The 461,373-nt window shown below is 60.3% G+C and carries 413 protein-coding genes, 7 tRNA genes, 8 pseudogenes and 1 riboswitch (2 of these 429 cut by a window edge); of the genes and pseudogenes, 270 read left to right on the forward strand and 158 right to left on the reverse strand.

Annotation, left to right across the window (positions count from 1 at the left end; genetic code table 11):
- Positions 1-31, reverse strand: partial view of a uracil phosphoribosyltransferase gene (gene upp, locus ACSQ36_RS05355; RefSeq protein ID WP_089160717.1) — the start only. The gene continues 623 nt to the left of window position 1, outside the view; the window shows 31 of its 654 coding nt (coding positions 1-31); it begins with the start codon at positions 29-31; its stop codon lies beyond the left edge, outside the window.
- Positions 32-360: 329 nt separating this feature from the next.
- Between upp and ACSQ36_RS05360 the strand changes: the two genes are divergently transcribed.
- The 5 genes from ACSQ36_RS05360 to kdpE all read left to right on the forward strand — a co-directional run bounded on the left by ACSQ36_RS05360 (position 361) and on the right by kdpE (position 6,647).
- Positions 361-1,140, forward strand: a complete 780-nt coding sequence (locus ACSQ36_RS05360; RefSeq protein WP_436183098.1) for an SDR family oxidoreductase — start codon at positions 361-363, stop codon at positions 1,138-1,140.
- A 50-nt stretch (positions 1,141-1,190) separates the two neighbouring features.
- Entirely contained in the window at positions 1,191-1,577 is a 387-nt protein-coding gene (locus ACSQ36_RS05365; protein WP_213763445.1) for a methylglyoxal synthase, read from the forward strand.
- Positions 1,578-1,644: 67 nt separating this feature from the next.
- Complete coding sequence (locus tag ACSQ36_RS05370; RefSeq protein WP_436181148.1) at positions 1,645-2,619, forward strand: quinone oxidoreductase family protein; 975 nt, start codon at positions 1,645-1,647, stop codon at positions 2,617-2,619.
- A 457-nt stretch (positions 2,620-3,076) separates the two neighbouring features.
- Positions 3,077-5,932, forward strand: coding sequence for a DUF4118 domain-containing protein (locus tag ACSQ36_RS05375; RefSeq protein ID WP_436181149.1), 2,856 nt, complete (start codon positions 3,077-3,079; stop codon positions 5,930-5,932).
- Between the two features lie 16 nt (positions 5,933-5,948).
- Positions 5,949-6,647, forward strand: coding sequence for a two-component system response regulator KdpE (gene kdpE, locus ACSQ36_RS05380; RefSeq protein ID WP_213763441.1), 699 nt, complete (start codon positions 5,949-5,951; stop codon positions 6,645-6,647).
- On the opposite strand, the gene ACSQ36_RS05385 is transcribed toward kdpE, so the two are convergent.
- From ACSQ36_RS05385 to ACSQ36_RS05410, 6 genes are all read right to left on the reverse strand, one after another.
- A complete protein-coding gene (locus ACSQ36_RS05385; RefSeq protein ID WP_436181150.1) occupies positions 6,623-7,279 on the reverse strand; it encodes an SDR family oxidoreductase in 657 nt (218 codons plus the stop codon). The two genes, kdpE and ACSQ36_RS05385, sit on opposite strands and share 25 nt — an antisense overlap.
- Positions 7,280-8,418: 1,139 nt before the next feature.
- On the reverse strand, positions 8,419-11,724 hold the full coding sequence (locus tag ACSQ36_RS05390) for an efflux RND transporter permease subunit (protein ID WP_436181151.1): 3,306 nt from the start codon (positions 11,722-11,724) through the stop codon (positions 8,419-8,421).
- A 4-nt stretch (positions 11,725-11,728) separates the two neighbouring features.
- Positions 11,729-14,857, reverse strand: a complete 3,129-nt coding sequence (locus ACSQ36_RS05395) for an MdtB/MuxB family multidrug efflux RND transporter permease subunit (protein ID WP_436181152.1) — start codon at positions 14,855-14,857, stop codon at positions 11,729-11,731.
- Positions 14,858-14,890: 33 nt separating this feature from the next.
- Positions 14,891-16,246 (reverse strand): MdtA/MuxA family multidrug efflux RND transporter periplasmic adaptor subunit, encoded by a 1,356-nt coding sequence (locus ACSQ36_RS05400; RefSeq protein ID WP_213763433.1) that lies wholly within the window; start codon positions 16,244-16,246, stop codon positions 14,891-14,893.
- 600 nt (positions 16,247-16,846) lie between these two features.
- Positions 16,847-17,677 carry an IclR family transcriptional regulator gene (locus ACSQ36_RS05405; protein ID WP_213763431.1) on the reverse strand — a complete coding sequence of 277 codons (831 nt, stop codon included), beginning with the start codon at positions 17,675-17,677 and terminating at the stop codon, positions 16,847-16,849.
- Positions 17,678-18,375: 698 nt separating this feature from the next.
- Entirely contained in the window at positions 18,376-18,684 is a 309-nt protein-coding gene (locus ACSQ36_RS05410; RefSeq protein WP_436181153.1) for a hypothetical protein, read from the reverse strand.
- 208 nt (positions 18,685-18,892) lie between these two features.
- On the opposite strand from ACSQ36_RS05410, the gene ACSQ36_RS05415 reads away from it, so the two are divergent.
- From ACSQ36_RS05415 to ACSQ36_RS05425, 3 genes are all read left to right on the forward strand, one after another.
- Entirely contained in the window at positions 18,893-20,014 is a 1,122-nt protein-coding gene (locus ACSQ36_RS05415; protein ID WP_436181154.1) for an ISAs1 family transposase, read from the forward strand.
- Positions 20,015-20,239: 225 nt separating this feature from the next.
- A complete protein-coding gene (locus ACSQ36_RS05420; RefSeq protein ID WP_213763427.1) occupies positions 20,240-20,737 on the forward strand; it encodes a hypothetical protein in 498 nt (165 codons plus the stop codon).
- A 166-nt stretch (positions 20,738-20,903) separates the two neighbouring features.
- Complete coding sequence (locus ACSQ36_RS05425; RefSeq protein WP_436181155.1) at positions 20,904-23,465, forward strand: mechanosensitive ion channel family protein; 2,562 nt, start codon at positions 20,904-20,906, stop codon at positions 23,463-23,465.
- Positions 23,466-23,501: 36 nt separating this feature from the next.
- On the opposite strand, the gene ACSQ36_RS05430 is transcribed toward ACSQ36_RS05425, so the two are convergent.
- On the reverse strand, positions 23,502-24,044 hold the full coding sequence (locus ACSQ36_RS05430; RefSeq protein WP_436181156.1) for a cysteine dioxygenase: 543 nt from the start codon (positions 24,042-24,044) through the stop codon (positions 23,502-23,504).
- Between the two features lie 144 nt (positions 24,045-24,188).
- Here ACSQ36_RS05430 and ACSQ36_RS05435 point away from each other — a divergent pair, with 144 nt between their 5' ends.
- Both ACSQ36_RS05435 and ACSQ36_RS05440 read left to right on the forward strand, forming a co-directional pair.
- Positions 24,189-24,671 carry an Lrp/AsnC family transcriptional regulator gene (locus ACSQ36_RS05435; RefSeq protein ID WP_213763421.1) on the forward strand — a complete coding sequence of 161 codons (483 nt, stop codon included), beginning with the start codon at positions 24,189-24,191 and terminating at the stop codon, positions 24,669-24,671.
- A 122-nt stretch (positions 24,672-24,793) separates the two neighbouring features.
- Positions 24,794-25,000, forward strand: a complete 207-nt coding sequence (locus ACSQ36_RS05440) for a hypothetical protein (protein ID WP_213763418.1) — start codon at positions 24,794-24,796, stop codon at positions 24,998-25,000.
- A gap of 56 nt (positions 25,001-25,056) precedes the next feature.
- Here ACSQ36_RS05440 and ACSQ36_RS05445 read toward each other — a convergent pair whose 3' ends face one another.
- The gene (locus tag ACSQ36_RS05445) at positions 25,057-27,792 is read right to left on the reverse strand and encodes an FUSC family protein (protein ID WP_436181157.1); all 2,736 of its coding nucleotides are present in this window, start codon (positions 27,790-27,792) and stop codon (positions 25,057-25,059) included.
- Positions 27,793-28,046: 254 nt separating this feature from the next.
- Between ACSQ36_RS05445 and recC the strand changes: the two genes are divergently transcribed.
- Genes recC through arfB form a run of 4 tightly spaced genes read left to right on the forward strand, consistent with a single transcriptional unit; the run spans position 28,047 to position 37,565 of the window.
- Positions 28,047-31,427: an exodeoxyribonuclease V subunit gamma gene (gene recC, locus ACSQ36_RS05450; RefSeq protein ID WP_436181158.1), complete on the forward strand. Its 3,381-nt coding sequence runs from the start codon at positions 28,047-28,049 to the stop codon at positions 31,425-31,427.
- Positions 31,424-35,134: an exodeoxyribonuclease V subunit beta gene (recB, locus tag ACSQ36_RS05455; RefSeq protein ID WP_436181159.1), complete on the forward strand. Its 3,711-nt coding sequence runs from the start codon at positions 31,424-31,426 to the stop codon at positions 35,132-35,134. Before recC ends, recB begins: the two co-directional genes overlap by 4 nt.
- Positions 35,131-37,155: an AAA family ATPase gene (locus tag ACSQ36_RS05460; RefSeq protein ID WP_436181160.1), complete on the forward strand. Its 2,025-nt coding sequence runs from the start codon at positions 35,131-35,133 to the stop codon at positions 37,153-37,155. The genes recB and ACSQ36_RS05460 overlap by 4 nt, the downstream gene beginning before the upstream one ends.
- The gene (arfB, locus tag ACSQ36_RS05465; RefSeq protein ID WP_436181161.1) at positions 37,152-37,565 is read left to right on the forward strand and encodes an alternative ribosome rescue aminoacyl-tRNA hydrolase ArfB; all 414 of its coding nucleotides are present in this window, start codon (positions 37,152-37,154) and stop codon (positions 37,563-37,565) included. Before ACSQ36_RS05460 ends, arfB begins: the two co-directional genes overlap by 4 nt.
- A 336-nt stretch (positions 37,566-37,901) precedes the next feature.
- Here the strand turns inward: arfB and ACSQ36_RS05470 are convergent, their stop codons facing one another.
- From ACSQ36_RS05470 to thiC, 5 genes are all read right to left on the reverse strand, one after another.
- Positions 37,902-39,500 (reverse strand): L-lactate permease, encoded by a 1,599-nt coding sequence (locus tag ACSQ36_RS05470; RefSeq protein WP_436181162.1) that lies wholly within the window; start codon positions 39,498-39,500, stop codon positions 37,902-37,904.
- Between the two features lie 219 nt (positions 39,501-39,719).
- Positions 39,720-39,854: a hypothetical protein gene (locus tag ACSQ36_RS05475; protein WP_436181163.1), complete on the reverse strand. Its 135-nt coding sequence runs from the start codon at positions 39,852-39,854 to the stop codon at positions 39,720-39,722.
- Between the two features lie 253 nt (positions 39,855-40,107).
- Entirely contained in the window at positions 40,108-40,545 is a 438-nt protein-coding gene (locus ACSQ36_RS05480; RefSeq protein ID WP_436181164.1) for a hypothetical protein, read from the reverse strand.
- 251 nt (positions 40,546-40,796) lie between these two features.
- The gene (locus ACSQ36_RS05485; protein WP_213763406.1) at positions 40,797-41,009 is read right to left on the reverse strand and encodes a glycine zipper 2TM domain-containing protein; all 213 of its coding nucleotides are present in this window, start codon (positions 41,007-41,009) and stop codon (positions 40,797-40,799) included.
- Between the two features lie 354 nt (positions 41,010-41,363).
- The gene (gene thiC / locus ACSQ36_RS05490) at positions 41,364-43,295 is read right to left on the reverse strand and encodes a phosphomethylpyrimidine synthase ThiC (protein WP_436181165.1); all 1,932 of its coding nucleotides are present in this window, start codon (positions 43,293-43,295) and stop codon (positions 41,364-41,366) included.
- A gap of 332 nt (positions 43,296-43,627) precedes the next feature.
- Positions 43,628-43,756: riboswitch (TPP riboswitch) on the reverse strand.
- 374 nt (positions 43,757-44,130) lie between these two features.
- On the opposite strand from thiC, the gene ACSQ36_RS05495 reads away from it, so the two are divergent.
- Positions 44,131-45,258, forward strand: coding sequence for an EamA family transporter (locus ACSQ36_RS05495; protein WP_436181166.1), 1,128 nt, complete (start codon positions 44,131-44,133; stop codon positions 45,256-45,258).
- Positions 45,259-45,722: 464 nt separating this feature from the next.
- A complete protein-coding gene (locus ACSQ36_RS05500; RefSeq protein ID WP_436181167.1) occupies positions 45,723-47,336 on the forward strand; it encodes a Fic family protein in 1,614 nt (537 codons plus the stop codon).
- A gap of 210 nt (positions 47,337-47,546) precedes the next feature.
- Here ACSQ36_RS05500 and ACSQ36_RS05505 read toward each other — a convergent pair whose 3' ends face one another.
- The gene (locus ACSQ36_RS05505) at positions 47,547-47,687 is read right to left on the reverse strand and encodes an entericidin A/B family lipoprotein (RefSeq protein WP_097265959.1); all 141 of its coding nucleotides are present in this window, start codon (positions 47,685-47,687) and stop codon (positions 47,547-47,549) included.
- A gap of 366 nt (positions 47,688-48,053) precedes the next feature.
- Positions 48,054-49,460 carry a sensor histidine kinase gene (locus ACSQ36_RS05510; RefSeq protein ID WP_436181168.1) on the reverse strand — a complete coding sequence of 469 codons (1,407 nt, stop codon included), beginning with the start codon at positions 49,458-49,460 and terminating at the stop codon, positions 48,054-48,056.
- A gap of 220 nt (positions 49,461-49,680) precedes the next feature.
- Between ACSQ36_RS05510 and ACSQ36_RS05515 the strand changes: the two genes are divergently transcribed.
- The 5 genes and pseudogenes from ACSQ36_RS05515 (at position 49,681) to ACSQ36_RS05535 (ending at position 52,147) form a co-directional block, all read left to right on the forward strand.
- Positions 49,681-49,857, forward strand: a complete 177-nt coding sequence (locus tag ACSQ36_RS05515) for a DUF1328 domain-containing protein (protein ID WP_031363849.1) — start codon at positions 49,681-49,683, stop codon at positions 49,855-49,857.
- A gap of 174 nt (positions 49,858-50,031) precedes the next feature.
- Positions 50,032-50,192, forward strand: a pseudogene (locus ACSQ36_RS05520) (DUF1328 family protein).
- A gap of 163 nt (positions 50,193-50,355) precedes the next feature.
- Entirely contained in the window at positions 50,356-50,949 is a 594-nt protein-coding gene (locus tag ACSQ36_RS05525; protein ID WP_213763397.1) for a ferritin-like domain-containing protein, read from the forward strand.
- 126 nt (positions 50,950-51,075) lie between these two features.
- Positions 51,076-51,708 (forward strand): response regulator, encoded by a 633-nt coding sequence (locus ACSQ36_RS05530; protein WP_213763395.1) that lies wholly within the window; start codon positions 51,076-51,078, stop codon positions 51,706-51,708.
- Positions 51,709-51,712: 4 nt separating this feature from the next.
- Positions 51,713-52,147 (forward strand): response regulator, encoded by a 435-nt coding sequence (locus tag ACSQ36_RS05535; protein WP_436181169.1) that lies wholly within the window; start codon positions 51,713-51,715, stop codon positions 52,145-52,147.
- Positions 52,148-52,205: 58 nt separating this feature from the next.
- Here ACSQ36_RS05535 and ACSQ36_RS05540 read toward each other — a convergent pair whose 3' ends face one another.
- The 3 genes from ACSQ36_RS05540 to ACSQ36_RS05550 form a co-directional block, all read right to left on the reverse strand.
- Entirely contained in the window at positions 52,206-53,420 is a 1,215-nt protein-coding gene (locus tag ACSQ36_RS05540) for an MFS transporter (RefSeq protein WP_436181170.1), read from the reverse strand.
- Between the two features lie 181 nt (positions 53,421-53,601).
- Entirely contained in the window at positions 53,602-53,973 is a 372-nt protein-coding gene (locus ACSQ36_RS05545) for a nuclear transport factor 2 family protein (RefSeq protein ID WP_213763389.1), read from the reverse strand.
- A 276-nt stretch (positions 53,974-54,249) separates the two neighbouring features.
- Positions 54,250-54,334: transfer RNA gene (locus ACSQ36_RS05550), tRNA-Leu, on the reverse strand.
- A gap of 269 nt (positions 54,335-54,603) precedes the next feature.
- On the opposite strand from ACSQ36_RS05550, the gene ACSQ36_RS05555 reads away from it, so the two are divergent.
- From ACSQ36_RS05555 to ACSQ36_RS05565, 3 genes are all read left to right on the forward strand, one after another.
- The gene (locus tag ACSQ36_RS05555) at positions 54,604-54,726 is read left to right on the forward strand and encodes a hypothetical protein (RefSeq protein WP_436181171.1); all 123 of its coding nucleotides are present in this window, start codon (positions 54,604-54,606) and stop codon (positions 54,724-54,726) included.
- 178 nt (positions 54,727-54,904) lie between these two features.
- The gene (locus tag ACSQ36_RS05560; RefSeq protein WP_213763387.1) at positions 54,905-55,486 is read left to right on the forward strand and encodes a TMEM175 family protein; all 582 of its coding nucleotides are present in this window, start codon (positions 54,905-54,907) and stop codon (positions 55,484-55,486) included.
- 74 nt (positions 55,487-55,560) lie between these two features.
- The gene (locus ACSQ36_RS05565) at positions 55,561-56,025 is read left to right on the forward strand and encodes a metallophosphoesterase family protein (protein ID WP_436181172.1); all 465 of its coding nucleotides are present in this window, start codon (positions 55,561-55,563) and stop codon (positions 56,023-56,025) included.
- 138 nt (positions 56,026-56,163) lie between these two features.
- On the opposite strand, the gene proP is transcribed toward ACSQ36_RS05565, so the two are convergent.
- The 3 genes from proP to argA all read right to left on the reverse strand — a co-directional run bounded on the left by proP (position 56,164) and on the right by argA (position 59,985).
- On the reverse strand, positions 56,164-57,630 hold the full coding sequence (proP, locus tag ACSQ36_RS05570) for a glycine betaine/L-proline transporter ProP (protein WP_436181173.1): 1,467 nt from the start codon (positions 57,628-57,630) through the stop codon (positions 56,164-56,166).
- A 607-nt stretch (positions 57,631-58,237) separates the two neighbouring features.
- Positions 58,238-58,513, reverse strand: a complete 276-nt coding sequence (locus tag ACSQ36_RS05575) for an oxidative damage protection protein (RefSeq protein ID WP_165088370.1) — start codon at positions 58,511-58,513, stop codon at positions 58,238-58,240.
- A gap of 101 nt (positions 58,514-58,614) precedes the next feature.
- Positions 58,615-59,985, reverse strand: a complete 1,371-nt coding sequence (gene argA / locus ACSQ36_RS05580) for an amino-acid N-acetyltransferase (RefSeq protein WP_158936637.1) — start codon at positions 59,983-59,985, stop codon at positions 58,615-58,617.
- A 1,078-nt stretch (positions 59,986-61,063) separates the two neighbouring features.
- Between argA and hrpA the strand changes: the two genes are divergently transcribed.
- Entirely contained in the window at positions 61,064-65,371 is a 4,308-nt protein-coding gene (gene hrpA, locus ACSQ36_RS05585; RefSeq protein WP_436183099.1) for an ATP-dependent RNA helicase HrpA, read from the forward strand.
- 102 nt (positions 65,372-65,473) lie between these two features.
- Here hrpA and ACSQ36_RS05590 read toward each other — a convergent pair whose 3' ends face one another.
- Positions 65,474-66,025, reverse strand: coding sequence for an outer membrane protein assembly factor BamE (locus tag ACSQ36_RS05590; RefSeq protein ID WP_436181174.1), 552 nt, complete (start codon positions 66,023-66,025; stop codon positions 65,474-65,476).
- Positions 66,026-66,112: 87 nt separating this feature from the next.
- Entirely contained in the window at positions 66,113-69,187 is a 3,075-nt protein-coding gene (locus tag ACSQ36_RS05595; protein WP_436181175.1) for a YadA-like family protein, read from the reverse strand.
- A 503-nt stretch (positions 69,188-69,690) separates the two neighbouring features.
- On the opposite strand from ACSQ36_RS05595, the gene ACSQ36_RS05600 reads away from it, so the two are divergent.
- The 4 genes from ACSQ36_RS05600 (at position 69,691) to ACSQ36_RS05615 (ending at position 73,715) form a co-directional block, all read left to right on the forward strand.
- Positions 69,691-70,701, forward strand: coding sequence for a beta-propeller fold lactonase family protein (locus ACSQ36_RS05600; RefSeq protein WP_436181176.1), 1,011 nt, complete (start codon positions 69,691-69,693; stop codon positions 70,699-70,701).
- Between the two features lie 83 nt (positions 70,702-70,784).
- Positions 70,785-71,810, forward strand: a complete 1,026-nt coding sequence (locus ACSQ36_RS05605; RefSeq protein WP_436181177.1) for a sterol desaturase family protein — start codon at positions 70,785-70,787, stop codon at positions 71,808-71,810.
- Between the two features lie 212 nt (positions 71,811-72,022).
- Positions 72,023-72,880, forward strand: a complete 858-nt coding sequence (locus ACSQ36_RS05610) for an EI24 domain-containing protein (protein ID WP_436181178.1) — start codon at positions 72,023-72,025, stop codon at positions 72,878-72,880.
- Between the two features lie 22 nt (positions 72,881-72,902).
- Positions 72,903-73,715: a competence/damage-inducible protein A gene (locus tag ACSQ36_RS05615; protein ID WP_436181179.1), complete on the forward strand. Its 813-nt coding sequence runs from the start codon at positions 72,903-72,905 to the stop codon at positions 73,713-73,715.
- A gap of 33 nt (positions 73,716-73,748) precedes the next feature.
- On the opposite strand, the gene ACSQ36_RS05620 is transcribed toward ACSQ36_RS05615, so the two are convergent.
- Complete coding sequence (locus ACSQ36_RS05620; RefSeq protein WP_213763363.1) at positions 73,749-74,213, reverse strand: rhodanese-like domain-containing protein; 465 nt, start codon at positions 74,211-74,213, stop codon at positions 73,749-73,751.
- 366 nt (positions 74,214-74,579) lie between these two features.
- On the opposite strand from ACSQ36_RS05620, the gene glnA reads away from it, so the two are divergent.
- The 3 genes from glnA to ntrC all read left to right on the forward strand — a co-directional run bounded on the left by glnA (position 74,580) and on the right by ntrC (position 78,965).
- On the forward strand, positions 74,580-75,995 hold the full coding sequence (gene glnA / locus ACSQ36_RS05625; protein WP_213763361.1) for a type I glutamate--ammonia ligase: 1,416 nt from the start codon (positions 74,580-74,582) through the stop codon (positions 75,993-75,995).
- 167 nt (positions 75,996-76,162) lie between these two features.
- The gene (gene glnL / locus ACSQ36_RS05630; RefSeq protein ID WP_213763359.1) at positions 76,163-77,308 is read left to right on the forward strand and encodes a nitrogen regulation protein NR(II); all 1,146 of its coding nucleotides are present in this window, start codon (positions 76,163-76,165) and stop codon (positions 77,306-77,308) included.
- 151 nt (positions 77,309-77,459) lie between these two features.
- Complete coding sequence (ntrC, locus tag ACSQ36_RS05635) at positions 77,460-78,965, forward strand: nitrogen regulation protein NR(I) (RefSeq protein WP_436181180.1); 1,506 nt, start codon at positions 77,460-77,462, stop codon at positions 78,963-78,965.
- A gap of 172 nt (positions 78,966-79,137) precedes the next feature.
- Here ntrC and xth read toward each other — a convergent pair whose 3' ends face one another.
- The 3 genes from xth to ACSQ36_RS05650 form a co-directional block, all read right to left on the reverse strand.
- Positions 79,138-79,914 carry an exodeoxyribonuclease III gene (xth, locus tag ACSQ36_RS05640; protein ID WP_436181181.1) on the reverse strand — a complete coding sequence of 259 codons (777 nt, stop codon included), beginning with the start codon at positions 79,912-79,914 and terminating at the stop codon, positions 79,138-79,140.
- Positions 79,915-80,067: 153 nt separating this feature from the next.
- Entirely contained in the window at positions 80,068-80,361 is a 294-nt protein-coding gene (locus ACSQ36_RS05645; protein WP_213763349.1) for an addiction module antidote protein, read from the reverse strand.
- Complete coding sequence (locus ACSQ36_RS05650; protein WP_213763347.1) at positions 80,358-80,666, reverse strand: type II toxin-antitoxin system RelE/ParE family toxin; 309 nt, start codon at positions 80,664-80,666, stop codon at positions 80,358-80,360. Before ACSQ36_RS05650 ends, ACSQ36_RS05645 begins: the two co-directional genes overlap by 4 nt.
- 295 nt (positions 80,667-80,961) lie before the next feature.
- Here ACSQ36_RS05650 and ACSQ36_RS05655 point away from each other — a divergent pair, with 295 nt between their 5' ends.
- Complete coding sequence (locus ACSQ36_RS05655) at positions 80,962-82,236, forward strand: amidohydrolase family protein (protein WP_436181182.1); 1,275 nt, start codon at positions 80,962-80,964, stop codon at positions 82,234-82,236.
- Between the two features lie 99 nt (positions 82,237-82,335).
- Here ACSQ36_RS05655 and ACSQ36_RS05660 read toward each other — a convergent pair whose 3' ends face one another.
- The 4 genes from ACSQ36_RS05660 to fixL form a co-directional block, all read right to left on the reverse strand.
- Positions 82,336-84,468 carry a M3 family metallopeptidase gene (locus tag ACSQ36_RS05660; protein WP_436181183.1) on the reverse strand — a complete coding sequence of 711 codons (2,133 nt, stop codon included), beginning with the start codon at positions 84,466-84,468 and terminating at the stop codon, positions 82,336-82,338.
- A 244-nt stretch (positions 84,469-84,712) separates the two neighbouring features.
- Complete coding sequence (gene folD, locus ACSQ36_RS05665) at positions 84,713-85,576, reverse strand: bifunctional methylenetetrahydrofolate dehydrogenase/methenyltetrahydrofolate cyclohydrolase FolD (RefSeq protein ID WP_213763342.1); 864 nt, start codon at positions 85,574-85,576, stop codon at positions 84,713-84,715.
- 303 nt (positions 85,577-85,879) lie between these two features.
- A complete protein-coding gene (gene fixJ / locus ACSQ36_RS05670; RefSeq protein ID WP_089165612.1) occupies positions 85,880-86,527 on the reverse strand; it encodes an oxygen response regulator transcription factor FixJ in 648 nt (215 codons plus the stop codon).
- Complete coding sequence (gene fixL / locus ACSQ36_RS05675) at positions 86,524-89,052, reverse strand: oxygen sensor histidine kinase FixL (protein WP_436181184.1); 2,529 nt, start codon at positions 89,050-89,052, stop codon at positions 86,524-86,526. The genes fixJ and fixL overlap by 4 nt, the downstream gene beginning before the upstream one ends.
- Before the next feature lie 307 nt (positions 89,053-89,359).
- Between fixL and aceE the strand changes: the two genes are divergently transcribed.
- The 3 genes from aceE to lpdA all read left to right on the forward strand — a co-directional run bounded on the left by aceE (position 89,360) and on the right by lpdA (position 96,146).
- Positions 89,360-92,059: a pyruvate dehydrogenase (acetyl-transferring), homodimeric type gene (gene aceE, locus ACSQ36_RS05680; RefSeq protein ID WP_436181185.1), complete on the forward strand. Its 2,700-nt coding sequence runs from the start codon at positions 89,360-89,362 to the stop codon at positions 92,057-92,059.
- A gap of 101 nt (positions 92,060-92,160) precedes the next feature.
- A complete protein-coding gene (gene aceF / locus ACSQ36_RS05685; protein WP_436181186.1) occupies positions 92,161-93,819 on the forward strand; it encodes a dihydrolipoyllysine-residue acetyltransferase in 1,659 nt (552 codons plus the stop codon).
- A 215-nt stretch (positions 93,820-94,034) separates the two neighbouring features.
- Positions 94,035-96,146: a dihydrolipoyl dehydrogenase gene (gene lpdA / locus ACSQ36_RS05690; protein ID WP_436181187.1), complete on the forward strand. Its 2,112-nt coding sequence runs from the start codon at positions 94,035-94,037 to the stop codon at positions 96,144-96,146.
- Between the two features lie 207 nt (positions 96,147-96,353).
- Here lpdA and ACSQ36_RS05695 read toward each other — a convergent pair whose 3' ends face one another.
- Positions 96,354-96,926: a phasin family protein gene (locus ACSQ36_RS05695; protein ID WP_213763332.1), complete on the reverse strand. Its 573-nt coding sequence runs from the start codon at positions 96,924-96,926 to the stop codon at positions 96,354-96,356.
- 318 nt (positions 96,927-97,244) lie between these two features.
- Between ACSQ36_RS05695 and ACSQ36_RS05700 the strand changes: the two genes are divergently transcribed.
- Together ACSQ36_RS05700 and pbpG are read left to right on the forward strand one after the other, a co-directional pair.
- Positions 97,245-98,204 carry a histone deacetylase family protein gene (locus ACSQ36_RS05700; protein WP_436181188.1) on the forward strand — a complete coding sequence of 320 codons (960 nt, stop codon included), beginning with the start codon at positions 97,245-97,247 and terminating at the stop codon, positions 98,202-98,204.
- Between the two features lie 454 nt (positions 98,205-98,658).
- Positions 98,659-99,858, forward strand: a complete 1,200-nt coding sequence (gene pbpG, locus ACSQ36_RS05705; RefSeq protein WP_436181189.1) for a D-alanyl-D-alanine endopeptidase — start codon at positions 98,659-98,661, stop codon at positions 99,856-99,858.
- 105 nt (positions 99,859-99,963) lie between these two features.
- On the opposite strand, the gene ACSQ36_RS05710 is transcribed toward pbpG, so the two are convergent.
- Both ACSQ36_RS05710 and ACSQ36_RS05715 read right to left on the reverse strand, forming a co-directional pair.
- Positions 99,964-100,761: an IclR family transcriptional regulator gene (locus tag ACSQ36_RS05710; RefSeq protein ID WP_213763326.1), complete on the reverse strand. Its 798-nt coding sequence runs from the start codon at positions 100,759-100,761 to the stop codon at positions 99,964-99,966.
- A gap of 185 nt (positions 100,762-100,946) precedes the next feature.
- The gene (locus tag ACSQ36_RS05715) at positions 100,947-101,501 is read right to left on the reverse strand and encodes a hypothetical protein (protein WP_436181190.1); all 555 of its coding nucleotides are present in this window, start codon (positions 101,499-101,501) and stop codon (positions 100,947-100,949) included.
- A gap of 279 nt (positions 101,502-101,780) precedes the next feature.
- Between ACSQ36_RS05715 and ACSQ36_RS05720 the strand changes: the two genes are divergently transcribed.
- From ACSQ36_RS05720 to iscX, 10 genes are all read left to right on the forward strand, one after another.
- Entirely contained in the window at positions 101,781-102,023 is a 243-nt protein-coding gene (locus tag ACSQ36_RS05720; RefSeq protein ID WP_436181191.1) for a hypothetical protein, read from the forward strand.
- A gap of 151 nt (positions 102,024-102,174) precedes the next feature.
- A complete protein-coding gene (locus tag ACSQ36_RS05725) occupies positions 102,175-102,657 on the forward strand; it encodes a low molecular weight protein-tyrosine-phosphatase (RefSeq protein WP_436181192.1) in 483 nt (160 codons plus the stop codon).
- A 149-nt stretch (positions 102,658-102,806) separates the two neighbouring features.
- Entirely contained in the window at positions 102,807-103,334 is a 528-nt protein-coding gene (gene iscR / locus ACSQ36_RS05730; protein WP_213763320.1) for a Fe-S cluster assembly transcriptional regulator IscR, read from the forward strand.
- 88 nt (positions 103,335-103,422) lie between these two features.
- The gene (locus tag ACSQ36_RS05735; RefSeq protein WP_213763319.1) at positions 103,423-104,646 is read left to right on the forward strand and encodes an IscS subfamily cysteine desulfurase; all 1,224 of its coding nucleotides are present in this window, start codon (positions 103,423-103,425) and stop codon (positions 104,644-104,646) included.
- Between the two features lie 80 nt (positions 104,647-104,726).
- Positions 104,727-105,155, forward strand: coding sequence for a Fe-S cluster assembly scaffold IscU (gene iscU, locus ACSQ36_RS05740; RefSeq protein ID WP_213763317.1), 429 nt, complete (start codon positions 104,727-104,729; stop codon positions 105,153-105,155).
- A 163-nt stretch (positions 105,156-105,318) separates the two neighbouring features.
- Positions 105,319-105,642 (forward strand): iron-sulfur cluster assembly protein IscA, encoded by a 324-nt coding sequence (gene iscA / locus ACSQ36_RS05745; RefSeq protein ID WP_213763315.1) that lies wholly within the window; start codon positions 105,319-105,321, stop codon positions 105,640-105,642.
- A gap of 112 nt (positions 105,643-105,754) precedes the next feature.
- Positions 105,755-106,279: a Fe-S protein assembly co-chaperone HscB gene (hscB, locus tag ACSQ36_RS05750; RefSeq protein WP_436181193.1), complete on the forward strand. Its 525-nt coding sequence runs from the start codon at positions 105,755-105,757 to the stop codon at positions 106,277-106,279.
- A gap of 51 nt (positions 106,280-106,330) precedes the next feature.
- On the forward strand, positions 106,331-108,196 hold the full coding sequence (hscA, locus tag ACSQ36_RS05755) for a Fe-S protein assembly chaperone HscA (protein ID WP_436181194.1): 1,866 nt from the start codon (positions 106,331-106,333) through the stop codon (positions 108,194-108,196).
- A 54-nt stretch (positions 108,197-108,250) separates the two neighbouring features.
- Positions 108,251-108,592 (forward strand): ISC system 2Fe-2S type ferredoxin, encoded by a 342-nt coding sequence (fdx, locus tag ACSQ36_RS05760; RefSeq protein WP_060816902.1) that lies wholly within the window; start codon positions 108,251-108,253, stop codon positions 108,590-108,592.
- 36 nt (positions 108,593-108,628) lie between these two features.
- Positions 108,629-108,826, forward strand: a complete 198-nt coding sequence (gene iscX, locus ACSQ36_RS05765; RefSeq protein WP_213763309.1) for a Fe-S cluster assembly protein IscX — start codon at positions 108,629-108,631, stop codon at positions 108,824-108,826.
- A 112-nt stretch (positions 108,827-108,938) separates the two neighbouring features.
- Here iscX and ACSQ36_RS05770 read toward each other — a convergent pair whose 3' ends face one another.
- From ACSQ36_RS05770 to ACSQ36_RS05800, 7 genes are all read right to left on the reverse strand, one after another.
- Positions 108,939-109,712 (reverse strand): glycine zipper 2TM domain-containing protein, encoded by a 774-nt coding sequence (locus tag ACSQ36_RS05770; RefSeq protein WP_436181195.1) that lies wholly within the window; start codon positions 109,710-109,712, stop codon positions 108,939-108,941.
- 317 nt (positions 109,713-110,029) lie between these two features.
- Positions 110,030-111,556 (reverse strand): lysine--tRNA ligase, encoded by a 1,527-nt coding sequence (lysS, locus tag ACSQ36_RS05775; RefSeq protein WP_436181196.1) that lies wholly within the window; start codon positions 111,554-111,556, stop codon positions 110,030-110,032.
- Positions 111,557-111,823: 267 nt separating this feature from the next.
- Positions 111,824-112,928, reverse strand: a protein-coding gene (prfB, locus tag ACSQ36_RS05780) for a peptide chain release factor 2 (RefSeq protein ID WP_436181197.1) whose coding sequence is annotated in 2 segments (ribosomal slippage) — positions 111,824-112,846 and positions 112,848-112,928 — 1,104 coding nt in all. Because the reading frame shifts where the segments join, the coding sequence is not laid out codon by codon here.
- A 153-nt stretch (positions 112,929-113,081) separates the two neighbouring features.
- Positions 113,082-114,788: a single-stranded-DNA-specific exonuclease RecJ gene (recJ, locus tag ACSQ36_RS05785; RefSeq protein ID WP_436181198.1), complete on the reverse strand. Its 1,707-nt coding sequence runs from the start codon at positions 114,786-114,788 to the stop codon at positions 113,082-113,084.
- A gap of 64 nt (positions 114,789-114,852) precedes the next feature.
- The gene (locus ACSQ36_RS05790; RefSeq protein ID WP_436181199.1) at positions 114,853-115,962 is read right to left on the reverse strand and encodes a regulator; all 1,110 of its coding nucleotides are present in this window, start codon (positions 115,960-115,962) and stop codon (positions 114,853-114,855) included.
- Between the two features lie 290 nt (positions 115,963-116,252).
- Positions 116,253-116,555, reverse strand: a complete 303-nt coding sequence (locus ACSQ36_RS05795; RefSeq protein ID WP_213763298.1) for a HigA family addiction module antitoxin — start codon at positions 116,553-116,555, stop codon at positions 116,253-116,255.
- An 18-nt stretch (positions 116,556-116,573) separates the two neighbouring features.
- Complete coding sequence (locus ACSQ36_RS05800; protein ID WP_276572808.1) at positions 116,574-116,861, reverse strand: type II toxin-antitoxin system RelE/ParE family toxin; 288 nt, start codon at positions 116,859-116,861, stop codon at positions 116,574-116,576.
- A 433-nt stretch (positions 116,862-117,294) separates the two neighbouring features.
- Between ACSQ36_RS05800 and ACSQ36_RS05805 the strand changes: the two genes are divergently transcribed.
- From ACSQ36_RS05805 to ftsB, 11 genes are all read left to right on the forward strand, one after another.
- Complete coding sequence (locus ACSQ36_RS05805) at positions 117,295-118,548, forward strand: lipoprotein-releasing ABC transporter permease subunit (protein WP_213763295.1); 1,254 nt, start codon at positions 117,295-117,297, stop codon at positions 118,546-118,548.
- Positions 118,541-119,248, forward strand: coding sequence for a lipoprotein-releasing ABC transporter ATP-binding protein LolD (lolD, locus tag ACSQ36_RS05810; RefSeq protein ID WP_436181200.1), 708 nt, complete (start codon positions 118,541-118,543; stop codon positions 119,246-119,248). Before ACSQ36_RS05805 ends, lolD begins: the two co-directional genes overlap by 8 nt.
- A 35-nt stretch (positions 119,249-119,283) precedes the next feature.
- Entirely contained in the window at positions 119,284-120,072 is a 789-nt protein-coding gene (locus tag ACSQ36_RS05815) for a TatD family hydrolase (RefSeq protein WP_436181201.1), read from the forward strand.
- 92 nt (positions 120,073-120,164) lie between these two features.
- Positions 120,165-122,765 carry a DNA internalization-related competence protein ComEC/Rec2 gene (locus ACSQ36_RS05820; protein WP_436181202.1) on the forward strand — a complete coding sequence of 867 codons (2,601 nt, stop codon included), beginning with the start codon at positions 120,165-120,167 and terminating at the stop codon, positions 122,763-122,765.
- A 60-nt stretch (positions 122,766-122,825) separates the two neighbouring features.
- Complete coding sequence (locus tag ACSQ36_RS05825; protein ID WP_436181203.1) at positions 122,826-123,674, forward strand: alpha/beta fold hydrolase; 849 nt, start codon at positions 122,826-122,828, stop codon at positions 123,672-123,674.
- Between the two features lie 198 nt (positions 123,675-123,872).
- Complete coding sequence (locus ACSQ36_RS05830; RefSeq protein WP_436181204.1) at positions 123,873-125,597, forward strand: CTP synthase; 1,725 nt, start codon at positions 123,873-123,875, stop codon at positions 125,595-125,597.
- Entirely contained in the window at positions 125,594-126,448 is an 855-nt protein-coding gene (kdsA, locus tag ACSQ36_RS05835) for a 3-deoxy-8-phosphooctulonate synthase (protein WP_031363912.1), read from the forward strand. Before ACSQ36_RS05830 ends, kdsA begins: the two co-directional genes overlap by 4 nt.
- A 102-nt stretch (positions 126,449-126,550) precedes the next feature.
- Positions 126,551-126,724, forward strand: coding sequence for a DUF1330 domain-containing protein (locus tag ACSQ36_RS05840; RefSeq protein ID WP_436181205.1), 174 nt, complete (start codon positions 126,551-126,553; stop codon positions 126,722-126,724).
- Positions 126,666-126,830: a DUF1330 domain-containing protein gene (locus tag ACSQ36_RS05845; protein ID WP_436181206.1), complete on the forward strand. Its 165-nt coding sequence runs from the start codon at positions 126,666-126,668 to the stop codon at positions 126,828-126,830. Before ACSQ36_RS05840 ends, ACSQ36_RS05845 begins: the two co-directional genes overlap by 59 nt.
- Before the next feature lie 80 nt (positions 126,831-126,910).
- Positions 126,911-128,194: a phosphopyruvate hydratase gene (gene eno / locus ACSQ36_RS05850; RefSeq protein ID WP_213763281.1), complete on the forward strand. Its 1,284-nt coding sequence runs from the start codon at positions 126,911-126,913 to the stop codon at positions 128,192-128,194.
- 131 nt (positions 128,195-128,325) lie between these two features.
- Complete coding sequence (gene ftsB, locus ACSQ36_RS05855; protein ID WP_213763279.1) at positions 128,326-128,781, forward strand: cell division protein FtsB; 456 nt, start codon at positions 128,326-128,328, stop codon at positions 128,779-128,781.
- Positions 128,782-128,906: 125 nt separating this feature from the next.
- On the opposite strand, the gene ACSQ36_RS05860 is transcribed toward ftsB, so the two are convergent.
- The 3 genes from ACSQ36_RS05860 to ACSQ36_RS05870 form a co-directional block, all read right to left on the reverse strand.
- Entirely contained in the window at positions 128,907-129,266 is a 360-nt protein-coding gene (locus ACSQ36_RS05860) for a hypothetical protein (protein ID WP_436181207.1), read from the reverse strand.
- 113 nt (positions 129,267-129,379) lie between these two features.
- Positions 129,380-130,351 carry an Hsp33 family molecular chaperone HslO gene (locus ACSQ36_RS05865; RefSeq protein WP_256983812.1) on the reverse strand — a complete coding sequence of 324 codons (972 nt, stop codon included), beginning with the start codon at positions 130,349-130,351 and terminating at the stop codon, positions 129,380-129,382.
- A gap of 44 nt (positions 130,352-130,395) precedes the next feature.
- On the reverse strand, positions 130,396-130,920 hold the full coding sequence (locus tag ACSQ36_RS05870) for a gamma carbonic anhydrase family protein (RefSeq protein ID WP_436181208.1): 525 nt from the start codon (positions 130,918-130,920) through the stop codon (positions 130,396-130,398).
- Between the two features lie 333 nt (positions 130,921-131,253).
- On the opposite strand from ACSQ36_RS05870, the gene ACSQ36_RS05875 reads away from it, so the two are divergent.
- The 10 genes from ACSQ36_RS05875 (at position 131,254) to ACSQ36_RS05920 (ending at position 140,611) form a co-directional block, all read left to right on the forward strand.
- Positions 131,254-132,117, forward strand: a complete 864-nt coding sequence (locus tag ACSQ36_RS05875) for a ferritin-like domain-containing protein (protein WP_436181209.1) — start codon at positions 131,254-131,256, stop codon at positions 132,115-132,117.
- Positions 132,114-133,028 (forward strand): alpha/beta fold hydrolase, encoded by a 915-nt coding sequence (locus ACSQ36_RS05880; RefSeq protein ID WP_436181210.1) that lies wholly within the window; start codon positions 132,114-132,116, stop codon positions 133,026-133,028. Before ACSQ36_RS05875 ends, ACSQ36_RS05880 begins: the two co-directional genes overlap by 4 nt.
- 99 nt (positions 133,029-133,127) lie before the next feature.
- A complete protein-coding gene (locus ACSQ36_RS05885; protein ID WP_213763529.1) occupies positions 133,128-133,958 on the forward strand; it encodes a 3',5'-nucleoside bisphosphate phosphatase in 831 nt (276 codons plus the stop codon).
- 317 nt (positions 133,959-134,275) lie between these two features.
- Positions 134,276-134,914: an L-threonylcarbamoyladenylate synthase gene (locus ACSQ36_RS05890; protein WP_213763271.1), complete on the forward strand. Its 639-nt coding sequence runs from the start codon at positions 134,276-134,278 to the stop codon at positions 134,912-134,914.
- A gap of 160 nt (positions 134,915-135,074) precedes the next feature.
- The gene (locus ACSQ36_RS05895) at positions 135,075-135,740 is read left to right on the forward strand and encodes a site-2 protease family protein (RefSeq protein WP_213763269.1); all 666 of its coding nucleotides are present in this window, start codon (positions 135,075-135,077) and stop codon (positions 135,738-135,740) included.
- Positions 135,741-135,744: 4 nt separating this feature from the next.
- On the forward strand, positions 135,745-136,947 hold the full coding sequence (locus tag ACSQ36_RS05900; protein WP_213763267.1) for a tryptophan--tRNA ligase: 1,203 nt from the start codon (positions 135,745-135,747) through the stop codon (positions 136,945-136,947).
- On the forward strand, positions 136,947-137,573 hold the full coding sequence (locus ACSQ36_RS05905) for a class I SAM-dependent methyltransferase (RefSeq protein ID WP_436181211.1): 627 nt from the start codon (positions 136,947-136,949) through the stop codon (positions 137,571-137,573). The genes ACSQ36_RS05900 and ACSQ36_RS05905 overlap by 1 nt, the downstream gene beginning before the upstream one ends.
- 42 nt (positions 137,574-137,615) lie before the next feature.
- The gene (gene dapA, locus ACSQ36_RS05910; protein WP_213763263.1) at positions 137,616-138,521 is read left to right on the forward strand and encodes a 4-hydroxy-tetrahydrodipicolinate synthase; all 906 of its coding nucleotides are present in this window, start codon (positions 137,616-137,618) and stop codon (positions 138,519-138,521) included.
- Positions 138,522-138,684: 163 nt separating this feature from the next.
- Positions 138,685-139,827 (forward strand): outer membrane protein assembly factor BamC, encoded by a 1,143-nt coding sequence (gene bamC / locus ACSQ36_RS05915; RefSeq protein ID WP_213763261.1) that lies wholly within the window; start codon positions 138,685-138,687, stop codon positions 139,825-139,827.
- Positions 139,828-139,837: 10 nt separating this feature from the next.
- Positions 139,838-140,611, forward strand: coding sequence for an MBL fold metallo-hydrolase (locus ACSQ36_RS05920; protein WP_213763259.1), 774 nt, complete (start codon positions 139,838-139,840; stop codon positions 140,609-140,611).
- 239 nt (positions 140,612-140,850) lie between these two features.
- Here the strand turns inward: ACSQ36_RS05920 and ACSQ36_RS05925 are convergent, their stop codons facing one another.
- Entirely contained in the window at positions 140,851-141,135 is a 285-nt protein-coding gene (locus tag ACSQ36_RS05925; RefSeq protein WP_255631249.1) for a hypothetical protein, read from the reverse strand.
- Between the two features lie 228 nt (positions 141,136-141,363).
- Entirely contained in the window at positions 141,364-142,596 is a 1,233-nt protein-coding gene (locus tag ACSQ36_RS05930; protein WP_436181212.1) for a JmjC domain-containing protein, read from the reverse strand.
- Positions 142,597-142,629: 33 nt separating this feature from the next.
- On the opposite strand from ACSQ36_RS05930, the gene ACSQ36_RS05935 reads away from it, so the two are divergent.
- Entirely contained in the window at positions 142,630-143,169 is a 540-nt protein-coding gene (locus tag ACSQ36_RS05935; protein WP_213777323.1) for an FKBP-type peptidyl-prolyl cis-trans isomerase, read from the forward strand.
- A gap of 98 nt (positions 143,170-143,267) precedes the next feature.
- Here the strand turns inward: ACSQ36_RS05935 and ACSQ36_RS05940 are convergent, their stop codons facing one another.
- From ACSQ36_RS05940 to ACSQ36_RS05970, 7 genes are all read right to left on the reverse strand, one after another.
- Complete coding sequence (locus ACSQ36_RS05940) at positions 143,268-144,701, reverse strand: hypothetical protein (RefSeq protein ID WP_436181213.1); 1,434 nt, start codon at positions 144,699-144,701, stop codon at positions 143,268-143,270.
- Positions 144,664-147,381: a DNA mismatch repair protein MutS gene (gene mutS, locus ACSQ36_RS05945; RefSeq protein WP_436183100.1), complete on the reverse strand. Its 2,718-nt coding sequence runs from the start codon at positions 147,379-147,381 to the stop codon at positions 144,664-144,666. Before mutS ends, ACSQ36_RS05940 begins: the two co-directional genes overlap by 38 nt.
- A gap of 306 nt (positions 147,382-147,687) precedes the next feature.
- Positions 147,688-148,071 carry a hypothetical protein gene (locus ACSQ36_RS05950; protein ID WP_436181214.1) on the reverse strand — a complete coding sequence of 128 codons (384 nt, stop codon included), beginning with the start codon at positions 148,069-148,071 and terminating at the stop codon, positions 147,688-147,690.
- On the reverse strand, positions 148,068-148,835 hold the full coding sequence (locus ACSQ36_RS05955) for a hypothetical protein (protein WP_436181215.1): 768 nt from the start codon (positions 148,833-148,835) through the stop codon (positions 148,068-148,070). Before ACSQ36_RS05955 ends, ACSQ36_RS05950 begins: the two co-directional genes overlap by 4 nt.
- Positions 148,836-149,223: 388 nt before the next feature.
- Entirely contained in the window at positions 149,224-149,592 is a 369-nt protein-coding gene (locus ACSQ36_RS05960; protein ID WP_089165653.1) for a DUF883 family protein, read from the reverse strand.
- A 148-nt stretch (positions 149,593-149,740) separates the two neighbouring features.
- The gene (gene lplT / locus ACSQ36_RS05965) at positions 149,741-151,039 is read right to left on the reverse strand and encodes a lysophospholipid transporter LplT (RefSeq protein WP_436181216.1); all 1,299 of its coding nucleotides are present in this window, start codon (positions 151,037-151,039) and stop codon (positions 149,741-149,743) included.
- A 258-nt stretch (positions 151,040-151,297) separates the two neighbouring features.
- Positions 151,298-152,098: an inositol monophosphatase family protein gene (locus tag ACSQ36_RS05970; RefSeq protein WP_213763250.1), complete on the reverse strand. Its 801-nt coding sequence runs from the start codon at positions 152,096-152,098 to the stop codon at positions 151,298-151,300.
- A gap of 338 nt (positions 152,099-152,436) precedes the next feature.
- On the opposite strand from ACSQ36_RS05970, the gene ACSQ36_RS05975 reads away from it, so the two are divergent.
- Complete coding sequence (locus ACSQ36_RS05975) at positions 152,437-153,252, forward strand: RNA methyltransferase (RefSeq protein ID WP_436181217.1); 816 nt, start codon at positions 152,437-152,439, stop codon at positions 153,250-153,252.
- 241 nt (positions 153,253-153,493) lie between these two features.
- Positions 153,494-154,282 (forward strand): serine O-acetyltransferase, encoded by a 789-nt coding sequence (gene cysE / locus ACSQ36_RS05980; RefSeq protein ID WP_436181218.1) that lies wholly within the window; start codon positions 153,494-153,496, stop codon positions 154,280-154,282.
- Between the two features lie 61 nt (positions 154,283-154,343).
- Here cysE and ACSQ36_RS05985 read toward each other — a convergent pair whose 3' ends face one another.
- The 4 genes from ACSQ36_RS05985 to ACSQ36_RS06000 form a co-directional block, all read right to left on the reverse strand.
- On the reverse strand, positions 154,344-155,153 hold the full coding sequence (locus ACSQ36_RS05985) for a UDP-2,3-diacylglucosamine diphosphatase (RefSeq protein WP_436181219.1): 810 nt from the start codon (positions 155,151-155,153) through the stop codon (positions 154,344-154,346).
- The gene (locus ACSQ36_RS05990) at positions 155,150-155,647 is read right to left on the reverse strand and encodes a peptidylprolyl isomerase (protein ID WP_213763243.1); all 498 of its coding nucleotides are present in this window, start codon (positions 155,645-155,647) and stop codon (positions 155,150-155,152) included. Before ACSQ36_RS05990 ends, ACSQ36_RS05985 begins: the two co-directional genes overlap by 4 nt.
- A gap of 152 nt (positions 155,648-155,799) precedes the next feature.
- On the reverse strand, positions 155,800-156,381 hold the full coding sequence (locus ACSQ36_RS05995) for a peptidylprolyl isomerase (protein ID WP_436181220.1): 582 nt from the start codon (positions 156,379-156,381) through the stop codon (positions 155,800-155,802).
- Positions 156,382-156,489: 108 nt separating this feature from the next.
- Positions 156,490-157,311 carry a tetratricopeptide repeat protein gene (locus ACSQ36_RS06000; RefSeq protein ID WP_436181221.1) on the reverse strand — a complete coding sequence of 274 codons (822 nt, stop codon included), beginning with the start codon at positions 157,309-157,311 and terminating at the stop codon, positions 156,490-156,492.
- Positions 157,312-157,812: 501 nt separating this feature from the next.
- On the opposite strand from ACSQ36_RS06000, the gene cysS reads away from it, so the two are divergent.
- The 6 genes from cysS (at position 157,813) to ACSQ36_RS06030 (ending at position 165,036) form a co-directional block, all read left to right on the forward strand.
- The gene (gene cysS, locus ACSQ36_RS06005; RefSeq protein WP_436181222.1) at positions 157,813-159,231 is read left to right on the forward strand and encodes a cysteine--tRNA ligase; all 1,419 of its coding nucleotides are present in this window, start codon (positions 157,813-157,815) and stop codon (positions 159,229-159,231) included.
- Positions 159,232-159,275: 44 nt separating this feature from the next.
- Complete coding sequence (locus ACSQ36_RS06010; protein WP_436181223.1) at positions 159,276-160,385, forward strand: DNA-3-methyladenine glycosylase family protein; 1,110 nt, start codon at positions 159,276-159,278, stop codon at positions 160,383-160,385.
- Positions 160,386-160,504: 119 nt separating this feature from the next.
- Positions 160,505-161,476 (forward strand): acetyl-CoA carboxylase carboxyltransferase subunit alpha, encoded by a 972-nt coding sequence (locus ACSQ36_RS06015; RefSeq protein WP_213763236.1) that lies wholly within the window; start codon positions 160,505-160,507, stop codon positions 161,474-161,476.
- A gap of 86 nt (positions 161,477-161,562) precedes the next feature.
- Complete coding sequence (gene tilS, locus ACSQ36_RS06020; protein WP_436181224.1) at positions 161,563-163,002, forward strand: tRNA lysidine(34) synthetase TilS; 1,440 nt, start codon at positions 161,563-161,565, stop codon at positions 163,000-163,002.
- A 487-nt stretch (positions 163,003-163,489) separates the two neighbouring features.
- Entirely contained in the window at positions 163,490-164,740 is a 1,251-nt protein-coding gene (locus ACSQ36_RS06025) for an aspartate kinase (RefSeq protein WP_213763232.1), read from the forward strand.
- A gap of 202 nt (positions 164,741-164,942) precedes the next feature.
- Positions 164,943-165,036, forward strand: a tRNA-Ser gene (locus tag ACSQ36_RS06030).
- A gap of 883 nt (positions 165,037-165,919) precedes the next feature.
- On the opposite strand, the gene ACSQ36_RS06035 is transcribed toward ACSQ36_RS06030, so the two are convergent.
- Entirely contained in the window at positions 165,920-166,306 is a 387-nt protein-coding gene (locus ACSQ36_RS06035) for an MAPEG family protein (protein WP_436181225.1), read from the reverse strand.
- Positions 166,307-166,347: 41 nt separating this feature from the next.
- Positions 166,348-167,103: an alpha/beta fold hydrolase gene (locus ACSQ36_RS06040; RefSeq protein ID WP_436181226.1), complete on the reverse strand. Its 756-nt coding sequence runs from the start codon at positions 167,101-167,103 to the stop codon at positions 166,348-166,350.
- A 168-nt stretch (positions 167,104-167,271) separates the two neighbouring features.
- On the opposite strand from ACSQ36_RS06040, the gene ACSQ36_RS06045 reads away from it, so the two are divergent.
- Positions 167,272-168,168, forward strand: a complete 897-nt coding sequence (locus ACSQ36_RS06045) for an AraC family transcriptional regulator (RefSeq protein ID WP_436183101.1) — start codon at positions 167,272-167,274, stop codon at positions 168,166-168,168.
- 19 nt (positions 168,169-168,187) lie between these two features.
- Here the strand turns inward: ACSQ36_RS06045 and ACSQ36_RS06050 are convergent.
- Both ACSQ36_RS06050 and ACSQ36_RS06055 read right to left on the reverse strand, forming a co-directional pair.
- Positions 168,188-168,562: pseudogene (locus tag ACSQ36_RS06050) on the reverse strand (LysR substrate-binding domain-containing protein); the annotation flags it as partial.
- A 12-nt stretch (positions 168,563-168,574) separates the two neighbouring features.
- Complete coding sequence (locus ACSQ36_RS06055; protein ID WP_213763225.1) at positions 168,575-168,721, reverse strand: hypothetical protein; 147 nt, start codon at positions 168,719-168,721, stop codon at positions 168,575-168,577.
- Positions 168,722-169,137: 416 nt separating this feature from the next.
- Between ACSQ36_RS06055 and ACSQ36_RS06060 the strand changes: the two genes are divergently transcribed.
- Positions 169,138-170,094 (forward strand): helix-turn-helix transcriptional regulator, encoded by a 957-nt coding sequence (locus ACSQ36_RS06060; protein ID WP_436181227.1) that lies wholly within the window; start codon positions 169,138-169,140, stop codon positions 170,092-170,094.
- Here ACSQ36_RS06060 and ACSQ36_RS06065 read toward each other — a convergent pair.
- Positions 170,018-170,491, reverse strand: a complete 474-nt coding sequence (locus ACSQ36_RS06065; RefSeq protein WP_436181228.1) for a DUF1348 family protein — start codon at positions 170,489-170,491, stop codon at positions 170,018-170,020. The genes ACSQ36_RS06060 and ACSQ36_RS06065 overlap by 77 nt on opposite strands.
- A gap of 807 nt (positions 170,492-171,298) precedes the next feature.
- Here ACSQ36_RS06065 and ACSQ36_RS06070 point away from each other — a divergent pair.
- From ACSQ36_RS06070 to ACSQ36_RS06090, 5 genes are all read left to right on the forward strand, one after another.
- The gene (locus ACSQ36_RS06070; RefSeq protein WP_436183102.1) at positions 171,299-172,120 is read left to right on the forward strand and encodes an alpha/beta fold hydrolase; all 822 of its coding nucleotides are present in this window, start codon (positions 171,299-171,301) and stop codon (positions 172,118-172,120) included.
- A gap of 187 nt (positions 172,121-172,307) precedes the next feature.
- Positions 172,308-173,696: a cytochrome ubiquinol oxidase subunit I gene (locus ACSQ36_RS06075; protein WP_436183103.1), complete on the forward strand. Its 1,389-nt coding sequence runs from the start codon at positions 172,308-172,310 to the stop codon at positions 173,694-173,696.
- A gap of 17 nt (positions 173,697-173,713) precedes the next feature.
- The gene (gene cydB, locus ACSQ36_RS06080) at positions 173,714-174,712 is read left to right on the forward strand and encodes a cytochrome d ubiquinol oxidase subunit II (protein WP_436183104.1); all 999 of its coding nucleotides are present in this window, start codon (positions 173,714-173,716) and stop codon (positions 174,710-174,712) included.
- A 154-nt stretch (positions 174,713-174,866) separates the two neighbouring features.
- Positions 174,867-177,152: an FdhF/YdeP family oxidoreductase gene (locus ACSQ36_RS06085; RefSeq protein ID WP_436181229.1), complete on the forward strand. Its 2,286-nt coding sequence runs from the start codon at positions 174,867-174,869 to the stop codon at positions 177,150-177,152.
- 176 nt (positions 177,153-177,328) lie between these two features.
- Positions 177,329-177,712: a hypothetical protein gene (locus ACSQ36_RS06090; protein WP_213763214.1), complete on the forward strand. Its 384-nt coding sequence runs from the start codon at positions 177,329-177,331 to the stop codon at positions 177,710-177,712.
- Between the two features lie 57 nt (positions 177,713-177,769).
- Here ACSQ36_RS06090 and ACSQ36_RS06095 read toward each other — a convergent pair whose 3' ends face one another.
- Positions 177,770-178,492: an SDR family oxidoreductase gene (locus tag ACSQ36_RS06095; RefSeq protein ID WP_436181230.1), complete on the reverse strand. Its 723-nt coding sequence runs from the start codon at positions 178,490-178,492 to the stop codon at positions 177,770-177,772.
- A 150-nt stretch (positions 178,493-178,642) separates the two neighbouring features.
- On the opposite strand from ACSQ36_RS06095, the gene ACSQ36_RS06100 reads away from it, so the two are divergent.
- On the forward strand, positions 178,643-179,257 hold the full coding sequence (locus ACSQ36_RS06100) for a TetR/AcrR family transcriptional regulator (protein WP_213763211.1): 615 nt from the start codon (positions 178,643-178,645) through the stop codon (positions 179,255-179,257).
- Positions 179,258-179,352: 95 nt separating this feature from the next.
- Here the strand turns inward: ACSQ36_RS06100 and ACSQ36_RS06105 are convergent.
- The 3 genes and pseudogenes from ACSQ36_RS06105 to ACSQ36_RS06115 all read right to left on the reverse strand — a co-directional run.
- Positions 179,353-179,511: pseudogene (locus ACSQ36_RS06105) on the reverse strand (IS630 family transposase); the annotation flags it as partial.
- 157 nt (positions 179,512-179,668) lie between these two features.
- Positions 179,669-180,076, reverse strand: a complete 408-nt coding sequence (locus tag ACSQ36_RS06110; protein WP_213763209.1) for a carboxymuconolactone decarboxylase family protein — start codon at positions 180,074-180,076, stop codon at positions 179,669-179,671.
- The gene (locus ACSQ36_RS06115; RefSeq protein WP_436181231.1) at positions 180,073-181,506 is read right to left on the reverse strand and encodes an aldehyde dehydrogenase family protein; all 1,434 of its coding nucleotides are present in this window, start codon (positions 181,504-181,506) and stop codon (positions 180,073-180,075) included. The genes ACSQ36_RS06110 and ACSQ36_RS06115 overlap by 4 nt, the downstream gene beginning before the upstream one ends.
- A 99-nt stretch (positions 181,507-181,605) precedes the next feature.
- Between ACSQ36_RS06115 and ACSQ36_RS06120 the strand changes: the two genes are divergently transcribed.
- Positions 181,606-182,559 carry a LysR family transcriptional regulator gene (locus ACSQ36_RS06120; protein ID WP_436181232.1) on the forward strand — a complete coding sequence of 318 codons (954 nt, stop codon included), beginning with the start codon at positions 181,606-181,608 and terminating at the stop codon, positions 182,557-182,559.
- Between the two features lie 64 nt (positions 182,560-182,623).
- Here ACSQ36_RS06120 and ACSQ36_RS06125 read toward each other — a convergent pair whose 3' ends face one another.
- Entirely contained in the window at positions 182,624-183,082 is a 459-nt protein-coding gene (locus ACSQ36_RS06125; RefSeq protein WP_213763204.1) for an RrF2 family transcriptional regulator, read from the reverse strand.
- A 107-nt stretch (positions 183,083-183,189) separates the two neighbouring features.
- On the opposite strand from ACSQ36_RS06125, the gene ACSQ36_RS06130 reads away from it, so the two are divergent.
- Both ACSQ36_RS06130 and ACSQ36_RS06135 read left to right on the forward strand, forming a co-directional pair.
- The gene (locus ACSQ36_RS06130) at positions 183,190-183,657 is read left to right on the forward strand and encodes a nuclear transport factor 2 family protein (RefSeq protein ID WP_436181233.1); all 468 of its coding nucleotides are present in this window, start codon (positions 183,190-183,192) and stop codon (positions 183,655-183,657) included.
- A gap of 9 nt (positions 183,658-183,666) precedes the next feature.
- Positions 183,667-184,581, forward strand: a complete 915-nt coding sequence (locus ACSQ36_RS06135) for an NADP-dependent oxidoreductase (RefSeq protein WP_436181234.1) — start codon at positions 183,667-183,669, stop codon at positions 184,579-184,581.
- Positions 184,582-184,707: 126 nt separating this feature from the next.
- Here ACSQ36_RS06135 and ACSQ36_RS06140 read toward each other — a convergent pair whose 3' ends face one another.
- On the reverse strand, positions 184,708-184,938 hold the full coding sequence (locus tag ACSQ36_RS06140) for a hypothetical protein (RefSeq protein WP_436181235.1): 231 nt from the start codon (positions 184,936-184,938) through the stop codon (positions 184,708-184,710).
- Between the two features lie 183 nt (positions 184,939-185,121).
- On the opposite strand from ACSQ36_RS06140, the gene ACSQ36_RS06145 reads away from it, so the two are divergent.
- The 3 genes from ACSQ36_RS06145 (at position 185,122) to ACSQ36_RS06155 (ending at position 188,753) form a co-directional block, all read left to right on the forward strand.
- Positions 185,122-186,378 (forward strand): Shedu immune nuclease family protein, encoded by a 1,257-nt coding sequence (locus ACSQ36_RS06145; RefSeq protein WP_436181236.1) that lies wholly within the window; start codon positions 185,122-185,124, stop codon positions 186,376-186,378.
- Between the two features lie 1,085 nt (positions 186,379-187,463).
- Positions 187,464-188,390: a hypothetical protein gene (locus tag ACSQ36_RS06150; RefSeq protein ID WP_436181237.1), complete on the forward strand. Its 927-nt coding sequence runs from the start codon at positions 187,464-187,466 to the stop codon at positions 188,388-188,390.
- Positions 188,391-188,402: 12 nt separating this feature from the next.
- On the forward strand, positions 188,403-188,753 hold the full coding sequence (locus ACSQ36_RS06155; protein WP_436181238.1) for a hypothetical protein: 351 nt from the start codon (positions 188,403-188,405) through the stop codon (positions 188,751-188,753).
- Positions 188,754-189,131: 378 nt separating this feature from the next.
- Here the strand turns inward: ACSQ36_RS06155 and ACSQ36_RS06160 are convergent, their stop codons facing one another.
- Positions 189,132-189,914 carry a helix-turn-helix domain-containing protein gene (locus ACSQ36_RS06160; protein ID WP_436181239.1) on the reverse strand — a complete coding sequence of 261 codons (783 nt, stop codon included), beginning with the start codon at positions 189,912-189,914 and terminating at the stop codon, positions 189,132-189,134.
- Positions 189,915-190,056: 142 nt separating this feature from the next.
- On the opposite strand from ACSQ36_RS06160, the gene ACSQ36_RS06165 reads away from it, so the two are divergent.
- The gene (locus ACSQ36_RS06165; RefSeq protein WP_436181240.1) at positions 190,057-190,782 is read left to right on the forward strand and encodes a nuclear transport factor 2 family protein; all 726 of its coding nucleotides are present in this window, start codon (positions 190,057-190,059) and stop codon (positions 190,780-190,782) included.
- Between the two features lie 81 nt (positions 190,783-190,863).
- Here the strand turns inward: ACSQ36_RS06165 and ACSQ36_RS06170 are convergent, their stop codons facing one another.
- Complete coding sequence (locus ACSQ36_RS06170; RefSeq protein WP_213763192.1) at positions 190,864-191,244, reverse strand: single-stranded DNA-binding protein; 381 nt, start codon at positions 191,242-191,244, stop codon at positions 190,864-190,866.
- 371 nt (positions 191,245-191,615) lie between these two features.
- Between ACSQ36_RS06170 and ACSQ36_RS06175 the strand changes: the two genes are divergently transcribed.
- Together ACSQ36_RS06175 and ACSQ36_RS06180 are read left to right on the forward strand one after the other, a co-directional pair.
- Positions 191,616-191,936 (forward strand): hypothetical protein, encoded by a 321-nt coding sequence (locus tag ACSQ36_RS06175; protein ID WP_213763190.1) that lies wholly within the window; start codon positions 191,616-191,618, stop codon positions 191,934-191,936.
- Between the two features lie 276 nt (positions 191,937-192,212).
- A complete protein-coding gene (locus tag ACSQ36_RS06180) occupies positions 192,213-192,608 on the forward strand; it encodes a hypothetical protein (protein ID WP_436183105.1) in 396 nt (131 codons plus the stop codon).
- Between the two features lie 105 nt (positions 192,609-192,713).
- Here ACSQ36_RS06180 and fabI read toward each other — a convergent pair whose 3' ends face one another.
- On the reverse strand, positions 192,714-193,511 hold the full coding sequence (gene fabI / locus ACSQ36_RS06185) for an enoyl-ACP reductase FabI (RefSeq protein ID WP_213763187.1): 798 nt from the start codon (positions 193,509-193,511) through the stop codon (positions 192,714-192,716).
- A 229-nt stretch (positions 193,512-193,740) separates the two neighbouring features.
- On the opposite strand from fabI, the gene ACSQ36_RS06190 reads away from it, so the two are divergent.
- From ACSQ36_RS06190 to ACSQ36_RS06225, 8 genes are all read left to right on the forward strand, one after another.
- Positions 193,741-195,618 carry an extracellular solute-binding protein gene (locus ACSQ36_RS06190; RefSeq protein ID WP_436181241.1) on the forward strand — a complete coding sequence of 626 codons (1,878 nt, stop codon included), beginning with the start codon at positions 193,741-193,743 and terminating at the stop codon, positions 195,616-195,618.
- A 34-nt stretch (positions 195,619-195,652) separates the two neighbouring features.
- Positions 195,653-196,687: a microcin C ABC transporter permease YejB gene (locus ACSQ36_RS06195; RefSeq protein ID WP_213763185.1), complete on the forward strand. Its 1,035-nt coding sequence runs from the start codon at positions 195,653-195,655 to the stop codon at positions 196,685-196,687.
- Positions 196,688-196,700: 13 nt separating this feature from the next.
- Entirely contained in the window at positions 196,701-197,795 is a 1,095-nt protein-coding gene (locus tag ACSQ36_RS06200; protein ID WP_213763523.1) for an ABC transporter permease, read from the forward strand.
- Positions 197,792-199,390 (forward strand): ABC transporter ATP-binding protein, encoded by a 1,599-nt coding sequence (locus ACSQ36_RS06205; protein ID WP_213763183.1) that lies wholly within the window; start codon positions 197,792-197,794, stop codon positions 199,388-199,390. The genes ACSQ36_RS06200 and ACSQ36_RS06205 overlap by 4 nt, the downstream gene beginning before the upstream one ends.
- Positions 199,391-199,526: 136 nt before the next feature.
- On the forward strand, positions 199,527-200,222 hold the full coding sequence (locus tag ACSQ36_RS06210) for a C40 family peptidase (protein ID WP_436181242.1): 696 nt from the start codon (positions 199,527-199,529) through the stop codon (positions 200,220-200,222).
- Positions 200,223-200,849: 627 nt separating this feature from the next.
- A complete protein-coding gene (locus tag ACSQ36_RS06215) occupies positions 200,850-203,681 on the forward strand; it encodes a xanthine dehydrogenase family protein molybdopterin-binding subunit (protein ID WP_436181243.1) in 2,832 nt (943 codons plus the stop codon).
- Positions 203,678-204,283, forward strand: coding sequence for a (2Fe-2S)-binding protein (locus ACSQ36_RS06220; protein WP_436181244.1), 606 nt, complete (start codon positions 203,678-203,680; stop codon positions 204,281-204,283). The genes ACSQ36_RS06215 and ACSQ36_RS06220 overlap by 4 nt, the downstream gene beginning before the upstream one ends.
- Entirely contained in the window at positions 204,280-205,527 is a 1,248-nt protein-coding gene (locus ACSQ36_RS06225; protein WP_436181245.1) for a c-type cytochrome, read from the forward strand. The genes ACSQ36_RS06220 and ACSQ36_RS06225 overlap by 4 nt, the downstream gene beginning before the upstream one ends.
- Before the next feature lie 40 nt (positions 205,528-205,567).
- Here ACSQ36_RS06225 and ACSQ36_RS06230 read toward each other — a convergent pair whose 3' ends face one another.
- The gene (locus ACSQ36_RS06230; protein WP_436183106.1) at positions 205,568-206,539 is read right to left on the reverse strand and encodes a patatin-like phospholipase family protein; all 972 of its coding nucleotides are present in this window, start codon (positions 206,537-206,539) and stop codon (positions 205,568-205,570) included.
- Positions 206,540-206,799: 260 nt separating this feature from the next.
- On the opposite strand from ACSQ36_RS06230, the gene gltX reads away from it, so the two are divergent.
- The 5 genes from gltX (at position 206,800) to ACSQ36_RS06255 (ending at position 209,625) form a co-directional block, all read left to right on the forward strand.
- The gene (gene gltX, locus ACSQ36_RS06235; protein WP_213763176.1) at positions 206,800-208,206 is read left to right on the forward strand and encodes a glutamate--tRNA ligase; all 1,407 of its coding nucleotides are present in this window, start codon (positions 206,800-206,802) and stop codon (positions 208,204-208,206) included.
- Between the two features lie 167 nt (positions 208,207-208,373).
- Positions 208,374-208,449: transfer RNA gene (locus ACSQ36_RS06240), tRNA-Ala, on the forward strand.
- Positions 208,450-208,671: 222 nt separating this feature from the next.
- A tRNA-Glu gene (locus ACSQ36_RS06245) sits at positions 208,672-208,747 on the forward strand.
- A gap of 72 nt (positions 208,748-208,819) precedes the next feature.
- A tRNA-Asp gene (locus ACSQ36_RS06250) sits at positions 208,820-208,896 on the forward strand.
- Positions 208,897-209,160: 264 nt separating this feature from the next.
- Positions 209,161-209,625 carry a GNAT family N-acetyltransferase gene (locus ACSQ36_RS06255; protein ID WP_213763174.1) on the forward strand — a complete coding sequence of 155 codons (465 nt, stop codon included), beginning with the start codon at positions 209,161-209,163 and terminating at the stop codon, positions 209,623-209,625.
- Here ACSQ36_RS06255 and ACSQ36_RS06260 read toward each other — a convergent pair.
- On the reverse strand, positions 209,622-210,482 hold the full coding sequence (locus ACSQ36_RS06260; protein ID WP_436181246.1) for an AraC family transcriptional regulator: 861 nt from the start codon (positions 210,480-210,482) through the stop codon (positions 209,622-209,624). The two genes, ACSQ36_RS06255 and ACSQ36_RS06260, sit on opposite strands and share 4 nt — an antisense overlap.
- A 127-nt stretch (positions 210,483-210,609) precedes the next feature.
- On the opposite strand from ACSQ36_RS06260, the gene ACSQ36_RS06265 reads away from it, so the two are divergent.
- Positions 210,610-211,026: a gamma-glutamylcyclotransferase family protein gene (locus ACSQ36_RS06265; RefSeq protein WP_436181247.1), complete on the forward strand. Its 417-nt coding sequence runs from the start codon at positions 210,610-210,612 to the stop codon at positions 211,024-211,026.
- Between the two features lie 75 nt (positions 211,027-211,101).
- Here the strand turns inward: ACSQ36_RS06265 and aceB are convergent, their stop codons facing one another.
- Positions 211,102-212,697: a malate synthase A gene (gene aceB, locus ACSQ36_RS06270; protein ID WP_436181248.1), complete on the reverse strand. Its 1,596-nt coding sequence runs from the start codon at positions 212,695-212,697 to the stop codon at positions 211,102-211,104.
- A gap of 59 nt (positions 212,698-212,756) precedes the next feature.
- A complete protein-coding gene (locus tag ACSQ36_RS06275; protein ID WP_436181249.1) occupies positions 212,757-213,536 on the reverse strand; it encodes a haloacid dehalogenase type II in 780 nt (259 codons plus the stop codon).
- Between the two features lie 144 nt (positions 213,537-213,680).
- On the opposite strand from ACSQ36_RS06275, the gene ACSQ36_RS06280 reads away from it, so the two are divergent.
- From ACSQ36_RS06280 to ACSQ36_RS06295, 4 genes are all read left to right on the forward strand, one after another.
- Positions 213,681-214,583, forward strand: a complete 903-nt coding sequence (locus tag ACSQ36_RS06280) for a LysR family transcriptional regulator (RefSeq protein WP_436181250.1) — start codon at positions 213,681-213,683, stop codon at positions 214,581-214,583.
- Between the two features lie 72 nt (positions 214,584-214,655).
- Positions 214,656-215,090: a universal stress protein gene (locus tag ACSQ36_RS06285; protein WP_436181251.1), complete on the forward strand. Its 435-nt coding sequence runs from the start codon at positions 214,656-214,658 to the stop codon at positions 215,088-215,090.
- A gap of 5 nt (positions 215,091-215,095) precedes the next feature.
- Positions 215,096-215,299: a hypothetical protein gene (locus tag ACSQ36_RS06290; protein ID WP_436181252.1), complete on the forward strand. Its 204-nt coding sequence runs from the start codon at positions 215,096-215,098 to the stop codon at positions 215,297-215,299.
- A gap of 185 nt (positions 215,300-215,484) precedes the next feature.
- Complete coding sequence (locus ACSQ36_RS06295) at positions 215,485-216,606, forward strand: ISAs1 family transposase (protein ID WP_436181154.1); 1,122 nt, start codon at positions 215,485-215,487, stop codon at positions 216,604-216,606.
- Between the two features lie 31 nt (positions 216,607-216,637).
- On the opposite strand, the gene aceA is transcribed toward ACSQ36_RS06295, so the two are convergent.
- The 3 genes from aceA to ACSQ36_RS06310 form a co-directional block, all read right to left on the reverse strand.
- The gene (gene aceA, locus ACSQ36_RS06300; protein WP_436181253.1) at positions 216,638-217,942 is read right to left on the reverse strand and encodes an isocitrate lyase; all 1,305 of its coding nucleotides are present in this window, start codon (positions 217,940-217,942) and stop codon (positions 216,638-216,640) included.
- Between the two features lie 373 nt (positions 217,943-218,315).
- Positions 218,316-220,016, reverse strand: coding sequence for a DEAD/DEAH box helicase (locus ACSQ36_RS06305; RefSeq protein WP_436181254.1), 1,701 nt, complete (start codon positions 220,014-220,016; stop codon positions 218,316-218,318).
- 499 nt (positions 220,017-220,515) lie between these two features.
- On the reverse strand, positions 220,516-220,794 hold the full coding sequence (locus ACSQ36_RS06310) for an acyl-CoA-binding protein (protein WP_436181255.1): 279 nt from the start codon (positions 220,792-220,794) through the stop codon (positions 220,516-220,518).
- A 194-nt stretch (positions 220,795-220,988) separates the two neighbouring features.
- On the opposite strand from ACSQ36_RS06310, the gene tsaB reads away from it, so the two are divergent.
- From tsaB to ACSQ36_RS06330, 4 genes are read left to right on the forward strand one after another with little or no spacing between them, the layout of a single operon-like run.
- Positions 220,989-221,891 carry a tRNA (adenosine(37)-N6)-threonylcarbamoyltransferase complex dimerization subunit type 1 TsaB gene (gene tsaB / locus ACSQ36_RS06315; protein ID WP_436181256.1) on the forward strand — a complete coding sequence of 301 codons (903 nt, stop codon included), beginning with the start codon at positions 220,989-220,991 and terminating at the stop codon, positions 221,889-221,891.
- Entirely contained in the window at positions 221,888-222,382 is a 495-nt protein-coding gene (rimI, locus tag ACSQ36_RS06320; protein ID WP_213763146.1) for a ribosomal protein S18-alanine N-acetyltransferase, read from the forward strand. The genes tsaB and rimI overlap by 4 nt, the downstream gene beginning before the upstream one ends.
- The gene (locus ACSQ36_RS06325; RefSeq protein ID WP_436181257.1) at positions 222,369-223,355 is read left to right on the forward strand and encodes a uracil-DNA glycosylase; all 987 of its coding nucleotides are present in this window, start codon (positions 222,369-222,371) and stop codon (positions 223,353-223,355) included. The genes rimI and ACSQ36_RS06325 overlap by 14 nt, the downstream gene beginning before the upstream one ends.
- A gap of 5 nt (positions 223,356-223,360) precedes the next feature.
- The gene (locus tag ACSQ36_RS06330) at positions 223,361-224,320 is read left to right on the forward strand and encodes a DUF1853 family protein (RefSeq protein ID WP_436181258.1); all 960 of its coding nucleotides are present in this window, start codon (positions 223,361-223,363) and stop codon (positions 224,318-224,320) included.
- 53 nt (positions 224,321-224,373) lie between these two features.
- Here ACSQ36_RS06330 and thiD read toward each other — a convergent pair whose 3' ends face one another.
- From thiD to lplT (ACSQ36_RS06350), 4 genes are all read right to left on the reverse strand, one after another.
- A complete protein-coding gene (thiD, locus tag ACSQ36_RS06335; RefSeq protein WP_436181259.1) occupies positions 224,374-225,180 on the reverse strand; it encodes a bifunctional hydroxymethylpyrimidine kinase/phosphomethylpyrimidine kinase in 807 nt (268 codons plus the stop codon).
- Positions 225,181-225,187: 7 nt separating this feature from the next.
- Positions 225,188-225,817, reverse strand: coding sequence for a thiamine phosphate synthase (gene thiE / locus ACSQ36_RS06340; protein WP_436181260.1), 630 nt, complete (start codon positions 225,815-225,817; stop codon positions 225,188-225,190).
- The gene (thiM, locus tag ACSQ36_RS06345; RefSeq protein WP_436181261.1) at positions 225,814-226,629 is read right to left on the reverse strand and encodes a hydroxyethylthiazole kinase; all 816 of its coding nucleotides are present in this window, start codon (positions 226,627-226,629) and stop codon (positions 225,814-225,816) included. Before thiM ends, thiE begins: the two co-directional genes overlap by 4 nt.
- Positions 226,630-226,762: 133 nt before the next feature.
- A complete protein-coding gene (gene lplT / locus ACSQ36_RS06350; RefSeq protein WP_436181262.1) occupies positions 226,763-228,070 on the reverse strand; it encodes a lysophospholipid transporter LplT in 1,308 nt (435 codons plus the stop codon).
- A gap of 525 nt (positions 228,071-228,595) precedes the next feature.
- Here lplT (ACSQ36_RS06350) and alr point away from each other — a divergent pair.
- The 3 genes from alr (at position 228,596) to ACSQ36_RS06365 (ending at position 231,537) form a co-directional block, all read left to right on the forward strand.
- Positions 228,596-229,666: an alanine racemase gene (gene alr, locus ACSQ36_RS06355; RefSeq protein WP_213763134.1), complete on the forward strand. Its 1,071-nt coding sequence runs from the start codon at positions 228,596-228,598 to the stop codon at positions 229,664-229,666.
- Between the two features lie 61 nt (positions 229,667-229,727).
- Entirely contained in the window at positions 229,728-231,116 is a 1,389-nt protein-coding gene (radA, locus tag ACSQ36_RS06360) for a DNA repair protein RadA (protein WP_436181263.1), read from the forward strand.
- A 157-nt stretch (positions 231,117-231,273) separates the two neighbouring features.
- Complete coding sequence (locus ACSQ36_RS06365) at positions 231,274-231,537, forward strand: DUF2866 domain-containing protein (RefSeq protein ID WP_213763131.1); 264 nt, start codon at positions 231,274-231,276, stop codon at positions 231,535-231,537.
- Positions 231,538-231,548: 11 nt separating this feature from the next.
- Here ACSQ36_RS06365 and ACSQ36_RS06370 read toward each other — a convergent pair whose 3' ends face one another.
- Positions 231,549-233,486 carry an ATP-binding cassette domain-containing protein gene (locus tag ACSQ36_RS06370; protein ID WP_436181264.1) on the reverse strand — a complete coding sequence of 646 codons (1,938 nt, stop codon included), beginning with the start codon at positions 233,484-233,486 and terminating at the stop codon, positions 231,549-231,551.
- 169 nt (positions 233,487-233,655) lie between these two features.
- Between ACSQ36_RS06370 and ACSQ36_RS06375 the strand changes: the two genes are divergently transcribed.
- Positions 233,656-234,135 (forward strand): glutathione peroxidase, encoded by a 480-nt coding sequence (locus ACSQ36_RS06375; RefSeq protein ID WP_436181265.1) that lies wholly within the window; start codon positions 233,656-233,658, stop codon positions 234,133-234,135.
- Between the two features lie 43 nt (positions 234,136-234,178).
- Here ACSQ36_RS06375 and cls read toward each other — a convergent pair whose 3' ends face one another.
- The 6 genes from cls to dapC all read right to left on the reverse strand — a co-directional run bounded on the left by cls (position 234,179) and on the right by dapC (position 240,305).
- The gene (gene cls, locus ACSQ36_RS06380; protein WP_213763127.1) at positions 234,179-235,642 is read right to left on the reverse strand and encodes a cardiolipin synthase; all 1,464 of its coding nucleotides are present in this window, start codon (positions 235,640-235,642) and stop codon (positions 234,179-234,181) included.
- A gap of 35 nt (positions 235,643-235,677) precedes the next feature.
- Positions 235,678-236,562 (reverse strand): 50S ribosomal protein L3 N(5)-glutamine methyltransferase, encoded by an 885-nt coding sequence (gene prmB, locus ACSQ36_RS06385; RefSeq protein WP_436181266.1) that lies wholly within the window; start codon positions 236,560-236,562, stop codon positions 235,678-235,680.
- A gap of 28 nt (positions 236,563-236,590) precedes the next feature.
- Positions 236,591-237,730 (reverse strand): succinyl-diaminopimelate desuccinylase, encoded by a 1,140-nt coding sequence (gene dapE / locus ACSQ36_RS06390; protein ID WP_436181267.1) that lies wholly within the window; start codon positions 237,728-237,730, stop codon positions 236,591-236,593.
- A 115-nt stretch (positions 237,731-237,845) separates the two neighbouring features.
- Positions 237,846-238,208, reverse strand: coding sequence for an ArsC family reductase (locus ACSQ36_RS06395; protein WP_436181268.1), 363 nt, complete (start codon positions 238,206-238,208; stop codon positions 237,846-237,848).
- Between the two features lie 3 nt (positions 238,209-238,211).
- Positions 238,212-239,039, reverse strand: a complete 828-nt coding sequence (gene dapD / locus ACSQ36_RS06400; protein WP_436181269.1) for a 2,3,4,5-tetrahydropyridine-2,6-dicarboxylate N-succinyltransferase — start codon at positions 239,037-239,039, stop codon at positions 238,212-238,214.
- Between the two features lie 51 nt (positions 239,040-239,090).
- Complete coding sequence (gene dapC, locus ACSQ36_RS06405; RefSeq protein ID WP_436181270.1) at positions 239,091-240,305, reverse strand: succinyldiaminopimelate transaminase; 1,215 nt, start codon at positions 240,303-240,305, stop codon at positions 239,091-239,093.
- Positions 240,306-240,798: 493 nt separating this feature from the next.
- On the opposite strand from dapC, the gene smc reads away from it, so the two are divergent.
- The 4 genes from smc (at position 240,799) to def (ending at position 248,578) form a co-directional block, all read left to right on the forward strand.
- Positions 240,799-244,314 (forward strand): chromosome segregation protein SMC, encoded by a 3,516-nt coding sequence (smc, locus tag ACSQ36_RS06410; RefSeq protein ID WP_436181271.1) that lies wholly within the window; start codon positions 240,799-240,801, stop codon positions 244,312-244,314.
- Positions 244,315-244,551: 237 nt separating this feature from the next.
- Positions 244,552-245,796, forward strand: a complete 1,245-nt coding sequence (locus tag ACSQ36_RS06415; protein WP_436181272.1) for a cell division protein ZipA C-terminal FtsZ-binding domain-containing protein — start codon at positions 244,552-244,554, stop codon at positions 245,794-245,796.
- A 134-nt stretch (positions 245,797-245,930) separates the two neighbouring features.
- Positions 245,931-248,048, forward strand: coding sequence for an NAD-dependent DNA ligase LigA (ligA, locus tag ACSQ36_RS06420; RefSeq protein WP_436181273.1), 2,118 nt, complete (start codon positions 245,931-245,933; stop codon positions 248,046-248,048).
- The gene (gene def, locus ACSQ36_RS06425; protein WP_213763113.1) at positions 248,045-248,578 is read left to right on the forward strand and encodes a peptide deformylase; all 534 of its coding nucleotides are present in this window, start codon (positions 248,045-248,047) and stop codon (positions 248,576-248,578) included. Before ligA ends, def begins: the two co-directional genes overlap by 4 nt.
- 237 nt (positions 248,579-248,815) lie before the next feature.
- Here def and ACSQ36_RS06430 read toward each other — a convergent pair whose 3' ends face one another.
- From ACSQ36_RS06430 to map, 4 genes and pseudogenes are all read right to left on the reverse strand, one after another.
- Positions 248,816-249,055: a hypothetical protein gene (locus ACSQ36_RS06430; RefSeq protein ID WP_213763111.1), complete on the reverse strand. Its 240-nt coding sequence runs from the start codon at positions 249,053-249,055 to the stop codon at positions 248,816-248,818.
- 226 nt (positions 249,056-249,281) lie between these two features.
- Positions 249,282-250,505, reverse strand: a pseudogene (locus ACSQ36_RS06435) (pseudouridine synthase); the annotation flags it as partial.
- A 987-nt stretch (positions 250,506-251,492) separates the two neighbouring features.
- Positions 251,493-254,078: a [protein-PII] uridylyltransferase gene (locus ACSQ36_RS06440; RefSeq protein ID WP_436181274.1), complete on the reverse strand. Its 2,586-nt coding sequence runs from the start codon at positions 254,076-254,078 to the stop codon at positions 251,493-251,495.
- A gap of 494 nt (positions 254,079-254,572) precedes the next feature.
- Positions 254,573-255,382, reverse strand: a complete 810-nt coding sequence (gene map / locus ACSQ36_RS06445) for a type I methionyl aminopeptidase (RefSeq protein WP_213763106.1) — start codon at positions 255,380-255,382, stop codon at positions 254,573-254,575.
- Between the two features lie 474 nt (positions 255,383-255,856).
- Here map and rpsB point away from each other — a divergent pair, with 474 nt between their 5' ends.
- From rpsB to ACSQ36_RS06525, 16 genes are all read left to right on the forward strand, one after another.
- Positions 255,857-256,609 carry a 30S ribosomal protein S2 gene (rpsB, locus tag ACSQ36_RS06450; protein ID WP_213763105.1) on the forward strand — a complete coding sequence of 251 codons (753 nt, stop codon included), beginning with the start codon at positions 255,857-255,859 and terminating at the stop codon, positions 256,607-256,609.
- Between the two features lie 273 nt (positions 256,610-256,882).
- Positions 256,883-257,764: a translation elongation factor Ts gene (gene tsf, locus ACSQ36_RS06455; protein WP_436181275.1), complete on the forward strand. Its 882-nt coding sequence runs from the start codon at positions 256,883-256,885 to the stop codon at positions 257,762-257,764.
- A gap of 378 nt (positions 257,765-258,142) precedes the next feature.
- Positions 258,143-258,856 carry a UMP kinase gene (pyrH, locus tag ACSQ36_RS06460; RefSeq protein ID WP_158936770.1) on the forward strand — a complete coding sequence of 238 codons (714 nt, stop codon included), beginning with the start codon at positions 258,143-258,145 and terminating at the stop codon, positions 258,854-258,856.
- A 95-nt stretch (positions 258,857-258,951) separates the two neighbouring features.
- Positions 258,952-259,512 (forward strand): ribosome recycling factor, encoded by a 561-nt coding sequence (gene frr / locus ACSQ36_RS06465; protein WP_213763102.1) that lies wholly within the window; start codon positions 258,952-258,954, stop codon positions 259,510-259,512.
- Between the two features lie 64 nt (positions 259,513-259,576).
- The gene (uppS, locus tag ACSQ36_RS06470) at positions 259,577-260,359 is read left to right on the forward strand and encodes a polyprenyl diphosphate synthase (RefSeq protein ID WP_213763101.1); all 783 of its coding nucleotides are present in this window, start codon (positions 259,577-259,579) and stop codon (positions 260,357-260,359) included.
- Positions 260,353-261,186, forward strand: a complete 834-nt coding sequence (locus ACSQ36_RS06475) for a phosphatidate cytidylyltransferase (RefSeq protein WP_436181276.1) — start codon at positions 260,353-260,355, stop codon at positions 261,184-261,186. Before uppS ends, ACSQ36_RS06475 begins: the two co-directional genes overlap by 7 nt.
- 18 nt (positions 261,187-261,204) lie before the next feature.
- The gene (locus ACSQ36_RS06480) at positions 261,205-262,410 is read left to right on the forward strand and encodes a 1-deoxy-D-xylulose-5-phosphate reductoisomerase (RefSeq protein ID WP_436181277.1); all 1,206 of its coding nucleotides are present in this window, start codon (positions 261,205-261,207) and stop codon (positions 262,408-262,410) included.
- Between the two features lie 7 nt (positions 262,411-262,417).
- Positions 262,418-263,803: an RIP metalloprotease RseP gene (gene rseP / locus ACSQ36_RS06485; RefSeq protein WP_213763095.1), complete on the forward strand. Its 1,386-nt coding sequence runs from the start codon at positions 262,418-262,420 to the stop codon at positions 263,801-263,803.
- A gap of 99 nt (positions 263,804-263,902) precedes the next feature.
- Positions 263,903-266,215, forward strand: coding sequence for an outer membrane protein assembly factor BamA (gene bamA, locus ACSQ36_RS06490; RefSeq protein ID WP_213763094.1), 2,313 nt, complete (start codon positions 263,903-263,905; stop codon positions 266,213-266,215).
- A gap of 210 nt (positions 266,216-266,425) precedes the next feature.
- Positions 266,426-266,944, forward strand: coding sequence for an OmpH family outer membrane protein (locus ACSQ36_RS06495; RefSeq protein WP_213763093.1), 519 nt, complete (start codon positions 266,426-266,428; stop codon positions 266,942-266,944).
- Between the two features lie 16 nt (positions 266,945-266,960).
- Positions 266,961-268,088 (forward strand): UDP-3-O-(3-hydroxymyristoyl)glucosamine N-acyltransferase, encoded by a 1,128-nt coding sequence (gene lpxD / locus ACSQ36_RS06500; RefSeq protein ID WP_436181278.1) that lies wholly within the window; start codon positions 266,961-266,963, stop codon positions 268,086-268,088.
- A 142-nt stretch (positions 268,089-268,230) separates the two neighbouring features.
- On the forward strand, positions 268,231-268,719 hold the full coding sequence (gene fabZ / locus ACSQ36_RS06505; protein WP_213763089.1) for a 3-hydroxyacyl-ACP dehydratase FabZ: 489 nt from the start codon (positions 268,231-268,233) through the stop codon (positions 268,717-268,719).
- Between the two features lie 62 nt (positions 268,720-268,781).
- Positions 268,782-269,570 (forward strand): acyl-ACP--UDP-N-acetylglucosamine O-acyltransferase, encoded by a 789-nt coding sequence (gene lpxA / locus ACSQ36_RS06510; RefSeq protein ID WP_213763087.1) that lies wholly within the window; start codon positions 268,782-268,784, stop codon positions 269,568-269,570.
- A gap of 11 nt (positions 269,571-269,581) precedes the next feature.
- Entirely contained in the window at positions 269,582-270,748 is a 1,167-nt protein-coding gene (gene lpxB, locus ACSQ36_RS06515; protein ID WP_436181279.1) for a lipid-A-disaccharide synthase, read from the forward strand.
- On the forward strand, positions 270,748-271,473 hold the full coding sequence (rnhB, locus tag ACSQ36_RS06520; RefSeq protein WP_436181280.1) for a ribonuclease HII: 726 nt from the start codon (positions 270,748-270,750) through the stop codon (positions 271,471-271,473). Before lpxB ends, rnhB begins: the two co-directional genes overlap by 1 nt.
- Positions 271,474-271,484: 11 nt before the next feature.
- On the forward strand, positions 271,485-272,276 hold the full coding sequence (locus ACSQ36_RS06525) for a TrmH family RNA methyltransferase (protein WP_213763082.1): 792 nt from the start codon (positions 271,485-271,487) through the stop codon (positions 272,274-272,276).
- A 1,071-nt stretch (positions 272,277-273,347) separates the two neighbouring features.
- Here the strand turns inward: ACSQ36_RS06525 and ppsR are convergent.
- A complete protein-coding gene (gene ppsR / locus ACSQ36_RS06530; protein ID WP_213764123.1) occupies positions 273,348-274,166 on the reverse strand; it encodes a posphoenolpyruvate synthetase regulatory kinase/phosphorylase PpsR in 819 nt (272 codons plus the stop codon).
- A 605-nt stretch (positions 274,167-274,771) separates the two neighbouring features.
- Here ppsR and ppsA point away from each other — a divergent pair.
- From ppsA to ACSQ36_RS06545, 3 genes are all read left to right on the forward strand, one after another.
- Positions 274,772-277,177: a phosphoenolpyruvate synthase gene (gene ppsA / locus ACSQ36_RS06535; RefSeq protein ID WP_213764122.1), complete on the forward strand. Its 2,406-nt coding sequence runs from the start codon at positions 274,772-274,774 to the stop codon at positions 277,175-277,177.
- Between the two features lie 96 nt (positions 277,178-277,273).
- Complete coding sequence (locus tag ACSQ36_RS06540) at positions 277,274-277,702, forward strand: NfeD family protein (RefSeq protein WP_436181281.1); 429 nt, start codon at positions 277,274-277,276, stop codon at positions 277,700-277,702.
- An 82-nt stretch (positions 277,703-277,784) separates the two neighbouring features.
- The gene (locus ACSQ36_RS06545) at positions 277,785-278,726 is read left to right on the forward strand and encodes an SPFH domain-containing protein (protein WP_213764120.1); all 942 of its coding nucleotides are present in this window, start codon (positions 277,785-277,787) and stop codon (positions 278,724-278,726) included.
- An 87-nt stretch (positions 278,727-278,813) separates the two neighbouring features.
- Here the strand turns inward: ACSQ36_RS06545 and smpB are convergent, their stop codons facing one another.
- On the reverse strand, positions 278,814-279,263 hold the full coding sequence (gene smpB / locus ACSQ36_RS06550; RefSeq protein WP_031364027.1) for an SsrA-binding protein SmpB: 450 nt from the start codon (positions 279,261-279,263) through the stop codon (positions 278,814-278,816).
- A 99-nt stretch (positions 279,264-279,362) separates the two neighbouring features.
- Between smpB and ACSQ36_RS06555 the strand changes: the two genes are divergently transcribed.
- From ACSQ36_RS06555 to ACSQ36_RS06615, 13 genes are all read left to right on the forward strand, one after another.
- The gene (locus ACSQ36_RS06555; RefSeq protein ID WP_031364028.1) at positions 279,363-279,797 is read left to right on the forward strand and encodes a type II toxin-antitoxin system RatA family toxin; all 435 of its coding nucleotides are present in this window, start codon (positions 279,363-279,365) and stop codon (positions 279,795-279,797) included.
- The gene (locus ACSQ36_RS06560) at positions 279,797-280,126 is read left to right on the forward strand and encodes an RnfH family protein (RefSeq protein ID WP_436181282.1); all 330 of its coding nucleotides are present in this window, start codon (positions 279,797-279,799) and stop codon (positions 280,124-280,126) included. Before ACSQ36_RS06555 ends, ACSQ36_RS06560 begins: the two co-directional genes overlap by 1 nt.
- A gap of 223 nt (positions 280,127-280,349) precedes the next feature.
- Positions 280,350-281,810, forward strand: a complete 1,461-nt coding sequence (gene guaB, locus ACSQ36_RS06565) for an IMP dehydrogenase (protein WP_213764118.1) — start codon at positions 280,350-280,352, stop codon at positions 281,808-281,810.
- Between the two features lie 2 nt (positions 281,811-281,812).
- Positions 281,813-282,643 (forward strand): hypothetical protein, encoded by an 831-nt coding sequence (locus tag ACSQ36_RS06570; protein WP_436181283.1) that lies wholly within the window; start codon positions 281,813-281,815, stop codon positions 282,641-282,643.
- 239 nt (positions 282,644-282,882) lie between these two features.
- Positions 282,883-284,463 (forward strand): glutamine-hydrolyzing GMP synthase, encoded by a 1,581-nt coding sequence (gene guaA / locus ACSQ36_RS06575; RefSeq protein ID WP_436181284.1) that lies wholly within the window; start codon positions 282,883-282,885, stop codon positions 284,461-284,463.
- Positions 284,464-284,515: 52 nt separating this feature from the next.
- Positions 284,516-285,010 carry a helix-turn-helix domain-containing protein gene (locus ACSQ36_RS06580; protein ID WP_436181285.1) on the forward strand — a complete coding sequence of 165 codons (495 nt, stop codon included), beginning with the start codon at positions 284,516-284,518 and terminating at the stop codon, positions 285,008-285,010.
- Positions 285,007-286,296 carry a type II toxin-antitoxin system HipA family toxin gene (locus ACSQ36_RS06585; protein ID WP_436181286.1) on the forward strand — a complete coding sequence of 430 codons (1,290 nt, stop codon included), beginning with the start codon at positions 285,007-285,009 and terminating at the stop codon, positions 286,294-286,296. Before ACSQ36_RS06580 ends, ACSQ36_RS06585 begins: the two co-directional genes overlap by 4 nt.
- The gene (locus ACSQ36_RS06590) at positions 286,293-286,979 is read left to right on the forward strand and encodes a hypothetical protein (protein WP_436181287.1); all 687 of its coding nucleotides are present in this window, start codon (positions 286,293-286,295) and stop codon (positions 286,977-286,979) included. Before ACSQ36_RS06585 ends, ACSQ36_RS06590 begins: the two co-directional genes overlap by 4 nt.
- Before the next feature lie 398 nt (positions 286,980-287,377).
- On the forward strand, positions 287,378-288,082 hold the full coding sequence (locus tag ACSQ36_RS06595; RefSeq protein WP_436181288.1) for a hypothetical protein: 705 nt from the start codon (positions 287,378-287,380) through the stop codon (positions 288,080-288,082).
- Positions 288,036-288,503 carry a Fic family protein gene (locus ACSQ36_RS06600; RefSeq protein WP_436181289.1) on the forward strand — a complete coding sequence of 156 codons (468 nt, stop codon included), beginning with the start codon at positions 288,036-288,038 and terminating at the stop codon, positions 288,501-288,503. Before ACSQ36_RS06595 ends, ACSQ36_RS06600 begins: the two co-directional genes overlap by 47 nt.
- A 7-nt stretch (positions 288,504-288,510) precedes the next feature.
- Positions 288,511-288,765 carry a hypothetical protein gene (locus ACSQ36_RS06605; protein WP_436181290.1) on the forward strand — a complete coding sequence of 85 codons (255 nt, stop codon included), beginning with the start codon at positions 288,511-288,513 and terminating at the stop codon, positions 288,763-288,765.
- A 241-nt stretch (positions 288,766-289,006) separates the two neighbouring features.
- Entirely contained in the window at positions 289,007-291,211 is a 2,205-nt protein-coding gene (locus ACSQ36_RS06610) for an OsmC domain/YcaO domain-containing protein (RefSeq protein WP_436181291.1), read from the forward strand.
- Between the two features lie 11 nt (positions 291,212-291,222).
- Entirely contained in the window at positions 291,223-291,621 is a 399-nt protein-coding gene (locus tag ACSQ36_RS06615; RefSeq protein WP_436181292.1) for an SDR family NAD(P)-dependent oxidoreductase, read from the forward strand.
- 248 nt (positions 291,622-291,869) lie between these two features.
- On the opposite strand, the gene ACSQ36_RS06620 is transcribed toward ACSQ36_RS06615, so the two are convergent.
- The 5 genes from ACSQ36_RS06620 to ACSQ36_RS06640 all read right to left on the reverse strand — a co-directional run bounded on the left by ACSQ36_RS06620 (position 291,870) and on the right by ACSQ36_RS06640 (position 295,854).
- Complete coding sequence (locus tag ACSQ36_RS06620) at positions 291,870-292,820, reverse strand: sugar-binding protein (RefSeq protein WP_436181293.1); 951 nt, start codon at positions 292,818-292,820, stop codon at positions 291,870-291,872.
- Between the two features lie 267 nt (positions 292,821-293,087).
- Positions 293,088-294,083: an ABC transporter permease gene (locus ACSQ36_RS06625; RefSeq protein WP_436181294.1), complete on the reverse strand. Its 996-nt coding sequence runs from the start codon at positions 294,081-294,083 to the stop codon at positions 293,088-293,090.
- A gap of 55 nt (positions 294,084-294,138) precedes the next feature.
- On the reverse strand, positions 294,139-294,879 hold the full coding sequence (locus ACSQ36_RS06630; protein WP_436181295.1) for an ATP-binding cassette domain-containing protein: 741 nt from the start codon (positions 294,877-294,879) through the stop codon (positions 294,139-294,141).
- 353 nt (positions 294,880-295,232) lie between these two features.
- Positions 295,233-295,547, reverse strand: a complete 315-nt coding sequence (locus ACSQ36_RS06635; RefSeq protein WP_436181296.1) for a helix-turn-helix domain-containing protein — start codon at positions 295,545-295,547, stop codon at positions 295,233-295,235.
- Positions 295,540-295,854, reverse strand: coding sequence for a type II toxin-antitoxin system RelE/ParE family toxin (locus tag ACSQ36_RS06640; RefSeq protein ID WP_436181297.1), 315 nt, complete (start codon positions 295,852-295,854; stop codon positions 295,540-295,542). The genes ACSQ36_RS06635 and ACSQ36_RS06640 overlap by 8 nt, the downstream gene beginning before the upstream one ends.
- A gap of 425 nt (positions 295,855-296,279) precedes the next feature.
- On the opposite strand from ACSQ36_RS06640, the gene ACSQ36_RS06645 reads away from it, so the two are divergent.
- Together ACSQ36_RS06645 and ACSQ36_RS06650 are read left to right on the forward strand one after the other, a co-directional pair.
- Positions 296,280-297,362, forward strand: a complete 1,083-nt coding sequence (locus tag ACSQ36_RS06645; RefSeq protein WP_436181298.1) for an NAD(P)/FAD-dependent oxidoreductase — start codon at positions 296,280-296,282, stop codon at positions 297,360-297,362.
- 202 nt (positions 297,363-297,564) lie between these two features.
- The gene (locus tag ACSQ36_RS06650) at positions 297,565-298,263 is read left to right on the forward strand and encodes a glutathione S-transferase C-terminal domain-containing protein (protein WP_436181299.1); all 699 of its coding nucleotides are present in this window, start codon (positions 297,565-297,567) and stop codon (positions 298,261-298,263) included.
- Here the strand turns inward: ACSQ36_RS06650 and ACSQ36_RS06655 are convergent, their stop codons facing one another.
- Positions 298,264-299,022: an alpha/beta fold hydrolase gene (locus ACSQ36_RS06655; protein ID WP_436181300.1), complete on the reverse strand. Its 759-nt coding sequence runs from the start codon at positions 299,020-299,022 to the stop codon at positions 298,264-298,266.
- Between the two features lie 667 nt (positions 299,023-299,689).
- On the opposite strand from ACSQ36_RS06655, the gene ACSQ36_RS06660 reads away from it, so the two are divergent.
- Both ACSQ36_RS06660 and thpR read left to right on the forward strand, forming a co-directional pair.
- Entirely contained in the window at positions 299,690-300,412 is a 723-nt protein-coding gene (locus ACSQ36_RS06660; protein WP_436181301.1) for a carbonic anhydrase, read from the forward strand.
- 108 nt (positions 300,413-300,520) lie between these two features.
- Positions 300,521-301,114 (forward strand): RNA 2',3'-cyclic phosphodiesterase, encoded by a 594-nt coding sequence (thpR, locus tag ACSQ36_RS06665; protein WP_436181302.1) that lies wholly within the window; start codon positions 300,521-300,523, stop codon positions 301,112-301,114.
- Positions 301,115-301,188: 74 nt separating this feature from the next.
- On the opposite strand, the gene ACSQ36_RS06670 is transcribed toward thpR, so the two are convergent.
- Positions 301,189-301,425 (reverse strand): energy transducer TonB, encoded by a 237-nt coding sequence (locus ACSQ36_RS06670; protein ID WP_436181303.1) that lies wholly within the window; start codon positions 301,423-301,425, stop codon positions 301,189-301,191.
- Positions 301,426-301,493: 68 nt separating this feature from the next.
- Here ACSQ36_RS06670 and ACSQ36_RS06675 point away from each other — a divergent pair, with 68 nt between their 5' ends.
- A complete protein-coding gene (locus ACSQ36_RS06675) occupies positions 301,494-301,670 on the forward strand; it encodes a hypothetical protein (protein WP_436181304.1) in 177 nt (58 codons plus the stop codon).
- Between the two features lie 236 nt (positions 301,671-301,906).
- On the opposite strand, the gene ACSQ36_RS06680 is transcribed toward ACSQ36_RS06675, so the two are convergent.
- From ACSQ36_RS06680 to ACSQ36_RS06690, 3 genes are read right to left on the reverse strand one after another with little or no spacing between them, the layout of a single operon-like run.
- On the reverse strand, positions 301,907-302,305 hold the full coding sequence (locus ACSQ36_RS06680; RefSeq protein WP_436181305.1) for an ExbD/TolR family protein: 399 nt from the start codon (positions 302,303-302,305) through the stop codon (positions 301,907-301,909).
- Positions 302,302-302,907, reverse strand: a complete 606-nt coding sequence (locus ACSQ36_RS06685) for a MotA/TolQ/ExbB proton channel family protein (RefSeq protein WP_436181306.1) — start codon at positions 302,905-302,907, stop codon at positions 302,302-302,304. Before ACSQ36_RS06685 ends, ACSQ36_RS06680 begins: the two co-directional genes overlap by 4 nt.
- A gap of 32 nt (positions 302,908-302,939) precedes the next feature.
- Complete coding sequence (locus ACSQ36_RS06690; protein WP_436181307.1) at positions 302,940-305,294, reverse strand: TonB-dependent receptor; 2,355 nt, start codon at positions 305,292-305,294, stop codon at positions 302,940-302,942.
- A 252-nt stretch (positions 305,295-305,546) separates the two neighbouring features.
- Here ACSQ36_RS06690 and zigA point away from each other — a divergent pair, with 252 nt between their 5' ends.
- Positions 305,547-306,743 carry a zinc metallochaperone GTPase ZigA gene (gene zigA, locus ACSQ36_RS06695; protein WP_436181308.1) on the forward strand — a complete coding sequence of 399 codons (1,197 nt, stop codon included), beginning with the start codon at positions 305,547-305,549 and terminating at the stop codon, positions 306,741-306,743.
- Between the two features lie 45 nt (positions 306,744-306,788).
- Here the strand turns inward: zigA and ACSQ36_RS06700 are convergent, their stop codons facing one another.
- Complete coding sequence (locus tag ACSQ36_RS06700) at positions 306,789-307,568, reverse strand: DUF1223 domain-containing protein (RefSeq protein WP_436181309.1); 780 nt, start codon at positions 307,566-307,568, stop codon at positions 306,789-306,791.
- Positions 307,569-308,075: 507 nt separating this feature from the next.
- On the opposite strand from ACSQ36_RS06700, the gene ACSQ36_RS06705 reads away from it, so the two are divergent.
- Positions 308,076-309,668, forward strand: coding sequence for an MFS transporter (locus tag ACSQ36_RS06705; protein ID WP_436181310.1), 1,593 nt, complete (start codon positions 308,076-308,078; stop codon positions 309,666-309,668).
- 31 nt (positions 309,669-309,699) lie between these two features.
- On the opposite strand, the pseudogene ACSQ36_RS06710 reads toward ACSQ36_RS06705, so the two are convergent.
- The 4 genes and pseudogenes from ACSQ36_RS06710 to ACSQ36_RS06725 all read right to left on the reverse strand — a co-directional run.
- Positions 309,700-309,869 (reverse strand): annotated as a pseudogene (locus ACSQ36_RS06710) (NrsF family protein); the annotation flags it as partial.
- 44 nt (positions 309,870-309,913) lie between these two features.
- Positions 309,914-310,555, reverse strand: a complete 642-nt coding sequence (locus tag ACSQ36_RS06715; protein ID WP_213764095.1) for a DUF1109 domain-containing protein — start codon at positions 310,553-310,555, stop codon at positions 309,914-309,916.
- The gene (locus ACSQ36_RS06720) at positions 310,552-311,124 is read right to left on the reverse strand and encodes a sigma-70 family RNA polymerase sigma factor (protein WP_213764094.1); all 573 of its coding nucleotides are present in this window, start codon (positions 311,122-311,124) and stop codon (positions 310,552-310,554) included. Before ACSQ36_RS06720 ends, ACSQ36_RS06715 begins: the two co-directional genes overlap by 4 nt.
- Positions 311,125-311,521: 397 nt before the next feature.
- A complete protein-coding gene (locus ACSQ36_RS06725; protein ID WP_436183107.1) occupies positions 311,522-312,226 on the reverse strand; it encodes a glutathione S-transferase family protein in 705 nt (234 codons plus the stop codon).
- 279 nt (positions 312,227-312,505) lie between these two features.
- Here ACSQ36_RS06725 and ACSQ36_RS06730 point away from each other — a divergent pair, with 279 nt between their 5' ends.
- From ACSQ36_RS06730 to ACSQ36_RS06825, 20 genes are all read left to right on the forward strand, one after another.
- A complete protein-coding gene (locus ACSQ36_RS06730) occupies positions 312,506-313,105 on the forward strand; it encodes a TetR/AcrR family transcriptional regulator (protein WP_436181311.1) in 600 nt (199 codons plus the stop codon).
- A gap of 350 nt (positions 313,106-313,455) precedes the next feature.
- Complete coding sequence (locus tag ACSQ36_RS06735) at positions 313,456-314,082, forward strand: cytochrome b/b6 domain-containing protein (RefSeq protein WP_436181312.1); 627 nt, start codon at positions 313,456-313,458, stop codon at positions 314,080-314,082.
- An 83-nt stretch (positions 314,083-314,165) separates the two neighbouring features.
- Positions 314,166-314,942: a molybdopterin-dependent oxidoreductase gene (locus tag ACSQ36_RS06740; RefSeq protein WP_436181313.1), complete on the forward strand. Its 777-nt coding sequence runs from the start codon at positions 314,166-314,168 to the stop codon at positions 314,940-314,942.
- 99 nt (positions 314,943-315,041) lie between these two features.
- Positions 315,042-315,275 carry a pentapeptide MXKDX repeat protein gene (locus ACSQ36_RS06745; protein ID WP_213764090.1) on the forward strand — a complete coding sequence of 78 codons (234 nt, stop codon included), beginning with the start codon at positions 315,042-315,044 and terminating at the stop codon, positions 315,273-315,275.
- Between the two features lie 496 nt (positions 315,276-315,771).
- On the forward strand, positions 315,772-316,335 hold the full coding sequence (ddpX, locus tag ACSQ36_RS06750) for a D-alanyl-D-alanine dipeptidase (protein ID WP_436183108.1): 564 nt from the start codon (positions 315,772-315,774) through the stop codon (positions 316,333-316,335).
- A 49-nt stretch (positions 316,336-316,384) separates the two neighbouring features.
- A complete protein-coding gene (locus tag ACSQ36_RS06755) occupies positions 316,385-317,986 on the forward strand; it encodes an ABC transporter substrate-binding protein (protein WP_436181314.1) in 1,602 nt (533 codons plus the stop codon).
- 32 nt (positions 317,987-318,018) lie between these two features.
- Positions 318,019-319,059: an ABC transporter permease gene (locus tag ACSQ36_RS06760; protein WP_436183109.1), complete on the forward strand. Its 1,041-nt coding sequence runs from the start codon at positions 318,019-318,021 to the stop codon at positions 319,057-319,059.
- 51 nt (positions 319,060-319,110) lie between these two features.
- Complete coding sequence (locus ACSQ36_RS06765) at positions 319,111-320,025, forward strand: ABC transporter permease (RefSeq protein ID WP_436183110.1); 915 nt, start codon at positions 319,111-319,113, stop codon at positions 320,023-320,025.
- A gap of 1 nt (position 320,026) precedes the next feature.
- Positions 320,027-320,887 (forward strand): ABC transporter ATP-binding protein, encoded by an 861-nt coding sequence (locus ACSQ36_RS06770; RefSeq protein ID WP_436181315.1) that lies wholly within the window; start codon positions 320,027-320,029, stop codon positions 320,885-320,887.
- A complete protein-coding gene (locus tag ACSQ36_RS06775) occupies positions 320,884-321,648 on the forward strand; it encodes an ABC transporter ATP-binding protein (RefSeq protein WP_436181316.1) in 765 nt (254 codons plus the stop codon). The genes ACSQ36_RS06770 and ACSQ36_RS06775 overlap by 4 nt, the downstream gene beginning before the upstream one ends.
- Before the next feature lie 262 nt (positions 321,649-321,910).
- Positions 321,911-322,321 (forward strand): DnaJ family domain-containing protein, encoded by a 411-nt coding sequence (locus ACSQ36_RS06780; RefSeq protein WP_213764085.1) that lies wholly within the window; start codon positions 321,911-321,913, stop codon positions 322,319-322,321.
- Positions 322,318-322,884, forward strand: coding sequence for a tRNA adenosine(34) deaminase TadA (gene tadA, locus ACSQ36_RS06785; RefSeq protein ID WP_346730484.1), 567 nt, complete (start codon positions 322,318-322,320; stop codon positions 322,882-322,884). The genes ACSQ36_RS06780 and tadA overlap by 4 nt, the downstream gene beginning before the upstream one ends.
- Positions 322,881-323,807 carry a muramoyltetrapeptide carboxypeptidase gene (gene ldcA / locus ACSQ36_RS06790; protein WP_436181317.1) on the forward strand — a complete coding sequence of 309 codons (927 nt, stop codon included), beginning with the start codon at positions 322,881-322,883 and terminating at the stop codon, positions 323,805-323,807. Before tadA ends, ldcA begins: the two co-directional genes overlap by 4 nt.
- Positions 323,808-324,086: 279 nt before the next feature.
- Positions 324,087-324,845, forward strand: a complete 759-nt coding sequence (locus tag ACSQ36_RS06795; RefSeq protein ID WP_213764083.1) for a GntR family transcriptional regulator — start codon at positions 324,087-324,089, stop codon at positions 324,843-324,845.
- A 351-nt stretch (positions 324,846-325,196) separates the two neighbouring features.
- A complete protein-coding gene (locus tag ACSQ36_RS06800; RefSeq protein ID WP_436181318.1) occupies positions 325,197-326,711 on the forward strand; it encodes an NCS1 family nucleobase:cation symporter-1 in 1,515 nt (504 codons plus the stop codon).
- Positions 326,712-326,858: 147 nt separating this feature from the next.
- Positions 326,859-327,602 carry an aspartate/glutamate racemase family protein gene (locus tag ACSQ36_RS06805; RefSeq protein ID WP_436181319.1) on the forward strand — a complete coding sequence of 248 codons (744 nt, stop codon included), beginning with the start codon at positions 326,859-326,861 and terminating at the stop codon, positions 327,600-327,602.
- Positions 327,603-327,751: 149 nt separating this feature from the next.
- Positions 327,752-328,702: an allantoinase PuuE gene (puuE, locus tag ACSQ36_RS06810; RefSeq protein ID WP_436181320.1), complete on the forward strand. Its 951-nt coding sequence runs from the start codon at positions 327,752-327,754 to the stop codon at positions 328,700-328,702.
- The gene (gene uraD, locus ACSQ36_RS06815; protein ID WP_436181321.1) at positions 328,699-329,217 is read left to right on the forward strand and encodes a 2-oxo-4-hydroxy-4-carboxy-5-ureidoimidazoline decarboxylase; all 519 of its coding nucleotides are present in this window, start codon (positions 328,699-328,701) and stop codon (positions 329,215-329,217) included. Before puuE ends, uraD begins: the two co-directional genes overlap by 4 nt.
- 65 nt (positions 329,218-329,282) lie before the next feature.
- On the forward strand, positions 329,283-330,293 hold the full coding sequence (gene alc / locus ACSQ36_RS06820; protein WP_436181322.1) for an allantoicase: 1,011 nt from the start codon (positions 329,283-329,285) through the stop codon (positions 330,291-330,293).
- A 28-nt stretch (positions 330,294-330,321) separates the two neighbouring features.
- The gene (locus tag ACSQ36_RS06825; protein ID WP_436181323.1) at positions 330,322-330,810 is read left to right on the forward strand and encodes an ureidoglycolate lyase; all 489 of its coding nucleotides are present in this window, start codon (positions 330,322-330,324) and stop codon (positions 330,808-330,810) included.
- 497 nt (positions 330,811-331,307) lie between these two features.
- Here the strand turns inward: ACSQ36_RS06825 and ACSQ36_RS06830 are convergent, their stop codons facing one another.
- Positions 331,308-332,438, reverse strand: coding sequence for an IS110 family transposase (locus ACSQ36_RS06830; RefSeq protein WP_436181324.1), 1,131 nt, complete (start codon positions 332,436-332,438; stop codon positions 331,308-331,310).
- An 857-nt stretch (positions 332,439-333,295) separates the two neighbouring features.
- Here ACSQ36_RS06830 and tnpC point away from each other — a divergent pair.
- A complete protein-coding gene (tnpC, locus tag ACSQ36_RS06835; RefSeq protein WP_436181325.1) occupies positions 333,296-334,708 on the forward strand; it encodes an IS66 family transposase in 1,413 nt (470 codons plus the stop codon).
- A gap of 301 nt (positions 334,709-335,009) precedes the next feature.
- Here tnpC and ACSQ36_RS06840 read toward each other — a convergent pair whose 3' ends face one another.
- The 3 genes from ACSQ36_RS06840 to ACSQ36_RS06850 all read right to left on the reverse strand — a co-directional run bounded on the left by ACSQ36_RS06840 (position 335,010) and on the right by ACSQ36_RS06850 (position 336,948).
- Positions 335,010-336,203 (reverse strand): urate hydroxylase PuuD, encoded by a 1,194-nt coding sequence (locus ACSQ36_RS06840; protein ID WP_436181326.1) that lies wholly within the window; start codon positions 336,201-336,203, stop codon positions 335,010-335,012.
- Between the two features lie 74 nt (positions 336,204-336,277).
- Entirely contained in the window at positions 336,278-336,631 is a 354-nt protein-coding gene (gene uraH / locus ACSQ36_RS06845) for a hydroxyisourate hydrolase (protein ID WP_213764075.1), read from the reverse strand.
- Positions 336,632-336,735: 104 nt separating this feature from the next.
- A complete protein-coding gene (locus ACSQ36_RS06850) occupies positions 336,736-336,948 on the reverse strand; it encodes a hypothetical protein (protein ID WP_436181327.1) in 213 nt (70 codons plus the stop codon).
- A 212-nt stretch (positions 336,949-337,160) separates the two neighbouring features.
- On the opposite strand from ACSQ36_RS06850, the gene ACSQ36_RS06855 reads away from it, so the two are divergent.
- The gene (locus tag ACSQ36_RS06855; protein ID WP_436181328.1) at positions 337,161-338,531 is read left to right on the forward strand and encodes an 8-oxoguanine deaminase; all 1,371 of its coding nucleotides are present in this window, start codon (positions 337,161-337,163) and stop codon (positions 338,529-338,531) included.
- 2 nt (positions 338,532-338,533) lie between these two features.
- Here ACSQ36_RS06855 and ACSQ36_RS06860 read toward each other — a convergent pair whose 3' ends face one another.
- The gene (locus ACSQ36_RS06860) at positions 338,534-339,472 is read right to left on the reverse strand and encodes a LysR substrate-binding domain-containing protein (RefSeq protein ID WP_213764072.1); all 939 of its coding nucleotides are present in this window, start codon (positions 339,470-339,472) and stop codon (positions 338,534-338,536) included.
- A 269-nt stretch (positions 339,473-339,741) separates the two neighbouring features.
- Here ACSQ36_RS06860 and ACSQ36_RS06865 point away from each other — a divergent pair, with 269 nt between their 5' ends.
- From ACSQ36_RS06865 to ACSQ36_RS06880, 4 genes are all read left to right on the forward strand, one after another.
- Complete coding sequence (locus ACSQ36_RS06865) at positions 339,742-341,340, forward strand: ABC transporter ATP-binding protein (protein WP_436181329.1); 1,599 nt, start codon at positions 339,742-339,744, stop codon at positions 341,338-341,340.
- Entirely contained in the window at positions 341,337-342,443 is a 1,107-nt protein-coding gene (locus tag ACSQ36_RS06870) for an ABC transporter permease (RefSeq protein WP_213764070.1), read from the forward strand. The genes ACSQ36_RS06865 and ACSQ36_RS06870 overlap by 4 nt, the downstream gene beginning before the upstream one ends.
- A 23-nt stretch (positions 342,444-342,466) precedes the next feature.
- Positions 342,467-343,396, forward strand: a complete 930-nt coding sequence (locus ACSQ36_RS06875) for an ABC transporter permease (protein ID WP_213764069.1) — start codon at positions 342,467-342,469, stop codon at positions 343,394-343,396.
- A gap of 353 nt (positions 343,397-343,749) precedes the next feature.
- Positions 343,750-344,853: a BMP family ABC transporter substrate-binding protein gene (locus tag ACSQ36_RS06880; protein ID WP_436181330.1), complete on the forward strand. Its 1,104-nt coding sequence runs from the start codon at positions 343,750-343,752 to the stop codon at positions 344,851-344,853.
- A gap of 140 nt (positions 344,854-344,993) precedes the next feature.
- Here the strand turns inward: ACSQ36_RS06880 and ACSQ36_RS06885 are convergent, their stop codons facing one another.
- The 4 genes from ACSQ36_RS06885 to ACSQ36_RS06900 all read right to left on the reverse strand — a co-directional run bounded on the left by ACSQ36_RS06885 (position 344,994) and on the right by ACSQ36_RS06900 (position 349,486).
- Positions 344,994-345,203: a dodecin gene (locus ACSQ36_RS06885; protein WP_097262386.1), complete on the reverse strand. Its 210-nt coding sequence runs from the start codon at positions 345,201-345,203 to the stop codon at positions 344,994-344,996.
- 1,334 nt (positions 345,204-346,537) lie between these two features.
- The gene (locus ACSQ36_RS06890) at positions 346,538-347,029 is read right to left on the reverse strand and encodes a hypothetical protein (RefSeq protein ID WP_213764067.1); all 492 of its coding nucleotides are present in this window, start codon (positions 347,027-347,029) and stop codon (positions 346,538-346,540) included.
- 355 nt (positions 347,030-347,384) lie between these two features.
- On the reverse strand, positions 347,385-347,831 hold the full coding sequence (gene mscL / locus ACSQ36_RS06895) for a large conductance mechanosensitive channel protein MscL (protein ID WP_213764066.1): 447 nt from the start codon (positions 347,829-347,831) through the stop codon (positions 347,385-347,387).
- A 239-nt stretch (positions 347,832-348,070) separates the two neighbouring features.
- Entirely contained in the window at positions 348,071-349,486 is a 1,416-nt protein-coding gene (locus ACSQ36_RS06900; protein ID WP_213764065.1) for a DUF2252 domain-containing protein, read from the reverse strand.
- A 451-nt stretch (positions 349,487-349,937) separates the two neighbouring features.
- On the opposite strand from ACSQ36_RS06900, the gene glgX reads away from it, so the two are divergent.
- Complete coding sequence (gene glgX, locus ACSQ36_RS06905; protein WP_436181331.1) at positions 349,938-352,136, forward strand: glycogen debranching protein GlgX; 2,199 nt, start codon at positions 349,938-349,940, stop codon at positions 352,134-352,136.
- Positions 352,137-352,497: 361 nt separating this feature from the next.
- On the opposite strand, the gene ACSQ36_RS06910 is transcribed toward glgX, so the two are convergent.
- Together ACSQ36_RS06910 and ACSQ36_RS06915 are read right to left on the reverse strand one after the other, a co-directional pair.
- On the reverse strand, positions 352,498-353,685 hold the full coding sequence (locus ACSQ36_RS06910) for a tetratricopeptide repeat protein (RefSeq protein WP_436181332.1): 1,188 nt from the start codon (positions 353,683-353,685) through the stop codon (positions 352,498-352,500).
- Between the two features lie 263 nt (positions 353,686-353,948).
- A complete protein-coding gene (locus tag ACSQ36_RS06915; protein WP_436181333.1) occupies positions 353,949-354,629 on the reverse strand; it encodes a PspA/IM30 family protein in 681 nt (226 codons plus the stop codon).
- 494 nt (positions 354,630-355,123) lie between these two features.
- Here ACSQ36_RS06915 and ACSQ36_RS06920 point away from each other — a divergent pair, with 494 nt between their 5' ends.
- Entirely contained in the window at positions 355,124-355,294 is a 171-nt protein-coding gene (locus ACSQ36_RS06920) for a DUF2177 family protein (protein WP_436181334.1), read from the forward strand.
- Between the two features lie 89 nt (positions 355,295-355,383).
- On the opposite strand, the gene ACSQ36_RS06925 is transcribed toward ACSQ36_RS06920, so the two are convergent.
- Positions 355,384-355,941 (reverse strand): hypothetical protein, encoded by a 558-nt coding sequence (locus ACSQ36_RS06925; RefSeq protein WP_255631308.1) that lies wholly within the window; start codon positions 355,939-355,941, stop codon positions 355,384-355,386.
- Between the two features lie 524 nt (positions 355,942-356,465).
- On the opposite strand from ACSQ36_RS06925, the gene ACSQ36_RS06930 reads away from it, so the two are divergent.
- Together ACSQ36_RS06930 and ACSQ36_RS06935 are read left to right on the forward strand one after the other, a co-directional pair.
- A complete protein-coding gene (locus ACSQ36_RS06930) occupies positions 356,466-358,952 on the forward strand; it encodes a penicillin-binding protein 1A (RefSeq protein ID WP_213764060.1) in 2,487 nt (828 codons plus the stop codon).
- Positions 358,953-359,179: 227 nt separating this feature from the next.
- A complete protein-coding gene (locus tag ACSQ36_RS06935) occupies positions 359,180-360,307 on the forward strand; it encodes a J domain-containing protein (protein WP_213764059.1) in 1,128 nt (375 codons plus the stop codon).
- A 78-nt stretch (positions 360,308-360,385) separates the two neighbouring features.
- Here ACSQ36_RS06935 and ACSQ36_RS06940 read toward each other — a convergent pair whose 3' ends face one another.
- The 5 genes from ACSQ36_RS06940 to ACSQ36_RS06960 all read right to left on the reverse strand — a co-directional run bounded on the left by ACSQ36_RS06940 (position 360,386) and on the right by ACSQ36_RS06960 (position 366,578).
- On the reverse strand, positions 360,386-360,832 hold the full coding sequence (locus ACSQ36_RS06940; RefSeq protein ID WP_436181335.1) for a copper chaperone PCu(A)C: 447 nt from the start codon (positions 360,830-360,832) through the stop codon (positions 360,386-360,388).
- 7 nt (positions 360,833-360,839) lie between these two features.
- On the reverse strand, positions 360,840-361,211 hold the full coding sequence (gene copC, locus ACSQ36_RS06945; protein WP_213764057.1) for a copper homeostasis periplasmic binding protein CopC: 372 nt from the start codon (positions 361,209-361,211) through the stop codon (positions 360,840-360,842).
- 82 nt (positions 361,212-361,293) lie between these two features.
- On the reverse strand, positions 361,294-361,680 hold the full coding sequence (locus tag ACSQ36_RS06950) for a DUF2946 domain-containing protein (RefSeq protein WP_436181336.1): 387 nt from the start codon (positions 361,678-361,680) through the stop codon (positions 361,294-361,296).
- Positions 361,681-361,892: 212 nt separating this feature from the next.
- Positions 361,893-361,969 (reverse strand) — tRNA-Met (locus ACSQ36_RS06955).
- Between the two features lie 280 nt (positions 361,970-362,249).
- Positions 362,250-366,578: an ESPR-type extended signal peptide-containing protein gene (locus ACSQ36_RS06960; RefSeq protein ID WP_436181337.1), complete on the reverse strand. Its 4,329-nt coding sequence runs from the start codon at positions 366,576-366,578 to the stop codon at positions 362,250-362,252.
- Positions 366,579-367,026: 448 nt separating this feature from the next.
- On the opposite strand from ACSQ36_RS06960, the gene ACSQ36_RS06965 reads away from it, so the two are divergent.
- Together ACSQ36_RS06965 and ACSQ36_RS06970 are read left to right on the forward strand one after the other, a co-directional pair.
- A complete protein-coding gene (locus ACSQ36_RS06965) occupies positions 367,027-367,530 on the forward strand; it encodes a heme-degrading domain-containing protein (protein ID WP_436181338.1) in 504 nt (167 codons plus the stop codon).
- 3 nt (positions 367,531-367,533) lie between these two features.
- A complete protein-coding gene (locus tag ACSQ36_RS06970) occupies positions 367,534-367,872 on the forward strand; it encodes an SMR family transporter (protein ID WP_213764053.1) in 339 nt (112 codons plus the stop codon).
- Between the two features lie 24 nt (positions 367,873-367,896).
- Here the strand turns inward: ACSQ36_RS06970 and ACSQ36_RS06975 are convergent, their stop codons facing one another.
- Positions 367,897-368,214 (reverse strand): hypothetical protein, encoded by a 318-nt coding sequence (locus ACSQ36_RS06975; protein WP_436183111.1) that lies wholly within the window; start codon positions 368,212-368,214, stop codon positions 367,897-367,899.
- A gap of 410 nt (positions 368,215-368,624) precedes the next feature.
- Here ACSQ36_RS06975 and ACSQ36_RS06980 point away from each other — a divergent pair, with 410 nt between their 5' ends.
- The 5 genes from ACSQ36_RS06980 (at position 368,625) to ACSQ36_RS07000 (ending at position 371,511) form a co-directional block, all read left to right on the forward strand.
- Entirely contained in the window at positions 368,625-368,897 is a 273-nt protein-coding gene (locus ACSQ36_RS06980; RefSeq protein ID WP_436181339.1) for a hypothetical protein, read from the forward strand.
- Entirely contained in the window at positions 368,897-369,268 is a 372-nt protein-coding gene (locus tag ACSQ36_RS06985; protein WP_436181340.1) for a hypothetical protein, read from the forward strand. The genes ACSQ36_RS06980 and ACSQ36_RS06985 overlap by 1 nt, the downstream gene beginning before the upstream one ends.
- A gap of 65 nt (positions 369,269-369,333) precedes the next feature.
- Positions 369,334-369,615, forward strand: a complete 282-nt coding sequence (locus tag ACSQ36_RS06990) for a DUF1488 domain-containing protein (protein WP_436181341.1) — start codon at positions 369,334-369,336, stop codon at positions 369,613-369,615.
- Positions 369,616-369,699: 84 nt separating this feature from the next.
- Positions 369,700-370,317 carry a TetR/AcrR family transcriptional regulator gene (locus ACSQ36_RS06995; RefSeq protein WP_436181342.1) on the forward strand — a complete coding sequence of 206 codons (618 nt, stop codon included), beginning with the start codon at positions 369,700-369,702 and terminating at the stop codon, positions 370,315-370,317.
- Between the two features lie 63 nt (positions 370,318-370,380).
- Positions 370,381-371,511 (forward strand): enoyl-CoA hydratase/isomerase family protein, encoded by a 1,131-nt coding sequence (locus ACSQ36_RS07000; RefSeq protein ID WP_436181343.1) that lies wholly within the window; start codon positions 370,381-370,383, stop codon positions 371,509-371,511.
- Here the strand turns inward: ACSQ36_RS07000 and ACSQ36_RS07005 are convergent.
- Together ACSQ36_RS07005 and ACSQ36_RS07010 are read right to left on the reverse strand one after the other, a co-directional pair.
- The gene (locus ACSQ36_RS07005) at positions 371,508-371,933 is read right to left on the reverse strand and encodes a hypothetical protein (RefSeq protein WP_213764047.1); all 426 of its coding nucleotides are present in this window, start codon (positions 371,931-371,933) and stop codon (positions 371,508-371,510) included. The two genes, ACSQ36_RS07000 and ACSQ36_RS07005, sit on opposite strands and share 4 nt — an antisense overlap.
- Positions 371,934-372,346: 413 nt before the next feature.
- A complete protein-coding gene (locus tag ACSQ36_RS07010; protein ID WP_436181344.1) occupies positions 372,347-372,628 on the reverse strand; it encodes a hypothetical protein in 282 nt (93 codons plus the stop codon).
- Between the two features lie 364 nt (positions 372,629-372,992).
- Between ACSQ36_RS07010 and dusA the strand changes: the two genes are divergently transcribed.
- Both dusA and ACSQ36_RS07020 read left to right on the forward strand, forming a co-directional pair.
- On the forward strand, positions 372,993-373,994 hold the full coding sequence (gene dusA, locus ACSQ36_RS07015) for a tRNA dihydrouridine(20/20a) synthase DusA (RefSeq protein WP_436181345.1): 1,002 nt from the start codon (positions 372,993-372,995) through the stop codon (positions 373,992-373,994).
- A gap of 99 nt (positions 373,995-374,093) precedes the next feature.
- Positions 374,094-374,169, forward strand: a tRNA-His gene (locus tag ACSQ36_RS07020).
- Positions 374,170-374,465: 296 nt separating this feature from the next.
- Here ACSQ36_RS07020 and ACSQ36_RS07025 read toward each other — a convergent pair.
- The 3 genes from ACSQ36_RS07025 to ACSQ36_RS07035 all read right to left on the reverse strand — a co-directional run bounded on the left by ACSQ36_RS07025 (position 374,466) and on the right by ACSQ36_RS07035 (position 376,661).
- Complete coding sequence (locus ACSQ36_RS07025) at positions 374,466-374,891, reverse strand: type II toxin-antitoxin system VapC family toxin (protein ID WP_436181346.1); 426 nt, start codon at positions 374,889-374,891, stop codon at positions 374,466-374,468.
- Positions 374,891-375,136, reverse strand: coding sequence for an AbrB/MazE/SpoVT family DNA-binding domain-containing protein (locus ACSQ36_RS07030; protein WP_436181347.1), 246 nt, complete (start codon positions 375,134-375,136; stop codon positions 374,891-374,893). Before ACSQ36_RS07030 ends, ACSQ36_RS07025 begins: the two co-directional genes overlap by 1 nt.
- 82 nt (positions 375,137-375,218) lie before the next feature.
- A complete protein-coding gene (locus ACSQ36_RS07035) occupies positions 375,219-376,661 on the reverse strand; it encodes a DHA2 family efflux MFS transporter permease subunit (protein ID WP_436181348.1) in 1,443 nt (480 codons plus the stop codon).
- A gap of 215 nt (positions 376,662-376,876) precedes the next feature.
- Here ACSQ36_RS07035 and ACSQ36_RS07040 point away from each other — a divergent pair, with 215 nt between their 5' ends.
- From ACSQ36_RS07040 to gnd, 3 genes are all read left to right on the forward strand, one after another.
- A complete protein-coding gene (locus ACSQ36_RS07040; RefSeq protein WP_436183112.1) occupies positions 376,877-377,929 on the forward strand; it encodes an NADP(H)-dependent aldo-keto reductase in 1,053 nt (350 codons plus the stop codon).
- 283 nt (positions 377,930-378,212) lie between these two features.
- On the forward strand, positions 378,213-380,309 hold the full coding sequence (gene tkt, locus ACSQ36_RS07045; protein WP_436181349.1) for a transketolase: 2,097 nt from the start codon (positions 378,213-378,215) through the stop codon (positions 380,307-380,309).
- A gap of 6 nt (positions 380,310-380,315) precedes the next feature.
- Positions 380,316-381,302, forward strand: coding sequence for a phosphogluconate dehydrogenase (NAD(+)-dependent, decarboxylating) (gene gnd, locus ACSQ36_RS07050; RefSeq protein ID WP_436181350.1), 987 nt, complete (start codon positions 380,316-380,318; stop codon positions 381,300-381,302).
- A gap of 133 nt (positions 381,303-381,435) precedes the next feature.
- Here gnd and ACSQ36_RS07055 read toward each other — a convergent pair whose 3' ends face one another.
- On the reverse strand, positions 381,436-382,200 hold the full coding sequence (locus tag ACSQ36_RS07055) for an ABC transporter permease (protein ID WP_120309997.1): 765 nt from the start codon (positions 382,198-382,200) through the stop codon (positions 381,436-381,438).
- A gap of 108 nt (positions 382,201-382,308) precedes the next feature.
- Positions 382,309-383,274, reverse strand: coding sequence for a nodulation factor ABC transporter ATP-binding protein NodI (gene nodI / locus ACSQ36_RS07060; RefSeq protein ID WP_436181351.1), 966 nt, complete (start codon positions 383,272-383,274; stop codon positions 382,309-382,311).
- Positions 383,275-383,675: 401 nt separating this feature from the next.
- Here nodI and ACSQ36_RS07065 point away from each other — a divergent pair, with 401 nt between their 5' ends.
- Positions 383,676-384,182, forward strand: coding sequence for a universal stress protein (locus tag ACSQ36_RS07065; RefSeq protein ID WP_213764021.1), 507 nt, complete (start codon positions 383,676-383,678; stop codon positions 384,180-384,182).
- A gap of 140 nt (positions 384,183-384,322) precedes the next feature.
- On the opposite strand, the gene ACSQ36_RS07070 is transcribed toward ACSQ36_RS07065, so the two are convergent.
- The 3 genes from ACSQ36_RS07070 to lexA form a co-directional block, all read right to left on the reverse strand.
- Positions 384,323-384,931 (reverse strand): DUF2939 domain-containing protein, encoded by a 609-nt coding sequence (locus ACSQ36_RS07070; RefSeq protein ID WP_436181352.1) that lies wholly within the window; start codon positions 384,929-384,931, stop codon positions 384,323-384,325.
- A 132-nt stretch (positions 384,932-385,063) separates the two neighbouring features.
- Positions 385,064-385,450, reverse strand: a complete 387-nt coding sequence (locus ACSQ36_RS07075; RefSeq protein WP_436181353.1) for a hypothetical protein — start codon at positions 385,448-385,450, stop codon at positions 385,064-385,066.
- Positions 385,451-385,654: 204 nt separating this feature from the next.
- A complete protein-coding gene (gene lexA, locus ACSQ36_RS07080) occupies positions 385,655-386,311 on the reverse strand; it encodes a transcriptional repressor LexA (protein WP_213764019.1) in 657 nt (218 codons plus the stop codon).
- A gap of 295 nt (positions 386,312-386,606) precedes the next feature.
- On the opposite strand from lexA, the gene ACSQ36_RS07085 reads away from it, so the two are divergent.
- The 6 genes from ACSQ36_RS07085 (at position 386,607) to ACSQ36_RS07110 (ending at position 392,749) form a co-directional block, all read left to right on the forward strand.
- Complete coding sequence (locus tag ACSQ36_RS07085; RefSeq protein WP_436181354.1) at positions 386,607-387,656, forward strand: sulfate ABC transporter substrate-binding protein; 1,050 nt, start codon at positions 386,607-386,609, stop codon at positions 387,654-387,656.
- A gap of 168 nt (positions 387,657-387,824) precedes the next feature.
- Positions 387,825-388,721: a sulfate ABC transporter permease subunit CysT gene (cysT, locus tag ACSQ36_RS07090; protein ID WP_213764017.1), complete on the forward strand. Its 897-nt coding sequence runs from the start codon at positions 387,825-387,827 to the stop codon at positions 388,719-388,721.
- Positions 388,718-389,647 (forward strand): sulfate ABC transporter permease subunit CysW, encoded by a 930-nt coding sequence (gene cysW / locus ACSQ36_RS07095; protein WP_436181355.1) that lies wholly within the window; start codon positions 388,718-388,720, stop codon positions 389,645-389,647. The genes cysT and cysW overlap by 4 nt, the downstream gene beginning before the upstream one ends.
- 15 nt (positions 389,648-389,662) lie before the next feature.
- Positions 389,663-390,721, forward strand: a complete 1,059-nt coding sequence (locus ACSQ36_RS07100; protein ID WP_213764015.1) for a sulfate/molybdate ABC transporter ATP-binding protein — start codon at positions 389,663-389,665, stop codon at positions 390,719-390,721.
- Positions 390,722-390,757: 36 nt separating this feature from the next.
- The gene (locus ACSQ36_RS07105; protein WP_062090223.1) at positions 390,758-391,684 is read left to right on the forward strand and encodes a CysB family HTH-type transcriptional regulator; all 927 of its coding nucleotides are present in this window, start codon (positions 390,758-390,760) and stop codon (positions 391,682-391,684) included.
- A gap of 60 nt (positions 391,685-391,744) precedes the next feature.
- Complete coding sequence (locus ACSQ36_RS07110; RefSeq protein ID WP_436181356.1) at positions 391,745-392,749, forward strand: asparaginase; 1,005 nt, start codon at positions 391,745-391,747, stop codon at positions 392,747-392,749.
- Between the two features lie 27 nt (positions 392,750-392,776).
- Here the strand turns inward: ACSQ36_RS07110 and ACSQ36_RS07115 are convergent, their stop codons facing one another.
- Positions 392,777-393,235, reverse strand: coding sequence for an N-acetyltransferase family protein (locus ACSQ36_RS07115; RefSeq protein ID WP_436181357.1), 459 nt, complete (start codon positions 393,233-393,235; stop codon positions 392,777-392,779).
- Between the two features lie 568 nt (positions 393,236-393,803).
- Between ACSQ36_RS07115 and ACSQ36_RS07120 the strand changes: the two genes are divergently transcribed.
- Positions 393,804-394,427, forward strand: a complete 624-nt coding sequence (locus ACSQ36_RS07120; RefSeq protein ID WP_213764012.1) for a hypothetical protein — start codon at positions 393,804-393,806, stop codon at positions 394,425-394,427.
- 105 nt (positions 394,428-394,532) lie between these two features.
- Here ACSQ36_RS07120 and lysM read toward each other — a convergent pair whose 3' ends face one another.
- The 4 genes from lysM to gcl form a co-directional block, all read right to left on the reverse strand.
- Positions 394,533-395,018 carry a peptidoglycan-binding protein LysM gene (gene lysM / locus ACSQ36_RS07125; RefSeq protein WP_213764140.1) on the reverse strand — a complete coding sequence of 162 codons (486 nt, stop codon included), beginning with the start codon at positions 395,016-395,018 and terminating at the stop codon, positions 394,533-394,535.
- Between the two features lie 308 nt (positions 395,019-395,326).
- Entirely contained in the window at positions 395,327-396,208 is an 882-nt protein-coding gene (gene glxR / locus ACSQ36_RS07130; protein WP_213764011.1) for a 2-hydroxy-3-oxopropionate reductase, read from the reverse strand.
- 18 nt (positions 396,209-396,226) lie between these two features.
- Positions 396,227-397,030 carry a hydroxypyruvate isomerase gene (gene hyi, locus ACSQ36_RS07135; RefSeq protein ID WP_436181358.1) on the reverse strand — a complete coding sequence of 268 codons (804 nt, stop codon included), beginning with the start codon at positions 397,028-397,030 and terminating at the stop codon, positions 396,227-396,229.
- A gap of 15 nt (positions 397,031-397,045) precedes the next feature.
- A complete protein-coding gene (gene gcl, locus ACSQ36_RS07140) occupies positions 397,046-398,821 on the reverse strand; it encodes a glyoxylate carboligase (protein ID WP_436181359.1) in 1,776 nt (591 codons plus the stop codon).
- Between the two features lie 154 nt (positions 398,822-398,975).
- Between gcl and ACSQ36_RS07145 the strand changes: the two genes are divergently transcribed.
- The 7 genes from ACSQ36_RS07145 to ACSQ36_RS07175 all read left to right on the forward strand — a co-directional run bounded on the left by ACSQ36_RS07145 (position 398,976) and on the right by ACSQ36_RS07175 (position 404,566).
- Complete coding sequence (locus tag ACSQ36_RS07145) at positions 398,976-399,887, forward strand: LysR family transcriptional regulator (RefSeq protein ID WP_213764139.1); 912 nt, start codon at positions 398,976-398,978, stop codon at positions 399,885-399,887.
- Positions 399,888-400,061: 174 nt separating this feature from the next.
- Entirely contained in the window at positions 400,062-400,463 is a 402-nt protein-coding gene (gene rpsF, locus ACSQ36_RS07150) for a 30S ribosomal protein S6 (RefSeq protein WP_031359789.1), read from the forward strand.
- Positions 400,464-400,506: 43 nt separating this feature from the next.
- Complete coding sequence (priB, locus tag ACSQ36_RS07155) at positions 400,507-400,806, forward strand: primosomal replication protein N (RefSeq protein WP_436181360.1); 300 nt, start codon at positions 400,507-400,509, stop codon at positions 400,804-400,806.
- 2 nt (positions 400,807-400,808) lie between these two features.
- On the forward strand, positions 400,809-401,084 hold the full coding sequence (gene rpsR, locus ACSQ36_RS07160; protein ID WP_031359787.1) for a 30S ribosomal protein S18: 276 nt from the start codon (positions 400,809-400,811) through the stop codon (positions 401,082-401,084).
- Positions 401,085-401,112: 28 nt separating this feature from the next.
- The gene (rplI, locus tag ACSQ36_RS07165; protein WP_089159054.1) at positions 401,113-401,568 is read left to right on the forward strand and encodes a 50S ribosomal protein L9; all 456 of its coding nucleotides are present in this window, start codon (positions 401,113-401,115) and stop codon (positions 401,566-401,568) included.
- 140 nt (positions 401,569-401,708) lie between these two features.
- Complete coding sequence (locus ACSQ36_RS07170; protein WP_031359785.1) at positions 401,709-403,097, forward strand: replicative DNA helicase; 1,389 nt, start codon at positions 401,709-401,711, stop codon at positions 403,095-403,097.
- Positions 403,098-403,417: 320 nt separating this feature from the next.
- A complete protein-coding gene (locus ACSQ36_RS07175; protein WP_436181361.1) occupies positions 403,418-404,566 on the forward strand; it encodes a tyrosine-type recombinase/integrase in 1,149 nt (382 codons plus the stop codon).
- A gap of 726 nt (positions 404,567-405,292) precedes the next feature.
- Here ACSQ36_RS07175 and ACSQ36_RS07180 read toward each other — a convergent pair.
- The 5 genes from ACSQ36_RS07180 to ACSQ36_RS07200 form a co-directional block, all read right to left on the reverse strand.
- Positions 405,293-406,345 carry a hypothetical protein gene (locus ACSQ36_RS07180; RefSeq protein WP_436181362.1) on the reverse strand — a complete coding sequence of 351 codons (1,053 nt, stop codon included), beginning with the start codon at positions 406,343-406,345 and terminating at the stop codon, positions 405,293-405,295.
- On the reverse strand, positions 406,326-406,490 hold the full coding sequence (locus ACSQ36_RS07185) for a hypothetical protein (protein ID WP_436181363.1): 165 nt from the start codon (positions 406,488-406,490) through the stop codon (positions 406,326-406,328). The genes ACSQ36_RS07180 and ACSQ36_RS07185 overlap by 20 nt, the downstream gene beginning before the upstream one ends.
- Positions 406,491-406,520: 30 nt before the next feature.
- Positions 406,521-407,069 (reverse strand): UvrD-helicase domain-containing protein, encoded by a 549-nt coding sequence (locus tag ACSQ36_RS07190; RefSeq protein WP_436181364.1) that lies wholly within the window; start codon positions 407,067-407,069, stop codon positions 406,521-406,523.
- Entirely contained in the window at positions 407,066-407,743 is a 678-nt protein-coding gene (locus ACSQ36_RS07195) for a TOPRIM nucleotidyl transferase/hydrolase domain-containing protein (RefSeq protein WP_436181365.1), read from the reverse strand. The genes ACSQ36_RS07190 and ACSQ36_RS07195 overlap by 4 nt, the downstream gene beginning before the upstream one ends.
- 147 nt (positions 407,744-407,890) lie before the next feature.
- On the reverse strand, positions 407,891-408,040 hold the full coding sequence (locus ACSQ36_RS07200; protein WP_436181366.1) for a hypothetical protein: 150 nt from the start codon (positions 408,038-408,040) through the stop codon (positions 407,891-407,893).
- 357 nt (positions 408,041-408,397) lie between these two features.
- Here ACSQ36_RS07200 and ACSQ36_RS07205 point away from each other — a divergent pair, with 357 nt between their 5' ends.
- From ACSQ36_RS07205 to ACSQ36_RS07240, 8 genes are all read left to right on the forward strand, one after another.
- Complete coding sequence (locus tag ACSQ36_RS07205) at positions 408,398-408,823, forward strand: DUF6566 family protein (RefSeq protein ID WP_436181367.1); 426 nt, start codon at positions 408,398-408,400, stop codon at positions 408,821-408,823.
- A gap of 195 nt (positions 408,824-409,018) precedes the next feature.
- Entirely contained in the window at positions 409,019-410,083 is a 1,065-nt protein-coding gene (locus tag ACSQ36_RS07210; protein WP_436183113.1) for a Dyp-type peroxidase, read from the forward strand.
- Positions 410,076-410,879: a family 1 encapsulin nanocompartment shell protein gene (locus ACSQ36_RS07215; protein WP_436181368.1), complete on the forward strand. Its 804-nt coding sequence runs from the start codon at positions 410,076-410,078 to the stop codon at positions 410,877-410,879. The genes ACSQ36_RS07210 and ACSQ36_RS07215 overlap by 8 nt, the downstream gene beginning before the upstream one ends.
- A 244-nt stretch (positions 410,880-411,123) precedes the next feature.
- The gene (locus ACSQ36_RS07220) at positions 411,124-411,765 is read left to right on the forward strand and encodes a hypothetical protein (protein ID WP_436181369.1); all 642 of its coding nucleotides are present in this window, start codon (positions 411,124-411,126) and stop codon (positions 411,763-411,765) included.
- A gap of 469 nt (positions 411,766-412,234) precedes the next feature.
- The gene (locus tag ACSQ36_RS07225) at positions 412,235-412,486 is read left to right on the forward strand and encodes a hypothetical protein (RefSeq protein ID WP_436181370.1); all 252 of its coding nucleotides are present in this window, start codon (positions 412,235-412,237) and stop codon (positions 412,484-412,486) included.
- 268 nt (positions 412,487-412,754) lie between these two features.
- Positions 412,755-412,952: a hypothetical protein gene (locus tag ACSQ36_RS07230; protein ID WP_436181371.1), complete on the forward strand. Its 198-nt coding sequence runs from the start codon at positions 412,755-412,757 to the stop codon at positions 412,950-412,952.
- A gap of 181 nt (positions 412,953-413,133) precedes the next feature.
- Positions 413,134-413,406 carry a TraR/DksA family transcriptional regulator gene (locus tag ACSQ36_RS07235; protein ID WP_436181372.1) on the forward strand — a complete coding sequence of 91 codons (273 nt, stop codon included), beginning with the start codon at positions 413,134-413,136 and terminating at the stop codon, positions 413,404-413,406.
- 3 nt (positions 413,407-413,409) lie between these two features.
- On the forward strand, positions 413,410-413,514 hold the full coding sequence (locus tag ACSQ36_RS07240; RefSeq protein ID WP_436183114.1) for a TraR/DksA C4-type zinc finger protein: 105 nt from the start codon (positions 413,410-413,412) through the stop codon (positions 413,512-413,514).
- 50 nt (positions 413,515-413,564) lie between these two features.
- Here the strand turns inward: ACSQ36_RS07240 and ACSQ36_RS07245 are convergent.
- Positions 413,565-413,959 (reverse strand): annotated as a pseudogene (locus ACSQ36_RS07245) (HAD family hydrolase); the annotation flags it as partial.
- Between the two features lie 532 nt (positions 413,960-414,491).
- Between ACSQ36_RS07245 and ACSQ36_RS07250 the strand changes: the two are divergent.
- From ACSQ36_RS07250 to ACSQ36_RS07285, 8 genes are all read left to right on the forward strand, one after another.
- Entirely contained in the window at positions 414,492-417,290 is a 2,799-nt protein-coding gene (locus ACSQ36_RS07250) for an AAA family ATPase (RefSeq protein ID WP_436181373.1), read from the forward strand.
- A 239-nt stretch (positions 417,291-417,529) separates the two neighbouring features.
- On the forward strand, positions 417,530-419,803 hold the full coding sequence (locus tag ACSQ36_RS07255) for an FdhF/YdeP family oxidoreductase (protein ID WP_436181374.1): 2,274 nt from the start codon (positions 417,530-417,532) through the stop codon (positions 419,801-419,803).
- A 263-nt stretch (positions 419,804-420,066) separates the two neighbouring features.
- The gene (locus ACSQ36_RS07260) at positions 420,067-421,473 is read left to right on the forward strand and encodes a cytochrome ubiquinol oxidase subunit I (RefSeq protein WP_436181375.1); all 1,407 of its coding nucleotides are present in this window, start codon (positions 420,067-420,069) and stop codon (positions 421,471-421,473) included.
- A gap of 4 nt (positions 421,474-421,477) precedes the next feature.
- Positions 421,478-422,485, forward strand: a complete 1,008-nt coding sequence (gene cydB, locus ACSQ36_RS07265) for a cytochrome d ubiquinol oxidase subunit II (protein WP_436181376.1) — start codon at positions 421,478-421,480, stop codon at positions 422,483-422,485.
- Between the two features lie 37 nt (positions 422,486-422,522).
- Positions 422,523-423,434, forward strand: a complete 912-nt coding sequence (locus tag ACSQ36_RS07270; RefSeq protein WP_436181377.1) for a bestrophin family protein — start codon at positions 422,523-422,525, stop codon at positions 423,432-423,434.
- Between the two features lie 268 nt (positions 423,435-423,702).
- Positions 423,703-424,803, forward strand: coding sequence for a GTP 3',8-cyclase MoaA (gene moaA, locus ACSQ36_RS07275; protein WP_436181378.1), 1,101 nt, complete (start codon positions 423,703-423,705; stop codon positions 424,801-424,803).
- Between the two features lie 45 nt (positions 424,804-424,848).
- Positions 424,849-425,400 (forward strand): molybdenum cofactor biosynthesis protein MoaE, encoded by a 552-nt coding sequence (locus ACSQ36_RS07280; RefSeq protein ID WP_436181379.1) that lies wholly within the window; start codon positions 424,849-424,851, stop codon positions 425,398-425,400.
- Between the two features lie 38 nt (positions 425,401-425,438).
- On the forward strand, positions 425,439-425,696 hold the full coding sequence (locus tag ACSQ36_RS07285; protein WP_436181380.1) for a MoaD/ThiS family protein: 258 nt from the start codon (positions 425,439-425,441) through the stop codon (positions 425,694-425,696).
- A 42-nt stretch (positions 425,697-425,738) separates the two neighbouring features.
- Here ACSQ36_RS07285 and ACSQ36_RS07290 read toward each other — a convergent pair whose 3' ends face one another.
- A complete protein-coding gene (locus tag ACSQ36_RS07290; protein WP_436181381.1) occupies positions 425,739-427,166 on the reverse strand; it encodes a PLP-dependent aminotransferase family protein in 1,428 nt (475 codons plus the stop codon).
- A 339-nt stretch (positions 427,167-427,505) separates the two neighbouring features.
- Here ACSQ36_RS07290 and ACSQ36_RS07295 point away from each other — a divergent pair, with 339 nt between their 5' ends.
- Positions 427,506-428,495: a LysR family transcriptional regulator gene (locus ACSQ36_RS07295; protein ID WP_436181382.1), complete on the forward strand. Its 990-nt coding sequence runs from the start codon at positions 427,506-427,508 to the stop codon at positions 428,493-428,495.
- Between the two features lie 462 nt (positions 428,496-428,957).
- Here ACSQ36_RS07295 and ACSQ36_RS07300 read toward each other — a convergent pair whose 3' ends face one another.
- On the reverse strand, positions 428,958-429,179 hold the full coding sequence (locus ACSQ36_RS07300; RefSeq protein ID WP_436181383.1) for a mechanosensitive ion channel family protein: 222 nt from the start codon (positions 429,177-429,179) through the stop codon (positions 428,958-428,960).
- Positions 429,180-429,717: 538 nt separating this feature from the next.
- On the opposite strand from ACSQ36_RS07300, the pseudogene ACSQ36_RS07305 reads away from it, so the two are divergent.
- The 3 genes and pseudogenes from ACSQ36_RS07305 to ACSQ36_RS07315 all read left to right on the forward strand — a co-directional run.
- Positions 429,718-430,626, forward strand: a pseudogene (locus tag ACSQ36_RS07305) (LysR family transcriptional regulator); the annotation flags it as partial.
- 645 nt (positions 430,627-431,271) lie between these two features.
- Positions 431,272-431,703, forward strand: a complete 432-nt coding sequence (locus ACSQ36_RS07310) for an ester cyclase (RefSeq protein WP_436181384.1) — start codon at positions 431,272-431,274, stop codon at positions 431,701-431,703.
- Positions 431,704-431,751: 48 nt separating this feature from the next.
- Positions 431,752-432,003 (forward strand): annotated as a pseudogene (locus tag ACSQ36_RS07315) (phosphate-starvation-inducible protein PsiE); the annotation flags it as partial.
- A gap of 80 nt (positions 432,004-432,083) precedes the next feature.
- On the opposite strand, the gene ACSQ36_RS07320 reads toward ACSQ36_RS07315, so the two are convergent.
- Positions 432,084-432,227, reverse strand: coding sequence for a hypothetical protein (locus tag ACSQ36_RS07320; RefSeq protein ID WP_436181385.1), 144 nt, complete (start codon positions 432,225-432,227; stop codon positions 432,084-432,086).
- 223 nt (positions 432,228-432,450) lie between these two features.
- Entirely contained in the window at positions 432,451-432,720 is a 270-nt protein-coding gene (locus ACSQ36_RS07325) for a hypothetical protein (RefSeq protein ID WP_436181386.1), read from the reverse strand.
- A 17-nt stretch (positions 432,721-432,737) separates the two neighbouring features.
- Between ACSQ36_RS07325 and ACSQ36_RS07330 the strand changes: the two genes are divergently transcribed.
- The gene (locus tag ACSQ36_RS07330; protein WP_436181387.1) at positions 432,738-432,956 is read left to right on the forward strand and encodes a hypothetical protein; all 219 of its coding nucleotides are present in this window, start codon (positions 432,738-432,740) and stop codon (positions 432,954-432,956) included.
- Between the two features lie 295 nt (positions 432,957-433,251).
- Here ACSQ36_RS07330 and ACSQ36_RS07335 read toward each other — a convergent pair whose 3' ends face one another.
- Positions 433,252-434,298: a hypothetical protein gene (locus ACSQ36_RS07335; RefSeq protein WP_436181388.1), complete on the reverse strand. Its 1,047-nt coding sequence runs from the start codon at positions 434,296-434,298 to the stop codon at positions 433,252-433,254.
- A gap of 85 nt (positions 434,299-434,383) precedes the next feature.
- On the opposite strand from ACSQ36_RS07335, the gene ACSQ36_RS07340 reads away from it, so the two are divergent.
- The 26 genes from ACSQ36_RS07340 to ACSQ36_RS07465 all read left to right on the forward strand — a co-directional run bounded on the left by ACSQ36_RS07340 (position 434,384) and on the right by ACSQ36_RS07465 (position 459,039).
- A complete protein-coding gene (locus ACSQ36_RS07340) occupies positions 434,384-435,076 on the forward strand; it encodes a hypothetical protein (protein WP_436181389.1) in 693 nt (230 codons plus the stop codon).
- Between the two features lie 121 nt (positions 435,077-435,197).
- A complete protein-coding gene (locus tag ACSQ36_RS07345) occupies positions 435,198-435,707 on the forward strand; it encodes a hypothetical protein (protein WP_436181390.1) in 510 nt (169 codons plus the stop codon).
- Positions 435,708-436,195: 488 nt separating this feature from the next.
- Positions 436,196-436,444 (forward strand): helix-turn-helix transcriptional regulator, encoded by a 249-nt coding sequence (locus tag ACSQ36_RS07350; protein ID WP_436181391.1) that lies wholly within the window; start codon positions 436,196-436,198, stop codon positions 436,442-436,444.
- A complete protein-coding gene (locus ACSQ36_RS07355) occupies positions 436,441-436,785 on the forward strand; it encodes a hypothetical protein (RefSeq protein WP_436181392.1) in 345 nt (114 codons plus the stop codon). The genes ACSQ36_RS07350 and ACSQ36_RS07355 overlap by 4 nt, the downstream gene beginning before the upstream one ends.
- A 339-nt stretch (positions 436,786-437,124) precedes the next feature.
- Entirely contained in the window at positions 437,125-438,006 is an 882-nt protein-coding gene (locus ACSQ36_RS07360; RefSeq protein ID WP_436181393.1) for a ParA family protein, read from the forward strand.
- On the forward strand, positions 437,996-439,018 hold the full coding sequence (locus ACSQ36_RS07365) for a ParB/RepB/Spo0J family partition protein (RefSeq protein WP_436181394.1): 1,023 nt from the start codon (positions 437,996-437,998) through the stop codon (positions 439,016-439,018). The genes ACSQ36_RS07360 and ACSQ36_RS07365 overlap by 11 nt, the downstream gene beginning before the upstream one ends.
- A gap of 1 nt (position 439,019) precedes the next feature.
- Positions 439,020-439,601: a hypothetical protein gene (locus tag ACSQ36_RS07370; RefSeq protein ID WP_436181395.1), complete on the forward strand. Its 582-nt coding sequence runs from the start codon at positions 439,020-439,022 to the stop codon at positions 439,599-439,601.
- Positions 439,598-440,287: a lytic transglycosylase domain-containing protein gene (locus ACSQ36_RS07375; RefSeq protein WP_436181396.1), complete on the forward strand. Its 690-nt coding sequence runs from the start codon at positions 439,598-439,600 to the stop codon at positions 440,285-440,287. The genes ACSQ36_RS07370 and ACSQ36_RS07375 overlap by 4 nt, the downstream gene beginning before the upstream one ends.
- Positions 440,288-440,335: 48 nt before the next feature.
- Positions 440,336-440,692 carry a TrbC/VirB2 family protein gene (locus ACSQ36_RS07380; RefSeq protein ID WP_436181397.1) on the forward strand — a complete coding sequence of 119 codons (357 nt, stop codon included), beginning with the start codon at positions 440,336-440,338 and terminating at the stop codon, positions 440,690-440,692.
- Between the two features lie 12 nt (positions 440,693-440,704).
- Positions 440,705-441,037: a type IV secretion system protein VirB3 gene (locus ACSQ36_RS07385; protein ID WP_436181398.1), complete on the forward strand. Its 333-nt coding sequence runs from the start codon at positions 440,705-440,707 to the stop codon at positions 441,035-441,037.
- Between the two features lies 1 nt (position 441,038).
- Positions 441,039-443,546: a VirB4 family type IV secretion/conjugal transfer ATPase gene (locus ACSQ36_RS07390; protein WP_436181399.1), complete on the forward strand. Its 2,508-nt coding sequence runs from the start codon at positions 441,039-441,041 to the stop codon at positions 443,544-443,546.
- Positions 443,543-444,727, forward strand: coding sequence for a type IV secretion system protein (locus ACSQ36_RS07395; RefSeq protein ID WP_436181400.1), 1,185 nt, complete (start codon positions 443,543-443,545; stop codon positions 444,725-444,727). The genes ACSQ36_RS07390 and ACSQ36_RS07395 overlap by 4 nt, the downstream gene beginning before the upstream one ends.
- 171 nt (positions 444,728-444,898) lie before the next feature.
- The gene (gene virB5, locus ACSQ36_RS07400) at positions 444,899-445,564 is read left to right on the forward strand and encodes a P-type DNA transfer protein VirB5 (protein WP_436183115.1); all 666 of its coding nucleotides are present in this window, start codon (positions 444,899-444,901) and stop codon (positions 445,562-445,564) included.
- An 11-nt stretch (positions 445,565-445,575) separates the two neighbouring features.
- Positions 445,576-445,737 (forward strand): hypothetical protein, encoded by a 162-nt coding sequence (locus ACSQ36_RS07405; protein ID WP_436181401.1) that lies wholly within the window; start codon positions 445,576-445,578, stop codon positions 445,735-445,737.
- Complete coding sequence (locus ACSQ36_RS07410) at positions 445,734-446,474, forward strand: virB8 family protein (RefSeq protein ID WP_436181402.1); 741 nt, start codon at positions 445,734-445,736, stop codon at positions 446,472-446,474. Before ACSQ36_RS07405 ends, ACSQ36_RS07410 begins: the two co-directional genes overlap by 4 nt.
- Before the next feature lie 8 nt (positions 446,475-446,482).
- Entirely contained in the window at positions 446,483-447,346 is an 864-nt protein-coding gene (locus ACSQ36_RS07415) for a TrbG/VirB9 family P-type conjugative transfer protein (RefSeq protein ID WP_436183116.1), read from the forward strand.
- 208 nt (positions 447,347-447,554) lie between these two features.
- Positions 447,555-448,730, forward strand: coding sequence for a type IV secretion system protein VirB10 (virB10, locus tag ACSQ36_RS07420; protein ID WP_436183117.1), 1,176 nt, complete (start codon positions 447,555-447,557; stop codon positions 448,728-448,730).
- On the forward strand, positions 448,717-449,817 hold the full coding sequence (gene virB11 / locus ACSQ36_RS07425; protein ID WP_436181403.1) for a P-type DNA transfer ATPase VirB11: 1,101 nt from the start codon (positions 448,717-448,719) through the stop codon (positions 449,815-449,817). Before virB10 ends, virB11 begins: the two co-directional genes overlap by 14 nt.
- 52 nt (positions 449,818-449,869) lie before the next feature.
- Positions 449,870-450,268: a hypothetical protein gene (locus ACSQ36_RS07430; RefSeq protein ID WP_436181404.1), complete on the forward strand. Its 399-nt coding sequence runs from the start codon at positions 449,870-449,872 to the stop codon at positions 450,266-450,268.
- Positions 450,265-452,337 carry a type IV secretory system conjugative DNA transfer family protein gene (locus ACSQ36_RS07435; RefSeq protein WP_436181405.1) on the forward strand — a complete coding sequence of 691 codons (2,073 nt, stop codon included), beginning with the start codon at positions 450,265-450,267 and terminating at the stop codon, positions 452,335-452,337. The genes ACSQ36_RS07430 and ACSQ36_RS07435 overlap by 4 nt, the downstream gene beginning before the upstream one ends.
- Entirely contained in the window at positions 452,334-454,244 is a 1,911-nt protein-coding gene (locus ACSQ36_RS07440) for a PriCT-2 domain-containing protein (RefSeq protein ID WP_436181406.1), read from the forward strand. Before ACSQ36_RS07435 ends, ACSQ36_RS07440 begins: the two co-directional genes overlap by 4 nt.
- Positions 454,245-454,286: 42 nt before the next feature.
- Complete coding sequence (locus ACSQ36_RS07445; RefSeq protein ID WP_436181407.1) at positions 454,287-456,068, forward strand: LPD7 domain-containing protein; 1,782 nt, start codon at positions 454,287-454,289, stop codon at positions 456,066-456,068.
- 2 nt (positions 456,069-456,070) lie between these two features.
- Positions 456,071-456,658 (forward strand): plasmid mobilization protein, encoded by a 588-nt coding sequence (locus ACSQ36_RS07450; RefSeq protein WP_436181408.1) that lies wholly within the window; start codon positions 456,071-456,073, stop codon positions 456,656-456,658.
- A gap of 2 nt (positions 456,659-456,660) precedes the next feature.
- Positions 456,661-457,722 (forward strand): relaxase/mobilization nuclease domain-containing protein, encoded by a 1,062-nt coding sequence (locus ACSQ36_RS07455; RefSeq protein WP_436181409.1) that lies wholly within the window; start codon positions 456,661-456,663, stop codon positions 457,720-457,722.
- Between the two features lie 22 nt (positions 457,723-457,744).
- Positions 457,745-458,557, forward strand: a complete 813-nt coding sequence (locus ACSQ36_RS07460; protein WP_436183118.1) for a DNA adenine methylase — start codon at positions 457,745-457,747, stop codon at positions 458,555-458,557.
- 233 nt (positions 458,558-458,790) lie between these two features.
- Entirely contained in the window at positions 458,791-459,039 is a 249-nt protein-coding gene (locus ACSQ36_RS07465; protein ID WP_436181410.1) for a hypothetical protein, read from the forward strand.
- Positions 459,040-459,093: 54 nt separating this feature from the next.
- Here ACSQ36_RS07465 and ACSQ36_RS07470 read toward each other — a convergent pair whose 3' ends face one another.
- The 3 genes from ACSQ36_RS07470 to ACSQ36_RS07480 are packed head-to-tail and all read right to left on the reverse strand — an operon-like array spanning position 459,094 to position 460,628.
- Positions 459,094-459,969: a hypothetical protein gene (locus tag ACSQ36_RS07470; RefSeq protein WP_436181411.1), complete on the reverse strand. Its 876-nt coding sequence runs from the start codon at positions 459,967-459,969 to the stop codon at positions 459,094-459,096.
- A 9-nt stretch (positions 459,970-459,978) separates the two neighbouring features.
- On the reverse strand, positions 459,979-460,305 hold the full coding sequence (locus ACSQ36_RS07475; RefSeq protein ID WP_436181412.1) for a hypothetical protein: 327 nt from the start codon (positions 460,303-460,305) through the stop codon (positions 459,979-459,981).
- Positions 460,302-460,628 carry an H-NS histone family protein gene (locus ACSQ36_RS07480; protein ID WP_436181413.1) on the reverse strand — a complete coding sequence of 109 codons (327 nt, stop codon included), beginning with the start codon at positions 460,626-460,628 and terminating at the stop codon, positions 460,302-460,304. The genes ACSQ36_RS07475 and ACSQ36_RS07480 overlap by 4 nt, the downstream gene beginning before the upstream one ends.
- 516 nt (positions 460,629-461,144) lie before the next feature.
- On the opposite strand from ACSQ36_RS07480, the gene ACSQ36_RS07485 reads away from it, so the two are divergent.
- Both ACSQ36_RS07485 and ACSQ36_RS07490 read left to right on the forward strand, forming a co-directional pair.
- Positions 461,145-461,342: a type II toxin-antitoxin system VapB family antitoxin gene (locus ACSQ36_RS07485; RefSeq protein WP_436181414.1), complete on the forward strand. Its 198-nt coding sequence runs from the start codon at positions 461,145-461,147 to the stop codon at positions 461,340-461,342.
- Positions 461,339-461,373 carry the 5' end (the start) of a type II toxin-antitoxin system VapC family toxin gene (locus tag ACSQ36_RS07490; RefSeq protein WP_436181415.1) on the forward strand. 337 nt of this gene lie beyond the right edge of the window, so only the first 35 of its 372 coding nucleotides appear in the window; its start codon is at positions 461,339-461,341; its stop codon lies off the right edge, out of view. Before ACSQ36_RS07485 ends, ACSQ36_RS07490 begins: the two co-directional genes overlap by 4 nt.

Below are 461,373 nucleotides of genomic sequence, written 5' to 3' on the forward strand. Positions count from 1 at the left end.
AGAGATTGGGAAAGCGGCTGTCCTGTTTCATGGAATTCGCGCGGTTGCCGCGGCATTAAGTGTGGATTCGGGTGAATCGGGTGATTCGTTCGGTCCTGAAGCCGCTTCGGTTTTGCATGGCTGGGCTCAAGTAATGACGCCAGTTTACCCAAATTAGGCGCGCTCAAAGTGGAGATTGGGGGTGATAGGCCATCCGGCTTATTGCGCGTCCGACGTCCGATCCTTCATTCTTCTAGAATTGCATCACGCGGTTCGCACGAACGGATGGCGGACCAGGATTCGGCTCAAGACTTCATTACCGCGCTTTTAATCGAAATCGTTTCCCCCGGTTTCAACGCGGACAACCAGAAAGGGACAGCAATGGATATGGGAATCAAGGGGCGCACGGCGCTCGTGTGCGCGGCCAGCAAGGGTTTGGGGCGCGGTTGTGCCGAGGCGCTGGCGTCCGAGGGCGTCAACCTCGTGATCGTTGCGCGCACGGCGGGACCGCTTGAGGCCACGGCCGAGCATCTTCGTGCAAGCTTTGGCGTGAATGTGACGGCGGTGGCGTGTGACATCACCACGGCCGAAGGCCACGCCGCGGCGCTGGCCGCGTGTCCTGCGCCGGACATTCTCGTGAACAACGCCGGTGGGCCGCCGCCGGGGGATTTCCGGCAATTTTCGCGCGACGACTGGATCAAGGCGCTTGATTCGAACATGCTGACGCCGATCGAACTCATCAAACAGACGCTCGACGGCATGATCGAGCGTGGCTTTGGACGTATTGTGAATATCACGAGTTCGTCGGTGAAGGCGCCTATCGACGTGCTGGGTCTGTCGAACGGTGCACGTTCAGGGTTGACGGGTTTTGTCGCGGGTTTGTCGCGCAAGGTCGCGGCGACCGGTGTCACCATCAATAACCTGCTGCCGGGTTCTTTCGATACCGACCGGCTCATCACCACGTTCGAGGCGGACGCGAAGGCGAACAACATTTCGTTTGAAGAGGCCAAGAAACGCCGCATGAGCCGGCTGCCGGCGGGCCGCTTCGGTACGCCGGAGGAGTTCGGCCGAGCGTGCGCGTATTTGTGCAGCGTCCACGCCGGCTATATCACGGGGCAAAACCTGCTGATCGACGGCGGGGCTTATCCGGGCACGTATTGATTGTCGAATCCTATAAAACATCACAATCCATCACAACCCGGAGACATTCGATGAACCCACGCGTCGCGCTGATCGCGCACGACATGAAGAAAGATGACATCGTGGCGCTGGCCGGCGAATTCGCGGCCACGCTGGCGCAGTGCCGGCTGGTGGCGACCGGCACGACCGGTGCGCGGATCGCGGCGGCCCATGGTCTGGAGGTCGAGCGCAAGCTCTCCGGACCGTTCGGCGGCGATTTGCAGATTGGCGCTGAACTGGCAGAGGGACGGGTCGACGTGGTGGTTTTCTTGCGCGACCCCATGACGCCGCAACCGCACGAGCCGGACATCAATGCGCTGGTGCGCGCGTGCGACGTCCACAACGTGGCGTGCGCGACGAATCTCGCGACCGCACGCATGATTCTCGATGATCTGAAGCTACGCCTGAACCGGGTTTAGGCCGCGCTGAATAGTGAATAGTGAATAGTGACTAGTGGCCGGCTGGCGCCGGCAAAAGGAGACAAGGGTGACAAAGGCAATTCGATTCGATAAAACCGGTGGCCCGGAAGTGATGAAATGGGTCGACGTCGAAGTGGGCGAGCCGGGAAAGGGCGAGATTCGCGTGAAACATCATGCGGTCGGTTTGAATTTCATCGACGTGTACTTTCGTACCGGGCTATATCCCATGCCGCTGCCCGGTGGACTTGGCATGGAAGCGGCAGGTGAGGTCACTGCGCTCGGCGAAGGCGTGACAGGTTTCAAAGTGGGCGACCGGGTGGCTTACGCGTCGCGGCCGCCGGGCGCTTATGCGCAGGAACGGGTCATGTCGGGGCAGTATGTCGTGCGCCTGCCCGATGCAATCGCGTACGAGGATGCGGCGTCGGTAATGTTGCAGGGCCTGACCGCGCAATATCTGCTGCGACGGACGTATCGCGTGAAAGCCGGCGATACCATCCTGATCCACGCGGCGGCGGGCGGCGTAGGCATGCTCGCGTGCCAGTGGGCCAAGGCGCTCGGCGCGACGGTGATCGGTACGGTTGGCTCGGACGAGAAGGCCGAACTTGCGAAGGCGCACGGATGTGATTATCCGATCGTCTATACCCGCGAGGACTTCACAAAGCGGGTGCGCGAGATCACGAACGGCGCAGGCGTGCCGGTGGTCTACGATTCGATCGGCAAGGACACCTACACGGCATCGCTCGACTGCCTCGCACCGTTGGGTTTGTTCGTGAGTTTCGGCAATACATCGGGGCCGTTGCCACCCATCGATTCATCCGAGTTCGCCGGGCGTGGTTCGCTGTATTTCACGCGGCCCACGTTGTTCAGCTATGTCGCCAAACGCAGCGATCTCGAAGAGATGACGGGTGAACTGTTCAATGTGTTGAGTACAGGCCAGGTCAAGACGAGCGTACGGCAGCGGTATCCGCTGGCCGAAGCGGCAAAGGCGCACGAAGATCTGGAGGCGCGCCGAACCACGGGGTCGACAATTTTCCTGCCTTGATAAGAGCGTGAGGAAACGGACGGGGCGGACGCGGCGTTCTTTCGTGTCGCGCCGTCCATTGCGGGCACGGCGAAGAATGCGAATTAGCATAATTAATGGGTGACGCATCGGACGGGACCGTCTTGCGATCCGCGTTACTCAAATGCCCGCTGCAAGACCACCGCAACAAAACCTTGCTGCGAAGGTCTTCCGCAGCCCCATTTACACAATTTTTACGTCCATATCTCGATCTTTGATCCGCCTTTTACGTCGGCGCGCTTAATGTTCGGGCCATCGTTCAATACTTGGGGAAAATACCCGGCAGCAAACCGATTATCGGACCCGATGCCGGAGACGCAAAAAGGAGACGCGAAACGTACCGGTTCGTGATACCGCGAAAGCCACGTGTGAGTATGTTGATGTCGAACCAAAGAAACCGAACCTCGCCTCGGATGCGATTGCTCCGCAAAGCTAAAAAATGAACCGCCCAAACCCAGACGAGCTGCTCGGAAAGCTGCAAAGAGAAGAAGAGAAGCGTCGTCGCGGACGGCTGAAGATATTTTTCGGCGCATCGGCGGGAGTGGGCAAGACCTACGCCATGCTACTGGCGGCGCGGGGCAGGAAACAGCAGGGCGACGACGTAGTCGCCGGCATAGTGGAAACGCATGGCAGAAGCGAAACGGCCGCGTTGCTGGAAGACCTCGAACAACTGCCGTTGGCGAACATGCTGTATCGCGGCCATGCGCTCCAGGAGTTCGATCTCGACGCCGCGCTTCAGCGCCACCCGCAGCTTGTACTTGTCGATGAACTCGCTCATTCGAATGTTCCTGGCGCACGTCACCTGAAACGCTGGCAAGACGTGCATGAATTGCTGGACGCGGGTATTGACGTCTACACCACGGTCAATGTCCAGCATCTGGAAAGCCTGAACGACATCGTCGGGCAGATCACGCAGATCCGCGTGTTCGAGACGGTTCCGGATCGCGTGCTGGATCAGGCCGATGAAGTCACGCTGGTCGATCTTCCGCCCGAGGAGCTGCTGGAACGGCTGCGCCACGGCAAGGTCTACATGCCACAGCAGGCGGAACACGCGGTCCGCAATTTCTTTCGCAAGGGTAACCTGATCGCGCTGCGTGAACTGGCGCTGCGGCGCACGGCGGATCGCGTCGATGCCCAGATGCGCGAATACCGCGCGGATCGTTCTATCGACAGGATTTGGCAGGCGCGCGACCGGTTGGTGGTGTGCATTGGGCCAGGACCGGAAGCGCCTACGCTTGTGCGCGCCGCGGCAAGGCTCGCGGCAAGCCTGCGCTCGGACTGGATTGCGGTGTATGTTGAAACGCCACGGCTGCAAAAACTTTCCGATGCCCGTCGCGAACGCACGCTCGCCGCGCTCAAGCTCGCCGCCGAACTGGGCGCCGAGACGGTGACGCTGGCCGGCGAGGATGCGGTTGCGACGATGATTGGCTATGCGCAGGCGCGCAACGCGTCGAAGCTGGTGGCGGGTGCATCGAAGCATCGCGGTTTCGCACGATGGTTACAACGGTCGTTTGGCGAGCGGCTGGCGGAACACGCGGGCGACCTCGATCTCACGCTGATTCGAGCGAGGGAGAGCGACCAGAGCGAAGCAAACGGCTCGGATGACCGAAGCGGGTCGTCGTCGCAAGAAGAGGGGATTGCCCCTGACTGGCACGACGCGTTGAGTGCCGCGCGCGAGCAGCGCTCGGCGCCGCGGGGCTACGCGTACGCCATCGCGATCTGCGCGGTCATCACGCTGCTTGCGAGCCAGATCCGGAATCATTTCGATCTCACGAACCTCGTGATGTTTTATCTGATCGGCGTGATTTACGCAGCGGCGCGTATTGGCCGTGGTCCGGGCGTCCTGCTGTCGTTCCTGAGCGTCGCGGCCTTCGACTTCTTCTTCGTGCCGCCGCGCATGTCGCTGTCCGTCTCCGACACCCAATACCTGCTGACCTTCGCCGGCATGCTGCTGACGTCGCTGGTGATCAGCCACCTCACGTCGAGCTTGCGGCGCGAGGCGCGCGTGGCGTCCAAGCGTGAGCGCCGTACGGGCGCGATGTATGCAATGGCTGGCGAACTCGGCGCGGCGCTTGGTGTCGAGCAGATCGTGGGTATCGGTATGCGGCATGTGAGCGAAGTATTTCGCGCGAAAGTCGCGATGCTCCTGCCCGATTCCAGCGACAAAGTCCGCCAGAAACTCGATCCATCGGATACGTCAGTGGCCGCGTTGCTGCTCGATGCAAGCGCGCTTGACCTTGATGTTGGCCAATGGGTCTACGACCAGCAGAAGCCGGCCGGCCGTGGCACGGATACGCTGCCGGCTGCGACCGCGCTTTATCTGCCGCTCAAGGCGCCGATGCGTACGCGCGGCGTGCTCGCGGTCGTCACGCGCAACGCCGGCGAACTCGATGTCCCCGAACAAAAGCGCATGCTCGATGCATTCGCCGCGCAGATCGCGCTGGCGCTCGAACGGGTGCATTACGTCGAGATTGCACGCGACGCGCTGGTGAGCATGGAGTCCGAGCGCCTGCGCAATTCGCTGCTGTCCGCCATTTCGCACGATTTGCGTACGCCGCTCACGACCATCGTTGGTTTTGCATCCATGCTCGCGGAAGCGCGCGGCGACACCCGTTCGCCGGCCAATGCCGAATTGATCGCGGCGATCCACGATGAATCGCTGCGCATGACCAGCATTGTCACGAACTTGCTGGACATGGCGCGTTTGCAGGCGGGGGGGCTGCGGCTGAACCGGCAATGGTCGTTGCTGGAAGAGACGGTCGGTGCGGCGTTGCGGGCGTGTCGGCGCGTCTTGAACGGCCACCCGGTCGAGGTGCGTCTGCCCGCCGATCTGCCGTTCCTGCAACTCGATGCTGTGCTGATGGAACGGCTCTTCTCGAACCTGCTCGAGAACGCTGCGAAATATACGCCGCCGGGCTCGAAGCTCGTGATTGGCGCGGATAGCCTGGATGTGAATGGCAAGCCGTTCGTGCGTGTTTATATTGACGATAACGGTCCGGGTTTGCCCGCGAATATGGAAGACCGCGTGTTCGAGAAATTTACGCGTGGCGAGAAGGAGTCGGCGAAGCCGGGCATCGGGCTCGGGCTCTCGATTTGCCGCGCGATCGTGCAGGCGCACGGCGGTACAATCGGCGCGAATAACCGGCTGGACGCGAGTCTTCCGAACCCCCAGGTCCAGGGCGCGCGCTTCTGGTTCACCTTGCCCGTGGATGCGGCGCCGCCCGTGCCCAGTTTCTCCGATGAAGCCGAACAGGACTTCGTCGATTTCTCCCCGTCGGACCCTAAAGCCCCCTAAAGCCACATTAAGCCCCATGAGCGAACCTAACCTCACTGTTGTGTTGATCGAGGACGAAAAGCAGATTCGCCGCTTTGTGCGCGCGTCGCTCGAGGCTGAGGGCATTACCGTGCACGAGGCGGAAACGGGCAAGCAGGGGCTGGTGGAGGCGGCCACGCGCAAGCCTGATCTCGTGATTGTCGATCTTGGCCTGCCCGATACCGACGGTCTCGATGTAATCCGCGAACTGCGAAGCTGGACCGAATTGCCGGTGATCGTGTTATCGGCGCGTACGCAGGAAGAGGAGAAGGTCGCGGCGCTGGATGCGGGCGCCGACGATTACCTGACCAAGCCGTTTGGTGTATCGGAACTGATGGCGCGGATTCGGGCGCATTTGCGGCGACGCAACCAGGCCGCGTCGAGTGAATCGCCTTTGGTGAAATTCGGCGATGTAGTCATTGATCTTGGTCTTCGCCAGGTCACGCGTGGCGGTGCGCCCGTGCATTTGACGCCGATTGAATACAGGCTGCTCTCCACGCTGGTGCGGCACGCCGGCCGCGTGCTGACGCATCGCCAGTTACTGCGCGAAGTGTGGGGGCCGTCGCATGTGGAAAGCCACCACTACTTGCGCATTTACATGGCGCACCTGCGGCAGAAACTTGAACGTGATGCCGCGCAGCCGGAGCATATTGTTACTGAGACCGGCGTGGGTTATCGGCTGATCGGGGCTGTCTGAACTGCGTCGAGCACATCGTCTATTGGCACGTCGCCGCCGACAAACCCGATCACCTCGTCGCGCACACCGCGTTTGATGCATGCCACTGTGACGCGTGCAACGTCATCGCGCGAAACGGGCGCTGCATCCGCGCTGCGTTGCGTGGAGAGCGCGATCGTGCCCCGGCCGATGTCATTGGAAAGCGGTCCTGGTCGCAAGATCACATACGGGACGCCGCTTGCCTGGACGTAGTCGTCGGCTTCGCGCTTCATTTTCGAGTAGTGCTTGAGCGGCAACGGGCTGGATTCCGGCCAGTAGGCGGAGATCGCGCTGATGACCACGAGTTGTTTTGTGCGGCGGCGTTTCGCGTAATCGGCGGTGCGTTGGACGGCGTCGCGATCGATCGCGCGTTCCTCGTTCACGCCTTCGCTTTCCGCCGATCCTGCGGCGTAGATGACGTGCGTGACGTCGTCGAAGGCGTGGGAGAAATCGTGGGTCAGATCGCCGAGTACTATTTCGGCGCCAAGTGCGGCGAACTCACCGCGGTGTGCGGATTTGCGCAGCAAGACTTTGAAGGGGAGGGATGCGGCGCGGAGTTGCCGGGCAATGTGGCGGCCGGTCCGGCCGTGCGCGCCGATGAGCAGGATTTTCATTGCTTTTTCGCTCCTTCTGTTTGTGGGCAGGAGCTAAAACGTTAAGCGATTTTTGGAATTCATGCACGGGGGGAGTGCTCGCGCCGGTGGACGGGTTTGGGGGGGGAGCGGTCGGGGTTGATGCTGGGGTGCCTGGTTCCGCGGTTAGTGGTCGGGGTCAATGCCGGGTTGGTGCTTTCGGCGTTAGTGGCCTGCGAGAGTCGGATTTTCTCTTTATCACTGTTAGCCACTGTGCGTGGCGGCACGTCATTTCTTTGTCCAAAGCGACAAAGAAACGAAGCAAAGAAAGCGCTTTCAAACCACGCTACCCTAAGTGTCCACAGCGTGCAGTTTTGATTCATAGGTGCCCCAAAAGCACGGTGCTCGCCAGAGCGAAGGATGTGTGAACCCCTCCTTCTCCGAACACGGATACCCACACGCTTCGCCACCAGTGATTGAACCTGCCCAAGGTTCACCCCGCGCTATCCGCGGACGACCTCCCTCCAAATGTGTACGCGTAACGAACCTCGTAGCCAACCTTCCTAGAAACGAAGCCGCAACGGTGTACGGGGCCATAGCTGGCGAAAAGAATCGTGCAGGCCGTGCAACAACCCACTAAACATGAAGCCGTAAATATGCGTTCGGCCGTGTAGCCCACCAAAAAACAGCGGACGCTTGGCCAACGCTCCAAGAAACGCGGCAGCGAATACGCGTGAGGCCGTGCGGGTCCCTCGGCAATTCGTGCTTGCCCGAGAGCGTACGGGGCGAAGCGTGTTCGTGTCAGGATTCGCGAGAAGGAGGGGTTCAAACATCCGTGGTTCTGGCGAGCACCGTGCTTTTGGGGCACCTATGAATAGAAACTGCACGCTGTGGACACTTAGGGTAGCGTGTTTGAAAGCGTTTTCTTTGCTTCGTTTCTTTGTCGCTTTGGACAAAGAAATGACGTGCCGCCACGCACAGTGGCTAACAGTGACAAAGAGAAAATCCGACTCTCGCAGACCACTAACGCCGAAAGCACCAACCCAGCACTGACCCCGACCGCTAACCCCAAAACCGACCAACCCGGCATAACCCCCCGACCACCAACGCCGAAAGCACCAACCCAGCATAGACCCCAACCACTAACCCCAAAAACACCCCCCGGCACCAACCACCTCCGCTCACTCAACCTGAGCACCCCTCGGCGGAGCTCGGCGCGCGCGCCGTTCCTCCGACCAAATCCGGATCCGGTCCATATAAAGATAAACCACCGGTGTTGTATAGAGCGTCAGCAACTGACTCACGATCAACCCGCCCACAATCGCGATCCCCAGCGGTGCGCGCATCTCCGATCCCTCGCCATTGCCGAACGCCAACGGCAACGCACCCAGCAACGCCGCAGCCGTTGTCATCATGATCGGCCGGAAGCGCAGCAAGCACGCCTGCTCGATCGCCTCGCGAGACGTTGCAGCCCCATGCCGCTGCGCCTGGATCGCAAAATCGACCATCATGATCGCGTTCTTCTTAACAATGCCGATCAGCAAGATCACCCCGATCAACGCAATGATGCTGAACTCCGTCCTGAACAGCAGCAGCGCGAGCAACGCGCCAATCCCCGCCGACGGCAACGTCGAGAGAATCGTAATCGGATGGATGTAACTCTCGTACAGAATCCCAAGCACGATATACACCGCAGCAAGCGCCGCCAGGATCAGGATCGGCTGATCTTTCGTGGAATCCTGGAATTGCTGCGCCGTGCCCGCGAAACTGCCGTGGATCGTGCTGGGCACGCCAAGGGTCGCCATGGTGTCGTAGATGGCGGCGGTGGCATCGGAGAGCGACTTGCCGGGCGGCAGGTTGAACGAGATGGTCGACGCCACGAACTGGCTCTGGTGATTCACCGACAACGGCGTGTTGCCCGGCCCGAACTTGGCAATAGCCGAGAGCGGGATCATGGTCTCCTGCGACGTCGACACAGCCGCGCCCGCCGATGAACTGGACTTCCCGCTCGCGGCAATGGCGTTGGTCGCGGCATTGCGGATGGACGCCAATGCCAGCGCGCTAGTCGTGTCAGTTGACGAAACGCTGCTCGAACTCGTGGACGCAGAAGTAGCCGTGGAAGTCGTCGTGGTCGCGTTCGTCGATGCCGCTCCGCTCGCGGTCCCGCCCGACGTGCTCACATAAATCTGCTTGAGCATCTCCGGGTCTTGCCAGTATTTCGGCGCGACTTCCATCACCACGTGGTACTGGCTCAACTCGTTGTAGATGGTGGACACCTGGCGCTGGCCAAACGCGTCGTAGAGCGTATTGTCGATCTGCGCCGGCTGGATGCCCAGGCGCGCGGACGTCGCCCGGTCGATCGTCACAAACGATTCCAGGCCGCCTTGCTGCTGGTCCGAATTGACATCGGCGAGTTCGGGGCGGGTGAGGAGAGCGTCGGTGAGCTTCGGCCCCCACGTGTAAAGATCGGTGGTGGAATCAGCCAGCAGCGTGAACTGATATTGCGCATTCGATTGCCGTCCGCCCGCGCGAATGTCCTGCACCGCTTGCAGAAAGGTTCGCACGCCCGCGACGTCCGAAAGTGGCGCGCGCAGCCGCTGGATCACCTCTTCGGCCGATACCTTGCGGTCCTTCTTGGCCTTCAGCGAGATGAACATGAAGCCCGAGTTGGTCTGCCGGCCACCCGTGAACCCGGCGACGCTTTCCACAGCCGGATCGGCTTGCACGATCCGCATCATCTCGGAAAACTTGCCTTTCATCGCCTGGAAGGATGTGCTCTGGTCGGCCTGAATGCCGCCAACGAGCCGCCCCGTATCCTGCTGCGGGAAAAATCCCTTCGGCACGATGATGTACAGATACACATTCAAACCGATGGTTGCGAGCAACACCAGCAACACAATCCTCGGATGCGCGAGCGCCACGCCAAGCGTACGAGCGTATCCGTTCTGCATCCGCACGAACTGGCGTTCAAGCCAGCGTGAAAACCGGCCGGGCGGCTTTTGTTCGTGCGGTTCATGCAGCAAACGCGCGCACATCATGGGCGTGACCGTCAGCGAGACGACCAGCGAAACGGCAATCGCCAACGACAGCGTCAATGCGAATTCGCGGAACAACCGCCCGACAATGCCGCCCATCAATAGGATAGGAAGAAACACGGCGACCAGCGAAATGCTCATCGACAGCACGGTGAAACCCACTTCCTGCGCGCCAAGAATGGCGGCTTTCATGCGCGGGACGCCGTTCTCTATGTGCCTCGAAATATTTTCGAGCACGACGATGGCGTCGTCGACCACGAAGCCCGTCGCAATGGTCAAGGCCATCAGCGAGAGGTTATCGAGCGAGAAGCCGAGCAGATACATGGCCGCGAACGTGCCGATGATCGAGATCGGCACGGCCACGCTGGGAATTAGCGTTGCGCGCCAGTTCCGCAGGAACAGGAACACGACCATCACGACCAGCGCCACCGCGACAATCAGCGTGAATTCCGTATCGTGCAGCGACGCTCGGATCGTGGTCGAGCGATCGGCCGTAGGCGTGATCTCGATGTCAGCCGGCAACGCGGCCTGGAGTTGCGGCACCATCGCTTTCACACGGTCGATGGTGTCGATAATGTTCGCGCCCGGCTGCCGGTAAAGGATCACGAGCACGGCGCGCTTGCCGTTGATCAGACCGAGGTTGCGCAGGTCCTCGACCGAATCGACGACTTCACCTACGTCTCGCAGATGCACCGCCGCGCCGTTCCGGTAAGCCACCACCAGGTCGCGATACTGATCGGCCTTGCTCGCCTGGTCATTCGTATAAAGCTGGAAGTGGGTGCCATTGAACTCGATGGCGCCCTTCGGACTGTTCGCATTCGCTGACGCCAGCGCCGCGCGGACATCTTCCAGCCCGATGCCGTAGTGGAACAGCGCGTTCGGTTCCAGCTCCACCCGCACGGCCGGATTCGCCGAGCCGCTCACGTCCACTTCGCCCACACCGGGCACGGTGGAGAGCGTTTGCTGCAGCACGGTCGCGGCCGAATCGTAGAGCGAACCGGCCGTCCGCGTAGGCGAGGAGAGCGCGAGGATCAGGATCGGCGCGTCGGCGGGGTTGACCTTGTGGTACGTCGGATTGCTTTTCAGCGCAGTGGGAAGATCGGCGCGCGACGCGTTGATCGCGGCCTGCACGTCGCGCGCGGCGCCATCGATGTCACGGTTCAAACCAAACTGCAACGTGATCCGCGCTGCGCCGACCGAGCTTTGCGACGTCATTTCGGTGACGTCGGCTATTGAACCCAGATGGCGCTCCAGCGGACTCGCCACGCTGGTCGCGACAGTTTCCGGACTCGCGCCAGGCAAGCTCGCCTGGACCGAAATGGTCGGGAAATCGACTTGCGGCAACGGCGCGACCGGCAGCTTGGTGAACGCGAACAGGCCGGCGAGCGCAATGCCAATAGCCAGCAGCGTGGTAGCGACCGGGCGCGCGATGAACGGTTGCGACAGGTTCATGCGCTTACTCCGTATCGCTCGCCGGGCTCGCCGGCCGAGGCGGCGCGTTCCGGTAGAAACGCGCACGCACGCGGCGCGCGAGCGAATCGAAGCCGAGATAGATTACCGGCGTGGTGAAGAGCGTCAGCGCTTGCGACACGATCAACCCGCCCACAATCGCGATCCCGAGCGGCCGCCGCAATTCGGAGCCCGCTCCCCAGCCGAGCATCAGCGGCAAAGCGCCGAGGAGCGCGGCCATGGTGGTCATCAGGATCGGCCTGAAACGCAGCAAACACGCCTGATAGATTGCATCGCGCGGACTCTTGCCTTGCTCGCGTTCGGCCTCCAGCGCGAAGTCGATCATCATGATGGCGTTCTTTTTCACAATGCCGATCAGCAACACGATCCCGATGATCCCGATGATGTCGAGATCGTGCCCGGTAATCATCAGCGAAAGCAGCGCGCCGACGCCCGCCGAGGGCAGCGTGGACAGGATCGTGATCGGGTGGATAAAGCTCTCGTACAGCACGCCGAGCACGATATACATGGTGACGATCGCAGCCAGGATCAGGAACAGTTCGTTCGACAGCGATGCCTGGAAAGCCAGCGCCGCGCCCTGGAAGCGGATCTGGAACGAGGGCGGCAAGCCGATGTCCTTCTGCGCCTGATCGATCGCTTTCACGGCCGCGCCCAGCGACGCGCCGGGAGCGAGGTTGAACGAGACCGTGGTCGCGGGGAACTGCCCGAGGTGCGTGACCAGCAGCGGTGCCGCGCGCTCATGGAAAGTGGCGATGGCCGACAGCGGCACCTGCCCCGAGCTTGCCGTGGAGGAGGGCAGGTAGATGCCGCTCAGCGTCTCGCTGTAATGCGCCTCGGTCGGCTGGGACTCAAGGATCACGCGATACTGGTTCGACTGCGTGAAGATGGTCGAGATGATGCGTTGGCCGAATGCGTCGTAGAGGGCGTTATCGACGGTGGCGGGCGTGATGCCGAAGCGCGCCGCCGTCGACCGGTCGATTTCCACGTACACCGACTGACCGTTCTGCTGCAGGTCGGTCGCGACATCCGCCAGTTCCGGCGATTGCTGGAGCCGCGCCGTCAGCTTCGGCACCCATTGCGCGAACTCCGCCGAATTCGGATCCGTCAGCATGAACTGGTATTGGGTCGGGCTGACAGTGGAATCGATAGTCAGATCCTGCACCGGCTGCATGTAGAGCCGGATGCCTGGAATGTTCTCCACGTCTTTCTGCAGGGTGCGGATCACGTCGCTCGACGTATTGCTGCGGTCGTCGCGCGGTTTCAGGTTGATCAGCATCCGGCCGCTATTCAGCGTGATATTGGTCCCGTCCACGCCAATGAACGAGGTCAGGCTCTCAACGTCCGGGTTCTTCAGGACCTGCGCGGCGAGCGCTTGCTGTTGTTCGGCCACGGCCTGGTAAGACGCGGCTTGCGGCGCCTGCGTAATCGCCTGGATCACGCCGGTATCCTGGATCGGAAAGAAGCCTTTCGGAATCCAGATATAGAGCAGGGCAGTGAGCACGAGCGTGAGCAGGGCGACCACCAGGGTCGAGCGCTGCCGGTCGAGCACCCAGGTCAACGCAACGCCATAACGCCCGATCACATAGTCGATAAACTGATGCGCGCGCGCTTCGAAGCGGTGGCTTTCCTTCGGCGGCGTGTGGCGCAGCAACTTCGCGCACAGCATGGGCACGAGCGTGAGCGAGACGATCGCCGAGATCACGATGGTCACCGCCAGCGTGATCGCGAATTCATGGAACAGCCGCCCGACTACGTCGCCCATGAACAGCAGCGGAATCAGCACCGCGATCAGCGAGACAGTCAGCGAAATAATGGTGAAGCCGATCTGCTTCGAACCCTTGAGCGCCGCTTCGAGCGGTGACTCTCCTTCTTCCACGTAACGCGCAATGTTCTCGATCATCACGATGGCGTCATCGACGACAAAACCCGTTGCAATGGTCAATGCCATCAGCGAGAGGTTGTCGAGCGAAAAGCCGCACAGATACATGACGGCCAGCGTGCCGATCAGCGAAACCGGTACGGACAAGCTCGGAATCAGCGTGGCCCAGACGTTCGCGAGGAACAGGTAGATCACGAGCACGACCAGCACCACGGAGAGCGCCAGTTCAAACTGCACGTCGCGCACCGAGGCGCGGATGGTCGTGGTCCGGTCGGTGACGATGCGCACGTCGAGCGCAGCCGGCAGCGCTGACTGCAACTGCGGCAGGATCTTCTTGATGCCGTCGACAACCGCAATCACATTCGCGCCCGGCTGGCGCTGCACGTTCAGGATGATGGCCGGCGTGTTGTCCACCCACGCGCCGAGCTTGGTGTTTTCCGGCCCTGAGACGACGGTCGCCACGTCGGTCAGCATGACCGGCCGGCCGTTCTTGTAAGCGATGACCGCGCTCTGGTACGCGCTGGCGTCGGTCAGTTGGTCGTTCGCGTTGATCGTGTAGGCCCGCGAGGGGCCATCGAAATTACCCTTCGGCGTGTTGACGTTCAGGTTCGAGATGGTGGTGCGCAAGTCGTCGATGTTCAGACCGTACGACGCCAGTGCACGCGTGTTCGCCTGGATCCGGACAGCCGGCCGATTACCGCCGCTGACCGACACCAGCCCCACGCCGCCGACTTGCGAGATCTTCTGCGCGAGCCGGGTATCGGCGAGATCCTGGACCTGCGTGAGCGGCAAGGTCTTCGAGCTGATCGCGAGCGTGATGATGGGCGCATCCGCAGGGTTCACCTTTGCGTAGATCGGCGGGGCGGGCAGGTCGGACGGCAGCAGGTTGCCCGCCGCATTGATAGCCGCCTGGACTTCCTGCTCGGCAATGTCGAGCGGCAGGTCGAGACTGAACTGCAACGTGATGACGGAGGCGCCCGCCGAGCTTTGCGACGACATCTGGTTCAAGCTCGCCATCTGCCCGAACTGCTTTTCAAGTGGCGCGGTGACCGAGGTGGTCATCACGTCCGGCGATGCACCCGGATAAAACGTCTGCACCTGGATGGTCGGATAGTCGACAGCGGGCAACGCGGACAGCGGCAAGAAGCGCAGCGCAACGAGGCCGACCAGCATGATTGCCGCCATCAGCAGCGCCGTGCCGACCGGACGCAGAATAAAAGGACGCGATGGATTCATGCGGGTGCAGTGCGGTTATGGATCATGAGTACATCATTGTTGCTGCTTGCGATGGTGGCCGCGATGCGCGCCCGAAGCAGCCGATGCCGCAGCCGCGCCGGACGCACCGGAAGCGCCTTTGGGCCTGTCTGCCGGGATGGTGATCTTCGCGCCTTCCTTCAGGCGGTCGGAGCCGTCGATCACGACACGCTCGCCCACTTCCAGACCTGTCCTGATGCTGGTGCGTTCACCATCGACCGGACCGATCTTCACGTTGCGTACGGTGACTGTATTGTCCGGTTTCACCACATAGACAAACGCGCCCGATGAACCGTTGAGCACCGCGGGCGTGGGCACGATGACCGCGTCCTTGATGACATCGACCAGTAGTTTCGTGTTCACGAACTGGTTCGGAAACAGCATGCTCTCCTGGTTGTCGAAGGTCGCGCGCAGCTTGACGGTGCCCGTGGTGGTGTCGATCTGGTTGTCGATTGTTTCCAGATAACCGCTTTCGAGCGACTTGGTGTTGGCCCGGTCATAAGCGGTCACCGACATCTTCGTGCCCGTGTGCAACGGCTTCAGGATGGCGGTGAGGTTGTCTTCGGAGGTCGTGAAAATGACGCTGATGGGCTGCAGTTGCGTAATGACCACCACGCCGTTCGTGTCGCCGGTCGTCACGTAGTTGCCCGGATCGACCTGCCGCAAGCCGACTCGGCCCGACACCGGCGCCGTGATGCGCGCGTAGGTCAGGTCGAGTTTGTAGGTATCCACGTTCGCCTGGTCCGACTTGACCATTCCCTCGTACTGCTGGACGAGCGACGCCTGCGTGTCCACTTGCTGGCTTGCGATCGAGTCTTGCGAGAGCAATACCTGGTAACGCTTCAGGTCGAGGCGGGCAGTTTGCAGCAGCGCCTGGTCTTTCGCGAGCGTGCCTTGTGCATTGCGTAACGAGATCTCATAGGGGCGAGGGTCGATCTGAGCCAGGACGTCGCCCTTCCTGACCATCTGCCCTTCCCGGAAGGCGACGTCCTGCAGCGTGCCGTTGAGCTGCGTCTTGACCGTCACCGACGCCAGCGGCGTCACTGTCCCGAGCGAGTTGATCACCACCGGCATTTCGCCTTGCGTCACAGTAGCCACATGTACGGGTTGCGGCGGAGCGCCCATGCCCGGACCGCCGCCACCGCGCCGGCCGCCGCCTGCCTGGCGCTCGTGCTGTGGGTTATCGGCACCGCCACGGTTCCACGGATGCCATGCGAACAGGCCCGCCACGACCAGGATCGCGACGATGATCCAACCAAGCCGGCGCCGGCGGGGCTGGGAGGTGGACACAGGAGGAGTCGAGGCTTGGGATGTGGGCGAACGGGCGTCAGGGTAAGGCGGTGATGCTGGGTGTTTTTTTTGTTCGTCCATCGTTTCAGTGGCTCGGTGAGTCGGTGGGCTCGGAAACTGTCTTGAGGTGCTGGCGTGTTGGCCCGCCAGCGTTCGCGCACACGGTTCTGACGCGTGCCGGGAACGCCGTCGATTGATACGTCACGCACTTTACGCGACGCAGCGGTCAGTTATGCGGCGAGCACGCCCTAGGCGCCCGGAGCGCTCGCGTGGCGTTCACCTGAGTGAAAGCATCGAAAGCTTGGCCGCGCGCGAAGTGTGATGCTACGTCCCGCGCTTCGTTGCAGTCCAGCTATCTTTCTTTCGATTGATTACGAACGTTACGATTCCCAACGGGGACAGAAGGCAAAGCGGAAATAACGCGCCAAGGGCCGTGAACGCCGGCCGACATCGTATCGCGTTGTGCTTTTGCGAGTCACGCGAAGCCATGGCAAGGCGTGCTCAAAGGGTTTTTGCGCCGGGGTGGCCGCTGTGGTCGCGGTTGTGCGTTGACTACTATGCGCGAGCAAGCGCAGGCAAGGACGGGGAGCGGCCCGACGTGCCGATGCGCCGACGTGCCGATGCACCGGCGCGGACACAGCGGCACGTCGGTGTCTTGCTGTGCGTCAGGCGCGAAGTACGTTATTCGCTGAGGCGCGCGGACGGCGTTCCGCCGATCTCGTGCGTGATTTTCGCGACGCATTCGAGCAAAGCGGGGGCGACCTTGTTCAGCAGCGCGTCGCGCGGGGCCTGATACTCAGCGCCGCCGCAATTGACCGCGTAGCGTTGTCCCGACGGCCCCACGAACCCCGCCGCCACGGCATTGAGCCCGTGATGCCACTCGCCGGTGGAGATGGCGAAGCCGCGGCGCACCGCGTCTTCCAGGCCCGGCTTCAGGCTTTCGTCGATGCTCGGCCAGTCGTCGCCCGACGCGATCCGCAGACTGTCGAGCAGACTGGCCCTGTCGGGCTCGCCGAGCGCCGCCAGATACGCGCGGCCGACCGCCGTGCGTCCCAGGTCCATCCGCGAGCCGACTTCGAGCCGCGATACAAGCACGGCCGAGCGCGGCCGGATGGTATCGATGACGACCATATCCAGCCTGTCGCGTACGGCCAGATGGACGCTGAGCGTGGTCCGGTCCGCCAGTTCGATAAGAAACGGCCGCGCCCGCGCCCGGATGTCGAAGTTGCGCAGGAAGCCGTTGCTCAACTCCAGGACCGAAGCCGTCAGTACGAAACGCTCACTGTCGGGTAATTGAAACAGCAAATTGGCGCTTACCAGTGTCGCCGTCAGCCGCGAGATGGTTGGTTTTGGAATGCCCGTCCATTCGGCTAGTTCGCGATTGCTGACCGGAGCGTCGGCGGCGGCGATACGACGGAGTACGTCGAGGCCTCGGGACAACGCGACGACTTCTTCACCATCACGTCCTTTTTCCTTTTCCCGGCTCGTGGGCCGGCTCTCAGTGGTTTGCATTATTTTCGGAACTTGGTTTCGTTGGAAAGGCCGGAGACGCCATTCGTCGAAGTTGACTAAGCACGCGCCACCGCTCACCGGAATCGTATTACCCAGCAATGAAAAGGTGCATTTGCCGGACCCGTTTTTGTCATCAAACCCGCGTACCTTACCGTTAGATCGTCGCTCAATCCTCGAAATTTCGCTTGACTAGGTTTCGCATAACGTAAAAAATGGAACCCGATTTCGAAAGTACCTCGGAAGCGCGAATCTCGCGCATCGAAATGCGATCGATAACCAGCTCTCAGGTTCTAGCACGGCCCTCGGAATGGCTAGAACTTTTAAGGCGCTACGGCAACGTAGCGCCTTTTTTTTGCCTGTCAAAAGAAAAGCGCTCCCGAACATGTTCCGGACGGCGCCATCCTGATAGCGTATCCGTGTTCACACGTGCAACGGCGTTGTTGCCAGTGCCGACCTTGCTGTGGTGCTGATGATGGACGCTGGATGTCGCGTGCACTCGACTCGACCCGTTACGCTACCTTATCTCAGGGCTTTTCAGCTTGTTCCCCGCGCATGTTTAGTATTTTCGGGTGAACTAAAAGATCCGGATGCTTTCGCCAATAAGACGATGCCCTTCCGAGACGAAAGGGCATCGTGAGACGCGCCGCTATTTGCAGGGCGGTTGATCCGGCAAAGGGCCCGTGCCCTTATCTATCGCACTAGCGGTGTGCGGCAAACATCTTGCCGGGTTTCAGCAAGCGCCGGCCGCGTAGTGCCCAATAGATGCTAGCTATACCCAGCACGGCCGAGCTGCCGAACACGAGCACGGGAGAAACCTGCTGCGGCGCAGGATTGCTGGTAGCGACAATCATTGCGGCGACCAGCGCCACACCCGCCTGCACAAAGGCACGCATGGCACGATTGCGATGGTCGGAAAAGCGCACTGAACGCGACATGGGCGTGCGCGTGAATGGCTCGAAAAGGATCATGCCGGCGACGAGGGCAACTAGCAGGTTCATCAGGATCATGAGAACACTTCAATATCGAATTCAGGGATGGCCGCACTATAAGGAGCGGCGTCGATGAAATGAATCAGAAGCGTCTTAAAGCGGCTTGAATTTCAATGTTCAGACAGGGCGATTGCATGAAGGCTCGTTAACAATCAAAGGGTTAGAAAAAGAGGGTTGTTAACTCGACGGGAAAGGCGTTTACTTTCGTCTTTTTCAGGTCGAAACGATGCACGATGAAGCACTGAGTATTGAAGATGCGTTTGGTGATTTGAAAGACCCTCGCAGGCGCACGCCGGCTCACGATCTGAGCGGGATGCTTATGGTTGCGGTGTGTGCGATCCTCAGCGGGGCAGACAGCTGGGTCGCGATCCAGACTTGGGGCACAGAAAAACTGGACTGGCTGCGCCGCTATGTGCCGCTGGAGCACGGCATTGCCTCTCACGACACCTTCGGGCGGGTGTTTGCGTCGCTTAATTCCAAGCAGTTCGAAGCCTGCTTTATCCGCTGGATGAGCCACCTGTGTCCGGCGCTTGTCGATCAGGTCGTGGCGATCGACGGCAAGACCGTGCGTGGCTCGCATCGGGCAGGTGAGCGTGCGATTCACCTGGTATCAGCGTACGGTTGTGGACTGGGCGTGGTGCTCGGGCAGGTTCGTACGGCCGACAAAAGTAACGAAATCACGGCGATTCCGGAACTACTCGACGCCCTGCTACTTAAGGGTGCGATTGTCACCATCGATGCCATGGGGTGTCAGCAGCGCATTGCGCAGAAGATCGTGGACGGCGAGGCTGACTACGTGCTGGCCGTCAAGGGAAACCAGGGCAAACTCAAGGACCGGGTCCATGAGGCCTTTGCAGCATTGGAGCGCTGGCCGGGTGCCTACGAGTGCGACGAACATGTGGAGATTGGCAAGGATCACGGGCGCATCGAAACACGCCGCTGCGTGGCGCTGTCGTACACGCCTTGCGCACTGGACGCCCTGTCTCGCTGGCCGAAGCTGCGGTCAGTGGCGATGGTCGAGGCCACGCGTGAGATCAACGGTGCCGTTTCAACCGAGCGCCGTTATTACATCAGCAGCCTCCCGCCTAACGCACTCACGATCGCTCAGGCCGTACGTTCCCACTGGCGCATAGAAAATTCGATGCACTGGGTATTGGATATGGCCTTTGGCGAAGATCAGTGCCGCGTACGGGTGGACAACGCCGCGCAGAACTTCGCTGTCCTTCGGCGCATCGTGATGAACCTGCTCAAGCGCGATACGACTTCCAAGGTGGGGCTGAAGATTCGCCGTCTGAAAGCGTGTGCGAACGACCGCTATCTCGCTCAACTCCTCGGCTGGCATGAATAGAAATTTAACCTTTAGTGCAATTGCCCTGAATGTTCAGAGGCAATGCAGGTGGTGTTACTGCGATTTCTCGGGACTACGCCTGAAACCTGGCCGAACGGCCAGCATCGCCGGGTTGGGCGGAAGTGGGCTGGCGTGCACGGTTATCATGGGGTTCGAAAGAGCCGTTGAAGCGGTGAATGTAACAATCGGGCAGCTGCAGCTTGCTCGCCCAACAGGACAATGACGATGCAAAAGAACTGGATGAACCGGCTGGCCGGCGCCGTGGTTGCGCTTGGACTTCTCGCCGCGTGTGAGAAGCATGACGCCGCGGCGGGACAGGTCGCCGGCGCGCTGAACAACGTAGCCAGCCAGGCTGGCCAGAAATTCGATCAGGCGGCGAGCTATGTCGACCAGCAGGTCGACTCGGTCAAGCAGTCCGCGCAGCAGAACGTGCAGTCGGCGGGCACCTTGCCGGATATGTCGGCGAGCGGCGTGGCGGCAGCCGCGCGGGCCAATCTGGAGGGTGCGGCGAGCGCAACAAACGCGGCTATCGTCAATGCTGCAAGCGATACCGGTGCGGGCCTGCAGTCCGCCGGGCGCAAATTGCAGGACTGGTCTGCAAGCTCGGCCACGGGTCAAAGCGGGGCGACTGGCGTATCAGGAACAAGTTCGGGCAATTCGTCGAGCGGGTCATCTGCTACGTCGGCGGACCCTGGAAACGCCCGCTCGGATATGGACAAATAGGTGACAGCCGGCTGGAGCCGTGGAGGCTGCCGCGCTTTTCGACGCCGTAAATACGGCGTTTGCGGGCTAACATCTCGTTACCTGCGTGACTGTTTTGTCTAAAGATTATTTCAGCGCAGCGGCTAAACTGGCGGTCTTTTACCTCTTTTGCCTATTGCGCACCGCCATGAAACCAAGCCGCATCCGGGCGCTCGCTGGCGCGCTGGTATTAGCGTTGGTCAGCTCGGCGCTCACTGTTTTTGCCCTGAACGCTAACGCGGCCCCTCCTGCGCTCACGTTGCCGTCGTTTCAGGAACTCATCAACAAACCTGCGGCGTCGGACCCAAGCTCGGGGGCCGCAGCGGCTTCGGGTGCGGCGGACGCCACGGCCAGTCCGCCCAGCGACGCGGATCTGACGCGCTCGCTCGACACGGTCATCTCCACGCTGGACAACGACCGGGAACGCACGGCGCTGGTCGCACAACTGAAAAAGCTGCGCGACGCCAAGCGTGACGCCGAAGCCGCCGCGCAACCGGCTGATGCGTCCGCTGCGTCCGACGGGGCCGGCGCGGCAGTGCTGCCGGAGGTGGCTGCGGCCTCGTCGGCCAGTTCATCGACGGCCGCGTCGTCGGTCGTCGCTGCTATCACGCCCAAAACAGGGCTGCTCGGGGCGATCGCGTCGGGGCTGTCGAGTGTGGAAGAGGACTTCAGCCGTGGGCGTACGCCGTTTAATTATTGGGGCGGTCGCCTGAACGCCGCGGGCAATGAGCTTTTCACCATTGTTTCGGGTCAGAGCCGCGAGAGTTTTGGCCACACGCTGCTCAACTATTGCCTGATGCTGACGGGCTGGGGGCTCTGCGCTTTTCTGCTGGTCTACTTCCAGCGGTACTTGCACGCGCGTTACCAGGTGCATTTCGGGCTGCGTGCCAATCCGACCACCAGCGAGCTTCTGATCTTCGCGCTGCGGCGGGTCGGGCCATACCTGTTCGCGTTCATCGCAGCGCTGACTTTTGTGCGGCTGATGCCGGTATCGCTAGGCCGCACGCTCGCGATGGTCACGGCGTACGCGATTGTCGCGGGCGCCGTGTTTTCGTCGATCTGCCTGATCATGTTCTCGCTGTTCGGCTCGGCGCATCGCCGGGTGGCGGTGCATCTGCTGATTCTGCATGCACGCCGCCTGTTATTTCTTATCGGCACCCTCGGCGCGCTCGGCGACGCCGCGTCGAACTACGACGTGGCGCAACAGCTCGGCACGAATCTGTCCGGGCTCCTCTCAACGGTCGCGAACATGGGCGCGGCGATCCTGACCGGCTATTTCACGTTGGCGTTCCGGCGGCCCGTGTCCCATCTGATTCGCAGCCGTTCGTATGAGCAGCGCAGCCAGCACAAGGCTGCGACCGAAACATTCGAAGTAGTCGGCTCGCTCTGGCAGGTGCCAATGCTGCTGCTCGCATCGGCTTCAGTGATCGCGACGTTGGCGGGCATCGGGACCTCCGAGAACGTGCTGCAAATGGCGATCGCAACCGCCGGCTTGCTGGTGGTCGGACTGTTTCTCAGCGCTGTTGCGTTGCGGGTCACGCGACTGCCGCAACGCAAGACGCGCCGCCAATCGGCCTATGTACGACGGCTTTTCAAGTTCTTCGGACGCATGGTCGTGTTGATGATCTGGTTGGCCTTCCTCGAACTTGCCTCGCGTTTCTGGGGTTTTTCGCTCACCAAACTGGCGGAGGAAAGCGTGGCCGCACGCGGCATCACGCATGCGGTGAGCGCGATTCTGCTGACCATTCTTATCGCCTGGCTGATGTGGATCCTGATTGATACGGGGATTCAGGAGGCGCTCAATCCGAACACGCCGCGCGGCAAAGGGCGCGGTCCGAGCATGCGCGCGCGCACCATGCTGCCGCTGATTCGCAACGTGGTGTTCGTGGGACTGCTGAGCGTCGCCGCGATCATTACCGCGGCAAATCTTGGGCTGAACGTGACGCCGCTGCTTGCCGGCGCCGGCGTGATCGGGCTGGCGGTGGGTTTTGGTGCGCAGTCGCTGGTGGCCGATCTGATAACGGGACTTTTCATCATCATCGAGGACACCATTTCTGTCGGCGATTCGATTGAGGTCGACGGCGGCCATGCGGGCGTGGTGGAAACGCTGACCATCCGTACGGTACGGCTGCGCGACGGGCAGGGCGCGATTCACGCCATTCCGTTTTCGCAAATCAAGGTGGTGAAGAATTTGTCGCGCGATTTCGCGTATGCAGTGTTTGAAGTGCGGGTGCCGTTTTCCGCCGATGTCGACCAGATCACGCAGATGATTCGTGAGGTCGGCGCGGAATTGATGGCCGATTTCCGATACCGGCGCGAGATGCTTGGGCCGATCGAAGTGTGGGGGCTGGACCGTTTCGATCCCAACTGGATGGTCGTGAAAGGGCAGATCAAGACGCTGCCGCTAAAGCAATGGAGTGTCGCGCGGGCATTTAACGTCAGGGTCAAGCGCAAGATGGACGAGATCGGCATGGACGTTCCGGTGCCGCAAATGCAACTGCGGGTATCGCGGGAATCCGGGGGCATGGACACGGACTTGAGCGATCTGGAGGAACTGACGGAAGCAGCTCCGTTGTCGCCGGTGGAGCGCAGCGCGGCCGCCATGGCTCGCGATGTTTCGCATAAATCCCAGGCCGCGCCGCCGCCGACCGATCAATCTGTGCAAGTGCCGCCGCAGATTCCAACGGCGTCGGAGCCGGGGAAAGCGTAGGACGAGGGTTGTACAGTTTGCCGATGCCGCCGCGTGTTATGCGGCAACCATGACGAGATCATTGACATGCGTTGAGATGTGCGCGCCGGGCACGCCATACACATGGAGCGATACCGCGGTGCGTCCCGTCGCCGATGCGTTGCCCAACTGGTGAATTGCCCCACGGCCCGCGCCGACAAACGACACCGCGCCCTGCGCCCGTTCGTGGCGGCGCGTTTGAACCGCCCGATTCGTGTCGGCGTCCCACGCAAACAGCGTCTCGGACAGCGTTCCTTCAATCACTGTATAGGCGCACCACGTGTGATGGCCATGTACCGGGCTCGCCTGACCGGCTTGCCAGACAAGCGCGGCGACGGCATAGCGGCCGAGCGGATCGGCGACCAGCAAATGCCGCCGATAACGATCCGGCCCGCCTTCACGCTGGGCATCGGACAAAAGACCGGTTTCCCGGGACAAGCCATCGAGCGCCGACCGCACGCGAAGCGCGAACCCCGCCGACGACGGATCGAGGCAGCAGGCTTGATCGAGTGTTTCGGACAACCGCGCGAGCGGCGACTTTGTATCAAGGGCAAGGGTCATGGCGAGGCTCGTCAGGAAGGCGGAATCAGGCGGAAAGGAGCGGAAAGCCGAGCCTCTTTTATACCGGTTTGCATGTGGAAAAAGTTTCCATATAATTTCGCCAAGACACGGAAAAGTAGAATAATTTCCTACAAGGGGCGGGCTATGGGCATGGACCTTATCGATCGCAAGTTGCTGGAGCTGCTGCAGGAAGACGTGACAATGCCGATCGCCGAGCTGGCGACGCGCGTCAATCTCTCGCAAACACCATGCTGGAAGCGCGTGCAACGGTTGAAGGAAACCGGCGTGATCCGTGCTCAGGTCGCGCTGTGCGATCCGCGCAAGCTGGGGGTCGGGACAACGGTATTTGTCGCGGTGAAGACCAATCAGCACACGCAGAACTGGGCGGAGGACTTCACGCGCGCGGTGCGCGACATTCCCGAGGTCGTCGAGGTGTATCGGATGAGCGGGGAAACGGACTATCTGATGCGCGTGGTGGTGTCGGATATCGACGATTACGACCGTGTCTACAAAACGCTGATTCGTGCTGTCCCGCTTTACGACGTGAGTTCGAGTTTCGCGATGGAACAGATCAAATATTCCACCGCGCTGCCCGTGCGATCCCCGCTCGGGGTCACGGGAAACTGAGGTTTTGTGCGAGAGGTGGAATGCGTTCTGCGGGGTGGAAGGAAAGGCTGCCGCAACCCTTCTGAAATCCATGTCGGGTAAGATCGTGCGCTTCGTCCAATCCCACTCAGAGCTTCAATTTCATGACCGATGACCGCCGCAAAAAGGCTCCGACGCGGAAGAACCCGACTTTCGCGATCAGTATTCTTATCGTGGTCGTGGTGCTGCTTGTGATCGGCACATTGTTCTTCAACGCGATTCGCGACAAGCGCGAGTACGAAAGAGACAATCCGCCGGAGGCGGCGAGCGCTACCATTCCCGCTGCGCCTGCGACGGGCGCTTCCCAATAAGGCTCTTTCGACCTGCCGCTCATGTGTTTATGCATGACTGGGCGCTGCCCCGGTTGTCATTCCGGCAGGTTGATGAGGCTCGCGTCCTTGCGAATCAGGAGCGACGCCGTCAGCATCTGCTTGCACTGATGCGCAAGCAGCTTCAGATCCTGGACGGCATCGACCGGGATATCCTGGGCGCGCTCCGCACCCACCACCATTGAATCCAGTTCGCGCGTGAGTAGCTTCGACTGCTCGGCTTGATCTTCGGGAGCGGGCACGCCGTCCTGCGCCTGCGTTAGATTGTCGCGGATCACGGTCAGCGCGCGCTGCACGGGCTGCGCCGCGTGTCCCGCGGCAGACTTCCCTACCGATTGCAGCAACGGCCCCGCTGCAGTGATCTGTGACGCGAGCACGTGGCTGCGGATCAGCAGGTCGTTGAGTTCGGGCACGAACCTTTGCTGCGCTTTCGGTTCGAGCATCATGCGCTGAAACGCCTGGGCGAGATTCGCAAAAGCTATATGCACGTTTTTGCGCGCGAGGCGGTAGCGGAAGTCGCTGTCGAGCGCCTCTGCTGCAATGGCCGCGGCGGCGGAGGCACCTGAAATGGCGGTCGCGGTTGCGCTTTCGCCGGTGGCTTTTTTCTTCGATGCGGCGACCGGGGGCTTGCTGCTCGTTTCAGTGACGGCCGGTTGATCTGCGGTCTTCGCTGCCGCGCCCGCGAGCGTCCTGGCCGAACCGTCCGCTTGCTTCATGGGCGCAGGAGATTGTGCTTCGCCGGACGTATTTATGGCTGACGCGACGACCGCTTGCCTATCGACGTTTGCGGCTATCTCGTCGTTCGCGAGGCCTGCGGCGTTGCTTCCGTTCGATACCACTGTCTCCGCCAGAGCGGTTGCCCGGTCGCTCACGATGGGTGAAGGCCCCGCGTCGTCTTCACTTGCCAAGCTCCGGGACGCATTCGCCGTTGCCGCGAGTTCCGTTTCGCCGGCTTCCACCCGCGCAAGCGCGGCCGTTGCTGCTTGCGCTATTCCGGCGTTGGCATCGGCGAAAAGATTGGCGTCCGCCGTGCTCTTCGCTTCAGCGTGAGTGGAGGGCTTGCCGGTCCACCACCAGCTTGCCTCGAGATAATTTCGCATTGCGCCGATCATGTCGCGCACCTGCTTGCCCATCAGGCGGTATTCCCAGTACGGGAAGAGATGGCTGGCGGCAATCGCGATGGCGCATCCGACGGCGGTGTCGATGGCGCGTTCGCCAATCAGCCGCATGCCGCCCGGCGCGAGCAGGTGCAGCATCAGCAACACATAAGCCGACGTGAACACCACGCTTGCCGTGTAGTTGAACAGCAGCAGGCTGTAGCTCATGACCATGCAGGCGAACATGGCGACCAGCAACACATGCGGATCCTTCACCACCAGGATCAACCCGACGCACGCCGTACAGCCGATCGCCGTGCCAATGATCCGCTGCACATTACGCTGTTTGGTAAGCGAATAACCGGGCTTGAGAATGATGACCGTCGTCATCACGATCCAGTACGCGTTGGTGAGCGGCAGCAAGCGGCCGAGCCAGAATCCCACGCCCACCGCGATGGTCACGCGCAGTGCGTGCCGGAAGCTCGGCGAGGCCATGGTCAGGTTCGAAAAAATCTGCATGAACGGCACGCGCCGGCTCGACACAAAACGCGACAAGGTTGGATCGACGCGAATCACCGTTTCCGTGATGCTCGGATCGTGCCGCGTCTGGCGACGCATTTTGTCGATCAGCCGTGTCGCACTCCAAAGTCTCCTGAAGGCAGATGACACCGCCGAATACGCTTCCGGATTTTTCTGCGGAACGTCGTGCCGGCGCATCTGGTCGAGTTCGTATTCGATCGCGCGCAACTCTGCCTTCACGTTGATTCGTGCCCGCGCCGGCCGGTTTTGCAGCACGGCCAGGCCGATGTCCTCGAGATCGAGCGCGGTCTTTCTCATCAGGTCGCGATAGAAGATCAGAATGTCCGCACCGCCGAACGTGTTGCGCACGAGCGGGTAATCGGTGTGCGCCCCCACGAACATCTCGTGCAAGTCGACCACGTTGATGAAGAGGTTGAAGAGCATGACGCGGCGCGCATCGAGCTTGCCGCTTCTCAATTTCGGCAGGTTGCGCAGCACGATGTCGCGGGCCGCGTCCTGGCGCTCGACCGCCGCGATCTGTTTTTCGATCAGCTTTCGGTAACACTCGTCGAGATTGGCGTCGAGATCGTAAAAAGCCGAGCGCGCGATCAGATACTCGGCGCAACTGAACACGCTTTCAGCCAGCGCCTGGCGCTCGATCCGATACACCAATGAGCGGCTGACAAAGGTTGCCCAATAGGTGTACCAAAGACCGCCGAGCAGGATCCACGACGCGTTGACGAGCGCCTGCATGGGCGTGAAATGATCCTCCAGCGTCACGATCATCATGAAGAGCGTGGCGAAGCTGATCTGCGGCCAACGGTTGCCGTATACCACCACCAGCGACAGCACGAAGGTAAGCGGCACGACGGCCAGCCATAGCGTCACCACGTTCGCGCTTGCAATACCGGTAGCCAGCGCGGACAAGAAGCCGATCACCGTACAGGCGAGCATCTCGTTGTGCTTGTACTTCAACGGCCCCGGCATATCGACGACGCTCGCGCCCAGCGCGCCGGTCGCAATGGTGAAGCCGAGTTCACGATTGTGAAATACAGTCAGCATCAGGATGGCCGGCAGCGAGACGCCGAGGGCGATCCGCAAGCCACCGAAGAAGTACTGGCTATAAATGAATTTTCTGATTTCTAGCGAGTAACGCATCGACTTCCTAATTTGCTGCCCGGGTATCTTCGGGGTGTCTCAGGTCCCGCCATGGTCTCGGTATGCCACGTCGGGGCACTGGACCTGACTTAATGTGGGTTCGAGTCTAACCCAACTCCACGGTATCCAAACCTAGGCCGTTCGGACGAATTCCGGTTGAGAACGGCCTTTGCTATCCTGTCGTTTCACCTCGCGACACGTCCGTGGCCTTGGCCGTTCGAGCTGTTGCCTTTCATGCCCAATTAGCAGGATCCATGCTCGAACTTTTCTATTCGAATCGCCATGAAACGCTGTCGCAGGCGCTGCTCGACGACGTCGCCGCGTTCGCGCTGAATGGCGGCGATCCATTCGCCAGCCAGACGATCATCGTGCCGAGCGCGGCGGTGCGCCGTCGGCTCGAACTGGACATGGCTGCCCGCTTTGGCATTTGTGCAAACGTGGACCTGTGTTATCTCGCGCAGTGGTTGTGGGCGAGGATCGGGGACGTATTGCCGGTTCCCGAGCATTCGCCGTTTGCGCCCGACCGGCTGGTATGGCGTTGTTTCCGGCTGCTTGGCGCAATGACGGATGCGGCTCCAGAGAGCTCGTCGCGATTGCACGCCTACCTCGACGCCGCCGACGACTCCATGCGCTATGAACTCGCGCGCCGTATCGCGACCGTGCTCGATCACTATCTGACGTATCGGCCGGAATGGCTGCTGCACTGGCAGGCCGGCGGGTCGATCCTGGCGTCGGCCGGCGGGGCAATCGACGCAAACGGTCCGCGCCTGCCGAACGCCACAGAAATTCAGCGCGAGGACGAGCGCTGGCAGGCCGCGCTATGGCGCGCGCTGCTCGCGGACCTCGCACAGAACGCCGACGCTCACGATCCCACGCCGCCCGCGTACCGGTTCCTGACTGAATCGCCGAAACTCGATCTCGACGCCGTGATGAAGGCCGAGTGGCCGGAGCGCGTGAGCGTGTTCGCGTTGCCGACCATGCCGCCGTTGCATATCGCGTTGCTGCGCGAATTGTCACGATGGATCGATGTACGTATCTATGCCATTGACCCGTGCCGCGAGTTCTGGTTCGACATCGTGAGCGAAGCGCGGGTGGAACAGCTCGAACTGGCGGGGAAGCTGGACTTCCAGGAGGTGGGTCATCCGCTGCTCGCCGAATGGGGCCGCCAGACGCAGGCGCAATTGCACATGCTGCGCGAGCTGACGGAGAGCGCGGCGTCGCGGGAAGCCAGCCATTTCGAGGAGAATCCCGCGCCGACATGGCTCGCTCATGTGCAGAACGCGATCCTCAATTTGAACGAAGTTTCCGAGCTCGGCGAAGCGCTTGAACCCGGTATCGAAATTCATGTGTGCCATAGCTTGTCGCGGCAGCTTGAAGTGTTGCACGACCGTTTGCTTGGCTGGTTCGAGGAAGTGGACGGGCTGCAGCCGTCGGACGTGCTCGTGGCGTTTCCGGATCTCGCGGCGGCGGGTCCGCTCATCGACGGGGTGTTCGGCACTGCGCCCGCTGGCGTGGCCGGTGAGCGCCGGCGGATTCCGTATCGGATTACGGGTTTGCCGCCTTCGCAGGCGAACCCGGTCGCGCGCGTATTGCTCGACTGGCTGGCGTTGCCTGAACGCAGTGTGGGCGCGCCCGAGTTGATCGAATGGTTGCGGGTCGACGCGGTCGCGGCGCGTTATGGCATAGATGCCGTCGCGCTGGAAACCGCGCAGACGTGGCTTGCGGCGGCCGGTGCGCGGCGCGGGCTCACGCCGTCAGTCGTCACTGCCGCGGATGTGCCTCCTGCCCGTCACACCTTCTCCGATGCCCTCACGCGGCTCTTTCTCGGCTACGCGCTGCCCGACGGCGGCGCGCCTGTCGACGAATGGCTGCCGGTTGGCGGCGCGCAAGGGTCGGATGCGGAATTGCTCGGCCGATTGACGCGGTTTATCGACGATATTGACGCGTTCGGCGAACGTATAGCCACCGCGCGTACGCCGCAGGCCTGGACGCAATTGTTGCTCGACGCGCTCACGCAGTTCTTCGACGCCGGCCTGCCATTCGCGGACTCAATCGCCGACGTTCGCTCGACGCTCGACTCGCTGATGCTTTCCATGAGCGAAGGCGCTGTCGACACTGAAATTGCTGCCGACGTGCTGCGAACGGCGCTCACCGACGCACTCGACGACGCCGCGCGTGGCGGTGTCCCATGGGGCGGCGTGACGTTTTCGTCGCTGACGAGCTTGCGCGGGTTGCCGTATCGCGTGGTCTGCCTGCTCGGCATGGACGATGGCATGTTGCCAAGCCTCGCGCGCGCCGACGAATTCGACCTGATGGCGAGTTTCGGCAAGCTCGGTGACCGGCAACGCCGTGACGACGAACGCAATCTGTTCCTCGACTTGCTGTTGTCGGCGCGGGACCGTTTGATGATCGCGTACACGGGACGCAGCATTCGCGACAACGCCTCGTTGCCGCCTGCCGCGCTGATCGACGAATTGCTCGACTATCTGGCGAAAACGGTGGCGGGCGAGGGTGCATCGCCGAAAGAACTCGAGAGCGCGCGCAGCCGTTTCGTATTCGAGCATCCGTTGCAGCCGTTCGCGCCCGAGTATTTCAGCGCGCCGTTGTTCACCTACGAGCCGGAGCGTGCGGAACTGGCGCAGACGCTCGCGCTCGGCAGGATTGAACCGTCGATGAAATTCTTTAGCGGGCCGTTACCGGCGGAAGAGGTGGAGCCCGTTGCATTCGATGATTTCGAGCGTTTCTGGCGTCATCCGGCGCGCGCTATCTTGCGTGATCGGCTCGGCATCTCGCTCTTCGACGCTGAGACCGAACTCGGTGATACCGAACCGTTCGAGCTCGAATATCCGGGCCGCGCGGCATTGGCCGATCGAGTGCTGCCCGCGCTGCTCGCACTCACCGACGACAATGAAGTTCGCGGGCTTGATCGTGCGCGGCGGGTCGCGCGTGCGAGTCCTGAAATGCCAGGCGGCGCGACGGGCGGTGTGTGGCAATCGCGGGAAATTGGCGCATTGCATTCGCTTGCCAATCGGGTGCGGGTCGCGACGGGGGAAGGCGCGGCGCGCTTGCCGTTCACGCTGGATATCGAGCCACGTTGGCCGGATGCCGAGTTGTTCGGCCGCCACGACGCTACATTGCAAGCCGACGCTTTGCAGCCGCTGCAGCTTCACGGCACTTTGAATTTGCTCACCGACGAAGGCCAGATCATTTATCGATACGACGTGCCGCGCGCTCGCGACTACCTTTCTGCATGGCTTGCGCATCTTGCGTACTGCGCCGCGTTGCCCGATGGCCCGCGACGCACGGTATGGCACGGGCGCGGCGCGCAATCGAGCGGCTTTGAACTGACGCCCGTCGACGATCCTCATGCACACCTGGCAACACTCGCTGCGTTGTATCGTGCCGGGCGGCGGTTGCCGCTGCGGTTTTTTCCGAAAAGCGCGTGGACATGGGTCAAGGAAAGCGAGTCCAAGGCGCAGGGCGTGTGGGTGTCGGACAGGACGCGTGGCGAGTCTGACGATCCCGCGTTGCGCATCGCGTTTCGCGGCGCTGAACTGAGACTCGATGAAACCTTTGCCACATTGGCCAGGATCGTCTTCGAGCCGTTGATCCAGCACATGCGGAGCGACGCATGACGCGTATCGAAACAACCACCACACTAACGGCCGACATGGCTGATGAACTCGACGTCTTCGAATGTTCGCTCGATGGCGTGAGCCAGATTGAAGCATCGGCGGGAACGGGGAAGACGTGGAACATCTGCGCGTTGTACGTTCGCCTTCTGCTGGAAAAGAAGCTCGCCGCTGACGCAATCCTCGTCGTCACCTTCACGAAAGCGGCCACGGCTGAACTGCATGAGCGTATCCGCTCGCGGCTCGTCCAGATCGCGCACGCGATGGAAACCGGTGACACCGCGGACGACGCATTTCTTGAGCGCCTGTTCGAGACCACGCTTGAACGCGTTGATCCCGACGAAGCGCTCAAGCGCATCAGGATTGCCCTGCATACTTTCGATCAGGCCGCCATCCACACGATCCACGCGTTCTGCCAGCGCGCGTTGCAAGAGGCGCCGTTCGCTGCAACCATGCCGTTCGCGTTCGAACTGGAAGCCGATGACAGCGCGTTGCGCTTCGAGATGGCAGCGGACTTCTGGCGTGAACGGGTCGAGCCGGCGGCGGCGCGGGATTCATCGTTCGCCGCGTGGCTCGTGAGCAAACGCGCTGGACCGGCATCGCTTGATGCACAGCTTTCGCGCCGGCTGAAAAAACCGCTTGCCACGTTGCGCTGGGGGGAGTCGGAGCTCGCCCACCGAGAGGACGCGCAAGCGTTATTCGATACGGCGTGCGCGGTGTGGCATGCCGAACGCGACACCATCGTGCAGTTGCTGATCGACGCCGAAGCGAAGCTCAGCAAGACCACGCACAAGCGCACGCTGATCGACGCGGCGATTGCCGCGTGGTCCGACTATTTCGCCGACAACGATTGTCACGCCGCGCCGCCGAAAGAAGCGCTGAAGCTCACGGCGAGCGCGTTGAAGAAAGGCACGAAGGTGAAGAACGAGCCACCCTCGCATGTTTTCTTCGATCACGCCGAGACGCTTGCCGCTGCGGCGGCTGCCGCGGAAGCGGCGCAGCGCGCGGCATGGCTTGGCATTGTGCGCGAGTGGCTCGACTACGCGCCGCTGGAACTGGCGGTGCGCAAGCGGACGAGGCGCGTGGTGTCGTTCGACGACCTGCTGTCCAACCTGTATCAGGCGCTCGACGCCAATCCGTGGCTCGCCGATGCACTTCGGGCACGTTATCCGGCTGCCTTGATCGATGAGTTCCAGGACACGGACCCGCTGCAGTTTGCCATCTTCAACAGCATCTTCGCACCACAAGGGCCATTGTTTCTGGTCGGTGATCCGAAGCAGGCCATCTACAGTTTTCGTGCCGCCGACCTGCATACGTATTTGACGGCGCGCAAGCGGGCATCGGCAAGATACACGCTTGCGGTCAATCAGCGCTCGACTGCGCCGATCATCGACGCCTGCAACCGCATTTTCAGCGCAAATCCGGCGGCGTTCATCCTCGATGGATTGACTTACCAGCCGGTGCGCGCGGGCACGCGCGAGCGCAAGCCGTTCAATGACAACACAGCATCGGCCGCGTATTCCGATACCGCTGATTTCTGCGTGTGGATGTTGCCGCAAGGCGATTCGGCGCTGTCGAAAACGAACGCCAACCGCCAGGCGGCGGAGGCTTGCGCCGCGGAGATCGTGCGGTTGTTGCGCGGCGCTCAAAACGGCGAAGTAACGATCGGCGACAAGCCTCTGTCGCCCGGGCAGATTGCGGTGCTTGTGCAGACACATCGGCAGGGCAGTCTCGTCAAGCGGGTGCTCGCAAGCTGGGGCGTGGGCAGCGTGGAACTGGCGCAGGCATCGGTATTCGGTACGTTCGATGCTGAGCAGATCGAACGATTGCTTGCCGCCATCGATACGCCCGGCGACTTGCGCCGCTTGCGTGCGGCGCTTGCAACGGACTGGCTCGGGCTCGACGCCGCCGCGTTGTGGAGCATGGAGCACAGCGAAGCGGTGGAAGAATCCGCAGCGACCGATGCCATGAGTTGGGTCGAACGTTTCTCGCGTTACCGGATGCTATGGCACGAGCGCGGTTTTGCGGTGATGTGGCGTACGCTCGCACGTGAGCTGCTGATCGCGCAGCGTCTTGTCGTCGGTCCGGACGGCGAGCGCCGCCTGACCAACGTCAATCATCTGGCCGAGTTGATCCAGGCGCGTGGCGCCGTTCAACCTGGCATTGCGCCCACGCTGCGCTGGCTAGCCGCGCAGCGTGCAGAGCAGGGCGGAGGAGAAGACGCGCAGTTGCGGCTTGAGTCCGATCGCAATCTCGTGCAGATCGTCACGGTGCACAAATCGAAGGGCCTGGAATATGCGGTCGTGTTCTGTCCGTTCCTGAACGACGGCGCGTTGCGCGACCCGCCGTCCACAGGACTGCCCGATGCCCGCGAATACCACGACGACGGAGCAGCCATACTGCACTACGGCTACACCGACGAAGAGGGTGAACGCGCGTCCGGACTCGCCACGCGCGAGCAGGCCGCCGAACGCGCGCGGCTCGTGTACGTTGCGCTCACGCGCGCGGTGTACCGGTGTTATCTGGTCGGAGGCGTGTATCTGATCGGCAAATCAGCGAAGGAATCGCGGCGCAGTGTGCTGAACTGGCTGGTCGCAGGCGCGGGCCGCGAGTTCAGCGACTGGCTCGCTGAACCACCCGAAGAAGACGACGTGATCGGAAGCTGGCAAGCGCTTGCAACGGGCTCCATCTCCGTCGAACCCTTGCCTGTGATCGACGTGCGTGAACCGCTCGTTGTGAAACGCGACGCGGGTTTCACGCCGCAGCCGCGAACCAGTCGTCGCGTGTTGCGCGATAGTTGGCGGACCGCCAGCTTCAGTTCCATGATCGCTGCCGGCGCACGGGAGGAATCGAATCAGGCGCAGCCCACCGACGAACGTCCTGACCACGACGGGCGTATCGACGCAATAGCGGCGCTTACACTGGCGACGCCGATTGAAACGCCGTTGCCTCCGATCCAACTCGATACCGACGATATCCTCTTATTCCCGCGCGGCCCGTCGGCGGGTGAGTGCCTGCACCGGATGTACGAGCTCGCTGATTTCACGGACTTAGCCACATGGCCCGAAGCGATCGAGCGCGCGTTACATGAACATCCCATTCCTGTTTCTGCGTCCGACAGTCTGGCTTCCAACCTGCCCGAGATGATGGCGCGTCTTCTCGCCGATACAGTTGCAACAGAACTCGTACCCGGCATGCGCCTCGATACCATCGCCACCAAGCGGCGCATGAATGAACTCGAGTTCCTGTTCCCGGCGGAATCGCTGGATTTCACGGCGTTGCGGCGCGTGCTCGTCGCGCATGGCTTCCCGGATGTCGCGCTGGAAGCCGGAACCTTGCGCGGCTTCGTCAAGGGGTTTATCGACTTGATCGTCGAGCATGAAGGGCGTTTCTGGATCGTCGACTGGAAGTCGAATCATCTTGGGCTGACGCCCGCCGATTACGACGAGCAATCTCTCGACGCCGCAATGGCCTCGCATGCCTATCACTTGCAGGCGCTCTTTTACACGGTTGCGCTGCATCGGTATCTGCATTTGCGGCTGCGCGACTACGCGTTTGAGCGGCACATTGGCGGTTATCTGTATTTGTTCGTGCGCGGCGTACGACCCGATTGGCGCGATGGTGACAAGCCGGCGGGGGTGCATGTGGGCAAGCCATCACTGGAACTGATCGAGGCGATCGATCGACTGATGCAAGGAGTTGCCGCATGAACGCGCCCGACCTGACTCTTGTTTCCGACGACAGCATTGCGCTCGCTGATGGATTCGCGCGCCGGATAGGCGGGTTATCGAAGCGCCTTCAGGGAAAAGTCGACAACGTCCGCTGGGCCCAGCGCGCGGCGTTTGCAGTAAGCCGCGCGACGACCCAAGGGCACGTGTGTATCGCGCTCGATGCACTCGCGCAGCGGTACGGTGAAACTGCCGGTACGGTACACGCCGCGTTGCTGGCAAGCGGCGTGGCGTGCGATGGCCATGAAGCTGCCGCAGACCTGCTGCCGCTTGTCATCGATTCAAGCCGGCGTATCTATCTCGCGCGGTATTTCGACTACGAACGGCGGCTCGCGCGGGCGCTGGTCGAACGTGCCCAGGTGTCTGCCGATGCGCCGGATCCGGCTGAATTGAAAGCGCGCGTAGGGCGCTATTTCGCGGAGTCAAAGAACGACGATGACAACATCGACTGGCAACGCGTGGCTGCGCTCGTTGCGTTGTCAGGGCGTCTCACCATCGTGAGCGGTGGTCCGGGAACGGGCAAGACAACGACGGTTGTCGGCGTGCTTGCTTGCCTGCTCGACGAAAATCCGGCTTTGCGCATCGCGCTCGCGGCGCCCACGGGCAAGGCGGCGCAGCGCATGCAGGAGGCACTGGTTGAACGCGCCAATGTGTTGCCGCCGGAGCTGGCCGCGCGTTTGCCGCGTACGTCGTTCACGCTGCAGCGTCTGCTCGGCACGCAGGCGAATGGGCGCTTCCGGCATCATCGCGACAATCCGCTGCCATTCGATGTGATCGTGATCGACGAGGCGTCGATGATCGACGTCGCGCTGGCCGCTCATCTTCTCGAAGCGGTCGCACCCGGTGCGCGCCTCGTGATGCTTGGCGACAAGGATCAACTTGCCGCCGTGGAAGCGGGCGCTGTGTTCGCTGAATTGAGCGCGCGGCCGGTTTTCAGCGATGCAGGCGCGGCGCGGATTGCTGCAGCGCTGTCGATGCCGGCCGCGCAGTTCATCGCCGCGTTGCCGAGCGACCAAGAGGGCGACGTTGATGATCAGGCCGCGCTGCTTGAAACCGAACCCATGTGGGTCGACGAACCTGGTTACCTGATCCCGGACGACGATTACAACGTATCGGCCGGCCTGCCCGAAGTCGACTGGCATCCGGCGGCGCCTGTTGCAGTCGATCAAACCGCGACAAGTCCGTTGACCGATTGCGTCGTGTGGTTGCAGCGTAATTATCGGTTCGGCCTGGATTCTGATATTGGTAGGTTGTCGGTCGCCATCCGTCGCGGTTCCATTGACGACGCGCTTGCCGCCTTGACGCTCAGTAGCCAGGACAACCCAACGAAAGCGGCGCTGCTTATCGACGATACGGGGCCTCATTTATCCGAGCGCACGCTGGCGCGCCTGAACGCCGGTTTCGAACCGTACGCGCGAATGCTCGCCGAAACGCTCGAAGCGGGAACCGGGGCAGCACCGCTTTTTGATGCGCTCAACCGCTTTCGCATTCTTGCCGCCACGCGTCACGGGCCGCGTGGTGTCGATGAAATCAACGCGCGTGTATCAGCGTGGGTTAGGGCGGCTGCATCGGTCACGCTGGGCGCGGGCGCTCAATGGTTCGCGGGGCGGCCGGTGATCGTGACGCGCAACGACTACGCGCTGGGCGTGTTCAACGGCGATATCGGCATTGCGCTGCCAGCGGCCAGCGGCGCTATGCAGGTTTGCTTCCGGATGGCCGACGGCACGTTACGGATGCTCTCTCCCGCCGCATTGCCGCCCCACGACACGGCATTTGCACTGACGGTCCACAAATCGCAGGGCTCAGAATTCGATCACGCCGCGCTGGTGTTGCCGAGTGCGTTTGGCCGCATGTTGTCGCGGGAACTGGTTTATACGGCGATCACGCGGGCGCGTAGCCGCATAGACGTGATCGGCTCGACGGACGTCTTCGCGCAGGCCGTCCGGACACCTACGCGGCGTGACTCGGGTCTGGCCGCGCGCATTGCGGAGGCGGCATCGTGAATCATACGATCGAGTATGTGATCCAGCCGAACGAGATCGAGCTGAGCGCCGTGCGCGCACAGGGAGCGGGCGGCCAGAACGTCAACAAGGTGTCGAGTGCGATTCACCTGCGTTTCGACATCCAGGCGTCGTCGCTTCCGGAAACGATCAAGATGCGCCTGCTTGCGTTACGCGACAGTCGTATTACGCGTGACGGGGTGATCATCATCAAGTCGCAGGAACACCGCACGCAGGACATGAATCGTGCAGCGGCGCTTGCGCGGCTCGACGAGATGATCCAGCGCGTCAGCGTGACACGCCGCACGCGCGTGGCGACGAAACCTACGCGGGCGTCGCAGTTGCGAAGGGTGGATGGAAAAGTGCGGCGAGGCGCGGTGAAGGCAACGCGCGGACGCGTAGTGGGGGAGTGAGGCGCACCAGCCAGTCTCAAGTCCATCTCGAATCTCGTCTCGAAGCCCATCTCGCACGGTGATCCGCTTCGAGCCCGCAGCCAACGATTGATGATCCCCTTCGCCGGGTTCGTCCCGATCCGCGCGACGAGATCCATACCGGCTAACAACCCATCTGCGCCGCCTCATGAATGTCGGTTCCGGCCACCCGCAATCACGCACGGCCGGAACTCAAACACTTCCGCGCCGCCGCTCAGCCACATGGGGCGCCAAGTCCGGCCACCCGCATCACGTGCGGCCGGAACACTGACGTTTACAACAACCCAGCAAGCAGCGAGACCGCCGCCCGCTTCCCCCTCAATGCGGAATCATCCACGTCAGCACATTTTGCTGCAGCCAGACCAGCACGCCGAGCAGCACCGTCAGCAGGATGGAGTGCTTGAACGTCTTCGCGAAAACCACGCCTTCCTTGCCTTTCAGTTCCGTGGTGGCTACACCTGTCGAGATGTTCTGCGGCGAAATCATCTTCCCCATCACGCCGCCCGATGAATTCGTGGCGGCCATCAGGATGGGATTGAGATTGAGCTGCCGTGCCGCGACCACCTGCAGATTGCCGAACAGCGCATTACCCGATGTATCGCTGCCGGACAGAAAGACTGCCACCCAGCCGAGGAACGCCGACACCAGCGGGAAGAATGCTCCCACCGACGCCACCCCGAGGCCCAGCGTGTAGTTCATTCCGGAGTAGTTCATCAGGTACGCGAGCCCGACGATTGTCGCAACCGTCAGAATGGCGATGCGCGTCTGCACCCAGGTATCCACGATTGACGCACCGAACTCGCTCGCCGGCAGCCGTACGATCAGGGCGGTAATGATCGATGCCACGAGTATTGCGGTGCCCGTCGCGAGCGGCTGAAAGTCCCAGATCGCGCCGTAAGGCTGGTTATAGAGCGTAATGAAGACGGCGTTGTGGAGTCCGGGCCACGGCACCTTGACATCGCCGATCAGGAAGATCTTTGCGATTGTCCACACGATCACCACCACCGACACCACGATCCACGGCACCCAGCCCTGCCCGCCAGAAAGCTTGCCGCGGACCTGCGCCGCCCGATCGACGTTGACGGCGAAGCGCTCGTCCGGGGCAGGTTTCCAGACGCGCAGGAACGCAATCGTGAGGATCAGCGAAACCATCGACGCGAGCACGTCAGTGAGCGAATAACTGATGTAGTTCGCCGTGACGAATTGCGTGAGCGAGAACGTCCCGCCGGCCACCAGCAGCACCGGCCAGATCTTGAGCATGTTCCGAAAGCCCGCGTACACGCCGATCACATAGAACGGCAGCAGCAGCGCGAAGAACGGCAACTGGCGGCCGACCATCTTGGCGAGCAAGTCGGGGGAGAGATGGGTCACCGCGCCGAGCACGGTGATTGGCACGCCGAGCGCGCCGAACGCGACCGGCGCCGTGTTGAAGATCAGTGTGAAGGTGAGCGCTTCGAGCGTCGGAAAGCCGAGCAGGATCAGCAGCGAACTCGTAATGGCGATCGGCGTGCCGAACCCGGAGATGCCTTCCAGCAGCGCGCCGAAGGAGAAGCCGATCACGACCAGCACGATGCGCCGGTCGTTCGGGAGGTTATCGATCATCCATATCCGGAACGCTTCGAAACGGCCCGAACGCTGCGCGATGTTATAGAGCAGGATCGCGGTGAAGACGATCCACATGACCGGCCAGACGGCGAACACGGCGCCTGCCGCGACGGAATCAATCGCCAGGCCAACGGGGAAGTGCCATACCGCGATGGCGACCACTATGCCAACAATCAATCCGGCGAGCGACGCTTGCCAGGCAGGCCGGCGTGCCCAACCGAGCAGGGCCAGCACGACTGCGATAGGCAGCACGGCGACGAGAAAGGACAAGCCGAGTGAGCCGCCGACGGGCGTCAGAATCTGGTGAAACATATCGTCTCCTGTTTTTTATTCTGCTGGACGCGCGGCGTTCTCCGGTCATGGCGACCGGTACTAACACCCCCGTGAGCTCGGTCGCGTTGCAATAAACGCGCCGCCGCTCGACGCACCGTTGCAACTAAGCGCTTGCCTAATGCGTCTGGACTAAGGATAGAGCGAGGATGGCGCGCGTCAAGGACGGATTAACCATACCTTCGGGGTTGTATCGAAGCTTTAGGGCGTGGTGGGTTCGTGTGTCTTTGACGCGTCGGTCCCGGGCGAGTCGTGTGAAACCCGGCGCAACAGCCAGATGGAGATCACGCCAAGACAGGCGGCAAGCCAGAGCAGAACCAGCGCGAAGACCAGCATGATGAGGATTCCTGTAGCGATAGCGCCCGGGGTGGCGTAGCTATCAGGAACGTCAGCGAAAATCGTGCCATATCACACCGATTGCCGTGGAACCGTCCCGGACGCGCTATTTACGCGACCGGACAGCGCGAACAATCAGGGCACACAAAGTCGAACCGCGCTATTGCAGCGCGGTTCGCGTGAAAGCGTTACATCGAACGAGTAAGGCTCGCCCGGGCGGAAAAGCAGAGGGCGAAGCGCTCAGTGACGACGCTCAGTGACGATAATAATGTCCGCGCCCGCCGCCACCGTACCAGCCGAAGCCGACCGACAGCGATGGTCCATACCCGTACGCGGGATAACCGTAGCCCCCGTAATAAGCCGGATAGGGCGCGTAGACCGGATAGCTCGGGTAATAAGCGGGATACGGCGCATAGGCGACAGGCGGCGCAGCAACGTACTGCGGTGTTGTTGACGCATACGCGGAGGGGGGCGGGTTGTCGTTGCCTTGATAGCCCTGCGCATATCCGGTGCCGGGCGCCCCTGCAGGAGCGACAGGAATCTCTTGTTGCGCTTGTGCTGTGCTGACGACCGGGGTGCCCGGATAGGGTGGATACGCCGGGTAATAACCATACGAACCATACGGCACGTAGTAACAAGCGCTCAAGCTCAAAGCGCCCAAGAGGGCGGATAGTGCGAGCTTTGGGCTCATGATGCGACTCCTCGTTGCGTCGAAACGCGACCGCTCGAATGAACGGGATGTCAGGAGCCTAGCGCATCGCCGAAACACGGGAAAGCACGGGGCGTTACCCAATGTTTCGATCTGTTTCACTGGACGGGATGGCGGGCGCACCCACTTAAATTGGGTTGTACCCGGCCGCTGTATTGTCAAAGTGAGGCGACCGGGCAAAGCGTGCCGGATGAAACATCATCTGGCACGCTGACATCACGCTGGCGTTCAACCTACTTGCCGACCTGGTTACCGATCAGGCCGCCCGCGGCCGCGCCACCCACTGTCGATAACGCACTGCCGCCAAGCGCTGCTCCAGCCACGCCGCCGACACCTGCGCCGACAGCCGTATCGCGTTGACGGGTGCTCATTTGATCGCATGCAGACAGGCCGCCGAGAAGTGCGGCAATCAGAGTCGCAGCGCCAATCTGTTTGATCTTGTCCATTTCAACTCTCCAAAAACGATGAATCACGAAGGTTTAACGGGTTGCTGTCAAACGGGTTGCTGTCAAACCGGCGAGGCTCTTGTCGTACATGCGGTGCATGCCGCGCATGATTTGCGCTGAGCGGGTGAGCCTCACTGTCCACGTCCAACCCGGCGGCGAAAAGACAGTTCCTGCCGGTTCCTTCAATGAAGAAGCAGAAACGGTGCCCGACCGTCGTATTCAGCAGACAAGTACGGGATTGAGCGTCCTCCAAAGCAAAACGGCCTGTCGCATGTGACATGCGACAGGCCGTTTCTATTTTCACCGGGTCATCGTGCTTTACGGGCGACCGGCGTGGCCATTGCTTGCTCGTTCTTACGTGCGCTGGTAAATCTCAGCGCCCTTTTTCACGAACTCGATCGCCTTCGTTTCCATGCCTTGCTTCAGCGCCTCGATATCCGATACCCCTTGCTTCGCCGCATATTCACGGACGTCCTGGGTGATCTTCATCGAACAGAAATGCGGGCCGCACATCGAGCAGAAATGCGCGACTTTGGCTGAGTCCTTCGGCAGGGTTTCGTCGTGGAATTCACGCGCCTTGTCCGGATCGAGTCCGAGATTGAACTGGTCGTCCCAGCGGAATTCGAAGCGCGCCTTGGAGAGCGCGTTGTCCCGCACCTGAGCACCCGGATGACCTTTCGCCAGATCGGCGGCGTGCGCGGCGAGCTTGTACGTGATGATGCCGGTCTTCACGTCGTCCTTGTTCGGCAGGCCCAGATGTTCCTTCGGCGTGACGTAGCAGAGCATGGCCGTGCCGAACCAGCCGATCATCGCGGCGCCAATGCCCGACGTGATGTGGTCGTAGCCCGGCGCGATATCTGTTGTGAGCGGCCCAAGCGTGTAGAACGGTGCTTCGTCGCACCAGTCGAGTTGCAGGTCCATGTTCTCCTTGATGAGCTGCATCGGCACATGGCCCGGACCTTCGATCATCACCTGCACGTCATGTTTCCACGCAATCTGCGTCAGCTCGCCGAGCGTCTTCAGTTCGCCGAGCTGGGCTTCGTCGTTGGCGTCGTAGATTGAGCCGGGACGCAGGCCGTCGCCGAGCGAAAAGCTCACGTCGTAGGCCTTCATGATTTCGCAGATGTCTTCGAAGTGCTCGTACAGGAAGCTTTCCTTGTGATGCGCCAGACACCATTTCGCCATGATCGACCCGCCGCGCGAGACAATGCCCGTCATGCGGTTCGCGGTCATCGGCACGTAGCGCAACAACACGCCGGCGTGGATCGTGAAGTAATCCACACCCTGTTCGGCCTGTTCGATCAGCGTGTCGCGGAAGATTTCCCAGGTCAGGTCTTCGGCCTTGCCGTTGACCTTTTCGAGCGCCTGATAAATCGGCACCGTGCCAATTGGCACCGGGCTGTTGCGGATGATCCATTCGCGCGTTTCATGAATATGCTTGCCGGTCGAGAGATCCATGACCGTGTCGCCGCCCCAGCGGATGGCCCAGGTCATCTTGTCGACTTCTTCGCCAATTGACGACGTCACCGCCGAATTGCCGATGTTCGCGTTGATCTTCACCAGGAAGTTGCGCCCGATGATCATCGGCTCGCTTTCCGGGTGGTTGATATTCGCCGGGATGATCGCGCGGCCGCGGGCGACTTCCTCGCGCACGAACTCGGCCGTGATTTCCTTGGGCGCGTTCGCACCGAAGGCCTGGGCGCCGAACGCCTGGCCGGGATGCTGGCGGCCCATCATCGTGGCGAGCTTTTCGCCGTTCGGGCCGCTCGTGCGCAGCGATTCCAGATATTCAGCGCGGCGCTGGTTCTCGCGGATCGCGATGTATTCCATCTCGGGCGTGATGATGCCTTGGCGCGCGTAGTGCATCTGCGAGACGTTCTTGCCCGGCACAGCGCGGCGCGGCGTGCGATGCAAGCCTTTGAAACGCAGGTCGGCAGTCGCCGGATCGGCGGCGCGCTCACGGCCGAAGTTGCTTGAGAGACCACCGAGCGACTCCGTATCGCCGCGCTCTTCAATCCAGCCCTGGCGCACGGCCGGCAGACCCGATCGGATATCGATCTTGGCTTCCGGGTCCGAATACGGGCCGGAGCAATCGTAGACATAGACCGGCGGATTTTTTTCGCTGCCGAAACTTTCGTTGGTGTCCGATTGTGTGATTTCGCGCATCGGCACGCGGATGTCGGGACGTGAGCCCGTCACGTAGATCTTGCGTGAATTGGGCAGCGGCGCGATGGCGGCAGCGTCGACGACGGCGTCGTCGGACAGGAATTTCGGATTGGCATTCATGCGGCTCTCCTGTGTCGACCGGAATTAGCGTGTCGACCGGGGTGGGCGCGTCGACCAGAGTGGGCGCTTTGGCGCTTGCTCTGGTCCCATGGCGCTTACTCCGATCCCATGCGCTTACTCCGGTCCCATGCAGATGGTTGCTGTGGGGACGGATGTTTTCCAGCCGGTCCGCGAAAAAACGCCAAACGCGCGAAATTGCACGAATGGCATCAATTGGCACGAGAACCGGCTGAGTCAAACGCTAGCTACGGGAGACCGAAGAAAAGCAGAGAAGAAGGCGGGCGGACTTGGCAGGGAACGCGAGGAAGAGATAGACCCAAAAGACCCCAGCGCTGCGAAATCCGAACGCTTCCCTGCGCTGGCATTATCCAGATCAGGTTCAAAGGGTATTTCTCACCCGCGACACACGGACAATCCAGTGACAGATTGCGATGTGCAGCGCAGGACCCCCGCGTTAGCAGTCGCAACAATACACCTCGCCGTAGCGTGTTGGCAACCATCTGTAACACTCCCGCGTGCGTGTGCATGGCTTACTGCATAATGGCGACCACCGTGTTTTCCCGGATGCGGTCCGATATTTTTCACGAAACGGTCCGGCAAACTCGCGGCGGCTCCTGCCGGCTTTTTGAGCCGTTATCGAGCTTCGGCACGTTGTTGCCCGACCCCTTTTCCTGCTTCCGACATGTTGTCCTGCCTTGCCCGTTTTGCCGCGACGCTCAAGCGGCATGCGCGCCGCTCTTTGTTTCCCCCGGTCCCGGGTGAAACGAAACCGGCGGTTGTAGGCCTGCCCGTTTGGCCGGCTGACGTTGCAATCATCTTCGTCGCGGAGTAACGGATGTCCACACCGTTGCCGCCCGCGCGGTCGTCTGATTCCGATTCTTCAGCTTCGCCGTTTGTGCCGCCGGCACAACCTCCGCAGTCGCAGCCCTCGGCCGACGTGTTGCCGTTTCCGCACGCAGCAGCCGACGCGCCATCGCCATCACCATCGGCGGACGTCCTGCCAGGCGTGACGAGTCCGCAACCCTTGGCCGATACCCCTGCGCGTCGCCTGTTCAATCTTCCCGGCCATTTCCCGTTCCGCCTTCCCGCGACGCGCGGCGGCCGCGTGGCGCTTGCCCTTTGCGTCGTGTACCTCGTATGGGGTTCGACCTACATGGCGGTGCATTTGTCGCTGGAAGCGTTCCCGCCGCTGATGCTGTCCGGGTTGCGCAACCTGTTCGCCGGCATCGGTTTGTTCATCTTTGCTGCGCGTCGGGACCCGGTCTGGCCGACTTTCGCCGAAGTGCGAAACGCCGCGGCGGTCGGAACGTTGCTTGTGGGTTTGTCGAGCGGAATGCTCGCGTTCGGTATGCGCACGGTCGAGACCGGCACTGCCGCGGTCATGGTGGCGACCGTGCCGTTGTTCGCCACGGTCATCGCCGCGATTGCAGGCCGCAAAGTGGCGAAGGGTGAGTGGGTCGCCGTCGGGCTTGGGCTGGTCGGGATTGCGTTGCTGAATCACGGCGATCCGTCGTCGGGTTCAACCGCCGGCAGTCTTGCGATCCTGTGCGGCGCAGTTTTCTGGGCAGGCGGCTCGTTTCTCGCGGGGCGTCTGAAGCTGCCGTCCGACCTGCTGGTATCGACTGCACTGCAGATCGGCCTTGGCGGGGCGATGGCGACGATCGTTGCGTGGGTGTCGGGCGAACGTATCGTGAGCATGGGGTTCACGCCGTTTTTGGCTTATCTCTACCTGATGCTCGTCGGTTCGATGGCCGCGTATGTTGCGTATGCGTACCTGATTCGCCACACGAGTCCGATTATCGCGAGCAGCTGCATGTACGTGAATCCCGTGGTGGCCGTGGTGATAGGTGCGCTGTTTCTCGGCGAAGTGATCACGAAGTGGACCGTGATGGCAACCCTCATCATTCTGGCGAGCGTGGGTTTGTCGTTCTGGTTCGATTACAAGAGGCGTGGGCTGGTTTGACGGCGGGCGTGACGGCTGACAGTTCAAAAACGGCTGACCGTTTCGGAGAATTCCGGAGAAACGGTCAGCTTTTTTTATGGGGCGACTGGATAGTCGGGAAAAGACAGAACCCCGGGCTTGTGCTCGCTCGACGGCGTGAAACCCGGTTTCCACGCTGCCAACTGCCGGACAGCGCCACGACTATGTCAGATAAAACCGTCTGCCGTCGCATGGTTTTCGTGGGCAACCGGGCGAGAAACAGCCATAAATTGACATCGATCGATGCGGGAAAGTCTCGGCAAATTAATTCATAGAGCATTGACAGCATTGGCTTCGCCCCATTTATTGCCCAACTTCGCCTCGAGAAAAAGCATAAAACTCTAATTATAGTAAAGCACAAAACTCGAGTTATAGTGCGACACAAAACTCTGGATATAATACGACACAAAACTCTAATTATGGTCTGAAGTCCCGGAGCGAACCGCGTGGCTGCACCCAACGAAAAACTAGCCTCTTCCCTGTCAATCCTCAAAGCGCTGCAAGACAGGGGCCTTTCCGTATTCCAGATCAGTGCGCATCCCGAGCTCACCCGCACACACCGTGAGCGGCTCCAGAATGCCGGCTTCCTCAAGCTCGTCATTCAAGGCTGGTATCAGTCGAACAATCCGGAAGACGCGGAGGGCGACTCGACGCATTGGTACGCGAACATGGAAACCTTCGTGGCCGCGTATGCCCACTCCAGGTTTGCAGACCAATGGCAGGTGAGCCCCGAACTTTCGCTCCTCAAGCATAGTGGCCACACGAGTATCGAAAAGCAGATCCTGCTTTACTCGCCGCTGGCGACCAACCAGCCTCAAGCATTGCCTCACGGCTGTTCCATGTTTCTCTATCGGACGAAGCCTGACATGCTGGTGGACGGCCGGGCGCCGAACGCGAGTGGACTCATGTTGATTCCTGTGCCTGAAGCGCTGATTCGGGCAAGTCCGAGCTTTTTCCACGCGCACGAGCTTGCCGCACAGATCGTCACGCATCAGGTCGATATCAGTACGCTCACCGCCCGATTGCTCGAAGGTGGCCATAGCGTCGTTGCCGGCCGTATGGCGGGAGCGTTGCGGGCCGTAGGCCGTGATCAGGACGCCGACCAGCTCCTCGATACGATGAAAGCGGCCGCCTATGTGGTGGTCGAAGATAACCCGTTCGAGCGGCCGCTGGCCCATATTGGCGGCCGGATGAACGAGTCACCTTATGTGCAGCGCATCCAGGCCATGTGGTCGGGCATGCGGGACATGGTGATCGATCGTTTCCGCGATATTCCGCGCTCGCAGAACCCCGACAGCGAAGCGCTCCTGCACGACATAGAGGCAAGGTACGTCGCGGACGCGTATCACTCGCTGTCTATCGAAGGGTATCGGGTCAGCACCGACCTGATCGCGAAGGTTCGCAATGGTGACTGGAGCCCCCTGACCAACAATAAAGACCGGCTGACGCGCGATGCCATGGCGGCCAAAGGTTACGCGGAGACCCATGCCCGGGTCCGCTCCCTGATCGGCCGCGTAGTGGCTCAAGCTGACGATCCTTCTACCACCCTCAAGCGAGATTTTTCACAGTGGTACGTGACGCTGTTTTCGCCGAGCGTGACCGCGGGTATCTTGAAGGCGAGCGATCTGGCCGGGTATCGAAACAACAACGTGTTCATTCGAAATGCGTTGCATGTACCGCTCGCGCCTGAAGCGGTACGGGATTGCATGCCGGCGCTCTTCGACCTGCTGCAGGCAGAAGAGCACCCCGGCGTGCGAGCAGTCTTGGGTCATTTCATCTTCGTGTTTATCCACCCCTACATGGACGGCAATGGCCGCCTCAGCCGCTTTCTCATGAACTACCTGCTGACCACGGGCGGCTACCTTTGGACCATCGTGACCGTTCAGTCCCGTAGCGCGTATCTGGCGGCGCTCGAACAGGCCAGCACGTACCGGAACATCAAGCCTTTCGCCGATCTGATTGGCGGTCTTATCGAATCGCAGGCGGCCGAACCGATCGAGCGCATCACGCAGCGCCCCGAGGCGGGAAGCTGGACCGCCTTACCGCCTGCTTCTGACTGATGCGCGTTCGTGGGTCTTTAGCCAAGACACAAAAAAAAGAACCTCCGCTAAGGGAGGTTCTTTTTGATCGTCGGTTTGATTGGATCCCACGACCCGTTCCGTTGTAGGCGCGTGGTCACGAACCCTGGAAGCCGATGAAGGCAGCAGTCGGCAAATTGCTAGCGGCCGCTAATGCACTAACCGCCAACTATCTGTCGCCAGCTTCCTTACTTACTCCGCGTTGTGCTTATCGGCCGAATTCGTGATGGCGTTGCCGCCCTTCGAAAGGTCCTGGCCGGCGCCGGCCACTGTATTGCAAGCTGCAAGTGCGGCAGTTCCAACGATCAACAGCAAAGCGATAAGTCGAGTCATGAGCAATTCCCCTTGAGTTTGATGCGGGTCCGCTGGCCGTGCGGCCATGAGAGCGTGCCCGATGTTCGAATCCTGGCTACCGGTATCCGGCAGCAAAAGCGCCTGCAAAAGCAGTTGCCAGACACATTGCGGCCTTGGCGACGACCGATCCTTGAAACAGTTTTGCCGGGCTTGAACAAGCAACGAAACCCAGGGCGACTACTGCTTTGATCGACCATGCCGGTCTGAAGAATCATAAAAAACTGCGCGTTCGCAAGCTGTAGGCGCGGATGTTTTTATCGTGTAGGAGCGGTCTGTAACTTGTGTCGGCGCCGTCCTACAAGCGTAGTGCGAGCGCCAGGTAAAGAGCCAACAGGCGGTGGACCCTTAAGCATCGAAGTTACGCACGCGGGGCATGGTGACGCGGATATCAGTGCCACGCGGCTGGCGTCGTTCGATCTCGATACGGCCGCCGCGCGCGCTGACCCGCTGGCGCATGCCCAGCAGTCCATGCGTATGCGTGCGCTGCAGGTCCTGTGGGCGGATGCCGACGCCGTCATCGGCGATATGCATCGACACCCGCTCGTCATCCAGCGCCAGCGCAATCGACACGCTCGACGCGCGCGCGTATTTGGCCGCGTTCGTCAGCGATTCCTGCGCGACCCGGAACAACGCGATTTCGACTTCTTCGCCGAGCTTGATGTCGTCGTCGGGGAGCGCGAGTTCGAGCGTCCAGCCGGTGCGTTGCGCGGTTTCATCGGCGAGGGTGCGCAACGCCGTGACCAGCCCGAAATTGGCAAGAACGGTTGGCCGCATGTCTTCGATAATCCGCCGCTTCAGCGCAATCCCCTGATCAAGGTTCGCAAGCGCACGGCCAAGTTTCTCCGCCATCGCGGGCTCGGCGCCCTTGAGCTTGTTGTTGACCCACGCCACATCCATCTTGCTGGCCGTCAGGATCGAACCGAGTTCATCGTGCAGTTCGCGGGCAAGCTGGGTCTTCTCGTTTTCACTCACCGATTGCAAATGCCACGCGAGCGCTTCAAGTTGCCGCGTGCGGTCGAACACGAGCTGGTCGAGCTCCTCTTGCTGCGTAATCAGCTTTTGCTGCACACGATCCTGCTTGTCCAGCTGGATACCGAGATTGCGAAACAACAGCAGGAACAACACGATATTCAACGCGCACAACGCGCCCACGCAGAACGTGGAAATGCGTTGGTCGGCGCGGCTCGCATCGAGCGCGGACTGCGCCCGGCGTTCTTCATTCACACGCAGCAGGGCGAGCGCGCTGTCGAGGATATCGGTACTCGATGCAGCGTCTGAACCGGAGCGAGCGGCTAGTCCCGCATTGATCCGGGCATCGAGGATCGCGCTGACTTGCCTGAAACTGGCGAGCGCGGTGTCGTCCGCTTTTTGGCGATAGTACGCATCCAGCGACGCAACCGTTTGTTTGATCCTCGCCGCCGCTGCGTCGTAGTGGGCGGTGTAGGTGTTGCCGGGCGCCAGGCGGAACGCGCGTTCATCGGCAGTCAGCGACGCGATGTCCGCCGCCAGCGCGGTCAACTGCGTGGTGGCGCCTTTCGCGTCGAGCGCGGTCTCGTATTCCGCGGCAATGCGCATGCGGCCCGATTCGAGTATCACGAGGCCGCCAACGGTAATCACAATGGCGACGGTCATTGCGACGGCCCAGCTCCAGCGGCGCATCCAGCCGTTCAGACGCGCGCTGAACCGGGTTGCGCGCCGCGTGACGCCTGCTACCGGATTCGCCGCGCCGCCTTCGTGCAAAGAGGAAGTCATAGGGAGTCGCCGGGTTTTCTGTCCGGCCAGTGTAACTTTTCACGCCGCGGCGGGCTGATCGAATTATGTTTGGCTAGCGCTTGATCGGTGGCAGGCCAGAAGTGAATTGAAAGCGTTTGTCGGTGATGTCCTACACGAAAAACGGCGTGCATCCAGATGGCAGCCCATAACCGCGTCGCTAACATCCTGTTACTAGTCCAACTTTATTGGGGATCCGATCATGTTGAAGTGGGCATTGTTTTTCGCCATTGTCGCCATCGTCGCGGGCTTGCTGGGCTTCACCGGCGTGGCAGCGGGCGCGGCCAGCATCGCGAAGTTCCTGTTCGTGCTGTTCCTGATCTTGTGCGTGGTATTCCTCGTGCTCGGTTTTATCGTGACGAAGAAAATAGTCGATTAGCGGCTGTAGCCATCGGTACTTGAATCTCGCATGCTTCGAGCGGCTTTATCTGAACCCTGTTCGACGGGTGGCCGACTTCACGCTGTATGGCAATCGTCCACCCGAGTCGTCCTGAAAGCCGGATTCGATGCCCGATCCGAGGCCCATAAGAACCCAACGAGATAGAAGGTTGCCATGCTCCATTACGCGGTTTTTTTTTCATCATCGCGATTATCGCGGCTGTGTTCGGCTTTACCGGGATTGCAGCAGGGGCTGCGGAGATCGCGAAGATCCTGTTCTACATCTTTCTCGTGGTTTTCGTTGTTACGTTGCTGCTGGGCGTGTTTCGAACGTGATGTCGCGAGCAGGCACGCGGTATGCGTTCCACAACAAAAGTGACTGAGCAAGAGTGACCGAGGACGGCGGTCCGGGTCTATATCCGGCGAGGCTGCCGTCACGAACCTGTCGAACCTGTTCAACCGCCGAACAAAAGATCCATTCTCTTTCTGGAGCACATCAATGTCGAAATCGTCTGCTGTAAAAGCTGCCCCGGCACAATCGAAGGAACCCGGCCGGAAATCCGATCCGTTTGTACTGGACATGGAAAAAATCCGCGCCAGCGCGCGCCAGCACATGGACGATGGCTCGGTCACGTCGACGTATGGCGCAGACAAGGAAGCCGTGCTGAAACTGCTGAACGATTCACTTGCAACCGAGATCGTCTGCACGCTGCGCTACAAACGCCACTATTTCATGGCGAAGGGCATCCATTCGGAAGCTGTCGCGTCGGAATTCGCGCAGCACGCGACCGAAGAGCAGGAACATGCCGACACCATCGCCGAGCGCATCGTCCAGTTGGGCGGCGAGCCGAATTTCGCACCCGACAGTCTCGCGTCACGCTCGCATTCCGAGTACAAGGAAGGCAGCAATCTGATCGACATGATTCGCGAGAACCTGATAGCGGAACGCATTGCGATCGATACATATAGTGAAATCGTTCGCTACCTCGGCGAAAAGGATGTCACCACGCGCCGGATCTTCGAAACGATCCTGGCGGTCGAGGAAGAGCACGCCGACGACATGGCCGACCTGCTCGACGGCCTCGACGGCTGACCCGAACCGCGCATTTAGCGGTAAAAAGAATGCTGAAGAAGCCCCGGGACGACGCGCGGCGGGATGACTCCCGCCGCGCGTCGTCAGTACAATGATTCACGATAAAAACGGCTGCAGGCAGCGCAGATGATTCGAGTGTTGATAGCGGACGACCACGCCATTGTGCGGAGCGGATTCCGGCAATTCGTCGCCGATGAACCCGACATGGAAGTCGCCGCCGAAGCGTCCACCGGTGACGAAACCATCGCGCTCGTACGCGAAAGCGCGTTCGACGTCGTGCTGCTGGACATCGCGATGCCTGATAAGAACGGTATAGATACGTTACGCGTGATCAAGCAGATTCGCCCGGAGCAGGGCGTGCTGATGCTGTCGGGTTATCCGGAAAGCCAGTACGCGATCAATCTGCTGCGCGCCGGCGCCAACGGGTATCTCAACAAGGACGCGGCGCCCGACGAAATCGTGCGGGCCATTCGGACGGTGGCGCGGGGCCACCGCTACCTGTCGGAGTTCATTGCCGACGCACTCGCCGACAAGCTCGAAAAACCCGCCACCGAGCGGCCGCACGAGGCCTTGTCCGAGCGCGAGTTCCAGATTTTTTGCAAGCTTGCGGGCGGCCAGATTCCGACCGAAATAGCGGAGGAGCTGCATTTATCGGTGAAGACGATCAGCACATATCGCGCACGCGTTCTCGAAAAAATGCGGCTCGCGAACAATGCCGATCTAACGTATTACGCGATCAAGAATGGCTTGATCGAGTAGGAGGGTGCCCGCCGTGGGCCAACAAACGAGCGTCGATAAAACCGGTCTCGCGCATAAGCGGCCACTGAGCGTGCTGTTGATCGAAGACTCGCCGTTGATCCGGCGCAGCCTGGTGGAAGCGATCGATGCGTCCGGCGAGCTGCGCGTCACCGCTTGGGCGGACACGCCCGAGACGGCAATCGGTCTGCTGGAAGCGCAGGGATTCGACGCCGTGATTGTTGATCTGCAACTGAAGCACGGTTCTGGCGTCGAGGTGCTGGCGTATTTGCAACGCACCGGAATGACCGATTCGGCCTTCGCCGCCGTGCTCACCAACCATGCACTGCCGGCGTACCGCGAGCGCTGCCTGCAATACGGCGTGCGCCATTTCTTCGATAAATCCCTGGAATTCGACCGCGTTCTCGACGCGCTGCATCATTACGCCCGCGCGCGGGATTAAGCGGGGACTGAGCGTGATCAGGCGCGCGATTCACGCCTGCCTTGATCAGACCTCCCGCTCAGGCGCTTTTTGAACGGCTGCGCGAATGGCTCAGGCCGGCAAGCCCGGTGGCCGCCAATCCCGCAATACACACGCCGACCCATCCGAACGCATGCCATGCCAGCGATGCAACAGCCGACCCCACGGCGCCACCAATGAAATAGACCACCATGTACACGGTATTCACGCGGCTGCGCGCCTCGGGCTTGAGCGCGTAGATTCTCGATTGATTCGATATCTGCGCGGCTTGCACGCCCACATCGAGCACGATCACGCCGATCACCAGCCCCACGAGGCTGCGTCCCGACAGCGCGAACACCACGAACGACACGGCCACGAGCACGATGCACAGCGACACCACCGCGCGCGGCCCGCGCTTGTCCGCCGACTTGCCGGCGAGCGGCGCGGCCAGTGCGCCCGCTGCACCGACAATGCCGAACAGCCCGGCCGCCTGAGGGCCGAGATGGAACGGCTCGCCCGCGAGCAACAACGTGAGCACCGACCAGAAGATGCTGAAGGCCGCGAACAGGGCGCCTCCAGTCATCGATGCCTCGCGCAGCGCCGGCGACTCGACCACGAGATGCCACATCGACACGAGCAGCCGGCCGTACGGCAGCGTGGAAGTGGGCTTGCTGCGCGGCAGGCGCATGATCACGAGGATAGCGAGCCCGATGGTCGCGACAACGGAGGCGCCATACACCGCTCGCCAGCCGAAATACTCCGCGACGAAACCCGAGACCGTGCGTGCAAGGAGAATGCCGATCAGCAAGCCGCTCATCACCGTGCCGACCGCGTGACCGCGTTGCGCGGGAGGCGCGAGTTCGGCGGCGAACGGCACGGCTTGTTGCGCGATGGTTGCCACGATACCGAGCGCCAGGCTCGCGGCGATCAGCACGCCGAGCGTGGGCGCGGCCGTCGCCGCAACGAGCGCGATGCCGAGTGCGGCCAGTTGCAGAAGGATGATCAGGCGGCGATCGAAGCGATCACCGAGCGGCGCGAGCAATAACATGCCGATTGCATAGCCGAGTTGCGTGACGGCGGGCACCGCGCCGATCATCCCCGCGCTTTCCGGGAACGACGCGCGAAACGCCGCGAGCAGCGGCTGATTCGTATAGATATTCGCGACCGATACGCCTGCGATCGTCGCCAGGACGAGCAGCGTCGCCCGCGAGTAGTGCTGGTGGTGCGGCTGATGCGGGGCGTGGGAATTTGAATCGGTGGCGGCAGCGGACATGGGCGAGGCCTCGAGGATTCAACGCATGAAGCGAGCCGCCGATGATACTAAAGACGACGAGGGGCCGCTGGCCGCAGCCGCCATGTCCGGCGTTAGCCGGTGACTGAGCCGCTACATGAGCAGGTTTCTACGTTCATTGCCCCGTCGATCTGCCCACATTTTCCGGCCTTGATGAAAAGCCTTACTCCGTGGCTTCGGCGCCCGGTTTCAGCGGGTATTTTTCAGCGAGATCCGCTGGTGTCAGCCACTGGAACGTCTTGAGCTTGTCGTCTTCGAACGTGCATTCGACGGCTGCCTGTACCTGCACCGATGTTGTCTTGATGGGGGTTATGCCCGTCGGCGGAATCTTTTTGGTGTAGCTGCCTTCAACCACCACACGCGTGCCCTGGTAAGAGACGCGGGGTATTTCGTAGCTCAACCTGGGCTGCGAGGCCGGGTAGGTCTCGACCATTCTGGCCTTGCACTCCTGGCCGTTGCGGTAAGGAGTCGTGCAGCCTGCTGTGCAGGTAAGAACGGCAGCAGCGGCCACCGCATAAAAGGTTCGATGTTTCATGATGGCTCGCGCTAGGTAGGACGCGCAGTCTACTTCAGTCGGTTAAGCGAAGACCGGATGACTGGCGGTTTCGGCATCGATAAAACGGGTCTGCCCGGGTCTGCCATGCGCGATCGGTGCTTCTCTCGTTTCCTTTCAGCCCAAGCCAAATGAAATCCGGGAAAGTGCGCAACGGTGTTGAACCGCTTCTGTATGAATATACAGTGATCATCGCGTTGATCTTCGCGCGGCAGAAAAACATCCCATTCGTTCAGGGGCGCTCAAGCAATCTGACGCTGGTAGCGGGGACCGGACTTGAACCGGCAAGCCGTTAGGCGGCGGATTTTAAGTCCGCTATGTTTACCAATTTCATCACCCCGCCAAGCGGACGGGATTCTACCATCGGACGGCGGGCGGGCCAATCCAGACAGGCGCCAGCGTCCCACGTCTGCCCGCCTGGCGGGGGGCGCATTCATCCTCCCGGCACCTTTCGCCGTATTCCGCGGGATAGAAACCCAAGAATATTCTCTCCGCCCTGCATCCATTCGAAGCCGGGCTCGCGTATTCAGGTACATGAAAATCCGCCGTCGCTGAGTGGCGGGATCAACGAGTCGGGATCAACGGTCGACCCATCGATGTCAGGAGGCGAGTATGAAAGACGTTTCTATCGGCGCATGGCGTGAACGGACGCGTCTGGGACTCGGGTTGGCCATTCTCGCAGCCGGAGCAGGGTTGCAACTGCTGCAATGGCTTCACGCCTGCGTTCCGCGATAATGTCCGAAGATTCCTGGTGGTTGGGGGCACTGCATTGCGTCGATACATCACGACGTTCTTCTCTCGTTCGCGCTAAATCGACAACGCCAGGTTGCTCGCGCATAATTTGCTGCGGGTTGGGGCCGTAAACCCCAGCGTTAAAACGACGAAAAACGAAAAAGCACGAGAAAGGACGAGGATGGGCACGAATCGGATTGAGGCATTCAGCGATGGCGTGATCGCCATCATCATTACGATCATGGTGCTGGAACTCAAGGTGCCGCACGGCGCCGATCTGGCGTCACTCAGCGCGCTGGGTCCCGTGTTTTGCGCCTACGTGCTGAGCTTCGTGTATGTCGGCATCTATTGGAACAACCACCATCACCTGATGCATGCAGCCAAGCGCGTCAACGGCAGCGTGCTGTGGGCGAACCTCCATGTGCTGTTCTGGCTGTCGCTGTTCCCGTTCACCACCAACTGGATGGGCGAGAACCACCTGGCGTCATGGCCCACCGCGCTTTACGGCTTCGATCTCTTCATGACGGCGCTCGCGTGGTACATCCTCACGCGCGCGCTGATCAGCCTGCACGGCGCCAACTCCATGCTGGAGCGCGCAATCGGTGCGGATCGCAAGGGGAAGATTTCAGTGGTGCTGTATCTCGTCGCCATCGCCGCCTCGTTTTGGGAGCCGTGGGTTGCCGCGGCCTTATACGCGATCGTTGCGGTCGTATGGCTCGTCCCCGACCGGCGCGTGGAGAAAGTCCTGCTGACGGAAGAGTAACGGCCTGCGGCATAGTGATTTCATCGGCATGAACAGTGCTACGCTCGTTGCTTAGAGTCCCGCGAGCGAAGCCCATGTCATCTGTCATCCGCATCGGCATCATCTCCGATACCCACAACCTCGTGCGCCCCGAGGCGCTCGATGCGTTGCGCGGCTGCGAGCACATCATTCACGCCGGCGATATCTGCAATCCCGCTGTACTCGATACGCTCAACGAACTCGCGCCCGTCACCGCGGTCCGCGGCAATAACGACTCGGGCATGCGGATCGACGACTTGCCGGAAGCGCTGACGTTTGATATTGGCGGTACGGCGATTCATCTGGTCCACGACATAGCGGACGTTCCGAAGCAACTTGCCGGTATCGACGTGGTCGTCACCGGCCATTCGCACAAGCCTTTGATCGAACGTCGCGGCGCGACGCTGTTCGTCAATCCGGGAAGTGCCGGGCCGCGTCGATTCAAATTGCCGGTGACGCTTGGCATTATGTTGATCGATAAGGGCGAGGTGCAGGTGGAAATCGTACGGCTGGTTGAGTGAATGGCGGCCCAGCGCCGGCTTCGCTTGAGCGACCAGGCAAAGAGGCCATCCAACGTTAGCTGGATGGCCTCTTTGCTTAACTTCGTTTAACAGCGGAACGACTGGCGAACAACCGCCCATCGATCAGCTTGATGACGGTTATGCGCGTGCAGTCGCTTCCGGCATCCGGTCATCCATTTCAGCGGCTTGCCGCACGCCGCGCAACACGGCATGCGCTTCCGAGCGCGAGCCCACACACGGCGGCGAACCCTTCAGCGGTTGCCTGGCCGTCTCATGCAGCGCGAGCACCGAGACGATTCCGATCACCGATGCCCCCATCAGGTAATACGCCGGCATCATCAGATTTCCCGTCGATGAAACCAGCCACGCGGTGACCAGCGGCGTCGTGCCGCCGAACAGCGAAACCGATACGTTGAAGCCGATCGCCAGCGCGCCGTAGCGGATCTTGGTGGGGAAGAGCGCGGGTAACGCGGACGGCATGGCCCCGGTGAAACACGAGAGCAACACGCCGAGAATCAGCATGCCGCAGAAAATCGGCAGCATGGTGCCCATGCGGATCAGCGTCAGCGCGGGTATCGACAACAGCAGCAACCCGACGCATCCAAACAGCATCACCGGCTTGCGCCCGACCTTGTCCGACAGATGGCCTGCGGCAAGCGTCATCGGCATCATCAGCACCATCACGATCAGCACAATGAAAAGCCCATGCGTTTCGTTGAATTTCAGCGTCGCGGACAGATAACTCGGCAGATAAGACAGCGCCATGTAATCGGTCACGTTGAAAATCAGCACCAGCCCGACGCATTGCAGCATCGGCTTCCACTGCTTGACCAACATATCGCGGAATTGCTCTTTGGGCGTGCTGTGCGCTTCGCTTTCGCGCTTGTCGGCTTCGCGCTGGAAGGCAGGCGTTTCTTCAAGCTTCAGCCGGATATACAAGCCGATTAGCCCCATTGGTCCTGCGATCAGGAACGGAATGCGCCATCCCCAGGAGAGTAGCGATTGTTCGGACATCGTCGCGGTCAGCACCGCCACGCAGCCCGCGCCGAGCACGTATCCCACAAGCGTACCGAACTCGAGAAAACTACCCATGAAACCGCGTTTCTTGTCCGTCGCGAATTCCGCGATGAACGTCGCCGCGCCGCCATACTCGCCGCCCGTGGAAAAGCCCTGAACCAAACGCGCGGCAAGCAGCAGGATCGGCGCAAAAATGCCGATGCTTCCATACGCCGGAATCAAGCCGATACAAAACGTGCCGACCGCCATCATGATCATGGTCATCGCGAGCACGCGCTTTCGGCCAATGCGGTCTCCCAACGGCCCGAACACCATGCCGCCGAGCGGACGCACGAGAAACGCCGCGGCGAACGTCCCGAACGTGGCGATCAGTTGCGCCCCCGGATTGGCCGACGGGAAGAACACTTTGCCGAGCGTCACCGCGATATAGCTGTAGACGCCGAAATCGAACCATTCCATTGCATTGCCGATCGCCATCGCGCCGACTGCGCGCTTGAGCAGCGATTTATCGACGATGGTGATGTCGTCAAACGACAGGTCTTTTTGGGGTTGGGGTTGTCGCCCGCGGCTGTCGTTCGGTATTGCCATGAAGAGAAGCTCCAGGTTGTTGCCGATCCGCCCGTGGGGCGGTTCGGCGTGCGCCTAAGCGCACGTTGCCAGGAAAGTGCAGTTTCGCGACGAGGCGAGTTTCAGTGCGTGCACTGAAAGCGGCGGCCCGCCCGCTGAACGCATAAGCGATGCGCTGACGGTGCGATGAACAATGCCGATGCCTCGCGCCGATGTCGCGAAATGGCACTTTGTGGGTAGCACGGGTTTGCGTGCACGGGTACTACGGGGATAGATGGCTGGACACAGCTAAATTGAGCAACGGAGGCGCTTGGTGCGCTGGTGTTCAGTTGCTTGCCGTGTCACGGATTGGGAAGGCTTGAGAACAACGTGTCCACGGGCAAATCCAGACCCGAGGAAGCCTCCACAACCACTCACCGATATCTCGAATTAACGCTTGAATGAATGCTTCAGGCGCGTCATTACCAAGAAATTGACTTTGAATTGCAGTTGGAAAGACGGAGATGATAGCACGATGCAAGACGATCCGCGAACTGGCCTGTTGAAAGGGCTGCTTGCGCGAGTCTCTAAAAAGAAAAAGCCGGCCTCGAAAGACCGGCTTTTTATCGCCAGAAAAGGACTTGCCTGATCAGCTTTGCGTCGGCGGCACGTAGCCTTGGGCGGTGTCGGCGCCTTCACCGAAAAAGTACTTTTCCGTCTGCTTCAGCAGGTACTGACGTGCGCGCGGATCAGCCATGTTCAGGCGGTTTTCGTTGATCAGCATGGTTTGCTGCTTGAGCCAGCCTTGCCATGCTTCCTTCGAAATTGTTTCGTAGATCCGCTTGCCGAGTTCTCCCGGCAGGGGTGGGAAGTCGAGTCCTTCGGCTTCCTTGCCGAGTTTCGCGCATTGAATCGTTCGGGCCATCTGTATTTCTCCTGTAGCGGGGTAGCTGGGCGCTTCGCGTCGGGCGGCGCATGGGTGCGCTTGCAACCGGACGAACACGCCTCGAAATAACTCGAAATAAATTAGAGCTGCTTCATCAACACAAGCGATTTACGTTGCCAGTTGTACAGCCGGCGGCGGTCCTCGGGAAGATCGTCGACCGTCACCTTGACGAAGCCGCGTTTGAGAAACCAGTGCTCGGTGCGCGTGGTCAGCACGAAGATGTGCGTGAGGCCACGAGCGCGAGCCCGTTGCTCGACACGTTTCAGCAAGCGTTCACCATCGCCGGAACCTTGCGCTTCGGGCGAGACCGTCAGGCAGGCCATTTCACCGATGCGTTCCTGCGTGTACGGATACAGCGCCACGCAGCCGAACAGCACGCCATCGTGCTCGATCACCGAGAAATGGTCGATATCGCGTTCAATCTGATGCCGGCCGCGCCGTACGAGCGTGCCGTCCATTTCCAGCGGTTCGATCAGCGTCAGGATCCCGCCGACGTCATCCGGCGTGGCTTCTCGCAGGCTTTCGAGATTCTCGTACGAGATCATCGTGCCCACGCCGTCATGCAGGAACAGCTCGAGCAGGATGCTGCCGTCGAGCGCGTAGGGGATGATGTGCGCCCGCGCCACGCCGCCGCGGCAAGCGCGAATGGTGTGCTTAAGATAGAACGCGGCGTCGCCTTGCAACTCGCCGCTTTCGTGCAGCCGGTACGCGTCGTCCAACGACATTTCGCGCACCAGTTCGCCGTTTTCATCGACGAGACCGGGGGTTTCGGTGAGGAAAATGATCTTGTCGGCGCGCAACGCGATAGCTGCTGCCGACGCCACATCTTCCATCGACAAATTAAACGCTTCGCCCGTCGGTGAAAAACCGAGCGGGGAGAGCAGCACGAGCTTGCTGCTGGTGAGCGAGTGGCGAATGGAATCGCCGTCGATCTTCCGGACCACGCCCGTGTGCTGAAAATCGACGCCGTCGAGAATGCCGACCGGCCGCGCTGTCACAAAATTGCCCGATACCACGCTGATGTGCGCATGCGCCATCGGCGTGTTCGGCAAGCCCTGGCTGATTGCCGCTTCGATATCCAGGCGCACTTCCCCAGCGGCTTCTTTCGCGGATTCGAGCGCGCGGGCGTCGGTGATCCGTAAGCCGTGTGAAAACTCCGACTCCACGCCGTGCAGGTTCAATTGTTCTTCCACCTGGGGCCGCGAACCGTGCACGAGCACGACGTGAATGCCCATGGCGTGTAACAGGCCGACGTCCTGAACGAGTGCGTTCAGACGTCCTTCCTGCACCAGTTCGCCGCCGAACGCGACCACGAAGGTCTTGTTTCGGAACGCGTGAATATAGGGCGCGACGGAGCGCATCCATTCCACGAACTGGCCGTGTTGATCAGGCGCTTCGGGCTCGGTCGAAACCGGCGGAGGCGCGGCGGGGAGGTCGGTTTGAGAATTCATGCCGGGATTATAATGCCGTGCTATGCCGAATGTTTCCAAACGTCCCGCCGATGCGGACAAGCTTGACCCCCAGGAGCAGTTGAAAAAGCTGCGTGAAGCGCTGCTGCGCGATGCAGCGGCGCGCGAAAGCGATGGCGAAGATGACGCCGGAGGCGGTACCGGGACCGCCGCGAATAGCAAGAAGGACGCGGCTGCGCGGCGTTTTGCCGGGGTGTCGGGAGCGGGCTCGGCGGGTGGCCCCGCCGTTGGTCAACAGGGATCGAAAAAAAGCGTTCAGAAAGGGGCGGGAGTTTCTTCTGCTTCGCGCAATGAATCGAAGGGTTCGTCCGGTGGCGCTTCTTCTTTGTCTTCCTCGTCTTCGCGACAAGGTTCGCCGCGAAAGGATGAGCGCGGCGGCGCGGTTTCGCTGTCGTCGCTGTCCGCGCTAGCTTCGTTGTCTTTGTCGTCAGGCAAGGTGAGCGTCCCTGGTTCGCAGGCTCCCGTTGCAGAGTCTGAGCGGCGTCGTGAAAGCGCAGCCGTGCGCGTCGGCAGCGAGGAACGCGCCCCGGCGATAAAACGAACCGAAGGGCCGAAAACACCCTCGACGCCAATAGCGCCGCATGACGAACGCGTGTTCGCTAACAGTCCGGGAAATCGGAGCGCTGGAAGCGTTGGCGCCAGCGTTGCGTCAACGGGCGTTTCCAACGTGCCGCGCAGCGAGCGCGTTTCCCGAGTTGGGCCAGGGCAGCCAGGCAAGCAAGCCACTGTCATGCCGCCGCGACGCGAACCCGAAACGAAAGCGCAAACCGCAGCAGCCAGCGGTTCGACAAAAAACCAGAGCGAGCGGTCAGCTTCCGATACGCGCCCGGAACGCGATTCGCGGAAAGCTCACGTTAGTCAGCCAGCCGATGCGTCGATACAACAACGCGTCGCGAGCGAGTCGTCTGCGCAAGACTCAAATATTCGACGTACGCAGGAATCGCGCATCGTTGAACGCACCGATACCGTGCAACCACCGGTCAGTTCCGAGGGGCGCGAGGCGAACAGGCAACGTGATCAGAAACCAGGCAAGACGCGCGGGAATACAGGCGGCCCGTCGATGTCGTCTGGGGCGAGATCGGACAGGGGGGCATCGTCCAGACTGCCGGTGGATAAACAGCGGGCACATGGGCCTGAGCGCACAGCGGCAGAGGGCGCGCCGCAGCGCCCGGCCATACAACCCCGCCGATCGGATGCACAAACGCGGAGCCGTGCGGAGCAGGGCGCGAACAACGCTCGTCAGCAGAACGACGCACGCACATCGGAAAACGCGCAACAGGGCGCCCGGTCAGAAAGCGGCGCTGCACAACCGGTGGCTCGTTCGCCATCTGCCGCCGCACGCCCCGTCGCTCGTTCGCAGCATGACGCCGCGCAACCCGCCGCTCGACATCAACCTGACGCGCTCGGGCGAGCCGTTCGTCCGCAACCTGATTCATCACGCCCCAACCCACGCCCTCAGCATCGCGATACCCCGCGTCCGCGCCGCGTAGTCGAACCGAACCCCATCCCGCCGATCCGTTTCCCCGAAACGCTACCGGTATCCGCCCGGCGTGACGAAATTGCCGCCGCGATCCAGGCGAACCAGGTGGTGATTGTCAGCGGCGAAACGGGCTCCGGAAAAACAACGCAACTACCCAAAATCTGCCTTGCACTCGGACGCGGCCTCGGCGCAGGCGGCACGGGGCTGATCGGCCATACCCAACCGCGGCGAATCGCGGCATCGGCGACGGGACGGCGGATCGCTGAAGAACTCGGCACGCCGTTCGGCGAGGTGGTTGGCTACAAGGTTCGGTTCACGGACAACCTGTCGCCCGGTGCATCGGTGAAACTGATGACCGACGGCATTCTGCTCGCCGAGACGCAGACCGATCCGCTGCTCGCCGCGTACGACACGATCATCATCGACGAGGCGCACGAACGCAGCCTGAACATCGATTTCCTGCTCGGTTATCTGCGCGAAATCCTGCCGCGCCGGCCGGATCTGAAGGTGATCGTGACATCGGCGACGATCGATGCCGACCGCTTCGCCCGTCATTTCGGCAGCGATGAAAAACCCGCGCCGGTGATCGAGGTGAGCGGGCGGCTGTATCCGGTTGAGGTGCGATATCGACCGGTGGAGGAGGAGAGCGCGGCGGTGAAGTCGGCACAAGGTCCGACGCTGGGCACGCAGCCGAAAGACCGTCCGGATCGTCCGAAGACTCAACGTGAAAATGATCGCGACCTGATGGAAGCGATCGTTGACGCTGTCGATGAACTCTGCCGCGAAGGCCCCGGCGATGTCCTCGTTTTTCTCCCCGGCGAGCGCGAAATTCGCGACGCCGCCGAAGCGTTGCGCAAGCACCATCCGCCGCACACGGAAATCCTGCCATTATTCGCGCGCCTTTCCGCCGCCGAGCAGGAGCGCGTATTCCGCACGTCGAATACGCGCCGGATCGTGCTGGCGACGAACGTCGCGGAAACTTCGTTGACGGTGCCGGGGATTCGCTACGTTGTCGATACCGGGCTTGCCCGCGTGAAGCGCTATTCGTATCGGAACAAGGTCGAGCAGTTGCAGATCGAACCGATTTCGCAGAGTTCGGCGAACCAGCGCGCGGGGCGGTGCGGGCGGGTCGCGGACGGCGTGTGCATTCGTCTCTACGAAGAAGACGATTACAACCTTCGCGTGCGGTTCACCGATCCGGAAATCCTGCGCTCATCGCTCGCCGCGGTGATCTTGCGGATGAAATCGCTGCATCTGACGGCCATCGAAACGTTTCCGTTTCTCGAACCGCCGCCGGGCCGCGCAATCGCCGATGGTTATCAACTGCTGAACGAACTTGGCGCAGTCGATGACGACAACGCGCTCACGCCGCTCGGCCGCGAACTGGCGCGTTTGCCGCTCGATCCGCGCGTCGGCCGGATGATTCTTGCCGCGCGTGACCATCAGTCGTTGCGCGAAGTGTTGATCATCGCGAGCGCGTTGTCGGTTCAGGATCCGCGCGACAGGCCGATCGAAGCGCAGGAACAAGCGGATCTGGCGCACAAGAAATTCGCCGACGAGCGTTCCGAATTCCTGCAGTGGACGAAAATCTGGGCGTGGTTCGAGGATGCGATCGCGCACAAGAAGTCGAACAAGCAGCTCACCGATGCGTGCCGCGCGAACTTTTTGAATCACGTGCGTCTGCGTGAATGGCGCGATGTGCATTCGCAATTGCTGACCGTCGTGCGCGAACACGGCTGGCGTCTGAACGAATCCGAGGCGACGTTCGAGCAGATTCATCTCGCTTTGCTGACGGGTTTGCTTGGCAACGTGGGCCTGAAGGCCGACGACGAGCCGTATTACCTTGGCGCGCGCGGTATCAAGTTTTATCTGTGGCCTGGTTCAGCGTTGCTGAAGAAGGCGGGGCGCTGGGTTATAGCCGGCGAACTCGTGGAAACGAGCCGGCTCTACGCGCGATGTATCGCGAAAATCGAGCCCGAATGGCTTGAGCAAGTCGGCGCGCATTTGCTGCGTAAATCGATTTCCGAACCGCATTGGGAAAAGAAAGCCGCGCAAGTTGCTGCGTTCGAACGCGCAACGCTGCATGGCCTGACCGTCTACGCACGTCGGCGCGTGAGTTTTGGCAAACAGGACCCGGAGCGGGCGCGTGAATTGTTTATTCGCGGCGCGCTCGTGGACGGCGAGTTCGAGACCAAGCTGCCGTTTTTCGCGCACAACCGCAAGCTGCTGGCGGATATCGAACAGTTGGAGCACAAGTCGCGTCGGCAGGATGTGCTCGTCGACGACGAATTGATCTTCGGTTTCTACGATTCGCTTGTGCCGAAGGGCATGTACTCCGGCGCGGCTTTCGAGCGCTGGTATCGGGATGAAGAGAAGAAGAATGGCGCGTCGTCACGTCTGCTGTTCCTCTCGCGCGACGACCTGATGCGCCACGAAGCTGCCGGCGTCACGACCGACTTGTTTCCGAAGCGGATGACGATGGCCGGCATCGAAATGACGTTGACGTATCACTTCGAACCGGGTTCTGCCCGCGATGGCGTGACGCTCACCGTGCCGCTGTTCGGCCTGAATCAAGTTGATGCCCGCCGTTCCGAGTGGCTTGTTCGCGGCATGCTCAAGGAAAAAGTGCAATTGCTGCTGAAGTCGTTACCGCAAAAGTTGCGGCGTCACCTTGTGCCCTTGCCGGAGTTTTCAGCCGGCGTGGTCGAGCGCCACAGTGGCAAGACATTCGGCGCGGGCGGTTTGCTCGAAGCCTTGATCGCGGATATTCGCGAGCAAACGCAGATCGCGATGAAACCCTCGGACTTCAAGCTCGAGTCGCTGCCCGCCCATTTGTTCATGAACTTCAAGGTCATCGACGAACACGGTCGCCAACTTGCCATGGGCCGAAACCTTGCCCAACTCCGATCGGAACTGGGTGGCCAGGCGCAGCAGCATTTCCAGAAGCTGGCAGCGGGCGCGACGTTGGACGGTAGCAACGACACGGCGGCGCCTGTCACCCGAACGGCTTCCGCATCCGATTCGTCGAGTACCGCGTTGTATGAAAACCTGACTACCTGGGACTTTGGCAAGCTGCCCGAGTTGCTTGAAATTCGCCGGCGCGGTCAGACGCTCTTCGGTTATCCGGCGCTTGTCGATCGGGGAACGCATTGCGACGTTGAGGTCTTCGATTCACCGGAAGAAGCGGCGCGGATTCATCGGGCCGGTTTGCGGCGACTCTTTGCGCTGCAGTTGCGCGAGCCGATCCGGTATCTCGAACGCAATCTTGGTGGATTGCGCGAGATGTCGTTGCATTACATGGCGCTGGGGACGCAGGAGGAGTTGGCAGGCCAGATTATTGAAACGGCATTGGATCGTGCATGCCTGCAAGATCCGCTTCCCGATAACGACGCGGATTTCTACGCGCGGCGAGATCAGGGCAAGAGCCGGTTGACGCTGCTGGCACAGGAAATCGCGCGGTTGGCCGGGCAGATACTGGCGGAATACGCGACGATCTCCAAGAAACTGACGCAGGCTAAATCGTTCGGCACACCCTACTCGGACATGGTCGCGCAACTTAGCGCGCTGATCGGCAAGCGTTTTATTATCGATACGCCTTACACGCAGTTGTCCCACTTCCCGCGTTATCTGAACGCGATAGGGTTGCGTATCGACAAGTTGAAAGCGGATGCAGTGCGGGACGCGCGGTTGTCGGCGGAGATTGCGCCGTTGCTGCAAAACTATCAGCGGGCGATTGCTCAACGCGGCGGTGTGGCGGATGCGCGATTGAGTGAATACAGATGGTTGCTGGAAGAGTTGCGCGTGTCGTTATTTGCGCAAGAACTTCGAACGCCGATGCCGATTTCGGTCAAGCGCTTGTACAAAGTGTGGGAATCGATGCAACGATAACGCCCGTAGGGGACGCACATAAGAGACGCCCGTAAGGGACGCACGTGAGAAAGCGCGAGACTCGGCGGATAGCCGGCTCGCGCTTTACACGTTCTACAACGACTACTTCGTCGTTTCGCCCGAAGACTGGATGACTTCGAGACTCAGAGGCGCAGCTGTCAGAACGCTGGACTCAGTGCTTACCTCACCGCTAGCCTCTGTGCTGACAGGCGTCATCACATACTTCTGCCATTTACCATCGGCCAACGTCTCTACGCTATCACCACACTTGCGATAGAAATTGCGCGCTTCGTCACGTGACGTGAACACCGCTTTCAACTGACACACCATTTGCGGCGCACCAGCGTCGTTCGTGACGTTCAAAACATAGTCCCATTCGCGGACGCCGAAAAATCCTTCCTGGAATTGCGGACGGCCCAGAAGTGCTGCAATCTGGTTTTTGTTCATACCGGGCTTGAGCTTGCGCAGGGCTTCGGTCAACGGGTAGCTGCCTCCGAGGCTCGTTGCCGAGTCGGCTGCCGGAAATACCAGTTGGTCCTGGCTGCCGTCGCTGGAAAGCTTGCTACCCGTACCGCAGGCCGACATCAAAAGCGCCACGAGGAGCGAGGCGGCGAAAGGAAGTGCACGCGATGGTTTGCGGAAGGTGAAGTTCATCTCTTGATCGGATCCGTTGTTTTCATTAACTCGATGTCGCGGGCCTTTACAGCTTGCCCGCGACACTACCTCTGTGACTGCGCTGGCTTACCAGTGCATGCCGGCGCCGACTGAAACGCCGAACTGACCGCGCGTGCTCGTCGTGCCGCTTACCTTGTAGGCCCAGATGCCGTTATCGGAAAGTTGCGAAATGCCGATAGCAACAGCCGATTGGCCGCCGTACGTGCCGCCGCCCAAGGCCACCATGCCGCGGCCTGGCAATACCGCTTGCGGCAAACCTGCGACCGCGAGTGCCGACGCCGTGCCGGCGTAGGCGTCGCGACGCGCGCCTTCCGTTTTGGAGTCGGTGTAGTCGTTCGCTTGCTTCAACGTGCTGCCGGCGCTTTGGTTCAACTGGTTCACGTTGACCGCGTCGGTGCCTTGCGTGCCGGGCGCGACGTTCGTGATCTGACGTTCGCTGCCTGCCGCCCCAACCGACACCGTGTCTGCGCGATCAGCGACCGAGTTCTGGCCGAGGGCGACTGAATTGGTCGCAGTTGCTTGAGCGCCGTTACCCATGGCAACACCGCCGGTGCCGGACGCCGCCGAATTTTGGCCGAGCGCCACGGAACTGTCGGCGGAAGCCTGGGCGCCGTTGCCCAGGGCAACCGAACCCGCGCCACTTGCCAGTGCGTTTTGGCCGACTGCCGTAGCGTTGTCGGCTGTAGCCTGAGCGCCATTGCCCATTGCAACCGAGCCGGCGCCCGTCGCCAATGCCTGTGCGCCTACCGCAACCGCCTTCGTGCCGGTGGCGGATGCAGCCTCCGTATCGCGATCGCCATCTGCGCTGAACAAGGGATCGTTGGCGTCGATAACGGCGTTATTCACCGCATTGGTGACTGCGTTATTCACCGCGTTGGTGACAGCATCGCCGACCGACGCGTTGACCTGACCGATTGCATCGTTAAGCTGACCAACGTTCACCGCGTCGGTTGTATCCACGCCAGCCGCGACGTTATGAAGTGCCGTTCCGCTCGTGCCTTCGAGCGTCACGCTGTCGTGATTAACCGAGCCGTCGGCATTGCGGTCGTATTTGACCGCGCCGTCGGAGGCTGCGGTTGCTGTTGCAACGGCTGCTGCGGCCTGGTCGCTAACCGCCTTCAACTGTTCAACGTTGACCGCGTCTGTGTCCAGCGCACCGGCTGAAACGCCGCTGATCGTGCGGTTACCCACGTTCACTTCGCCCGCTGATGTTTGCGGTGCCGTCAGGCCGTAAGCGGTATAGCCGGTCTGTGCACCGGTGGTCGTTGCCGATCCCGCGCCGAGAGCCACGCTATTCTCATTGTTCGCGATCGCGTTGTTGCCGATAGCGATGGAGTTTGCGAATGCAGCGTTGGCTTGCGCGCCAAAGGCGATGCTGCTTGTACCCGCTGCGACTGCGCTATGACCCACCGCGATGGAGTCGACTCCGGAAGCCTGTGCGGTGTCGCCAACGGCTGTGGCGTCGAGTCCGGACGCCGTTGAATTGACGCCTACCGCGATGGCTTGCTTTTCGATCGCGTTGGCCTGATAGCCGACTGCCACTGCGTTATCTGACGCAAACGTCCCTGCGCCGGCGGCGACTGAGTTCGCTCCTGCTGCCGTTGAATACTGGCCAACGGCTGTTGTATTGACGCCCTGGGCGGTGGCGTTGTTACCCACGGCAGTGGCGCCGTCCTGATAGGCGCCGGCTAACGTTCCGACGGCGACCGCTGCTACACCGGTGGCTGTTGCCTTACGTCCGAGCGCTACGGTATCTACATTTGCGGCGTTCGCGCTTGTACCGATCGCGATGGCGTCGCTTGCGGGATTTGCACCGGGATTGGCCGCGAGTGACGCCGGATCGATTCCGGTCAAAGCCTGCGTACCGATCGCGATTGAGTTTTCAGCCGTTGCGCTGGCATGGGAGCCCGCAGCAAATGACGTTAAGCCGCTGGCCTGCGCGTTCGAACCCATGGCAGTCGCGCCGATGGCAGAAGCCGTGGTGTTCGACCCCACGGCCGTCGCGCCGACAGCAGAAGCTGTGGCGTACGGGCCAATGGCGCTCGCCATTGATGCGTTTGACAGGGAGGTGTCGCCAATGGCCACCGCGCTGGTGTCGATTGCTGTGGCGCTGGCGCCCAAAGCGGTCGCCCGATCTGTCGCTGCGGAGTCCGCACCCACAGCGACTGAGTTGTCGCCGGCAGCAACAGCATAGCTACCTGCCGCGAGGGCGTTCGCCCCACGCGCTTCTGCGTACACGCCGATGGCATTCGACTGTAAGCCAGAAGCGGTAGCTGAATTTCCGATCGCGGTCGAACTCGTATTTGTAGCTTGGGCGTTCGAACCAACGGCAGTGGCGTTAGCACCGGAAGCGGTCGCTGACATGCCGAACGCACTCGATGCGGTTCCGGATGCCGTCGCGTTTGCACCCAGCGCAACCGCACTGGCTGCGGCCGAGGCAGAATCAGTACCAATAGCGACAGAATCAGTGGCCTGTGCGTTTGCACTTGTGCCGAAAGCAATGGCGTTACTTCCTTGCGCTTGCGAGGATGCGCCGATGGCATTCGAACCGTCACCCGCCGCAACAGCGTTTGCGCCAATACCGGTCGACTGTGCGCCGGATGCCGATGCCGTGTCACCCAGCGCCATTGCGCTGTTTCCAGTGGCGATAGATGCCGTGCCAAATGCGGCGGATCTGGCGCCATCTGCTTCCGCCAATGCGCCTACTGCGGTACTGCTCTCGCCAGTCGCCCAACTTCCTCCGCCCAACGCTGTGGATGCTGTTCCGGACGCATTTGCCCCGGAGCCGTATGCACTGGCCCCGATCCCGCTGGCGGAAGCGGAGAAGCCCGTGGCGACCGTATTTTCGCCTGTCGCGTTTGTGTTGGTGCCAATCGCGACGGCATTGATGCCCGAAGCGCGATTGGCGCTCGCGGCGGCATTGGGCCCAACGTAGATGGCATTGGTACCCGTTCCGGCCGCAGCCCAATCGTCAGCATGGGCGCCAGAGGACATAACAAGGCCGCCAATGCTGATCATTGCCACTTGCACCATTGCAAGCTTGCGTGCCGAAGACCGCTTGGTCTTCGATCTGGATGTCTCGGAAGCCGCGACCCAGGTGCCTGATGATTCGTTCCAGACTGCTTTAAAGATTCTATTCATGAAAGAAGGATGTCTAACAATTTGACAAATACATGTCGGGTTGATCGATGGATCCGATCGCGCGAGTGCCTGCCTGCTGAAAAGGGAGGAATCTGGACGCGACGGTTCCTTGGAACGAGGATCTCCCGCCTCGTAAGTTCTGGCCCGCTCGGGCGTCGGACAGCCTTCCTGCATTGCTACGTTCGGACTCAGAAGGTCGGGATCATCGCGGTTATCGTGTTTTCGAAATACACGATCTTTCCTAAAATGAGTGCGATTAAGAAAAGATAGTTTGGATTGCAAACTAAATTAAAAAACCGTCATTTTTTGTGGCGAATTTTTCGCCCCAATGCGCCTTCTTTCTGTGGAATCCCGCGGAGGGCGCAGCCTTGGTAAATGCGTCGGATCGGCTTCAGGAGTATTTGCGGCGTCAATGCCGAAAAGTGCCAAAAACCCGTTCTGGATCAACACTCTGCTTGGCGCAAACGTTCTACAATGGCGACTGTTTTTCGACCCGAGTTTTCATGCGCAATTCTCTCCGTACTCGTTTCTCCCGCGCGATTGTTGCCGCTGCTGCATTGATCGCTGCTTTTTCTATTGCCGTGCCGGTTCACGCCAACAACATAATCGTGCTGAATTCTGGCGAGGCCACACTGAGTCTTATCGATGAAGCGACGCATCAGGTCGTGTCGACCATCCCGACCGGCAAGGAACCGCACCACTTGATGGCGACGCCGGACAACGCGTCGCTGATCGTTGCAAACTCGGTCTCGAACAATCTGATGTTCGTCGACCCGAAGACGGGCAAACTGCAGCGTTGGGTCGAAAACATCGAGGACCCGTATCAGATGGGTTTTTCGCCTGACAAGAAATGGTTCGTGTCCACCGGCTTGCGGCTCGACAGGCTGGATATCTATCGGTACGACGGCGCCAATATGTCCCTCGCGAAGCGCATACCGCTGGCGGTCATGCCCAGCCACATCGCGTTCACGAACGACAGCAAGACGGTGTTGATATCGCTGCAGGTATCCGGCGAAGTAGCAGCAATTGACCTGGCAACGCAAACCGTGAAATGGAAGATGAAGGTCGGCCCGGTGCCTGCCGGCCTCTGGATGACACCGAACGACAAATATCTGCTGGTCGGCATGACCGGCGCGGACTATGTGGCTGTGGTCGACTGGCGTACCCAGAAAATCATTAAAACGATCAAGACGGGCAATGGCGCGCACAACTTCCGCTCGCTGGCGGACGGTAAGCATGTCGTGGTGTCGAATCGGGTCGCGAGCACGATCAGCATCATCGATCAAGACTCGTTGACGAATGTCGGCGACATCACGGGTTTGTTGCCCGGCCCCGACGATATGGAACTTTCAGCCGATAAACGTTATCTTTGGGTCACATTCCGGTTTGCGAAGAAGGTCGGAGTTATCGACCTGACAAACCGTAAGCTCATTCAGACAATCGCGGTGGGGCGTTCGCCACATGGCATCTATTTTTTCGACCGTGCCCCGGTGACCGGTCCGAATGGCGGTTGAAATCAGCGGTCAAAGAAGCAACTAGATTGAAGGTTGAGGTGCCGCCAAGATAGGATTGCACCTGGTAACAGTGACGGAGCACCATGTTTCATTCCATTTTTTCCCTGTTCGACACGGTCGTCTCGACGGCGCAGACGTGGCTGTACGTCGACGTCGTGCAGCCGTTCCTGTTCAAGGTCGGTCTGATGGGTTATGACGAAGACACCTACGACGCGCTCTATTGGGTGATCGTGGGCGTGCTCGAAGTGCTTGCCATGTACGCGATCCTGCGACCGCTTGAGGCCTTGCGGCCTGCCGAGAAGTGGCAAAACAGGAAAGGCGTGCGCGTGGACGCGCTGTATACGTGGATCGTCAAGCTGGGCATCCTGAATCTGTTCTTTTTCTTCACGTTTCAGCCATTCTTTGATGGTTTTCAGAGTTGGCTGCGGCTGCACAACATTGCCAACGTCGAGCTTGACAATCTTTGGCCGGGCGTCACGTCTCAGCCGATCATCGCGTTCGTTATTTATCTGGTCGTGCTTGATTTCGTCGGTTATTGGTATCACCGGATGGAGCACCGAATCGGCATCTGGTGGGAATTGCACGCGGTGCATCACAGCCAGCAAAAGATGTCGTTGTGGACCGACGACAGGAACCATCTGTTGGACGACGTCATGCAGGCGGGGGTTTTTGCTTCAGTCGCGCTGGTGATCGGTGTGCAACCATCGCAGTTCGTGGTGCTCGTCGCAATCACCAACCTGATGCAAAGCGTCCAGCACGCGAATATCCGGCTCCGCTACGGCTGGCTTGGCGAGCGCTTGCTTGTCAGCCCGACGTTCCATCGGCGGCACCATGCAATTGGCTATGGTCACGAAGGCACAACCTACGGATGCAACTTCGGCGTGCTGCTGCCGTGGTGGGACATGATGTTCAGGAGCGTGTCGTGGAATCGAGAGCTCGAGCCGACCGGTATTCGCGATCAACTGGCGGTTGCCGACAAACCCGGCCGCAATTACGGCGATGGTTTCATCGAGCAGCACTGGCTTGCGTTTAAGCGCATCGGGGAGCGCATCGTGTCGCATCGGGCGACCCGCGCCCCGGGTTCGGATTCGGACGCGGCCGCCGTTTAAGCAGCCATGCGTGATCAAACCCGGTTCAGAATATCCTGTCCGGGCCTATGTGTTTTTGTTTGAACCTACTCAGTTTGTAGCGCCTCAGTCCTCTTCGCCGGCCTCCAGCCGGCGAAGTCATTTTAACTGGCAGCGTTAGCCAAACGGACGAGCAGCGCGGCATGTGCTCAGTGGTTTATCCTGTCTTCTTTCCCTTTCGGACGACTCTTTGCATGAATGACTTGCTGCGTTCGTTCGTACGCGCGCTCGCGAACGCTTTTCATCCGAGAATGCTGTGGCTGACGTTCATGCCGTTCGCTGTGGCGACCGTTGCATGGGGCGCCGTCCTGTGGTTTTTCTGGCAGACGCTGACGGGCGCCGCGCGGAACTGGCTTGATGGCTGGGCGCTGACGTCCGCAATGTACCGGCTCTTCGATTCGATCGGTTTTTCGTCGTTACACGCGGTGATTGCGCCGTTTTTCATCGTGATCATGGCGATTCCGTTAATCGTCGTAACCATTTTGTTGCTCATTGCGACGCTTTCCATGCCCGCCGTGATCAAGCTGTTGACGCGGCGTCAGTACGCGTCGCTTGAAATGCGGCGCGGGGGCTCGTGGTACGGGAGTCTGGGGCATTCAGTGATCACAACGGTCGTGTGTCTCGTGCTGCTGGTCGTGACGTTACCGCTGTGGCTGATCCCGCCGTTTTTCGCGATCATTCCGCCCGTGTTGTGGGGCTGGCTGACTTACCGGGTCATGACGTATGACGCGCTCGCGTTGCATGCTAGCGCGGAGGAGCGGCGCGCTATCGTGCGGCGCTCCCGGTGGCCGCTGTTTGGAATTGGCGTGATCAGCGGTCTGCTAGGGTCTTTGCCGACCATGTTATGGGCGTGGTCGGTCTGGCTGCTGCCATTATTTCCAGTCGTGGCGGCGGCGACTATCTGGATCTATGCGTTCATCCTCGTTTTCTCGGCACTCTGGTTTGCGCACTACTGCTTGCATGCGCTTGAGCGCTTGCGGATAGAAACCGCTGCGGCTGCATCTACGCTGAGCGGTCCCGGCGCACCGCCCGAATTTCGAATTTCCGGCTAATTTTCACGATCAGGGAGCATTCATGGGCTTTGGCATGATCATCATTGGCGATGAGATTTTGTCCGGTCGCAGGACCGACAAGCATCTGCCGAAAGTTATCGAATTGTTGTCGGCGCGCGGGTTGTCGCTCGACTGGGCGGACTATATTGGCGATGACCGCGAACGCATTACCGCTACGCTTAAACGAGCCTTTGCGTCGGGGGATATCGTTTTCTCGACGGGCGGAATTGGCGCGACACCCGACGATCACACGCGGCAGTGCGCTGCCGCTGCACTCGGGGTGCCGCTCGAACTGCACCCGGAAGCGGCCGAACTGATCCGAGCGCGCATCCGGGAAACGGCGGGTGAAAAGCCGGTGGATCTCGATCTGCCGGAAAACCTGCATCGGTTGAACATGGGCACGTTCCCGAAGGGCGCGAGCATCATTCCAAACAGCTACAACCGGATTCCCGGCTTTTCAGCGGGGAATATTCATTTCGTGCCCGGTTTCCCCGTCATGGCATGGCCGATGATCGAGTGGGTGCTGGACAACAAATACGCGGACCTGCATCACGCAACGCCTTATGTAGAGCGTTCAGTGCTGGTCTTCGGGTTGCCGGAATCGCGTATTACGCCGCTGATGGAATCAATCGAAAGCGACTTCGTGGGAGTGCGGGTCTTCAGCCTGCCAAGCGTCGGTGACGCCACGCGCGGTGAGGTGTACGGGCGTGCGCACATTGACTTGGGCGTGAAGGGGGAACCGGGTGCAGCGAACGCCGCGTTCACCCGGTTGCGGGAGGGTGTGGCCGAGCTCGGTGGCGAGATAGTGGAGATTGAACCGGGCGCAGTGGCTTAAGCCGCGACGAACTCGACCACTCAACCAGAGGATTTACGCGCCGATCCAGGGCAGGCCGCGAAAGCACCAGCCGGAAACGGTTTTGCGGTGGCCCTGTCCATCCTTGTCGCCCTCGAATCCTTCCAGCAGGTCGAAGGCTTTGGTGAAACCTTCCTTCTGAGCGAGGACCGCCGCTAGTTTTGAGCGCGCAGCGCTACGGCAGAGGAACAGGACGGGCGTGTCGGGCGAGGCCACTTCACGCAACTGATGCATGAACGCCGTGTTCGGGACGGAACCTGGATACTGGATCCATTCAACGTGCGAGTACTGCGCGGTATCAATGGCTGGCCGGCCGACCCAGTCGAGTTCGGCGCGCGTACGTACGTCGATCAGGCGAACAGCGGGGTCGAGTTGCAGAAGCTCGAAAGCTTCGGCGGGCAGAATGGCGCCCGCGTAAGGCAACTGGTTTTGATCGGCGCGAAGTGTGGCCTGGGCGTACAACTGCTCGAGCGTGCTCATGGACTAGGTCTCCAATCGGACATTTTAATTAGGCATTCTAGCTTGCTGCCAGCGCTTCGCTCATGCATGGTTGGCTGAGGCGGCAGAACGCATCGGACTGGTGCGGAGCGTTTGAATTGCCCTGAATCAGTGCTAACGTTACGGGTCTCAGTTTTGAGTGCACTGAATATGTGCATAATGATGCGATTTCGATCAGTAAGCCCCTTGAAGGGTAGTGGTGCTTCCCCGAAAAAGCGCGCAGCTTCAACCGCTTAGCGCAACAATGGTGCACTTGGCATGGAAGCTGCTTTTGACTCTACCGATGGTTTCGAATCGGTCAGGCGGCGAATTGATGTTCGTCGACTTTTGTTAATCAGGAGATAAGTAATGAGCAAATCCGTGGCCGACGTCATGCAACTCGTCAAGGACGAGGACGTCAAGTTTGTCGACTTCCGTTTCACCGACACGCGCGGTAAAGAACAACACGTTTCGGTGCCGGTCTCGGCATTCGACGAAGACAAATTTGAAAGCGGCCACGCTTTCGACGGTTCGTCTATCGCCGGCTGGAAGGGCATCGAAGCGTCGGACATGCTGCTGATCCCGGATGCGGATACTGCGTTCATCGACCCGTTCTATGAAGAGTCGACGCTCGTGATGTCCTGCGACGTGGTGGAACCGGCAGATGGCAAAGGCTATGAACGCGATCCGCGCTCGCTCGCGAAGCGTGCTGAAGCGTATCTGAAGAGCTCGGGTCTCGGCGACGCCGCTTTCTTCGGTCCGGAACCGGAATTCTTCATTTTCGACTCGGTTCGCTGGAGCGCAGATCAGTCGGGCTGTTTCGTCAAGATTGGCTCGGAAGAAGCGCCGTGGTCGTCGTCGATGGAATTCGAAGGCGGCAACACGGGTCACCGTCCGGGTACGAAGGGCGGTTATTTCCCGGTGGCGCCGGTCGACACGTTCCAGGACATCCGTTCGGAAATGTGCCTGTTGCTCGAACAGATCGGCATTCCGGTCGAAGTGCACCACCACGAAGTGGCGGGCCAGGGCCAGAACGAAATCGGCACGAAGTTCTCGACGCTGGTTCAACGCGCAGACTGGACGCAACAACTGAAGTACATCGTTCATAACGTGGCGCACACGTATGGCAAGACGGCGACGTTCATGCCGAAGCCGGTCGTGGGCGACAACGGCTCGGGCATGCACGTTCACCAGTCGATCTGGAAGGACGGCAAGAACCTGTTCGCCGGCGACGGATATGCAGGCCTGTCGGAATTTGCGTTGTTCTACATCGGCGGCATCATCAAGCATGCTCGCGCGCTGAACGCGATCACGAATCCGTCGACGAACTCGTACAAGCGTCTCGTGCCGCACTTCGAAGCACCGGTCAAGCTTGCTTACTCGGCGAAGAACCGTTCGGCTTCGATCCGCATTCCGCACGTGTCGAACCCGAAGGGCCGCCGTATCGAAACGCGTTTCCCGGATCCGATGGCAAACCCGTACCTGTGCTTCTCGGCGCTGATGATGGCCGGTCTGGATGGCGTGCAGAACAAGATCCACCCGGGCGAAGCCGCTGACAAGAACCTGTACGACTTGCCGCCGGAAGAAGATGCAAAGATCCCGACCGTGTGTGCCGGCCTCGACGAAGCGCTGGACGCGCTTAACGCTGACCGTGAGTTCCTGACGGTCGGCGGTGTGTTCACCGATTCCATGCTCGACGCGTATATCGAACTGAAGACGAATGAACTGCAGCGCTATCGCCAGGCTGTGCATCCGATCGAGTTCGAAATGTACTACTCGCTGTAAAGCGCGTTGCATGGCGCGCGTGCTTCTTCGTTCGCTGTCTTGCGGAGAAGTGCGTCGCCTGACGCGAAGCAGGAGTGTCGAGTGATCGAAAAGGGACGGCGTGCCGTCCCTTTTTTTAATCGCCGGCACTTCTCCTGACAAGTTTCAAGACCGGGTCTCACTGCACGATGGTTCTCAAGAATCTCATCAAGGCGAGAAAGAGTCCTCCCGACAACTCGTTGTCCGACGACGCCGCGCTCGTCGCTACGCATTTGCTGCCGGGCATGGAAGCGCTGCCCACGGTCGTGCTTGTGCTCGACAAGTTGAGCCTCAAGATCGCGTTCGCGAATCCGTCGGCGGAAGCCATGCTGGAGCGCTCGCGCAAGCAACTGGCTCAAACCTCATGGCCTGAACTGTTCGCCAATGCGGACGAACTGGTGACGACCATTGCGTCGATTGCCGATCATCGTTTCAACGCAACGCATCTCGACGCCGTGCTCGAACGTCCCGGCCGCGAGCCGTTGCATGTTCACGCGATTGTTGCGTATCTGGAAGTCGCACCGAATTACGTGCTGCTCGAACTATTCGAGAACGAGCGGCATTTGAAGACCGACCGCGAGGAGCGTATTCACGATCTGACGGCGGTCAACAAGCAGCTGATTCGCAACCTCGCGCATGAAATCAAGAATCCGCTTGGCGGCATTCGAGGCGCAGCGCAACTGCTCGAGTTCGAGTTGGGCGCGCGTGAACGCGACGAGTTGCGCGAATACACGCAGGTGATCATCAAGGAATCGGATCGGCTACAAACCTTGGTAGACAGGTTGCTTGAGCCGCATCGGCATCCGCATATTGTTGGCGACGTGAATATTCACGAAGTATGCGAACGCGTGCGCGCCGTGATTCTCGCGGAGTTTCCGCGTGGCCTCACGCTCGATCGCGATTACGACGTGAGCGTGCCCGACTTGCGCGGCGATAAAGAGCAGCTTATCCAGGCATTGCTCAACATCGTGCGTAACGCGGCGGAAGCGCTGCGCGAACGCATTTCACAAGGCGATGCGCGTATCGAATTGCGTACCCGTATTGCGCGCAAAGTGACGATTGGCAAGCGCCTGCACAAACTGGCACTGGACTTGCATATCACTGACAACGGTCCCGGAATCCCGGAAGAGATACGCGACCGGATTTTCTATCCGCTTGTGTCCGGGCGGGAAGATGGAAGTGGACTGGGCCTTACGCTCGCACAGACGTTCGTGCAGCAGCACGATGGGTTGATCGAAGTGGAAAGCAAGCCTGGTTGTACCGAGTTCACCATCTTGTTGCCGTTCGGCGGCTGACCGGACGCCGATGAAGGATCGAAGTACCGAAGCATGGAGTCAAGGTTAAGGATCGATCACGAGGGTTCATCGACATTTTGAAAAGCGCTAGTACGCCTGACCGTTTCGACGGGCTTATACCGAACCACACGAAGACATCTCGCCGAACTATATGAAGCCGATCTGGATAGTAGACGACGACCAATCCATCCGCTGGGTGCTTGAAAAAGCGCTCGCAAGAGAGAACTTCGCCACGCGCAGTTTTTCCGGCGTCCGCGACGCGCTTATAGCGCTTGAACAGGAAAGTCCGCAAGTGCTTGTGTCCGACATCCGCATGCCGGGAGGTTCGGGACTTGAATTGTTGCAAACTGTGCGCGATAAGCTGCCCGGTTTGCCGGTCATCATCATGACGGCGTTCTCCGATCTCGACAGCGCCGTGGCTGCGTTCCAGGGCGGTGCGTTCGAATACCTGGCAAAGCCGTTCGATGTCGACAAGGCCGTTGAATTGATCCGCCGCGCCGTCGATGAAAGCATGCGCGGGGAAGCGGCCTACGATAACAGCGTCACCGAAACGCCTGAGATGCTTGGCCAGGCGCCGGCGATGCAGGACATGTTTCGCGCGATCGGCCGTCTGTCACATTCCGCCGCCACCGTGCTCATCACGGGCGAATCAGGCACCGGAAAGGAGCTTGTCGCGCGTGCGCTGCACCGCCATAGCCCGCGCGCGAATGGGCCGTTCATTGCGTTGAACACTGCTGCGATTCCGAAGGATCTGCTTGAGTCCGAGTTGTTCGGCCACGAGCGCGGCGCGTTTACGGGTGCGCAGGCGATGCGGCAGGGGCGGTTCGAGCAAGCTGAAAACGGTACGTTGTTTCTCGATGAAATCGGCGATATGCCGTTTGATTTGCAGACGCGTCTGTTGCGTGTGTTATCCGATGGGCAGTTTTATCGCGTGGGTGGCCACAACCCGTTGAAGGCGAACGTTCGGGTGATCGCGGCGACTCACCAGAACCTCGAATCACGCGTGCGGCAAGGGTTGTTTCGGGAGGACTTGTATCATCGGCTGAACGTGATTCGCTTGCGCCTGCCCGCGTTGCGAGAGCGTAGTGAAGACATTCCGTTGCTCACGCGGCATTTCCTGCAGAAAAGCGCGCGCGATCTCGGTGTCGAGCCGAAGCGCGTATCGGAAGATGCGCTTGGTTTTTTGGCATCGCTGCCGTTTCCAGGCAATGTACGGCAACTCGAAAACCTGTGTAACTGGCTGACCGTGATGGCGCCGGCGCAGACGATCGAGCAAAAGGATTTGCCGCCGGATCTCACGCCGACTCAGGAATACGCGGGTGAGAGCACTGCGTTGACCGCCTCGGCGGCGGAAATTGGCGGCGGGTCGAACGCGGCCCTATCGGGTGGTGCCGGCGGTTTGCCTGCATCGCTTGGTACGCCGCCTGCCGGCGTTCCCGCGAGCGTGTGGGAAAACGGCCTACGGACCGAGGTTGCGCGATTGCTTCGTGAGAATACCGCCGATGTCATGGACGAACTCGCGCGGCGCTTTGAAGCTGCGGTGATTCGCGAGGCGCTCGACTTCACGCGCGGCCGGAAAGTGGAAGCGGCCGAGCGGCTAGGGATCGGCCGCAATACGATCACACGCAAGATTCAGGAGTTGCACCTGGACGCCTGATGCCGGGTAGTGGAGGGCGTCTGCCGACGCCCTCGCCGCGGTTCTTCGCCTGCATTTATGGGCGTATTTGATAGCGAGCTTCTCGCCTCAAGTTCCGAACGAGACATAACGCAGTCGCCTGGCGCTTGGCACAGCTTCCGCGTTAACGCTCCACTGCCAGAGCACTCCCTATTCAGTTAATAGTTGCGATTACCGGCGCGTGATCCGACGGTTGTTCCCACTTTCTCGGCACTTTGTCCACTTCGCAAGCTGTGCATCGTGCGGCGAGTTCTGCCGTGACCAGAATGTGATCGATGCGCAGTCCCGCGTTACGACGGAACCCGAGCATCCGATAGTCCCACCAGGTGTAAAGCTTCTCCGGCTGCTCGAACATGCGGAAGGTGTCGGTGAGACCTAGTTCGATCAACTGCACGAAATGCGCGCGTTCTTCGGGCGAGACGAGGTTCTGGCCTTCCCACGCTTTCGGGTCGTGGACGTCGCGATCTTCCGGCGCGATGTTGTAGTCACCGAGCAGCGCGAGTTGCGGATAGGTCTTCATCTCGCCCTCGATCCAGTCCCGCAGCGCCTCGAGCCAGCGCATCTTGTACGCGAATTTTTCCGTGCCCGGAGCCTGGCCGTTGGGAAAATACGCCGAGATGATTCGCACGCCCTCGACCGTCGCGGCAATCACGCGTTGCTGCGGATCTTCGAACGCCGGGATATTGCGCACGACCGTGGTTTCGTCGACCGCCAGGCTGTCGCGTACCAGAATACCGACGCCGTTGTAGGTCTTCTGACCGGCGAACCAGCTTCTGTAGCCGACGGCCGCGAGTTCGGCGACGGGGAATTTGTCGTCGGTGAGCTTGAGTTCCTGCAAGCACAACACGTCGACGCCGCTTGTTGCCAGCCAGTCGATCACATGCTGTTGGCGGACCTTGAGGGAGTTGACGTTCCAGGTGGCAATTTTCATTTGATTGGTGCGGAGATTGACTCTCGTCAGTGATGAGCTGTTGGCGTGAGCGTTAAGCTGTCTATTGGTCTTTCGGCGTTATAGGCCCGATTGATTGAAGCGTGGGCGCAGCTTACCTGAGCCACCGGCCTTAGGTCCTCAAGGCGAAGGGCGTCAGTGATGGACCGGCACGGCGACAAGTTTCACCCCCAACGCAGCGGCCACTTTCTGGATGGTCTCAAATCGGGGTTTCGCCCCCTCAGCCAGCGACTTGTACAGGCTTTCGCGTTGCACACCCGCTTCGGAGGCAACTTTCGACATGCCGCGTGCTTTCACAACATCGGCAAGAGCGGACAGGAGAATGTCGGAGTTCCCCGAGGCAAGCGCCTCGTTCAGATAGGCCGCGATGGCCTCTTCGCTATCGAGATAGTCGGATGCGTCGAAAGTTGAAATGTGAGTTGAGTTCATTTCCGTTCCTGTCTGATTCGCTGCCACATGGCCTTCGCTCGGGCGATATCCGATATCTGCCCTTGCTTGCTTCCGCCGGCCAACAATAGATAAACCGTCAAGCCGTCACGCACGTAATACACACGATAGCCCGCGCCTGTGTGAATCCGCATTTCCCACACGCTGCCGCCGACGTCATGGCAATCGCCGAAATTTCCCAACGCGGCGCGTTTGATCCGGATCAAGATGGCGGCTCTTGCTAACACATCAGTCACGCCCAACAGCCAAGCCGAAAAGTCGTGCGTTTGATTGATTGTGTTCGTCATGCGTGTGGATCCCAGATAACGTTAAGTGGGATGCCTTGGTAAAGTGTATCCCACTGGATACGAAAACTCAAGGCATCGATTGAATGTAGTGATCTGATCTTGCTCACTCGGGAATCGGCATCGGAGTGATTTGAGCGTAGTGACGAAAGCCAACCATCGGGAAAGTGGAGTGGTCACTGTGATCGGTCGCCCAAGTTTGCTGTAGTCGACCAAATGGCTAACGTGGCCAGCACTCCGGAAATCGAGCTTTCTGTCCCGCTACAATCATCGAAACACTTGGCGAAAGGACAACCTCATGGACCTGATCATTCGACACGCAGCGCTCGCAGATTCCCGCGATCTGGTGGACATCGGCATCGAAGGCGGGCGTTTCACCGCGATCGAACCGCAACTCGCCGCCGCTGCACCGGAGGAAATCGATGCCGCGGGTTCTCTTGTCACCGCGCCGTTCGTCGATGCGCATTTCCACATGGACGCCACGCTGTCCTACGGTTTGCCGCGGGTGAACGCGTCGGGAACGCTGCTGGAAGGGATCGCGTTATGGGGTGAGCTGAAGCCCGAGTTGACACAGGACGCACTGGTCGACCGGGCGATGCAGTATTGCGACTGGGCCGTCGCGCGTGGCCTGCTCGCGATTCGATCTCACGTGGATGTCTGCGATCCGCGTCTGCTCGCCGTGGAGGCGTTGCTGGAAGTGAAGCGCCGTGTGAAGCCGTATCTGGACTTGCAACTCGTTGCGTTCCCGCAGGACGGCGTTTTGCGGAGCAACGGCGCGTTCGAGAACCTGAAGCGCGCGATATCAATGGGCGTCGATGTAGTCGGCGGCATTCCGCATTTCGAACGCACGATGGCCGATGGCGCCGAGTCCGTGCGCCTTCTTTGCGAGTTCGCGGCGCAGAAGGGCCTGCGCGTGGACATGCATTGCGACGAATCCGACGATCCAATGTCGCGCCATATAGAAACCTTGGCGTCGGAGACCCATCGGCTGGGTCTGCAGGGACGCGTCACGGGTTCGCACCTGACGTCGATGCATTCCATGGACAACTACTACGTGAGCAAGCTGATCCCGTTGATTCGCGACTCCGGCGTGGCCGCGATCGCGAATCCGCTGATCAACATCACGCTTCAAGGCCGCGCCGATACCTACCCCAAGCGCCGAGGCATGACGCGCGTGCCGGAGTTGATGGCAGCGGGGGTAGACGTAGCGTTCGGCCACGACTGCGTGATGGACCCGTGGTACAGCCTGGGCTCTGGCGACATGCTGGAAGTGGCGCACATGGGTCTGCACGTCGCGCAGATGACGGGCATCGATGCAATGCGTGCCGCGTTCGAAGCGGTGACGACGACGCCGGCGAAAATCCTGGGTATCGAAGGATATGGGATTGCCGTGGGCAACAACGCGGATTGCGTGGTACTGGACGCGCGCGACCCGGTTGAAGCGATTCGCTTGCGGGCGGCGCGAATAGCGGTGCTTCGTCGCGGCAAGGTGGTCAGCCGCGCGCCGGCGATGCGGGCGCAACTCAGTCTGGAAGGCCGGCCGGAGGAAGTGAATTTTCGGCTGGATCGATAAGTCGAGACCCCTCTAAATAAAGCACATAAAAAAACCGTTCCAACGCGAGTTGGAACGGTCTTCTTCAATCATTCAAACAGCGTCGCCGCTGTCATAACCTCAATGCGCCGTCTCCGGCGACATGCCGTTATGCCGCAACAGCGCATCGATATTCGGTTCCCGGCCGCGGAATGCCTTGAACGAGTCCATCGCTGGCCGGCTGCCGCCTACTTCAAGAATCTCGCGCCGGTACCGAATGCCCGTTGTCGCATCAAGCACTGATCCACCACCTAGCTTCGCGGCCTCTTCGAACGCGGCATACGCATCCGCCGACAGCACTTCCGCCCACTTGTAGCTGTAATACCCCGCGGCATACCCGCCGGCGAAAATGTGCGTGAAGGTATTGGTCCAACGGGAGAAAGGCGCTTGCGGCACGACGTGGAACCGCTCGTTGATCTCACGTGCGAAGTCGTTGACGTTCGTCGCGCCGGCCGGATCGTAGTCGCTGTGAAGCTGGATATCGAACATGGAGAGCACGATCTGGCGCAACGTGCCCAGACCGCTCTGGAAGTTCTTCGCGGCGAGCATCTTGTCGAAGAGTTCGCGCGGCAGCGTGGCGCCCGTGTCCACGTGAGCGGACATGTCGGTGAGTACGTCCCACTCCCAGCAGAAGTTCTCCATGAACTGCGACGGCAGTTCGACCGCATCCCATTCCACGCCGTTAATACCCGATACCCCAAGTTCATCGACGCGCGTCAGCATATGATGCAAGCCGTGCCCGAATTCGTGGAACAGGGTGATGACTTCGTCGTGGGTAAAACACGCTGGTTTGCCGCCAACGGGCGCGGAGAAGTTGCACGTCAGATACGCGACGGGCGTCTGAACGCCGCCTTCACGGCGTTTGTGCCGCGAGCGGGCGTCGTCCATCCAGGCGCCGCCGCGTTTGCCTTCGCGCGCATACAGGTCCAGATAGAACTGCGCGACGAGCGAACCGTCCTTGTTTTCGACGCGGAAAAAGCGCACTTCCGGATTCCAGACGGCGGCTTCATCGCGGCGGATACTCACGCCGAACAGCGTCTCCGTGACCTTGAACAAGCCCTTCAGCACGGCCTCTTGCGGGAAATACTGCTTCACTTCGTTTTCCGAGAACGAATAACGCTGCTGGCGCAGGCGCTCCGCGGCGAAGGTCGAGTCCCACGGCTGCAATTCCGGCATGCCGAGCTCGGTCGCGGCGAACGCACGCAACTCCATCCAGTCCTTCTCGGCGTGTGGGCGTGCACGCACAGCCAGGTCCTCAAGGAACGCAACCACCTGTTCCGGCGATTCCGCCATCTTCGGTGCAAGCGATACCTCAGCGAAGTTCTGATAGCCGAGCGCGTGGGCTTCTTCGGCGCGCAGCTTCAACTGCTCGACGACATTCGCCGTATTGTCCCAGTCTGGCTTGCCGTTGCCGTAGTTCGCACCCAGTTCGGAGGCGCGCGTCACATAGGCGCGATACATCGCTTCACGCAGCGGTCGATGCTCCGCGTACTGCATCACGGGGAAATACGAAGGGAAATGCAGCGTGAACTTCCAGCCCTCACGGCTTTCTTTCTGCGCGGCTTCGCGTGCCGCTTCGATCACGTCTTCCGGCAAACCGGCGAGTTCGCTTTCCTTGGTGACGACATACGAAAACGCATTCGTGGCATCGAGGACATGGTCGGAGAATGCCTTCGATAACGCCGCCTGTTCTTCCTGAACGCGCGCAAACCGGGGCTTTTTATCTTCGGGCAATTCGGCGCCCGACAAACGGAACCCGCGCAACTCGTTACTGAGCATTTTCTTCTGCTCAACTGAAAGCGATGCGTGTTCCTCGCTCGCCGCAATCGCCTTGTATTTCTCATAGAGCGCCAGGTTCTGCCCGACGCTCGCTGAGAACTCCGTCACGCGCGGCAAATTCTCGGCGTGGGCGGCGCGTAATTCGGGGGTATCGGCGACGGCATTCAGGTGGCCGATCACGCCCCACGCACGCGACAGGCGTTCGCTCGCGCGCTCCACGCTTTCCACGATGTCTCGCCACGTAGCCGGGGTCTCAGGCGCGCTGGCGTGATCGACGGCGGCTTTTGCATCGGCGAGCAGGACGTCGAGCGCGGGCGTCACGTGTTCCGGCTTGATGTCGTTGAAACGGGGCAGGTCGGAGAAGTCGAGCAGGGGGTTGCCCTGAGCTTGGGTCTGAGCTTGATTCGCGATATTCGATGGTGTCGAACTGGACATGACTCTCCCGGTCTCGGATAAAAATGGATGCGACGATGAACGTGACGCCGCGCCTGACACAGCGCGCGATTTCGACGGTTGGGCTATTCACTATTGTGGGGACGCTTCCGCCGATTCTCAAATCGATTCTGGCTAACGCGGCGATTTACCCGATCGGCGTGCCGGCTGTGCGTGTTGGTGCGGTAAGTGGGCGGCCGGTGCGCCCATCATGCATGTAAGCGCTGAAGAGCGTTGCCCCAACGCTTTAATCCCGATCCTGCTGCATCGCGCGTTCGGCCGCTTCGATGGTATTTACCAGCAGCATGGTGATGGTCATTGGCCCGACGCCGCCCGGCACGGGGGTGATGAAACCGGCCACCTCCTTCACGCCCGCGAAATCCACGTCGCCGCAGAGTTTGCCGTTCTCGTCGCGATTCATGCCTACGTCGATCACTGTTGCGCCGGGTTTGACCATGTCGGCGGTCAGGATATTGCGCCGGCCGGTTGCCGCGACGACCACATCCGCGTTGCGCGTCAGCGCGGCCAGATCGCGCGTTTTGCTGTGCGTGATGGTGACCGTGGCGCCGGCTTCGAGCAGCAGCATGGCCATTGGCTTGCCGACGATGTTCGAGCGTCCGATCACGACTGCATTCGCGCCTTCCAGCGGGATGCCATGCGCTTCGAACATCTTCATCACGCCATACGGCGTGCACGGGCGAAACAGCGGTTTGCCGGTCATCAGCGCGCCCGCGTTTTCGACGTTGAAACCATCTACGTCCTTGGCCGGCGCGATGGCTTCGATGACCTTGTGGCTATCGATATGTTTCGGTAACGGAAGTTGCACCAGGATGCCGTGCACGTTCGGATCGTTGTTCAGGTCGTCGAGCCGCGTCAGCAATTCGCTTTCGGTGAGCGTGGACGGGAAACGATCGAATACGGAATGCAAGCCGTTGTCCTGACAGGCTTTTACCTTGTTGCGGACGTAGACCTCGCTGGCCGGATTTTCACCGACGAGAATGACTGCCAGGCCGGGTTGCTGGCCACGGGCGGTCAGGGCGGCGGCACGTACGGCTACATCGGCGCGAAGGGTCTTGGAGAGGGCGTTGCCGTCGATGATTTGGGCGGTCATAGGAGGTCTGGGCGGAGAACAAGTCCGCTGCTTTTCTTGAGGGCGCAGGGTCGCAAGGGGCCTGTTGCGCCAGTGCGGCGCGGCGGTGCGGTGAGTGTTTGATTATACCGGACGGGGATGCGGGTGCGGCGGGCGGTGCGGCGCTTGGGACGATGGCCGGTTTGGGTCTGTCTGTATTTCTTGACGCTTTTTTGTCACTGGCCGGGAGGGGCGATTCGGCTTCGACCGGGCACAAACCAAAGCCACTGCCGCCGAGGCGCAAAAAGCCGCCCCTCGGCGTACCAGCGAGAAGCCCTAAAACCCCTATTGGGCCGACTGCGTCTGCGGCTTGTTGGACAGTGCCAGCCTGAGCAAATCCGCAACCGTATTCACGGAAAGCTTCTCCATGATGTTCGCGCGATGCGCTTCGACCGTCTTGATGCTGATACCAAGATCATCAGCAATCTGCTTGTTCAAACGCCCTGCAATAATCCGCTCCAGCACCTGATGCTCCCGCGCCGTCAGCTTGCCCAACCGCTCAGCCGCGGCACGCTGTTGCTGCACGCTCGAACTCTCGGTACGCGCTTTGTCCAGCATGCGTTCAACCAGCTTGCGCAACTCGGCTTCATCGAACGGCTTTTCGATGAAATCCATCGCGCCCTTCTTCATGGTCGACACAGCCATAGGCACGTCGCCGTGACCCGTCACGAAGATGATCGGCAGCAGCGAGTTTTCCGCAATCAGCCGCTCCTGCAATTCGAGACCGCTCATGCCGGACATCCGTACGTCCAGTATCAGGCACGAGATTGCGCCAGAATGGGCGATCGGGAGATACGCGTCGAGGTACGCCTCAGCGCTCGCAAAACACGAGACGCGGTAGCCATTGGCTTCAAGCAGCCAGCGCAAAGAATCACGCACGGCTTCATCGTCGTCGACGACAAAGACGGTTTCCTGAGTGGTGACTGTGCTCATAGCTCTCCCGTAACAGTTTGTTGTGTGGGTTGATGACTGAGAGCTTCCGGTCCGCTACTGCCCGGACCATCGGCTTCTCCGATTGGCAAACTGCAATGGAATGTGGCGCCAGTCACGGTGCCGGAGGCATCGATATTGTTCACCACCCAAAGACGTCCACGATGCGATTCTATGATCGATCGGCAAATGTTCAAGCCCATGCCCATACCGTCGGACTTGGTGCTGTAGAAAGGTTCGAAAAGGCGCTCGGCCGTGGCTTCGTCCACGCCGGGCCCCTGGTCCACTACGCTCACGCAGACAAACCCGCCGTCCACGCGCTGCACGAGCACGCGGATCACAGGATCGACGGCGTTCGGCTTGGCATCGTGCATGGCTTCCGCGGCGTTTTTCAACAAGTTCACGAGCACCTGCTCGATCAGCACCGGGTCCACATGAATCACGGGCATACGCGAGCGGATCTCGGTGAGAATGCGAATCTTGCGTTTGCGCGCTTCGATTTCCGCGAGGCCGACGGCATCCGCGACGATATCCGCCACGCGCGTAGGCTGGCGTTTCGGTTCGCTGCGCTTCACGAATTCGCGAATGCGCTTGATGATCATGCCCGCGCGCACCGCTTGCTGCGCCGTTTTTTCGAGCACGGGCAACAGCGCGTCCTGCGTCATGCGGCCCGATTTGACGAGCGCAACGCAACCCGAACAGTAATTATTGATCGCGGCCAAAGGCTGGTTCAACTCGTGCGCCAACGACGACGCCATTTCGCCCATCGTCATCAAACGGCTGGTGAATTGCAGTTTTTCTTCCTGCTGATCGGCCAGTTCCTGCGCCTGCTTGCGCGTGGTGATGTCGGTCGCAATCTGCATCTGCGCGAGATGGCCGTCCACCCACTGAATGTACTGGCGACGCACTTCGAACCACTTCTGGATGCTCTCCACATACACTTCCTGCGCGTCCGAGGTGCTTTCGGTCAGCGCGGTGGCGGGCAGGCCGGCGTAGGTATCGACCATATCGATGGAATCCGACGACGCCTGCGCCGTGTCGAAACCCGCGCCCGCCAGTTCGAGATGGCCGTCCGGGCGAATCCCGAACAGGTGCCGGTAATAGCGATTCGCGAACAGCAGTTCGGCTTCGTCGGCGGCGAGCACGGATACCGCCGCGTCGAGGCTTTCCAGCACGGTGGTGAAGCGTTCATGCGCGGCGGCGAGATCTTCACGAGCGCGGCGCGGCTCGGTAATGTCGGTCATCGACGACATCCAGCCGGTCTGCCGGCCTGAACTATCGATCAGCGGCGAGACATAAAGCCGCGCATGGAAGAACGAACCGTCCTTGCGACGCACGCGCAATTCGAAGCCGGATGAAGGCGCCTTGCCGCGCAAGGTCATATCCAGTTGCCGCTGCATTTCAGGATATGCGTCTTTCGGCCAGTACGGAAAGGGCGCCACTTTGGACACGAGATCGCTTTCGTCCCAGCCGGTCATCCGGCAAAACGCGGGATTCACGTGCGTGATGCGGCCGTGCATGTCGAGCACGCGCATGCCGATCAGCACTGAATTTTCCATCGCCCGGCGGAAAAATGCCTCGGCGTAGAGCGCTTGTTGCGCTTCAAAGCGTTGCCGGGTGTGTTTCCAGAGGCTCCACAAGCTCCACAACACAAAACAAGACAGGCCGGCGACCAGCCAGACGAGCGTGTTGTTCGTGAAATTCGTCAGTTGCGGATACGAATAAACGCGTACCGATACCCCCTGGCCCGGCGGATCGAGCGGCAGGTCGTAGAACATGTCGCGCGGCAGGCGCGGCCGGCTGGACGTGGTCGCGAGCTCGCGATTGTTCAGATCGGTAATGGAAATCTTGTACTTGGCGGAGAGTTCGCTGGGGATGTCATGCTTGAGAATCCCCTCGATGGAAAACACCGCCGCAATTGACCCGAGAAAATCGCGGTCGCGATAAACCGGCGTCTGCAACGTGATGTAGCCATTGCCTAAATCGTCGTACAGAAGTGGCGAGTAGACCTGCCGGCGGCTGGTGCGGGCTTCGTCGAAGGCGGACTGGACGGCGTCGTCCATCTGAGCATCCGTGGGCTTGGCGAGCCGTGAACCGAGCACGGGCAGCGGGGTATTGGGCCAGCGGGGCTTGTGCTGCGCCGTGTACCAGTTCATGTAGAGGATTTCGGGATGCCCCTGCATGATGTCGCCGGTGGAACTCTGGAACGTCTGCGGGTCCCCATGGCCCGTCGCGATGTCACGCGCCAACGCCTGAATCTGCTCCTGCGCCCCAGTCATGGAAAGCCTGATTTGCTGCTGCGCCCAAGCCACGTTACGGTAGAGCGTGTCTTCCTGCTGTTGCTGTTCGCGCCGGTTGAGACTCCACAAGATCAGGCTCATCACGACCAGGAAGACCAGAATCGAGATCAACGGGGTCAGCAAGTACGAGTTTGACCACCACGGTCCGTGGTGCCAGCGGGTCGGCGCCGAGTCGTTGGGTTTGCCCTTCGAGCGCGCCGAGCGTGCGAAAAGCCGTTCGGTCAACATGCGCGCAATTGTAACGCAGCGCCACACTGTTAAATGGCGTAAAAAGTCTTGAAAAGGCCCGCAATTGATCGCAAGGACACCAACGCGTCTAACAAAAAGTCCTTGTCCCACGGTGCGTTGCAGCATTTTTTCGCATTATGAGATTGAGTCTCATGATTCGAAAAATTGCTTGCGCTACCGTTCTGAGGCTCTTTAGAATTGCCGCACGCGCGCTTGTCCCTCATTGTTTTCCGCAATTGTGTCTTGCGGATGGCTTAAAGGCTCGCGTCGTCTGTTCACAGAGCGTTCCTCAAATCAGGAGACGAGCATGTCCGCTGTACCCGACGAAGTGATGAAATATGTCGCCAACGCCAAGGACGACGAAGATCCCCAGGAAACCGCTGAGTGGCTGGAAGCCCTCGACGGCGTGATTTCGGCAGTAGGTCCGGATCGCGCCCATTACCTGATCGAAAAGCAGATCGAATTCGCGCGCGTGCACGGCGAACATCTGCCGTTTTCCGCTAACACCCCGTACATCAACACCATTCCGGTCGCCGCCCAGTCGAAGATTCCCGGCGATCAGGACATCGAACACAAGATCCGCTCGTACACGCGCTGGAATGCCATCGCCATGGTGCTGCGCGCGGGCAAGGACACGAACGTGGGCGGCCACATTGCTTCGTTCGCATCGGCGGCCACGCTGTATGACGTCGGCTTCAACCATTTCTGGCACGCACCGTCCCCCGAACATGGCGGGGACCTCGTGTTCGTGCAGGGCCATTCGTCGCCGGGTGTGTACTCGCGTGCGTTTTTGCTCGGCCGCCTGAAAGCAAGTCAGCTCGATAATTTCCGCCAGGAAGTGGGCGGCGAAGGCATTTCGTCGTATCCGCATCCGTGGCTGATGCCGGACTTCTGGCAGTTCCCGACCGTGTCCATGGGCCTCGGCCCGATCATGGCGATCTATCAGGCGCGTTTCATGAAGTACCTGGATGCGCGCGGCATCATCAAGGCCGGCAGCCGCAAGGTCTGGGCATTCCTTGGCGACGGCGAAACGGACGAACCGGAATCGCTCGGCGCAATCGGCATGGCCGGCCGTGAACGGCTCGATAACCTCGTCTTCGTGATCAACTGCAACCTGCAGCGTCTCGACGGCCCGGTTCGCGGCAACGGCAAGATCATCCAGGAACTCGAAAGTGAATTCCGCGGTGCTGGATGGAACGTGATCAAGGTGGTGTGGGGTAGCCGCTGGGATTCGCTCTTTGCCCGCGATAAAACCGGTGCGCTGATGCGCCGGATGATGGAAGTGGTAGACGGCGAGTACCAGACCTACAAGTCGGAGTCGGGCGCCTACGTGCGCGAGCATTTCTTCAACACGCCGGAACTCAAGGCGATGGTGGCGGAATGGTCCGACGAGGACATCTGGAACCTGAATCGCGGCGGCCATGATCCGCACAAGATTTACGCGGCGTATTCGGAAGCATCGAAGACGAAGGGGCAGCCGACCGTCATCCTCGCCAAGACCATCAAGGGTTATGGCATGGGCGAAGCCGGTCAGGCCATGAACATCACCCATCAGCAGAAGAAGCTGCACACAGATCAGCTGATGAAGTTCCGCGATCAGTTCAAGCTGCCGATACCCGACGACCAGATCGCCGACGTGCCGTATCTGGAGTTCGACGAAGGGTCGAAGGAACTCGAGTACATGCGCGCTCGTCGCCAGGAACTGGGTGGTTATCTGCCGGCGCGCCGTCAGAAAGCCGAGTCGCTGCCGGTGCCGGATCTGTCGGCGTTCGAACCGGTGCTCAAGGGCACGGGTCCGGGCCGCGAGATCTCCACGACCATGGCGTTCGTGCGGATTCTCAACATCCTGCTGAAGGACAAGGCGCTCGGCAAACGCATCGTGCCGATCGTGCCGGACGAATCGCGTACCTTTGGTATGGAAGGTTTGTTCCGCCAGATCGGTATCTGGAATCAGGACGGCCAGAAGTACGTGCCGGAAGATTCCGATCAGTTGATGTTCTATCGCGAATCGGAAACCGGCCAGATCCTGCAGGAAGGGATCAACGAAGCCGGCGGGATGTGTGACTGGATCGCGGCCGCGACGTCGTATTCGACGCACGGCGAGATCATGATCCCGTTCTACATCTTCTATTCCATGTTCGGCTTCCAGCGTATCGGCGACCTGGCGTGGGCAGCGGGCGACATGCGTTCGCGCGGTTTCCTGCTGGGCGGCACGGCCGGGCGTACGACGCTCAACGGCGAAGGGCTGCAGCACGAAGACGGCCATTCGTTGATGTGGGCGGCGTCGGTGCCGAACTGCGTGAGCTACGACCCGACCTTCGGTTACGAACTCGCGGTGATCATGCAGGACGGTTTGCGTCGCATGGTGGCCGAGCAGGAAGACGTGTACTACTACGTCACGGTGATGAACGAGAACTACGAACACCCGGCGATTCCGCAAGGTGAAACGGTAGCCACCGACATCATCAAGGGCATGTACTCGTTCCGCAAATCGGATGCCGACGCAAAAACGCCGCGCGTTCAGCTGATGGGCGCGGGCACGATCTTCAATGAAGTGATCGCCGCTGCCGACCTGCTCAAGAACGACTGGAACGTGGCCGCCGATCTCTGGAGCGTTCCGAGCTTCACGGAACTGGCACGCGAAGGCGCGCAAGTGGAGCGCTGGAACCTGCTGCACCCGACGGAAGAACGCCAGGTCTCGCACGTGACGAAGCTGCTGAAGGACGCGAAAGGTCCGGTGGTGGCATCGACGGATTATGTGCGTGCGCTCGTCGACCAGATTCGCGGTTACGTGCCGAACAAGTTTGTCGTGCTCGGCACGGACGGTTATGGCCGTTCGGACACGCGCGAAAAACTGCGTCATTTCTTCGAAGTCGACCGCTACTGGGTCACCGTCGCGGCGCTCAATGCGCTGGCCGACGAAGGCACGATCGACCGCAAGGTCGTCGCCGACGCGATCAAGAAGTACGCGCTCGACCCCGCCAAACCCAACCCGATGACGGTTTAACGCATCGGCCCCCGAGTGTTGTTGCGCGAAGTCGCCTTGCCCCTGGCTTTAGCCTCGTGGCAGGGCGATTTTTCGCGTCGCGACCCAGGAGACAATGAACAATGAGTCAAGCGATCGAAGTCAAGGTGCCGGATATCGGCGATTACACGGACATTCCGGTGATCGAAGTGCTGGTGAAAGTTGGAGATACCGTCGAGAAGGAGCAATCGCTCGTCACGCTCGAATCCGATAAAGCGACCATGGATGTGCCAAGTTCGGCCGCTGGCGTCGTGAAGGAAGTGAAGGTCAAAGTGGGCGACAACGTGTCGGAAGGTGCGTTGATCGTCGTGCTGGAAGCGGCTGAATCCGGTGCTGCTGCTGCCGCTGCTGCACCGAAGGCCGCTGAAAAACCCGCTGAAGCGCCGGCGCAGGATAAGGCTCCTGCGGCGACTGCATCGTCGGGCGGCGGATCGGTTGAAGTGAAGGTGCCGGATATTGGCGACTTCAAGGATATTCCGGTCATCGAGGTGAATGTGAAGGTCGGCGACAAGGTCGAGAAGGAGCAATCGCTCGTTACGCTCGAATCCGATAAAGCCACCATGGACGTGCCGTCGCCCGCAGCGGGCACGGTCAAGGAACTCAAGGTCAAGGTCGGCGACAACGTCTCGGAAGGCACGTTGATCCTCGTGCTGGAAGGCGGTGAAGGATCGGCTGCCGCGGCCGCTGTTGCTCCCAGGCAGGAAGCACCGAAGACAGAAGCGCCTTCGGATGCACCGGCCAAAGCCGCGCCCGCCCAGAAAGAAGCACCGTCCGCACTCGCGCTCGCACCGGCGATTCCCGCTGGCGAAGGCTCGCGTACGTCGAGCCATGCATCGCCGTCAGTGCGCAAGTTTGCGCGCGAACTCGGCGTTGACGTGTCGTCCGTAACGGGTTCGGGCCCAAAGAACCGCATCACGCAAGCCGACGTGACCGCGTTCGTGAAGGGCGTGATGAGCGGCCAGGGTAAAGCGCCGGCGGCAGCCGCCGCAGCGCCTGCCGGTGGCGGCGAGTTGAACCTGCTGCCGTGGCCGAAGATCGATTTTACGAAGTTCGGTCCGGTCGATCCGAAGCCGCTCTCGCGCATCAAGAAGATTTCGGGTGCGAACCTGCATCGCAACTGGGTCATGATTCCGCACGTCACGAACAACGACGAAGCCGATATCACCGACCTGGAAGCGCTGCGTGTGACGCTGAACAAGGAAAACGAAAAGGCCGGCGTGAAGTTCACCATGCTCGCGTTCGTGATCAAGGCGGTGGTCGCCGCGTTGAAGAAATTCCCGACGTTCAATGCGAGCCTCGACGGCGACAACCTCGTCTTCAAGCAGTATTACAACATCGGTTTTGCCGCCGATACCCCGAACGGTTTGATGGTTCCGGTGATTCGCGACGCGGACAAGAAGGGCCTCGTCGATGTCGCCCGCGAGATGGCCGATCTGTCGAAGGCTGCACGTGAAGGCAAGCTGAAGCCCGACCAGATGCAAGGCGGATGCTTCTCGATTTCGTCACTGGGTGGCATCGGCGGAACGCATTTCACGCCGATCATCAATGCGCCTGAAGTGGCAATTTTGGGGTTGTCGCGGGGCGCGATGAAGCCGGTGTGGGACGGCAAGGCGTTTGTACCTCGCCTGATTCTGCCTTTGTCGCTGTCGTACGATCATCGGGTTATCGATGGCGCCGAGGCCGCGCGGTTCAATGCCTACCTTTCTGCTGTGCTGGCGGATTTCCGTCGCGTGAGTTTGTGATGTTTGTGCTTGGCGGGCCGCTTATGTTGGCCCGCTAGCCGCTTCATTGAACTTGCATTGCACTGCACTTTGCTAGTCGCCCCTGTGCGGGGCGGCACTTACTTTCTTTGAATTGCCAAAGAAAGTAAGCAAAGAAAGGCAAGTCTGCCGACGGCAGAACCAAGGGCCGCGCGTTGCATCCTTTGGTTCTGCCCGCTTCCTTTTTAGGGGACAACATGAGTCTCACCGAACTTAAAGTACCCGATATCGGCGATTTCAAAGACGTCGATGTCGTCGAAGTAAATATCAAAGCCGGCGACGCCATCGAAAAAGAACAAGGCGTCCTCACCCTCGAATCCGATAAAGCGTCCATCGAAGTCCCCAGCGATCTCGTCGGTACGGTCAAGGAAGTCAAGGTAAAAGCCGGCGATAAAGTCTCGCAAGGCACCGTGATCGCATTGGTGGAAACGGCCGACGCCGGCAGCGAAAAGCCGGCAGCGCCCGCTGAAAAGCCCGCTGCGGCGAAAGCCGATGCACCGGCGCCGAAAGAAACGGCCGCGTCCAAGCCCGCTGAACAAAAACCCGCAGGCGGTGGATCGCAAGACGTGAAGGTGCCGGATATCGGCGATTTCACCGACATCCCGGTCATCGAAATTCACGTGAAGGCAGGCGACACCGTCGAGAAAGAACAATCGCTCGTCACGCTCGAATCCGATAAAGCGACCATGGACGTACCGTCGCCCGCAGCGGGCACGGTCAAGGAAGTCAAGGTCAAGATCGGCGATAACGTCTCCGAAGGCGTCGTCATCCTCACGCCTGAAGGCCAGGGCGGCGGTGTCAGCCAGGTTGAGGAAAAACCGAAGACCGCCGCGCCGCAGCCGGCCGAAAAAGCGACTGCCGCGCCCGCACCGAAAGCCGCGTCGTTCTCCGGTTCCGCCGATATCGAATGCGACATGCTCGTGCTCGGCGCCGGCCCCGGCGGTTATTCGGCCGCGTTCCGCGCAGCTGACCTCGGCATGAACACGGTCATCGTGGAACGTTATGCAACCCTTGGCGGCGTATGTTTGAACGTTGGCTGCATTCCGTCGAAAGCCTTGCTTCACGCTGCCGCGATCACCGACGCCGCGAAGGAACTCGCGCACCACGGCATTTCCTTCGGTGAACCGACGATCGATCTCGACAAACTCCGCGACTTCAAGTCGGGCGTCGTCAAGAAACTGACCGGCGGACTGGCCGGCATGGCGAAGGCGCGCAAGGTCCAGGTGGTCACGGGTGTCGGCAAGTTTGTCGGTCCGAATCACATGGAGATCGAAGGCGAGGGCGGCAAAAAGGTCGTGCAGTTCAAGCAGGCGATCATCGCAGCGGGCTCGCAAGCCGTGAAGCTGCCGTTCATGCCGGAAGATCCGCGCGTGGTGGATTCAACCGGCGCGCTCGAATTGCGCCAGATCCCGAAACGCATGCTCGTGATCGGCGGCGGCATTATCGGCCTGGAAATGGCGACGGTGTATGCGTCGCTGGGGGCGGAAATCGACGTGGTCGAAATGCTCGATGTCCTGATGGCCGGTGCGGATCGTGATCTCGTGAAGGTGTGGGAGAAGTTCAACGCCAAGCGTTTCGCGAACGTCATGCTCAAGACGAAAACGACCAAGGCGGAAGCCAAGGACGACGGCATCTACGTGAGCTTCGAAGGCGAAAAAGCGCCGGCTGAAGCACAACGTTATGACCTCGTGCTCGTGGCGGTCGGCCGTAGCCCGAACGGTGGGAAGATTGGTGCGGACAAGGCTGGCGTGGCGGTGACGGATCGCGGTTTCATCAACGTCGACAAGCAGTTGCGCACGAACGTCGAGCATATCTTTGCTATCGGCGATCTGGTTGGCCAGCCGATGCTCGCGCACAAGGCCGTGCACGAAGGCCACGTTGCAGCGGAAGCGGCGCATGGTGAAAAGGCGTACTTCGACGCATTGCAGATTCCGTCTGTCGCTTACACCGATCCCGAAGTGGCGTGGGCCGGCAAGACCGAAGATCAGTGCAAGGCTGAGGGAATCAAGTACGGCAAGGCCACGTTCCCGTGGGCCGCGTCGGGCCGGGCGATTGCAAATGGTCGCGACGAAGGTTTCACCAAACTCATCTTCGATGAAGAAACGCACCGGATTATCGGTGGTGGAATCGTCGGGACGAATGCGGGCGACCTGATCAGTGAAGTGTGTCTGGCGATCGAGATGGGCGCGGACGCGGAGGATATCGGCAAGACGATCCATCCGCACCCGACGCTCGGCGAATCGATCGGCATGGCCGCCGAGTTGTACGAAGGTGTGTGCACGGACCTGCCGCCGCAGCGCAAGAAGTAAGGCGCGGTTGGCTGGTTAAAGAGCGGCGCGTCCTGTCAGGAACGCGCCGTTTTTTTTCCGGCCTTTGCGCTGTACGCGACATTCCCTTGGGGTGACAGAGGGCGAAAAAAAACCGCCCCAACTTTCGTTGGAACGGTTTTCTATTCAGCCTGACCGTCTCGCGGCCGCACCGGAGTTCCCGGCGCCACCGCGTGCGAATGAATTCGCTCAGACCGCTTTCTTGGTAGCACGCGAAGCTTGAGCCGTAGCTTGCGATGCAGCCTTCGTAGCGGCCGTAGCGGCTGCGTTGAAGTTGCTTTCCGCGATCTCGACAGCTTGCTTGCTTGCCTTGTGGATCGTTTCGTACGTGGTGTTGGCGGCAGTGATGGCCGACTTCATCACGGCGACAGCCGTTTCCGAACCTGCCGGTGCGTTCTTCGCGACGTTTTCTACGAGCGTTTGCACCTTGCGGTTCTGGTCTTCGTACTGCTCTTCGGCAACACGGGCAAATTCAGCTTGCGTCGACGATGCAATTTCATACAGGTGACGGCCATACGACAGCGCCTTTTCCGCGACCGGCTGAGCCAGGCTGGCTTGCAGTGCGAGCAGTTCTTGCGCGTCCTTCACCGACAACACGCGTTGCGCGTTTTCCTGGCTTTCAGCCAGCGTCGACTTCACAACTTGCAGGTTCAACTCAAGCAGCTTTTCCAGACCTTCAAATGCCTTGTTCGTCAGGCCGAAGAGGGTGTCGAATTGAGCTTTGTTTGCAGCGGCGATTTGTTCCGGGGTCAAAAGGGTCATGTCACGCTCCTGAAAGTGTCGACCCATCATCAGCGCGGGTCGTGGGTTTTGGCGGCGACCGGAAATCCGGAAACCGTATGAGGCGAACAGCCATTGGTGCGTCGCAACATGGAACCTATTCTAGGGATATTCCTAAAGATGTCAAGTATCTTTTTGTGCGGCGCAACATCGTACGATTGCTTATTAAACAATGGCTTACGAGCGGAGAACTCTGTAGTGGAACTACATTTCGAGATGCGCTGCACCAGCTTGGGGCGGAGGACGCAAATGCTGCCGGTACACTGATCTCAGTTCTGGAAAAGTGGAATTTTGTTTCGAATGAAAGCCTTTTATAGCGATCGATTCGTCTTGCCGCTACCGGCCGGCCATCGGTTTCCCATGCAGAAATATTACCTTTTGCGTGAGCGTGTGCAGGCCGAACTGCCGAATGTCGAGTTGCGTGAAGCGCCGATCGCAGCCGATTTCGAGCTGGCGCGTGTTCACGCGGGTGATTACATCGAGCGCGTGGCGACCGGAGCGTTGGACGCCCGCGAGCAGCGGGAGATTGGCTTTCCGTGGTCGCCTGAAATGGTGGAGCGTTCCCGGCGCTCCGTGGGGGCGACGATCGCTGCGTGTCACGCCGCCCGGGAGGGCGGTTTCGCGGTGAATCTGGCGGGCGGCACGCATCATTCATATGCGTCACACGGCGCAGGATTCTGTGTGTTCAACGACGCGGCCGTCGCTGCCCGGGCGCTACAGGCCGAGGCGCGGGAGCGCGGCGAGCCCACGCCGCACATAGCGATCGTCGATCTCGACGTACACCAGGGCAACGGAACCGCCGCCATCTTCCAGGACGATCCGAGCGTTTTCACGCTGTCGCTGCACGGCACGTCGAATTATCCGTTCAGCAAGGAGATCGGCGATCTCGACATCGCGCTACCCGACGGCTGCGAGGACGACGCGTATGTGGAAGCGCTTTCCGGCGGTTTATCGACGATGTTCGAACGCTTTGAACCCGCCATGCTTATTTATCTCGCCGGCGCGGACCCACACGTCGACGACCGGTTGGGGCGACTCGCACTGAGTGTCGATGGCCTGGCCAGGCGCGATTCCCTCGTGTTCACCGCCGCGTCCGGGCGGGATATCCCCGTGGCAATCACAATGGCCGGTGGTTACGGCCGCGATATCGACGTCACCGTCGACATCCATCTCCAGACCGTTCAGCTTGCTGCCGTCGCGTTCGGCGCCCTGCACGATTCAGGCGCACCCGATACACTGCGCCCGGTAAATTTCATTTGAAACGGTTTGAAACTCAGTAAACCAAATGTGTTAACGCGACGTTAACATTCGAGATCGATCAACATCGTCAAAGTTTGTATGAACAAAAACTTTCGATACCGGTCGAAATGCCGTTGAGAACCGGCATGTCTTGCCGAAAAGCTTCGTTTCCTGTCGCCGTCCACACTATCAGTGAAATTTTTGCCTTGAGGGCAAGATCAAAAATCTCCCTCAAGTTTTACAAACTATTGCCGATATGATGCTGATAGCCCATGTCTGGCAATGGCGTATGGCGGTCAAAACGATTGCGCCATCGGCGATGATTTTTTACGATCGGAACTCAGAATTTGTTCGCTCCGATAAATCGCGTCTTACAAACCGGTTTAAGTAGCGCGGATAAGTGCTTAATATTGCTAATTTTTCGAAGCTTTACTACACTGGCGACACTCTCTCGCCGGTCCAGAACAGAACACTAATGAAAACCGAAATGTTTTCGTCGCTCAGGGTGATCCACGGCGTTGCAGTCCGCACTGCACTGTCGGTCGCCGTGTCGGTGGCGCTCGCGACGTCTTTCGCGGCCGCACCGGTCGACGCTTTTGCCAAGACCCCAACCTCGAAATCCACCAAGAAGCTGGCCAAAGGGGCAGTCGCTGCGCCGCAAGCTAAAACCGCCAAGTCGTCGAAAGTCGCCGCGCGCAACGCCAAGGCGGCGAAGGGCGTGAAGGTCGCTCAAGCCGCTGCGGTACAGGATGACGAGGCGCCCCGCGCCATGCGGCGGCATCGTGTCAGTTACCGGATGGACGCGCACGGCCGCCGTGCCGCGGTGCGTTCGGTGGCGTTCCAGCCGCGTCCGCCTACCGTTGGCCAGGCGTTCGGCCTGCACGATACGCCGGACAGCCTTGCGTTGCGCTCAAGCGTCGCGTACGTGGTGGACCAGAACACAGCAGAAACACTCTTCGATAAAAACTCGCGCGCCGTCGTGCCTATTGCTTCAATTTCGAAGCTGATGACAGCCATGGTCGTGCTCGACTCCAAGGCGCCGCTGACCGAAGAAATCACGGTGACGGACGAAGATCGCGACTACGAGAAATTCACGGGTTCGCGTCTTTCGGTCGGCTCTGAGCTCAACCGCGAAGACATGCTGCATATCGCGCTGATGGCATCGGAAAATCGCGCGGCCGCGGCGTTGTCGCGTTATTACCCGAATGGGCGTCCTGGTTTTATCGCTGCAATGAACGCCAAGGCGAAGATGCTCGGCATGACCGACACGCACTTCGAGAATTCGACCGGATTGACGAGCCAGAACGTTTCGAGCGCCCGCGATCTCGTGAAGATGGTGAACGCGGCATATCAATATCCGTTGATTCGCAAGTTCTCGACCGATCGCAGCTACGACGTGTTTACCGGCAAGCGCAATCTGGCCTACAACAGCACGAATGCGCTGATCCGGAATCCGAGTTGGGACATCGGCTTGCAGAAGACCGGTTTCATTAACGAAGCAGGCGAATGCATGGTGATGCAGACGACCATTCATGGCCGTCCGGTCGTGATGGTCTTGCTGGACTCATCGGGCAAATATTCACGTTTCGCCGATGCCGGCCGTTTGCGCGGTTTCCTGGAGACCGCTGGCGAGCCGCATATTACCAGCGCCGATGCAGGCGGCGGTGGTACCTGAATCGTTTGAGTCCCAACGTTAAAAAACCGGCCTGATCGTTCGATCGGGCCGGTTTTTTTTATCGCCTGCGAATGTTGCGAATCTTTCGTACTCGCACGGAAAATATCAGCGCTGCTGCGAATCCGCGGTAGCTTCCGGGCGATATCCGAGCGAGCGCGAAATCTCCAGCGCGGTGCCGCTCAGTTGATTCAGCCATGAGTCTTGCAGCCGGTCCGCAGGCGCCGAAAGCGACAGGCCGGCGACAAGCCGCCCCGTATCGTCGTAGATGCCGGCGGCGATGCAGCGAACCCCCAGTTCCAGTTCCTCGTTATCGCGGGCGCACGCCTGGCTGCGCACGAAGGACAATTCACGCTCGAGCTTACCAATATCCGTAATGCTGTTCTGCGTGTGGCCGGAGAGGCCGGTTCGCGTGGCGTAGGCGCGCACGCGGGCGGATTCGTCGGCCGCGAGAAAGAGTTTCCCCACCGACGTCAGATGCAGCGGCGCACGGCCGCCGATCGCTCGCACGACCTGCATGCCGGAGCGTTCAGAATATGCCCGTTCTATATAGACGATCTCATCGCCCTGACGCACTGAGAGATTGACCGTCTGGCCTGTCTGCCGATGCAATTCGCGCATGGGCGGCATCGCGGCTTCGCGCACCGAGAGCCGCGCCTTGACCAGATTGCCGAGCTCGAGCAAGCGCATGCCAAGCCGATACGTGCCGGGGTCCGATCGATCGACCAGACGGCACGTCACCATGTCGTTCAGGATGCGATGCGCGGTGGACGGATGCAGCGACGTGCTCTGCGAGAGTTCTTTCAGGCTGACGGGATCGGTGTGCGCGGCGAGCGCGTCGAGCAGGCGCATCATGCGCTCGATCACCTGTATGGACGTTCGGGATTCCGGGTTCGTATCGCTCATGGAGAAAATCAGTTGATACGTCAAACAGCGGAATAATGATTGTATCTCGTATTGTGAAAAGTGCGAAAGGCTCAGCGGCACGATAGCCGTCACATGCCAGATTTTCTGCAGACAAAAAGAAAAGCCGCCCGGAACCTGAAAAGGCTTCGGGCGGCTTTGGTCTGCAAGTGAGGGGAGCAAAGGGCCTAGTGGTTATGCTCGGGTTGTTGCGTCGGCTGCTTACCCCAGAGAGATCGGCCGACATACGGCGTAGACCCGCGTGACTGCTGCGCCTGCGGTGCGGGTGCCGGCCGGCCCGGATTGCCCGCTTGCGGCTGCGGCCTGCCTCCTTGCGGTCCACCCGCTTGCGGCCCGCCATGACCGCCCCGGTCACCGCCGCCGTTGTCTCCTCGGTTACCGCCCCGGTTACCACGGTCGCCGCCCCGATCGTCCCGGCCACCCTGAGGAGGCGGGCGGCGATAACCCGGGCCATCGTTCCAATAGCGCGGGCCGGGGCCGCCGTAGTATCCGCCGCCGCCGTCGATGATCACGCCCGACTGCACGACCGGTGCGCCATAGCCATAACCGTAACCGTAACCGGCTTCGTAGCCAGGCGGGGGAGGCGCAGAGCCCGGGTAAGCGGGATATGCGGAATAACCGCCGCCTGTCGCGTAAGCGGGTGTGCCGTCCGGGTAGACGGCGCAGCCGGCGACCAAGGCGGACGAAGCGAGGATCAGGCCTGTAACTGTGAGTTTCATCATGAGCGGAAAGACGTTCCTTAAACTAATTACCGTATCTGACAGTTTCGCGGAGAGGATGTCGCAAGAAGTTTGTAAAGTTTTATCTCCGCAGTGACAGAGTGACAGTGGCAGGAATTGCTCATGAACCACCAAACACAACGCCGATATGTCATACGCTGTTGACAGGACTGCAACAATGCTTTGTGCTGGGGCATCTTTATGGGATAAGTGCAAACCCTTAAAATCTCATTGTCTGGAAGTGGGCCCGTCAGCCCACAGGACCTGAGAAGGGGTTTGAAAATGAAAAAGACAATATCGACCTACTGGCCCATTGCGATGCTCGTGCCACTCGCACTCGCTGGCTATTGCCATGCCATCCACCCGATTGCCGGGGCTGCAGCACCCCATCCGCAAAGCGCCGCAAGTGTCAGTGCGGAATTCGCGCGTGCGATTTCACTGGGACTTGTCGAGTCCGATAACGCCGGCAATGGATATCGACAGGCTAATGGGACGTCGGCTACGGCTATTTCGGGGACGTTCTGAGCAGGGGCGACTGTTAGGGCTGCGGGGAGTCCGCTCGGGCGTGCAAACGCCGTCTTTTGTATAATTCGGGACTGCTTCGCGCGGACCCGTCCGGTCGGCCCGGGGCAGCCGAATTGCAAATCGCGCTCAAGCCAACGATGCCTGGAATCTGATGACCACTATCGCCGTCTGTTTCGTGTGCCTGGGCAATATCTGCCGTTCGCCGAGCGCCGAAGCGGTGATGCTGCATCAGGTGGGACGGGCGAGGCTATCTGACAAGATCGTGGTGGATTCCGCCGGTACCGGCGATTGGCATATCGGCCAGCCGCCCGACGAACGCGCACAGCGAGCTGCCCGGAAACGGGGTTACGACTTGTCACCGTTGCGCGGCCGGCAGGTCAGCCGCGAAGATTTCGCGCGGTTCGATCTGCTTATCGCGATGGACGACGCCAACGCCGCCGCGCTGACCGAAGCGTGTCCGGCGGAGTATCGCGACAAGATCCGGTTGCTGATGGAGTTCGCAACCCGTGACGACAGCCGCGTGGTCGTCGACCCGTATTTTGGCGGCGACGAAGGTTTTGAACGCGTGCTCGATCAGTGCGAGGATGCCTGCGAAGGCTTGCTGCGAGCGCTTCGCACACAGTTGGTGGTCTGATCGCGGCCCCGGAAGCAGGTTTCAATCGGTGCAATATTCTCAGCAAATTCCTAAGAAAATGCCTGTAGATACTTGACTAAATCCGTAGGCTATTTATACTTGACCAAAATCATCCAGTATTAGCCGTAGCCCCCGGTAGCTTACAAACTATGAGACTCACCACGAAAGGCCGTTTCGCCGTCACGGCGATGATCGACCTGGCTTTACGCCAGGAGCAGGGCCCGGTGACGCTGGCAGGAATCAGCCAGCGCCAGCATATCTCGTTGTCCTATCTCGAACAGTTGTTCGGCAAGTTGCGCCGGCACGAGATTGTCGAGTCGGTGCGCGGTCCGGGCGGTGGATACAATCTGGCGCGCCGTGCCGAGAACGTCACGGTCGCGGACATCATTATTGCGGTGGACGAGCCTATCGACGCCACGCAATGCGGTGGCAAGGGTGCTTGCGAAGGCACCAAGCAGCACGACGGCCACTGCATGACCCACGAACTCTGGTCCACGCTCAATCAGAAGATGGTCGAGTATCTCGACTCGGTCTCGCTGAAAGATCTCGTCGACCAGCAGCGCGCACGCGAAGGATCGCCAGCGGTATTGCGCGACCGGCGTACCGAATCGGCGGGCGTGGAACCGGTGCGCGTGGCGCCGAAAGGACCGAATTCCGTTTTCAACCTGGCCGGCTGACGGCTGCCGCGTTTATTTGAGTATCTATTCAATGACGCGGCCGTCTCGCCTTGAACGAGCCAATTGAGTCATATCCCCGGAGCAACTGATGAACAACGACATTCCCCACCTGCCCATTTACATGGACTACAGCGCAACGACCCCGGTCGATCCGCGCGTGGTGGACAAGATGATTCCGTATCTGCGCGAGCAGTTCGGCAATCCGGCATCGCGTAGCCACCAATACGGCTGGGACGCGGAGCGGGCTGTCGAGGAAGCGCGCGAGAACGTCGCGAAGCTGGTCAATTGCGACCCGCGCGAAATCATCTGGACGTCGGGCGCCACCGAATCGGACAACCTCGCCATCAAGGGCGCGGCGCATTTCTACAAGAGCAAGGGCAAGCACATCATCACGGTGAAGACCGAGCACAAGGCCGTGCTCGATACCTGCCGTGAACTCGAACGCGAAGGTTTCGAAGTCACCTACCTGGATGTGAAGGACGACGGTTTGCTCGACCTGGACAAGTTTCAGGCAGCCATCCGTCCGGACACCATCCTGGTTTCCGTGATGAGCGTGAACAACGAGATTGGCGTGATCCAGGACGTGGCGGCGATCGGCGAGATCACGCGTGCAAAGGGCATCATATTTCACGTAGATGCAGCGCAAGCGACCGGCAAGATTGAGATCGATCTGCAAAAGCAGAAGGTCGACCTGATGTCGTTTTCGGCGCACAAGACGTACGGCCCGAAGGGTATCGGCGCGTTGTTCGTGCGTCGCAAGCCGCGTATCCGTATTGAAGCGCAAATGCACGGCGGCGGTCACGAGCGCGGTATGCGCTCGGGCACGCTGGCCACGCATCAGATCGTCGGCATGGGCGAGGCGTTCCGGATCGCGCGCGAAGAAATGGCCGTTGAAAACGAGCGCATCCGCATGTTGCGTGACCGCTTGCTGAACGGCTTGAAGGAGATGGAAGAGGTGTATGTGAATGGCGACATGGAAACCCGTGTGCCGCATAACCTCAACATCAGCTTCAACTTCGTGGAAGGCGAATCGTTGATCATGGCGGTGAAGGACGTGGCGGTATCGTCGGGTTCGGCATGTACGTCGGCTTCGTTGGAACCGTCTTATGTGTTGCGGGCGCTTGGCCGCAACGACGAGCTCGCGCATAGCTCGATCCGTTTTACGGTTGGCCGCTTCACGACCGAGCAGGACGTGGATTACGTGATTAACTTGCTCAAGGGCAAGATTCAGAAATTGCGCGATCTGTCGCCGCTTTGGGAAATGCATAAGGACGGTATCGACATTTCGTCGATCCAGTGGGCTGCGCATTAAGCGCTTGTCTGGCCGCTTTGACGGCGGCTCATTTGCGCTCATGTTAGAACGCACACGCATACGAATTCAAGGAGTTGATCATGGCTTATAGCGACAAGGTTCTGGACCATTACGAAAACCCGCGCAATGTCGGTTCGTTCGGCAAGGACGATGACACCGTCGGCACCGGCATGGTCGGCGCGCCGGCATGTGGCGACGTGATGAAGCTGCAGATCCGCGTGGGCGCGGACGGCGTGATCGAGGATGCGAAGTTCAAGACATACGGCTGCGGTTCGGCTATTGCTTCCAGCTCGCTCGTGACTGAGTGGGTGAAGGGCAAGACGCTGGATCAGGCGCTGGAGATCAAGAACACGCACATCGCCGAAGAACTGGCACTGCCGCCGGTAAAGATTCACTGTTCGATCCTGGCCGAAGACGCAATCAAGGCCGCCGTTGCCGACTACAAGCAACGTCATGGTGCGGGCACGGTGGAAGCTGCTCCGGTTGAAGCAAAGCAACACGCGGCTTAAGCGGTAGGTAGTAATCAGCAATCAGGTTTCGGGAAGGGCGCTTGGGTGATCAGTTAGTCGATCAGTTGACTTCAGGCGCTCTGGTTTTCGATTCAAAGCAAGGCTGCAGCGTGGCGGCCGGAGAAGCGATTGACTCCGGGCGAGCGGCTGCTGATGAGAGACTATGGCAATCACGTTGACGGACAAGGCAGCACAACACGTGCAGAAGTATCTGGTTCGACGCGGCAAGGGCGTTGGCCTGCGCGTCGGCGTGCGCACAACCGGCTGCTCGGGCCTCGCTTACAAGCTCGAGTATGTGGACGAACTTGCGCCGGAAGACCAGGTGTTCGAGTCGAGCGGCGTGAAGATCATTGTCGATCCGAAGAGCCTGGCTTATATCGACGGGACCGAGCTGGATTTCGCGCGCGAAGGGCTGAACGAAGGGTTCAAGTTCAATAACCCGAACGTGAAAGACGAGTGCGGTTGCGGCGAATCGTTTCGCGTATAGCGCGGCGCAAGAACAGCAAAAGAGGCGGCGCGTGCCGCCTTTTTCTTTAATGCCGCCGGTTTAGAAGTCTCTCTTAGCCCTGCTTTCCGCTGATCTTTCACTCATTTTCAACATGGCAACGCTCAACGACAGTCACTTCGATCTGTTTGACCTCCCGCCGACCTACGCCATCGATGCAAAAACACTCGACGACGCGTATCGGACGGTGCAGGCGCAGGTTCATCCCGATCGTTTTGCGGCCGCTGGCGACGCGCAGAAACGCGTCGCGATGCAGTGGGCCACGCGGGCGAACGAGGCGTATCAGACGTTGCGCGATCCGCTAAAGCGGGCAACGTATATGTTGTCGCTGCGCGGCGTGCATGCCGACGCGGAGAACAACACCGCGATGGAACCGGCCTTCCTGATGCAGCAAATGGAATGGCGCGAAAACATAGAGGACGCGGCCCACGCCAGGAACCTTGGCGCGCTCGAAGACTTGCTCCGTGAGTTGCGCGATCAGGAACGTATCCGCTTCGAAAAACTGGCGGCGCTGATCGACAGCCATTCCGACCAGGCGGCGAGCGAAGCCGTGCGCCAGCTGATGTTTATTGAGCGCGTGGCGAGCGAGATCGGCGTGCAGATCGAGAAGCTCGACTGAGCCTGACGCCATATATAAAACCAGACGACACCAACCCCCACTAGATCAACGATGGCTTTACTGCAAATTTCAGAACCCGGCATGGCTCCGGCGCCGCATCAGCGGCGGGTAGCTGTGGGTATCGACCTTGGTACGACCAATTCGCTGGTTGCCGCCGTGCGCAACAGCGTGGCCGAAGTGCTGCCCGACGAAGACGGCCATTACCTGCTGCCGTCGGTGGTCCGGTATCTGGAGAAGGGCGGCCGGCGGATCGGCCGCGTGGCGAAGGAAGAAGCGGCGCTCGATCCGCGCAATACCATTGTGTCGGTGAAGCGCTTCATGGGCCGCGGCAAAAGCGAAGTGGAAGGGGCGGAAAACGCGCCGTACGATTTCGTCGATGCGCCGGGCATGGTGCAGATTCGCACCGTCGATGGCGTGAAAAGTCCGGTGGAAGTATCGGCGGAAATTCTGGCGACGCTGCGATATCGCGCGGAAGACACGCTTGCCGACGAGCTGGTCGGCGCGGTGATCACGGTTCCTGCTTACTTTGACGAAGCCCAGCGGCAAGCCACGAAAGACGCCGCGAAACTCGCCGGTTTGAACGTGCTGCGCCTCCTGAACGAACCGACCGCCGCGGCGATTGCGTACGGGCTGGACAATGCATCGGAAGGTTTGTACGCCGTGTATGACCTGGGCGGCGGGACCTTCGATCTGTCGATTCTCAAGCTCACCAAGGGCGTGTTCGAAGTGCTCGCAGCGGGCGGCGATTCAGCGCTCGGCGGCGACGATTTCGATGCGATGCTGTATCGGCATGTGCTGGTGAAATCCAAGGTAACGCCCGCTACGCCGGAAGACGTGCGTCTGCTGCTGGATCGCGTGCGAACGGCTAAGGAAGCGCTGTCCGACGCGCCTGAGGCCACCATTCAAGCCATGTTGTCCGATGGCAAGCAAATCGATTTCACTGTCACCGAAAGCGACTTCGCTACGCTGACTGACGCACTGGTCGCCCGCACTTTGACCCCCACGCGCAAGGCCTTGCGCGACGCCAAGGTCGCGCCCGCCGAGATCAAGGGTGTGGTGCTCGTTGGCGGCGCCACGCGCATGCCGGTGATCCGCCGCGCGGTGCAAACCTACTTCGGCCAGCCGCCGCTGACCAATCTCGATCCGGATCAGGTCGTGGCGCTCGGTGCCGCCATCCAGGCGGATCTGCTCGCGGGAAATCGTCGCGGAGAAGGCGATGACTGGCTGCTGCTCGATGTCATTCCGCTGTCGCTCGGCGTTGAGACCATGGGCGGATTGACCGAGAAGATCATTCCGCGCAACTCGACCATTCCGGTCGCACGCGCGCAGGATTTCACGACCTTCAAAGACGGCCAGACGGCGATGGCAATCCACGTCGTGCAAGGCGAGCGCGAGCTGGTCTCGGACTGCCGTTCGCTCGCGCGCTTCGAGTTAAGGGGCATTCCCGCCATGGCCGCCGGTGCTGCACGCATTCGCGTGACCTATCAGGTCGACGCGGACGGGTTGTTATCCGTGTTCGCGCGCGAGCAATTGTCGGGCGTGGAGGCGTCGGTGGTGGTGAAGCCATCCTACGGTCTCGCCGATGACGACGTCGCGCGCATGCTGGAAGAAAGCTTCACGACCGCCGAAGTCGACATGCGCGCCCGTGCGTTGCGTGAGGCTCAGGTCGACGCGCAACGGCTCGTGGAAGCATCGCAGGCGGCGCTCGGCGTGGACGGTGAACTGCTGGACGAAGCGGAGCGGGTCAACATTGAAGCGCTGATCGTCAAGCTCGCGGCGGTCACGGGCGGGGACAGCGTTGACGCCATCGAAACGGCGACGAAAGAGCTTGCCGCCGCCACCGATGAATTCGCTGCCCGCCGCATGAACAAGAGCATTCGCCGCGCGCTCGCCGGCCGCAGGCTCGACGAAGTCTGACTATTAGCCGAGGACGCGCCGAGCCTCTCACGTACAAAGAACGGAAAGAAATTCATGCCTCAGATCGTAGTATTACCCCACGTGGAATTGTGTCCTGACGGCGCTGTGATCGACGCGGATACGTCGAAGAGCATTTGCGACAACTTGCTGGACAACGGCATCGAGATTGAACATGCGTGCGAAAAATCGTGCGCGTGCACGACGTGTCACGTGATCATTCGCGAGGGTTTCAACGCGCTTGTGCCGTCGGAGGAAGACGAGGACGATTTGCTCGACAAGGCCTGGGGACTTGAGCCGACGTCGCGGTTATCATGTCAGGCGATGGCGCCGGCGGACGAGGATCTGGTTGTCGAGATCCCGCGCTACACCATCAATCACGCCAAAGAGAATCACTGAACTTAAATCAGCGGCCACGAGACAGGAGCGCTCGCCATGAAGTGGACAGACACGCAGGATATCGCGATGGCACTGACCGACGCGCATCAGAACGTCGATCCGCAATTCGTGCGATTTACGGATTTGCATCGCTGGGTGACAGAGCTTCCGGGCTTCGACGACGACCCTGCAAGGTCCAACGAGAAGATTCTCGAAGCGATCCAGGCGGCGTGGATTGAAGACGCGGATTATTGAATCCGGTTGGTTTTCTCGAACCGCAAACGCTGCGGACAGGGCAAAACGGCGATTCCATCGGGAATCGCCGTTTTGCTTTTGTGGCTTCGTTTCTGAAATTTCCGGCTACAAATCAGCCCGCAGCCAGCGTGCCGTTTTCAATCCGCACGCGTTGCCCTTGACTGAACGGCGGCGCTTGGCGATACGTGAAGTAACGCGTCTTGCCGCTTTCCATCCGCACGCGTACCGAATAATCGGTTTCGCTGCGCAGATGTTTTTCGACCGCATTGCCGCCCAGGCCACCGCCGAGCGCGCCGAGAATCGTCATGCCGGTTCGACCGCCTCCGCGTCCGAACTGATTCCCGATAAGACCGCCCGCGACCGCGCCGCCCACCGCACCAATGCCGGTTCCCTGACCTTCATGCCGTACGGCCGAGATCGCTTCCACCGTACCGCACGTCGAGCAATAGGCGGGTTGAGCGGGTTGCTGCTGCGCGTAGTTAGGCTGCTGCGCAGGGACAGGCTGCTGCTGTGCCATCTGAGGAGGTGCCGGCTGTTGCTGTTGTTGCTGCTGGGCTGCCGCTTGGGCTGCCGCTTGGGCCGCCGCGCGCTGCTGAGCTTGCTGTTGAGCAAGCTGGTCCTGCTGCGCCTGCTGTTGCTGAGCAGCAGTGGGCTCAGCGGGTTGCGTCACGGCAGGTTGCGTCGCAACTTGCGCGGCCTGGGTCTGGTCGTTGGTCGGGGACGTACTCGATGCTTTCGGGAACAGTCCGGTGACTGCTGCCGTGGCAGCGAGACTGGCAATGATCACCGCGCCCGCGGCGGTTGCCACCAGCGGATGAATCTTGCGGTCGCGTGGCGCGTCGGGATTCGGTGAATTCGATGTGGTCATGTTGTTGCTGTTATCCATTTTTGGACCTCCGTCTCAAGGCAGAGTGTGGCATTACCGGGTGTGACGTTGCTCATTCACGAAAGCAGTGTCGAACAATCTGAAGCGTAAGGTTTGTCAATTTGTAACGTTTCCAGGTATCCATCAGACGCAAGAAACGCACCGGATTGAAGATGTGCCGGATGGCTTTGTTTTATAAGGGTTTTCCAGATAAAGCCGGCGTCAAGCGGTAGTCTTGGATGGAGGTTTTTACCGAAAGTTACAAATCCAGCCATTCTTCAGGACGAAAAAAAGGCGCTTTCGCGCCTTTTTTACAAACTTGCCGTCATTGCGTGCGCTCAGTCTTCGCGACGCAAATGCGGAAACAGGATCACGTCGCGAATGCTTGGGCTATCGGTCAGCAGCATGACCAGCCGGTCGATACCGATTCCGCAGCCGCCCGTCGGCGGCATGCCGTGCTCCAGCGCGCGAATGTAGTCGGCGTCGTAGAACATGGCTTCCTCGTCGCCGGCATCTTTCTGGTCGACTTGTTTCTGGAATCGCGCTGCCTGATCTTCCGGATCGTTCAGCTCCGAGAAACCGTTCGCAATCTCACGCCCCACAATGAACAACTCGAAGCGTTCCGTAATGCCCGGAGCCGTGTCCGATGCCCGCGCCAACGGCGAGACTTCCAGCGGATAGTCGACAATAAACGTCGGCTCCCACAATTGCGATTCGGCCGTTTCCTCGAACAACGCGAGTTGCAACGAACCGACGCCCGCGTTCAGAAACTGCGGTTGCGATGCATCGACACCGAACTTCTTCAACTCGGTGCGCAGGAACGCGGCATCGGCGAGTTGTTCGTTCGTGTATTGCGGCGCGTATTTCTGGATCGCTTCGCAGATCGTCAACCGATGGAACGGCTTCGACAAGTCCAGTTCACGCCCTTGATACACGATGTTCGCGTTGCCGTGCGCATCGATGGCCGCCTGACGGATCAGCGCTTCGGTGAAGTCCATCATCCACGTGTAGTCCGTGTACGCGGCGTAGAACTCCATCATCGTGAACTCGGGGTTGTGTCGCGGTGACACGCCTTCGTTACGGAAATTCCGGTTGATTTCGAACACGCGTTCGAAGCCACCGACAACCAGGCGCTTCAAATACAGTTCCGGCGCGATACGCAGGAACATCTGCATGTCGAGCGCGTTGTGATGCGTGACGAACGGCTTCGCTGCGGCACCGCCGGGAATCGGGTGCAGCATCGGCGTTTCCACTTCCATGAAATCCGCCTTCGCCATGAAGCTGCGGATCGACGCGAACGCTTTCGTGCGCGCAATAAACGTCTGGCGCGTTTCCGGCGTCACGATCAGGTCGACATAACGCTGGCGATAGCGCATTTCCTGATCGGCGAGGCCGTGGAATTTATCGGGAAGAGGGCGCAGCGCTTTGGTCAGCAGGCGCAGTTCCGTGCAACGCACCGACAACTCGCCCTTGTTCGTGCGGAACAAAACACCCTTCGTCGCGATGATGTCGCCCAGGTCCCACTTCTTGAACGCGTCGTAGACTTCCTGGCCGACGTCGGCGGGCGTGATGAAGAACTGGATCTGGCCGCTGCCGTCTTGCACCGTCGCAAAACTGGCCTTGCCCATCACGCGTTTCAACATCATCCGGCCCGCGACCGCGACTTGCAGCGGCTCGGCTTCGAGCGCTTCCTTGTCTTTATCGGCGTAGTCGGATTGCAGCGCGGCGGCTTGGTGTGTCGGCCGGAAATCGTTCGGAAATGCGATTCCTTGCTCACGCAGCGCACGCAGTTTGTCGCGACGCTCGGCGAGGATCTGGTTTTCTTCCAGTTCGGGAGCTGCGCCCGGCTGAGTCGGTTCGGTCATGATGTGTTTGGCTTTGAGTGCGAAGAATGCGGCTTGGTCGTGGGCCTGATGCTGCGTCCAGGTTGTTTGCGTTTCACCGCGTGAATGACAAGGTTGAAACACAGCGCAGGAACACAGGCACACGGATGGTCGCAAATATTAGCGATGCAATGCTGCGATGGATTGCCGTGAACGAAGCAACGTCGAGACGACGCGGTTGGCGCGGCGGCGTGTTACTGAAGCCGCGCCATTTGCTCAAGTTCTGCTCGACTTTTGCTCGAGTTCTGCTTATACGCCCTGTTTAAGACTCGCGCCGATGAAGTCGTCCAGGTCGCCGTCCAGCACGGCTTTCGTGTTGCTGATTTCCACGTTCGTGCGCAAGTCCTTGATGCGGCTGTTATCGAGCACGTACGAGCGGATCTGGTGACCCCAGCCCACGTCGGTCTTGCTGTTTTCCAGGTTGTCTTTCTCGACCTGACGCTTGCGCATTTCGAACTCGTACAACTTCGCTTTCAGCATCTGCATGGCTTCGGCGCGGTTACGGTGCTGCGACCGGTCGTTCTGGCATTGCACGACAATCCCGGTGGGCGCGTGAGTCAGGCGCACGGCCGAATCGGTCTTGTTGATGTGCTGGCCGCCGGCGCCCGATGCGCGATACGTGTCGGTACGAATGTCGGCCGGATTGATATCGATTTCGATGGAATCGTCGACTTCCGGATACACGAAGATCGATGAAAACGACGTATGGCGTCCGCCCGATGAGTCGAAGGGCGATTTGCGTACCAGCCGATGAACGCCCGTTTCGGTGCGCAGGAAGCCGTACGCGTATTCGCCTTCAACCTTGATGGTCGCGCTCTTGATACCGGCCACGTCACCGTCGGATTCTTCGAGAACTTCGGTCTTGAAGCCTTTGCGTTCGCAGTAGCGAAGGTACTGGCGCATCAGCATTGCGGCCCAGTCGCACGCTTCCGTGCCGCCAGCGCCGGCCTGGATATCGATGAAGCAGTTGTTCGGGTCGGCCGGGTTCGAGAACATCCGGCGGAATTCCATGTCTTCGACGCGTTTTTCGAGCGCTGCCGTGTCCGCTTCGCATGAGACGAGCGTGTCTTCGTCGTTTTCTTCGCGGGCCATGTCGAAGAGGTCTTGCGTGTCGCGAAGATCGTTATCGAGGTCCGTGATGGTGGTGACGACGTTGTCCAGCAGCTTTTTCTCGCGGCCCAGGGCCTGGGCGTTTTTCGAGTCGTTCCAGACGTTCGGGTCTTCTAGTACCCGGTTGACTTCGTCAAGACGCAGGGCCTTGGCGTCGTAGTCAAAGATACCCCCGGAGCTCGCCAGCGCGACGGCGCAGGTCGGCGAGGAGGTTCTCGATTGCGTTTAGACGTTCCGCTTCCATTTTTGATCGTTTTCAGGTTTTTTGGCTAAGAGGGAAATTATAGCTTAGGACGGGGTGCCTGCTGGACGCCAAAGGCCGCCAGCGCGGGAGAGCGCGTGGTCCGTTCGCACGGATGGCGGGAGGCGGCATGAGTGGTCCAGGCCGGACTGCGCCTTACCCCAGCGCATGTTCCACGATCATCTGGACCCGCGCGACTCCATTCCAGGTATCGGAAACGAGCCGGTACGCCACGACGGCGCGTGCCGGCAGCGTTTCCGTGTGATTAAACCAGATAGCGTTGAACCGCTGCTGCCCGCGCCGCAATTGCAGCTTCAAATGCTTGTCCTTGACCAGCGCCTGGGACGCCACTTCAAACTCCCCGGAAAACACGGGCGCCGGAAAGCCTTGCCCCCACACCGCGCCATCGATCAATTCAACAAACTGCGGCGTGAAATAAGCGTCCTCGAGTTCGCCGTCGGTTTCGACCACCCGCGACAGGGCGTCGGACGTCAACCACTCGCGCCCGACGGCTTCAAACGCCGCGGTAAACCGTGCGATGTCAGCGGTAACAATGGTCATCCCCGCCGCCATTGCGTGGCCGCCGAATTTCACGATCATCCCAGGCTCGCGCTTGGAAATCAGGTCGACCGCATCGCGCAGATGAAACCCCGGAATCGAGCGCCCCGATCCCTTCGATAAAACCCCGCTGTCATCGGCATGAGCAAATGTGAACGATGGCCGGTGAAACTTCTCCTTCAGCCGCCCCGCGACAATCCCGATCACGCCCTGATGCCACGCCGGATTAAACAGCGTCAACGTGGCTGAATCCGAAGGATCGATATTGGCAAGTTCCTCAAGCGCCTGTTCCTGCATCCCGGCTTCGATTTCACGCCGCTCGCGATTGATCGAATCCAGTTGCTGCGCGAGTTCCCATGCGCGGCCGATGTCATCGGTGATCAGGCATTCAATCCCAAGCGACATATCCGATAACCGTCCCGCCGCGTTCAGCCTCGGCCCAAGCGCAAAACCGAGATCGAATCCCGACGCTGCGCGCGCATCGCGTGCAGCCGCGCGAAGCAGCGCCGCGATGCCCGGTTGCATTCGTCCGGCGCGAATCCGCTTCAGGCCCTGCGCGACCAGGATCCGGTTGTTCGGATCGAGCTTCACGACGTCCGCGACCGTGCCGAGCGCAACCAGATCGAGCAGGCCGTCCAGACGCGGTTCAGGCGCGTCGGTGGTGAAAGCATTGCGACGACGCAGCTCCGCCCGCAATGCGAGCAGCACATAGAAAATGACCCCCACGCCCGCGATGCATTTACTCGGAAACGCACAGCCCGGCTGGTTCGGATTGACGATGGCGCGCGCGGGCGGCAGTTCATCGCCGGGTAGGTGGTGATCGGTCACCAGCACGTCGATACCCAACGCATTCGCAGCCTCGACGCCATCCACGCTTGCGATGCCATTGTCCACGGTAATCAACAGATCCGGCTTCCCGCCCGCGCGGCTCGCGGCCAGCGCGACAATTTCAGGCGTCAGGCCATAGCCGTATTCGAACCGGTTCGGCACCAGGTAATCGATCTGCGCGCCGAACATCCGCAAGCCGCGCACGGCAACGGCGCAAGCGGTGGCGCCGTCGCAATCGTAGTCGGCGACGACCAGCATGCGTCGCTTCGCCGCGAGCGCGTCGGCGAGTACGGCGGCGGCTTCATCGCAACCTTTCAGCCCGACGGGCGCGTGCAATTTCTTGAGTTCGGTCTCGATCTCTTCCGGCGAACACACGCCACGCGATGCATACAGACGCGCAATGACAGGATGAACGCCATGCCGCACGAGGACGGCGGCATCGGCGGGAGAGGGTGCGCGGGTGACGATTCGGGTCATGCGGACAGGCCGGTGAGGATTCTTTTCATTCGCTTCATCTACTCGTTTCGTTTATTCGCTTCGTTCATTCGATAAGCAGCGCCGCGATCGGACGCCGCCGCCAGAATTTGCGCAACGCGCCGCGCGTGACGGTCAGCGACACTGAACCCGTGTCGCTGCACAACGTGAGGCGCAACGTGCCAAGCGTTCCGTTCTCGAGCGCGGCAAGGGCCGGCGCGAACCAGTCGCGCTCAAGCGTGCCGAGCGCGTCGTTCCAGCGCGCCCAGTCCTGCTCGATGAACGGTGCGGAAAACGGGTCGAGTTCGACAAGCGCGCGGCCATTGCTTGCCGTTGTTGAAGCCATAAAAGCGGCGAAAGATTCCGGCGGCGCTTGCGGCACGATATCGGCTGCCAATGCGAGCCCGCGTGTGGCCGGAGCGTTCGACATTACGTGCGCGAATGGGCTCGTTACGCTGCGTAGCGCGCCTTGCGCGTGCAGCCAGATGGAGTTGATCGCGGGCAAGCCACGCGCTTCACGTGCTTCGTTGAGCGGGTGTTCGAACCACGCCATCTGCACTTCGTTCTGCAGCTTCATCCACGCACGCGAGCGTTCGCCGGTGCCTGCTTCATGCGGCAACCAGATTTCGATATTGCGCCCGCTCGCTCGCAACGGCGACGCGCCCGCGAGCTTGCCGAGATTCGGTCCGGCGACGTACCAGCGTGCTGGTTGCGGCGCCTGAATGGTCAGTCCGAGGTCTTCTATCAGCGGCTTGACGACATCGAATAACGTGCGTGCTTCCTGATCGTCTACACCCAGCGTGGCCGGATCGATCAGCACCAGATGATCACGCGCGATCCGCACGTGCACCGGCTCGATGCATGCCCAAATGGTGTCGCCGGGCGTTCCGCCGTCGGCGAGCAACATATAGGGCGCGAGCGGTGCTTCGTCGGCGGCTTGTCCGGGCACCTCGTTCACGACGCCAAACTGCCGTGCGATCCAGCGCTCGTGCGGCAGAGTGCGCTGGAAATCCTCGCCGATCACGCGCTCATCGAGCGTGGCCCGGGCGAGCAGCCGGTCGAGCGCGGGGCGGTCCAGCTTGTGCAGCGCAGTGGCGGCGTCCGCAGCTGATGGCAGCGCGAACGGTAAGAGAAGGTGAAGGTCTGGGAGCTTGGACGTGGGCATGATGCTGCGCATTGTATGGCAAAGGCCCCGGTGTTTTCCGGGCGCTTGCCGTTTGCTTCGGTGCTATACGCTACATATGCGTAACAAGTAATACGTGGATAGCTGCCGGACACACAAAGTCGATCCTGGATCACGTCAAGGCTGGGCTGTGGCAGCGAAGGTGCGCGTGTTGCACGCCGGGACCGGTCCATCGCTCGCGGATCAATTCCGCTAACCCAACTCCGCAGACCTTGCCCCAAGGTTTTACGACGACACCCGGAGTCAGGCCACACCACATTTCCGTGCCTGCCTGGGTTGATGCATCACGCGCGCGACAACTCACGGGGTTCAACCTTGCGATCGATTTCACTGCGCGTTGGCAATGTTTTCAAGTCGTACATGGCTTGGAGATTCAACCAGAACTCGGGGGTCGAGTCGAAGTAGCGTGCAAGGCGATAGGCGGTGTCGGCCGTGATGCCGCGCCGTTCTTTCACGATTTCATGCAGACGCGTTGCAGGCACATTCAACGCCAGCGCCAGGGCGTTCACGCTCATTTCGAGCGGGACCAGATAATCTTCCCGCAATATCTCGCCCGGGTGAACCGGACGCATGCCGTTCTTGGACATGTGCTTTCCTAGTAGTGGTCAGTGATAGTCGATGATTTCGACGTCGACGGGACCCTTCGTCGTCCATTTGAAACAAACGCGCCATTGACCGTTGATCCGGATACTGAGCTGACCGCGCCGGTCGCCGGAAAGGGATTCGAGCCGGTTGCCGGGCGGCGACTTCAGGTCGCGTATTTCCACTGCAGCGTCCAATGCCGTAAGCCTTCTGATAGCGACATCAGCGATTGCCCGAAACCGTTTCGGTGTTCCACCTTCGTACAGTGCTTGCGTGTCCTTGCATCGGAACGTTTGGATCATTATGTTCATCGTATTACGTTTTGCGTAATACGTCAAGAGTGATGAAATTAAGCCGTTGCTGCGGCTGAAGCCGGGTTTTCGGAGGGACGATGCCGTGTGGGTGAGCCAGGCGAGTATGGACTGCGAGAGGGGCGACGGAAATCGTCCGAACGGCCAGCATGCTGGCTTGCGCCGTCGTTTTCCCATCCGCCGCGACATCCCGGTTAAAGCGTGGGCTAAAGGTTCGGCTAAGAATTGTGTGGCAAACTTCGCGCTTGATTGCAGACGGATCGGTGCATCCGGTTGCGTTCGATCGATGCGGTAAGGGTAGAAAAGGCGTTGTGACCGCCACCCGATTGACCTGGCTCGGGTCAGAAAAACGCCGCAAGCCGCAAGGTTCCAGCCGTGCGCCGAATGCGCGATGTAAAGATCGAAGAACGTTAGAACGCTGAAAAGGAATCGCTTGAAACTTCCCTACGAATGGCAGATCGGCTGGCGCTACACCCGCGCCGGCAAACGCACCACCGGCAACGGTTTCATCTCGTTTATCGCGCTGGTATCGATGGCTGGTATCGCCCTTGGCGTCGCGGCGCTGATCGTGGTGCTCTCGGTAATGAACGGGTTCCAGAAAGAGGTCCGCGACCGCATGTTGTCCGTGCTCGCGCACGTCGAAATATTCTCGCCGACCGGGTCCATGCCCAACTGGCAACTGACCGCGCAGGAAGCGCGCAAGAATCCGGAAGTGATCGGCGCGGCGCCTTACGTGGACGCCCAGGCGCTCCTGACGCGTCAAGGCGCCGTTAGCGGCGTGGCGTTGCGGGGCGTTGAGCCGTCGCTGGAACCGGAAGTGTCGGATATCGGCAAGGAGATGCGGGGCGGCAAGCTCACTGATCTCGTGCCCGGCGGCTTCGGCATTGTGCTCGGCGCGGATCTGGCGACCAATCTCGGCGTGACAACGGGCGACAAGATCACACTGGTCGCGCCCGAAGGCACGATCACGCCGGCGGGCATGCTGCCGCGGCTCAAGCAGTTCACCGTGGTCGGCGTGTTCGAGTCGGGGCACTACGAATATGACTCCACGCTGGCGCTGATTTCCATTGCCGACGCCCAGGCGCTGTTCCGGCTGCCGGCGCCCACGGGCGTGCGCCTGAAGCTGAAGGACATGCAGCGTGCGCCGGAAGTCGCGCGGCAACTGTCGCGAACGCTTTCCGGCGACCTCTATATCCGCGACTGGACGCAGCAGAACAAGACGTGGTTCTCGGCCGTGCAGATCGAGAAACGCATGATGTTTATCATCTTGACGCTGATTATTGCGGTGGCGGCGTTCAACCTGGTGTCGTCGCTGGTGATGACCGTGACCGATAAACAAGCGGACATCGCCATCCTGCGCACGCTTGGCGCGCAACCCGGCTCGATCATGAAGATATTCGTGATCCAGGGCGTGACGATCGGCTTTATCGGCACGGCGCTTGGTGTGACGCTGGGATGCCTTATCGCGTGGAGCATTCCGTGGCTCGTGCCCATGATCGAGCATCTGCTTGGCGTGCAGTTCCTGCCGCCATCGGTGTATTTCATCAGCGAATTGCCGTCCGAACTCGTCCCCGCCGACGTCGCGCGGATCGGCCTTATCGCATTCGGATTGTCATCGCTCGCAACGCTCTATCCGAGCTGGCGGGGCGCCAAGGTTCGTCCGGCGGAGGCACTGCGCTATGAGTGATAACAACAGCAACATCGTGCTCGAAGCATCGGCGATTTCGAAGACGTTCGTGCAGGGCGGCTTCAACGTGCAAGTGCTCGATAATGCAGAATTGCAGGTCCGGCGTGGCGAGAAACTGGCGATCGTCGGCGCATCGGGATCGGGTAAAAGCACGTTGCTGCACGTGCTCGGCGGTCTCGATGAACCCAGCGCGGGGAAGGTTTCACTGCTGGGCAAACCGTTCACCGCATTGCGTGAACGCGAACGCAATGAACTGCGTAATCGTGCGCTCGGTTTCGTGTATCAGTTTCATCATTTGCTTGCCGAATTCACCGCGCTCGATAACGTCGCGATGCCGCTGCGCATTCGCCGCATGAGCGAAACGGACGCACGCAAGGAGGCCATGGCCGTGCTCGATCGCGTGGGGATTGGCCATCGGGCTAAACACCGGCCAGGCGAATTGTCAGGCGGCGAGCGTCAGCGCGTGGCGATTGCACGTGCGCTGGTCACGCGCCCGGCATGCGTGCTCGCCGATGAGCCGACCGGCAACCTCGACGGCGCCACAGCGGATACGGTGTTCAACCTGATGCTGGAGTTGTCCCAGACGTTTGAGACGAGCTTCGTGATCGTCACGCATGATCCCGATCTCGCCGCGCGCTGCGACCGCATCATGCGTTTGCGTGACGGCGTGTTGTTCGAGGAGCCGGTCGTCCCTGTTTGATCGCTGGATAATCGCTGGAATGCTGGAGGCCTTGCATGTGGATCGACACGCATTGCCATCTCGATGCATCCGAATTCGATGCCGACCGCGATGACGTCGCGGCGTCGGCGTTGAAAGAGGGTGTCTCGCGGATCGTGATTCCGGGCGTGGAGCGCCAGAATTTCGACCGCGTGCGTGAGCTTGCGCATCGCATTGAAGGCGGTGCTTACGCGCTTGGCATTCATCCGTTGTTCACGCCGCGTGCGCACGACGACGATCTGCGCGTGTTGCGCGAACAGATTGCCGTGAGTATGGGGGATCCGAGGTTTGTGGGTATCGGCGAGATCGGGCTGGACTATTTTGTACCCGGCCTAGACGATGCGCGCCAAACCTTCTTCTATTACGAGCAGCTCAAGCTCGCACGCGAGTTCGATTTGCCGGTGATCTGCCATGTGCGCAAATCGCAGGACAAGGTGCTCAAGGGCCTGCGCGTGTTCTCCGTCAAACTCGGTATTGCGCACGCGTTCAACGGCAGTTTTCAGCAGGCCGAAGCGTTCATCGCGCATGGCATGCGCCTGGGTTTCGGCGGCAATCTGACCTTCGAACGCGCTCGCCAGATTCGGCGCCTCGCCGCAGAGTTGCCCCTGGACGCGATCGTGCTTGAAACCGATGCGCCCGATATTGCGCCTTCATGGCTCTACAAGCATCGCAATGCGCCGGATCAGGTGCCTGGCATCGCGCGGATGCTTGCAGAATTGCGCGGCATTGACGAACAGACACTTTCTTTAGGCACAACGGCTAACGCGCACGCCGCGCTGCCGCGGCTCGGCCTTATCTCCGCATAATCAGTTCCTTGTTTTCGTTCGATCGTAGGCATTGAAGGGCAGTTCTTTCCTTCGATGCGTCTGCGCTCGCGTCGAGTTTTTGAGGAGCGTGCGTGCGCGGTATCTTGATCGGCTTTGCGCTGGGAATCATGTGTTTGCAGCAGCAAGCTGCGTTGCCCGGCGCCCTTGTTTTATGGGCGCTTTTGCTCCTGCTCGGGCTTGCCTGTGCGCTCGCGGTTTGTTTCCCGCGGTTTCGCGCGGCATCGCTGATTGCGGCTGCATTGGTGATTGGCTTCGGTTACGCCGCCTGGCGCGCAGACACGCGATTGCAACGCGGTTTGCCCGTTGCGTTCGAGAATCGCAACATCGAATTGACCGGATTCGTGCGCGGCTTGCCAATGCAAGGCGCGGACGGCACACGGTTCCTGTTTGAAGTCGAATCGAACGATGCCGCGTTGACGAATTTCCCGCGTGTCGTACAACTATCGTGGATGGCGGTTGACGCGTCCAAACGCGGTCCTGCCGTCGCACCGCCACCTGCTCTTTGGGCCGGGCAACGATGGACGCTGGTCACCCGACTGAAACGTCCGCATGGCAATGCCAATTTTCGGGGCCGCGATGCTGAAGTGGCGCTGCTCGCTCGCAACATTCGTGCGACCGGTTACGTTTCCGTGCCGGGCGCGGCTCGGCGTTTGCCCACGGATGCGCACGGTTTCGCGCTGACGATCGATCGTTGGCGTGCGCGGTTGCGCGAGCGGGTTCTAACGGCACTCGACGGTGCTCCGCATCGAGGAATTATCGTCGCGTTGGCTACAGGCGCCCAAGACGTGGTCAGCGACGCCGACTGGACCTTGCTGCGCGCGACCGGCACCAGTCATCTCGTGGCGATTTCCGGGCTGCATATTGGCTTTGTCGCGGGACTCGCGGCGCTTTTGTGCGGCGGGTTATGGCGACGCTTGCGATGGCGCGGGTTGCCGGCGCCGCTGATCGTATCAGCGCAAAAAGCGGCAGCAGCCGGCGCAGCGATATTCGCGGCCTTCTATGCGGCGCTCGCCGGATTCAACGTTCCCGCGCAACGATCGATGTGGATGCTTTGCTTCGTCGCGCTCGCTGTGTTGAGCGGCCGCCGGCCGGCGTCTTCGCTGGTGCTCGCTTGGGCACTGGGGCTTGTTCTGCTTGCCGATCCCTGGGCGGTGACGGCGGCGGGATTCTGGTTGTCGTTCTGCGCCGTGGCGGCCATTCTGTTCGCGATTGCATCGCGTGGACGGCGAGCATCGGTCGGCTTCGCGGAGGAGTTCGCGGCGGCCCAGGCAGACGAAGATGCCGCCGTGAGCCAGCCTGCGGATGAAGCGGAAAAACTGCCACGTCGCCACATCCGTGACAGGTTTGGGGACGCGATCGGTCGAATCCGGGTTCGCTCGCTGGCGTGGCTCAGACCTACGGCACGGCGCGTCGGCCGCGGGATCGCATCCAGTGCGCGCGTGCAGTACGCCATAACGCTCGGACTCGCACCGCTCACCGCGTACTGGTTTTTCCAGATTCCACTGTTGGGGCCGCTTGCCAACGCGTTCGCGATTCCGTGGGTCAGCTTTCTCGTTACGCCGACCGTGCTGGTGGCGGTTTTGCTGCCCGCACCGCTCGATGGTTTCGCCTACCGCGCGGCGCATGGCATGCTGACCCCAATGTTCGACGCGCTCGCCCACCTGTCTGGACCCACATGGACGCTCTGGCGTTTGCCGCAACCGGACGGATTTGCGCTGACGGCAGCGGCGTTTGGCGTGATATGGGCTCTGGCTCCGCGCGGCTGGCCGCTGCGATTCGCCGCTCCGCTTACCTGGTCGCCGCTGGCGCTTCCAGTTTCTCAAGCGCCGCCGAACGGCACGTTTCGCGTGACGGCGCTCGACATTGGGCAGGGATCTTCCATCGTCATCGAAACCATGCATCACACCTTGCTCTTCGACGCAGGTCCGGGCCCGGAATCCACACACGCGGGTGAGCGGCTTGTCGTGCCGTATCTATTCGCCCACGGCCTTTCCACGCTCGATACGCTGATGATCAGCCACTCGGATTCCGATCACTCGGGCGGTGCGCCCGCGGTGCTCGAAAGTATTCAGGTCAGGCAATTCGTGGCGTCCCTGCGGCCGCGCGAACTGTTGTGGAAGACGGCACAGGATCACGGCAGCGCTTTGTTGCGCTGCGTCGCGGGGCAGCGCTGGCAATGGGACGGCGTGGTGTTCGACGTGCTGTGGCCGCAGGCTGGGCCGCTCGCGGCCAAACCGAACGCGACGTCATGCGTGCTGAAAGTGACCAGCGCGGCAGGGCGCTCGGCGCTGCTGGCCGCCGACATTGAAGCCGACGTCGAGCGCCAGCTATTGCAACTCGGGCAACTCGGGCAACTCGGGCAACTCGGGCAACTCGGGCAACGCGAGCCCGCCGGGCTGCAGGCAGACGTGCTGATCGTGCCGCATCACGGCAGCAAGACGTCGTCCACCGAGCCTTTCCTCGACGCCGTGAGGCCGCGCGTCGCGGTATTTCAGGTAGGCTACCGCAACCGATTTAACCACCCGCATCCGACGGTTTTCGAGCGGTATCGATTACGTCATATCGAGTTATCGCGCAGCGACGAAGACGGCGCGGCGCGCATGGACGTGTCGGCTGAGGTGTCCATCGAACGTTTCAGGCAGACTCACGCGCGTTACTGGATGGGGCGGTGAACAGAACGTTAATAATGAGACGCTGCAAAGAGACGTTGTAAAAAAGAGAGGGCACGGCGCTTGAAAGACATCCTGCATTTTTCGCACGCTAACGGGTTTCCCGCATCGACATACCGGACGATCTTCGCCGAACTCGCCGATGACTACGAGATTCGCGCGGTTGAACGGTTTGGTCACGATCCGCGTTTCCCCGTGACGCGCGACTGGCCGCATCTGGTGGATCAACTGCTCGAAGACATTGACGCCAGACGTCCAGCGGACGTGAAAGTGTGGCTGGTCGGGCATTCGCTGGGCGGTTACCTCTCGTTGATGGCGGCTCTCAAGCGGCCGCAATGGGTGAAAGGCGTCGTGATGCTGGATTCGCCGGTGATCGCCGGCTGGCGCAGCAGCGTGCTTCGCTTATCGCAATGGACGGGGCTCGACACACGGCTTTCGCCTGCCGCCGCCACTAAAAACCGGCGCACGCACTGGCCGAGCCGCGAAGACGCCTGGCGTCACTTTCACGCGAAAACCGCGTTCGCCCGCTGGGACGAGCGGATGCTGTCGGATTACATCGATTTCGCGATTCCGGCGGAGGCGCATAACGGAGGTGGCATTGGCGGTATCGATGAAGCGGCCGGCGCCGTCAACCGCCAACGCAAGCTCGCTTTCGATCGCGAGGTGGAATTCCGCATATACAAGACGTTGCCGCGCACGCTGGGTGCGCGGGTTGCGCATGGCGTGCCGGTGCCGGTCGGGTTTATTGCGGGAACGCATTCGAAGGAAGTCCGCCACGTCGGGCTGGAAATGACGCGGCGTATTGTGGGCGGGCATTTCGAATGGATCGAGGGCAGCCATCTGTTCCCAATGGAACACCCGGTGGAAACGGCGCGCGCATTGCAGCGCACGCTTAACGGGCTGCGGGCTTGATGCACTAATGCACATCAGTAGCGCATAGGAGTAACGCACACCCCGGCGAGACGCCATTCAAACCGCATTCAGGCCGCCGATAAACACGCGACCAAAACCCGCCGCTCGCGGTAAATCGGGTTCCAACGCGGCTCCCTCCCGCGCTGGGTTATGGGGCGCCTTTCGGGTATAATCCGTTTTTCCCGCGAGCACCTAGCGATGACCAAATATGTATTCGTCACCGGCGGCGTAGTGTCTTCCCTCGGCAAGGGTATTGCCGCCGCTTCCCTCGCAGCGATCCTCGAATCGCGCGGTCTGAAAGTCACCCTCTTAAAGCTCGATCCCTACATCAACGTCGACCCCGGCACGATGAGCCCGTTTCAGCACGGGGAAGTGTTCGTGACGGAAGACGGTGCGGAAACGGACCTCGACTTAGGCCATTACGAGCGCTTCATCAGCACGAAGATGCGCAAGGCCAATAACTTCACGACCGGTCAGATCTACGAGTCGGTGATCCGCAAGGAACGCCGGGGCGAATATCTCGGCAAGACGGTTCAGGTCATTCCGCATATCACCAACGAAATCCAGGCGTTCCTGCAACGCGGCGCGGCTGCGGCCACGTGCGGAGAGCCTGACGTGGCAATCGTGGAAATCGGCGGGACGGTGGGTGACATCGAATCGCTGCCGTTCCTCGAAGCCGCGCGCCAGATGAGCCTGCGGCTCGGCCGCAACAGCGCGTGTTTCGTGCACCTGACGCTTGTGCCGTACATCGCCACGGCGGGTGAGCTCAAGACCAAGCCCACGCAGCATAGCGTGCAGAAACTGCGCGAAATCGGTATCTCGCCGCACGTGCTGCTGTGCCGCGCGGACCGTCCGATTCCCGGCGACGAACGCGCGAAGATTTCGCTGTTCTCCAATGTGCCGGAAGACGCGGTGATCTCGGTATGGGACGTGGACAGCATCTACAAGATCCCGCAGATGCTGCACGACCAGGGTCTCGACAACATCATTTGCGAAGAGCTCAAGCTCACGGCGAAACCGGCCGACCTCAGCATGTGGGCCGGCCTCGTCCAGAAGCTCGAAAACCCGCAGAACGAAGTCACCATCGGCATGGTCGGCAAATATGTGGAACTGACCGAATCGTACAAGTCGTTGATCGAGGCGCTCAAGCACGCGTCCATTCATACGTCGACGAAGGTCAACATCGAGTACATCGATTCCGAGCAGATCGAAACGGACGGCGTGGCCGGTCTCAAGCATCTCGACGCCGTGCTCGTGCCGGGCGGTTTCGGTGCGCGTGGAACAGAAGGCAAGATCAAGGCAATCAAGTACGCACGTGAGTCGAAGACGCCGTACCTGGGCATTTGCCTCGGCATGCAACTGGCTGTGATCGAATTCGCTCGCGACATCGCCGGCCTGGCCGATGCTAACAGCACGGAATTCGATACATCGACGACCAATCCGGTTGTCGCGCTCATCACCGAGTGGTACGACCGTGCAGGTCACGTTGAAAAGCGCACGGAAGAGTCGGATCTGGGCGGCACGATGCGCCTCGGTTCACAAAAATGTCCGATCAAGCCGGGCACCATGGCCGCACGCATCTACGGTACGGATGTGAACGAGCGCCATCGGCACCGGTATGAAGTGAACAACCGCTTCGTGCCGCAACTCGAGGCGGGCGGGCTGGTGATCAGCGCGCGCACGCCGAGCGAAGATCTGCCGGAAATGATGGAACTGCCGGAAGCCATGCACCCGTGGTTCGTCGGCGTGCAGTTCCACCCGGAATTCACGTCGTCACCGCGCGATGGCCATCCGCTGTTCAAGGAATTCGTCGAAGCGGCACGCGCGCATCATCTGGCGCTGAAGGCGAACGGGCAGGCGGGCACTGCTGCTGAACACGCACCCGCACCGGCCGTGGCGGTTTCCGTCGGAGCGCAAGCATGAAGCTGTGTGATTTCGAAGTGGGTCTCGACCAGCCGTTTTTCCTGATCGCGGGCACGTGCGTGGTCGAGTCGGAGCAAATGACCATTGACGTCGCCGGCCGCCTCAAGGAAATCTGCGCGAAGGTAGGCGTTCCGTTCATCTACAAATCGTCGTACGACAAGGCCAATCGCAGTTCCGGCAAGTCGTTCCGCGGACTCGGCATGGACGAAGGCCTGCGGATTCTCGGCGAAGTGAAAAAGCAACTCGGCCTGCCCGTCCTCACCGACGTTCATTCCGAGCATGAGATTGAAGCGGTTGCGTCGGTCGTGGACGTGCTGCAAACGCCCGCGTTCCTGTGCCGCCAGACTGACTTTATTCACGCATGCGCGCGTTCGGGGAAACCGGTCAACATCAAGAAGGGCCAGTTTCTCGCGCCGCACGACATGAAGAACGTGATCGATAAAGCCCGCGACGCTGCCCGCGAAGCCGGCTTGTCCGACGACCGTTTCATGGCGTGCGAACGCGGTGTGTCGTTTGGTTATAACAATCTGGTTTCGGACATGCGCTCGCTCGCGATCATGCGGGAAACCAATGCACCCGTCGTCTTCGACGCCACGCATTCCGTCCAGTTGCCGGGCGGGCAGGGCACGAGTTCCGGCGGACAGCGCGAATTCGTACCGGTACTGGCACGCGCCGCGATTGCAACTGGCGTTGCGGGCGTGTTCATGGAGACGCATCCGGACCCGGCGAACGCGAAATCCGACGGGCCGAACGCCGTACCGCTGCACAGAATGGAAGCACTGCTGGAGACACTCGTTGCGCTGGATCGGGCCGTGAAGCGCGGACCGTTTCTCGAGAACGATTTCAGTTAAGGACGCTGCGGGCGTTGTGTGTATTTCAGCACAGGTGCTCGCTTAAGCATCCACATCCGCGACGTACCGGCAGGGAAGTGTCATGGCGAAGGGTGCATCTCCATGAACGCGAACCCTACTGACCCCGATAAATTCACCGCATATCAGCCGTTAGCAATGCACGCGATTGACGCATACGGTGGTAAGTTTCTGGTGCGCAGCGGGCGGAGCGAGGCGTTTGAAGTATCCATTCGCCCACACTCGGTCGTACTCGAGTTCGTCGACACCATTCGTTGACGACGAGACTGCCACACAATGGAATCACTCCGCTCAATATGAAGCGGCGCGCCACGTGAGAGCGGGCGCAGCAGAACTGAACATGATGGTCGTAGAAGGCCTCTGAAGCCGGGCGTTCGCGCCCCGGCGAGATGTTAAAACCGACCTGCTGTCTGACCTGATTCAACGTCATTTCTTGAGGAAACCATGAGTGCTATCGTAGATATCATCGGTCGCGAGATTCTCGACTCGCGAGGCAACCCCACCGTCGAATGTGACGTCCTGCTGGAGTCGGGCACGATGGGCCGCGCTGCGGTGCCGTCGGGCGCATCCACCGGATCGCGCGAAGCGATCGAATTGCGCGACGGCGAAGCCGGCCGCTATGGCGGCAAGGGCGTGCTGAAGGCAGTCGAACACATCAATACCGAAATCTCCGAAGCCATCATGGGCCTCGATGCATCGGAACAGGCCTTCCTGGACAAAACCCTGCTCGAACTCGACGGCACCGACAACAAGTCGCGCCTGGGCGCGAACGCCATGCTGGCTGTGTCCATGGCGGTTGCAAAGGCTGCAGCAGAAGAAGCCGGCTTGCCGCTGTACCGCTACTTCGGCGGCTCGGGCGCCATGCAATTGCCCGTTCCCATGATGAACATCGTGAACGGCGGCGCACACGCGAACAACAGCCTGGATATCCAGGAATTCATGATTGTCCCGGTCAGCCAGCCGACTTTCCGCGAAGCACTGCGTTGCGGCGCTGAAGTATTCCACGCGCTGAAGAAGATCCTGAGCGACCGCGGCATGAGCACGGCGGTGGGCGACGAAGGCGGTTTCGCGCCGAACTTCGGCAGCAACGACGAGTGCTTGTCGACCATCGTCCAGGCGATCGAAAAGGCGGGTTACCGCGCGGGCGAAGACGTCTTGCTTGCTCTGGACTGCGCGGCAAGCGAGTTCTACCACGATGGCAAATATCAGCTCGCGGGTGAGGGTTTGCAGTTGTCGTCGGCGGAATTCACGGATTACCTCGCGACGCTCGCCGATAAATTCCCGATCGTTTCGATCGAAGACGGCATGCACGAAAGCGACTGGGACGGCTGGAAGATTCTCACCGATAAACTCGGCAAGAAGATCCAGCTCGTGGGCGACGACCTCTTCGTGACGAACACGCGCATCCTGAAAGAAGGCATCGACAAGGGCATCGCCAATTCGATCCTGATCAAGATCAATCAGATCGGCACACTGACGGAAACCTTTGCAGCAATCGAAATGGCGAAGCGCGCGGGTTACACTGCGGTCATCTCGCATCGTTCGGGCGAAACTGAAGATACGACGATTGCAGATATTGCGGTCGGCCTGAATGCTGGTCAGATCAAGACGGGTTCGTTGTCGCGTAGTGACCGGATCTCGAAGTACAACCAGTTGTTGCGCATTGAAGAAGATCTCGGTGACATCGCGAGTTATCCGGGTAAATCGGCGTTCTACAATCTGCGCTAAAGCTTCGGCCGGATTGGGACGTTAGTGAGTCCGGACGGTTGTCGATTTACTCAGTCCGCTGCCTCGTGTTCTTTTGAATCTGGGGCAGCGCCAAATACAGTTGCAGTGTTAGCGTTTTTCTCGCCTCTTAAATGCGGATTGTCACCTCTGTTCTGATCCTGCTGCTGGCGATGATCCAGTATCCACTGTGGTGGGGACACGGCGGCTGGTTACGTGTCCACGAACTGCAGCAGCAATTAGTCAACCAGACAAAGAAAAACGCCGACCTGAAACTGCGTAACGAACGCGTGCAGGGTGAAGTGGCGGACTTGCAGAACGGCACATCGGCTGTTGAAGAGCGCGCGCGTTACGAGATGGGGATGATGAAGGACAGCGAGGTCTTCGTGCAGTTCGTCTCGCCGAATTCGCCGGCGCCTGCTAACTCGGTGAACGCGCAATCGAGTGCTTCCACGCGCGGGCAAGTGTCCGCCGCGCCGTTGCGTGTAGTGCCTAATCCGGTGTCGCGTTCGAAGGAAGAGCGCCGGGCGTTCGAACGGCAAGCGACGAAGGACAAGATGGACGCGGCGAAGAAGAAGCAGGGCGGTTAACGCGCGGCGCGTCATTCGAAGTAATCGACCGGCAACGGATGTAAAAAAAGCTGTTTCAACGTGAGTTGAAACAGCTTTTTTATTGCGCTTGGCCACTTTGCAGCGAACAACGCGCGTCTGAGACGCTACCAATAATACCCAGGATATCCGTAGCCAAAGCCCGTTCCCCATCGGTTACCCCAGCCACCGCTCGAATATCCGCCATACACCGTAACCGGCGGCCGATAGTACTGCGAGTAGGCCTGGGCGGCCGCCTCTGCAGCCATTGCCTGCTGCTGCTCGGCCAGCACTTGCCGGTCGATCTGGTTATAGCGTTGCTGCTCGGCCTGCGAAAGCGGCTGCGGCGCCTGGTTCTGCGCGGCCGGCAAGCGGCTGTAAATGGGCGAGGGCCCCGGCGGATCCATCATGCAGCCGCCGAGAGCGAGCAGCGTCGCGCCGGACAACGCCACGGCCAGTTTCTTCGATATACATCCCAAGGATTTCATTTCGACCTCCAGCGGGCCGGACACTAAACGGAACCGGATCATGACACGCCGCGGCACAGCAGAGGGTCATCCTGCGACCTCTTGTTACAGAGAGCCAGAGACCGCAGTTGGATTTAATGCCGTTGATCCGGCGCCGGACTCACACCCTGGGAGAGTTCTCCAGCCACAAAAAGTTGCGCCACGTCCACGGGATCGAACTCGTAGCGCTGGTTGCAGAACTCGCAGTGCACCTCCACGCTCCCGCGTTCTTCAACCACGCTGTCCACTTCGCCGCGTCCCAGCATCTTGAGCATCCCGCCCACTTTCTCGCGCGAACACGTGCATTCGAAACGCGCTTGCGCCGGCTCGAAATGTTGCACGTTTTCCTGCCAGAAGAGCCGCTTGAACACCACTTCCGGTTCTTCCTTCAGCAACTCCTCGTTCGAGAGCGTACCGCCGAGGTGGCATACGCGCTGCCATGTATCGGCGTCGTGTTCGCCCGGATGCGGGACGATACCGCCATCGCCGGGAAGCTTTTGCAGCAGCATGCCCACGGCGCGCTCGGTGTTCGCGGCGAGCCACATGCGCGTGTCGAGTTGCTCGGAGTGGTGCATATAGTGTTCAAGCACTTCCGCCATCGACGCCAGCGGCCCATGCTCGCCGCTCAACGGCACGATGCCCTGATAAGCCTGCTGCCCGGGCTTCTTGTCGCGCGGATCGAGCGTGATCACGCAGCGGCCCTGGCCGTTGCGGTTGAGCAGGTCGGGGAGCGTCATGTCATCCGTGATCGGTACGGGTGCTTCGCTCGCGCCTTCAATGGATTCCGCCAGCTTCGCGGTTGCCCGCAGCGACAAGTCCGAATTGCATTGCACGACAAGCATGGTCACCGGCCCGTCGCCATAGATCTGCATGATGAGCGTGCCGTCGAACTTGAGATTCGCCGACAGCAGCGCGCACGCGGCCATCATTTCGCCGAGCACGTTGCGCACGGGCGTGGGGTACGAGCGGCGCGTGAGTACTTCCTGCCAGGTGTCACGCAGCGAGACAATTTCGCCACGCACGGGCGCCGCGTTAAACATGAATTTTTGCAGCTGGTCGTTAACCACGCTTGAGTCCTTTGATCGACGGCATAACGCGTGTCAACCGGCGTTCAGCCGATCCGCACGAGTTGCGCCTTGTAAAATTCGCGGCGGTCCGCGTAACCACGCGTCCCCGCCTGCATCTGGGCAATATCCGCTTCCGTGAGCTCGCGCACGGCTTTCGCGGGTGTACCGAGGATCAGGGTATTGTCTGGGAAGGTTTTACCTTCGGTCACCACGGCGCCCGCGCCAACCAGGCAGTTGCGGCCGATTACCGCACCATTCAAGACCACAGCCTGAATTCCGATCAGTGCGCCTTCCTTGATCGTGCAGCCGTGCAGCATGGCCTGATGGCCGATCGTCACGTTGGCTTCAATGGTCAGCGGATAACCCGGGTCGGTATGCAGCACCGCGCCTTCCTGGATATTGCTGCCTCGGCCAAGCACGATCGGCTCGTTGTCGCCGCGCAGGGCGGCGCCGAACCAGACGCTTGAGTTTTCTTCCAGCGTCACACGGCCGATGATGGTCGCCGTATCAGCGACAAATACGCTTTCGTGGATGGTCGGGGCGGCGTCGCCGAGCTTATAGATTGCCACTGTGTCTCCTGTGAGGGCCTGACTTGAGCCATGATGCCCGGATTGGCCGGCTGGCCTGGGGCTGCGGGCATACCGGTACCGTCGATGCTATAGACTGCGGCGCGCGGCCGCCTCAAGCCAAAAATCTTCCGTGGAAAGTGCTATTTTAGCCGGTTGCGCAAAAGCGACGTGCGGCCCGGCTTTTACACGACTGATCGATGGGTTCTGAAACGGCAATTCCAAAACCGGCGTTTCTGAACCGGCCTGCCCGGGCGGCGGCGCCCCCGGCGGGGTTGCCAGCCAACCGTTACCGTTTAAAAGCACCCCATAAGTAACCCAAGGCAAACCGGAATCATGTCCGAACAGCTCGATTATTCTGCGTCCAATGGCGTCCGGCCGACCGCCCTGGCGTTGCTCCGGGAGCGCGATCCCGCCGCCAAGGCGCGGGCTACCCAGCGTTTCTACGAGCGTTTGCTATCGGGGGACACCACGCTCGACGCCACCACCCACATTCCCGATCCGCTCGATTTGCCGGGCCGCCCGGCGTCGCCGGAACTGGTCGCGCCGTCATCGCTGAAACGCCGCAGCATGCAGTCGGACGCAGGGCGTGCGGTGTTGCTGCACGCACTGGCGCATATCGAGTTCAACGCGATCAACCTCGCGCTCGATGCCGTCTGGCGTTTCCCTTCCATGCCCGACGCGTTTTATCGCGACTGGTTCAAGGTCGCGGCCGAGGAAGCGCGCCACTTTTCGTTGCTGAGCGCGCGTATGGCGGAATTCGGTCATCGGTATGGCGATTTTCCCGCGCACGATGGCCTGTGGGAAATGGCGGAGCGCACGCGTGGCGACGTGCTCGCCCGCATGGCGCTCGTGCCGCGCACGCTGGAGGCGCGCGGCCTGGACGCTGCGCCGCCCATTCGCCGCCGCCTGGCTCAAGCGGGCGACCACGCATCGGCGGCCATTCTCGATGTGATTCTCCACGATGAAATCGGCCACGTGCTGATTGGCAATCACTGGTTCCGGCACTTGTGCAGCGAGTCCGGCGCCGATCCGCACGCCACCTACGCGCAACTCGCCGAGCAATATCACGCCCCCAAACTACGCGGTCCGTTCAACTTCGAAGCGCGTCGCGACGCTGGTTTCGACGAAGCCGAATTACGCGCGCTCGCAGGTCTGGACCCGATCGATTCGATTCAAGCTGTCCCCAATCCCCGATGACCCTCCTCAAAGTGCCCATTTCCGAATTCGTCACCACGCGTGGTACGCGGCTGCATGTGCGCCGATGGGGATCGCCCGACGCGCCCACATTGTTCATGCTGCATGGCTGGATGGATATTTCGGCATCGTTTCAATTTGTCGTCGATGCCCTCGCCGGTGACTGGCAGGTGATCGCGCCCGATGCGCGCGGCTTCGGGCTGTCGGACTGGCCGGTCGCGCGGGGCGAGAGCAGCCATTACTGGTTCCAGGACTATCTGGCGGATCTGGATGCGCTGCTCGACCATTACGACAACATTGCGCCGGCGTCGCTGCGTGGCGAGCCCGTGAACCTGGTGGGCCACAGCATGGGCGCGAACGTTGTTTGCCTGTACGCGGGCGTGCGGCCGGAGCGGGTGCGGCGCGTGGTCGATCTTGAGGGGTTCGGCATGGCAGCCACCAAGGCGGAGCGTTCGCCCGCACGGCTCGGGCAATGGCTGGACGATTTGCGCGCGCCGCCAACGCTCAACACCTACGCCACGCTCGATGACGTCGCCCAGCGGCTGATCCGCACGAATTCGCGCCTGCCGTTGGCGAAAGCACGTTTTTTAGCCCAGCAGTGGGCCAAGCCCGACGATACCGGCCGTTTCCATCTGCTCGCTGACCCCGCGCACAAAATACGCGGGCCGTTGCTGTACCGGCTGGACGAGGTGATGGCCGTCTGGTCGAAGGTGCGGGCGAAGGTCCTGCACGTTGAAGCGCTGGCTTCGCCGACCCTTGCGATGATCGCGGGCGAGGTTCCAATCGACGAATTCAAGCAGCGTTTCAAGGCTTTCACCGACTGGCGCGAGGAGATCGTCGATCACGCCGGCCATATGCTTCATCACGATCAGCCTGAGCGGGTGGCGGCGCTGATCGAGACGTTTTGTGCCTGAGCCCGGCGGTCCTGGATCGTGCAATGGAACGATCGGTCAGCGATGTAACCCGTTTGACGCGTTGCAGTAGAATGATAATTAATTCCCAGAGCTTCCATGATGAACGCCGACCTGCATTGCCACTCCACCGTTTCTGACGGCCAACTCGCTCCAGCCGAGGTTGCCGCGCGCGCTCACGCGGGCGGTGTGACGCTGTGGGCGCTCACCGACCACGATCAGCTTGGCGGCCAGCGCGAGGCGCGTGAAGCTGCGCAAGCGCTCGGCATGGGGTATCTGGGCGGGGTGGAGATTTCGGTGACGTGGGCGGGGCGGACGGTGCATATCGTCGGGCTGAACGTGGATGCTGAAAACCAGGGGCTGATCGACGGCCTGGCAGCCACGCGCAGCGGTCGCCAGGCGCGCGGTGAAGCCATAGGCGAGGCGTTAGCCAGCATCGGCATCCCGGGCGCCTATGAAGGCGCGCTGCACTATGTGAATGATCCAGCCATGATCTCGCGTACGCATTTCGCACGCTATCTGGTCGAAAAGGGCTACGCGGAATCGACCTCGGACGTGTTCTCTAAATATCTCGGCGACGGCAAGCCGGGTTATGTCGGCCATCGCTGGTCCAAACTGGCCGACGCCATGAAGTGGATCAAGGCGGCGGGCGGCGAGGCGGTGATCGCCCATCCCGGACGTTATGATTTCTCGCCAGTCGAATTCGCCGCGTTTTTCGATGAATTCATCCAGCTCGGCGGCCGCGCTATTGAGGTCGTGACGGGTAGCCACACGCCGGACCAGTATCGCGAATACGCGGATGTCGCGCGGCGATACGGCTTTCTCGCATCGCGCGGCTCGGATTTCCATGCGGCAGGCGAAGGGCGTATCGACCTCGGCCAGTTGCCGCCGCTTCCCGCCGATCTCAAGCCCGTGTGGGAGTGCCTGGTTTAAAAGGTGTGCTGCGAAGGTGCGCCGCGCGGCCTTATATAGCGCCGCGTTGAACCGCGTGAAAAAGCTGCGCACGATCCTTGGTCTTCATCCACTTCTGTTTGTCGCGCAACTGCGTGCATTTGCGGGTATTCTCGCGTGTCCGCATGGGTACCGCCCGGCGCTTTTTATCTGAAATCTGGCTTAAATACAGCTTGAATCCAGTTTGAAGCCGCGGGGTTATGCCTGATGCGTAAAACATAAAAATGCAACGCGAGCGCCCAGCGTCTTGGCGCCGGTTGGCAGCAAGCTTTCGGACAACCTATCTACGTCATCTGGTCATGTCTCAATTCTTTCGAATTCATCCTGACAACCCGCAGCCGCGCCTGATCAACCAAGCGGTGCAGATCATCAATGATGGCGGCATTGTCGCGTTGCCGACCGATTCCAGCTACGCGCTCGCGTGTCATCTCGACGACAAAAACGCCGTTGAGCGGATCCGCCGGATTCGCGGACTCGACGAGAAACAACTGCTCTCGCTGCTGGTGCGCGATTTATCGGAACTGTCGAATTTCGCCATCGTCGATAACCGCAACTATCGTCTGATCAAATCGGTTACGCCCGGCCCTTACGTGTTTGTGCTTCAGGCGACGAAGGAAGTGCCCCGGCGCCTGTCGCACCCGTCGCGAAAGACGATTGGCCTGCGTGTGCCGAATCACGCGATCACGCTCGCGCTGCTCGAAGCGCTGGGTCAGCCACTGCTCGGCTCGACGCTGATCCTGCCGCCCGACACCCATCCGCTCAACGACCCCGAAGAGATTCGCCAGCGGCTGGAAAAACAGATCGACCTGGTCATCGACGCCGGTGCGTGCGCGATGGAACCCTCCACGGTGATTGACCTGACCGGCGACGAACCCGTGCTGGTGCGTCCCGGCCGAGGCAGTCTGGAACCATTTGGCCTTACCGCTGAAAACGCCTGAAAAACCCCGCACGATGACACAATAGGCAGTGAGTTTGCGTTCGGGCGAACAGCCCCGGGCGCAAACTCACTGCCTCGACGCTCGCGCCCCATCGCCCTGGGCGAACGCCAAACCGTCCGCCAACGAGTGGCGCCACAACTGCTTGATACAATAGCGAGCTATGGATTCCTCCCTGATACAAACCATCGCGGTCTACGCGCTCCCCGTGATCTTCGCGATCACGCTGCATGAGGCCGCTCACGGCTATGCGGCCCGCCTGCTGGGCGACAACACGGCTTACGTGCTCGGCCGCGTGTCGCTCAACCCAATGCGCCACATCGACCCCGTCGGTACGCTCGCTATTCCGTTGATCCTGTATTTCGTCACGAGCGGCGCGTTCATGTTCGGTTATGCGAAGCCAGTGCCGGTGGCGTTCGGCAACCTGCGCAATCCGCGTTGGGGCAGCTTGTGGGTCGCGGCTGCCGGACCGGCAAGCAATTTCGTCCAGGCGCTGATCTGGGGCGTGATCGCGGTGCTGCTGGCGTCGTTCAATATCGATGAACCGTTTTTTACGCGCATGGCGGCAGCCGGCGTTGGCGTGAACCTCGTGCTCGGTGTGCTCAACCTGTTCCCCTTGCCGCCGCTCGACGGTGGACGTGTGCTCATGGCGCTGCTGCCCGTGCGCGCGTCGATCATGCTGTCGCGGCTTGAACCTTATGGTTTTTTCATCGTGATGGCGCTTGTCATGACCGGCACTTTGACGCGTTTCTGGCTCGGGCCGCTGGTGAGCGCCGGGTATGTCGCGGTGTCGGCCGTCCTGAATCCACTTGCCTCGCTTTTACAATAAATCCATGTTCCCTGACCGTATCTTCTCCGGCATGCGGCCGACCGGCTCGCTGCATCTAGGCCACTATCACGGCGTGCTCAAGAACTGGGTGCGGCTGCAGTCCGAGTACCCGTGCTTTTTCGCGGTCGTCGACTGGCATGCGCTGACGACCCACTACGAAACGCCTGAAGTCATCGAGAAGAACGTCTGGGAAGTGCTGATCGACTGGCTCGCGTCCGGCATCGATCCGGCGCAGGCCACGCTCTTCATCCAGAGCCGCGTGCCCGAACACGCCGAGCTTGCGCTGCTGCTCGGCATGAGCACGCCGCTTGGCTGGCTCGAACGCGTGCCGACCTACAAAGAGCAGATCGAGAAGCTGAAGGAAAAGGATCTGACCACGTACGGCTTTCTTGGTTATCCGGTGCTGATGGCGGCAGATATCTTGCTGTATCGCGCGTCGCTCGTGCCGGTCGGCGAGGACCAGGTGCCGCACGTGGAAATGACGCGCGAGATCGCGCGACGCTTCAATTATCTGTATGGGCGTGAGGCGGATTTCGAAGAGAAAGCACTCGATGCCGCGAAGAAACTCGGCGGCAAACGCGCGAAGCTTTATCACGAACTGCGGGTTGCGTATCAGCAGGAAGGCGACGACGAAGCGCTCGAACAGGCGCAGGCTATGCTGCAGGAATCGCAGAGCCTGTCGATGAACGATCGCGAACGGCTGTTCGGATACCTGGAAGGTGCGCGCAAGATCATCCTGGTCGAGCCGCAGGCGTTGCTTACCGAAGCGTCGCGCATGCCGGGCCTCGATGGCGCGAAGATGTCGAAGTCGTATGGCAACACCATCGGCCTGCGTGAGGACGCCGAGACAATCGCGAAGAAAGTGCGCACCATGCCGACCGATCCGGCGCGGGTTCGCCGCACCGATCCCGGCGATCCGGACAAATGCCCGGTGTGGCAACTGCATCAGGTCTATACCGACGAAACCACGCACAAGTGGGTGCAGACGAACTGCCGCAGCGCGGGAATTGGCTGCCTTGAATGCAAGCAACCGGTGATCGAAGGCATTCTGCACGAGCAGCAACCCATGCTGGAACGCGCGCAGAAATACATGGACGATCCGTCGCTGTTGCGCGCGATCGTGGCCGACGGTTGCGACAAGGCGCGCAAGTTTGCGGTAGAGACCATGCGCGACGTTCGCGACGCAATGGGCCTCTCGTATAACTGATGACCGAGATGTCAGCGCCTGAAAAGTCACCCACGCCACCCACCACCGTCAGTGCATGGATCGAGCAGTGGTCGCATCTGGTGGAGCAGGGCGGCGCGGTACTCGACGTCGCGTCGGGCAATGGCCGCCATGCGCGTTATTTCGCGCTGCGGGGGCACCCGGTCCTGGCGCTGGATCGCGATGAAACCGCATTGGCAAGCCTCGCTGCCGTGCAGCATGTCACCACGCGCTGCGCCGATCTGGAAAACGCAAGCTGGCCGCTGCGGGACGACGAGAAATTCGCTGCGGTCGTGGTGACGAATTATCTCCATCGGCCGCTGTTCCCCTATTTATTCGATGCCCTCGCGCCCGGCGGCGTGCTGCTGTACGAGACCTTCGCGGCGGGCAACGAACGGGTTGGGTTTGGCAAGCCGTCGAATCCGGACTTCCTGCTCAATCCCGGCGAACTGCTCGACGCCGTGCGGGGCCGCTTGCGGGTCATCGCTTATCAGGATGGTTTTATCAACGCGCCGCGCGCATCCTGCGTACAGCGTATTGTCGCTGCCGCCCCATTGCGGCCCCCGCCAACAGGCCTTACGGAACGTAACAATGCATCAGATCCCGTTCGTTACGTACTGCAGGGCTAATCCGCTACAATCGCGGTTTACCGACCAATTTCATAGCGTTTCATGACAAACGGAACACACGGCGGCATCCAGATCCGCGGCAGCATTCCTGCCATCGTTACCCCGATGCACGAGGACGGTAGTCTCGATCTGCCGGCGTTTCGAAAACTGATCGACTGGCATGTTGAAGAGGGCACGAACGGCCTCGTCGTGGTCGGCACCAGCGGCGAATCGGCCACGCTGTCAGTGGACGAACATATCCTGATGGTGAAAACCGCCGTAGAACATACGGCCAAGCGTTTTCCGATCATCGCAGGCGCGGGCGGCAACTCCACGTCGGAGGCGGTCGAGCTGGCAAAAGCGGCGAAGGAAGTCGGCGCCGACGCCACGCTGCAAGTAGTCCCTTACTACAACAAGCCGACGCAAGAAGGCATGTACCAGCACTTCCGCCGAATCGCGGAATCCGTCGACCTGCCCGTCATCCTGTATAACGTTCCGGGCCGGACCGTTGCGGACATGAACCACGACACCGTGCTGCGTCTCGCCGACGTGCCGGGCATCGTGGGCGTGAAAGAGGCAACGGGCAATATCGACCGTGCGGCAAACCTGATCAAGTACGCGCCGGCGCATTTTGCGATCTACAGCGGTGACGATCCGACCGCGATTGCATTGATGCTGCTCGGTGGCCACGGCAACATTTCGGTGACGGCGAACGTCGCGCCGCGAGCGATGAGCGAACTCTGCCGCGCGGCGCTTGCCGGCGACGCGATTACCGCGCGCAAGATTCACCTGAGCTTGCTGTCGCTGCACAAGCAGATGTTTTGCGAGTCGAATCCGATTCCCGCGAAGTGGGCGCTTGCTGCGCTCGGGCGCATGGAAAGCGGGATTCGTCTGCCGCTGACGCCGCTCGACGCGCGCTACCACGACGTCGTGCGCGACGCGTTGCGCGAAACAGGACTTCTGGCCTGACGGCCGGCGGCGAGGCGCATTTAAAACATGCGCCTCACTGCAATGCAGTGGTTTCGGCCTTATTACCGTTTGGCCAGCCAGCGAGTGTCATCAACCCGTCGTTCATCGACCCGTTCCCGGCTTAGCTTCCAGGCAACGCGCATTCAGCATCACGAAGGACCTCATGAAACGTTCCGCCTTATTCAATCACGCTCGCACCCTGAGCGTGCTGTCGCTTGGAATCGGCACGCTGATCTCGCTTGCCGGTTGTGACACGTTGAACGACTGGCTCGCGCCGGATCGGGTCAATTACAAGGGTGCTGAAACGGCGCCTACGCTGGCCGTGCCATCGGATCTCAGTACCGCGGACATTAGCCAGCGTTATGCCGCACCGCCCAAGCTGAATACGCTTGGCGGCGCCGCGCCGCGGGCGCTTACGCCTGCAGGTAACGCAACCGTGGGCGTGCCGACGCCGCAAGACCCGTTCGGCATGCACGTGGAGCGTGATGGCGATCGCCGCTGGCTAGTCGTCGATGGCCGTTCCCCCGACCAGCTCTGGCCGCAGTTGCAGGAGTTCTGGGAGGAGAACGGTTTCACGCTCAAGACCGATGCCGCCGCTACCGGCATCATGACGACCGACTGGGCCGAAAATCGCGCGAACATTCCGGACGACTGGTTCAGGAAGAGCATCGGCAAGCTGGTCGACTTCGCGTATTCATCGGGTACACGCGATCAGTTCCGTACGCTGGTCGAGCGCGGTTCGAGCGGTTCCACCGACATCTCCATCAGCCACAGCGCGATGGAAGAAATGCTGACGGGCCAGGACAAGACCTCGTCGAAATGGGTCGAGCGGCCGCGGAACCCGGCTCTCGAAGCCGCGTTCCTCGCGAAGCTGATGGAGAAGTTCGGCCTCACTGACGCGCAGGCGAAGCAACTGTTGACCGATGCAACCCCGGCGACTGCTACGGCAAGCGTGGATCCGACCGGTGGCCCGTCCACGCTCGATCTCTCCGAGCCGTTCGACAGCGCCTGGTTGCGTGTAGGACTTGCACTCGACCGGACGAACTTCACCGTCGACAATCGGGACCGCGCGAAGGGCCTGTATTACGTGCGCTTCTCAGACTCCATGCAGGAGTTGAAGAAGGACGGATTGCTCGGCAAGTTCTTTGGCGGCGGCGCACCCAAGCCTTCGCGCGAGTTCATGGTCAACGTGCGTCCGAAGGCCGATACGATTACGGAGATTGCCGTGGTCGACGCCAATGGGTCGGTGGATACATCCACTGACGCGCAACGGATTGTTGCGTTGTTGCACGCGCAGTTGAACTAGGTTTTCGCCGATGCGTTTTGCCAGTCTCGGCAGCGGCAGCGAAGGCAACGCGTTGCTGGTCGAGTCGGTCAGCGGTACGACTACTACGCGCGTGCTGCTGGATTGTGGTTTCTCCGCGAAGGAAGTCGAGCGGCGCCTGGCGCGGCTCGACGTGCGGGCAGACCAGATCGACGCCATTCTTATCACGCATGAGCATGCGGATCACATTGGCGGCGCGCTGACGCTGGCGCGCAAATGGTCTATTCCGTTGCACATGAGTTGGGGCACGGCACGCGCAGTGGGTGCCGATGACGCGCCGGTAGATCTTCGGGTGCTCTGGGGCGACGAGAGCGTGGTGGTAGGGGACCTGGAAGTGCTCCCTTATACTGTGCCCCACGACGCGCGCGAGCCTCTCCAGTACGTGTTCTCGGACGGCACAAGCCGTTTGGGCGTCCTGACGGATGTCGGGGGCGCTACTGCCCACATCACGAATGTACTGAGCGGTTGCGATGCCTTGGTGCTCGAGTCGAATCACGATGTCGAGATGCTCGCGACAAGCCGCTATCCAGCGTCGCTCAAGGCGCGGATTGGCGGTATGCATGGACACCTCAACAACGACGCTGCAGCAGGGATTCTCGCAGCGCTCGATCGATCGAAGCTGCGCCATCTGGTGGCCGCTCACCTGAGTCAACAGAACAACTTGCCTGAGTTGGCCCAGGCGGCGCTGGCCGCCGTGCTGGGTGGCATTCCGGCCGATGTCGTGGTGGCTACGCAAGCCGATGGGTTCGACTGGCTGTCGTTATGACGCCACTTTGCGTTTCCCTATAGCGCGCTGCATAAACACTGCATAAACACTGCATAACGCCGCATAGTGGCATTCCGCGTATTCACGCCAAGAACCAGCAGACATAAAAAAACCGGCCCTCGGGCCGGTTTTTTCATAAGCCTCTCAGAATGACATCCTGCGAGGCTTATTGCGGAGGCTTCGTTTTCAGCTAGATGAAACAGCTAAAAGAGCGGAAAACTAGACCCCTGACTAGGTGCTTACTGGCTTGCACCCGAAGCAGGAGCAGCTGCAGAAGCTGCGTCCGTTGCCGATGCAGCAGCGGCAGTTGCGTCGCTTGCAGCAGCCGTAGCGCTCGAAGCTGCGTCGCTAGCAGCAGCTGCAGAATCCGAAGCAGCTGCAGCAGGTGCCGAAGCAGCCGAGGTATCGCTAGCAGCAGCCGAGGTATCGCTAGCAGCGCCCGGAGCAGCCGTATCGCTAGACTTGTTGCATGCAGCAAGCGCAACAGCAGCCAACAGGGATGCTACGAGGAGAGATTTCTTCATGATCACGTCCTTTTATGGTTAAAGGTAAGCAACAGCGCAAAGTACCGGTAATGTGTGCTCCAACACCGACCCGGGCCGTTGTGGACTCACATTATGTATGTCTGTGAGACTTCCTACGGCTTGGGCGGAAATTATATGCACTTTCGTATCGACCGTCGATAAATCAGGGGACAATACGTTGTCTTTCTCATACATTTCAACCCGCGGAACAGCAAGACAGGCCAAACACTAGGCGTTTGCGTCGACTTGTATCCAGCCCGCACAATACCACTCGTGTAGTAGCACTGTCATTGACGAATCGCCTGAGAGTGTTACAAAGCGTTTCCCCTCCAAATACCGTTTGTCGGCGAGTTCAGGAAGCCATTTCTTGAGCTTTCCCGACAATAAATCCTGCTCGCCATTCATAAAATAAGCGTGCTTGTCATAAAGCAGCCCGGTCTTTTTATCGAGCTTCAAACCGGACTGTTTCGCGCGTTCGATAAACCGGGTCTCATTCAAAGGGCGCCGCGGCGGATCGAATACAACATTAGGCTTCGGTTCGCTCAGGTACGTTCCGAGAAACGAAGCGACGTCCTTCTCATTCCATTCAATGTTCGCAAGGATCGCGCCAACCCGTTCGATCATGAGCGGTGGCAGTAACGCCGGGTGGCTGACCGCCGGCTGCGAGGGGTCGCGGTAGCGTTGTGCGCCAGCCTTGGCGCTTTTTGCGCCAGTGCTGCCGGCATCGTCCAGGCGCTCCGCGAGGTGATACAGGAACTGGCCTGACAATTCGCTTGCAGAAGGTGCCCGGAAGCCGATCGAGGCGGTCATGCACTCGCCTTCTGCCACACCGTCATGAGCGATGTGAGGCGGCAAATAAAGCATGTCGCCCGGTTCCAGCACCCACTCCTCGTCTGCTTCGAAGTGCTGTAAAACTTTCAACGGCAACCCCTCTTTTAGCGAGAGATCGCGCTGGGCGCCGAAGCGCCAGCGCCGTTTGCCGTGGATCTGCAACAGGAACACGTCGTAGGAATCGAAGTGCGCACCCACGCCGCCGCCGTCGGTGGCGTACGAAATCATGAGGTCATCGACGCGGGCGTCGGGGATGAAACGGAAGCGATCCAGCAGCGCGCGCGCACGGTCGTCGTGCAGGTTCACCCCTTGCACGAGTAACGTCCAGTCACGCTTTTTCACAGATGGCAATTCGTCGGGCGCAAAAGGCCCGTGCTCCATTGCCCAGGACTTGCGAAAATGCGTGATAAGGCGCGATTCTGCGTCTTCGCTGTCGGCGAGTTCGAACAGTTCGTCGCGGGATAGCGGCGCTTGAATGTCAGGAATCGCCTGACGGATCAGGAGCGGTTTTTTCTGCCAGTACCGGCGCATGAATTGCGCTGGCGTGAGGTTGCCGAGCAGGGTTGAAGGTTCGTCGGGAAGCGGCACCGCGAAAGGACTTGAGGGAACGTTGGGGGACCGCGTTGGCATCGTATAATTGAGGCTTGTATCTTGGAGAATCCAATGAAAATCGCAAAAGACACCGTCGTATCAGTAGCCTATAAGCTCTCGGACGCTCATGGCAATCTGATCGAGGAAAGCGACGAGCCGATGGTCTATCTGCACGGCGGCTATGATGGCACGTTCCCCAAGATCGAGGAAGCACTCGACGGTCAGGAAGCCGGCTATCAGACGCAGTTGCAGCTCGAACCGCAGGATGCGTTCGGCGAGTACGATCCCGATCTCGTGAAGGTGGAGGCGCGAGGCCGCTTTCCGGAACCGCTCGAAGTCGGCATGCAGTTTGAGGGCACCCCGGAAGACGGCGAGGACGAACTCGATTCGCTGATCTACACGGTCACCGACGTGGCTGAAGATAAGGTCGTGCTCGACGGCAATCATCCGCTGGCGGGCATGGCGCTGCGCTTCGCGCTGAACGTGCAGGAAGTCCGGGAAGCCACCGAGGACGAGAAGGAACATCAGCACGCGCATGGCCTTGACGGTCTCGAAGTCCTCGACGAGGACGACGAAGATCCGGGCAAGGACGCTGGCCCGACCTTGCATTGAGGCGTGTGCAGGGGATGAGCCCAGGCGATGTGAAACAAGGCGCAGGCAGGTTGCTGCGCCTTTGTTTTATTTTTCGCGCGGTTGATCCGTGAACGGGCTTATTGGCCCGTGCCTGCGCCCGATGCGCCGCTCGTGGGACTCGCCGGTTCCGGCAGGATTGGCGGCAGGTTCGCGGGCGAGTTCAAGTTCAGTGTCGGCGGTACTGAAGACGCGGGCACGCCGGTGTCTGGTTGAAGTGCCGGCGCGGAATGTTGCATTTGCTGCGGCGGCTGCACTGGCTGCATCTGCTGGAAAAACGATGACGGCCCGGGGGTCTCGTTTTCAACGCCGGGGATCGAAGAAGGCGAGGAAGATGGCGAAGGTGCCGACGACGGTATTGGCGAAGACCCGGGCACGGTCGGCGCCGGTGCTTGCCCGGGCGCCACCGGCCGCACGATCACGTCGCGTACGCGCACCCGAAAGGGCGGCCGCCAGGCGAAGTCGGACTCCACCTCCAGCCATTGCGATTGCGGTTTCTTCAAACCGATCGCGATGCGCGTCAGATTGGCGACCACCGTGCCTTTGTCGTTGCGCAGCGGCTGGTCGATGCGAAAACCCCTGGGTATCGGTGTATCCGACATGTGGATCACGATCACGGGTCCGCGAAACAATTCGGCAGCTTTGACAAGGCTGCGCTTGAGTTCGAGAAAGCCATCGCGCAACGGTTCGCCGCGAGAAAAGTGCAGCCATGCGAAACGATCGCGACGCTCGTAACGCGCGAAGTCGGGGTCACCCTGCAGGATCACGACGACCGCACGCATGTCCGAACGCCGCGCGGTTTCAACGGCATGTTCCAGCCAGAACGCGTTGGCGACGGAACGGTCCTCGAATTCTCCGTTGCGCCCACCCGCGGTCAGATAGTGATTGTTTGGCGCGGGCGCGTTCAAACCAATGAACGCGATATCGCCGGTTTGCCATCGGACATTTTCGCGGAACGGCCGAAAGCGAGCGACATCGCTTTCGCGGATCACGTTCATAGGCGTCTGACCGAGCGAACTTGAGTCGCCGAAGAACAACTGGCGGATGAAATCCAGCCGCTCGACCGGATCGTAACTGCCTGCTTGCGCGAGACCGCAAGATGCCCAGTCGCTGCCACCGGGCAGCAGGACGACCGGTTTGCGGGAGCTATCGAAGATTTGCTGGCGCGTGTTGTAGAGCGAATCCCGGCACGGTTCCGTTTCGCCTTTGAGGTTGCCATCGTAGACGATGAACGACGTGTTTCGTTCTTGCCCGATGGCGTTGATCAGATGCTGGAGCGCAGTTTCGCCGGCGGGCTTGTCGAGTACATTAGAAGCAATCGCGAATGTCAGCGGTGTGACCGGCGCGAGTGGCGGCGCTTCAGCTTGGGCGCGCTGCGGTCTCCCGGCCAGCAGGAAGAGGGCGCATAAGCCAGTAACGATGACGCGGGTGCGCACCATGCGTCGCGCGCCCGGCCAGCCGGTGGCAAAGTCCGCTTTAACGCGACGCATCCAGAGCGTTCGACGCCAGCTCATGTAGTTCGTAGAGCAGATCGAGTGCGTCGCGTGGTCGCAATTCGTTCGGATCGATTGCGCGCAGCCGGTCGAGCGCGGGGTGCGGTGGCGCTTCGACCGGTTCGTCACGTTCGTAGGCGTCGGCTATCTCCACAACGGGTCCCGCGAACAGATCGAATTGCGGCGACGGCTGGCCGATCGACTGCTGCTCCAGATGCGCCAGATGTTTCCTTGCAGCCTTGATGACGGCCGGTGGTACGCCCGCCAGTTGCGCCACCTGCAAGCCGTAGCTCTGGTTCGCCGGACCTTCGCTTACCGAGTGCAGGAACACGATACCGTGGTCATGTTCGACCGCCGACAAATGCACGTTTGCTGCCTGAGCAAACTCAGCCGGCAACTGCGTCAGTTCGAAATAATGCGTCGCGAACAACGTATGGCAGCCGTTATGCGACAGCAGATGCCGTGCGATGGCCCATGCGAGCGCGAGGCCGTCGAACGTGGACGTGCCGCGGCCGATTTCGTCCATCAGTACAAGACTCGACGGCGTGGCGTCGTTGAGAATGGCCGCCGCTTCCGTCATCTCGACCATGAAGGTGGAACGGCCGCCGGCGAGGTCGTCGGCGGCGCCGATGCGCGTAAAGATCCGGTCGACTGGTCCAAAGCATGCGCGTTTCGCGGGCACATAACTGCCCACGAAAGCCAGTAGCGCGATCAATGCGGTCTGTCGCATGAACGTCGACTTACCGCCCATGTTCGGTCCGGTGATCAGCAGCAGCTTGCGCTCGGTATTCAAGCAACAATCGTTTGCGATGAACTGCTCGACCTGCGCTTCCACTACCGGGTGCCGCCCTTGCTCGATATCGATACCTGCATCGGCCGCGAATGCCGGGGCGATCCAGTCGAGCGCGAGCGCCCGTTCCGCGAACGCACCAAGCAGGTCGAGTTCAGCGAGCGCCGCCGCCACGCGCTGGCAGTCGCCAATGTGCGGCAACAGGGTTTGCAGCAGCGCGTCGTAGAGCAAACGCTCGCGGGCCAATGCCCGGTCCTGCGCGGACAGCGCCTTGTCTTCGAAGGTTTTCAACTCCGGCGTGATGTAACGCTCGGCGTTCTTCAGTGTCTGGCGACGGCGGTAGTCATCGGGAACCTTGTCCGTCTGACCGCGCGTGACTTCGATATAAAAGCCATGCACCTTGTTGTATTCGACCCGCAGGTTCGCGATGCCCGTTCGCGTGCGTTCACGGGTTTCCAGGTCGATCAGGAACTGGTCGCAGTTCTCGGAGATATCGCGGAGCTCGTCAAGGTCGGGGTCGTAACCGCGCGCGATCACCCCACCGTCGCGGATCAGCGCCGCGGGTTCCGGCGCGATTGCGCGGCTCAGCAGCGCGAGGCATTCGGGCGGCGGCTCGAGTGATATGTCGATACGTTCAAGCGATGCCGCATTCATCTTCACGGCGGCAAGCCGTTCGCGCAGTTGGGGGAGTGCAGCAAAGGTATCGCGCAGGCTGGAGAGATCGCGCGGCCGGGCCGACAGCAGCGCCAGCCGTCCCGTAATCCGTTCGATATCCGAAATCTGCCGCAAAGCTGCGCGCAAACCATCCAGGCTCGCGGTTGCAGGCGCGTCCAGCAATGCGCCAATTGCACGCTGTCGGCTTTGCGCGATAGTGAAGTCGCGAGGCGGATGATGTAGCCAGTGCCGCAGCAGACGGCTGCCCATGGTCGTGCAGCATGTGTCCAGCAGCGAGCACAACGTGGGCGATTCCGTTCCGCGCAAGGTCTCGGTCAGTTCGAGATTACGCCGCGTGGCCGGGTCGAGACCAATGTACTCCGACTCATACTCCACCTTCAGGCTGCGCACGTGCCGCAGCTGCTGGCCCTGGGTGGCGGCTGCGTACAGCAGCAGCGCGCCGGCGGCGCCGCACGCGCAGGTTAGCGAGTGCGCACCGAAGCCGTCGAGGCTGGCGACATCGAGTTGCTCACGCAGACGTTGCGTGCCCGATTCGATATCGAAATGCCACGCGGGCGCCCGTGTTGTCGCCCCTGCGTTTGGTACTTCGAACGGCGCGTTGGTCGTAGAAAACGAGTCAGCCACCAGCGTTTCCGCTGGTCGAATGCGCTCGAGCGCCGCGCTCAGTTGATCGGGCGCGACTTCGGCGAGGCGCAATGCGCCGCTCGCCAGGTTCAGCCACGCCAGGCCGACGCTCGTGAGCACGCCGCGGCGGTTATGCGCCGGGCAGAGCGCTAACAGGAAGACGTCGTTTTTGTCCGAGAGAAGCGCGGCATCAGTCAGTGTTCCGGGCGTGACTACGCGCACGACCTTGCGCTCGACCGGTCCCTTCGATGTCGCCGGGTCGCCGATCTGCTCGCAAATAGCGACGGATTCGCCAAGCTTCACGAGCTTCGCCAGATATTGCTCGCACGAATGATGGGGGATGCCGGCCATCTTGATCGGGTTTCCGCCAGACGCCCCGCGTTGTGTCAGCGTGAGGTCGAGCAGGCGCGAAGCTTTGACGGCGTCGTCGAAGAATAGCTCGTAGAAGTCGCCCATCCGGTAAAACACGAGCGTGCCGGGATGCTCCCCTTTGATGCGCAGATACTGCTGCATCATGGGAGTATGGTGCGACAGATCGACCGCGGCACCGGGTTCCTGCGCGGCGGGGCCCAAGTCTTGAGCGGTAGACGAAACGGAGATATGCGTACCCATCTTGCGTGCGTGAATGTGCGAAAGTCCTAAGGGCACGAGTGTACCGCGTTGGCTGGTCGCGGGAATGTCAGCCGACTGGCTAACACGGCATGGAACGTTATTTCCCTGAGCGTGGCCAGTACGGTTGACCATCACAAAACGGCGCCTGGACAAGAAAAAGCGCTGGAAATGCCGGCGGTTTTACTCCTTCGGGAATCTCAAGCAAGACGAATCGCGGTCACCCCGTTGGGAATCAGACCAGCAGGGCGGGTTCTGCAACGGCGTCGAGCGGGGAGAACCGTCGAAAGGGTGGTTGCATGCCAAGGGTCACATTACCCTCTGTACTATCGCATCGGCGCTAGCCGTTGCAGCCGTGGCGAGCGCGAGGCTTACCTCGGAATGGATCAGATAGTCGGCTTTCACGCGGGCGTCGATCAGCGGACGGAGCTTTTTGCTAAGCGCTTGGGAGACAAAGTAATTGTCGTTTTGTTTGCTGCATGTCGGATTTGCCAACTGAGCGATCAACTGCTGATGGCGTCCCCGCGCGGCGCCCACCGATCCTGGCGCGGAAAGCGCATTGTGAAACGCATTGGCAGCATGAAATGCGCCGTAGTACGCGCGACTGCACACCGCGCGATACTGCGGCTCGCCCAAGGCCTGCTTCAGCAACTCAGCAGCGCAGTCAACCAGCTCTCGGGGCGTGGAACTCAAGATGCCACCGCTTCGAAGACGACGTCGAATGCAACGTTCTTGTTGATGCCGGCTTTATCTTCTGCTCTCGCCAATTCCACGTTCATGTCGAACGCTTTTCCGGCCCCCACGGGTACCGCGAGAGAATAAGTGACGCCGCTAAAAAAATCGTCCGCCGAGGTTACGAGCACTGACACGTTCGGACGGATTTGATGACGTCGAAGGACCACGCCTGCCACGTCGAGCTGCCGTCCAATCTGTTGATCCGAAACTCCGGCATGACGAAGGATGGCGTCGGCCTTCATGACTTCCTGGACTTGATTCTCACCCCATTTGATGCGCATTTCTCTAGCCCTCTCAATGAACGAAGCTGCTTGCCCAATCGCGCCGGCTTTATAGCCGTCCTCAAGCAGCAGTGTGAAGTAACCCGTTTTCGGATGTCCTATGGCCGTGTAAAGGCTCTGGGCGGCAGAAAACAGGCCGAGGTTCAAGCGAGTGATCATCCAGTTTTCACGGTTCGAACCGGAGTTTCCCAGTCGAACGCTGTTCGCAAATGCGATTTCAGTTCCTGCCGTGTCTCCAGCGAGACCCTTCCATGCGCCGGCTGCTTCCCAAGCAGCGCACGCGTCTACCTTCATTAGTGAATCAATCTCGTTCTTGATCTCCCGCCATTCGCGCACGAAAGGCGTCAACTGCGATGAGTTGAAGTAGTGCGAAGTTGTTGACTGGAGAGCGTTGATCCGGTCGAAAATTTGCGCTGTCTTTGGTTGAGCTATCGCTTTCATTAGTCCTACTGTGCTGACGTCAGGAGCGTACGCTGGTTGGGGATTCTTCGCCTGTCAAACTGAGACGTGTGAAGAAATAAATTTTTTGCTTATCCGTGCAAGTTGTTCTTGACAGCTTCTACGGGCGGTAGGACCAGGTATTGGGCGTGTTAAAAGTGCTGCGGACGTGTGGTCGTTCGATCGCGGAAGTGCCAAGACATAAGGCTAGCGCGTTGGCGCGGTGTGGTAACCCTGACTGGATGGCTAACGCGGGAACAGGCGCAACTTCCACTTGTGCGCGCAGACCGCAGACCCAGACGTTAGGGGCCGCTAAAAAGCGTGCGTCCAAAAGCAAAAACGCCGGCATGCCGGCGTTTTTGCTTTACCTCGGAATCCAACGCAAGGCCGATCAGGATCTTCCCGCCAGAAATCCGACCAGCAGCGCAAGCCCTGCCACCGCGCCCAGCGTATGCCACGGCTTGTCGTGGACGAATTCATCGGCGTAACCGGCGGCGTCGTTCAGCCGTCCGGCAATGGCGGAAGACGAACCGTCGAACTGGGCGCGCGCCGTCTTCAGCTTGGCTTGCAAGTCTTTGCGCAGCTTGTCCACGTCGATGTCTTTCGCATCGCGGATCGAGCTGTCGAGGTCGTCGAGCAGGCCGCGCAACTGCGTGCTGGCGGTATCGACCGCGTCGCTTGCGCCCTGAACCGCGCGATGGCCCACTTTGGCCGCGCCATTGATGTTGCTATCGAGTGTGGAACGTGTGAACAGACCCATTTGCAGCTCCTTTGACGTGTCGTTTGTTTGTTTCAGACCATGCTCCTCGCGTTTCAATCCACACACTCCGCGGAGAGCGCGGCTTTCTTGCCGGCCGAACAAAGCATGCAGCAGATTCCATTCCCGCACCCTGATCCGCGTCACTCCGTCACTCTTCAACCAGCGCGCCCAGATCCACGGTCCGCTCATTGCGGGCATGGCGCCGCATGGCAAGCCACATCATCACGCAGATAAACACGCCAAACACCACGATAATCCATTCCACCGGCAGATTGGTCGTCAGCAAAAGCGCGTACGCGCCGAGCATCGACAAAACGGCGAGGTTCTGGTTGAAATTCTGAACTGCGATGGATGCCCCGGCGGACAGCAGCGTCGCACCGCGATGCTGCAGGATGGCGTTCATCGGCACGATGAAAAAGCCTGACAGCGCGCCCAGCAGAATCATCAGCGGATACGCGCCCAGGATAAAAAGTGGCACGAACAGCGGGCCGATATGCACGCCGGAACCCGCCGGAAACAGGTCCTTGTTATAGAACGCCATGCCGACAGCCACGGCACCCGTCACCACGCCGATCGGCAGGACCTTGAGCGAACTGCGCAAGGGCACCCACGCGGCGGCCGCACTCGCGCCCACCGCAATACCGAGTCCCGTCACGCCCTGCAGCACAGCCGCTTTCGATAACGACAAACCCAGGTTCGCCGCCGCCCATTTGAGCACCAACAGTTGCAGCGTGACCGCCGCGCCCCACAGCAAGGTGGTGACCCACAACGCGATCTGCGCCAGCTTGTCGCCCCATAACACCTTGAATGCATGGGTGAAATCGCCGACGAGCTTTGACGGTTCCTTCAGCCGGTTGGGGTATCGCGCGCCGGTATCCGGAATGCCGATATTGATTAGCGCGGCCGCTGCATAAACCACCATGACGGCGAACATGGCGGCGTCGGCGGCCGAGCGGATCAGTATCAGATGTGCGCCGCTCACAAAGTGCTGAACGTACTGGCTGACCAGCGCACCGCCGATCACAGTGCCGAGAATCGTCGATCCGACTGTTGCCGATTCAAGCCACGCGTTGGCCGGGATGAGCTTTTCGGGCGGCAGAAGCTCGGTGAGGATGCCGTACTTCGCCGGGGAATACGCTGCGGCGCCGAGACCGACCACCCCATAAGCGATCATGGGATGCACGCCGAGGATCATCAGCGCGCAGCCACCGGCCTTCAACGCGTTGGAGACGAACATGACGTAGCGTTTCTGGATGGAATCGGCGAATGCGCCCACGAACGGCGCGAGCAGCACGTACGACACCGTGAAGAAAATCTGCAAAAGCGGTGTGACCCACGACGCGGAATGCATCACCGACAGCATTGCTATGGCGGCGATCAGCAGCGCGTTGTCGGCGAGCGACGAAACGAACTGCGCGGCAATGATCGTATAGAAGCCTTTTTTCATTAGATGGAGAGCAACGGCGGCAGAAAGGATGAGGAATGCCGCGGACGGCTAGCAGGACACTTTAGCGGAGCCGGCGACGACGCGCAGAATTGCGCGGGGAAAGGTCAGGCTTTCGGGTGCTGGCAGCGTGTTTCGGCAGGGGTGCGAAAGCCGACTGGAAGCCGCTGCGATGCCCCTCACGGAGCTTGGCTCGGAGGACTGCGCGCTCAAACAAAAAAGGCGGCCGCAGCCGCCTTTCTTCAACCCGCTTTTCCCTCGTTACGCGCTCTGGCGCGTGGTGGTGAAGGGATCGAGGATCTTGATCATCTGCGCGTAGACCTTCGGATTGCCCGCGACGATCTCGCTCTTGTGCAGGAAATCCGATTCACCGGTGTAGTTACCCACCAACCCGCCCGCTTCGGTGATCAGCAAGCTGCCCGCCGCCACGTCCCATGCGTGGATGCCTTGCTCGAAGAACGCATCGAGCCGGCCTGCCGCCACATTCGCCAGATCCAGCGCGGCCGCGCCGGGGCGGCGCAAGCCGGCACAGGCTTCGGTCATCTGCGAGAAAAGTTTCGCATACGCGTCGAGGCCCGCGCCGTCGCGGAACGGGAAACCCGTGCCGACGAGCGCATCGCCGAGGCGATCCAGTTTTGCCACACGAATGCGCCGCTCGTTCAGATAAGCGCCGCTGCCGCGCGACGCGGTGAACAGGTCGTTGCGGGTCGGGTCGTACACGACCGCTTGCGTGATGATGCCCTTGTGGGCGAGCGCGATGGAGACGCAGTAATACTGGAAGCCGTGGATGAAGTTGGTCGTGCCGTCGAGCGGATCGATGATCCACTGGAACTCCGAGTCCTTGTCCTGCACGCCCGATTCCTCGGCGAGGATGGAGTGCTTCGGATAGGCGGTGGTCAGCGTTTCGATAATCGCTGCCTCGGAGGCCTTGTCGACTTCCGTCACGAAGTCGTTATGCTGTTTTTTGCTGACCTGGATGCGATCCAGGTCCAGCGACGCGCGATTGATGATCTGTCCGGCGCGGCGAGCGGCCTTGACAGCAATATTGAGCATCGGATGCATGAAAATAGTCCTTTGGCCGGCGACTGCGCTTCACGCACGCGCTTGAAGCCGCGCATGAAGTCTCAACCCCGAACGGAAAACGGCCCAAACCAGCGGGCAAAAACGACGTATGTCGACGGCAACGAATTGAAGAAGAGCGGGGCGCGTGCCTTCTTTGAACCTGCAATAGCGCTTGATTACAGCGACTTGCAACAGCGGACACACGCGAACGGCGTATTTTACCCGAGTCGGCCGCCGGCGCGTCATGCCTCGCGCAGCTTATGTCGCCGGATAGTCGCCGGATGGGCCGCGCGGCGATACCATGACGTCTCTTTCAACCTTCCGGCAAGCGTTTCCCCTTGGACCTGAACCCCTCATCAAACTCCCCGGATCGCCCGGACGACGCTTTTGCGTCGACCCGCTTCGTGCTGGTCGAACCGAGCCATCCTGGCAATGTCGGCGCGGCTGCGCGCGCGCTCAAGACGATGGGATTTTCCCGGCTGGTCGTCGTCGCGCCGAAAATCGCGTTCGTCACGCGCGAGCCGGAAGCGATTGCGATGGCGAGCGGCGCCGACGACGTGCTCGCGTCGGCGCAAGTTGTCGAAACACTCGCCGATGCCCTGACTGGCGTGCATTGGTCGATCGCGTTGACGGCGCGTTCGCGGGAATATGGGCCGCCGCAGATGGCGCCGCGCGCCGCGGCGGAGAAAGCCTGCGAGTTCGTGGGTCAAGGGCGCGGCGAAAATTCGGGCACCATTGCGCTCGTGTTCGGTAATGAGCGCGTGGGCTTGTCGAATGCCGACGTGGAACGCTGCAGCGCACTCGCGCACATTCCGGCGAATCCCGCCTATAGCTCGCTGAATCTGGCGCAGGCGGTTCAGGTCCTGGCCTACGAGTTGCGGCTGGCGCTGCTCGGTCGCGCGGACGCAATGCCAGCCATTCCCGCGGCGGCGAGCCCGACAACGTCTGCCCCAAGCGCGTCCAGCGACGAGATAGAAGGCATGTACATGCATCTGGAACAGGCGTTGGTCGAGCTCGATTTCCTCGATCCGGCCAACCCGAAGAAACTGATGTCGCGGTTGCGACGGCTTTTTTCGCGCTCGGGACTGGAGCACGAGGAGGTGAACATTCTTCGGGGTATCGCCAAGCATATTCTTCTAAAAATCAAGCGATAGGAGGGGTTTTATCCCTCACAGCAATGGCGAAGACGCGTCGCGCGTTGTCCGCGTTTCGCCGCTCGCGCATCTTGTGATCAACGCGAGCCCCCAACGCCTGACCGCTTTGCCAGCGGGGGCATCGCAGCGGAATTCCACGGCTCGTCCTACAATCTGCGGAAATTGAACTATCGATTCCCGAATCCGTGCTGAGCCGCGCATCCGAGAGTCGGCATACCGGTCACCCCACAGAGCCACCGCCATGTTTAACCGACTCCGCGAAGACATCGCCGCCATCCGCGAGCGCGATCCGGCCGCCCGCAGCGCCTGGGAAGTCGTGACGTGTTATCCGGGCTTTCATGCTGTGGTCCTGCACCGGATCGCGCACGCTTGCTGGCGCGCGGGCTGGCGTTGGCTTGGGAGGTTTGTCTCGCAGTTCGGGCGTTTCATGACGGGCATCGAGATCCATCCCGGCGCGACGCTTGGACGGCGGGTCTTCATCGATCACGGCATGGGCGTGGTGGTCGGCGAAACGGCGGAAATCGGCGACGATTGCACGATCTACCAAGGTGTGACGCTTGGCGGCACGTCGCTCGCGCGCGGCGCGAAGCGGCATCCGACGCTTGAGCGCGGCGTGATTGTCGGGGCGGGTGCGAAAGTGCTCGGCGGGTTCACGGTCGGCGCGGAGGCGAAGATCGGTTCGAACGCGGTGGTGGTGAAGCCGGTTCCGGCGGGCGGAACGGCCGTGGGTAATCCGGCTCGCGTGGTCATGCCGGCAGCCATTAAACCCGTGCAAAAAGGCTCCGCTATGCCTGAGCGGGCGGCGTTCTGCGCATACGGTATCACGCCAAACGCCGACGATCCGGTGTCGCTCGCTATCCACGGCCTGATCGATCACGCGTCTACGCAAGCGCATCGTGTGGATGAAATTGTGGCGGCGCTTGAGAAACTGGGCACGCGCATAGATGCGATCAGCGGCGTTGAGAATGCCGCGTTCATCGATCTAAAGCGCCTCTCCGATGCAATGAAAGGTGAAGCAGCGCGTCGCTGAAAGCGAGGGGGGGTTCATCGGGCATTGGCCCAAAAGCCCGCAGGAAACCTCCCGCCTGAATTCACTCCAGCGGCAACGCCCGAATACCTTCGGCATCCACGCGCAGATATCCGCCGCGTGGCTCGCCGTGATCCAGTTCCCAATCCGGCATGACCCAGCGAACGCCATCTGCTTCCCGATGACGCGCGGGCAAATGCGTGTGGCCGTGGATCATCGTGTGGGTGCCGGTGCTCGCGAACAGCTTTGCCACCGCGTCGCGCGTCACGTCATATTTCGCCTGCGCCGGACGCATTCTTCCGTCTTCGCTGGTCGAGCGCATGCGCTCCGCAATCGATAAGCGCAGCTTCAGCGGCAAGCTCAAGAAGAGCTGTTGCGCAACCGGGTTACGCGCAAACCGGCGAAAGCGCTGATACGCGGGATCGGCCGTGCAAAGCGCATCGCCGTGGGCCACCACAATACGCGTGCCGAACGCCGTGATAACAAAAGGATCGGGCAACGGCAGCGCCCCGGCGGCCCGCATGAAACGTTTGCCGAGCAGGAAATCGCGGTTGCCATGCATCACGTACAACGCAATGCCGCGTTCGGACAACGTATGCATCAACGCCGTCATGCGCCTCGCGAACGCGGCGCGCGGACCGGGTACCGATGCATCCAGCACATCGTCGCCCACCCAGAATTCGAACAGGTCGCCGAGGATGAACACCGAGTCGGCATCGTTCGCCGTCACCTCGATGAAATGCTCGAACGCCGCCACGGTCTGCACAATGGCGTCGCTCAAATGGAGATCGGAAATGAAAAACAGCGGGCGCGCTGGATCTTTCGCGCCCGCTGTTTCTACTGAATCGATCACGCTGTGCGTCGAGTCGATCATTCCCCGGCGACGACAGCCTTTTCGATCACGACGTCATCCACCGGCACGTCCTGATGGAAACCCTTCGAGCCCGTCTTGACCTTGCGGATCTTGTCGACGATATCGAGGCCTTCCACGACCTTGCCGAACACCGCGTAGCCCCAGCCCTGCGGCGACGGCGACGAGTGGTTCAGGAACTCGTTGTCACCGACGTTGATGAAGAACTGCGCCGTGGCCGAATGCGGGTCATTCGTACGCGCCATCGCGACGGAACCGTGCTCGTTCTTCAGGCCGTTGTTCGCTTCGTTGTCGATAGGTTCGTCCGTCGGCTTTTGCTTCATGCCGGGTTCGAAACCGCCGCCCTGGATCATGAAGCCGTCGATCACGCGATGGAACACGGTGTTGTCGTAGTGGCCTTTCTTTACGTAGTTCAGAAAGTTTTCGACCGACTTGGGAGCCTTCTCAGCGTTCAGTTCGATCTTGATGATGCCGTGATTCGTATGCAGTTCGACCATGATGAGTTCCTTTCCTTTTCAAGAGTAGATGGAGCAATACGCGATGCGCACGGCGTATGCCTGCTTCATGCCTGCTCGCCGTGAAGGCGAGCGGCTACGACTTGTTCCCCGACCTGGGCTTTTGTGGCCCGCTTCCAGGCTTATTCGCGAGCTTACTTCCCGACCACACTAGCCGACTGGATCACGACGTTCGTTTGCGGCACATCGCCCATGGGCCCGCGCGTGGTCGTCGGCGTGCCTTCGATCTTCTTCACTACGTCCATGCCCGCGACCACCTTGCCGAACACGGCATAACCGTTGCCGTCGCCGTTGGGGTAATCGAGGCCGGTGTTGTCGACCGTGTTGATGAAGAACTGCGACGTCGCCGAATCCGGATCGCTCGTGCGTGCCATGGCGAGCGTGCCGGTCACGTTCTTCAGCCCGTTCTTGCTTTCAAGCGGAATGGGCGCGCGCGTGGGCTTTTCGACAAAACTGGTCGTGTAGCCGCCGCCCTGAATCATGAAGCCCGGAATCACGCGATGAAAAATCGTGCCGTTGTACTGGCCTGACTTTACATAGTCCAGAAAGTTGGCGACGCTTTTCGGCGCCTTCTCAGGATACAACTCAACCTTGATGTCGCCTTGCGAAGTCTTGAGCAGCACGGTCGGGTGAGCAGCAGCCTGCGACGACTGAGCGAAGGCGGGCGCCTGGGCGATGAGTGCAGCGCTGCCGAGCGCCAACAACAAACTTTTCATGAGTAATCGATCCTCTGGTTGGAGCAGCTACGGGTGAAGACTTGTCGAACGTTCAAATTATTCAGTTGCCTGGCCGTCTGAACGTTCGATCCTGCCGGATTATCGGAATTATGGATTCGTGGGCGCGAAGTAAGGCGTGGTCGAAAGCGGCACGCTGGGTCCGCCGAACGGCGAGTAAAGCGGCGACGACATGTCGTTAGTGTTGGACGTGGTACCCGACGTCGGCGCCGTCCAGTCATTAGAGGTTGCACTCGACGAAGACGCGGCCGTTGCCGATGAAGCCGCCGCCGGCGCCGAAGCGGCCGAACCATTCGACGCACCCGACGCTGCCGCCGCCGCTTCCGGACGACGTCGCGGCGGAGGCGCCACGATCTTCTGAATGTCGCCCACGCGCTGTGTGGTCAACGGACTCTTCGATCCGAGCGCCTGCGCCCGTTTATACGATTCGCTCGCGAGCCGCAGATACAGATCGCCGAGATTTTCGTACGCCAGCGCGTAACTCGGATTGGCCTTCGTCGCCGTTTCGAGCGCTACGCGTGCTTCATCATAGCGGCCCTTCTTGGCATAGAGCGCGGCAAGATTGTTGTATGGCTCGGGCAGTTCGGGGTAGGCCTGGGTAAGCTCGGTGAACGCGCTTATGGCTTCGTCGTCCCGGTTCAAACGCGCGAGTACGGTCGCACGCTTGAACTTGGCCTGCACGTCGCGCGGGTTGGTCTTCAGGCGTGCGTCGAGCTGCGCGAGCGCGCTTGGCCATTGCTTCTGCGCAATAGCCAGGTCGATGGCGGGCGTGTCGTCCGCGGTGGCGGTGGAGACTTGTGCAAGCACCGGCGCAACTGGCAAAAAAGTTGCGCCAAGTCCGAATGTGACGGTTGCAAGGGCGGTCGCCGCTAGCTTGGCAACGCTTGATGCGCGGCCGCTTGAAGGTTTCATAGGCTCTGGTCTGGATGTTATACTCCGACCCATTCTAACAAAACGTCTGCAACGTTCCGCTGAACGTCCAGACAGTCTTTACGCCACTCGCGGCCGCCTCCGTTTTGATCGCAGCGTGACCGTCATGTTTCCCGCGACGGCGCGCACGGTTCGCAGCGCTTCAAGTTCGAAGCCGGGCCGGGTCAAACATGTTGAATGTGCTGGAACATGCTGGAACGTGTCACATCGCTGATGTTCGCGTCGACGTCGTTCTCGTTGCCGGTCTCATTGTCGTTTTCGATGTTGCTGTCGTTTCACGGCTACCTGTAGCATGGGCCGCAGCAGTGCAGAAAGCACCGCTGCCACCGTCGATATTGGCAGCCGGAAACGAATGCGAGCGGAATGCGAACAACGCGGACATGCAGCACGCCGTCACAACCGCACAAGCCGCTACAACACAGCCGTCACAACACATTTGCCAGCAGTCGAAACACGGATGTCCCGGCCCACGCACCATCGCCTATGAACTCATTGCGCATCTACAACACGCTCGCGCGTGACAAGCAACCTTTCGTGCCGCTCCGTGCCGGAGAAGTGCGCATGTACGTTTGCGGAATCACAGTGTATGACTATTGTCACGTCGGGCACGCACGCATGATGATCGTGTTCGATATTGTCCAGCGCTGGCTTCGTACGCTCGGATACAACGTGACTTATGTGCGCAACATCACAGACATCGACGACAAGATCATTCGCCGCGCAGTTGAAAACGGCGAGTCGATCAAGGCGCTGACGGGGCGATTCATCCAGGCCATGTATGACGACCTCGATGCGCTCGGCGTCGCGCGTCCCGATCTCGAACCGCGTGCGACCGACTTCGTTCCGCAGATGCTGGGCATGATCCAGACGCTCGTGGAGAAAGGGTACGCGTATCAGGGGAAAGACGGCGACGTGAACTATGCGGTGCGCAAGTTCGAGGGCTACGGCAAGCTGTCGGGCAAGTCGATCGAAGACCTGCGCGCGGGCGAGCGCGTGGCTGCAAACGACGCGAAGCAAGATCCGCTCGACTTCGTATTGTGGAAACGCGCGAAGGAAGGGGAGCCGCCGGACACGGGCTGGGACTCGTCATGGGGACGCGGCCGGCCGGGCTGGCATATCGAATGTTCGGCCATGGGCTGCACCTTGCTGGGGGACCGTTTCGACATTCACGGCGGTGGTCAGGACCTGCAGTTTCCGCACCATGAGAATGAAATTGCGCAGAGCGAGGCGGCAACGGGCGTTCAGTTCGTGAACTACTGGATGCATAACGGCTTCGTGCAGATCGACAGTGAAAAGATGTCGAAGTCACTGGGCAACTTCTTTACCATTCGTGAAGTCCTCGAAAAATTCGATGCGGAAGTCGTGCGTTTTTTTATTGCAAGGGCACACTATCGTTCGCCGCTCAATTACAGCGACGTTCATATAGAAGACGCACGTGGGGCGCTCACGCGTTTGTATACAGCGTTGAAAGACGTGACGCCGGATGTCGCGCCGCTCGACTGGAATGAAGCGCACGCGCAACGTTTTCGCGCGGCAATGAACGACGATTTCAACACGCCGGTTGCGATCGCCGTGTTGTTCGAATTGGCGAGCGAAGTGAATCGCTCGCAGGACACCGTGCTCGCACGTCAATTGAAGGAACTGGCCGCTGTGCTCGGGTTGTTGCAACGTGAGCCGCGTGCGTTTCTTCAGGACACACCGCGCAGCAGTCGCGAAAGTGGTGGCAAAGAGGGTGCAGAAAACCTCACGCCTGCCGATATAGACATGAAGATCGCCGCTCGTGTTGCTGCGAAGCAGGCGAAGAACTATGCCGAAGCAGACCGGATTCGCGCCGAATTGCTCGAAGCCGGGATTGCACTTGAGGACAAACCGGGCGGGTTGACCGAATGGCGCCGCAGCTAAGCGCCTCTCGTTCCCTTTGATCGATTCGCCAGGTAGGAGGCATGATGGCAACGGCCAGAAAGGCGCCGGCTAAACGAGCCGCGTCCGGTAGTATCGCGGCACCCGCGAGCAAGGTCGCGCGGCGCGCGCAAGTGAAAACGTCGAAGGTGTCGACGCCCGAGGCGAAGCTCGCCAACGGTGCTGGCCACGACGGAGAACGCAAGACGGTGTCGAAGAAACGTGCGGTCAATGGCGTGGTCCATGACGCTGTCGCGAAAACGGCTAAAACGAACGGTCTCGTTCGTGCACGCAAGACAGTGCGGGCAACTGCGCCTTCAGGGTCACATAAGGTGTCATCCAAGGTGTCTGCCAAGAAGGTGAGCGGCGACACTAATGGCGTGCTCGACGTGAAAACCGATGAGGTAGACATCGGCACCGACGCCACGCAGGCGCTCGTGCGCGCGCCGCAGAACGACGGCGAGATCGTCCGCAAGTCGCGTGCGATCACCGCCGAGAAAGCCGTGCCGGTGCAGACGCCCGGGTTATCGGTGGAAGCGGCGCGTCCCGAGTATTGGGACAAGGCGTGCGCCGACCTCGTCAAGCGCGACCGTATTCTCAAGAAGCTGATTCCGAAGTTCGGCCCGGTGCATCTGATCAATCGCGACGATCCGTTCACCACGCTTGCGCGTTCGGTTGTCGGCCAGCAAATTTCCGTGACGGCTGCACAGGCCATCTGGAAGCGCGTGGAAGGTACGTGCCCGACGCTCGCGCCGCAGCAGTTCATCAAGGTGGGACCGGCGAAGTTGCAGTCGTGCGGGTTATCGAAGCGCAAGTCCGAATATATCCTCGACGTCGCGCAGCATTTCGTTTCGGGCGCATTGCACGTGGATAGCTGGACATCAATGGAAGACGAGGCCGTAATCGCGGAGTTGACGCAGATTCGCGGCATCGGCCGGTGGACGGCTGAAATGTTCCTGATCTTCAACTTGTCGCGCCCAGACGTCTTGCCGCTCGATGACCTCGGCCTGATCCAGGCCATCAGCGTCAACTATTTCAGCGGCGAGCCCGTGACCCGCAGCGAAGCGCGCGAAGTCGCGGCCAACTGGGAACCGTGGCGCACCGTCGCGACCTGGTACATGTGGCGCAGCCTTTATCCCGTCCCCGCCGATCACTAAAATTCCCCGGTCGCAGTTGTTGAGCTATTGATATCTTATAATCGATAGTTGCGACCCGAAATTTAGTGAGGCCGGCGCGGTTAGAATACGCGCTGCCCGATGCTCTAGGATTCGAACATATGAAGACCACGTTTCTGGATTTCGAACAGCCTATCGCTGAACTCGAAGCGAAGATCGAAGAATTGCGCTTCGTTCAGGACGATTCCGCTGTCGATATTTCGGAAGAAATCGAGCGGCTGTCGAAGAAGAGCCAGCAACTCACCAAAGATATCTATGCCAACCTGACCCCCTGGCAGGTTTCGCAGATCGCGCGTCATCCGCAGCGCCCGTACACGCTCGACTATGTGAACGAGCTGTTCACCGACTTTCACGAACTCCACGGCGACCGCTCTTATGCGGACGACTTGGCTATTGTCGGCGGCCTGGCGCGGTTCAACGGCCAGCCCTGCATGGTGATCGGCCAGCAGAAGGGCCGCGACACGAAAGAGCGCGCAGCGCGCAATTTCGGCATGCCGCGCCCGGAGGGGTATCGCAAGGCTGAGCGGCTCATGCGGCTTGCGGAGAAATTCGGCTTGCCGATTTTCACGTTCATCGACACCCCGGGCGCTTACCCCGGTATTGGGGCAGAGGAGCGTGGGCAGTCGGAAGCAATCGGTCGTAATCTGTATGTGATGGCCGAACTGAAGACGCCGATTGTGGCGACCATCATCGGCGAAGGCGGTTCTGGCGGTGCGCTGGCTATTGCCGTTGCTGACAGCGTGCTGATGCTGCAATTCTCAACGTATTCGGTGATTTCGCCCGAAGGCTGCGCGTCCATCTTGTGGAAAAGCGCGGCGAAGGCGCCGGAAGCGGCCGAAGCGCTGGGTTTGACGGCTCACCGGCTGAAGGCGTTGGGATTGATCGACAAGATCGTCAACGAGCCGCTGGGCGGCGCGCATCGCGATCCGAAAGGCATGGCTGCATTGCTGCGCCGTGCATTAGCCGATACGCTGCGCCAGTTCCACGGCATGAATGCGCTAGACGTTCGTGCGCGCCGCTTCGACAAGCTGATGGCGTACGGCAAGTTCAAGGAAAACCTGCCGGGTGCGTAAAGCTTGAGCGCGGCGCTCACGGTTTCCTCTGTGCAGTTTGCCCTGACAGGCTGCTGCCTTGAAGGCAGCTTAACAAGCCGACTCCCGTGACATCCTCCGACATTGACACTCCCGCCAGCCGCCTCGTGATCGATGCGGTGCGTGCGGCGTTCGCCGATGTGCCGGTCTCTCCTCGACCCTTCATCGCCGTTGCGTTCAGCGGCGGTCTCGACTCGACTGCGTTGCTCGATGCTGCGGTTCGATGTGGGGGGGCGTCACGTGTGATTGCGTTGCATATTCATCACGGCTTGAGTCCGAACGCCGACGCCTGGGCCGCGCATTGTCACGCGTTCGCACAAGCGCTGGGCATCAGGTTCGCGTCGCGTCAGGTCGACGTGGTGCGTGAAGGCGGCGAGAGTCTCGAAGCGGCGGCACGCGACGCGCGTTATCGCGCGCTCGACGCGCTGTGCGACGAGCAGGGCGCAAGCGCGCTTTGGCTCGCGCATCATGCCGACGATCAGGCGGAAACCGTGTTGCTGCAATTGCTGCGCGGCGCGGGCGTGGCCGGGCTTGCCGCAATGGCGCCGCAACGCGCCGACGGTGTCTCCACGCCTCGCGTGCGGCCGTTATTGCATCTGTTGCGCGCACAACTTGAGCATTACGCACATGAGCGCGATCTTCGCTGGATCGACGACGAATCCAACGCCGATACCCGCTATGCCCGCAACGCGCTGCGTCATGACGTGCTGCCGGCGCTCGCTGTGCATTTTCCCGGTTTCCGCGATGCGCTTGCGAGGACAGCGTCGCATGCGGCATCGGCGCAAAGGTTGCTCGATGAACTCGCGCGCATCGACATGACATCGGCGCAAGGTGACGATGAAGGGGCGCTGGCCTTGTCAGCGGTACTCGCTTTCGACGATGAACGCGCGATCAACCTGCTGCGTTACTGGATGCGCTCGCTCGGGCTGCAGGCGGCATCGGCGGCGCGTATTGGCGAGGTGTTGCGGCAATTGCGCGACGCCGCGGTTTCCCGCGATGGCCATGCGTTGCGTATCGATCACGCCGGGTCTTGCTTGCGGGCGTATCGCGATGCGATCTTCTGGGAAAAGGGCGATAGCGCGGACCCCGCCGATCTCGACGATGGCGCAAATCCCGCGCGCATGGCGAGCGTGCTGAACTGGGACGGCGAAAGTATCTGGCGCCTGCCGCATTGGCGCGGGACGTTCGTGTTCAAGCCCGTGCAGTCAAGCGATGCAGACGCGGTTTCCGAAGCCACGCTGCGCGCCGCGCCGCTTTGCGCGCGTTCGCGCGCGGGCGGCGAGCGCTTGCGCTTGAGTGCGGATGGACCCGGCCGGACCCTGAAAAACCTGTTTCAGGAGCGCGGCGTGCCGGGTTGGAAACGCGACGTCCCGTTGGTGTTTCTCGGCGAAACCTTGCTGTTCGTGCCTTCCATTGGCGTCAATCGGGCGTGCGTCGAAGTCAGCGGTGAGGGTGGCGAGCTTAGGTATAGGCGGATCGAGTGGCAGCCGGACCTGGTTATTGCCTGAACGGCTAGCCGGTGCGTTGGCGCGTTGCATCTGCGCCGGTCCCGGCGTGCGAAACTCAATCTGCCCCGATTTTTCAGTGCTTTATACGCGGGAACAAATCCCGGTCGATTTTTCTTGTGGACGCCTGTAAGCGGCCTGCGCGCGGCCTCCCAGCGCCCCGCAAACGCGTCGAATCGCCCGTTGCGGCTTGTGTTTTGGGCCTCGATCGGGTACGTTTACCGGTTTCCCGCAACGCTTTTCAAGCAGCTTTTCCGTCCAGAAGACGCGTTTTTAGCCGCCAGAATTGCATTTTGCGCGCGAGCCAACCTTGCGCGTGCGGCTACCGCGCTTCGTCGTCACGCTTAAGTCGTCGATCGCACCGATCCAGGGTTTGCTTGTGTTTCTTCAAGCCGGCTTCTGATGCAATACGTGAAACACGTGCAGTCGTGCAGTACGCGGCGCATCAAACGGCGCGCCAGCGCGGCTTTTCCTCCTGTTCAAAACGACAATGGCACTCATCGTACATAAATACGGCGGCACTTCGATGGGCTCGGTCGAGCGCATCAAGAACGTCGCCAAGCGCGTCGCGAAATGGCACAGGGCCGGCCACAAGATGGTCGTCGTCCCGTCGGCCATGTCCGGCGAAACGAACCGCCTGCTCGGCCTCGCGCGCGAAATTACCGCTCATCCCGACCCGCGCGAACTCGACATGATTGCCTCCACGGGCGAGCAAGTCAGCGTCGGCCTGCTCGCGATTGCGTTGCAAGCCGAAGGTCTTGAAGCGGTCAGCTATGCCGGCTGGCAAGTGCCGATCAAGACCGACAGCGCGTTCACGAAAGCACGCATCAGCGACATCGACGGCACGCGTGTGCTCGCCGATCTCGACGCAGGCAAGGTCGTGGTGGTCACGGGCTTCCAGGGCGTCGATCCTGACGGGCATATCGCCACGCTGGGACGCGGTGGTTCGGACACGTCGGCAGTCGCGATTGCGGCGGCGTTGAAAGCGGACGAATGCCTGATCTATACGGACGTTGACGGTGTTTACACCACGGACCCGCGCGTGGTCGAAGAAGCGCGCAGGCTGGATCGCGTGACGTTCGAAGAGATGCTGGAAATGGCAAGCCTCGGGTCGAAGGTGCTGCAGATCCGTTCGGTGGAATTCGCCGGTAAATATCAGGTCAAGACGCGCGTGTTGTCGAGCCTGACGGACCCGTTGATTCCGCTCGAAACCGAAATGCGCTCGGGCACCCTGATTACTTTTGAAGAAGACGAGACCATGGAAAAAGCTGTTATCTCGGGCATCGCATTTCAGCGTGACGAAGCGCGCATTGCCGTGATGGGCGTGCCCGACAAGCCGGGTATTGCGTACCAGATCCTCGGACCGGTGGCCGATGCGAATATCGACATCGACATGATCATCCAGAACACGAGCGTGGACGGCAAGACCGACTTCACGTTCACGGTTGGCCGCGGCGATTACGCGCATGCCATGGAGATCCTGACGAGCCAGGTGAAGGACCACGTGAAGGCCGAGCAGGTGCGTGGCGATCCGAAGGTGTCGAAGGTGTCGGTGGTCGGCGTGGGCATGCGTTCGCATGTGGGTATTGCGAGCACGATGTTCCGTACGCTGGCGGAAGAGGGCATCAATATCCAGATGATCTCGACGTCGGAGATCAAGATCTCGGTGCTTATCGACGAAAAATATACTGAGCTCGCCGTGCGCGCGCTGCATAAGGTATTTGAACTCGATCGCGGCTAAGGGTACGCGGGAAACGGCGCGGGTGTGACAGCTTGCAGGGTGTTTTATGGCTGTAGTCGAAATAAGCGGCGCAATAGGCTTCGAAGCGCTGTTCGATGCAATTCACGAGATGAAAAATTTTGTCTCATGAAATTGACCCGCGTCGGCTAACCCGCTATTATCTTGGCTTCGTCGCGCTGCCTCCCGCGTGACAAAAAGTGCAGGAGACGTGGCCGAGAGGTTGAAGGTACTCCCCTGCTAAGGGAGCATCTGGGCTAAAACCTGGATCGAGGGTTCGAATCCCTCCGTCTCCGCCAGTCGATGGTTAAAAACCCCGTAGAATCAACGTTCTACGGGGTTTTTGTTTTCTACGACCTACAAATCAACCATCAAAATAGTGTCGGATTTTACAGGCCGTTAGCGGTACCTTCCGGAATACGCACCGAGTGATGCGGATCACCGGACCCGCAGAAAAGGAATCTTTTTTGAGCCCTTCGCACGCTAACAGATGTTTCTGTTGACGGGCTGCGAGTCGCGGCCTATCTCGCTGTTGTGTTGCCATGCGCCGCCCGTCATCCCGAGCGCAACTCAAACGCCATGATCTAGCCTCAGCGCTCGACAGCAGTTTCTGTGCGGCGGCCAAGCCCTCCATCGAAGACAGCTGGCATATCCACTGATGGTCTCGGGCATCGACCTTGATCAGGAGATGGACGGCTGACGCTGCGACGCAGTCATCGGTCTTTACAGCCGAACTTTCGCTTTGGGTCGGGTCGCGTCAATTGCCGTTAGGCAGGGACCGGCCGAGGCCGTGTGAAAACGGAAAAACAATCGGTTTTCGGGTGTCGCTTTACCCTTCCCGAGGTGCTACCAAGCCGATATGGCGCGATCTGAAAGGTCGACCTGCGCAAGCTTCATGTCTAGCACGCGGTTTCACACGGCCTCGGCCATGAAGCGTCATTCGCCCGCGGCGTCGCTTGGACATTCAGAAGTCGTTTCCACACAGGCAGCGGCCATTCGCGATGGCGAACGTTGCATGATCGGCCTTAGCAGACGTCGATGTGATCGCGCAGGTAGAACTGCTATCGAACGCAGACCAACCACTCGATGAATGCCGTTACTTCTTCGGGATGCGATGCCGCAGGCGTGTGAACCCGCTGCACCGTAATCGTCGTGGCATTCATGTGCATGACAAAGAAAGCGCTAGAGCAACTGGCTAAGGATCATCGCAGTACCGACGAGGCTAGCGAGGTATGCCAAGGTACGAATTCCTTTGATACCAGCTAGGTAGCTAATAGCGTGAACAATACGCGCGCCAAGGAACAGCCACGCACCAGCTACCGTAATCGCATTCGATACACCGATTCCGCGCGCCACCAAAACCACGATGGCGAAAGGCACGAGGTTTTCCAGCAGATTACGGTGGGCGCGTATTCCGCGGCCAGCCATACCGGTCGGCTCGGGTGCGCCTTCACGATTGCCGGATATAATCGGCATGCCAACCTGCTTCGCATAGAGAGCCACGTAGATCAGCGGCAGAACAAGGCATAGCACACCCGAATCTACGAGAGCCAACAATTCACTGTTCATTCTGCATCCTATCCATTAGTTAGTTATTGGTCCGACTCGGGTCACTGTCCCTTCGCGGCCTGTTCGATAAGTGCAGCGACTTCGTCGGGATGCGACACCGGCGACGCGTGGCTCGACTGCAGCGTCACGGTCGTGGCATTCATGCGCTTGGCGAAGAAGGCTTCGGCTTGCGGCGGCACCATCAGGTCGTTGGCCGAGATCGCGTAGTACGTCGGCTTGAGATGCCAAGCCGCGACCGTCGCCGGAGCACCGAAAGCTGCACCGCTGATCGGCTTCTGTTTGGCCGCCAGCGCCTCGCCTTCGGCCTCCGGAACATCGCCGACGAAGACGTGCGCGTAGGCGGCGGAATCTATGGAAAGGAAGCCCTTGTCGTTGGGATGAATCGCCTTCAGACCTTCAGTCGGCGGGCCGTTCGACGTCAGCGCTTGCAAGGTTTCACCCTTGTCCGGCGCGAAGGCAGCAACATAGACCAGCGACTTGACCTTCGGACTGTCCCCGGCCTCACCGATCACGACGCCACCCCAGGAATGGCCGACCAGAACGGTCTCACCCTTTTGGGCTTCCAGCACCTTCCGGGTCTCGGCAACGTCGGCGTCGAGCGAAGTCAGCGGGATATCGACTTCCGTGACCTTGAAACCCTTTGCGCGCAACAGGTGCGCGACTTGATCCCAGCTTGATTTGTCGGTGAAGGCGCCGGGCACGAGCACGACGTTATGGGCGGTCGCGGCGGATGCGGCGAGAGGAGCGCCCACCGCCAACATGGCGACAAGGGCGGTACTGATGGCAGTGATTTTCATCTGGATGACCTTTCGATATGATGAGGGTTCCGGCAAATCGGAACATTTCTTGTCAATCGCTTCCAATGCAAGAATGTGATGGTGATTTCCTACAGAAACGCTTATATTTCTGTGTTAAAGCGTATCTGCACGGTAGAATCATATTCATGAGAGACGATTCATACCATGATGGAATTGCCGAAAAACTTAACCATTCATCCGAAAATTGGCGACACTGCATCGCCTGATCTGCTGTCCCACGTGCTGGCACAAATCCGTCTCACGGGAGATCTCGTCTACGCGTGTACCCTCGCGCCGGGGGAGCGCTTGGCGCTGGAAACCGGGGTGGCGCATGTTTGCATCGTGACGCAGAGCGCGCTGCGCATCGAGGGTTCAGAAAATGGAACCATGACCATCGACACGGGCGATCTGATGATGTGGCAGCGCGGCGCGGGTGATCTGAGGTTGACCGCCGATGAGGTACCGACGACCATCATCCTTTGCCGCTTCCTGTTTGACACCGACAGCCTTCGGGGCCTGGTGTCCGCGCTACCCGAGTGCATCCACATCAGGCGTGAGGAGAGCGCGGGATGGCTCGAGGGGATCGTGCATTTCCTGATGATCGAAGCCGGCGATGTCCAGCCGGGCGCCGCCTTGATGGTTTCCCGGCTGATCGATCTGGTAGTCATCCGCACATTGCGGAGCTGGATCCAGCAAGGGCCCGCGTCGGGATGGCTGGGCGGACTGTCCGATGCGCGCATCGCCCGTGCGCTGAAAGCCATTCATGAACAACCCATGCAGCGCTGGAGCATCGAGACCCTTGCGGCCATTGCCGGCATGTCCCGCTCCAATTTCTGCGAGCGCTTTGCCGCACTGGTGGGCCGATCTCCGCTGCGTTACCAGAACGAATGGCGTTTGACGCTTGCGAAGGATTTGCTGGCCAAGCGCGAGGCCCGAGTCGGTGAAATCGGACTCAGTATCGGTTACGAGTCGGAGGCCGCCTTCAGCCGCGCTTATAAGGCGCTGTTCGGTCATTCGCCACGCGTCGATTACAGGCAGCGCAGCGATATCAATTGGCAGGCGTAGTTGGCTCGCTATCGACTTGTCAGAGTATTCCACCCATTTCCCGGATCAAGTCGACTAGCGCCCGCAACGGCAGAGGCAGGTTCTGGCATCCCGAGTAATAAAGGCAAAGTGCGGGATAAGTCGGCGACCAATCTCCCAGCACGCGCACGAGCGTGCCGCGCTCCAGATCGTCCTTAACGTACCAGTCCGCGAGCATTGCGAGGCCGAGGCCGTCACGCGCCGCGGTGTGCATCAGCGTGGGTTCGTCCAGCAGCAGCGGGTCGTTCACGTTGACGGTCAACGGCTCGCCATGACGGACGAATTCCCAGCCGACGGCCGCACCACTAGGCTGCCGCGCGCGGATACAGCAATGCGCCGCAAGATCGCCCGGCGATGACGGTTTCTCGCGACCGGCGAAATACGCCGGTTATCCCACGACGGCCATCTGGAACGGTTGCCCCATCGGAATCGCGACCATGTCGCGTGGCACGAGATCGGCGCGGCGGATTCCCGCGTCGAAGCCATCCGCGACGATTTCGATCAGTCCGCCTTCGGTGACGAGGTCGATGCACATGTGCGGGTGTCGGCGCAGGTACCAGTGTGCGCGCCAGTTCTCGATACCCTACCTGCGAGGGCTTGCGGGTGCGATTCCCGTAGGCTACTCACCTAAGAGTGTGTCAAAACCTTTTTGTTGAAGCCTATCATTGCCTTTTCGCGTTTCAGGGTGACAGCCATCGATGAAGCTGCACATGCTTTGCTCAGCGATCCACCTGGTCGACCATCGAAGGAAAGCGCACACGTTTTTCCTTCGCGTTCTTGCACACGCTGGCGACGAGTCGGGGAGGCGGAAAAGCTACGGCGTGTCGGAATTGCGGGGCTGAAATCGTCTTATGAAACGTCTATTGGAAAGCCATCGTGTTAGAAAATATCATCAGCTTGAATACGGAGCAGACAACTGACCTGGCTCACCGGCATCGGTGGACATCTACCATGCTGCATCGCTATGGAATGAAGTGTCGGCTCCACGATTCTCGTTCAGCGGATTGCAAGATCCAGCAGCGGCAACTCGGGGAGTTCCTGGTTTTAGATCTGGACATGGCGCATCAGGCCGTATCGCCTACTCTTCAGGAGAACGCCTGCTGGAACGGGGAGCACCTTTTTCTGAAGATGATCAAGCGCGGCTCCATTTCAATAGAGCAGAACGGAAGCACACGAACGTTCGGCCAGCAGAGTGTGCTCGCTGTCGATCCGCTGCACGCCTACGCTGAATATTTTGGCGAGCAGTCATCGGTCACTGTGCTGCGACTACCGAAGCAGGCTTTGCGTGATCGCGGATTGCCCTATAGCTTTCATGATGTTCATCTTGGCGATTCGAGTTCACCGGACGTCCTGGCCGTGCGCGACTTTGTCCTTCTGCTCGCGCTGCAGCGGGGGGTGATTAGCAGCGAGCTGGGGAAACGCATGTCGGATCTGTGTCTCGATTTGCTGGACGTGATATTCAATGAGGGATCGAAGTCCGGACATAGACGAACCAGCGCAATGACCTTGGTACTGCGCGCGAAGCAGGTAATCAGGCGCCTCGCCCGAAATCCCGATCTGAACATGTCCAGGATCGCACGGGAGATGAACATATCGCCGAACTACCTGACTCGCGCGTTTAGAACAACCGGCCAAACGCCAATGCGCTATTTGATGTCCTTGCGCCTTGAGCTTGCGTCGCAGATGCTTACCGAAACGAATCGTCAGGTCAAGGAAATCGCATTTGGTTGCGGGTTTGTCAGTACCTCACATTTTTGCCATGTTTTCAGGCGGGAATTCGGGATGTCTCCCTCGGACTTCGCATCTCAATGCCCTGCGGTTTCTCCGGATTCTAAAGACCGAGATCGCTTAAGCCTTCATGGTCGTCGGGGCGGCGCCCCAGCGCCCAATGAAACAGGCGGTCTTTAGCCTCAATTGGAAGATCGTTGATGGAAGCGTGTCGGACGGCCATCAAACCGGTTTCGTCGAACTCCCAGTTTTCATTACCATACGAGCGAAACCAGTTTTGTGCGTCGTCGTGCCACTCGTAAGCGAACCGCACCGCAATCCGGTTGCCTGTGAATGCCCAAAGCTCTTTGATCAGGCGGTAATCAAGTTCACGCTGCCATTTGCGGGTAAGCAGGGCGACGATAGCCGGGCGCCCCGTTGCAAATTCGGCGCGGTTCCGCCATCGGCTGTCGAGGGTGTACACCAGCTTAACCTTTTCGGGATCTCGCGTATTCCAGCCATCTTCGGCCATCCGAACTTTTTGCTTGGCCGTCTCTTCGTTGAAGGGCGGGAGCAGGGGGTGTTGTTCCTTCGACATGAGAAATCTCCTTGGTGAAGAATGGGTCTGTTGAGGTTTCACCCCACAAGCGGATCCGTTGAAAGCCCTAAATATAGCCAACGCGATGGATTGCCGGCCCGGCCTCGCAAATACGCAACAGGCGTATTTGCGTCTGACAGTCGACGACGGCTGCCAGGGGTTGTCCCGAAATTAAGTTCGAGAAATGCGAGCACCCGCGACGTCACACGATGCATGGCCGGTAAATCCGACTTGTCCTAGCTAATGATCCATAGCTTGCCACGCATCGGGGCGATCAACTTAATGCAAGCTGTGGAAGCACGAAGCAGGAAATCGTTGTGCCTGTTTCAGAACACACGCGCAGCATCAGTTGCGGTATCCCTACTCTAAGATCTCTCATCCGACGAGATCACCCCACTCATCTTGGAAGCTGCGGGACAGCGCAGCTAACGGGTCTCCGATTGCGCGGCGATGCCGAATTGAATGAATCGGAACGCTGCCGCGCTGTGCAGGCGAGTGATCCGTAGGTGGCCGCGGACCGTTCGGGTGTCGTGCGATCTTCAACTGGTTGGTTTCCCTGATACACCGCCGCCAATGGGTGCAATGGCGTTGCAGACAGGCTTGTATTTCACCCATGTGTTCAGTATGGAGAGCTTCATGAACGACTCGATTGAAAACGCATTTTCCTCAGGCCGTCGCCGGATGTTGCTCGCCAGCGCTGGCGCGGGTGCCGCCGCCGCAGTTGTCGGCACGCCCGTATTTGCAGCGACGGGGGAGAGTGCCGAGGCACACAACGCACATTCCCTTCACCAAAAAGGCACGCATAAAATGAACACAGTCACGACGAAAGACGGTACGCAAATCTATTTCAAGGATTGGGGTAGCGGTCGTCCTGTTGTCTTTTCTCACGGGTGGCCGCTGGATGCGGACGCATGGGATCCCCAGATGCTCTTTCTCGTGCAGAAGGGCTATCGTGTGATCGCTCATGACCGCCGAGGTAACGGCCGTTCGGACCAACCTGGTCACGGCAACGACATGGACACCTACGCGGACGACCTCGCGACTGTCATCGACACGCTCGACCTGAAGGACGTCACGTTGGTGGGGCACTCGACCGGCGGTGGCGAAATTGCACGCTATGTCGGACGGCACGGCTCGAAGCGCGTGGCAAAGATGGTCCTGATCGGCGCCGTGCCTCCACTGATGTTGAAGACCGAGGCGAATCCCGACGGGCTGCCAATCGCTGTGTTCGACGGCATTCGCGCGGGCGTCGCAGGCAATCGCTCACAATTCTACCGAGATCTCGCCGGGCTGTTCTACGGCTATAACCGCCCGGACGCGAAGATTTCGCAAGGCGTTATCGACGAGTTCTGGCGCGAAGGCATGTTGGGTTCGATCCTTGGGCAATACGAGTGCATCAAGCAATTCTCCGAAGTTGACTACACCCCCGATCTAGCGAAGATTGATGTGCCGACGCTGATCCTCCAGGGCGACGCCGACCAGATCGTGCCACTCGACATTTCGGGGCGCAAGTCCGCGAAGATCATCAAGAACGCCACACTCAAAATCTACCCGGGCGCGCCGCACGGCATGTGTACGACGCACGCGGATCAGGTGAACGCGGACTTGCTCACGTTCCTGTCGACCTGAGGTTCGTCAGCAGCGGCGAGGCTTAGTCAAACATCCCCGCTCCGGTCGGTACTTGTGCGCCGATCGGGCGCTTGCCCGAAACCGATGCACGGCGCCATTTGACCGATGCAGTGAGTGGAGTTCGATGATCAGCAGTGCACGTTGATGTGACGCATGTTTGATGTGCGTGTTCACCGGAACCCCAGTCATGAACCTCAGCGCATTAGACCTTTCGAGAGTGCAGTTCGCGTTCACGGTTTCGTTCCACATCGTCTTCCCGGCGATAAGCATAGGCTTGGCTAGTTTTATCGCTGTACTCGAAGGTGCTTGGCTGAAGACGGGCAAGGAGCACTACAAAGACCTCTGCCTGTACTGGTCGAAAATATTCGCGATCGGTTTCGGCATGGGTGTCGTGTCGGGCGTCGTCATGGCCTACCAGTTCGGCACCAATTGGGCGGGGTTTTCGAAATTCGCCGGACCTATCACAGGCCCTCTGCTGACCTACGAGGTCATGACCGCATTTTTCCTTGAGGCGGGTTTCCTCGGCGTCATGCTGTTCGGGTGGGAGAAAGTCGGTCGCGTCGCCCATTTCGCCGCGACCGTCCTGGTAGCTATCGGGACATTGCTTTCGACTTTCTGGATACTTTCGTCCAATAGCTGGATGCAAACGCCGCAGGGTTTCACGGTCGAGAACGGTCACGTGGTGCCACAGGACTGGTTCAAGATCATCTTCAATCCGTCCTTTCCGTATCGCCTGTCCCACATGGCGATCGCGACCTTCATCGTGGTGGCGCTGATCGTGGCAGCCACCGGTGCCTGGCATCTGCTCAAAGGGCGGCGCGACCCCGCGGTAAAAACCATGTATTCAATGGCGCTTTGGCTGCTCCTCGCGCTGGCTCCCATCCAGATACTGGTCGGCGACCAGCATGGCTTGAACACGCGCAAATACCAGCCCGCAAAAATCGCCGCCATCGAAGGGCTGTGGGAAACTGAACATGGCGGCACGGCGCTGAACCTCGTCGGCTTTCCCGACATGAATGCCGAGGTCACGCGCTACGCCATACAGGTGCCGCATCTCGGTAGCCTGATCCTTACGCATAGCTGGGATGGCGAGATTCAAGGCCTCAAGGAGTTTCCTAAAGAGGACAGGCCGAACTCCTCGGTCATCTTCTGGACCTTCCGTCTGATGGCTGGGCTCGGGATCCTGATGGCGCTGCTGGCACTACTCGGCTTGCTGCTCAGACGCGGTGGACGCTTGTTCGAGAACCGGCTCTATCAACGCTTCGTATTGCTGATGGGACCAACGGGCCTGATCGCGCTGCTCGCCGGCTGGGTGACGACCGAGATGGGACGCCAGCCATGGGTGGTGTATGGCGTGATGCGGACGGTCGATGCGCTATCTCCGATCTCGGCCCAAGCGGTCAGCCTGGCGCTGATGGCGTTTATCGTCGTTTACTGCGTGGTCTTTGGCACGGGCATTTATTACATATTCCGGCTGCTTTTGCAGGGCCCGTCGCCGAGCCGAGCTCTGCCCTCGTCGATCCGCGACCTCGACGCTGGCCACAGCGGTCGCCGGCCGATGTCGGCGGTTGAGTAACACAACGGAGCCACATGATGGGCATCACGACAGCTTGGGCCGCGATCATCGCTTTTGGATTGTTTGTCTATGTGGCGCTCGATGGATTCGATCTGGGGATCGGACTGATCTTCCCAGTCTTCCCCGACGAAGAAGAACGCAACATGATGATGCACAGCGTTGCACCCGTCTGGGACGGCAACGAAACCTGGCTGGTGCTCGGCGGCGCTGCGCTCTATGCAGCGTTTCCGGTCGCCTATGGTGTCGCGCTGTCGGCGTTGTATCTGCCCATCGTGATGATGCTGGTGTGCCTGATTTTTCGCGGCGTCTCGTTCGAGATCCGCGGTAAGGCGAAGCGTACCAAGCAGCTTTGGGATTTGTCCTTCATCGCCGGATCTGCGGGCGCAGCTTTTTTCCAGGGGGTCATCCTCGGGGCTTACCTGCAAGGCATCCCGGTCACGAATGCATCGTTCTCCGGTGATTCGTTCTTTTGGCTGCAGCCGTTCAACGTGCTTACCGGCCTGGGCTTGATGGCCACCTATTCTTTGCTCGGTGCGTGCTGGTTGATCATGAAAACGGAAGGTGACCTGCAACGGCGCCTGTATCGCCTGGTCGCGCCGCTGACCGTGGTGTTGCTGGTCTTCATCATAGGGGTGTCGATATGGACGCCGATGATCAGTGTGCAGATCATGCAGCGGTGGTTCCAGTCCGGCTTGTTTTCGCGGCTGATCGTAGTGCCATTTCTGGTGGCGATCGTTGCGATCGGCATGTTTATCGCGATTCGGAGGCGTCTTGAAAAAACCGCTTTTGTCCTGACCCTGCTGCTGGTGCTGCTCGGCTACATCGGCTTACTGGTCAGTGTCTGGCCTTACGCGATACCGTTCACGATCACGCTGGCGGATGCGGCGGCACCGCGTTCAAGCCAAGTGTTCACGCTGGTCGGCGCGGTCGTCATCCTGCCCATGATCCTAGTCTATACCACGGCGGGCTACTGGATCTTCAGGAAGAAAGTGCAACAGGGCGCTCAATATCATTAACGCGTATTCATTCCCGCCTATGCTTAAAGGTCGCAGACTGCGCCGGGCTTTTTGGTTCGTGGCCTTATGGTGTATCGGTGTCGGCGGCGCGCTGCTGCTGGCACTACCGTTCGAAGTATTGATGCATATGGCAATGCGCTAAGTGGAGGCTGAAATGTCTGAGCAACGCAACGTTCGAGGAATCAAACGATACGATAGTCCGGCGGGCGGCTGGGGTGCTTTGGGAGCCACCGCCAAAGCGGTGCGCGAGCAGATGGAAACCATCGAGGCACCAATCACGCTGTTTCGGACCAACAAGCCCGACGGGTTCGATTGCCCTGGCTGCGCATGGCCGGACAAGGAGCACACGTCGACCTTTCAATTCTGCGAAAACGGCGCGAAGGCAGTAACCTGGGAGGCGACCAAGAAGCGCGTGCTGCCCGAGTTCTTCGCCGCGCATACGGTTTCGTCACTGCTGGAGCGCACCGACTTCGAACTGGAAAATGAAGGCCGGCTGACTCACCCGATGGCGTATGACCGCGCCAGCGACACCTACAAGCCCATCGGCTGGGACGCGGCTTTTGCCCGCATCGGGGAGGTGCTGCGAGCGTTGCCCGACCCGAACATGGCTGAGTTCTACACGTCCGGTCGTGCTTCCAACGAAGCCGCGTTCCTTTATCAATTGTTTGCGCGTGAGTACGGCACGAACAATTTCCCCGATTGCTCGAATATGTGCCACGAGGCCACCAGCGTGGGCCTGCCCCAGTCGATTGGGATCGGCAAGGGCACGGTGTCGCTCGACGATTTTGACCAGTGCGAGATGATCATCGCGATGGGCCATAACCCCGGCACCAACCATCCGCGCATGATGGGCACGCTGCATGAAGTCGCGCGGCGCGGCGTGCCCATCATCGTATTCAACCCGCTGCGCGAACGGGCGCTCGAACGTTTTGCCGATCCGCAGAACGCGATGGAGATGGTGACCTTCGGCTCCACGCCGATCGCTTCGTCTTATTACCAAGTGAAGGTCGGCGGGGACGCTGCCGCGTTGAAAGGCATCATGAAGGCGTTGATTGCGCTCGATGCCAATGCGGGTCCGGGCAGCACGGTTCTGGATCATGATTTTATCGCGACCCACACGCACGGTTATGAGGCCTTCGCCGAGGATCTGCGTGCAACGCCATGGCCGAATATCGAAGCCGTCAGCGGATTGCCGAAAGCGGCTCTCGAAGCGGTGGCGCAGGCCTATGCCAAATCGAACGCTACGATCGTGACCTACGGCATGGGGATCACGCAGCACAGTACCGGCACCTCGAATGTGCATCAGATCGCGAACCTGCTTTTGATGCGCGGGAACATCGGCAAGCTGGGCGCCGGCATCTGCCCTCTGCGCGGCCATTCCAACGTGCAAGGCGATCGCACGGTCGGGATCACCGAGAAACCGTCGGCGGACATGCTCACTAGGATCGAACGAGTATTCGGGTTCAAGCCGCCTGAAGCGCATGGCCACGACGCGGTCCGGGCCATGCAGGCGATCATCGATGGGCGTTCCAAGGTGCTGGTGTGCCTGGGTGGCAACCTCGTGGTGGCGCTGCCCGATGCCGAGCAATGTTTCCCGGCCATGCATACGCTGGACCTCACCGTGCATATTGGCACCAAGCTCAATCGTACGCATCTGCTGGTGGGCCGGGAGTCGATTCTTTTTCCGTGCCTGGGACGCACCGAGCAGGACGTGCAGTCGGAGGGGCCGCAATCGATCACGGTCGAGGATTCCATGTCTATGGTCCATGCTTCGCGCGGCAAGCTGCCGCCGGCTTCGGAACATCTGCGCTCCGAGGTCAGCATCATCGGTGGCATGGCCCATGCGACTCTGCCGCAGAGCAAGGTCGACTGGCTGGGGATGGTCGCCGATTACGACCGGATTCGCGATGGGATCGAAGCGGTTTTCCCCGATTTCGCCGATTTCAACGCACGTATCCGCACGCCCGGCGGCTTTCGTTTGTCGTTGCCGCCTACCGAGCGTGTTTGGCCGACCTCCTCAGGCAAAGCGGAATTCATTGCATTCCAAGGCGTGATCGAAGATCCGCAAACCGGTGGTGCCGACGTGCTGAAGCTCACGACACTGCGCAGCCACGACCAATACAACACCACGATTTATGGGCTTGACGATCGCTACCGCGGCGTGTTCGGGCGGCGCGACGTGATCTTCATGAGTGAAGAGGATTTGGCCGCGCAGAGCCTGGAGCACGGAGATCTCGTCGATGTCGAGACGGCGCTGCCTTCCGATAGCCCGAGACGGCTGGTTGGATATACGGTGATCGCCTACAAGATCGCCAGCGGCTCTGTGGGGGCCTACTATCCGGAAGCGAACGTGCTCTTGCCGCTCGACTACTTCGATAAGGCCTGCGGCACGCCGTCTTATAAGTCGATCCCGGTTCGCATCTCGCGCCGGGCGGTTTGATGAGTGCCGGCGTCGGTTTGGCGCCGGCACTGCGATGGTAAGTTCTCGGGGCGATTATGATCGTACGACCGCCCAAAATCTGGCGGTAATTGCATGCGGAGCCTCTCGCAGCAAGGCTCGGTGACTCCACGGTTTTCGGCCAGTCGGAGAATGCGCAGATCAATAATCGAGACGACGTGCGGAAGTTTCATGGCCAACTCGGAGATCTCACTTTCCGTAAGCCGGGGCGGCCGCGCAGCCCTGACGTTCAGGTTTGTTTTAAGGACCGCCTGTGCGTCGTCGAGCTCTATGCTCTCCAGGACGGCAGTCAGCCCCCCATCTCTTACAAGCTCGATCGATCGGTCGCGAACCATCGAAAAGAAATCATATGGGTGAAACAGCAGCCGCGCTGGCCGGACAAGGTCATCTTCAGTGCACTTCCTTCTCGATCACGTGCGGTGATCGGCGTCATCGCCGATCATCCAGTCCGCCGCCGCGGCGAGCTGCTGCCGCAAGCAGTAGCTGACCGGTTGCCTTCGCCCGATCGTCCGAGCCAAGCTGACGCGTCAAGACAGCGCTGACCAGACGCTGGCTCCGCACCTCCGTATGTCATTTCATCATTCGGCCCATGAGGACCGTTAGGCCTGAGATTTGCCGATCGATGCGCCGCCATCGACGAACAGCGTCTGACCCGTCATGAAGCCCGCATCTTCCGAGAGAAGAAAGGCGATCGCCGCAGCGATTTCATCGGGTTGTCCGAGACGGTTGAGCGGAACCATCGACAGATAACGCCGCTCGCCGACACTTCCGACGGGGCTCGTTGCACGGAACAATTCCGTCTCTGTCGGGCCCGGAGCCACTGCGTTGACGGTAATGCCCTCCTGGGCAAGTTCCAGCGCCCACGTACGCGTGAAGCTCGTCAATGCGCTCTTCGCGCCGGCATACGAAGTCCGGTCGATCACGCCGAGAATGGTGAGGCTCGTCACGTTCACGACGCGCCCCCATCCCTTCGCGCGCATGGAAGGCAGTACGGCCTGAACGGCCTGTACCGCGGGCGTCAGGTTCCTGCGGAAGGAGTCCTCGAATACGTCCAGGTCGATTTCGCCGATCTTCCCGGGTCGAACGAAACCGACGTTGTTCACAACCCCGTCGAACGAGAACCGCTCGGTCAGTTCCTTGAGTGCTCGATCGGTCGCCTGCCGGTTGCTCAGGTCCACGGAGACGAGCGTGCCGGGGAAAGTCGGATCGTCCGCGTTGCGTGCGATGCCCACGACGACATGACCTGCGGCGGCAAGCCTGTCGGACAGTGCGCGGCCGATGCCCTTGCTCGCGCCAGTAATGAGGAAAGTGCGTGTATTCATCTTTGACCTAAACGTAATGGTTCAGAAAGGGATGACCCAGTTCCATGCATGTTTGACACACTTGTCAAGATTGGCACTATAGCCAACCTTGACAGGCATGACAAGAATCATTTACATAGAGCTTCGAAGACTGGAAAGCGGAGCGGTGGCATGGCTGGGATTCGTCAATTCGATGAAAACGAGGCGCTCGAAAAGGCCTTGGTGCTTTTTTGGCAAAAGGGTTTTGCGGAAACCTCGATGCAGGAGCTCGCTGCAGCGACCGGCGTGCAGCGCGGCTCGCTCTATAACGCGTACAAAGGAAAGGGGACGTTCTTTCTACGCGTGTTCGATGTGTACAAGGACCGGTTCCTAGCGCAGTTGCGCGATACGCTGGACAAGCCCAAGCTGCGCGACGCCCTACGAAGCTTCCTCGAGACTGTGATTGATTCGATGACAACGGGCGAACCGACGCGCGGATGCCTGACGACCAAATCTGCGTTTGGCTCCAACGTTATCGACCCGCCGGTTCAGCAAGCGTTGCAGGGCATGCTCGACGCATTCGAGATGCTTCTTCTCGACAGGCTTCAGAAGGGGGAGAAGGGTGTTCGCCTGATGTGCTCTCCCGAGGACGCTGCGCATTTGATCGTCACGTTTACTCGTGGCCTTGTGGTAATCGAGCGTGTGTATCAGGACAAGGCACGCATGTTAGCCACCGCGGACTCACTCATTGCGTTGTTGGTGGGGTCACCCGCAACGGTTCGCTACCCGTCTCTTCCGCACATTTGATGGCCTGTATGACGGTGAGTAGTACTATGCCAAGAAAACCAAGGAATCTTAGTCGGGCTTTTCTAAGTCTAGGGCGTGTTGCCATTGAGGCGTTCTCGGACAACCATGTTCAGCCACGACGCGCTGGTCGGCGTGAAATGCATGACAAGGCACGGGTGCTTGGCCGGCCACTTCTGCGCATCGGGGTGGCTATGCATGGCGTAGTTGTCCACGATCAGATGCAGGCTCAGGTGCTTGGGCGTGCAGTGGTCGATTAATCGCTACTGAATTGTTGGACGAGAACGTTCAATCGAACCTCGGCGCCTGTAGCTGGCCTCATGACTACCTCGCCGAAGTCGACGGATGCGCCCGTAACCAGCACAGCTTTTCCCAAAGTCCGCGAGCGCTGAACTCGACGGCCTCTGGGAAGTATCATCTCTCGCCCGCCACACTGCCTCGCTCGAGTTCAAGCGCCTCGAGCACCGCTGCCGTGGCATTGCTGGCAGCGTGTGCCGCCGGAAACCCTGCATATACAGACGCCTGAAGCATGACTTCCTCGATTTCCTCGACGCTCAACCCGTTGGTCAACGCGATGCGAATGTGATTTTTCAGTTCGTCGTGCTGGCGCAACGCAATCAGGATACCGAGCGTGACCAGACTGCGGGCGCGGCGATCGAGACCCTCGCGTGCCCACACGCTCCCGAACACGAAGTCCATCGACAGGGCCGTCATCGATGCACCGAACTTCCCACTGTCAATCGAGGCCTTCATGTTTTGCGCTCGCTCGACGCCGCGCAACTGTTCGTACACGGCAAGTCCGCGTTCCGTGGCGTCTTTCATTGCGGCCCCGTTGTCGCCGCGCCGAGCACGGCCTTGGTCTCGAGAAACGCTTCGAGCCCGAATGTGCCGTATTCCCGACCGATGCCGGACTGTTTGTATCCGCCGAAGGGTGCGAACGGTTCGTGCGGCGCGCCGTTGATGATCACGCGGCCGGCCTCCAGCCTCGACGCCACGGCGCGTGCCCGTTCGACGTTCGGTGAAATCACGTACGCCTGCAAGCCGTAGACGGTGTCGTTCGCAATCGCGATCGCTTCTTCTTCACTGCGATAAGTGAGGATGCACAGCACCGGCCCGAAAATTTCTTCACGCGCAATGGCCATGTCGTTGGTCACGTTTGCGAACACGGTGGGTTTCACGTAGTAACCCGCGAGCCCGTCCGGATGTCCTTCGCCGCCGATCACGAGTGTCGCGCCTTCCTCCTCGCCGCGCAGGATATACCCCTGCACGCGTTCATATTGCCGCTGGCTGACCATCGGCCCGATGGCCGAATCAGCGTCCTGCAAGTGACCGACCTTGACCGCCGATACCGCTTCTTTCGCCAACCGGATGACATCCTGAAGACGACCTTCCGGAACAAGAATGCGGGTGCCCGCAATGCACGCCTGCCCGCTGTTCTGAAACCCGGACGTGACTGCGAGCGGCACCGCCGTCTCAAGATCTGCGTCGTCAAGAATCAGCGTCGGCGATTTGCCGCCGAGTTCGAGCGTCACGCGCTTCATCGTGTCCGCACTCGCACGCAGAATCGATTTTCCGACCGCGGTCGACCCCGTAAAGGAGATCTTCGCGATATGCGGGTTCGTACTCAGCTCCTCACCGACGATATCGCCACGTCCCGTCACAATGTTGAACACGCCTGCCGGCAGACCCGCATCGTGTAAGGCTTCGGTGACGATCTGCGTCTGGACAGCACTCATTTCGCTTGGCTTGACGACCGCCGTGCAACCCGCGGCGATCGCCGTTGCGAGCTTGTTGCAGATAAAACCGGCGTTCGCGTTCCACGGCGTGATCAGCGCGGCGACGCCGACCGGCTCCATCACCACTTCCGCCGACGCAATCTGGCGCGTGAACGAATACCCCTCAAGCGTGTGCGCCGCGTTCAGAAAAGACTCGGCGGCGTAACGCGCTCCCCATACGGCCCGCGTCGAGGGCGCGCCGTATTCCTCGATTGTCGCAGCGGCGAGGCGATCGACATTGGCGAGCATGGCTTCATACAGACGCTTAAGCCACGCAATGCGCTGTTCCTTGGCTGTGCGCGAAAACGCCGGAAATGCACGGCGCGCGGCGGCGATCGCATCTTTCGCGTCCTGCGCGTCGGCAAGACGTACTCGGCCGATGACGTCGCCCGTCGAAGGGTTATGGAGGTCGAACCACTCCTGTCCGTGTGGCTGCACAAACTGGCCGTCGATATAGATACGCTCGATGCTGTACATGAATGCTCCAATCAGATTGTCATGATTCTGAGCATAATCAATTGCATCTGCATTGATAAGCCGGATAAACTTGCATGAAGTGATCCGAAAATCGGGACAATGTATAAATCAGGTTTGATCGAACTGGAGGTCGTGCTCGCCGTTGCGCGACTGGGTGGCTTTCGTGCAGCGGCACGCGAATTGGGCATGTCGTCGACGGCGCTGAGTCGCGCAATTGCGCAACTTGAAAAGCGGCTTGGCGTACGACTCTTCAACCGGACGACACGAAGCGTTGCGCTAACGGAAGCCGGCGCGCAGTTCGTCGCAGCAGTCAGTCCGGCACTGTCCGAAATCCAGCAGGCGATGGCCGCCGTCAACGATCGTCGTGCAACGCCAACCGGCACATTAAGACTGAACTGTGCGGTGGGTGCCGCGCGGGCCGTCCTCGTACCGGTCGTGCTGGAATATCTACGCCGTTTCCCCGCGATGAGCGTCGACATCGTCACCGAAGCGCACTTCGTCGATATCGTTGGCAAAGGGTTTGATGCTGGCATCCGTACCGCCGACGCCGTGCCGCGCGACATGATCGCTGTGCCGTTTGGCGGGGCATTGAATTTTTCCGTCGTCGCCGCACCCTCGTATTTTGCGAAACACAGGAAGCCGCGCACGCCACAGGATCTGATGTCGCATCAATGCATACGTGCGCGCTGGCCGAGCGGTGCGCTGTATCGTTGGGAGTTCGAGCGGCGGGGTGAGAAACTTGTACTCGACGTACCTGGCGATCTGACGCTTGACGAGCCTACGTTGATGCGCGATGCCGCGATCGCGGGCGCGGGCATCGCGTATCTCTGGGACGCAACCGTGGCGGACGACCTCGCGGCGGGGCGGCTGGTTGCCGTGCTAAAGGACTGGACCGTCACCTCGGCCGGTTTGTGTCTCTACTACACGGATCGGCGTAACGTGCCGGCGGCGTTGCGGGCGTTCATCGAACTGCTGCGCGAACCTGTTTCCCGGGGCGACCCACTTCACCCGCGTGGTCAAGCACTTGGCGCTGCATCGCCCAAGACGCGTTGATGTATCGGCGCCGGAAGAATCGTAAAGAGCACTCTTGATGCTTCCTTGAAGAAATTGGCCACGATCAGATACCCATGGTCGCGGATACACGCTCTTGATCCAGCTTGCCCAACATGGCGAAACTGTCGGCCAGCGTCTGGCATGCGAGTGCTGCTCGCACGTGAGTGTCCACCTCGGCAGCAAGATTGCCGAAGAAAGCACTGAAGTTCGAACTGACGAGACACTGATGAGGATAGTCGCTGCGCGGCGACCACAGTTCCTTCTCCCCCATCACTGCGTCGTAGATGTCGCAAAGCGTGATCTCTTCCGAGGCTCTTCCCAACGCCAGCCCCCCGGCGCGGCCCATGCTGGAAGTGACCAGTCCGGTTTCGATTAAAGGCACAAGCAGGCGCCGGACGAAGGTGGGATGTGACCCCACGCCCTCGGCCAGGCGCGTCGAGCTGACGGGTTCGGCGCACACGGACCTCGCCAATGTGAGGCCCAACATCAGTTGCAGGGCTGTTGCAAACCGGACATCGATCACGGGAATCTCCTTTGCAGCATTATATGCGCTTTTCAATATTGCACTTATTGCTCAACCCATATATGCTTTTCATAGGCGCATTTTATAGGATGAAGGAAACCATGTCAGTGGACTACGACATCGCGAAGGTTCTGGCCCGCTACGTTCGCGCGGCCGACCAGCGAAACGGGACGGCGATGGCCGAATTGTTCCTCCCCGAAGGCCGAGTGAAGATCTTCTACAACGACGCAGGTACCCCGGAACCGCTGGGCGAACTCGTTGGGCGCGAGGCCATTGCCGATGCCGTCACAAACATGATGAAACCTCACCCGCCAAGGGGCTGGAGCCATCACACCACACATGACGCGATCATCGACGTCGATGGCGATACTGCGACGCTCGATGCGCAGTTCATCGTCTATAACGTTGTCGGAGACTTGAAGCCCGAGGGTGGCTGGCCGCAAGGCGCGTCGGGGGCACAAGGGACGGTGACGCCGATCGAGTCCGGCTACTATCGCCCCACTTTGAAAAAGGTTGACGGTCGCTGGATGATCGAGACCCTCCAGATCATTCTTGATCTGCCGGCAGCGTTTTGAGGTCCGGCGATGAAAGCAATCGTTTATGACCGATATGGTGGACCCGACGTGCTCGACTATCGTGAGGTCCCCGATCCCAAACTGAGCCAGAACAGCGTCCTGATTCGTATCAAAGCTGCTGCGCTTAATCCTGCGGACGTCGCGCTGCAGGCCGGACTCGGCGACGCCCATATGCCCGTATGGTTTCCCGTTATACCCGGATGGGATGTCGCCGGCGTCATCGAGACCGTCGGCCCCGGCGTCAAGGAGTTTTCCCCGGGCGATGAGGTGATGTCCTACGTCCGCGAGGAAATTCTGCATCACGGCGGCTACGCCGAACTGATCGCCGTGCCTGTCTATGCTGTGGTGCGAAAGCCCGCCAGGGCGTCATGGGAAGAATCTGCCGGTTTGCCGCTGGCGGGACTCACGGCCTATCGAGCTATCGTCCAGACACTGGCGGTCACGTCACAAGACGTTGTGCTGATCCACGGCGCCAGTGGTGGTGTTGGCTTGTTGGCAGCCCAGCTCGCCCGGAATGCGGGCGCACGTGTCATTGGCACCGCGGCCGCGAGCAATCACGATGTGCTTCGGACGTTCGGTGTTGAGCCTGTCGAATATGGCGAGGGCCTGGTTGGACGAGTCCGACAAATCGTGCCGGAAGGTATCACAGCGGTGCTCGACTGCGTCGGACGCGGAACGCTGCTCGCGACCACGGCGGTGAATCGTGCGAACGCACGCGTCTGCTCGGTGGCGGATGCGGGACCCGGGATCGTCACCGTCTTTGCACGCCAGGACCCCGATATCCTGAGGCGCCTCGCGCAGCTTATGGACGAGGGCACACTCCGCGTGATCGTCGCACAGGTGTTCCCGCTCCACGACGCTGCAAATGCCCAGCGCGCACTCTCCAGTCGGCGCAGAGCTGGAAAGATCGTCCTGGTGCCATAACGAACACCCGCGGCGTTCCTTCGCCTTGTCCCGAGGCAAAACGGTACGGGTGGCGAGGTCAGACCAGAATGTCCGTGTTGAGGATCGAAGGTGCCGAAATCGAAGACTGGGATGCCCGACCAACCTTCAATCATCAATCACACTGGTATGTATCGATGCGTCGATGGCAGGCGAGCTGTTGTCATGCACAAAAATCCAGGCACCGGTCGCCACTGCGCCGCCGGCTAAGTTCAGTTCCGTCGCCAGCTTGTACAGGCTCGCTGACGATGTCACGGCGTGGTCTTTGGTATACGTTGTCGGATAAGGCACCTCTCCGAAGTCATGGACAGCGCGTTCATGCTGCCGGTTGGAATCCATTCCGTGCTGGGGGAGATGGACCACAACGACAGCTACTACTGAGATGGCATCGCATTGAGCTGGATCACTTCTACGGGGCGGGTCTTTGCCTAGATGATAGTGCTTTGACACCAGCCCATAAGGTCGGGAGACCAGTGCTCGGCGCTTGCAGGATCCGTCGGCGGCTGATGCTACTCTTACCCTATGAAAAAACCTGCGATCGAATTCAAAGCTATCAGCAACAAGCTCCATCTGATCTACCGACCGCACGACGGCACGCAATGGGTCTACAGGAAATTCAAAGTAGGCGACGACGTCACCGTCAAGGGCACGTTCCGCCTTACGCGCCATATCCTTGTCAAGGACGACGTCGATGAGTGGACCGAGATCGATGGTTGGGAGCCTAGAACCGACCCGGACGAATTCGACTTCGACCTGGGTGGCGAGGATCGGATGGACTTCGTCATCGCATCGGCAAAGGGTGACTACTTTTGGTTCAACGCAAAGGCGTTGCCCGTTGGAGTCTCGGTGCTGTTGCATCGCCAGGCGCGACCTACCTGGAAATGGTTTTGCGCCGAGAGAAAGACATCAATCCTAGGCGTCGTAGCCCAGCTAAAGATGAGCCGTATCGTGATCGGCGGGCCAGAGCCGGATGCGATTCCCGTAGCCGAGTTCGAAAAGCTCATCGCCCAGTTTCCGACGACGCACGAGCTGAAGCGATACGTTATTGCACGGATCAGCGGGGTAATTCGCGAATACACGGACGCAGAGATTGACGGCGAGGAACAGCTTAGAAAGACAGTTTCACGAAAGGTCAAGAGCACGCCAAAGGATCTCGCGGCGCCCTTTCGTGAAGCGGACGTGCGCAAGTTTGAATACCTGCTTGCGCACCTCAAGAGGATGTTGACCAAGCCGAATGAATACAAGGAAGCGCAATGGCAGGCCGAGATCGTTAAGATCATTTGCCTGCTGAACCCCAAGTACATAGAGGCGTTTACTGGCGTGCGGATCAAGGATTTTGATAGCGGCAGCTATCGGATTCTGGACATCCTGCTGCTGGATGCATCAGGCAACATCGACGTGGTTGAGATAAAGCAGCCATTCGGAGAGGCCATGGTCACTCCGCGCCGCTATCGCAAGAACCACGTACCGATGCGAGAGCTGTCTGGCGCGGTTATTCAAGTCGAGAGGTACCTGCTGCACCTGACCCGGTGGGGCCAGAAGGGCGAAGATACGCTGACCAAACGCTACGCATCGCGGCTGCCGCTTGGATTCAAGATCCGCGTGGTGAACCCTAGCGGCCTCGTGATCATGGGCCGCGATGCCGACATGACGCTGGACCAACGTGGCGACTTCGAGGTCACAAGACGGCACTATAAGCACATAGCCGATATCGTTACCTACGATGATCTGCTGCGGCGCCTCGAAGCGGTACTGAACAAGCTGCGCGCTGGGCTCTGAGGCCTAAATTTGCCGGCTGTAACTCCCAGCCGCCACGGCTGGACGTCAGAGATTCAATGGCCGGATTGGAGACGAAACGGCAAGCTGGAAGGCCCCTCAGCCGTGCGACCGGTTGCGCTAAATACCGGTCGTTCGCTGAGCAAGCCCCGAGCTTTCGGTTCGGTCGATCAGGGTCCTTCGGTGCATTCAGCGCTTCCATATTCCTCAGCTTCCTGCGGAGCGTGCGGCATAGTGGATCTCGCTACGGGATAGCGCGGGGTACCCGATGCGATCGACTGGCGGATCGTATAGCGATGATTGCGATTCCGCGCGAGTCGATTTGGGTTGGTCACTGTGGTTCCGTTGTGGCCGAATATTCTATAATGTGAAAAATTGTCTCTGTCTCGATGTAGGGGTAGGGGTAGGAGTGGGGGTGAGGTTGTGCTCCAAGACCGGGAGTCAAACCCGACGCTGGTTTCCGGGCAATATCGAACCCCTCCGTCTCCGCCAGAAGAATGCAAAACCCCGTAGGTCTAACGACTTACGGGTTTTTTGTTTTTTCTGCCCATCGTTTGACCGATCCCGCCGATGTCGCAATGCCGACTCAGTTCCCGTGCGATACAGCGTCTCCTTATTCTGTTGATGTCCGAATGACGCCGTGCGGTTCTGCTATGCCTGAGTCTGAGCGTCCAATCCCTTACTTACACAGCGAATTGCGAGGTTTGCCTTACGACGTTGCGATGACGAAGCCGTGAGAGAACCACAGTTGCGCAACCGTCCAAGCTTACCAGGTCGTTTATTGGTACCGGTGGCAGCGGCATTGTGGTGCGGGTTCCGGCGAACGAAGTAGAAGAAATATGCCGAGCCGTCCCCATTGGACAATTAAACGCGTTAGTACGTGCGATCCTGCGGCACGCATATCTGAACTGTCTTGAGCCGCGCATCCGGGGCGATTCGCGTCCTTCATGCTTGTAATTTTTAGTCAAATGTCACGCCTTCGGATCGACATTGTTAGAAAGATTCTGCATTGTTAAAAACGATGCTCTGTTCTTATGCAAACACAAGGATTGCTTCAGGCGGCTGATGGATTTCGAAACCGGGCAAACATGGCAACAGAACTGAAAACGGATTCATGGCACAGCTACGTGCTGTATCGGAAGAAGGACTATGCGCCCAGTGTCTTTCCAAGTCCGGAAGAAACGCAAGCCATCGAAGCAGGCAAAAAATACGCCCTAGGTGCGGACTCCTACATATGGGCCAAGGACGCAGGCTTGCTCAAACGGGTGCGCGAGTTTCTTGGCAAGAATTTCCACTGGCATGATCGCCTTGCAAAGAGCGGCTCGGATTCGGATGTTGTCCAGGCTCTAATGGAGATGGTGCGGGGTGGTAGCGTCGTAGTTATTCCTGAAAAACCGATGCGCAGCGGCGGCGCTACAGGAGCATCGAAGAACGCCGACCCGTCGTTTCGGCGTGTTTCGGACTATGACGTGCCGAAGTACAAGGCGACCAAGGAACGATATCAGGCGCAACTCGAAAAGATGAATGCCGATCCAATACCGTGGTCGGAAATCCAGTCGATGAACGACAGAATGAACACGCAATTCATGCACGCGGCAATCTTGGCCGCGCCAGCACTCTCGTTGCCTGTATTCGCCCGAGCAGGCTGGATCAGCAAGTACAGTCTGCCTGACATGACCGGCGTTGGCTTTGACCGTGTGAATGTTGTCGCAGGCGACGATAGCTCTGCTGGCATGACAACATCACTCGGAGGTACGCCGTTTGGATACGGGTCCGAAACCGGCTCGTCAACGGAAGTTCGTCAGCTCGCATGGTTGCCCCGAACGGGAGGTCTCGCCAGTGCGTGGGTTGAGAATCCGTCCGGAAGCAAACAGATGCGGCTCTATGATGGCATTGGAAACGCAGCAGTCGATTTCGACTTCGATCATGATCATGGATTCGGTGCACCGCATGCCCACAACTGGGACGGCAACATCCGTGATAAAGGCAACGCCTTTTCTCTCTTACCTTACTGATGCGCGGCAATCATGGATGACCTCAAGGCATTTACGTTTTTTCACGACTGGTACATCGATATCCTCGCTGTTACTGATGACGGAGATAGTTTGACAGTCGGTCTTAAATTGGACGAGCGACGCGCTACTGTAACTTTTGTCGGGACAACCCGATGCGTTATAGAGCATTACGGGCTTCTCAATATCGTCTATGACATAAAATTTTTGGAACCCGGGACACCGTGCTATGAGAAAGCGTTGAGAGCGCTCAACCAATCTGACCGCTTCTCCGACAAACAACCGAAGCATCTCGCGCTAGTCGCGGCAACGGTAGGCGCCGAGATAGTTGTTGAATTCGGGTCCCTGCGAATCGAATCGACGTAATTTAGCCATCTCCACCTTCAGGAGTGACGCGAGTAACCGCGCCTTTGGTCTGCCGTTGCTGTTTCATTCTCGCGGATGGTGCAACGGATCATCGACGGTGGTGGTCGGCATCGTCAGTTCCAGCCTTGGGCCTTACGATGAGCGCAGGCGAACAACTCGGTGTGTCTCGCGCAACCTTCTTAGGCGTTGTGAACGAGCACGCCGCTTTCAGTTCTGAGATCGCTGCGAGGATCGAGCAGTCGACAACGGAACCATCCGCGCTCGGCTGGTTGCGATGCAAGTTAAATGCGACATGTGGCAACTTCGTGCGAAGGCCATTCCGAAAGTTACTCCAGCTCGTCCGGGCGTGCACACCCAAAGCCGCTTAAGCGTCAGTCGTCACCGTCTGAACGCAGCCGCCGTCGCTTCATCCGCCGGGAAGAACAACTCGATCGCCAGCTCCGACAACGTGATATCAATCGGCGTACCGAACATCATCGTTGTACTGATGAACGACAACGGTCCCGCAGCCGTGCTCAACACGAATGGGATCACGATAGAAGATTCGCCCGCGTCATTCCAACCGGATCCCCCCGGATATCGCTTCAACTCATCGCGCAATGCGCTCAACTCCAAATCCGCCGTGAGTGCGATCTGACGCTCCAGCCGTTCAAGTAAATGCGCGCGCCATTGCCCGAGATTCATGATCTTTGACGCCAACCCCTGCGGATGCAGACTCAAGCGCAACACATTCACCGGTGGTTCGAGCAAAGACGGATCAGCATCGGCGATAAGCGCAGCCACCGCGCCATTCGCCGACACCAGGTTCCAATGCCGATCGATAGCCAGCGCCGGATACGGCTCGTGCCCCTTCAATATCTGCTCGACTGCGGTTCGCGCGGGCTGCATCGATTGATCCGTGAGTGCGCGTTCCCGGAACACCGGCGCGAACCCCGCCGCGGTCAGCAACTCGTTACGTTCACGCAGCGGCACCTCAAGATACTCAGCTAAACGCAGCACCATCGCGCGGCTCGGCGCGGCACGCCCCGTTTCGATAAAACTCAGATGCCGGCTCGAAATCTCCGCTTCGCTGGCCAGATAAAGCTGGCTCATGCGCCGTCGTTCGCGCCAGTGCCTGATCATTGGGCCGATACCCACAGCCGTCGCAGTCAGTGTGTTCATGGCCGTACCTTATCAAACCACCGCACGCCGTTCCATTACCCGCCAGGTAATCGACGCACGACATGCTCGTCCCGATGATTGCTCCCAGGCCGCGCTAAATCCAGTCCGGCCGTAGCCCCGAAGATTATCGAAGGAGAGAATTATGACTGAGCATGACGTTCTGGTGGGTCGCTATATCGATACATGGAACGAGACGGATTCGTCGCGTCGGGACGCGCTCGCAGAGGGGGTTTTGCTCGACGGCGCGCGCTACACCGACCCGATGATGAGCAGCACCGGCCCGAAAGGGTTCGCCGAGATGATCGGTGCGTTTCAGTCGCAGATGCCTGGGTTGAGGTTCGAGCGGGTTGGTGGGATTGATGCAACGGGCACGGTGGTCCGCTTCAGTTGGCGTCTGATCGATGCCACTGGCCGGCAACTGGCGAGCGGGACGGACGTTGGCGAATTTTCCTTCGACGGACGGTTTGCCGGCATTACCGGTTTTCTCGATAGCACCCTGATGGGCCCGGCATGGTGCGTGGAAAAGTACGCCGCGTTCTGGGCCGCGCCGGACTTCAACCGGCCGAGCGATGAACTGGCGGTGGATATCGAAGGATATTGGCCGGGATTGCACGCGCCGTTGAAGGGCGTGGAGGCCTATGTGCGGCCGCTGCACGAACTGTTGCGCCACGTTCCGGATTTCAGGCTGGAAGTCGCCGACCACGCGAGTCGCGGCGATACAGTCTTCATCCGATGGATTGCCACAGGGACGCACGGCGATGTGCCGCTGCGCTTCGAAGGGGTGGACTGCGTGCGTCACAGCAACGGCCAGGTCTATGAGAACCGGATCTACTGCGACCATCCGCTGATTCATGAATTGAACCGCTAGCGGAATCGGTGCCCCCGTTTTTCTTCGATCGAATAGGGCGCTTCGCTCGGGCGACATACCGGCGCGAGCGCCCGAGCGCACTCAGACTTCGTCGTCGTCCAGGTCATCGGGGCCTTGCAGGTCCGCTGGTCCCGTTTCACCGCGTACAGCCCGGCGTTTGCGCTGCACGTGGTACGCCGTCAATACAGCGTGCACGACCATATCCAGCGCGGGTTTCGCGTTACCTTGCTTGTCCGTCCAGGTCTTCGGCGTGAGTGCGCCGGCAAGCGATACGCTGTCGCCGTCATCGAGCGCCTGGAGCGCGTCCTTGACGGTGTCGTCGAAGGCAATCACGTTCACGAACAAACTCTCGCCGTCGCCGGCCGAGGCGCGAACCCGGCATGTCACGAAATGCGTGCCGTGCTGACCCGTACGCACTTGCGCCGTGCCGTAGAGACGTCCGGAAACCAGACCGTCGATCATGATGTGCCTCTCCAAAATTCACCGATTGTCTCACTCGCGAGCAGACGTTTCGCGGTTGCACGGGTCAGGCGGGATTTAAATCGGGCGGCCTCGGCCCGCGGGTCGTAGCGGGCTACGGTGATTGATGAACGGTCGAACGATACGTGCTTTACTAGTCCGATTCTATCGCGCGCTTCGAACTGCTCGCGGCGCGTGCCCAATCCAGCGAGCATCCCACGGTAAGGGATGAGGGCTCAGCTAAATCAGCTAAGGAAATGTTGTGTCACACCCTGTTGGCGATCGTAATTCTGAGTTACCAACTTGAAACATCTAGGCCGGCTCGTTCGGCTAAGATTTACTCAACAAACCTACTCCGTTGAGGTGCACTTCAAATGAACAACAAACTGAAGACTTCCATTTTTGCCGGCGCGATTGCAATCGGAGCGCTCGGAATGTCCGGCGCAGCGATGGCCCAAGTGCGTCTTGGTATCAATATCGGCGTGCCCGCGCCGGTGTACGTTGCGCCGCAGCCGGTCTACGCACCGCCGCCGCCCCCGGTCGTCTACGCACCGCCGCCACCGGTGTATGCTGCAGCGCCGGTCGTGGTAATCGGTTGGCACGGCGATCGTTACTGGGACGGCCGCCGTTACTGGAACCGTAACGACTGGTACCGTTATCACGGCGGCCCGCATTACGACCATCGCGGGTACTAAATACCAGCCGTAATACAGCAGCCGTCAGGTAGCTGGCCCAAAGGCCATCCGGCGAAAACCGGGTGGCCTTTGGTTTTTGAGCATCCCGCCAGCTCTCCGTCCGGTGCCACCCTCGATTCCCCGTTTTTTCATGATGTAACAAAGAGTAAGCTTTCAGCAGACGATACCCCTGCGCCGAAGAACCACTTACAAAGTCGAAGTACCGGATTGAAGGCGATCCGCTATATTCGCTACCACCTGAACAATGATGCTCAAAGGCGCGCCTACATGAATGAGATAAAAAGCATCCGGATTCTGACTGGCATTGCTGGTTTGTGCCTCGTCACGATGTCTGGTTTTGCCCACGCCAGCGGCGTGCGGCTGGGGATCAACATCGGTATTCCTGCTCCGGTTTACGTCGCGCCGCAGCCTTATTACGCGCCACCGCCACCGCCCGTCATTTATCAACCGGCTCCGGTGTACGCGCAGCCGCAGATCGTGATCGGCTGGTACGGTAATCGTTACTATGACGGCCATCGCTATTGGGGACGTGACGAGTGGTATCGGCACAACGGTGGCCGGCCGAACTACGGTCATGGCGGCCCGGGATACGGCGGCCACGGTGGCAACTACAATCACGGTGGCAACTACAACCATGGCGGGAATGGCGGTCACGGCGACCATCACAATTAAACACCGTGGTCAGACGCATTAAAAAAGCCGTCCCGCGCAAGCGGGACGGCTTTTGATTTTATCGGCGGCAAAGGAGAGCCGCGGAGAGCCGCCGTTATCGGATCGTTATTCCGAGACCGCCTGCGCGGTCATCCCGCCGACCACGGCATTAAAACCGCCATCGACGTGGATGATCTCGGCACTTACGCCGCCAGCCAGATCCGACAACAGGAACGCCGCCACATTGCCGACCTGATCGATGCTCACGTTGCGCCGCAACGGTGCATTGTTTTCCACGAACTCGAGAATCTTGCCGAAGCTCTTGATGCCGCTTGCTGCCAGCGTCTTGATCGGCCCCGCCGAGATGCCGTTCACGCGCACGCCCTTGTCCCCAAGCGACACCGCCAGATACCGCACGCTTGCCTCAAGCGATGCCTTCGCCAGGCCCATTGTGTTGTAGTTCGGGATCGCGCGTTCGGCGCCGAGATAGCTCAGCGTGAGCAACGACGCATCCGGGGAGAGCATGGATTGCGCCGCTTTGGCGAGTGCCGGGAAGCTGTACGCGGAAATATCGTGGGCGATGCGGAAGTTCTCGCGCGTCATGCCGTCGAGGAAATTCCCCGAGATTGCCTCGCGCGGCGCAAAGCCGATGGAATGCACGAGGCCGTCGAGCGTGCCCCAGCGTTCTTTCAGCGAGACGAAGAGCGCGTCGATTTCCTCGTCGCTACCCACGTCGCACGGAAACACGAGATCGCTGCCGAATTCGGTCGCGAACTCGGTAATGCGGTCCTTGAAACGGTCACCCACGTAGGTGAAGGCGAGTTCGGCGCCTTCGCGCTTGCAAGCCGCCGCGATGCCATAGGCAATCGAGCGGTTCGATAACAAGCCCGTCAGCAGAATCCGTTTTCCAGCGAGAAATCCCATGAATGCTCCTTAAGAAGTCGATATTGCACATGCGCCGGACCGAGCGCGCGCAAGCGGTGCGCGCGTCGTTACAATGCCCGGGACAGTGGTTTTAGTAGAATTCTCTCACATCGCTTAAGGCCCGCTGCGCTTGGGGCGCTTTGAGGAGGCCCTGAGCAGCCCCTCAGCCGGCTCTGAACGGCTGGCTGTTTTTCCGATCATCGTTTCACTGGTATTCATAAAGGCACTCATGGCGACTGGCTCCCGACGGGTCCTCGGTCTTCTGTTTGGCAGCTTGCTGATCGGTTTTGGCGGGCTCGCGGCACCGAAAGCGGCATTGGCCGTGTACGCCATCGCGCAGTATGGCGAGCCGAAATATCCCGCCGGCTTCAAGCACTTCGACTACGTCAATCCGGACGCACCCCGCGGCGGCACGCTGGTTCTGGCGAATCCGAACCGGCTCACGAGCTTCGACAAATTCAACCCGTTCACCCAGCGCGGCAACGCCGCGCCCGGGCTCGGTTATATGTTCGAGAGTTTGACAACCGGCAGTCTTGACGAAGTATCGACGGCTTACGGGCTTCTCGCCGACGACATCAGCATCGCGCCCGACGGCCTCTCTGCCACGTTCCACATCAATCCCAAGGCGCATTTTTCGAATGGCGATCCCGTCACCGCCGAAGACGTGAAATACTCATTCGATACGCTGAAAAGCCCGCAGGCCGCGCCGCAATACGCGGTGTATTTCGGCCAGATTTCGCGCGCGGTCATCCTTGACCCGCTGACCATTCGTTTCGACTTCAGGGAGCGCACGCGGGAGATGCCGTTTATCGCGGGCGCGATTCCGGTGTTTTCGCGCAAGTGGGGCATGAAGCCCGACGGCAGCCACGTTCCCTTCGATCAACTCGCGTTTCAGAAGCCGATAGCAAGCGGTCCGTATCTCATCGAACAATATGACAACGGCCGCACGATCACCTTAAAGCGCGATCCGGCCTATTGGGGCAATGCGTTGCCGGTGCGCGTGGGAACGTTCAACTTCGAGCGCATTACGTACAAGCTCTATTCGGATGGCGTCGCGCGGCTCGAGGCGTTCAAGGCCGGCGAGTACGACGCGCTGGTCGAATATATTGCGCGCAACTGGGTGCGTCGCGACATTGGCAAACGTTTTGACAACGGTGAGCTGATCAAACGCGAATTTCGCAATCACAACGGCACGGGCATGCAGGGTTTTTTCATCAACCTGCGCCGGCCGATCTTCCAGGACGTGCGCGTGCGCCAGGCGCTCGATCTTGCGTTCGATTTCCAGTGGCTGAACCGGCAACTGTTTTTTAACCAATACACGCGCACCGACAGCTTCTTTGCAAACACCGACCTGCAAGCGACGGGCAAGCCGAGCGCGGGCGAACTCGCAATTCTCTCGCCGTTACGCGCGCAACTCGATCCCGCCGTATTCGGCGACGTGGTGAAGCAGCCCGACACCGATCCACCCGGCTCATTGCGCGCGAACCTGATCACGGCGCGCAAGCTGCTGGCTGACGCGGGCTGGACGTATAGGGACGGTGCGTTGCGCAACGCGAAGGGCGAGCCGTTCGTCTTCGAGATTCTCGACGACTCGGCCAGCGGATCGTCGATGGAACCTGTCGTCGCCACATTCCAGCGCAACTTGCAGAAGCTCGGGATTGTCGCGAATTTTCGTACGGTTGACTTTGCGCTGATCCAGAAGCGGCTCGACGCGTTCGACTTCGACATGACCAGCCTGCGCATGCCCGACGTGCAGATTCCCGGTACGGAACAGGAGACGCGTTTCGGCAGCAAGTCCGCGGATCAGCAGGGCTCCGATAACATGAACGGGCTGAAGTCGCCGGCCGTGGATTCGATCGTGCACACCTTGCTTGGCGCCCAGACCCGCGAGCAGCTCCTCGATGCCACCCATGCGCTCGACCGGGTCCTGATGCATGGCTACTATGTGATCCCGCATTGGTACACGGCATCGCATAGGGTGGCGTATCGAAACACGCTCGCGTATCCGGCGACCTTGCCGCTGTATTACACCGCCGAAGACTGGATCACATCGACATGGTGGTTCAAGCCGCCTGCCGCCGCGTCGGCCACGGCTGCAGAGAAGTAAATCCACGCCTTAATCACTCAAGCGGACCGCGCCCATGTGGAGCTACATCCTGAAACGCATTTTGCTGATGATCCCGACCTTGCTCGGTGTCCTCACGCTGACGTTCGCCGTGATCCAGTTCGTGCCGGGCGGACCGGTCGAGCAAGCCGTGCACGAATTGCGGCGCGGCGAGCAAGGCACGAGCTTCGGCATGCGCATGCACACGGGCGTGGATGCGCAGCAAGTCGCGCAACTTCGCGCGCTCTACGGCTTCGATAAACCGCCGCTCGAACGCTACTGGCTGATGCTCGGACGCTTCGCCCGTTTCGATCTCGGCGACAGCTATTTTCGTCATCAAAGCGTGTGGTCGTTGATTGTGTCGAAGCTGCCGGTGTCGATCAGCATTGGCGTGTGGACGTTCTTTCTTACTTATCTGATTTCGGTGCCGCTTGGGATCGCGAAGGCGGTGCGCAACGGTTCCACCTTCGATTTCACCACCAGTCTGCTCGTGCTCGTCGGCTTCGCCATTCCCGGCTTCGTGCTCGGTGTGCTGCTTCTCGTGCTGTTCGGCGGCGGGTCGTTCTGGCAACTGTTTCCGCTGCGCAACCTCACCTCCGACAACTGGGCAACGTTGAGCCTCGGCGGCAAGATAGCCGACTACTTGTGGCATATCACGTTGCCCATCATTGCGTCGGTGGTCGGCAGCTTCGCGGTCGTCACCATGCTGACCAAGAACGCGTTCCTCGATGAAATCCGCAAACAGTATGTGCTGACGGCGCGCGCCAAGGGGTTGTCGGAGAGAAGGGTGCTGTGGAAACACGTGTTCCGCAACGCGTTGTTGCCGCTGATCGTGGGCTTTCCGGGCGCGTTTATCGGAGCGTTCTTTACGGGCAGTTTGCTGATAGAAACGCTTTTTTCACTCGATGGCCTCGGCCTGCTTTCGTACGAGTCCGTCGTGCGGCGCGATTATCCGGTCGTGCTCGGTACGCTATATCTGTTCACGCTGATCGGGCTTGCCACCAAGCTGATCTCTGACCTCTGCTACGTCTGGGTCGATCCGCGCATTCAATTCGAACAACTGGAGCGTTGAGTTGAACCGTTCCCTGCTCCGTACGCCTCAAGACGGCGACGCCCAGCCGCTCAGCGTGCCGGTTTCGATCACGCCGGGACAACGCGTCTGGCAACGTTTCAAGCGCAACCGGCTCGGCTACTGGAGCCTGGTGATTTTCGTGATCGCGTTCGCAATCAGTCTCGCGGGACCGCTGTGGTCCAATGACAAACCATTGGTCGTCCGTTATCAGGGGCAGCTTTATTTCCCGCTGGTCAAGACGTACGCCGAGACCACGTTCGGCGGCGACTTTCCGACGCCCGCCGATTACCTCGATCCGTATATTCGCGACCGTTTCAGCGAGGGCAGCAACTTCGCCGTTTATCCGCCGAACCACTACTACTACGACACGCTCAACTATTTTTCGAAGGCCTCGAACCCGGCGCCGCCATCGCGTGAAAACTGGCTCGGCACCGACGATCGCGGCCGCGATGTGTTCGCCCGATTGCTCTATGGCTTTCGCGTCTCGGTCATCTTCGCGCTGGTCCTGACGGCGATAGGCACCGTGCTCGGCCTGCTGGCCGGCGCGGTTCAAGGCTACTTCGGCGGCCGTACGGACCTCACCGGACAACGCCTGATCGAAATCTGGAGTGCGTTGCCGGAGTTGTATCTGCTGATCATTTTCGCGTCCATCTTCGAGCCGAGTTTGCTGCTGCTCGTCGTGCTGTTGTCGTTGTTCGGATGGATCGGGTTATCGGACTATGTGCGCGCGGAGTTCCTGCGCAACCGCACGCAGGATTACGTGCGGGCGGCGCGGGCGATGGGTCTGTCCAACGCCCAGATCATCTGGCGTCACATCCTGCCGAACAGCCTCACGCCCGTTATCACCTTCCTGCCATTTCGTATGAGCGGGGCGATCCTTGCGCTGACCAGCCTTGATTTCCTGGGCCTGGGCGTGCCGCCGCCCACGCCATCGCTTGGAGAATTGCTCGCGCAAGGCAAGGCGAATCTCGACGCGTGGTGGATCTCGCTGTCCACTTTCGGCGTACTGGTCGCGACCCTGTTGCTGCTCACGTTCATGGGCGATGCGCTGCGTAACGCGCTGGACACGCGCATCTCCGACGCCGTCAAAGCCGGAGGCGGTCAATGAGCGCTCCGTTGCTGGAAATCACGGATCTGCGGGTGCGCTTTGGCGAGACCATGGCCGTCGATGGCGTGAGCCTCAAGATTGAAGCCGGCGAACGCGTGGCGCTGGTCGGCGAGTCGGGATCGGGCAAAAGCGTGACGGCGCTGTCTATCCTGCGGCTTTTGCGCGACGCCGAGCTGAGCGGGTCGATTCGCCTGGACGGCGAGGAGTTGCTCACCAAAAGCGAACCCGCGATGCGCAAGCTGCGGGGCTCGGACATCGCGATGATCTTCCAGGAGCCGATGACCGCGCTCAACCCGCTGTACACCATCGGCGACCAGATCGCGGAGACGATTCAGCTGCACGATGGCGTGTCCGCTCGCGACGCCCGCCGGCGAGCGATTGACCTGCTCGCGCGCACGGGGATCACGGATCCGGAAAAGCGCATCGACCGATATCCGCATCAACTCTCGGGCGGACAACGCCAGCGCGCGATGATTGCAATGGCGCTCGCGTGCCGCCCGCGTCTGCTGCTCGCCGACGAACCCACGACCGCGCTCGACGTGACCATCCGCGCGCAGATCGTGGAATTGCTGCTGGAATTGCAACGCGACGAAGCCGCTTCCCGCGGTATGGCCGTGTTGCTGATCACGCACGATCTCAACCTCGTGCGTAAATTCGCGCAGCGCGTGGCGGTGATGGAGCAGGGCGTGCTGGTGGAAAGCGGTACGGTGAAGGACATATTCGCGTCGCCGCAGCATCCCTATACGGTACGTTTGCTTGCGAGCAGGCCGGAGCGCACGGTGTTGCCGGTGCTGCCGCTGTCGCCCGTATTGCTCGACGCGCAAGAGGTATCCGTGGAATTCGCCACGAAGACGCCAGGCGTGGGCGGCTGGTTCCGGCGCGGCGCGTTCAAGGCGGTGGATCGCGTTTCCGTGACGGTGCGGCAGGGTGAAACGTTGGGTATCGTCGGTGAGTCGGGGTCGGGAAAGTCCACTTTGGCGATGGCGCTGCTGGGTTTGCAGCGCACGTCACACGGGAAGGTGGAGTTTCAAGGGCGCTTGCTTGCCGACTATCGTGGCCGTGAAAAAACCGTGTTGCGATCAAATATGCAGGTGGTGTTTCAGGACCCCTATAGCTCGCTATCGCCACGTCAGACGATTGAGCGGATCGTCGGCGAGGGGCTAGGTTTGCATCGTCCGGAACTCGATGCAGCCGCGCGGCATGCCAAGGTGGTGGCCGTTCTGCGCGAAGTCGGAATAGACCGTACGGCGTTGAATCGATACCCGCACGAGTTCTCCGGCGGTCAACGCCAACGCATTGCAATCGCCCGCGCGCTGGTGCTCGAACCGCGCATCCTGATCCTGGATGAACCGACCAGTGCACTCGATGTGTCAATCCAGTATCAAGTTTTGCGTCTACTTGCCGATATACAACGGAAGTACAACCTGGGCTATGTGTTCATCAGCCATGACCTGGAGGTGATTGGCGCGATGGCGCACCGGGTTGTAGTCATGCAGAACGGAACTATCGTGGAAACCGGTGATGTGGAGAATATTTTTGCGACGCCGTCCCACGAATACACAAGAAAGTTACTGAAAGCCGCGATCGCGGCCTAATTTTCACCAATTAGGTGCGTATCTCAATTGTATTTTTCTATGCCTTTTGACATGTAAATAATATCTGGCTAGTATCAAGCCAACTTTTCCGCATGACACTGATTTTTCAGACTTTTTCACCCAAAACTACCGACCGATGCAGCAATTAACTTTGACTCAAACATGCGCGCGTGCAGCAGCCAGCATGTTGATCGGCCTGATGATGACAGCAACTTCCGGTGCGTTCGCCGACGAAGTCAACAATTCAAGCCAAAACGCCAGCAATGGCATCTCCGCGTCGGCCAAGGCAGCTAACGACATTTATCCCGTTGCTGACTCTGGCAATGTCTCGGGTAATGTGACAAGCAATCCATCCAGCGGCACGCGTTCTTTTCTTTCCGGCATGGCGAGCAAGGCGGGCGATGTAGTCGTCGGCGCGCTCAATATGATCGGCGTGCGCTATCGCTGGGGCGGAAATACCCCGGATTCCGGTCTCGATTGCAGCGGTTTCGTGCGCTACGTGTTTCAGGACACGTTGGGCATGACCTTGCCGCGGCGTGCGGAAGAGATGAGCCGGGTTGGCGAAAAAGTTCGCGTGAGCGAGCTGAAGCCGGGTGACCTCGTGTTTTTCAACACAATGCGCCGCTCGTTCTCGCACGTCGGGATTTATATCGGCGACAACAAGTTTGTTCACTCGCCGTCCACGGGCAGCACGATCCGTGTGGACGACATGGACAACAGCTATTGGGAAAAGCGCTACACGGGCGCTCGGCGTGTTGAAGCGACCTTCCCGATTGACGGCGTCGATCTACGTCAGCGTGTCAGCGCCACGATTGGTAACAACGGCAACTAAGTCGTCGTCTCTCATCTGACCGGTTGCTGGTAACCGGTACGGTGTACAAAAGCCTGCCTTTCAAAAAAAGGGCGGGCTTTTGTCGTTCCCGCAGGGATTGTGTGTGTTGCTGATGGTTGACCTTCGCCACGTCGCCGGACTGCCACTTCAGATTCAGGCAACCCACCGCGTATTTCGCCAGGATCCGGTCTAAACCCGAGTACATTCGGATGCTTCCGAGTGACATTGACGCCACACGTCACAACGGATTTCCGCTCGCCTCGCCAATCCCTGCCAAGCACAAAACTTTACATGCCGAACGCTGCCTGCAGGCAAGCTTGGCACTTACAATCGCCAACCTTCCCGGGGTAGTGCCGGGCGCTCCACAGCGACAAGAACCCTGCTCAAGGCAAAGCCTGAAAAAGCCAGCCAAACATTGAAACAGGCTGGTGCAAATCCTTGTACGTTGAAGAACCTGAAGTGCGATTACGATCGGGGATACTCCGATATCTCATCGTCGTCTTTCGTCATCACGCACCGGATCAAGCGGTTATACGAACAAGGTAATAATTTCGGAATGCAAAATAAAAACCGAAACCCGAAGCAGCGTGGCTTGAAGCTCTCAGCCGATCATTCAAGGAGAGGACCATGAGAGAACTCGACCGATCGCGTCGTGGTTTTTTGAAGGCGAGTGCAATTGCGGGACTGACCGTCATTATTGCGCCGCTCGGCAGTCGCGCATTCGCTGCGTTATTTGAAGAAAAAATCCTGACGCCGATTCAGTGGGATACAGCGAGCGGCCGCGCGAAGTTTCGTATCGACGGGATCGCGAAGGTCACGGGGGCAAAGGTATTTGCGCGCGACGTGCGTGCGGCCGACATGCCGCACTGGCCGAACCAGCAATCGCACGCGTTCATGCTGCGCACGACGCAGGCCGACCGGACGTATGAGGGTTTCGACCTGAGCTTGCTTGGCGACGACCTTCAGCCGGACCGGATTGTCACGGCTGCTGAGCTTGTCCGTGACGGTCTCGCATTTCCCGCTTTTTATGGCGACGACATGCTGCTGCCGCCCGGCAAGACGCCAGCTTATCTGGGCCAGGCCGTTGCCATGCTGATCTATCACGATTTCGCACGCTTCCGGTTCGCCAAAGACAAGCTCCAGTTCCGCGATGAAATCATCCGCTACGGCGAGAAGACCGGGCCGCTTGAACGCGATCCGTGGGGCACGTTCCGCTTTGTGCGCGTTGGCGGTCCGACGGCCTATGACGACGACACGTTCTCGAGCTTGAAGGACAGCATGCTGTTCCCAAGCGCGATGCGCAAGCACGAGCCTGTGTGGGCGGCGGGGCGGCAGGACGGCAAGCTGGATGAGCAGGGCATGTTCCATGCGCAAAACATGCAGGGCGAACTCGACCATCCGCCCGCGGACTGGCTTGTGCTGGAGCGCAACTACAGTACGCAATCCATCGATACCGCCGCGCTCGAAGCCGACAACACGAACTGCTGGTACGACGCGGCAACGCAATCGCTGCACATGGTTGTCCCGACGCAGGGGCCGAACGAGGTTGCCGAAAGCGCTGCCGGCATGGCGGCGAAGTGCCGCTTCCCGGTGAAGAACCTGTTCGTGCATCCGGTCTATACGGTCGGCTACGGGTCGAAGGACCACTTCACGGTCCCGTTCTATGGACTGGTGGCGGCCATGTATGGCGACGGCCGTCCGGTACGCCTTGCATTTGACCGCTATGAGCAATTCCAGACATCGATAAAACGCCATGCGTCGAAGATGCGTTATCGAATTGCGATCGATAAGAAAACGAACCTCCTGCAATCGTTCAAGGCCGAGCTCGAAGTCGACGGCGGCGGGCGCTGCAACTTTTCGCCATCGGTGGCCATGGTGGGCGCATCCGCCGCGCAGTCGATCTACTACTTCCCGAAGAGCGACCTGACCGGCGTGGCGATCGCTTCGCGCGCGATCGACGCCGGCTCCGCACGCGGCTACGGCACGCTGCAGACCATGGCCGCGACCGAGATGCTGATCGATGAAATTGCGACGCAGCTTGGAGTCGATGCTATCGACTTACGGCTGAAGAACGCGCTGCGCTCGGGCATGAAAAATACCCAGGGCGCGATTCCCGCCGGCGCGATTCGTGTCGATGAAGTCCTGCAGAAGGCCAAGGTTCACCCGCTCTGGACCGGTCGCGTGCAGAAGAAAGCGGAGTATGAACTGGCGCATCCTGGCAACCGCTACGGTGTCGGCTTCGCGTGCGTGCAGAAAGACTTTGGCACGGGTGCGGAGGCGTCGTTCGCGAAGGTTGAAATCGCGGCCGACGGCAAGATCACGTTGCATCATACGGCCGCGGAAATTGGCACGGGCGTGTCTACATCGCAAGCAATCGCGTGCGCGAAGTGGCTCGGCAAGCCGGCCGCCGAAGTGCGCATGGCGATTGTCGACTGGCCCGAGTTGCCGGTCATGACCAGTGGCGACCCATACCTGATGTCGCAGGGCGAGCAGGACAAGCTGTCGGCTAATCCGCGCTGGTCGCCGAGCTTGATATCGCCATCGAGTGCGACGAATTCAGCTTTCTATTTCACGCATAGCACCTACGAAGCGGGACGCGTGGTCTTCACGCACGGTTTGTGGCCGGCGGCGATGGCGCTATGGAGCAGTGGCATAGGCGGTGGTCAGGCTGCACCGCTCACCGTGCGTCGTGAAGATGCGCGCTGGGTGGACGGCAAGCTGACGGCGGCAGGTCTTGAGCCACTGTCGCTCGAACAGGTCGCGAAAAAAGCGCATGACCTCGGGCTCGTCACGGGCGCGATCGTGCATGTGTTCAATCGATGGCAATGGAGCGAGGCGGAATTCAACATTGATGGCGTGACCGAGCGTCTGCCTATCGACGGCCTGTCGCTGCTTCACGGCGCGGGCAAGACCGATGCCAGCAAGACCCACGCTGCGCCGGTCCAGCCCGTTTATCGCGCCCTTGATCGCAAGCGTGTGTTCATTGCGCCGGTCAGTCGTAACAATGCGGCGGTTACCTACTACAGCGCGGTCGGAACGCTAGTCGAACTCACGGTGAACGAAGGGAGCGGCCGTGTCAGCCTGCTCTCGCATCACTCGATCATGGAGTGCGGCAACATGCTTTCGCCGCAACTCGTCTCAGGTCAGTTGCAAGGCGGACTGGCGATGGGTATTGGACATGCGCTGCATGAGTATCTGCCGCTCTACGAAGAGGGTCCCGGCAACGGTACCTGGAACTTCAATCGCTATCACGTGCCGCGCGCAAGCGATGTCGCTGTCTGGGCCCAGACCGGCGAAGTGCTGCCGCCGCTGTCCGAGACCGATCCGCCGAAGGGCATTGCGGAGGTGGTGATGATTCCGGTCGTCGGCGCCATCGTCAACGGTATCGCGCACGCTATCGGGCATCGATTCAACGATTTGCCGGTGAAACCGCAAAACATTCAGGAGGCGCTCGCATGACCGCTGCCAACCCAACTCCGACACCGCTCATGCCTCAGCCCTTGCACCAGCCTTTGATCCAGATGAAGCCCATTTCGCTGACGATCAACGGTGCTGCCGTGGGGCCGATCCAGACCCCTGATGGGCTCATGATGATCGATTTCCTGCATGAGTACGTGGGCTTGACCGGCTCGCGGCTTGGCTGCGGGCAGGGCGTCTGCCATGCGTGCGTGGTGATTCTCGACAAGCCGGACGGATCGAGCGAAGAAGTGCGCTCGTGCATCACGGGCGCGCATTTCTTCGACGGCAAAAAGGTGCGGACCATTGAGGGCCACGCCAGACGCAACGAGCAAGGCGAGGTGGTTGAACTCTCGCCGGTGCAGCAGAAATTCCTCGAACACTTCAGCTTCCAGTGCGGCTACTGCACGCCGGGTTTCGTCAATGCGGCGACGGTGCTGATCGAGCGGCTAAAACGCGAGCCGATTGCCAGGGAGTCGGTGGAACAGGAGATCACGAAAGCACTCGACGACCACATCTGCCGCTGCACCGGCTACGTGCGTTACTACGAAGCGGTCAAGGACGTCGTGCTGAATACGCCTGGACTTGTTAAGGATTCCGCATGAACCGGGCAATTTCCTTTCGCCTCGGCGCGGTTGCGCTGTCGGTTGCGCTATGCGTCGCGGCGCTGTCCGCATGCAGCGACCGTTCCGATGAAACTGCAGCCCCCACGCATGAAACGGCCGCCGAGCAGATCGCGCGCGGCAATTATCTTGCGAAAGCGGCCGATTGCGCCGCCTGTCACACGATCCCCGGCAGTGCGCCGTTTGCCGGCGGCGTGAAGCTCGGGTCGCCCTTCGGCACCTTTTATGGCACGAACATTACGCCGGACCCTGTAAATGGCATCGGCAAGTGGAGTGCTGAGCAGTTCTACAAGACCTTGCACGACGGTGTGGCGCCTGACAAGCATCTCTATCCGGCAATGCCTTACACGTCTTACCGGACGATGTCCCGCGCCGACAGCGACGCCATCTATGCATATCTGATGGCGCAAAAGCCGGCCGCCGTGCCGAACCGGGATCCCGAGTTGATGTTCCCGTTCAACGTGCGGTTTGCGGTGATGTTCTGGAACATCCTGTTCCTCAAGGACAAGTTGCCGGATGCATCGGCGGGAAGTTCGGCTGACTGGATCCGCGGACGATATCTCGCCAATGCGCTGGGTCACTGCGCCGAATGCCACACGCCGCGTGGCGTGTTTGGGGAGATGAACGGTGCGAAGACCTTGCAAGGATCGATGCTCGGTCGTGTCGTGCCGCCGGATATCACGCCCGCGGGGCTCGCCGCGCGTGGCTGGACCGGCGCCGATTTGCAGACATTCTTCGCAACGGGAATCAGCCGCCAGGGCTCGGCGTTCGGCGAGATGCATCCGGTCGTGATGCTGAGCAGCCAGCACTTGAGCCCGGGTGATCTGCGCGCGCTGTCGACCTATCTGCTCGGCGACGCACCGCTTCCACCCACGCCGGTTCAACCGGGTTCCGCCGATGCCGCGCAAGTGGCAGCCGGCCGGGCGAGCTATGTCGCCGTATGTGCGGGGTGTCATGGGCTCGAGGGGCAGGGCAAGCCTCACGTCGCGGTATCGATGCAAGGGAGTTCGACGTTGCGTCAGGCCGATTCACATAACCTGATCGTTGCGATGCTCGATGGCGTGGCTGCCGCCGAGTTCGCCGGAACGGAAAGCATGCAGGCAATGCCGGGATTCGCCGCCACGCTCACCGACGATGAACTCGCGAACCTCGCCAACTACCTGCGCTCAGGTTGGGGCGGCCAGCCGGGGGATGTATCGGCGGCACGCGTCAAGTCGTTGCGCTAAGCCGCCTGGTTTTACAAGGGCGAAAGGCGCTACCGTTGATTCAAACGGTAGCGCCTTTCGCCGCCATTTGCCGCTGCAGTTCCGGCCAGATCTTTGCGACCGCTTCCTCGCCGGCCAGGATCGCTGCGTTGCGCTGGCCGAAGTCGCTGCCGCTCATGGCGGCAAGGTTCGGGCGGATGACGAAGTCGGCGTATTTATCGAGTTCGTACGCCTTGATGGTCTGGCCCATGATCGTGAAGGTCTGCATCAGGACGTCGAAGGAGCTTTGCGTCAACCCCGTCTCAGGGCGCGCCGAAATATCCACCGCGATCACAAAATCCGCGCCCATCTTGCGCGCGAACGCCGCCGGCACCGGGCTCACCAGGCCGCCATCCACATACTCATGACCGCCGATCTTCACTGGCTCGAAGATGGACGGCACGCTGCACGACGCGCGCACGGCAATGCCGGTGTTCCCCCGCTGGAACAGGATTGGCTGGCCGGTCTTCAGGTCCGTCGCGACAATGCCGAGCGGTTTCGCCATCTTTTCGATCGGCCGGTTGTCGAGCGTCTTGTTCAGATAGTTCTGCAACGCGACGCCCTGCAGGAAACCGCGCGTGCGGAATGGCATCGCCCAGTCGCTGATCGACGCTTCATCCATGGTCAGCGCGAGCTTGTTGATGGCAATGCCGTTCATTCCCGACGCCGATAACGCCGCGATCACCGAGCCCGCGCTTGTGCCGCTCAGCAGGTCCACCTTCAGGTTGCGCGCTTCGAGCGCCTTGATTACACCGATGTGAGCAAACCCCCGGGCCGCGCCGCCGCCCAGTGCAAGGCCGATCCGCACGGGCCGCTGGGGCGTGCTGGCGGCCGGCACTGGCGACGCGGGCGGGGTGACTGCTGTGGTGGATCTGGTCGTCGTGGTGCACGCCGTGAGCACGGCGGATGCGCAGCCAAGAGAGAACGCGCGTCGCGACAACTGAGGCAGCGACGAAAGCGGGGGCGGCAATGTTTTCAAGGGTTCTCCTGCGATGCAGCGGGGACGAGCGTGGAGCGTGGAGGCGGCGCGGGCAGCTTGGATAGCTGCCTGGTCAAGCCATCCGGTGACGGCGCATATGATAAAACATGATGACCCCCGAAAGCGGGCCAAAAGCGCCGGCGGGTATAATTGACACTCGTTTCGACCGCTCGCCAGGTTCGTCCAGAAGACGTGCCGAAGCCGGTCCCCGATATATCGCTTGCCTGGCTCCTTCCGTGCCGGCAAACGCATTTGAGCTATCGAGCACACCGCACATGACCCAAGTCCGTACCCGTTTCGCTCCCAGCCCCACAGGCTTCATCCATCTCGGCAACATTCGCTCCGCGCTTTATCCGTGGGCATTCGCGCGCAAGATGAAGGGCGTTTTCGTGTTGCGCATCGAGGACACTGACCTGGAGCGCTCGACCGACGCGTCCGTCGACGCCATCCTTGAAGGCATGGAATGGCTCGGCCTCGACTACGACGAAGGTCCGATCTACCAGATGCAGCGCATGGACCGCTATCGCGAAGTGCTTAAGCAGATGCTCGACCAGGGCCTGGCTTACCACTGCTACATGTCGACGGAAGAACTCGACGCATTGCGTGAACGTCAGCGCGAGGCCAATGAAAAACCGCGTTACGACGGCACGTGGCGCCCGGAGGAGGGCAAGGTGCTGCCGCCTATTCCGGAAGGCGTCTCGCCGGTCATTCGCTTTCGTAATCCGCTGGGCGGCGTAGTGAGTTGGGACGACGCGGTGAAGGGCACGATCGAAATTTCGAACGACGAGCTCGACGACCTCGTGATCGCGCGTCCGGACGGCACGCCAACTTATAACTTCTGCGTGGTCGTGGACGATCTCGACATGAAGATCACCCACGTGATCCGCGGCGACGACCACGTGAACAACACGCCGCGCCAGATCAACATCCTGCGCGCGCTGGGCGGCGAAGTGCCGGTGTACGCCCACTTGCCGACCGTGCTCAACGAGCAGGGCGAGAAGATGAGCAAGCGCCATGGCGCGATGAGCGTAATGGGTTATCGCGACGCAGGTTATCTGCCGGAAGCGGTTCTGAACTATCTGGCCCGGCTTGGCTGGTCGCATGGAGATGCGGAGATTTTCTCGCGTGAGCAGTTTGTCGAATGGTTCGACCTGGACCATCTGGGCAAGTCGCCGGCGCAATACGATCCGGATCGTTTGAACTGGCTGAACGCGCACTACATCAAGGAAGCCGACAACGCGCGGCTGGAAACGCTCGTGAAGCCGTTCCTGGCCGAACTGGGTATCGACGCCGCCATGATCGAGCAAGGGCCGCCGCTGGAGCTCGTGATCGGTTTGCTGAAGGATCGCGCATCGTCGGTAAAGGAGATCGCCGATAACGCCGCCATGTTTTATCAGGAGCCCGTGATCGACCCCGCTGCGCTCGCGCAGCATGTCACCGAAACCGTGCGTCCCGCGCTCGCTGACTTGCGGCAGGCGTTGAGCGAAGTGGAGTGGAGCAAGGAAGCCATCTCGGCGGCGTTCAAGGCCACGCTGACGAGCCATAAGCTCAAGATGCCGCATCTCGCCATGCCGGTGCGCCTGCTGGTCGCGGGTACCACGCACACACCGTCCATTGACGCGGTGCTGATGCTGTTCGGCCGTGAGACCGTGCTGACCCGGCTCGACAAGGGCATTGCCTGAACATGGGGCGCGCCGCAGGTACATGACGGGCGCATGGCATCGACGCGAACGGTGTCCGGTTTGCGCCCCAAGTTTGCACCCTAAGGACGAACTATTTTCAGATGCTGGGCTAAAAGGTATTTACAACTTCAAAAGTGCCCTTTAGAATCTCGTTTCTGTTCTGCAAGGGGGGTATAGCTCAGCTGGGAGAGCGCTTGCATGGCATGCAAGAGGTCAGCGGTTCGATCCCGCTTACCTCCACCACAGAACAGAAATGAAGCTTTTTAAAGCGCCAGAGCATCGGAAAAAAAGCTTCACAAGAATCACAAAGCTGTTTATAATGTCGTTCTTCGCCGCTGACTAAGAAGAAACTGCGCGAAACTGATTAATAAGGTTTAAACGATTAAGAAAGTGTTAATCGAAGTTAATCAGAAGCCAGTCAGGACGTAAGCGAAAAGAGTAAAAGACATTAACTGAAAAGTTTATGTCCCCATCGTCTAGAGGCCTAGGACATCACCCTTTCACGGTGAGTACAGGGGTTCGAATCCCCTTGGGGACGCCAAAACATCGGCGGCTGCGAGAAGCGCTGCAAGTTTGATGAGTCAACCAACCTCACGAACTGATGGAAAGAAGTGGAGCGGTAGTTCAGTTGGTTAGAATACCGGCCTGTCACGCCGGGGGTCGCGGGTTCGAGTCCCGTCCGCTCCGCCAACAAGTTGTAAAAGAAAAATCCAGCTCAAGCTGGATTTTTTTCGTCCACGTTTTTTGTGCCCGCGGTTTTTCGTCCTTTCCTTCCTCCTCCTTCCCGATTCGCCTTTCGGTTCATTCCGCTATTCTTCGTACCACGATCGCGTTGCATCTGGTTGAACGTGTGGCGTGCATGACATCGAACTTGCACGCTCGTAAAACTCTCCATTGCCAGCGCGCGCCGGCTGACTTAGTGTTGATGACTTGATTCAGTGCTTTCATCGCGCAATGCTCGATCCCACCGAAGCTCTCTCGCCGTTTCAGTTGCGCCTGGCGTCGATGGACGATTTTTCGTTCGCCGAGGCGCTCACGCGCAACAACATGAACGGCTACTACCGCCGCCACAATCTCGTGTGGCGCAGCGATCTTTTCCTGGGTAGCTGGCGCGAGTCGGAAAACTTCGTGCTCGAGTGCGACGGTCAGGCTATTGGCGTGATGCGCGTGACGGAAGAAGATCAGTCGCTGCACATCCGCGACGTACAAGTGGTGGAAGGATGGCGCCGGACGGGCGCGGGAACCTTTCTCCTCGATACCGCGCACCGATGGGCACGTGCACGTGGACTAACGGAGACTCAGTTGCGCGTATTCGTCGATAACCCCGCCGCCCGGCTTTATATCCGCATGGGTTATAAAACCGCGGGTTCGCGGCTCGCGCAATTCGGCGCGATCCGGCATATGGTGCGCGGCGTTTAGCGTTTCAGCGCTCGCTCGACAACGCCGTTCTGAGTATCGTTTCGCGGCTCGCCGTCGCGGACAAAAAAGGCTCGTGGACTTTCTCCGAACGCACGTCTGAACATCGCGGAAAAGGCGCTCTGACTTTGATAGCCGAGCAGCAACGCGACTTGTGACAGCGGTCGGCCCTGGCTCAGTAACGGAATCGCGCGCGCCAGCACGGCCTGCTGACGCCATTGCGAAAAGCTCACACCGAGTTCACGTCGGAACAAGCGCGCGATCGTGCGGGTGCTTGCACCGGCGAATGCTGCCCAATGCTCTAGCGAATCGGCGGAAGCAGGGTCGGCGAGGACGGCTTCGCATAATGCCAGCAGGCGTTTGTCGGTAGGCATCGGGATGGAGAGGGGCAGCGGCCGCGAGCGCGTGATTTCATCGAGTGCAAGTGTGCCGAGCAGCCGTTCACGCTCGCTTGAAATCGTACGGTCATCCAGCGCAACCGCCACCTCGCGAAGCAGCGGCGACACTTCCACCACGCGGCACGCATCCAGCCCCGGGGGCACCACGCTCGCGTCTATGTACAAAGTCCGCAGGAACGCGTCTTCCACGATCACCACTTCATGCGTCACGTTCGGCGGGACCCAGATTGCGCGCGACGGCGGCACCATCCACGTTGACCCTTCCGCCGCGATTCGCAGCACGCCTCGTGTCGTGCACGCGACCTGTGCCCACGCGTGCGTGTGCCGCGCAATCCGGACGCCGGCCGGCACGGGCCGCGAGCGCACGCGAATGGGATGCGCGAGCGTAGGCGACGACTCGGCGGGAATGTCGAGATGCTCGACTTCTTCCGGTTGCAGCGGTTGATCGATGGACGTGAACATGGTTTTTAATCGCTCCTCCTCCGTGATATTAAATGCATCGGGCGGGATCGGCTTTGAATCACGACTTAACGACTGTTCTATGCGCTTGGCATAATGCGCGCTGAATCTTCATGGAAGGAATGAACGCATGCAACACGTATTCGTCTACGGGACGCTGCGAGCGGGCGAGAACAATGACATTCGCCTCGCGGCAGAGCGTAACGGGATCGCCGCGCCAGTGCTAATTGGCTCGGGCCATATCAATGGCCGACTGTACGACTTCGGCGCGTATCCCGGACTAGTGCTCGATTCCGCGGCGGGGCCGGTGCATGGCGATATCTATCGAATCGATGAAACGCTCGTGCCCGTGCTCGATGAAATCGAAGAGATCGTGCCGGGTGTTATCGGCTTGTACCGCAGCGAGCGATTGCACGTGACAGTTCACGTAGACGGGCGCGCGCAGGTTATCGATTGCCTGGTTTATCCGGTCGGCGAGGAAGCGGTGGAGGGTTTGCCGCGTATCGATAACGGCGATTGGGTTGAGTATCGAAGAGCACGGCATTGAATAAGCAACGCCGGTAAAAAAAGCCGCCCTGAATTTCCAGAGCGGCTTTGTTTTACAGATGACGAGCGTTAAGTCTTAAATCTCTTCGTAAAGCGGTAACGTCAAAAACTCCGCGAACGTATCCGATGTCGACATCGCTTCGAAAATAGTCGCTGCCCGGTCGTACGGCGCGGTGTCGCCGGCAACGACCGCCCTCACTTTCACCAACTCTTCCTGCGTGAAGGTGCGGACCATGTCGGCGGTCACTTTGCGGCCATCGTCGAGCTTGCCTTTCGGTGAGCGAATCCACTGCCACACTTGCGAGCGCGAAATTTCCGCGGTCGCGGCGTCTTCCATCAGGTTGTGGATCGGCACGCAGCCATTGCCCGCGAGCCACGATCCAAGATAGTGGATGCCCACGTTGATATTGCCGCGCACGCCGCCTTCGGTGATGGGATCTTCAGGGCGAAAATCGAGTAGATCGGCTGCCGTGACCTGTACGTCCTCGCGTTGCTTCGCGATCTGGTTCGGTTTGTCGCCGAGCACCTTCACGAACTCTTCCATCGCGATCGGCACGAGGCCCGGATGCGCAACCCATCCGCCGTCGTAGCCGTCGCTGGCATCGCGCGCCTTGTCCGAGCGCACGCCGCCCATGGCTGTGTCGTTGGCTTGCGGGTCGTTCTTGATCGGAATCAACGCGCTCATGCCGCCAATAGCCGGCGCGTTACGCCGGTGACACGTCTTCAACAATTGCAGCGCATAGGCGCGCATGAACGGCACGGTCATCGTGATCTTGGCGCGATCGGCGAGGCAGAAATTGGCGTCGTTCTTGAACTTCTTGATCGCGGAGAAAATGTAGTCCCAGCGGCCGGCGTTCAGCCCCGACGAATGCTCGCGCAACTCGTACAGGATCTCATCCATTTCGAACGCGGCCAGGATGGTTTCGATAAGAACCGTCGCCCGAATCGAGCCACGCGGCACCCCCACAATCTCCTGCGCGGCCACGAAGATCTCGTTCCACAGGCGCGCTTCGAGATGGCTTTCCAGCTTCGGCAGATAGAAGTACGGACCCGCGCCGCGAGCCAGTTGCTCCTTCGCGTTGTGGAACAGGAACAGCGCGAAATCGAAGATGCCGCCCGATACACGCTGACCATCCACGGTCACGTGTTTTTCATCGAGATGCCAGCCGCGCGGACGCACGATCAGCGTCGCGGTTTTATCGTTGAGCTTGTATGACTTGCCGTTCTGTTCCAGCGAAATCGTGCCGCGTACCGCTTCCTTCAGGTTGATATGGCCGGTCAACTGGTTGTCCCAGTTCGGCGTGTTCGAATCCTCGAAGTCCGTCATGTACGAATCCGCGCCGGAGTTCAGCGCGTTGATGATCATCTTGCGTTCGACTGGCCCGGTGATCTCCACGCGGCGGCATTCGAGCGCCTTCGGCAAGGGTGCGATGGTCCAGTCGGCATCGCGGATGGATTGCGTTTCGCTGAGAAAATCCGGGCGTTCGCCTGCGTCGAGTCGCTTCGTGCGTTCACTCCGCGCCTTGAGCAACGCCTGACGACGCGGCTCAAATGCGCGATGAAGAGTTGCCACTAATTCAAGCGCCTCGGGCGTCAGGATGGTCTCGTAGCCGGGTTTGATGTCGGCCGTGATGGTCATGCCCTGCGGCACGTGGGTCAGCGTGTTCGCCATGTTCTACATCTCCTTGGTCGGTCAGACGGTTTTGCGTACTAGTTGAATCGATGAATCGGTTAGTGGGTGGGACTGCGGGGCATACGCTTTGAAAGATCGAATGGCGTTGCGTGCTGATGCCGGGGGCAGCCTGCATCGATGAAAGCAAGCAGATCGGTCATATCGCGTCCGGTGCCGCGTGGCAGGACGCCGAGTTGTTCGGCAGGCATCGCCATGCGGTTGAGCCAGAAAGTGGTGTAGCCGAACCACGTTGCGCCCGTCACGTCCCAGCCATTCGACGATACAAACACGATCTCCGAGGCCGCCACGCCGATCGATTGCGTTCCGAGCGCGTACGCGGCGTGGGCGGGTTTATAGGCCCGCACGGCGTCAACTGAGAGGACGTGATCGAAGAGACCCGACATGCCGGCGCTTTTCACCGCGATGTCGAGCATTTGCGGATTGCCGTTCGACAAGATCGCGAGTTTCAAATCCGGGCGTTTGCGCAGCGTTTTCAGTGCGTTGACAGTGTCCGGAAACGCCGCGAGGCAGGCGTATTCGTCCATCAGGCGCTTTTCCGCAGCCGGAGTGAGGGCATGGTCGAGCTTCAGGCGCGTGGCGGCGTAGCGCAGCGCGTCGAGCGTGATCGCCCAGAACGGCTCGTATCGGGTGCCGGCGGGGTCCGAGAGCGTGCGTAGCTGCGTGTATTCGATCTGCTTTTGGCGCCACAACTGCGAAAGCGCGTCGCCGTGGGCGGGGAATAACTGCTCGGCGGCGGCCACGACCGAGTGCACGTCGAACAGCGTGCCGTAGGCATCGAAGATGACGGCACGAGGAGGCGAAATCGATGTCGGTGACATGGCCGGCGCTCCGTAAGTAGGTCTCCGACCATTCTATTAGTGCGTTGGAACGACCGGAAGATGCATCCAGATCACTTGATCTTTGACTTTTTCACGCCTAATCTGGGCGCCCTGTCATTTGAATAAACGAACAAACGCACGCGCATGGACCGATTCAAGCAAATAGAAACGTTCGTGGCGGTTGTCGCGAAGGGAAGCCTGTCCGCTGCGGCACTGGCCGAAGGCGTCGCTCCGGCCGTGATCGGCCGGCGGCTGGACGCGCTGGAAGAGCGGGTCGGCGTGAAGCTGCTCGTGCGCACCACGCGCCGGCTGACGCTCACCTTTGAAGGATCGGCATTTCTGGAGGATTGCCAGCGGGTGATTCATGACATGCAGAGTGCGGAGGCGAGCGTGTCGGCGGGTGGGGTGAAGGCGAGCGGGCATCTGCGGGTGTCGGCGCCAGCGGGTTTCGGGAGGCGTCACGTTGCCGCGCTCGTCCCCGTTTTTACCTCGATGCATCCGGATGTATCGATCACGTTCGACCTGACGGATCGCATGGTCGATCTGGTCAACGAAGGTTTCGATTGCGCCGTGCGGCTTGGCGAGTTGCCGGATTCGTCGCTGGTTTCGTTGAAGCTGGGCGAGAACCGCCGGGTTTGCGTGGCGTCACCGGACTATTTGCGCGAGCGCGGCGCGCCCGCCGATCTCGACGCGCTCGCGCAGCACAACTGCCTGCCGCTTGGGGCGAGCTCGAATCAGCAGCGCGGCTGGGTGTTTCAGAAAGACGGCAAGGTCGTTCAGATGCGCGTGTCCGGCACCATGGAATGCTCGGACGGCGCGGTGCTGCACGAGTGGTGCCTAGCAGGATATGGGCTGGCGTGGCGCTCATGGTGGGAAGTCGGCGATGACATCGCCCAAGGGCGGCTTATCAGTGTGCTCGATGCTTTCGCCGCGCCGCCTATCGGGATTCACGCCGTGTTTCCGCAGCGCCGGCATTTGCCGCTACGAGTGCGTCTGTTTCTCGATTTGCTGAAACATACGTTCGGTGCGCCAGGATATTGGGGCTGAATTGCGGGCCGCTTGCCCCGATCCAGTTACTACAATGAAAGTGCACGGTGGCCACTGCCCAAGGAGTCGACCATGTTCAAGCACATTCTGGTTCCGACGGATGGATCGGTCCTCTCGCAGAAAGCTATTGATGGGGCGATCGATCTTGCCCAGTCGGTGGGTGCGCGGATTACGGCCTATGCGTGTTTGCCGCTGTATCCGTATTCACCTTTCGCCGATGTCGCCGTCGAGCCGCCCAGTGATTTTCATGAGCGCGGCGAGCGCGAGGCTCGGGAACATCTTGGCGCTGTCGAAAAGGCCGCTGCCGCCGTGGGCGTTTCCTGCAGTTCCGTCACGAGCGTTGAGTCCGCGCCTTATATCGGCATTATCGATATTGCAGAGCGGGATGGTTGCGATGTGATTTTCATGGCGTCGCACGGGAGGAGGGGATTGGGGAGTTTGTTGATCGGCAGCGAGACTCAACGGGTGCTGACCCACACGAAGATTCCGGTGATTGTTTATCGGTGAAGAGAGTGAATCTCAATCCGGGCGTGCTCAACCTATTCGAAACGCTCGAAACGCGCTGCCCGAGGTTCGTTGCTTTAATCACCTGCTATTACAGCACCGGAAAATCGCCTTCGCCAACGGCAGACAGAATGAGCGTTTCAGTTGCCGGTGACTTGATGGATACGCGTTTCTGCTTTATCAACGGATGGTCGGCAACTGCCGCTGGCTGACTCTCTAAAAATGCAAAAAGGGCACATGGCCGACAGCCATGCGCCCTCTATCCGCTTAAAGCAACTGCAGCTTATTAAGCCCAGGGCGATTGCATGAAGGCTCGTTAACAATCAAAGGGTTAGAAAAAGAGGGTTGTTAACTCGACGGGAAAGGCGTTTACTTTCGTCTTTTTCAGGTCGAAACGATGCACGATGAAGCACTGAGTATTGAAGATGCGTTTGGTGATTTGAAAGACCCTCGCAGGCGCACGCCGGCTCACGATCTGAGCGGGATGCTTATGGTTGCGGTGTGTGCGATCCTCAGCGGGGCAGACAGCTGGGTCGCGATCCAGACTTGGGGCACAGAAAAACTGGACTGGCTGCGCCGCTATGTGCCGCTGGAGCACGGCATTGCCTCTCACGACACCTTCGGGCGGGTGTTTGCGTCGCTTAATTCCAAGCAGTTCGAAGCCTGCTTTATCCGCTGGATGAGCCACCTGTGTCCGGCGCTTGTCGATCAGGTCGTGGCGATCGACGGCAAGACCGTGCGTGGCTCGCATCGGGCAGGTGAGCGTGCGATTCACCTGGTATCAGCGTACGGTTGTGGACTGGGCGTGGTGCTCGGGCAGGTTCGTACGGCCGACAAAAGTAACGAAATCACGGCGATTCCGGAACTACTCGACGCCCTGCTACTTAAGGGTGCGATTGTCACCATCGATGCCATGGGGTGTCAGCAGCGCATTGCGCAGAAGATCGTGGACGGCGAGGCTGACTACGTGCTGGCCGTCAAGGGAAACCAGGGCAAACTCAAGGACCGGGTCCATGAGGCCTTTGCAGCATTGGAGCGCTGGCCGGGTGCCTACGAGTGCGACGAACATGTGGAGATTGGCAAGGATCACGGGCGCATCGAAACACGCCGCTGCGTGGCGCTGTCGTACACGCCTTGCGCACTGGACGCCCTGTCTCGCTGGCCGAAGCTGCGGTCAGTGGCGATGGTCGAGGCCACGCGTGAGATCAACGGTGCCGTTTCAACCGAGCGCCGTTATTACATCAGCAGCCTCCCGCCTAACGCACTCACGATCGCTCAGGCCGTACGTTCCCACTGGCGCATAGAAAATTCGATGCACTGGGTATTGGATATGGCCTTTGGCGAAGATCAGTGCCGCGTACGGGTGGACAACGCCGCGCAGAACTTCGCTGTCCTTCGGCGCATCGTGATGAACCTGCTCAAGCGCGATACGACTTCCAAGGTGGGGCTGAAGATTCGCCGTCTGAAAGCGTGTGCGAACGACCGCTATCTCGCTCAACTCCTCGGCTGGCATGAATAGAAATTTAACCTTTAGTGCAATTGCCCTGTTATTAAGCCACTTTCTTCTCGAAGAACTGTTCATCTTCGGTCGAGCCGTGCAACGCGGTCGTCGATGCGTCTTTTTCAACCGCCTGCGTCACTGCATCGAAGTAGCCCGTTCCCACTTCACGCTGATGCTTCACTGCCGTGAAACCCTTCTCGGCCGCCGCGAACTCGGCTTCCTGCATCTCGACGAATGCGCTCATCTGATTGCGTGCATAGCCGTGCGCGAGGTTGAACATCGAGTAATTCAGCGCATGGAAACCGGCCAGCGTGATGAACTGGAACTTGTAGCCCATCGCGCCAAGCTCTTTCTGGAATTTGGCGATGGTCGCGTCGTCCAGGTTCTTCTTCCAGTTGAACGATGGCGAGCAGTTATACGAGAGCAGCTTGCCCGGGAATTCACGATGAATCGCTTCAGCAAACTTCTTCGCGTACGCCAGGTCCGGCTTGCCGGTTTCGCACCAGATCATGTCGGCATACGGCGCGTAGGCGAGGCCACGCGACACGGCTTGTTCCAGGCCCGGCTTCGTGCGGAAGAAACCTTCCACGGTGCGCTCGCCGGTCAGGAACGGCCGGTCGTTTTCATCGACATCCGATGTCACCAGATCCGCCGCTTCCGCGTCGGTGCGGGCGAGCAGGATGGTTCGCGTACCGGAAACGTCAGCCGCGAGACGCGCAGCCGTGAGTTTCGCGATGTTTTCGCGCGTCGGCACGAGCACCTTGCCGCCCATGTGCCCGCATTTTTTCACCGATGCCAGCTGATCCTCGAAGTGCACGCCCGCAGCGCCGGCTTCGATCATCGCCTTCATCAGTTCGAACGCGTTCAGCACGCCGCCGAAACCGGCTTCAGCGTCGGCCACGATTGGCTGGAAGAAGTCGAGATAGCCTTCATCGCCGGGATTCTTGCCTTCCGACCACTGGATCTGATCGGCGCGCGTCAGCGTGTTGTTGATGCGCTTGACCACCAGCGGCACCGAATTCGCCGGGTACAGCGACTGGTCCGGATACATCTCGCCGGCAACGTTCGCGTCGCCCGCCACTTGCCAACCGGACAAGTAGATCGCCTTCAAACCGGCCTTGACCTGTTGCATGGCCTGATTACCGGTCAACGCGCCGAGCGCATTGACGAACGGCTCTTCATGAATCGATGCCCACAGTTTTTCCGCGCCGCGTTTCGCCAACGTGTGCTCGACTGGCACCGAACCGCGCAGCCGCACGACGTCGTCGGCGGTGTAGCTGCGCTTGATGCCCTTCCAGCGCGAATCCGTGTCCCATTGCTTTTGAAGTTCCTGAGCTTGTTGTTGGCGCGACATGGCGTTTCTCCTTTGATTGCCTGACTAATGACTAATGGATGGTCGTCCGGTTGAGCAGTCTCGGTGCTTCTTGTTGCTCAACTCTTATATAAGAGTCTAGGGAAAGGAAGTTAGAGGAGCCAGTCGTTTAGCGAAGTTTTCGAATAAAAATTATCGTGTTAAATCAATAATTTAGTATTTATATTTCACAATATAAAATGATCTTTCCCATGTTGGGATGTGAAGACTTGTGCCATGCACCAACAATTTCGTGGCACAAAAGGTCCTTCCGCATTGTGAAATTCAGAGTGTGGACGAAAAAAAACCGACGCACGAGGCATCGGTTTTCTTTTTGCCGGCACACGCAAGAAGCGCGCGCCGCACTGATTACGACTTAGCTGCCACGACGCGGAGCGCGCGGGCCGTCATTGCGACGTGCTGCATAACCGTCACGCGAACCGCCACCGAAGCCCGAACCACCGTCACGCGATCCACCGCCGCTACGATAGCCGTCACGTGAACCACCATCGCGCGAATCGCGAGCACCACCGGCGCTTGCCGGCTTGTTGCCCCAGCCGCCCGGCTTAGCCGAGCCGCCGTTGCCAGCACCGCCGTTACCAAAGCGGCGACCTGCACCACCCGCACCAGCGCCACCGCCGCCCGGACGGCCACGGCCGCCAAAGCCAGGACGACCACCGCCACCGCCGGCCGGAGCCGAGCGACGCGGTTCAAAGCCAGCGATCACGCTCACATTCAGCGGCACACGCACGAAACGCTCGATGCGCTTGAGCGCGCCTTGCTCTGCGTGATGCACGAGGCTGATTGCCGTACCCGTGCGGCCAGCACGGCCCGTACGGCCGATACGGTGAACGTAGTCTTCCGCGAACTTCGGCAGATCGTAGTTGAATACGTGCGTGATGCCCGGGATGTCGATACCGCGAGCCGCGACATCGGTTGCCACCAGCACGCGTACTTTGCGTTCGCGCAGTGCACGAATCGTGCGGTTACGCGCGCCTTGCGGCAGATCGCCGTGCAATGCAGCCGATTCAAAACCAGCGTCCGACAAACGGATAGCCAGTTGGTCAGCGTCGTTCTTGGTTGCCGTGAAAACGATAGCCTGATCCAGGCCGGCATCGCGCAACAGGTGGTCGAGCAGACGATCCTTGTGATCGCGGTCATCGACGTAATGCACGGTTTGCGCAATGTTGTTCTGCGCTTCGAGCTTTTGGATGATCTCGATGCGTTCCGGGTTCTTCAACAGGCGGCCGGTCAGCGAGCTGATCTTGCCGTCGATGGTTGCCGAGAACAGCAGCGTCTGACGCGTGGCCGGCGTAGCAGCAACAATGGTTTCGATATCGTCGATGAAACCCATGTCCAGCATGCGGTCGGCTTCGTCGAGCACGAGGATTTGGAGTTGCGACAGGTCAATACGGCCGCGTTCCAGATGGTCTAGCAGACGGCCCGGCGTAGCAACCAGGATTTCCGGGTTCTTCGCGAGCAGCATCAATTGCTGGCCATACGCAACACCGCCGAGAATGCTGACCGTGCGCAACCGGCGCAGATGCTTGCCGTACGTGGTCGCGGCAGCGGTAACCTGCATGGCGAGTTCGCGGGTCGGCGTCAGAACCAGCATGGTCGGACGAGCGACCGGCTGGGTGCGGCGGGCCGGGCGGGCGTTCGGGTCATGCGGCTCGCGCGGAGCGGAAGCCTTGGCTTTTTCGAGTTGCGAGAAACGTTCGATAGCCGGCAGCATGAATGCTGCGGTCTTGCCCGAACCGGTCGGGCTGGAAACCAGCAAGTCGCGGCCGGCGAGCGCTGCGGGAATCGCGCGCTGCTGAACCGGCGTCGGCACTTGATAGCCAGAAGCGGTCAGCGCAACGATGATCTCGGGCGACAGGCCGAGCGATTCGAAGCTCGGGCCGGTCTGCACAGCGATAGCAGCGGCGACAGGCGCAACTGAAGAAATGGGGGCGGGAATAGCGGGTGAAGCAGATGCGGCGGGCGAAACAGATGCTGCCGGCGCGGCGGGTGTGTCTTCGCCGAGTGCCAGTGCAGCGATGGAGTCCAGCGGGCTATGGGTGTTGCTCGAAGTCATGTCGATCCTTGAAACGGGGAATAAGGCGTATGGCGCCAATCGGCATACCCAAGTCGTCAGATTCAGCGAGCAAAGAAGCAGCGAGCAAATCGAAAAACGGGGGCAGCTCGCAACAATAAAGGCGAGCTTTTCGTTAGAAGCTGTATCGGATTCGACAGGCCGAGGCGGCTTTGTCGTCAGCCTGATGCATGATCGGCCGAAGAGAAGGCCTAGCAGGGAGGGGACAGTTTCTAAACTGGATTGGAGCAAAACGCTACGAGTCGCCGCGCTGCGCGGGTTAATCAGCTAATGAATTGACTAAAACCATCAATTCACCCGGTCACAGTGAAGCGCAGGCAACAGTATAGCGGCAATTGTTGCGCTGCGCCAGATTTTAAGACAGTTTGATTCAACTTGCGGTTTACCGGGGCGCAGAATTTCGCCTGCGTCTGGGTAAAGCGGGTAAAGCGCCGCGGGGCCGCTCAAACCAGCGGGCGTCCGGCGCTGGCCCTCCCGGGTTTTACGCCGAGGCGCCGCTTTTCAGCGATTCCACCAGCCCGATGTATTGCTGCTTTGCGGTGTCCTGCGGCGTGCCGGCGAGTGCGCTCCACGCGTCGTACTTGTATTTGCCGGCGATATCGGCGAAACCTGGCTTGTCACCTTGCACATCGCCCAGGCTCGCTTGCTTGTAGAGCGCGTAGAGGCGCAGCAGCGTCAGGTTGCCCGGCCGTTCGGACAGTTCCTTGACGTCCGCCTGGGCAAGCGCAAATTGCGCGTCGAGTTCGTTGATTCCGCTCATTCAGTTCTCCGGACAGGCTGGTTAAGGTCTGACGATCATAACAAGCCGGTTGCGCGGGCTTGTCGAGGGTTTCTTCCAGAACTCCCCGGCCAAGGCCCGATCCCCAGCGCAAGCGGGCATTGTCCGCGCGGCGCTCGCAGCATCACGGTTCACGCGTTACTTCATGCATTACGGCACGCATTACAATAGCGGCCATGACACGCACCGTTTTGCTCGCCCTCGATACCTCGACCGAATTCTGCTCAGTCGCGCTGCTGATCGCCGACCCGACGGCCGTCGCCGCGCCAACGACTTATGGAAGCGCTCCTCATTACTCTGCCGGCGAAGTCCACGTCTGGTTCAGTCATGAATTGACGGGACCGGTATCCAGCACGCGCTTGCTGCCCGCGATCCGCGAATTATTCGATACCGCCGGCCTGACGCTCAAGGATTGCTCCGCGATCGCGTTCGGCGCCGGGCCTGGCTCATTTACCGGTTTGCGCACGGCAACAGGCGTCGCACAGGGGCTGGCGTTCGGGTTGAGCGTGCCGGTGGTGCCGGTCGGCACCTTGCTCGCCTGCGCGGAGTTCGCGCGCTTGCACGACCCATCGGCAACACGTGTGCTCGCGGCGCTCGACGCCCGCATGAACGAGGCGTACTGGGCGGATTTCCGCTGGGATGCAGTGGCGGGAGGGGCGGGAGCGGCGGGCGAGTGGGCCACGGTCCAGGCGGCATCGCTTGATCTGCCCGAGGCAATCGTCCTGCCGGACGAGCCGTTCACGCTGGCGGGCAATGCGGCGGCGGCTTTCGGCGAACGGTTGCCGATGCCGGCCGCTCCGGCGTGCCGCATCGATTTCGATGCGCTGCCGCACGCGTTGCCCGTGGCGCTTGCCGGGTTACGCGCGCTGCGTGCCGGCCGGACGGTCGCGCCCGATCAGGCCGCGCCGGAGTACGTACGCAACAAGGTCGCGCAGACCACCGCCGAGCGGATGGACGCGCGTGCCGCCAAAGCTGCCGCTGCTGCGGGAGATCAAGCCGATCATGCCGACCCCGCCGCTCCGATCGCTCCGATCGCTCCGATCGCTCCGATCGCTCAAGCGACGGAGCCTCTACGGTGAGCGGCGTGTTGATGGCGGATCGTTATCTGTCGTCGATGACGGAAGCTGATCTCGATGAGGTCGCCGCCATCGAAAAGCTCGCTTACGAATTCCCCTGGACCCGTGGCAATTTCCAGGACTCGCTGCGCAACGGCTATTTCGGCGTGTGCCTGCGCCATGTCACCGGGACCTTGCTGGGGTATTGCGTGCTGATGCCGGTTGTCGATGAAATGCATTTGCTGAACCTGTGCGTCGCGCCCGAGGCGCAACATGCCGGCGCCGGGCTCACGTTGTTGCGCGAAGCGGTGCGCATCTCGCGGCATCAGAAACTCGAGGGCGTGCTGCTGGAAGTACGGCCGTCGAATCCGCGCGCCATCCAGCTTTACGAGCGCTTTGGTTTCGCCACCATCGGGCGGCGCAAAAACTATTACCCCGCGCGGCACCGCTCGCGCGAGGATGCACTCGTCATGCGTCTGACGTTTTCAAAGGAGGCCGTGGATGGCGCTGCATAAGTCGATGCTGGAAGAGTTCGGACTGGGAACGGTCTGGGTGAGGCGGGGGCCGGCATCGGTTGAAACGTCCGTGGCCGTGCCTGATCAGTCGACAGACTCGACGGCGATTGCGCGCGATCATGCCGCCGCCGGGGTGCACCGGTCGGCTCCGCGTGTGCCGGTCGAAGAAGCGCACGCGCCGGTAGCCCGGAAAGCTGATCCACTCGACGCGCTGACGGCGCTCGATGCCGCTCTTTCCGCCGCGCAGACGAGCCAGGGCAACGCGCATCAAGCGCCGCCTGCAAAGATCGCTTCCGTCGAACCGCCAGTCTTCGATGACCTCCCCTGGCTCGACGATGTGCCGCCGCAATCACTGGCTGTTTCGGAAACCGTCGACGACACCGCCGCCGATATCGCGACCCTCGACTGGGACACGCTCGCCGCTCGCGTCGCCGTGTGCGAACGCTGCCGTTTGTGCGAGCGTCGCACGAACTCGGTATTCGGCGTGGGTGATCGGGACGCGGACTGGATGCTGATCGGTGAAGCGCCCGGTGAGAACGAGGACAAGCTGGGCGAACCGTTCGTCGGCCAGGCGGGCAAGTTGCTCGACAGCATGCTGCACGCGGTGGCGTTATCGCGCGAGGACAACGTGTTCATTGCAAACGTGATCAAGTGTCGCCCGCCCGGTAACCGCAATCCGGAACTCGATGAAGTCGCGCGCTGCGAGCCCTATCTGAAGCGGCAGGTCGAACTGGTCAAACCCAAGCTCATTGTTGCGCTTGGACGGTTTGCCGCGCAGAGCCTGCTCAAGACGGAGGCGAGCATTGCGTCGCTGCGGGGACGGGTGCATGACTATCAAGGTGTGCCGGTCATCGTCACGTATCACCCGGCCTACTTGCTGCGCAGTCTCCCCGATAAAGCCAAGGCATGGGCCGATCTGTGTCTCGCAGAGGCGACTTACCGCAAGTCGCTGCAGGCGGCAGACGGCCCGTGACGGCCGTGAACGAGATCACGTCATTCCACGATCCCGCCGTCCGGAATCTCGCGTGGCTGCTGTTCTCGCCGGACTTGCTGAGCGTGTCGCGCGCGGGCGCGCCGCTCGCGCGTCCCGCCGCAACGGAGAGTGAGGGCGCAGCCACGCTCGTCTGGCTCGATGCACTCGACCGCGACCCCGCGGCGCTGCACGCACAGGTTCACAAACCGTCGCTGACGCGGCTCGGCTTCTACGCCGAAGCGTTGCTCGAATATTTCCTGATGCGTGGCCCGCACGCGCGGCTGATCGCCGCGAACATCCCATTGCGCACGGCCGAGCGTACGCTCGGCGAAGTCGATTTCCTGCTGGAGAACGTGCGTGGTGAGCGGTTGCACTGGGAGCTCGCGGTGAAGTTTTATCTGCATATTGGCGAGGGTGAGGGGGCCGCTACGCTCGCTCATTACGTCGGTCCGAATCTGCAGGATCGTTTCGACCTGAAGCACGCACGGCTCTTGAATCATCAACTGGGTTTGAGTGCGCGCGATGAGTTTGCATCGCTCGGGTTCGAGGGTCCGTGGCGCGCCGAGTTGTTCGTCAAAGGGCGCTTGTTTTATCGCGATGATGGCCATGACTATCGTAGTCGCGCGTCGAACCTGCCGCCCGAGCTTGCCGGCGATCATCTGCGAGGCTGGTGGAAAACGGCGTCGGAATGGCGGGATTCGAAGGCGGATGGATTGTTTGCTTCGTTGCCCAGGTTGGGATGGATGGCAGAACGAACGTTATCTGCGCAAGAGGGTGATGCGCTGGTGGAGCAGACAGCGATGTTGTCTGAGCGCGTTGCAACGCTGTCGTCGCCGATCATGGTTGCGCGGTATGAACGTTACGACGGCTACGACCGCGCTACCGGCAACGTATGGCGCGAGCACTCGCGCGGTTTTATCGTGCCCGATGAATGGCCGGCGCGTGCCGCTGACTTTGCCGGTTAAATAGGGTTAAACAGCGTTAAGCCGGGTCGAGCTCGCGCGTGGCAAAGCGACCCTCACCACCACCTGAAAAAATGATGTACCGGGCCAACTCCGTGCCCAACCTCCAGCCGCGCGCTTTGTTCGATCGCGCCGGTCAGATAGAGCTTGGCGTCGGCGGTAGCGGCAGCGAGCGAGTCGCGTTGGGTCAGCAGCGCCGCAATCGATGACGACAACGTGCACCCCGTCCCATGCGTATTCTTCACCGGCACGCGCGGCCCGCCAAGCCGCAGCGCGCCGCTGTCTTCGATCAGCCAGTCGGGGCTATCGGTGGAACTTAGATGGCCGCCCTTCATCAATACCGCCCGCGCGCCCAATGCTCGCAGCGCTTCGCCCTGGCGCACCATCGCGTCTTCATCTTCGGCTGATGCCACGTTCAATAACGCAGCAGCTTCCGGCAAGTTTGGCGTGACCAGCGTAGCGAGCGGTAATAGTTCATCGCGCAACGCAGCCACTGCATCCGGCGTAAGCAAAGCGTGATTGCTCTTGGAAATCATCACCGTATCAAGCACCACATGCACCGGCCGATACCGGCGCAACGCCGCCGCTACCGCGCGCACAATATCGGCATTGGCGAGCATGCCGATCTTCACGGCATCGATGCGGATGTCGTCGAAAACGGCGTCAAGCTGAGCGGTGACGAACGACGCGTCGGGCGTATGGATGGCCGTCACGCCGCGCGTGTTCTGCGCGGTGAGGGCGGTGATAACAGACAAACCGTAAGCGCCGAGCGCCGAGAACGCCTTGAGGTCGGCCTGGATGCCCGCGCCGCCACCGGAGTCGGAGCCGGCGATGGTAAGGACGTTGGGGATTGAATGGGTCATGAGGTTTTCAGGAGGATGCCAGCAATCGTTGCGCGGCGAGATGCGGGTCGGCAGCGGTGCAGATCGCCGATACCACCGCGATACCGCCCGGCCCCGCGCGTTTGATATCGGCGGCGTTGTGCAGCTGGATGCCGCCGATAGCCACCGTCGGATGAACAGAGCGCGCGCACAGCGCGGCGAGGCCGTCGATGCCACATGCCGCCGATGCGTCCGGCTTGGTCGGCGTATCGAATACCGGCCCTACGCCCACGTAATCGATCATGGCGCCCAGCGTGTTGGCGTGATCGACCTGCATGGCAGTCGATACCGATAGTCCGATCAAAGCCTGCGCCCCCAGCAGTTTCCTGGCGACATCCGGCGGCAAATCGTTCTGGCCGATATGTACGCCATCGGCGCCGCACGCGAGCGCGACATCGACGTGGTCGTTGATGATGAGCGGCACGCCATACCGGCGCGTGAGCGGCAGCAGATCGAGCGCGAGGTCTAGCCACGCGCGTTTATGCCACTCGGGCGCGCGCAGTTGCACGATCGTGACACCGCCATCGAGCGCCGCCCGGGTCACGTCGAGCGCGCGTGCATGGCCGCCGCACTGGACGGGATCGAGGACGAGATATAACGCGAGATCAAGGCTCATCATGCGGTGGGCACGACATCACGCGACACGAGCGTGGCAGCGAATTCGTTTGCATCAAGCGATGCCAGCCGGTCGAGATAGGCGACCGCGAAACTTCCCGGCAATGCAGCGTCGCGCGATGCCAATTCGCCCGCGATGCTCGAATAGGCGATCGCGGCGACCGTTGCGGCCCAACGGTCATCGTTATCGGCAACGCCCACAAACGCCGCGACCGTCGCTGATAACGCACAGCCCACGCCGGTCACGCGTGTCATCAACGGCGATCCATTCGATAACGCGACCGTCCGGCGGCCGTCGGTGACGTAATCGGTCTGACCCGTGACCGCCACTACAGCGCCTGTATTCAGCGCGAGGAGCTGGGCTGCGTCGAGCGCGGCTTCGGCGAAAGCGGTGCTGTCGACGCCGCGTGCGCTCGATTCACCACCCGACAAGCTGATGATCTCCGAAGCGTTGCCGCGAATCACGGCCGGATGTGCATCGAGCAGATCAAAGGCGAATGCCGTGCGAAAACTCAGCGGGCCGACCGCTACCGGATCCAGCACCCACGGTTTGTGCGCGCGATTGGCCGCCTCGACCGCGGCGCGGATCGCCTTGCTTTGCGGCAAGTCGAGTGTGCCGAGATTCACCGATACCGCATTGGTCAACGGCACGAATTCACCCACTTCCTCGCGGGCGATGACCATGGCGGGTGCGGCTCCCAGCGCGAGCAGCACGTTCGCCGTGAAATTCGTGACAACGAGATTCGTCAGGCAGTGGACAAGCGGCGCGCGTTCGCGCACGCGCACGGCGAACGAATAGAGATCGGCGGCGGGCATGGGCAGGGTGTAAAGAAAATGGTGATAACGGGATTATCGCGCGCCGGGCGGCTGGGCGCCCGGTGTGATTTCAAGCTTTGATTGGGTCAGGTCAGGCGCAATCCACACGCACTGACCATTCCGAAGCCACCGCTCAATGCCGCGACTCGCCGATCAGAGCGACCGAATCGAAGGCCCGCTGATTCGCCTGATGCCGTCGCATGACAAAGTACATCATCAGGCAGACGAAGGTGCCGAACAGCACGATCACGAATTGAATCGGTACGTCGAGCCAGACGAGCACCGCGTACAGGCACAACATCACGAGCACGGAGAGGTTCTCGTTGAAATTCTGCACCGCGATGGAGTGACCCGCCGACAACAGCACGTGGCCGCGATGCTGCAGCAGCGCGTTCATTGGCACCACGAAAAAGCCCGACAGGCCGCCGACGATCATCAGGAAGATATACGCGACGATCAGGTAACCCGGAATGTGCATCCGGCCGAAATAGATGCCCCAGTGCACGGGAAACAGATGCTTCGAATAGAACGCGAGCAGCATCACCGCCACGCCCATCATGATGCCGACCGGGAGCACGGAAAGCGACTTCTTCAGCGGCACGCGGGCGGCCGCGAGAATAGCGCCGACCGCGACGCCAACGGCGATGATCGCCTGCAAAATAGCGGCTTCCGATAACGACATGCCGAGCGAGACTTCCGCCCACTTGAGCACGATGAACTGCAGCGTCGCGCCCGCGCCCCAGAACAGCGTGGTCACGGCGAGCGAGATCTGGCCGAGCTTGTCGCGCCAGAGCGCGTTGAAACAATCGGCGAAATCGGTGATCAGCTTGAGCGGACGATGCTCCTGCTTCGGATAACGCGCGCCGGTGTCGGGAATCCGCAGGTTGAAGATGGCCGCGACAATGTACATGAGTACGATCACGAGCATGGCGGCTTCGGCGGGGGTATCGACCTTCGGAATGTGCAGGGAGAGAATGTGCGAGGCGATGTGCGGACTGATCAGCGCACCGCCCATGACGGTGCCGAGGATGATCGAACCTACCGTCGTGCCCTCGATCCAGCCGTTCGCCGCGACCAGCCGGTCAGCCGGCAATAGCTCGGTGAGAATGCCGTATTTCGCGGGCGAATACGCAGCGGCGCCGAATCCGACAATGCCGTAGGCGAGCAACGGATGCGCACCGACCAGCATCGTCAGGCAGCCGACGACCTTGATCGAGTTGGTGACGAACATCACGTGGCCCTTCGGTCTCGAGTCTGCAAAGGCACCCACGAAAGCGGCCAGAACAACGTATGACAGCACAAAAAACAGCTTGAGCAGCGGTGTCATCCAGTTCGGAGCGTGAAGATCTTTCAGCAGGGCGATCGCAGCGATCAGAAGGGCGTTGTCGGCCAGCGACGAGAAAAACTGCGCGGCCATGATGGTGTAAAAACCTTTTTTCATCTGATCCGATGCTAGTCCGCACTGCGGGTAATCCGCCCCGTTCGCACACGGCGCGCTCGTCGCTCGCGTCCGGCTTTGCGCTCAGGCTCCCGTTCAGGCAATTTCTGTTCGAAATGGGTTGTGTGCACGGCTTTATAACACGAAAATAGGCGCATTCTGACTAGCAGTAACCTGCATGACAATTCGCGGACGTTCAGGCCGGAACGTCACCGGTCTGCAAGGTAGCGATAGGGTATTGATTCGGGTACTGATTCAGCAATTGGCCTGGCTATCGGTACTTTTCGAATTTATCATCATGTGCACGGTCTATTGCCAAGTGGCCATCAGATGCAATGATCGATCGCTGGCTGATCAACGCCAGGCGGCCGGTATTGCTTCCGAGCGATCGTGAATAGGCCAATGAGTGGCCCAATGAATAGGGCACGATCGGCCGCCTCCGTGCCGGGGTAGACACGCAGCGTTCCGGCAACCGTCGAGCTGCACCCCGTTCTTGCATAATCACCTGTTTTTTCCAACCGACCTCCCATGCCGCGCCCGATATCCGCCACGATCCACACCGCCGCACTTGCCAGCAATCTCGCCGTCGCACGCCGTCATGCGCCGAAATCCAAGATATGGGCCGTGGTCAAGGCTAATGCATATGGCCATGGTGTAGCGCGAGCGTTCCCCGGATTGCGCGCAACGGACGGCTTCGGTCTTCTCGACCTGGAAGAAGCGGTCAAGTTGCGTGAGTTGGGTTGGGCTGGCCCCATCCTGCTGCTGGAAGGTTTTTTCCGTCCGACGGATATCGACGTGATCGATCGATACAGTCTGACCACGGCCGTGCATGGCGATGAACAGTTGCGAATGCTGGAAATGGCGCGACTGTCGAAGCCGGTCAATATCCAGCTGAAAATGAACACCGGCATGAACCGGCTCGGTTACACGCCGGAGCGTTTCCGGGCAGCGTGGGAACGCGCGCGGGCAGTGCAGGGTGTCGGCCAGATCACGCTGATGACCCATTTCTCCGACGCCGACGGTCCCCGCGGCATCGGTCATCAACTCGAAGCGTTCGAACGCGGTGCTGAAGGTATCGCTGGCGCGCGCAGCCTCGCCAACTCCGCGGCCACGCTGTGGCACGCGGCGTCGCATTTCGACTGGGTGCGGCCCGGCATCATTTTGTACGGCGCTTCGCCGTCGGGCAAAACGGCCGATATCGCCACGACCGGATTGCGGCCCGCCATGACGCTTGCGTCCGAGCTGATCGCGGTGCAGACGGTGCCGGCGGGTCAGTCGGTCGGCTATGGGTCGGTGTTCTCGGCTACAGGTCCTATGCGGATCGGCGTAGTGGCGTGCGGTTATGCGGACGGTTATCCTCGAGTGGCGCCTGAAGGCACGCCGGTTATCGTCGATGGCGTGCCGACGCGGATTGTCGGCCGTGTCTCCATGGACATGCTGACGGTCGACCTGACCCCGGTTCCAACTGCGGGAGTTGGTACGCCGGTGGAGTTGTGGGGCGAGAAGCTGCTGATCGATGACGTGGCGGCTGCGTGCGGCACGATCGGTTATGAGTTGATGTGCGCAGTCTCGCCGCGCGTGCCGATGCGGGCGGAATAGAGCGTTCGCTGGCTTGTTTGGGTAGGCGACGACGCAATAACGACGGAATTCAGGAAGGCGAGTGGCAAAAGTAGCGAAGGTCAAGACACTGTACGTATGTACCGATTGCGGCGGCCAGGCGCCGAAATGGCAAGGTCAATGTCCCGCATGCGGCGCGTGGAACACGCTGGTCGAGTCGGTGGCGGAATCGCCGTCGGCGCATCGCTTTCAATCACTCGCGAAGACCTCTCCGGTGCAGCGTTTGTCGGAGATCGAAGCGTCGGACGTGCCGCGCTTTACCACGGGTATCGGCGAATTCGACCGGGTGCTGGGCGGCGGCCTGGTGGCCGGCGGCGTGGTGCTGATCGGCGGCGACCCGGGCATCGGGAAATCCACGCTGCTGCTGCAATCGCTGGCGGAGATCGCCCGTGAGCGGCCCGCGCTTTATATCAGTGGCGAAGAGTCCGGCGCGCAGATCGCGTTGCGTGCGCAGCGGCTCGGCTTGTTGGGCGATTCCGGCAAGGCAGCGCCTGATTTGCGCTTGCTGGCGGAAATCCAGCTTGAACGAATTCAGGCGACTATCGATAAAGAACGGCCGGAAGTTGCGGTCATCGATTCAATCCAGACCGTTTATTCCGAAGCGCTGACTTCAGCGCCGGGATCGGTCGCCCAGGTGCGCGAATGCGCGGCGCAACTCACGCGGATCGCGAAGCAGACGGGCACGGCCATCATCATGGTCGGGCACGTGACGAAGGAAGGCAATCTCGCCGGGCCGCGCGTGCTTGAACATATCGTCGACACGGTACTGTACTTCGAAGGCGATACCCATTCATCGTTCCGGCTCGTGCGCGCGTTCAAGAACCGCTTCGGCGCGGTGAACGAACTCGGTGTATTCGCGATGACCGAGCGCGGCTTGCGTGGCGTGGCGAATCCATCGGCGCTGTTTTTATCGCAGCATGAGCAGAGCGTGCCTGGTTCGTGCGTGCTGGTGACGCAGGAAGGTTCGCGGCCGTTATTGGTGGAAGTGCAGGCGCTTGTCGATACCGCGCATGTCCCGAATCCACGCCGTCTCGCCGTGGGGCTGGAGCAGAACCGGCTTGCATTGCTGCTGGCCGTGTTGCATCGGCATGCGGGCATTGCGTGTTTCGATCAGGACGTATTCCTGAACGCGGTGGGCGGCGTGAAGATCACGGAACCCGCGGCCGACCTGGCCGTATTGCTCGCGATCCATTCGTCGATGCGTAACAAGGCGTTGCCCAAGGGTCTGATCGTGTTCGGCGAAGTCGGGCTGGCGGGTGAAATCAGACCGTCGCCGCGCGGTCAGGACCGTCTGAAGGAAGCCGCGAAACTGGGCTTTTCGATCGCGCTGATTCCGAAGGCGAATGCGCCGAAGCAACCTATCGACGGGCTGGAAGTGATCGCGGTCGATCGGATTGAAGAGGCGATAGACCGGGTGCGGTCGCTGGCCTGAAGCTGCCAAGGTCGCATTGCGAGGCATTGTCGATCGGTCCCTTAGTAATGTCGTGTAAAAAACCGCGAGATTCGTGTAACCCAAGCGGGGCGTGCTTTTTCTATCCTTGTATCGCGACAAACCCGGATACGAGCGGAAAAGGAAAAAGGACTACGCCTTGAAACACGCAGATCAAACTTTGTCTCGCCCAACATTCCATCTGCGCGGCTGCCGTGTGTCCGCGCCCATCCAGCAGCCATGGGGCGGCGGTTGCCGGATTGTCGAGTGGATCGACGCTGAAGGGCAGATATCGCGTCGCGTAGTAGCCGAAGACGTGACCGAAGATGAGGTGGTGGCGACCATTCGGCGCCACGTGAAGGGCCGCAAGCACGTACTGGTCGACGACGAAGGAATGCCGCGGCAAACCCTGCCGAGGCGTTAAGCCAGGGCGGATCAGCCGATCTGCTCCAGTTCCTCGTGCGCTTCCAGCCATTGCGCTTCGAGCGCTTCCAACCGGCCGTTCACATCGGCCTGACGGCGAATCGATTCCGTGAGCTGCGCCTTCATGGCGGGCTCGTAACTGGCTGCATCGGCCACGAAAATATCAAGCTGCGCTTTCTCGGCATTCAGCTTGTCCATCTCCTTCTCGATCTTTGAAATCCGCAATTGCAGCGGCTTTTTCAAATGCGAGAGTTTCTGCCGTTCTTGTGCCTCCTGGCGACGCTGCTCCTTGCGGTTCTGCCCTGATTCCAGCGAATCGTCCGATGAACCACTGCTGGCCATCTCCTTGGCCGCTGCTCGCTGTTCCGCCGCGTGTTGCAACAGCCAGTCGCGATAATCGTCAAGATCGCCGTCGAACGGCTGCAGCCGGTGCTTCGCCACGAGCATGAAGTTATCCGTGGTGGCACGTAGCAAATGACGGTCGTGCGACACCAGGATCAATGTGCCTTCGAACTGCGCGAGCGCCATGGTCAGCGCGTGACGCGTTTCGAGATCCAGATGGTTCGTCGGTTCGTCGAGCAGCAGCAAATTGGGTTTTTGCCAGATGATCAGCGCAAGCGCGAGCCGCGCCTTTTCTCCCCCGGAGAACGGCGCGATCTTCGCGGTCGCCATCTCGCCGGAAAAATTGAAGCCGCCGAGGAAATCGCGTAATTCCTGTTCGCGTGTGTCGGGCGCGAGCCGGGCGACATGCTCCAGCGCGGAGTCCTGGGGACGCAGCGTTTCGAGTTGATGCTGCGCGAAATAACCGATCCGCAAGCCCTTGCCCTCGCGCACCGTGCCGCTCAACGCTTCCAGCGTGCCCGCCAGCGTCTTGATGAGCGTCGATTTCCCCTGTCCGTTCGCACCCAGCAAGCCGATTCGCTGACCGTTCTGGATGGACAGCGTGACGCCTTCCACGATCGGTACTTCGCCGGCGTCTGTGTGATAACCACAGCGCACGGACTCCATCACCATCATCGGGTTCGGCGCGGCATCGGGCGTGCGGAACTCGAACGTGAAAGGCGAAGAAGCATGCGCCGGCGCGATGATTTCCATGCGCTCCAGCGCCTTCACGCGGCTTTGCGCCTGCTTCGCTTTGGTCGCCTGCGCCTTGAAACGGTTGATGAAGCTTTGCAGATGCTCCACCGTCTTTTGCTGCTTCACATACGCGCTTTGCTGCAACGCCATTTGTTGCGCGCGCAGGATTTCGAACTGGCTGTAATTGCCGCCGTAACGCTTGATTTGCCGGTTTTCCAGATGCAGCGTGACGTTGCAGACGGAATCGAGGAATTCTCGATCGTGCGAAATCACGATCAGCGTTCCCGGATAACGATGCAGCCAGTCTTCCAGCCAGATGATCGCATCGAGATCCAGGTGGTTCGTGGGTTCGTCCAGCAGCAGCAGGTCCGAGCGGCACATCAGCGCCTGCGCGAGGTTCAGGCGCATGCGCCAGCCGCCGGAGAAGCTCGTCACGGGATCCTTTGTTTGCGCGAGCGTGAACCCCAGGCCGATCAGCAGGGTTTCGGCGCGGGCGGGCGCGGTGTAACCGTCTGCGTCGGCGAAAGCGGCGTGCGCGTCGGCTTCGGCTGCGCCATCGTGAGCCGCCGATGCCGCCGCAATCCGCGCTTCGATGCGCCGTAATTGCGTGTCGCCGTCAAGCGTGTAGTCGAGCGCGGTGCGATCCACGGCCGGCGTTTCCTGCGCGACGTGCGCGATTTGCCACGACGGCGGCATCGAGAAATCGCCGCCGTCCGCGTGCAGATCGCCGCGTAGCACGGAGAAGAGCGTGGACTTGCCCGCGCCGTTAGCGCCGATGAGCCCCGCCTTTTCGCCAGGATTGAGCGCGAACGTGGTCTGTTCGAAGAGCGGTTTGGTGCCTCGGGCAAGGCTGAACTGGTTAAAGCGAATCACGGCGTGGAGACCCAGGCAAGTACGGGAAAACGCTATTTTAGACTGGCGCGGGTAGTCGCCGCCGGCTCATTGACGTTGGTGCGTGAGGTCGGCGCGTCGTTAGCCGGTCGGTCGGGTGTTTTTTGACCTGCGTTTCGCTTAGACTGGATTTTTTCAAGCGGAGCATCGAATGAACCCTATCTACTCGTTTTCGGCGGAAACCCTCGGCGGTGAAACCGTCAGCATGGAAAACTATCAGGGCAAGGTGCTGTTGATCGTGAACACCGCGAGCGAGTGTGGATTCACGCCGCAATACAAAGGTTTGCAGGAGCTGTACGAACGTTACGCGGATCGCGGGTTCGCGGTGCTGGGTTTTCCGTGCAACCAGTTCGGCAAGCAGGAACCGGGCGATGCGGCTCAAATTGGCAGCTTTTGCGAGCAGAACTACGGCGTCACGTTCCCCCTGTTTGCGAAGATCGACGTGAACGGGGCGAACGCGCATCCGCTGTTTCGCTATCTAACCGAGGAAGCGCCGGGCGTGCTGGGGACCGAAGGTATCAAATGGAACTTCACGAAGTTCCTGGTCGACAAGGAAGGCAACGTGATCACCCGGTTTGGCTCGGTGACGAAACCGGATGCGCTTTCCGGCGATATCGAAAAGTTGCTCTGACGGCGGTTTTGACGAGGGCGACGTCCGGCTGGACGTCGCCCTGTCAAAGAATGGGTGAAAACAGGCGCGCGACGTGCATTGTCATGCGGCGCCATGCGGGGGCGCCGAGATAATCGTCGCGGCTGATTTCCCATGATTGCGCGAAGTCGTCGAGCAGCATTTTTTCGACTTCGCTTGCAAAGCGCCGGTCCACGGTCAGGACCATGATCTCGAAGTTGAGACGAAACGAGCGGTTGTCGAGATTCGCGCTGCCAATGGCGGCGGACATATCGTCCACCAGCACCACTTTCTGATGCAGGAAACCCGGGCGATATCGAAAGATTTTCACGCCTGCCAGCAGCGCATCGTAGGCATAGAGTTTCGACGCCGCAAACACCACGCGATGATCGCGGCGGCTCGGAATCAGGATGCGTACGTCCACGCCGCGCAAAACCGCGAGCCGCAGCGCGGAAAGCACGGCTTCGTCGGGGATGAGGTACGGCGTCGTGATCCAGATCCGCGAACGCGCCGCGTTGATTGCCTCGACGAAAAACAGCGAGCACGTTTCCTGATGGTCGGCGGGGCCGCTTGCGAGAATGAGACAGCTCATGTCGTCCGCCGATGTCTTCGACTCCGCCACTTCTGGAATGCGCTGTGTTGCCCAGTACCAGTCTTCTATGAACACAAACTGGATGCTGGCGACCGCCGGCCCGCGCACTTCAATGTGGGTATCGCGCCAGGGTGACAAACGTGGATTCGCACCGAGATATTCCACGCCTACGTTGTGACCGCCGACAAACGCGCATTCACCGTCAACGACCACGATCTTGCGATGATTACGAAAGTTGATCTGGAAGCGGTTAACGAACTTGCGCTTGGTCGCGAACGGATGCGTCTGCACGCCGCCCGCGCGCAGCGTGTTCACATAGCGTTTCGGCAAATCGAAGCTGCCGATGCTGTCGTAGAGAAAATAAACCCGTACGCCTTGCTGCGCTTTTTGGATCAGCAGGTCTTTCAGCTTGCGGCCAAGGTCGTCGTCGCGGACGATGAAAAACTGCACGATCACATAGACCTTCGCCGCGTCGATAGCTTTGAAGATTGCGTCGAACGTGGCGTCGCCGTTGATCAGCACGCGCACGGAATTGCCGCGCAGGAACGGCATGCCGCTCAAACGCGTCAGCGCGCGTATGGTCGGATGGCCGAGATACTCTGCAGGATCGCCGTCCGCCGCGCCGCGCAGACGGGCGGCTTCATCGGGGAAATTCCATTCCGTCGGGTGCGCGCTCTTGCGCAGGATCTCGTTTTCCAGCCGACGTGCGTCAATGTACCCGGCGAACTTGCTGCGCCCGAGAAAGAGATACGGGATCAGCGTGAAGTAGGGCATGGCGACAAGTGACACGGCCCACGCGACCGCGCCTTGCGAGGTGCGCGTGTTGAGCACCGCGTGGCACGCTGCGGCGGCGCCCAGTAAATGGGCGATGATCACAAACGTGCCGAGATGAAGCCAGTCCTGCCACTCGAAGTGCATGTACGCGGTGCCTGGTAATACTGATAGTCGTGCCGTCAGCCTGGCAAGTCGGCTGCCTGGATGAGAAACACGTTGTCGTCGCCGGCGCTGGTCGAGAGCCAGACAATGTCGAGGCCACCGAGCGTCGCTTCCACGTTGGCCCGTTCGTTGCCGATCTCGACCACGAGCACGCCGTCTTCGGTCAGCCACTTGCGCGCTTCGCCCACGATCCGCTTCACGATATCCATGCCGTCCGCGCCGCCCGCGAGTGCGAGTTCCGGCTCGTGGCGATATTCAGCGGGCAGGGTCTGCATGGCCAGCGCGTTGACGTACGGCGGATTCGTGATGATGACTTCGTAGTGGCCAACGGGTAGCGGTCCGAACAGATCGCCCTCATACAACGCGACGCGCGAATCCAGGTCGTAGTCGTCCACGTTCCGGTGCGCCACTTCCAGCGCGGGTGCGGAGATATCGACGGCGTCGATGTCCGCATTCTGGAACGCCTGCGCCGCGAGAATCGCGAGGCAGCCGGAGCCCGTGCAGAGTTCCAGCACGCGCGACACTTCGTCAGGGTCCTGCACATAGGGCTGCAAGCCATCCTGCAGCAACTCGCCAATAAACGAACGCGGCACTATCACGCGCTCATCCACGTAGAAACGGTGCCCGTGCATCCACGCTTCGTGCGTGATGTACGCCGCCGGCACGCGATCTGTTGCGCGCCGCTCGATCACTTTCATGATGGCGTCGATTTCGGTGTCGAGCAGGCGCGCGTCGAGGAATGGGTCGAGCGTGTCGAGCGGCAAGTGCAGGGTATGCAGCACGAGGTACGCGGCTTCATCGAATGCATTCGATGAACCGTGGCCGAACGACAAGTCCGCCTCTGTAAAACGCGACACGGCAAAACGCAGCAGATCGCGAACGGTGGTGAAGGGAAGCGCCATCGCAGGCTCCTTATAAGAGTGAGTCGGATCAGGCAAGCAAGGTTTCAAGCACGCGTCTATACACGTTTTTCAACGGTTCGATAAACGCCACTTCAACATGCTCGTCGATCTTGTGAATGCTGCCGTTCGGCGGTCCGAATTCGACCACCTGTTCGCAGATGCGAGCAATAAATCGGCCATCCGAGGTGCCGCCCGTGGTGGACAGTTCGGTGCGCACGCCGGTTTCATCGAGGATGGCTTGCTCCAGTGCGTTCGACAACGTGCCGCGCGGCGTGAGGAACGGCAGGCCGCTGACGCTCCACGCGAGATCGTAGTCCAGCGCGTGCTTATCGAGGATCGCGTGAACGCGGCTTTGCAGGCCTTCCACCGTGCTTGCCGTGGAGAAGCGGAAATTGAACATCAACTCGATGTGACCCGGGATCACGTTCGTTGCGCCCGTGCCGCTATGCAGGTTGGACACCTGCCACGTGGTCGGGGGGAAATATTCGTTGCCGTCGTCCCAATGCGTCGAGACCAGTTCAGCGAGTGCCGGTGCGAGCAAGTGAATGGGATTCTTCGCGAGATGCGGATAAGCAATATGACCTTGCACGCCTTTCACGACCAGCTTGCCGGACATGGAACCGCGTCGGCCGTTCTTGACCATATCGCCGAGCGTGGCGCTCGACGTGGGCTCACCGACAATGCAGTAATCCAGCCGTTCGCCACGCGCTTTCAACGCTTCGATGACCTTGACGGTGCCGTCGGTGGCGGGGCCTTCTTCGTCGCTGGTAATCAGGAAAGCGAGCGAGCCGCGATGCGCCGGATGCGCCGCGACGAACTCTTCGCTCGACACAACGAACGCTGCTATGGACGTCTTCATGTCCGCCGCGCCGCGTCCGTACAGCTTGCCGTCGCGGTGAGTCGGCACGAACGGCGGCGAGGTCCATTGTTCTAGCGGACCGGTCGGCACGACGTCGGTATGGCCGGCGAACGCGAGCAACTTGCCGTCAGTGCCGTCCGTGCCGCGTTTCACGGCCCAGAGATTCGTGACGCCACCGGACGCGATCGTTTCGCACTCAAAGCCGATCGCCATTAACCGCTCGATCAGCAGGTTCTGGCAATGCTGGTCGTCGGGCGTGACGGACGCGCGCGCGATGAGTTGTTCCGAGAGGAGAAGGGTGCCGGACATGGATTCGAGCCACTTTCAATAAAAAAGCCGGCGCGGCGGCCGGCGGGGATCTAGATTCGCGCGCCTTTTGTCAGAAGGCGCGCGATGCTGCGCTTAAAAGTTTAAAGCTCAATCTTTAAACGAACAGCGTTTCGTACTTTTCGGCATCGAAACCGAGCGACTTCACGCGGCCGTTGACCACGAGCACGGGCCGCTTGATGATCGACGGCTTGTGGATCATCAACGCGATCGCGCCGGCCGTGGAGCCGGCTTCGTCCTTGTAGGTATCCGACAGGCCGCGCCAGGTGGTGCCGCGCCGGTTGATCAGTTCGTCGAGCGTGACGTCCTTCAACCAGTCCTGCAACAAGAACGTCGATACCCCGGCTTTCTTGAAGTCATAGAACTCGAACGGCACGTCATGTTCTTCCAGCCACACGCGCGCTTTTCTCACGGTGTCGCAATTCGGAATCCCATACACGACGATCTTTTTCGCGGCCATGGATCAGTCGCCTCGCAGCAACTCGTTCAGGCCGACTTTGGCGCGCGTTTTCGCGTCCACCTTCTTCACGATCACCGCGCAGTACAGGCTGTGCGAACCGTCTTTCGAAGGCAGGTTGCCCGCGACCACGACCGAGCCCGCCGGAATGCGGCCATACGTGACCGAACCCGTTTCGCGGTCGTAAATCTTGGTGCTCTGGCCGAGATACACGCCCATGGAGATGACCGAGTTCTCTTCCACGATCACGCCTTCCACCACTTCCGAACGCGCACCGATAAAGCAGTTGTCTTCGATGATCACCGGGTTCGCCTGCAGCGGTTCCAGCACGCCGCCGATGCCCACGCCGCCCGACAAATGCACGTTCTTGCCGATCTGCGCACACGAACCGACGGTGGCCCAGGTATCGACCATCGTGCCTTCATCCACATACGCGCCGATGTTCGTATACGACGGCATCAACACGACGTTTTTAGCGATAAACGAACCACGGCGCGCGATAGCCGGCGGCACGACGCGAAAGCCGCCCGCAGCGAAATCTTCAGCCGTGTAATTGGCGAACTTCGACGGCACTTTGTCGTAGAACTGGCTGTATCCGCCAGCCGGCATGGGCGCGTTGTCTTCCAGGCGGAACGACAGCAATACCGCTTTCTTCAGCCATTGATTGACCACCCATTCGCCGTTCTGCTTTTCGGCAACGCGGGCCAGGCCTTTGTCGAGTTGCTCGATGGCGTGAGCGACAGCGTCGCGCACGTCGGCGGGGGCCGATTTCGGCGACAGCTCGGCGCGGTTGTCCCAGGCGGTATCGATGATCTGCTGAAGTTGTTGCGACATGGTCGTGAACTTAAGTGAGTACTGTGATTAAGGAGAGATTTACCGGGTCGGTCAACGCTGCTTCAGCGTGCCGCAAAATTCGACGATACGCCGCGCACCTTCCACACATTCGTCGACATCGGCGACCAGCGCAATGCGAATGAAGCCGCTGCCGGGATTCGTGCCGTGGGCGTCGCGCGCCAAGTATGAGCCCGGCAAAACCGTCACATTATAGTCGGCGTAAAGGCGTGCGGCGAACTCGGTGTCGGTTACGCCGGTGCGCGCCACGTTCGCCCACAGATAGAAAGCGGCGTCGGGCAGACGGACGTCGAGCACCTCGGCGAGCATGGGGGTGACGGTCGTGAATTTCTTGAGGTACAGCGCGCGGTTGTCGCGCACGTGCGCCTCGTCTTTCCACGCAACGACGCTCGCTGCCTGGAACATGGGCGAGAGCGCTGCGCCATGATAGGTGCGGTAGAGCAGGAATTGCTTGAGTATCGACGCATCCCCGGCGACAAAACCCGAGCGCATGCCGGGCACGTTCGAGCGCTTCGACAAGCTCGACAGCATCACCAGCCGTTCGAAACCCCGACCCAGCTTGTGCGCGGCTTCCAGGCCGCCCAGCGGGGGCGTGGCTTCGTTGAAATAGATCTCGGAATAGCATTCATCGGAGGCGATCACGAAGCCGTGCCGATCCGATAGCGCGAACAACTCGCGCCAGTCGTCGAGTGTCAGCACGGCGCCGGTCGGGTTGCCGGGGGAGCAGACGAAGAGCAATTGGGTACGTGCCCAGACGGCGTCGGGGACGGCTGCGTAGTCGCAGGCGAAGTTGCGCGCCGGATTGCTGTTCACGAAGTACGGCTCGGCGCCGGCCAGCAAGGCTGCGCCTTCGTAGATCTGATAGAACGGATTCGGGCACACGACAACGGGCGGTTCAACGGTGCTGCGGCTGTCGATCACGGTCTGCGCCAGCGAGAACAAGGCTTCGCGGGAACCGGAAACGGGCAGGACTTCCGTGGCTGCATTGACCGCGGGCAGGCCGTAGCGCTGCTTCGTCCAGTCAGCAATGGCCTGACGCAACGACTCGCTGCCGGCGGTGGCGGGATACGACGCGAGGCCTGACATCGCATTCACGACTGCCTCGCGGATCAGCGCCGGCGTTGCATGTTTCGGCTCGCCGATACCAAAGCTGATCGGCGCCAGATCAGCGCGCGGCGTGACGCCCTTGAATAGCGCGCGCAGCTTTTCGAATGGATACGGCTGGAGTTTCTGGAGAAGTGGATTCACGGCGAAGTCGGTGCAAATGATGAAACGACAAGGCTCGGATTATAGCCCCCTCGTGCCTCCTGGTTGGGTTTGCTGGCGCTTTGAGGCGGTCCTGCCGTCGGCCGGAAGGCCGGTTTGCGCCATGCGCAGCCAGTGGACCGCCGCTGCCGCCGGCAAGCTGAAACCGACTAGCATTGACCCTTGCAGAACCCCGGCCCGCCGACCGTTGTGAGCAAGAAACCCTGTGTCAGCAAACCAAAAGAATTCAAGACGGGCGATGGTATGATTGTCACCGTTCGCCGGGTTGCGTGCTCGCGGTGGCTTGTAGTTATATACATAAGCCGTCGGGCAATGGCACCACGGGTTGCGCTCCGTCGCTTCTATTCGACAGGGTTCGACCCACCGCCCGAGCGTTTTCGACCGGCGTTAGTCGTTATCTCCTGCCGCACAAGCATCATGGCTCGGAGGCCCGCCGGCCCGTTCTCCCGAATTCTTTTCAATCAGCGATATCGCCGTGCGTCTGACCTCGATAAAACTCGCTGGCTTCAAGTCCTTCGTCGATCCCACCCATTTCCAGGTCCCAGGCCAGCTTGTCGGCGTGGTGGGCCCGAATGGCTGCGGCAAGTCCAACATCATCGACGCCGTGCGCTGGGTGCTCGGCGAATCGCGCGCGTCCGAACTGCGCGGCGAGTCGATGCAGGACGTGATCTTCAACGGCTCCACCGCGCGCAAGCCCGGCAGCCGCGCCAGCGTCGAACTCATCTTCGATAACGCCGACGGCCGCGCCGCCGGCCAGTGGGGCACCTACGCCGAAATCGCCGTCAAGCGCGTCCTCACGCGCGACGGCACGTCGAGCTACTACATCAACAACCTGCCAGCCCGGCGCCGCGATATCCAGGACATCTTCCTGGGTACGGGGCTTGGCCCGCGCGCCTACGCGATCATCGGGCAGGGCATGATTGCCCGGATCATCGAAGCCAAGCCCGAAGAGCTGCGCGTGTTCCTGGAAGAAGCCGCAGGCGTGTCCAAGTACAAGGAACGCCGCCGCGAGACCGAAAACCGCCTGCACGATACCCGCGAAAACCTGACCCGCGTGGAAGACATCGTGCGCGAGTTGAGCGCGAATCTGGAAAAGCTCGAAGCCCAGGCGATCGTCGCGACGAAATACAAGACGCTGCAGGCCGACGGCGAAGAAAAGCAACGGCTCCTGTGGTTGTTGCGCAAGAACGAGGCAGGCAACGAGTCGGAGCGCCAACAGCGAGCAATCAGCGACGCGCAGATCGAGCTCGAAGCACAAACCGCCAAGCTGCGTGAAGTAGAAGCGCAACTGGAAACGTTACGCGTGGCGCACTACAGCGCGAGCGACGCCATGCAGGGCGCCCAGGGCGCGCTGTACGAAGCGAACTCGGAAGTGGCCAAGCTCGAGGCGGAGATCCGCTTTATCGTGGAATCGCGCAATCGGGTGCAGGCGCAGATTGCCGCGTTGAGCGCTCAGCGCGAACAATGGCAGATGCAAGCCGAGAAAGCCCGTGGCGAGATCACGGATGCCGAAGAAGCGTTGGCTATCGGCGAGGAAAAGGCGGCAATCGCGCAGGAAACGGCCGCGGCGAAACACGACGAACTGCCGGCGCTCGAAGCGCGCTTCCGCGACGCCCAGAGCGAGTTGAACGCAGAGCGCGGCGGTATCGCGCAGACTGAACAGGCGTTGAAGCTCGAGGCTGCGCATCAACGCAATGCCGATCAGCAACTGCAGCAGTTGCAGCAGCGTCACGAACGCCTGAAAAGCGAAGCGGGTGGCCTGGACGCGCCCGACGAAGCGCAGCTCGAAGAGTTGCGCATGCAACTGGCCGAGCACGAAGAAATTCTCGCTGAAGCTCAAGCCCGGCTCTCCGAGGCGCAGGACACGCTGCCGCGTCTGGATGGCGAGCGTCGCGCGGCGCAAGAGAAAGTGCAGTCCGAAAGCGCGCAGATTCACCAGCTCGAAGCGCGGCTCGCGGCATTGAAGCAGTTGCAGGAAAGCGTCCAGACCGAAGGCAAGATCCAGCCGTGGCTCGACAAACACGAGCTCGGTTCGTTGCCGCGTCTTTGGAAAAAGCTGCACGTTGAAGCGGGTTGGGAAACGGCGCTGGAGTCGGTTCTGCGTGAGCGGATTGCGGCGCTGGAAGTATCGAATCTCGACTGGGTGAAGGCGTTTGCAACCGATGCTCCGCCCGCCAAGCTCGCGTTCTATGCACCACCCAACGCCGGCCGTCCGCAGGAAACGCCCGCTGGCTTGCGGCCGCTGCTGGCGCTGATCCGTATTGACGATGCCGGTCTGCGCGCCGTACTGACCGACTGGCTGGGCAACGTTTTTGTCGCCGATGACATCGCTCAGGCTCTGGCCTCGCGTTCACAATTGCCGGACGGCGCTGCGTTCGTGGTGAAGGCCGGGCATGTGGTGACCCGCGTTGGCGTACAGCTTTACGCCGCCGATTCCGAGCAGGCCGGCATGCTCGCCCGCCAGCAGGAAATCGAAAACCTGACGAAGCAAGTACGCGCGCAAGCCCTGCTCGCCGATGAAGCCAAAGCCGCTGCTGTACGAGCGGAAGCGGCGCACACGCAGGCATCGGCGAGTCTGGGCGATGCCCGTTCTTCCGCCGAACGCGCGACCCAACGCGTCCACGCATTGCAAATGGACGTGTTGAAGCTCGCGCAGGCGCACGAACGCTACATGCAGCGCAGCACGCAGATCCGTGAGGAACTGTCGGAAATTACCGCGCAAATCGATGAACAGCGTGCGTTGCGCGCTGAATCGGAAGCGAATTTCGAGCGCCACGACGGCGAACTCGCCGAGTTGCAGGCGCGTTTCGAAGATCATCAACTGGCGTTCGAAGCACTCGACGAAGCATTGACCAACGCACGCCAGGAAGCGCGGGACCTCGAACGCGCGGCCACCGACGCCAGCTTCGCGGCGCGTGGGCTCGCGGCGAAGATCGAGGAATACCGGCGCAACATTGAAACGGCGAAGGATCAGAGCGAACGCGTGGCCGGTGCGCTGGAAGACGCCCGCGCCGAACTCGAAACGATCAACGAGCAAACGGCGCACACCGGCTTGCAGGACGCGCTCGAACTGCGCGCGGCCCGGGAAGCGGCGTTGCAATCGGCCCGTATCGAACTCGACGATCTCACCGCGCGACTGCGTCAAGCAGACGAATTGCGGCTTATCGCGGAACGTTCGCTGCAGCCGTTGCGCGACAAGATCAACGAATTGCAGTTGAAGGAACAGGCGGCACGCATCAGCGGCGAGCAGTTCGTCGAGCAACTGGCGGCGGCGGGTGTCGATGAAGCAGAGCTGCAGGCCAAGCTCACGCCGGATCTGAAACCTTCGTATCTGCAAGGCGAAGTCACGCGGCTGAACAACGCGATCGCGGCCCTTGGCGCCGTGAACATGGCCGCGCTCGATGAACTCGCCGCAGCCAGTGAGCGCAAGGATTTCCTCGACGCGCAATCGGCGGATTTGAACGACGCCATCGGCACGCTGGAAGACGCGATCCACAAGATCGACCAGGAAACGCGGTCGTTGCTGCAAGGCACGTTCGACGAAGTGAACCGTCATTTCGGCGAGCTTTTCCCGCGTCTTTTCGGCGGTGGCCAGGCGAAACTCGTGATGACCGGCGACGAGATCCTCGATGCCGGCGTGCAGGTGCTCGCGCAACCGCCGGGCAAGAAGAATTCGACCATTCACTTGCTGTCGGGCGGCGAAAAGGCACTCACCGCCACGGCGCTCGTGTTTGCGATGTTCCAGTTGAATCCTGCGCCGTTCTGTCTGCTGGACGAAGTGGATGCCCCACTCGACGACGCCAACACGGAGCGCTTTGCGAACCTTGTGCGTGCGATGTCGGAGAAGACGCAATTCCTCTTCATCTCGCACAACAAGATCGCGATGGAAATGGCGCAACAACTGATCGGCGTGACGATGCAGGAGCAGGGCGTCTCGCGGATTGTTGCCGTGGATATGGAATCCGCGGCGGGTTTCGCCCAAAATGCTTGAACGTTTGGCCGGGCTTTTTTAGAACGGGCAGCAAGATAGTAGGGAGAACCGGCCCCGGAGGCCGGTTCTGGCGCGCAGGCGCGGAGTGACCCACGCGGTATCGGACAAAAATCCGATACCGCGTGGGGCGCAGATCGCACAGCGTAAGCTCAACAAGCGCTCAAATGAGCGCCGGATGCCTTCAATAGCGCCGCCAAGCGCGCCGAGAGCGCAACCAGAAAGTATGACGGAGAGTGCATGGACGAGTTGACACTCGGGTTGATTGGAGCGGGAGCCGTGGTGGTAGGCGGCGTGGTGGTGTACAACGCGTGGCAGGGCGCCAAAGTGCGCCGCAAGATGCCGCGCCCGATGCCTGACGAAGCAGCGGAGTCGCTCGCGCGCAACGATGCCGACGAGGAGCAGCCGTTCATCGAACCTACACGCCCGGTGCGACGTGAACCCGCCATGGGCGAGGGCGAGGCGGCGGACACGCGGGTCGAGCCGAGTTTCGGCGGTGCGCCGCTTTCCACGGTAGCGCCGGCCGATACCGCAGTCGATATCCAGGCTGAATCGACCTCGGTGAATGGCGATTTCCAGGAGCCGGATTCGTCACCCATGTCCCCCATCCTTGACGACGATGACGAACCCGTCTTGCCCGCCGCGACCACGATTTCATCGGCGCCGCCGGCTATCGTGGATCGGCGGATCGATTGCGTGGTGCCCATCCGTTTGCTTGCCCCCATCGCGGGCGAAAAGCTGATTCCGAGCGCGCAGAAGTTGCGCCGCGCGGGCGCGAAGCCCGTGCATATTGAAGGCAAGCCGGAGGGCGGCACGACCTGGGAATTGCTCAAGAACGGCGCGCGTTACGAAGAGTTGCGCGCAGCGGCACAACTGGCCAATCGCGGCGGCCCGCTGAACGAACTGGAGTTTTCGGAGTTCGTGACGGGGGTGCAGCGTTTTGCCGACACGATCGACGGTTCTCCCGAATTTCCCGACATGCTGGAAACGGTTGGCATGGCGCGCGAACTCGACGCGTTCGCGGCTCAATGCGACGCGCAATTGTCGATCAACATTCTCTCCGACGGCGCGCCGTGGTCCGCCAACTACGTGCAGGCGGTGGCCTCGCAGGATGGTTTGCTGCTGTCGCGCGACGGTACGCGTTTCGTCAAGCTCGATGCCCGCCAGAACCCGGTGTTCATGCTGCTTTTCGGCGATACCAACTTCCTGCGCGACGACCTGACCTATAAGGGCGGCCAGATGATCACGCTGGTGCTGGACGTACCGGTGGCCGACGAAGACATCCTGCCGTTCCGCCTGATGTGCGATTACGCGAAGTCGCTCTCCGAGCGCATCGGCGCGCGCGTGGTGGACGACCAGCGCCGGCCGTTGCCGGAGTCGTCGCTGCTGGCTATTGAAAAGCAGTTGATGACGCTGTACGCGAAGCTCGAACAGGCTGGTATTCCGGCAGGTTCCCCCGCCACGCGGCGATTGTTCAGCCAATAAAATCTTACGGCGGCGCCCGTTGGACAGTTAGCGATTTTCGTCAGGCATCGACTGCACGGTCGATGCCACGATCAGCCGATCTCTGAGACAATCAACAGGTCGGTTTCCTCTAACTCTCTAGCCTGTCTCGCCGCATGTCTGCCAAACCGAAAGCCGCTTCCAAGGCTGATTCCAAAGCGGACTCCGCTGTTTCCGCCACTTCCGCTGCGCACGGCGCGCCCATCGCCAGCGCCGAGCGGCCGGCTGAGCGCGCCGTCTGGCTGCGCACGGAACTCGAGCGCGCCAACTACGCGTATTACGTGCTCGATCAGCCGGATCTGCCCGACGCCGAATACGACGTCCTGTTCAAGGAACTGCAGCAGATCGAGACCGATCAGCCCGAATTGATCACACCGGACTCGCCCACGCAACGCGTCGGCGGTCAGGTCGCAACGGGTTTCCAGCCGGTCACGCACGACGTGCCCATGCTCTCGTTGAACAACGGTTTCGCCGATGAAGACATTATCGCGTTCGATAAACGTGTCGCCGACACGCTGGGTCACACGCCCGTTGAATACGCGTGCGAACTGAAATTCGACGGCCTGGCCATTTCCCTGCGTTATGACGACGGCATCTTCGTTCAGGCGGCCACGCGCGGCGACGGTGCGACGGGAGAAGAGGTCACCGAAAACGTCCGCACTATCCGTTCGATCCCGCTGAAACTCAAGGGCAAGAACATTCCGAAGCGGCTTGATGTGCGCGGCGAAGTGCTCATGTTCAAGCGCGATTTCGAGAAGATCAACGCGCGGCAGCGCGAAGCTGAACAACGTGAGTTTGCAAATCCGCGTAATGCGGCGGCTGGCGGTTTGCGGCAACTTGATCCCAAGATGACCGCGCAGCGCCAGTTGTCGTTTTTCGCTTATGGCATCGGCGTGCTGGAAGGTGCGGAGATGCCTGTGTCGCACTCGGCGCTGCTCGACTGGTACAAGGAAATGGGCCTGCCGGTCAACGCGGAGCGCGGTGTGGTGCAAGGCGCTGAAGGCCTGCTCGAGTTCTTCCGCAAGACCGGCGAGAAACGCGATGGTTTGCCGTACGACATCGACGGCGTGGTCTACAAGGTCAACCTGCGCGACGAGCAGGACAAGCTGGGTTTCGTTTCACGTGCACCGCGCTTTGCGCTCGCGCACAAATTTCCCGCGCAGGAAGCGCTCACGCAGTTGCTGGCTATCGACGTACAAGTCGGCCGTACGGGCGCCATTACGCCGGTTGCGCGTCTTACGCCTGTGTTCGTCGGCGGCGCGACGGTGACGAATGCGACGCTGCATAACGAAGACGAGGTTCGGCGCAAGGACATCCGTATCGGAGACACCGTGATCGTGCGGCGTGCCGGCGATGTCATCCCCGAAGTCGTCGGCGCGATCCTCGACCGGCGTCCAGACGACGCCCGGGAGTTCGTGATGCCGACCGAGTGCCCGGTCTGCGGATCGAAGATAGAAAGGCTTCCTGACGAAGCCATTGCTCGCTGCACGGGCGGCCTGATCTGTCCCGCGCAACGCAAGCAGGCGTTGTGGCATTTCGCGCAACGGCGCGCGCTGGATATCGACGGGCTGGGTGAGAAGATCATCGACCAACTGGTCGATGAGAACATCGTGCGCACGCCCGCGGACCTGTTCAATCTCGGTGTGGCAACGCTCGTCGCGCTCGACCGTTTCGCCGATAAATCCGCCCAGAATCTGTACGATTCTCTCGAAAAGGCGAAGCAGACCACCTTGCCGCGTTTTCTGTACGCGCTCGGTATTCGTCACGTCGGGGAGTCGACGGCGAAGGATCTGGCCAAGCATTTCGGCTCGCTCGATCCGATCATGGCGGCAAGCGTCGAGGAATTGCTGGAAGTGAACGATGTCGGCCCGGTCGTGGCCGAGTCGCTGCACAATTTTTTCAGCGAACCGCATAACCAGATGGTGATCGAGCAATTGCGCGCGCCGGGCAAGGTGACCTGGCCCGAAGGCCCGCCCGCGCCGAAGGCGCCGCAGGGCGTTCTGGCCGGCAAGACGGTCGTGCTCACCGGCACGCTGCCTACTCTGTCGCGCGAAGACGCGAAGGAGATGCTGGAGGCGGCGGGCGCGAAAGTGGCGGGATCGGTATCGAAGAAAACGGATTACGTGGTGGCGGGGGCGGAGGCCGGCAGCAAGCTTGTGAAGGCTGAGGAACTCGGCGTCCCGGTACTCGACGAAGAGGGTATGCGCAAGCTTTTGGAGGGAGAAACACCATGATTCGCGAAATCCTCAAAATGGGCGATCCGCGTTTGTTGCGTATCGCCGAGCCGGTCGATCATTTCGATACACCCGAGCTGCACGCTCTTGTTGAAGACATGTTCGACACCATGCGCCACGCAAACGGTGCAGGGCTGGCCGCGCCGCAGATCGGTGTGGATTTGCAGGTCGTGATCTTCGGTTTTGCGCACAACGAGCGTTATCCGGAGGCCGAACCGGTGCCGGAAACGGTGCTGATCAACCCGATCATCACGCCCGTCTCGCATGACATGGAGGAAGGCTGGGAAGGGTGTTTGTCGGTGCCGGGCCTGCGCGGCGCCGTGCAGCGGTATTCCATGATCCGCTATCAGGGGTTCGATCAGTACGGCTCGCCTATCGAACGGCTGGCCGAAGGCTTTCACGCGCGCGTCGTGCAGCACGAATGCGATCACCTGATCGGCAAGCTTTATCCCATGCGCGTCACGGATTTCTCGAAGTTCGGCTTCACCGAGATCCTGTTTCCAGGACTCGATCCGAAAAGCGACGATTGATCGATCGACGGGCGAACGGCTGGTTGACCGGCTGGTCAGCCGCTGAAAGGAATAAGGGCCGCGAAGAATCGCGGCCCTTTTGTTTGGTGGGGTGGTTTGGCGAGATGCAGCCTTTTCGCGGTGCATGATGAATTGGCGACGCGCTCAGCCGTGCCGTACAGGATCAGGCCGTTTCGTTTAGCTGGATCATTCATGCATCAAGGAAGCAAAAACCGCCGGAGCCCGGCGGCCTCATCCTCAGGCGAAGCTTTTCTTGGGTCCCGACGCCATTGCCGGCTGGCGGAACAATGCAATGTGCTCCGGATTCGCCGATGCCTGCAAGCGTCCGTCCGGCAACCGCGCGATGACCACTTCACCCACGCCCGGGCTCATCACGACAACTTCGTCGTGCACGGCGAGCAGCGCGTCGAGTCGACGTCGGCCGCTGATGATTTCGAGGCCGGTTTTGGTTTCGCGAACAATGATCTCAACGGACATGGCAATTCTCCAGTAGCACTTCGCAGCATTCGCCCAAGCACACGCGACTTGAAGCGGTAAATTGCGCGTGTACCTGACTAACGGTCATGTGTCATATTTTCTTTAGCCAAAAAATCGGCCAAAAAAAATCGATGCGATCGGCAGGTGCCGTTCGCATCGATTGGTAACAATTTCGTCGTTTTTCCGCGACGTTTTGAAGCGCGCGGAGAAGGCAGCGAAGCTGTTTTTAGAACGCTTCGTCCGCGCCCAGATAACGCCACTGGCCCGGCGGCAAGGCGCCGAGCGTCACGTGGCCCATCCGGATCCGCTTCAGGCCAACCACTTCCAGCCCAACCAGCTCGCACATCCGGCGAATCTGGCGCTTTTTGCCTTCGCGCAACACAAAGCGCAACTGTTCACCATTTTGCCAACTGACCTGCGCTGTTTTGAGCGGCACGTCGTCGAGGGAAAGTCCGTGGCGCAGTAATGCGAGGCTTTCGGGCGGGAAATGCGGCTCGATATCGACTTCATGCTCGCCGAATTTCACGCGCACGAGATATTCCTTATCGACGTCCGAATGTCCGCCGATCAGTTGCTTCGCCACCCGGCCATCCTGGGTCAGGACGAGCAGGCCGGTCGAATCGATATCCAGACGGCCTGCCGGTGCAAGCGTGCGCAAATGCAGCGGCGTGAAGCGGATGCCGGACTGGTCGTCGGCCCAATGGTTGGACGGATTGACCAGCGTGACAGCCGGCTGATAGCCGTCTTCCGCCTGACCCGACACGTAGCCAACCGGCTTGTGGATCAGAATGGTGACCTGCTGCATCTGGGCCGCGTGCGCGGCGGGTGCGATTTCAACGTTCTGGTCGGGACGAATCTTGGTGCCGAGCGTATCGATGACTTCGCCGTCGACCAGAACCCAGCCTTTTTCGATCCATTCATCGGCTTCGCGGCGCGAGCACAGGCCGAGTTCCGACATCACCTTCGACAAGCGCACGAGCCCTTCTTCATTTTCGCGTGCGATGCGGGCGGGCGAGGGCGGAGCGTCGACGTCACGCGGTTTTGACGGTTTCGATACCGGTTTGCGCGCGGCGGGTTTGTGCTCATCGCCGAAGCGTCCGGATGTGTCGCGTGCTACGTAAGGGCTGTCGCCTGAGGGCCGTTGGCGGTCGGTAGGGGCTGGGCGCGGGCTGCCATCGTGCGAATGGTTGCGCTCGCGCGGAGCGCTGCGGTCACCGCGGTCATTAAACGATGGGCGGGGCGTGCGGTCGCTGCCTGGGCCGCGCGAATCATCGCGGGGTTTGAACGGACGGCGTTCGTTGTCGCTTGAGGGGCGGTCGCCACGTGGGGCACCGCGGTCGCCGAAGGACGGACGGGGGCCGCGATCGCTGCTTGGACCGCGTGGAGCATCACCACGCGGCGCGTATGGGCGACGTTCGCCATCGCCGGAAGGGCGGTCACCGCGCGGAGCGCCACGGTCGCCAAACGACGGGCGCGGACCGCGATCGCTGCTTGGGCCACGCGGAGCATCGCCGCGAGGTGTGAACGGACGACGTTCAGCATCGCCGGAAGGGCGGTCACCGCGCGGAGCGCCACGATCGCCAAACGAAGGCCGGGGCCCGCGGTCGCTACTCGGACCACGCGGAGCATCGCCACGCGGCGTGAACGGACGACGTTCGCCATCACCAGAAGGCCGATCACCGCGCGGAGCGCCACGGTCACCAAACGAAGAACGCGGGCCGCGATCACTACTCGGACCACGGGGAGCATCGCCACGAGGCGTGAACGGACGACGTTCACCATCACCAGAAGGTCGATCACCACGTGGAGCACCACGATCGCCAAACGACGGACGCGGACCACGATCACCACTCGGACCACGGGGAGCATCACCACGCGGCGTGAACGGACGACGTTCGCCATCACCAGAGGGCCGATCACCACGCGGAGCGCCACGATCGCCAAACGAGGGACGCGGACCACGATCACTGCTCGGACCACGCGGAGCATCGCCACGCGGCGCGTACGGGCGACGTTCGCCATCGCCGGAAGGGCGGTCACCACGCTGAGCGCCACGATCGCCAAACGAAGGCCGGGGCCCGCGATCACCACTCGGACCACGCGGCGCATCGCCACGGGGCGCATACGGACGACGTTCGCCATCACCAGAAGGCCGATCACCGCGCGGAGCGCCACGATCGCCAAACGAAGGCCGGGGCCCACGATCACCACTCGGACCACGCGGCGCATCGCCACGCGGCGTGAACGGGCGACGCTCACCCGTACCCGACGGTCGTGCACCGCCAGCCGGTTTATCACTACGCACTGGCCGATCGCCGCTCGCGATTTCAGCGCGTGCGGGCTTTTTTCGTCCGGCAGCGCTGCCGGTACGAACGGGGGAACGTGCCGGCGATGCCGGGCGCGGGTGTTTCGCTGTCAGTTTGACGCGCATATATTCTCAGGCTGCGATCGCGCGCAGCAGTTCGGTTTCGACCTGGATCTGCGTCCGGTTGTCGGATAGGGTTTTGCCGTCGAGCAGGAACACGTCTTCCACGCGTTCGCCAAGCGTATTGATCCGCGCCGCGTGGACGCCGATCCGGTGCTGGGCCAGAACCCGCGCGATCGAATAAAGGAGGCCCTGCCGGTCGTTAGCCGATACGGACAGGATGTAATACTGACCACGTTCGTCGGGACGTAAATCCACGCGCGGCGTGATCGGAAAAGTGCGCACAAGCCGGGAAACACGTCCCTTCGACGGTTCCGGCAAGATGCCTTCAGCAGTCAGCAGCGTACTCAACTGCTGTTCGACGAGATTCGCAATGTCGCGATAATGCCCGTCATGGTCGGGATGCGCGACCAGAAAATTGTCGAGCGCGTAGCCGTGTCGGGTCGTTGTGACGCGCGCATCGAGCACGGACAGGCCGTTTTTGTCGAAATACGCGCAGATCCCGGCGAACAAATCGGGCCGGTCCTGCACATACACCAACACTTGAAGCGCGGCGCCAATCGGCGAAGGCCGCGCCCGTACGATCGGCTTTTCGCTCTCCACGTGTTTATAAAGCACGCGGGTTTGCCAGGCGATATCGGCGGCGTCGTGGCGCAGGAAATAGCCGACATCAAGCTTGTCCCACAACACTTTTTCCGCGTTTTCGGGCACGGTTTCAAGGCGCAGCAACGCGAGCGCGTCTTCCTGGCGCGACTTGAGTTCCGAGTGCGCGTGCAGTTCGGCGCCGCCGAGCACGGCGCGCGTGGCGCGGTACAAATCCTCGAGCAGCTTGCCTTTCCATGCGTTCCAGACCTTGGGGCTGGTGCCGCGGATATCGGCGACGGTCAGCAGATACAGCGCGGTCAACCGGCGCTCGGTCTTGACCATCGATGCAAATTGCTTGATGACTTCCGGATCGCTCGTGTCCTGCTTTTGCGCGACCTGGCTCATGGTCAGATGCTGTTCCACGAGCCAAACGACCAGGTCGCTGTCGTCCGCGCCAACATCGTGTTCACGACAAAAACGCCGTGCATCCGCCATGCCGAGCACGGAGTGATCGCCGCCGCGGCCCTTGGCGATATCGTGAAAAAGTGCCGCGATGTACAGCACCCAGGAGCGCTCGAAATTACCCATCAGCTGGCTGCAGAACGGGTATTCATGCGCGTGTTCGGCCATCGCGAAGCGCCGGATGTTGCGCAACACCATCAGGATGTGCTGATCGACGGTATAGACGTGATACAGGTCATGCTGCATCTGTCCGACAATGCGCCGGAAGTTGAGTAGGTAACGCCCCAGCACGCTTGTCTGGTTCATCAGCCGCAGCGCGTGCGTGATGCCTTCGGGCTGCTTCAGGATCTCCATGAACAGGCGCCGGTTTTCGGGGTCCCGCCGCCAGTCGCGGCCCATCAGGTCACGTGCGTTATAGATTGCCCGGAGCGTTCGGGCGGATAAACCCTTCACGCCGCGCGTTTGTTCGTACAGCAGGAACGCTTCGAGAATGGCGTTGGGTTCACGTTCGAAAACGTCGTCGCTGGCAATTTCCAGCATGCCCTGCTTCTCGACGAAACGCTCGTTGAGCACGCGGGTAATACCGCTCGTCGATGGAAACAGTTGCGCTTCCACGTTCTGGATCAGGATGGTGGCAAGCTGCGTGACGGCTTTAGCGGCCCAGTAGTAGCGGCGCATGAGCTGTTCGCTCGCGCGCTTGGACGAAGTCGCTTTATAGCCGAGGCTTTCGGCCAGCGCCGTTTGCAAGTCGAAGACGAGGATGTCCTGGCGCCGCCGCGCAATCACATGCAACCGCGCGCGCAGGGTCTTCAGAAAACCTTCGTTGCGGCGCAGTTCGCTGGCTTCGCGCTCGGTAATCAGCCCGCGCGAATCCAGTTCACGCCAGCTGCTGCCGAAACCGGCCGCGCGCGAGATCCATAAAATAAGCTGCAGGTCACGCAATCCGCCCGGGCTTTCCTTGATATTCGGCTCGAGGCTGTATGGCGTGTCCTGATACTTGGCGTGCCGCTGGCGCATCTCCAGGACTTTCGCCTGGAAGAACGCACGCGGATCGAGCGTCTGCCGATATCGCCCCTCGAAGGTCTCGAACAGCGTTTCGTTGCCTACGATGCGCCGCGCTTCCAGCAGCGAGGTCTGGATGGTGATGTCGTTGCTTGCTTCATCTATGCACTGCGTCACCGACCGCACGCTGCTGCCGATCTCCAGGCCAAGATCCCACGCCATGCCAATCAGCCGCTCGATACGCGCGGCCAGTGAAGCGGTGTGGTCGGGCGTTTCGTCATCGGGCAGGAGGACGAGGATATCGACGTCCGAATAGGGCGCAAGTTCGCCGCGCCCGTAACCGCCGACCGCAATCAGCGCCGCCGATTTCGGCATGGCGCAGGCCTCCCAGGCGCCTTGGAGCGCTTCGTCGGTGGCGCGCGCGAGGGCATGCATCAGGCCATCGACGTTGGTTGCGCTTTGGAAGCGCTCGAGCAGGGCGGCCTTGGCCGTCTTGTACGAGGCTTTCAACGAATCGGCTTGGGGCGGGGCGTCGGCAGGTACGCTCATGGGCAGGCGGGTCGTCAAGTCAGTGGATGAAAATTGATCGTGGCGAACAGGCGGTTCGCCGGTTTTAAATCAGGTCACGCGCGATGCGGTCAGTGCGCACCCCGGACATGGGCTGCATGCGGCGTGGCAACGCAGGTGCTGTCTGACCAGTCTTGACCACGAGCCCGAGTTGTTGGGCGCGGACCAAGGCGAGACGCCGTAAGCTTCCTATACCACGCTATACAGCAAGCTTAAGCCGTCTTTAAACCGGGCGAAATAACTCTGGCTTGATCGGGCACAACTCAAGATCCGGCGCGACTCACGACAACAATTCATGGCGCGAAAAGCGCCTGACGGGCGGAGCACAACCCAAATAGCGAGATTCGCTCCGGTTGATATAGGCCGGAACACGATACGTGCACGACTCGGCCACAACCTGCAGCGTCAAAAAAACCCGGCCGGTCAACGGTAGAACCACATGCTCCGGGTTCTCGGTCAAGCCACTTCAAGCCGCTTCAAGCCGCTGCGGCGATCAATTCCGAAGGCGCTTGCGTGCCCGCCGACACGGTCAGCACTTCATAACCTGTCGGCGTAACCAGCACCGTATGCTCCCATTGCGCGGACAGACTGCGGTCGCGCGTCTTGACAGTCCACTGGTCGGGCATGGTGCGGATATCGCGGCGGCCAGCATTGATCATGGGTTCGACCGTAAAGATCATGCCCGCCTGCAATTCGATGCCCGTGCCGGGCCGGCCGTAGTGCAGCACTTGCGGATCTTCGTGAAAAACCTGGCCCACGCCGTGGCCGCAGTACTCGCGCACCACGCTGTAGCCTTGCGCTTCGGCATATTTCTGGATGGCGTGCCCGATATCGCCGAGATGCGCGCCCGGTTTGATCTGGTCGATTCCGAGCCACATGCAGTCGAACGTGGTTTGCACCAGGCGTTTCGCCAGGATCGATCCTTCGCCGACCAGGAACATCCGGCTGGTATCGCCGAAATAGCCTTCCTTGATCACGGTGATGTCAATATTCAGCGCGTCGCCGTTTTTCAGCGCCTTGTCGCCGGGAATGCCGTGGCAAATCACGTCGTTGACCGAGATACAGGTGGCTTTCGGGTACGGCGGATAGCCGGGCGGCTGGTAATTCAGCGGCGCGGGCACCGTGCCTTGTTCTTTCAGCATGTACTCGTGGCAAAGCCGATCGAGTTCGCCCGTCGTCACGCCAGCGACAATATGAGGCGTGATGAAGTCGAGCACTTCGCTGGCAAGTCGGCAGGCGACGCGCATTTGCGCGATATCGTGGTCGGTTTTCAGCGTAATGGACATGACTTGTATCGAGAATGCGTATAAGCGGCGGCGGGCGCCAATCGATCATTATCGCACCTTAGAGGGCTCGCCGCACCCGGGGCGGGCCGGCGCGGCGGTTTTAGAGCAGCCGGCACATGAATTCTGCGATTGTTTTGCCGACGTTTTGTTGCTTGCTGTCCCGTCCGCGGCGCTTGGCGGGACAGCAAGCAACGGCGCCCGGGCCCGCATCCGGATGAACGGGCATCTTGAGTCGTGCCGTTTGAGCGTGATATACTCGCTGGCTAAGTCTGCATCTACTTTGTAATCGTCTTCTCAATGCGTTTTTTCTGAAAATTATGTTTTCTGAAAAACACATGGAGAGAAGGTGCGGGGAAGAGTGGACTTGAATCGCAAGCCGGCGCACCCAGGGTGTCCGGCGCCCCGAAAAGCTAAGAAACACGGGGCGCCCGATGCGGCAGCCGGCTTAAGACCTAACCCTCGCGGAGAACTCTCATGGCAGTAACAATGCGTGAAATGCTGGAAGCCGGTGTCCACTTCGGTCACCAAACTCGCTTCTGGAACCCGAAAATGGCTCCGTTCATTTTCGGTCATCGCAACAAGATTCACATTATCAACCTCGAAAAAACGCTGCCGATGTACAACGACGCGCTGAAGTACGTGCGTCAGCTGGCAGCGAATCGCGGCACGATTTTGTTCGTTGGCACGAAGCGCCAATCGCGTGACACGGTGGCGGAAGAAGCGCAACGCGCTGGTATGCCTTTCGTGAACGCGCGCTGGCTCGGCGGCATGCTGACCAACTTCAAGACGCTGAAAGTATCGATCAAGCGCCTGAAGGACATGGAAGCAGCGCTGGAAGCCGGTGAAACGGAACGCATGAGCAAGAAGGAAGCGCTCCTGTTTGAACGTGAAATGGCCAAGCTGATCAAGTCGATTGGCGGCGTGAAGGACATGGGCGGCATTCCGGACGCAATTTTCGTGGTTGACGTTGGTTACCACAAGATTGCCGTGACCGAAGCCAAGAAGCTGGGCATTCCGGTTATTGCCGTGGTTGATACGAACCACTCGCCGGAAGGCATCGACTACGTGATCCCGGGTAACGACGACGCCAGCAAGGCAGTCATGTTGTACACGAAGGGCGTGGCCGACGCGATCCTGGAAGGCCGTTCGAGCGCGGTGAACGAAGTGGTTCAGGCAGTTCGCAGCGGCGAAGGCGACGAGTTCGTGGAAGTCAACGCAGAAGCGTAAGTCTCTGCAGAAGACGCCGACATGATGGTTTCGGCAAAAAAGGGGGCTTTGCGAAAGGCCCCCTTTTTTTAACCGGCAGCCACTGCAACGTAAAGTGACAACGGCACTATTCGTGGGCAGCAGAACGCGAAACAGTCGTGAAGTATCTGTGAAGTATCGAAGTTATCGAAGTATCAGGCAGCATCCCCATTCTGGCCGCGGGCATTTCTCGCCGGCGGCGCGTGTCAATAGTGCGAACGTGTGAAAGCACGGCACAGACTCAAGGAGCAAATGATGGCGGCAATTACCGCAAGCATGGTGGCAGAACTGCGCGCAAAGACCGACGCGCCCATGATGGAATGCAAGAAGGCGCTGACGGAAGCCGAAGGCGACATGGAGCGCGCTGAAGAGCTGCTGCGCGTGAAGCTGGGCAACAAGGCGAGCAAGGCTGCGTCGCGGGTGACGGCTGAAGGCATCATCACGGCGCACATCGACGGCGGCGTGGGTTCGATCGTCGAACTGAATTGCGAAACGGACTTCGTCGGCAAGAACGACGACTTCCTGGCATTCGGCAAAACCGTCGCCGAGATCGTGGCAAAGAGCAACCCGGCCGATGTCGCCGCCCTCGGCGCGCTGCCGCTGGAAAGCTCGACGGTCGACGCCGTGCGTCTCGCGCTGGTCGGCAAGATTGGTGAAAACGTGTCGATTCGCCGTTTCGTGCGTTTTGAATCCGCCAACAAGCTGGCTTCGTATCTCCACGGTACGCGCATCGGCGTGCTGGTCGAGTTCGCGGGCGCGGACGAGCAGGTCGGCAAGGACGTTGCCATGCACATCGCTGCAATGAAGCCGGTTTCGCTGTCGTCGGACGACGTTCCGGCGGAACTGATCGCGAAGGAACGCAGCATCGCCGAGCAAAAGGCCGCGGAATCGGGCAAGCCGGCTGAGATCGTCGCCAAGATGGTCGACGGCAGCGTCCAGAAGTACCTGAAGGAAGTTTCGTTGCTGAACCAGACGTTCGTTAAGAACGACAAGCAGACGATCGAACAGATGTTGAAGGCGGCAGGCGCGTCGGTGCAGAAGTTTGCGCTGTTCGTGGTCGGCGAAGGCATCGAAAAGCGGTCGGATGACTTCGCTGCCGAAGTGGCCGCACAAGTTGCCGCCGCCAAGCAAGGCTAAAGCGTCAAACGGCGGTCAGGACTGCGCAGCTGGCTAGATACAGCAGTCGCGGATAGCAGTCGGCGCAGCATCAGCCGGCCCGTTCAACCGGGCCGCTCGACGCAGACACACTGGCCTCCGAGTCAAAAATGCAGTGAAAAGCAGCTAAATGCAGCTAAATGTGAGACGGGCGTTCCCCAACGCGGAACGTCCGTCTCGCGCCCTCATGGCGGTCAAGACCGCGCTGGACGGGCAAACCGGGGTTGATTCAGGTTAACCCCCGGGTGAATCCGTTGCGCCGCCGCGGCTTGTCCAATATGGGATGCTTGCCGGAAATATCGTTTCACCCCTACAGTTCTACGTTGTTGCACTCCCTCTCGGCGCGATCGGAACCCTCATATGCCCACAGCCTACAAACGCGTACTCCTCAAACTCTCCGGCGAAGCACTAATGGGCGACGATGCCTTTGGCATCAATCGCGCGACAATCGAAAGGATGGTGGCAGACGTTGCGGAAGTGGTGCGCATGGGTACGCAACTCGCGGTTGTTATCGGCGGCGGTAATATTTTTCGCGGCGTGGCGGGCGGTGCGGCCGGCATGGACCGTGCAACGGCCGACTACATGGGCATGCTCGCGACCATGATGAACGCGCTCGCGTTGCAGGACGCCATGCGCCACGCCGGTATCGAGGCGCGCGTGCAATCCGCGCTGCGCATGGACCAGGTGGTCGAGCCATACATCCGCCCGCGCGCCATTCGCCAGCTCGAAGAAGGCAAAGTGGTCATTTTCGCGGCGGGTACGGGCAACCCGTTTTTCACCACCGATACGGCCGCTGCACTGCGCGGTTCGGAGATTGGCGCGGAAGTCGTGTTGAAAGCGACGAAAGTGGACGGTGTATATTCCGCCGATCCCAAGAAAGACCCGACCGCTACCCGCTACAGCACGATCAGTTTCGACGAAGCGATAGGCAAGAATCTGCAGGTCATGGACGCGACGGCGTTTGCGCTGTGCCGCGACCAGAAGCTGCCTATTCGCGTGTTTGCGATCAATAAGCCGGGCGCGCTCAAGCGCATCGTTCAAGGCGACGACGAAGGTACGCTCGTCCACGTGTAAACTCTCGCGGTGACAAAAGGACGAGGGCGGGCGTGCTCCCAAGGAACCGCGCCGCCACCGCCAGCACTGCATGCAATAAAAGTACGGAGGCTCACATGAGTTTGGCTGACATTAGGAAGAGCGTCGATCAGAAGATGCAAAAATCGATCGAAGCGTTCAAGAACGATCTCGCAAAGATCCGTACGGGCCGCGCCCACACGGGCTTGCTGGACCATATCCAGGTGGATTACTACGGCTCGAGCGTACCCATTTCGCAAGTAGCGAACATGACGCTGATCGACGCCCGGACAATTGGCGTGCAGGCGTGGGAAAAGAAGATGGTGCCGGTGGTGGAAAAGGCGATTCGCGATTCGGATCTGGGCCTGAACCCCTCCAACCAGGGCGATCAGATTCGCGTCCCAATGCCCGCGCTGACCGAAGAACGCCGCCGCGAGCTCGTGAAGGTTGTAAAAAGCGAAGGCGAAAACGCCAAGATTGCCGTGCGCAATCTGCGTCGCGACGCCAACGAGCAACTCAAGAAACTCGTGAAGGACAAGGAAATCTCCGAGGACGACGAACGTCGTGCAAGCGATGACGTCCAGAAGCTCACCGATAAAAACGTCGCGGAAATCGACAAGCTGGTTGTGTCGAAAGAAGCCGAAATCATGACGGTTTGAGGCCGTTTCCGGTCTCTTGCGTCGTGCCGGCGCGTCACTCTGTCGATACTTAGATTCAGCGGCCATGACCTATACCAGCTCTACCGTTCGCGTACCCGATGTCGCGGCTGTCCCGCGTCATATCGCGATCATCATGGACGGCAACGGCCGTTGGGCGACGCAGCGGCGCCTGCCGCGCGTGGCCGGCCACACGCGCGGCGTGGACGCCGTGCGGGCAACGGTCGAAAGCTGTGCGCGCCAGGGCGTCGAATTCGTGACGCTGTTCGCTTTCAGTTCCGAAAACTGGCGTCGTCCGACTGACGAAGTCTCGTTCCTCATGCGCCTGTTCGTGACGGCGCTGGAGCGGGAAGTCGGCAAGCTGCACGCGAACGGCATCCGTTTGCGCGTGGTCGGCGACACCTCCATGTTCGACGAGCGCATCCGTGCGCTGATCCAGCGCGCCGAAACCAAGACGGCGCGCAATACGCGCCTGACACTGACCATCGCGGCAAATTACGGCGGCCGCTGGGACGTCATGCAGGCGGCGAAAAAGCTGGCGGAGCAGTCGGTTCTGGAAGGCCGCGTTGTTCCGGTCGACGAAGCGGCGTTCGAGCAGCACCTGGCCATGGCCTATGCGCCGGAGCCGGACCTGTTCATCCGGACGGGCGGGGAGCAGCGCATCAGCAATTTCCTGCTGTGGCAGATGGCGTACACAGAACTCTATTTCACCGATACCTACTGGCCCGATTTCGACGCCGAAGCACTGGCTCGCGCGATCGAATCGTATGCTGAGCGCGAACGGCGGTTCGGGCGGACCAGTGCGCAACTCGAACCGCAATCGCAGAAGGCCGACACCCTTTCATGCTAAAGACCCGTGTCATCACGGCAATCGTCCTGCTGGCAGTGCTTCTGCCAATCACGTTGTTCGCGCCGGTGGGCGTTTTCGCGGCATTGATCGCGGTTGTGGTCATCTTCGCTGCCTGGGAATGGGGGCGGCTGCTCAAGCTGACCGGCGGGTCGCCGGTGGTGTACGCGGTGATTGCCGGCATGGCGCTGATCGCCAGTACGCGACTCGGGCTGGGTTACAAACCGCTGTATCAGATGGCGGCCATATTCTGGGTGCTGGCCGGCCCGTTCGCGCTTGCGCGCAAGCCCGCTCTTGCCGACGGCGCGTGGCGCGTGTTCCTGCTGTTCGCCGGCATTGTGACGTTCGTGGCCTGCTGGCACGCGCTGGTTACGGCCCGTACGGTCGGGGTGGCGTTCGTGCTATCGCTTCTCCTAGTCGTATGGCTGGCCGACATTGGCGCATACTTCGCCGGAAAAGCGTTCGGCCGGCATAAACTTGCACCGTCCATCAGCCCCGGCAAAACCCGCGAAGGCGCGTTGGGTGGCTGGCTGGCGGTGATGATCGTCGGTTCGGCGGGCGCGGCCACGCTGGTTTTTGCGCCGACACTTTTTTCGGCGCTGGTGGCGCATCTCGGCTGGGCCGGGGCGCTCCTCTCGTTGACGGTGCTGACCGTATTCAGCGTAATTGGCGACCTGTTCGAGTCTCTGCTGAAACGCCAGGCGGGCGTCAAGGATTCGAGCGGATTGCTGCCCGGGCACGGTGGCGTCCTTGACCGGATCGACGCATTGTTGCCTGTATTGCCGATCGCACTCCTGTTGCTCGGTCCTGTTGCCCAGTCAATCGGCTAATCGGCTAAAGAAGGATTTATGCAAAAACGTCTGACTCTGCTCGGCTCCACGGGCTCGATCGGCGAAAGCACGCTCGACGTCGTGGCGCGGCACCCGGACCGTTTCAAGGTCTACGCGCTGAGCGCGCATCGCAACGGCGACAAGCTCGTCGATCAATGTGTGCGGTTCCAGCCGGAAGTAGCGGTGGTCGGTGACGCCGATACCGCCGCGAAGGTCGCCGCCGCACTGCGCGCCCAAGGCTGCAAGACCGAGGTGAGCTATGGCCCGCAAGCGCTTGTAGACGCCTCGGCGAGCGCCGGCTGCGACACGGTGGTGGCTGCTATCGTGGGAGCTGCGGGGCTCGCGCCCACGTTGGCTGCCGCCCGTGCGGGCAAGCGCATCCTGCTGGCCAACAAGGAAGCGCTGGTCATGTCGGGCAAGATTTTCATCGACGCGGTGCACGACAACGGCGCGGTGCTCCTCCCGGTCGATAGCGAGCACAACGCGGTGTTCCAGTGCATGCCGCGTGAAATAGCGTTGCACGGCGGGGTATCGAAGATTATTTTGACGGCATCCGGCGGCCCGTTCCGCACCCGCGAGCCGTCAACGCTGCGCCACGTCACGCCCGACGAAGCCTGCAAGCATCCGAACTGGGCGATGGGCCGCAAGATTTCCGTCGATTCCGCCACGATGATGAACAAGGGTCTCGAAGTGATCGAGGCGCATTGGCTTTTCAACGTGCCGGGATCGCGCATCGAAGTGCTGATCCATCCACAAAGCGTGATTCATTCGCTCGTTTCATACGCGGACGGTTCGGTACTCGCGCAACTCGGCAACCCCGACATGCGCACGCCGATCGCCTATGCGCTGGCGTTTCCGAAACGTGTGGATTCAGGTGTCGCTCAACTTGATCTCGCACAAATTGCGTCGCTCACCTTCGAGAAGCCTGACCTGAAACGTTTCCCTTGCCTCGCGCTCGCGCTGAAGGCGCTGGAAGCCGGCGGCACCGCGAGCGCGGCGCTCAACGCGGCCAACGAGGTCGCGGTGGAGGCGTTCCTTGCTCGCCGTATCGGCTTCATGGCGATCGGGGAAGTGGTCGAGCGCGTGCTGGATGCGTTGCCGAACGGCAGTGCCTCCACGCTCGATGAAGTGCTCGCCGCCGATGCCGAAGCGCGTCGCCTGGCAGGCGAGTTCGCCGCTTTGCTGACAGCCGACGCGCCGCACGCCGAACGCGTCCTGCACTGAGGTCGCCATGAACTTCCTGATTGAAATCGTTGCGTTTGTGGTGGCTATCGGCGTGCTGGTCGTCGTCCACGAATTCGGCCATTACAGCGTCGCGCGACTGTGCGGCGTGAAGGTCCTGCGATTTTCGGTCGGATTCGGCAAGCCGCTCGTGAAGTGGGTCAGCAAGAGCACCGGCACCGAGTGGACGATCTCCGCGCTGCCGCTGGGCGGCTACGTGAAGATGCTCGACGAACGGGAAGCGGAAGCGAGCATTCCCGAAGCCGATTTGCCGCGCGCATTCAATCGTCAACCGGTGTTCAAGCGGATCGCGATTGTTGCAGCGGGTCCGGTGGCGAACTTCATTCTCGCCATTTTGTTGTTCGCCGGCGTGTTTGCCGGGGGTGTGTCTGAGCCGGCGGCGATTCTTGCGACGCCCGCGCCTAACACCGTCGCCGCCAAGGCGGGCTTCGAGGGCGGCGAGACGATCGTTTCAATGCGCGATGTGCAGGGCAGCAGCGACGCGAGTGGCGAGACGCACAAGGTGCGCTCGTGGTCCGATCTGCGCTGGAAACTGCTCGATGCTTCGTTCGATCACCGCCCTGTGGTGCTGACGGCCAAGACGAACGAGGGCACGTTCGATTTCCCGGTGAGCGTGGGCAAGATCGACGATCAGGACGTCGACCAGGATTTCATGGATAAACTCGGCTTCGAGCCGGGTGGCGGCACGCTGGCGGTGGCCGGCGTGGAAGCGGGCAGCGCGGCGGCGAAAGCGGGCTTGCAGGCGGGTGACGTGTTGCGCGCTATCGACGGTAAAAAGATCGATAACGCGATGGGTTTTATCGACTATGTGCAGCATCGTCCGGGTACGCCGGTTTCGCTGACAATCGAGCGCAACGGTGCGCAGCGCGCCGTGCAGATCGTGCCGGAGCTCAAGCAGGACGCTGCCACGCATCGCGATGTCGGCCGGATCGGCGCGTCGCTCGCGACCCGGATTCCGGCGGTGGACGTGCGTTACGGGCCGGTCGAAAGCCTGCAGTTGGGCGTCAGGCGGACCTGGGACATCAGCATTTATTCGCTGCGCATGTTCGGGCGGATGATCACGGGCGAAGCGTCGCTGAAAAATCTTTCTGGGCCGGTGACGATCGCTGATTACGCCGGCAAGAGCGCGCGGCTTGGATTGTCGGCGTTTCTATCGTTCCTCGCGCTCGTGAGTATCAGCCTCGGCGTGTTGAACTTGTTACCGATTCCGGTTCTTGACGGTGGGCATCTGTTATATTATTTGGTTGAAGCCGCAACCGGCAAAGCCGTGTCAGATCGCTGGCAGTTGGTTTTGCAGCGGGCGGGTCTTGTTTGCATCGTCGCCTTGTCGATGATCGCGCTCTTTAATGACCTTGCCCGCCTGATCCGCTTTTGATCTGGCTTGGCCGTAACCTTGATCCTTTTTCATCTTGTCTGGCGGCGCTTGAACGAACGCCGTCCGGCTCGATGCAGCTATACACACTGGGGAAGCACGTTGTTCAAACCTCATCGCTTTGTTCCTAAGTCGGCTGTGGCCGCAGCATTGGCCGCAACCGGAATGGCGGCGCACGCGACAACGCCGTTTGTCGTGCAGGACATCCGGATTGATGGCCTGCAGCGCATTGAACCCGGTTCGGTATTCGCCTATTTGCCTATCAAGCAGGGCGACACGTTCACCGACGACAAAGCCTCCGAGGCAATTCGCGCGCTTTATGCAACGGGCTTCTTCAATGACGTCCAGATCGCCACACAGGGCAACGTGGTGGTGGTGCAGGTGCAGGAACGTCCGGCCATTTCGCAAATCGATTTCTCCGGGATCCACGAGTTCGAAAAGGACAACCTGGCGAAGGCGTTGCGCGCGGTAGGCTTGTCGCAAGGGCGCTCGTACGACAAGGCGCTCGTCGACAAGGCAGAACAGGAACTCAAGCGTCAGTATCTGACGCGCGGGTTCTATGCTGCCGAAGTCACGACTACCGTGACGCCGGTCGACCGCAACCGCGTGCAGATCCTGTTCTCGGTGGCGGAAGGTCCGAGCGCGAAGATCCGCCAGATCAACTTCATCGGCAACAAGGCGGTCAGCACGAGCACGCTGCGCGACGAGATGCAGTTGTCCACGCCGAACTGGTTCTCGTGGTACACGAAGAACGACCTGTACGCGAAGGACAAGCTCTCGGGCGACCTTGAAAACGTGCGCTCGTACTACCTGAATCGCGGTTATCTCGAGTTCAACATCGACTCGACGCAGGTGTCCATCTCGCCCGACAAGAAGGACATGTACCTGACGATCGCGCTGCACGAAGGCGAGCCGTACAAGATCAGCGCGATCAAGCTTTCGGGCAATCTGCTTGACCGCGAGGCGGAGCTGACCAAGCTCATCAAGATCAAACCGGGTGACCGTTTCTCGGCCGAGAAGCTGCAGGCGACCACGAAGTCCATCGTCGACAAGCTCGGCGAATATGGCTACGCGTTCGCGCAGGTCAACGCACAGCCGCAGATCAATCAAGCCGATCACTCCGTCGACCTGACGCTGAATGTGGATCCGAGTCGCCGCGTGTATGTGCGGCGCGTGAACATCGCCGGCAATACGCGTACACGTGACGAAGTCGTGCGCCGGGAAATGCGTCAGCTCGAAAGCTCATGGTTCGATTCGAGCCGGCTGGCGCTGTCGAAGGATCGCGTGAATCGTCTCGGGTACTTTACCGATGTCGATGTGACCACGGTTCCGGTCGAAGGGACGAACGACCAGGTGGACGTGGACGTGAAAGTCACGGAAAAGCCGACCGGCGCGATTACGCTCGGTGCGGGTTTTTCGTCGACGGACAAGGTGGTGCTGTCAGCGGGCGTGTCGCAGGACAACGTGTTCGGTTCGGGTACCAGCCTTTCGGTCAATGTCAACACGGCCAAGACGTACCGGACGTTGACGGTGACGCAAGTCGATCCGTATTTCACCATCGACGGCATCAAGCGTATTACCGACCTGTACTACCGCACGTATCAGCCGCTGTATTACTCGACCGATTCGAGCTTCAAGATCGTTACCATCGGTGGTGACCTGAAGTTCGGCATTCCGTTCTCGGAGCAGGACACGGTGTACTTCGGCGCGGGCCTCGAGCAGAACACGCTCGACGTCGATGCCAACACGCCGCAGAGCTACAAGGACTACGTCAACGAGTTCGGCCGCGTAGTGAACAACGTGCCGGTGACGGTTGGCTGGTCGCGTGACAATCGTGATAGCGCATTGGTCCCGAGCCGCGGGTATTACACGCAGACGAACTTCGAATACGGTACGCCGGCGGGTAACACCACCTACATCAAGGCAGACGCCCAGGTTCAGTATTACTACTCGTTCGCGCGCGGCTTCGTGCTCGGCCTGAACTTGCAGGGCGGCTACGGTAAGGGCCTGGACGGCCAGACGTACCCGATTTTCAAGAACTACTATGCTGGCGGTATCGGCTCGGTTCGCGGTTATGAACCGAGCTCACTGGGTCCGCGTGACACGACCACGGGAGACCCGATCGGTGGTTCGCGCATGGCGGTGGGTAACATCGAGCTGACCTTCCCGTTGCCGGGTACGGGTTATGACCGCACGCTGCGCGTCTTCACCTTCCTTGACGGCGGTAACGTCTGGGGCGATCCGGGTCAGGGCGGCACCAGCACGGGTGCGAACGGCCTGCGGTATGGTTACGGTTTCGGTCTGGCGTGGATTTCGCCAATTGGCCCGCTCAAGTTGAGCTTGGGCTTCCCTGTGACGAAGCATGCCGGCGACCAGTATCAGAAGTTCCAGTTCCAGATCGGTACGGCGTTCTAAACCGCGATCGGGATGTGTCGGTGGTCCGGTTTTCCGTTCTTGTCGCGGCACCGGGACACCTGACGCAGAGGCTTGGCTTAGTGATCTGACTTAGTGATCTGATTCTGTGACCTGATTGGGTGGCATCATCAGTCAGTGGTGTAAATAAGTAACGTGAGGAAGACTTTGCGAACCGGTAAGCTTTCGAAACATGTAGCGTTGGCGCTTGTTATGTCGGTGACGCTCGGCCTGATGGGTGCCGCCAAGGCAGAGGCGCAGGAGACCCGGATTGCAGCCGTCAACTCCGATCGCATCTTGCGTGAGTCAGCAGCGGCCAAGGCGGCGCAGACGAAGCTCGAACAAGAGTTTTCGAAGCGGGACAAGGCGTTGCAGGACATGGCGGCGCGGCTGAAGACCATGTCGGACGCAATGGACAAGAACGGCGCCGCCATGGCGCCTGCCGACCGTGCCTCCAAGCAACGCGATTTGTCGCAGCTCGACCAGGACTTCCAGCGCAAACAGCGCGAATTTCGCGAAGACCTGAACCAGCGCCGCAACGAAGAGCTTGCTGCCGTGCTGGACAGGGCCAACAAGGTCATCAAGCAGATTGCCGAGGCGCAGCACTACGACCTGATCGTGCAGGAAGCGGTGTACGTCAGTCCGCGCATCGATATCACTGATCAGGTGCTGAAGGCGCTGGCCGCGAATCAGGCGAGCCTGTCGGCCAATCCAGCTAGTAGTTCGAACTGATCGGGAGCGGTACCGGATGGCATCTGACAGCGCGATCACGCTTGGTGAACTGACACAACGGTTCGGTGGAGACATAGCAGGCGATGCAGCGCATCGCGTGAACGGCCTCGCGCCGCTCGACCAGGCCGGCCCCACGCAACTCGCCTTTCTCGCGAACCTGAAGTATTTGTCTCAAGTGGAAAGCACGCAGGCCGGTGCGGTGTTGATTTCGCCGGCGGACCTGGAGAAAGTGACGTCGCGGCAAGGGCGTAACTTTATTGTCACGGCGAATCCCTACGCTTATTTTGCGCGTGTCGCGCAGGTTTTCATCGACCTCGCGACGCCGCTGGTCGAACCCGGCGTGCATCCCACGGCGTTTATCCATCCCCGTGCGAAGGTGGCCGCGAGCGCCGTGATCGGGCCGCACGTGAGCGTGGAAGCGGGCGCCGAGATTGGCGAGCGCGTGAAGCTGGATGCGGGCGTGACTATCGGTCGGGGCGTGAAGCTGGCTGACGACGTCCATCTTTATCCCCACGTGACCGTCTATCATGGCTGTAAGCTCGGCGCGCGAGTGATCGTGCATGCGGGTGCGGTGATCGGTGCTGACGGTTTTGGTTTTGCGCCGGATTTTGCCGGCGACGGCGACGCGCGCACCGGCAGCTGGGTCAAGATCCCGCAAGTCGGCGCCGTGGTCGTGGCGCAGGACGTGGAGATTGGTGCGAACACCACGATCGACCGGGGTGCAATGGCCGACACGGTGATCGAGGAAGGCGTGAAGATCGATAATCTGGTCCAGATCGGGCATAACTGCCGGATCGGCGCCTATACGGTGATTGCAGGCTGTGCGGGCATTGCGGGCAGCACGAATATCGGGCGGCATTGCATGATCGGCGGCGCGGTGGGCATTGCGGGCCACGTAACGCTGGCGGATTACGTGATTGTCACGGCACAGTCCGGCGTGTCGAAGTCGCTGCTGAAGCCGGGCATGTACACCAGCGCATTTCCCGCCGTGAATCACGCGGACTGGAACAAAAGCGCGGCCATTGTGCGTAATCTGGACAAGTTGCGGGAACGCATCAAGACGCTCGAAGCGGCGGTAGCCGCAGGCATTAACCCGGATACCACCGCGAATAACACCCCGGACAGCACTTCAGGCAAGCATTAAGACGGTAAAACCCGCGGTAAAACCCGCGGTAAAACCCGGCATCCCACGCGAAGCCGCTTGGCAGGCTTGTTAGCTTATAAGTTTCCTGACGAGCGGTTTCGCAGTCAACACCCGCGCTGTGAAGCGCGCGAGCAGAACGACTATGAGCACCGAAAAAATCAATCTAGACATCCACAAGATTCTCACGTTGCTGCCGCATCGGTATCCGATCCTGCTTGTCGACCGTGTACTCGAACTCACGCCGCATCAGAGCATCAAAGCGCTGAAGAACGTGACGGTCAACGAGCCGTATTTTCAGGGTCACTTCCCGACACGGCCGGTGATGCCCGGCGTGCTGATTCTCGAAGCGCTTGCGCAGGCGGCCGCGCTGCTGACGTTCGCCGAGGAAAAGGAACCGCACGATCCGGAAACGACCCTGTATTACTTCGTGGGCATCGACAAGGCGCGTTTCAAGCGCGTGGTCGAACCTGGCGACCAGCTGATCCTGAACGTGAACTTCGAGCGCTATATGCGCGGCATCTGGAAATTCAGCGCACGTGCCGAAGTGGACGGTGCGGTGGCAGCCGAAGCCGAGTTGATGTGCACCGTGAAGAACACGGCCGCCGACACGAAGACGCCAGGCACGCCTTAACCGGCGCGGCTGATCAGGGCAGAGCAGAGCAAACTCAGCAACAGAACACCAGGCGAGGGCGCATGAGCAAGATTCACCCTACCGCGATCATCGAGCCGGGCGCGCAGCTCGACGAATCCGTCGAAGTCGGTCCGTACGCGATCGTCGGCCAGCACGTGCAGATTGGCGCGCGCACGACTATCGGCTCGCACAGCGTAATCGAAGGCCATACGGTCCTCGGCAGCGACAACCGCATCGGCCACTACGCATCCGTCGGCGGCCGGCCGCAGGACATGAAGTACAAGGACGAGCCCACCCGGCTCGTGATCGGCGACCGCAACACCATCCGCGAATTCACCACCATTCATACCGGCACGGTGCAGGATACGGGCGTGACCACCATCGGCGACGACAACTGGATCATGGCATACGTGCACGTGGGCCATGACTGCCAGCTCGGCAGCAACATCGTCATGTCGAGCAACGCGCAACTGGCGGGGCACGTGATCATTGGCGACCATGCCATTGTCGGCGGTATGTCGGGCGTGCATCAGTTCGTGCGCATTGGCGCGCATTCCATGCTGGGCGGGGCTTCCGCGCTCGTGCAGGACATTCCGCCATTCGTGATTGCCGCCGGTAACAAGGCTGAACCGCACGGTATCAACGTGGAAGGGCTACGTCGGCGCGGCTTTTCGGCTGAGGCTATTTCGGCGCTGCGTTCGGCGTATCGCGTGGTGTACAAGAGCGGCGCGACGCTTGAAGAAGCGAAGGTGCAATTGCGCGAACTCGCGTCCGCAGGCGGCGATGGTGATGCGCCTGTGACGGCGCTGGCCGATTTTATCGACGCGTCGCAGCGCGGCATCATCCGTTGACCGAGCGCCCAATGACGCTGGCCCCCGCCCCCCTGCGCGTTGCGATGGTGGCGGGTGAGCCGTCGGGCGATCTGCTCGCGGCTTCCCTGCTGGGCGGCCTGAATGAGCGCTTGCCGGCCGGCACGCAGTTCAATGGTATTGGCGGCCCACGCATGACGGCCGTTGGTTTCGACGCGCACTGGCCGATGGACAAGCTCACGGTGCGGGGTTATGTCGAAGCGCTGAAGCATATTCCCGAGATCCTGGGCATTCGCAACGAGCTCAAGCGGCAACTGCTGGCTGAGCCGCCGTCGGTGTTTATCGGCGTGGATGCGCCCGATTTCAATTTTGGTCTCGAGCACGCGTTGCGCGACGCCGGTATTCCGACGGTGCATTTCGTGTGTCCGTCGATCTGGGCGTGGCGTGGCGGGCGGATCAAGAAGATCGTCAAAGCCGTCGATCACATGCTGTGCGTGTTCCCGTTCGAACCGGCGCTGATGGAGAAGGCGGGTATTGCGTCCACGTACGTGGGCCATCCTCTCGCCGATGAAATCCCGCTCGTGCCTGACGTTGAAGGCGCGCGCCGCGCATTGGGCTTGCCGGAAGGCGGTCCGATTATCGCCGTGTTGCCGGGTAGCCGGCGTTCGGAGATCGCGCTGATCGGCCCGACCTTTTTCGACGCGATGGAATTGATGCAGCGTCGCGAACCCGGTGTGCGTTTCGTGATGCCGGCGGCGACTGCCGCGTTGCGCGAATTGTTGCAGCCGCTGGTGGCCGCCCATCCGAATCTGGCCCTGACTATTACTGAAGGCAAGGCCCAGGTCGCGATGACCGCCGCCGACGCCATCCTGGTCAAGAGCGGCACGGTGACGCTGGAAGCGGCGTTGCTTAAGAAGCCGATGGTCATCTCGTACAAGGTGCCTTGGCTGACGGGTCAGATCATGCAGCGGCAGGGTTATTTGCCGTATGTCGGTTTGCCGAACATTCTGGCCGGGCGGTTTGTCGTGCCGGAGATTCTCCAGCATTTCGCCACGCCGGAAGCGCTCGCCGACGCCACGCTCAAACAGTTGAACGACCAAGCGAACCGCGCGACACTGACGGAAATCTTCACGGAAATGCACCACGCGTTGCGTCAGAACACCGCACAACGCGCGGCCGAGGCCGTGGCGCAGGTTCTGGAAACGAGGAGGCCGCGGTAATGGCGAAGATCGTCGCGAAAGGCGTGGTACGGCGCGCGGGGCAGCCTGCGTTTGACTTCGATGTCGATACGCCGTCCGACGTCATTTGCGGCGTGGACGAAGCCGGCCGTGGCCCGCTGGCGGGTCCTGTGGTTGCGGCTGCGGTGATCTTCGATCCATCGAAACCCAGGATTCGCGGACTTGACGACTCGAAGGTGTTGAGCGCCAGGAAGCGCGAGGAGTTGTACGAGAAAATTATCGACCGTGCGCTGGCTTATTGCGTGGCTTCGGCGACGGTTGAGGAAATCGACACAATCAACATTCTCCACGCCACCATGCTCGCGATGAAACGCGCGGTGGAAGGGTTGTCGGTTACGCCGACGGTGGCGAAGATTGATGGTAACCGGTGTCCTCAATTGTCGATGCGTTCGGTGGCTATTATTGGTGGCGACGCGTTGATCGCGCAGATTTCGGCGGCGTCGATTCTGGCTAAAGTCACGCGCGACCGCATGCTGTTGCAATTGCACGAAGTCCACCCCGTTTACGGTTTCGATGCCCACGCCGGTTACGGTACACCACAGCACCTCAGGGCGTTGCTTGAACATGGGCCTTGCGAGCATCATCGGCGTTCGTTTGCGCCCGTGCGCGAGGCGCATGCGCGATTGGGCACGGCGCTGCCGGTCGTTGCAGCCGGGGTGCTGGAAGCGGCTGCCGCGGAGCAGGGCATCGACGCTCCTCCGTTCTGAATTCTCCCCAAGTGAAAGCCATTACCTCGCGGGATAACCCGCTTTACAAGCGCCTGAAGGCGCTCGCCGGATCGACCGCGCAGCAGCGCCGCAGCGGTCACGCGTTGCTCGAAGGGCTGCATCTCGCCAGTGCTTATCTTGATGTGGGTGGGCAGCCTGAGACGTGCGTTGTCACCGAGGGTGCGCTTCAGCACGATGAAGCGCGGCAGATTGTCGGGCGGATCGATCCTGCGCATGTTTATACGTTGCCCGATGCTTTGTTCGGACAGCTATCGAGTGTCGTGCATGGTGTGGGGATGGTGTTGCTGGTTGAGAAGGTTGCGCCATTGTTGCCCGAGCGCATTACCGGGACGTGTCTGGTTCTCGATGGCATCCAGGACGCCGGCAATGTTGGATCTATTTTGCGGAGTGCCGCGGCGGCTGGGATTCAGCATGTGTTTTGCATGCCCGGGACGGTGTTTGCGTGGTCATCGAAGGTGCTGCGGGCGGGCATGGGCGCGCATTTCCTGCTCGGCATTTACGAGGATGTTGAACCGGCGGAATTGCTGTCGCGGTTTTCTCCCGAGGTGCGGGTGACTATCACTGATTCGCACGGTGCGAAGGCGATCTACGATGTGGATTTGTCGGGGCCTGTGGCTTGGGTCATGGGCAATGAGGGTGCGGGTGTTTCGCCATTTTGGCGCGACCACGCGACGCTTCGGGTGACCATTCCCCAGCCGGGTGGCATGGAGTCGCTGAATGTGGCGGCCGCCGCCGCGGTTTGCCTTTTTGAGCAATGTCGGCAGGGATTTCGCTCGCGCTAGGGGGGCGGTGGTCGGGGTTTGTGCTGGGGTGGTTGGTTCTGGGGTTAGCGGTCCGGGTCAATGCCGGGTTGCTGCTTTCAGTGTTAGTGGTCTGCTTGAGTTGGATTTTCTCTTTATCACTATTAGCCACTGTGCGTGGCGGCACGTCATTTCTTTGTCCAAAGCGACAAAGAAACGAAGCAAAGAAAGCGCTTTTAAACCACGCTACCCTAAGTGTCCACAGCGTGCAGTTTTGATTCATAGGTGCCCCAAAAGCACGGTGCTCGCCAGAGCGAAGGATGTGTGAACCCCTCCTTCTCGCGAATCCTGACATGAACACGCTTCGCCCCGTACGCTCTCGGGCAAGCACCATTGTCAAGGAACCACACGCTTCGCCACCAGTGATTGAACCTGCCCAAGGAGCACCCCGCGCTATCCGCGGACAACCTCCCTCCAATGTGTACGCGCCTCGAACCTCGTCGCCAACCCGCCAAGAAACGAAGCCGCAAAGATGCAGGTGGCCGTAACCGACGAAAATAGCTGTACAGAACGCGCAGCCAATTCACAAAAAACTGAAGCAGTAAACACAAACACGCATGAAGCTGTGGCCTATGAATACGGTCGCACGGACCAAGTAGCTAACCTGTCAAAAAACCGCAGCCGTAAATACCCGTGAGGCCGTGCAGGTTCCTTAGCAAATGTGCTTGCCCGAGAGCGTACGGGGCGAAGCGTGTTCGTGTCAGGATTCGCGAGAAGGAGGGGTTCACACATCCGTGGCTCTGGCGAGCACCGTGCTTTTGGGGCACCCATGAATGAAAACTGCACGCTGTGGACACTTAGGGTAGCGTGGTTGAAAGCGTTTTCTTTGCTTCGTTTCTTTGTCGCTTTGGACAAAGAAATGACGTGCCGCCACGCACAGTGGCTAATAGTGATAAAGAGAAAATCCGACTCTCGCAGACCACTAACGCTGAAAGCAGCAACCCGGCATAGACCCCGACCGCTAACCCCTGAGTCGACCAATCCAGCACCAACCCCGACCACTAACCCCAGAACCACCCGCCCCCAAACCCCGTCCACCGGCGCGAGCGAAAACTAGTAGTACGAAGGCCGTTCCAAGCGGATTTCCTGCAAGATGGTCGTAGCGATTTCCTCAATCGACTTATGCGTCGACGATAACCACTTGACCCCTTCGCGCTTCATCATTGCCTCGGCTTCATTGATCTCATAGCGGCAATTCTCCAGCGCCGCATACTTACTCCCTGGCCGCCGTTCGTTGCGAATCTCCGCCAGCCGCTGCGGATCGATCGACAAGCCAAACATCTTTTCCCGATACGGAAGCAACGGCGTAGGCAACCGCCCACGTTCAAAGTCCTCGGGAATCAACGGATAATTCGCGGCCTTAACACCGTACTGCATCGCCAGATAAAGCGACGTCGGCGTCTTGCCGCTACGCGACACGCCGACCAGGATCACATCGGCATCGGACAGATTCCGATTCGACTGGCCGTCGTCGTGCGCCAGCGAAAAATTGATCGCCTCAATCCGGTTCTTGTATTCGTCCGTATCCGCGTTCTGGTGGACCCGGCCCATCGCGTGCGTCGACTTGATGTCGAGTTCCAGTTCCAATGGCTCGATAAACGTCTGGAACATGTTCAGCACCAGCGCGTTCGACCGCCGCACGATCTCGTTCGACGCGCTGTCCACCAACGTGGTGAACACAATCGGCCGACGGCCATCGAGTGACACCGCCTCGTTGATCTTCGCGATGGTCGCATGCGCCTTCTCGGTCGAGTCAACAAACGGCACGCGCACGAGCCGGAATTTCTGGTCGAACTGGGACAGGATCGAATGTGCGAAGGTCTCGGCAGTGATCCCGGTGCCATCGGAAACGATGAATACGGTAGGCGGCATCGGCGTTGAGGGTCGTGAAATTATGTGAAATGAATTGACGCTGATTATGGTCGATTAATGGGTCGGACGGATTGACGCAAAAGGCCTGGGCATGAACACTTATCTACGTCGCGCCGGGCGCGGCGTCAGGCTAATAACTCCAAAGTAAGCATCCACTAAAACACCTGATGTGCGCCGCCACACCATCCACGTGTGAAGGGTCTCATTACGCAGCGCTTTTATGCCCCGCGATGAAACATTTCCCAGAGGTAGCACGGTAGAATAGCGGCAACCTGTTCGATAAGCAATTGCGGACGATTAATCATCGATTCACGGAAGTTACCACCCATTCGTGCGTTTTCGAAACAAAACGTAGATTTTATGGGCAGTTTTAACCGATATCGATGTGTTTCGAAGTCGTGTTTTCCAGCATCGCAACGCGGTTTTGGAAGGGCTCACGTTCGGCGGCTACGCGACACGTCCCGCCCCCAAACGGCGCGTGGATCGAAACATGCGGCATGTGCTTATCAAACAGGTTATGCAGGTTGCGGTACGCGCCCCCAATGAGCGCCGCCGCTGCGAGCCCACTTGCATGATCGTGAATTCCATCCACCTTAGGGGCTTACATGACTAACGAAGCTAACGTTGCAAAGGACCAAGCGTATGTAGTTCCATTCGAGCAGTTGCGAATGACCGACGTCGACGTTGTCGGCGGCAAGAATGCGTCGCTCGGCGAGATGATCAGCCAGCTCGCCGAAGCCGGCGTTCAGGTGCCCACTGGTTTTGCGACCACGGCACAGGCATTTCGCGACTTCCTGCATCACAACAATCTGACCGAGCGCATCGCCAAACGTCTGGAACTCTTCGACGTCGACGACGTGAAAGCCTTGGCCGAAGCTGGCAAGGAGATCCGCCAATGGATCGTCGACGCGCCGATGCAACCGCGCCTCGAAGAACTGATTCGCAAAGGCTTCGATACGCTTCAGGCCAGTTCGCCGGAAGAGCTGTCATTCGCCGTGCGGTCTTCGGCGACTGCTGAAGACTTGCCGGACGCATCGTTCGCGGGTCAGCAGGAAAGCTATCTGAACGTGGTCGGCATCGACGAAGTGCTCGATCGCATGAAGCACGTGTTCGCGTCGCTGTATAACGACCGCGCTATTTCGTATCGAGTGCATAAGGGTTTTACGCACGCTGAAGTCGCGTTGTCGGCGGGCGTGCAGCGCATGGTCCGCTCGGACGTGGGCGCGGCCGGCGTGATGTTCACGCTCGATACCGAATCAGGCTTCAAGGACGCCGTGTTCATTACGTCGAGCTACGGCCTGGGCGAAACGGTCGTGCAGGGCGCCGTGAATCCGGACGAGTTCTACGTCTTCAAAACCACGCTCGAACAAGGCAAGTACCCGATCATCCGCCGCTCGATCGGCTCGAAGCTCATCAAGATGGAATTCACGAACGCTGGTGAAGCCGGCCGCGTGAAGACGGTGGACGTGTCGCACGAGCAGCGCAACCGCTTTTCCATCACCGACGCAGACGTGATCCAGCTCGCGAAGTACGCGGTGATCATCGAAAAGCATTATCAGCGTCCGATGGATATCGAGTGGGGCAAGGACGGCCGCGACGGCAAGATCTTCATTCTTCAGGCACGTCCTGAAACGGTGAAGAGCCAGGCTGCGGGCAAGGCCGAAATGCGCTTCAAGCTGAAGGGCCAGTCGAACGTGCTGGCCACGGGCCGCGCTATCGGCCAGAAGATTGGCGCAGGTCCGGTGCGCGTGATTCACGATCCGTCAGAGATGGATCGGGTTCAGCCCGGCGACGTGCTGGTGGCCGACATGACCGACCCGAACTGGGAGCCGGTGATGAAGCGTGCATCGGCTATCGTGACCAATCGCGGCGGACGCACGTGCCACGCGGCCATCATCGCGCGCGAACTGGGCGTGCCGGCAGTGGTGGGTTGCGGCGACGCAACCGACGTGCTGAAAGAAGGCCAGTTGGTGACGGTGTCGTGCGCGGAAGGCGACGAAGGCAAGATCTACGACGGCCTGCTCGAAACTGAAGTAACCGAAGTCGAGCGCGGCGAATTGCCCGAGATTCCGGTCAAGATCATGATGAACGTCGGCAACCCGCAACTTGCGTTCGACTTCTCGCATCTGCCGAACGCAGGCGTGGGCCTGGCGCGGCTCGAGTTCATCATCAACAACAACATCGGCGTGCATCCGAAGGCGATTCTCGAGTACCCGAACGTTGACGCCGACCTGAAGAAAGCCGTGGAAAGCGTCGCGCGTGGCCATGCATCGCCGCGTGCGTTTTATGTCGACAAGCTGACGGAAGGGATTGCGACGATTGCGGCGGCGTTCTATCCGAAGCCGGTGATCGTACGTTTGTCCGACTTCAAGTCGAACGAGTACAAGAAGCTGATCGGTGGTTCGCGTTACGAGCCGGACGAAGAGAACCCCATGCTCGGCTTCCGTGGCGCATCGCGTTACATCTCGGAGGACTTCGCCGAAGCCTTCCAGATGGAATGCATCGCGTTGAAAAAGGTGCGCGAAGAGATGGGCCTCGATAACGTCGAGATCATGGTGCCATTCGTGCGTACGCTGGCACAGGCTGAGAAGGTCGTTGGCCTGCTCGAGAAGTTCGGCCTGAAACGCGGCGTGAATGGCCTGCGGCTGATCATGATGTGCGAAATTCCGTCGAACGCGATTCTCGCCGAAGAGTTCCTGCAGTTCTTCGACGGTTTCTCGATCGGATCGAACGACCTGACGCAGCTCACGCTGGGTCTGGACCGCGATTCGGGCATGGAGTTGCTCGCAATCGACTTCGATGAGCGCGACCCAGCTGTGAAGTTCATGCTGAAGCGCGCGATCGAAACCTGTCTGCGGCTGAACAAGTACGTGGGCATTTGCGGTCAGGGCCCGTCGGACCATCCGGATCTCGCCGAATGGCTTGCGAAGGAAGGCATTGAGTCGATGTCGCTGAATCCGGACACGATTATCGACACATGGAAGACGCTGGCCAAAGCTTTGAATAAGTAAAACATGCGGCTGTATCGAAAGAGTATCAAGCTTTCAAAACAGTAAGCGTGCTATAACACCCCGGACGTTCCGGGGTGTTTTTGTTTGGAGAATCGCATGGCTGCTAACGGACTTTTCTGGTGGATCGGCGCCGGGGTGCTCGTGTTGCTCGAGTTGATGTCCGGCACGTTTTATCTGTTGATGGTGGCGGTGGGTTTTGTCGCGGGCGGGATCGCGCATTTGTTTGGAGCGGGACTGGAGATTGAGCTGCTCATAGCCGCGTTGGTCGCGATGATCGCCGTCACCGTATTGCGGCGCTCGAAGCTGGGTCACGTTACCCGGCGCGATGCATCGCATGATCCGGGCGTGAACCTGGACATTGGCGAGACGCTGAAGGTGAACGAGTGGCACGAGGGCCGCGCGAGGGCGTTGTATCGCGGGGCGGAATGGGACATTGAACTGGCGCCGGGGGAGACTGAAGGCGCGCATATGTACAGGATCACGGCGTTTTCCGGCAACACGCTGGTCGTTGCGGCAACCCGCTGAGAAGATGGAAATCGGGCTTAAGGCCGGGCTTAAGTTTTCATAAGCCGGTCGACAAGTAAGACACGCATAACAAGGAGTAGAGATGGACGTGACTATCATCGGGGCAATTTTGTTGATTATCGTCATTGCGATTGCCGCGCAGACGATCAAGATCGTGCCGCAGCAACACGCATGGGTGCTGGAACGGCTCGGGCGCTATCACGCGACCCTCACGCCGGGGCTGACCATCGTCGTGCCATTTGTCGATCGCGTGGCCTACAAGCACGTGCTGAAGGAAATTCCGCTGGAGGTGCCGAGCCAGGTCTGTATCACGCGCGACAACACGCAGTTGCAGGTGGACGGCGTGCTGTACTTTCAAGTGACCGACGCCATGAAGGCATCGTATGGGTCAAGCAACTTCATCTACGCCATCACGCAGTTGTCGCAGACCACGCTGCGTTCGGTGATCGGCAAGCTCGAACTCGACAAGACCTTCGAAGAACGCGACTACATCAATCACAGCATTGTGACGTCACTCGATCAGGCTGCGGCGAACTGGGGCGTGAAGGTGCTGCGCTATGAAATCAAGGATTTGACGCCGCCGAAGGAGATCCTGCACGCGATGCAGGCGCAAATCACGGCCGAGCGCGAGAAGCGGGCGGTGATTGCTGCGTCGGAAGGTCGCAAGCAGGAGCAGATCAATATTGCGTGGGGCGCGCGTGAGGCGGCCATCCACAAGTCGGAAGGCGAGCGTCAGGCGCAGATCAATCAGGCCGAAGGCGAGGCGTCGGCCATTCTGGCGGTGGCTGTCGCGAATGCTCAGGCAATTGAGAAGATTGGTGCGGCGATACAAACAGCCGGCGGCATGGAAGCGGTGAACCTGAAGGTTGCAGAGCAATATGTCACTGCGTTCGGGAACATCGCGAAGCAGGGTAATACGCTGATCGTGCCGGGGAATTTGTCGGAGATGAGTTCGATGATCGCGTCGGCGCTGAGCATCATCAAGGGCGATGGAACGGGTGGTGGCGTGATTCGTAAGAGCTGATTCAGCTAGCCATATAAAAAAGGGCGTCGACTACATGGTCGACGCCCTTTTTTTGCTTGGATATGCTCACTATCATGCCGGTGGTGCTCAATGCTTGGCACCGCGCATGATTTGCGCTTTTTCACGTTCCCAGTCGCGCTTTTTCTCGGTTTCGCGTTTGTCGTGGAGCTTCTTGCCCTTCGCGAGGCCGATCTCGCATTTCACGCGACCACCTTTGTAGTGGAAGTTCAGCGGCACGAGCGTATGACCCTTCTGCTCGACCTTGCTGATGAGCTTCGAGATTTCTTCGCTGTGCAGCAGCAGCTTGCGTGTGCGGACCGGGTCCGGATGGATATGGGTCGATGCTTCCGGCAGCGGGCTGATGTGCGCGCCGATCAGGAACAGTTCGCCGTCACGAATGATGACGTAGCCTTCCTTGATCTGGCCGCGACCGGCCCGGAGCGCCTTGACTTCCCACCCTTCCAGCACGAGCCCCGCCTCGTAGCGATCTTCGATGAAGTAATCGAAGAAGGCTTTTCTGTTGTCGATGATGCTCATGAATGAAAAGTGCCTAACTCGTTTAAAATCCTGATTTTAGCAGCGCGGGCGAGGTAAAGCCCGCAAAGCTTCCCACTCTTGCCACGCGTTGCGCCCTTTATGGCAGATGTCCAGAAAACTGTATTGATCCGTCACTCTGCAGAGCAGATGTTCGACCTCGTCACCGATGTCGCCGATTACCCGAATTTTTTGCCGTGGTGTGGAGGCGTGGAAGTAGGCCGCCACGACGAACACAGCATGGAAGCGAAGATCCACATCAATTTCAAGGGCATCAAGCAGCATTTCGCCACGCGTAACGTGCATACGCGCCCGACCACCATCGATATGGAGTTCATGGACGGTCCTTTCAAGAAGTTCACCGGTTACTGGCGGTTCACGCCGTTGCGGGCCGATGCCTGCAAGATCGAGTTCGCGTTGCATTACGAGTTTTCGAACATCATTCTCGAGAAGATCATCGGGCCGGTGTTCAGTCATATCGCGCACACGTTCGTGGATTCGTTCGTGAAGCGCGCAGATCAGCGGTATGGAAAGTGATGACTCTTTCCGTTGAGGTTTGTTATGCGTTGCCCGAGGGGAAAAGCGCGGTGTGTGCGCTTTCCCTGGGCGATGGTGTGACTCTGCGGGAAGCTATTGAGGCGAGTGGATTGCTCGTACAGTTTCCCGAGATCGATCTGAACGTGCAGAAAGTGGGCGTTTTTGGAAAGATCCAGGCGCTGGATGCAGTGCTTGCCGATCACGATCGGGTGGAGATTTATCGGCCGCTGAAGGTTGATCCGAAGGTGGCGCGGCAAAGGCGGGTTGAGAAGACGCGGCGCGGCGGGTCCATTGAAGGGCGGCGGTGGACGCGCAAGGAAGCGCGGTAAGGGCGATTCGTCTGGATGCCGGCATCCTTGCCGGCATCCGCAAAACCGAACTTGTATCGAACGCAAATCGAGCGAAAAACCGAAACGGCGAGGTAAATCTCCCACCCGGCCGAGGCCCGAAAATTGCGACGGAAAACGAGGAATGCCACCTAACCTGCTGTTCGGGCAGTGAAAATCCGGGGAACTATCGGTATAATTCGGTTTTGCGCCCATAGGATTTGCCATGCGTCTGATCCAGAAAGCACTCACGTTCGATGACGTGCTCCTCGTGCCCGCGTTTTCCAACGTTCTCCCGCGCGACACCAGCCTGAAAACACAGGTTACCCGCAAGATCTCGCTGAACATGCCCCTGTTGTCCGCCGCCATGGACACAGTCACCGAAGGCCGGCTCGCTATTGCGATGGCCCAGCTCGGCGGTGTCGGCATCATCCACAAGAACCTTACCGCTGCCGAACAGGCCCGCGAAGTCGCGAAAGTAAAGCGTTTCGAATCGGGCGTGGTGCGCGATCCGATCACCGTTCCGCCGCAAATGAAAGTGCGCGACGTGATCGCTCTCACGCAACAGCACGGCATTTCCGGTTTTCCGGTGGTCGAAGGGCAGCAGCTGATCGGTATCGTGACGAACCGCGACTTGCGCTTCGAAGAACGTCTCGACGACGAAGTGCGCAAGATCATGACGCCGCGTGAACGTCTCGTGACGGTCAAGGAAGGTACGCCGCTCGCCGAAGCGAAGGCGCTGATGCACAGCCATCGGCTGGAACGCGTGCTGGTCGTCAACGACGCGTTCGAATTGCGCGGCCTCATGACCGTCAAGGACATCACCAAGCAGACCGAACACCCGGACGCCTGCAAGGACGAACACGGCAAGCTGCGCGCTGGCGCGGCAGTCGGCGTGGGTCCGGAAAATGAGGAGCGCGTTGAGCTGCTGTCGGCGGCGGGTGTGGACATCATCGTGGTGGATACGGCGCACGGACACAGCCAGGGCGTGCTTGAACGCGTGCGCTGGGTGAAGCAGAACTATCCGCATATTGAAGTGATTGGCGGGAATATCGCCACGGCTGCGGCTGCCAAGGCGCTCGTGGAATACGGCGCGGATGGCGTGAAGGTCGGGATCGGCCCGGGTTCTATCTGTACGACGCGGATCGTGGCGGGGGTTGGCGTTCCGCAAATTACCGCAGTGGCTAACGTATCGGACGCGTTGCGCGGCTCGGGCGTACCGGTGATCTCTGACGGCGGCGTGCGTTTTTCCGGCGATGTCAGCAAGGCGCTTGCAGCCGGCGCTGACGCCGTGATGATGGGCAGTATGCTTGCTGGCACGGAAGAATCCCCCGGCGACGTGTTTCTGTTCCAGGGCCGCCAGTTCAAGGCGTATCGCGGCATGGGTTCGGTCGGCGCGATGAAGGACGGCGCGGCGGACCGGTATTTCCAGGACAACTCGGCGAATATCGACAAGCTGGTGCCTGAAGGCATCGAAGGGCAGGTTGCCTATAAGGGTTCGGTCAACGCGATCCTGTTCCAGGTGGTCGGCGGCGTGCGGGCGAGCATGGGATATTGCGGCTGCCGCAATATCGCTGAAATGCACGACAAGGCCGAATTCGTCCAGATCACGGGCGCCGGCATGCGCGAGTCGCACGTGCACGACGTGCAGATCACGAAGGAAGCGCCCAACTACCACGTGGAATGACCATGAAACCGCTGCTGCGCGCTGTTCTTGTCATCAATGCACTGATTTTCCTGGCGTTTGGCGTGTTGTTCCTGCTCACGCCATGGACAGCTTTGTGGGCAGCGATGCATCTCGTGACCGTGCAGCCGCCGTTTGTCGGACAGTTGTTCGGGATCGCGCTGATCGGTATTGCGTGGCTCGCGGTTCATGCTGCTATCGATGGCGCTTTGACCGCGACGGCCGCCAAGGTGGCGGGACATGTGGAGTGGTTGTCGGGCCTGGTGATGATGGTATGGCTGCTCGGGTTGCATACGCCCGAGTTGACGGGGTTTGGTCAGGTGATTGCGGCGTTGGCCGGCGTGGCCATGCTGGTGCTGGGGCTGGGCAGCGTGAGGCTGTCAGGTGCGGTGCGGCGGCGCGAGCGCGCTGCGCTGGCCGGGGCTGCTGCGGCCGAGCGTGCCGAGAAACGTGCGGCGAAGACCAAGGTGGAGGAGCGTGTAGAGCGTGTGACTCCGCCGCCGCGGCCTTTGTCGTCGGACCCCGTTGCACCGGCCAATCCTCGCTGGGATAGTGAGCTGATCGAGCCCGTCGTGGGCGAGGCTATCCCGCCGCTCGCGCCCGCACGTCCCGCTGCGCTGGCGCCATCGGCTACTGCGTTTGATCCGGCGACCGGACATGTCGTCGATTCTGCCACGGGGCGCTCGCTGGATCCCGCCACTGGCCGCGCGTTCGACCCCGTCAGCGGTCACAAGCTCGATCCTGAAACCGGTCGCGCGATCGACCCGGTCACCGGTCGGACGGTGGATCCGATTACCGGACAGTTTATCGATCCGGTTCGCCGCGATCCGCGCTGACGGCTTGCGCGCATAGCTCTTCGCGACTGTGCCGGTTTGGTCGAACACCTGTCGAGGAACGGAGCATCGCGTTTCGTTGTATCGATGAATCTGTCTTGCTGCGGTCGGTAACCAGCGCCGGCCGTTGAACTTTCTGCGTGACGCGATGGCGATGCGCGGGACCTCGTTCCTGCTGCTTGCGTTATCGTTTTTGCGCCTTTGCCAACCGTTTTCCGTTCACTCGCCTTCCGGCCGCTGCCATGCACGACAAGATCCTGATTCTCGATTTCGGCTCCCAAGTCACCCAGTTGATCGCACGACGCATCCGCGAATCACATGTGTATTCGGAGATCCATCCGTACGACGTCGACGACGCGTTCATCCGCGAGTTCGCGCCGAAGGGCATCATCTTGTCGGGCGGCCCGAACTCGGTCACCGAACTCGGGTCGCCGCGTGCGCCGCATGTTGTCTTCGATCTCGGCGTGCCGGTGCTCGGCATCTGCTACGGCATGCAGACGATGGCCGAACAACTCGGCGGCAAGGTTGAACTCGGCAATGTTCGCGAATTCGGTTATGCCGAAGTGCGGGCGCATAACCATACGAGCTTCCTGAACGGCATCGAAGACTTCCAGACGGCCGAAGGTCACGGCATGCTGAAAGTGTGGATGAGCCACGGCGACAAGGTGTCTGACATGCCGGTCGGATTCAAGCTGATGGCATCGACGCCGTCTTGCCCGATCGCCGCGATGGCCGACGACGAGCGCCATTTCTACGGCCTCCAGTGGCATCCGGAAGTCACGCACACCGTGCAGGGACGCGCGATGCTCGACCGCTTCGTGCTCGAGTTGTGCGGTGCGCGGCCGGACTGGGAGATGGGCCATTACATCGATGAAGCGGTGGAGAAGATTCGTTCGCAAGTCGGCGATGAGCACGTGATTCTGGGGTTGTCGGGCGGCGTGGATTCGTCGGTGGCGGCGGCGCTTTTGCATCGTGCGATCGGGGCGCAATTGACGTGTGTTTTTGTTGACCATGGTTTGCTGCGGTTGAATGAAGCCGAGCAGGTCATGACGACCTTCGCCGATCATCTCGGCGTCAAGGTGATTCATGTTGACGCCAGCGAAGTGTTTTTATCGAAGCTTGCCGGGGTGACCGATCCTGAAGCGAAGCGGAAGATTATTGGTGCCGAGTTCGTTGAAGTGTTCCAGACGGAAGCCAACAAGCTGAAGGACGCGAAGTGGCTCGCGCAAGGGACGATTTATCCGGATGTGATCGAGTCGGCGGGCAAGGGAAAGAAGGGCCACACGATCAAGAGCCATCACAACGTGGGTGGTTTGCCCGAGACGCTGAATTTGAAGTTGCTTGAGCCGTTGCGCGAATTGTTCAAGGACGAAGTGCGGGAGTTGGGCGTGAAGCTGGGGCTGCCGCCCGCGATGGTTTATCGGCATCCGTTCCCGGGACCGGGTTTGGGCGTGCGGATTTTGGGCGAGGTGAAGAAGGAGTTCGCTGAATTGCTGCGTCATGCGGATGCGATTTTTATCGAAACGTTGAGGAATACGTTTGATAAGGAGTCGGGCAAGTCGTGGTATGAGCTGACCAGTCAGGCCTTTGCGGTGTTTTTGCCGGTGAAAAGCGTGGGTGTGATGGGCGATGGGCGGACTTATGAGTATGTGGTTGCTCTCCGGGCCGTGCAAACGCTGGACTTCATGACCGCGCAATGGGCACACCTGCCGCATGAGCTGTTAGGGCATGTTTCGAACCGGATTATTAACGAGGTTCGCGGGATTAATCGCGTTGTTTATGATATTTCGGGGAAACCGCCGGCTACGATTGAGTGGGAGTAAAAAGGATAATATTTTTTCCTTTTTGGCTTGATAAGGTTGTAATATTGCCTTTATGGCCAAAAAAACCGCTCCCTTGCTTCCTGCTACCGAACTGCGATTGCAGCAATTCGGAGATCGGTTGCGCTTGGCTCGACTGCGCAGGCACTTAACTGCGAAGCAAGTGGCTGAACGGGCAGGGATGACCACGGTCACGCTGCGTAGCCTGGAGCGTGGTAGCTCCGGCGTCACGATCGGTGCCTATCTGTCGGTGATGCAGGTCTTGGGAGTTGAGCACGACCTCGATCTAATGCTTAAGGAAGATCTCTTGGGTCGTGGCCTACAGGACGCAGCCTTGCCACGCCAGACCCGAAAGGCGTCCCTCACCGCGCAAGTTCTACCAAAGCCGTCTGCGACGGCACCGAGCCCGTCATCTCTCGAAACGGAGGCCGACTTCCTACCGAATGGCTCCGCAGATTGGACCCCCGGCAGCGATTTCGTAAGCGCAGACACTCTTGCAGCACTCATCAAAGCCGCGAAGCCTGCCAAGAAAAAGCAGGGGGGGAGATGAGCGACGACTTCATCGCCGTCCACGGCGATTGGGTTGGCCTGTCAGCCCCGTTGTTGCTGGGTCGCCTCTATACCCACCGCACGGCAGCCAAGGAAATATTCGACTTTGAGTTCGATTCCGCTTTTCTGAGGTGCCGGGATTTGGCCAACCTTCGGCTTGATCCCCGACTCGGCCTGTTCGAAGGCCGCCAATACCCGGGGCAGGGCCAAGACACTTTCGGCACTTTCGCCGACGCCAGCCCCGACCGCTGGGGCCGCCTGCTGATGCGCCGTCGTCTGGAGCGGGCGCAGCGTGCAGGCTTGGCCGATCCCAAGTCACGGCTCTACGAGTCCGACTACCTGCTGGGCGTGCATGACACGTACCGCGTCGGTGCTTTACGTTTTCGCCGCAACGCAGACGGTACTTTCCTCGACGATCAGCACAATATTGCTGCACCGCCATTCGTGCAACTGCGCGCCCTGGAAGCCGCAAGCCTGGCGCTAGAGCGCGACGAAGACAACACTGACCATCAAGCCGATGAATGGCTACGCATGCTCATCGCTCCCGGCGGGTCCCTGGGTGGAGCTCGCCCAAAGGCCAGCGTTGTCGACCCGCAGGGTCATTTGTGGATGGCCAAGTTTCCAAGCGTACGCGACGAACACAACGTTGGCGCTTGGGAAATGGTTGTACATACGCTGGCCAAGGCGTCCGGCCTGAACGTGCCCGACGCGCTGGTACGTCGCTTCGGTAGCCCGCATCACACGTTCCTCGTCAAGCGTTTCGATCGCACTGCGGACAGCCGACGTCTGCACTTTGCCTCTGCAATGAATTTAACCGACCACCAGGATGGCGATGACGCTTCGACCGGCGCCAGCTATCTGGAAATTGCTCGCGTATTGATGACCGAGGGGGCACAGACGGGCGTTGACCTGCGCGAACTGTGGTCGCGCATTGTCTTCAACCTGCTGGTTTCGAACACTGACGATCATCTGCGCAACCACGGATTCCTACTCGACTCAGGCAGGGGGTGGCGGCTGTCCCCTGCGTTCGACATGAACCCAGTGCCTCATGCACATGGGCTCAAGCTCAATATCAGCGAGGTCGACAACGCCATGGATCCGGAATTGGCGCGGTCGGTGGCACCGTATTTCCGAATCACTGTTGGGGACGCGAACGACATCATCGAACGGCAGCAACAGGTCGTATCGCAGTGGCGAATCATTGCCGACTCGCTAGGTATTTCTGCTCAGGAACAACGGCGTCTCGCAGATGCCTTCTCTGCGTCTGAGTACAGGATTAAGAAATGAGCGACATCAAACTTTTTAATTTGGCCGCAGGTGTAGCCACGGAACTGGAAGGGCAGGCCTCTGACCTGGAAAAGCCGCTGCAGACCCTGATCGAGAATAATCTCGAACCGCTCCTCGGTATTCGCTTCTTGGCCAGTGAGTATGCGACCGGAAAGACCCATGCCGGTCGCATCGACTCATTAGGATTGGATGAAAACGACGGCCCAGTAATACTTGAATACAAACGGTCCGTCGGCGAGAACGTCATCAATCAAGGTCTGTTTTATTTGGACTGGCTGATGGACCATCAGGCCGAGTTCAAGCTGCTGGTTATGGAGAAACTCGGACACGCGACTGCAGCTCTAATCGATTGGAGCGTCCCGCGTCTGCTCTGTATTGCAGCCGACTTCACCAAATACGATGCGCATGCCGTGCAGCAGATCAACCGCAATGTAGAGCTGATCCGCTATCGCCGCTTCGGTTCGGATCTATTGTTGCTGGAACTGGTCAATGCGGTTATTGACATGCCTCATTATGGCGATTTTGCGAAAAATAGCGGCATCCATTGTCCGATACGGTTGGATGAAAGCCGGTGGATGCCTGCAGGAATCTTCGGTATAGCTAACGGTATCAATGTCACGCGAGCGGTGGAAGCGCCGTCCACGCAAGGCTTCAGCATCGAATCGACAATCGAGTGGGAGTAGGTTTTAAAAAATCATAATAAAATCAATGGTTTATGCGATCTGTCACAAAACTTTCTTTGCTATTTCTCTCGTTGTAAGTCATTGCTAGATAAGCGAATTCTCGACGATTCGGGAGACGGCTGGCCGAATGTGTGCCGCAAAATGACGGTAGGGCCGACGGTATGCGCCGAGTGCACGATTGTGGCGGTGGCGTTGGGATGAGCGACTTGTGGCGGTCTAGCCAGTGCAATGCGGATCGCCGACGCTTCATGAACGACTGCGAGAAGCCCGGGTAGCGGCCGTCCAGCCGACGAAACATGCTGTTGGTTCGGCAGGATTTGTGTCTGTAACTCATTGTTTGTTAAGAGTTTTAAGGTGAGTTATACAAGAACCTTGTACGCCGGCCTTAGAGGTGACTGATGAACCTGGACGGTAAGCTTTTGATGTCGCTGAAGAAGCGGTCGGGTAATGTCGTGCTTCGACGTGAACTGGCTGGCTTGGGGAGTTCGTCGCACCTTAGCGCTGCGCTTCAGCACCTCGTTGCCAATGGACGCCTGGTTCGACTTGGAGCGGGTGTTTATGCGAAGACCAGTCCGGATCCGGAAGGCGACACGCGATTTGCCGTTGGTTGTGACATGCTGTTGCGCGAGGCGCTCGGGAAGCTGGGTGTCGCGGTGCTTAATGTCACAATCCAGCACGAAAACGGTCACTCCGTTTGCCTGGTTGACACTGGCGCGAGCCGGATTTCTCGCAAGCTAGGCTGGGATAACATCCGGGTGCGGTATGTCGGTCAACGCGAAAGACCGCAAATGGGCGCCGTCCCCAGGCTACCTGCAGATGTCGACAAGCTGCCAACACAAAACGTCGGGAAGTTTGTCGAACGGCTTGCGCAAGCCTACGGCGTTCAATACGGGCGCTCGGGCCTCGATGATTTCGCCGAGGCAGTGACGCGAGCGGCGGGTGACGATGTCAAGCTCGATCTGACAGGTAAGCTGCTGGTTGCGCTCAAGAAGCAGGATCGGATTAATGGCCGGCAGTTTGCCCGATTGATGGCAAACCACATAAGGGAAGTCAAGCGTGTTCGATCCGTTCGGGGACTACGAAACCAAGGGTTACCTGCGTAACGTCGACAGCATCAAGGATCTGGATGAACTCAAGTACATAGAACACGGATTCTTCGAGTCGAACCTCGAGGCAGCATTGGCGTACCTTCATGCCATCAAAGGTTCGATTACGTACGTGCACTTCCTTGAGGTTCATCGGATCCTGTTTGGCGAGTTTTACCCTTGGGCAGGCCAGGATCGCCATGCTCTCAGTGTCGGACGACTGGTCGGGAAGGTGCAGAGAATACAGTTCGAAGCGTCGGAGTTGTGCCAGCGTGCCGTTGAATGGGGCCTGTCGGCAGGCAACAATCCAAAGACAATGCGTGAAAAGCCGGGGATGGTCATGGGCGCTTTCGCTTGGGGCCATCCTTTTCTGGACGGGAACGGTCGTACCATTTCTCGTCCACGCGGAGCTTTGCCACCGCGCAGGCTTCGCCATTAACTGGAATGTGTCCCGGAAGGGGGATTACCTGGAATCGCTTACCCGGGAACTGGAAAATCCGCAAGGCAAGCACCTTGACGCGTATCTCCTTCCATTGATGGCCGCTTCCGTTTCCAGGGGCGATCTCCGAGACAACCTCCTGTCATTGCCGGGTCTTAACGGAGAGGACGGGAGCGTTGCTCCGAACATCGCGTATCGGGCGGACGATGCTGAGGCGAACCAGAACTACCTCGAGTTGAAGCGCGCGCGTGGCGAGAATTGAGCGGCATGCCGCGCCCTCAACTGGGAGTTCAACACACGTACACATGTGGCGAAGACATGTTGCCGATCGTCGAATGGCACGTCAATTTACCCCTCTCCACAAGGCTCCAGCCGTTGAATCGACAATCGAGTGGAGTAGAATTCCCGCCAGGAAACATCATTCGCTAGTTGATTAACTATTAAAGCCCTGTTTTTTACAGGGCTTTATATTTTGTTTTGAGCACCATTTTTGGAATTTCCCCATGGAAATTAAAGTCAACTTTCTCGATAAGCTACGCCTTGAAGCCAAGTTCGATGACTTCACGGTAGTGTCCGACCAGCCTATCCGCTATAAGGGCGATGGCTCGGCGCCTGGTCCCTTCGATTATTTCCTGGCCTCATCGGCCCTGTGTGCAGCTTACTTTGTGAAGTTGTACTGCGTAACTCGCAATATTCCTACCGAAAATATCCGCCTGTCGCAGAATAATATTGTTGATCCGGAAAACCGGTACCAACAAATTTTCAAGATTCAGGTTGAGTTGCCGGCGGATATCACGGCCAAAGACCGTCAAGGTATTTTGCGCTCCATCGACCGTTGTACGGTGAAAAAAGTGGTGCAAGCCGGACCGGAGTTTGTCATCGAAGAGGTGGAGAACCTGGATGCCGATGCTCAGTCCTTGCTGATGTCGAAGCCAGCTTCTGACGCCAGCACCTATATCGCGGGCAAGGATCTGCCGCTGGAGCAAACCATCGCCAATATGTCGGGCGTTTTGGCGAGCTTAGGCATCAAGATTGAAATCGCTTCGTGGCGCAATCTTGTTCCCAATGTGTGGTCGCTGCATATCCGCGATGCGCACTCGCCGATGTGTTTTACCAATGGCAAGGGCGCGACCAAGGAAGGCGCGTTGGCGTCGGCATTGGGAGAGTATATCGAGCGACTGAATTGCAATCATTTCTACGCCGGCACGTTTTGGGGCGAAGACATTGCCAATGCGGCGTTTGTACATTATCCGAGCGAGCGCTGGTTCAAGCCTGGCCGTAAGGATGCGCTGCCGGCTGAAATTCTGGATGCGTACTGCCTGGAAATTTATAATCCCGATGGCGAGTTGCGTGGCTCGCATCTGTATGACACCAACTCCGGCAATGTGCAGCGCGGTATCTGTTCGCTGCCGTTTGTGCGGCAGTCGGACGGCGAAGTGGTGTATTTTCCGTCCAACCTGATCGAAAACCTGTTCGTCAGCAATGGCATGAGTGCGGGTAATACGCTGGTCGAAGCGCAGGTGCAATGTCTGTCCGAAATTTTCGAACGAGCGGTAAAGCGTGAAATTCTGGAAGGTGAAATCGCATTGCCTGATGTGCCGCACGAAGTGCTGGCGAAATACCCCGGCATTCTGGCCGGGATTCAGGGGTTGGAAGAGCAGGGCTTTCCGGTGCTGGTCAAGGATGCGTCGCTGGGTGGGACCTACCCTGTGATGTGCGTCACGTTGATGAACCCGCGGACAGGCGGCGTCTTTGCCTCGTTCGGCGCACACCCAAGCTTTGAGGTGGCGCTGGAACGGAGTCTTACCGAGTTGCTACAGGGGCGCAGTTTTGAAGGCCTGAACGATTTACCCCAGCCCACCTTTGTCAGTAACGCTGTGACTGAGCCCAATAACTTCGTAGAGCACTTCATTGATTCGAGCGGTGTGGTGTCGTGGCGCTTTTTCAGCGCCAAAGCGAATGTCGAGTTTGTTGAATGGGATTTTTCTGGCCAGGGTGAAAACTCCAATGCCGAGGAAGCCGCAACGTTGTTCGGCATTCTCGAAGACATGGGCAAAGAGGTGTACACGGCAGTGTATGACCAGCTGGGCGCCGTGGCCTGCCGGATTTTGGTGCCCGGGTATTCGGAAGTTTATCCGGTCGAGGATTTGATCTGGGATAACACAAACAAGGCGCTGTTGTTCCGCGCCGATATCTTGAACTTGCATCGCCTGGACGATGCCGGCCTGGCAGCATTGCTTGAGCGGCTGGATAACAATGAACTGGATGAGCACTCCGATATTGCCACTTTGATCGGCATCGAGTTTGACGAGAATACGGAATGGGGACAGCTAACCGTCCTCGAGTTGAAGCTGCTGATTCATCTCGCTTTGAAGCAATTTGAGGAGGCACAAGAGCTGGTAGGTGCCTTCCTGCAGTACAACGACAACACGGTCGAACGCGGATTGTTTTACCAGGCCTTGAATGTGGTCCTGGAGGTGCTGCTCGATGACGACCTGGAACTGGACGACTACGTGGTCAACTTCCGTCGGATGTTTGGCAACGCTCGGATGGACGCGGCAATGGGGTCAGTGGACGGCAGCGTACGCTTCTACGGGCTCACGCCAACGAGTATGAAACTGGAGGGTCTGGATAGGCACCACCGCTTGATCGACAGTTACAAGAAATTGCATAAGGCGCGGGCCAGTGTGGCGGCTTCAGCGAGTTAGCGTTACGAGTCATGGCTGGACGCGATGATGCCGTTCATCCTCCAGCACAAACGCATGTTGGATACCCGAGCGACCATCTGTGCCGGCGTGCTATCGGCAGCAACACGGCGGTTCGCTCGAGCTTCCCGGGCTCGACGGTTTACGCGACAACTAAAGCCGCTGTGGCGACCATGGTGAAGGGCATCGCGCTCGATCTCGCGCCGCGCCGGATCATCGTGAACAACATCCAGCCAGGTCCGATCGAGACCGACATCACCGCCGGCATGATCTCGCGGCTTGCCGAGATGGTGCCGCTGCGGCGCGTGGGGCAGCCCACCGAGATCGCGGCACTTGTTTCCTATCTCGCGAGCGAAGAGGCCACATACATGACGGGGTCCAGCCTGACGATCGATGGAGGTTTCGCGTTGTGATCGGAGCAGTATCAGGCGATTTTGCATGTTGGAGAAAATGTTCCGAAAGGGCTTGGTTATCGTCGCCGCGCCGCTCGCTTTGACCGGTTCACCTGCTTGACGATCTGATCGACCTCGCTCAAGGAAAGCGGGCCTGACGCAGGCGGGCTTCATGAACCGCCTGTTCGACAAAATAAAGCCGCGTGACGGGGCCGAGTCGAAGCTGCCTCGGCTCCCGCATCCCTCTTTGCAATGGACCCTCCCGGTCTTCAATGCTTGAGGCAGGTGTCGGCGTTCTTCCAGGTGCAGGTGTCAAGGCCGGTGTGGATGACCGGCTTCACCGTCTTTCCTTGCGCGAGGTCACGCATGACCATCGCTGCCTGATAGCCCATTTCTTCCGGCCGCTGGCCAACGAGGACATTGACCTTGTGATCCTTGAGAGCCTGCAGTTCCGGTCCGAGCGTATCGGCCGAGACGATCACGAACTTGCCGCTCTGGATCTTGTCCATGATAGGAGCTACGACTTGCGAATAGGCCTGCGGCGCAAACAGTGCCCAGCCGCCCTCGAGCGCGAAGGCATCGAGACCGGTGGCGTTGGCGGTCAGCGTGTCCTGCATCATCTGGTTCGCCTTGGCGGCGTCGTCGTTCACGTAGAGCGGGCAGGCGCTGATCTCATGCCAACCGTTTTCTCCCGAGAGCTTCGCGATTCCCTTCTTGCCGGAGAGCGCGTCGCGCGTACCCTGGGCGCGCTGGTTGATGTTCTCGGCCGCCGGATTGCCCATGACAAGGCAGACATTCCCGCCCTTCGGCATCAACAACTTCAACTGCTCGCCGAGCTTGACGCCCAGTTCATAATTGTCGGTGCCGACGTAGGTTTTCCGGAGCGAGGCGTCCTTCGGCAACAAATCGGCATCTGCGGTGATGACCGGGATCGTCACACTGCGGCGGCGCAACTCTTCGGCCACGGCCGGGGCGTTCGCGGGCGAGATCGCCATCCCCGACACGCCCTTGGTCAGAAGGTCATCGATGATCTGCACTTCAGCGCTTTCGTCCGCCGCCGTCGCGGGACCGGTGTAGTAGCACGTATAGCCTTGGCTTTTGAGTTCCTTGTTCGCCCGCTCGCATCCCTGATGCATGAGGTCGAAGTAGGGGTTGTCGAGTCCCTTTACCACCAGCGCCAGGGTCTTATCGGCTGCGAAGGCGGAAGAGGAGGCCAGCATGGCAAGCCCTCCGATCGCAGCAAGACACATCAACATTTTCTTCATTGTTGCCTCCGGTCCCATGCCAAGCTGTCGGCGTGGGCTCTACGGTGCCCATGTCTGCTTGCACGATTGTCGTAATAATCGCAAGGAAAGCCCGTGTCCGCGCTTTATCCTTCCCGCAGAACCTCGCGTTTCTTGTGAACCCCAGCGTCCGGCAGTTCCGCATCTTGTCCGGCCGTCCCTCCAGGCACCGGCCGTATAGCGGCTAGTGCCCCCGAAGACATGTCAATCTCCTTGCCGCTCGCCGCCGAGCCGGTTAAACAGCACGGCGACGATGATGAATGCACCCACGACCGTCCCCTGCCAGAACGAGTCGACGCCGAGCAGGATCAGGCTATTGCGGATGACTTCGATAAGTGCGGCGCCGACGACGGTCCCGAAGGCGCTGCCGATGCCGCCCATGAGATTGGTGCCGCCGATCACGGTCGCGGCGATCACGCGCAATTCGTCGCCGGTGCCAAGGCCGGTTGTCACCGCGCCGAGCCAGCCGACTTCGAGGATTGCCGCGACGCCCGCCATGAGGCCGGCGAGCACATAGACGGAACAGATGATGCGACGCACCGGAACGCCGGTGAGTCTCGCCGCATGGCGGTTGCCGCCGACCGCGAAGACGTAGCGGCCCCAGCGCGTCCACGCAAAAGCGAACCAGAAAAGCACGGCGAGGACAATCAGGAACCACACCGGATTGGCGAGGCCGAAGGTCTTGCCGCCGCCGAGCGCAAGGAGCTTGCTGCCGTCGGGACCGAAATCGAAAATCGTCCGGCTGCCGGAGAACACCAGCGCGAGGCTGCGGCCAACGCTCAGCATGCCGAGCGTCACGACGAAAGGCTGCATGTCGAGATAGGCGATAAGCAGACCGTTCACGAGGCCGACGAGTCCTGCGGTCAAGAGCCCCATGCCGATGCCGGCCCAGATCGGGTAGCCGGCATTCATGACCACCGAGAGGACGATACCGCTCAAGCCGATAGTCGAGCCGACCGAAATGTCGATGCCGCCCGTGATGATCACGGCCATCATGCCGAGCGCGACGATTGCGACAAAGGCGAAGTTGCGCGTGACGTTGAAAAGGTTCTGCTGCGTCGCAAAGGTCGAGGTCACGAACGAGAGCACGACACAGGCGACGATGGTGGCGAGCACCACCCAGAACACCTGGCTCGCCATCAGCCCCGTCCAGCGGGTATGGGTGCTCGCGGCTTGCGGGTTATCCAGCAATGCCGACATTGGCGTAGGCCGTTCCTGCGGATCGTTCAATTTCGGACTCCCATGCGAGTCAGGTTCAGGCGGTGGCGATCGCTCCGGTGATGAGCGCAGTCACTTCTTCCGGTGAGGACGCTTCGGTCTTCTTGTCCGCGACCTTGTGCCCGCGCCGCATCACGATCACGCGGTCGGCGACGGTGAAAACGTCAGGCATGCGGTGGCTGACGAGAATGACCGCGATGCCATGTTCGGACAGCCGTGTGATGAGGCTGAGCACCTCCGCCACCTGCCGGACGCTGATTGCCGCCGTCGGTTCATCCATGATGACGAGCCGCGCTTCGGAGAGGCGCGTGCGAGCGATCGCCACGGCCTGCCGCTGGCCTCCTGACATCTGCCTGACGAGATCGAGCGGGCGCGTCTCGGATTTGAGTTCTTTGAAGAGTTCGCCGGCGCGCCGGTACATGGTCGCGTGATCGAGAATGCGGATGGGCCAGAAACCGAGCCGTGGCTCACGGCCGAGGAAGACATTTGCCGCCGCCGTGAGGTTGTCGCAGAGCGCGAGGTCCTGATAGACGACTTCGATACCCTGAGCGCGGGCGTCAACCGGCTTGCCGAAATGCACCTGCTTGCCGTCGATGAGGATTTCGCCATGCGACGGGGGGAAGTTACCGGCGATTACTTTCACCAGCGTCGATTTCCCGGCGCCGTTGTCTCCCATGAGCCCGACCACCTGGCCCGGCTCCAGACTCAACGTCACACCGTTCAGGGCGCGAATGGCGCCGAAGTGTTTGGAAACGTCTCTGAGCTCCAGAAGACTCATGAATTATTGTGCTCGCTCCAGTGGAGGCGCCCATTTCTTCGGCTGGGCGACTGGTCGATATGTTCTAGCCAGCATTTTTTTATAGCACAACGGTGTCTTTTGGCAAGCAAGCCTCCTCGGTTACCGGGTTTACCTGCGGCTCAATGGGGGCCAGCGCGCGTCGTGATGAGGGCGATTTGCCAGTCATCCAGTCGGCGATAACGTCGACTGCCTGGCCTCTATCCTGGCCATGCGGGCCCTGAGTTCAACGGAGACTGGATCGAGAAGCGTCTGTCATAGGGCGGACGATCTTCTCGCGCGGTCTACAACAATGATGAGGCTGGCTAATCTCGTTGTCCGGCGTAACGCAGTCGCTAACTTGTAGCCAGTTCTTCGATGAGTACTTCGGGATGTCTTGCTGCGATATTCAACAGGCGTTGCGCGGCACCAGATGGGGCCCGGCGACCTTGCTCCCATTCTTGAAGCGTCCGTACCGATACGCCCAGCGCCGAGGCAAACTGGGATTGAGACAGACCCACTTTCATGCGGGCTTCGCTTGCTGCATTCAACTTAACGGTGGTTGTGCGGGCAGCCATTCCGCCCTTCATCTGCTGGACAGCTTCCAGCAATTCCGCACCGATATCGCGTGTTTTGTCGCGCTCGGTGAGTTCCTTTTCTGTCTTAGGCATGATCGATTGCCTCCTTGATTGCTTTAAGGATGTGCGACGGGATATTTTCCTGTGCGCTCTTGGCGTAGATAGTCAGCAACCATATCTCGCCGTTTGCCAGTCGGTTGTAGTAGATGACGCGGACGCCACCGCTCTTGCCACTGCCCTGACGTTTCCACCGGACTTTCCGGCAACTTCCTGAGCCGGGGATAACGTCCCCCGAATCCGGATTATTGGCGAGCCATGAGCAGAACTCACCGCGTTCGTCCTCGCTCCAGTAGTCGGATACAAGGTTCTTGAAAAGAGGCGTTTCAACTATTGTCAGCATGGGTTGATTATACGTCAATGACGTATAATATCGCAACCACCTGAGCTGCCAACGATGAGCGCGGTTGGTTCCACATTTACAAAATGAGTACGTTGTTGTTTTCTTTTATCTGGTCTATCGGGAAGTCGCCAACGGCATTACAGATACGGATCTTGTGGAAGTACCGTCTTTATTGATATTTACTTGGATCTAGCCACGTATGTCGTCCGATGAAAACTATACGGAGCGCGAAATCCCCGCCGTTGTGCTGATCTGTGTTGAGTTGGCGTCCGCGCGGGATAGGCTCGGATCAGTGGCACGTAGAAGTTATTTTTTCAACCGCTGTCCACGCCGCCGATAGTGCCTTCGTTGCCCTGAGCCGGCAGGTTCTGTATGGTGGATCAACAGATGCAGCGCGCCCGCGTGCATGACACCACGGATACCGAATGACTTCTGAAGCAGACACTCGTGTCGACACACCAACCGCATCAACATCCCCGATACGAACCGATGTCCTGATCGTCGGCGCAGGACCCGTAGGTCTCTTTGCGGCATTCGAGGCGGGGGTGGTTGGGTTATCGTGTCAGATCGTGGATACGCTCGAACGGATCGGCGGGCAATGCATCGAGTTGTACCCCGAGAAGCCCATCTACGATATCCCCGCGATTCCATCATGCACGGCACGCGAACTCGTCGACCGGCTCATGGAGCAATGCCGTCCGTTCAACGTGCCAATTCATTTAGGTCAACGAGTCGAAACCGTACAGCAGCGCGAAGACGGCCGATGGACGGTCACGACAGGCCAGGGCCTCATATTCGATACCGCCGCGATCATGCTGGCCGCCGGCAACGGCGCGTTCGTACCGCAGCGTCTTGCACTTCCCGACGCGACACCCCTTGAAGATAGCCACGTCCACTACAGCGTGCGCAATCTCGCCGATTTCGCCGATAAGACCGTGATAGTCGCCGGCGGCGGTGACTCCGCGCTTGATTGGGCACTGACCTTGCGCCAAGTCGCGCGCCGAGTCGTACTGGTGCATCGGCGCAATGGGTTCAGCGCGGTGGCATCGAGTGTCGATGAGATGAGGCGCGCGGTCGATGCGGGAGAAATGGAGTTCATGGTGGGTTCTATCGCCGCGCTGGCTGCCCCCGAAAACAAGCTGGCATCGATCGAGATCCGGCAGATTGGCGGCACCGCGCAGATCGATGCGGATCATCTCGTGGTGCTGTACGGTCTGGTCGCCGACCTTGGACCGATCGCGAACTGGGGTTTGAAAATTGTCGGCGGCCGGGTCGATGTGGATACGTCGAACTACGAAAGCTCGCGACCGGGAATCTTCGCAGTGGGGGACATTGCGAATTATCCGAACAAGCAAAAGCTGATTCTTTCGGGCTTTCATGAAGCGTCGCTGGCGCTGAGGAAGGCCTACACGTACGCGTATCCTGACAAGAAGCGGGTGCATGTCCATTCCAGCTACGACGCCGGTTTGGCCGAGCGCATTGCGACGGGTTCGGCGCATCAGGAGTGAGTCGCGCGGTGGCCGAGCCGAACGTCGAAGCGCGAGTGATGGCAGGCGCGGCGGTTTTTCTCGATATGAGCGATCGGCAGCGGCGTGCCCGGGCACGGTACAAGCGCCCGAGCGTTTCCAGTTGCTCGCCAGGCCCGCTGGAATAAACTGCAAGTGCCTACGTCCATACCCGCCACGCAGCACCCTTTTCAGGGAGCGTTGCATGATCACTCTCTTTTCATACCCGGAACTGTACGGTATCGAAGACAATAATCCGTATGGTCTGAAGGTATTCGCGTTCCTCAAACTCTGCGGTTTGCCTTTCGAGCACAGGCATATCGTCGATACAAAATCCGCGCCTCGCGGACAGCTTCCCTACGTGACCGACGATCAGGAATCGATTGGCGACAGCGACGCCATCATCGCTTATCTGAAGCGGAAGTACGGCTTGGCTATCGACCACGCGCTGACACCCATCCAGCAGGACCTGGACTTTTTGATCGGGCGCGCGCTCGACGATCTGTATTGGGTCATGTCGTATTCACGCTGGAGCGATCCGCGTTTCTGGCCGATCTTCAAGGACGCGTTCATGTCGGCACATCCGGGCATTACGGCAGACAGTCTCGACGCGGCAAGACAATACAACTTCGAGCGGTATCGGTATCAAGGCATCGGCCGCTTTGAAACCAGTGAGGTCTATGCGCGCGGTGTCTCCGATTTGCAGGTGATTTCGAACCTGCTTGGCGACAGTGAATTCCTGTTCGGCACGCAGCCAACAACTATCGACGCCAGCGTTTATGGTTTCGTGGCAAACATCTTTTTCTACGATATAGACACGCCGCTCAAGCAGTTTGTTTTGACACGACCTGAGCTTGTGCGGCACTGCCAGGCAGTACGTGCAGCGATCGCCAAACCCGCGTGACTACGACGCGTACCGGAGCAATTTGGCGGCAAGCGCTTCGGGCGCGCTGATCATTGCGTCGTGTCCGGTTTCTATCTCGTCCCACGCCCAGTCTGCTTGAGCACGCACGAAGTCGCGGCTGGTTTGCAACGGCGCGTACACCGGATCGACACACTGGATGTACACCTTCGGGATGGTGCCACCCACGGTTCCGTTGAGCGTTATGGGGTCGTCGAAGGTCTTCAGCGGATGCGGGGTGCAGTTGCGTTCCAGCAGCGCCACCTGGGCGGGTTCGAAGACACCGAATGCACTTGCGGGCGGCACGGGTATGGAGACGCCTTTGCTGGTTTCGTTCGATTGTGCGATGCGTTGCGCCACGATCTCGCGGGCGAGCCGGGAGAACGCCGTCTGTCCGTGTTCGAGCACGACGGCATCAAGAAAGACAAGTTGTCGGATGCGCTGAGGCGCGCGATCCGCCGCGCCGGTGATCGGCAGTCCGCCAAAACTGTGGCCGACCAGAACGACGTTGGTCAGGTCTTCGTACTCGAGGACATTGACGACGTCCTGGATGAAGACGCTGAGATCAATAGTCTTCGAAAGCAGATGCGCACGTTCACCAAGGCCACTGAGCGTAGGGGTAAAGACCTGATGCCCATGCGCGCGCAAGATTCGGGCGACGGCATTCCAGCACCATCCGCCGTGCCAGGCGCCGTGAACCAGTACGTAGGTCGCGCCTTCGCGGGCAGTGGTTGCATCGATCAGATTGTCTGGGGTGGTCAAGTTCGTCTCCGTCTCCATCTTCGCTTCTGTCGGTAAGGCGTTGCCCAGCGCGATTGTTTCGGCCGCGTCCACACGCAAATAGTACGCGCAACGCCGTGCTCGATGTGTGGTCGCCAATTCGCTTGCGAAGGCTTCTAACCGGCGCCACCATAAGACGAGACCTGCCGATCGAATCGAAGGGAATTCACATGAATATTCGTCTTATCAGTGCATTCGCTGCCGCTCTCGGGCTCATGCTCTCCACCGGCGCTGAAGCGCGGACATTTGTTGTCTATGCCAGACCGGCTATGGTCTATGTACCGCCGTCGCGGCCTGTCCATTACACCGTCCCGGTTCAGCCGAGCGATGTCGCGGCGGCTCCTGTCGTTGCGGTTTCCGTACCGGCGCGAAACGGGTGGTCCATGTGCCGGTGCAGCGCAGCTACGCTGCCGTGCCTGCGGCGAACGTAAGGTATGCACAACCCGTTGTCACGGTTCCGGTCGCCGGTATCCAATGAGCGACTCGACGTTTTCGGCTCGGTAGCCGTGATTGGCGCGGCGGCAATTGAAGCGCAACGAGGCGAAGAACACGTTCGCCTGGGCGCGGTTGACGCATTATCGAAGAGCGTGGGACGTGCATCTGCGTCCGGCGATGAGTGCGGCGTTTATCCCTCTGGAGGAGGTGATCCATGTGCGTTCATTCGATGTGTTCTTTGTCGCGGCGGCGCGCTCTGTTCGCCGGTGTGGCGTCCGCGACCCTCGCTGCATTTTCGTTGCACGATGCGCGTGCAGATCAGGCTTCAACGGGACCTGCTCCCAACGCGATTGCCCCCTCAGATGCGCTTGCTCGCCTGCTGCAGGGCAACAATCGATATGCCGCCAATATGCCTGAAAACAAGGACTATTCCGCTGGCCGGGCGGCGCGAGTTACGGCGCAATATCCCATTGCGGCGATTGTCGGTTGCGCGGATTCGCGGGTTTCGCCCGAATTGGCGTTCGATCAAGGCCCGGGTGATCTGTTCGTCGTAAGGGTCGCTGGCAATTTCGTCAACGACGACGGACTCGCTAGCCTGGAATACGGGGTGAAGTTCCTGGGTGTACCGTTGATCCTGGTGCTCGGACACACACATTGCGGCGCAGTCTCCGCCGCAGTCAAGGCGATCCGCGAACATGCCGTCTTGCCGGGGCATTTGCCCGAACTGGTCAGGGCGATCAGGCCGGCCGTCGAGATTGCCAGGATGCACGGGCACGGCGATCTGGTGGCGGACGCCACTATCGAAAATGTGCGGCTGAACGCCAACCGGTTGAGGGTCTCGAAGCCGCTGATCGGAGAGTATGTGAGGGCGGGCAAGGTGCATGTGGCCGGAGCGATCTACGATCTCGCTTCGGGGAAGGTCCGGGTGATCGATTGACGTGATTGCCCGCGTTTAAGCCGGTCAGCGATGGGTTGGCGATGGGTTCGCAATCGTCCGGGCACCAGCCGAGCGGAGGATCCCATGAACCGTGGGCGTGATAATCGTATGCCAGAGCAATTAGTGCTACCGGGATTAGACGCAAGGCCCGCGCCGCGACCGGTTGAGCGTCATCACCTGTTCTTCGCGATTGTGCCGGACCCGGATACCGCCATGTGTATCGAGCGGTTGGTGCAGCGTCTGCGTGTCGAACATGGCTTGAAGGGAAAGCCGCTTCCGACTGCGCACTTCCACGTGACATTGCATTCTATCGGTGTCCACGATACGTTTTTTGAGCGTGTCGCATCGTGGGCGCAAGCCACTGCTTCCACCATTTCGATGCCCGCGTTCGACGTTGCATTTGATCACGCCGGCAGTTTTCACCGGACGGCGCGCGACCGGCCCGTCGTACTGCTCGGAAGCGACGGCGTTGATGCGCTGAGGGAGTTCCGCGGCATTCTCGGCGCGACGTTGGCGAGGGCCGGATTGAATCTGAAGCCGTCAGGCTTCACGCCACATCTGACCTTGCTTTACGACAAGCACGAAGTCGTCGAGCGAACGATCGAACCAGTCCGCTGGACCGCGCGCGAGTTTGTTCTCGTAGATAGCAGGGTTGGTAAAACGCAGCATGTGCAGCTTGCGCGATGGCCGCTTATGACATGAGTCAACTCGTGGGTTGTGGCCTTGATTCTGACGCGGCTACTTACCAGTCCGCTGCTCGCGTTAAGCGCAACGCCTTAACTCACGTTGAAATGCACACGCACGTCCTGATGACTCTCCACGGGATGTCCGCCTTGCATCGCGGGGAAAAACCGCCATTTGCGCAGCGTTTCAAGCAGTAATGCGTTCAGGCGAGGGTTTTGCGTCGGCTTCGAAAGTTCTACTTCAATTGTTCCATCCGCGTGGATATTGAAACGCGCGACTGCGACCACCTGATAGGCATCCTCACGAAGATCGTCGGGAAGAGAAGGCATTGGCTGACTGATGACGCGTGCGGCGGAGCCCGCTGACGCAGCCGCTGTATTGCTTGTTGATGCAGAAGATGACGACGCTGTTACAGCTGCCGTGGATGTTGCTGCGGGGCTTGCCTCCGGCGGCGCTGACGGCGCAGCTTGGTCTGTTTTCACCATCATGGGTTCCGGGGACGGACGCTGGATTTCGCGCGGTTTCACCACTCGGACGGGCGCTGGATCTCGTCGTGCGTGCGCTTGCGGGGTGAGCGCCGCAGCGGGCGCCGAAGGGGCTGTGGCACGTGTATTTGCGGAGGGCGCGGCCAATTCGACAAGACGCATTTCCATAGTTACTTGCACCGGGACGGCGGGGCTTGGCAGAGGTCGCAAGAGCGGGTTCACGATCTGGGTCAGCAGAAGCGCCCAAAGCACAAACGCAATCAGAAGGGCCGCGCCGAATCTGAACCGAGACGCACCCATCAGATCTTCCCGTCGTCCCATCCCGCTACTCACGACGTATTGCGATCAGGAAATGCTCCGCGCCCGCGCGGCGCGCGGCCAGCATGGCCTGAACGACCGCTCCTTGTGCCGCGGCGTCGTCCGCGGCAATGACCACGTTCCGGTCCGGTTTGAGAAGCCGCCTCACGCCGGCTTCCACCTGATCGAGACGCACGGGCTGACGGTCGAGAAAGATCGTGTTCGTGCGATCGACCGCCAGGGTCAACGGCTGATCCTCGGACATCTGCTGCGCCTGTCCCGACGGCAAATCGACCTTGACGGCATCCAGCCGTTGCATGGCCAGCGACGCCAGCATGAACGTGGCGAGCAAAAAGAACATCACGTCGATCATCGGAATGATCTCGATGCGCCCACGCCTGGACGCCCGCGAGCACCTGAATTTCATCGCGAGTCTCCGGTTATCGATCCGGCGGTTTCGGCCCTGAGTCGAATCTCGCTCAGGCGCTCGTTGGCGTGCACTTCGAGATCATCGATCAGACGTTCAAGGCGTCGCGAGAAATAGTTGAACGCGAAAAGCGCGAACAACGCGACGACCAATCCGATCGCTGTCGCCACCAGCGATTGCGCCACGCCACCGGTCACACCGCCAGGATTAACCAGGCCGTTGCCGCCGAATAGCTGGAACGAATGCATCATTCCGACGATGGTCCCCAACAGCCCGAGCAAGGGCGCGGCCGTCACGATAGTCTCCAACACCCAGAACCCACGGCTCATGTCCCGTTCGATACGCGTTGCCGCCGATTGCGCACGGGCTTCGACCAGCCATAATGGTGTTCCGGCCGGCGCTATCACGGTTGCATCGAGGCGGCTGAACGCGTGTTGTGCCGGCAGCGTGTGGGTGCCGGTTCCAGGCTGGCTTGCAAATCGGATGAACACATACGCGCGATCGATTACGATAGCGATCGCCAGCACGGCAAGAAGCGTGAGCGGGTACACCACCCAGCCACCCACCTTTGCCGCGGCAGTAATACCTGCCCAATCCTGCATGATAAAAGCCTTTTGTTAAGTTATCCGATCTATCAGAAATTCTTCGTGATACCCGCATACACGGCAATGTGCGGGCCATACTGCGGTGCGCCCACGCCAATGCCCGATCCGTCGCGCAACTCGTAGACGCGGTTGAACGCGTTGATAAGCAGCAGGCGCGCGTCGAACTTGCCGATCAGCGGTTCGTTGAAGTTGAAGTGATGAATCACGCCGAGGTTTACCTGCGTGTACACGGGCAGGCGGTCCGTGTTGGCGAAGCCGCTGCGCAAGCCGCTACCCACGATGCCGTCGAAGGTGAAGGTGGTCTTGCCCAACTGGTAAGCGCCGCCGAACGAGGCGGTCACGCGCTGGTCGTGATCGAGGAACACATAGTGATTACTGATGAACGCAAGTTCGCTGGCGTCGAAATTAAACTGTGCCGAGTCGATATCCTTGCCCTGTGCGCGGCTGAACGCGACGTTCACGTAGGCCGAGACATTGCCCTGTTTATAGTTGCTGGTGAATTCGACCCCGTACACGCGGCCGTATTTATAGTTGAACGGCGTGAAGATCAGCGCAGTGCCGAATTGCCCTTCATCGAGCAGGTTCGTCGATTTCTTGTAGTACGCGTCCACGCCTACCGTGAGAGTCGAACTCAGCCGCTGCGTGACGCCAAGATCGAAATAGTCGCTGCGTTCCGGCTGCACCGGATCGTTCTGGGTCGATGTCTGGGCAGTCGTACCAGCGAAGCGCGCGATATCTTCGCCCGATACAAGCTCGAACGCGGGCGGCGTGAAGTAACGGGAATAGCCGGCATGCACCGTGGTTGAAGGTGTCAATGCATAAACGAGACCCACACGCGGACTTAGCTGGCTTGCGCTTACGTACTCGTCCATCTTGTCGTAGCGCAGGCCGTAGTTGACCGTGAGTTTATCGGTCAGTTTCCACTCGTCCTGAACGTACGCGCTATACAGATACCCCGTCTTGCTGCTCGAATCAGGCACATTGAACGGCTGATCGGAGAGCTGGTTGCCGTCGGCATCGGCGGGGAAGACGCTCAGGTTATTGTTGAAGATCGCATGTTCCTGCTGGAACGAAATGCCTGCGCGAAGCGTGTGTTTCTCGTTGAGCCGGTAGGTCGTATCCGCTTGCACGCCGTTGGCGCTGTCACTGTGGAAATCATTCGCCGCCACGCCGTTGAACAGCAGGTCGCCCACCGGGTCCGGATTGAATTGCGTGCGCGAATAGCGCGTAAAGAGCGCGACCTGATAGTCCAGCGCGCCGCCGTTTGTACCTTGCAGGGCGACGACCGCGAACTCGTTGAGCTCGGACTGTGTCTCGTTGAGCTGGCTCGAATCGAACGTGGTGTTGCCATTCAAGGTGAAGGCGGTTGGCAAGCCCGGCGTATTGGGAATCTGGAACTGATTGCTGGTCGTGCCGAACATCAGGCTCACGCGCGTGAGCGGATTAATGATGTAGGACATGAGGCCGAACGCATCGCCCTGGCGCGTGTGATCGTGAATCGGGCTGGCGCTTGAAGTCGGATTCTCGATGCCGAGATTGTTCTCGCCCAGCGAGCCGCTGAAATAGTAGCTGAAGGGTCCCTGGCTGCCGAAGACGTCGGCGCTGGTCTTGATGGTCTGGTGACTGCCGCCGAATACATCGATGGAACCGCCGTTGCCCTGGTCGCCGTTCTTCGTATGAATATCGACAATACCCGCCGTGCGATCGCCGTATTGAGCGGGCAATGCGCCGGTCAACAGATTGAGCTGATCGATAATGCGCGTATCCAGCGACTGGCCGAAGCCGCTGATCGGCTCTGGAATGATGATGCCGTTGATACGGTATTGGAGGTTCGCGTGGTCGCCGCGTACGTGCAACTGGCCGTACGAGTCGCTCGCCACGCCGGGCGCTTGCAGCAGCACCTGATTGAGCGGCGTGTCCTGTCCGGCGGGGAGGGTATCGATATCCGCCTGGCTGAAGCGATACACGGTGCTGCCCGTTTCAGGCAACAGGCCGTTGCGTGCGCGATCGAGCCGCTTCGCATTGACCTGCACATCGATCGCGTCGCTTTTGCTCAGTGCCACGGCTACGGATGCATCCGCGCCCTCGCTCGCCGTCGCGATGCTGCTGCCGCTTGCGTAGCCCGGCGCAGCAACAACGACCGCATAAGTTCCCGGCGCGACATGATGGACAGAGAAGTGTCCCGCCGCGTCTGTGCTCGTGGCGCCGACGGACGCACCATTGGCGTCCTGCAGGGCCACGCTGGCATTGGCGACGGGTTTGCCGGCACTATCGGTGACGGAGCCTGACACGGCGCCGTCCGAACCTGCGGCATAAGCCTGTCCGGCGGTGATCTGAGCGAACAGCAATAAGGCCGCATGGGCGATGAGCGTACGATTTTTCATCGATTATTTTTCTGGATGGGTTGTGTTGGGTGTGCGCCGCCCGGCGATGTCGTACGGTCCTCGACGATTGACTTAAATTTGTAAAGGACGTAGTCCTAATCGATCCCGGGCAGGCACCGCGATGCAGGCATATCAAGCCGCGCGGCCAAGGTGGGGCCGCGGAACGCCAGACGGATAAAAAGTTCTACAAGTTACTAATGCAATGTTATAACATTCGTAACCAATTGTGCGAGAACTTTTTGGACGGAAAAAATGAACAAGCTACCGGTCACTGTTTTGTCGGGCTTCCTGGGCGCAGGAAAGACGACGTTGCTCAACCACATCCTGAACAATCGAGAGGGCAGGCGCGTGGCGGTGATCGTCAACGACATGAGCGAGGTCAATATCGACGCCGCCTTGGTTCGCGATGGCGGCGCGGAACTGGCGCGCACGGACGAAAAGCTGGTCGAAATGAGCAACGGCTGCATTTGCTGCACGCTGCGCGAAGATCTTTTACTTGAGGTGAACCGGCTTGCAAAGGAAGGGCGCTTTGACTATCTCGTGATTGAATCGACCGGGGTTTCCGAGCCGCTGCCGGTGGCCGAAACCTTTACGTTCGCCGACAACCAAGGCCAAAGCCTGTCCGATGTCGCGCGTCTGGACACCATGGTGACGGTGGTGGACGCTTTCAATTTCCTCAAGGACTACAGCTCAGCGGACAGCCTGCAAACGCGGGGTGAATCGATGGGCGAGGAAGATACGCGCACGGTCGTTGACCTGCTGGTCGAGCAGGTCGAGTTCTGCGATGTGATCGTTCTGAACAAGGTGGACCTGGTGGGAGACGTGGACCGCAGGCGCCTGATGACGATCCTGAAAGGGCTGAATCCGCGGGCAAGGATCGAGATCGCGGAGTTCGGCAAGCTGGAGCTGGACAAGGTGCTGAATACCCGTCTGTTCGACTTCGATGAAGCGTCCAAAGCGCCCGGCTGGCTCAAGGAACTGCGTGGCGAGCACACGCCCGAGACCGAGGAATACGGCATCACGCATTTCGTTTATCGCGCGCGCCGGCCGTTTCATCCCGAGCGTTTCTGGCAACTGATCACGAGTAACTGGCCCGGCGTGGTGCGCTCCAAAGGATTCTTCTGGCTTGCCAGCCGGCCGACTTACGTAGGGTCCTGGTCGCAGGCGGGCGGCATATGCCGGCACGGCGGGATGGGAATGTGGTGGGCAGCCGTACCGAAAACCTATTGGCCGGAAGATGCCGAATCGCTTAAGTCGATTGATGACGACTGGGACCCTCAGGTCGGAGATGCGCGGCAAGAGTTGGTGCTGATCGGCATCGATATGGACGAGATGGCCTTACGCGCGCGCCTGGATGAGTGCCTGCTCAACGACGTGGAGATGGCGCAGGGTCCACAAGCGTGGCAGCGATTCACGGACCCTTTTCCTGCGTGGGATCATGGCGATTAGAGCGCGGAATAAGCCGCAGCATGGGTCGCTATTAGCGTTAGAGCGTTAGCTGCCGCATGAGGGCAGTTCTGCCACTTGCAGCACTTCCCCCGTCGCTCCGCGCTCGACGAATGCCACTACGCCGTCATGGCCATCGGCCGAGGCATAGTCGCCGGTGATTGACGCGTGTCCGTCGACTATTCGGACCGGCCCGATCCAGTGCTGAACCACGCGGTCGTGATGCAGCGTGACGCCGGTGTTTTCGCCGCCCTTCACCGAGCTGACGAGCTGGTTTTCATATACGGCGGCGTACGCGACTGCGTCGTCGGGAAGGTTCTTGCGAGCAGTGAATGCAGCGTCGAACGCGACATGGCCGGGCGCGGAAGGATGACCGTCAATGTGGATGTCGGCGAGTGGGGTTTCGCTATTCAACTGCTGAATGCGGGACTCGAAGCTCGCGTCGTTCGACCAGCTACGCAACTCGCGGCCGCCTACGAAAATCTCCGGCGTGTACACCACATGCGCGCCACCCGTGTAGGTCAGTTGTTGCTGTCGCGTGGTGAACGCGGCTTGCGCAAACCGATCCTTCCACGCCCCGCTATCCCAGTAATCCACATGAAGCTCCAGCGGCACGATGGTGCTGGTCTTGCGGGCATGATCGAGCTCGCTCAACCAGTTATCGGCGGGTGGGCAACTGTTGCAACCCTCGCTTGTATAGAGTTCGACGAGTGCGGCGCGATGCTCGGGGCTCGATGCGCTGCATGCGTTAGCGGAGGCGGTGCTGGCAGCGGCGGCGGAGAAAGAAACGAGCAGCGCGGCAAGGAACAGGATCGATGAAGCACGCATGACGGACTCCGAAGGTAAAAGGAAGGATGCTGTTGACCGGGAGGCGGTTTGGCATGACTGCGGTCACGGTGCGTCATCGTGAAGGTTGATGAGCATCTGTATCTGTCCGCGGTTCAAGGCGGCCGAGCTGTCTGATCAAGAAATCGCGTAGCCTGATAGTTATTTCGGCGATCCGTAAAAACCGGTTACAGCCAGTGTGAAATCGCCTTGGGGCAGCCGCATGCTCGTATGAAACGCATATAACACTGCGGTGAGAAGAATTCCCGGGGATAAGCCAAACCCCAAGCGCGTCGGGTCAGCGCACGGAAGATGCACTCAAGTCTCGGCCGACGTGTGTAACCGCATCGGAGGCTCAAGCGAACTATCGGCATCAACCCTGCGCCAACCGTCCCACACGTCATGACTTAACTTGCGCCCCCGCGCCCCGTCAGGCACGCTGGCACAGCGCTACCCGCCAGCACCAAGCTACCCACCCGCCGCAGTTCCCGACAGCATCAGGAGAACGCCATGACCCCGGACATCGCCGTACCTATTGAAGCCGGGCAGTTGCTGCCATTCCGCGAGTCGGTGCTGGCGATGCTTGGCGTATCGTTTGTAGCGATGCTGGTCGCCCTCGATCAGACCATTGTGGGGACAGCGCTGCCGCGTATCGTGGCTGATCTCAAGGGGTTCGACCTGTATGCGTGGGTGGCGACGTCCTACATGCTGACATCGGTCATCACCATCCCGATCTTCGGACGCTTGGGCGACTTGTTTGGCCGCAAGCCGTTTTTAATGGCCGCGATCATTCTCTTCACCATCGCGTCGATCATGTGCGGCATGGCTGCCAATATGCTCTTCCTCGTGATCGCGAGAGGCTTGCAAGGGATCGGCGGCGGCATCCTGGTGGGCACGATGTTCGCCACTGTCGCCGATCTTTTTCCCGACCCCAAGCTTCGCCTGCGCTGGCTGGTGTTTGTCAGTTCGGCGTTTGCATTGGCGAATATCGTTGGCCCGACGCTAGGCGGCGTGCTGACGCAGTACGGCGGATGGCGGCTCGTGTTTTTCGTCAATCTGCCGGTGGGCATCGTCTCGTTGTTGTTCGTGCGCGCTTTCCTGCCGCATCTTCGGAGGCCGCGTTCAGCCGTCCCAGTGAAACTGGATTGGGTCGGGGCGCTGGTACTGGCGTCAACATTTGGCGTGCTGCAACTGCTGATCGAATGGGTTCCGAATGACGGCATCACGCCCGTGACCTGCGTGCTGGGTTTTCTCACCTTAGCCGGCGCAGCGGTGCTGGTGTTCTGGGAAAAACGCATGACTTACCCGATCGTTCCCGTCGACATGCTGCTGGACCGAAAGCTCGCCGCGTTGTTCGCGATGTCCGTACTCGGTGGTTTCTCGCTCTTCTCGTTGGTCTTCTATGTGCCGCTGCTATTTCAAGGCGGTTTTGCGATGTCGCCGCATGACTCGGGCATGTTGATTACGCCGCTGCTGCTGGGTACGACCGTGGGCAGCGTGGTGAATAACCGGATCGTCACGCGCATCAGGCATGCAAACGGTGTGATGGTTATCGGCTTCGCGCTGTTTGCGTGCGCCGCGCTTTGTCTTGTCGCGATCACGGGAGCCGTGCCTCATCTTGTGTGGATGGCCTGCATGGGCTTCAGCGGTATCGGACTCGGTCTGGTCGTATCGAACCTGACGCTCTTTTCGCAGCAACTTGTTGATCGCGACCATCTTGGTGCCGCGACGGCGCTGCTTCAATCGCTGCGGATGTTTGGCGGCATGCTTGGCACCGCCATGACGGGCGCGTTGCTCGGCCGCCTCTATACGAGTGGCGTGCATCGATCGCTGGATACGTATCAGGCGACGCAATGGTTCAAGTCATTCGCGAGTCCGGAGTTGCTGGTCGATCGTGCGGAACAGGCGGCGGTGATCGGTCGCCTGATCATGGCGGGTCAAGCAGGCGACGCGATGATGCGCTCGGCGCGTGGTGCGTTGATCGAATCGATACACGTGGGGCTCGGGTTGGCGGCCGCTGCGGCTATAGCGGGACTTTGTCTTGCATGGTTCGTGCCACCGGTGCGGGTTGGTCGGCTGGATGCCGGGACGCGCAGCCGTTGAAAGCTTCATCGCAATGTCGCCGTTTCACGCTTCACCACCGCAGCACTCCGGGTCCGGGAAAACCGCCGAGTACCGTCGGCACCAACCTGCCCGGCCATTCCACACGCCCGAGAACGGTACGGTCATCTCCACGCAATAGAGCGTATAGACGAGCACCGCTTGTGCGCCGCTTAGCAGACTGGCCGCCGCGCCCGCGAGGACCGGCCCGGTTACACTCGCGCGTTAATTTTTATGTTCAGCGATGCTTACCAACGCAAGAAACGCGGCCCAAGCAATGCGCCGATCAGCGTGGCAAGCGTCATCCCAAGCAGGTACCACACGGCCCAGAACGCGACGCTCATCTCGGGGCAGTGCAAGCAATAGGCCATCGTCGCAAGCGTTCCCGCGAGCATGCCGCTCGCCCCGCCGGCGAGCCTCAACCGGGTTGGCGCGAGTCCGCGGATTGCCCAGAACACAGCGACGAACGCCGGCACCGACAGCAGCAGGATATTGAACGGACATGTGCGCCACGTGTAGCCCATGACAAGCGGCAAACGTGCGCCGGGCGAGGCGAGATACAACACCGCCACTGCCGCGCCCCACACAACGAGCACGGGCACCGCGGGCAGTGCCCAGAACTTGCCGATGATCGTCCCGGGCCGAGACAGCCTCACCGCCAGGAACAATGCCGTTGCGGCGAGCGATGTCGGAAACGCAAGCTTGGCCCAGAAGATCGGCGTGCGCGAGACGACGGCGATGTCCGGCCGTACGCCGAAAATCACTGCCATCAGCACGAGCGCGCCGAAGCCGCCCAGTAAGATTGCACGTCCGAAGCGGCGCGCGGACACGCGCGGGTCAACCGGCGTCACGCCGGTCGATAGAAGCGAAATCAGGTCCTCGGTTTTCATGCGGTGCCTCGAATCTTTGCTGCCAGCGCTTTCAGTCCGCGGTGAATGCCTACTTTGACCGCCGACTCCGACATCCCCGTGAGCGCCGCGGTTTCGGTCACGGAGAGCCCTTGTAGCTTCACGTGAACGATCGGCAGCCGGTGACGGTCCGGCAATTGTTCAAGCAGCTTGCCGACGTCACGTTTGGCATCGGCGGGTTCTTCGTCCGAGGTCGCGAAGATCTCCAGCGCGTCGTCCAGCGGATCGTTCAATGCTTCACGGCGCGATCTTGCGCGGAAAAAATCCATCAGCTTATAACGTGCAATTCCATGTACCCAGGCAGTCAACGGCTCGTCCGGGCGATAGGTGTGGCGGCTGTTGTGCACGGCCAGCAGGATTTCCTGTACGACATCCTCGATGTCATCCTGCAGGTAATAAATGCGCTTCCTCAGGAAGCCGCGCAGGTGTCCCGTCAAGTCGTCAAGGAACGTCCGATAGGCGACAGCGTCGCCATTCAGGCCGCGAATGAACAGGGCCCTCAACCGTTCTTCGACACCAGTCACAGAACCACTTTGTATTATTCGCTTCATCGCGGAATCGGGTTACAGCGCACTTCAAATAAATTGCAACGGGCTTGCCGACGGATGTCGACGCTCCCGGCACCAGGGATGGACACGGTTCGTGGCGGCCATAGTACTGCAGGTATTTCGATGGGTCCTGCAGTGCGCGAGGCTCGTCGCCCAAGGTTCTGACGCCGGAGATTACCGCGTTTTTAATGTCGGGATGGGCTTTTGCCGCACCGCAAGGCAATGTTCACGGCGGTTACAGGCTACAGGTCCGGCATGCAAAACGCGGCGCAATCCCATGCGCGGTACTAACGGCGGACGACAAAGGGCAGACGACAAAGCGAGCGGATTGTGCCGGACCGGCTTGCTTCTGTCGATCGTGTGCCGAGAGCGAAAACCGTCGATCCCAAGCGGCCCTCGCTTAGCGCGTGGTCTCGGGATAATTCGAGGGGAACAACGCGCGCCGCGTCTCTTCGTCCACCTCGCGCTTGAACGTAAGGTCGTGGCCCACCGCCCGCGCTCGGGCGACGGCGGGGCGCGTACTGATGGCGTCGAAGAAACGGCTCAGATTCGGGAATGCGGCAAGCGGCGCGTCGGTGGCCAACACTCGCGACGCGCGGTCGAGCCATCCCCACGCGGACATATCGGCTATCGAATACTCGTTTCCCACGATGGTCTCGCGTCCCGACAAGTGCTCGTCAAGCACGCGATAGTGCCGCTCGATTTCCCGCCGGTACCGGTTGATCGCATACGGAATCTTCTCGGGCGCGGCGTGCTGGAAATGCACCGCTTGCCCGGAGAAGGGACCGAGTCCGGAGCTGATAAAGAACAGCCATGAGAGTAATTCGGGCCGGTCCGAGGGCTTACCTGCGAAACGCTGGGTCTTGTCGGCGAGGTATAGCAGGATCGCGCTGGAATCGAACACCCTTGCTTCGGTTCCGCCGGGGCCGTCTGTATCGATGATGGCAGGTACCTTGCCGTTCGGATTGATGCTCCTGAATGCCGGCAGATGCTGTTCGCCCTTGCTGGTGTCGACGGGAAACACTTCGTACTCGAGTCCCGCCTCTTCGAGAAAGAGCGCGACCTTGGCGGGATTCGGTGTCGGGTGAAAGTAGAAACGGATCATGTCGTCCTTGGGTGTTGAGGTGGGCCGCTTGCGTCTGGCCTGAGCGGACGGCAGGTGCCCGACAGGCGTCATGTGCAGAAAGTCGCGACCGTCACGGGCAGGACAGGGCCATTCGGACACGCGACGCGTAGCCTTGAAATACATCTGTAAGACTCGCGCTGCAACGTTGTTTTTATTGCCTGACGCGCGTTGTCATTCGTATTTTAGATCGATCGATTTAGAATATCGTAACGAAAACGGAATGGCAATATCGCCTCGTTCAAGGGAGTAACGCACTGCATGCCACGGCCAAGAGAGTTCGACGAAGCCGCAGTGCTCGACGCCGCGGTCCTGTGTTTCTGGAACCGTGGCTACGAAGCCACCTCGGTTCGTGAACTGGCGGACAGCATGGGCATCACGGGCGCGAGCCTCTATAACGCGTTTGGCGACAAACACTCGCTCTATGGAAAGGCGCTGGCTCACTACGTGTCCCGAAGCGTGGACGACCGTGTCCGGCGTTTCGACGGGACGCTGTCGCCGCTTCAATCGATCAAGGCGTTCTTCGATGAGATCGTCCACCGCTCGCTCATTGACAAGGATCGCAAGGGCTGCATGCTGGTGAATTCGGCGCTGGAAATGGCCCCGCATGATCCAGAATTCCAGCGGGTCGTGGCTGGCGTACTGATCAAGCTCGAAACCTATTTCGGCCGATGCGTGGCCGCGGGTCAGCAAACGGGCGAGATCTCATCCGCGCAGCCTGCTGAAGACTTCGCGCGCCTCTTGCTGGCAGTCTTGCTCGGCATTCGGGTACTGGCGCGTACGCGGCCGGAACCCGCGTTGCTGGAAGGACTTTTGCGACCGGTACTCGCGTCGCTCGATGGCCGGACTTTTGCCGGATAACTGAGCGGCCGCGCTGGCATAGATCTTCATCACCTCGCTGACCTTTCCCAAGGGTCATTCATCCGTCGTGCCTGATTGTTCGCGGTAAAAAAATAACTCGCTGTAACCGATCTGTCCTCCCCGACGAACTAACTCACATACGCGCGTTGCGTGACCGCGTTCGCGCTTAAAAAATTTCGTTCGGCGATGTAACCCGCCAGGCAATACAAACGAATTAACTAGCAACTAACGATCTGCTTCTGAAAGCCTTATGCAGGCAATGAGAGAGCGGTCGAGCACAGCTGATCACACAACATGTTTTTGGCGGCGGTTTTGTTCGCCGCCCACAGAAGCAGGTCATGGAGGCCCAGATGAACGCAACACATGAAGCGAGCCGCGTAAGCACTCCTTTGCGGACCATCCAGCCTGCATGGGTACGGATCACGCACTGGCTGAACGCACTCGCGGCGATCCTGATGATGCTGTCGGGATGGCGGATCTACGACGCGTCGCCCGTATTCAAGGGGTTTGTGATTCCGCCGGGCATCACGCTGGGCGGTTGGCTTGGCGGCGCGCTGCAATGGCATTTCGCGGCCATGTGGTTGCTGTTCTTCAACGGTCTCTTTTATCTCGCGATGAACGTTGTTACCGGCCGCATCAAGGGCAAGTTTTTCCCGCTCTCGCCGCGTGCAATTTTGCAGGATCTGGGCGAGGCGCTTAAGGGACATTTATCGCATGCCGACCCGAGCAAGTACAACGCAGTGCAGAAGTTCGCGTACCTGTTCGTGATGCTCGATATTGCAGTGCTTATCTTGTCTGGTCTTGCAATCTGGAAGTCGGTTCAGTTTCCGCTGCTACGCGAACTGATGGGCGGTTACGACTTTGCGCGTGTCGTGCACTTCTCGGCCATGTCGCTGCTGGCCGCGTTCATTGTCGTGCACCTGGTCATGGTTTCTTTGGTGCCGCGCTCGCTGCTTACGATGATTCGCGGTCACTAAGCGAGCCGCTAATGTAGCCACTAAGTCAGCCATGCATACCCGCCCGACTAAAAGATAACTTAAGGACTCTAGGAATCTCGATCATGAAACCCGTGAAGCCAAACCGCGTGAGCGTAGACCGCGAGTCGCTGATTATCGACGTTCGCCGTGAACTCGACATGCCGTCCCGCCGCCTCTTCGGCAAACGCATTGTGACGCTCGGCGGCCTCGCGATGCTGGCCGGTTGCAGTATTTCAGACGACAAATCCGTTGAGACCTTCCTCAGCCGCGTCTCTCGCCTGAACGATACCGTGCAAGGTTGGCTCTTTGATCCGAATCGTCTCGCGCCGACTTACACGGAAGCACAGATCACGCGGCCGTTTCCGTTCAACGCGTTCTACGGCATTGACGACGTTCCCGTCGTCGATGGTTCCGACTTTCACCTGAAAGTAAGCGGGTTGGTGCAGAACACGAAAACGTGGACCTTGCCCGAACTTTATGCGTTGCCGAAAGCCGAGCAGATCACGCGGCATATCTGCGTGGAAGGGTGGAGCGCGATCGGACGCTGGGGCGGCACGCCGTTCTCGGAGTTCCTGAAGCAGGTGGGAGCGGACACATCGGCGAAATATGTTGGTTTCAAATGCGCGGACGATTACTACGAAAGCATCGACATGCCGACTGCCTTGCATTCGCAGACGCTGCTGACGTTCACCTTCGACGGCCAGCAATTGCCGCCAAAATATGGTTACCCGATGAAACTTAGGATGCCTACTAAATTGGGCTATAAAAATCCGAAGCACATCATGGAAATTTTCGTCACGAACAAATTCCCTGGCGGCTATTGGGTCGATCAGGGCTACAACTGGTTCGGAGGTTCCTGACGTCACGAGAGATCGAGACGTATTGCGAGACATCGCGGCGTCAGGTACTTCGATTCACCCCGGCATGACCGGATACTTTTACTCAAGCAAGAGGTTGATATGAAACTGTTCATCACTGCAGCACTCGCAGCAACGTTGGCCCTGAGCGGCTCCATGGCATTCGCCCAGGCAAGCGACGCAATGGCCCACGATTCGATGGCGAAGGACACCATGTCCAAGGACGCCATGTCGAAAGATTCGATGTCGAAGGACGCAATGAAGAAGGACGACAAGATGAAAAAGAACGACGCAATGGGCATGGGTCATCCCGCTTCGGGCGCGATGGCGCAGTAGTCGGTACAGTAATCCGTACAAGCATCGAAAGCGGTTCTGCGAGTGTGGTTGAACCGCTTTCGATTGCACTTTCACCTTCCGTCGATGCGCCCCGCACCGGCACGATCATCCGCATTGGCCACGCAGAAACATGGCCCATCGCGCGCGGGGTGCCAGCAAGTCGCAACCCTCAGTGCATCCATCCCCACAGTTGAGCGTCACCCAGCGTGCCGCCATTCCCGTCCACGCCTTCTTCCGAACCTGACCCCTGGATTTTTGGCGGGTTCTAATCGGGGATCGGGTGATCCTGGGACAGGCACGGCCGTCGGCGCTAGCTTCAAGCACATAGGATCGACCTGTCGTCATGCCCCGCGTACAACCGGCTTAAAGGCGATGCGCGAATGTGGCATTTATGCGCCGAGTGCGGCATGTCCGCCACATTCGCCCCCAAACCAGTCATTTTGATAAACAATAACGGCACCGCACGAACTCGTGAGCCTTGAACCCAACGCCGCCGATGCCCGATCACCGTCTGCTGATAATCTCTCCTGAAACGCACCGCGTCGCGATCGACCTGGTCTACGCAACCGATCGCAACCTGACAGGCAAGCCGATCTACAAGACGGCACATTGCTTGCTCCTGGCCCCGGCCGAAGCCGCCCTGAGAAAAGCCGTCGAGCTCGCAGGCAACATCGGCATGACGCTGAAAATATTTGACGCTTACCGTCCGCCGCAAGCCCAGCAGGTGCTCTGGGACTTCCTTCCCGACCCGACCTACATAGCAGACCTGAAGCGCGGCTCGAACCATAGCCGCGGCACGGCGATCGACCTGACGCTGGTCGACGCTCAAGGCCAGGACCTCGATATGGGCACCGGTTTCGACGAGATGTCGATCGCTTCCGAACACTTCCATCCGGGTTTGCCGGAGCATGTACAGCGCAACCGTACGTTGTTGCTTGGTGTGATGCATGGCGCCGGCTTCACCCATATTCCCAGCGAGTGGTGGCATTACGAACTGCCCGGCTCGCGCGAACTCCAGGTAATCGACAACGACGACAGCGGCCCCTTGCGCCTGATGTAACCGCACGGAACGCGCAGAACATCTCATCAACATCCCTCACGGAGCGAGTATGAAACGGGTATTGTGCAACGCGTTGGCAGCCATCGCAGCAGCATCCACTCTGATGCTGGCCGGCACGCGCATCGCTTACGCGGCCACGCCGAAGGACATGCTGGTCATGGCCACTTTACTCGACGAATTCACCACGCTCGACCCGGGCGAGATCTACGAACTGGTGCCGCAGGAATACGTCGCCAATACCTATGACCGCCTGATCCGCGTCGATCTGAAAGATCCGGCCCACTTCAACGGCGACGTTGCGCAATCGTGGGCGGTGAGCCCGGACGGTCTCACGTTCACCTTCAAGATTCGCCCCGGTCTCAAGTTCCACTCAGGTAATCCGCTCACTGCCGACGACGTCGCGTGGTCGATTCAGCGCACCGCGTTACTTGACAAAGGCGCGGCTGCGGTGCTGGCAGGCATCGGGCTGACGAAGGAGAACGCGCTGCAGAACGTGAAGAAAATCGACGACAGCACCGTATCGATCACCACCGACCAGAAGTACGCGCCCACGTTCGTGTTGAACGTGCTGGGCTCGTGGCCGGCTTCCGTGCTCGACAGAAAGCTGCTCGAATCGCACGCGAAGGGGAACGATTTCGGCAATGAGTGGCTGAAGACGAACGAGGCGGGATCGGGTGCATACAAGCTGGTGAAGTGGACTGCGAACGACAGCATCGTGCTGCAACGTTTCGATGGTTATCGCGTGCCGCTTGCGATGAAACGCATCGTGCTGCGGCATGTGCCGGAAGCATCGAGCCAGCGGCTGATGATCGAGAACGGCGACATCGATATCGCGCGTGACCTGAGTTCCGACGACCTCGCGACGCTGACGAAGAAGGGCACGATCCGTGTGACGTCCGTGCCGCAAGCGACGCTAATGTACCTCGGCCTGAACAACAAGAACTCGAACCTTGCGAAGCCCGATGTTCAGGAAGCCATGAAATGGCTGATCGACTACAACGGGATTCAGCAGAACATCGTGCGGACCACGTACAAGGTGCACGAGACCTTCCTGCCCGAGGGTTTCCTCGGGGCGCTGAACATCAATCCGTACCATCAGGACGTGGCGAAGGCGAAGGCTCTGCTGGCAAAAGCGGGCGTGCCAAACGGCTTCACGGTGAAGATGGATGTGCGCAACGACTCGCCGTATGGCGAGATTGCGCAGGCGGTACAAGCTAATCTGGCGCAAGGTGGTATCAAGGTCGAGCTGATTTCAAGCGATAACAAGCAGACCCTCGGCAAGTATCGCGCGCGTCAGCATGACATCTATATCGGCGAGTGGTCGGCCGATTACATCGACCCGCATAGCAATGCACAGGGCTTCGCGTGGAATCCGGACAACTCCGACAAATCGGCCTTCAAGATGCTCGCGTGGCGCAATGCGTGGGACATTCCGCAGTTGACGAAGGAGACTCAGGCGGCGCTGGAGGAATCGTCGACGGCGAAACGCGCCCAACGCTATGAAGCGATGCAGAAAGAGTTTCTCGTGAACTCACCGTTCGTGATCATGTTCCAGAAGGTCTCGCAAGTCGCGGCGCGGCCGGGCGTGACAGGTCTGGAAGTCGGGCCGATCTTCGACCTCGTGTCGTATCGCGACGTGAAGAAACAGTAAGCGTGGCTGCACAACTCACCGCGTTCCAGCGCCTGCAACTGGTGCTCACCCGCCACGCGGGCGTGCGCCGGACATGGCTGTTCGTGCGCTGGCTGCTGATGCTCGCCGTGACCTTCGTCGGGTTGCTCGGGGTGACGTTTTTCATCGGACGAAAGATTCCTATCGATCCGTTGCTTGCGATGCTCGGCGAGCGCGCATCGGCTCAAGCTTATGCGGCGGCGCGCGTGGCGCTGGGGCTCGACAAGCCGTTGATCGTCCAATTCCTGATCTACGTTCGCGATGTTCTGCACGGCGACCTGGGCATGTCGCTGCTGACGTCGAACCCGGTGATAGACGACATCAAGCGCGTCTTCCCGGCCACGCTTGAACTCGCCACGCTGTCGACGTTCATGGGCATCGTGATCGGCGTGCCGCTTGGCGTGGCGGCCGCTGTGCGACATAACCGCTGGACCGATCACGTCGCGCGTTTCATCGGTTTGGCGGGCAGCTCGCTGCCGGTGTTCTGGCTCGCGCTGATGGGCTTGCTGCTGTTCTATGCCAAATTACACTGGGTATCCGGACCGGGGCGCATAGACCCGCTATACGACGGTCTGGTCGATACCCGGACGGGCAGTCTGCTGGTCGATTCCATCCTGGCGGGCGAGTGGGACGTGTTCAGGAATGCGCTCTCTCACATTGCGCTGCCCGCGGCCATTCTCGCGTTCTATTCCATCGCCTACTTGAGCCGCATGACGCGCTCATTCATGCTTGAGCAGTTGAGTCAGGAATACATCGTGACTGCGCGAGCGATGGGTTTGAGCGAACGCCGCGTGATCTGGCGTCACGCATTCGGCAACATCGCCGTGCCGCTCCTGACAGTGATTGCACTTGCTTATAGCTATCTGCTGGAAGGCTCGGTGTTGACGGAGATCGTATTCGCATGGCCGGGCATAGGCTCCTATCTCACCGGCGCATTGCTCAACGCCGACATGAACGCCGTGTTGGGCAGCACGCTCGTGATCGGTGCCACGTTCATCACGCTCAACCTGCTGACGGACGCGCTGTATCGCGTGTTCGATCCGCGCGCCCGATGACAGCCAAAGGTTCATGACGTGCTTCCATCCACCGACAATTCCACTCACACGATGAAGCCAGTACGCCAAGGGTGGCGTGCGTGGCTTCTCACGGATACGCCCGCGTCGCGCAGGCAGGCTGCGTTGGGTTTGGCGTACCGCCGCTGGCGGCGTTTCGCGAGCAACCCTCTAAGCATGTTCGGGCTGGTGATCCTGACACTGATGATTGTGTTCGCCGCAATCGGGCCGTTATTGCCGCTGCATGATCCGTTGCAGCAAGTGCTCAGCGACCGCCTTTTGCCGCCCGGTTCTCCGTCGCACTGGTTCGGCACGGATCAACTTGGCCGTGACATTCTCGCGAGGCTCGTGATCGGCTCGCGTCTGACGTTGAGCATCGCCATCCTGGTTGTGGTGCTGGTCGTACCGGTGGGTTTGCTGATTGGAACAACGGCGGGTTTCTGCGGCGGTTTCGTCGATACCGTCCTGATGCGCCTGACCGATATCGCACTCGCGTTCCCGAAGATCGTGCTTGCGCTTGCATTCGCGGCGGCACTCGGGCCGGGCGTGATCAATGCGGTGATCGCGATCTCGATCACCGCGTGGCCGCCGTATGCGCGGCTCGCGCGCGCCGAAACACTGCGCCTAGTGCAGGCCGATTTCATCCACGTGGCGCGCTTGCAAGGGGCGTCGTCCATGCGGATTTTGCTGCGTTATATCGTGCCGCTGTGTTCGTCGTCGGTGATCGTACGCGCGACGCTCGACATGGCCGGCATTATCCTGACGGTCGCGGGACTCGGTTTTCTCGGACTCGGTGCGCAGCCACCGAGTCCGGAGTGGGGTTTCATGGTGGCGTCGGGGCGCGGCGTGCTGCTCGACGCGTGGTGGGTCGCAACCATCCCTGGCATCGCCATCCTGCTCGTGAGTCTTGCGTTCAACCTGCTCGGCGATGGTCTTCGCGATGTCTTCGACCCTCGTCAAGGAAGCTGACATGCCAGCCGATACCCTCTGTGAGATCGATAACCTGCGCATCGCGTTCGAGGCCCACGACGGCACGCAGACCGAAGCGGTGCGCGGCATTTCCCTGACGCTTGCGAGGGGCGAGCGGCTGGGTATCGTCGGCGAGTCGGGGTCAGGGAAATCGCTGACCGGACGCGCATTGCTCGGGTTACTGCCTTCATCGGCGCACTGGTCTGCCGACGCCATGCGCCTCGATAACCACGACCTGCTCGCCATGCGCCCAAAGGAGCGGCGACGCCTGTGCGGCACGCAGATGAGCATGATCCTGCAAGACCCGAAGTATTCGCTGAACCCGGTGATGACGGTCGCGCAGCAGATGCGCGAGGCGTTCGGGCGGCAGTCGCCGAAGCTGAATGCGAAAGCCATGCGCGAACGGATTGTCGCCGCGCTGGAGGCCGTGCATATCCATGATCCGCAGCGAGTCGCCGACGCTTACCCGCACGAGTTGTCGGGCGGCATGGGCCAGCGCGTGATGATCGCCATGATGGTGTCGTCGGGCCCCCGGTTGCTGATCGCCGACGAGCCGACCAGCGCGCTCGATGTACTCGTCTCCATGCAGGTGTTGTCGGTACTCGACGAGATGATCGCGAAGCACAACACCGGGCTGATTTTCATCAGTCACGACCTGCCGCTGGTGATGTCGTTTTGCGACCGCGTGCTGGTGATGGTCGGCGGACGGGTGGTCGAGACGTGCGCGGCACGCGATCTTGCGCACGCGCAGCATCCGTACACGCGCGGTTTGCTGGCCGCGAGTCCACCGCTGCGCGATCCTCCGGACGAACTGCCGGTGCTGCAACGCGATCCCGCATGGTTCGCCGAGGTCGCGCCATGATCGAAGCAAACGAGGTACAGGTACGCTTCAAAACGAAAACCGGTTTCGCCGATGCAGTTCGCTCGGCGACGTTTCATGTCGGCGAAGGGGAGGTGTTCGGGCTCGTCGGCGAATCGGGTTCCGGCAAATCCACCGTGCTTCGCGCCTTGACGGGGCTCGTACCGATCGCCAACGGGTCGATGCGGATTGGTCGCCATACGCTCGGCAAACACATCGACCGCGCGTTCAGGCGTGAAGTGCAGATGGTGTTCCAGGACCCGTACGGATCGCTGTATCCGCGCTTCACCGTGGACCAGACGCTGCGGGAGCCGCTCACCATCAACGGCATGGACCGCCACGATGCCCGCATCCTCGACGCCTTGCGGGAGGTCGGCCTCGGGCCCGCGTTCCGGTTCCGGTATGCGCATCAGTTATCGGGCGGGCAGCGCCAGCGCGTGGCGATTGCGCGGGCGTTGATCGTGGAGCCACGCGTGCTGCTGCTCGACGAGCCGACTTCCGCGCTCGACGTGTCCGTGCAGGCGGAAATCCTGAACCTGCTGCGGCGGCTGCATCGCGAACGCCATCTCACGATGATCCTCGTCAGTCACAACATGGCGGTGGTTGGTTTTTTATGCCAGCGGGTCGCGGTGATGCGCGATGGCGAGATCGTGGAGCAGCTTTCCATCGAAGCCGTCCGCGAGCAAAACGTGGCGCATGAATACACACGAAGCTTGTTGCTTGCCACGGAAGGTTATCGACGCAAGGCCATCGATCTGGCCTAGTCCGGCTTTGTAAGGTGCTCTGCCGGGCGTGAACCGCCCGTGCGTGGGCCGCCTGATAGAATGCCAACTTGCTAGTAGGCATCCCCGAAGCGCGTTGCGCCGGGATCGCTCACCCGGCTTCCCACGCAGCCGGCGGCGCGTTGAACGTGAATGACGCCGCGAAGCGCAACCCTCAAAACGTGACAGTCCGGCTTGATCCTGCTGCTCGATAACGTTCCTCGTTAAACGTTCGACAGACCGGTCGCCGGCACCTAAAACGCCGATGAAACTGCTAGATGCCCTGGTCGAACAGCGAATTTCGGCCGCTGCCGCGCGCGGCGAATTCGACAATCTGCCCGGCGCGGGCGAGCCGCTCGAGCTCGACGACGACGCCTTGGTCCCCGAGGAAGTCCGCGTTGCCAACCGCATTATGAAAAATGCCGGTTTCGTGCCGCCTGCTGTCGAACATTTGCGCGCGCTTCGCGATTTGCAGCACGAAGCGGGCAGCACCGAAGATCCAGCTACCCGCCGCAAGCTGCAAGCGAAGATGCTGGCGCTCGATATGGCGCTGGAATCCTTGCGCGGCAGCAGCACTGTCGTGCCGCTTGAATACCGGCGGCGCATTGCCGAACGTTTGTCCGAGCGTCTCTCGGAGAGCGACAGGAATGCACAAGCCGAGGCCACTGAAAAGTGACCCTCACGCCCGCAACCGATCTCGCCTCGACGGCCGCCGCAGAACGCGACCGCCGTTTCATGGCGCTCGCGCAAGCTGCCGCGGAGCAAGCGCGTGCGTTGGGCGAAGTGCCGGTCGGTGCCGTTCTGGTTCGTGGCGATGAAGTCATTGCGACCGGCTTCAATCATCCGATCGGCGCTCATGATCCGTCGGCGCACGCCGAAATGGCCGCATTGCGCGCGGGGTCCCTGGCGCTTGAAAACTACCGGTTACCGGGTTGCGAACTCTACGTCACGCTCGAACCTTGCATCATGTGCGCCGGCGCGATCATGCACGCGCGGATTGCGCGCGTGGTGTTCGGCGCGCACGATCCGAAGACGGGCGCGTGCGGGAGCGTTGTCGACGCATTCGCCATCGGCAATCTGAACCACCACACAAGCGTTACGGGCGGGGTGCTCGGCGACGAATGTGCCGACGCGCTGCGCAGCTTTTTCGCTGAACGCCGGCGCGCGGCGCGTGAGGCGCGCGATGCCCGCAACGCCGTACTGCCCGATTCCATCGATCCACTTTCCATTCGCTCATGACCCATCCGGCACGTACCATCGATCTCGTCGCACCTTCGGGTTACCCCGACTCTGAAGTGGTTGGGCGCGCGATGGAACGCCTGCGCGCGCAAGGGCATCGGCTGGAAAATGGGTCGGCGGCGCACCGTCGTTACCAACGCTTCGGCGGCACCGACGGCGAACGTGCCGCGGACCTGAACCGGCTTGCCGATCCGGCGCGCCCTCTGCCTGACATCGTATTGGCGGTGCGCGGCGGTTACGGTGCTACACGCATTCTTCATGGCCTGGACTACGAGGGTTTGCAGCGCCGCTTGCAGGACCAGCCGATAGCGATTGTGGGTCATAGCGACTTCACCGCGATCCAGTTGGCGCTGTACGCGCTGGCCGGCGTGAAGAGCTTTGGCGGCCCGATGCTCGCTGCTGATTTCGGTGCGGAAGAGCCGAGCGCGTTCACGATGGAGCATTTCTGGAATGCGATCACGCACCCGTCGTTCAAGGTGACGAGCCACGTGCCGCAGGTCCAGTCCGTCGATGTCACCGGCATGTTGTGGGGTGGCAATCTGGCGATTATTGCGTCGTTGATTGGCACGCGGTACATGCCGCCGGTGGAGGGGGGGATTCTGTTCATCGAAGATGTGAACGAGCATCCTTACCGCGTTGAACGCATGATTTACCAGTTGCACCAGTCGGGGATTCTCGCGCGGCAGCAGGCACTGGTGCTGGGCGAATTCACGGGCGGAAGGCTGTCGGAATACGACAACGGCTATACGTTCGAGACGATGCTCGAACAAGTCAGGTCGGTGATCCGAATTCCCGTTGTGACAGGATTGCAATTCGGGCACGTGCCCGAATTGCTGACGCTGCCGTTCGGTGCGACTGCGCATCTGGTGGCGCGGTCGCATGGATTTGAAATGAAGCTTTCTGACTATCCCTACTTGGCATAACAGGTTTCACGCAATTCGAACGAGCGCCCGCAAGGGCGCTTTTTTTCGTTCGGCGCACCGCTTTTGAGCGTGTTCGCACGAATAACGTGCATTAGATTGTCAACAAAAACACCGGCCAATTTGGTTTTATTCGCTTAGATAATTAGCCAGAACCCTTGTGTGGCAAGGTTAAGGGCAACAGGCCAGGGAAGATTGCTGTCCATGGTGAAAAAACTTATCTTAAATTGTTGACAGTTTTTATGTCCGTCATAAGATGTATCACATAGAGCGAACACGACTATGTCCGAATCGAAATTGAAAGATTTGTCGAAGGTAAGCGTCATCGGCACTGCGGCTTCGGTCGCGGCTGCGACGGCGGAATCGATTGCGGCGAATATTCGCGACGCCATTCTCGAACACCGCCTCGCTCCAGGCGCGAAGCTGACAGAAGCACAGTTATGCGAAGTATTTGACGTAAAGCGCGGGACTGTGCGCCTGGCGCTGGCGCAACTCGCGAGCGAGCGGCTGGTCGACCTCGAACCGAACCGTGGCGCGTTCGTCGCTAGCCCTTCGGTGCAGGAAGTGCACGAAGTGTTCGAGATGCGGCGAATCATCGAAATGGCGGTCGTCGAGCGGATCTGTACCGGGCATGGCACGCGCCGGCTCAAGTCGATCAGCGCGACGATCGGACGTGAACGCAAGGCCTATGAGAGCCACGATTTTTCGTCATGGATACGGCTGTCCGGCGAGTTCCACACGGAGCTTGCGCAGCTCACCGGCAACACCGTGTTGTGCGAATGCTTGTCGGGGCTGGTGGCGCGCTCCACGCTGATATCAGCGTTGTATGAGTCGCTTGGCAAAAGCTCGTGCAGCTTTGAAGATCATGAACATATCCTGGCCGCGCTCGATGCGGGCGACGGTCCCAAGGCCGCCGAACTGATGGCGCGCCACTTGCAGGAAGTCGAACTGAAGATGCTGGACCGGCCCGCACGCGGCGCGGTCGATTTACGTGAAGTCTTTTCGAAGCCAAAGGTAAGTGAGCGCGATAAAAGCGCCTGACTGCAGGCCTGATTTCCAGCAACACCGCGCGACCGTTCTCCGGGCGCGACGCAATACCAGTACCACCAACATTACCAATATCTGAAAACCGAACGAATTTAAAAAGCCCGTGTTCATTCAATGAACGCGTGGTTTTTACCATGCCTTTTCCGTGGACGCATGCGCGTTATTGCGCGTGCCGAGTGGATGAATTGCGTCTGGTCGCGGGTTCGCCCGCGGCTGCAGGACGGCTAGCCCATACCGACAAGAAAGCGCTGCGCGTTGACCACGCGACGGTGCGTATTGCTATACGAAAGCTATACGAAGTCGACTATTTGCGGCTTGATTGCCGAGCTCATTCAAGGAGAAGTCATGGTTCAGTTAAGTGCGACCCCGGGTAGTGCGGCAATACCTTCCTACGGCAACGATTCCGGCAGTGATTCAGGTAGGGATCCTGAACATCCGGCCGGATACAGTGACCGGCTCTATAACGATGACCTTGCGCCGCTCAAACATCAGACATGGAGTGCGTACAACATCTTTGCGTTCTGGATGTCCGACGTGCATAGCGTGGGTGGTTACGTGTTCGCGGGTAGCTTGTTTGCGTTGGGGCTGACGAGCTGGCAGGTGCTGGTTTCATTACTTGTTGGAATCGGCATTGTGAATTTGCTGTGCAACCTCATTGCCAAGCCGAGCCAGCAGGCGGGCGTTCCGTATCCGGTGGCATGCCGTGTGACTTTCGGCGTGCTGGGGGCGAACCTTCCCGCTGTGATTCGTGGCTTGATCGCAGTGGCATGGTATGGAATCCAGACCTTCCTGGCATCGAGTGCGCTGGTGATCGTGGTGCTGAAATTCATGCCCCAATGGATGCCGTATGCCGATGTCCACAAATACGGTTTCGCCGGGTTGTCGGCAGTGGGCTGGGCCGGGTTCATGCTGTTGTGGGTGTTGCAGGCCGTGGTGTTCTGGCGCGGGATGGAGATGATCAAGAAGTTCATCGACTTCGCGGGTCCGGCGGTCTACGTGGTGATGTTCATTTTGGCTGGTTACATGGTGTGGCGTGCGGGCTGGCGCAACATTGGCCTGAACCTGGGCGGCGTGAAGTACCACGGTCTGGAAGTGGTGCCCGTGATGATCACGGCTATATCCTTGGTGGTCTCGTACTTCTCCGGTCCGATGTTGAATTTCGGCGACTTCTCGCGTTACTGCCAGAGTTTCAAGAGCGTGAAGCGCGGCAACTTCTGGGGCTTGCCGGTCAACTTCCTGGCGTTCTCGCTGGTGACGGTCGTGACGACCGCCGCGACCTTGCCGGTCTTTGGCCAGTTGATCACGGACCCTGTAGAAACGGTAGGGCGTATCGATCAGCCGACGGCGGTGATCCTGGGCGCGCTGACTTTCACGATAGCGACTATTGGTATCAACATTGTGGCGAATTTCGTGTCACCGGCTTTTGATTTTTCGAACGTCGCGCCGCGCCTGATCAGTTGGCGGATGGGCGGGATGATGGCCGCGGTGGCATCGATCTTCATCACGCCGTGGAACCTCTTCAACAACCCTGCGGTGATCCACTACACGCTCGATGTGCTCGGCAGTTTCATCGGTCCATTGTATGGCGTGCTGATCGTGGATTTCTACCTGATGAAGCGTGGCAAGTTCAAGGTCGAGGAGTTGTACACGACCTCGGAAACGGGGCGCTACTGGTATAGCAACGGCGTGAACTGGCGCGCGGTGGGTGCGTTGCTGCCGGCGGCGGCCATCGCCGTGGCCTGCGTGATGCTGCCGTCCCTTGAAGGCGCCGGTAACTTCTCGTGGTTCATAGGCGCGGGATTAGGTGCGCTGTTCTACAGGATCATCGCGGACAAGAACTCGGTATCGAATTTCGCTTAGGAGCACAAGTGGGTCGACAGGCGGGCCATCGCATCAGGGATTCCCGGGATGCGATGGCGGCTGCGAGAAAAAATGCAAGCAAGGGTTTGTATAAATACTATGTAATCCGAATAAAATGGCGCTTGCAGGAAATAAAGGAAGAACCAAATGCGCATCAAGCTGATCAACCCGAACACAACGGAACGCATGACGTTGGCGATGGACCGTTGTGCCCGGGAAATAGCGTCAACAGGAACGGAGATCATCTCCGTAAGCGCTTCGATGGGCCCGCCCTCTATCGAGGGTTACTACGACGAAGCGCTTGCATCGCTAGCCTTACTGCAGGAGATTGAAAAGGGTGAGAAAGAAGGTATGGACGGGTATGTCATAGCCTGCTTCGGCGACCCGGCGTTATATGCCGCCAGAGAGTTGTCCAGGGGCCCGGTCATCGGCATAGCGGAAGCGGCAATGCATGCAGCAAGCGTCATAGCGCCGAGTTTCAGCGTAGTGACAACCTTGAAGCGCACCTGCACGATGTCCTGGCATCTGGCGGAGCGTTACGGCATGAAGCGTTTCTGCAAGAACGTCCGTGCAACCGACGTGGCGGTGCTGGACCTGGATATCCCCGGGTCCAGGGCGCGCTCGATCATCATAGAAGAGTGTCGAAAGGCCTTGGCGGAAGACGATGCGGAGTCGATCGTCCTGGGCTGCGCAGGCATGGCCGAGTTTTGCCACGAGATTGAAGATGCGATTGGCGCGCCGGTTATCGAGGGCGTGACGACCGCGGTGAAATGGGCGGAAGCGTTGATTGCGCTAAAGCTGCGAACGTCGAAACGCGGCGACTATGCCCGCCCGCTGGCGAAGCAATATGACGGCGCGCTAGCCGCTTATAGCCCAGGCAAACCCCAATAAAACGCCTGGACCATACATCTCGCCTGACCCGCAATATCTGCGTATGAATATGGGCGTGACGATGTGTTTTCGCTAAACTGACCCATCGTCGCGCGGGTCTTCTCTTCAACCGTGTGCGGCTCCATCGACTTCCACGCACTCATCCAGCCATGTCGAATGAATCGAAGTACCCACGCGACCTGATCGGCTACGGCCGGTACCCCGTGCAGCCGAATTGGCCCGGGGACGCACGCATTGCCGTGCAATTCGTGCTGAATTACGAGGAAGGCGGGGAAAATTGCGTACTTCATGGCGACCCGGCGTCGGAACAGTTCCTGTCGGAGATCGTGGGTGCGGCGGCGTATCCGTCTCGTCACATGAGCATGGAATCCATCTACGAATACGGCTCGCGTGCCGGCGTCTGGCGCATCCTTCGCGAGTTCGAAAAACGGGACTTGCCGCTTACCGTGTTCGGCGTGGGCATGGCGATCGAGCGTCACCCGGATCTCGGGCGCGCGTTCGTCGAATTGGGGCACGAGATCGCGTGTCATGGGTATAGATGGATTCACTATCAGGACATGTCGCCGGAAAAGGAAGCGGAGCACATGCGGCTTGGCATGGAGGCCATTGAACGCGTGACGGGCGTGCGGCCGCTCGGCTGGTACACAGGGCGCGACAGTCCGAACACGCACCGGCTGGTCGCGGAGCATGGCGGTTTTCTGTACGACTCGGATTATTACGGCGACGACCTGCCGTTCTGGATGGACGTGGAGGTCAGCGGCGGCGCGAAGGTGCCGCAGCTGATCGTGCCTTACACGCTCGACACCAACGACATGCGTTTTGCCACGCCGCAAGGTTTCAACACGGCGGAGCAGTTTTTCACTTACTTGCGCGACGCGTTCGACGTGCTCTACGAAGAAGGCAGCGACGCGCCGAAAATGTTGTCCATCGGCATGCATTGCCGGTTGCTGGGCCGCCCGGGACGCTTCCGTGCGCTGCAGCGTTTCCTGGATCACATCGAGCAATATGATCGCGTGTGGGTAACGCGGCGGGTCGATATTGCGCGGCACTGGCGCGAGCATCATCCGTATGAAGGCGCGGCGGGGGTGACCAAGCCATGAGTATCGTGCGGATCACGTTGGACCAGCTCAATGCGCTGCCTGCCGGCGCATTTATCAGCACGCTTTCCGGTATCTTCGAACACTCGCCGTGGGTGGCGGAGGCGGCGCTGTTGAAGCGGCCGTTCACGAGCATCGACCAGCTTCACGACGTCATGACGACGATCGTCGACCAGGCGGGTAACGCACGACAACTGGCTTTGATCAACGCCCACCCCGAGCTTGCCGGCAAGGCTGCGGTGCGGGGCGAACTCACGGATGAATCCACGCGCGAGCAAAGCGGCGCCGGCCTCGATCTGTGCACGCAGGAAGAGTTCGACCGATTGCAGGTGCTTAACGCCGCGTACCGCGAGAAGTTTGGATTTCCCTTTATTTTGGCTGTGCGCGGATTTGATCGCCACGGCATTGTCGCGAACTTCGAGGCGCGGTTGCATCACGGCCGCGACATAGAGTTACGTGAAAGTCTTCAGCAGATTTACCGGATAGCGCGCTTCAGGCTCGACGATTTGCTTGGTTGATGAACGTTTGAATGCTCGAACGCTTGAACGCAGCGCGTCACTTCAAAACCTTATAAGGAAACATCATGGCCGCCCCCATACTCGATGTAAACGCGCCGGAATTCACGCGCCGTTATGTGAACCTCGCGGACCCGCGGTTGGGCGCCCAGGCGCTTGAGGCCAGCGACGAATTTTTTGCACCGAAAGAGCGGATGCTCAATCCGGAGCCGGCGGTGTTTATCGTGGGTAAATACGACGATAACGGCAAGTGGATGGACGGCTGGGAAACGCGTCGCAAGCGGGTGAGCGGGTTCGACTGGTGCGTGGTGAAGCTGGCGCGTCCGGGCGTGATCAAGGGTATTGATATCGATACTAGTCACTTCACGGGCAACTTTCCGCCAGCCGCGTCTATCGAAGGTGCGCACGTGGTTGATGGCGCGCCGACGCAGGCGACGCAATGGACGGAAGTGGTGCCGTCCATGACGTTGCAGGGGAACACGCATCATTACGTGGACATTGCCAGCGAACAGCCGTTCACCCATCTGCGCGTGAACATTTACCCGGATGGCGGTATCGCGCGGTTGCGTGTGTATGGGCAGCCGCAGCTTGACTGGCGCAGCGCCAGCCGCACCGAGCTATTCGATCTTGCCGCGATGGAAAATGGCGCGTACGTCGTTGGTGCGAACAACCAGCATTTCGGGCCGGCGTCGACCTTGCTGATGCCGGGACGCGGCGCAAATATGGGCGATGGCTGGGAGACGCGTCGTCGTCGTGAACCGGGGAACGACTGGTGCATCGTGGCGCTTGCTCAGCCTGGGGTGATCAAGAAGATCGAGGTGGATACGGCGCATTTTAAGGGTAACTACCCTGACCGGTGTTCGTTGCAGGCTGCGTATGTGAAGGGTGGAACGGACAGTTCGCTTGTCACGCAGGCGATGTTCTGGCCGGTGTTGCTGGGCGAGCAGAAGTTGCAGATGGACAAGCAGCATGTGTTCGAGTCGGAGTTGGCTGCGCTGGGTCCTGTTACGCATGTGCGGTTCAACATTTATCCGGACGGCGGAGTATCGCGGTTGCGGTTGTTCAGCACGCTTGTTTGATCTATGTAAATACGAAGCAGGCTCTGCGATGAAAAAGTTGGCAATTGAACCGTTGACCCGGTCGGCGTTTGAGCCGTTCGGCGATGTCATCGAGCTTGAGGGTGCGAAGCAGATTCCGATTAATCTCGGGACGACGATTCGTTTCCATGATCTTGCCCGGATCGATGTGGAAGACGAGGGCGGGCGGCCGCTTGTGAATCTGTTTCGCGGGCAGCCGCGGGTGTTGCCGTTCGAGGTTTCAATGCTCGAGCGGCATCCGTTGGGGAGTCAGGCGTTTTTGCCGCTTAACGACAGGGCGTATCTTGTTGTTGTTGCGCCGGGTGGGGATTTGGATCCTTCCGCTATCCGGGCGTTTGTTACGCGTGGCTGGCAGGGAGTGAATTACGCCAAGGGGGTCTGGCATCATCCGTTGATCGCACTTGGCGAAGTGAGCGACTTTATTGTTGTGGATCGCGGTGGGGAAGGGGCTAATCTCAATGAGGTTCAGCTTGATGAATCGGTCTGGTTAATGGATTGAATTTTCGCTCGCGCTCGGGGGTGAGGTCGGGCGGGGTTGGTGTTGGCTTCTGGCTTAGTGGTCGGGGGCTGTGCTGGATTGCCAGGTTCCGGGGTTAGCGGTCTGAGTCAATATCGGGTTGCTGCTTTCGATGTTAGCGGTCTGCGAGAGTCGGATATTCTCTTTATCACTATTAGCCACTGTGCGTGGCGGCACGTCATTTCTGATATGACTTTCCGTGTCAACAGGTGTTTTTAGCTGTGGTCATCTTTTCTCTTCCTACAATTTCCTGAGGGCGGCGTAGCAGTAACACTCGACGGTGAATCAATCTGATATTCGCGGGTTGGTTACCGCATTACAGTGATCCGTCTCGTGAGCCTGCCGCTAACTTTGTGCGCAAGTCGGCGTGAACCGTTGATAAGCCGTTGCAAAGAAATGCCGCGGGTAACTCTGATGCCGGGCTACGCCGCCTTCAGGAAACTGCCTTTTCGATGATTGCAAAACTGTTTTTTGCTGGTTTAGACAGCCGCTCTGGACTTGTTGATCGCCTGCTCCATGCCCAGACGGGCGATGTCCCAGATAAACCCGGCGAGTTCGCGAGCGATCGCGACGACCGCCACGTTTTTGAGTTTGCCCTTCGCCACCATTCTTCTAAAGCGCCCACACAGACGCAACTGCGCGTCCCAGGCGCGATCGATAATCACCTTGGGCACGCCCTCATGACGCTGCTGAATTTCGGGACTCACGCGGGCCGTATGCCGATAACTCCAGGCGGCCTCGATCAGCAACTTTCGCGCAAGCGAATTGCCCGTCTTGGTGATGCTGCCCTGGCGCCGGCTGCCCCCCGACGAGTATTCTGAAGGCGTTATGCCCAGCCACGCCATCAACTGCCGAGGATGGGCAAAGCGCGTCACATCGACGATCTCCGAGAGCAAGCCAACGGCGGTGGTGAACTTGATGCCGCGCATGGTTTGCAGGGCGAGCACGGCGGGATAAAAGCGCCACTGCGGCACCGCTTCGCGCAAGGCCGACTCAAGCCGCTCGCACTGCGTAAACCGGTCTTCGATCGCGCGGCGCAACTCGGTGAAGGCGAGGTCCTGCCATGCGTTGCCGAACGAGAACTTGCTGATCCAGCGTCGATGCGCCGGCCCCCAGTTCGCCGTGCCCGCGTATCGCACGGCGTGGGCGAGCAGGAACGATTTTAACGCTTGGCGGGCGCGTTTGAGGGCATCGCGCGTACTGGCCCAGACACGCGCAAGATCGCGAAACGCTTCGTCTTCGACGGTGGGCACATGCACTGCGCTGAGGTCGCCCGCGCGCAGTGAGCGCACGAGCTTGAGCGCGTCGCGGCGGTCGGTCTTCACGCGATCGCCGGCTTTGCGCGGGATCAGCGAGGGGGCGCACACCATGCACTCGAAGCCTTTGGCAGCGAGGCGGCGCTGCAGGTCATAGCCCAGAGGACCGGCTTCATAAACGATTTTTACGTGGCGAGCCTTGGATTGAAGCTTTTTGCATAACTGATCAATATCGCGAGAGCGCGTGCCGATCTTGCCGAGCACTTCGACTTCGCCGCTGCCCAGCGCGTAGGCAACTGTAATCGAGTCTTTGTGAACATCCAGTCCGACAAATAACGTGATATCGTTTTGCATGCTGGCCTCCGTGTTGGAAACAAAACCTATGAGTGACGGGTTCGCCCTCACTGTTACGGCTCTGGCGCTATGCTAACCCGCGTGTTTTAGCTCTGTCACGGGGGCCAGCCCTTACTGCTCACGGAAGTCATACTAACTTTGTCCAAAGCGACAAAGAAACGAAGCAAAGAAAGCGCTTTTAAACCACGCTACCCTAAGTGTCCACAGCGTGCAGTTTCTATTCATAGGTGCCCCAAAAGCACGGTGCTCGCCAGAGCGGAGGATGTGTGAACCCCTCCTTCTCCGAACACCGATACCCACACGCTTCGCCACCAGTGATTGAACCTGCCCAAGGGGCACCCCGCGCTATCCGCGGACGACCACCCGCCGAATTTGTACGCACCTCGACCACGCCGCCAACCTACCAAGTAGTAAAGTCCCAACAATGCGTAAGGCCGTAACCGACGAAAATAACGGTGTAGGCCGCGTAGCCAATTCACCAAAGACTGAGGTAGTAGTACGCGTCGCGTCGAACTGCGGTGGATCAAGTGTGACCCGCGAGAAAAGCGAGCCGACCAAGCAGCCACCCCCAAAGACGCGTGAGGCCGTGCGGGTTCCTTAGCAATGGTGCTTGCCCGAGAGCGTACGGGGCGAAGCGTGTTCGTGTCAGGATTCGCGAGAAGGAGGGGTTCAAACATCCTCCGCTCTGGCGAGCACCGTGCTTTTGGGGCACCTATGAATAGAAACTGCACGCTGTGGACACTTAGGGTAGCGTGGTTGAAAGCGTTTTCTTTGCTTCGTTTCTTTGTCGCTTTGGACGTAACTAGTCAGCACTTGTAAACTGCTGCGAAGCTCGGCATGATTCGGAGATGACATTAGTGCCTAACCTTAAAAATCTAACGGACGAGCAGAAGGACGCACTCATCATTGAGTTGGTGAGACGTCTGAATGAGATTGAAGCGAAGCTGGAGAAGGACAGCCACAACTCAAGCAAGCCACCGTCCTCGGATGGCTTGAAGCGCAAACCCAAACCCAAGTCGCAGCGCACGGTGAGCGGAGCCGCGCCAGGCGCTCAGCCAGGTCATGAGGGCAAGACACTCAAACGCGTGGCGCAGCCAGATCACGTTGAGATTCATCGCGTGAGTCGGGTATGTGATAACTGCGGGAAAGAAATCATGCCCGATCGCATTTCAGTGCTGGCCGAAGAGCGCCAGGTCATCGATTTGCCGGTGATCCGGTTTGAGGTGACAGCCCATCGCGTGGAGCGGGCGCAATGCGGCTGCGGCCAATTACATCGGGCCGAGTTTCCCAAAGGCGTAAGCCAGGCGGTGCAGTACGGCAGCCAGATCCAGGCGGCGGCGGTCTATCTGACGCAATATCAGCAGTTGCCCCTGGAGCGTACCTCGCAGGCGTTGCGCGACCTGTTTGGCCTGAGCATGAGTTCGGGCACGGTGCAAAACTGCATCACGCAAGCGGCACGGATGTTGAGTCCGGCCGTTGAACTCATTGGGCAAGCGCTGCAAAGCGCGCCGGTCGTGCATTTCGATGAAACCGGCATGCGCGTGGGACGTACCCTGCACTGGCTGCACACGGCCTCGACCCAGGCGCTGACGTGGTATGGCTCGCACCGCACGCGTGGGCGCGAAGCACTGGACAGTTTCGGTATCCTACCCTCATTTACCGGGATCGCAGTGCACGATGGCTGGGTGCCTTACTCCTACTATGAGTGCGAGCATGCGTTATGCAATGCGCATCATCTGCGCGAGTTGATCGGGGTGTGGGAGTCGACCCAGCAGCCCTGGGCCGAACACATGCTCAAGCTGCTGCGCCAGGCCAAGCGCGAGGTCGATGACAGCATTGCCTGCGGCCGTACGGGCTTGAGCCGCACGCGCACCAACTACTATCGGCGACGCAGCCGCGCCCTGATCAGAGAAGGCCGCAAGCTCAACCCGCAGCAAGCGCGCGACCCCACGCGTGAAGATGTGCGCGGCAGAATCAAACAAAGCGAAGCCTACAATCTGCTGGGGCGCCTGGAGCGTCATACCGCGCAAGTGTGGCGTTTCGTGGCCGACCATCGCGTGCCGTTCGACAATAACCAGGCCGAACGCGATATCCGCATGCCCAAGCTCAAACAAAAAGTCTCGGGATGCTTCCGCACAGCGAGCGGACTTCAGGCGTTTTGCACCATCCGATCGTATCTGGCTACCCTGCGCAAACAACGCCGCCCACTCATGGCCGCGCTCGCTCTTAGCTTCGCTGGCCACGTCCCTTCGCCTTTAGCGGCTGACTAGTTACCTTTGGACAAAGAAATGACGTGCCGCCACGCACAGTGGCTAATAGTGATAAAGAGAAAATCCGACTCATGCAGGCCGCTAACGCCGAAAGCAGCAACCCGGCACTGACCCCGACCGCTAACCCCAGAACCTAGCAACCCGGCACTAACCCCTGACCGCTAACTCCGGAACCTAGCAACCCGGCATTAACCCCTGACCGCTAACCTCAAAACGACTAACACCCCAACTTTTCATTCCCACCCAACCGCGCCAGCAGACCTAACCCTCCCGGTCCACCGGCGCGAGCAAACCCCAAGCCCTACTTCAAAGCCCCACCCTGAAACCACGCGGCAAGTTTCTGCCGCTCACCATCGGTCATCTGAGTAACATTCCCCAGCGGCATCGCCTTCAACACCACAGCCTGCTGATAAAGCCGTTGCGCATTCAACGAAATCGACTCGGGCGTATCCAGCAAAACCCCAGCCGGTGCAGCGCCCATCATCGTCGGATGAGCGGCATGACATGTCGCGCACCGCTGCGTCAAGATCGGCTCAATATCGGCTACGCGAATTGCAGGCGCCCCTGCCACCGGCGCAACCGTTGGCACACCCTTCGGCATGGTCCATGCAAACGCACCAAACATCAGCAGCACACCAATCACCGGCAAATACCACAACACCTGCCCACGATGCCGCATCACGAAGAACTGTCGAATCAATGCACCCGCCAACATGATGATCAGCAACACAGCCCAGTTATAAGGATGCGTATAAGTCATCGCGTAGTGATTCGACAACATCACGAACACCACCGGCAACGTGAAATACGTGTTGTGCACCGAACGCTGCTTGCCACGCTTGCCATAAATGGCATTGGGCACCTCGCCCTTGAGCATGGCTTCAACCATCTTGCGCTGACCGGGAATGATCACGAAAAATACATTCGCCGACATGATCGTGGCCAACGTCGCGCCGGTAATCAAATACGCCGCACGTCCTGCGAACACATGGCAAGCAAGCCACGCCGCGATGACCACATAGGCGCCCACGCAGATTCCGAGCAGGCCATCGCGATTGCCCAGCAACCGGCACAGCGAGTCATACACAATCCAGCCTGCCAGCAAGAATCCCAGCGCCGATGAAACCGCCACCACGGGTCCCATATCGAGCACGTTTTTATCGATGAGATACGTGCTCGGCGAGAACAGATACAACACCATGAACAGGCCAAAACCCGACATCCACGTGGTGTACGACGGCCACTTCGACCAGTGCAGGTCGTCGGGCATGTTCGGCGGCGCGACGGTGTACTTTTGCATGTTGTAAAAACCGCCGCCATGCACATGCCACAACTCGCCAAACACGCCGCGCTTGGTCGCAGCCGGGTCTTTCGGCGGCTTCAGGCTGTTGTCGAGCGCCACGAAATAAAACGACTCGCCAATCCACGCAATCGCCACCACCACATGCAGCCAGCGCAAAGCAAGATTCAGCCAGTCAACAATAAAGCCTTGCATGAAACGTCTCCACTACGAATTCTGTTGTCGAACCATCGGACGGACGCGAGGTGAAAAAGCGTCAGATAAAAATCTCAGCTACCGCGATACGTGCTGTATGCCCAAGGCGAGACCAGCAGCGGCACGTGATAGTGCGACGTGGCATCGGCAATACCAAAACGCAACACCACCCGGTTCACAAAGCGGGGTTCAGGCAGATCCACGCCATTTGCCGCGAAATAATCCCCGGCGTGGAATACGAGCTCGTATTCGCCAGTGACAAACGCGTCGTCCTGTAGCAACGGAGCGTCGCAACGGCCATCGGAGTTGGTGTGGGTGGTCAGGAGCGCGCGCCGGGCATCGCCGGTCAGCACGAAAAGTTCGACCTTGATGCCGGCGCCGGGGCGGCCATGCGCGGTATCGAGTACGTGGGTTGTGAGCTTGCCCATTCGCGTTGTCCTTATAGTGTGCGAGGAGCGGCTGCGCATCGAACCGTCTGAGTTCTCGTCTGTGTTCTGACAATCAGCGGCGGATCGAGGCTCCACAAGCGTGGCTACATACCCGTCGGCGTGAGAGGATGCGCGCCGTGACCAGCATTGTAAAAAGTTGCGGTGATCATAACGCCCGCGATAGGCAAGATAATCGCCAGCACATAACGGCTGCCCGCATATTGCGGTTTCGTAAAGAAACCGTCAGCGTTCCAGCCCGGTTCCAGCCCTTTCCACCGCTTCCCGGCGATGCTACGCGAGCCAAAATTCACGATCATATCGAGTCCGTGAAGACAACTATGGCAGTGTGCGCATTGTCAGGGGCTTTTTGGCTACGGACAGTAGCGTCTTGCACAGCGCCTTGCACAGAGGTTTGCTGGGCATCCCGAAGACGGCGATCGACGCTGGGTAACCGGGTAACAGGCGCGGATTCAAATGGTGCTTTTGTGCTTTGCGCCCTCGGTACAACAGTGAAATAGCGGAGATCGGCATGCAACAGAAACCCCGGACATTGCTGGTGAAGAACGCGCGTGTGCTCGTGACCATGGACGAGAAACGACGCGAGATCGCCAACGGCGGTTTATTCATCGAAGGCAACCGGATCACGCAGGTCGGCGCGACCACCGACTTGCCGCAACAAGCGGACGAGGTGCTGGACCTGTCAGGCCATCTGGTGATTCCCGGCCTGGTCAACACGCATCACCACATGTATCAAAGCCTCACGCGGGCTGTGCCGGCTGCGCAGAACGCCGAGTTGTTCGGCTGGCTGACCAGCCTGTACAAAATCTGGGCGAACCTGACGCCCGAGATGATTGAAGTATCGACGCTCACCGCCATGGCCGAGTTGCTGCTGTCGGGCTGCACGACGTCGAGCGACCATCTCTACATTTATCCGAATGGTTCGCGCCTGGACGACAGCATCGCGTCGGCGCAACAGATTGGCATGCGTTTTCACGCGGCGCGCGGCAGCATGAGCGTCGGGCAGAAGGACGGTGGTTTGCCGCCCGATTCGGTGGTCGAAAAAGAAGACGCGATCCTGAAGGATACGCAGCGCCTGATCGAAACATATAACGATGAAGGCCGTTACGCGATGCTGCGCGTGGTCGTGGCTCCCTGCTCGCCGTTCTCGGTCAGCCGCGAGTTAATGCGCGATTCGGCGCTGCTCGCACGGGAATACGGGGTATCGATGCACACCCATCTCGCCGAGAACGTGAACGATGTCACGTATAGCCGTGAGAAGTTCGGCATGTCGCCGGCTGAGTATGCGGAGGATCTGGGCTGGGTCGGACCGGATGTCTGGCACGCGCATTGTGTGCAGCTGGACCGCGCGGGTATCGAGTTGTTTGGGCGCACGGGCACGGGTGTCGCGCATTGTCCGTGTTCGAACATGCGGCTGGCGTCGGGCATTGCACCCATCCGGGCGATGCGGGACGCGGGCGTGAGCGTTGGTATCGGCGTGGACGGATCGGCATCGAACGATGGCGCGCAGATGGTCGCGGAAGTACGGCAAGCGTTGTTATTGCAGCGCGTGGGTTTCGGTCCCGATGCCATGAGCGCACGGGAAGCGCTCGAAATCGCGACGCTGGGCGGCGCGAAGGTGCTGGGCCGCGATGATATCGGCGCGTTGGCGCCAGGCATGGCAGCCGACTTTGTTTCCTTCGATCTGAGCCAGCACGGCTTTGCGGGCGCGTTGCACGATCCTGTCGCGGCGCTGGTGTTCTGCGCGCCGTCGCAGGTATCGACGAGTGTTATCGACGGAAAGGTGGTCGTGCGCCACGGTCAGTTGACGACGGTCGATCTCGGACCGATCGTCGAGCGTCACAACCGGCTGGCGGGTCAGTTGATCGCCATGGCCAATTAAGCTTAAGGTTGAGGCACTTCGATCAGCGAGCGCGTGGCATCGGCGACGAGGTGACGGAGCCACCGCACTTCGTCGGAGTAATGGCAGCGCTCGTGCCACAGTTGGTAGTACTGCATGGGCGGGAAATCGAGCGGCGCGGGCACCACGGTCAATGGCAAAAACTTGGCGTAGTGATCGGCGAACAGGCGCGTGGTGGTGAACACGAGATCCGACTTGATCAGCACGTACGGCGCGAGATTGAAGTAGGGCAGCGTGACGACCACATGGCGCTTGAGGCGTTCGCGTGCCAGATGCACATCGATCGCTCCGCGCTGGCCCACGGAATACGGCGTAGGCGCGAGGTGCGGCGCGTTGAGATATTGATCGAGCGTGAGTGCGCCGCGGCGGGCAAACGGATGATTGGAACTGACGAGACAAACGATCTTGTCGACGAAAAGGTTCGAGAGATGCAGTTGTTCAGGCGGCTCGGGCCAGTTGCCCACCACGATATCGAGCTTGCCTTCCTCCAGCGCGAGTTCGTAGTCGAAAGCGGGGCCGAGCGAATGAAATTCGAGCGTGGCGTTGGGCGCGGCTATCCGAAAGCGCTCCACCACGGTTGGCACGAACAGCACGTTCAGATAATCCGGGCAGCCAATGCGGTAACAGCGCACGGAAGTAGACGGTTCGAAGTTGTGCTGCTGAACCTTGATGCGTTCGATTTCGCGCAGCGCGTTTTGCGTGGGCTCGAGCAGGCGCAGGCCGTATTCGGTCGGCACCATGCCCGCTTTGCCGCGCACGAGCAGCGGATCGCCGGTGATGTCGCGCAGGCGCCTGAGCGCCGCGCTGATCGCAGGTTGTGACTGATTGAGCTTGACGGCCGCGCGCGTGACGCTGCGTTCCATCAAGAGTGTGTGAAGGACGCGTAACAGGTAAGTGTCGATCGCTTCGCGTTGCTGACTCATCTTCTCTCCAATATACGGTCAGGCTGATCGACCAGGGTGCAGAACATATCGTTTTTAATATGACACATTGTTTCCGTCAAGCTGGGCATACCCGCAAGCACGTTCGTTGCAAGCTGCGCAATACCGTGCTGTTGCTAATTGCGCGCACTATTTTGAGTAATCGACGGCCCGCACCGTTTTGGGTATCTTTTACTCGCAGACTGCTTGTTTCCGTTGCTCACGTGCCGGCCATCCCGGTTTTGCGCAATTTCCGCACTTTCTGAGTCCATATGGGCGACGCCATTTCCTCATCCATTCAGCCGGGCGGTGCGCGACCATCGCGCCTCGCGCTTCACGGCATCAGCAAGCAATATCCCGCCGTCAAGGCCAACGACGACGTGACGCTCATCGTCGAACCGGGTGAAATCCACGCCGTGCTCGGCGAGAACGGCGCGGGCAAGTCCACGTTGATGAAGATCATCTACGGTGCGGTGCGCCCGGACGAAGGCGAGATTCGATGGGAGGGCGAACTGGTCGAGATCAGCAGTCCGGCGGCGGCGAGAAAGCTTGGCATCGGCATGGTGTTCCAGCACTTTTCGCTGTTCGAGACGCTGACGGTGGGCGAGAACATCGCGCTCGCTCTCGACGATAAATTCGATCTCAAGACGCTCGGCAAACGGATTCGCGAGGTATCGGCGGATTACGGGCTCGATGTCGATCCGCAGCGCCACGTACATAGTCTCGCGGTGGGCGAACGCCAGCGTGTGGAGATCGTGCGTTGCCTGTTGCAGAACCCGCGCCTGTTGATCATGGACGAGCCTACGTCCGTGCTCACGCCGCAAGCGGTTAAAAAACTCTTTACGGTGCTGAGAAGGCTGGCTTCGGAGGGATGCAGCATTCTCTATATCAGCCACAAGCTTGATGAAATCCAGGCGCTGTGCCAGACCGCGACCGTGATGCGCGGCGGACGGGTGACGGGGAGCGTCGATCCGCGCAAGGAAACCCACGCATCGCTCGCACAACTGATGGTTGGCCATTCGCTGCCCGATTACACGCGCCGCGAACATACGCCGGGCGAGGTGAAGCTCGCGGTGAAGCACTTGTCGGTGGCGAGCGCCGATCCGTTCGGTACGTCGCTGCAGGACGTCTCGTTCTCGGTGCACGCGGGAGAAGTTTTCGGCATCGCGGGGGTATCGGGGAACGGGCAGGCCGAGTTGCTGGCCGCGCTCTCAGGCGAGATCCGCGATAAACATAGTGCGCCCGATGCCATCACGATCGTCGGCCAGGCCGCCGCGCGCTACAGCGCGGGTGGACGACGCGCGCTCGGCTTCGCCTTCGTACCCGAGGAACGCCTCGGGCGCGGCGCGGTGCCGGCCATGTCGCTGGCGGAAAACGCGCTGCTCACTGGACATCGCGAACATATGGTGCACGGCGGCTGGATCAGCACGAAGGCCATGCGCGCGTTCGCTGATCGCTGCATCAGCGCGTTCGATGTCCGTTGCGGCGGCAACGGCGCGCTCGCGCAAAGCCTGTCGGGCGGCAACTTGCAGAAGTTCATCGTGGGACGCGAGATCCTGCAGGAGCCGAAGGTGCTGGTCGTCGCGCAACCGACCTGGGGCGTCGATGTCGGCGCGGCGGGTTTCATCCGTCAACAACTTTTGGATCTGGCCGCACGTGGCGTGGCGATCCTCGTGATCTCGGAAGAGCTGGAAGAACTCTTCGATATCTGCGACCGCCTCGCCGTTCTCGCTCGCGGCAAGCTTTCTCCGGTTCGCGAAACCGGTCTGACTAATGCAGAAGAAATTGGCCTCTTCATGGCCGGTCTCTTCGATGGCAATCGTGCCGACCCCGTCGCCCTCGACCTCGACACCACGGCCCCGACACAATGAATTTTCCTTATCGACTTGAAGCGCGCCCGACGCCGTCCCGTGCCATGCAGCTTGCCGTGCCGCTGGTCGCCGCGGTGCTGACATTGATTATTGGCTTTCTGATTTTTACGCTCGTGGGCCAGGACCCGGTGCGCGCGATGCACGGGTTTTTCATCGAACCATTGTCGAACGTGAACGGCTGGTCGGAGCTTGTGCTGAAGGCGTCACCGCTGTGCCTGATTGCGCTGGGGTTGGCGGTGGGGTACCGGGCGAACGTGTGGAATATCGGCGCGGAAGGGCAGATGCTGCTGGGCGGGATCGTGGCGGGCGGCATAGCGATTCATGTCGGCGATGCAACCGGCTGGTGGATCCTGCCGCTGATGATGATTGGCGGCGTGATAGGCGGCATGGCGTGGGCGGCCATTCCCGCGCTGCTCAAGAGCCGTTTCAACACCAACGAAATTCTGACGAGCCTGATGCTCACCTACGTCGCGACGCAGTTGCTGATCTATCTGGTGAGCGGTCCGTGGCGTGACCCAGAAGGCATGAACTTCCCGATCTCGGCGATGTTCGGCGATTCGGCGCAATACCCGCGTCTTTACAGCGATTGGGGCTGGGCATGGCTGAAGGGCACGCGGATCAATGCGTCGGTGTTCCTGACGGCGATCGCGATTCCGCTGGTGTGGCTGTTCATGCGCAAGAGCTTCGCGGGGTATCGGATGAACGTGGGTGGGCTGGCGCCGCTGGCAGCCCGCTACGCCGGTTTCTCCGATAAAAAGGCCATCTGGACCTCGTTGCTCCTGAGCGGCGGTCTGGCCGGTTTGGCTGGCATGGGCGAAGTGGCCGGACCGATTGGACAACTGCAGGCGAGCTGGTCACCGGGGTACGGCTTCACGGCAATCATCGTGGTGTTCGTCGGGCGGTTGCATCCGGTTGGCATCGTGCTCGCGAGTCTGCTGATGGCATTGCTGTATCTCGGCGGCGAAGCGGTGCAGACGTCGATGCAATTGCCGCAGGCGATCGCCGGCGTGTTCCAGGGATTGCTGCTGTTTTGCCTGCTGGGTGCGGACCTGTTCGTCAACTATCGCGTACGGCGCCGGGTTGCGGCGCATGCACATTCGTAAATAAAAAGCGGACTAGAAAACCCATGGATATCAATCAGGCCAGTTCGCTTTCCTCAAGCGCTGTCGTCGCCGCTATTCCGCTGATGTTCGCCGGTGCAGGTGAGCTCGTCGCGGAGAAGTCGGGGGTGTTGAACCTTGGCGTAGAGGGCATGATGCTGATGGGCGCGGTCACCGGCTACGCTGTCACCGCGATCACTGGCAATCCGTGGCTCGGTATTCTGGGCGCGATTGTCGCGGGCGTGCTGATGTCGCTTGTGTTCGCGTTCCTCACCATCACCATGCTCGCGAATCAGGTTGCCACGGGTTTATCGCTGACTATTTTCGGTATCGGGTTTTCGGCGTATATCGGCAAGCCTTATACGTCGGCGGCGGTGCGCGCGACCATCGACGTGCTGCCCATTCCCGGTCTTACGTCCATTCCCGTCATCGGACCCGCGTTTTTCACGCTGACGCCGCTTGGTTATCTCGCGTTCATCATGTTTGGCGTGATCGGCTGGTTTTTATATCGAACGCGCGCCGGGCTGGTATTGCGCTCGGTAGGCGAGTCGCCTTCGGTCGCGCATTCCGTGGGTTTTCCGGTAGTCGGCGTGCGTTACGGCGCGACGCTTTTCGGCGGTGGCATGGCCGGTATTGCGGGCGGTTATTACTCGATCGTCTACCTGCATTTGTGGCAGGAACAGCTGACGTCGGGGCGCGGCTGGATCGCGCTGGCGCTGGTCGTGTTCGCGACGTGGCGCCCGGGGCGGCTGCTGATCGGCGCATTGCTGTTTGGTGCGGTGATGGCGCTGCAGTTCTACGCGCAAGCCATCGGCGTGCCGATCCCGACGCAATTTCTCGCCATGTTGCCGTACGTGGCGACGGTCGTCGTGCTCGTGCTCATCTCGCGCAATCCGAACACGATCAAGCTGAACGCGCCAGCATCGCTCGGCAAGCCGTTTTTTGCGGCTAGCTGATGACGGTGCGGGTGAGGGCTTGCGGCGTGTTGGTAGCCGCGGCCCGACGCGGCTACTGTGTGCGGTTCGACAGCGATCGGCGCGTGGCACCTGCGGGTGCGGACGCGCGGTCGGGTGCGTCCGCGTCGAGGATGCCTGATCGCCGTTCCGTCGTGGGACGACCAATGGGAGTTCCTCTAGCCGAAGAGAAGTCCAGCCCGCTCATCAATAGGGTGCGCATTCGTTGCAAATGGCGACGCGCTTGAAAGGCGGACTGACATTCCGATTTAGCCCTGAACCACGGCCCGATTTTGGCCAATGACACTGCAGCACGATTTTTACAACATCATTGAACCATCGACAGGAGAAACACGATGAAGAAAAGCTGGCTGAACACCTTGGGCGCAGCCGGAGCCGTGGGCACGATGCTCGCGTTATCCGCCACGATGGTCGCCGGCCCCGCGCGGGCCGCCGATGCGCCGGGCATTGCGTTCGTCTACCTCGGGAACCCCGGCGATGCAGGCTGGACCTTTGCCCACGATGCCGGCACGAAGGAAGTGGAGGCCAAGTACGGCAGCAAGATCAAGATCACGCGAGTCGAAGACGTGCCGGAATCGGCGGATTCGGAGCGCGTGTTCCGCGATCTGGCCGCGAAGGGCAACAAGGTTATCGTGGGGACCAGCTTCGGTTACCAGGACTTCCAATTGAAGGTAGCGCGCGACTACCCGGACATTACGTTCCTGACGGCGACGGGTTACAAGAAAGCCAAAAACTTCGGCGTCTACGATGACCGCATGTACCAGGGCGCATATCTCGCCGGCGTCGCGGCGGGATACGTCACGAAGACGAACACGCTGGGGTTTGTTGCATCGGTGCCGATTCCCGAAGTGATCCGAAACATCAACGCGTACACCTTGGGCGCGCGATCGGTGAATCCGAAGGTTCACACGAAGGTGATCTGGATCAATAGCTGGTTTGACCCGGGCAAGGAAAAGCAGGCGGCGGAAACGCTGATTGGGCAGGGTGCTGACGTGTTGTTGCAGAACACTGATTCGAACGCGACGTTGGCGACGGCGGCCGAGAAGAAGGTGTACGCATTTGGTTGGGATTCGAACATGCAGAAGTTTGGTCCGAGCGCGCACTTGGGTTCGGTCGTGCAGCATTGGGAGGTGTATTACAACTCGATGGTCCAGCAGCTTCTGGACGGCAAGGTCAAGACTGATCCGGTCTGGCTGGGAATGCCGCAGAAGGCGGTGGATCTTGAGGACATGAATACGGCGGTGGTGCCCGCCAAGGCGATGCAGGCTGTCGCGGCAAAGCGTGAGCAACTGCAGAGCGGCAAGTGGGACGTGTTCATGGGTCCGATCAAGGACCAGTCGGGAGCGGTCAAGATTGCGGCTGGCCAGAATCTGACAGATCCGGAATTGCAACGTATCAACTGGTACGTTGAAGGCGTTGACGGGTCGTTGCCGAAGTAATTCGGGGGCGGTAGTTTGCGAAGCTGCCGGGAGGGTATGCGGCTTCGCAAAACTTACCTGTTGTTTGTCATCGTTTCCGTCATAAGAAAAGGCCGCGCTTAGGTTAAGCGCGGCCTTTGTTGTCTGCGTCGCGATTAATCTTAATCGTCGATTCGCAGTCCAACTTTAAGCGTGACTTGCCAGTGTGCGACCTTGCCGTCCTCGACTTGCCCGCGGGTGCCGATGACTTCGAACCAGTGCAGGTTGCGGAGGGTCTTTGAGGCTTTTTCGAGCGCCACACGAATTGCATCGTCGCTTGATTGGGTCGATGACCCGGTGAGCTCGATTTGTTTGTAGACGTGATTGGTCATTGTGTTCTCCTTTGGTGTCGGGCTGATGGCACGTTGATTCGCCTGGGTAGGACTGAGCAAATCATGCGCCAAGGGGGGCCGTTCGCACTTGGGGTTTTTACGGGGATGGGGGAGGGGTGGTTTGGGGTGGGGGTTGTCAGGTTCTGGGTTAGCGGTTGGGGTCAGTGCCGGGGTGGTCGGTTCTGGGGTTAGTGGTCGGGGTCTATGCCGGGTTGGTCGGTTCTGGCGGTAGTGGTCGGAGTCAATGCCGGGTTGCTGCTTTCAGCGTTAGCGGTCTGCGAGAGTCGGATTTTCTCTTTATCACTGTTAGCCACTGTGCGTGGCGGCACGTCATTTCTTTGTCCAAAGCGACAAAGAAACGAAGCAAAGAAAACGCTTTTAAACCACGCTACCCTAAGTGTCCACAGCGTGCAGTTTCTATTCATAGGTGCCCCAAAAGCACGGTGCTCGCCAGAGCGAAGGATGTTTGAAACCCTCCTTCTCGCGAATCCTGACATGAACACGCTTCGCCCCGTACGCTCTCGGGCAAGCACCATTGTCAAGGAATCCGTACGGCATCACACGTCTTTACGGTCATGTCTTGGTGGGTTGCCCACGTGGTCCGCGTGGCTATCTCGGTGGGCTATACGGCCGACGCATATTTAAAGCTTCTTTTTTGCAGATTATTTGCGTGGCCTGCGCCTTATTTTCGCCAGTCTGGGGGTGACCCGCTCCAGTGGGCAGTTAAGCAGTTGAATTTGCATAGGTGAGTTTGCTCCGTTTGACGTGGGGTGCGAGTTGTCCACGGCCGGCCAGCGGGTCGCCTATGGCCTCACGCATTTTGCGGCCTCGTTTCCAGGAGGGTTGGCTACGAGGTTCAAGGCGCGTCCGCATTGGAGGGAGGTTGTCCGCGGATAGCGCGGGGTGCTCCGTGGGCAGGTTCAATCACTGGTGGCGAAGCGTGTGGGTATCGGTGTTCGGAGAAGGAGGGTTTCAAACATCCGTGGCTCTGGCGAGCACCGTGCTTTTGGGGCACCTATGAATCAAAACTGCACGCTGTGGACACTTAGGGTAGAGCGGTTAAAGCGCTTTCTTTGCTTCGTTTCTTTGTCGCTTTGGACAAAGAAATGACGTGCCGCCACGCACAGTGGCTAATAGTGATAAAGAGAATATCCGACTCTCGCAGACCACTAACACTGAAAGCAGCAACCCGGCACTGACCCCGACCACTAACCTTGGAACCTAGCGCCCCGGTATAGCCCCGACCGCTAACCCCAGAACCGACCACCCCAGCATTGACCCCAACCCCCCCGATCACTGCACCCAAAACCACCCCCCGTCCACCGGTGCGAACACTACCGTAGGGGCCTTGATGCAGCATCCCCCGCATCCTGCCGCCGCGCGCCGCGCCTGGACCTCGCACTCGCCGATGCGCCGAATTCGCTCAAAATCTGAGTTCGTGCCCGGCTCGCAAACACCAGAAACCCAAACCCGTTGGCTTCATACCAATAGCCACCATTTTCGAGCCCGTCGAGCGGCTGCTCCAGCGCATTCGTAATACATTCAATGCACCGACGATGCAACTCGTCCACCGCAGGATACGGCGGTTGCGCCCCACGAACGCTGCAAAGAAGCACATCAAGACCCGGCAACACATGCGCGTACAACACCGGTTCATCCTGTGCGCGGGCGCGTGCAATCTTGGTATCGAGTTGGCCGAACGGCTTGAAATGCCTAAGCACAGCGAGGAAAGACTCGTCGCCGTCGACCTTTGCGCGTCTACGCTTTTTCGGGAAGGACATAAAAATTCGCCTGAAAAAGAATTGCAAAAAACGCAGCGTCCTCATGCGGCCACTCCCGTCTGGCGGGCCGCTCGTTTGTCTGGACACGTCGATCTTTTATAGCACATCGAAGTGGTGGATTCACGGCGATTCAGTTTAGGACACCGCACGCCGGTCATGCTCGACCGGCCCAGCGGTGGCGCACGAATCATGCCGATAACCCTGCTGCGGCTCGCATGTTTCTGTCTCAATAATAGACCTACGAAACCCCGCTGCGATGAAAATTCACCAGGAAAATTCAAACCCGTGTCATGAAGGCCACCAACCCCGGGATTGCACCTAAAAACGAAAAAGCCCGCGAGGGCCGTCGCGGGCTTTTCTGAATCGCTGCTCCCTTGGAGGATCAGGTCGGACCCTCAGGTCAGACGCGTGGCGAAGCCTTCAGCGAATCGCGGATCTCGCGCAGCAACAGCACGTCTTCCGGCGTTGCCGCGGGCTCTGGTGCTGGCTCCTCGGTCCGGCGCAGCTTGTTGATGAACTTGACCATCAGGAAAATGATGAACGCCAGGATGATGAAGTTGATCAGCACGGTAATGAAGGAGCCATACCCGAACACGGCGACACCCGCCGTCTGCAAGTCCTTGTACGAGTCGGGATTGCCCTTGAAAGTAGGGGGTATGTTGCCCAGTTTGATGAACATGTTGGAAAAATCAAGCCCGCCCGTGACTAGCCCCACGACCGGCATGATCAGATCCTTGACGATCGAATTGACGATGGTCGAAAACGCGCCGCCGATAATCACACCGACCGCCAGATCCATCACGTTGCCCTTGAGGGCGAAGCTCTTGAACTCCTGAATCATGCTCATGCGTTGCTTCCTCCATTAAAGATCATAAGAATCGGCAGCAAGGGATGTGCCATTCGATGACGTCGGCATGTCCAGCCGCCGTCCCGGCTTTGCTTTTGTGTTCAGGCTCTCACCGTTTTTTTAAACGGATAACGGCAATGATAGCGAATCGGTAGCATTTGCGTCCCGGGTTTTTTTGACGTCATCGGCCGATCGGACAAGGTTTGACAATCGATTCCTCTCGTTCCCCTATCGCACTGCTACGCTTTTTCGGGAGGCGCAGCGATCACGCGCCCTTGAGCAATCGCCTGGACGAACGCGGCGTGGTCGGCCACGGTCTGCGCACCGTAGCTTTCGGCCCATCGGGCATAGGCTGCATCCAGGCGGTCCGAGTTGCCGCAATAACCGGCGATCAGCGCGGCGTCGCCGGTGCGCGCATGAGCACGCGCGAGCAGCAAGCCGAGGCACCAGGCGTAGAAATCGAAGGTCGCGCCGTGCAGCCAGTCGACCGGAATCGAGCCGCGGATGTTCTTCATCTGCCGCACGTAGAAGTCGCGGCCCGAAATAGTCGTCCAGCCGAGCAACGGGTCGGAGGAGCTTTGCAGCAGGCGCTGGCCGTGCACCACGCGCCGCCCCTGGTGGCTGAACGCTTCAGCGAGCGGCGGCACGAACGGCGCGGCGGCGGGCACAATGCCTTCCTTGACCTGCATGAATAACGGATCGGCATGAGCTCGTCCGAGCAGTAATAACAAATACGCGCGCGTCCCGACACTGCCTACGCCCACCACGCGATGCGCGACATCGACCACGTCGTAGCGTTCGAGCATCGTCCGCCATTCGCCCGCGATGGTCTGCAAGTACCCGCGCAGCCCCTCCGTAACGTGGTTTTTCTCCGCGGCATCAAGACGGGTGAGGATCGGCGGATCGTCGCGAAAACGCCAGCTTTTGCCGTTCGGCTCGGCGACGCGCGCCAGCATCGTCGCGTGACTGCGCTTGGTCGAGCGTTCAACGGCCTTGGCAATGGTCGCTTTCTCCGCAGCGTCGAGCGTGACCGGTGCTTCGATATGCAACACGCTCGCGTATGAGCGCATCTGCCACAACTCGTAGGCGGGAACCTGCGCCAGCGTCGACATGGTGGTCCGGTAAGCGGTGCAAGCGGAGCGCACGGCACGCTCGCGGCCGGCGGCGTCGACTCCGTTTTCGAGCGCCGCTACGTTGATGCTGGCGGTGAGCCGCTTCAGATCCCATTCCCACGGGGCGACCAGGGTTTCATCGAAATCGTTCAGGTCGAAGACCACGTCCTGCCGAGGCGTGCGGAACAGCCCAAAATTGTTCAGATGCGCGTCGCCATCGATCATCACGTGATGGCCGATAGACGGCGTGTGCGCGAGATCCCAGGCCATCACGCTCGCCGCGCCGCGCAGGAACGCGAACGGCGATGCAGCCATGCGTGACATGCGCAACGGGATCAGCCGCTCCTGCCGGCCGGCGTTGTTGGCGAGCACCCGCGCGACGGCGTCCGGGCGGCTGCTTTCCGGCTGCCAGGCTGCGTGCGCGTCGAAGGGGACCGAATCGCGCAGCGAGCGGCCAAGCGCACGGCTTTCCTCAGCGCTGCCAATGGACGTACCGGACAGGCTGGTTGGCGGACTCGCGGATGCAGCAGGTTGGGTGGGCAAGACGGCTTTCCTCGGGTTGATCGATAGCACAAGGCGTGAGCGATTCCACGAACACTCCTGGCCGGGCCGGATAGGCCGGACGCGTGGTGAAACGCATGAGCACGATGCACGCCAGCAGCGTTATCGTTCAGGCCAAGGTTCCGTCAGCACAGGGGCGGCGGGTTCTTCATCCGGCCCGCCAGTGTGAAGCCCTCGGCATCAGGCCAATACCGCACCGCGGCCGCCGCCAAAAGCTGTCCGAAAAGGACGCTTCGCAATAGGCACGAAACATGCTGTTTCTTCTGCCCGTGAACTCCGGATGACGGTGCGCTCATGGCGCCAGGAATCTGTCGTCTGATCCCGGCCGACGATCCAACGACTCACTATTGACTCGTCAATCCGCTAGCGGCTCGGCGCATTGAAGCATCATCACATATTGATTGAAGCATCCAACACCTGGACACCCGTATACATGGCACACGATATCCGCATTGCCGAAGGCTCGCCGTTTCCCTTGGGCGCGACCTGGGATGGCGAGGGCGTCAACTTCGCCCTGTTCTCCGCGAACGCCACGAAAGTCGAGCTGTGCCTCTTCGATGACACCGGCGAGAAGGAACTGGAACGAATCGAATTGCCTGAATATACCGATGAAGTTTTCCACGTTTACCTATTCGGTTTGAAACCGGGCGCGGTCTATGGATATCGAGTGCATGGTCCTTATGAGCCGGAGAACGGGCATCGTTTCAATCCGAACAAGCTGTTGCTCGACCCGTACGCGAAGGCGCACGTGGGTGAGCTGAAGTGGGACCCGGCGGTGTTCGGCTACACGCTGAATGCGGACGGCGACGACCTCACGTTCGACGAACGCGACAGCGCGCCGTTCGTGCAAAAGTGCCAGGTGGTCGACCAGAGCTTTTCGTGGGTCCACCCGACGCGCGTTCGCGTCCCTTGGGAACAGACCATCTTCTACGAAACCCACGTGCGCGGTTACACAAAACGCCACCCGGCTGTACCCGAGCATTTGCGCGGCACATTCGAGGGATTGGGCACGAAGGAAGTGATCGAGCACATCAAGAGCCTGGGGGTGACATCGGTTGAATTGCTGCCCATTCAAGCGTTCGTGGACGACAGCCATCTCACCGACCAGGGTCTCACCAACTACTGGGGCTACAACACGATCGGCTTTTTCGCCGCCGATCCGCGTTTCTTTGCGCAAGGCCCGGGCGCGGTCGCGGAACTCAAGCAGATGATCGACCGCTTCCACGAAGCCGGCCTCGAGATCATTCTCGACGTGGTCTACAACCACACCGCCGAAGGCAACGAGCGTGGGCCGACGCTGTCGTTCAAGGGTATCGACAATGCTTCGTACTATCGGTTGCCCGACGACAAGCGTTATTACATCAACGATACCGGCACGGGCAATACGCTCAACCTGTCGCATCCGCGCGTGCTGCAGATGGTCACCGACAGCCTGCGCTACTGGGTCACCGAGATGAACGTGGACGGTTTCCGCTTTGATCTTGCCACTATCCTCGGCCGCGAGACGTATGGTTTCGACGAAGGCGGCGGGTTCCTCGACAGTTGCCGCCAGGACCCGATTCTCTCCAGCGTGAAGCTGATCGCCGAGCCTTGGGATTGCGGTCCCGGCGGATATCAGGTCGGTGGTTTCCCGCCGGGCTGGGCCGAGTGGAACGACAAATTCCGCGATACCGTGCGCGAGTTCTGGAAGGGCGAAGAGGGCGTGGCGGCGGAGCTGGCTACGCGTATCACCGGTTCCGGCGATAAATTCAACCATCGCGGCCGCCGTCCGTGGGCGAGCGTGAACTTCATCACGGCGCACGACGGTTTTACGCTGAACGACCTCGTCTCGTACAACGAGAAGCACAATGAGGCGAACGGCGAAGACAACAAGGACGGCAGCTCCGACAACCGCTCGTGGAATTGCGGTGCGGAAGGTCCGACCGACGACCCCGAAATCCGCGCACTGCGTGAACGCCAGAAACGCAACATGCTGGCGACATTGCTGTTCTCGCAAGGCACGCCGATGATCCTTGCCGGCGATGAATTCGGCCGCACGCAACAGGGCAACAACAACGCGTATTGCCAGGACGGCGACATCAGTTGGGTCAACTGGGACATCGACGACGACGGCCGTGCGCTGAACGACTTCGTGCGCAAGCTCACGACCTTGCGGCACACGTTGCCGGTGCTGCGTCGCGGACGTTTCCTGACGGGCGAGTTCCACGAAGACCTGCAACTCTGCGACGTAAAATGGCTGAGCCCATCGGGCGAGGAACTGACGCCGGAACAATGGGACGATCCGTCGATGCGCTGCTTTGGGCTCGTGATCGACGGCCGCGCGCAGGCAACGGGCATTCGCCGTCCCGCATCGGACGCCACGCTGCTGATCGTGATCAATGCGCATCACGATGTGGTGGACCTGACGTTGCCCGAGATTCCCGGCAGCGATCAGTGGAGTTGCCTGATCGACACCAATGCGCCGATCCGCGAAGAGCTTGAAGACTTCGATTCGGGCGCGACCTACCAGGTAACCGGACGATCGCTGCTTTTATTCGCGCTGCATGCCCGAGGCGCGACCAAGCGGATCTTCAAGCGGCTGGAAGAAGCGCTTACCGACGAAATCGAGCCGGAAGGCGGTAACGCGGCGTAAGGGGACGTAAAGGGACGTTATCTACGGCAGCGATTTGTAACGGCTATCATGCGGGTCATGAACCTTGACTCGCTGTTTTGCTTACATTGCCACCCATCGTTTTCGTCCGCATCGCAGCGCATCGTGCAGCGCACCCAGTCGACATGATTTTCGAGGCACTCATGCGTGTCGCGAACTGGGATCAACTTGAGCGCATCTGGGAATTTGTAGTGGGATTCTTCAAATTCCTGTGGGCGTTGCTGCGCTTTCTCGGGGGCGGATGAGGACCCGCTCTTCGACAGATTTACGGTGCTAATAAAAAAGCTCCGAACGAATCAATCAGATTCGTTCGGAGCTTTTTAACATTCAGCCTGCAGCCGGTTCAGGAGTTGTCCCAGTTGCCGGAATCGTTACTGCCCACATCGACGCCGCCGCCGCCATTGTCGCTCCAGTCGTTCGAGCCGTTGCCGAAATCGAGTCCGCCACCATTGTTGTTGTCGTCGTTACCGCGGCGACGGCGCAATTCGTCGTCATCGACCGGCACTTCACGTTCGATCACGCGCTCGCGGTTGCCGCCGGACATTGCCTCGCCGAGCAACACGCCAGTCAGCAATCCGCCCATGCCGCCACCAAAACCACCGCCTTGCTGCACGATGACCGGCGGCTGTTGTTGCGGATAAGGCGAATAGGGCGGCTGCCCTTGCGGATTGCGCCCAAATCGCTCGGCTTCCTGCGCATAAACTGACTGGCCGTCGGCGCTTGCCGGGGCCGCGGTCGTGCGCGGATCGGGCCGGCCTTCCGAACGTGCCCGCACGCTGTCGATCTGGTTCGCCAGATCTTCGATCGCGTAGGGCGGGACGGGGTTTTTCGAATTGGACAGGGCTTCGACCATCTGGCGAAGCTGCGTTTCGATGCCTTCGACTTCCTGAAGCATCGCTTCATGCCCCGGTTGCGTCGACAAACGCACGTCGAGCTTCAGCGACCGGACGTCATTGAGCAGTTCGGTCGCGCGCTTGAGCTGCGTGCGGCGATCGGCGTCGGCCTGGCCGTCGTCGTTCGAACGCGCGCGTTTCAGACCCCAACGCAGCACCAGCGCAATCCCGACGAACAGGACCGCGAGCAACACCCACATGCCCATTGAAGGCCCATGTCTTTCGGGAGCTGCCACGGCGCCTTGATTGAACGGATTGCGCGTGACCGAGGTAGACGTCGAGTTAGACGTATTAGACGATGAATTCACCCGGTTCGCATCCGAGCGGATGCGCGCTTCCATGGCGTTGAAGCGCGACGGATCGGTGAATTTAATGGCAGGGTCGAGCGTGCGCGCTTGTTGAACCTGAGCGAGCGCGTCGGAAGAACGGCCTTCGCGGTCGAGCACTTGCGCGTACAAATAGTGTGCCTTCGCATTGTTCGGATGCGCCTGCAGCACTTCGTTCAACTGGGCGTCAGCCTGGCTCCAGTTGCCTTGCGTCATCGACTGCTCGATCTGGCCGGCGCTTGGCACAGCAGCGAAGGCCGTTGCCGAAACCAGCATCAGCGATGCAACTACAGCCATCACATATTTTTTCATTTGCGGACCGGGGCGTTCGCACCCGTCTCCATTCCATGCGACATTTCGATGCAATTCCCCAATGCTGCTCGCAGCGAACCGCCGTATTGCGCTGTTCACTGCGCCTTTGACCGCGCCCAGACTTGAGGTTGCCCTCATTGCCGGTTCACGCTGTCAGGCGTTCGCCCCGAAGGGCGCAAGCCTTGGTCCCGCTCTTGGTCTTGCTTATTCACCGGCCGGCGCAAAACCTTCGCGCCGGCTTGCGTATCGGTTTAAGCGAGACTTTACTGCGCCAGCGTGTTGATCTGTTTCTTGAGTGCTTCCAGGCGGTCTTCGACGGACGGGCCACGCGTGAGCGCCGCGAGTTTGTCTTCGAGCCCCTTGCCGCTCTTCTCATCAGCCGAGTTCAGCCGTGCGTCCGAGCGGGCATTCGATAGCTGGACCTTGTCTTCCAGCTTCTGAAAGTCTTCCGACAGGTTCTTCCCGCCGATCCCGCCCAGCGCCGTCGCCGCGACATCTTTCGCCGTTGCAATCTGCTGCTTGGCCTGAAGGATGTTCGAACGCGAGTTGAGCTCGTTGCGCCGCTGGCGCATGTCGTTGATCTGCTGCTTCAAATGATCCACCGACGGCACCAGGGTCACCAACTCGGCGGCCAGTGCATCGCGTTCAGTTTCGGCGTTTGCCTGCGCACCCAGCGCTTCGCGGGCAAGGGCTTCGTCGCCGCTTTGCAGCGCGCGCTTGGCTCCGTCTTCGTACTTCTTCGCCTTTTCGGCGGCAACATCGCGCTTGCTTTGTTGCGTGGCGACCTGCGCCTCGATTTCGATCAGCGAGTTCTCGGCCTTCGCGATGCTGTCGTCGAGTTCGCGCACGATCTGGCGAGCGTCCCGCGACGGGTCCTGCACGGTGTCGGCGGCGTCGTTCAGCAGGCCCTTGACGGTGCGCGAGATGGAATCCAAAAGCGACATGAGTTTCCTCCTGGAAATGAAGTCGGCTGCCAGGCAGCAACGTTCGATGAACATTCTGTGAATGTTCGCCAACGTTTGATTAAGCGCGGCGCCCACGGCGTCGCGCGTCGGATAAATCGGGCCGGGCGCACGGATTACAAGCTCGCCGATACACTTTGTTGCGAAGCGGGAATCCGCGCATTAAAAGCGGGTTTGGCTGACGGTGCATGAACCTTGTTACTCATGCTTTCGTGCGCGCAGCGTCCAGATTTTGCCCGGGTTATTAAACCATGCAACGACTTAAACCGGGCTTAACGGCTTTATCTTAACGGTACACCATGCGGTTGATTTAGCGAGTGCCGCAGCGGAAATTCAAGTTTTTGAAGGAATTGAGAACGGATCGGCCACGTCGAAGATGCTTATCGTTGCGTTTATCGTTACAGCAGTTGTTTTTCTTATCCTCGATACCCTCTGGCATGGCGTGATTTCACGGAGTTTGTATTAGCGGAAGATGGGTGAATCGTTATTCTCGAAACCCACCTCAGCGCGGCGGCGTTTTCTATGTGATCTACATAGCCGGAGCTGTGTTCGGCATCGTCGCGTATGCCACGTATGACCTCACCAGCCTCGTCACGCCAAAAGGCTGGAGCACGGCACTCGTGCCCATAGGCGTGCGTGCAGGGTAGCAATAGCAATCGCTTCGACCGTTGCGATTGCTATTACCACTCGTGCGATCCCTCTCGACTGAGCAGAGCCGGCTTGCCGAGCCGATTTTTCAGGAGCGCCCGGAAAACGATGCGTCTTCGTCCGATTCATCCGACGCACTCAGGTCTTCCCCGGAATTGCAGGTTTGCGACAGGAGGTCGTCTGTTTCCGGTTCAAGCGTGCTCAAAGGCTTAGGTCCTTCGGCGGCCAACGTGCGTTTGCTGGCCACTTTGGCGACCTGTGCGGCGTCCCGGGCCTCGCGCGCGGCAGCCCGTTCAGCAACTTGCCGCAGCGCAACATTCAGAGGGTCGGGTGTTTTCGGCGCACGCAGCCGGTCCACAAGACTGGCTGCCTTCACCTGTTCGCTAGTCGCGTTGAAGCTCAATACGGCGCGCCGCATGAGTTCACTGACGCTGACGCCAAGGCCGCTGGCGGTGCTGGTGATCGCAAGTTTCTGCGCCGGAGTGACAAAAACAACAATGCGTTCGCTGGGTTTGGTAGTCATGAGCGCCTCGCAAGCAGGGCTGGGCAAGTCCGAACGGTCGATGTCCGACACGGGCAACACCATTTGATGCGCTTTTGGCGTGTGCGGCGGTACGCCAAACCACGCAACCAACGTTTCCATCATATCGGTTTGCCAACTTCTCGTGGCGCACGGACACATTCCCCGAGCCGCGCTTCAGACGCTACCCGCATCAACGGCTTGCAATATTGAGATAATGGTGCTACCGCCGCCCGATGGCATCAGGACGCCTCACCTTGACGGACCTTGCCTGTCACAGCAGCCCATTACACGGGATTTACTTACAAAAAAATCCTGTCACTGCCGGTGCTCGGCGCTCGAATTCTTTAAAATGCGCTGTTATTCTGCGCGGGGCCGCCAGTGTTGCAGTTTTTCTTACAATGCGATAACGGCCCATTCGCAGGAACGCGCAGCCAGTCCGGGGGCAACGGCACGCGACGCAGCAGTCTGGAACCATTTCCATGGAAGTGCTTATATGAGCGCTGCCATGGTTCGATCAGACCGCCGCGCTACACATCGGCTACACGGCGGAGCTGGCCACGGCTTTCGCTCACCCCAACATTTATCGTTACGCGGTTTCATGGCGTTGCGCACCGGGCGCCTTAGCGGCGCGCCGTTCAATCCAAGTCATGCCAATCATCAAACGACCGAATTCCTCGAACGCTCCACGCGATGACCGGGATCAAGATGGTCCCAATCGTTACCGTCAACCTACCGCCAAGTCTTCAGCCGGACCCTCGATCGTATTGCGCATCGTGTTGTGGTTCATCGGGCTGTTCGCCGTCGCGGCCATCATCGGCGCGCTGATCATCGGGTATGCGCTGGTGGTGATGGGGCCGAACCTGCCGTCGCTCGATGCGCTGACCGACTATCAACCGAAAGTGCCGTTGCGGATCTATACCGCGGATCACGTGCTGATCGGCGAATTCGGCGAGGAGCGGCGCCGGATCGCGCGCTTCGACGAGATCCCCGACCAGATGAAGAAGGCTGTCCTCGCGATCGAGGATTACCGCTTCTACGAGCACGGCGGCGTCGATTTCATCGGCATTGCGAGGGCGGGCTTGAGCGACATCATGCACGGCGGCGCGTCGCAAGGCGCAAGCACGATCACCATGCAGGTCGCGCGTAACTTCTTCCTCTCAAGCGAGAAGACCTACACGCGCAAGATCTACGAAATGCTGCTTGCCTACAAGATCGAACGCGCGCTGACCAAGGATCAGATTCTCGAGTTGTACATGAACCAGATTTATCTGGGCGAGCGGGCGTATGGGTTTGCATCGGCGGCGCGGGTGTATTTCGGCAAGGACCTCAAGGACCTGACCCTCGCCGAATGCGCGATGCTCGCAGGCTTGCCGAAGGCGCCATCGGCGTATAACCCGGTCGTCAATCCGAAGCGGGCGAAGGTGCGTCAGCAATATATCCTGAAGCGCATGCTCGATTTGAACTTCATCACGCAAGCGCAATTCGACCAGGCCAGCGCGGAAGAAATACATGCACGCGTGTCGGGCACGGAATACAGCGTGCACGCCGAATATGTGGCGGAAATGGTGCGGCAGATGATGTACGCGCAATACCGCGATGACACGTACACGCGCGGCTTTTCAGTGACCACGACCATCGATTCCGCCGATCAGGAAGCCGCGTATAACGCCGTGCGCAAGGGCGTGATGGATTACGAGCGGCGCCACGGGTATCGCGGGCCGGAAGGGTTCGTCAATTTGCCGCCGAACCAGGATGACCGCGACGAAGCGATTGACGATGCGCTCGCCGATCACCCCGACAACGGCGATCTGATCGCGGGCGTGGTGACGTCGGTGAATGCGAAGCAGGTGGTCGTGACGTTCGTCAACGCCGATCCGGCGACTGTTACCGGCGACGGCTTGCGTTTCGTCGCAGCTGGTTTGCGCAGCAATGCATCGGCGGCGGTGCGGATCAAGCCGGGTTCCATCGTGCGCGTGGTGCAGGACGCGAAGGGCAACTGGAGCATCACGCAGTTGCCGCAAGTCGAGGGCGCGCTGGTTTCGCTCGTGCCGCAGGACGGAGCGATTCGCGCGCTGGTCGGCGGCTTCGATTACAACAAGAATAAGTTCAATCATGTCACGCAAGCGTGGCGCCAGCCGGGGTCGAGCTTCAAGCCATTCATTTATTCCGCGTCACTGGAAAAGGGTCTTGGACCGGCAACCATCATCAACGACGCACCGCTGTATTTCCCGCCGACTACGCCGGGTGGCGACGCATGGGAGCCGAAGGACGACGACCAGCCCGATGGTCCCATGTCCATGCGCACGGCCTTGCAGAAGTCGAAGAACCTCGTGTCGATCCGGATCCTTTCGTACATCGGCACGAAGTACGCGCAGGATTACGTCACACAGAAGTTCGGTTTCGATGCCGACAAGACCCCGCCGTACTTGCCGCTCGCGCTGGGCGCCGGTCTCGTCACGCCGCTGCAACTGGCGGGTGGGTATTCCGTGTTCGCCAACGGTGGTTCGCGGATCAATCCGTACCTGATCGGTGAAGTAGCCGATGCCCACGGCACGGTGATTTCGCGTGCCAATCCGCTGATTGCCGGCAGCAATGCGCCGCAAACGCTCGAACCGCGCAACGCGTACATCATGAACAGCCTGCTGCATTCGGTCGCGACGGGTGGGACGGGCGCGGGTACCAACGTGCTCAAGCGTAACGACCTGCAGGGCAAGACCGGTACGACCAACGACGCGAAGGACGGCTGGTTCGCGGGTTACCAGCATCAACTCGTGGCGATTGCGTGGATGGGCTACGACCAGCCGAAGTCGCTCGGCGGCCGTGAGTTTGGCGCGCAACTTGCGTTGCCGATCTGGGTGGAATTCATGCAACGGGCGCTTGCCAATGTTCCGCAACAATCCATGGCGATGCCCGATGGTTTGACGAGTATCGACGGTGAATTGTTCTATGCCGACAAGACGCCGGGCAATGGTTTTGTCGCGAGCATCGGTGTGGATTCAGCGAATCCGATTGAAGGTGCAAGCGATGCGGTCGGCGGTGTCGGGCCAGGCGGAATGACGCCTCCGAGCGTGCCGCCGCCCAGCGTGAACCCGGCCGAGCGTCAGGAGATCATGAATCTCTTCAAGGGGCATTGAGCGGGTTGGATATACATAAAGCCGCTACGGACGTGACGCAGCCCGTAGCGGCTTTTAAGGCCGCCATGCTGACGCCGGGCTTGTGTGACTAGCGCCGCCGCGTTCGAACATCGAGCCTGCCGTGCTCCTGCACGCTCGCGCGCGACCAAAAAGCCGGGGCGGTCGCAACGAGCCTTGGTTAAAATACGAAACGCGCGTTTTTCTATCAATCGGAGGATATGCACGCCATGACGAAGACGAGCGTCAAGTCCGTTGGCATTGCCGCGGATCACGACAAACCTAGTCTGTCCAAGGGACAGAAGGCGTTCAATACGCTGATCAAACAGATTGAAAAACGGCGTGCCCGGCTGAGTGCGTGGGAAGCGGCCGTGCCCGCTTTCCATCAGAAATATGTCAATGAATTTACGCCGCTCGAGCAGACCCTCGGTGATTTGCAGGTCAAGATGGTGCATCGTCTCGATCAGGCGTGCGACCAGAAGGGACTGACCAAGACGGAACGCCGCCTGGTGTCGGACCTGATTGTTGACCTGGCGGGTAGTCTTGCTGCGCAACGCGACGATGCGCAATTAAAGGCGCTATACAACAAGCACAGCCAGTCCGATTACGACCTTGAGGCCGCCGCCGAACTGGACGACATGAAACTGGTGATGGAAAGAATGCTCGGTGTCGAGTTGGGCGACGATGTGGACATGAGCTCGCCTGAAGACTTGTTGCGTCGTGTGCAACAAGAGATGGAGCAGCGCGAGGCGCAGGAGTCCGCTGAAAACGAGGCTCAGGAAGAGCGTCGCGCCAAGCGGAAAAAGACGGCCAAGCAGATTGCCGCGGAGGCGCGCGAGGAAGCCGAGCAGGCACAGATCAGCCTGTCTATTCGAGAGTTGTACCGCAAACTGGCTAGTGCCTTGCATCCCGATCGTGAGTCCGATTCGCAGGAGCGCGAACGGAAAACGGCGCTGATGCAACGCGTGAATAAAGCCTACAGCAACAACAATCTGCTGCAGTTGCTGGAACTTCAGTTGGAACTTGAACACATCGATCAGCACGCGATCAACAATATCAGTGAAGACCGGTTAAAGCACTACAACAAGATTTTGAAGGAACAGATCGACGAACTGGATCAGGAGATCGCGCACGTCGAAGGTAATTTCAAACATAGCTATGGAATCGAGCCATTTGCTATGGTCTCTCCGGGCGTGATCGTGCGCGATCTGGTGAGTGACATGGCCGCGCTTCGGGAAAGCGTGCATGCGCTGGAGCGGGATCTGCTCGCGTTTGAAGACATCAAGCAGCTCAAGCTTTGGCTAAAGCAAGTGCGGCGTGAGGCGGTAATGGATCCTTTCGACGATATGCCGTATTGATTGTTTACGCGAAGGCAAAGCAAAAAAAGGCGCGCCGCAATCCGATTGCGGCACGCCTTTTTTGTTACTGCCGCGAAGTTATTTGCCTAACGTAGACGCTGGTTTCACCGCGCATGTCGTCTCGATGCTCGACTGATCCGCGAACGTCAGTTTCAACGGGATCGTGGAACCGACCTTCACAGGCTTGGGTGCGTCCTCGAGCATAAGGTGGTATCCGCTCGGGGCGAACGCGAGCGTGCCGTGCGCGGGCACCTCGGCGGATTCGACCATCGACATGGTCGATGTGCTGCCGTTGCTCGTCGATTTATGCAGCATCGCCATGCCGAACGCGGGCGTTTCGGCGCCGGTGAGCGTGGCGGGTTTATCGCCGTTATTCGATACCACAAAGTAGCCCGACGACGGCAGGTTTGCCGGCATGGAACGGATCCAGCAATCGTGCGCTTCGAGCATTGCGGCTTGTACGCCGGACGCCGCCAGGGCGCATACGGACAGCAAACCTGCGTGAATCAGTGTGTTGGTTTTCATAGTGAGCTCACTTTACGTTGAACAGGTAATGGCCTTGCGTGCGATGGCCGTCGTCGGCCACGGCTGTCCATTCCACTTGATAAGCACCCGTCTTGAGATCGCCGAGCGCGACGCTCATATGTTTCTTGTTGTTCACATCGACAGCCGATTTCGCGTTGTTGACCTGCTTGCCGGCTGCATCGACCACGGTCAGCGTGCTGAATGCCGGTTCGAGACCTTCCGTGAAATCGATGGCTACTTCATGCGGTGCATCGACGGTTGCATCGGGTGCGGGCGTTTGCTGCGTCGGATGCGCATGCGCAAAAGCGAGTTGTGCGGTGGCGAGAAGCAGGGCGGTAAGCCCGCCATGCTTGATCATGCTTGCGAGGGACGTGTTCATGCTGATCCTGTTTGATCCTGTCGATCCGGGTGACGCGAATGCTGAGTACCGGCTGTGCAGCCGGCGGCGGTGCGAAGAAGAATCAGACGAAGACTGGCGGAGCACGAGGCTGTGCGGCGAAGACAGGTGCATAAGGAGGGAAGACCTGGGCACGGGTGTTATAGGGTAGAGGCCCCGATGTCGCGCGTGCCTGATATGCGCCTGCGCAAGGCGGCGCCGCGGGTGAATGCGCCGCGAGATTGCAGTAACCGCACGCGTCCCAATGACCTGCGGCGGAGTGCTGCGAAGGGATGGGTTGGTTCGTGCCGGCTTGTGCGGCTTGGGAACCCGCCGAGCAGAACGCGCTCAGGATTGTCTCGGGCTGCGCGCCGGAGGCAAGCGCTTGCGACACCGCTGGAGCGAGCGCAGTCATCAGGATTGCAAGCAATCCGATGAGGCTGCCGAACTTGCGGACGAGGCGACGGCGCATGGGGCTGACGTTGACTACCAGAGCGGTTGAGCCGTCGATTATGCCACGCGTGGACGGGGTAACTTGTGCGCTTGCGTTGCAACTGCTGCGACGTATTGCGCGGATTGCGGCACGGGACACGACCCCTTGGTCACGGGGCAAGCATGCTGAAAACAACATGCGTGTCTGAAATGAAAAAAGCCCGGAGAACCGGGCTTTTGACTTTTAATCCTTGGTTGCGGGGGTAGGATTTGAACCTACGACCTTCGGGTTATGAGCCCGACGAGCTGCCAGACTGCTCCACCCCGCGAAAAAGATTATAAGACAACGTTGATTGCAGTGCAACATGTTTGTCATGTTGCTTCGCTTTGGTTACTGATCGTGCACAGCATTGGCTGATGAGGAAGGTCGACGCTCGTCGTGTTCAAGTGCTCAAGACACTGTGAGTGTGGGGCACAAGCGCACGACATTGCCTCACGCACTGTTGAGCGTATATAAAAACTCGGCGGCACATCTCATTAGAGAGATGTGCCGCCGAGCGTTTTAACTACACGTGTTTTAACTACGCGTCCAAGCTGCTGAGACGTTGCTTAGAATCCAAACGCGAAGCCTGCGCCTCCCGTGGATTCTTCGCCGGTCGTCGAGCCGCCGACCGTGATGACCATGTTGGTGCCAAAGCGCTTCTGGAAACCGACCGCGATTGCCGCCTTGTTACGATACACACCCGTACCGGCCGCGAAGCGATTGTCCTTGTCGGCGACCGCTGCCGCGCTGCCTGCCATCATCGCCATCGCGCTGCTCATCGCACCGACGCTGTTGATGTGGTTGTTCGCCAGCGACAGGCCGCTGTTCATGTCGGAGCGAAGCGCGTCCGTATAACCGTTGGCCGACTTCACACCCGTGTTCACCGACTGCTGCATCTGGTTCACGTTGACGGCATCGGTGCCGTCCGTGCCCGCTGCGACGTTCGTGATCTGACGCTGACCGCCAGCCGTTGTCGTACCCACTGACACGGCGTTGGCACGATCCGCCACCGAGCCCGCGCCCAACGCGACCGCATTGTTCGCCGTAGCCGATGCATTCGCGCCCACCGCAACTGCGTTGTTTGCCGTGGCCGATGCGTTCGAACCGACCGCGACCGAGTTGGCGCCGCTAGCCACTGATGTAGCGCCAGACGCAACGGCGTTCACACCGGATGCCATCGCGTTTGCGCCCGATGCCACCGAGTGGGTGCCGGAGGCTGTCGCGATTTCCGTGTCGCGGTCGCCGTCGGCGGAGAAGAGCGGGTTATATGCGCCGTTCGCAATGTTGGTGACCTGACCGATCAGGTCGTTCACCTGACCCAGGTTGACCGCATCCATGCTGCCTGTGCCTGCAGCAACGTTGTGCAGCGCCGTGCCGGCATTGCCGTTGCCAAGCGTCGCGTTGGAGTAGTCCGGCGTTCCGTCGGCGTTGTTGTCGTACTTGATCGCGCTTGCGCCAAGCGACGTGACGCTGCCCGATACCGCGTTGAGTTGCCCGACGTTGACCGCATCGGTGGCAGCCGTACCAGCCGCTACGTTGGTGACCTGACGTTCGCTGCCCGCTGCGCCGACCGATACCGTATTGTCCCGATCCGCCACCGAGTTCGAACCGAGTGCTACCGAGTTCTTACCCGACGACAGAGCCGCACCGCCGATTGCCACCGAATCCGTACCGGTTGCCGATGAATCGCCAAGCGTGGAGTTGGTATGGAAGTACTTGATGCCGCCGCCGTTGTTGACGTTGTTCGTAAAGTCCTGGAGTGCTGCCACGTTCTGGTTGGTCGCGTACAACTGCGAACCGTTCACGGCGTCCGTGCTGTCATCGGCCAATTTACCGGTGGCAAGATTCGTGAGCAACGTGGGTTTCGTTGCTGCGGTGCCGCCGAGCGTGATCTGCTCGTAGTTCGGCGTGCCATCGGTGTTCGTGTCGTACTTGACTGCGAAGCTGTCGAGATTCGTGACGTTCTGCGATACGGCAGTCAGTTGGCCGACATTGACTGCGTCGGTAGATGCCGTGCCCGCTGCCACGTTGGTGATCTGACGTTCCTTGCCTGCCGCGCCGACGGACACCGAGTTATCGCGATCGGCGATCGAGTTCGAACCGAGCGCCACTGCGTTTTTCGCCGATGCACTCGCCGCGCCGCCAATGGCGACCGAATCCGCGCCCGTCGCGACTGAATCGGCGAGCGTCGAGTTCGTGTGGAAGTACTTGATGCCGCCGCCGTTGTTGATATTGCTTTCGAACGTCTCAAGCGAGCCCACGCGCTGGTTGGTCGAGTACAGTTGCGAGCCGTTGATCGCGTCCGTGCTGGTCGAGCTCAGGTCGCCGATTGTCAGGTTGGTGAGTGTGGTCGGCTTCGTAGCGCCGGCACCGCCGAGCGTGACCTTCTGGTAGTTCGGCGTGCCGTCGGTGTTGGTGTCGTACTTGACTGCGAAGCTGTCGAGATTCGTGACGTTCTGCGATACGGCAGTCAATTGGCCGACATTGACTGCGTCGGTAGATGCCGTGCCCGCTGCCACGTTGGTGATCTGACGTTCCTTGCCTGCAGCGCCGACGGACACCGAGTTATCGCGATCGGCGACCGAGTTCGAACCGAGTGCTACTGCGTTCTTAGCCGATGCATTCGCCGCGCCGCCAATGGCGACCGAATCCGCGCCCGTCGCGACTGAATCGGCGAGTGTCGAGTTCGTGTGGAAGTACTTGACGCCGCCACCGTTGTTGATATTGGTGGCGAACGTTTGAAGAGTCGACACGTTCTGGTTCGTTGAATTCAGTTGGGAACCGTTGACCGCGTCTGTGCTGCTCGCGGACAAGGCCCCTGCGTTCACGTTCGAAATCGTGACGAGGTTCGTGGTGCCCACGCCGCCCAATGTGATGTGCGCTTTGTTGGTTGTATCGTAGGCGACCTTGTTGCTCAGTTCGGTATCGATCTGGGTGATAGCGTCGCCTACCGTATTGAAAGTCGTGCTGGCAACGCTGTAGGACGGAGCTGTTACGGTGCCGTCGCTCTTGAGCGTGGCGCCGCCGCCGAGCAGGGCCGTGACGCTTTGAAGCTGGCTGACGTTGACGGCGTCGTTGGCTTGCGCGCCTGCCGCGACGTTGACGATTTTGCGCTGGAGGCTGGAAGAACCGACCGATACCGTGTTGTCAGCGTCCGCCACCGAGCGTGAGCCCAGCGCGACCGAATTTGCGCCCGTTGCCGTCGCCCGGTAACCCAAAGCGGAAGCCTGTTTCCCGTCCGCGATGCTCGCGAAACCCACTGCCGTGGCGGAACCATATGAGCCGGTACCCGTCGCTTGCGCGAGCGTGCCAATAGCAACGTCGCCATTCATGCTGGCGGAAGCGGAAGTGCCGAGTGCGACTGCTTGCACCGTACCGGCTGAAGCATTAGAGCCGATAGCAATGGCCGATGCTGCGGGATCGCCGCTACCAGTAGACGTGGCGTGTGCGCCGATCGAGATGTCGCCGTTGGCGTTTGCGGCAGCCGCTCCGCCGATCGCGACGGATTCGGTTCCCGTCGCCGACGAATCGGCAAGCGTGGAGTTCACGTGGAAATACTTGCCGGAACTGCCCGAACTGGCGGCGAGTGCCGCTAGCGCGTCGCCCACGTTGTTGTAGTTCGTACCTTTGATCGAATAGGTCGGCGCAGTGATTGAACCGTCGGTTCCCAGTGCGGCCGCGCCGCCAAGGGCTGTCACAAGAGGGGTGAGCTGGCCGATGTTAACGGCGTCGTTGGTTTGCGTGCCTGCTGCGACGTTGACGATTTGACGTTTGATCGACGCGCTGCCGACAGAGACAGTGTTTGCACGATCGCCGATGGAATACGTGCCGAGGACGACCGTATTGCTGGCAGTCGCTGTCGCGCCTGGACCGATAACCGTGGATCTAGTGACCGCGACCGAGTCCGAGCCAATGGCGAGTGCTGCATCCAGGCCGCCCGTGCTGTCGGCAACGGCGTTTCCGCCAATTGCGATACTTCCAATACCGACAGCCTTGGCGCCCAAGTTGTTCGTGGCTGCATCGTTGGCTGACAGATACTTCGAGGACGCGTTCAAAGCCGTCAGCGCGTCGCCCACGTTGTTGTAGTTCGTACCTTTGATCGAATAGGTCGGTGCAGTGATTGAACCGTCGGTTCCCAGTGCGGCCGCGCCGCCAAGGGCTGTCACAAGAGGGGTGAGCTGGCTTACGTTGACGGCGTCATTCGTTTTCGTGCCGTTGCCCACAAACGTGATCTGCCGCAAACCGGTGGACGTACCTACGGATACGGAGTTAGCACGATCCGTTGCAGAGTTCGAGCCCAGCGCCACCGAATTCGCAAACGAGGCCGTTGCCGTTGCGCCCAGAGCCACTGCGTTGGCTGCCGTCACGGATGACTTCGAGCCGATCGCTACTCCTGCAGCCGCGTCAGCCACGGTTCCAGACAGGTTGATGGCGTCGTTCGAATTCGACGTACCTGTTCCGCCATACGGGTTGAACGAGAATGAGTGAGCTGAATTGGTGACGGCGCCGGTGTCGGGCGCAAGCAAGACGCTTTGTGTCGATGCCGCGTCGAGTGACACCCCGTTGTTGCCAACGACGAAAGACGACGCAGCGAGGTTGACGATCTGCGATCCGAGGGCGATAGCGTCGTTAGCTGATGCTGTTGCCTGCACGCCGATCGCAACGGAATTGTTCGGTCCGTCAGAGACGGCACCATCTCCCAACGCGATATCGCCCCCTACTGTACCGTCGGCAAACGCGCTCGCCGAACCTACTGTGGCCCCGAGCGCAGCTGCGGATATCAATACCGCATTGGCGATCTTGGCGTTGCGCTTGCCACGCGCCGCACTATTTTCCGAAACCGCCACCCATGCCCCAATTGATTCATTCCAGACCGACTTATAAACCTTATTCATTTTGCATTCCTGCGTAGAGTTGACTCGAATCCGTGACGCATACGTGCAGATTGAAAAGAGGTGATCTGCATGCCGGGTCAGCGCAGTGCCGAATCCAGACGGACTCATTGATGGCTGCGTGGACAGGGTTCGAACTTTACTTATCGAGATGGAATGCCCTAATGAGAATGCTCCTAATTAGCTTACTGATGTAATTTAAACAACATATTAGCGACCCGATTAAATTGAGATGGCGCGGGAATTAAGCCGAATTAAGACTTTATAAGTCGATGGACTAATTGCGCACGAACGGATGACGAAACATTTCAGTCGTCACAGAACAGTTAAGTGGCGCGCTTATGCAAGCCCTCTTCCCGAGGCATGTCACAATTTGTGAAATTCGTGTCGGGCATTGAACGACCCTATGATCGTGTCGCTCGACTTTTTACTCGCCAGGAAGCCATTGCTTATGAACATCATCCACGATCTCCAGACCATCGCGCATCAGGAGCACACGCTGGTCTTCCCGCACTTCGACCCGGACCGCGCGTGGCAAATCGGTTCGCAACTCCGCGAGATGGCGGTGGCGCGCGGCGCGCCCATAGCCATAGAAGTACGCACCTTCGGCCAGCCGCTGTTTTTTGTCTCTGTCGATGGCGCCACGCCCGATAACACCCGCTGGGTACAACGCAAGGCGCGCACGGTCGAGCACTTTCGCCGCAGTTCTTATGCGATCGGCTTGAGCCTCCAGCAGGCATCGGCAACACTCGCCGATAAATACAGTCTCCCCGCCGCCGAGTTCGCCTCGCATGGCGGCGCTTTTCCGTTGACGGTCAAAGGCGCGGGTGTGATTGGCGTGGTGACCGTGTCGGGCCTGCCGCAACGCCAGGATCATGAGTTCGTGGTGGAAGCGCTGTGCGCGGTGCTCGGGCATGACGCAGGCGCGCTCGCGTTTGCATCGGACAAGGCGTAACCCATGCGCTCTTCCGCTTATGCGTTGCTCGCGGTCGCTATTGTTGCTGAAGTCGTGGCGACATCGGCCTTGCGGGCATCGGAAGGATTCTCGCGTTTGGTGCCGGCGGTCATCGTGGTGATCGGCTACGGCATCTCGTTTTACCTGCTCTCGCTCACGCTGAAGTCGCTGCCGGTCGGCATTGTTTATGCCGTGTGGTCAGGCGCCGGCATCGTGCTGATCACGCTGGTCGCGGCGTTGTTATTCAAGCAGATCCCCGATCTGCCCGCTGTGCTCGGCATGGGCCTGATCGTGTCGGGCGTGATTGTACTGAACGTGTTTTCGAAGGTCAGCCCGCACTAGTGTTTGCAGGAGGGCAGGTGGGCTCTAGTTACACCGTATGACCATCGAGCGGTTCTTGACATTCGCCGATACCACGTTGGTGATGCTGCCGCCCGACGGTCCGCCTTCCTCGTTGTCCTTCGATACGATCGTGTAGCCGGTCGCGCCGCATTTATCGCCGGCCAGGACGTAACAGCTCGCCCATGTCGTGCTCGCATCGGCGCCGCTGCAGTTGATGGCGTAACCGCTCTGGCCGTCGGGGAGATGGATCAGCGATGCATCGGTCGACGATGCACATCCGCCCAGGCTTAAAACAGCCGCGGCCGCGATGGTGAGGCCAGTGGCCTGTAGAGCCCGCGCCATGCGAAACGGGGAAGGGATCGGCAAGCGCCGTGCAAATTGCTTCATTGTGTTCCTCGGTGGCAAACGCCGGATAACGCCGTAGAAGATGGGGCGGAACGCCCGGACCGTGCTCTCCAACGTGTTTCCAAACATGTTCGTGCCTGTATTTTCCCATACGCCGGTGAGCGCAGGAAAAAGGAGGCTTTTTGACCTAAATCAAATCACTTCGATAAATGCTCCCTCCAGCCAGGCCTCTGGCGCGCGCGTTGCATTACGCTTTTCAAGCTAACCACCGTCGGACGCACCGGGTTACCCGAAGTGCCGGAAGAAAATGCAACAGGTTGCAACCGCTGAGAACTAATTGCCGACATTCAAACCTTACAGAGGGCGCGGGCAACACGCGGAACTTATAAAACATTTGAGAGGAAAACATGGCAGAACGCGTTAGCGGCCCGTATCGCGGGTATTACATCAGTGCGGCGGCGCGCCTCACCCAAACGCGCGATCGGGCCGCCGGAGAACCGAATGCGCCCATCTACGTGGGCACGGTCAATGTGGCCGAGGGCGGTCCGGACAACGTCCGGCGCTTCGAGGCACTGGTCGAGGTCGGCGCAGAGCAGCGCTTTGCCAGCGAGGACGAAGCGCTCGTCAATGTGGAGCAGGCGGCGCGCGCCTATATCGACAGATTGCTGCAAAATACCTGATGCGCACGCTCAATATCCGTCACCCGGCGATGCGCTGCGTTGCCGAGGCGCTGCTCGATTTGTTCCCGAGCGGAGCGGATATCAGCGAGATCGGCACGGATCAGAAACCGTGCCTGTTCGTGAGCTGGCGTACGAGCGGCATGGCAAGTCATCCGGGCAATATTGCGTGGGGCGTGCATTACCGCTTCGAGACGGAAGCATTGAGTCTTTTCGATCTGGCCACCGAGCCGGTACAGCAGCAATTTTGCGAACGGGTGAGGGACATGAGCCGGCACCTGAAGTTCGATTACGCCGACCCGGGCGCGGTGTCGCTGCTGATTGTCGATGTACCCGCCGAGCTGGTCCGGCTCAGCATGGAAGAAGCCGGGTAGACCGGATCGAGGCGCCGCGGGTAGGATCGTGCGTTACCCCCATTTCCTTGCCAATCGAGGCCGCCATGAACATCCTTTTTCCCGCCGATGCGCCGGCGTATCGCGACGCGAATCTGACCGTGGTATTTGCCGCGCTGGTCGATGGCGAGCGCGTGCCGTGTGCGATCTCGGTCGAGGCGCTGGAGGATCATTTTGGCGTGGAGAGCTGCGACAGCACCGGCTGGATACGCGCATTCGATGCTGCGCGCCCGAGGATTGAAGCGGTTGCGAGGGAGCATCTGCACATCAATAATGGTGAGCCCGTGTTATTGAAGAGTGGCCATTTTCCGCCGGGAATGGGGACCTGATAGCGGACGTTTAACGAGGCGGTTACATTCAATGCTGTTCAGTTTTGCATTGACTTGGCCGGTGTCATCCGGAAAATGCGCGGGATGGCAGGCTCAAAACAACATCTTTCAAATCAGCCCTTACTGCGCATCCAGATCCTGGATGCGGCGCGCGTGATCGTCGTGCGTGAAGGTTTTGACGCGTTGTCGATGCGCAAGATCGCAGGGGTTGTCGGATATTCGCCTGCCTCGCTTTATCTCCACTTTGCCGGCCGCGATGCCATTGCCCACGCGCTTTGCGTCGAGGGTCACGTGCAGTTGCTCGAGTCCATGCACGCGCATGATGGCGTGGCGGAGCCGGTTGAACGTCTGAAAGCCATGGCGCATGCGTACGTCACGTTCGGGCAGACGCATCCCGAGGTGTATCGGCTGATTTTCATGCAAAATCCCGCTTATACCGCCGCCGCGTTTAACGATGCGGCATCGGCCGGCGAGACGGTGCTTTCCATGCTGACTCGGACGCTGGCGCTGGTTCATAACCCTGCGGTTCGGGCCGAGACGTTGTGGGCGGCGTTGCACGGTATCGTGTCGTTGAGCCTGACGGCACAGACAGTTTTCGCCGCGCCGCCGGATACGCTTATCGATGAAACGTTGGACCTGTATTTGCCCGCTGTCATCAAGAAGAAACCTGCTCGTCGACGGCCATCCGCAAGCGCTGGCTGACATGCTTCCCAGCTCCAATTTCAGCGCCATTTCCACTCACACGAATAGAAACCTGCATTGCATATGACTGAATCCATCGATGAAATTCGTATCGAACGCGCGCAGGGTATTGGCTTCATCGCGCTGAATCGTCCGAAGGCGTTGAACGCGCTGTCCACGCCCATGCTGCACGCCATTCATCGCGCGCTGAACGCCTGGCGCGACGACCCTCTGGTGCACGCAGTGGTTATCTACAGCCCGCATCCGCGCGCGTTCTGTGCGGGCGGCGATATCCGGTTTTTATATCAATCGGCGAAGGCGGGCGAACATGCGGTCATCGAAGAATTTTTCACCGATGAATACCGCCTGAATCACGCGATTTTCACCTATCCGAAGCCGTATATCGCGTTGTTGAACGGCGTGGTAATGGGCGGCGGAATGGGCATTTCGCAAGGTGCGCGGCATACGGGCGGCGTGCGGGTGGTCACCGGCTCGACGAAGATGGCGATGCCCGAGACGCGTATCGGCTTGTTTCCGGACGTGGGCGTGAGCTGGTTCCTCGCGCGCACGCCGGGTGCGATCGGGCGTTATCTCGCGGCGACGGGCGCGACAATCGATGCCGCCGATGCGCTCTACGCCGGTCTCGCCGACGCTTACATGGAAGACGATGCGCTGCTCGCGCTTATCGATACGCTGAAGGAGAAATCGTTCGCTACCGGCGCGGAGGTGGTGCGGTTTATCGAAACGCAGGCAAGCCTGAATGCGGGGAAGGCGAGCGCGCTTGCGGCGGAGCGTGGTTTTATCGACAAGCATTTTGCTACGGGCAACGGCGCGGCCTGCCTGAAGTCGCTGGAAAGCTTAACGGGCGATGAGGCGGGCGGTGAGACGGCCGGTGAGGAAGGCGATTGGGCTGCGCGCACGGCGGCGGAGTTGCGTGAGCGTTCGCCGTTATCCGTCGATGTATCGCTGGAATTGGTTGACCGGGCCAAAACGTCGAGCATGGCCGAGACGTTGAGGCGCGACCTCGGGCTCACGCGCGCGACGTTCGATCACGGCGATGTGATGGAAGGCATCCGGGCACGCATTGTCGACAAGGACAATCAGCCGGTGTGGAAAGTGGCGCGTATGGAAGATGTGACGCGCGATGCGGTCTTGCAGATGTACGACAGTCCGTGGACTGAGCGCGACCATCCGCTGGCCGCGCTTGTCGATTAATCCGCGTCGCTGCCCGCCGTGAAGGCGCGCATGAAGACGAGCGCGCCCCAGCCCCACATGGCATTCGATGCAAAACCGAGTGCGAGGCGGGGCAGCATGTTACCGCTCGGCCAGATGCCGCGCAATGGATCGACCACGAACACGCTCGCGGCCGTCAGCACGACGCCGCCGAACACCAGCGCGCCGATCCACGGCGCTGTGCGGTCGGGTGCGACACGCAGCAGCCACGCCATCAGGATGCCGAAAACTGCGCTCCATAGCGCGTTGACGATGAATTCGGGAATCCCCAGCGGCAGGAATGGCGCGGTGGAATAACCGGCTGGATCGACCACGCCGGCTGCATGCAACAACGCGATAGTGGCTTCACGGAAAAACAGCGCGGCGAGAAAGCCCGCGACGAACGGCAAAATGACTTTTTGCATGGAAAACCACCGCTTGTGACGCGAGCCGTGGCTGCGTCGATATTTTGAAGTGGCGTCATTATAGGGTCGGACATGCCGCGTTATGGTGCAATCGGGCAGGGCTTTGCGGTCGATGCAACGGGGTGCTGGCTAATGCGCTGATCGGGTTGCGGTTTCGGCGCGATGTTGCTTTGGTTTGGCTTTACTGGAGTTGTTGAGTAGTTAATTTGTGCGGGAAGCTAATGCCCTATGGCGTGGATGCGTTCCTTGCGTCAGATCTGCAGTGTGACGTGTCGTGAGCGCTTGGAAGGCGAGGGCGAACGGGCGGTGAATAAATGGCGCGAGCGGATTTCGCGGCTGATGCATGCGGTCGCGGCATGATTTGCCGCGATGGTGGTTATCTGGATTCCGCGAATTTGCTGCGCGCGCCTATGCTATTTTGCGATCGCGTCGCTGGCTGGGTTGTTGCGCAGCATGCGATTGCTGTTGGGGGGCAGAGCGGGGCGCTTCGTTGGCATGTTGTCTGGATTAGCCGCACGCGGGATTGTCGCGTTCGGGGCACTGGGCGTAACTGGCGGTTTAACCATTGAAGCAGAATCGGCCGGCGCCGCGGTCTGGGCCTCCGCGTTTGTTTCCAATCCGATGCCGAGCACGGCCGTCACGAAGACAAGGGCGACGACGGTGCCGGGGAGCGTTTTAATCGCACAGGATTTCATGGGTTTCTCCGGGGCGGCTGCGCATTTCGATTGAAGCGGGCAAAGAGCGCTGCCGCATTGGTTTTGTGACAACGGAGCGCGCGGAAGATTCGTTTTTTCGTCGGTTGCCGGTTTTGTGGTTGGGGCGCGTGTGACTCATATTGCCCTCAACCTGAGCTTGGAAACGCCCCAACGGTTTTCGTGCTGACAGCGATGTCGGCACGAAACGCAAAAAATACCGTGTGGGATCGATTCCCGGCGCAGGCCGCTGATTTGACGGTAAATCCGATCGGAAGCGCCCAGTCCGTGGCCTTTCGAGTGTTACGGTAAAATTACGCATTCAGCGCCGGAAAGGGCGCCCAACGCTCACAATCTGCAGTTCCCCATGTCGACAGCTTTAAAACCTAGCCCGCGCCGCGTCAGCGTTGCCCCGATGATGGACTGGACCGACCGTCATTGCCGGTCGTTTCATCGGATCTTGACGAAGCACACGTGGCTCTATACCGAGATGGTCACGACCGGCGCGCTGCTGCACGGCGACGTCGCGCGGCATCTCGCATTCACGCCTGGCGAAGCGCCTGTTGCGTTGCAGTTGGGCGGCAGCGAACCGGCCGATCTTGCCCGCAGTGCGAAGCTCGGCGAACAATGGGGTTATGACGAAATAAACCTGAATTGCGGCTGCCCGTCCGAGCGCGTGCAACGCGGCGCGTTTGGCGCGTGCCTGATGAACGAGCCGCAACTGGTCGCGGATTGCGTGAAAGCCATGCGCGATGCGGTATCGATTCCGGTCACGGTCAAGCATCGGATCGGTGTGGACGCGGTCGAGGATTACGCATACGTGCGCGACTTCGTCGGCACCGTCGCCGATGCCGGCTGTGACGTGTTTATCGTCCACGCACGCAACGCGATCCTGAAAGGCTTGAGCCCGAAGGAAAATCGCGAGATTCCTCCGCTCAAGTACGAATATGCGTATCAGTTGAAGCGCGATTTCCCGCATCTGGAGATATCGATCAACGGTGGCATCAAGACGCTCGACGAAGTGGAAGAGCATTTGAAACACGTCGATGGCGTGATGCTCGGCCGCGAGGCTTATCACAACCCCTACGTGCTCGCGGGCGTTGATTCACGGTTTTACGGTGCGGACACGGCCGTGTTGTCGCGCGAGGAGGCTGAGGCCAGCTTGATCGAGTACGCCCGTCAGGAAATGGCGCGCGGGACGTTCCTCGGCGGCATTACGCGGCATGCGCTGGGTTTGTATCGAGGCGTGGCGGGTGCGCGTGGCTGGCGTCGCGTGCTCTCGGACAGCCGCCGCCTCGCCACCGGCGATCTGACCGTTTTCGATGAAGCACGCACTCATCTGCGTGAAGCGGTCGAATTCATCGAATAAGGGGCTAGGCAAAGCGAATCTTTGTTCGTATAATCTCGTTTCTCGATTCGGCAAGCCGGTTCCTGGTGAGCTAGAGAAGCAATAAGAAGTAAGGCAGTGGTGGCTGTAGCTCAGTTGGTAGAGTCCAGGATTGTGATTCCTGTTGTCGTGGGTTCGAGCCCCATCAGCCACCCCAAAAGATTCAAGCAAAAAGCCCGACTTTCAGAAGTCGGGCTTTTTGCTTTCTGGAATCATGTCACTCCTGTTTAGTCCGATTTGGACAAGACCAACCAATATACGCCGGTAGTTCAAGTACTGTTTTAGCCAGCTCTGCATGTTGATTTGCTGGCATTTAAGAACGTGTGCGGAGCATAAATAACGTACCGGCAATCGATCACGGCGACTCGCCGAGAAGCTTTTCCGAAACAGCGTTCACGCAGGCGGCGCGGGGTGTTACAGCAATCGCCGCCGCTCTGCCGGTACCTCAGGCGGTTAAAAAACAATAGGTTTAATTTTCATACGTTTGGCATTGCGGCCGAGCACGTCATCGAGAGTTGCCATTGTCTTTACTTTGGCATCCATCGCGGCAGCAAGGTGCAACGCGTCACCAGCACGCAGTCCTGTTGCGGCGTCCAAAGTCAGCACGGCAGCGCGGTGGAACGTAGACGGCTCGACCGGCAGCAGCTGCAAATCGCTTGCGCAAAGGCGCTCGAACGCCTGCCACGCAGACGCCCCTTGGTCGGTGGTTATTTGTGCCGTCCGTTGCTTGATGCCGAGGGCGCTCGCAAATTCAGTTACACACCATGCGGCGGAGGTCAGTTCGTCGGTGCAGGCTGCATACCACCGTGCAACAGCGGCGCTCATGGGTTCATTTACGCAAAGCGCCACCAACACAGACGTATCTACATAAGTCGCCATCAATAACGCGCTCCGCGCCGCAACTCTTCGATGACAGGCTGGGATATCGGCATCGTCTCACGTGTTGTTTCAAGCTCCCGAGCGAAAGCGCTGCGGTCCCATTTAGAGGCACGAATACTAAGGCCGCCGTCGATGGTCAGGTCAACCTGCACGTGGTCGCCTTCCTTCACGCCAATGCGGCGCACGTACTCGGCAGGAATGCGCAGCGCAAGACTATTGCCCCATTTTGCAATTTGTAGCTTCATCTTCTACGGTTCCCATTGATATACGGTTTCGTATATACATCGTAGCACCGTATTCAATGTCTGCAGTCCTGCTTGCGCCGAGTTACCCCTTCCTTCCATGCCCACTCACCTGCGCCCCCGCATCGCGATGCAGGCTGAACAGATCCGCCACCCCCAGCAATCCCACCGCCCCCACGATCAAGAACGCGATACTGAAATCGGCCGGCACGACGGTCTGCGCATCGTGACCATGCATCCATTCGGCCAGCCTCAAAGCGATCGCTCCCAGCGCGACGCCGATCCCCATCGTCAACTGGAACAGCGTGCTCGACAACGCCGACGCGCCGCTCATCTGCGCCTTCGGGACATCGGCGAAACTGAGCGTATTCAGCGCCGTGAACTGCAGCGAGCGCGACAGTCCGCTCGCAAACAATACGGCGACGATGATCCAGGTCGGCGTCGTCGGCGATATCAAACTCATCACCGCCAGCGACGCAGCCGCCACGATCCCGTTCACGATCAGCACCGGACGAAAGCCGAAGCGCCGCATGACGGGCGTGGTGACGAGTTTCATCGATAAATTGCCGGCGAAGACCGACAACGTCAGCAGCCCGGATTCGAACGCGTTCAGCCCGAAGCCGACCTGGAACATCAGCGGCAGCAGGAACGGCACCGCGCTGATGGCGATGCGAAACAGCGAGCCGCCGCCCACCGCCACTCTGAAGGTCTTGATCCGCAGCGCGTTGAGATCGAGCACCGGCTCGGCCGCGCGCCGCACATGCCACCACGCGCCCACGCCCGCGAGCACGCCGACCGCGATCAACCCGCTTGCGAAGACCCAGGGCGTGTCGTTGCGGCCGATGAGTTCCATCGCGTAAAGCAGGGTCGTGCAGGCGAGGCCGCACAGCACGAAACCCAGAAAGTCGAAGCGGCGGCTGGCGTGCTCGCGGGTGTTATCGAGGTAACGGAGCGCCACCACCAGGCCGATCACCCCGAGCGGCAAATTCAGATAAAAAATCCAGCGCCACGATGAATACGTGGTGATGAATCCGCCCAGCGGCGGCCCGATCACGGGCGCGACAAGACCCGGCCAGGTGATGATCGAAATGGCGCGCATCAAGCCTTCTTTGGGCGTCGCGCGCAATACGGCGAGCCGTCCGACGGGCACCATCATCGCGCCGCCGATACCCTGCAACACACGCGCCGCCGTGAACGTGGGCAGCGTCGACGTCATGCCGCACAGCACGGACGCAACCGTGAACAGGGCGATCGCGCTGGCGAACACGGTGCGCAGGCCGAAGCGATCCGCGGCCCAGCCGCTAATAGGGATGAATACGGCAAGCGTCAGCAGATACGACGTAATGCCGAGGCTCAGATCCACAGGGTGAAGAGAAAACGAGCGCGCCATCTGCGGCAGGGCCGTGGCGATGATCGTACCGTCGAGGTTCTCCATGAAGAAGGTCGCCGCGACCAGCATCACGATGACGGAGGAACCGCGTGGGTTCGCCGCGCCGGACGTGGTGCGGGTAAGGTCGGGGGCCTGCATTGAATGCTTCTCTCTTGATTGGATCTTGAATGAACGCGGTGATATTGAAAAGCGAATGAAAGGCAGATTCGCCGCATGCCGACAGCTTATCGGACTGGAGCAGCGCCGTGGCGATGGGCATCGATGCAGCAAGGCCCGCGCTATGGTAGCTTCGGCGTTCGGCTAGAGCCTTTAAAAGCCTTTAAAACCTGAACACGAACATGGGGAAGCAAACGATGGAGTATCGGAAACTCGGCGCAACGGATGTCAATGTCAGCCTGATCGGACTGGGCACGATGACCTGGGGCGAGCAGAACACGGAAGCCGATGCGCACGCGCAACTCAATGCCGCGCTCGATGCCGGCATCAACCTGATCGACGCCGCCGAGATGTACCCGGTGCCGCCGCGCCCCGAGACGCAAGGGCGCACGGAGGCGTACATCGGCACGTGGCTGGCAGCGAATCCGGGCGCACGCGCCAAGGTCGTGCTCGCCACCAAGATCGCGGGACCCGCGCGCCAGCCGCATAACCCGCGGCACATTCGCGGCGCGGGCAACCAGTTCGACCGGAAGAACCTGACAGAAGCTATCGATACCAGCCTCGCACGGCTGCAGACGGATTACGTCGATTTGTATCAATTGCACTGGCCTGACCGCAGCACGATGACGTTCGGACGCGCGAACTATCCGTGGATCAAGGACGAATACACGGTGCCTATTGAAGAGACGCTGACGGTGCTCGGCGATCTCGTGAAAGCAGGCAAGATCCGCTACGTCGGGGTATCGAACGAGACGCCCTGGGGTGTCGCCCAGTTCCTCCAGGCCGCCGATAAACTCGGCCTGCCGCGGATCGTAAGCATTCAGAATCCGTACAGCCTGGTGAACCGCACATTCGAAGCCGGGCTCTCCGAGTTCGCGCACAAGGAAGACGTCGGCCTGCTGGCGTATTCGCCGCTGGCGTTCGGCTGGCTATCCGGCAAGTACGAGGCGGGTGCGCGTCCGGCAGGCGCCCGCATCACGCTGTTCGAGCGATTTGCCCGCTACAGCAAGCCGCACACAATCAAGGCCGTCAGCGGCTACGTGGAGCTGGCGCGGCGTCACGGCCTGAGCCCGGCGCAACTCGCGCTTGCGTTCGTGAACAGCCGGCCGTTCACGACCAGCACGCTGATCGGTGCAACGTCGCTCGCGCAATTGCATGAAAACATCGGCAGCCTGGACGTGAAATTGTCCGATGAGATCCTGGCCGAAATCGATGCGCTTCACGAAGCCCAGCCAAATCCCGCGCCCTGATCGTTTCGCTGAAAAGTGTCATACGGTATCGTTACGCTGACTGAAAACGACCACGATTTTTTACCCATTGCATTCGTTTTTTGCATGGTTTCAAGCGTAAAGTTGTTGTCTCGGTTGATGTCGTAATCGTCTGTCATAAGCCGCGCCGCGCTTGATTGGCGCGCGCTTCGCTGTTCTTTGGTGACGCGCCAGTTGTCATGGCACTACACTTGCTCGAAGGTCCCGGTTGCCGCTGTGGTGCCTCTCGTGCCTCAGCGCGCCCTACGCAAAGGAGTCGTCGCTCATGCCGCAAACCCCCTCGAAGTCCTCTTCCGATCTCGACACCCTCGCCATCAACACCATCCGTACGCTGTCCATGGACGCCGTGCAAAAAGCCAATTCCGGTCACCCGGGTACGCCGATGGCGCTCGCACCGGTTGGTTTTCATCTGTGGCAAAACCACCTGCGCTATGACCCGGCTGAACCGCTGTGGCCGAATCGCGACCGCTTCGTGCTATCGGTCGGCCATGCGTCGATGCTGCTGTATTCGCTGCTGCACCTGACCGGTGTGAAAGCCGTCGATCATGCCGGTAAGCCAACGGGTGGTCCGGCGGTGTCGCTGGATGACATCAAGCATTTTCGGCAGCTCGACAGCAAGACGCCAGGTCACCCCGAATATCGCATGACAACGGGCGTTGAAACCACGACGGGTCCGCTCGGGCAGGGGCTTGGAAATAGCGTCGGCATGGCGATGGCCGGGCGCTGGTACGAGTCGCACTTCAACAAGCCGGATGCGCAGATTTTTGACTATCACGTGTATGCGCTGTGCGGCGACGGCGACATGATGGAAGGCATCTCGCATGAAGCTGCGTCCATGGCGGGGCATCTGAAGTTGTCGAATCTGACCTGGATCTACGACAGCAACCGCGTGACCATTGAAGGCCACACGGATCTCGCGTACAGCGACGACGTGGAAACGCGCTTCAAGGGCTACCACTGGAACACGCTGCATGTTGACGACGCCAACGACGGCGCGGCGCTCGAAGCTGCACTGAACCAGGCGAAGGCCAATACCAACGGACCTACGCTGATCGTGGTGAAGAGCATTATCGGCTGGGGTGCGCCGCATAAGCAGGACACCTCCGCAGCGCATGGCGAGCCGCTGGGCGTAGACGAAATCAAGCTCGCGAAGAAGTTCTACGGCTGGCCGGAAGACTCGAGTTTTCTCGTGCCGGACGGCGTGTATGAGCACTTCAACGAGGGCATCGGCGCGCGCGGCAAGGCGGCACGCGTTGCGTGGCAAAAGAGTTTCGATGACTACGCGAAGAAGTATCCGGACCTGGCGAAAGAGTTTGCGCAGATCGAAGCGCATGAGTTGCCGGAGGGCTGGGACGCGGCCATTCCCACGTTCGACGCCGATGCGAAGGGCATGGCGTCGCGGGAATCGTCGGGCAAGGTGTTGAACGCCATTGCACAGCATTTCCCCTGGATGATCGGCGGTTCGGCGGATCTGTCGCCATCGACGAAAACCGATATGAAGTTCGAGGGCGCGGGCAGTTTCGAGTTCGACAACTACGCCGGCCGCAACCTCCACTTCGGCATTCGCGAGCACGTAATGGGCGCCATTTGCAACGGCCTCGCGTTGTCGAACTTGCGGCCCTACGGCTCCACGTTCCTGATTTTCAGCGACTACATGAAGCCGCCCATCCGGCTTTCGGCCATCATGGAAGTGCCGGTGATCTACGTCTTCACGCACGATTCAATCGGTGTGGGCGAAGACGGTCCGACACATCAGCCGATCGAACAACTGGCATCGCTGCGCGGTGTGCCGGGTTTAAGCACCTATCGTCCGGGCGATGCGAACGAAGTTTCCGAATCGTGGCGTGCCGCGCTGGCCGAGCCGCAACGTCCGGCGTGCATCGTGGTGTCGCGCCAGCCAATGCCGACTTTCGACCGGACGAAATATGCATCGGCGAAGGGCGTTCACAAGGGCGCGTATGTCCTCGCCGACGCTGAAGGCGGCAAGAAGCCGGAAGTCATCCTGATGGGCACAGGCACCGAAGTGTCGGTATGCGTCGATACCTACGAGAAGCTCAAAAGCGAAGGGATCGCGGCGCGGGTCGTCTCCATGCCGTCATGGGATCTGTTCGAGCGGCAGGACAACGCCTACAAGGATTCCGTGTTCCCGCCGGACGTCGACGCGCGTGTATGCGTGGAGCAGGCAGGCACGCTCGGCTGGGATCGCTATGTCGGCCGTCTTGGTTCGCAGATCGTGATGCATACGTTCGGGGCGTCGGCTCCGCTTTCCGACCTGAAGAAGAAATTCGGCTTCACGCCCGAACACGTCTACGACGAAGCTAAAAAGCAGATCGAACGCGTCAAAACCAGCCATAAGGAGTAAGCCATCATGCAGATCGGAATCGTGGGACTAGGCCGTATGGGCGCGAACATCGCACGCCGCTTGATGCGCGGCGGGCAGACGTGCGTGGTGTACGACCATGCGCCCGAAGCGACGCAGGCGGTCGTAGCCGACGGCGCGACCGGCGCCGCCGACCTGGGCGATCTCGTGAAGAAACTTGCTGCGCCCCGCTCGGTCTGGCTGATGTTGCCGGCGGGCAAGATCACCGAAGACTCGCTGAACGATCTCTACGAAATCCTGGAAGCGGGCGACACGATCATCGACGGCGGCAACAGCTTCTATAAGGACGACATCGTCCACGCCGCGAAGCTGAAAGAGAAGGGCATCCATTTCGTCGATGTAGGCACATCCGGCGGCGTGTGGGGATTGGAGCGTGGGTATTGCATGATGATCGGCGGCGACAAGGACGTGGTACAGCGGCACGATCCGATTCTTTCGGTGCTGGCGCCCGGACGCGGCGATATCCCCGCTACGCCGAACCGCGAAGGTCGCGATGTACGCGTGGAAAATGGCTATATGCACGTGGGGCCGGTGGGGGCGGGTCATTTCGTGAAGATGGTGCATAACGGGATCGAGTACGGCTTGATGCAGGCGTACGCGGAAGGGTTCGACATCCTGAAGCACAAGTCGTCGACGGATCTGCCTGAGGCGCAGCGCTACGATCTGGATATAGCCGACGTCGCCGAGGTGTGGCGGCGCGGCAGCGTGGTGTCGTCGTGGCTGCTCGATCTGACCGCGGGTGCGCTGGCCGGGAACAGCACGCTCGATAAATACTCCGCCGAAGTGGCCGATAGCGGCGAAGGGCGCTGGACTATCGAGGCGGCGCTCGAGGAGGCGGTGCCGGCACAGGTGTTATCGGCGGCGCTGTATGCGCGGTTCGGGTCGCGCGAGGAGAATTCGTTCGCCGACAGGATGCTATCGGCGATGCGGTTCGGGTTTGGCGGCCACAAGGAGTTCAGCCCAGGACTGAAGTGATCTGATTTTTCCGCTGCTTTTTCCGCAGCGGCAAGCGGATTGAAGGACATTTAAAAGCCCGTTTCAACTCACGTTGGAACGGGCTTTTTTTGAGTACAACGGCTTGGAGCGGTCTGTATTTCAATCATTTCACCTAACGCATCATCCGTCGACGGAACAGCACCGCGCAGATAAAAAACGGCACGATCGCATACGCCGCGAGCACCGCCACATGCAGCACCACATGTTCTGCCGGCCGGTCGAGCATCGCGGGCCGGATCAGCGCGACCGCGTGCGACAACGGCAACAACAGCGAGACGTTTTGCGCCACCGCCGGTAACTGCGTGAGCGGGAAAAACACGCCGGAGAGCAGCAACATGGGCGTGAGCGCGAGCGTCTGGTAGAACATGAAAAAGTCGTAACTTGGCGCCACCGCCGTCACGATCATCGCCGTGCTGGAAAATGCCAAACCAGTCAGGACGATCACGGGCAACGCATACAGCATCGTTGGAAAACTCGCGTAACCGAGCACGCCGGCAACCAGCATGATCGCGACCCCCGAGAGCACCGACTTGCTTGCTGCCCACACAATTTCCGCGAGCACGATATCGCCCAGCGTGAGCGGCGTATGCATGATCGCCTCCCACGTGCGCTGCACATGCATGCGCGAGAAGCCGGAGTACATGGCCTCGAAACTCGCCGACATCATCACGCTTGACGCCACCGTACCCGCGGCGAGAAACGCGATGTACGAGACACCGTCCACGTGGCCGACCATCAGGCCGAGCCCGAGGCCCAGGCCGAACAGATAGATCATCGGATCGGCAAGATTGCCAAACATGGACGCAATCGCGAGCTTTTTCCAGACGAGATAATTTCGCCGCCAGACCGACATCCAGTTCGATGCGTTCGCTGGCATCGCACTCAGGAACGGCTCGCCATGAGGCTTGCGTTGCGGCTTGCCCTCCGGGCGGGCTGTATGCGCAGGGGACTCAGCGGCGTTCACATTCGGTTCGCTCGACATGGATCAGTCCACCATCTCACGCCCGGTCAGGCGCAAAAACACATCTTCAAGATTGGCCGGCCGGTGCAGGTAACGCACGCCGGGCCGTCCCTTGACCCGCTGATGCACGGGAGCAGGGTCGTCGACGTAACAAAATAGCGTCTCACCGCTAATTTCCATGCGCCCGACGAACGGCAAAAGCTCGTCGCGAAGAGCTTGCGGATCGGGACCGTAGATCTCGATCACGTCGCAGCCGATGACCCGCTGGATCAGGTCGTCAGGTTTGCCTTCGGCTACCTTGCGGCCTTCTTCGATCACGCACAGTCGGTCGCACAGCCGTTCGGCTTCCTCCATGAAATGCGTGGTAAGCAGGATCGTCTTGCCGCGTGCAAGCAGCGAGCGCAACCGTTCCCAGATCAGGTGCCGCGCTTGCGGATCGAGTCCGGTGGTCGGTTCGTCCATGACTAGCACGTCGGGATCGTTGACCAATGCGCGCGCCAGCGTCAGCCGCCGCTTCATTCCGCCCGATAACTCGCCGACCCGCGCGTTCGCCTTGCTTTCCAGCCGCGCGAATTCGAGCAGCGATGGAACCACGGCTTCAATCTCGCTGCCGCTCATGCCGAAATACCGGCCGAACACGAGCAGGTTTTCGCGGACGGTGAAGTCCGGATCGAGGTTGTCGAATTGCGGTACCACGCCTACACGGCGCCGGGCGTAGCGGGCGCGTGAGGGGATCGGTTCATCGACGAGACGGATCGTGCCCGCATCGGGCGCGGTCAGGCCGAGCAGCATCTTGAGCGTGGTCGTTTTACCCGCGCCGTTGGGTCCAAGCAGGCCGAAACACTCGCCGGGCTGGACGTGGAACGACAGGCCGTTCACGACCGTCTTGTCACCGTAGTGTTTTTCGACGTCGATAAATTCGATCGCCGGATTTGGCTGTGCGGCGGTCGTGCGGATTGCGTCGCTGGGTAACACTGCTGCATCTGACATGCGCAAACTCGGGTGTTGGGTCGGAAGTTCGGTCTCAAGACAAGCTAACTAGTTTAATCGATTGCACCAACGAGGCGCGTCCCACCCTCGCGACCTGCACTGCGGGCGCGCACGCGAGCTGATTTGCGGTCGCCGGACGCTTTCGCGACGCCTTGATTAAGCGCTAGAAAGTCCGCCCATCAAGGGATTGACGTTCCTGGCACGGTGTCCGCTTGGCGTTTCGCGAGCAACCGGGCCGCATTAGCGTTTTCCATCGTTGCCACCGTTTTAGCGACGCACCATGATGAAGGCAACGCGGCCCGGGTTTTGTCGCCCGCCCGGCCCACGGGGCAGAATCTGCAACACTTGACGACCGTTTTTTTGATGCCCTTTGCTGCCGTTGTGCAGCGCGGAGAACCACCATGGCGAGCTATCGAAAAATCCTGTTGTGTTACGACGGCTCTCGCGAAGGGCGTAAGGCATTACGTGACGGCGCGAACCTCGCGCTCGACCTGAAAGCCGAAACGCATGTGCTCGCCGTTGTCGATATGCGCTCCAGCATCGCCCAAAGTGCCGGCCTCCTCACCGATATGGCATGCGGCCGTTTCGAAGACGCTGCCCGGGACATCTTGCGCGAAGGCGTGGATTGGCTGACCGAGCGGGGCGTGCCGGCGCAGGGCCACTTCGCGTTCGGCCATCCTATCGATGAAATTGCCGGACTCGCGCAGAGCCTGCAGGTGGATCTGGTGGTGGTGGGACATCGGTGCCGCACGGGTCTTGCGCGCTGGTGGATGGGCGCGGGTAACACGCCGCTGATGGATCGGGTGTCTTGCAGCATTTTGGTGGCGGTGTCGCCGACGGGTACATCGGCGGAACAGGAAGACGCCGCGCATGCGGCGATGCCCGCGAAAGCCGAGGCCAGTGTTTGATGCTGCGACGGGTTTACTGAGGTTGAAAGCGGCTAAGCTGGTGCCGCTTTCAGCCAGCAAGTCGCCAAGCACAAGCAGCAAGGCCAGCTAGCAAGTAGCAACTAGGCGGACAGTCCCATTGCTGCGGGAACACTGATAGCCTAGCCGTCGTTCAACTCCACTGCGACCAGCTTCCACGAGAACAACCCGTAGCGCCGGAGAATGGCCGAATAGCGTGCGTCGCCGGTTCCATGCTGGTAATTCACCGCGAAAGTATCGAAACTTCGATACCCCGCCGTGGTTTGCGGCGGCGGTTTCGGTGCGGACGGTGAAGCTACGACGGGCGCGGCTCCCGGGGTAGCGACAACAGCGCCGCTCGCCTCGGACGGAACTGGCGGTTTCTCGCCCGGATCGCCCTGTGGCGGTATGCCATTGAGAATAGCCGCCACGCCGTCGGGCGTTGCATACGAATCGACCAGCGGGCCGATTAGCGCCGCGCCAATCATGGCGCCGATCATCGCTAACGGATTGCCGCTCTTCTGTATGTCGATTTTTCGGGTCAACAACTGACCGACCTGGTCCTTCAGGCTTTCACGCAGCAGCGGAAAGTCGACGTACTGATTCACAGTTTGAGCGTCACGGGCGTCGGCGGCGCGTTTCAACCGGTCGAGCGCGATGTACGGCGACGCATAGATCACACCGAGCACTGCCACGACGACAACAACCAACAACGTAATAACAACGGACTTGCTGGTACGGGACAGGGACATACGCTAAGGCGCCTTTGGGCTGATGAGGTGAATGCGGCTCGAATGCAAGTGCAGAGGCCAAAGAAGCCTCAACCCCTGGATGGACCACACCGGCGCCAGAATTATCCCCGCGAATCTTATCGCTTCGAAAAATCAGGCGAGCAATCCGCCTTCAACGCCGGCCCGCTCCTCGTCGATACAACGGTCGATCATGCGCGACACCGCTTCAATATTGCCGACCATGATGACCCGCGATTCACCGCGATACACCCGCACCGGCGCCCGTTGCTCGGCCTGCGTATGCACCGATGCACTCAGCGATACCCGGGCGAACGCCGGCTGCCGCGAGGGCAGGACGGGCAGTTCGTCGAAGAGATCGGGGGTGTCTGCTGGCTTTGGGGTCTTGCAGGAGATCAGCGAGCGCAGATGCCGCAAACGGCCGAACTCGCGGAATTGCCGAAACGACAGGGGTGCACGTGCTGTCGGCGCGAACGATGCAGATAAAAAAGAAGCAGAAAACAACCGGGCGAATCGTTCCATGATGTTTCTCCGATGACCGATGACAATAGGACGCGCACCGGTTCATCACCAATGCGATGTCCGTCACGCTTTATAGGGCCGGAATTCAAGCGCAGTGCGGCTAGGGGCGGGAACACCCGGAATACTCGGAACACCCCGCCGCCGCCCTGCAAATCAGAAATCAACAAACAGACATCAAAGCAGAAGCTGAAAACCTTGCAGAAATCAAAGCTCGCCGGAACGAATCAACCCGACCGCAATACCTTCCAGCGCAAAGTCGTCGCTGCCTGACGCGACGAAGATGTTCTCGTAATCAGGGTTTTCAGCGATCAGTTCAACGCCATCTGGACGACGTTTCCACCGTTTGACCGTGACGTCGTCGCCAAGTCGCGCCACGACGATCTGCCCGTCCTTTGCCTCGTTTTTCTTCTGCACAGCGAGCAGATCACCGTCGAAGATCCCTGCGTCGCGCATGGAAAGACCGCGCACCTTCAACAGATAGTCCGGTTTGCTGGAGAACAGCGCCGGGTCGCAGGCGTAATGCTTGGAGATGTGTTCCTGCGCGAGGATCGGACTGCCGGCCGCCACGCGCCCGACCAGCGGCAAGGACAATTGCATGATGCTGGCATGGGGCAACGTGAACTGATGAGGCCCTTCGTCGAGGCCGCCATTGGTCAGCAAACGAATGCCGCGCGATGAACCCGCCGCCAGTTCGATCACCCCTTTACGCGCCAGCGCCCGAAGATGCTCTTCGGCGGAATTAGCGGAGCTAAAACCAAGTTCGGCTGCGATCTCGGCGCGCGTGGGCGGAAACCCCGTACGTTCGATCGCGCGCTGGATCAGTTCGAAAACCTCTTGCTGCCGCGCAGTCAGTTTGCTCATTTTGGTCACGTGCTTTTGCCCCTTGTATGGCTGGTCGTCCACTGTATGGATGAACAGATGCCTGTAGTTTTATACAGTATTCGGCGCTTTTCAAGCTTTACTTTAAGTTCGACGTCGTCAGAACCACACAGAGCCTATAAACAGGGTGCTCCAACGGCTGTTTGATGGCCGCAACGCCGCTTCCAGCCGTCATTAGCACTTTTTGATCTAAAAGAATGAATAACAATTATTTTTAATAATGAAAGCTCGTCGATAGACTCGGCTGCTCAAACCACATAAGACGGGGAACGGGGTAATGCGGAGTCAGAATTCGAGGTGGGGCGCACGTGCAAGGAAGCTGTTTGCCACGGCGGTGATCGGGGCAGCGTCGGTGACCGGGATGACCGCGGGCATGATCGCGCAAGCGCACGCCGACACGTCGTTCCTGAACGTGTCGTATGACCCGACGCGTGAGTTGTACCAGGAGTTCAATCAGGCTTTCGGCAAGAAATGGAAGGCTGAAACCGGAGAGACCGTCACATTCAAGCAATCGCACGGCGGCTCCGGCGGTCAGGCTCGCTCGGTTCTCGACGGTTTGCAGGCAGATGTGGTGACGCTGGCGCTGGCCTATGACATTGATGCGCTCGCAGCCAAGGGGCTGGTTAGCCAGGACTGGCAGAAGCGCTTGCCGGACAACGCGTCGCCGTATACATCGACGATCGTGTTCCTCGTGCGCAAAGGCAACCCGAAGCAGATCAAGGACTGGCCGGATCTGCTCAAGCCGGACGTCTCTATCGTGACGCCGAATCCGAAGACGTCTGGCGGCGCGCGCTGGAATTACCTCGCGGCGTGGGCTTATGCAGAACATCTGCCAGGCGGCAACGCAACGACTGCCAAGGACTTCGTAACCAAGCTCTATAAGAACGCCGGCGTGCTGGATTCGGGCGCGCGGGGCGCGACCACCAGCTTCGTGCAGCGCGGGCAGGGTGACGTGCTGATCGCGTGGGAAAACGAGGCGTTCCTGTCGCTGAAGGAATTTGGCTCGGACAAATTCGAGATCGTCGTGCCGTCGGTGAGCATCCTGGCTGAGCCGCCGGTGGCCGTCGTCGACAAGGTCGTGGATCGTCATGGCGACCGCAAGCTGGCCGAGGCGTACCTCAAATATTTGTATAGCGAGGAAGGCCAGGAAATCGCGGCACGCAACTTCTATCGGCCGCGCTCCACCGCTGTTCCCGCTGCGCTGACGAAGCAGTTCCCGAAGATCAAGCTCTACACCATCGACGACTCGTTCGGTGGCTGGACCAACGCACAAAAGACGCATTTCGCCGATGGCGGCGTGTTCGATTCGATCTATCAGCCGCAGTAAGCACGGCGGCATGAAGGGCAGCACTGCCGGCGCTTATGCGCTCGCGGTGCTGTAGTCGTAAAAGAAGCCTGAAATAACACGATGGCCGCATAGACGGCCATGAAACCAACCCGAAGCTCGACCCCGAAGCGCCGTCCCCGCGGCGCGGCGGAACTGGATGATTCACGCATGACGACTTTCACTTTCCGCAAGCCCAGCGCACTGCCGGGCTTCGGCCTAACGCTCGGCATCACGGTGGCGTATTTGAGCCTCGTGGTGCTGATTCCGCTTGCCGCGACCTTCGCCAAGACGGCCACGCTCGACTGGGCGACGTTCGTGCGCGCCGTCACGTCGCCGCGCGTGCTGGCGTCGTATCGGCTGACGTTTACCGCTGCCCTCGGTGGCGCGCTGATCAACGCCGTGTTCGGTTTCCTCGTGGCGTGGGTGCTCGTGCGCTACACGTTCCCGTTCAAGCGCGTGGTGGATGCTGTCGTCGATCTGCCGTTTGCATTGCCGACTTCCGTGGCCGGCATTGCGCTCGCCGCGGTCTATGCGCCGAATGGCTGGATCGGCCAGTTTCTCGCACCCCTCGGGATCAAGGTGGCGTTTACGCCGTTGGGCGTGCTCGTGGCGCTGACGTTTATCGGCTTGCCGTTCGTCGTGCGCACCGTACAACCCGTGCTGGAAGATTTCGAACGCGAGCAGGAAGAAGCGGCCGCGTGCCTTGGCGCCACGCGCTGGCTGACGTTTCGCCGCGTGGTGCTGCCGTCGCTGTTTCCCGCGATCCTGACTGGCTTCGCGCTCGCGTTTGCGCGTGCCTTGGGCGAATACGGGTCGGTGATTTTCATCGCAGGTAATGTGCCGATGAAGTCCGAAATCACGTCGCTGCTGATCATCACGAAGCTCGAACAATACGACTACGCCGGGGCGACCGCGATCGCCGTGGTGATGCTGTGTGTATCGTTCCTGATGCTGCTGCTGATCAACACGCTGCAATGGTTCCTGCAACGGCGCACGAGCCGCGGTGGCGCAGGTCCTGCGCCTGCTTCGGCCGGTGCATTGCATATCGACGGGGCGAAAGCATGAGCGCCGTCAAACAGAAAACTGTGGATGTGACCACGGCCCGTGTGACTGAGCACAAGCTTGATCCGGTTACCGAACCCCGTGTCGTGCGCTGGATCCTGACGGCCATCGCGCTGATTTTCCTGGCGCTGTTTCTTGTGGTGCCGCTCGCCGCCGTGTTTGCACAAGCGTTCGCGAAGGGCGTGGACTATTACTTCGATTCGCTGAAGGACCCCGACGCGTGGTCCGCGATCAAGCTCACGCTGATCGTCGCCGCGATTGCGGTGCCGCTGAACGTGGTGTTCGGGTTGACGGCGTCCTGGTCTATCGCGAAGTTCGAATTCCGCGGCAAAGCCTTCCTCACGACGCTGATCGACTTGCCGTTTTCGGTGTCACCGGTCGTCTCGGGCCTGATCTACGTGCTGATGTTCGGCGCGCAAGGCTGGTTCGGTCCCTGGCTCATCGACCACGACGTGCAGATCATCTTCGCGGTGCCCGGCATTGTGCTCGCCACTATCTTCGTCACGTTCCCCTTTGTCGCACGCGAGCTGATCCCGCTGATGCAGGCGCAAGGCAACGACGAAGAAGAAGCCGCGCATGTACTCGGCGCGTCGGGCTGGCAGATCTTCCGCCGCGTGACGCTGCCGAACGTGAAATGGGGTTTGCTGTATGGCGTGATTCTCTGCAATGCACGTGCGATGGGCGAGTTCGGCGCGGTATCGGTGGTATCGGGCCATATTCGCGGACAAACCGACACCATGCCGCTGCATGTAGAAATTCTCTACAACGAATACAACTTTTCGGCGGCGTTCGCCGTGGCGTCGCTGCTTGCGCTGCTCGCGCTCGTCACGCTCGGCCTGAAGCTGCTTGCCGAGCGCCGCATGTCGCAATCGATTGAAGCAGTGCAGGCGCAACCCGCTGAGTTGCCGGTCGCGTCACTCCAGAACTAGAAGGCGAAAATCACCATGAGCATCATTGTTCGCAATTTGCAGAAACGCTTCGGCGATTTCGTCGCGCTGGACAACGTCTCGCTCGACTTCCCGTCGGGCGAACTCGTCGCGCTGCTCGGACCGTCGGGCTGTGGCAAGACCACGCTGCTGCGCGTGATCGCGGGGCTGGAATACGCGGACGCCGGTTCGGTCGTGCTGAACGGCGAGGACGTGGCGGCCGTGGGTGCGCGGGAACGGCAGGTCGGTTTCGTGTTCCAGCATTACGCGCTGTTCCGTCACATGACCGTGTTCGAGAACGTGGCGTTCGGCCTGCGCGTGAAACCGCGCAAGGAACGGCCGTCCGAGGCGGTGATCCGCGAGAAAGTGCATGAATTGCTGAAGCTCGTGCAGCTTGACTGGCTGGCGCAACGGTTTCCGTCTGAGCTTTCCGGTGGGCAGCGGCAGCGGATCGCGCTGGCCCGGGCGCTTGCCGTCGAACCGAAGGTGCTGCTGCTCGACGAACCGTTCGGCGCACTCGATGCCAAGGTCCGCAAGGAGCTGCGTAGCTGGCTGCGGCGTCTGCACGACGACCTGCATATCTCGACTATTTTCGTCACGCACGACCAGGAAGAGGCGCTTGAAGTCGCGGATCGGATCGTGGTGCTCAATCGTGGGCATGTGGAGCAGGTCGGCAGTCCGCAAGACGTCTATGATCATCCGCAGACATCGTTTGTGTACGAGTTTCTCGGCGCGGCAAACCGGCTCAGGGGCAGCGTGGATGCGAACGGTTTTGTGGCGCAAGGCGCTGCGCAGCCGATTCCGACCGTCGCCAATTTCGCGGGTCCGGCGGTGGCTTACGTCCGGCCGCACGACCTGACGCTCTTCCCGACGGCGTCGGGTCATCGCGATGGCATCGTGGTCGATGTCCGCCGTGTCGTGACGCTCGGCGGTTCGGTGCGCGTGGATCTGGAAGGCGCTGAAGGCAACGTGCTGGAAGCGGAACTGGATCGCGAAACCTGGCGTGGATTAAATCTGAATATCGGCGACGGCGTGACCGCCGTGCCGCGTGTTCTGCGTGTGTTCCCGGCGCATTGAGCTTATTGAATAAGCATACTGAAGAGAGAGGCTGACATGAACTTCCAGCAATTGCGTTTCGTACGTGAAGCCGTCCGGCAGAACATGAATCTGACCGAGGTCGCGAACGTGCTTTATACGTCGCAATCGGGTGTGTCGAAGCAAATCAAGGACCTTGAGGACGAACTCGGCGTCGATATCTTCATTCGACGCGGCAAGCGGCTCACGGGCCTGACCGAGCCGGGCAAGGAAGTGCATCAGGTGATCGAGCGCATGCTGCTCGATGCCGAGAACCTCCGCCGCGTCGCCCGCCAGTTCGCCGATCAGGACAACGGCCATCTGGTCGTGGCGACCACCCACACGCAAGCGCGTTACGCGCTGCCCAAGGTGATCCGCCAATTCACCGAGGTATTCCCGAAGGTTCATCTCGCGCTGCGTCAGGGCAGTCCGCAGCAGATCGCGCAGATGATCATCAACGGCGAGGCGGACATCGGCATTTCGACGGAAGCGCTCGATAGGTACCCGGATATCGTCACGTTCCCGTGCTATTCGTGGCACCACACGGTGGTCGTGCCAAAGGGGCATCCGCTGGTCGGCCGCGAGAACATCACGCTCGACGAGATCGCCGAATATCCGATCGTCACGTATGACCACGATTTCACCGGCCGTTCGCATGTCGATCAGGCGTTTGCGAAAGCGGGCGCGCTGCCGGACGTGGTGCTGACCGCTATCGATGCCGACGTCATCAAGACGTATGTGGAACTGGGCATGGGCATCGGCATCGTGGCGGCGATGGCCTTCGACGAAAAACGCGATACCGAACTCGTCGCGCTCGACACGCAACATCTGTTCGAAGCCAGCACCACGCGCGTGGGCTTGAGGAAGGGTGCTTTCCTGCGGGCATATGCGTACAGGCTGATCGAGATGTTCGCACCGCAACTCGACGAAGCGCAGATCGCGGCTCAATTGCGGGAAGCTGCCTAACCCTTTGAAAGTTTGAGAGCCTGGAAATCAGCCGGCCGCCGCTCCGCTACAATTACGGCCATGAACTCATCACACACTTCATTGCCGCGGATCGTGGCGCTGGCTACCGGCGGAACCATCGCGGGCGAGGCCGGCGATGCCGCCAAAACCTCGGGTTACAAGGCCGGCGTAGTCGGCGTCGATAAACTGCTCGGCGCCGTGCCTTCGCTCTCGCAAGTCGCGCAGATCCAGGCCGAGCAGGTAGCGAGCATCGACAGCAAGGACATGACGCCGGCGCTGTGGATTACCCTCTGCGCGCGAGTGAATGCGTTGCTGGCGCAGGACGATATCGACGGTATCGTCATCACGCACGGCACCGATACGCTCGAGGAAACCGCCTACCTGTTGCACCTGACCGTGAAAAGTGAAAAACCGGTTGTGCTCACGGCGGCCATGCGGCCCGCGACGGCCTTATCCGCCGACGGCCCGTTGAATCTTCTCAACGCGGTGACGGTGGCGGCGAACCGGGCATCGTGGAAGCAGGGCGTGCTGGTCGCGTTCAATAACCAGATCCACTGCGCCCGCGACGTGACCAAGACAAGCACCTATGCCGTCGATGCCTTCCGTTCGCCCGAAGGCGGTGCGCTCGGCTGGGTGCAGGACGGGCAGGTGGAATTCCAGCGTTCAGTGGTCAGGCCGCATACGCTGCATAGCCCGTTCCAGATGCCCGCTGAACCGCCGGCGGTCGAGATCGTGACGAGTTACGCAGGGGCGTCGCGAGCGGCTATCGATGCATTCGTTGCCTCGGGTGTCAAAGGACTCGTGATTGCAGGGACGGGCAACGGCTCGATTCATTCGACGCTGCAACAGGCTCTTGCCGATGCCGTCAAACACGGCGTGGCGGTTGTACGTTCGTCACGGGTGGGAGCGGGCCACGTGATGCGCAACGGCGCTGCGCCCGACGATGCACTTGGCTCGATCACGGCAGGCGCTTTGAACCCGTACAAGGCGCGCGTGCTGCTGATGTTGGCGTTGGCGGCGGGCACAGCGGCGGCAGACTTGCAGCGTGTGTTCGATACGTACTGACGCAAGATCTGCTGCGTTAGCTTTCTATCACCCCAGCACCTTCCGATACTGCACGAACCCCGACCGGTCCGCGATGCGGTCATACAACTGCATCGCGTCGGTATTGGTTTCATGAGTCAACCACCAGACTCGCGAGCACTGTGCTTCCGCGGCCTTGGCATAGACATGCTCGATGAGTTTGCGCCCAATCCCGCCTCCGCGAATATCCGGTTCTACGTATAAATCCTGCAGATAGCAATAGTCACCGGTCGTCCAGCACGACCGATGCATGATCCAGTGCACCACCCCGACTATACGACCATCGATTACTGCCACCGCGCCGAATACCGGCTCCGTGGGATCGAGCATGCGCGCCCACGTGCGTTGAGTTGTGTCCATCGGGATATCGGTCTTGTAGAACGCCTGGTAACCGCGCCATAACGCCGACCACGCATCGAAGTCGGCAACAGCCACCGATCTGATCTCAACAGGGGGTCTTGGTGTCATGGGCGCGGTTTTCCCGAAGGTAATTGGAACAGTGCGAAATAGCGTGGGAGATCATAGGGCGCTTCAGCAAAAGCAAAAAGATCCAGCAGCGCTTGTTTTCCAGGTGCCACGTGCCGAAAGCGTCCGTAGAGTGAAATAAACAGCGAAGGTAACGATGGGTTCGCGCGTTCCAGATGTTGATGCCATGGCGGTATTTCGCATCAGAACCGACGTTTGCTTCAGAAAATCCAACCATGATCGGAAAGCAAGATCTATTAGTTAGAAATGCGAACAAAATATGAAACATCAAAATTCAATGGGCGAAACCCTGCCTCGATGGCATCTGGATGCACCGAAATGGTCGTTAAATTCCCTTGGAGAGTGCGGGCCCATGCACTAGACTTGAGCCAGAGTTTTCGAGAGTGATAGTCCTTGCGATCGCTCGGAACAGCGAGCCGTGTGGTGCGGACATATAGATCATGGTTCGTCAGGTTTTGAAATTATGTTCGGAATACTATTTAATATCTGATTTTCAAACACCCGAAAAATAGGGGCTGCCAGTTCGCAACCCGGATGGGCGGCATAAGTAATGAAACATCCCATGGCTGTGTATTCCTTGCAGGACCTACATCGGTCGCTTGCGCAACCAATGCTGCTCACCGACGGTCCCGACTCTTCTGTGGACGGCACTCCACTCAGGCTATTTATCAGGCAACCGTTCACCGAATCGGGTGAGACGCAGCAGCGATTAGTCGAACAGATATTGCAAATAATCGACACCGCCAACGACTCGCGCTGCCCTTTCAACTATCTCACTGGCACCGGCGCTGAAAGTGCCGATACTTTCAGGGAATCGTTTGAGCGTGACCGTCACTTGCCCTTTACGCCGAAGAATTTCCGTGACTATCGGCTGAAACTGTTGGACCAGGCCGATGTCCTGATCAATATCAGGGTTGGTATGAGCGAGAGCAGTGCCTTTGAGCTGAGCTATCACATCTTCAAGGGGCGATGCTCCCCGATCCTGTTTCTTGTCTGGAAGCATGCTCCGATCAAAACGACGCTCATTCGCGAACTCGATGATTTATGTGAGGTGACTTACCTGGAGTTCGAACACCCGGACGAACTGAGGGCCGGCATACACGGGTTTTTCCAGATACTGTCGATCAGGCGTACGGTCCGGAATGCAACGCTCTGGCAAAGGATAATTCGATAGCGCCCACGGCCGGCCCCGGTCTGTCGTCCGTAACAGAACCGGTTGACCCGGAACCAAAAAACGCGACCCTCGGGTCGCGTTTTTACTCAACCATTCAACCCGTCATCAGGCCAGCGCGGGAATCCGCAGAACCTGTCCCGGGTAAATCTTGTCCGGGCTCTTGAGCATCGGTTTGTTGGCTTCGAAGATCACGTCGTTCTTCGCGCCGTTGCCGTAGTACTTGTCGGCGATTTTCCATAGATTGTCGCCGGAAGCCACCGTATGAAATTGCGAAACGGGCGTGGGGGTCGGTACGGTCAGTTGATCGTCGACCTTGTCCACATGCTGCACGTTACCCGCTGCCACGAGGATCTTTTCCTTCGTCGCCTGATCGGCGGCCTGGCCGCTGACTGTGACCGTATGCGACGCGCCATCGAAGCTGACTTGCAGGTTGTCGGCGCTCAAGCCTTGCGTGCGGATGTAGGCGGCGATTGCGTCACCTGCCGTCTTGTTGAGCGCGGCGACATCAACGGTCGGCGCAGCCTGAGCCGTGGTTGAAACAGCGCCGAACAATTTTTCGCCCGCGTCCTTGATGAAACTGAAAATGCCCATGTTGCAACTCCTGTAATAACCGGGTAGATCGACCTGATAAAGCCGAGCCATTTAGTCTCCAGAACTAATCGATAGTTCTCGGATTTCACCGATGGAATTGTCAAACTGTGTGGATGGGCATTTTTTGAGAACGTAAACAAAAAAAGATCCGGCAAGGCGGACACCCGGCAATGACGTCTGACCGACCAAGGCTTCCACGTCATCACCGGGCGCCGCTTGACGGACCCCGCTTTATTGCACTTTCTGCAACCGGCTATGCTTATGCGTCAAGTAACCGCCACGTATGCATCAGCCGGTCTTCAAGCAGTTCATTCGGTAACCTGATGATTCGACATCAGTTCCAACGCCTTCACCATTCCCGAGTGATCCCACTCGCGTCCGCCGTTTGCCACGCACACGCTGAACAACTGCTGCGCGCTCGCCGTATGCGGCAAAGCAAGACCAAGTTTCTTCGCACTTTCCAGCGCGAGGTTCAGATCCTTCTGATGCAATTCGATCCGAAAGCCCGGATTGAACGTGCGCTTGGTCATGCGTTCGCCATGAACTTCCAAGATCCGCGATGCGGCAAAACCGCCCATCAACGCACGCCGCACGCGCTCGGGATCCGCACCGGACTTTGAAGCGAACAGCAACGCTTCGGCCACCGCTTCAATGTTCAACGCCACGATGATCTGGTTTGCGACCTTGCACGTTTGTCCCGCGCCGTTATCGCCGATGAGCGTCACATTCTTGCCCATGACATCAAAGAGCGGCTTTGCGCGCTCGAACGCCGCTTCCGGGCCACCGACCATAATCGTCAATGAAGCTTCACGTGCGCCGACTTCGCCGCCTGACACGGGTGCATCGAGATAATCGCAGCCTAGCGCGTTGATTTTCTTGGCGAACGCTTGCGTTTCGAGCGGCGAGATGGAGCTCATGTCGATCACGAGCTGGCCTTTCTCGAGTCCCTTCGCCACGCCGTCTTCTGCAAAGAGGACGTTAGCGACATCGGGCGTGTCCGGCACCATGATGATGATGATTTCGCTTGCCCGCGCAACGTCGGTCGAGCTGGCAGCTACTTTGCCTAGCGAGCGCAGGTCGTCCGGCACAGGGTACGCGCCGTTCAGCACTAGCGAATGGCCAGCTTTCTTCAAATTGCGCGCCATGTGCGCGCCCATGATGCCAAGGCCGATAAATCCGATTGTTGCCATTATGCGTGTCTCCTCCAGTTATGCCACTGCGCGTGCAGTCTTCCAGCCAGCGATTTCCTGAAGCCAGCCAAGGCCGGCCGCAGTCGTGCCGCGCGGTTTGTACTCGCAACCAATCCAGCCGTCGTAGCCAAGCGAATCGAGCCACGAGAACAGGAACGGATAGTTGATCTCGCCCGTACCCGGTTCATTGCGGCCGGGGTTATCGGCCAACTGAATATGCGCAATGGACGGCAGGTTGCGCTTGATCGTGGCAGCCAGTTCGCCTTCCATGCGCTGCATGTGATAGATGTCGTATTGCAGGAACAGGTTGTCCGACCCTACGTCGCGAATCACGTCGAGTCCTTCCTGCGACCGGTTCAGCGCGAAGCCGGGGATATCGAAGTGATTGCACGGCTCGACCAGCAGCTTGATGCCTTCTTTCTTCAACGCGGTGGCCGCAAACTTCAAATTTTCAACGATGGTCGCCCGCGCTTCCTCACGGCTCACCGAAGCCGTTGGAATGCCGACGAGACAATTCAGTTGCGGCACGTTCAGCGCCTTCGCGTACTCGATCGCCCGCGTTACGCCCTCACGGAATTCTTCTCGGCGATCGGGCAGGCACGCGATGCCACGCTCGCCGCCTTCCCAATTCCCGGCCGGCAAGTTATGCAGCACGAGCTGAAGATTGTTGGCGTCCAGTCGTTGACGCAGATCGGCCGCTGCATACGGATACGGGAACAGAAATTCAACCGCCTCGAAGCCCGCCTCCGACGCCGCCGCAAAGCGGTCAAGGAACGGCACTTCGTTGAACAGCATGGTCAGGTTTGCAGCAAATTTCGGCATGGTTTTTGTTCTCTCTCAGGCGTTATGCGCAATGGCCGTCGGTGCGTCCTGCTCGCTTTCGGCGAGCGGTTCGAATTCGTTGATCGCATCGATCTCCGTGCCCATCGCGATGTTCGTCACGCGCTCGAGGATCACTTCAACAATGATCGGCACGCCGAATTCCGCGAGCATTCCCTGGGCCTTGCGAAGGGCGGGAGCGAGGTCTTCCGGATTGAACACGCGCACTGCCTTGCAGCCAAGTCCTTCGGCCACGGCGACGTGATCGACGCCATAACCGTTCAGATCGGGTGCATTGATGTTCTCGAAGGCGAGCTGGACGCAGTAGTCCATATCGAAGCCGCGTTGCGCCTGACGGATCAGGCCGAGGTACGAGTTGTTCACCACCACATGGATGTACGGCAGCCGGAATTGCGCACCAACCGCAAGTTCTTCGATCATGAACTGGAAGTCGTAATCGCCCGAGAGCGCGACGATCGGCCGTTGCGGGTCCGCGGCACGAACACCGAGCGCGGCCGGAATGGTCCAGCCGAGCGGGCCGGCCTGACCGCAATTGATCCAGTTGCGCGCCTTGTACACATGCAGGAACTGCGCGCCGGCGATTTGCGACAGACCGATCGTCGAGACGTAGCAGGTATCGCGGCCGAAGACCTTGTTCATTTCTTCGTAGACGCGTTGCGGTTTCATCGGCACGTTGTCGAAGTGCGTCTTGCGATGCAACGTGCGCTTGCGTTCCTGGCACTCGCCGACCCACGCGCCGCGATCCTTCAGCTTGCCCGCGGCCTTCCATTCACGCGCCACTTCCACAAACAGTTCGAGCGCGAATTTTGCGTCGGAGACAATGCCGAGATCCGGGCCGAACACGCGGCCAATCTGCGTCGGTTCAATGTCCACGTGCACAAACGTACGGCCCTTCGTATAAACCTCGACGCTGCCCGTGTGACGGTTCGCCCAGCGATTGCCGATGCCCAGCACGAAATCGGATGCGAGCATCGAAGCGTTCCCGTAGCGATGCGCCGTTTGCAAACCGCACATGCCGGCCATCAGCGGATGGTCGTCGGGGATTGCGCCCCAGCTCATCAGCGTGGGGATCACCGGCACGTTCATGATTTCAGCGAACTCGACCAGCAGATCCTCGGCCGCCGCGTTCAGCACGCCGCCGCCGGACACGATCAACGGCCGCTCGGAGGCCGTCAGCATCGCCAGCGCTTTCTCGATCTGAGCGCGCGTTGCTTTGGGCTTGTAGACGGGCAGGGGTTCGTACGTGTCGATATCGAATTCGATTTCCGCGAGTTGCACGTCGATCGGCAAATCGACCAGCACCGGACCCGGACGGCCTGAGCGCATCAGGTGGAATGCCTGCTGGAACACGCGCGGCACGAGCGCCGGTTCGCGCACGGTTACCGCCCACTTGGTCACCGGCTTGGCGATCGATTCAATATCGACGGCCTGGAAGTCTTCTTTATAGAGACGCGCACGCGGCGCCTGGCCTGTGATCGCGAGGATCGGAATGGAGTCGGCCTGGGCGGAATACAGCCCGGTGATCATGTCCGTTCCCGCCGGTCCCGACGTGCCAATACACACGCCGATATTCCCCGGTGCCGCCCGCGTATAACCTTCGGCCATATGCGACGCGCCTTCCACATGGCGTGCCAGCACGTGGCCGATGCTGCCGGCCCGTTGCAGGGCGGAGTAGAACGGGTTGATCGCCGCGCCCGGAACGCCGAACGCCATTTCGATCCCTTCTTTTTCCAGCACGAGAACGGCTGCGTCGACTGCTCGCATTTTTGTCATGAGTGTCTCCTTCCATTGTGTTCTGCTGCATCGCGCCGTTGCGCAATGTCGTTAAGGGGACTTTATGCGTATGCGGGAGTGTTGATAAGATCAGCCAGAGTCGTTTGATCCGATACAAAAAGTATGGAATGAATGAGCAATGGAGGCCAAGAAAATGGACCGCTTCAGGCAGATTGAGACGTTCGTGAAGGTCGCCGAGGCCGGCAGTCTGGCTGCGGCGGCGCTGGAGGAGGGGGTGTCGCCAGTCATTTTGGGGCGGCGTATTGATGCCTTAGAGAAGCGTCTGGGCGTCAAGCTGATGTACCGCTCCACGCGTCGTCTGGTGGTAAGCGAGGAGGGTGCGGCGTTCCTGGAGCGCTGCCGTGGACTGCTGGCGGACTGGAATCAGGCCGAAGACGAGCTCGCCGACGGCCAGCGCACCGTCGATGGCCACCTGATCGTCTCCGCCCCGGCGGCCTTCGGACGAATGCACGTGGCGCCGCACGCGCCAGGTTTTCTCGTCGATAAACCCGCGTTACAGATGTCGTTCAACCTGAACGACCGCGTTGCCGACCTGATTCGCGAGGGTTACGACCTGTCGATCCGCATAGGCGGGGCGGTCGATCAGAACTTCGTTGCCGTGAAGCTCGCCGATAACCGCCGCGTGGTCTGCGGCACGCCGGCGTATTTCAAGAAGCACGGCAAGCCGAAATCGCTCGATGACCTGCCGCGCCACAACTGTCTCGCGTTCAATTTGCAGGGCGGGCAGAATCGCGGCTGGTATTTCCGCCGCAACGGTAAACTTGCGACGGTGCGTGTCTCGGGCAACCTGGATTGCAACGACGGCGAATTGCTCCACCGATGGGTATCGGAAGGGCATGGGCTTGGCTGGCGCTCGACCTGGGAAATCCAGCGTCAACTGGCAAATGGCGAACTGGAAACCGTTCTGGACGAGTTCGCGCTGCCCGATTACGACATCCTCGCGGTCTATCCGCAGCAGCGCTACGTGCCGGCGAAAGTGCGCTACTTCATTGATTATTTGAAGAAAATCTACGCCCAGCCGGATTACTGGAGCCGCGAACGATGAGTTTCCGGGCCGCTCAGGCATGCACGAGTGCTAAGCCATTGAAAACACAGCGGAAGTAATACGCGAAATGCGTAAATCAGTTGTGTGGCCGGCCGTATCTCGCTATAATCGCTGGCTTCTCTCTTGCCGCACCGGTCCGACGCCCGGGTGGCTTTATATCCTCAAGGAGTAACAATGCGTCATTACGAAATCGTATTTATCGTGCATCCGGATCAAAGCGAGCAAGTGCCCGCCATGATCGAACGGTACAAAACCACGATCACAACACACGGTGGTTCGATCCATCGCATCGAAGACTGGGGCCGCCGTCAGCTGGCTTACATGATCGAGAAGCTTGCGAAGGCTCACTACGTGTGCATGAACATTGAATGCAGCCAGGAAACGCTCGAAGAACTGGAACACGCGTTCAAGTTCAACGACGCTGTGCTGCGTCACCTCATCGTCAAGCTGAAGAAGGCCGAAACCGGCCCGTCGCCGATGATGAAGGAAGTTCACCGCGAAGAAGCCAAGAAGGCGGCCAGCCAGCCGTCGACTGAAGCTCATGCAGCTCCGGCCGCAAGCTCGCAGGCAAACTAATCAAGAAGGCGACTTTTAAGGTCGTCGCGTCACCAGGAATCAAGTGAACCGGCTGCAACTGACAGCAAGCGTTGTGGAGCGAGAACCGGTGCGGTACACCCCCGCCGGCGTCCCCATAGCGAGTTGCACGTTGCATCACCGTACGGAAGTCGTCGAAGCGGGCATTGCCCGGCAAATCGAACTGACTCTCCCGGCGGTCGCGGCCGGTGCTGCGAGCGGCAAGCTGGAAAGCCTCGTAATGGGCGTAGAAACGCTCTTCACGGGCTTCATGGCGAAGAAAAGCCGCAACGCGCGAACCCTGGTGTTTCACATCACAGAATTGCAGGATATTGGAAAGGACTGAACATGCCCCGCCCGACTGGTAAGAAATTCGACAAACGTCGTCAGCAACAAAACCCGCTCTTCAAGCGCAAGAAGTTCTGCCGTTTCACCGCGGCCAATGTCGAGACCATCGACTACAAGGACACGGAAACGCTGAAGGACTTCGTTGGTGAGAACGGCAAGATCACGCCGGCTCGTCTGACAGGAACGAAGGCTCACTACCAACGTCAGCTCGATACGGCTATCAAGCGCGCTCGTTTTCTCGCGCTGCTGCCGTACACCGACCTGCACAAGGCCTAATCAGACGACGCAATAAGGAAAAAGCCAAATGCAAATCATTCTTTTGGAAAAAGTCGTCAACCTGGGCAACCTGGGCGACATCGTTCGTGTCAAGGACGGTTACGCACGTAACTTCCTGATCCCGGGCAAGAAGGCCCGCCGTGCAACGAAGGACGCAATCGCGGAATTCGAAGTGCGCCGCGCCGATCTGGAAAAAGTTGCCGCTGAAAAGCTGGCAGCCGCTACGGCCCTGGGCGAAAAGCTGAGCGGCGCGACCGTTCAGATCTCGCAAAAGGCTGGCGTCGACGGTCGTTTGTTCGGTTCGGTGACGAATGCGGACATCGCCGAAGCGCTGAAGAAGCAAGGCCTGGCCGAAGTCGAAAAGTCGCAAGTGCGTCTGGCCGACGGCCCGCTGAAGCTGGTTGGCGATCACGCTATCCAGGTTGCACTGCACACCGACGTAGTTGTCGACGTGACGGTGTCGGTGCTGGGCGAACACGCTTAAGTGTCTCGCTGGCCGGGCTTAGCCCCTGCCGCGAAGCCAAAAGTAATGCGGTAAAAGAAGGGCGGGAACCCTCAACGGTTCCCGCCTTTTTTGTTTTTCCATCTCCCTTCGCTCCGTCATTTCGCCGATAATTCCTCCCCATGAACGCACCGTCGAAAGATCCCCAACTGGATGCGCTGAAGGTCCCGCCGCATTCCATCGAAGCCGAGCAGTCCGTCATTGGCGGCTTGCTGCTGGATAACGCCGCATGGGACCGTATTGCGGACGTGATGTCGCATGGCGATTTCTACCGCTACGACCATCGGATCATTTATGAGGCGATCGGCAAGCTGATCGCGACCACGCGCCCGGCCGACGTGATCACCGTCTACGAGGCGCTGACGAACACCGGCAAGGCCGAAGAGGTGGGCGGCCTGGCATACCTGAACGCGCTCGCGCAGAACACGCCGAGCGCCGCGAACATTCGCCGTTATGCGGAAATCGTCCGGGATCGGGCGGTGTTGCGCCGTCTGGTATCGGTCGCAGATGAAATTTCCGCCGACGCCTTTAATCCGCAAGGCAAGGAAGTGCGCCAGTTGCTGGACGAGGCCGAGGCGAAGGTGTTCTCGATCGCGGAAAGTGGCGCGCGCGGCACGCAGGGTTTTCTCGAAATCGGGCCGTTGCTCACGCAGGTGGTCGAGCGTATCGACACGCTTTATCACACCGCGAATCCTAGCGATGTGACCGGCACGCCAACAGGTTTCGTCGATCTGGACCGCATGACTTCGGGGATGCACGGCGGTGAACTGATCATCGTGGCAGGTCGGCCGTCGATGGGTAAAACTGCGTTCTCGATGAATATCGGTGAATACGTGGCCGTTGAATATGGCCTTCCGGTTGCCGTGTTCTCAATGGAAATGCCGGGCACGCAGCTCACCATGCGTATGCTGGGTTCGGTGGGCCGTTTGGATCAGCACAGAATGCGTACCGGCCGTCTCACCGACGAAGACTGGCCGAAGCTCACGCACGCTGTGCAGAAAATGAGCGAGGCGCAGATCTTTATCGATGAAACGGGTGGGCTGAACCCGATGGAGCTACGCTCGCGCTCGCGCCGTCTGGCACGGCAATGCGGCAAGCTGGGCCTGATCATCGTGGACTATTTGCAGCTTATGTCCGGCTCCGGTTCGGCCGGTGAAAACCGCGCGACCGAAATCTCGGAAATCTCGCGTTCACTCAAAAGCCTTGCCAAAGAACTGGACGTTCCCGTGATGGCGCTTTCGCAGTTGAATCGCGGGTTGGAGCAGCGTCCGAACAAACGCCCGATCATGTCCGACTTGCGTGAGTCCGGCGCTATCGAACAGGACGCGGACGTGATTCTTTTCATCTATCGCGACGAAGTCTACAACCCGGATAGCCCGGACAAAGGCACGGCCGAGATCATCATCGGTAAGCAGCGTAATGGTCCAATCGGTCCCATTCGACTCACGTTCCAGGGTCAATACACGAAGTTCGAGAATTTTGCCGGTGCGCAGAATTTCTACGGCGACTAGGGAACTTATCGCCTGTCCACGTTTGATTTGACGTCGGTCAGGGTGCTTCGATGGTCCCGCGAAGGTACAATGTGGCAGTTTTATGTCAGCGCCATTTTGAGCCACTTTCCGGGATTTTCATGTTCGGTCGATTCATGCCCACCGAGGGCAAAAAATAGGCTCTCAAGACGTTCCAGAAGATCTCGATGCAAGACTTAACATACTGAAAACAAAGAGAATTGTGTTCCATGCGGTTCCAGATGTTCCCAATATGTTTTTGCGTATAATTTACGTACGGCTCGATGGCATGACATACTGTCCTCTCCGGATAGGGGGGCGATATGACTGCCAACATCAGAAGCAAGACCGCTCGCGCCAAACTGGCGCCGCGCCGCAATCCATACTTCGAGAAGATCCGGAGAGGCGTGTTCGTCGGCTTTCGTAAGCTGGAGGCGGGGCCGGGCACGTGGGTCGGTCGATACCGCACCGATGATGGTGCGCAGACTTTCAAGGCGCTCGGCGAATTTGCCGAATATGACGACGCCCAAAGGGCCGTTGAGGAATGGGCGAAAGGGCTTGAAGGCGGCGTAAAGAATCAAAAAACGACGGTTTCCGATGCATGTGAGTCGTACGTTAAAAAGCTGCTGATTGATAACTCTCCGTCAAGCTCCCGGGACGCGGAATACCGTTTCAAGCGCCTCGTATACAAATCCACGGTGCCCGGCGATCCGCTACGGATAGGACGGGTCGAGCTGTCGAAGCTGCGAGCCATGGATGTTGAGAAATGGAGAAACGATCAACTGGACGACGACGATCCGGATGACGAAGAAAGCTATAACCGGGCTAAAGATACGGCCAACCGCAATCTGGCTGCTCTTAAGGCGGCCTTGAATTACGCGAAGAAGTGCCAGTTGGTCTCAAGTGACACCGGGTGGAAGGATGTCAACAAATTTCCGAAGGTGGGTGCACGGCGTAACGGCTGGCTTACAGCGGAACAGCGCCGCACGCTGCTGGCTGCTATGTCCGATGACTTACGTACATTGGCTAGTGCGCTACTCCTCACCGGCGCGCGGCCGGGCGAACTGGCTCGCGCAAATGCAAGCGACCTCGATCGAAATGCCGGCACGATATGGCTCGACGGCAAGACGGGGCGACGGGAAGTTGACCTGTCAACAGCGGCTCGCGCATTTTTCGCTGAGCAAGCCCGAGACAAGATTGCGAATGCACCGCTGTTGACTAATTCTTTTTCGCAGCGTTGGACGGCTGCGCAATGGGGGAAGGCGTTCAGAGAAGCGCGTGACGCGGCTGGCCTTCCCGATGCAGTCCTGTACTGCATGCGCCACACCTACATCAGTGAAGCCATCGCACAAGGTATAGACGTGTATACAGTTGCTGATCTTACCGGCACGAGCGTAGCTATCATTCAATCGAACTACGGAAACCGGACGGATAACATCGTTGAGCGCCTCGACAGGGTTTCGATCCTGTAGCGACAATTTCGCGGCACGCGGGTATACCGGTTGACGTTTGCAACGCAGGGCGTATTGTGCACCCGGCATCTTGTGCATCCGCTGAACATAAGGTGCATGTTGACCTTAGGTAGACTGCCCGTTGTGCGTTGTGTCATCACCCAAAATCCCATTGAGCTTTCGGCGCGGCGGCTGGTAGACAGCGCGGTGCACGCGGCGAATCTCAGAGTTCTTGTCGTGAGTGTTACCCTAAAGCAGCGGCATTTTATCAAGGGCTGATGGTTATATGCGCTTGACGCATATCGGTACGTTCCTGTAGCTGTCGCAGCTCGACTACGGAAGATGAGGATTCCTAGAGAATAACTGCTCTATTGACTCGGGACTATCCGACGGTTGGCCCCATGAAGCGTCACACGTGAGCTCTGACCGATAGCTCCCCTAGCGCCCTTCCGAGTTGCGTCCGTCTGAACGAGAGTTACGAATCTCTGGCGTCGACGATGCCCTTGGCGCCGTCGCTCTGGAAATTAAGCAGCGCTTCTCTCTTTGCGGCGGGCGAATCCGGTTGTCGTTCGTCAGCCTGCATTGGAGTCACATGGGCCGACTTTTTATTTCACGATTACTCCAGCACCGAAATTCGCTGGACTAATCCAAGGTGCCAAGTCGATCGTGGTCAATGCGTGGAACCATTTGCGTGGACAGACGCAAGAGCGGGCTGACGGATGGTCGATTTGCCAATTTGTTTGGGCCTTATAGGTCCCTTCTTGTGTGGGGCACCTGACCAGCGGTTAACACGGCGACGCAGCGATCGGCAAAGGCGACTGGCACCGCAATCGCAGCCAGATGCCGAGCGCGCGTCAAGCCTACGTAGAGCACGCGCTTGGCCTCAGCATCGGTGCGGGCTTCCCAGGATACAAACAAGGCCTCCCCCCTGTTTTCAGGGGCGCGATTGGGTGGAATCACGACGCAAACGGCGCCGTACTCACGGCCTTTCACCTCGTGGATCTTCGCGCATTTCAGGCCGAGATCGACCGGCGTTTGAAGATGGGTCGACCATTGCGCATTGGTTGGCCGCCGAAAGAAACTACGCACGGTCACGCCGGCCGGCAGCGGCAGGTTCAGCCGTTCTGTCTCCGCGTGTACGCGGGCTATCCAGGCGAGCCGGTCAGCATCGGCGTTCCCGCAGGCAATAGGAAGACTCATGAGGAAACTCAGCACACGTCTTCGATGGGCTCGCCGATCTATGCCGGCGCGCTCGACGGTGCGCAATAAATGTTCGTTCGGCTGGCGTAGCCCCATGAGGTCCAGCAGTAACGTCTCCACCGCCAAAACTACAGCTTCCCTCGATCGCACCGTTGCGGCGGGCGACCAAAATTCCGCCAATCTTCGAGCCAGCGACTCGATCCGCGAACTTCCGTTCGAATCGCTTGGAACTACGCCGGCGGTACGTGGCGTGACCTCGCCACAATGCGCCAGAAGAGTCGCATCACTCGAATCTAAATTAAGCTCAGCAATCCGATCCAAGAAGGCTCGCCCGATTGTCGCACTGGGCGCTCGGCCTCGATATGTCAGAAGTAGAACCGGATGCACAACATTCGCGGTGTCGCCGACAGACTGATCCGCCTGGCCAGCGCTTCTAAGTGTGGCGGCCAACCGACAGATCACAGGACTGCTACGAAAATTGCCCGTTAGTCCTCGATGTGATTCAACAGGATACGTCTCCTTGAATTCCTGAACTCCGGCAGGATTGCCGTTGCGGAACTCGTAGATGGCCTGGTCTGGGTCACACACGAAGGTAGACATGCACGCCGTACTCCCTGAGCCATGAGAGGATTTGCAGATCAAGCGGATCGCAATCCTGGCCTTCGTCCACCATGACTTCGTGGAAACGTGCTGCCAGCGCGCGGCCGAGTGCCCCGCCATTTAAAGGATCACGAATCAGTCGCAACGTCTGAGCGCGGGCATCACCGGCGCTCAGTTAGCCGGCCTGCAGCAAGCCTCGTCGCCGGTGCGCCGCGGCTTGCTGATATCGGGCTTGATGCTGGCGAACATGGTTCCGCAATCCGGCGTGCCCGATCCTCCCTGGATCAATGACATTGGTTTCCGGATCGAATAGATCCAGGCTCACTGGGTCACCTCGGAAGGCGAATTGTCCCGACAATCGAATCTCTATGCCGAGCGTGTCCCAGCTATCGAGGATGATCGGCCGTGTCGTGCTCGTCGCCGCGCAGGCGGGTAGCACCACGAAATGCCGTACGAAAGCATCGAGCGTTCCCATGAAACTGGGATACTTCAAGAGCGGGGCTAGCCCTGCGGCCTGACAACGCTCCCGAAACTCATCGACGGCAGAGTTCGTGAACGAGAGTATCGCCACGCCGCGACGCGGTGGCAACGTGGCTGTGATCTTGGTTAAGCGAGCAATGATCGTGCGGGTCTTTCCGGCGCCGGGGCAAGCATGCACGAAAGCGCCGCCGACATGCGTGGCGAATGCTTCCTGCTCTTCCGTCAGATATTGAATGCCGATCATGCTTGCGCAGCGCCACGAATCGCGTCGGCAAGATAGGTTGGTACGACAAACGGTTCGTCCCCGGCAATACGTGAAGCGATGGCCTGGGCCAAGTCGCCCTTGCGGGTCTTCTTCGCCTCAATCAGCCGGAGGAATGCAGCGGGACGATCCTGCACTGCGACGCCCTCGATCCGGTCCGTCCAATCGCGACGCGAGTTGCGATGTAGACGAAGAAAAACGCTCTTTAGAAAGATCTCGTTGCCAGCGTCAAAAATCTCGTGTTCCAGCGTGTGCTGATTCGTCAATACCGTCAAAGCCTGCGGCGCACCATGCGTCGCAACGAGGTTTTCCAGGTCGATCTTCCGATTCCCCAGCACCGTTGGGTCCGCGTCGGTGATCACGATCAGTCGATCGGCGATGCGCGCGTCACCGTGCGGACGCAACAGCACCTCGACGTAGGGACGGAAATCCACGCCCTCGATCGGCACGATGACCGTTCCCTTGAACCGGAGCCACCCATCTGCATCGCCGGCGAGAACAAGCTTTTGTGCCAACACGGGCAATAGCAGCGCCTCAGCGATTCCCTCCACCAGGATGGCCCTGTTGCCGAACAACAGCGCGGAGCGAGTCACATCCAGATAGCGGCTGATCTTATCCAGCATTTTCGGCTTGAGCCCAAGTTCGGCGATTGGCACGCTGACTGATTCCGAGACCGCCACCCCATTCTGGTCGCGATGACGCGAACGCATGACCACCAGATGCATCGGAGAGACCCATGGAAGTCAGGTGAAACAATCCTCTACGCGACTTTACGTCGCACTGACGCAATAAGATTAGGCGATTTAGCCGCGATGGGGCTCGTCTGAAGACCGGTCAGGTCGCAGATCAATGGGAATCGGGTCGCTTGCGGGAAAGGTTTCCTCGAGTGCTTCGTCGAGCTTGTCATCGTCCTGACGATCGGGACGGTCAACCTGGTCAACTCTCTTTTTCATGGTCTGTCCGCAGTCTTCAATAGCGATAGAAGATTGATGGCACGGGGTTGCCGAAACCCATTGAGCTGGATCGTGGATGTGATCCGCCGCGACTCCACATCCTGAACAGTCAGACTACCGCGTAGATTCCGTCCGCCATTGGCGCCAGACTGCCCGGCTATTTCAGGTGTGTTCATCATCAGTTTAAGGTGATCCTGGATTAACGCGCTTGCGATGTAAATGAATAAAGTGCCGATATTATGTATCGGGAAAAATTCCGTCTTTGAGGCGCGCTGACGTGGAGGATCCGGTGCCCATGACCGCATTTATTGGGTAGACTCGATGCGGCAGTAGGGTGCCATTCCCGGTTACATCGTTTTGGCAAATTCAGAAATTTCTGTACTGGTGATCGTTCAATGCACCAGGCTGGAAACCGTCTTGTCAAGACCTGTGGTCGAGCATCTGCATCGGGAGGAAGCAATGGGGTACACCGTCGACTGCTTCGCGGAGTTCGACATTTGCGTCGGAGCCAAACTTAACGAATGTGGAGCGTGGATTGCGGACGTGAAGATCAGCGGCACCGGTCAACCCGCGATCAATGAATGGCTACAGACTGTACAACCAGAATGGAGGACTGCAGACGAAGCCATTCGGGATGAAATCGAGTGGGCGCGTAGAAGCATCGGGCAACGTTTTAAGAAAACTGAACCCCATTCGTGGGTCGCGGCACGCGAACGAGACACGGTCTGGTTCACGGACACCGTGGAACACCAGCGGCGTTCGGTCATCGGACGGGACGGATGAAGGCTGGCAGTCTAGTCCTCACTGGCAGTGCCTGGAGGGATGCTGTCATCCGTCCGTGTAACGTCGTTCAAAAGCGGCAGGAAAGTCGACGCTACACCCGGTTTGCCTTTGGCCTTGATCAGCTGCTTCCTGCCTGGATGCCCAGTTCCGGAACCGCATCAGGTTGTCGATGCAACATTCGCTATCGTTATCGAGATGCCCAACAATACGCCAGAACCTCAAGCCGTATGCAGTTCCATTTCGCGAAGCGCAATTTTTATCGTCGCGACAGTCTCGCGCGGTAATGAGAGCGCCGATGCCGTGCGGTCGTGGTGCGCAGACGTTGCCGCTTTCGTTCGGGCAGTCGGAACGCGCGCCCCCAGCGCGAACCTTTCATGCGTATGCGGATTCGGTTCGGCAGCATGGGACCGGTTATTTGGAGCGCCGCGTCCTGCCGTGCTTCAACCGTTCCGGGAGTTCGGCCCGGCTGCACGACGAGCCATTGCCACCCCGGGCGACATATTGCTGCACATCCGGGCCGACCATATGGATCTCTGCTTCGAGCTCGCGTCGCAGCTCCTCGAGCGCCTCGGCGACGCGGTATCGGTTGTGGATGAGGTCCAAGGGTTCCGCTATTTCGATCTGCGTGACATGGTGGGCTTCGTTGACGGCACTGAAAATCCCTCCGGCCAGTCGGCGCGCGAATACACGATCGTCGGCGATGAAGATATGGAGTTCGCTGGTGGGAGCTATGTGATTGTTCAGAAATATCTCCACAATCTGTCCGGCTGGAACGCGTTGAGTGTCGAACAGCAGGAGAACATCATTGGCCGCAAGAAGCTGTCGGACATTGAACTCGACGCAGCGGTGAAACCGTCGTGCTCCCACAGTTCTCTGACGACGATCGACGAGAATGGCGAGGAGGTGAAGATACTGCGGCACAACATGGCTTTTGGACGCCCGGGCGCCGGGGAGTTTGGCACCTATTTCATCGGCTATGCCCGCTCCCCCAAACCGATCGAACAAATGATGGAGAACATGTTTGTGGGCAGGCCGCAGGGCAACTATGACCGCCTGCTCGACTACAGCCGCGCTGTAACCGGTGGCCTGTTCTTTGTGCCGTCGGCAACGCTGCTCGAAGCGCTGGCCGACCGGAGCCCGGAGGGGACGGCTCCGGCAGCTTCTGATTCTTCGCAACCCGCCAGTCCGGCTCTGGATGACAGGAAACAGGACGGGGCACTGGATATCGGCTCACTCAAAGGAAGGCCGCAATATGAATAATCTGCATCGGGAACTTGCACCCATTTCAAGCCAGGCGTGGGCACAGATCGAGGCGGAAGTGGCCCGAACATTCAGGCGCTCAGTGGCCGGCCGGCGCGTGGTCGACGTTAAGGGGCCTCGTGGAACTGACTTCGCCGGTGTCGGCACCGGCCACCAGACTGCCATCGACTCTGCGAAGAACGGCGTTGCCGCGAAGCTGCACGACGTAAAATCACTGGTCCAGCTGACAGTCCCATTCACGCTGCAGCGTAAGTCCATCGACAGCGTCGAACGGGGTTCGAACGATGGGGACTGGCAGCCCGCGAAGATTGCCGCGAGCGATTTGGCTTTCGCCGAGGACAGCGCGATCTTTGATGGCTATGAAGCCGCGGGAATTGTGGGTATTCGCGAAGGCTGCTCGAACGAGCCGACGAATCTGCCGGCAGACGTCAGCGATTACCCCGCTGCCATCAGCCAGGCACTCGAAAAACTCAGACTCGCCGGCGTGGACGGCCCGTATTCCGTGCTGCTGGGTGCCGACGCCTACACAGCCCTGTCAGAAGCGAGCGATCAGGGATACCCGGTCATCCAGCATATCAAGCGGATCGTGAACGGCGATCTGGTGTGGGCACCCGCAATAAAGGGCGGTAGCGTGGTGTCCACGCGTGGTGGCGATTACGAACTCCATTTCGGCCAGGATCTCTCCATCGGCTATACAGGCCATTCGGATACGGCCGTTCAGCTCTATCTCAGGGAGACGCTGACATTCCTGATGCTCGCCAGCGAGGCTTCGGTATCCGTCTATCCGACGGCCTGACGCCCTCCGGGGATCGGATGCGGCCGCGTGTGCCCGATTCGCACTCTTTGATAAGAAGATGATGGGGTGCGTGTTCAGGCGGGCTGGTATGCGCCAGTTCGCGCTGTGGGTGCCATTTCCAGGCACTGCCCAAAGCTAAGGAATGTGAAGGTTAGAGTTGACGGGATGAGACTCGATGCCGGACACGGGCTTGACGTGCTCGCGGACACGGATGTGACCTGGGTGCCTTTCAGGGGCTGACGTTATGGCCACACAAAACAAGGCTTACAACGGTGAGCATGCGAAGAAGTGCAGCGCGCATCGAGTACCTGCGTTGGCAAAAAGGCGATCATCAAATGTCTCGCGCAACTCGTCGACCACGACGGTGTTCGGAAAACCAACCGCAGTACTAATCTTCCAGTGGGAACCCATGATGAAAGCCGAACATACTCCCAATCAGCGAATCAAGGAGCGCGAACGTGCTGGGCCACACCTTACCGCGCATGAGCACATGGGGCTGAACGGAAGAATTGCCGTCGCCATCACCAACGCTGTCGGGACGATGTGGTGCGCCTATGTATTTGCGGCGATCGCGCTTGTCAGCTTGCCGTCGGCTATCCAGGGCGGTGTGTCGACCCTGATCTCGTGGATTGCGCAAACCTTTCTGCAACTTGTGTTGCTGTCGGTCATTATGGTGGGCCAGAGGGTTTCAGCGGCAGCCTCAGACAAGCAGGCGTTACAGACCTACAAGGACGCAGAGGCGCTACTGAAGATTCAGGATGAGGTACGCCGGCTCATCGAGATCAATAATGAGCTTACCGATGCAATTCATGGCGCCGTCATAGGCAAGGGCCCGTCGCCAGCCGACCCGTTGCGGGTTTCCAGCAACTCGAGCCCGTCGGCTTGATCCCAGTGTAACGTGCCAGAAGGCTTATGGCATACGCAAAGGTCGGTTTTGCACCCGTGACGGATATCGGACGGCTGACCCGGGCGCTGTTGACGGAAAGCTTCACTCCCGCTGGGGAATGCGTGTCTGGACCTGCTGAGTCATATTGTCCCTCGCGAACAGGGCATCAGCCAGGCTGTCGAGGGCGCCGAAGAGTTAGCGAGCAAGTCGGGTGCAATCGGATTCTCCGGTTTGCCAAAGCGCCTCGTCCTGGGCGTCGAGTCACCTGTGTCCTGGCCGATATTGTGAATCGGCTGACGGACCGTGGCGTATATGCCCGGAAATGCTATCTTTGAACGTCACCCGGTCGAGGTAGATGACTTTGTCGTTGAGCCCCAGCTGCTGCGTCGTTTCGGACGCCGCCTGTCTGGCGGGAAGTGTGGACCGTCTAGCGAGCGCGGCATGATCCATGAGCATATTCGGAGAAGCGATGTCGATCAACAACCAGACTTACCGAAGATTTGAGATTTCTGCCATGCTCTCGCCCATATCGCGTAAACGGGCAATGGCCATCGTCCATGTAACGACGACCGATCCGGGCCGTATCGCCGATCTCGGCACTGAATGCTTCCTGCGCATCGAAAAGTGGCTGCAGGTTAGCGATCCCGCCATGCTCCAGTTATTGGTTGATGAAGCCAGGGTCGCCATCGATCACTATGCGGACAACGTGGACGATAGCTGACTGTGCCCTTTTCCTGAAGAGGGAAGACAGCAAGTGGGGCGACTGCCGTACATGCCGGAAAACCCCTGCCTGAAAATACATCATGAACGAAGTGACCTGACCTGTCTTCCAATGTTGCGCGAATAGACTGTATTGTTCCTGGGGCGGGTGGCGCCGTTGCGTGGTATCGGGACCTTGCGAACAGCCCAAAAGGTTGAGCCGATGCGTTCCCGATGGTTGGCTCACAATACAATTCGTTGAAAGCGTACCTCGCTTGAGGTGTCAAACGATGCAGCAATTCGATTTCTACATCAACCTGAAGAAGCCGACGCTTGGGCTCTATGTGCGTACGAAAGCGGGGCTCCCCGACCTCGCTGACCAGAGTGATTGGCAATTCGAGGGCCATGTATGGCAGAGCGAATTGTCTCCTGACATCCTGAAAGGACTCGAGGCCAATGGCCATGCATTTCAGGAGTTGGGCGCGTGACTCGTGATGGTGGGGCGCTTTGAGTGAAGCGCTACCAGCACATTGTTCGTTGCCGCCTGGTCCTTTGTACCAGTCGAGACAGCATTTTGACTTCTAACAGACAGTCCGCGAGCCTGGGCCATGCATGCGGCGTTTCGCTGATTCGTCGGATCACGCGTCAACAGTGGCGCAGGAGAGAGTAATGTCAGGGCAAGAGGCCAAATTGGGTGATGAGTTCATCGCGCAGCAGCGCAAGCGCCTTGAGGCGCTGCGCCAGCAATTGCTGGGCGGAGAGGAAAATACGGTCGCCAATGAGCGCACGAATGAGAAGCAGCACGGCGAGGAGGCCGGGGAGTTGGAGGATTATGCACAGTCAATGGAGCAGCAGGAGGTCAACCAGTCGCTACGTAATGTGAACGACCAGCGCATCAGCGATATCGAGCGGGCTCTGCAGAAGATCGCGGACGGTACTTAGGGCCTGTCCGATGATAGTGAAGAGCCAATACCGAAAGCCCGCCTCGACGTCATGCCTGAGGCTATCCTGACCGTTGCCGAGCAGGAGAAGCGGGAAGCCGGCAAGTAACTGCTTCTCACTGCCGATGGTGCGGGACGTTCGCGGAATACGCCTGGAATTTATGACCGCACGGCAACCTCGTCCAGGTGATCCAGCAGATTGGCGGGATCGTCATAGAGTCGTAGGACGGCTGCGCGCTCCAGTTCTTCGGTGCCGTATCCGCCCGATAGAATAATCCCACGCCCAGCGCGCGACATCGCCGGCGGTGAGCATGTCCCAGATGGCGTCGCCCACTACGATTGCCTGCTCGATCGGTACGTTCAGGCGCTCCGCGGCAGCCATGAACAGGTCCGGTCCGGCTGCACGTATTTGACGTCGTAACGCGTAACGACAACAGCACTTGCGGGATTGACACCTGGCGCCTTCAGGTTGATCGCCGCGGTTTCTACGGCAGTGGGCACACCTGGATGCGCAATCGCTGGCAGGCGGTAGCGTGAGGGCGGCGAAACCGCTCGCTCAGCCTGGATAACCGGTTGCGCCAATAAATAGTGCAGCGTTTCTGCCGCTGCATATGTACAAGATGGTGGTGCACTACCAATTCATAGCATCGGAAAAACCGATATTCACTTCCTCACGATCCATCCATAGAATTCAGGGGCGTGTTACGGCTTTGCTCTAATCATCACGCTCAGGTTCTGTTTGCGGGTTCGCTGGACACGTGCTTCGCTGGCTGAAAACGCGCTGCGGCGACTCGCTGAATATCGGCTCCCGTTAAAGGAGCCTTTGAACGTGAAAAACCTGCATTGCCGGCTCGCCGCCATTCCCGATCCGGTGCTGCCCGGCTTCGGCACGCACGTCGTGTCCGCAGGTAGCGTGCCGTCCACCTGACCCATCCCACCAGGATCCGTGCGTCTCATCTGCGCCAAACGGGACGCTTGCAATGCTGACGGGTGACTAAGATCCGAAGTAGCCGCAAAAACAGAAGAACGCGCCGTGCAACGTTCGACAAGACGAGTGCTTCAACTGATAAAAGGTGAAAATTTACGATGGCAGCCCTTTGCGAAATCTGTAATGCCCGTCCCGCTGTCGCTCGTGTGACCGTCGTCCAGAACGGCCAGCGGAAGTCCATGTCGATCTGCGACTACGACTATCGTCAGTTGATGCGGCATCAAAGCATGCTCAACCCGTTCGATTCCCTGCTAGGAGGAGGCGGCCTGTCGCGCTTCTTCGGCGGCATCGGTCAGGAGGCCGGGCACGACGACGAAGAGCTTGCCGCGGAGGTGCCGCGCGAATCGGTCGACGCAACCGACGCGTTCAGTGAGCAGACACTCGAATTGTTGCAGCACGCCGCGGAGAGGGCGCACGAGCACCGCCGCAATGAGCTCGATACTCAGGACTTGCTATACGTGCTCGCGGACAGCGACGTGTGCGCGGCGCTGCTGAAGGAACTCAAGCTCTCGCCGGAGGACATCAAGGGATACATCGATCAGCATGCGCAAAAGGGAACCGGCGATCCTGACTCGGCGATCGAGAAGATGACTGTCTCGCCTCGTTTGAAAAAGGCGTTCCAATATGCGTTCCAGGCGTCGCGCGATCTGGGGCATTCCTATGTCGGCCCGGAGCATCTGCTCATCGGACTTGCAGCCGTGCCGGACAGCATCGCGGGTACGCTCCTGAAGAAATATGGAGTGACACCGGAAGCGTTGCGGCAGAAGGTCGTCAAAATTGTGGGTAAAGGCGCGGAGGACGGCCGCGTGGACACGCCAACCGGCACGCCCACGCTCGATAAATTCGGACGCGACCTCACGTCGCTGGCGCGTCAGGGCAAGCTCGATCCAGTGCTCGGCCGCGCGCAGGAAATTGAAAGTACGATCGAGGTGCTCGCGCGGCGCAGGAAGAACAACCCTGTGTTGATCGGCGAGCCGGGTGTCGGAAAGACAGCGATCGTCGAGGGACTTGCCCAGCGCATCATCAACGGTGACGTGCCCGAAGTTCTACGCGGCAAGCGGCTCATCGAAGTCAACATCAACTCGATGGTGGCAGGCGCGAAGTATCGTGGTGAGTTCGAAGAGCGCGCCAAGCAACTGATCGATGAAGTCGCGGCGAAACAGGACGAACTGATTCTGTTCATCGACGAACTGCACACGATTGTGGGCGCGGGACAGGGCGGGGGCGAAGGCGGCCTCGACATCGCCAACGTACTCAAGCCGGCGCTGGCGCGCGGCGAACTCAGTCTGATTGGCGCTACGACGCTCAACGAATATCAGAAGTACATCGAAAAAGATGCGGCGCTCGAGCGGCGCTTTCAGCCGGTGTTGGTGCCGGAACCGACGGTCGAGCAGACCATCGTCATTCTGCGAGGCCTTCGCGACAAGCTCGAGGCGCATCACCAGGTGACCTTTGCCGACGATGCGTTCGTTGCTGCCGCCGAGTTGTCGGATCGCTACATTACGTCGCGCTTCTTGCCTGACAAGGCCATCGATCTGATCGACCAGGCAGCGGCACGCGTGCGCATCGGCGCGACCTCGCGTCCGGCAGCGATTCAGGAGCTTGAGGCCGAAATCGCCCAACTCAAACGCGAGCAGGATTACGCATCCTCGCGCAAGCGCTTCGACGAAGCGAAAAATTTCGAAGCGCGGATCGGCGAAAAGCAGGCGAGCCTCGACGAGAAGATGGAGGCATGGCAGCGTAAAACGGGCTCGGAAACGCTCGAAGTGACCGTGCAGTCGATCGCCGAAGTCGTGTCGCGCCTCACCGGAATTCCGGTCACGGAACTCACGCAGGAAGAGCGCCAGAAGCTGCTGGATATGGAGAGGAAACTGCGCGAGCGTGTGGTCGGGCAGGACGACGCGGTGATTGCCGTGAGCGACGCCGTGCGCCTCTCCCGTGCGGGGCTCGGCCAGGCGAACCGGCCTATCGCGACGTTCCTGTTCCTCGGCCCCACCGGTGTGGGCAAGACCGAGCTCGCGAAAGCGCTAGCGGAAACGGTATTCGGCGACGAGCAGGCGGTCATTCGCATCGACATGTCCGAATACATGGAGCGTCATGCGGTCGCGCGGCTGATCGGCGCGCCTCCGGGCTATGTCGGGTATGACGAGGGCGGCCAGCTGACCGAGCGTGTCCGGCGCCGTCCGTATAGCGTGATCCTTCTGGACGAGATCGAGAAGGCCCATCCCGATGTGAATAACGTGCTGCTGCAGGTATTCGACGACGGGCGGCTCACCGACGGCAAGGGCCGCGTGGTCGACTTCAGCAACACGATCATCATTGCGACCAGCAATCTCGGCGCCTCGATCATCATGGACAACCTCGAAAAACCCGAGGCCGATCAGCAGAGCGAGAAAGCGATCCGCGAGGATTTGATGGGCGTGCTCAAGGGACACTTCCGTCCCGAGTTCCTCAATCGGATCGACGAGATCATCGTTTTCCACGGGCTCTCGCGCGAGACCATCCGCTCGATCGTGCAGATCCAGCTCGAACGGGTGGAACGCACCACCGCGGCGCAGGACATTACCCTCAAGATCGACGAGTCCGTGATCGATCATCTCGCCGAGGCCGGTTATCGGCCGGAGTTCGGGGCCCGCGAGTTGAAGCGCCAGATTCGCCAGGAGCTGGAAACACGGCTCGCGAAGGAGATTCTCGGCGACCGTCTGAAATCGGGAGACACCGTTGATGTCAGCTATGACGAGGACAGTGGCGAAGTGAGGTTCCGCAAGAGCGAGGCACTCCCCGAGGCGGTTCCCAAAGTGAAGAGCGCTAAAGGTGCTCACGGACGTGCGAAAAGAAAATCGTCCAAGGCTGCAAGCAGCGCTGAACAAGCTGGAAGTGCCGACTCGAAGGAGTGATCTGTCCAACAGGCCGGGAGCGACCGTTGCCGCATTGCCGGCGGCGTACGGACTCCCAGAATGGTTGATGTGGCAGCGGTATCGCAGCACTGTGCTGTTCGGCCGCTGTCCGATCTGTGCGTACCGCGGTATTGCGACCTAAGTAGACTCAAAAGGTATGTGACCCTTGCGCCGCGATGCGGCGTAACCCGAGCAAGACAGTCTCCAGATCCCCTGGGGCAGTTCATGGAGCCCACAATATGACTAGCCGACGCGAAGTACCCGGTATCCGGGAGTATGACCACCCAGCTGGTGGTTGGGGGGCGCTCAAAGCGACATCACAGGCCATCCGGCTGCAAATGGAGAGCATCAAGGCTCCGCTCACGTTACTTCGGACCAATCAGCCTGATGGCTTCGACTGCCCCGGGTGCGCATGGCCCGACAAGGAGCACAAGTCTACGTTCCAGTTCTGCGAAAACGGTGCCAAGGCGGTCACCTGGGAAGCAACGACCAAGCGGGTGCGCCCGGAGTTCTTCGCGGCGAACACGGTGTCGTCGCTGCTGGAGCGATCGGATTTTGAACTGGAGGATATGGGCCGGCTCACACATCCGCTCGTCTACGACCGTGCCACGGACACATTCCGGGCCGTCGAATGGGAGGCAGCGTTCGGCCGGATCGGTGAAATCCTGCGTGGGTTGTCACCCGACGAGGTTGAGTTCTATACGTCTGGCCGGGCCTCGAATGAGGCCGCATACCTCTTTCAGCTGTTCGCACGGGAATTTGGCTCAAACAATTTTCCGGATTGCTCGAACATGTGCCACGAACCGACCAGTGTCGGCTTGCCGCAATCGATCGGCATCGGCAAGGGCACCGTGTCACTAGACGACTTCGAGAAGACCGACCTGATCATCTCGATGGGCCACAATCCGGGCACCAACCATCCGCGGATGATGGGTACGCTGTGGGAAGCTTCGCGTCGCGGTGTCCCGATCATCGTGTTCAATCCGCTTCGCGAGCGCGCGCTGGAACGCTTCCAGGATCCGCAGGCCATGCTGCAGATGGCGACGTTCGGCTCAACCCGAATCGCGTCGACCTATCTGCAGGTGAAAGCTGGCGGCGACGCGGCCGCGCTCAAGGGTGTGATCAAGGCGGTACTCGCGCTCGACACGGAGCGCGGCGACGTACTCGACCGCGAGTTCATCGACACGTACACGGAAGGCTTTGACGCGCTCGTCGCGGATATCGAGGCCACTTCCTGGCAAGACATCGAAGCGGAAAGCGGCCTGACCCGAGAGGAGCTCGCGGACGTCGCCGACGCGTACGCGAAAGCGAAGTCGACGATCATCACTTACGGAATGGGGATCACGCAGCACAACACGGGCACCGCGAACGTGCGCCTGATCTGCGACCTGCTGCTCATGCGCGGCAACATGGGCCGCGAAGGCGGCGGTATCTGCCCGCTACGCGGCCACTCGAACGTGCAAGGCAACCGCACGGTCGGCATCACCGAGAAACCGTCGGCGCAATTCCTCGCGAAGATCGAGGAGGTCTTCGGCTTCAAGCCACCCGCGGGACATGGACACGACGCAGTCGCGGCCATGCAGGCGATGATTGCGGGCAAGTCGAAGGCGCTGTTGTGCCTCGGGGGCAACTTCGCGGTCGCGCTGCCCGATTCGGACCAGTGCTTTCCGGCGATGAAAGCGCTCGATCTGAGTGTGCATCTCGGTACCAAGCTCAACCGCTCGCACCTGCTGGTCGCGAAGGAAACGTACATCCTGCCGGTGATCGGCCGCACCGAACTCGACGTGCAGAACGGCATGGGCCAGTCGATCACCGTCGAGGATTCGATGTCGATGGTCCATGCGTCGGCCGGCAAGCTCACGCCCGCGTCCGAATTCCTGCGCTCGGAGCCCGCCATTGTGGCGGGCATCGCCCGAGCGACGCTCCCGGACAGCAAGGTTAACTGGATGGAGCTGATCGCCGATTACGACAAGATTCGCGACCTGATCGAAAAGACGATCCCGGGTTTCGAAGACTACAACACACGCATCCGCGTGCCGGGCGGCTTTCGCATGCCGCTGCCGCCGACCGAGCGCGTTTTCCCGACGCCGACCGGCAAGGCGATGTTCTCGGTGTATCACGGCGTGACGGAAGACGCACAGGTGGAAGGCGACGATGTACTGCGCCTTGTGACGCTGCGCAGCCACGATCAGTACAACACCACCATCTATGCGCTGGACGACCGTTACCGGGGCGTGTTCGGCCGACGTGACGTGCTGTTCATGAACGAGGACGATCTCGCCGAACGTGGACTCGAACACGGCGATCTGGTCGACATCGAGACGGCCGTAGCGGGCAGGCAGCTCCGTTTGGAGAAGATTACCGCGATTGCCTACGATATCGCGCCAGGTTCGGTGGGCGCCTATTACCCGGAAGCAAATGTGCTGGTACCGCTCGACTACATTGACAAGGAAAGCGGCACACCGTCCTACAAGTCAGCGCCAGTTCGCGTGGTCCGCTCGGTGGTAGTTTGATTTTGACAGGGAGCGCCAGTCTGTCGGCTGGGTGCGTGCGTCCAGCCGACGGATCCACAGGAGGTCGAGCACGAACGCTGTCTTTGGACGGCACTAGCCAGCGGCGATCTCACGCACGCGTTGCCGCACTGGTACCTTCTTCGGTCGACCCATTTGCCAGAAAACCTTGTTTATCGCGCTCAATGAGTCGCGTAGCCGTCCCGTCGCCGCATGACGTCCCTTTTAACGCAAATGCCGTTATAACCTGGAGCTGTTGACCCATTATGGAAATCTTCGATGCATTCCACCTTGCCAGGTTGCAGTTTGCGTTCACGGTGTCATTTCATATTGTTTTTCCCGCAATCAGCATCGGCATGGCCAGTTTCCTCGCCGTGCTGGAATGGCGCTGGCTGCTGACCGGCGACGTTGCCTATAAGGACATGTTCCTGTTCTGGTCGAAGATCTTTGCGGTTGGCTTCGGGATGGGGGTGATCTCGGGGGTGGTGATGGCCTATGAGTTCGGTACCAACTGGAGTGGATTTTCCAGCGTTGCCGGCAACATCACGGGGCCGCTGCTGACCTATGAGGTACTGACTGCGTTCTTTCTCGAGGCTGGCTTTCTCGGCGTCATGCTGTTCGGCTGGCAGCGAGTGAGTCCGCGCGCGCATTTCTTCGCGACGCTAATGGTCGCAGTGGGCACGTTGATTTCCACTTTCTGGATTCTCGCGTCGAACAGTTTCATGCAGACGCCGCAGGGATTCGCCATCGAGAATGGCAAGCTTGTCCCGGTCGACTGGATTAAGGTGATTTTCAACCCGTCGTTTCCGTATCGCCTCGCGCATATGACGATCGCTGCGTTCATCGTGGCGGGTTTCATCGTGGCCGCTTGCGGTGCGTGGCATCTGTTGCAGGGGCGGCGCGACAAACCTGTCAAACGTAGTTTTTCGATGGCACTGTGGATCCTCCTCTTTCTTGCACCGATACAGATTGTCGTCGGCGACGCGCACGGTCTCAACACCCGCGAATATCAGCCGGCCAAGATCGCAGCTATTGAAGGTCTGTGGGAAACCGAGCACGGGGGCACCGCGCTGAACCTGATCGGTCTGCCGGATATGGACGCTGAGGTGACGCGATACGCGATCCAGATACCGCATCTGGGCAGCCTCATCCTGACCCACAGCTGGGACGGAGAGATCCGCGGCTTGAAGGACTTCCCGGCGAGAGACCGTCCGTATTCGCCGATCGTGTTCTGGACATTCCGGATCATGGCAGGGCTTGGCATGTTGATGCTGCTGACTGCGCTGCTTGGACTGCTGCTCAGAGTGCGCGGCCGTCTCTACGAGACCCGGTGGTACCAGATGTTTGTGCTGTGCATGGGGCCGTCCGGAATTGTCGCGCTATTGGCCGGATGGATCACGACGGAGGTCGGCCGCCAGCCCTGGACGGTCTATGGTGTGTTGCGTACTGAAGATTCCCTCTCGCCGATCAGCGCCCAGCAGGCCGGCGTTTCGCTGCTGATCTTTGTATTGGTCTATTTTCTCGTGTTCGGAATGGGCGTCTACTACATGTTGAAGATGATGAAGCGCGGGCCGGAAGAGCATGTCGACCACCGCGAAACCCGCAGACATCCAGTCTTGCGCAATCGCCCGCTGGACGCATTAGACGCCCCCACAGCACTGGAAAGGGAGTAACCACATGCAAATCGATCTTCCTGTTGTGTGGGCCGCGATTATCGGACTCGGTGTTTTCATATACGTGATGCTGGACGGATTCGATCTCGGCATCGGGTTGCTGTTCCCGTTCTTCGAGGCGAAAGGCGATCGGGAAGTGATGCTCAATACCATCGCGCCGGTCTGGGACGGTAACGAAACGTTTCTCGTGCTCGGGGGCGCTGGGCTTTACGGGGCATTCCCGGTGGTCTATTCGACACTGCTGCCGGCAAACTATCTGCCGCTGATCCTGATGGTCGTGGGTCTGATCTTCCGCGGCGCGGCCTTTGAACTTCGTGCAAAAGCCGTCAGAACCCAGCACGCATGGGACCTCGCGTTCATCGGCGGTTCGGCACTTGCGGCGCTTTGCCAGGGCATCGTACTGGGGTCACTACTGCAAGGCATCAGGATCGCCGATGGCCGTTTCGTCGGCAGCCCGTTTGACTGGCTCTCGCCGTTCAGCCTGTTCTGCGGAATCGGCGTACTCGTCACGTATGCGACGCTCGGCTGCGGCTGGCTGATCCTTAAGACGGACGGCGAACTGCAGCGCAAGATGCGCCAGGTGATGAAGCCGCTCGTGATCGTCCTGCTCGGCGCGATGATCGTCGTGAGTCTCTGGACCGTGATCGGATTGCCCGCCGTGGCGCAACGCTGGTTCGGCAGCGGCAATCTCGGCTGGTTCCTGCCGGTGCCGGTTCTGGTGATCGCCTGTATCTGGGGCATGTTCCGATCGCTGCGATTGAAGCACGAAGCGATTCCGTTCCTCCTCTCGCTCGCGCTGTGCTTTCTCGGCTTCAGCGGCTTGCTCATCAGCATCTGGCCGAACATCGTTCCGCCGTCGCTCACGATCTGGCAAGCCTCGTCGAGCCACTCGAGCCAGCTCTTTGCGCTGGTCGGCACAGTGATCGTGCTGCCGGTCATCCTCGTTTACAACGCCATGCAGTACCGCGTCTTCCGGGGCAAAGTCCGGGAAGGGGACACCGGCTACCACTAATGGTAACGGCGCGGTCTATACACTACAAAAGCACATCATGATTGTGAGACCAAGTGGAAACTGGTTCCGGCTGCTGTTTGTCTGGAACGGTTCCGTGTTGCAGTCGATTATTCCCCAACTGGTTTTCATGGCGGTGGTCAGCAGTCTCGCTGTGCTGACGCACGGACGCATTTTTGGCGAGAAGGTGCCGCTCAATACAGCTCCCTTCACGTTATTCGGTCTTGCTCTCGCGATCTTCCTTGCGTTCCGCAATAACGCAAGCTACGAGCGGTTCCAGGAGGCACGTCATCTCTGGGGCAACCTGTTGAACTCCGCGCGGGCGCTGACGTCACAGATGCTGTGTTACGCCCCGGACAGCGCTGAGAGGCTTAACACGGCCCATACCCTGATTGCGAGTGTCTATGCGCTGAAGCACCAGTTGCGAAGAACCGACCCGACTCCGGATCTCCTTCGCTTTCTCGGGCACGAGCGAACCAAGGCGTTGCAGCATACCTGCTACAAACCGGTTGCGATTCTCAATGACCTTCGTCGCGACTTCGCCAATCTGCAATGCCGGGCATCAATAACCGACACGAAGCTGTGGATGTTCGACGCGCAGATCAACGAACTGGGCAAGACGGTTGGAGGATGCGAGCGGATCGCCTCCACGCCCATTCCGTTCGCCTACAGCGTGCTGCTTCACCGTACCGTCTATGCCTATTGCCTCTTGCTGCCGTTCGGTCTCGTCGATTCGACGGAGTTATTCACTCCTCTGATTTGTGTCTTCTTTGCTTATACGCTGATTGCGCTCGAAGCGATTGCCAGTGAAGTCGCTGAGCCATTTAGTCTCGCGCCGAATGCGCTGGCACTCGATGCCATGACCCGCGGTATCGAGCGGTCGATTCTCGAACTGTGTGGATGTGAACTGCCCGCCGAGGTCGAGCCGGCGCGGGCGTATCAACTGACTTAAGTGCGGCCATCAAGGCGTGTGATTATCTCGTCGGGCTCTGTGAGCTTCGCTGCCTCCCTGCCTCCCTGCCTCCCTGCCTCCCTGCCATGTGCCACATGCGGCGCGCGAGACTGTACTCCTCAGATTCAGCGCGGACTGTGCGTCCCATACACGGGACGGACGCCCTATTCTGGGACCAGGTCATTCACGGGCCAGCCGCGCTTCCGAGCAGATTGACGACTGTCGTTGCTCCGTTTTCCAGCGCGCGCTGCCCACTTTCCGATAGATCGTGAACATCATCGACCAACTCATCCCCGCAGATACCGCACCCGGGCATCGCATCTCCGGCGGCGGCGCGCCCCCCGTGGACAGGCTCAATCGTCCGCTGCGAGATTTGCGTCTGTCGGTCATCGATCAATGCAACTTCCGCTGTACGTACTGCATGCCGCGCGACACCTTCGGCGCGGATTACCCGTTCCTGCCGTCGTCGGAACGCCTTTCGTTCGAGCAGATCGTCAAGCTCGCGAAAGCGTTTGCTCTGCTCGGGGTCGAGAAAATACGTATCACCGGCGGCGAACCGCTCCTGCGGCGGGGGCTCGAATCCCTGGTCGAACAGCTCGCGAAACTGACGACCGCAAGCGGCAAACCGATGGAGCTCGCGCTCACGACAAACGGCTCCCTGCTCGCCGCGAAGGCGCGCTCGCTGCGCGACGCCGGCCTCGACCGCGTGACAGTGAGCCTCGACGCCGTGGACGACGCCGTGTTCCGCCAGATGAGTGACGTCGACATGCCCGTGTCGCGGATACTGGAAGGGATCGAGACGGCGCGCGCGGTGGGACTCGCGCCGATCAAGGTCAACGTAGTAATCGAGCGAGGCGTCAACGAGAGCCAGATCCTGCCGCTCGTGCGACTGTTCAAAGGTAGTGGCGTGGCGGTGCGCTTCATTGAATACATGGACGTCGGCGGAGCGGGCGGCTGGTCGAACACGAAGGTGATCACCGCACGCGAGACAAGGGAGATCATCGAATCGGAGTTCCCGCTGATCCCGATTGTCATGGGTCAACAGATGGGCACGGCAGTCAACTATCGACATACCGACGGCGCAGGCGAAGTCGGATTTATCGGGAGCGTATCGCAACCATTCTGCGGTTCGTGTTCGCGCGCCCGCGTGTCGGCCGACGGCCAGTTTTATTCATGCCTTTTCGCCACACACGGCACGGACCTCCGGCCGTGGCTCACTGACGCCGCTTCGGCCGAGCAATTGGCCCTGACCGTTCACAGCCGCTGGATCCAGCGCGACGACCGTTACTCCGAGCTGCGCTCGACGCAGCGCAGGCCGGGACCGGGAAAACTCTATCCTACAGTCCGTATGTCGCTGGTTGGCGGCTGACGCTTAGCCCACGCTTGCAAAGCAGACATGGATAGGAGAGCCGCCATGAAAACACCGCAGCCCCTTGATTGCGCACAGCCTGAAGCAACGCCTGCCGATGATAGTGCAGACGATCTGGCCTATCAGCCGATCACCATCGCGTCGGGTTTCGAAGTGCGTATCCAGCAGCAGCCGATCGATATGCAGTCGGAAATTGCGCCGATCATGCGCAATCCGGATGTTGGGGCGATCGTGAACTTCCTCGGTGTGGTGCGTCAGAGCGGCGATTTCGACGACGTCGTGGCGCTCGACGTCGAGCACTACCCGGGAATGACCGAGCATTCGCTCTGGAGCATCATCGAAGAGGCGACCGCGCGATGGCATCTGGGTACCGTGAAAATCGTGCATCGGGTCGGTCGTGTCGCGCTCGGCGAGGCGGTAGTACTTGTCGTGGTCGCCGCGCCGCACCGCGGGGCGGCATTCGACGGATGCGAATTTCTGATGGACTTCCTGAAGGCCCATGCGCCGTTCTGGAAGAAGGAAATCCGGCGTGATGGTGCGTCCGTGTGGGTCGAGGCCAGGACCCGCGACGAAAGCTCGATGCTGCGCTGGGGTTGACGCGCCGTCTGCCCCGCGTCTGCAACAGGAACACAGGAATGAAACTCATCATCAGGTATTTCGCCAGCGTTCGAGAACAGCTCGGAATCTCGCAGGAGATCGTGCACGTCGATACTCCTGAACTGACCATCGATCGCTTGCGGATCAGGCTCGCGTCGAGAGACGAGCGGATGGCCGATGTGCTGCTTGGCGGGCGGCCGCTCCGTACGGCCGTCAATCAGGAGATGGTCAGTGAGTCGTTTGTCGTGCGCGAGGACAGCGAAATCGCGTTCTTTCCGCCCGTTACGGGAGGCTGAGCGAACTGGATTGCCAGCGAAACTGGAAGGGCCACCGCAAGCCTAGCGGGCGCACATTGCAACGAGTTTGCCGACGGTGATCACCGCCTGCTCGATTTCGCTCGACCACGGACTGCTGTAATTGAGGCGGATGAAATTCCGATAGGTCGTCTCCGAGACCGAGAACATATACCCGGGCCCGACGGTGATCCCCTGATCGAGAGCGAGCGTATAGAGCCGCATCGCATCGACCTTGGGCGGCAGTTCGACCCACAGCACGTATCCGCCTGTGGGGTTGGACATGCGCGTCCCCTCGGGAAAGAAGCGCGAGACGATCACCTTCATGAGATTGGCCTGCTGTGCGTATGCTTTGCGCACCTTTCGCAGATGATGCTCGTAGCCATCGCGCTCCAGGTATTCCGCAATCGCCAGTTGGGGAATCGTCGGAGAAGTCAACGTGTTCAAAAACTTGAGCTTTTCCACCTGATCGCGGTAACGGCCGGGCAGGGCCCAGCCGATCCGGTACGCGGCCGTCAGGCTCTTCGAGAACGACGCGCAATGAAGCACCAGCCCCTTCGTGTCGAAGGACTTCAACGTGGTGGGGTGGGTGCCGTCAAAATGCAGTTCGTTGTAGACGCCATTTTCGATGACCGGAATGTCATGCTTTGTCAGTAACTGGATCAGTTCACGCTTACGCTCGTCGGGCATCTGGAAACCCAGCGGATTCTGGAAGTTCGGCATGACCATGCAGGCGGCAATCGGCTGCGACTCCACGATTGCCGCCAGCGCCTCAATGTCGATACCGTGCTCCGGATGAGTCGACACCTCGATCGCCTTCATGCCCATCCGTTCGATTGCGTGGAGCATCGCGTAGAAGGTCGGCGACTCGACGGCGACCACGTCGCCCGGCTTCGCTACTGCCTGAAGGCAGAGATTGATCGCCTCTGTGGCGCCGACCGTGATGATGATCTCGTTCGGATCCACCGCCATGCCGTTTTCCAGGTATCGGCGCGCGATCTGGCGCACAAGCTGCGCGTTGCCGGGTGGTAGCGCGTCCGTCACGCCCCACTGCACCTTGCCGCGTCCAACATCATAGACGTACCGGTTGAGCCGCTCGAATGGAAACATGCTGGCGTCCGGGTAGGGCGATCCGAGCGGCACCGCGTCATCGACGCCGATCGAGCGCAGCGTCGAGAGCACCAGCCGGCTGACGTCGACCGGCGAGGAAATCGGGATCGGTTTTGACGGCCGCAGTTCGAGCGTCTTCCGCTCGCCCCCATCGCCCCGGAAATTGACGAAATAGCCAGATTGAGGCCGGCTCGTCAGCAAGCCGCGGCTCTCAAGCAATACGTACGCGCGAATAGCCGTGGTGACGCTGATCCGATGATGCTGGCTGGTCTGCCGCACGGACGGGAGGCGTTCGCCATGGCGGTAGACACCTTGCCGGATCAGTTTCTCGATGTCGTCTGCAAGCTTTTCATAGAGATTCATGCGCCAATTCCTCCGGCGTTTCGTCGCAGCACGTCGTAGCGGCTCGCCTTCAGGCTTGCGCGCCCTTGCGGTAGCATGCCGCCCCGTGCTGGGATCGCAGCCGAATTGTACTGACCGACGCCGGTTCGATTTGTGCACTCTGCGATGGGCGCTCCTATCTTAATCTTTTCTCCATTGAATACGCGGTGCGAGGCCCCAACGCCGGGGCCTCGCGATGCGTAATATCTGGAGTCAAAGCATGAAAGAGGCAGAACCGAAGCGAAGTGCGCGCGCGGACCACCTGCTGCCCACAGGATGGGGCGCAAATGGTCATAACGGCGTAAAGGCAGGTTGGGCACTGTGAATCTGCTAGAAGCCATGCGCATTTACGTTCGAGTGGTTGAGCGCGGGAGCATCTCCAGCGCGGCGAGGGACCTCAATATCGGACAGCCGGCCGCGAGCGAACGCATCGAACGGCTTGAGAAATATCTGGGCTGCCGGCTCCTGCTCAGAAGTGCACGCGCTTTCAATTGCACGCCCGAGGGTGCCATCTTCTACGAGCGTAGCAAGCGGATTCTGCACGCCGTGGAACAGGCGGTCGCTGAAGTGTCGAACGACGAGCAGGATCTCAAGGGAACGATTCGCATCGCGGCGCCCCATTGCTTTGGCGAGACGATCGTACCCGAAGCGCTGGCGCTTGTGCACGCGACCTATCCGCAACTGGCGCTCGAACTGGTTCTGAACGACAGGATCGTCGACCTTGTGACGGAGGGTGTGGATATTTCCTTTCGTCTTGGGCAACTCGGAGAAGGAGCATTTATCGCCCGCCATCTGGGGCAGGTCGGGCGCGTGCTGGTCGCGGCGCCTGGTTATCTGGGCCAGCACGGCCCGATCAATGAACCGTCTGACCTGGTAAAACACCCGTTCATTCGGGTCCAGAACATGTTCGGCACGGGCCAGTTGTCGCTCAGACACCCGGATACCGTCGTGGAAAGCGTGCCGGTTCATACGGCAATCAAGACCAGCCACTGGCGGCCTGTATATGAAATGGTCATGTCGGGCGTCGGCATCGGCGTTCTGGAGGAGCCTGCTTGCGTCGATGCGCTCGCGGCCGGTCGGCTGGTCCGCATACTGCCACAATTCGAGGTGCTGCCGCTCGATCTGAATGTGCTGATCCAGGCCCAACGTCCGGTGCCGCCACGGGTGCGGATGATTGTGACGATGTTGAAGAACTGTACTCCGGAAATCCTGGAGAGGGTGCGCATCGACTGCAGCAAAGCGGCAAGCGGGCTCGAAGTACCTTCGGACGATGATGTTGCCGTCCCTCCGCATCCGTCGTTGCAGGCCTGACCCGCGCTGCCGGTCGACAACAGATAGTCTTCCTGACCAGCTCCCGATGTCGCCGCACCTCGGTGGCGACGATCAGTTGTGGGGCAGGCGTTATTTTACCGGCCGTTGCGCTGGCGCTCAACCAGTCTTCAGATTGCTTTCAGGTGCTTCGCTGCCATCCAGCCAATCGAACGCCTAACTGCGACTGCGCCAGGTGCCAGCCGCGAGCCGGACGATCTAACTGCAATGCCCACCGCAGTGAAGGCCCATCGCGAACACAGTACGGGAATCGCGGATTGCTCTATCCGCGCGAACAGGGGCCGTGCTTTGTCGGGCCACAGGAACCAACCAGCATGCATGGGGCGATGGGGCGGTGGACAGTGAGCGATGACGAGAATCATGGCGGCTATCAGCATGTGCGGGCCGATTTTGGCAAGTACTTCGAGAAAGCACACAACGTAAAACATGGACGAACATAACGGGCTAGACCAGCGTTCGCGCCAGGTTCGACAGCTTCGCGGCTGTCCCGGGCGGAAGCTCTTGCGGAAGATGGTCAGCGCCGGCCGCATTCAGCAGGTTCATAGCGAGGCCACGTAGTACGCGTGAGACGATCCAGCCGCCGACTCCGATCACGACTGCAGCGAACAGATTCGGGACGATGCCCGCTGTCTGTTTATCATGCGCTCCGGGATCGCGAGCAGCCAAACATCGCGAACGCGACGAAGATCGCCACCAGGAACATCAGGATCAAGACGCCCCTTGAACTGAGGCTGTACATGGGAGCCTGCCTGTGGCCACCGAACGACTGCCGCACAATAAAAAAAGCAGCATCTACGTCTGCTGGATCCTTGCGGTTTCGATACTTCATATTGGCCCGGGCTGCTTTTGACTTTTATGTTGGGTCGTTACCATCCTCCTACGCCGACGGCGTTCTGCTGATAGATGTTTGAACCCGCGATTGGGGACTGCGTTCCGGGGCTATCTGTCTGGGGCGCGAATCACAGTTTCCGGTAATTCGGGCTCCAGCCGGAATTGAAGTAACCGGCCGCTTGCCGGACAGGGTAAATAATCGATCGATTGCGCACGTTTAGAGACCAGGCCCGAAATGGGACCTGGCGACGCTTAACGAGTGGAGACAAAGCATGGAAGAGGCAAAACCGGAGGGAGGCATCCGCGTGTGCCATCGATCTCCTGCAGGATGGGGTGCCGATGGTCATAACGGCGCAAAGGCAGGTTGGGCACTGTGAATCTGCTAGAAGCCATGCGCATTTACGTTCGAGTGGTTGAGCGCGGGAGCATTTCCAACGCGGCTAGGGACCTCAATATCGGACAGCCGGCCGCGAGCGAACGCATCGAGCGGCTTGAGAAATATCTGGGCTGCCGGCTCCTGCTCAGAAGTGCACGCGCTTTCAAATGCACGCCCGAGGGCGCCATCTTCTACGAGCGTAGCAAGCGGATTCTGCACGCCGTGGAACAGGCGGTCTCGGAAGTGTTCAACGACGAGCAGGATCTCGGGGGAACGATTCGCATCGCAGCACCCCATTGCTTTGGCGAGACGGTTGTGCCTCAGGCGTTGACGCTAGTGCGCGCAGCCTATCCCCGACTGAACCTGGAACTGCTCCTCAACGACAGAGCGGCAGACCTTGTGACGGAGGGCGTGGATATTTCCTTTCGTCTCGGGCAACTCGGAGAAGGGGCATTCATTGCCTGTCAGCTCGGCCAGGTTGGACGCGTCCTCGTAGCCGCGCCGAGCTATCTCAGTCAACATGGTCCAGTTTCCGAGCCGTCTGGTCTGGTGAAACATCCGTTCATTCGGGTCCAGGATACGTTCGGAACAGGCCAACTGCCGCTCAGGCAAGCGGAGACCCTCGTGGAAGGCACCCCGATTCATACGGCGATCACGACCAGTCATTGGCGGGCTATGTATGAATTGGTCATATCGGGTGTCGGCATTGGTGTTCTGGAGGAGCCGGCTTGCGTTGATGCGCTCGCGGCCGGCCGGCTGGTCCGCATACTGCCGCAATTCGATCTGGCGCCCTTCGATCTGAACCTGTTGGGTCAGGCACAGCGCCAGGTGCCGCCACGGGTGCGGATGATTGTGACGATGTTGAAGAACTGCACGCCGGAAATTCTCCAGAGAGTGCGTACGGATGCGAATTCTCGCTCCGACCGATACGAGGAATCGGAAATAAGCCGATGGCGTACCCGTCGAAAATCGCTATCTTCGACAGATAAAATCACCGATGTGAGGAGCTGTAAAATGGCGCAGCAGTTGATTGTCGCGGTTTTCGATAATGTGGACATCGCGGAAAGGGCTGGTCGGGACTTCAAAAATTTTGAGGAAAAAGACCTGGGTTTCAAGATCGAGAGCGGCGTGCTGGTTCAGAAGGACACCACCGACAAACTGATTGTGCTCGACAGGCAAACTCGACCATTCTGGGGAACAGTGATCGGTGCGCTAACGGGTGGTTTGATCGGCCTGCTCGGTGGCCCGACGGGTGCGATGATCGGCTTTACCGTAGGGGCGAGCGGCGCACTGGCTGAGCACGAGATCAGGGACATGCTCGACAGCGAATTGGTCGAATCGATATCGGGCAAGCTTGCCAGTGGTAGCGTTGCGTTTATTCTCGAGGCGCAAGAGGCGTCACCGTTTGAAGTCGACAATATCGTGCTCGGCTATGGCGGAAGCGTTTTTCGCAAACCACTTGCCTGACGGCCGCACCGGCGCCACGACAAGCGAAGTTCAGCATGGGTCGGTTCGGCGTCGGCTTTCATTATTCTGCAGGAGTCACCGTTCATGACCTTGAGTGCCCGCGAACAGATCGCACGCGCCGCGATCGAGGGGTTCTATCGCGCCTTCGCGAAGAAAGACGTTGAATTGTTACGAAAGGTCGTCACCCCTGACTGGGAATATATCCCGGAACCGCCTGGGGCGGCCTCTGGGCCCGACCAGATGGCACAGATCTTCAACGACATGGCGAGAGCGATTCCCGATATGGAGGTCGCGATCCTCGACTTATTGGTCCATGACGACCGGGTGGGCGTTCGCGCGGAAATCAACGGTACTCAATCTGGGGAAATGCTCGGCATAGCCGCAAGTTCCAAACACGTCAGCTTCGCGATTCACTCTTTCCACGAGATGCAGGGAAGTCTGATTGCGAAAACATGGCACCTCGAAGATTGGCTTTCAATATTCCGGCAGCTTGGTCAACTACCCAAAAGATTTTGAGCGAACGGGAACATGGGTGGAGCGCCCTGCTGCATACCGAATGCCTCCATAAAAGACCACCCAGAACGACCTCTAACCGAAAGCATTCGCCGAAAATTCGATCGGGTGATAAACGTGGTCGAGCTTACCGTGCTGATCCTGATTGGCCTCGTCGCAGCACTCGCTATGGCTCAGGAGATCCGGAAAGTTTTTCTGGCCGGCAATGTGTCTCTCACCGACCTGCTCATCATGTTTCTGTATCTCGAAGTTCTCGCGACGGATGCTCGATATCTGCGACTTGGGCAGTTGCCGTTTGCTTTCCGCTCTAGCGCGACGAACTCGTGGATTCCCGGCCCCCATCCTGGTTCAATCGAATGCGCGTGCATGCGAATGCAGTACGGCTAGTGATGCATTGCAGCAGCGATCAGAAGATGAAACGGCAGGACGAGCAGCGCCGTTCCGGCGACTCCAAACAGCCACAATGCGATGAACCATATCAGGCGTTTGTGAAATGTTTGATCAGGCTCATGGTCCTTGTGTGACATGGCATCGTTCTCCTGTTAGGCACTGATACTGGCTACCCGTGAGGAGCTTTTGCTAAGCGCATAGCTGCGCCTTGGGCAAACCGGGAAGCCGCGCCCAGACTTCGATGGGTTGGTTCTGGGCCGGTTGGTTACTGCGGATTTCGGCGAACGTGACCGCCGATTTCGGGAACGTGACCGATTCGGCGGGTTTGGCGTTGCGCGGTATCGATTATAGGTTTCCTTGTCAGTTCTGGTCGAGTTCGGGCTCCAGGGTGTTGGGTTTGGGTAAGGCCTTTCTGAGCGATTCGCCGGTGAGCGTGATCCGGTGATGACGCTGCATAAGACGGTCGAGCATTGCATCGGCGACGCCCTTGCGGCGCACCACCGCGACATCGAAGCTATTCAGCTCACCATCGGCGTGCCGGAGGCCGTGGCCATCCAGTTCGAGACCGAAACGAAGGCTTTCGTCGTTGGCATCAGGCCGCAGAAGGCCGCGCGCGGCAGCGCCGATCAATGGAGATTTTCCAAGCTATGATCGACCAACAACTTGAAAGCGTGGAGATCGGCGAGGAAGAGGCGATCAACATCACCCCGGATGATCAGAGTTGGGATCTGGTAAAGCTATTGCGAAAGAGCCGTCCTGGTTTGCGGAACGAATTGGCCCATGAGGCCCTCTCGGACATTATCGGACTGGCATCCGCGTTTCCCGTGGGGACACGGGTTCCGACATGCCGAGAAAACGGCTCATAATGAAGTGAAAAAATATCTGTGAATCGCACAATTGAATATGAGCGGTGGAGCAACTCGTTGATTCTCAGGACACCCGACACCTCTTAAAATAAGAGGGTGTCTCGCGACTAGTTTCGAGCCTAGGCATATCGTGGAAAACGTTGAGATTCTGAGCGAGCCGGAGCGCCGTCGGCGGCGGTCGGTGCGGGGGAAAACTGGCCATCGTGCAGGAAACTTTCGAGGCAGCCCGTTTGCCAGGCGGAATTGTCCATGACGCGCGGGCTGAATGATCCGGCGCGGGGCCTGCCGCGGGATGTCACAGGCGCGCAGCCACAGTCTCCGCCCGGGCGGCCGCCCGACGGGAAGATCGGACCAGTCTGACGAAGCGACGGATTTCACCGTCGGTCAGGCCGGTCGTGGCGTAGCGCTCTTGTCCCGGCGCCGGCGGCGTGATCGAATGGCAGTCAAGCCCGTGAAATTCCAGATATTGAGTGAACGTGAGGCGATCATCGTCCTGCATGTCCTGCAGCCACTGCTTGAGTGCGGCCATCTCCCTGGCGGACAGTTCCGAGGGAGCGGTATTGAGGATATCCAGGGCGAACCGTGTGTGATAGCAGTCGGCCGGTGGCCGGTAGAACAGGTCCCCGCACTCCTGATGGGATGACCGCTGCTCAACGCGTAGGGCGGCCTCCGCGCGTCGCGGTGTGCCGCTGGCAGTTGCCGCGCGTGCTGCCGCGCGCCTCCTGCCAGCAATCGAAACGAGGCGCCGGCGCCGTGCCTTCTCGCGCTCATGCCAGAGGACCTCGAGCCCGGCGTACTCCTCGGAGCGCGAGACCCTGTACGCCGCATCGCACCACGCGCTTTCCCCCCAGTGATCGGCAGCGCGCGTGCGCTCCAGCGCACAAATGTGCGGGCCTGCATCGCCGGCTTCTGTTCGTCCTTCCGCGCACAGTCGACGCATCAGGGTGAGCGCCTTGCGAAAGTACCGCGTCGATGCGGCGTCCTCGATGTACAGACGTTCCGGAAATGCCTGGACGTTTGCCGGCGCGATGTGCCCGTTGGCGGCGTCGGTGATCCCGGTTGCGATCCAGAATGCATATTGGGGAAAAGCATGCGCCATTGCCTGGATCATGTCAGGTGTGGCCCGCTGACGGCGCATGAACGCTTTGCGCCAGCGTTGAGCGGAAATTCCGGTGAACCCGTGAAGACGCTCCCAGAAACCATGTCCACCCAGACCGCATTCGTCCACTGCCGTCCATATCGACCTGATGGGCTCCGCGGCATGAGTGTCGAATTCCTGCCAACGCTGCTCATCGTTCAGAAGCCCTTTCAGCAACAGGATGATCCGGTCTTCAATGGTCATTGACATAGGCAGCCGGGTATATATCATACGTTTACATAAAAGTAATTTCGTCTATTTTAGACGATACTGAACCGTAGGGTCCAGTGTGACAAAAACGCTGGCGGCGCTGTCCGGGGCGAATGCCCGCCAGCAGACGAGGATCGTGCTCACGCGCGGCACGAAAGGGAGCAACGCGGCCGCCCCGCACTTCCTGAGTGAGAGCAATACCGTGACTGACGAAGAAAAGAAATGGCAAGCTGAAACCACACAACGCGACGGGGCAACGGATCGAGAAGGCGAGGACCTGAGACACCGCCTGGAACTGGCCGAGCAGCAGGCAAGGCGACTAGCCCGACGGCTGCAGGGGCGCAATCGTCAGGTCGAACTGCTTGAACAGGGTATCGCGCTGACCGTCGCCATATACGGCGCGTGGCGAGCGAGTGCGGAAAGCGAAATGAAGGAATTGCGGCGCGAGATTGCGGCGCTTCGCGCACACCGCGCTTCCGGTAGTTCACTGTCGACGCCAGAGGGCAGTGTCGACGTTAGCCTGCCGTACATGACGGATCCACTATGTGGCGTGTTCGATGTCATGCGTGATGTGTCCAGGCACTACGACGAGCGACACCCACCCAAATCGACGCTTATTGCGCTCGCCATCGACGATCGTCTGGGCATGAGACACCAACGCAATGGTGATGCGTCGAGAAGTGCGCAGGCCATCGCCTCCCTGATTCGGCCGGATCCGCAGAGGCAGGTCGGATCAATGCGGCGGCATGACCAGTGCAGTGGGCGCGGGTGAGCGGCGCAGTGCGCTGTTCCGACGGAATTTCCCCGCGGTAAGACGGTGTTGCCCGCGGTGACGGTTCGAGGCTTGAATGGGTCATGTGGTCGAGGCCTTCAACGAGTCCAGGAGGTGCTACATGACGGCTGTCAAACAGGCGTCGACGCCAGCGACGCAGCGGCGCGAACCGGGCCAGGCTGGTTCATTGCGCCCGGGTCTGGTCAACCATCGAGATGTCGATACCGGAACGCCCCCAGCGCAGGCGCAGTTGTGCGGGTGCTGCCTGGCGACCCACGGCACAGGCATCGAACAGCGGGACGCCCAGCCGGGCGGCAGTACACGGTCACAAAACCGGGACAGGGACGAGCCGCGCTCCGCGATCATGAACGTGTTGAGTCTCGAGGAGCGCCTGCGCAACTGGGGACGTGAAAGACGCGGCTCGTACGATACGGTCGATGCCAGGCTTGTCGACGCGGCATGGCGACGGCTCCATGTGAGCCACCGTGAGCTGTTACAGATGGTGTACCTGTGGAAGGCGGGCCGTGAAGTCGTGTGCCGGCGGCTGAAAATCCGGCGACATCCTGCACAGATTTTTGAACTCGAAGTGGCTGCAGCGAAGGCCGCGTTAAAAAGAATTCTCGACCCATGATGATGTCATAGGAACACGTGAGAACACATGGGACGTCAAGGGAAAATGGGCTTGAATGGCATGCGCCGTCGGGCGCAAAAAAGCGCTTGCAGTACCCCGGATCCCGAACTAGAGTGATCTCAACAATCTGATCCGGTTAAAGCGTTCGACGCTACCGAGTACGCGTTAGCGGCCCACGAAGTATCGATGCAGAGCGCAGGTGCCGTTCGTCGGCATAGCAGAAAGCCCGCTTGGCAGTTCATGCAAGCGGGCTTTCTGTTTTCTACAACTGACAGGCGTAGCTGTCGTGACGTTGTCCTTGCAGCCGGCTCTGCGTCGATACCGAATGGGCCCGACAAGGAAGTGACGGTGATGAAAGCCTCTTCTGACGAGATACATCAACGCAGTGCCGGCAGGCCGGCGTCGCGTTGCCAGACAGCGCAATGTGAATGCGCCACGACATGCTTGCCCTCGAGCGCTGCGCCTATGCGAGTTGACGGAGGTGCGCGATGAGCGACGCTCCACGCACTGCGCTCGCGATCCTGAGGCGCAAGCAGGTTGAGCGCGAAACGGGACTGTCCCGCTCGTCCATCTACCGGCGCATGCATGCGGGAACATTTCCCGCGCCCGTGCAACTGGGTGTGCGTTCGGTGGGCTGGCGCGTGGCGGACATAGAGCAGTTTCTTACCGATCCCATGGCGTATCGCGTGTCTGCGGGCGAGCCGTCGTCGCAGCGTTTCGCAGGGGATGGGCGATGAACACAATGATGCACCGGTCCCTCGAGGAGCGCCTACGCAACTGGGGACGTGACCGGCGCGGCGTGTACGATCCGCAGGACGCCCAGCGGGTCGAGGCGGCATGGCGACGCCTTGATCCACGGCATCGGGATCTGCTGATCATGATCTACGTATGGAAAGCGGGCCGGGAGGTAGCCTGCCGGCGGCTGAAGATCCGGCGGCATCCACCACACTTCTTTGAGCTTGAACTCGCGGCAGCGAAGGTCGCGATCAGGAAACTGCTCGGGGGCACGCCGCAATATGGTCAAAGCCGGATGGGAACTCCCAGGACGTCTGCGGCATGTGACCAGGAATTTTCGTGAGCGCCGGAATAAAAATATGTAGTAGTACTAATTAAGTTGTTCTAGACTGAATTTAACAATCTGATCCGGTTAAAGCGTTTGACGCTACCGAGTACGCGTTAGCGGACCATGAAGTACCGGTGTAGATCTGGTGCGAATCTGTAGGGCAGTCACAAGCCCGCCTGGCAATCAATGCAGGCGGGCTTTGTGTTTTGCACGGCGGATTTCGCGTGTGTGGTTTGACTGACCCTGTACGGTCCCCGTTGAACCCGCGACTGGCCATCACTGCAGTCGCGGGTTCCTTTTTACCGTCTCTACCTGCCCGGTACCGAGTGGTCCGGACCTATGGAAGCGACGGTTATGAAAACCCTTCTTATCGCGACACAAAAGGGCGGTGTCGGCAAGTCGGCCCTGCTCTGCCAGCTGGCGCACTACCTGCACTTCATCGTGCAGTGGCGCGTGCTGGTGATCGACCTGGATGACCAGGCGAACAGCAGCCGGTCACTGGAGCGCGCGCACAAGGCGAGCGCCTTGGGCGTCACCGCCTCGACGCTGTTCATGAACGACGCGCCGGATGTCGGGTCCGACCTCGCCCCGTTCGCGCTCGTGAAGGCCGACGACGTGCTGCGGCGCCTCGTCGAGCAGCCCGAAGAGCTCAGCCGCTATCACGCGAACCTGAAGCGCTTCCTCGCGAGCGTAGCGCCCTCATTCGATGTGTGCCTGATCGACTGCGCGCCGACATCGGACCTGCGCACCGTGTATGCGCAGTCTGTGGCGGACTTCATGCTGAGCCCGATCCAGCTGAATCAGGAAGCGGTGGAAGGGGTGACAGAAACCATCAATGGCCGGCGCGGCGTGCGGCGCATCCAGGCGAGCTTCAATCCGGCGCTACGCTTCATCGGCATCCTGCCCAACATGGTCGAGCAGACGCCGCTGCAGCAGGCCAACGGCCGTGAGGTCGCGACGCACTTCGCGCAATACCTCGTGCGGGACCCAGCGGCGCCCGAACGGCTCCTTGTCATTCCGCGGCGCTCGGCGATTGCCGAGGCGCAGGCCGAAGGCGTGCCCCTCTGGGAGCTGGGCAAGACGAAGACCGCTGCGCGTGATGCATGGCGTGAGGTGCGCCCGTGTTTTGAGGCCATCGTACGGCACCTCCAGGCGAGCGCTTCGCCCGGGACCTGCGCGCCGGTGGTGGACCTGGCGCGTGACGAGACATCAGGCGAGGTCATAGATGGCGCTTGATCTTTCCGCACTGGACCTTTCCGTGCTCGACGACGTACCCCGTGGCGCGCTCGCCGCGAACCAGATCGGGATCGTGCTCACGTTGCCGCTCGACAAGGTCGAAGAAGATCCTGGCCAGCCGAGGCAGATTTTCAGCCAGCCGGAACTGGAACAACTGGCTGATTCCATTCGCGAACGAGGCGTGCAGACACCAATCGTTGTGCGCCCCAGCGCTGCAGGAGGTGCAATGCACCGGATCGTTCATGGCGCGCGTCGCTATCGCGCATCGAAACTCGCAGGCAGTGTCACCATTCCCGCGATCATCCAGGCCGACATGGGGCGCTTCGACGAGTATTCGCAGGTCGTCGAGAACTTGCAGCGAGAGGACCTGAAACCGGTCGAAATCGCGGAATTCATCCGCAGGCGCCGGGCGGCGGGTGATCGCAACAGCGATATTGCACGGCGACTTGGCGTGCGTCCGGAGTTTGTGACCTGGCACCTGGCGCTATTCGCTGCCGCTGCCCCGGTGCTGAGCGCGTTCCACGAAGGGCGGATTACCGGTGCGCAGCAGGTGTACCGGTTGAACCTGCTGCACGAGCGCGCCCCCGACAGGGTGCAGGCGCTACTCGACTCGGCGAGAGACATCACGCAACGGATGATCACGGACCTTGCTGCCGAAATCGAGGGCCGCGCCGGGGCAGCGGGTGGCGATGCGCCGGACGCTGCGGAATCAGGAGGGACAGCGTCAGCTGCCGCGCGCAAGACGGCTCTGACGCTTCGGGCCGGACCCACTGCGTCGCGCGGGCCAGGTGGCGCGGGCGGGCGCGAGGATGGCTCCGCTGGCGGTCCTGATCCTGACCGGCTCGACAGACCGTTGCTGCGGGCCACGCATGAAGGCCGCGAGGTCACTGTGCAACTCTTCCGGCGGCCCCTCGCGAGAGGTCACGCGTTCGTGGTGTCCGATGATGGACATGCTCACGATGTGGAACTGACGGCGCTCTCGGATCTGATGCTGACGGACAGCGAGGCCTGACATGGGAAGCGGTCTGGTCCACATCATCCAACAGGTCGTGCGCCAGTTTTTGCTCGCGTTGGGACTGATGACAGCGTGTTCGGTTCTCACTCCGACGCTGGCACGCGCGGACGACTGGGGCTGCCAGGTGCTGTTGTGCCTGGCAAATCCGGGCGGCCCCGAACAGTACAGCGAGTGCGTACCGCCGATCGAAAGACTCTGGAGCGCACTGAGGCACGGAGATCCGTTCCCGACATGCGACTTCGGCAGCGGAGGGTCGCAGGGCACGTCCGCATCGAACACGTTCGCGAGCGCCGCGTATTGCCGCGAGGATCTGCTGCACTGGGGTGGACCGGAAGACAGCGAACTGCTGTGTGGCGCAGCCGGCGCGATCAACGTCGAAATCAACGGCCAGCTCTATACAAGGGTGTGGTGGGACGCGGGTGGCGACGTGGGCGTAGCTGCGCAAGGCGAAAGCTCAACGCTTACCGAATACTACGGCGCAGGCAGTACCCAGGTGCGTTATGACCCGACCCAGGCCGCGCGGGAATTTCTCGAACAGCAGTACCGGTGGAACAACGAAGGCGGCGGAGGCGGGCAATGATGGCACCGGTCGACTTCAGCATGCTTGCGCGGCAATGCGCACCACAGGTGGCCCCCATGACGCTCGCCGCGATCGTTCGCACCGAATCGGGCTTCAACCCGTACGCGATCGGGGTGGTCGGCGGGCGTCTTGTGCGACAACCCGAGTCCGCTGCCGAGGCCGTCGCGACCGCCCGTGAACTTGAGCGCCAAGGTTGGAATTACAGCGTTGGTCTAGCGCAGGTGAACCGGTCCAACTTCAGCCGTTACGGGCTGGGCCCGGATACCGCATTCGAGCCCTGCCGGAATGTCGCCGCCGGTGCGGCGATCCTGGCGGGGTGCTTCGCGAAGGCGCGCAAGCGCTCGCCTGACAGTCAGGAAGCGTTGCGTAAAAGCTTCTCCTGCTATGCGGCAGGTGACTTCGTGACGGGTTACCGCACGGGCTATGTGCAACGTGTTGTCGACAACGCGGTAATGCACGCCATACCGATCGTGCCTGCGATCGATCCGGGTGTGACGCCGATCCGTGTTCAGCGGCGGGATGCAGCGGGCGCCGGCAGCAGGATGCCGTCGCAGGCGGGGGCGATTGGCGAGCATACCGGCGATGAGCGAGCAGGAAGCGAAGTAGACCCACATGCCAGCAAAAGGGACGGGCAGCCGGGCGGCGGCGAGCACGACCCACCGGACAGTAGCGCAGTGGTGTTCTGAGCGCTAATCACGGGATGAGGGTAAGGAATAGCCGTACAGGAGCGGACCATGAAATCAGTACTACGAATCAGATATGCACTATACGGTGAGCGCCCGGCATTGCTGCCGGCACGAGGTACGGGCGGGTGGCGACGGCATGGCCGGTTCGTGACCGGCGCAGTGCTGATGCTGCTGGCGGCTTCGCCCGCTTACGCGCAGTTGTCCCAGGTCAATACGCTGCTCACGACCATCCAGACCACACTGCTCGGCGTCGGTGGGGTGATCTGCTCGATCGCGATCATCTGGGCGGGCTTCAGGATGATGTTCCAGCACGCCCGCTTCGGCGACATCGCCAATGTGTTCATTGGTGGCCTCTTTGTCGGCTGCGCGACGGTCATCGCCGCCATGCTGATTCCCACGAGCTGAGCGGAGCGCGACATGGAACCACGTCAGGACTCACTGAGGGACCCGGTATTCAAGGGCTGCACACGGCCCGCGATGCTGTGGGGCATCCCCCTCGTCGCATTTCTTCTGGTCGGCGGCGGCATGCTGCTGCCGGCGATCTGGGCACTGCTGGCAAGCCCGCCGCTGGGTGTAGGGATTCTCTTCCTGATGATCCCCGTGTTCATCACGATGCGTACGGTGACGAAGCGCGATGACCAGCGTCTTGCGCAACTCGCGCTGCGGCTTCGGATGAGGATCCTGCAGCGCAACCTGCGGTTCTGGGGCGCGCACGCGTATGCGCCGGTGCGGTTCAAGAGGAGAGGGTGACATGCAGGCCAGATCCCAGTTCGCGGAGGTCGTGAATCGCGAGGTGTTCGTCGCGGATTTCGTTCCCTACTCGTCGCATATCAGTGACACCGTCATCCGGACACGCGAGGACGACTACGTGGTGATCAGGAAGATCGGTGGCATCGCATTCGAAGCAACGGACCCGGTGGACATCCTGGTTCGCCACAACGGCTTCAACCAACTCGTGCGCGGTCTTGAAGGCGGTCATGTGGCGCTATGGGTGCACCGCGTGCGCCGGCGTGTGACCGACCGGTTCAGCACGCGTTATGAGAATGCGTTTTGCCAGGACCTGGCCGAGCGGTACTACGGCAGTTTCGACGGATACCGGATGATGGCGAATGAGCTGTATCTCACGGTCGTGTACAGGCCCAGCCGGACCCGGCTCGGGCGGCTCTTCAGCCGGGCAGCACGGCGCACGCTCGCGGAAATCCGCCAGGCGCAGACCGATGCGTTGCGTGTCATGGCCGAACTGGGCAACCAGATCGACGCGGGGCTTAAGCCCTACGATCCGGAGGTGCTCGGGGTGTATGGGCGCGCGCGAAGCAACGGCCGGGCGGTAGTGCGTTATTCCCGCGCGCTCGAGTTCCTTGGGTTTATCGTCAACGGCACGTGGGAGCCTGTGCCCGTGCCTGCAGGTCCGATCCGGGAGGCACTGCCGACCTCGCGCCTGTTCTTTGGCGCGGAGAAGGTTGAGATCCGCGCACCCGCTGCGACTCGGCACGGTGCGCTGCTCGACATCAAGGATTATCCGGACGAGTCCGAGCCCGGCATGCTCAACGGGCTGCTCTACGGCGACTACGAATATATCGAAACCCAGAGTTTCACGATCCTCGACCGGCCATCGGCCAAGGAAGCGCTGGAGCGTCAGCGCAACCAGCTGATCGCGGGCGAGGATGTCGCGGGCACGCAGATCGCGGCGATGGACCACGCGCTCAATGATCTCGTGAACGGCGATTTCGTGCTCGGGGAATATCACTATTCGCTCGCGGTCCTGGGCGACAGTGCCGCACAGGTGGGCAAACACGTCGCAACGGCGCGCACCCAGCTCGCCGACGCGGGATTCCAGAGCGCGTTGATCGACCTCGTGGCAGACGCGGCGTGGTTCGCGCAGCTGCCGGCCAACTGGCGCTACCGGCCGCGTGAGGCAAAGCTGACATCACGCAACTTCTGTGGACTCGCTAGCCTGCACAACTTTGCCACGGGCAAGCGCGATGGTAATCCGTGGGGCGAGGCGATCACAATCGTCAAGACGCCAAGCGGCCAGCCGCTGTATCTGAATTTTCATGCGACATCGGAGAAGGTCGATTCGGCGGATGAGAAGGCGCTCGCCAACGTGCAGATCATCGGGCCCTCGGGGGGCGGCAAGACCGCGCTCGAAATGCTGCTGCTTGCGATGGCGACCAAGTACGGCATCACTGCAGTGGTGTTCGACAAGGATCGGGGCACGGAGATCGCGATCCGGGCGATGGGCGGCGTCTATACGCAAATCAGGCGCGGCGAGCCGACCGGATTCAATCCATTTCAGATGGAGCCGACAGCGGCGAACATTGATTTCTGGGAGCGGCTCGTGCGCAAGCTCGTGGATATCGATGCTCCCCTGTCGGCAAAGGAGGAACTGGAGATTTCGCGCGCGGTGCGCGAAGTCGCCCGGATGGCGCCGGCGTTGCGGCGGCTGTCGACGGTGCGGCAACTGCTGCCCAACGTTGGCGAAAACAGCCTGTATGCGCGCCTCACGAAATGGTGCGCTGGCGGCCGGCTCGGATGGGTACTCGACAATCCGGCCGACCGGTGCGATTTCGCCGCCGGGTCTCTTTTCGCGTTCGACGACACGGAACTGCTGGACGACCCTGAGGTGTCAACGCCGGTCACGATGTACCTGTTGCACCGGACCGAAAGCCTCATCGATGGGCGCCGGTTCGTGTATGTGATGACGGAGTTCTGGAAGCGCCTGGGCGATCCGGTGTTCGCGGATTTTGCGAAGAACAAGCAGAAGACGATCCGCAAGCAGAACGGCCTGGGCATCTTCGACACGCAGTCGCCCGAAGACGTGCTGGGCAGCGACATTGCCCGGGCGCTCGTGGAACAGACGGCCACGTTCTTTTTCCTCGCGAACCCGCGTGCCGACCACGACGACTACGTGCATGGCTTCAAGCTGACCGAAGCCGAATTCGGCATCGTGCGCAGCCTTGGCGAAAACAGCCGCATGTTCCTGGTCAAGCAGGGGCACCGCTCGGCGATCGGCAAGCTGGATCTTGGCGGGCTCGGTGATGTGCTCGACGTGCTTTCCGGGACGACGGATAACGTCGAGCTGCTTGACGAGATCCGGGCGGAAACGGGCGATGCCCCGCAGCGCTGGCTGCCGGTTTTCCACGCGAGGCTTGCAGAGCGCCGGAGCGCGGCAAGGGCGGTGCGGCAGGGTCTTGCGCGGCGCCTGGCGACTGTAGCGATAGCGGGAGGAGTAGCCACAGCGGAGGGAGACGGAGCATGAGCGGCCTCTTTACCTCGATCGGCGGGACCCTCGAGAATGGCACGGCGACCTACGTCACCAGCACGTCCGCAGCCCTGTCGAGTGCGCTGGTGCCGGTGGTGACCACCGCGGTGACGATCTGGATCATCACGTACGGGCTGGCGGTCATTCGCGGCGAAGCGCACGAAGCGGTCCCCGCGTTTGCCTGGCGAGGGCTCAAGGTGGCGCTGATCCTTGCGTTCGCGCTCGGCAGCGGGATTTACCAGAGCCAGGTGATCTCGGCCGTGAATGGCGCGACAACGGGGCTCGCGCAGACGATCCAGAACGCAGCCTCCAGCAACGGTGCGGGCAACCCCGGGTGCGGGGCGGTCAATGCCAATTCGGTGAGTGGCGGCAGCGCGGGTGGAAGCGACACAGGCATCTACCAGACGCTCGACTGTTACGACCAGCAGGTGGCGCTGGTGGCGGGTGCCTATTTCAAGAAGGCGGCGCATGAGAGTGTGGGCTTTTCGATGATCGGCGCGTCGATCGGGGATCTCATCTGCGGTGTGGTGGCGGCGATCGGAGGGGCGATCTTCCTGATTGTGCTGGGCGTCGAGGTGGTGATGGCGAGGATGCTGCTCGATCTCGTGCTGGGACTGGGTCCGATCTTCATCGCGTGCGCTGCGTTCGCGCCGAGCGCGAAGTTCTTTGAGGCGTGGACGGCAAAGGTCGCGAACTACGCCCTGCTGCAGGTGCTGGTAGCCGCGTTCCTCGGGATGGCGCTGTCTGCCTTCTCGGCAGACCTCACGACGCTGGGCGTGACGGGTTCATCCCCAGCGACGAATGCCGCTGCGCTCGAGGCGCAGGTACAGGCGACGCTCGATGGCGTCTCGGACATCGCGACCGCACTGGGACTTTTCATGACTGCGGTGTTTCTCACGATGGTCGGCTGGCAACTGCCGGCAGTGGCATCGGGGCTCGCTGGTGGTGCGACGCTCTCGGGCTTCGGTTCGTTCATGGCCGGCGTCGCGTCGCGCTCATTCGTCGATTCACTGGGCAAGGCCTTGCGCGGTGCACGCGGCGGCCGCGGAGGGGCGCCGGGCGGAGCCATCGATAACGCTTCTGGCCGTTCCGGCGGTGCCGGCGGGAATGGCTCTGCGGGATCAATTCCGGCCTACCAGCGCGCGGCCCGCGACCATCTCGGCCGGGACGGCGGCTAGAAGGTCGACGACGAATGGGCCGGCGAAGAGTGGGTCGACGACAAATGGGTCGACGACAAACAGGCAGATGACTGGCAGTAGATGACCGACAGGTAAATGACCAACAGGCAGGTGATTGTCATGAAGCGACTTTTGAAATCCATTCTGTGCCGTACGGGCTTGCTCCTCGCGATGACCGGGACGGTTCCCTTCGCACAGTCCGCTCACGCCCAGGGCATTCCCGTGTTCGATGCGGCCAGTGTCGCGCAGGCGATTTCGCAGCTCACGCAACTGGAGCAGCAGGTCCAGCAGGAAATCCAGCTGTTCAATTCGCTTAACGGCAGTCGCGGCTTCGGTGCGCTGCTGAGCAACCCGGTGGTGGCGAATTCGTTGCCGTCGAACTGGCAGAGCGTCTACACGGCGATCCAGCACGGCGGCTACGCGGGGCTCACGGGTAGCGCACAGGCGTTGCGCTCGGCGAGCGAAATTTACAACTGCGAGGACCAGACGGGAACCGACCAGCAGCTCTGCCAGCGCCAGTTGAACAAACCCTTCCAGGACAAGGCGTTCGGTACACAGGCCTACCAGACGGAGTTGCAGGAACTGAACCAGATCCAGAGCCTGATGCAGCAGATCGATGTGACGCAGGATCCCAAGGGCGTAGCCGAACTGCAGGCGCGCATCCAGACGGAGAGCACTACTGTCGGCAACGAGATGACGAAGCTGCAGCTCTTCAGGATGCTGGCCGACGCGGAGGACAGGCTCATTGCGGAGCAGAACGAGGAACTGGTGATGAGCCGCGCGGGCAACACCGCACGTCCGCAGGACCAGATGGTTCCTGTCACCTTCGGTAACTGAGGAGAACCGTCATGAACAGATCCGTTTTGATGGTGCTGCTAGTTCAATTAGTCATGCTTATTGTTTCATGCCGGAGTAACCCGCCCAAACCCGTTCTCCCGGACGGCTCGCACCGCGTGCCGGTCAACACCGTGCCGGTGCAGGCCATTCCGCAGGACAGGGGCACGCCATGAAGCCAGACAAGACCACACGCGACTATCGCCGCGTGCTGGACACGGAGGCGTCATTGACCGACCTGATGGAGCGCTCGGAGCGTCGCGCCTGGCACGTCGCGTATGTGGCGTGTGCCGTGGCGGCGCTGTGCGCGGCGGGGCTCGCGATCATGGCGCCGTTCTACCGCGTGGTGCCGCTGCCGATCGAGGTGGACCGGCTCACCGGCGAGGCGCAGGTGATCGACGTGCTCGACGCAAAACACGTTCACGCGGGCGAGATCCAGGACAAGCACTGGGTCGATGCATACGTCCAGTCCCGTGAACGTTATGTGTGGGGGCTGCTGCAGATGGACTACGACAGCGTGCTCACCATGAGTGATGACGCGGTCGCACGGGATTACCGGCAGATCTATGGCGGACCCGATGCGCTTGACCGTCAGCTCGGACCGGACACGGAGCGACATATCCGCATCCTGTCGACGACGTTGCCACCCGATGAACCTGGCCACGCCGTCGTGCACATCGAGCGCACGACCCGCAAGCACGGGATCGACAACGCGGAGCCGCCTGTGCGTTTCGTGATCACGCTGGCCTACACCTACCGGCCGCCGGTGTTCACCCGGGAAAGCGTTGCGATCAGCAATCCGCTCGGCTTTCGGGTGACGGCCTACAGCCGCGATCCGGAATACTCGCCACCGGGTGCGCCTGCGGGCGGCGTGGGAAAAGCGGGCGTCACATCTGGCGGAGGGTCGCAATGAAACCGGCAATGTGGCACGTCTGCCTTATCTGCGCCTCGCTCGCCGTGCGTTGCGTGCCGGCACTGGCCTGGGATCTGCCCGCCTGGTCGAGAGACTCTCGCGTGCGCCAGGTGCCGTACCGGCCCGACGCGGTGGTCCGGATCGACGCACAGCGCGGTTTTGCCACGCACATCGTGCTCGACGCGAAAGAGCATATCGAGGTGGTGGCGCCCGGTGACCGGGATGGCTGGCAGGTGCTGGCGAAGCGCGGCGATCACGACGTTTACCTCAAACCGCAGCTCGCCGCGCACGACACCAACCTCGAAATCCGTACCGACCGGCGTAGCTACAGCTTCGACCTGGTCGTGCTGCCCCTCGCGGCGCGGTTGGGCAACAGGCAGGAGATGTACCGCGTCACCTTCACCTATCCGGCTGATCAGGACGGCGAGGGTGGAGAGGGTGGCGAGGGCGACGGCAGCGAGGCGCGGCAGCGGCAGGACGCTGCGGCCGTGCAGGCGAGGCTCGACGCGTCGCCGCTCATCCGTAATACGGCGTACTCGATGCAGGTGATGCCCCATTCCGATGACATCGTGCCGGGCGCGGCGTGGGACGACGGGCGCTTCACCTATATCCGTGTTCCCGATAACCGGCGCATCCCGGCGGTCTTCCGGGTGGCCGAAGACGGATCGGAGAACGTGGTCGACAGGCACATGCAGGGCGACCTGATCGTGGTGCACGAAGTGGGTCGCCGGTTCGTGCTGCGTCTGGCCGATGAGGTGGTGGGGCTGTGGAACGACGCCTACGACGTGAACGGCGTACCGCCGGTGGGCGGTACCACGGTCGATGGGGTAAAGCGGGTCCCCAGGCAGACAGGGGAGCACGGCGATGACTGACCAGACACGGGGCAATGCACCGGATGCACAGGACGGGCAGGGGCGTACTGAAGGGGGCACTCGAGGGCGCACTCATGGGAGCAATGATCAGATGCCGGCCAACCGCGCAACTGCGGCGGCGCCAGACACGATTTCGCAGACTGAGGCGTCCCCGTCTGGTGGCGGGGCGGCCGGTGGTGTGGCGGCTGCTGACGTGGCCGCCGGTGACATGGCAGCTGGTGGTGCAGCAGCCGATCGCGGATTGCCGGATCTGGGCCAGCGACATGCGCAGGGACGTCCGCGTGCGTGGTGGCTCACTCCGCTCACGATCATCGTGGTGGCTGTGGCTGGAGCCGTATGGACGGTGCACGGCATGCTGGTGCGGCACGAAGCAGTGGCACGGGCGAGGCGCGACCACGCCATGGAACAGAGCCAGCAGGGCCGCACTTTCGATGATGCCTCGTCCGCGCCTGCGGCTGCATCGGGTGCATCGGATACATCCGGCGTCGGGCATACGGCGTCTAAGGATGCGACGTCCAGACCCGGTGAGGCCAAGCCCGTCAGCCGCGTAGCCCCGGTGGCTAGCACCCGAAGTTATTACGACGCGCCGTTGCTTGCTGGTGGGAACGCGGGCGACAGCGGTCCAACGTCGTCGGCGCCTGGCGGCACGGCTGGTGTGACAGCCGGGGGAGCAGCGGGCGCCCCGCCCGGACCACTGCGTGCCACATCAGCATCAGGCGGCCCTCTCGCGCAGGCCTTGAGCCCGACGCTGACCCCGCGCGCGAGCGCATCGCTGCTGGGTGACCGGAATCTGATCCTGGCCCAGGGCGCGAAGATCGACTGCGTGGGCGACACCGCGTTTGATTCGACCGAAGCAGGGATATCGACCTGCACGGTGACGAAGAACGTCTACTCGGACAACGGGCACGTGCTGCTTATCGAACGCGGTTCTCAGGTGAACACCGAGTACCGGGCGAACCTCGGGCAGGGGCAGCGGCGTGTGTTCATCCTGTCGGCACGCATCAAGACGCCGGCGGGCGTGACGGTGGAGATCGACTCACCTGCCGCCGACGCGCTGGGCCGCATGGGCGTCGGGGGATACGTCAACAACCACTGGGGCGAGCGCATCGGCGCGGCCCTGCTGCTCGGACTTGTCCAGGACTCGATCGGCTACCTCGCGACACGCGGAGGTAACGACAACGGCTCGATCGAATTTGAGAACACGCAGCAAAGCGGCAATGACATGGCCACGCGCGTGCTCGACAGCACGATCAATATCCCACCGACGCTTACGCAGAACCAGGCGGCGGAATTCACGATCGTGATCGCGCGGGATCTGGACTTCAGTTCCGTCTATGCCCTGCAACCGGTACAGATGGAGGAGAACCGCCATGACGGCCCCTGACGATCCGCACTTCGACGAACGGCTGGCCGACGACGCATCGGTGCGTGAACTGATGCGCCCGTTCGCCGCGCTGTTGCGCGATCCTGAGGTGACAGAACTCGTGATCAACCGGCCGGAGCACGCGTTGACCGAGACCCATACAGGATGGCATCAGCATGCACTGCCCGGGCTCGACTTTGAGCGTCTGATGTCGTTCGCGGTGGCCATCGCGACCCTCACGAGCCAGGAGATCTCCGCGCAACATCCGATCCTGTCAGCGCTGCTGCCTGATGACGAGCGTATCCAGATCGTGGTGCCGCCGGTGGTCCCGCCGCGCACGGTGTCGATCACGATCCGCCGACCGTCCTCGCGCGAACGCGCACTCGACACGTATGCGAGCGAAGGTCTCTTTGACCAGACGCTCTGGCAGCGACCGGCCCGGCTGGATGCCGTGATGGACCGGTTAAGTGTGCTCGACCAGCAGCTTGTGCGGCTGCTCTCGGCAGGCGATTTTGCGGGCTTCTTCCGGCGCGCGGTCGAGGGCCGCAGAAATCTCGTGACCGTGGGCGACACGGGCTCGGGCAAGACGAGTTTCATGAAGACGCTGTGCCAGCACATTCCGGCGACCGACCGCGTGGTCACGATCGAGGATGTACGTGAGCTCTTCATTCCGCACATCGACAACCGCGTGCATCTGCTCTACAGCAAGGGCAGCCAGGGCCAGGCGCGTGTCACGCCGGCCAACCTGATTGCGAGTTGTATGCGCATGAAGCCGGACCGGGTGCTGCTCGCCGAGTTGCGTGGCGCCGAGGCGTACGACTTCCTGAAATTGCTGACGACGGGACACGCCGGGTCGATCACGAGCTATCACGCGCAGAACGCCGCGGTGGCGATCGAGCGGTTTGCACTGATGGCGAAGGAGCATGCCGAGGCCGCGGTCTATCAGGACGCAGCGTTAAAGCGCTTGCTGTTCCTCACCATCGACGTGGTCGCGCACCTGGAGGCGATGCCCGTGCGCAACGGACAGGGCATCCAGACAGGAAAACGCTGGGCGATGACGGAAATCTGGTTCGATCCGACCCGCAAGTCGGAGAGCGCCTTCGGGTAGGAACAAGGCAAACCGGATCGCCGGATTACTTTTCATATTGAAAGGAGTACATATGAACGCATCGATTTTATACCGCGGAGTACTGCTCGTGCGGCATGCATGGCGTCATCTCTATCCGGCGCTGGTGACGGTGGCAGTGGTTGCCGCGCTGGGGTGCGCAACGGTGGGGGCATTCTGGCTTGCGTCGTTCCTGCTCGTGGCGATCGCGCATCACAATCCGCTGCACGCGGGGCTGTGGGGCTGGTGGGATGCGGCATCGGCCTGGCATGACGGCAGGCTGCCGAAGGCGGGCCGGAAAATCGCCGGCGCCGCGGTGCTGGGTTGCCTGATGGCTTTCGGTGGGCCTCCCTTTGCATGGTGGGCGATCCGCAACGGAAGCGGTGGGCGCGAACTGCATGGCAGCGCTCAGTTCGCGACCGAATCGGACATCCGCCGCGCGGGGCTGCTGTGAATACGATAGTGAAAACGGCGGCGGGCACGGCGCGCACGGCGCGCGCAAGCACGGGCAAAGCCACTGGCAGCGCGCCGGGGAACCTGCCCGCGATCGTCGTCGGGCTCTGGCGCGGCCGCTATCTTCGCTTTACAGGCCAGCAGTTTGTGCTGCTGGCGGCACCCGCACGCTCGGGCAAGGGCGTCGGCATCGTGGTGCCGAACCTGTTGAGTTACCCCGACTCGGCGGTGGTGCTGGACATCAAGCAGGAGAATTTCCGGATCACGGCAGGCTTTCGTGCGACACACGGGCAGCAGGTTTTTCTGTTCAACCCGTTTGCAGAGGATTTCCGCACGCACCGCTACAACCCGTTGTCCGCGATCTCCGATGGTGTGTTCCGGGTGGGCGACATCCTCGCCATCGGCTATGCCCTGTATCCGGCGGGTGGCCACGATGACTTCTGGAAGGACCAGGCGCGCAACCTCTTTCTCGGGCTGGTGCTGCTGCTGTGCGAACTGCGGGATGTGCGTGACTCGTTGCGGGAATCGGCGCGCGAGTCCGTCCGTGAATCGATAGGTGACTCGGCACGTGATGGGGCAGGCGAGAGCGGGCAACCGGCAGCACGCGAAGGGACGACACCGGATGTGCCTGACTATCCGGTGACGATGGGCGAAGTGTTGCGGCAATCGTCGGGCAACGGCATGCCGCTCAGGCGGTATCTGCAGACGACGCTGCGGCGGTTCAACGAGCACCTGTCCGGCGCCTGTGTCGACGCGCTGAACCGGTTCCTCTCGAACGACGACAAGGTGCTTGCGAGCATTCTGGCGACGTTCAATGCGCCGCTGACGATCTGGGCCAACCCGATCGTCGATGCGGCGACGAGCGCCAACGATTTTGATCTGAGCCAGGTTCGCATGAAGCGCATGACGGTGTATATCGGCATCACGCCGGATCACCTGCCCGAGGCGGCGTTGCTCGTCAACCTCCTGTTCTCGCAACTCGTCAACCTGAACACGAAACAGCTGCCGCAGGATAACGCCGGGCTTCGCTATCAGTGCCTGTTGCTGATGGACGAGTTCACGGCGATTGGCAAGGTGGACATCATCGCGAAAGCGGTGTCGTACATGGCGGGCTATAACCTGCGCCTGCTGCCGATCATCCAGTCCGTGTCGCAACTTGAATCGGTGTACGGGCGCGCCGACGCGCGCACCTTCGTGACCAATCACGCGATGCAGATCCTGTACGCGCCGCGCGAGCAGAAGGATGCGAACGAGTATTCGGAGATGCTGGGCACCTTCACGGAAAAATCGCGCAGCGTGAGCCGCCCGAGCGGCTGGTTCGGTGGTCGGGGCGCGAGCGAAAGCATTTCGGACCAGCGTCGGGCGTTGCTGCTGCCCCAGGAGTTGAAGGAGATCGGGCAGACGAAGGAAATCATCCTTCTCGAAAACACCCGGCCGATCCTGGCCGAGAAGATCTGCTACTGGAAAGACCCGGTGTTCATCGAAAGACTGCGGCCGGCGCCGGCGATCCCCGTGCTCGACGTGGCACTTTTCCGGGCGAGGCTGGAGCGGCGCGTGCGTGCGCTGGGTATCGAAGACGTCGATACCGCAACGCAGCGTCTCACGGGCACGCCGGCTGATTACCTTGAAGTGCTGGCGGCGTGGGATGAGCGCGATCTGCCTGCCGACATGGCGGACATCAGCGAGCAGGCAGCAAGCGTGTACGTAAATCGCCATCTTGCGTTCATCGGTGTGCCGCAGCCGGCCATCGCTGAGGCCGAGCGTGCACTGTCGCTGGCCGAACTGGAGGGCGGCGAACTTCAGGCCGAGCCGACACTGGCGCCCGAGGCTGCGGCGGCCGTGGTGGACGGGCTGTTCTCTCAGGTTGGAGGCGATAGGGTTGACACCGGTGACGGTTCCACACCGGCGGGCGAACAGGGCAAGACGTCGCGCAAGCGTGGTCCACGCAAGAGCGCGGGTGCGGCCGGCCGAAGGCAACCGGACCAGCAACCGGACCAGCAGCCCGATCAGCCGAAGCGTACGAAGGGCAAGCGCGCTGCCGGGACGGGCAATGACGGAGTGCGGCCATGAACACGCCATTCGCAACCGAGGCCGACCGTGTGCGGGCCGCGCTGTCGGTCATTCCCGCCGAGGACTACGAGACGTGGGTCGACATGGCCTTCGCGGTGAAAAGCGGCCTGGGCGAGGCGGGTTTCGATCTGTGGGACACGTGGAGCCGTACCGCCGCCAACTACGACGAGCGCAGCGCCCGCACCACATGGAAGTCGGTACGTGAGGAAGGCGGCAAGACACTTGCGTCGCTCTTCTGGCTCGCGCGTCAGCACGGATTCGATCGGGCAGCGTGGAGAAGCGGGCGGCCCGCGCCGGCGAGTCCAGCCCATAGTGAGCACGAGAAGGCGGCACTGGAGGAGCGCCGGCGTCGCGCGCAAGCCGATCTCGACACGCGCCATCGGGCGGCAGGGACGCTGGCACGGAGGCTATGGGAAGAGGCCTGGGGCGCGGAGGCGGACCATCCGTATCTGCTGCGCAAGGGTCTACCCGCGGCCAGGACACTGCGCGAACTGGATGCGCCCGATCTGCAGCGTCTTGCCGGTTACACACCCCATAGCGAGGGCGATGTGCTGACGGGGCGGGTTCTGCTGGTGCCCGTACATATCGATGACGCAATCTCGACCGTGGAATTTATCGACGAAGCGGGTCGCAAGTCGACGCTGGCAGGCGGCGCTAAAGCGGGCGGTTACTGGGCGACGGGTGTCTTGCCGCCTTCTCACGACGAGCCGGGACCGATCGTGGTCGCGGAAGGTATGGCGACCGCGCTTTCCGTCCACTTTGCCACTGGATGGTTCGCGCTCGCGGCGCTTTCCGCCGGAAACCTGCCGAAGGTCGCACAGGTCTGGCGCGATCGGTACCCTGATGCGGAAATTGTGATCCTCGGCGACCGGGGACGCGGAGAGGAATTCGCACAGCGCGCTGCGCACGACATCAATGGGCGTCTGGCCATTCCGGTGTTTGCATCCGAAGCGCGTCTGAACGAGGAGCTGCCGACCGACTTTAACGATCTGGCGGTGCTGGCCGGCCCCGAAGCGGTCAGGGGTGCGCTGACTCATGTCCTGGACGGGCCGGTTGCGAAGATGTTCCCGCGAGTCACAGCGGATGCGGAACAGGACGGTGTGTCCAACCGGCGGGATGCCGGGGACATAGGAATTGACGGCGTGGGGAGCGACGACGGCGAGGCGGGATTCGCCGTTATATCTGGGAGTCCGGAGGAGGACCACATCATGGGAAAGGTAAAAGCAGCAATGGAAGGATCGAGACCGCAGGATGTGCGTGATGCGGTGCAAGGAAGTGATCGGGATAACGAACGGAATGCGGAGCTGGCAGTTGCCGGAACCCAGGCGGCTGCGTCGGCATCGCGTCGTCAGGTTGGTGAGCCGCTTTATATGCTCGCTGACGTGCCGGACGAGATCAAGGCATTGGGGAAACACCGGTTCGGTGCGGACATCCGGATGGGCACGCCACGGGAGAACGGTGGACCGTACCGCGGCGAGGTCTTCGATACCGATGGGTACCTGATCCAGGAGGTTGCGCTGCGCAGCGTGGTGTTTCACTCGAAGGAGAGAGCCGACTTTGTGTCCGAGCGTCTGAAGTGGGCTGCGGACCATCAGCGTCTGAACGGCATGGATATCCAAATCGGGTATGACGGCGACGTACCGAAAGTGTACCCGTGGGACCGGGCGCGGGACCATCTCGACCGGGCCGTCGCATCGCTGAAGAAATCGGCAAAGGAGCTGGGGCTGGGCGACGAGGTCGTGCAGACGCTCGACCGTCTGCAGACACAGTCCTGGTCGCGGGTGAAGGACGCGCGCCGGGCTGTGCTCTCTCGTGCGAAGGAGCGCAGTGATCCCCGCAATGAACCCCGCAGTGAACCCACTGGTCAGGGCCGCGCGGACCGGTCTGATGACGGCCCGCAGCGTTGACGGCCTGCGCATCGCAGGCACTTGCACCGACGAGGTATCGTGATGGCAGACAACCTTTCTTCCGCAGACGCCGAGGCACCTGAGTCTGAGCCCGCGCACGGCGCGCCGCCACCGGATGTGATTCCGGCCAATGTGATCGAGCGCGATGATGACGCGTCTGATCCGGGATCCGCGGCCCCGGAGCGCGAGGATGATCCTGTGGCCGAAGGGCTGGACCCTGCAACGCTCGAAGCGCTCGCCGCGCGCCGCCGGCGTGATGCTGATGCGGCGCGTGCGCATCTGGGAACGGATGCGCGAGGCTGGGACCAGCAGTCGGGACCACCATCAGCTTCGCAGGCCGCCCCACCGCAGGCGGGGGACACCCGGCGTCCGGGCGGCCCACCCGATCAGGACGCTGCCGCGCGTGCTGCCGGGGTACTGGACGATCCTCCCGAACTCGTGAAGAAGCGATATCTGCGTGCGGACCATCAGTATTTCCTGAAGGACGAGCCGCATCACCTGGCGTTTGAGGACTGGGGCATGCGACTGGTCACGGGGCACAACCGGGCGGACATCGTCGAGTCGATGGTGGAGATGACGGCCGCGAAGGGCTGGCACCGTATCCGCGTGTCGGGGCACGAGGAATTCCGGCGCGAGGTGTGGCTTCAGGCGTCGCTGCGTGGCATTGAGGTCCGCGGCTATGAGCCGAAGGCGGTCGATCGGGCGCGTCTGGACGAACTGCGCAAGTCCTGGATGCACAACCGGATCGAGCCTGAGCCGCAGCCTCAAACAGCGAGTCAGCCACGTGGCGCGCAGACCGACAGCCGCCACCCGCGTGAGCCCGCTCCGGATGCGCCGGGTCCCACGCCTGTGCCAACCGGGCCGTCACGCGGGCCATCTCGAGGGGCGCGACAGGAGCGCAGGCCTTCTGTGGAGCCGCCGGCGCCGAGACCGGTATCGTCACAGGACCCGAGGCCGGCATCGCAGGACCCGCTGGACGGGGTCCGACCGGTCAACCGTGAGGGGCGGGATGCGGTCGATGCGGAGCGGCAGGCGCGGGAAACCGTGCGCGTCGGCCAGTTGCTGAGTCACGGTCCGGCGCCGTATCAGAACGATCGTGAAAACAGCGACTCATATTACGCGGTGGTCCTCAACCGGACAGGCAAGGAGCGCATCGTATGGGGCGTGGATCTCGAGCGGGCGATCGAAGAGAGCAACGCCAACATTGGCGATACGGTGTCGCTGGAGAATCTTGGCAAGCGCTGGGTCACCGTGGAAATTCCGGTGCGGGATGCCGCAGGCAAGGTGGTCGATGTCGAGGAAAAGGAGGTTTATCGCAACACGTGGCGGGTCGATGTGCTCGAGCGTACGACGACGAGGGACGCACCCAGGGACGCACCGCAGGGCGCACAACCGGCACCGGATCGCGAGGTCGACACCGGCGACGCGGACGACGATGCGCCTGATGTGAAGCGGGGTGCCACTGGCAGGATGCGTGATGGCACAGTCCAGCGCAGGGGCAAGGAGGGTGACAGGGCGGGTGGCCCGCCGGTGCCGGAAGGCAGCAACCCACCAGCCGTCGACAGGGCGCTGCAGCTTGCAGTGATCATGGCGGCAATGCGGGAGCAGGGCTTCAGCGAGAAGTCGGTCGCCAAGGTCCAGGCCCGGGCCGGCCGCGTGCTGGATACCCTGGCGTCGCAGGGCGTTACGGTGCCAGCGCCTCGCACCTTCGATCCCAAGGCGCCGTCAGAACGTGCGCGCACGATGCGCAAGGCGGAACCGCAGCGCACGCGGGACAGGGAGCGCGCGCCGGCTGCCCCCGATCCCTCCATGCCGGGGCTGTGACGATGGACGCGAATCCGAACGTCGGCGCTTCCCGGGCTTTGGACGGGCGACGGCGGGCGCGCGTCTCGATCGAGCTGGGGGCATTAAAGCCACGATGGGAGGCCTATTGCAGATCCACCGGGATCGCATCTGCGGAGCGTCTCCGACAACTGATATTGGACGCGCTCGGGCAACTCGCAGTCACCGATCAGTCTGCAACAGTTGCGCTGCCCGTCGATGACAGTGGTCCGCGCCTGCGGGTGGAAGTCCGTCTGAGTGCGGCGGAGTTCGAAGCCGTGGAGAACGTTTCGCAGCAGGCCGGCATGTCGGTGAACCGCTGGATCGTCGCGGCGATCCGGGCGCAGATCACCGGAGAACCTCAGTTCGGCGATCATGAACTGACGGTGCTGGCGGACTCAAACCATCAGTTGGCAGCGCTCGGCCGCAACCTGAACCAGATAGCACGCGCCCTGAATATGGCACCGGACAGATCCGCAGGTCAGAGGCTGGGCACGTTGGACGCGCTGGATGCGCTGAGAGCGGACGTGGACCGCCATCTCGACCGCGTGGGGGGACTCATCCGCGCGAATCTCGCACGATGGAGTCGCTAATCATGCCGTTTCCCAAACGCTTTATCGACGGTGTGCTGCTGAACTGGGGCGATCGCCTCTTCTACGAGCCGCTGCGCCGGCGTCGTGCACCACGCATGGGTGGAGCGAAGTTATCTGCGGGTGCGCAGGACGCCGCACGGTTGCGCGCGGAACTGGCACGCACGGTTCGCCGTGTGCCCGAGGTGATGGTCAAGATCACCAACAAGGCCAGTGGCAGTAACGGGATCGGGGCCATTCGGCGCCATCTGGACTATATCTCGCGCAACGGCAAGGTCGAAATGGAAGACCAGGACGGGCAGTCGATTTCAGGTGCCGGAGCGCTGCGTGATCTGGTTGAGGAATGGCGTCGGGGCGGCTGGGGTATTCCCGCCGAAAGCCGGCGCCGCGAAACCTTCAATATCCTGCTGTCAATGCCGCCTGGAACGGACCGCCAGGCGGTGCGCGACGCGGCACGTGAGTTCGCGCGTATCGAATTCGGCGACAACCATGCCTATGTGTTCGCGGCCCATAACGACGAGGCGCATCCGCATGTGCATCTGAGCGTGCAGGCGAGGGGCCGCGATGGCCGGCGACTGAATCCGCGCAAGACGGATCTGCAAGGGTGGCGCGAGACCTTCGCCGCGCAGTTGCGCAAACACGGCGTGGACGCGAATGCGACACCACGGCGCACGCGCGGCGTGACACACCGCTATCCGAAGCAGGCGGTGGTCCACATGCGCGCACGTGGTGTGGTGCCGGAATATGACCAGCGTGCTCTCGAACGCGGTGACGCTGATCGAACGGCCATGCTCGGCGCGCACGAGGGGGCACTCGTCGCATGGCGGGAAATCGGCCAGGCACTGGCGGGGTCTTCGAGTGCACAGGATCGTCGCCTCGCGATTGATGTGGCGGACTTCGTGAGAAGGATGGCAATCGTGCGTGAAGCATCCGTGCCGCTGCCAGAGGAAGCTCGCGGGCGGCCACCGAAGCGCAGCGATCCACGGCATGACCCCGGTGCGGACAGGGCAGATGCGCCGCGCCCCGTCGAGCCGCCAGGTCGGGTTGAGCCCGATCCGCAGCGTTGAACCCCTGCAGGAGGATGAGCTTATGGCACAACCGATTTTCCCGTGGATCGGCGGCAAGCGCCGTCTCGCACCGATCCTGTTGTCGCGCTTCCCGGAGCACAGCTGCTACGTTGAGGTATTCGCGGGAGCTGCCGCGTTGTTCTTTCTGCGCGAGCCCGCCGAGGTGGAAGTCCTGAATGACCTGGTCGGCGACGTTATTAATCTCTATCGCGTGGTTCAGCATCACCTGGAAGAGTTCGTGAGGCAGTTCCGCTGGGCGCTCAGCAGCCGGCAGGTTTTCGGATGGCTCAGCGACACGCCGACCCATACGTTGACCGATATCCAGCGCGCGGCGCGTGTTTACTACCTGCAGACGAACGGCTTTGGGGGCCGGGTGAAGAGCCGCACGTTCGGCACGAGGACCACCAGTCCACCGAGCCTTAACCTGCTGAGGCTCGAAGAAACGCTGTCGGGCGCGCACCTGCGGCTCTCGGGCGCTTATGTCGAAAACCTCGACTGGCAGACCTGCGTGGCTAAGTACGATCGGACCCATACTTTCATGTACCTCGATCCGCCTTTCTGGGAAACCGAGGGCTACAGTCGGCCCTTTGCCTTCGAGGAATATGGCCAGATGGCCGATATCCTGAAACGGCTCAAGGGACGTGCGATCGTGAGCCTGAATGACCATCCTGAGATGAGGCGGCTTTTTACGGACTTCTCGCAGGAAACGGTCGACGTCAGATATACGGCAGGCGGGCGGGGCAGCAGTGTGCGTCGCACGGAACTCATCATCTACAGCTGGGATCGACGCCAGGACCCGCAACGCATCTCCCCAAAAACTGTGCGGGCAAAATGAATGGCTCGCGGTAACCGCGGTGTCCAGCGCCGCATGAATGGGAACCGGTAGCCGGCAAGATCACAAGGCAGGTTGCAGGGCGGGGGGCGCGCATTTTTCGTGCGGGCCGCCCGCCGGGTAAAATGGCCGTCCTCGTGACGGAGTGAAATACCTATGAATTTGCACAGTCTCGATTTGCCCTGTCTCGTTTCGTTCGTGGCCGGCGGCATTGTTGTCGTCAGGGTGGTTCTCGCATGAATGCGCGCGATCCGGTGTTCGGCGAACGAGATATCCCGGCAGGCGTGCGTACCCGTACGAGCGCGTTCGTGGGTTCCCGAATCAGCTATCAGGGCATTGAGCTTGATGTGGTGGAAATCGGCCCGTTTCCACGGGCGGCCGGTGATGCGCCGGTCCGCTTCCGGGCTCGTCTGGCCGGCAGAGGCGCGCTTGCGGCTGGGTCGCTGATCGATACCCGCTGGGGCGTGTGCGAAGTCGTGGCGTGACCCGCACAGAGGGATGTGGCAGCGTGCCGTCGATCGCGGCGTCTATCGAGGTCTCTATCGGGTCTTCATGTACGTCGCATAGAGCGGCGGGCTGAGATCGCGCAGCACCTTGCGTCGCTCGACCAGTTCGTGATGACGGCCCTGGCGTTCGAGGTTCAGCAGATCGAGGACCAGACGCATTGCCCGCTCAGGCGCGAGCTGTCGAGATGGCTGCGCCTGCGCGAGCCATCGCGCGAGGCCGGTCTTTTCCACGAGTGCCCAGGCGGGAAACCAGCAGAGATCGGACGTGTCGCCGTTGCCGTCGAAAGTGGCATTGAACCGCGCGAGAAGCGCGTCGAGTGATGGGTCAGCAAGGGACCTTGCCAGCGAGTCAAGGCGCTCCGGTGACAGCCATGCGAGTTCGGCCATCATCGGCCACGCGGCTTCCATGCCGTTGAGCCGGTAGGTGGCCTCACTCATCCAGGCAAGCGGCGCGGGAATGCGTCGCCATGATTCAATCCTCCCGACCGCATCGATCGCCGAAGTCCAGTGTCCGGCACGAAGCCAGAACGGCGCGGCATGGCAGTCGCCGTGCTCAGGCCGGAAGGAAAGCGAAGCTGCACGGCATGCCATCTCCTTCCAGCGCCTCGCGAGCCATGTGGTTGCCTCGCGCTGTCCGAGCAGTTCAACGGCGGCGGCCTCAAGCCGGGCGAGTAACTGGTCGCGTGCGACAGCGGCGGCATCGTGATCCGGAAATGGCGTGGCGGTTTTTTCTTCGAGCGCGCACAGCATCGTTCGCAGCGAGGCAATACTGCGGTCATCCGGATACTCCGCAACGAGCGCAAGCAGCAACCGCCCGGCGGCGGCTGTCTCGTCGTGCTGCAACGCGCCAATGACGTCGTTACGCAGCATCACGTCCCGGCTGTTATCGAAGATATCCAGTTGGTCCATGGCAGCGCCTCAGAATAGCTGCTCTCCACACGGTTCAAGGCTTGTCCATTTGACAGGGCTCTTGTGCAGGCGACCCGTGTCGTCGATGGATTCGATGATAACGCGTTGCCCGCGTGCTTCCGCGACGACACGGACAATCCGGTCCCGATAGCGCATCAGCGACAGTATTCGCGGGCAGACCGGGTTCGCTCGCCGTTTGGCAGGCTTGCGCCGACGCGAGGAGGCGATACCGTTCGAAATCGTCATGCCGTCAGACGGCGGCCGCGTTTTCACCGACGCCTGTGTCGATGTCGCCGGGCGCTCGCGTGAGCTCGCGTCGACAATGTCCTGGCTCACGTCGCGATCAGGAACCGGTCGCGCTTCTTGCCCTTGATCCAGGACGGTTCGCGACCGCGACCGCTCCAGGTCTTGCCGGTTTTCGGGTCCCGATACACGGGCGGCAGAGGTGTGCCATTCCTGGCGGTCGGGGAGGACGCGCCATCGGATGCCCGGTTGGATGCGGCCCGTTTGCGGCCGAACACCTGCTCAGGCGTCAGTCCATATTCCTTCACCCGCGCTCGAACCTCGTCAAGCACGGTCTGCAGTTCTGAAAGGCGGGCCTGTTCCGCTTTTGCCGCGAATTCTTCGGCCTGGGCCTTGAGCTCCAGATAAGTCGCCATCAATCACTCCACTTCATGTCAGGCAGAAAGGATTCAATACTGAATGCCTTGCGGCTTTGTTTGATACCGCAAATGAACTGCCTGCTTCATTTGCTTTGTTGCTGCTATCAACAGGGCGATTGTATCAATCTGGCCGCTCTCAGGCCAATTGCGGCCAAGTCTTCAGGCGGTGTGGCGCCGATACGGAATCAGGCGCTTGCCGCTCCGACGGGAGAGATCAGCCGGACTACATTTAACTTGTCACAATACGCGGCCAACAAGCCCTTTCCATCGGCGCGGTGACTTAGAACATCCCGGCACCACGGACGGGAGCCTGGCGCACGGATGAGGGCGTGCCGGCGGCCCCGAATTTTCGACGAATCGATATCAGGTCTCTGTTCGCGGGCTATCTCCGCAGCCCTTGCGTGCAATCGCCTCGAATGTTGTGGCGAAACACGCTTATTCCGAAACGACTTCAGTCACTTTTTTGAACATCAAATGGTGCTATAATCAGTGCTCTAGATTATGGAGTTTCCCATGCGGACGACTATTTCGCTTGATGACGACTTGATCGCCAAGGCTCAAGCCTATACGGGTGTCGAGGAAAAAACGGCACTCGTGCGCGAAGCTTTAAAGGCCTTGATCCAGCGTGAAGCCGCGAAGCGGCTCGCAAATCTTGGCGGTAGCCAGCCGGGCATCAAGGGGGCGCCGCGCCGCCGGCAGGGCGTTGAATGATTCTCGTCGATACGTCGGTCTGGATTGACCA

Source organism: Caballeronia sp. LjRoot34 (assembly GCF_964253815.1).
In the GTDB taxonomy this organism is placed as follows: domain Bacteria; phylum Pseudomonadota; class Gammaproteobacteria; order Burkholderiales; family Burkholderiaceae; genus Caballeronia.

Bases quoted from the DNA above. Each gene is read 5' to 3' on its own strand.
- ACSQ36_RS05360 (WP_436183098.1), top strand. From the start codon at position 361: ATGGATATGGGAATCAAGGGGCGCACGGCGCTCGTGTGCGCGGCCAGC.
- ACSQ36_RS05365 (WP_213763445.1), top strand. From the start codon at position 1,191: ATGAACCCACGCGTCGCGCTGATCGCGCACGACATGAAGAAAGATGAC.
- ACSQ36_RS05375 (WP_436181149.1), top strand. From the start codon at position 3,077: ATGAACCGCCCAAACCCAGACGAGCTGCTCGGAAAGCTGCAAAGAGAA.
- kdpE (WP_213763441.1), top strand. From the start codon at position 5,949: ATGAGCGAACCTAACCTCACTGTTGTGTTGATCGAGGACGAAAAGCAG.
- ACSQ36_RS05385 (WP_436181150.1), bottom strand. From the start codon at position 7,279: ATGAAAATCCTGCTCATCGGCGCGCACGGCCGGACCGGCCGCCACATT.
- ACSQ36_RS05390 (WP_436181151.1), bottom strand. From the start codon at position 11,724: ATGAACCTGTCGCAACCGTTCATCGCGCGCCCGGTCGCTACCACGCTG.
- ACSQ36_RS05395 (WP_436181152.1), bottom strand. From the start codon at position 14,857: ATGAATCCATCGCGTCCTTTTATTCTGCGTCCGGTCGGCACGGCGCTG.
- ACSQ36_RS05400 (WP_213763433.1), bottom strand. From the start codon at position 16,246: ATGGACGAACAAAAAAAACACCCAGCATCACCGCCTTACCCTGACGCC.
- ACSQ36_RS05405 (WP_213763431.1), bottom strand. From the start codon at position 17,677: ATGCAAACCACTGAGAGCCGGCCCACGAGCCGGGAAAAGGAAAAAGGA.
- ACSQ36_RS05410 (WP_436181153.1), bottom strand. From the start codon at position 18,684: ATGATCCTGATGAACCTGCTAGTTGCCCTCGTCGCCGGCATGATCCTT.
- ACSQ36_RS05415 (WP_436181154.1), top strand. From the start codon at position 18,893: ATGCACGATGAAGCACTGAGTATTGAAGATGCGTTTGGTGATTTGAAA.
- ACSQ36_RS05420 (WP_213763427.1), top strand. From the start codon at position 20,240: ATGCAAAAGAACTGGATGAACCGGCTGGCCGGCGCCGTGGTTGCGCTT.
- ACSQ36_RS05425 (WP_436181155.1), top strand. From the start codon at position 20,904: ATGAAACCAAGCCGCATCCGGGCGCTCGCTGGCGCGCTGGTATTAGCG.
- ACSQ36_RS05430 (WP_436181156.1), bottom strand. From the start codon at position 24,044: ATGACCCTTGCCCTTGATACAAAGTCGCCGCTCGCGCGGTTGTCCGAA.
- ACSQ36_RS05435 (WP_213763421.1), top strand. From the start codon at position 24,189: ATGGGCATGGACCTTATCGATCGCAAGTTGCTGGAGCTGCTGCAGGAA.
- ACSQ36_RS05440 (WP_213763418.1), top strand. From the start codon at position 24,794: ATGACCGATGACCGCCGCAAAAAGGCTCCGACGCGGAAGAACCCGACT.
- ACSQ36_RS05445 (WP_436181157.1), bottom strand. From the start codon at position 27,792: ATGCGTTACTCGCTAGAAATCAGAAAATTCATTTATAGCCAGTACTTC.
- recC (WP_436181158.1), top strand. From the start codon at position 28,047: ATGCTCGAACTTTTCTATTCGAATCGCCATGAAACGCTGTCGCAGGCG.
- recB (WP_436181159.1), top strand. From the start codon at position 31,424: ATGACGCGTATCGAAACAACCACCACACTAACGGCCGACATGGCTGAT.
- ACSQ36_RS05460 (WP_436181160.1), top strand. From the start codon at position 35,131: ATGAACGCGCCCGACCTGACTCTTGTTTCCGACGACAGCATTGCGCTC.
- ACSQ36_RS05470 (WP_436181162.1), bottom strand. From the start codon at position 39,500: ATGTTTCACCAGATTCTGACGCCCGTCGGCGGCTCACTCGGCTTGTCC.
- ACSQ36_RS05475 (WP_436181163.1), bottom strand. From the start codon at position 39,854: ATGCTGGTCTTCGCGCTGGTTCTGCTCTGGCTTGCCGCCTGTCTTGGC.
- ACSQ36_RS05480 (WP_436181164.1), bottom strand. From the start codon at position 40,545: ATGAGCCCAAAGCTCGCACTATCCGCCCTCTTGGGCGCTTTGAGCTTG.
- ACSQ36_RS05485 (WP_213763406.1), bottom strand. From the start codon at position 41,009: ATGGACAAGATCAAACAGATTGGCGCTGCGACTCTGATTGCCGCACTT.
- thiC (WP_436181165.1), bottom strand. From the start codon at position 43,295: ATGAATGCCAATCCGAAATTCCTGTCCGACGACGCCGTCGTCGACGCT.
- ACSQ36_RS05495 (WP_436181166.1), top strand. From the start codon at position 44,131: ATGTCCACACCGTTGCCGCCCGCGCGGTCGTCTGATTCCGATTCTTCA.
- ACSQ36_RS05505 (WP_097265959.1), bottom strand. From the start codon at position 47,687: ATGACTCGACTTATCGCTTTGCTGTTGATCGTTGGAACTGCCGCACTT.
- ACSQ36_RS05510 (WP_436181168.1), bottom strand. From the start codon at position 49,460: ATGACTTCCTCTTTGCACGAAGGCGGCGCGGCGAATCCGGTAGCAGGC.
- ACSQ36_RS05515 (WP_031363849.1), top strand. From the start codon at position 49,681: ATGTTGAAGTGGGCATTGTTTTTCGCCATTGTCGCCATCGTCGCGGGC.
- ACSQ36_RS05525 (WP_213763397.1), top strand. From the start codon at position 50,356: ATGTCGAAATCGTCTGCTGTAAAAGCTGCCCCGGCACAATCGAAGGAA.
- ACSQ36_RS05530 (WP_213763395.1), top strand. From the start codon at position 51,076: ATGATTCGAGTGTTGATAGCGGACGACCACGCCATTGTGCGGAGCGGA.
- ACSQ36_RS05540 (WP_436181170.1), bottom strand. From the start codon at position 53,420: ATGTCCGCTGCCGCCACCGATTCAAATTCCCACGCCCCGCATCAGCCG.
- ACSQ36_RS05545 (WP_213763389.1), bottom strand. From the start codon at position 53,973: ATGAAACATCGAACCTTTTATGCGGTGGCCGCTGCTGCCGTTCTTACC.
- ACSQ36_RS05555 (WP_436181171.1), top strand. From the start codon at position 54,604: ATGAAAGACGTTTCTATCGGCGCATGGCGTGAACGGACGCGTCTGGGA.
- ACSQ36_RS05560 (WP_213763387.1), top strand. From the start codon at position 54,905: ATGGGCACGAATCGGATTGAGGCATTCAGCGATGGCGTGATCGCCATC.
- ACSQ36_RS05565 (WP_436181172.1), top strand. From the start codon at position 55,561: ATGTCATCTGTCATCCGCATCGGCATCATCTCCGATACCCACAACCTC.
- proP (WP_436181173.1), bottom strand. From the start codon at position 57,630: ATGGCAATACCGAACGACAGCCGCGGGCGACAACCCCAACCCCAAAAA.
- ACSQ36_RS05575 (WP_165088370.1), bottom strand. From the start codon at position 58,513: ATGGCCCGAACGATTCAATGCGCGAAACTCGGCAAGGAAGCCGAAGGA.
- argA (WP_158936637.1), bottom strand. From the start codon at position 59,985: ATGAATTCTCAAACCGACCTCCCCGCCGCGCCTCCGCCGGTTTCGACC.
- hrpA (WP_436183099.1), top strand. From the start codon at position 61,064: ATGTCGTCTGGGGCGAGATCGGACAGGGGGGCATCGTCCAGACTGCCG.
- ACSQ36_RS05590 (WP_436181174.1), bottom strand. From the start codon at position 66,025: ATGAACTTCACCTTCCGCAAACCATCGCGTGCACTTCCTTTCGCCGCC.
- ACSQ36_RS05595 (WP_436181175.1), bottom strand. From the start codon at position 69,187: ATGAATAGAATCTTTAAAGCAGTCTGGAACGAATCATCAGGCACCTGG.
- ACSQ36_RS05600 (WP_436181176.1), top strand. From the start codon at position 69,691: ATGCGCAATTCTCTCCGTACTCGTTTCTCCCGCGCGATTGTTGCCGCT.
- ACSQ36_RS05605 (WP_436181177.1), top strand. From the start codon at position 70,785: ATGTTTCATTCCATTTTTTCCCTGTTCGACACGGTCGTCTCGACGGCG.
- ACSQ36_RS05610 (WP_436181178.1), top strand. From the start codon at position 72,023: ATGAATGACTTGCTGCGTTCGTTCGTACGCGCGCTCGCGAACGCTTTT.
- ACSQ36_RS05615 (WP_436181179.1), top strand. From the start codon at position 72,903: ATGGGCTTTGGCATGATCATCATTGGCGATGAGATTTTGTCCGGTCGC.
- ACSQ36_RS05620 (WP_213763363.1), bottom strand. From the start codon at position 74,213: ATGAGCACGCTCGAGCAGTTGTACGCCCAGGCCACACTTCGCGCCGAT.
- glnA (WP_213763361.1), top strand. From the start codon at position 74,580: ATGAGCAAATCCGTGGCCGACGTCATGCAACTCGTCAAGGACGAGGAC.
- glnL (WP_213763359.1), top strand. From the start codon at position 76,163: ATGGTTCTCAAGAATCTCATCAAGGCGAGAAAGAGTCCTCCCGACAAC.
- ntrC (WP_436181180.1), top strand. From the start codon at position 77,460: ATGAAGCCGATCTGGATAGTAGACGACGACCAATCCATCCGCTGGGTG.
- xth (WP_436181181.1), bottom strand. From the start codon at position 79,914: ATGAAAATTGCCACCTGGAACGTCAACTCCCTCAAGGTCCGCCAACAG.
- ACSQ36_RS05645 (WP_213763349.1), bottom strand. From the start codon at position 80,361: ATGAACTCAACTCACATTTCAACTTTCGACGCATCCGACTATCTCGAT.
- ACSQ36_RS05650 (WP_213763347.1), bottom strand. From the start codon at position 80,666: ATGACGAACACAATCAATCAAACGCACGACTTTTCGGCTTGGCTGTTG.
- ACSQ36_RS05655 (WP_436181182.1), top strand. From the start codon at position 80,962: ATGGACCTGATCATTCGACACGCAGCGCTCGCAGATTCCCGCGATCTG.
- ACSQ36_RS05660 (WP_436181183.1), bottom strand. From the start codon at position 84,468: ATGTCCAGTTCGACACCATCGAATATCGCGAATCAAGCTCAGACCCAA.
- folD (WP_213763342.1), bottom strand. From the start codon at position 85,576: ATGACCGCCCAAATCATCGACGGCAACGCCCTCTCCAAGACCCTTCGC.
- fixJ (WP_089165612.1), bottom strand. From the start codon at position 86,527: ATGAGCACAGTCACCACTCAGGAAACCGTCTTTGTCGTCGACGACGAT.
- fixL (WP_436181184.1), bottom strand. From the start codon at position 89,052: ATGTTGACCGAACGGCTTTTCGCACGCTCGGCGCGCTCGAAGGGCAAA.
- aceE (WP_436181185.1), top strand. From the start codon at position 89,360: ATGTCCGCTGTACCCGACGAAGTGATGAAATATGTCGCCAACGCCAAG.
- aceF (WP_436181186.1), top strand. From the start codon at position 92,161: ATGAGTCAAGCGATCGAAGTCAAGGTGCCGGATATCGGCGATTACACG.
- lpdA (WP_436181187.1), top strand. From the start codon at position 94,035: ATGAGTCTCACCGAACTTAAAGTACCCGATATCGGCGATTTCAAAGAC.
- ACSQ36_RS05695 (WP_213763332.1), bottom strand. From the start codon at position 96,926: ATGACCCTTTTGACCCCGGAACAAATCGCCGCTGCAAACAAAGCTCAA.
- ACSQ36_RS05700 (WP_436181188.1), top strand. From the start codon at position 97,245: ATGAAAGCCTTTTATAGCGATCGATTCGTCTTGCCGCTACCGGCCGGC.
- pbpG (WP_436181189.1), top strand. From the start codon at position 98,659: ATGAAAACCGAAATGTTTTCGTCGCTCAGGGTGATCCACGGCGTTGCA.
- ACSQ36_RS05710 (WP_213763326.1), bottom strand. From the start codon at position 100,761: ATGAGCGATACGAACCCGGAATCCCGAACGTCCATACAGGTGATCGAG.
- ACSQ36_RS05715 (WP_436181190.1), bottom strand. From the start codon at position 101,501: ATGATGAAACTCACAGTTACAGGCCTGATCCTCGCTTCGTCCGCCTTG.
- ACSQ36_RS05720 (WP_436181191.1), top strand. From the start codon at position 101,781: ATGAAAAAGACAATATCGACCTACTGGCCCATTGCGATGCTCGTGCCA.
- ACSQ36_RS05725 (WP_436181192.1), top strand. From the start codon at position 102,175: ATGACCACTATCGCCGTCTGTTTCGTGTGCCTGGGCAATATCTGCCGT.
- iscR (WP_213763320.1), top strand. From the start codon at position 102,807: ATGAGACTCACCACGAAAGGCCGTTTCGCCGTCACGGCGATGATCGAC.
- ACSQ36_RS05735 (WP_213763319.1), top strand. From the start codon at position 103,423: ATGAACAACGACATTCCCCACCTGCCCATTTACATGGACTACAGCGCA.
- iscU (WP_213763317.1), top strand. From the start codon at position 104,727: ATGGCTTATAGCGACAAGGTTCTGGACCATTACGAAAACCCGCGCAAT.
- iscA (WP_213763315.1), top strand. From the start codon at position 105,319: ATGGCAATCACGTTGACGGACAAGGCAGCACAACACGTGCAGAAGTAT.
- hscB (WP_436181193.1), top strand. From the start codon at position 105,755: ATGGCAACGCTCAACGACAGTCACTTCGATCTGTTTGACCTCCCGCCG.
- hscA (WP_436181194.1), top strand. From the start codon at position 106,331: ATGGCTTTACTGCAAATTTCAGAACCCGGCATGGCTCCGGCGCCGCAT.
- fdx (WP_060816902.1), top strand. From the start codon at position 108,251: ATGCCTCAGATCGTAGTATTACCCCACGTGGAATTGTGTCCTGACGGC.
- iscX (WP_213763309.1), top strand. From the start codon at position 108,629: ATGAAGTGGACAGACACGCAGGATATCGCGATGGCACTGACCGACGCG.
- ACSQ36_RS05770 (WP_436181195.1), bottom strand. From the start codon at position 109,712: ATGGATAACAGCAACAACATGACCACATCGAATTCACCGAATCCCGAC.
- lysS (WP_436181196.1), bottom strand. From the start codon at position 111,556: ATGACCGAACCGACTCAGCCGGGCGCAGCTCCCGAACTGGAAGAAAAC.
- recJ (WP_436181198.1), bottom strand. From the start codon at position 114,788: ATGACCCGAATCGTCACCCGCGCACCCTCTCCCGCCGATGCCGCCGTC.
- ACSQ36_RS05790 (WP_436181199.1), bottom strand. From the start codon at position 115,962: ATGCGCAGCATCATGCCCACGTCCAAGCTCCCAGACCTTCACCTTCTC.
- ACSQ36_RS05795 (WP_213763298.1), bottom strand. From the start codon at position 116,555: ATGTCCAAGAACGGCATGCGTCCGGTTCACCCGGGCGAGATATTGCGG.
- ACSQ36_RS05800 (WP_276572808.1), bottom strand. From the start codon at position 116,861: ATGAACATAATGATCCAAACGTTCCGATGCAAGGACACGCAAGCACTG.
- lolD (WP_436181200.1), top strand. From the start codon at position 118,541: ATGAGTGATAACAACAGCAACATCGTGCTCGAAGCATCGGCGATTTCG.
- ACSQ36_RS05815 (WP_436181201.1), top strand. From the start codon at position 119,284: ATGTGGATCGACACGCATTGCCATCTCGATGCATCCGAATTCGATGCC.
- ACSQ36_RS05830 (WP_436181204.1), top strand. From the start codon at position 123,873: ATGACCAAATATGTATTCGTCACCGGCGGCGTAGTGTCTTCCCTCGGC.
- kdsA (WP_031363912.1), top strand. From the start codon at position 125,594: ATGAAGCTGTGTGATTTCGAAGTGGGTCTCGACCAGCCGTTTTTCCTG.
- ACSQ36_RS05840 (WP_436181205.1), top strand. From the start codon at position 126,551: ATGAACGCGAACCCTACTGACCCCGATAAATTCACCGCATATCAGCCG.
- eno (WP_213763281.1), top strand. From the start codon at position 126,911: ATGAGTGCTATCGTAGATATCATCGGTCGCGAGATTCTCGACTCGCGA.
- ftsB (WP_213763279.1), top strand. From the start codon at position 128,326: ATGCGGATTGTCACCTCTGTTCTGATCCTGCTGCTGGCGATGATCCAG.
- ACSQ36_RS05860 (WP_436181207.1), bottom strand. From the start codon at position 129,266: ATGAAATCCTTGGGATGTATATCGAAGAAACTGGCCGTGGCGTTGTCC.
- ACSQ36_RS05875 (WP_436181209.1), top strand. From the start codon at position 131,254: ATGTCCGAACAGCTCGATTATTCTGCGTCCAATGGCGTCCGGCCGACC.
- ACSQ36_RS05880 (WP_436181210.1), top strand. From the start codon at position 132,114: ATGACCCTCCTCAAAGTGCCCATTTCCGAATTCGTCACCACGCGTGGT.
- ACSQ36_RS05885 (WP_213763529.1), top strand. From the start codon at position 133,128: ATGAACGCCGACCTGCATTGCCACTCCACCGTTTCTGACGGCCAACTC.
- ACSQ36_RS05890 (WP_213763271.1), top strand. From the start codon at position 134,276: ATGTCTCAATTCTTTCGAATTCATCCTGACAACCCGCAGCCGCGCCTG.
- ACSQ36_RS05895 (WP_213763269.1), top strand. From the start codon at position 135,075: ATGGATTCCTCCCTGATACAAACCATCGCGGTCTACGCGCTCCCCGTG.
- ACSQ36_RS05900 (WP_213763267.1), top strand. From the start codon at position 135,745: ATGTTCCCTGACCGTATCTTCTCCGGCATGCGGCCGACCGGCTCGCTG.
- ACSQ36_RS05905 (WP_436181211.1), top strand. From the start codon at position 136,947: ATGACCGAGATGTCAGCGCCTGAAAAGTCACCCACGCCACCCACCACC.
- dapA (WP_213763263.1), top strand. From the start codon at position 137,616: ATGACAAACGGAACACACGGCGGCATCCAGATCCGCGGCAGCATTCCT.
- bamC (WP_213763261.1), top strand. From the start codon at position 138,685: ATGAAACGTTCCGCCTTATTCAATCACGCTCGCACCCTGAGCGTGCTG.
- ACSQ36_RS05920 (WP_213763259.1), top strand. From the start codon at position 139,838: ATGCGTTTTGCCAGTCTCGGCAGCGGCAGCGAAGGCAACGCGTTGCTG.
- ACSQ36_RS05925 (WP_255631249.1), bottom strand. From the start codon at position 141,135: ATGAAGAAATCTCTCCTCGTAGCATCCCTGTTGGCTGCTGTTGCGCTT.
- ACSQ36_RS05930 (WP_436181212.1), bottom strand. From the start codon at position 142,596: ATGCCAACGCGGTCCCCCAACGTTCCCTCAAGTCCTTTCGCGGTGCCG.
- ACSQ36_RS05935 (WP_213777323.1), top strand. From the start codon at position 142,630: ATGAAAATCGCAAAAGACACCGTCGTATCAGTAGCCTATAAGCTCTCG.
- ACSQ36_RS05940 (WP_436181213.1), bottom strand. From the start codon at position 144,701: ATGAGCTGGCGTCGAACGCTCTGGATGCGTCGCGTTAAAGCGGACTTT.
- mutS (WP_436183100.1), bottom strand. From the start codon at position 147,381: ATGGGTACGCATATCTCCGTTTCGTCTACCGCTCAAGACTTGGGCCCC.
- ACSQ36_RS05955 (WP_436181215.1), bottom strand. From the start codon at position 148,835: ATGAAAGCGATAGCTCAACCAAAGACAGCGCAAATTTTCGACCGGATC.
- ACSQ36_RS05960 (WP_089165653.1), bottom strand. From the start codon at position 149,592: ATGGGTCTGTTCACACGTTCCACACTCGATAGCAACATCAATGGCGCG.
- lplT (WP_436181216.1), bottom strand. From the start codon at position 151,039: ATGAAAAAAGGCTTCTATACGATCATTGCCGCGCAGTTCGTTTCGTCG.
- ACSQ36_RS05970 (WP_213763250.1), bottom strand. From the start codon at position 152,098: ATGCATCCGATGCTCAATATTGCTGTCAAGGCCGCTCGCCGCGCCGGA.
- cysE (WP_436181218.1), top strand. From the start codon at position 153,494: ATGTTTAACCGACTCCGCGAAGACATCGCCGCCATCCGCGAGCGCGAT.
- ACSQ36_RS05985 (WP_436181219.1), bottom strand. From the start codon at position 155,153: ATGATCGACTCGACGCACAGCGTGATCGATTCAGTAGAAACAGCGGGC.
- ACSQ36_RS05990 (WP_213763243.1), bottom strand. From the start codon at position 155,647: ATGGTCGAACTGCATACGAATCACGGCATCATCAAGATCGAACTGAAC.
- ACSQ36_RS05995 (WP_436181220.1), bottom strand. From the start codon at position 156,381: ATGAAAAGTTTGTTGTTGGCGCTCGGCAGCGCTGCACTCATCGCCCAG.
- ACSQ36_RS06000 (WP_436181221.1), bottom strand. From the start codon at position 157,311: ATGAAACCTTCAAGCGGCCGCGCATCAAGCGTTGCCAAGCTAGCGGCG.
- cysS (WP_436181222.1), top strand. From the start codon at position 157,813: ATGAACTCATTGCGCATCTACAACACGCTCGCGCGTGACAAGCAACCT.
- ACSQ36_RS06010 (WP_436181223.1), top strand. From the start codon at position 159,276: ATGGCAACGGCCAGAAAGGCGCCGGCTAAACGAGCCGCGTCCGGTAGT.
- ACSQ36_RS06015 (WP_213763236.1), top strand. From the start codon at position 160,505: ATGAAGACCACGTTTCTGGATTTCGAACAGCCTATCGCTGAACTCGAA.
- ACSQ36_RS06025 (WP_213763232.1), top strand. From the start codon at position 163,490: ATGGCACTCATCGTACATAAATACGGCGGCACTTCGATGGGCTCGGTC.
- ACSQ36_RS06035 (WP_436181225.1), bottom strand. From the start codon at position 166,306: ATGAACAGTGAATTGTTGGCTCTCGTAGATTCGGGTGTGCTATGCCTT.
- ACSQ36_RS06040 (WP_436181226.1), bottom strand. From the start codon at position 167,103: ATGAAAATCACTGCCATCAGTACCGCCCTTGTCGCCATGTTGGCGGTG.
- ACSQ36_RS06045 (WP_436183101.1), top strand. From the start codon at position 167,272: ATGGAATTGCCGAAAAACTTAACCATTCATCCGAAAATTGGCGACACT.
- ACSQ36_RS06055 (WP_213763225.1), bottom strand. From the start codon at position 168,721: ATGTGCATCGACCTCGTCACCGAAGGCGGACTGATCGAAATCGTCGCG.
- ACSQ36_RS06060 (WP_436181227.1), top strand. From the start codon at position 169,138: ATGCTGCATCGCTATGGAATGAAGTGTCGGCTCCACGATTCTCGTTCA.
- ACSQ36_RS06065 (WP_436181228.1), bottom strand. From the start codon at position 170,491: ATGTCGAAGGAACAACACCCCCTGCTCCCGCCCTTCAACGAAGAGACG.
- ACSQ36_RS06070 (WP_436183102.1), top strand. From the start codon at position 171,299: ATGAACACAGTCACGACGAAAGACGGTACGCAAATCTATTTCAAGGAT.
- ACSQ36_RS06075 (WP_436183103.1), top strand. From the start codon at position 172,308: ATGAACCTCAGCGCATTAGACCTTTCGAGAGTGCAGTTCGCGTTCACG.
- cydB (WP_436183104.1), top strand. From the start codon at position 173,714: ATGGGCATCACGACAGCTTGGGCCGCGATCATCGCTTTTGGATTGTTT.
- ACSQ36_RS06085 (WP_436181229.1), top strand. From the start codon at position 174,867: ATGTCTGAGCAACGCAACGTTCGAGGAATCAAACGATACGATAGTCCG.
- ACSQ36_RS06095 (WP_436181230.1), bottom strand. From the start codon at position 178,492: ATGAATACACGCACTTTCCTCATTACTGGCGCGAGCAAGGGCATCGGC.
- ACSQ36_RS06100 (WP_213763211.1), top strand. From the start codon at position 178,643: ATGGCTGGGATTCGTCAATTCGATGAAAACGAGGCGCTCGAAAAGGCC.
- ACSQ36_RS06110 (WP_213763209.1), bottom strand. From the start codon at position 180,076: ATGAAAGACGCCACGGAACGCGGACTTGCCGTGTACGAACAGTTGCGC.
- ACSQ36_RS06115 (WP_436181231.1), bottom strand. From the start codon at position 181,506: ATGTACAGCATCGAGCGTATCTATATCGACGGCCAGTTTGTGCAGCCA.
- ACSQ36_RS06120 (WP_436181232.1), top strand. From the start codon at position 181,606: ATGTATAAATCAGGTTTGATCGAACTGGAGGTCGTGCTCGCCGTTGCG.
- ACSQ36_RS06135 (WP_436181234.1), top strand. From the start codon at position 183,667: ATGAAAGCAATCGTTTATGACCGATATGGTGGACCCGACGTGCTCGAC.
- ACSQ36_RS06140 (WP_436181235.1), bottom strand. From the start codon at position 184,938: ATGGATTCCAACCGGCAGCATGAACGCGCTGTCCATGACTTCGGAGAG.
- ACSQ36_RS06145 (WP_436181236.1), top strand. From the start codon at position 185,122: ATGAAAAAACCTGCGATCGAATTCAAAGCTATCAGCAACAAGCTCCAT.
- ACSQ36_RS06150 (WP_436181237.1), top strand. From the start codon at position 187,464: ATGGCAACAGAACTGAAAACGGATTCATGGCACAGCTACGTGCTGTAT.
- ACSQ36_RS06155 (WP_436181238.1), top strand. From the start codon at position 188,403: ATGGATGACCTCAAGGCATTTACGTTTTTTCACGACTGGTACATCGAT.
- ACSQ36_RS06160 (WP_436181239.1), bottom strand. From the start codon at position 189,914: ATGAACACACTGACTGCGACGGCTGTGGGTATCGGCCCAATGATCAGG.
- ACSQ36_RS06165 (WP_436181240.1), top strand. From the start codon at position 190,057: ATGACTGAGCATGACGTTCTGGTGGGTCGCTATATCGATACATGGAAC.
- ACSQ36_RS06170 (WP_213763192.1), bottom strand. From the start codon at position 191,244: ATGATCGACGGTCTGGTTTCCGGACGTCTCTACGGCACGGCGCAAGTG.
- ACSQ36_RS06175 (WP_213763190.1), top strand. From the start codon at position 191,616: ATGAACAACAAACTGAAGACTTCCATTTTTGCCGGCGCGATTGCAATC.
- fabI (WP_213763187.1), bottom strand. From the start codon at position 193,511: ATGGGATTTCTCGCTGGAAAACGGATTCTGCTGACGGGCTTGTTATCG.
- ACSQ36_RS06190 (WP_436181241.1), top strand. From the start codon at position 193,741: ATGGCGACTGGCTCCCGACGGGTCCTCGGTCTTCTGTTTGGCAGCTTG.
- ACSQ36_RS06195 (WP_213763185.1), top strand. From the start codon at position 195,653: ATGTGGAGCTACATCCTGAAACGCATTTTGCTGATGATCCCGACCTTG.
- ACSQ36_RS06205 (WP_213763183.1), top strand. From the start codon at position 197,792: ATGAGCGCTCCGTTGCTGGAAATCACGGATCTGCGGGTGCGCTTTGGC.
- ACSQ36_RS06210 (WP_436181242.1), top strand. From the start codon at position 199,527: ATGCAGCAATTAACTTTGACTCAAACATGCGCGCGTGCAGCAGCCAGC.
- ACSQ36_RS06215 (WP_436181243.1), top strand. From the start codon at position 200,850: ATGAGAGAACTCGACCGATCGCGTCGTGGTTTTTTGAAGGCGAGTGCA.
- ACSQ36_RS06220 (WP_436181244.1), top strand. From the start codon at position 203,678: ATGACCGCTGCCAACCCAACTCCGACACCGCTCATGCCTCAGCCCTTG.
- ACSQ36_RS06225 (WP_436181245.1), top strand. From the start codon at position 204,280: ATGAACCGGGCAATTTCCTTTCGCCTCGGCGCGGTTGCGCTGTCGGTT.
- gltX (WP_213763176.1), top strand. From the start codon at position 206,800: ATGACCCAAGTCCGTACCCGTTTCGCTCCCAGCCCCACAGGCTTCATC.
- ACSQ36_RS06255 (WP_213763174.1), top strand. From the start codon at position 209,161: ATGCTCGATCCCACCGAAGCTCTCTCGCCGTTTCAGTTGCGCCTGGCG.
- ACSQ36_RS06260 (WP_436181246.1), bottom strand. From the start codon at position 210,482: ATGTTCACGTCCATCGATCAACCGCTGCAACCGGAAGAAGTCGAGCAT.
- ACSQ36_RS06265 (WP_436181247.1), top strand. From the start codon at position 210,610: ATGCAACACGTATTCGTCTACGGGACGCTGCGAGCGGGCGAGAACAAT.
- aceB (WP_436181248.1), bottom strand. From the start codon at position 212,697: ATGGCGAACACGCTGACCCACGTGCCGCAGGGCATGACCATCACGGCC.
- ACSQ36_RS06275 (WP_436181249.1), bottom strand. From the start codon at position 213,536: ATGTCACCGACATCGATTTCGCCTCCTCGTGCCGTCATCTTCGATGCC.
- ACSQ36_RS06280 (WP_436181250.1), top strand. From the start codon at position 213,681: ATGGACCGATTCAAGCAAATAGAAACGTTCGTGGCGGTTGTCGCGAAG.
- ACSQ36_RS06285 (WP_436181251.1), top strand. From the start codon at position 214,656: ATGTTCAAGCACATTCTGGTTCCGACGGATGGATCGGTCCTCTCGCAG.
- ACSQ36_RS06295 (WP_436181154.1), top strand. From the start codon at position 215,485: ATGCACGATGAAGCACTGAGTATTGAAGATGCGTTTGGTGATTTGAAA.
- aceA (WP_436181253.1), bottom strand. From the start codon at position 217,942: ATGTCGCGCCAACAACAAGCTCAGGAACTTCAAAAGCAATGGGACACG.
- ACSQ36_RS06305 (WP_436181254.1), bottom strand. From the start codon at position 220,016: ATGACTTCGAGCAACACCCATAGCCCGCTGGACTCCATCGCTGCACTG.
- ACSQ36_RS06310 (WP_436181255.1), bottom strand. From the start codon at position 220,794: ATGAGCGGAATCAACGAACTCGACGCGCAATTTGCGCTTGCCCAGGCG.
- tsaB (WP_436181256.1), top strand. From the start codon at position 220,989: ATGACACGCACCGTTTTGCTCGCCCTCGATACCTCGACCGAATTCTGC.
- ACSQ36_RS06325 (WP_436181257.1), top strand. From the start codon at position 222,369: ATGGCGCTGCATAAGTCGATGCTGGAAGAGTTCGGACTGGGAACGGTC.
- thiD (WP_436181259.1), bottom strand. From the start codon at position 225,180: ATGACCCATTCAATCCCCAACGTCCTTACCATCGCCGGCTCCGACTCC.
- thiE (WP_436181260.1), bottom strand. From the start codon at position 225,817: ATGATGAGCCTTGATCTCGCGTTATATCTCGTCCTCGATCCCGTCCAG.
- thiM (WP_436181261.1), bottom strand. From the start codon at position 226,629: ATGCCCGCCGCCGATCTCTATTCGTTCGCCGTGCGCGTGCGCGAACGC.
- lplT (WP_436181262.1), bottom strand. From the start codon at position 228,070: ATGAAAAAAGGTTTTTACACCATCATGGCCGCGCAGTTTTTCTCGTCG.
- alr (WP_213763134.1), top strand. From the start codon at position 228,596: ATGCCGCGCCCGATATCCGCCACGATCCACACCGCCGCACTTGCCAGC.
- ACSQ36_RS06375 (WP_436181265.1), top strand. From the start codon at position 233,656: ATGAACCCTATCTACTCGTTTTCGGCGGAAACCCTCGGCGGTGAAACC.
- cls (WP_213763127.1), bottom strand. From the start codon at position 235,642: ATGCACTTCGAGTGGCAGGACTGGCTTCATCTCGGCACGTTTGTGATC.
- prmB (WP_436181266.1), bottom strand. From the start codon at position 236,562: ATGGCGCTTCCCTTCACCACCGTTCGCGATCTGCTGCGTTTTGCCGTG.
- dapE (WP_436181267.1), bottom strand. From the start codon at position 237,730: ATGTCCGGCACCCTTCTCCTCTCGGAACAACTCATCGCGCGCGCGTCC.
- ACSQ36_RS06395 (WP_436181268.1), bottom strand. From the start codon at position 238,208: ATGGCCGCGAAAAAGATCGTCGTGTATGGGATTCCGAATTGCGACACC.
- dapD (WP_436181269.1), bottom strand. From the start codon at position 239,039: ATGTCGCAACAACTTCAGCAGATCATCGATACCGCCTGGGACAACCGC.
- ACSQ36_RS06415 (WP_436181272.1), top strand. From the start codon at position 244,552: ATGGACGAGTTGACACTCGGGTTGATTGGAGCGGGAGCCGTGGTGGTA.
- ligA (WP_436181273.1), top strand. From the start codon at position 245,931: ATGTCTGCCAAACCGAAAGCCGCTTCCAAGGCTGATTCCAAAGCGGAC.
- def (WP_213763113.1), top strand. From the start codon at position 248,045: ATGATTCGCGAAATCCTCAAAATGGGCGATCCGCGTTTGTTGCGTATC.
- ACSQ36_RS06430 (WP_213763111.1), bottom strand. From the start codon at position 249,055: ATGTCCGTTGAGATCATTGTTCGCGAAACCAAAACCGGCCTCGAAATC.
- ACSQ36_RS06440 (WP_436181274.1), bottom strand. From the start codon at position 254,078: ATGAGCGTACCTGCCGACGCCCCGCCCCAAGCCGATTCGTTGAAAGCC.
- map (WP_213763106.1), bottom strand. From the start codon at position 255,382: ATGTCCATTACGCTGAAAACCGACCACGATATCGCGCAAATGCGCGTC.
- rpsB (WP_213763105.1), top strand. From the start codon at position 255,857: ATGGCAGTAACAATGCGTGAAATGCTGGAAGCCGGTGTCCACTTCGGT.
- tsf (WP_436181275.1), top strand. From the start codon at position 256,883: ATGGCGGCAATTACCGCAAGCATGGTGGCAGAACTGCGCGCAAAGACC.
- pyrH (WP_158936770.1), top strand. From the start codon at position 258,143: ATGCCCACAGCCTACAAACGCGTACTCCTCAAACTCTCCGGCGAAGCA.
- frr (WP_213763102.1), top strand. From the start codon at position 258,952: ATGAGTTTGGCTGACATTAGGAAGAGCGTCGATCAGAAGATGCAAAAA.
- uppS (WP_213763101.1), top strand. From the start codon at position 259,577: ATGACCTATACCAGCTCTACCGTTCGCGTACCCGATGTCGCGGCTGTC.
- ACSQ36_RS06475 (WP_436181276.1), top strand. From the start codon at position 260,353: ATGCTAAAGACCCGTGTCATCACGGCAATCGTCCTGCTGGCAGTGCTT.
- ACSQ36_RS06480 (WP_436181277.1), top strand. From the start codon at position 261,205: ATGCAAAAACGTCTGACTCTGCTCGGCTCCACGGGCTCGATCGGCGAA.
- rseP (WP_213763095.1), top strand. From the start codon at position 262,418: ATGAACTTCCTGATTGAAATCGTTGCGTTTGTGGTGGCTATCGGCGTG.
- ACSQ36_RS06495 (WP_213763093.1), top strand. From the start codon at position 266,426: ATGTCGGTGACGCTCGGCCTGATGGGTGCCGCCAAGGCAGAGGCGCAG.
- lpxD (WP_436181278.1), top strand. From the start codon at position 266,961: ATGGCATCTGACAGCGCGATCACGCTTGGTGAACTGACACAACGGTTC.
- fabZ (WP_213763089.1), top strand. From the start codon at position 268,231: ATGAGCACCGAAAAAATCAATCTAGACATCCACAAGATTCTCACGTTG.
- lpxA (WP_213763087.1), top strand. From the start codon at position 268,782: ATGAGCAAGATTCACCCTACCGCGATCATCGAGCCGGGCGCGCAGCTC.
- lpxB (WP_436181279.1), top strand. From the start codon at position 269,582: ATGACGCTGGCCCCCGCCCCCCTGCGCGTTGCGATGGTGGCGGGTGAG.
- rnhB (WP_436181280.1), top strand. From the start codon at position 270,748: ATGGCGAAGATCGTCGCGAAAGGCGTGGTACGGCGCGCGGGGCAGCCT.
- ppsR (WP_213764123.1), bottom strand. From the start codon at position 274,166: ATGCCGCCTACCGTATTCATCGTTTCCGATGGCACCGGGATCACTGCC.
- ppsA (WP_213764122.1), top strand. From the start codon at position 274,772: ATGACTAACGAAGCTAACGTTGCAAAGGACCAAGCGTATGTAGTTCCA.
- ACSQ36_RS06540 (WP_436181281.1), top strand. From the start codon at position 277,274: ATGGCTGCTAACGGACTTTTCTGGTGGATCGGCGCCGGGGTGCTCGTG.
- ACSQ36_RS06545 (WP_213764120.1), top strand. From the start codon at position 277,785: ATGGACGTGACTATCATCGGGGCAATTTTGTTGATTATCGTCATTGCG.
- smpB (WP_031364027.1), bottom strand. From the start codon at position 279,263: ATGAGCATCATCGACAACAGAAAAGCCTTCTTCGATTACTTCATCGAA.
- ACSQ36_RS06555 (WP_031364028.1), top strand. From the start codon at position 279,363: ATGGCAGATGTCCAGAAAACTGTATTGATCCGTCACTCTGCAGAGCAG.
- ACSQ36_RS06560 (WP_436181282.1), top strand. From the start codon at position 279,797: ATGACTCTTTCCGTTGAGGTTTGTTATGCGTTGCCCGAGGGGAAAAGC.
- guaB (WP_213764118.1), top strand. From the start codon at position 280,350: ATGCGTCTGATCCAGAAAGCACTCACGTTCGATGACGTGCTCCTCGTG.
- ACSQ36_RS06570 (WP_436181283.1), top strand. From the start codon at position 281,813: ATGAAACCGCTGCTGCGCGCTGTTCTTGTCATCAATGCACTGATTTTC.
- guaA (WP_436181284.1), top strand. From the start codon at position 282,883: ATGCACGACAAGATCCTGATTCTCGATTTCGGCTCCCAAGTCACCCAG.
- ACSQ36_RS06580 (WP_436181285.1), top strand. From the start codon at position 284,516: ATGGCCAAAAAAACCGCTCCCTTGCTTCCTGCTACCGAACTGCGATTG.
- ACSQ36_RS06585 (WP_436181286.1), top strand. From the start codon at position 285,007: ATGAGCGACGACTTCATCGCCGTCCACGGCGATTGGGTTGGCCTGTCA.
- ACSQ36_RS06590 (WP_436181287.1), top strand. From the start codon at position 286,293: ATGAGCGACATCAAACTTTTTAATTTGGCCGCAGGTGTAGCCACGGAA.
- ACSQ36_RS06595 (WP_436181288.1), top strand. From the start codon at position 287,378: ATGAACCTGGACGGTAAGCTTTTGATGTCGCTGAAGAAGCGGTCGGGT.
- ACSQ36_RS06610 (WP_436181291.1), top strand. From the start codon at position 289,007: ATGGAAATTAAAGTCAACTTTCTCGATAAGCTACGCCTTGAAGCCAAG.
- ACSQ36_RS06615 (WP_436181292.1), top strand. From the start codon at position 291,223: ATGGCTGGACGCGATGATGCCGTTCATCCTCCAGCACAAACGCATGTT.
- ACSQ36_RS06620 (WP_436181293.1), bottom strand. From the start codon at position 292,820: ATGCTGGCCTCCTCTTCCGCCTTCGCAGCCGATAAGACCCTGGCGCTG.
- ACSQ36_RS06625 (WP_436181294.1), bottom strand. From the start codon at position 294,083: ATGTCGGCATTGCTGGATAACCCGCAAGCCGCGAGCACCCATACCCGC.
- ACSQ36_RS06630 (WP_436181295.1), bottom strand. From the start codon at position 294,879: ATGAGTCTTCTGGAGCTCAGAGACGTTTCCAAACACTTCGGCGCCATT.
- ACSQ36_RS06635 (WP_436181296.1), bottom strand. From the start codon at position 295,547: ATGCCTAAGACAGAAAAGGAACTCACCGAGCGCGACAAAACACGCGAT.
- ACSQ36_RS06640 (WP_436181297.1), bottom strand. From the start codon at position 295,854: ATGCTGACAATAGTTGAAACGCCTCTTTTCAAGAACCTTGTATCCGAC.
- ACSQ36_RS06645 (WP_436181298.1), top strand. From the start codon at position 296,280: ATGACTTCTGAAGCAGACACTCGTGTCGACACACCAACCGCATCAACA.
- ACSQ36_RS06650 (WP_436181299.1), top strand. From the start codon at position 297,565: ATGATCACTCTCTTTTCATACCCGGAACTGTACGGTATCGAAGACAAT.
- ACSQ36_RS06660 (WP_436181301.1), top strand. From the start codon at position 299,690: ATGTGCGTTCATTCGATGTGTTCTTTGTCGCGGCGGCGCGCTCTGTTC.
- thpR (WP_436181302.1), top strand. From the start codon at position 300,521: ATGCCAGAGCAATTAGTGCTACCGGGATTAGACGCAAGGCCCGCGCCG.
- ACSQ36_RS06670 (WP_436181303.1), bottom strand. From the start codon at position 301,425: ATGCCTTCTCTTCCCGACGATCTTCGTGAGGATGCCTATCAGGTGGTC.
- ACSQ36_RS06675 (WP_436181304.1), top strand. From the start codon at position 301,494: ATGACGACGCTGTTACAGCTGCCGTGGATGTTGCTGCGGGGCTTGCCT.
- ACSQ36_RS06680 (WP_436181305.1), bottom strand. From the start codon at position 302,305: ATGAAATTCAGGTGCTCGCGGGCGTCCAGGCGTGGGCGCATCGAGATC.
- ACSQ36_RS06685 (WP_436181306.1), bottom strand. From the start codon at position 302,907: ATGCAGGATTGGGCAGGTATTACTGCCGCGGCAAAGGTGGGTGGCTGG.
- ACSQ36_RS06690 (WP_436181307.1), bottom strand. From the start codon at position 305,294: ATGAAAAATCGTACGCTCATCGCCCATGCGGCCTTATTGCTGTTCGCT.
- zigA (WP_436181308.1), top strand. From the start codon at position 305,547: ATGAACAAGCTACCGGTCACTGTTTTGTCGGGCTTCCTGGGCGCAGGA.
- ACSQ36_RS06700 (WP_436181309.1), bottom strand. From the start codon at position 307,568: ATGCGTGCTTCATCGATCCTGTTCCTTGCCGCGCTGCTCGTTTCTTTC.
- ACSQ36_RS06705 (WP_436181310.1), top strand. From the start codon at position 308,076: ATGACCCCGGACATCGCCGTACCTATTGAAGCCGGGCAGTTGCTGCCA.
- ACSQ36_RS06715 (WP_213764095.1), bottom strand. From the start codon at position 310,555: ATGAAAACCGAGGACCTGATTTCGCTTCTATCGACCGGCGTGACGCCG.
- ACSQ36_RS06720 (WP_213764094.1), bottom strand. From the start codon at position 311,124: ATGAAGCGAATAATACAAAGTGGTTCTGTGACTGGTGTCGAAGAACGG.
- ACSQ36_RS06725 (WP_436183107.1), bottom strand. From the start codon at position 312,226: ATGATCCGTTTCTACTTTCACCCGACACCGAATCCCGCCAAGGTCGCG.
- ACSQ36_RS06730 (WP_436181311.1), top strand. From the start codon at position 312,506: ATGCCACGGCCAAGAGAGTTCGACGAAGCCGCAGTGCTCGACGCCGCG.
- ACSQ36_RS06735 (WP_436181312.1), top strand. From the start codon at position 313,456: ATGAACGCAACACATGAAGCGAGCCGCGTAAGCACTCCTTTGCGGACC.
- ACSQ36_RS06740 (WP_436181313.1), top strand. From the start codon at position 314,166: ATGAAACCCGTGAAGCCAAACCGCGTGAGCGTAGACCGCGAGTCGCTG.
- ACSQ36_RS06745 (WP_213764090.1), top strand. From the start codon at position 315,042: ATGAAACTGTTCATCACTGCAGCACTCGCAGCAACGTTGGCCCTGAGC.
- ddpX (WP_436183108.1), top strand. From the start codon at position 315,772: ATGCCCGATCACCGTCTGCTGATAATCTCTCCTGAAACGCACCGCGTC.
- ACSQ36_RS06755 (WP_436181314.1), top strand. From the start codon at position 316,385: ATGAAACGGGTATTGTGCAACGCGTTGGCAGCCATCGCAGCAGCATCC.
- ACSQ36_RS06765 (WP_436183110.1), top strand. From the start codon at position 319,111: ATGAAGCCAGTACGCCAAGGGTGGCGTGCGTGGCTTCTCACGGATACG.
- ACSQ36_RS06770 (WP_436181315.1), top strand. From the start codon at position 320,027: ATGCCAGCCGATACCCTCTGTGAGATCGATAACCTGCGCATCGCGTTC.
- ACSQ36_RS06775 (WP_436181316.1), top strand. From the start codon at position 320,884: ATGATCGAAGCAAACGAGGTACAGGTACGCTTCAAAACGAAAACCGGT.
- ACSQ36_RS06780 (WP_213764085.1), top strand. From the start codon at position 321,911: ATGAAACTGCTAGATGCCCTGGTCGAACAGCGAATTTCGGCCGCTGCC.
- ldcA (WP_436181317.1), top strand. From the start codon at position 322,881: ATGACCCATCCGGCACGTACCATCGATCTCGTCGCACCTTCGGGTTAC.
- ACSQ36_RS06795 (WP_213764083.1), top strand. From the start codon at position 324,087: ATGTCCGAATCGAAATTGAAAGATTTGTCGAAGGTAAGCGTCATCGGC.
- ACSQ36_RS06800 (WP_436181318.1), top strand. From the start codon at position 325,197: ATGGTTCAGTTAAGTGCGACCCCGGGTAGTGCGGCAATACCTTCCTAC.
- ACSQ36_RS06805 (WP_436181319.1), top strand. From the start codon at position 326,859: ATGCGCATCAAGCTGATCAACCCGAACACAACGGAACGCATGACGTTG.
- puuE (WP_436181320.1), top strand. From the start codon at position 327,752: ATGTCGAATGAATCGAAGTACCCACGCGACCTGATCGGCTACGGCCGG.
- uraD (WP_436181321.1), top strand. From the start codon at position 328,699: ATGAGTATCGTGCGGATCACGTTGGACCAGCTCAATGCGCTGCCTGCC.
- alc (WP_436181322.1), top strand. From the start codon at position 329,283: ATGGCCGCCCCCATACTCGATGTAAACGCGCCGGAATTCACGCGCCGT.
- ACSQ36_RS06825 (WP_436181323.1), top strand. From the start codon at position 330,322: ATGAAAAAGTTGGCAATTGAACCGTTGACCCGGTCGGCGTTTGAGCCG.
- ACSQ36_RS06830 (WP_436181324.1), bottom strand. From the start codon at position 332,438: ATGCAAAACGATATCACGTTATTTGTCGGACTGGATGTTCACAAAGAC.
- ACSQ36_RS06840 (WP_436181326.1), bottom strand. From the start codon at position 336,203: ATGCAAGGCTTTATTGTTGACTGGCTGAATCTTGCTTTGCGCTGGCTG.
- uraH (WP_213764075.1), bottom strand. From the start codon at position 336,631: ATGGGCAAGCTCACAACCCACGTACTCGATACCGCGCATGGCCGCCCC.
- ACSQ36_RS06850 (WP_436181327.1), bottom strand. From the start codon at position 336,948: ATGATCGTGAATTTTGGCTCGCGTAGCATCGCCGGGAAGCGGTGGAAA.
- ACSQ36_RS06855 (WP_436181328.1), top strand. From the start codon at position 337,161: ATGCAACAGAAACCCCGGACATTGCTGGTGAAGAACGCGCGTGTGCTC.
- ACSQ36_RS06860 (WP_213764072.1), bottom strand. From the start codon at position 339,472: ATGAGTCAGCAACGCGAAGCGATCGACACTTACCTGTTACGCGTCCTT.
- ACSQ36_RS06865 (WP_436181329.1), top strand. From the start codon at position 339,742: ATGGGCGACGCCATTTCCTCATCCATTCAGCCGGGCGGTGCGCGACCA.
- ACSQ36_RS06870 (WP_213764070.1), top strand. From the start codon at position 341,337: ATGAATTTTCCTTATCGACTTGAAGCGCGCCCGACGCCGTCCCGTGCC.
- ACSQ36_RS06875 (WP_213764069.1), top strand. From the start codon at position 342,467: ATGGATATCAATCAGGCCAGTTCGCTTTCCTCAAGCGCTGTCGTCGCC.
- ACSQ36_RS06880 (WP_436181330.1), top strand. From the start codon at position 343,750: ATGAAGAAAAGCTGGCTGAACACCTTGGGCGCAGCCGGAGCCGTGGGC.
- ACSQ36_RS06885 (WP_097262386.1), bottom strand. From the start codon at position 345,203: ATGACCAATCACGTCTACAAACAAATCGAGCTCACCGGGTCATCGACC.
- ACSQ36_RS06890 (WP_213764067.1), bottom strand. From the start codon at position 347,029: ATGAGGACGCTGCGTTTTTTGCAATTCTTTTTCAGGCGAATTTTTATG.
- mscL (WP_213764066.1), bottom strand. From the start codon at position 347,831: ATGAGCATGATTCAGGAGTTCAAGAGCTTCGCCCTCAAGGGCAACGTG.
- glgX (WP_436181331.1), top strand. From the start codon at position 349,938: ATGGCACACGATATCCGCATTGCCGAAGGCTCGCCGTTTCCCTTGGGC.
- ACSQ36_RS06910 (WP_436181332.1), bottom strand. From the start codon at position 353,685: ATGAAAAAATATGTGATGGCTGTAGTTGCATCGCTGATGCTGGTTTCG.
- ACSQ36_RS06915 (WP_436181333.1), bottom strand. From the start codon at position 354,629: ATGTCGCTTTTGGATTCCATCTCGCGCACCGTCAAGGGCCTGCTGAAC.
- ACSQ36_RS06925 (WP_255631308.1), bottom strand. From the start codon at position 355,941: ATGATGGAAACGTTGGTTGCGTGGTTTGGCGTACCGCCGCACACGCCA.
- ACSQ36_RS06930 (WP_213764060.1), top strand. From the start codon at position 356,466: ATGCCAATCATCAAACGACCGAATTCCTCGAACGCTCCACGCGATGAC.
- ACSQ36_RS06935 (WP_213764059.1), top strand. From the start codon at position 359,180: ATGACGAAGACGAGCGTCAAGTCCGTTGGCATTGCCGCGGATCACGAC.
- ACSQ36_RS06940 (WP_436181335.1), bottom strand. From the start codon at position 360,832: ATGAAAACCAACACACTGATTCACGCAGGTTTGCTGTCCGTATGCGCC.
- copC (WP_213764057.1), bottom strand. From the start codon at position 361,211: ATGAACACGTCCCTCGCAAGCATGATCAAGCATGGCGGGCTTACCGCC.
- ACSQ36_RS06950 (WP_436181336.1), bottom strand. From the start codon at position 361,680: ATGCGCCGTCGCCTCGTCCGCAAGTTCGGCAGCCTCATCGGATTGCTT.
- ACSQ36_RS06960 (WP_436181337.1), bottom strand. From the start codon at position 366,578: ATGAATAAGGTTTATAAGTCGGTCTGGAATGAATCAATTGGGGCATGG.
- ACSQ36_RS06965 (WP_436181338.1), top strand. From the start codon at position 367,027: ATGAACATCATCCACGATCTCCAGACCATCGCGCATCAGGAGCACACG.
- ACSQ36_RS06970 (WP_213764053.1), top strand. From the start codon at position 367,534: ATGCGCTCTTCCGCTTATGCGTTGCTCGCGGTCGCTATTGTTGCTGAA.
- ACSQ36_RS06975 (WP_436183111.1), bottom strand. From the start codon at position 368,214: ATGGCGCGGGCTCTACAGGCCACTGGCCTCACCATCGCGGCCGCGGCT.
- ACSQ36_RS06980 (WP_436181339.1), top strand. From the start codon at position 368,625: ATGGCAGAACGCGTTAGCGGCCCGTATCGCGGGTATTACATCAGTGCG.
- ACSQ36_RS06985 (WP_436181340.1), top strand. From the start codon at position 368,897: ATGCGCACGCTCAATATCCGTCACCCGGCGATGCGCTGCGTTGCCGAG.
- ACSQ36_RS06990 (WP_436181341.1), top strand. From the start codon at position 369,334: ATGAACATCCTTTTTCCCGCCGATGCGCCGGCGTATCGCGACGCGAAT.
- ACSQ36_RS06995 (WP_436181342.1), top strand. From the start codon at position 369,700: ATGGCAGGCTCAAAACAACATCTTTCAAATCAGCCCTTACTGCGCATC.
- ACSQ36_RS07000 (WP_436181343.1), top strand. From the start codon at position 370,381: ATGACTGAATCCATCGATGAAATTCGTATCGAACGCGCGCAGGGTATT.
- ACSQ36_RS07005 (WP_213764047.1), bottom strand. From the start codon at position 371,933: ATGCAAAAAGTCATTTTGCCGTTCGTCGCGGGCTTTCTCGCCGCGCTG.
- ACSQ36_RS07010 (WP_436181344.1), bottom strand. From the start codon at position 372,628: ATGAAATCCTGTGCGATTAAAACGCTCCCCGGCACCGTCGTCGCCCTT.
- dusA (WP_436181345.1), top strand. From the start codon at position 372,993: ATGTCGACAGCTTTAAAACCTAGCCCGCGCCGCGTCAGCGTTGCCCCG.
- ACSQ36_RS07025 (WP_436181346.1), bottom strand. From the start codon at position 374,891: ATGGCGACTTATGTAGATACGTCTGTGTTGGTGGCGCTTTGCGTAAAT.
- ACSQ36_RS07030 (WP_436181347.1), bottom strand. From the start codon at position 375,136: ATGAAGCTACAAATTGCAAAATGGGGCAATAGTCTTGCGCTGCGCATT.
- ACSQ36_RS07035 (WP_436181348.1), bottom strand. From the start codon at position 376,661: ATGCAGGCCCCCGACCTTACCCGCACCACGTCCGGCGCGGCGAACCCA.
- ACSQ36_RS07040 (WP_436183112.1), top strand. From the start codon at position 376,877: ATGGAGTATCGGAAACTCGGCGCAACGGATGTCAATGTCAGCCTGATC.
- tkt (WP_436181349.1), top strand. From the start codon at position 378,213: ATGCCGCAAACCCCCTCGAAGTCCTCTTCCGATCTCGACACCCTCGCC.
- gnd (WP_436181350.1), top strand. From the start codon at position 380,316: ATGCAGATCGGAATCGTGGGACTAGGCCGTATGGGCGCGAACATCGCA.
- ACSQ36_RS07055 (WP_120309997.1), bottom strand. From the start codon at position 382,200: ATGCCAGCGAACGCATCGAACTGGATGTCGGTCTGGCGGCGAAATTAT.
- nodI (WP_436181351.1), bottom strand. From the start codon at position 383,274: ATGTCAGATGCAGCAGTGTTACCCAGCGACGCAATCCGCACGACCGCC.
- ACSQ36_RS07065 (WP_213764021.1), top strand. From the start codon at position 383,676: ATGGCGAGCTATCGAAAAATCCTGTTGTGTTACGACGGCTCTCGCGAA.
- ACSQ36_RS07070 (WP_436181352.1), bottom strand. From the start codon at position 384,931: ATGTCCCTGTCCCGTACCAGCAAGTCCGTTGTTATTACGTTGTTGGTT.
- ACSQ36_RS07075 (WP_436181353.1), bottom strand. From the start codon at position 385,450: ATGGAACGATTCGCCCGGTTGTTTTCTGCTTCTTTTTTATCTGCATCG.
- lexA (WP_213764019.1), bottom strand. From the start codon at position 386,311: ATGAGCAAACTGACTGCGCGGCAGCAAGAGGTTTTCGAACTGATCCAG.
- ACSQ36_RS07085 (WP_436181354.1), top strand. From the start codon at position 386,607: ATGCGGAGTCAGAATTCGAGGTGGGGCGCACGTGCAAGGAAGCTGTTT.
- cysT (WP_213764017.1), top strand. From the start codon at position 387,825: ATGACGACTTTCACTTTCCGCAAGCCCAGCGCACTGCCGGGCTTCGGC.
- cysW (WP_436181355.1), top strand. From the start codon at position 388,718: ATGAGCGCCGTCAAACAGAAAACTGTGGATGTGACCACGGCCCGTGTG.
- ACSQ36_RS07100 (WP_213764015.1), top strand. From the start codon at position 389,663: ATGAGCATCATTGTTCGCAATTTGCAGAAACGCTTCGGCGATTTCGTC.
- ACSQ36_RS07105 (WP_062090223.1), top strand. From the start codon at position 390,758: ATGAACTTCCAGCAATTGCGTTTCGTACGTGAAGCCGTCCGGCAGAAC.
- ACSQ36_RS07110 (WP_436181356.1), top strand. From the start codon at position 391,745: ATGAACTCATCACACACTTCATTGCCGCGGATCGTGGCGCTGGCTACC.
- ACSQ36_RS07115 (WP_436181357.1), bottom strand. From the start codon at position 393,235: ATGACACCAAGACCCCCTGTTGAGATCAGATCGGTGGCTGTTGCCGAC.
- ACSQ36_RS07120 (WP_213764012.1), top strand. From the start codon at position 393,804: ATGAAACATCCCATGGCTGTGTATTCCTTGCAGGACCTACATCGGTCG.
- lysM (WP_213764140.1), bottom strand. From the start codon at position 395,018: ATGGGCATTTTCAGTTTCATCAAGGACGCGGGCGAAAAATTGTTCGGC.
- glxR (WP_213764011.1), bottom strand. From the start codon at position 396,208: ATGGCAACAATCGGATTTATCGGCCTTGGCATCATGGGCGCGCACATG.
- hyi (WP_436181358.1), bottom strand. From the start codon at position 397,030: ATGCCGAAATTTGCTGCAAACCTGACCATGCTGTTCAACGAAGTGCCG.
- gcl (WP_436181359.1), bottom strand. From the start codon at position 398,821: ATGACAAAAATGCGAGCAGTCGACGCAGCCGTTCTCGTGCTGGAAAAA.
- ACSQ36_RS07145 (WP_213764139.1), top strand. From the start codon at position 398,976: ATGGACCGCTTCAGGCAGATTGAGACGTTCGTGAAGGTCGCCGAGGCC.
- rpsF (WP_031359789.1), top strand. From the start codon at position 400,062: ATGCGTCATTACGAAATCGTATTTATCGTGCATCCGGATCAAAGCGAG.
- rpsR (WP_031359787.1), top strand. From the start codon at position 400,809: ATGCCCCGCCCGACTGGTAAGAAATTCGACAAACGTCGTCAGCAACAA.
- rplI (WP_089159054.1), top strand. From the start codon at position 401,113: ATGCAAATCATTCTTTTGGAAAAAGTCGTCAACCTGGGCAACCTGGGC.
- ACSQ36_RS07170 (WP_031359785.1), top strand. From the start codon at position 401,709: ATGAACGCACCGTCGAAAGATCCCCAACTGGATGCGCTGAAGGTCCCG.
- ACSQ36_RS07175 (WP_436181361.1), top strand. From the start codon at position 403,418: ATGACTGCCAACATCAGAAGCAAGACCGCTCGCGCCAAACTGGCGCCG.
- ACSQ36_RS07180 (WP_436181362.1), bottom strand. From the start codon at position 406,345: ATGTCTACCTTCGTGTGTGACCCAGACCAGGCCATCTACGAGTTCCGC.
- ACSQ36_RS07190 (WP_436181364.1), bottom strand. From the start codon at position 407,069: ATGATCGGCATTCAATATCTGACGGAAGAGCAGGAAGCATTCGCCACG.
- ACSQ36_RS07200 (WP_436181366.1), bottom strand. From the start codon at position 408,040: ATGAAAAAGAGAGTTGACCAGGTTGACCGTCCCGATCGTCAGGACGAT.
- ACSQ36_RS07210 (WP_436183113.1), top strand. From the start codon at position 409,019: ATGCCCAACAATACGCCAGAACCTCAAGCCGTATGCAGTTCCATTTCG.
- ACSQ36_RS07215 (WP_436181368.1), top strand. From the start codon at position 410,076: ATGAATAATCTGCATCGGGAACTTGCACCCATTTCAAGCCAGGCGTGG.
- ACSQ36_RS07220 (WP_436181369.1), top strand. From the start codon at position 411,124: ATGGCCACACAAAACAAGGCTTACAACGGTGAGCATGCGAAGAAGTGC.
- ACSQ36_RS07225 (WP_436181370.1), top strand. From the start codon at position 412,235: ATGTCGATCAACAACCAGACTTACCGAAGATTTGAGATTTCTGCCATG.
- ACSQ36_RS07230 (WP_436181371.1), top strand. From the start codon at position 412,755: ATGCAGCAATTCGATTTCTACATCAACCTGAAGAAGCCGACGCTTGGG.
- ACSQ36_RS07235 (WP_436181372.1), top strand. From the start codon at position 413,134: ATGTCAGGGCAAGAGGCCAAATTGGGTGATGAGTTCATCGCGCAGCAG.
- ACSQ36_RS07250 (WP_436181373.1), top strand. From the start codon at position 414,492: ATGGCAGCCCTTTGCGAAATCTGTAATGCCCGTCCCGCTGTCGCTCGT.
- ACSQ36_RS07255 (WP_436181374.1), top strand. From the start codon at position 417,530: ATGACTAGCCGACGCGAAGTACCCGGTATCCGGGAGTATGACCACCCA.
- ACSQ36_RS07260 (WP_436181375.1), top strand. From the start codon at position 420,067: ATGGAAATCTTCGATGCATTCCACCTTGCCAGGTTGCAGTTTGCGTTC.
- cydB (WP_436181376.1), top strand. From the start codon at position 421,478: ATGCAAATCGATCTTCCTGTTGTGTGGGCCGCGATTATCGGACTCGGT.
- ACSQ36_RS07270 (WP_436181377.1), top strand. From the start codon at position 422,523: ATGATTGTGAGACCAAGTGGAAACTGGTTCCGGCTGCTGTTTGTCTGG.
- ACSQ36_RS07280 (WP_436181379.1), top strand. From the start codon at position 424,849: ATGAAAACACCGCAGCCCCTTGATTGCGCACAGCCTGAAGCAACGCCT.
- ACSQ36_RS07285 (WP_436181380.1), top strand. From the start codon at position 425,439: ATGAAACTCATCATCAGGTATTTCGCCAGCGTTCGAGAACAGCTCGGA.
- ACSQ36_RS07290 (WP_436181381.1), bottom strand. From the start codon at position 427,166: ATGAATCTCTATGAAAAGCTTGCAGACGACATCGAGAAACTGATCCGG.
- ACSQ36_RS07310 (WP_436181384.1), top strand. From the start codon at position 431,272: ATGACCTTGAGTGCCCGCGAACAGATCGCACGCGCCGCGATCGAGGGG.
- ACSQ36_RS07320 (WP_436181385.1), bottom strand. From the start codon at position 432,227: ATGTCACACAAGGACCATGAGCCTGATCAAACATTTCACAAACGCCTG.
- ACSQ36_RS07330 (WP_436181387.1), top strand. From the start codon at position 432,738: ATGATCGACCAACAACTTGAAAGCGTGGAGATCGGCGAGGAAGAGGCG.
- ACSQ36_RS07335 (WP_436181388.1), bottom strand. From the start codon at position 434,298: ATGACCATTGAAGACCGGATCATCCTGTTGCTGAAAGGGCTTCTGAAC.
- ACSQ36_RS07345 (WP_436181390.1), top strand. From the start codon at position 435,198: ATGACGGCTGTCAAACAGGCGTCGACGCCAGCGACGCAGCGGCGCGAA.
- ACSQ36_RS07350 (WP_436181391.1), top strand. From the start codon at position 436,196: ATGAGCGACGCTCCACGCACTGCGCTCGCGATCCTGAGGCGCAAGCAG.
- ACSQ36_RS07355 (WP_436181392.1), top strand. From the start codon at position 436,441: ATGAACACAATGATGCACCGGTCCCTCGAGGAGCGCCTACGCAACTGG.
- ACSQ36_RS07360 (WP_436181393.1), top strand. From the start codon at position 437,125: ATGAAAACCCTTCTTATCGCGACACAAAAGGGCGGTGTCGGCAAGTCG.
- ACSQ36_RS07365 (WP_436181394.1), top strand. From the start codon at position 437,996: ATGGCGCTTGATCTTTCCGCACTGGACCTTTCCGTGCTCGACGACGTA.
- ACSQ36_RS07370 (WP_436181395.1), top strand. From the start codon at position 439,020: ATGGGAAGCGGTCTGGTCCACATCATCCAACAGGTCGTGCGCCAGTTT.
- ACSQ36_RS07375 (WP_436181396.1), top strand. From the start codon at position 439,598: ATGATGGCACCGGTCGACTTCAGCATGCTTGCGCGGCAATGCGCACCA.
- ACSQ36_RS07380 (WP_436181397.1), top strand. From the start codon at position 440,336: ATGAAATCAGTACTACGAATCAGATATGCACTATACGGTGAGCGCCCG.
- ACSQ36_RS07385 (WP_436181398.1), top strand. From the start codon at position 440,705: ATGGAACCACGTCAGGACTCACTGAGGGACCCGGTATTCAAGGGCTGC.
- ACSQ36_RS07390 (WP_436181399.1), top strand. From the start codon at position 441,039: ATGCAGGCCAGATCCCAGTTCGCGGAGGTCGTGAATCGCGAGGTGTTC.
- ACSQ36_RS07395 (WP_436181400.1), top strand. From the start codon at position 443,543: ATGAGCGGCCTCTTTACCTCGATCGGCGGGACCCTCGAGAATGGCACG.
- virB5 (WP_436183115.1), top strand. From the start codon at position 444,899: ATGACCGGGACGGTTCCCTTCGCACAGTCCGCTCACGCCCAGGGCATT.
- ACSQ36_RS07405 (WP_436181401.1), top strand. From the start codon at position 445,576: ATGAACAGATCCGTTTTGATGGTGCTGCTAGTTCAATTAGTCATGCTT.
- ACSQ36_RS07410 (WP_436181402.1), top strand. From the start codon at position 445,734: ATGAAGCCAGACAAGACCACACGCGACTATCGCCGCGTGCTGGACACG.
- ACSQ36_RS07415 (WP_436183116.1), top strand. From the start codon at position 446,483: ATGTGGCACGTCTGCCTTATCTGCGCCTCGCTCGCCGTGCGTTGCGTG.
- virB10 (WP_436183117.1), top strand. From the start codon at position 447,555: ATGGCAGCTGGTGGTGCAGCAGCCGATCGCGGATTGCCGGATCTGGGC.
- virB11 (WP_436181403.1), top strand. From the start codon at position 448,717: ATGACGGCCCCTGACGATCCGCACTTCGACGAACGGCTGGCCGACGAC.
- ACSQ36_RS07430 (WP_436181404.1), top strand. From the start codon at position 449,870: ATGAACGCATCGATTTTATACCGCGGAGTACTGCTCGTGCGGCATGCA.
- ACSQ36_RS07440 (WP_436181406.1), top strand. From the start codon at position 452,334: ATGAACACGCCATTCGCAACCGAGGCCGACCGTGTGCGGGCCGCGCTG.
- ACSQ36_RS07445 (WP_436181407.1), top strand. From the start codon at position 454,287: ATGGCAGACAACCTTTCTTCCGCAGACGCCGAGGCACCTGAGTCTGAG.
- ACSQ36_RS07450 (WP_436181408.1), top strand. From the start codon at position 456,071: ATGGACGCGAATCCGAACGTCGGCGCTTCCCGGGCTTTGGACGGGCGA.
- ACSQ36_RS07455 (WP_436181409.1), top strand. From the start codon at position 456,661: ATGCCGTTTCCCAAACGCTTTATCGACGGTGTGCTGCTGAACTGGGGC.
- ACSQ36_RS07460 (WP_436183118.1), top strand. From the start codon at position 457,745: ATGGCACAACCGATTTTCCCGTGGATCGGCGGCAAGCGCCGTCTCGCA.
- ACSQ36_RS07465 (WP_436181410.1), top strand. From the start codon at position 458,791: ATGAATGCGCGCGATCCGGTGTTCGGCGAACGAGATATCCCGGCAGGC.
- ACSQ36_RS07470 (WP_436181411.1), bottom strand. From the start codon at position 459,969: ATGGACCAACTGGATATCTTCGATAACAGCCGGGACGTGATGCTGCGT.
- ACSQ36_RS07480 (WP_436181413.1), bottom strand. From the start codon at position 460,628: ATGGCGACTTATCTGGAGCTCAAGGCCCAGGCCGAAGAATTCGCGGCA.
- ACSQ36_RS07485 (WP_436181414.1), top strand. From the start codon at position 461,145: ATGCGGACGACTATTTCGCTTGATGACGACTTGATCGCCAAGGCTCAA.